Annotated in this window: 396 protein-coding genes, 16 tRNA genes, 3 rRNA genes, 1 pseudogene and 1 riboswitch (1 of these 417 cut by a window edge); of the genes and pseudogenes, 161 read left to right on the forward strand and 255 right to left on the reverse strand. The window is 61.5% G+C overall.

Annotation, left to right across the window (positions count from 1 at the left end):
- Positions 1-2,818, forward strand: partial view of a PAS domain S-box protein gene (locus AC515T_RS19465; RefSeq protein WP_496529651.1) — the 3' portion only. 461 nt of this gene lie to the left of the window's left edge; the window shows 2,818 of its 3,279 coding nt (coding positions 462-3,279); its start codon lies beyond the left edge, outside the window; its stop codon occupies positions 2,816-2,818.
- A gap of 231 nt (positions 2,819-3,049) precedes the next feature.
- Here AC515T_RS19465 and AC515T_RS19470 read toward each other — a convergent pair whose 3' ends face one another.
- The 11 genes from AC515T_RS19470 to uvrB all read right to left on the reverse strand — a co-directional run bounded on the left by AC515T_RS19470 (position 3,050) and on the right by uvrB (position 11,759).
- Positions 3,050-3,502 (reverse strand): Hsp20 family protein, encoded by a 453-nt coding sequence (locus tag AC515T_RS19470; RefSeq protein ID WP_053123476.1) that lies wholly within the window; start codon positions 3,500-3,502, stop codon positions 3,050-3,052.
- A 120-nt stretch (positions 3,503-3,622) separates the two neighbouring features.
- Positions 3,623-4,582 carry a tRNA dihydrouridine synthase gene (locus AC515T_RS19475; protein WP_496529652.1) on the reverse strand — a complete coding sequence of 320 codons (960 nt, stop codon included), beginning with the start codon at positions 4,580-4,582 and terminating at the stop codon, positions 3,623-3,625.
- Positions 4,583-5,302: 720 nt separating this feature from the next.
- Entirely contained in the window at positions 5,303-5,752 is a 450-nt protein-coding gene (locus AC515T_RS19480) for an acyl-CoA thioesterase (protein ID WP_496529653.1), read from the reverse strand.
- Positions 5,753-5,797: 45 nt separating this feature from the next.
- On the reverse strand, positions 5,798-6,631 hold the full coding sequence (locus tag AC515T_RS19485; RefSeq protein ID WP_496529654.1) for an alpha/beta fold hydrolase: 834 nt from the start codon (positions 6,629-6,631) through the stop codon (positions 5,798-5,800).
- Positions 6,632-6,659: 28 nt separating this feature from the next.
- Complete coding sequence (locus AC515T_RS19490; protein ID WP_496529655.1) at positions 6,660-7,199, reverse strand: TetR/AcrR family transcriptional regulator; 540 nt, start codon at positions 7,197-7,199, stop codon at positions 6,660-6,662.
- Positions 7,200-7,380: 181 nt separating this feature from the next.
- Positions 7,381-7,456 (reverse strand) — tRNA-Glu (locus AC515T_RS19495).
- A 75-nt stretch (positions 7,457-7,531) separates the two neighbouring features.
- Positions 7,532-7,607 (reverse strand) — tRNA-Ala (locus AC515T_RS19500).
- Between the two features lie 53 nt (positions 7,608-7,660).
- A tRNA-Glu gene (locus tag AC515T_RS19505) sits at positions 7,661-7,736 on the reverse strand.
- 79 nt (positions 7,737-7,815) lie between these two features.
- A tRNA-Ala gene (locus AC515T_RS19510) sits at positions 7,816-7,891 on the reverse strand.
- Between the two features lie 146 nt (positions 7,892-8,037).
- A complete protein-coding gene (gltX, locus tag AC515T_RS19515; protein WP_496529656.1) occupies positions 8,038-9,519 on the reverse strand; it encodes a glutamate--tRNA ligase in 1,482 nt (493 codons plus the stop codon).
- 224 nt (positions 9,520-9,743) lie between these two features.
- Positions 9,744-11,759 carry an excinuclease ABC subunit UvrB gene (gene uvrB / locus AC515T_RS19520; protein ID WP_496529657.1) on the reverse strand — a complete coding sequence of 672 codons (2,016 nt, stop codon included), beginning with the start codon at positions 11,757-11,759 and terminating at the stop codon, positions 9,744-9,746.
- A 332-nt stretch (positions 11,760-12,091) separates the two neighbouring features.
- Between uvrB and AC515T_RS19525 the strand changes: the two genes are divergently transcribed.
- Positions 12,092-13,288 carry an amino acid aminotransferase gene (locus AC515T_RS19525; protein ID WP_496529658.1) on the forward strand — a complete coding sequence of 399 codons (1,197 nt, stop codon included), beginning with the start codon at positions 12,092-12,094 and terminating at the stop codon, positions 13,286-13,288.
- Between the two features lie 259 nt (positions 13,289-13,547).
- On the opposite strand, the gene AC515T_RS19530 is transcribed toward AC515T_RS19525, so the two are convergent.
- Positions 13,548-13,775, reverse strand: a complete 228-nt coding sequence (locus tag AC515T_RS19530; RefSeq protein WP_018612405.1) for a hypothetical protein — start codon at positions 13,773-13,775, stop codon at positions 13,548-13,550.
- A gap of 235 nt (positions 13,776-14,010) precedes the next feature.
- Between AC515T_RS19530 and AC515T_RS19535 the strand changes: the two genes are divergently transcribed.
- The 3 genes from AC515T_RS19535 (at position 14,011) to AC515T_RS19545 (ending at position 14,800) form a co-directional block, all read left to right on the forward strand.
- Positions 14,011-14,086: transfer RNA gene (locus AC515T_RS19535), tRNA-Asn, on the forward strand.
- 247 nt (positions 14,087-14,333) lie between these two features.
- Positions 14,334-14,528 carry a hypothetical protein gene (locus AC515T_RS19540; RefSeq protein ID WP_003203896.1) on the forward strand — a complete coding sequence of 65 codons (195 nt, stop codon included), beginning with the start codon at positions 14,334-14,336 and terminating at the stop codon, positions 14,526-14,528.
- Positions 14,529-14,617: 89 nt separating this feature from the next.
- Positions 14,618-14,800, forward strand: coding sequence for a hypothetical protein (locus tag AC515T_RS19545; RefSeq protein ID WP_496529659.1), 183 nt, complete (start codon positions 14,618-14,620; stop codon positions 14,798-14,800).
- On the opposite strand, the gene AC515T_RS19550 is transcribed toward AC515T_RS19545, so the two are convergent.
- Positions 14,797-15,858, reverse strand: coding sequence for an AI-2E family transporter (locus AC515T_RS19550; RefSeq protein WP_496529660.1), 1,062 nt, complete (start codon positions 15,856-15,858; stop codon positions 14,797-14,799). The genes AC515T_RS19545 and AC515T_RS19550 overlap by 4 nt on opposite strands.
- Positions 15,859-16,004: 146 nt before the next feature.
- Here AC515T_RS19550 and trhP point away from each other — a divergent pair, with 146 nt between their 5' ends.
- A complete protein-coding gene (gene trhP, locus AC515T_RS19555; RefSeq protein ID WP_496529661.1) occupies positions 16,005-17,336 on the forward strand; it encodes a prephenate-dependent tRNA uridine(34) hydroxylase TrhP in 1,332 nt (443 codons plus the stop codon).
- Between the two features lie 291 nt (positions 17,337-17,627).
- On the opposite strand, the gene ctpM is transcribed toward trhP, so the two are convergent.
- The 6 genes from ctpM to AC515T_RS19585 all read right to left on the reverse strand — a co-directional run bounded on the left by ctpM (position 17,628) and on the right by AC515T_RS19585 (position 23,814).
- A complete protein-coding gene (gene ctpM / locus AC515T_RS19560) occupies positions 17,628-19,424 on the reverse strand; it encodes a methyl-accepting chemotaxis protein CtpM (RefSeq protein ID WP_496529662.1) in 1,797 nt (598 codons plus the stop codon).
- 108 nt (positions 19,425-19,532) lie between these two features.
- Positions 19,533-20,849: a Na+/H+ antiporter family protein gene (locus AC515T_RS19565; protein ID WP_496533165.1), complete on the reverse strand. Its 1,317-nt coding sequence runs from the start codon at positions 20,847-20,849 to the stop codon at positions 19,533-19,535.
- A 367-nt stretch (positions 20,850-21,216) separates the two neighbouring features.
- Positions 21,217-22,530, reverse strand: coding sequence for a sensor histidine kinase (locus tag AC515T_RS19570; protein ID WP_496529663.1), 1,314 nt, complete (start codon positions 22,528-22,530; stop codon positions 21,217-21,219).
- Entirely contained in the window at positions 22,527-23,195 is a 669-nt protein-coding gene (locus tag AC515T_RS19575; protein ID WP_496529664.1) for a response regulator transcription factor, read from the reverse strand. Before AC515T_RS19575 ends, AC515T_RS19570 begins: the two co-directional genes overlap by 4 nt.
- Positions 23,195-23,506, reverse strand: coding sequence for a PepSY domain-containing protein (locus AC515T_RS19580; RefSeq protein ID WP_496529665.1), 312 nt, complete (start codon positions 23,504-23,506; stop codon positions 23,195-23,197). The genes AC515T_RS19575 and AC515T_RS19580 overlap by 1 nt, the downstream gene beginning before the upstream one ends.
- Positions 23,506-23,814 (reverse strand): PepSY domain-containing protein, encoded by a 309-nt coding sequence (locus AC515T_RS19585; RefSeq protein WP_496529666.1) that lies wholly within the window; start codon positions 23,812-23,814, stop codon positions 23,506-23,508. The genes AC515T_RS19580 and AC515T_RS19585 overlap by 1 nt, the downstream gene beginning before the upstream one ends.
- 242 nt (positions 23,815-24,056) lie before the next feature.
- Here AC515T_RS19585 and AC515T_RS19590 point away from each other — a divergent pair, with 242 nt between their 5' ends.
- The 5 genes from AC515T_RS19590 (at position 24,057) to codA (ending at position 29,452) form a co-directional block, all read left to right on the forward strand.
- On the forward strand, positions 24,057-25,136 hold the full coding sequence (locus tag AC515T_RS19590; RefSeq protein WP_496529667.1) for a patatin-like phospholipase family protein: 1,080 nt from the start codon (positions 24,057-24,059) through the stop codon (positions 25,134-25,136).
- Between the two features lie 83 nt (positions 25,137-25,219).
- A complete protein-coding gene (queD, locus tag AC515T_RS19595) occupies positions 25,220-25,576 on the forward strand; it encodes a 6-carboxytetrahydropterin synthase QueD (RefSeq protein ID WP_025212792.1) in 357 nt (118 codons plus the stop codon).
- A 235-nt stretch (positions 25,577-25,811) separates the two neighbouring features.
- Positions 25,812-26,642: an alpha/beta fold hydrolase gene (locus AC515T_RS19600; RefSeq protein ID WP_496529668.1), complete on the forward strand. Its 831-nt coding sequence runs from the start codon at positions 25,812-25,814 to the stop codon at positions 26,640-26,642.
- 278 nt (positions 26,643-26,920) lie between these two features.
- On the forward strand, positions 26,921-28,192 hold the full coding sequence (gene codB / locus AC515T_RS19605) for a cytosine permease (RefSeq protein WP_487753679.1): 1,272 nt from the start codon (positions 26,921-26,923) through the stop codon (positions 28,190-28,192).
- 12 nt (positions 28,193-28,204) lie between these two features.
- Complete coding sequence (gene codA / locus AC515T_RS19610; RefSeq protein WP_496529669.1) at positions 28,205-29,452, forward strand: cytosine deaminase; 1,248 nt, start codon at positions 28,205-28,207, stop codon at positions 29,450-29,452.
- A gap of 144 nt (positions 29,453-29,596) precedes the next feature.
- On the opposite strand, the gene AC515T_RS19615 is transcribed toward codA, so the two are convergent.
- Positions 29,597-30,616, reverse strand: a complete 1,020-nt coding sequence (locus tag AC515T_RS19615) for a diaminopimelate epimerase (protein WP_496529670.1) — start codon at positions 30,614-30,616, stop codon at positions 29,597-29,599.
- Positions 30,617-30,785: 169 nt separating this feature from the next.
- Between AC515T_RS19615 and AC515T_RS19620 the strand changes: the two genes are divergently transcribed.
- Positions 30,786-31,937: an MFS transporter gene (locus AC515T_RS19620; protein ID WP_496529671.1), complete on the forward strand. Its 1,152-nt coding sequence runs from the start codon at positions 30,786-30,788 to the stop codon at positions 31,935-31,937.
- 240 nt (positions 31,938-32,177) lie between these two features.
- Here the strand turns inward: AC515T_RS19620 and AC515T_RS19625 are convergent, their stop codons facing one another.
- The 11 genes from AC515T_RS19625 to AC515T_RS19675 all read right to left on the reverse strand — a co-directional run bounded on the left by AC515T_RS19625 (position 32,178) and on the right by AC515T_RS19675 (position 46,952).
- Positions 32,178-34,616 carry a TonB-dependent siderophore receptor gene (locus tag AC515T_RS19625; RefSeq protein WP_496529672.1) on the reverse strand — a complete coding sequence of 813 codons (2,439 nt, stop codon included), beginning with the start codon at positions 34,614-34,616 and terminating at the stop codon, positions 32,178-32,180.
- A 97-nt stretch (positions 34,617-34,713) separates the two neighbouring features.
- Entirely contained in the window at positions 34,714-35,697 is a 984-nt protein-coding gene (locus AC515T_RS19630; RefSeq protein ID WP_496529673.1) for a FecR family protein, read from the reverse strand.
- A gap of 37 nt (positions 35,698-35,734) precedes the next feature.
- Positions 35,735-36,235: a sigma-70 family RNA polymerase sigma factor gene (locus AC515T_RS19635; protein WP_496529674.1), complete on the reverse strand. Its 501-nt coding sequence runs from the start codon at positions 36,233-36,235 to the stop codon at positions 35,735-35,737.
- A 216-nt stretch (positions 36,236-36,451) separates the two neighbouring features.
- Positions 36,452-36,892 carry a carboxymuconolactone decarboxylase family protein gene (locus AC515T_RS19640; protein WP_053123536.1) on the reverse strand — a complete coding sequence of 147 codons (441 nt, stop codon included), beginning with the start codon at positions 36,890-36,892 and terminating at the stop codon, positions 36,452-36,454.
- 283 nt (positions 36,893-37,175) lie between these two features.
- Positions 37,176-38,618, reverse strand: coding sequence for a mechanosensitive ion channel domain-containing protein (locus AC515T_RS19645; RefSeq protein WP_496529675.1), 1,443 nt, complete (start codon positions 38,616-38,618; stop codon positions 37,176-37,178).
- A 208-nt stretch (positions 38,619-38,826) separates the two neighbouring features.
- Entirely contained in the window at positions 38,827-39,693 is an 867-nt protein-coding gene (locus AC515T_RS19650; protein WP_496529676.1) for a pirin family protein, read from the reverse strand.
- Positions 39,694-39,918: 225 nt separating this feature from the next.
- Entirely contained in the window at positions 39,919-40,533 is a 615-nt protein-coding gene (locus AC515T_RS19655) for a response regulator (RefSeq protein ID WP_496533166.1), read from the reverse strand.
- Positions 40,534-40,647: 114 nt separating this feature from the next.
- Positions 40,648-41,082, reverse strand: a complete 435-nt coding sequence (locus AC515T_RS19660) for a response regulator (RefSeq protein WP_496529677.1) — start codon at positions 41,080-41,082, stop codon at positions 40,648-40,650.
- Between the two features lie 348 nt (positions 41,083-41,430).
- Positions 41,431-44,652 carry a transporter substrate-binding domain-containing protein gene (locus AC515T_RS19665; RefSeq protein WP_496533167.1) on the reverse strand — a complete coding sequence of 1,074 codons (3,222 nt, stop codon included), beginning with the start codon at positions 44,650-44,652 and terminating at the stop codon, positions 41,431-41,433.
- Positions 44,653-44,988: 336 nt separating this feature from the next.
- Positions 44,989-46,323: a lysine N(6)-hydroxylase/L-ornithine N(5)-oxygenase family protein gene (locus AC515T_RS19670; RefSeq protein WP_496529678.1), complete on the reverse strand. Its 1,335-nt coding sequence runs from the start codon at positions 46,321-46,323 to the stop codon at positions 44,989-44,991.
- Between the two features lie 146 nt (positions 46,324-46,469).
- Entirely contained in the window at positions 46,470-46,952 is a 483-nt protein-coding gene (locus AC515T_RS19675) for a sigma-70 family RNA polymerase sigma factor (RefSeq protein ID WP_496529679.1), read from the reverse strand.
- Between the two features lie 462 nt (positions 46,953-47,414).
- Between AC515T_RS19675 and AC515T_RS19680 the strand changes: the two genes are divergently transcribed.
- The 5 genes from AC515T_RS19680 to AC515T_RS19700 all read left to right on the forward strand — a co-directional run bounded on the left by AC515T_RS19680 (position 47,415) and on the right by AC515T_RS19700 (position 53,591).
- Positions 47,415-48,563, forward strand: a complete 1,149-nt coding sequence (locus AC515T_RS19680; RefSeq protein WP_496529680.1) for an efflux RND transporter periplasmic adaptor subunit — start codon at positions 47,415-47,417, stop codon at positions 48,561-48,563.
- Positions 48,564-50,534, forward strand: coding sequence for a MacB family efflux pump subunit (locus AC515T_RS19685; RefSeq protein WP_496529681.1), 1,971 nt, complete (start codon positions 48,564-48,566; stop codon positions 50,532-50,534).
- 10 nt (positions 50,535-50,544) lie between these two features.
- Positions 50,545-51,939: an efflux transporter outer membrane subunit gene (locus AC515T_RS19690; RefSeq protein WP_496529682.1), complete on the forward strand. Its 1,395-nt coding sequence runs from the start codon at positions 50,545-50,547 to the stop codon at positions 51,937-51,939.
- A 558-nt stretch (positions 51,940-52,497) separates the two neighbouring features.
- On the forward strand, positions 52,498-52,824 hold the full coding sequence (locus tag AC515T_RS19695; protein WP_496529683.1) for a DUF6124 family protein: 327 nt from the start codon (positions 52,498-52,500) through the stop codon (positions 52,822-52,824).
- A gap of 440 nt (positions 52,825-53,264) precedes the next feature.
- Positions 53,265-53,591, forward strand: coding sequence for a DUF6124 family protein (locus tag AC515T_RS19700; RefSeq protein WP_496529684.1), 327 nt, complete (start codon positions 53,265-53,267; stop codon positions 53,589-53,591).
- Positions 53,592-53,792: 201 nt separating this feature from the next.
- Here the strand turns inward: AC515T_RS19700 and pvdP are convergent, their stop codons facing one another.
- Complete coding sequence (gene pvdP / locus AC515T_RS19705; RefSeq protein ID WP_496529685.1) at positions 53,793-55,409, reverse strand: pyoverdine maturation tyrosinase PvdP; 1,617 nt, start codon at positions 55,407-55,409, stop codon at positions 53,793-53,795.
- A 329-nt stretch (positions 55,410-55,738) separates the two neighbouring features.
- On the opposite strand from pvdP, the gene pvdM reads away from it, so the two are divergent.
- The 5 genes from pvdM to AC515T_RS19730 all read left to right on the forward strand — a co-directional run bounded on the left by pvdM (position 55,739) and on the right by AC515T_RS19730 (position 63,776).
- On the forward strand, positions 55,739-57,109 hold the full coding sequence (pvdM, locus tag AC515T_RS19710) for a pyoverdine-tailoring dipeptidase-like protein PvdM (protein ID WP_496529686.1): 1,371 nt from the start codon (positions 55,739-55,741) through the stop codon (positions 57,107-57,109).
- A complete protein-coding gene (gene pvdN / locus AC515T_RS19715) occupies positions 57,106-58,386 on the forward strand; it encodes a pyoverdine-tailoring periplasmic protein PvdN (protein WP_496529687.1) in 1,281 nt (426 codons plus the stop codon). Before pvdM ends, pvdN begins: the two co-directional genes overlap by 4 nt.
- A gap of 33 nt (positions 58,387-58,419) precedes the next feature.
- Positions 58,420-59,295: a dihydropyoverdine dehydrogenase gene (pvdO, locus tag AC515T_RS19720; RefSeq protein ID WP_496529688.1), complete on the forward strand. Its 876-nt coding sequence runs from the start codon at positions 58,420-58,422 to the stop codon at positions 59,293-59,295.
- 276 nt (positions 59,296-59,571) lie between these two features.
- Positions 59,572-61,221 (forward strand): cyclic peptide export ABC transporter, encoded by a 1,650-nt coding sequence (locus AC515T_RS19725; RefSeq protein ID WP_496529689.1) that lies wholly within the window; start codon positions 59,572-59,574, stop codon positions 61,219-61,221.
- A gap of 104 nt (positions 61,222-61,325) precedes the next feature.
- Positions 61,326-63,776 (forward strand): TonB-dependent siderophore receptor, encoded by a 2,451-nt coding sequence (locus tag AC515T_RS19730; RefSeq protein ID WP_496529690.1) that lies wholly within the window; start codon positions 61,326-61,328, stop codon positions 63,774-63,776.
- Positions 63,777-63,999: 223 nt separating this feature from the next.
- Here the strand turns inward: AC515T_RS19730 and AC515T_RS19735 are convergent, their stop codons facing one another.
- The 5 genes from AC515T_RS19735 to AC515T_RS19755 form a co-directional block, all read right to left on the reverse strand.
- Entirely contained in the window at positions 64,000-64,962 is a 963-nt protein-coding gene (locus tag AC515T_RS19735; protein ID WP_496529691.1) for an alpha/beta hydrolase, read from the reverse strand.
- Between the two features lie 261 nt (positions 64,963-65,223).
- On the reverse strand, positions 65,224-77,742 hold the full coding sequence (locus AC515T_RS19740) for a non-ribosomal peptide synthase/polyketide synthase (RefSeq protein ID WP_496529692.1): 12,519 nt from the start codon (positions 77,740-77,742) through the stop codon (positions 65,224-65,226).
- A complete protein-coding gene (locus AC515T_RS19745) occupies positions 77,742-88,829 on the reverse strand; it encodes an amino acid adenylation domain-containing protein (protein WP_496529693.1) in 11,088 nt (3,695 codons plus the stop codon). The genes AC515T_RS19740 and AC515T_RS19745 overlap by 1 nt, the downstream gene beginning before the upstream one ends.
- Positions 88,830-101,381, reverse strand: coding sequence for a non-ribosomal peptide synthase/polyketide synthase (locus AC515T_RS19750; RefSeq protein WP_496529694.1), 12,552 nt, complete (start codon positions 101,379-101,381; stop codon positions 88,830-88,832).
- Between the two features lie 294 nt (positions 101,382-101,675).
- Positions 101,676-102,410 (reverse strand): thioesterase II family protein, encoded by a 735-nt coding sequence (locus AC515T_RS19755; RefSeq protein ID WP_496529695.1) that lies wholly within the window; start codon positions 102,408-102,410, stop codon positions 101,676-101,678.
- A gap of 145 nt (positions 102,411-102,555) precedes the next feature.
- On the opposite strand from AC515T_RS19755, the gene tam reads away from it, so the two are divergent.
- The 4 genes from tam to AC515T_RS19775 all read left to right on the forward strand — a co-directional run bounded on the left by tam (position 102,556) and on the right by AC515T_RS19775 (position 107,411).
- On the forward strand, positions 102,556-103,326 hold the full coding sequence (gene tam, locus AC515T_RS19760) for a trans-aconitate 2-methyltransferase (RefSeq protein ID WP_496529696.1): 771 nt from the start codon (positions 102,556-102,558) through the stop codon (positions 103,324-103,326).
- Between the two features lie 92 nt (positions 103,327-103,418).
- Entirely contained in the window at positions 103,419-104,552 is a 1,134-nt protein-coding gene (locus AC515T_RS19765; protein ID WP_496529697.1) for a cupin-like domain-containing protein, read from the forward strand.
- 242 nt (positions 104,553-104,794) lie between these two features.
- Positions 104,795-105,595, forward strand: coding sequence for an SDR family oxidoreductase (locus AC515T_RS19770; protein WP_496529698.1), 801 nt, complete (start codon positions 104,795-104,797; stop codon positions 105,593-105,595).
- A complete protein-coding gene (locus AC515T_RS19775; RefSeq protein WP_496529699.1) occupies positions 105,588-107,411 on the forward strand; it encodes a glycoside hydrolase family 15 protein in 1,824 nt (607 codons plus the stop codon). Before AC515T_RS19770 ends, AC515T_RS19775 begins: the two co-directional genes overlap by 8 nt.
- A gap of 140 nt (positions 107,412-107,551) precedes the next feature.
- Here the strand turns inward: AC515T_RS19775 and AC515T_RS19780 are convergent, their stop codons facing one another.
- Entirely contained in the window at positions 107,552-107,917 is a 366-nt protein-coding gene (locus tag AC515T_RS19780; RefSeq protein ID WP_496529700.1) for a DUF6124 family protein, read from the reverse strand.
- A gap of 602 nt (positions 107,918-108,519) precedes the next feature.
- On the opposite strand from AC515T_RS19780, the gene AC515T_RS19785 reads away from it, so the two are divergent.
- Both AC515T_RS19785 and AC515T_RS19790 read left to right on the forward strand, forming a co-directional pair.
- Positions 108,520-108,897: a hypothetical protein gene (locus tag AC515T_RS19785; RefSeq protein ID WP_496529701.1), complete on the forward strand. Its 378-nt coding sequence runs from the start codon at positions 108,520-108,522 to the stop codon at positions 108,895-108,897.
- 28 nt (positions 108,898-108,925) lie between these two features.
- A complete protein-coding gene (locus AC515T_RS19790) occupies positions 108,926-109,828 on the forward strand; it encodes an alpha/beta fold hydrolase (RefSeq protein ID WP_496529702.1) in 903 nt (300 codons plus the stop codon).
- On the opposite strand, the gene AC515T_RS19795 is transcribed toward AC515T_RS19790, so the two are convergent.
- Positions 109,797-110,789, reverse strand: a complete 993-nt coding sequence (locus AC515T_RS19795) for a GlxA family transcriptional regulator (RefSeq protein ID WP_496529703.1) — start codon at positions 110,787-110,789, stop codon at positions 109,797-109,799. The genes AC515T_RS19790 and AC515T_RS19795 overlap by 32 nt on opposite strands.
- 99 nt (positions 110,790-110,888) lie before the next feature.
- Here AC515T_RS19795 and inhA point away from each other — a divergent pair, with 99 nt between their 5' ends.
- Complete coding sequence (inhA, locus tag AC515T_RS19800) at positions 110,889-111,575, forward strand: isonitrile hydratase (RefSeq protein ID WP_496529704.1); 687 nt, start codon at positions 110,889-110,891, stop codon at positions 111,573-111,575.
- A 209-nt stretch (positions 111,576-111,784) separates the two neighbouring features.
- Here inhA and AC515T_RS19805 read toward each other — a convergent pair whose 3' ends face one another.
- Positions 111,785-112,522, reverse strand: coding sequence for an SDR family oxidoreductase (locus AC515T_RS19805; RefSeq protein ID WP_496529705.1), 738 nt, complete (start codon positions 112,520-112,522; stop codon positions 111,785-111,787).
- A 201-nt stretch (positions 112,523-112,723) separates the two neighbouring features.
- Here AC515T_RS19805 and AC515T_RS19810 point away from each other — a divergent pair, with 201 nt between their 5' ends.
- Together AC515T_RS19810 and AC515T_RS19815 are read left to right on the forward strand one after the other, a co-directional pair.
- Complete coding sequence (locus tag AC515T_RS19810) at positions 112,724-113,671, forward strand: AraC family transcriptional regulator (RefSeq protein ID WP_496529706.1); 948 nt, start codon at positions 112,724-112,726, stop codon at positions 113,669-113,671.
- 177 nt (positions 113,672-113,848) lie between these two features.
- Positions 113,849-114,310, forward strand: coding sequence for a hypothetical protein (locus AC515T_RS19815; RefSeq protein ID WP_496529707.1), 462 nt, complete (start codon positions 113,849-113,851; stop codon positions 114,308-114,310).
- 464 nt (positions 114,311-114,774) lie between these two features.
- Here AC515T_RS19815 and AC515T_RS19820 read toward each other — a convergent pair whose 3' ends face one another.
- Positions 114,775-115,233, reverse strand: a complete 459-nt coding sequence (locus AC515T_RS19820) for an SRPBCC family protein (RefSeq protein WP_496529708.1) — start codon at positions 115,231-115,233, stop codon at positions 114,775-114,777.
- A gap of 144 nt (positions 115,234-115,377) precedes the next feature.
- Between AC515T_RS19820 and AC515T_RS19825 the strand changes: the two genes are divergently transcribed.
- A complete protein-coding gene (locus tag AC515T_RS19825; RefSeq protein ID WP_496529709.1) occupies positions 115,378-115,779 on the forward strand; it encodes a lysozyme inhibitor LprI family protein in 402 nt (133 codons plus the stop codon).
- A 114-nt stretch (positions 115,780-115,893) separates the two neighbouring features.
- Here AC515T_RS19825 and rrf read toward each other — a convergent pair.
- The 5 genes from rrf to AC515T_RS19850 all read right to left on the reverse strand — a co-directional run bounded on the left by rrf (position 115,894) and on the right by AC515T_RS19850 (position 121,132).
- Positions 115,894-116,009: ribosomal RNA gene (gene rrf / locus AC515T_RS19830) — 5S ribosomal RNA — on the reverse strand.
- Between the two features lie 168 nt (positions 116,010-116,177).
- Positions 116,178-119,069, reverse strand: a 23S ribosomal RNA gene (locus AC515T_RS19835).
- A 241-nt stretch (positions 119,070-119,310) separates the two neighbouring features.
- Positions 119,311-119,386, reverse strand: a tRNA-Ala gene (locus tag AC515T_RS19840).
- Positions 119,387-119,396: 10 nt separating this feature from the next.
- Positions 119,397-119,473: transfer RNA gene (locus tag AC515T_RS19845), tRNA-Ile, on the reverse strand.
- Between the two features lie 122 nt (positions 119,474-119,595).
- Positions 119,596-121,132: ribosomal RNA gene (locus tag AC515T_RS19850) — 16S ribosomal RNA — on the reverse strand.
- Together the 16S, 23S and 5S rRNA genes with 2 tRNA genes alongside form the textbook arrangement of a ribosomal RNA operon.
- A gap of 669 nt (positions 121,133-121,801) precedes the next feature.
- Between AC515T_RS19850 and rhtA the strand changes: the two genes are divergently transcribed.
- Positions 121,802-122,692 carry a threonine/homoserine exporter RhtA gene (rhtA, locus tag AC515T_RS19855; protein ID WP_496529710.1) on the forward strand — a complete coding sequence of 297 codons (891 nt, stop codon included), beginning with the start codon at positions 121,802-121,804 and terminating at the stop codon, positions 122,690-122,692.
- Between the two features lie 169 nt (positions 122,693-122,861).
- The gene (locus AC515T_RS19860; protein ID WP_122568689.1) at positions 122,862-123,143 is read left to right on the forward strand and encodes a hypothetical protein; all 282 of its coding nucleotides are present in this window, start codon (positions 122,862-122,864) and stop codon (positions 123,141-123,143) included.
- Positions 123,144-123,149: 6 nt separating this feature from the next.
- Here the strand turns inward: AC515T_RS19860 and AC515T_RS19865 are convergent, their stop codons facing one another.
- The gene (locus AC515T_RS19865) at positions 123,150-123,719 is read right to left on the reverse strand and encodes a TetR/AcrR family transcriptional regulator (protein ID WP_496529711.1); all 570 of its coding nucleotides are present in this window, start codon (positions 123,717-123,719) and stop codon (positions 123,150-123,152) included.
- An 89-nt stretch (positions 123,720-123,808) separates the two neighbouring features.
- On the opposite strand from AC515T_RS19865, the gene AC515T_RS19870 reads away from it, so the two are divergent.
- A complete protein-coding gene (locus AC515T_RS19870) occupies positions 123,809-124,537 on the forward strand; it encodes an SDR family oxidoreductase (protein WP_496529712.1) in 729 nt (242 codons plus the stop codon).
- A 34-nt stretch (positions 124,538-124,571) separates the two neighbouring features.
- The gene (locus tag AC515T_RS19875) at positions 124,572-125,162 is read left to right on the forward strand and encodes a 2-hydroxychromene-2-carboxylate isomerase (protein ID WP_496529713.1); all 591 of its coding nucleotides are present in this window, start codon (positions 124,572-124,574) and stop codon (positions 125,160-125,162) included.
- A gap of 9 nt (positions 125,163-125,171) precedes the next feature.
- On the opposite strand, the gene AC515T_RS19880 is transcribed toward AC515T_RS19875, so the two are convergent.
- The 5 genes from AC515T_RS19880 to AC515T_RS19900 all read right to left on the reverse strand — a co-directional run bounded on the left by AC515T_RS19880 (position 125,172) and on the right by AC515T_RS19900 (position 129,818).
- On the reverse strand, positions 125,172-126,980 hold the full coding sequence (locus tag AC515T_RS19880) for an aminopeptidase P family protein (RefSeq protein ID WP_496529714.1): 1,809 nt from the start codon (positions 126,978-126,980) through the stop codon (positions 125,172-125,174).
- Between the two features lie 45 nt (positions 126,981-127,025).
- Positions 127,026-128,192, reverse strand: coding sequence for a cysteine desulfurase family protein (locus AC515T_RS19885; RefSeq protein WP_496529715.1), 1,167 nt, complete (start codon positions 128,190-128,192; stop codon positions 127,026-127,028).
- Between the two features lie 159 nt (positions 128,193-128,351).
- A complete protein-coding gene (locus AC515T_RS19890; RefSeq protein ID WP_496529716.1) occupies positions 128,352-128,966 on the reverse strand; it encodes a LysE family translocator in 615 nt (204 codons plus the stop codon).
- Between the two features lie 103 nt (positions 128,967-129,069).
- Positions 129,070-129,336, reverse strand: a complete 267-nt coding sequence (locus tag AC515T_RS19895) for a hypothetical protein (RefSeq protein ID WP_053123631.1) — start codon at positions 129,334-129,336, stop codon at positions 129,070-129,072.
- Between the two features lie 116 nt (positions 129,337-129,452).
- Complete coding sequence (locus AC515T_RS19900; protein WP_496529717.1) at positions 129,453-129,818, reverse strand: antibiotic biosynthesis monooxygenase; 366 nt, start codon at positions 129,816-129,818, stop codon at positions 129,453-129,455.
- 96 nt (positions 129,819-129,914) lie between these two features.
- Between AC515T_RS19900 and soxR the strand changes: the two genes are divergently transcribed.
- The 10 genes from soxR to AC515T_RS19950 all read left to right on the forward strand — a co-directional run bounded on the left by soxR (position 129,915) and on the right by AC515T_RS19950 (position 137,303).
- Positions 129,915-130,367, forward strand: a complete 453-nt coding sequence (gene soxR, locus AC515T_RS19905) for a redox-sensitive transcriptional activator SoxR (RefSeq protein ID WP_496529718.1) — start codon at positions 129,915-129,917, stop codon at positions 130,365-130,367.
- 103 nt (positions 130,368-130,470) lie between these two features.
- On the forward strand, positions 130,471-130,929 hold the full coding sequence (locus AC515T_RS19910; protein ID WP_109756506.1) for a VOC family protein: 459 nt from the start codon (positions 130,471-130,473) through the stop codon (positions 130,927-130,929).
- Between the two features lie 218 nt (positions 130,930-131,147).
- The gene (locus AC515T_RS19915; RefSeq protein WP_496529719.1) at positions 131,148-132,362 is read left to right on the forward strand and encodes a PepSY-associated TM helix domain-containing protein; all 1,215 of its coding nucleotides are present in this window, start codon (positions 131,148-131,150) and stop codon (positions 132,360-132,362) included.
- Positions 132,359-132,901: a PA2404 family protein gene (locus AC515T_RS19920; protein ID WP_496529720.1), complete on the forward strand. Its 543-nt coding sequence runs from the start codon at positions 132,359-132,361 to the stop codon at positions 132,899-132,901. Before AC515T_RS19915 ends, AC515T_RS19920 begins: the two co-directional genes overlap by 4 nt.
- A complete protein-coding gene (locus AC515T_RS19925; protein WP_060741359.1) occupies positions 132,898-133,224 on the forward strand; it encodes a hypothetical protein in 327 nt (108 codons plus the stop codon). Before AC515T_RS19920 ends, AC515T_RS19925 begins: the two co-directional genes overlap by 4 nt.
- On the forward strand, positions 133,221-133,796 hold the full coding sequence (locus AC515T_RS19930) for a DUF6162 family protein (protein WP_496529721.1): 576 nt from the start codon (positions 133,221-133,223) through the stop codon (positions 133,794-133,796). Before AC515T_RS19925 ends, AC515T_RS19930 begins: the two co-directional genes overlap by 4 nt.
- 35 nt (positions 133,797-133,831) lie before the next feature.
- Positions 133,832-134,761 carry a metal ABC transporter substrate-binding protein gene (locus AC515T_RS19935; RefSeq protein ID WP_496529722.1) on the forward strand — a complete coding sequence of 310 codons (930 nt, stop codon included), beginning with the start codon at positions 133,832-133,834 and terminating at the stop codon, positions 134,759-134,761.
- On the forward strand, positions 134,758-135,510 hold the full coding sequence (locus AC515T_RS19940; protein WP_496529723.1) for a metal ABC transporter ATP-binding protein: 753 nt from the start codon (positions 134,758-134,760) through the stop codon (positions 135,508-135,510). Before AC515T_RS19935 ends, AC515T_RS19940 begins: the two co-directional genes overlap by 4 nt.
- Positions 135,510-136,409 carry a metal ABC transporter permease gene (locus AC515T_RS19945; RefSeq protein ID WP_014339414.1) on the forward strand — a complete coding sequence of 300 codons (900 nt, stop codon included), beginning with the start codon at positions 135,510-135,512 and terminating at the stop codon, positions 136,407-136,409. Before AC515T_RS19940 ends, AC515T_RS19945 begins: the two co-directional genes overlap by 1 nt.
- Positions 136,410-137,303 carry a metal ABC transporter substrate-binding protein gene (locus AC515T_RS19950; RefSeq protein WP_496529724.1) on the forward strand — a complete coding sequence of 298 codons (894 nt, stop codon included), beginning with the start codon at positions 136,410-136,412 and terminating at the stop codon, positions 137,301-137,303.
- 255 nt (positions 137,304-137,558) lie between these two features.
- Here the strand turns inward: AC515T_RS19950 and prpF are convergent, their stop codons facing one another.
- The 5 genes from prpF to AC515T_RS19975 all read right to left on the reverse strand — a co-directional run bounded on the left by prpF (position 137,559) and on the right by AC515T_RS19975 (position 144,458).
- Positions 137,559-138,752: a 2-methylaconitate cis-trans isomerase PrpF gene (gene prpF, locus AC515T_RS19955; RefSeq protein ID WP_496529725.1), complete on the reverse strand. Its 1,194-nt coding sequence runs from the start codon at positions 138,750-138,752 to the stop codon at positions 137,559-137,561.
- Between the two features lie 53 nt (positions 138,753-138,805).
- The gene (acnD, locus tag AC515T_RS19960) at positions 138,806-141,397 is read right to left on the reverse strand and encodes a Fe/S-dependent 2-methylisocitrate dehydratase AcnD (RefSeq protein WP_496529726.1); all 2,592 of its coding nucleotides are present in this window, start codon (positions 141,395-141,397) and stop codon (positions 138,806-138,808) included.
- 196 nt (positions 141,398-141,593) lie between these two features.
- Positions 141,594-142,721, reverse strand: coding sequence for a bifunctional 2-methylcitrate synthase/citrate synthase (gene prpC, locus AC515T_RS19965; protein WP_122568708.1), 1,128 nt, complete (start codon positions 142,719-142,721; stop codon positions 141,594-141,596).
- A gap of 136 nt (positions 142,722-142,857) precedes the next feature.
- Entirely contained in the window at positions 142,858-143,748 is an 891-nt protein-coding gene (gene prpB / locus AC515T_RS19970; RefSeq protein WP_122568709.1) for a methylisocitrate lyase, read from the reverse strand.
- The gene (locus AC515T_RS19975) at positions 143,745-144,458 is read right to left on the reverse strand and encodes a GntR family transcriptional regulator (protein WP_420231744.1); all 714 of its coding nucleotides are present in this window, start codon (positions 144,456-144,458) and stop codon (positions 143,745-143,747) included. Before AC515T_RS19975 ends, prpB begins: the two co-directional genes overlap by 4 nt.
- A 282-nt stretch (positions 144,459-144,740) precedes the next feature.
- On the opposite strand from AC515T_RS19975, the gene rloA reads away from it, so the two are divergent.
- The 4 genes from rloA to pabB all read left to right on the forward strand — a co-directional run bounded on the left by rloA (position 144,741) and on the right by pabB (position 149,501).
- On the forward strand, positions 144,741-145,277 hold the full coding sequence (rloA, locus tag AC515T_RS19980; protein ID WP_305467789.1) for a retropepsin-like aspartic peptidase RloA: 537 nt from the start codon (positions 144,741-144,743) through the stop codon (positions 145,275-145,277).
- Between the two features lie 5 nt (positions 145,278-145,282).
- Positions 145,283-146,815 (forward strand): osmotic stress tolerance membrane protein RloB, encoded by a 1,533-nt coding sequence (gene rloB / locus AC515T_RS19985; RefSeq protein ID WP_496529727.1) that lies wholly within the window; start codon positions 145,283-145,285, stop codon positions 146,813-146,815.
- Complete coding sequence (locus tag AC515T_RS19990; RefSeq protein WP_496529728.1) at positions 146,815-147,801, forward strand: alpha-L-glutamate ligase-like protein; 987 nt, start codon at positions 146,815-146,817, stop codon at positions 147,799-147,801. The genes rloB and AC515T_RS19990 overlap by 1 nt, the downstream gene beginning before the upstream one ends.
- Before the next feature lie 356 nt (positions 147,802-148,157).
- Positions 148,158-149,501, forward strand: a complete 1,344-nt coding sequence (gene pabB, locus AC515T_RS19995; protein ID WP_496529729.1) for an aminodeoxychorismate synthase component I — start codon at positions 148,158-148,160, stop codon at positions 149,499-149,501.
- Positions 149,502-149,685: 184 nt separating this feature from the next.
- On the opposite strand, the gene thrH is transcribed toward pabB, so the two are convergent.
- Positions 149,686-150,303, reverse strand: coding sequence for a bifunctional phosphoserine phosphatase/homoserine phosphotransferase ThrH (gene thrH / locus AC515T_RS20000; RefSeq protein WP_496529730.1), 618 nt, complete (start codon positions 150,301-150,303; stop codon positions 149,686-149,688).
- 174 nt (positions 150,304-150,477) lie between these two features.
- Between thrH and AC515T_RS20005 the strand changes: the two genes are divergently transcribed.
- From AC515T_RS20005 to AC515T_RS20015, 3 genes are all read left to right on the forward strand, one after another.
- The gene (locus AC515T_RS20005) at positions 150,478-151,221 is read left to right on the forward strand and encodes a phosphoadenylyl-sulfate reductase (protein ID WP_496529731.1); all 744 of its coding nucleotides are present in this window, start codon (positions 150,478-150,480) and stop codon (positions 151,219-151,221) included.
- Between the two features lie 452 nt (positions 151,222-151,673).
- Positions 151,674-153,203, forward strand: a complete 1,530-nt coding sequence (locus AC515T_RS20010; RefSeq protein WP_496529732.1) for an NCS1 family nucleobase:cation symporter-1 — start codon at positions 151,674-151,676, stop codon at positions 153,201-153,203.
- 59 nt (positions 153,204-153,262) lie between these two features.
- A complete protein-coding gene (locus tag AC515T_RS20015) occupies positions 153,263-153,991 on the forward strand; it encodes an aspartate/glutamate racemase family protein (RefSeq protein ID WP_060741345.1) in 729 nt (242 codons plus the stop codon).
- 146 nt (positions 153,992-154,137) lie between these two features.
- On the opposite strand, the gene AC515T_RS20020 is transcribed toward AC515T_RS20015, so the two are convergent.
- On the reverse strand, positions 154,138-155,061 hold the full coding sequence (locus AC515T_RS20020; RefSeq protein WP_496529733.1) for a LysR family transcriptional regulator: 924 nt from the start codon (positions 155,059-155,061) through the stop codon (positions 154,138-154,140).
- A gap of 125 nt (positions 155,062-155,186) precedes the next feature.
- Between AC515T_RS20020 and AC515T_RS20025 the strand changes: the two genes are divergently transcribed.
- Positions 155,187-155,933, forward strand: coding sequence for a 3-oxoacyl-ACP reductase family protein (locus AC515T_RS20025; protein WP_496529734.1), 747 nt, complete (start codon positions 155,187-155,189; stop codon positions 155,931-155,933).
- A gap of 62 nt (positions 155,934-155,995) precedes the next feature.
- Here AC515T_RS20025 and AC515T_RS20030 read toward each other — a convergent pair whose 3' ends face one another.
- From AC515T_RS20030 to AC515T_RS20060, 7 genes are all read right to left on the reverse strand, one after another.
- The gene (locus tag AC515T_RS20030; protein WP_496529735.1) at positions 155,996-156,691 is read right to left on the reverse strand and encodes an HAD-IA family hydrolase; all 696 of its coding nucleotides are present in this window, start codon (positions 156,689-156,691) and stop codon (positions 155,996-155,998) included.
- Between the two features lie 253 nt (positions 156,692-156,944).
- Positions 156,945-157,319, reverse strand: coding sequence for a hypothetical protein (locus AC515T_RS20035; RefSeq protein ID WP_496529736.1), 375 nt, complete (start codon positions 157,317-157,319; stop codon positions 156,945-156,947).
- 88 nt (positions 157,320-157,407) lie between these two features.
- Complete coding sequence (locus tag AC515T_RS20040) at positions 157,408-157,611, reverse strand: hypothetical protein (protein WP_496529737.1); 204 nt, start codon at positions 157,609-157,611, stop codon at positions 157,408-157,410.
- Positions 157,612-157,687: 76 nt separating this feature from the next.
- Positions 157,688-157,861 carry a hypothetical protein gene (locus tag AC515T_RS20045; protein WP_162893857.1) on the reverse strand — a complete coding sequence of 58 codons (174 nt, stop codon included), beginning with the start codon at positions 157,859-157,861 and terminating at the stop codon, positions 157,688-157,690.
- Positions 157,862-158,476: 615 nt separating this feature from the next.
- Positions 158,477-158,893, reverse strand: a complete 417-nt coding sequence (locus tag AC515T_RS20050; RefSeq protein WP_072406201.1) for a glycine zipper domain-containing protein — start codon at positions 158,891-158,893, stop codon at positions 158,477-158,479.
- A gap of 460 nt (positions 158,894-159,353) precedes the next feature.
- On the reverse strand, positions 159,354-159,566 hold the full coding sequence (locus tag AC515T_RS20055; RefSeq protein WP_496529738.1) for a hypothetical protein: 213 nt from the start codon (positions 159,564-159,566) through the stop codon (positions 159,354-159,356).
- 129 nt (positions 159,567-159,695) lie between these two features.
- Complete coding sequence (locus tag AC515T_RS20060) at positions 159,696-161,885, reverse strand: response regulator (protein WP_496529739.1); 2,190 nt, start codon at positions 161,883-161,885, stop codon at positions 159,696-159,698.
- Positions 161,886-162,450: 565 nt separating this feature from the next.
- Between AC515T_RS20060 and AC515T_RS20065 the strand changes: the two genes are divergently transcribed.
- On the forward strand, positions 162,451-162,729 hold the full coding sequence (locus AC515T_RS20065) for a short-chain dehydrogenase (RefSeq protein ID WP_186709697.1): 279 nt from the start codon (positions 162,451-162,453) through the stop codon (positions 162,727-162,729).
- Between the two features lie 127 nt (positions 162,730-162,856).
- Here the strand turns inward: AC515T_RS20065 and AC515T_RS20070 are convergent, their stop codons facing one another.
- Positions 162,857-163,480, reverse strand: a complete 624-nt coding sequence (locus tag AC515T_RS20070; RefSeq protein WP_496529740.1) for a hypothetical protein — start codon at positions 163,478-163,480, stop codon at positions 162,857-162,859.
- A gap of 151 nt (positions 163,481-163,631) precedes the next feature.
- Between AC515T_RS20070 and AC515T_RS20075 the strand changes: the two genes are divergently transcribed.
- From AC515T_RS20075 to AC515T_RS20090, 4 genes are all read left to right on the forward strand, one after another.
- Positions 163,632-164,309, forward strand: a complete 678-nt coding sequence (locus AC515T_RS20075) for a phytanoyl-CoA dioxygenase family protein (RefSeq protein ID WP_496529741.1) — start codon at positions 163,632-163,634, stop codon at positions 164,307-164,309.
- A gap of 98 nt (positions 164,310-164,407) precedes the next feature.
- Complete coding sequence (locus AC515T_RS20080) at positions 164,408-165,463, forward strand: alpha/beta hydrolase family protein (RefSeq protein ID WP_496533168.1); 1,056 nt, start codon at positions 164,408-164,410, stop codon at positions 165,461-165,463.
- A gap of 89 nt (positions 165,464-165,552) precedes the next feature.
- The gene (locus AC515T_RS20085; protein ID WP_496529742.1) at positions 165,553-165,942 is read left to right on the forward strand and encodes a hypothetical protein; all 390 of its coding nucleotides are present in this window, start codon (positions 165,553-165,555) and stop codon (positions 165,940-165,942) included.
- Between the two features lie 21 nt (positions 165,943-165,963).
- Positions 165,964-166,650 carry an HD domain-containing protein gene (locus tag AC515T_RS20090; RefSeq protein ID WP_496529743.1) on the forward strand — a complete coding sequence of 229 codons (687 nt, stop codon included), beginning with the start codon at positions 165,964-165,966 and terminating at the stop codon, positions 166,648-166,650.
- 45 nt (positions 166,651-166,695) lie between these two features.
- Here the strand turns inward: AC515T_RS20090 and AC515T_RS20095 are convergent, their stop codons facing one another.
- Positions 166,696-167,319, reverse strand: coding sequence for an SMI1/KNR4 family protein (locus AC515T_RS20095; protein WP_496529744.1), 624 nt, complete (start codon positions 167,317-167,319; stop codon positions 166,696-166,698).
- A 278-nt stretch (positions 167,320-167,597) separates the two neighbouring features.
- Between AC515T_RS20095 and AC515T_RS20100 the strand changes: the two genes are divergently transcribed.
- Complete coding sequence (locus AC515T_RS20100) at positions 167,598-168,053, forward strand: GNAT family N-acetyltransferase (protein WP_496529745.1); 456 nt, start codon at positions 167,598-167,600, stop codon at positions 168,051-168,053.
- Between the two features lie 35 nt (positions 168,054-168,088).
- Positions 168,089-168,286, forward strand: a complete 198-nt coding sequence (locus tag AC515T_RS20105) for a hypothetical protein (RefSeq protein WP_496529746.1) — start codon at positions 168,089-168,091, stop codon at positions 168,284-168,286.
- Positions 168,287-168,352: 66 nt separating this feature from the next.
- Here the strand turns inward: AC515T_RS20105 and AC515T_RS20110 are convergent, their stop codons facing one another.
- Both AC515T_RS20110 and AC515T_RS20115 read right to left on the reverse strand, forming a co-directional pair.
- A complete protein-coding gene (locus tag AC515T_RS20110) occupies positions 168,353-169,168 on the reverse strand; it encodes a suppressor of fused domain protein (RefSeq protein WP_496529747.1) in 816 nt (271 codons plus the stop codon).
- A gap of 130 nt (positions 169,169-169,298) precedes the next feature.
- Complete coding sequence (locus AC515T_RS20115) at positions 169,299-169,787, reverse strand: GNAT family N-acetyltransferase (protein WP_496529748.1); 489 nt, start codon at positions 169,785-169,787, stop codon at positions 169,299-169,301.
- Between the two features lie 101 nt (positions 169,788-169,888).
- Here AC515T_RS20115 and AC515T_RS20120 point away from each other — a divergent pair, with 101 nt between their 5' ends.
- Positions 169,889-170,449 (forward strand): nucleotidyltransferase family protein, encoded by a 561-nt coding sequence (locus AC515T_RS20120; RefSeq protein ID WP_496529749.1) that lies wholly within the window; start codon positions 169,889-169,891, stop codon positions 170,447-170,449.
- Positions 170,450-170,864: 415 nt separating this feature from the next.
- On the opposite strand, the gene dapF is transcribed toward AC515T_RS20120, so the two are convergent.
- From dapF to AC515T_RS20135, 3 genes are read right to left on the reverse strand one after another with little or no spacing between them, the layout of a single operon-like run.
- A complete protein-coding gene (gene dapF, locus AC515T_RS20125) occupies positions 170,865-171,668 on the reverse strand; it encodes a diaminopimelate epimerase (RefSeq protein ID WP_496529750.1) in 804 nt (267 codons plus the stop codon).
- The gene (locus AC515T_RS20130; RefSeq protein WP_496529751.1) at positions 171,659-172,024 is read right to left on the reverse strand and encodes a VOC family protein; all 366 of its coding nucleotides are present in this window, start codon (positions 172,022-172,024) and stop codon (positions 171,659-171,661) included. The genes dapF and AC515T_RS20130 overlap by 10 nt, the downstream gene beginning before the upstream one ends.
- Positions 172,025-172,082: 58 nt before the next feature.
- On the reverse strand, positions 172,083-172,646 hold the full coding sequence (locus tag AC515T_RS20135; RefSeq protein WP_496529752.1) for a GNAT family N-acetyltransferase: 564 nt from the start codon (positions 172,644-172,646) through the stop codon (positions 172,083-172,085).
- On the opposite strand from AC515T_RS20135, the gene AC515T_RS20140 reads away from it, so the two are divergent.
- A complete protein-coding gene (locus AC515T_RS20140; protein WP_496529753.1) occupies positions 172,636-173,310 on the forward strand; it encodes a DUF3916 domain-containing protein in 675 nt (224 codons plus the stop codon). The genes AC515T_RS20135 and AC515T_RS20140 overlap by 11 nt on opposite strands.
- Complete coding sequence (locus AC515T_RS20145) at positions 173,307-174,275, forward strand: DMT family transporter (RefSeq protein ID WP_496529754.1); 969 nt, start codon at positions 173,307-173,309, stop codon at positions 174,273-174,275. Before AC515T_RS20140 ends, AC515T_RS20145 begins: the two co-directional genes overlap by 4 nt.
- Positions 174,276-174,291: 16 nt before the next feature.
- Here the strand turns inward: AC515T_RS20145 and AC515T_RS20150 are convergent, their stop codons facing one another.
- Positions 174,292-174,933, reverse strand: a complete 642-nt coding sequence (locus AC515T_RS20150; RefSeq protein ID WP_496529755.1) for a helix-turn-helix domain-containing protein — start codon at positions 174,931-174,933, stop codon at positions 174,292-174,294.
- The gene (locus AC515T_RS20155) at positions 174,930-175,262 is read right to left on the reverse strand and encodes a type II toxin-antitoxin system HigB family toxin (protein ID WP_496529756.1); all 333 of its coding nucleotides are present in this window, start codon (positions 175,260-175,262) and stop codon (positions 174,930-174,932) included. Before AC515T_RS20155 ends, AC515T_RS20150 begins: the two co-directional genes overlap by 4 nt.
- Before the next feature lie 156 nt (positions 175,263-175,418).
- Between AC515T_RS20155 and AC515T_RS20160 the strand changes: the two genes are divergently transcribed.
- Positions 175,419-175,769 (forward strand): DUF7079 family protein, encoded by a 351-nt coding sequence (locus AC515T_RS20160; RefSeq protein ID WP_496529757.1) that lies wholly within the window; start codon positions 175,419-175,421, stop codon positions 175,767-175,769.
- 44 nt (positions 175,770-175,813) lie between these two features.
- Here AC515T_RS20160 and AC515T_RS20165 read toward each other — a convergent pair whose 3' ends face one another.
- The 4 genes from AC515T_RS20165 to AC515T_RS20180 all read right to left on the reverse strand — a co-directional run bounded on the left by AC515T_RS20165 (position 175,814) and on the right by AC515T_RS20180 (position 179,874).
- Positions 175,814-176,770: a 2-hydroxyacid dehydrogenase gene (locus tag AC515T_RS20165; protein WP_496529758.1), complete on the reverse strand. Its 957-nt coding sequence runs from the start codon at positions 176,768-176,770 to the stop codon at positions 175,814-175,816.
- Positions 176,771-176,961: 191 nt separating this feature from the next.
- Positions 176,962-177,720: an SDR family oxidoreductase gene (locus AC515T_RS20170; RefSeq protein WP_103310963.1), complete on the reverse strand. Its 759-nt coding sequence runs from the start codon at positions 177,718-177,720 to the stop codon at positions 176,962-176,964.
- A gap of 21 nt (positions 177,721-177,741) precedes the next feature.
- Positions 177,742-178,440, reverse strand: a complete 699-nt coding sequence (locus AC515T_RS20175; protein WP_496529759.1) for a fumarylacetoacetate hydrolase family protein — start codon at positions 178,438-178,440, stop codon at positions 177,742-177,744.
- Positions 178,441-178,542: 102 nt separating this feature from the next.
- Positions 178,543-179,874 (reverse strand): MFS transporter, encoded by a 1,332-nt coding sequence (locus AC515T_RS20180; RefSeq protein WP_496529760.1) that lies wholly within the window; start codon positions 179,872-179,874, stop codon positions 178,543-178,545.
- A 564-nt stretch (positions 179,875-180,438) separates the two neighbouring features.
- Between AC515T_RS20180 and AC515T_RS20185 the strand changes: the two genes are divergently transcribed.
- On the forward strand, positions 180,439-181,371 hold the full coding sequence (locus AC515T_RS20185; protein ID WP_053123726.1) for a helix-turn-helix transcriptional regulator: 933 nt from the start codon (positions 180,439-180,441) through the stop codon (positions 181,369-181,371).
- Between the two features lie 151 nt (positions 181,372-181,522).
- Positions 181,523-182,338, forward strand: a complete 816-nt coding sequence (locus AC515T_RS20190; protein ID WP_496533169.1) for a DUF1206 domain-containing protein — start codon at positions 181,523-181,525, stop codon at positions 182,336-182,338.
- 6 nt (positions 182,339-182,344) lie between these two features.
- On the opposite strand, the gene AC515T_RS20195 is transcribed toward AC515T_RS20190, so the two are convergent.
- Positions 182,345-182,848, reverse strand: a complete 504-nt coding sequence (locus AC515T_RS20195; RefSeq protein ID WP_496529761.1) for a nuclear transport factor 2 family protein — start codon at positions 182,846-182,848, stop codon at positions 182,345-182,347.
- A gap of 274 nt (positions 182,849-183,122) precedes the next feature.
- A tRNA-Ser gene (locus AC515T_RS20200) sits at positions 183,123-183,212 on the reverse strand.
- A gap of 308 nt (positions 183,213-183,520) precedes the next feature.
- Between AC515T_RS20200 and AC515T_RS20205 the strand changes: the two genes are divergently transcribed.
- The 3 genes from AC515T_RS20205 to AC515T_RS20215 all read left to right on the forward strand — a co-directional run bounded on the left by AC515T_RS20205 (position 183,521) and on the right by AC515T_RS20215 (position 186,415).
- Positions 183,521-184,210 (forward strand): crotonase/enoyl-CoA hydratase family protein, encoded by a 690-nt coding sequence (locus tag AC515T_RS20205; RefSeq protein ID WP_496529762.1) that lies wholly within the window; start codon positions 183,521-183,523, stop codon positions 184,208-184,210.
- A gap of 375 nt (positions 184,211-184,585) precedes the next feature.
- Complete coding sequence (locus AC515T_RS20210) at positions 184,586-185,308, forward strand: 1-acylglycerol-3-phosphate O-acyltransferase (protein ID WP_496529763.1); 723 nt, start codon at positions 184,586-184,588, stop codon at positions 185,306-185,308.
- 135 nt (positions 185,309-185,443) lie between these two features.
- Positions 185,444-186,415 carry a magnesium and cobalt transport protein CorA gene (locus AC515T_RS20215; RefSeq protein ID WP_122568648.1) on the forward strand — a complete coding sequence of 324 codons (972 nt, stop codon included), beginning with the start codon at positions 185,444-185,446 and terminating at the stop codon, positions 186,413-186,415.
- Positions 186,416-186,599: 184 nt separating this feature from the next.
- On the opposite strand, the gene AC515T_RS20220 is transcribed toward AC515T_RS20215, so the two are convergent.
- The 3 genes from AC515T_RS20220 to AC515T_RS20230 form a co-directional block, all read right to left on the reverse strand.
- Positions 186,600-187,334, reverse strand: coding sequence for an amidotransferase (locus tag AC515T_RS20220; RefSeq protein ID WP_496529764.1), 735 nt, complete (start codon positions 187,332-187,334; stop codon positions 186,600-186,602).
- An 89-nt stretch (positions 187,335-187,423) separates the two neighbouring features.
- A complete protein-coding gene (locus AC515T_RS20225; protein ID WP_496529765.1) occupies positions 187,424-189,568 on the reverse strand; it encodes a 3-hydroxyacyl-CoA dehydrogenase NAD-binding domain-containing protein in 2,145 nt (714 codons plus the stop codon).
- Between the two features lie 26 nt (positions 189,569-189,594).
- A complete protein-coding gene (locus tag AC515T_RS20230) occupies positions 189,595-190,800 on the reverse strand; it encodes an acetyl-CoA C-acetyltransferase (protein ID WP_496529766.1) in 1,206 nt (401 codons plus the stop codon).
- A gap of 609 nt (positions 190,801-191,409) precedes the next feature.
- Between AC515T_RS20230 and AC515T_RS20235 the strand changes: the two genes are divergently transcribed.
- Positions 191,410-192,222, forward strand: coding sequence for a c-type cytochrome (locus tag AC515T_RS20235; protein ID WP_496529767.1), 813 nt, complete (start codon positions 191,410-191,412; stop codon positions 192,220-192,222).
- A 163-nt stretch (positions 192,223-192,385) separates the two neighbouring features.
- Here the strand turns inward: AC515T_RS20235 and AC515T_RS20240 are convergent, their stop codons facing one another.
- The 14 genes from AC515T_RS20240 to AC515T_RS20305 all read right to left on the reverse strand — a co-directional run bounded on the left by AC515T_RS20240 (position 192,386) and on the right by AC515T_RS20305 (position 203,954).
- Positions 192,386-193,189 carry a transglutaminase family protein gene (locus tag AC515T_RS20240; RefSeq protein WP_496529768.1) on the reverse strand — a complete coding sequence of 268 codons (804 nt, stop codon included), beginning with the start codon at positions 193,187-193,189 and terminating at the stop codon, positions 192,386-192,388.
- A complete protein-coding gene (locus AC515T_RS20245) occupies positions 193,186-194,136 on the reverse strand; it encodes an alpha-E domain-containing protein (RefSeq protein ID WP_496529769.1) in 951 nt (316 codons plus the stop codon). Before AC515T_RS20245 ends, AC515T_RS20240 begins: the two co-directional genes overlap by 4 nt.
- 9 nt (positions 194,137-194,145) lie before the next feature.
- Positions 194,146-195,555: a circularly permuted type 2 ATP-grasp protein gene (locus tag AC515T_RS20250; protein WP_496529770.1), complete on the reverse strand. Its 1,410-nt coding sequence runs from the start codon at positions 195,553-195,555 to the stop codon at positions 194,146-194,148.
- Between the two features lie 431 nt (positions 195,556-195,986).
- Positions 195,987-196,328 (reverse strand): ribonuclease E inhibitor RraB, encoded by a 342-nt coding sequence (locus AC515T_RS20255; RefSeq protein ID WP_003179463.1) that lies wholly within the window; start codon positions 196,326-196,328, stop codon positions 195,987-195,989.
- Between the two features lie 201 nt (positions 196,329-196,529).
- On the reverse strand, positions 196,530-196,766 hold the full coding sequence (locus AC515T_RS20260) for a hypothetical protein (protein ID WP_496529771.1): 237 nt from the start codon (positions 196,764-196,766) through the stop codon (positions 196,530-196,532).
- Positions 196,767-196,905: 139 nt separating this feature from the next.
- Positions 196,906-197,514: an START domain-containing protein gene (locus tag AC515T_RS20265; RefSeq protein ID WP_496529772.1), complete on the reverse strand. Its 609-nt coding sequence runs from the start codon at positions 197,512-197,514 to the stop codon at positions 196,906-196,908.
- 53 nt (positions 197,515-197,567) lie between these two features.
- Positions 197,568-197,822, reverse strand: a complete 255-nt coding sequence (locus AC515T_RS20270) for a YkgJ family cysteine cluster protein (RefSeq protein ID WP_496529773.1) — start codon at positions 197,820-197,822, stop codon at positions 197,568-197,570.
- 148 nt (positions 197,823-197,970) lie between these two features.
- Positions 197,971-198,450 carry a translation initiation factor 2 gene (locus tag AC515T_RS20275; protein WP_496529774.1) on the reverse strand — a complete coding sequence of 160 codons (480 nt, stop codon included), beginning with the start codon at positions 198,448-198,450 and terminating at the stop codon, positions 197,971-197,973.
- A gap of 85 nt (positions 198,451-198,535) precedes the next feature.
- On the reverse strand, positions 198,536-199,978 hold the full coding sequence (locus AC515T_RS20280) for an aminotransferase-like domain-containing protein (RefSeq protein WP_210639781.1): 1,443 nt from the start codon (positions 199,976-199,978) through the stop codon (positions 198,536-198,538).
- 202 nt (positions 199,979-200,180) lie between these two features.
- Positions 200,181-200,990, reverse strand: coding sequence for an OmpA family protein (locus AC515T_RS20285; RefSeq protein ID WP_496529775.1), 810 nt, complete (start codon positions 200,988-200,990; stop codon positions 200,181-200,183).
- Positions 200,987-201,346 (reverse strand): DUF4398 domain-containing protein, encoded by a 360-nt coding sequence (locus AC515T_RS20290; RefSeq protein ID WP_003204190.1) that lies wholly within the window; start codon positions 201,344-201,346, stop codon positions 200,987-200,989. The genes AC515T_RS20285 and AC515T_RS20290 overlap by 4 nt, the downstream gene beginning before the upstream one ends.
- A 9-nt stretch (positions 201,347-201,355) precedes the next feature.
- Complete coding sequence (locus tag AC515T_RS20295) at positions 201,356-202,180, reverse strand: substrate-binding periplasmic protein (protein ID WP_496529776.1); 825 nt, start codon at positions 202,178-202,180, stop codon at positions 201,356-201,358.
- A gap of 92 nt (positions 202,181-202,272) precedes the next feature.
- Positions 202,273-203,202, reverse strand: a complete 930-nt coding sequence (locus AC515T_RS20300; RefSeq protein WP_496529777.1) for an electron transfer flavoprotein subunit alpha/FixB family protein — start codon at positions 203,200-203,202, stop codon at positions 202,273-202,275.
- 2 nt (positions 203,203-203,204) lie between these two features.
- Positions 203,205-203,954: an electron transfer flavoprotein subunit beta/FixA family protein gene (locus AC515T_RS20305; RefSeq protein ID WP_496529778.1), complete on the reverse strand. Its 750-nt coding sequence runs from the start codon at positions 203,952-203,954 to the stop codon at positions 203,205-203,207.
- A gap of 544 nt (positions 203,955-204,498) precedes the next feature.
- Between AC515T_RS20305 and AC515T_RS20310 the strand changes: the two genes are divergently transcribed.
- A complete protein-coding gene (locus AC515T_RS20310; protein ID WP_496529779.1) occupies positions 204,499-206,163 on the forward strand; it encodes an electron transfer flavoprotein-ubiquinone oxidoreductase in 1,665 nt (554 codons plus the stop codon).
- Between the two features lie 184 nt (positions 206,164-206,347).
- Here the strand turns inward: AC515T_RS20310 and AC515T_RS20315 are convergent, their stop codons facing one another.
- A complete protein-coding gene (locus AC515T_RS20315) occupies positions 206,348-207,238 on the reverse strand; it encodes an AraC family transcriptional regulator (RefSeq protein ID WP_496529780.1) in 891 nt (296 codons plus the stop codon).
- Between the two features lie 180 nt (positions 207,239-207,418).
- Between AC515T_RS20315 and AC515T_RS20320 the strand changes: the two genes are divergently transcribed.
- Positions 207,419-208,471 (forward strand): NAD(P)-dependent alcohol dehydrogenase, encoded by a 1,053-nt coding sequence (locus AC515T_RS20320; protein WP_496529781.1) that lies wholly within the window; start codon positions 207,419-207,421, stop codon positions 208,469-208,471.
- Between the two features lie 6 nt (positions 208,472-208,477).
- Here AC515T_RS20320 and AC515T_RS20325 read toward each other — a convergent pair whose 3' ends face one another.
- From AC515T_RS20325 to AC515T_RS20345, 5 genes are all read right to left on the reverse strand, one after another.
- A complete protein-coding gene (locus AC515T_RS20325) occupies positions 208,478-209,281 on the reverse strand; it encodes an IclR family transcriptional regulator (RefSeq protein ID WP_496529782.1) in 804 nt (267 codons plus the stop codon).
- A gap of 59 nt (positions 209,282-209,340) precedes the next feature.
- Positions 209,341-210,651: an MFS transporter gene (locus AC515T_RS20330; protein ID WP_496529783.1), complete on the reverse strand. Its 1,311-nt coding sequence runs from the start codon at positions 210,649-210,651 to the stop codon at positions 209,341-209,343.
- A gap of 235 nt (positions 210,652-210,886) precedes the next feature.
- Positions 210,887-212,035 carry a galactonate dehydratase gene (dgoD, locus tag AC515T_RS20335; protein WP_496529784.1) on the reverse strand — a complete coding sequence of 383 codons (1,149 nt, stop codon included), beginning with the start codon at positions 212,033-212,035 and terminating at the stop codon, positions 210,887-210,889.
- Between the two features lie 49 nt (positions 212,036-212,084).
- Positions 212,085-212,705, reverse strand: a complete 621-nt coding sequence (locus AC515T_RS20340) for a 2-dehydro-3-deoxy-6-phosphogalactonate aldolase (RefSeq protein WP_496529785.1) — start codon at positions 212,703-212,705, stop codon at positions 212,085-212,087.
- Positions 212,706-212,724: 19 nt separating this feature from the next.
- Complete coding sequence (locus AC515T_RS20345; protein WP_496529786.1) at positions 212,725-213,705, reverse strand: 2-dehydro-3-deoxygalactonokinase; 981 nt, start codon at positions 213,703-213,705, stop codon at positions 212,725-212,727.
- Positions 213,706-213,893: 188 nt separating this feature from the next.
- Here AC515T_RS20345 and AC515T_RS20350 point away from each other — a divergent pair, with 188 nt between their 5' ends.
- Positions 213,894-214,526: a glutathione S-transferase family protein gene (locus AC515T_RS20350; protein ID WP_496529787.1), complete on the forward strand. Its 633-nt coding sequence runs from the start codon at positions 213,894-213,896 to the stop codon at positions 214,524-214,526.
- Between the two features lie 3 nt (positions 214,527-214,529).
- Here AC515T_RS20350 and AC515T_RS20355 read toward each other — a convergent pair whose 3' ends face one another.
- On the reverse strand, positions 214,530-215,012 hold the full coding sequence (locus AC515T_RS20355) for a GNAT family N-acetyltransferase (protein WP_053123788.1): 483 nt from the start codon (positions 215,010-215,012) through the stop codon (positions 214,530-214,532).
- A 190-nt stretch (positions 215,013-215,202) separates the two neighbouring features.
- On the opposite strand from AC515T_RS20355, the gene AC515T_RS20360 reads away from it, so the two are divergent.
- Positions 215,203-215,547: a hypothetical protein gene (locus AC515T_RS20360; RefSeq protein WP_496529788.1), complete on the forward strand. Its 345-nt coding sequence runs from the start codon at positions 215,203-215,205 to the stop codon at positions 215,545-215,547.
- 32 nt (positions 215,548-215,579) lie between these two features.
- Positions 215,580-215,960: a Rho termination factor N-terminal domain-containing protein gene (locus tag AC515T_RS20365; protein ID WP_496529789.1), complete on the forward strand. Its 381-nt coding sequence runs from the start codon at positions 215,580-215,582 to the stop codon at positions 215,958-215,960.
- Positions 215,961-216,373: 413 nt separating this feature from the next.
- Here the strand turns inward: AC515T_RS20365 and araH are convergent, their stop codons facing one another.
- The 23 genes from araH to AC515T_RS20480 all read right to left on the reverse strand — a co-directional run bounded on the left by araH (position 216,374) and on the right by AC515T_RS20480 (position 236,827).
- Positions 216,374-217,342, reverse strand: a complete 969-nt coding sequence (araH, locus tag AC515T_RS20370) for an L-arabinose ABC transporter permease AraH (RefSeq protein WP_025214842.1) — start codon at positions 217,340-217,342, stop codon at positions 216,374-216,376.
- Between the two features lie 10 nt (positions 217,343-217,352).
- The gene (araG, locus tag AC515T_RS20375) at positions 217,353-218,897 is read right to left on the reverse strand and encodes an L-arabinose ABC transporter ATP-binding protein AraG (RefSeq protein ID WP_496529790.1); all 1,545 of its coding nucleotides are present in this window, start codon (positions 218,895-218,897) and stop codon (positions 217,353-217,355) included.
- A 75-nt stretch (positions 218,898-218,972) separates the two neighbouring features.
- Positions 218,973-219,977, reverse strand: a complete 1,005-nt coding sequence (locus tag AC515T_RS20380) for a substrate-binding domain-containing protein (protein ID WP_496529791.1) — start codon at positions 219,975-219,977, stop codon at positions 218,973-218,975.
- Between the two features lie 174 nt (positions 219,978-220,151).
- Positions 220,152-220,970, reverse strand: a complete 819-nt coding sequence (locus AC515T_RS20385) for an SDR family oxidoreductase (protein ID WP_053186253.1) — start codon at positions 220,968-220,970, stop codon at positions 220,152-220,154.
- Between the two features lie 236 nt (positions 220,971-221,206).
- Positions 221,207-222,082, reverse strand: coding sequence for an SMP-30/gluconolactonase/LRE family protein (locus tag AC515T_RS20390; protein ID WP_496529792.1), 876 nt, complete (start codon positions 222,080-222,082; stop codon positions 221,207-221,209).
- On the reverse strand, positions 222,079-222,825 hold the full coding sequence (locus AC515T_RS20395; RefSeq protein ID WP_496529793.1) for a FadR/GntR family transcriptional regulator: 747 nt from the start codon (positions 222,823-222,825) through the stop codon (positions 222,079-222,081). The genes AC515T_RS20390 and AC515T_RS20395 overlap by 4 nt, the downstream gene beginning before the upstream one ends.
- Before the next feature lie 292 nt (positions 222,826-223,117).
- Complete coding sequence (locus AC515T_RS20400; protein ID WP_060741241.1) at positions 223,118-223,678, reverse strand: DUF1285 domain-containing protein; 561 nt, start codon at positions 223,676-223,678, stop codon at positions 223,118-223,120.
- 15 nt (positions 223,679-223,693) lie between these two features.
- Positions 223,694-224,299 carry a DUF4823 domain-containing protein gene (locus tag AC515T_RS20405; RefSeq protein ID WP_496529794.1) on the reverse strand — a complete coding sequence of 202 codons (606 nt, stop codon included), beginning with the start codon at positions 224,297-224,299 and terminating at the stop codon, positions 223,694-223,696.
- Positions 224,300-224,527: 228 nt separating this feature from the next.
- On the reverse strand, positions 224,528-225,496 hold the full coding sequence (locus AC515T_RS20410) for a GTP 3',8-cyclase MoaA (RefSeq protein ID WP_496529795.1): 969 nt from the start codon (positions 225,494-225,496) through the stop codon (positions 224,528-224,530).
- A 156-nt stretch (positions 225,497-225,652) separates the two neighbouring features.
- Complete coding sequence (locus AC515T_RS20415) at positions 225,653-226,291, reverse strand: TetR/AcrR family transcriptional regulator (protein WP_060741238.1); 639 nt, start codon at positions 226,289-226,291, stop codon at positions 225,653-225,655.
- Between the two features lie 384 nt (positions 226,292-226,675).
- A complete protein-coding gene (locus AC515T_RS20420; RefSeq protein ID WP_496529796.1) occupies positions 226,676-227,470 on the reverse strand; it encodes a TatD family hydrolase in 795 nt (264 codons plus the stop codon).
- 11 nt (positions 227,471-227,481) lie between these two features.
- A complete protein-coding gene (locus AC515T_RS20425; protein WP_496529797.1) occupies positions 227,482-227,838 on the reverse strand; it encodes a PilZ domain-containing protein in 357 nt (118 codons plus the stop codon).
- Between the two features lie 49 nt (positions 227,839-227,887).
- A complete protein-coding gene (locus AC515T_RS20430) occupies positions 227,888-228,874 on the reverse strand; it encodes a DNA polymerase III subunit delta' (RefSeq protein WP_496529798.1) in 987 nt (328 codons plus the stop codon).
- Positions 228,867-229,499, reverse strand: a complete 633-nt coding sequence (gene tmk, locus AC515T_RS20435; protein ID WP_496529799.1) for a dTMP kinase — start codon at positions 229,497-229,499, stop codon at positions 228,867-228,869. The genes AC515T_RS20430 and tmk overlap by 8 nt, the downstream gene beginning before the upstream one ends.
- Positions 229,500-229,519: 20 nt before the next feature.
- Positions 229,520-230,668, reverse strand: coding sequence for an endolytic transglycosylase MltG (gene mltG, locus AC515T_RS20440; protein ID WP_496529800.1), 1,149 nt, complete (start codon positions 230,666-230,668; stop codon positions 229,520-229,522).
- Between the two features lie 3 nt (positions 230,669-230,671).
- Entirely contained in the window at positions 230,672-231,487 is an 816-nt protein-coding gene (gene pabC, locus AC515T_RS20445; RefSeq protein WP_496529801.1) for an aminodeoxychorismate lyase, read from the reverse strand.
- Entirely contained in the window at positions 231,487-232,731 is a 1,245-nt protein-coding gene (fabF, locus tag AC515T_RS20450; protein WP_496529802.1) for a beta-ketoacyl-ACP synthase II, read from the reverse strand. Before fabF ends, pabC begins: the two co-directional genes overlap by 1 nt.
- 108 nt (positions 232,732-232,839) lie before the next feature.
- Positions 232,840-233,076 carry an acyl carrier protein gene (acpP, locus tag AC515T_RS20455; protein ID WP_003175607.1) on the reverse strand — a complete coding sequence of 79 codons (237 nt, stop codon included), beginning with the start codon at positions 233,074-233,076 and terminating at the stop codon, positions 232,840-232,842.
- Positions 233,077-233,267: 191 nt separating this feature from the next.
- Positions 233,268-234,011 (reverse strand): 3-oxoacyl-ACP reductase FabG, encoded by a 744-nt coding sequence (fabG, locus tag AC515T_RS20460; RefSeq protein ID WP_060741231.1) that lies wholly within the window; start codon positions 234,009-234,011, stop codon positions 233,268-233,270.
- A gap of 15 nt (positions 234,012-234,026) precedes the next feature.
- Positions 234,027-234,965, reverse strand: a complete 939-nt coding sequence (gene fabD, locus AC515T_RS20465) for an ACP S-malonyltransferase (RefSeq protein ID WP_496529803.1) — start codon at positions 234,963-234,965, stop codon at positions 234,027-234,029.
- A gap of 123 nt (positions 234,966-235,088) precedes the next feature.
- Positions 235,089-236,099 (reverse strand): phosphate acyltransferase PlsX, encoded by a 1,011-nt coding sequence (gene plsX, locus AC515T_RS20470; RefSeq protein ID WP_496529804.1) that lies wholly within the window; start codon positions 236,097-236,099, stop codon positions 235,089-235,091.
- 4 nt (positions 236,100-236,103) lie between these two features.
- Entirely contained in the window at positions 236,104-236,286 is a 183-nt protein-coding gene (gene rpmF, locus AC515T_RS20475; RefSeq protein WP_003179396.1) for a 50S ribosomal protein L32, read from the reverse strand.
- A gap of 13 nt (positions 236,287-236,299) precedes the next feature.
- Positions 236,300-236,827 carry a YceD family protein gene (locus AC515T_RS20480; RefSeq protein WP_003204262.1) on the reverse strand — a complete coding sequence of 176 codons (528 nt, stop codon included), beginning with the start codon at positions 236,825-236,827 and terminating at the stop codon, positions 236,300-236,302.
- A 105-nt stretch (positions 236,828-236,932) separates the two neighbouring features.
- Here AC515T_RS20480 and AC515T_RS20485 point away from each other — a divergent pair, with 105 nt between their 5' ends.
- Positions 236,933-237,511 (forward strand): Maf family protein, encoded by a 579-nt coding sequence (locus AC515T_RS20485; RefSeq protein ID WP_496529805.1) that lies wholly within the window; start codon positions 236,933-236,935, stop codon positions 237,509-237,511.
- Between the two features lie 180 nt (positions 237,512-237,691).
- Here AC515T_RS20485 and AC515T_RS20490 read toward each other — a convergent pair whose 3' ends face one another.
- The 3 genes from AC515T_RS20490 to rluC are packed head-to-tail and all read right to left on the reverse strand — an operon-like array spanning position 237,692 to position 240,310.
- The gene (locus tag AC515T_RS20490; protein WP_496529806.1) at positions 237,692-238,681 is read right to left on the reverse strand and encodes a S49 family peptidase; all 990 of its coding nucleotides are present in this window, start codon (positions 238,679-238,681) and stop codon (positions 237,692-237,694) included.
- A gap of 20 nt (positions 238,682-238,701) precedes the next feature.
- Positions 238,702-239,364 (reverse strand): HAD-IIIA family hydrolase, encoded by a 663-nt coding sequence (locus AC515T_RS20495; protein WP_496529807.1) that lies wholly within the window; start codon positions 239,362-239,364, stop codon positions 238,702-238,704.
- Positions 239,354-240,310 (reverse strand): 23S rRNA pseudouridine(955/2504/2580) synthase RluC, encoded by a 957-nt coding sequence (gene rluC, locus AC515T_RS20500; protein ID WP_060743156.1) that lies wholly within the window; start codon positions 240,308-240,310, stop codon positions 239,354-239,356. Before rluC ends, AC515T_RS20495 begins: the two co-directional genes overlap by 11 nt.
- 699 nt (positions 240,311-241,009) lie before the next feature.
- Between rluC and rne the strand changes: the two genes are divergently transcribed.
- Positions 241,010-244,195 carry a ribonuclease E gene (gene rne, locus AC515T_RS20505; protein WP_496529808.1) on the forward strand — a complete coding sequence of 1,062 codons (3,186 nt, stop codon included), beginning with the start codon at positions 241,010-241,012 and terminating at the stop codon, positions 244,193-244,195.
- A 937-nt stretch (positions 244,196-245,132) separates the two neighbouring features.
- Here rne and AC515T_RS20510 read toward each other — a convergent pair.
- The 12 genes from AC515T_RS20510 to AC515T_RS20565 form a co-directional block, all read right to left on the reverse strand.
- The gene (locus AC515T_RS20510) at positions 245,133-245,723 is read right to left on the reverse strand and encodes a nucleotidyltransferase family protein (protein ID WP_496529809.1); all 591 of its coding nucleotides are present in this window, start codon (positions 245,721-245,723) and stop codon (positions 245,133-245,135) included.
- Between the two features lie 25 nt (positions 245,724-245,748).
- Positions 245,749-246,720, reverse strand: a complete 972-nt coding sequence (locus AC515T_RS20515; protein WP_496529810.1) for an XdhC family protein — start codon at positions 246,718-246,720, stop codon at positions 245,749-245,751.
- Entirely contained in the window at positions 246,720-249,035 is a 2,316-nt protein-coding gene (locus AC515T_RS20520; protein ID WP_496529811.1) for a xanthine dehydrogenase family protein molybdopterin-binding subunit, read from the reverse strand. Before AC515T_RS20520 ends, AC515T_RS20515 begins: the two co-directional genes overlap by 1 nt.
- Positions 249,032-249,502, reverse strand: a complete 471-nt coding sequence (locus tag AC515T_RS20525) for a (2Fe-2S)-binding protein (protein WP_496529812.1) — start codon at positions 249,500-249,502, stop codon at positions 249,032-249,034. Before AC515T_RS20525 ends, AC515T_RS20520 begins: the two co-directional genes overlap by 4 nt.
- A gap of 265 nt (positions 249,503-249,767) precedes the next feature.
- The gene (gene murB, locus AC515T_RS20530) at positions 249,768-250,787 is read right to left on the reverse strand and encodes a UDP-N-acetylmuramate dehydrogenase (RefSeq protein WP_496529813.1); all 1,020 of its coding nucleotides are present in this window, start codon (positions 250,785-250,787) and stop codon (positions 249,768-249,770) included.
- The gene (locus AC515T_RS20535) at positions 250,784-251,248 is read right to left on the reverse strand and encodes a low molecular weight protein-tyrosine-phosphatase (protein ID WP_496529814.1); all 465 of its coding nucleotides are present in this window, start codon (positions 251,246-251,248) and stop codon (positions 250,784-250,786) included. Before AC515T_RS20535 ends, murB begins: the two co-directional genes overlap by 4 nt.
- Positions 251,248-252,012, reverse strand: coding sequence for a 3-deoxy-manno-octulosonate cytidylyltransferase (gene kdsB, locus AC515T_RS20540; protein WP_496529815.1), 765 nt, complete (start codon positions 252,010-252,012; stop codon positions 251,248-251,250). Before kdsB ends, AC515T_RS20535 begins: the two co-directional genes overlap by 1 nt.
- A complete protein-coding gene (locus tag AC515T_RS20545) occupies positions 252,009-252,194 on the reverse strand; it encodes a Trm112 family protein (RefSeq protein ID WP_003179363.1) in 186 nt (61 codons plus the stop codon). Before AC515T_RS20545 ends, kdsB begins: the two co-directional genes overlap by 4 nt.
- 24 nt (positions 252,195-252,218) lie before the next feature.
- On the reverse strand, positions 252,219-253,229 hold the full coding sequence (gene lpxK / locus AC515T_RS20550) for a tetraacyldisaccharide 4'-kinase (protein ID WP_496529816.1): 1,011 nt from the start codon (positions 253,227-253,229) through the stop codon (positions 252,219-252,221).
- Positions 253,229-253,657: an ExbD/TolR family protein gene (locus AC515T_RS20555; RefSeq protein WP_053123850.1), complete on the reverse strand. Its 429-nt coding sequence runs from the start codon at positions 253,655-253,657 to the stop codon at positions 253,229-253,231. The genes lpxK and AC515T_RS20555 overlap by 1 nt, the downstream gene beginning before the upstream one ends.
- Positions 253,654-254,289: a MotA/TolQ/ExbB proton channel family protein gene (locus AC515T_RS20560; protein ID WP_162491247.1), complete on the reverse strand. Its 636-nt coding sequence runs from the start codon at positions 254,287-254,289 to the stop codon at positions 253,654-253,656. Before AC515T_RS20560 ends, AC515T_RS20555 begins: the two co-directional genes overlap by 4 nt.
- A gap of 95 nt (positions 254,290-254,384) precedes the next feature.
- The gene (locus AC515T_RS20565) at positions 254,385-256,631 is read right to left on the reverse strand and encodes a DNA internalization-related competence protein ComEC/Rec2 (RefSeq protein WP_496529817.1); all 2,247 of its coding nucleotides are present in this window, start codon (positions 256,629-256,631) and stop codon (positions 254,385-254,387) included.
- Between the two features lie 144 nt (positions 256,632-256,775).
- Between AC515T_RS20565 and AC515T_RS20570 the strand changes: the two genes are divergently transcribed.
- Entirely contained in the window at positions 256,776-257,291 is a 516-nt protein-coding gene (locus AC515T_RS20570; RefSeq protein WP_122565904.1) for a DUF2062 domain-containing protein, read from the forward strand.
- A gap of 174 nt (positions 257,292-257,465) precedes the next feature.
- Here AC515T_RS20570 and AC515T_RS20575 read toward each other — a convergent pair whose 3' ends face one another.
- From AC515T_RS20575 to AC515T_RS20590, 4 genes are all read right to left on the reverse strand, one after another.
- Positions 257,466-258,245, reverse strand: a complete 780-nt coding sequence (locus AC515T_RS20575) for an ABC transporter permease (protein ID WP_053124195.1) — start codon at positions 258,243-258,245, stop codon at positions 257,466-257,468.
- Positions 258,246-258,247: 2 nt separating this feature from the next.
- Positions 258,248-259,180: an ABC transporter ATP-binding protein gene (locus AC515T_RS20580; protein WP_122565905.1), complete on the reverse strand. Its 933-nt coding sequence runs from the start codon at positions 259,178-259,180 to the stop codon at positions 258,248-258,250.
- Between the two features lie 135 nt (positions 259,181-259,315).
- A complete protein-coding gene (locus AC515T_RS20585; protein WP_496529818.1) occupies positions 259,316-259,939 on the reverse strand; it encodes a glutathione S-transferase family protein in 624 nt (207 codons plus the stop codon).
- A 44-nt stretch (positions 259,940-259,983) separates the two neighbouring features.
- Complete coding sequence (locus AC515T_RS20590; protein ID WP_496529819.1) at positions 259,984-260,643, reverse strand: transglutaminase-like domain-containing protein; 660 nt, start codon at positions 260,641-260,643, stop codon at positions 259,984-259,986.
- A gap of 402 nt (positions 260,644-261,045) precedes the next feature.
- On the opposite strand from AC515T_RS20590, the gene AC515T_RS20595 reads away from it, so the two are divergent.
- Positions 261,046-263,493 (forward strand): acyl-CoA dehydrogenase, encoded by a 2,448-nt coding sequence (locus tag AC515T_RS20595; RefSeq protein WP_496529820.1) that lies wholly within the window; start codon positions 261,046-261,048, stop codon positions 263,491-263,493.
- Positions 263,494-263,596: 103 nt separating this feature from the next.
- On the forward strand, positions 263,597-264,004 hold the full coding sequence (locus AC515T_RS20600; RefSeq protein WP_003204309.1) for a PA2817 family protein: 408 nt from the start codon (positions 263,597-263,599) through the stop codon (positions 264,002-264,004).
- 239 nt (positions 264,005-264,243) lie between these two features.
- On the opposite strand, the gene AC515T_RS20605 is transcribed toward AC515T_RS20600, so the two are convergent.
- The gene (locus AC515T_RS20605) at positions 264,244-265,242 is read right to left on the reverse strand and encodes a LysR family transcriptional regulator (protein WP_496529821.1); all 999 of its coding nucleotides are present in this window, start codon (positions 265,240-265,242) and stop codon (positions 264,244-264,246) included.
- 92 nt (positions 265,243-265,334) lie between these two features.
- On the opposite strand from AC515T_RS20605, the gene AC515T_RS20610 reads away from it, so the two are divergent.
- The 4 genes from AC515T_RS20610 (at position 265,335) to AC515T_RS20625 (ending at position 268,800) form a co-directional block, all read left to right on the forward strand.
- Positions 265,335-265,961 (forward strand): alanyl-tRNA editing protein, encoded by a 627-nt coding sequence (locus AC515T_RS20610; protein WP_496529822.1) that lies wholly within the window; start codon positions 265,335-265,337, stop codon positions 265,959-265,961.
- Between the two features lie 553 nt (positions 265,962-266,514).
- On the forward strand, positions 266,515-267,738 hold the full coding sequence (locus AC515T_RS20615; RefSeq protein WP_496529823.1) for a type II and III secretion system protein family protein: 1,224 nt from the start codon (positions 266,515-266,517) through the stop codon (positions 267,736-267,738).
- 56 nt (positions 267,739-267,794) lie between these two features.
- Positions 267,795-268,508, forward strand: a complete 714-nt coding sequence (locus AC515T_RS20620; protein ID WP_496529824.1) for a tetratricopeptide repeat protein — start codon at positions 267,795-267,797, stop codon at positions 268,506-268,508.
- A 22-nt stretch (positions 268,509-268,530) separates the two neighbouring features.
- A complete protein-coding gene (locus AC515T_RS20625) occupies positions 268,531-268,800 on the forward strand; it encodes a DUF3613 domain-containing protein (RefSeq protein ID WP_496529825.1) in 270 nt (89 codons plus the stop codon).
- A gap of 774 nt (positions 268,801-269,574) precedes the next feature.
- Here AC515T_RS20625 and AC515T_RS20630 read toward each other — a convergent pair.
- The 12 genes from AC515T_RS20630 to AC515T_RS20685 all read right to left on the reverse strand — a co-directional run bounded on the left by AC515T_RS20630 (position 269,575) and on the right by AC515T_RS20685 (position 279,844).
- Positions 269,575-270,540, reverse strand: a complete 966-nt coding sequence (locus AC515T_RS20630; RefSeq protein ID WP_496529826.1) for a type II secretion system F family protein — start codon at positions 270,538-270,540, stop codon at positions 269,575-269,577.
- A gap of 27 nt (positions 270,541-270,567) precedes the next feature.
- Positions 270,568-271,554 (reverse strand): type II secretion system F family protein, encoded by a 987-nt coding sequence (locus AC515T_RS20635; RefSeq protein WP_496529827.1) that lies wholly within the window; start codon positions 271,552-271,554, stop codon positions 270,568-270,570.
- Positions 271,551-272,993 carry a TadA family conjugal transfer-associated ATPase gene (locus AC515T_RS20640; RefSeq protein ID WP_496529828.1) on the reverse strand — a complete coding sequence of 481 codons (1,443 nt, stop codon included), beginning with the start codon at positions 272,991-272,993 and terminating at the stop codon, positions 271,551-271,553. Before AC515T_RS20640 ends, AC515T_RS20635 begins: the two co-directional genes overlap by 4 nt.
- Before the next feature lie 3 nt (positions 272,994-272,996).
- Entirely contained in the window at positions 272,997-274,217 is a 1,221-nt protein-coding gene (locus AC515T_RS20645) for an AAA family ATPase (RefSeq protein WP_496529829.1), read from the reverse strand.
- A complete protein-coding gene (locus AC515T_RS20650) occupies positions 274,211-274,705 on the reverse strand; it encodes a TadE/TadG family type IV pilus assembly protein (protein WP_305482341.1) in 495 nt (164 codons plus the stop codon). The genes AC515T_RS20645 and AC515T_RS20650 overlap by 7 nt, the downstream gene beginning before the upstream one ends.
- Positions 274,705-275,184: a TadE/TadG family type IV pilus assembly protein gene (locus tag AC515T_RS20655; protein WP_496529830.1), complete on the reverse strand. Its 480-nt coding sequence runs from the start codon at positions 275,182-275,184 to the stop codon at positions 274,705-274,707. The genes AC515T_RS20650 and AC515T_RS20655 overlap by 1 nt, the downstream gene beginning before the upstream one ends.
- A gap of 8 nt (positions 275,185-275,192) precedes the next feature.
- Positions 275,193-276,509 carry a TadE/TadG family type IV pilus assembly protein gene (locus AC515T_RS20660; protein ID WP_496529831.1) on the reverse strand — a complete coding sequence of 439 codons (1,317 nt, stop codon included), beginning with the start codon at positions 276,507-276,509 and terminating at the stop codon, positions 275,193-275,195.
- Positions 276,510-276,581: 72 nt separating this feature from the next.
- A complete protein-coding gene (gene cpaB, locus AC515T_RS20665) occupies positions 276,582-277,397 on the reverse strand; it encodes a Flp pilus assembly protein CpaB (RefSeq protein ID WP_496529832.1) in 816 nt (271 codons plus the stop codon).
- 15 nt (positions 277,398-277,412) lie between these two features.
- The gene (locus tag AC515T_RS20670; RefSeq protein ID WP_496529833.1) at positions 277,413-278,741 is read right to left on the reverse strand and encodes a DUF8689 domain-containing protein; all 1,329 of its coding nucleotides are present in this window, start codon (positions 278,739-278,741) and stop codon (positions 277,413-277,415) included.
- A gap of 2 nt (positions 278,742-278,743) precedes the next feature.
- Positions 278,744-279,274, reverse strand: coding sequence for an A24 family peptidase (locus tag AC515T_RS20675; protein ID WP_496529834.1), 531 nt, complete (start codon positions 279,272-279,274; stop codon positions 278,744-278,746).
- A 27-nt stretch (positions 279,275-279,301) separates the two neighbouring features.
- Positions 279,302-279,496, reverse strand: coding sequence for a Flp family type IVb pilin (locus AC515T_RS20680; RefSeq protein WP_122565925.1), 195 nt, complete (start codon positions 279,494-279,496; stop codon positions 279,302-279,304).
- Between the two features lie 153 nt (positions 279,497-279,649).
- Positions 279,650-279,844, reverse strand: coding sequence for a Flp family type IVb pilin (locus AC515T_RS20685; protein WP_008070254.1), 195 nt, complete (start codon positions 279,842-279,844; stop codon positions 279,650-279,652).
- Between the two features lie 300 nt (positions 279,845-280,144).
- Between AC515T_RS20685 and AC515T_RS20690 the strand changes: the two genes are divergently transcribed.
- A complete protein-coding gene (locus tag AC515T_RS20690) occupies positions 280,145-281,014 on the forward strand; it encodes a helix-turn-helix transcriptional regulator (protein WP_496529835.1) in 870 nt (289 codons plus the stop codon).
- 50 nt (positions 281,015-281,064) lie between these two features.
- On the opposite strand, the gene AC515T_RS20695 is transcribed toward AC515T_RS20690, so the two are convergent.
- The gene (locus AC515T_RS20695; RefSeq protein ID WP_060741195.1) at positions 281,065-281,496 is read right to left on the reverse strand and encodes an Lrp/AsnC family transcriptional regulator; all 432 of its coding nucleotides are present in this window, start codon (positions 281,494-281,496) and stop codon (positions 281,065-281,067) included.
- Between the two features lie 198 nt (positions 281,497-281,694).
- Here AC515T_RS20695 and AC515T_RS20700 point away from each other — a divergent pair, with 198 nt between their 5' ends.
- From AC515T_RS20700 to AC515T_RS20715, 4 genes are all read left to right on the forward strand, one after another.
- Complete coding sequence (locus tag AC515T_RS20700) at positions 281,695-282,408, forward strand: YczE/YyaS/YitT family protein (RefSeq protein WP_496529836.1); 714 nt, start codon at positions 281,695-281,697, stop codon at positions 282,406-282,408.
- Between the two features lie 102 nt (positions 282,409-282,510).
- Positions 282,511-283,995 (forward strand): AmmeMemoRadiSam system radical SAM enzyme, encoded by a 1,485-nt coding sequence (gene amrS, locus AC515T_RS20705; RefSeq protein ID WP_496529837.1) that lies wholly within the window; start codon positions 282,511-282,513, stop codon positions 283,993-283,995.
- Complete coding sequence (locus AC515T_RS20710; RefSeq protein WP_496529838.1) at positions 283,992-285,137, forward strand: PLP-dependent transferase; 1,146 nt, start codon at positions 283,992-283,994, stop codon at positions 285,135-285,137. Before amrS ends, AC515T_RS20710 begins: the two co-directional genes overlap by 4 nt.
- Before the next feature lie 60 nt (positions 285,138-285,197).
- A complete protein-coding gene (locus AC515T_RS20715; RefSeq protein ID WP_496529839.1) occupies positions 285,198-286,454 on the forward strand; it encodes an aminotransferase-like domain-containing protein in 1,257 nt (418 codons plus the stop codon).
- Positions 286,455-286,480: 26 nt separating this feature from the next.
- Here AC515T_RS20715 and AC515T_RS20720 read toward each other — a convergent pair whose 3' ends face one another.
- The 5 genes from AC515T_RS20720 to AC515T_RS20740 all read right to left on the reverse strand — a co-directional run bounded on the left by AC515T_RS20720 (position 286,481) and on the right by AC515T_RS20740 (position 287,777).
- The gene (locus tag AC515T_RS20720; protein ID WP_496529840.1) at positions 286,481-287,113 is read right to left on the reverse strand and encodes a LysE family translocator; all 633 of its coding nucleotides are present in this window, start codon (positions 287,111-287,113) and stop codon (positions 286,481-286,483) included.
- A gap of 250 nt (positions 287,114-287,363) precedes the next feature.
- Positions 287,364-287,439: transfer RNA gene (locus AC515T_RS20725), tRNA-Gly, on the reverse strand.
- 3 nt (positions 287,440-287,442) lie between these two features.
- A tRNA-Glu gene (locus AC515T_RS20730) sits at positions 287,443-287,518 on the reverse strand.
- Positions 287,519-287,623: 105 nt separating this feature from the next.
- A tRNA-Gly gene (locus AC515T_RS20735) sits at positions 287,624-287,699 on the reverse strand.
- A gap of 2 nt (positions 287,700-287,701) precedes the next feature.
- Positions 287,702-287,777 (reverse strand) — tRNA-Glu (locus AC515T_RS20740).
- Positions 287,778-288,148: 371 nt separating this feature from the next.
- On the opposite strand from AC515T_RS20740, the gene AC515T_RS20745 reads away from it, so the two are divergent.
- Positions 288,149-288,907 carry a hypothetical protein gene (locus AC515T_RS20745; protein ID WP_072406400.1) on the forward strand — a complete coding sequence of 253 codons (759 nt, stop codon included), beginning with the start codon at positions 288,149-288,151 and terminating at the stop codon, positions 288,905-288,907.
- 208 nt (positions 288,908-289,115) lie between these two features.
- On the opposite strand, the gene AC515T_RS20750 is transcribed toward AC515T_RS20745, so the two are convergent.
- The 4 genes and pseudogenes from AC515T_RS20750 to AC515T_RS20765 all read right to left on the reverse strand — a co-directional run bounded on the left by AC515T_RS20750 (position 289,116) and on the right by AC515T_RS20765 (position 293,551).
- The gene (locus AC515T_RS20750) at positions 289,116-289,997 is read right to left on the reverse strand and encodes a methyl-accepting chemotaxis protein (protein WP_370873828.1); all 882 of its coding nucleotides are present in this window, start codon (positions 289,995-289,997) and stop codon (positions 289,116-289,118) included.
- Positions 289,977-291,083, reverse strand: a pseudogene (locus tag AC515T_RS20755) (HAMP domain-containing protein); the annotation flags it as partial. The pseudogene AC515T_RS20755 and the gene AC515T_RS20750, both read right to left, overlap by 21 nt.
- Positions 291,084-291,193: 110 nt before the next feature.
- Positions 291,194-292,582 carry an aminotransferase-like domain-containing protein gene (locus tag AC515T_RS20760; RefSeq protein WP_496529841.1) on the reverse strand — a complete coding sequence of 463 codons (1,389 nt, stop codon included), beginning with the start codon at positions 292,580-292,582 and terminating at the stop codon, positions 291,194-291,196.
- Positions 292,583-292,789: 207 nt separating this feature from the next.
- Entirely contained in the window at positions 292,790-293,551 is a 762-nt protein-coding gene (locus AC515T_RS20765) for an SDR family oxidoreductase (protein ID WP_122565934.1), read from the reverse strand.
- 224 nt (positions 293,552-293,775) lie between these two features.
- On the opposite strand from AC515T_RS20765, the gene AC515T_RS20770 reads away from it, so the two are divergent.
- Positions 293,776-294,780 (forward strand): NADP-dependent oxidoreductase, encoded by a 1,005-nt coding sequence (locus tag AC515T_RS20770; protein ID WP_496529842.1) that lies wholly within the window; start codon positions 293,776-293,778, stop codon positions 294,778-294,780.
- A 173-nt stretch (positions 294,781-294,953) separates the two neighbouring features.
- Here AC515T_RS20770 and pyrF read toward each other — a convergent pair whose 3' ends face one another.
- Positions 294,954-295,652: an orotidine-5'-phosphate decarboxylase gene (gene pyrF / locus AC515T_RS20775; protein WP_496529843.1), complete on the reverse strand. Its 699-nt coding sequence runs from the start codon at positions 295,650-295,652 to the stop codon at positions 294,954-294,956.
- 289 nt (positions 295,653-295,941) lie between these two features.
- On the opposite strand from pyrF, the gene AC515T_RS20780 reads away from it, so the two are divergent.
- Both AC515T_RS20780 and AC515T_RS20785 read left to right on the forward strand, forming a co-directional pair.
- Entirely contained in the window at positions 295,942-296,700 is a 759-nt protein-coding gene (locus tag AC515T_RS20780; protein WP_496529844.1) for a response regulator, read from the forward strand.
- Entirely contained in the window at positions 296,700-297,743 is a 1,044-nt protein-coding gene (locus AC515T_RS20785) for a sensor histidine kinase (RefSeq protein WP_496529845.1), read from the forward strand. Before AC515T_RS20780 ends, AC515T_RS20785 begins: the two co-directional genes overlap by 1 nt.
- A 125-nt stretch (positions 297,744-297,868) precedes the next feature.
- On the opposite strand, the gene AC515T_RS20790 is transcribed toward AC515T_RS20785, so the two are convergent.
- The 8 genes from AC515T_RS20790 to AC515T_RS20825 all read right to left on the reverse strand — a co-directional run bounded on the left by AC515T_RS20790 (position 297,869) and on the right by AC515T_RS20825 (position 304,096).
- Positions 297,869-298,906 (reverse strand): AI-2E family transporter, encoded by a 1,038-nt coding sequence (locus AC515T_RS20790; protein ID WP_496529846.1) that lies wholly within the window; start codon positions 298,904-298,906, stop codon positions 297,869-297,871.
- 63 nt (positions 298,907-298,969) lie between these two features.
- Positions 298,970-299,788, reverse strand: a complete 819-nt coding sequence (locus AC515T_RS20795; protein WP_496529847.1) for a DUF4892 domain-containing protein — start codon at positions 299,786-299,788, stop codon at positions 298,970-298,972.
- A gap of 129 nt (positions 299,789-299,917) precedes the next feature.
- Positions 299,918-300,769: an alpha/beta hydrolase gene (locus AC515T_RS20800; protein WP_496529848.1), complete on the reverse strand. Its 852-nt coding sequence runs from the start codon at positions 300,767-300,769 to the stop codon at positions 299,918-299,920.
- On the reverse strand, positions 300,766-301,560 hold the full coding sequence (locus AC515T_RS20805; protein WP_013694026.1) for an alpha/beta fold hydrolase: 795 nt from the start codon (positions 301,558-301,560) through the stop codon (positions 300,766-300,768). The genes AC515T_RS20800 and AC515T_RS20805 overlap by 4 nt, the downstream gene beginning before the upstream one ends.
- 187 nt (positions 301,561-301,747) lie before the next feature.
- Positions 301,748-302,191, reverse strand: coding sequence for a hotdog fold thioesterase (locus AC515T_RS20810; protein ID WP_496529849.1), 444 nt, complete (start codon positions 302,189-302,191; stop codon positions 301,748-301,750).
- 52 nt (positions 302,192-302,243) lie between these two features.
- The gene (gene sixA / locus AC515T_RS20815; RefSeq protein WP_496529850.1) at positions 302,244-302,696 is read right to left on the reverse strand and encodes a phosphohistidine phosphatase SixA; all 453 of its coding nucleotides are present in this window, start codon (positions 302,694-302,696) and stop codon (positions 302,244-302,246) included.
- On the reverse strand, positions 302,693-303,040 hold the full coding sequence (locus AC515T_RS20820) for a DUF4389 domain-containing protein (RefSeq protein ID WP_053123936.1): 348 nt from the start codon (positions 303,038-303,040) through the stop codon (positions 302,693-302,695). The genes sixA and AC515T_RS20820 overlap by 4 nt, the downstream gene beginning before the upstream one ends.
- Positions 303,041-303,070: 30 nt before the next feature.
- Entirely contained in the window at positions 303,071-304,096 is a 1,026-nt protein-coding gene (locus AC515T_RS20825; RefSeq protein ID WP_496529851.1) for an NAD(P)H-dependent glycerol-3-phosphate dehydrogenase, read from the reverse strand.
- A 199-nt stretch (positions 304,097-304,295) separates the two neighbouring features.
- Here AC515T_RS20825 and AC515T_RS20830 point away from each other — a divergent pair, with 199 nt between their 5' ends.
- The 5 genes from AC515T_RS20830 to fabB all read left to right on the forward strand — a co-directional run bounded on the left by AC515T_RS20830 (position 304,296) and on the right by fabB (position 311,246).
- The gene (locus AC515T_RS20830) at positions 304,296-306,419 is read left to right on the forward strand and encodes a TonB-dependent receptor plug domain-containing protein (RefSeq protein WP_496529852.1); all 2,124 of its coding nucleotides are present in this window, start codon (positions 304,296-304,298) and stop codon (positions 306,417-306,419) included.
- Positions 306,420-307,352, forward strand: a complete 933-nt coding sequence (locus AC515T_RS20835) for an ABC transporter substrate-binding protein (RefSeq protein ID WP_496529853.1) — start codon at positions 306,420-306,422, stop codon at positions 307,350-307,352.
- Positions 307,349-309,250, forward strand: coding sequence for an ATP-binding protein (locus tag AC515T_RS20840; protein ID WP_496529854.1), 1,902 nt, complete (start codon positions 307,349-307,351; stop codon positions 309,248-309,250). Before AC515T_RS20835 ends, AC515T_RS20840 begins: the two co-directional genes overlap by 4 nt.
- Positions 309,251-309,498: 248 nt before the next feature.
- A complete protein-coding gene (gene fabA / locus AC515T_RS20845) occupies positions 309,499-310,014 on the forward strand; it encodes a 3-hydroxyacyl-[acyl-carrier-protein] dehydratase FabA (protein WP_003204400.1) in 516 nt (171 codons plus the stop codon).
- Positions 310,015-310,025: 11 nt separating this feature from the next.
- Positions 310,026-311,246, forward strand: a complete 1,221-nt coding sequence (fabB, locus tag AC515T_RS20850; RefSeq protein WP_496529855.1) for a beta-ketoacyl-ACP synthase I — start codon at positions 310,026-310,028, stop codon at positions 311,244-311,246.
- A gap of 194 nt (positions 311,247-311,440) precedes the next feature.
- On the opposite strand, the gene AC515T_RS20855 is transcribed toward fabB, so the two are convergent.
- Both AC515T_RS20855 and AC515T_RS20860 read right to left on the reverse strand, forming a co-directional pair.
- Positions 311,441-311,905 (reverse strand): DUF3859 domain-containing protein, encoded by a 465-nt coding sequence (locus AC515T_RS20855; RefSeq protein WP_496529856.1) that lies wholly within the window; start codon positions 311,903-311,905, stop codon positions 311,441-311,443.
- 209 nt (positions 311,906-312,114) lie between these two features.
- Positions 312,115-313,125, reverse strand: coding sequence for an amidohydrolase family protein (locus AC515T_RS20860; RefSeq protein WP_496529857.1), 1,011 nt, complete (start codon positions 313,123-313,125; stop codon positions 312,115-312,117).
- A gap of 126 nt (positions 313,126-313,251) precedes the next feature.
- On the opposite strand from AC515T_RS20860, the gene AC515T_RS20865 reads away from it, so the two are divergent.
- Complete coding sequence (locus tag AC515T_RS20865) at positions 313,252-314,112, forward strand: pirin family protein (RefSeq protein ID WP_496529858.1); 861 nt, start codon at positions 313,252-313,254, stop codon at positions 314,110-314,112.
- 153 nt (positions 314,113-314,265) lie between these two features.
- Here AC515T_RS20865 and AC515T_RS20870 read toward each other — a convergent pair whose 3' ends face one another.
- From AC515T_RS20870 to AC515T_RS20885, 4 genes are all read right to left on the reverse strand, one after another.
- Positions 314,266-314,994, reverse strand: coding sequence for a dienelactone hydrolase family protein (locus AC515T_RS20870; RefSeq protein ID WP_496529859.1), 729 nt, complete (start codon positions 314,992-314,994; stop codon positions 314,266-314,268).
- Between the two features lie 143 nt (positions 314,995-315,137).
- Positions 315,138-317,042: a molecular chaperone HtpG gene (gene htpG / locus AC515T_RS20875; protein ID WP_060743152.1), complete on the reverse strand. Its 1,905-nt coding sequence runs from the start codon at positions 317,040-317,042 to the stop codon at positions 315,138-315,140.
- Positions 317,043-317,129: 87 nt separating this feature from the next.
- Positions 317,130-317,591 carry a PaaI family thioesterase gene (locus AC515T_RS20880; RefSeq protein WP_496529860.1) on the reverse strand — a complete coding sequence of 154 codons (462 nt, stop codon included), beginning with the start codon at positions 317,589-317,591 and terminating at the stop codon, positions 317,130-317,132.
- Positions 317,588-318,064 (reverse strand): PaaI family thioesterase, encoded by a 477-nt coding sequence (locus tag AC515T_RS20885; protein ID WP_305482332.1) that lies wholly within the window; start codon positions 318,062-318,064, stop codon positions 317,588-317,590. The genes AC515T_RS20880 and AC515T_RS20885 overlap by 4 nt, the downstream gene beginning before the upstream one ends.
- 158 nt (positions 318,065-318,222) lie before the next feature.
- On the opposite strand from AC515T_RS20885, the gene AC515T_RS20890 reads away from it, so the two are divergent.
- A complete protein-coding gene (locus tag AC515T_RS20890) occupies positions 318,223-318,474 on the forward strand; it encodes a hypothetical protein (protein ID WP_122565952.1) in 252 nt (83 codons plus the stop codon).
- A 102-nt stretch (positions 318,475-318,576) separates the two neighbouring features.
- Here AC515T_RS20890 and ltrA read toward each other — a convergent pair whose 3' ends face one another.
- The 12 genes from ltrA to sdhC all read right to left on the reverse strand — a co-directional run bounded on the left by ltrA (position 318,577) and on the right by sdhC (position 334,588).
- On the reverse strand, positions 318,577-319,944 hold the full coding sequence (ltrA, locus tag AC515T_RS20895; RefSeq protein ID WP_496529475.1) for a group II intron reverse transcriptase/maturase: 1,368 nt from the start codon (positions 319,942-319,944) through the stop codon (positions 318,577-318,579).
- A 437-nt stretch (positions 319,945-320,381) separates the two neighbouring features.
- Positions 320,382-321,119 carry a DUF599 domain-containing protein gene (locus AC515T_RS20900; RefSeq protein WP_496529861.1) on the reverse strand — a complete coding sequence of 246 codons (738 nt, stop codon included), beginning with the start codon at positions 321,117-321,119 and terminating at the stop codon, positions 320,382-320,384.
- Positions 321,120-321,402: 283 nt separating this feature from the next.
- Complete coding sequence (gene brnQ / locus AC515T_RS20905) at positions 321,403-322,716, reverse strand: branched-chain amino acid transport system II carrier protein (RefSeq protein WP_496529862.1); 1,314 nt, start codon at positions 322,714-322,716, stop codon at positions 321,403-321,405.
- 486 nt (positions 322,717-323,202) lie between these two features.
- On the reverse strand, positions 323,203-324,087 hold the full coding sequence (gene sucD, locus AC515T_RS20910; RefSeq protein WP_003179236.1) for a succinate--CoA ligase subunit alpha: 885 nt from the start codon (positions 324,085-324,087) through the stop codon (positions 323,203-323,205).
- Positions 324,087-325,253 (reverse strand): ADP-forming succinate--CoA ligase subunit beta, encoded by a 1,167-nt coding sequence (sucC, locus tag AC515T_RS20915; RefSeq protein WP_003179235.1) that lies wholly within the window; start codon positions 325,251-325,253, stop codon positions 324,087-324,089. Before sucC ends, sucD begins: the two co-directional genes overlap by 1 nt.
- A 196-nt stretch (positions 325,254-325,449) precedes the next feature.
- Entirely contained in the window at positions 325,450-326,886 is a 1,437-nt protein-coding gene (gene lpdA / locus AC515T_RS20920; protein WP_496529863.1) for a dihydrolipoyl dehydrogenase, read from the reverse strand.
- 111 nt (positions 326,887-326,997) lie between these two features.
- The gene (gene odhB / locus AC515T_RS20925) at positions 326,998-328,221 is read right to left on the reverse strand and encodes a 2-oxoglutarate dehydrogenase complex dihydrolipoyllysine-residue succinyltransferase (RefSeq protein WP_496529864.1); all 1,224 of its coding nucleotides are present in this window, start codon (positions 328,219-328,221) and stop codon (positions 326,998-327,000) included.
- A 44-nt stretch (positions 328,222-328,265) separates the two neighbouring features.
- The gene (locus tag AC515T_RS20930; RefSeq protein ID WP_122565957.1) at positions 328,266-331,097 is read right to left on the reverse strand and encodes a 2-oxoglutarate dehydrogenase E1 component; all 2,832 of its coding nucleotides are present in this window, start codon (positions 331,095-331,097) and stop codon (positions 328,266-328,268) included.
- Between the two features lie 262 nt (positions 331,098-331,359).
- Entirely contained in the window at positions 331,360-332,064 is a 705-nt protein-coding gene (locus tag AC515T_RS20935) for a succinate dehydrogenase iron-sulfur subunit (RefSeq protein WP_122565958.1), read from the reverse strand.
- Between the two features lie 11 nt (positions 332,065-332,075).
- Positions 332,076-333,848, reverse strand: coding sequence for a succinate dehydrogenase flavoprotein subunit (gene sdhA, locus AC515T_RS20940; protein WP_063324841.1), 1,773 nt, complete (start codon positions 333,846-333,848; stop codon positions 332,076-332,078).
- A 3-nt stretch (positions 333,849-333,851) separates the two neighbouring features.
- Positions 333,852-334,220, reverse strand: coding sequence for a succinate dehydrogenase, hydrophobic membrane anchor protein (gene sdhD, locus AC515T_RS20945; protein WP_030138327.1), 369 nt, complete (start codon positions 334,218-334,220; stop codon positions 333,852-333,854).
- Positions 334,214-334,588 carry a succinate dehydrogenase, cytochrome b556 subunit gene (gene sdhC, locus AC515T_RS20950; protein WP_003179220.1) on the reverse strand — a complete coding sequence of 125 codons (375 nt, stop codon included), beginning with the start codon at positions 334,586-334,588 and terminating at the stop codon, positions 334,214-334,216. Before sdhC ends, sdhD begins: the two co-directional genes overlap by 7 nt.
- Before the next feature lie 365 nt (positions 334,589-334,953).
- Between sdhC and gltA the strand changes: the two genes are divergently transcribed.
- The gene (gene gltA, locus AC515T_RS20955) at positions 334,954-336,243 is read left to right on the forward strand and encodes a citrate synthase (protein WP_003204440.1); all 1,290 of its coding nucleotides are present in this window, start codon (positions 334,954-334,956) and stop codon (positions 336,241-336,243) included.
- Positions 336,244-336,575: 332 nt separating this feature from the next.
- On the opposite strand, the gene AC515T_RS20960 is transcribed toward gltA, so the two are convergent.
- The 3 genes from AC515T_RS20960 to AC515T_RS20970 form a co-directional block, all read right to left on the reverse strand.
- Positions 336,576-338,234, reverse strand: a complete 1,659-nt coding sequence (locus AC515T_RS20960; RefSeq protein WP_496529865.1) for a cation acetate symporter — start codon at positions 338,232-338,234, stop codon at positions 336,576-336,578.
- Positions 338,231-338,542 (reverse strand): DUF485 domain-containing protein, encoded by a 312-nt coding sequence (locus AC515T_RS20965; protein WP_072393609.1) that lies wholly within the window; start codon positions 338,540-338,542, stop codon positions 338,231-338,233. Before AC515T_RS20965 ends, AC515T_RS20960 begins: the two co-directional genes overlap by 4 nt.
- A gap of 329 nt (positions 338,543-338,871) precedes the next feature.
- On the reverse strand, positions 338,872-339,726 hold the full coding sequence (locus tag AC515T_RS20970; RefSeq protein ID WP_496529866.1) for a glycine betaine ABC transporter substrate-binding protein: 855 nt from the start codon (positions 339,724-339,726) through the stop codon (positions 338,872-338,874).
- Between the two features lie 425 nt (positions 339,727-340,151).
- Between AC515T_RS20970 and AC515T_RS20975 the strand changes: the two genes are divergently transcribed.
- Both AC515T_RS20975 and AC515T_RS20980 read left to right on the forward strand, forming a co-directional pair.
- Positions 340,152-341,450 carry a serine/threonine protein kinase gene (locus tag AC515T_RS20975; RefSeq protein WP_496529867.1) on the forward strand — a complete coding sequence of 433 codons (1,299 nt, stop codon included), beginning with the start codon at positions 340,152-340,154 and terminating at the stop codon, positions 341,448-341,450.
- A complete protein-coding gene (locus tag AC515T_RS20980) occupies positions 341,443-342,231 on the forward strand; it encodes an MlaA family lipoprotein (protein WP_046063621.1) in 789 nt (262 codons plus the stop codon). The genes AC515T_RS20975 and AC515T_RS20980 overlap by 8 nt, the downstream gene beginning before the upstream one ends.
- 133 nt (positions 342,232-342,364) lie before the next feature.
- Here AC515T_RS20980 and AC515T_RS20985 read toward each other — a convergent pair whose 3' ends face one another.
- Positions 342,365-343,279: a DUF808 domain-containing protein gene (locus AC515T_RS20985; RefSeq protein WP_496529868.1), complete on the reverse strand. Its 915-nt coding sequence runs from the start codon at positions 343,277-343,279 to the stop codon at positions 342,365-342,367.
- A 293-nt stretch (positions 343,280-343,572) separates the two neighbouring features.
- On the opposite strand from AC515T_RS20985, the gene AC515T_RS20990 reads away from it, so the two are divergent.
- On the forward strand, positions 343,573-344,181 hold the full coding sequence (locus tag AC515T_RS20990) for a TetR/AcrR family transcriptional regulator (protein ID WP_496529869.1): 609 nt from the start codon (positions 343,573-343,575) through the stop codon (positions 344,179-344,181).
- Between the two features lie 133 nt (positions 344,182-344,314).
- On the opposite strand, the gene AC515T_RS20995 is transcribed toward AC515T_RS20990, so the two are convergent.
- Positions 344,315-344,773 (reverse strand): REP-associated tyrosine transposase, encoded by a 459-nt coding sequence (locus tag AC515T_RS20995; RefSeq protein WP_496529870.1) that lies wholly within the window; start codon positions 344,771-344,773, stop codon positions 344,315-344,317.
- Between the two features lie 211 nt (positions 344,774-344,984).
- Positions 344,985-345,425 (reverse strand): GlcG/HbpS family heme-binding protein, encoded by a 441-nt coding sequence (locus AC515T_RS21000; protein ID WP_496529871.1) that lies wholly within the window; start codon positions 345,423-345,425, stop codon positions 344,985-344,987.
- Positions 345,426-345,693: 268 nt separating this feature from the next.
- Between AC515T_RS21000 and gcl the strand changes: the two genes are divergently transcribed.
- The 9 genes from gcl to AC515T_RS21045 all read left to right on the forward strand — a co-directional run bounded on the left by gcl (position 345,694) and on the right by AC515T_RS21045 (position 356,669).
- Entirely contained in the window at positions 345,694-347,469 is a 1,776-nt protein-coding gene (gcl, locus tag AC515T_RS21005; protein WP_496529872.1) for a glyoxylate carboligase, read from the forward strand.
- Positions 347,470-347,605: 136 nt separating this feature from the next.
- Entirely contained in the window at positions 347,606-348,388 is a 783-nt protein-coding gene (hyi, locus tag AC515T_RS21010; RefSeq protein ID WP_496529873.1) for a hydroxypyruvate isomerase, read from the forward strand.
- Between the two features lie 158 nt (positions 348,389-348,546).
- Entirely contained in the window at positions 348,547-349,437 is an 891-nt protein-coding gene (locus tag AC515T_RS21015) for a 2-hydroxy-3-oxopropionate reductase (RefSeq protein WP_496529874.1), read from the forward strand.
- A 148-nt stretch (positions 349,438-349,585) separates the two neighbouring features.
- On the forward strand, positions 349,586-350,866 hold the full coding sequence (locus AC515T_RS21020; RefSeq protein WP_496529875.1) for a glycerate kinase type-2 family protein: 1,281 nt from the start codon (positions 349,586-349,588) through the stop codon (positions 350,864-350,866).
- Complete coding sequence (gene pyk, locus AC515T_RS21025) at positions 350,856-352,271, forward strand: pyruvate kinase (protein ID WP_496529876.1); 1,416 nt, start codon at positions 350,856-350,858, stop codon at positions 352,269-352,271. The genes AC515T_RS21020 and pyk overlap by 11 nt, the downstream gene beginning before the upstream one ends.
- Positions 352,272-352,394: 123 nt before the next feature.
- Complete coding sequence (locus tag AC515T_RS21030) at positions 352,395-353,294, forward strand: urea transporter (protein ID WP_496529877.1); 900 nt, start codon at positions 352,395-352,397, stop codon at positions 353,292-353,294.
- A 20-nt stretch (positions 353,295-353,314) separates the two neighbouring features.
- Positions 353,315-354,136 carry an ion transporter gene (locus AC515T_RS21035; RefSeq protein ID WP_496529878.1) on the forward strand — a complete coding sequence of 274 codons (822 nt, stop codon included), beginning with the start codon at positions 353,315-353,317 and terminating at the stop codon, positions 354,134-354,136.
- Positions 354,137-354,229: 93 nt separating this feature from the next.
- Complete coding sequence (locus AC515T_RS21040) at positions 354,230-355,228, forward strand: sulfate ABC transporter substrate-binding protein (RefSeq protein WP_003179178.1); 999 nt, start codon at positions 354,230-354,232, stop codon at positions 355,226-355,228.
- Between the two features lie 253 nt (positions 355,229-355,481).
- A complete protein-coding gene (locus tag AC515T_RS21045) occupies positions 355,482-356,669 on the forward strand; it encodes an MFS transporter (protein WP_496529879.1) in 1,188 nt (395 codons plus the stop codon).
- 59 nt (positions 356,670-356,728) lie between these two features.
- Here the strand turns inward: AC515T_RS21045 and AC515T_RS21050 are convergent, their stop codons facing one another.
- The 4 genes from AC515T_RS21050 to AC515T_RS21065 all read right to left on the reverse strand — a co-directional run bounded on the left by AC515T_RS21050 (position 356,729) and on the right by AC515T_RS21065 (position 360,196).
- Entirely contained in the window at positions 356,729-356,920 is a 192-nt protein-coding gene (locus AC515T_RS21050; protein ID WP_057451946.1) for a PLDc N-terminal domain-containing protein, read from the reverse strand.
- A 71-nt stretch (positions 356,921-356,991) separates the two neighbouring features.
- Positions 356,992-357,522 (reverse strand): hypothetical protein, encoded by a 531-nt coding sequence (locus tag AC515T_RS21055; protein WP_496529880.1) that lies wholly within the window; start codon positions 357,520-357,522, stop codon positions 356,992-356,994.
- A 234-nt stretch (positions 357,523-357,756) separates the two neighbouring features.
- Positions 357,757-358,275: an ankyrin repeat domain-containing protein gene (locus AC515T_RS21060; RefSeq protein ID WP_144929614.1), complete on the reverse strand. Its 519-nt coding sequence runs from the start codon at positions 358,273-358,275 to the stop codon at positions 357,757-357,759.
- Positions 358,276-358,369: 94 nt separating this feature from the next.
- Positions 358,370-360,196 (reverse strand): long-chain-acyl-CoA synthetase, encoded by a 1,827-nt coding sequence (locus tag AC515T_RS21065; protein WP_496529881.1) that lies wholly within the window; start codon positions 360,194-360,196, stop codon positions 358,370-358,372.
- Between the two features lie 356 nt (positions 360,197-360,552).
- Here AC515T_RS21065 and AC515T_RS21070 point away from each other — a divergent pair, with 356 nt between their 5' ends.
- Positions 360,553-360,831 (forward strand): DUF3509 domain-containing protein, encoded by a 279-nt coding sequence (locus AC515T_RS21070; protein WP_003204481.1) that lies wholly within the window; start codon positions 360,553-360,555, stop codon positions 360,829-360,831.
- A 1,404-nt stretch (positions 360,832-362,235) separates the two neighbouring features.
- Here the strand turns inward: AC515T_RS21070 and AC515T_RS21075 are convergent.
- Genes AC515T_RS21075 through aroC form a run of 3 tightly spaced genes read right to left on the reverse strand, consistent with a single transcriptional unit; the run spans position 362,236 to position 365,075 of the window.
- Positions 362,236-362,769: a 1,2-dihydroxy-3-keto-5-methylthiopentene dioxygenase gene (locus AC515T_RS21075; protein WP_496529882.1), complete on the reverse strand. Its 534-nt coding sequence runs from the start codon at positions 362,767-362,769 to the stop codon at positions 362,236-362,238.
- Positions 362,770-362,803: 34 nt separating this feature from the next.
- Positions 362,804-363,949 (reverse strand): MFS transporter, encoded by a 1,146-nt coding sequence (locus AC515T_RS21080; protein ID WP_496529883.1) that lies wholly within the window; start codon positions 363,947-363,949, stop codon positions 362,804-362,806.
- Positions 363,950-363,983: 34 nt separating this feature from the next.
- Positions 363,984-365,075, reverse strand: a complete 1,092-nt coding sequence (gene aroC / locus AC515T_RS21085; RefSeq protein ID WP_496529884.1) for a chorismate synthase — start codon at positions 365,073-365,075, stop codon at positions 363,984-363,986.
- 143 nt (positions 365,076-365,218) lie between these two features.
- Here aroC and AC515T_RS21090 point away from each other — a divergent pair, with 143 nt between their 5' ends.
- Both AC515T_RS21090 and AC515T_RS21095 read left to right on the forward strand, forming a co-directional pair.
- Complete coding sequence (locus AC515T_RS21090; protein WP_496529885.1) at positions 365,219-366,184, forward strand: alpha/beta hydrolase; 966 nt, start codon at positions 365,219-365,221, stop codon at positions 366,182-366,184.
- A 109-nt stretch (positions 366,185-366,293) separates the two neighbouring features.
- Entirely contained in the window at positions 366,294-367,082 is a 789-nt protein-coding gene (locus AC515T_RS21095) for a hypothetical protein (protein WP_496529886.1), read from the forward strand.
- Between the two features lie 288 nt (positions 367,083-367,370).
- On the opposite strand, the gene prmB is transcribed toward AC515T_RS21095, so the two are convergent.
- On the reverse strand, positions 367,371-368,279 hold the full coding sequence (gene prmB / locus AC515T_RS21100) for a 50S ribosomal protein L3 N(5)-glutamine methyltransferase (RefSeq protein ID WP_496529887.1): 909 nt from the start codon (positions 368,277-368,279) through the stop codon (positions 367,371-367,373).
- Between the two features lie 254 nt (positions 368,280-368,533).
- On the opposite strand from prmB, the gene AC515T_RS21105 reads away from it, so the two are divergent.
- The 3 genes from AC515T_RS21105 (at position 368,534) to AC515T_RS21115 (ending at position 370,206) form a co-directional block, all read left to right on the forward strand.
- Complete coding sequence (locus AC515T_RS21105; RefSeq protein ID WP_014339619.1) at positions 368,534-369,124, forward strand: cysteine hydrolase family protein; 591 nt, start codon at positions 368,534-368,536, stop codon at positions 369,122-369,124.
- A gap of 130 nt (positions 369,125-369,254) precedes the next feature.
- The gene (locus tag AC515T_RS21110) at positions 369,255-369,575 is read left to right on the forward strand and encodes a hypothetical protein (RefSeq protein ID WP_053124023.1); all 321 of its coding nucleotides are present in this window, start codon (positions 369,255-369,257) and stop codon (positions 369,573-369,575) included.
- A 73-nt stretch (positions 369,576-369,648) separates the two neighbouring features.
- Positions 369,649-370,206, forward strand: coding sequence for a Smr/MutS family protein (locus AC515T_RS21115; RefSeq protein ID WP_003204497.1), 558 nt, complete (start codon positions 369,649-369,651; stop codon positions 370,204-370,206).
- 106 nt (positions 370,207-370,312) lie between these two features.
- On the opposite strand, the gene AC515T_RS21120 is transcribed toward AC515T_RS21115, so the two are convergent.
- Positions 370,313-370,972 carry a hypothetical protein gene (locus AC515T_RS21120; protein ID WP_496529888.1) on the reverse strand — a complete coding sequence of 220 codons (660 nt, stop codon included), beginning with the start codon at positions 370,970-370,972 and terminating at the stop codon, positions 370,313-370,315.
- Positions 370,973-371,348: 376 nt separating this feature from the next.
- On the opposite strand from AC515T_RS21120, the gene folE reads away from it, so the two are divergent.
- Together folE and AC515T_RS21130 are read left to right on the forward strand one after the other, a co-directional pair.
- On the forward strand, positions 371,349-371,894 hold the full coding sequence (gene folE / locus AC515T_RS21125) for a GTP cyclohydrolase I FolE (RefSeq protein ID WP_010456659.1): 546 nt from the start codon (positions 371,349-371,351) through the stop codon (positions 371,892-371,894).
- Positions 371,895-371,998: 104 nt separating this feature from the next.
- The gene (locus AC515T_RS21130; protein WP_496533170.1) at positions 371,999-372,370 is read left to right on the forward strand and encodes a glutathione S-transferase N-terminal domain-containing protein; all 372 of its coding nucleotides are present in this window, start codon (positions 371,999-372,001) and stop codon (positions 372,368-372,370) included.
- Positions 372,371-372,523: 153 nt separating this feature from the next.
- Here the strand turns inward: AC515T_RS21130 and AC515T_RS21135 are convergent, their stop codons facing one another.
- Positions 372,524-373,690, reverse strand: coding sequence for an aminotransferase-like domain-containing protein (locus AC515T_RS21135; RefSeq protein ID WP_496529889.1), 1,167 nt, complete (start codon positions 373,688-373,690; stop codon positions 372,524-372,526).
- Positions 373,691-373,771: 81 nt separating this feature from the next.
- On the opposite strand from AC515T_RS21135, the gene AC515T_RS21140 reads away from it, so the two are divergent.
- From AC515T_RS21140 to AC515T_RS21160, 5 genes are all read left to right on the forward strand, one after another.
- A complete protein-coding gene (locus AC515T_RS21140) occupies positions 373,772-374,209 on the forward strand; it encodes a MarR family winged helix-turn-helix transcriptional regulator (RefSeq protein ID WP_496529890.1) in 438 nt (145 codons plus the stop codon).
- A 333-nt stretch (positions 374,210-374,542) separates the two neighbouring features.
- Complete coding sequence (locus AC515T_RS21145) at positions 374,543-375,892, forward strand: NCS2 family permease (protein ID WP_496529891.1); 1,350 nt, start codon at positions 374,543-374,545, stop codon at positions 375,890-375,892.
- 62 nt (positions 375,893-375,954) lie between these two features.
- Positions 375,955-376,584, forward strand: a complete 630-nt coding sequence (locus AC515T_RS21150; protein WP_496529892.1) for a LysE family translocator — start codon at positions 375,955-375,957, stop codon at positions 376,582-376,584.
- A gap of 123 nt (positions 376,585-376,707) precedes the next feature.
- Entirely contained in the window at positions 376,708-380,433 is a 3,726-nt protein-coding gene (locus AC515T_RS21155; RefSeq protein ID WP_496529893.1) for a calcium-binding protein, read from the forward strand.
- Between the two features lie 158 nt (positions 380,434-380,591).
- A complete protein-coding gene (locus AC515T_RS21160) occupies positions 380,592-382,181 on the forward strand; it encodes a hypothetical protein (RefSeq protein ID WP_496529894.1) in 1,590 nt (529 codons plus the stop codon).
- 95 nt (positions 382,182-382,276) lie between these two features.
- On the opposite strand, the gene uraH is transcribed toward AC515T_RS21160, so the two are convergent.
- Complete coding sequence (gene uraH / locus AC515T_RS21165; RefSeq protein WP_122566981.1) at positions 382,277-382,630, reverse strand: hydroxyisourate hydrolase; 354 nt, start codon at positions 382,628-382,630, stop codon at positions 382,277-382,279.
- Between the two features lie 413 nt (positions 382,631-383,043).
- Between uraH and puuE the strand changes: the two genes are divergently transcribed.
- From puuE to AC515T_RS21195, 6 genes are all read left to right on the forward strand, one after another.
- On the forward strand, positions 383,044-383,970 hold the full coding sequence (gene puuE / locus AC515T_RS21170; RefSeq protein ID WP_496529895.1) for an allantoinase PuuE: 927 nt from the start codon (positions 383,044-383,046) through the stop codon (positions 383,968-383,970).
- Complete coding sequence (gene uraD / locus AC515T_RS21175) at positions 383,967-384,482, forward strand: 2-oxo-4-hydroxy-4-carboxy-5-ureidoimidazoline decarboxylase (RefSeq protein WP_496529896.1); 516 nt, start codon at positions 383,967-383,969, stop codon at positions 384,480-384,482. Before puuE ends, uraD begins: the two co-directional genes overlap by 4 nt.
- A 67-nt stretch (positions 384,483-384,549) precedes the next feature.
- Entirely contained in the window at positions 384,550-385,545 is a 996-nt protein-coding gene (gene alc, locus AC515T_RS21180) for an allantoicase (RefSeq protein WP_496529897.1), read from the forward strand.
- Between the two features lie 152 nt (positions 385,546-385,697).
- The gene (locus AC515T_RS21185; protein ID WP_496529898.1) at positions 385,698-386,210 is read left to right on the forward strand and encodes an ureidoglycolate lyase; all 513 of its coding nucleotides are present in this window, start codon (positions 385,698-385,700) and stop codon (positions 386,208-386,210) included.
- 181 nt (positions 386,211-386,391) lie between these two features.
- Complete coding sequence (locus AC515T_RS21190; RefSeq protein WP_496529899.1) at positions 386,392-387,693, forward strand: urate hydroxylase PuuD; 1,302 nt, start codon at positions 386,392-386,394, stop codon at positions 387,691-387,693.
- Positions 387,694-388,197: 504 nt separating this feature from the next.
- Positions 388,198-388,983: an outer membrane protein OmpK gene (locus AC515T_RS21195; protein WP_496529900.1), complete on the forward strand. Its 786-nt coding sequence runs from the start codon at positions 388,198-388,200 to the stop codon at positions 388,981-388,983.
- A gap of 209 nt (positions 388,984-389,192) precedes the next feature.
- Here the strand turns inward: AC515T_RS21195 and AC515T_RS21200 are convergent, their stop codons facing one another.
- Positions 389,193-390,347 carry a patatin-like phospholipase family protein gene (locus AC515T_RS21200; RefSeq protein ID WP_496529901.1) on the reverse strand — a complete coding sequence of 385 codons (1,155 nt, stop codon included), beginning with the start codon at positions 390,345-390,347 and terminating at the stop codon, positions 389,193-389,195.
- A 36-nt stretch (positions 390,348-390,383) separates the two neighbouring features.
- On the reverse strand, positions 390,384-391,316 hold the full coding sequence (locus AC515T_RS21205) for a lipid A biosynthesis lauroyl acyltransferase (protein WP_496529902.1): 933 nt from the start codon (positions 391,314-391,316) through the stop codon (positions 390,384-390,386).
- A gap of 118 nt (positions 391,317-391,434) precedes the next feature.
- Between AC515T_RS21205 and minC the strand changes: the two genes are divergently transcribed.
- The 7 genes from minC (at position 391,435) to AC515T_RS21240 (ending at position 397,127) form a co-directional block, all read left to right on the forward strand.
- Complete coding sequence (gene minC / locus AC515T_RS21210; RefSeq protein WP_496529903.1) at positions 391,435-392,172, forward strand: septum site-determining protein MinC; 738 nt, start codon at positions 391,435-391,437, stop codon at positions 392,170-392,172.
- A 200-nt stretch (positions 392,173-392,372) separates the two neighbouring features.
- Positions 392,373-393,185, forward strand: a complete 813-nt coding sequence (gene minD / locus AC515T_RS21215) for a septum site-determining protein MinD (RefSeq protein WP_003179114.1) — start codon at positions 392,373-392,375, stop codon at positions 393,183-393,185.
- Positions 393,185-393,439 (forward strand): cell division topological specificity factor MinE, encoded by a 255-nt coding sequence (gene minE / locus AC515T_RS21220; RefSeq protein WP_003179111.1) that lies wholly within the window; start codon positions 393,185-393,187, stop codon positions 393,437-393,439. The genes minD and minE overlap by 1 nt, the downstream gene beginning before the upstream one ends.
- Positions 393,440-393,541: 102 nt before the next feature.
- Positions 393,542-394,177, forward strand: a complete 636-nt coding sequence (locus tag AC515T_RS21225; protein WP_018612476.1) for an RluA family pseudouridine synthase — start codon at positions 393,542-393,544, stop codon at positions 394,175-394,177.
- 18 nt (positions 394,178-394,195) lie between these two features.
- The gene (locus AC515T_RS21230) at positions 394,196-395,299 is read left to right on the forward strand and encodes a hypothetical protein (protein ID WP_496529904.1); all 1,104 of its coding nucleotides are present in this window, start codon (positions 394,196-394,198) and stop codon (positions 395,297-395,299) included.
- A 100-nt stretch (positions 395,300-395,399) separates the two neighbouring features.
- Positions 395,400-396,689, forward strand: coding sequence for a M18 family aminopeptidase (locus tag AC515T_RS21235; RefSeq protein WP_496529905.1), 1,290 nt, complete (start codon positions 395,400-395,402; stop codon positions 396,687-396,689).
- A 255-nt stretch (positions 396,690-396,944) separates the two neighbouring features.
- The gene (locus AC515T_RS21240) at positions 396,945-397,127 is read left to right on the forward strand and encodes a hypothetical protein (protein WP_496529906.1); all 183 of its coding nucleotides are present in this window, start codon (positions 396,945-396,947) and stop codon (positions 397,125-397,127) included.
- Between the two features lie 7 nt (positions 397,128-397,134).
- Here AC515T_RS21240 and AC515T_RS21245 read toward each other — a convergent pair whose 3' ends face one another.
- Positions 397,135-397,863, reverse strand: coding sequence for a UTRA domain-containing protein (locus AC515T_RS21245; protein ID WP_305482314.1), 729 nt, complete (start codon positions 397,861-397,863; stop codon positions 397,135-397,137).
- A gap of 349 nt (positions 397,864-398,212) precedes the next feature.
- Between AC515T_RS21245 and AC515T_RS21250 the strand changes: the two genes are divergently transcribed.
- The 6 genes from AC515T_RS21250 to AC515T_RS21275 all read left to right on the forward strand — a co-directional run bounded on the left by AC515T_RS21250 (position 398,213) and on the right by AC515T_RS21275 (position 403,604).
- Entirely contained in the window at positions 398,213-399,280 is a 1,068-nt protein-coding gene (locus AC515T_RS21250; RefSeq protein WP_496529907.1) for an ABC transporter substrate-binding protein, read from the forward strand.
- Between the two features lie 214 nt (positions 399,281-399,494).
- Positions 399,495-400,301, forward strand: a complete 807-nt coding sequence (locus AC515T_RS21255; protein ID WP_496529908.1) for an alkaline phosphatase family protein — start codon at positions 399,495-399,497, stop codon at positions 400,299-400,301.
- A 5-nt stretch (positions 400,302-400,306) separates the two neighbouring features.
- Positions 400,307-401,143, forward strand: a complete 837-nt coding sequence (locus AC515T_RS21260; protein WP_161951765.1) for an ABC transporter permease — start codon at positions 400,307-400,309, stop codon at positions 401,141-401,143.
- On the forward strand, positions 401,130-401,930 hold the full coding sequence (locus AC515T_RS21265) for an ABC transporter permease (protein ID WP_496529909.1): 801 nt from the start codon (positions 401,130-401,132) through the stop codon (positions 401,928-401,930). Before AC515T_RS21260 ends, AC515T_RS21265 begins: the two co-directional genes overlap by 14 nt.
- On the forward strand, positions 401,927-402,916 hold the full coding sequence (locus tag AC515T_RS21270) for an ABC transporter ATP-binding protein (RefSeq protein WP_496529910.1): 990 nt from the start codon (positions 401,927-401,929) through the stop codon (positions 402,914-402,916). Before AC515T_RS21265 ends, AC515T_RS21270 begins: the two co-directional genes overlap by 4 nt.
- A gap of 34 nt (positions 402,917-402,950) precedes the next feature.
- Complete coding sequence (locus tag AC515T_RS21275; protein ID WP_496529911.1) at positions 402,951-403,604, forward strand: HAD family hydrolase; 654 nt, start codon at positions 402,951-402,953, stop codon at positions 403,602-403,604.
- A gap of 144 nt (positions 403,605-403,748) precedes the next feature.
- Here the strand turns inward: AC515T_RS21275 and AC515T_RS21280 are convergent, their stop codons facing one another.
- Together AC515T_RS21280 and AC515T_RS21285 are read right to left on the reverse strand one after the other, a co-directional pair.
- Positions 403,749-404,537: a DUF2182 domain-containing protein gene (locus tag AC515T_RS21280; protein ID WP_496529912.1), complete on the reverse strand. Its 789-nt coding sequence runs from the start codon at positions 404,535-404,537 to the stop codon at positions 403,749-403,751.
- A gap of 2 nt (positions 404,538-404,539) precedes the next feature.
- The gene (locus tag AC515T_RS21285) at positions 404,540-405,175 is read right to left on the reverse strand and encodes a DUF1326 domain-containing protein (RefSeq protein ID WP_496529913.1); all 636 of its coding nucleotides are present in this window, start codon (positions 405,173-405,175) and stop codon (positions 404,540-404,542) included.
- 797 nt (positions 405,176-405,972) lie between these two features.
- On the opposite strand from AC515T_RS21285, the gene AC515T_RS21290 reads away from it, so the two are divergent.
- Positions 405,973-407,412, forward strand: a complete 1,440-nt coding sequence (locus AC515T_RS21290; RefSeq protein ID WP_496529914.1) for a hypothetical protein — start codon at positions 405,973-405,975, stop codon at positions 407,410-407,412.
- 70 nt (positions 407,413-407,482) lie between these two features.
- Here the strand turns inward: AC515T_RS21290 and AC515T_RS21295 are convergent, their stop codons facing one another.
- Positions 407,483-408,445 carry an NAD(P)H-quinone oxidoreductase gene (locus tag AC515T_RS21295; RefSeq protein ID WP_496529915.1) on the reverse strand — a complete coding sequence of 321 codons (963 nt, stop codon included), beginning with the start codon at positions 408,443-408,445 and terminating at the stop codon, positions 407,483-407,485.
- 139 nt (positions 408,446-408,584) lie between these two features.
- Here AC515T_RS21295 and AC515T_RS21300 point away from each other — a divergent pair, with 139 nt between their 5' ends.
- Positions 408,585-410,663, forward strand: a complete 2,079-nt coding sequence (locus AC515T_RS21300) for a carboxy terminal-processing peptidase (RefSeq protein ID WP_496533171.1) — start codon at positions 408,585-408,587, stop codon at positions 410,661-410,663.
- A 118-nt stretch (positions 410,664-410,781) separates the two neighbouring features.
- Positions 410,782-412,569, forward strand: a complete 1,788-nt coding sequence (locus AC515T_RS21305; RefSeq protein ID WP_496529916.1) for a bifunctional diguanylate cyclase/phosphodiesterase — start codon at positions 410,782-410,784, stop codon at positions 412,567-412,569.
- Between the two features lie 228 nt (positions 412,570-412,797).
- On the opposite strand, the gene AC515T_RS21310 is transcribed toward AC515T_RS21305, so the two are convergent.
- From AC515T_RS21310 to bamJ, 7 genes are all read right to left on the reverse strand, one after another.
- A complete protein-coding gene (locus AC515T_RS21310; protein ID WP_496529917.1) occupies positions 412,798-413,151 on the reverse strand; it encodes a hypothetical protein in 354 nt (117 codons plus the stop codon).
- On the reverse strand, positions 413,151-417,935 hold the full coding sequence (locus AC515T_RS21315) for an RHS repeat-associated core domain-containing protein (RefSeq protein ID WP_496529918.1): 4,785 nt from the start codon (positions 417,933-417,935) through the stop codon (positions 413,151-413,153). The genes AC515T_RS21310 and AC515T_RS21315 overlap by 1 nt, the downstream gene beginning before the upstream one ends.
- A 186-nt stretch (positions 417,936-418,121) precedes the next feature.
- Positions 418,122-418,523: an SEL1-like repeat protein gene (locus tag AC515T_RS21320; RefSeq protein WP_496529919.1), complete on the reverse strand. Its 402-nt coding sequence runs from the start codon at positions 418,521-418,523 to the stop codon at positions 418,122-418,124.
- Positions 418,524-418,895: a hypothetical protein gene (locus tag AC515T_RS21325; protein ID WP_003179080.1), complete on the reverse strand. Its 372-nt coding sequence runs from the start codon at positions 418,893-418,895 to the stop codon at positions 418,524-418,526.
- A complete protein-coding gene (locus tag AC515T_RS21330) occupies positions 418,892-419,233 on the reverse strand; it encodes a helix-turn-helix domain-containing protein (RefSeq protein WP_496529920.1) in 342 nt (113 codons plus the stop codon). Before AC515T_RS21330 ends, AC515T_RS21325 begins: the two co-directional genes overlap by 4 nt.
- A 102-nt stretch (positions 419,234-419,335) precedes the next feature.
- On the reverse strand, positions 419,336-419,791 hold the full coding sequence (locus AC515T_RS21335) for a YkvA family protein (RefSeq protein ID WP_496529921.1): 456 nt from the start codon (positions 419,789-419,791) through the stop codon (positions 419,336-419,338).
- 294 nt (positions 419,792-420,085) lie between these two features.
- Entirely contained in the window at positions 420,086-420,799 is a 714-nt protein-coding gene (bamJ, locus tag AC515T_RS21340; protein WP_030142016.1) for a BamJ family beta-barrel-assembly machinery protein, read from the reverse strand.
- A gap of 269 nt (positions 420,800-421,068) precedes the next feature.
- Here bamJ and AC515T_RS21345 point away from each other — a divergent pair, with 269 nt between their 5' ends.
- Positions 421,069-422,874, forward strand: a complete 1,806-nt coding sequence (locus tag AC515T_RS21345) for a di-heme-cytochrome C peroxidase (protein ID WP_496529922.1) — start codon at positions 421,069-421,071, stop codon at positions 422,872-422,874.
- 31 nt (positions 422,875-422,905) lie between these two features.
- Complete coding sequence (locus AC515T_RS21350; protein WP_496529923.1) at positions 422,906-424,042, forward strand: catalase family protein; 1,137 nt, start codon at positions 422,906-422,908, stop codon at positions 424,040-424,042.
- A 139-nt stretch (positions 424,043-424,181) separates the two neighbouring features.
- Here the strand turns inward: AC515T_RS21350 and AC515T_RS21355 are convergent.
- The 4 genes from AC515T_RS21355 to AC515T_RS21370 form a co-directional block, all read right to left on the reverse strand.
- Positions 424,182-424,258: transfer RNA gene (locus tag AC515T_RS21355), tRNA-Asp, on the reverse strand.
- Positions 424,259-424,275: 17 nt separating this feature from the next.
- Positions 424,276-424,351, reverse strand: a tRNA-Val gene (locus AC515T_RS21360).
- Between the two features lie 173 nt (positions 424,352-424,524).
- Positions 424,525-424,601, reverse strand: a tRNA-Asp gene (locus AC515T_RS21365).
- A 19-nt stretch (positions 424,602-424,620) separates the two neighbouring features.
- Positions 424,621-424,696, reverse strand: a tRNA-Val gene (locus tag AC515T_RS21370).
- A 160-nt stretch (positions 424,697-424,856) separates the two neighbouring features.
- Between AC515T_RS21370 and rdgC the strand changes: the two genes are divergently transcribed.
- From rdgC to sugE, 3 genes are all read left to right on the forward strand, one after another.
- Complete coding sequence (gene rdgC, locus AC515T_RS21375) at positions 424,857-425,777, forward strand: recombination-associated protein RdgC (protein ID WP_014339706.1); 921 nt, start codon at positions 424,857-424,859, stop codon at positions 425,775-425,777.
- A gap of 144 nt (positions 425,778-425,921) precedes the next feature.
- Positions 425,922-426,887 carry a bile acid:sodium symporter family protein gene (locus tag AC515T_RS21380; protein ID WP_496529924.1) on the forward strand — a complete coding sequence of 322 codons (966 nt, stop codon included), beginning with the start codon at positions 425,922-425,924 and terminating at the stop codon, positions 426,885-426,887.
- Positions 426,888-427,005: 118 nt separating this feature from the next.
- Positions 427,006-427,320, forward strand: coding sequence for a quaternary ammonium compound efflux SMR transporter SugE (gene sugE / locus AC515T_RS21385; protein WP_003204587.1), 315 nt, complete (start codon positions 427,006-427,008; stop codon positions 427,318-427,320).
- A gap of 105 nt (positions 427,321-427,425) precedes the next feature.
- Here the strand turns inward: sugE and AC515T_RS21390 are convergent, their stop codons facing one another.
- The 4 genes from AC515T_RS21390 to AC515T_RS21405 all read right to left on the reverse strand — a co-directional run bounded on the left by AC515T_RS21390 (position 427,426) and on the right by AC515T_RS21405 (position 432,205).
- Positions 427,426-429,300 carry an MFS transporter gene (locus tag AC515T_RS21390; protein WP_496529925.1) on the reverse strand — a complete coding sequence of 625 codons (1,875 nt, stop codon included), beginning with the start codon at positions 429,298-429,300 and terminating at the stop codon, positions 427,426-427,428.
- 81 nt (positions 429,301-429,381) lie between these two features.
- Positions 429,382-430,530, reverse strand: coding sequence for a TDT family transporter (locus tag AC515T_RS21395; protein WP_496529926.1), 1,149 nt, complete (start codon positions 430,528-430,530; stop codon positions 429,382-429,384).
- Between the two features lie 103 nt (positions 430,531-430,633).
- Positions 430,634-430,945, reverse strand: a complete 312-nt coding sequence (locus tag AC515T_RS21400; protein ID WP_496529927.1) for a cupin domain-containing protein — start codon at positions 430,943-430,945, stop codon at positions 430,634-430,636.
- Positions 430,946-431,014: 69 nt separating this feature from the next.
- On the reverse strand, positions 431,015-432,205 hold the full coding sequence (locus AC515T_RS21405) for an MFS transporter (RefSeq protein WP_496529928.1): 1,191 nt from the start codon (positions 432,203-432,205) through the stop codon (positions 431,015-431,017).
- A gap of 103 nt (positions 432,206-432,308) precedes the next feature.
- On the opposite strand from AC515T_RS21405, the gene AC515T_RS21410 reads away from it, so the two are divergent.
- The gene (locus AC515T_RS21410; RefSeq protein ID WP_496529929.1) at positions 432,309-432,848 is read left to right on the forward strand and encodes a TetR/AcrR family transcriptional regulator; all 540 of its coding nucleotides are present in this window, start codon (positions 432,309-432,311) and stop codon (positions 432,846-432,848) included.
- A 250-nt stretch (positions 432,849-433,098) separates the two neighbouring features.
- Positions 433,099-436,569: a hybrid sensor histidine kinase/response regulator gene (locus AC515T_RS21415; protein ID WP_496529930.1), complete on the forward strand. Its 3,471-nt coding sequence runs from the start codon at positions 433,099-433,101 to the stop codon at positions 436,567-436,569.
- 192 nt (positions 436,570-436,761) lie between these two features.
- On the opposite strand, the gene AC515T_RS21420 is transcribed toward AC515T_RS21415, so the two are convergent.
- Positions 436,762-438,147 (reverse strand): DNA recombination protein RmuC, encoded by a 1,386-nt coding sequence (locus tag AC515T_RS21420; protein ID WP_496533172.1) that lies wholly within the window; start codon positions 438,145-438,147, stop codon positions 436,762-436,764.
- A 188-nt stretch (positions 438,148-438,335) separates the two neighbouring features.
- The gene (locus AC515T_RS21425) at positions 438,336-438,659 is read right to left on the reverse strand and encodes a sel1 repeat family protein (RefSeq protein ID WP_496529931.1); all 324 of its coding nucleotides are present in this window, start codon (positions 438,657-438,659) and stop codon (positions 438,336-438,338) included.
- 1,076 nt (positions 438,660-439,735) lie between these two features.
- Between AC515T_RS21425 and AC515T_RS21430 the strand changes: the two genes are divergently transcribed.
- From AC515T_RS21430 to AC515T_RS21440, 3 genes are all read left to right on the forward strand, one after another.
- Positions 439,736-439,960, forward strand: coding sequence for a hypothetical protein (locus tag AC515T_RS21430; protein ID WP_053124246.1), 225 nt, complete (start codon positions 439,736-439,738; stop codon positions 439,958-439,960).
- Between the two features lie 276 nt (positions 439,961-440,236).
- Positions 440,237-440,719, forward strand: coding sequence for a hypothetical protein (locus AC515T_RS21435; protein ID WP_454251776.1), 483 nt, complete (start codon positions 440,237-440,239; stop codon positions 440,717-440,719).
- 144 nt (positions 440,720-440,863) lie between these two features.
- Positions 440,864-442,147 carry an OmpP1/FadL family transporter gene (locus AC515T_RS21440; protein WP_454251777.1) on the forward strand — a complete coding sequence of 428 codons (1,284 nt, stop codon included), beginning with the start codon at positions 440,864-440,866 and terminating at the stop codon, positions 442,145-442,147.
- An 89-nt stretch (positions 442,148-442,236) separates the two neighbouring features.
- Here AC515T_RS21440 and AC515T_RS21445 read toward each other — a convergent pair whose 3' ends face one another.
- From AC515T_RS21445 to cobO, 13 genes are all read right to left on the reverse strand, one after another.
- Positions 442,237-442,788 carry a glutathione peroxidase gene (locus tag AC515T_RS21445; RefSeq protein ID WP_496529932.1) on the reverse strand — a complete coding sequence of 184 codons (552 nt, stop codon included), beginning with the start codon at positions 442,786-442,788 and terminating at the stop codon, positions 442,237-442,239.
- A 182-nt stretch (positions 442,789-442,970) separates the two neighbouring features.
- Positions 442,971-444,179 (reverse strand): MFS transporter, encoded by a 1,209-nt coding sequence (locus tag AC515T_RS21450; RefSeq protein ID WP_496529933.1) that lies wholly within the window; start codon positions 444,177-444,179, stop codon positions 442,971-442,973.
- Positions 444,180-444,231: 52 nt separating this feature from the next.
- Positions 444,232-444,636 carry a MarR family winged helix-turn-helix transcriptional regulator gene (locus AC515T_RS21455; RefSeq protein WP_496529934.1) on the reverse strand — a complete coding sequence of 135 codons (405 nt, stop codon included), beginning with the start codon at positions 444,634-444,636 and terminating at the stop codon, positions 444,232-444,234.
- A gap of 72 nt (positions 444,637-444,708) precedes the next feature.
- Positions 444,709-445,440 carry an adenosylcobinamide-GDP ribazoletransferase gene (locus tag AC515T_RS21460; RefSeq protein ID WP_496533173.1) on the reverse strand — a complete coding sequence of 244 codons (732 nt, stop codon included), beginning with the start codon at positions 445,438-445,440 and terminating at the stop codon, positions 444,709-444,711.
- Positions 445,441-445,442: 2 nt separating this feature from the next.
- Positions 445,443-446,018, reverse strand: a complete 576-nt coding sequence (cobC, locus tag AC515T_RS21465) for an alpha-ribazole phosphatase family protein (RefSeq protein ID WP_496529935.1) — start codon at positions 446,016-446,018, stop codon at positions 445,443-445,445.
- On the reverse strand, positions 446,015-447,070 hold the full coding sequence (gene cobT, locus AC515T_RS21470; RefSeq protein WP_496529936.1) for a nicotinate-nucleotide--dimethylbenzimidazole phosphoribosyltransferase: 1,056 nt from the start codon (positions 447,068-447,070) through the stop codon (positions 446,015-446,017). The genes cobC and cobT overlap by 4 nt, the downstream gene beginning before the upstream one ends.
- The gene (gene cobU / locus AC515T_RS21475; RefSeq protein ID WP_496529937.1) at positions 447,067-447,588 is read right to left on the reverse strand and encodes a bifunctional adenosylcobinamide kinase/adenosylcobinamide-phosphate guanylyltransferase; all 522 of its coding nucleotides are present in this window, start codon (positions 447,586-447,588) and stop codon (positions 447,067-447,069) included. The genes cobT and cobU overlap by 4 nt, the downstream gene beginning before the upstream one ends.
- Before the next feature lie 332 nt (positions 447,589-447,920).
- On the reverse strand, positions 447,921-449,372 hold the full coding sequence (locus AC515T_RS21480; RefSeq protein ID WP_496529938.1) for a cobyric acid synthase: 1,452 nt from the start codon (positions 449,370-449,372) through the stop codon (positions 447,921-447,923).
- Entirely contained in the window at positions 449,369-450,361 is a 993-nt protein-coding gene (cobD, locus tag AC515T_RS21485; protein WP_496529939.1) for a threonine-phosphate decarboxylase CobD, read from the reverse strand. The genes AC515T_RS21480 and cobD overlap by 4 nt, the downstream gene beginning before the upstream one ends.
- Complete coding sequence (gene cbiB / locus AC515T_RS21490) at positions 450,354-451,262, reverse strand: adenosylcobinamide-phosphate synthase CbiB (RefSeq protein WP_496529940.1); 909 nt, start codon at positions 451,260-451,262, stop codon at positions 450,354-450,356. The genes cobD and cbiB overlap by 8 nt, the downstream gene beginning before the upstream one ends.
- Entirely contained in the window at positions 451,259-451,909 is a 651-nt protein-coding gene (gene bluB, locus AC515T_RS21495; RefSeq protein WP_496529941.1) for a 5,6-dimethylbenzimidazole synthase, read from the reverse strand. The genes cbiB and bluB overlap by 4 nt, the downstream gene beginning before the upstream one ends.
- Positions 451,906-453,306, reverse strand: coding sequence for a cobyrinic acid a,c-diamide synthase CobB (locus AC515T_RS21500; protein ID WP_496529942.1), 1,401 nt, complete (start codon positions 453,304-453,306; stop codon positions 451,906-451,908). The genes bluB and AC515T_RS21500 overlap by 4 nt, the downstream gene beginning before the upstream one ends.
- Complete coding sequence (gene cobO, locus AC515T_RS21505) at positions 453,303-453,929, reverse strand: cob(I)yrinic acid a,c-diamide adenosyltransferase (protein ID WP_496529943.1); 627 nt, start codon at positions 453,927-453,929, stop codon at positions 453,303-453,305. The genes AC515T_RS21500 and cobO overlap by 4 nt, the downstream gene beginning before the upstream one ends.
- A gap of 78 nt (positions 453,930-454,007) precedes the next feature.
- Positions 454,008-454,216: riboswitch (cobalamin riboswitch) on the reverse strand.
- Between the two features lie 153 nt (positions 454,217-454,369).
- On the opposite strand from cobO, the gene AC515T_RS21510 reads away from it, so the two are divergent.
- The gene (locus AC515T_RS21510; protein WP_496529944.1) at positions 454,370-454,954 is read left to right on the forward strand and encodes a hypothetical protein; all 585 of its coding nucleotides are present in this window, start codon (positions 454,370-454,372) and stop codon (positions 454,952-454,954) included.
- Positions 454,955-455,129: 175 nt separating this feature from the next.
- Complete coding sequence (locus tag AC515T_RS21515) at positions 455,130-456,440, forward strand: PQQ-dependent sugar dehydrogenase (protein ID WP_496529945.1); 1,311 nt, start codon at positions 455,130-455,132, stop codon at positions 456,438-456,440.
- A gap of 158 nt (positions 456,441-456,598) precedes the next feature.
- Here AC515T_RS21515 and AC515T_RS21520 read toward each other — a convergent pair whose 3' ends face one another.
- The 5 genes from AC515T_RS21520 to AC515T_RS21540 all read right to left on the reverse strand — a co-directional run bounded on the left by AC515T_RS21520 (position 456,599) and on the right by AC515T_RS21540 (position 461,178).
- Positions 456,599-457,135, reverse strand: coding sequence for a C40 family peptidase (locus AC515T_RS21520; protein ID WP_496529946.1), 537 nt, complete (start codon positions 457,133-457,135; stop codon positions 456,599-456,601).
- Between the two features lie 165 nt (positions 457,136-457,300).
- Entirely contained in the window at positions 457,301-457,927 is a 627-nt protein-coding gene (locus tag AC515T_RS21525) for a C40 family peptidase (RefSeq protein WP_496529947.1), read from the reverse strand.
- 212 nt (positions 457,928-458,139) lie between these two features.
- Positions 458,140-458,844, reverse strand: a complete 705-nt coding sequence (gene hda / locus AC515T_RS21530) for a DnaA regulatory inactivator Hda (RefSeq protein ID WP_003178999.1) — start codon at positions 458,842-458,844, stop codon at positions 458,140-458,142.
- 169 nt (positions 458,845-459,013) lie between these two features.
- Complete coding sequence (locus AC515T_RS21535; RefSeq protein ID WP_496529948.1) at positions 459,014-460,087, reverse strand: AI-2E family transporter; 1,074 nt, start codon at positions 460,085-460,087, stop codon at positions 459,014-459,016.
- Between the two features lie 32 nt (positions 460,088-460,119).
- A complete protein-coding gene (locus AC515T_RS21540; protein ID WP_496529949.1) occupies positions 460,120-461,178 on the reverse strand; it encodes a DUF2066 domain-containing protein in 1,059 nt (352 codons plus the stop codon).
- Between the last annotated feature and the right edge of the window lie 195 nt (positions 461,179-461,373).

Below are 461,373 nucleotides of genomic sequence, written 5' to 3' on the forward strand. Positions count from 1 at the left end.
CAGCTCGGAAAAACGCTTTGCCACGCTGTTTCACCTGACCCCGAACATGGTGCTGCTGACCCGCCAGGAAGATGGCTTGATCATCGAGGCCAACCAGTATTTCGAAAGTCTGTTTGGCTGGCCGCTGCACGACATAATCGGCCGCACGACCCTGGAACTGGGCTTATGGGTCCATCCCGAGCAGCGGGCAAAACTGGTGGAGGTCGTCAAGGCCAAGGGCGAAATGACGAGTATGGAGGTAGAACTGCAGGCCAGTAACGGCCAGATCCACAGCGGCCTTCTCAGCGCGCAGAGAGTCGAACTCGAGGGCCAGCCTTATCTTCTGAGCACATTCCTCGATACCACCGAACGCAAACTGGCCGAACAGGCCCTCAAGGACAGCCAGGAGCGCCTGGACCTAGCCCTCGACTCGGCGCAACTGGGCACCTGGGATTGGCACATCCCCAGCGGCATGCTCTACGGCTCGGCCCGGGCCGCGCAGCTCCACGGCCTGGAACCCAAGCCGTTCCACGAAGCATTCGATGCGTTTTTCGAGGGAGTACCCACGGAGGAACGCAACAACATGCGCAACGCCTATCGCAGCCTGCGGGAAGGCCCGGCGGGCAACTATCAGTTGACCTACCGCGTGCAACTACCCGACGGCAGCTCGCGCTACCTGGAAAGCCGCGCCCGCCTCTACCGCAACGACGACGGCAGCCCCTTGCGCATGGCCGGGACCTTGCTGGACATCACCGATCAGGTGGAGCGCGAACAAAGCCTGGCCGCCTCGGAAGAGAAATTCGCCACGTTGTTCCAGGTCAGTCCCGACCCGATCTGCGTCACCCACCAGGACAGCGGCCGGTTCCTTGAGATCAACTCCAGTTTCACCCAGACCTTCGGCTGGACCACCGGCGACGTGATTGGCCTCAGCGCCGACGAAATCGGCCTCTGGGGCGGCTCGGGCAGCAGCCTGCAACGCATCGAACGGGTGATTCGCGAACAATCGCTGAACAATGTCGCCATCGTCGTTCACCACAAGAATGGCCAGCCGCTGACCTGTGTGATTTCCAGCCGACAAATCAACGTCGGCAACCAGCCGTGCATCGTCACCACCTTGCGCGACATCACCCAACAGCAACGCTCCGAAGCCGCCCTCAAGGCCAGTGAAGAGAAGTTCGCCAAGGCGTTTCATTCCAGCCCCGACGCCATCACCATCACCGAGCTCGAAAGCGGCCGCTACCTTGAAGTCAACGACGGCTTCTGCCGGTTGACCGGTTACCGCGCCGACGAAGTGATCGGGCATACGGTCTACGAGGTGGGAATCTGGGCCGAAGAAAAACAGCGCGCGGCCCTGCTGGCCGAATTGCAACTCAAGGGCCGCGTCGTCCACCAGGAAATGCTCGGGCGCAATAAACGTGGGGAAATCCTCACGGTGGAGGTCTCGGTCGAGCCCATCACCCTCAATGAAACCAAGTGCCTGCTGCTGACCGCCCGGGACGTGAGCCTGCTACGCAATGCCGAAGCCCAGATCCGCCACCTGGCCTATCACGACCCGCTGACCAACCTGCCTAACCGGGCCTTGTTGATGGACCGCCTGAGCCAGCAGATCGCCCTGCTCAAGCGCCACAACTTGCGCGGTGCCCTGCTGTTTCTCGACCTGGACCACTTCAAGCACATCAACGATTCCCTCGGTCACCCGGTGGGCGACACCGTGCTGAAAATCATCACCGCTCGCCTGGAAGCCAGCGTGCGCCTGGAAGACACCGTGGCGCGGCTGGGCGGCGACGAGTTCGTGATATTGCTCAGCGGCCTGGAGGGCTCGCGCAGCGAAGTCAGCAAGCAAGTCCAGACCCTGGCCGACACCCTGCGTGAACTGCTCTCGGAACCGATGTTTCTCGATGGCCAGCGACTGCAGGTCACGCCGAGCATCGGTATCGCGCTGATTCCCGACCACGGCTCCACGCCCACCGATTTGCTCAAGCGCGCCGACATTGCGCTGTACCGCGCCAAGGATTCGGGACGCAACACCTCGCAGATGTTCCACACCACCATGCAAAAAGCCGCCAGCGAACGGTTGCGCATGGAGACCGACCTGCGCCAGGCCCTGGCCCGTGGCGAATTCAGCGTGCATTTCCAGCCTCAGGTCGATGCCCGGGACAACCGCATCATTGGCGCCGAAGCTCTGGTGCGTTGGCATCACCCGGACCTCGGCGCCCAATCGCCCAACGAATTCATCAAAGTGCTGGAGGACAGTGGCCTGATCCTCGAAGTCGGGACCTGGATCCTCGATGAAGCCTGCGACGGCTTCAAGCAGCTGATCGCGAAGGGCAAGATCGACCCGCAACGATTCAGCCTGTGCGTGAACATCAGCCCACGACAATTCCGCCAGAGCGACTTCGTCGAACGCATTGAAAATAGCCTGGCCACCCACGGCCTGCCCTGCTCGCTGCTGAAACTGGAGATCACCGAAGGCATCGTCATCCAGAACCTGGACGACACCATCGCCAAGATGCGCCGGCTCAAAAAACTGGGCGTGAGCTTCGCCATGGACGATTTCGGCACCGGTTATTCGTCGCTGACCTACCTCAAGCGCCTGCCGGTGGACACGCTGAAAATCGACCAGTCCTTCGTACGCGACGCCACCAGCGACCCCAACGACGCCGAAATCATCCGCGCCATTGTCGCCATGGCCCGCAGCCTTAACCTGGTGATGATCGCCGAAGGCGTGGAGACCCTGGAGCAATTGCATTTCCTGCAAGGGCTCGATTGCCATTTGTACCAGGGTTACCTGCACAGCCGGCCGTTGCCGCTGGAGGCGTTTGAGCGGTTGTTGCCATAATTTGGAAGCTCAATACAAGACGGGCTTTTGTGGCGAGGGAGCTTGCTCCCGCTGGGCTGCGCAGCGGCCCCAAAAATAGAATATTCGCCTCAGACCAGCCTGACACACCGAGAAGACTGGTTTCAGGGCCGCTTCGCGCCCCAGCGGGAGCAAGCTCCCTCGCCACAGTCATTCTCAATGTCCAAAAATGAAGAAGGGCGCCATCGGGCGCCCTTCTTCAGTTGCGATGCATCAGTTTTGCAGCGCGGGTTGCTGCTGCGCACCGTTGATCGGAATGCGCTTGGCTTTCGCCTCTTCCGGAACCACTCGCAACAGGTCGATGCTCAACAGACCGTTGCGCAGGCCGGCGGACTTGATCTCGATATGATCGGCCAACCGGAAGGACAGCTTGAACGCACGCTGGGCGATGCCCTGGTGCAGGAAGGTGACGCTATCGTTGCTGGCTTCACGCTTGCCGCCACTGATGGTCAGCACACCTTTTTCCACTTGCAGGTCCAGGTCTTCTTCCTGGAACCCGGCGGCGGCGACCACGATGCGGTACTCGTCATCACCATGTTTTTCCACGTTGTAGGGTGGATAGCTGCTGCCCGGTTCGTTGCGCAGGGCGGTTTCGAACAAGTCGTTGAAGCGATCGAAGCCTACCGAGGAACGGAACAGAGGGGCCAGCGAAAATGCAGTACTCATGATTCAAATCTCCTGAAAAATTCAGCAAGTTTTTTTGTCTCCGCGACCCGAATTCGGCATCGCGTACCCCCTATCTAGGGTCCGCCAAAAACTTTTCAAGAGGTTTTTTTGAAATTTTTTTCAGGCCGCTTCGGTGCGCTGCACACCCAATAAATGCCCCACCGCGTCCAGGTCGGTTTCCCGGCGCAGCGCGGTAAACAGCTCGACCGCCTCGGGGTAATTGCGGGTCAGCATTGCCAGCCACTGCTTCAACCGGCCCGGGGCCTGGCGCGGTGTCAACTGTTCGACCACTTGCAGCCAAAAGTCATGGAGCATCGGCTGCAGCTCGGCCCAGGACATCTCGACCACGTCCTCGCCAGCCCGGGCAGCGGCGATCTGCCGGGCCAGGTCAGGACGGGAAACCAGGCCGCGACCCAGCATGATGTCTTCGACACCGCTGATTTCGCGGCAACGGCGCCAATCCTCCACGCTCCAGATATCGCCATTGGCGAACACCGGCACCTTGACCACTTCCTGCACGCGGGGGATCCACTCCCAATGGGCCGGAGGCTTGTAGCCGTCGGCCTTGGTCCGCGCATGCACCACGATGTGCGCCGCGCCACCTTCGGCCAACGCCGTGGCACAGACCAGCGCGCCGTCCGGGCTATCGAAACCCAGGCGCATCTTGGCGGTGACGGGGATGTGTTTCGGCACCGCGCGGCGCACGTGCTCGACGATTTCGTTGAGCAGTTCCGGCTCCTTGAGCAACACCGCCCCGCCCCGGGACTTGTTCACGGTCTTGGCCGGGCACCCGAAATTCAGGTCGATCACCTCCGAGCCCAACTCGCACGCCAACGCCGCGTTTTCCGCCAGGCACACCGGATCGGAGCCGAGCAGCTGCACCCGCAACGGCACGCCGGCAGCGGTCTGGGCTCCGGTCAACAGCTCAGGGGCGAGCTTATGGAAATAGGCTGGCGTGAGCAGACGGTCGTTGACGCGAATGAACTCGGTGACACACCAGTCGATACCGCCAACACGGGTCAAGACGTCCCGCAGGATGTTGTCGACCAACCCCTCCATGGGCGCCAGGGCAATTTGCATGGAAACACACACTCAACGAAAAAACGTGCTGCAGTTTACCGGATTTTGCCCACATTTCCGGCATTCCCCACAAATCCCTGTGGGAGCAGCCTCGCTCCCACAATGGTTCCAGGGCGTTCACGGAATTGGAGTCCGCCACAAATCCCCTGTGGGAGCGAGCTTGCTCGCGAAAGCGGTGGATCAGCTTGCATTGATGTTGAATGGACTGACGCTATCGCGAGCAAGCTCGCTCCCACAATGGTTCCAAGGCGTTCACGGAATTGGAGTCCGCCACAAATCCCCTGTGGGAGCGGGCTTGCTCGCGATAGCGGTGGGTCAGCTTGAATTGATGTTGAATGTGCTGCCGTCATCGCGAGCAGCCTCGCTCCCACAATGGTTCCAGGGCGTTCACGGAATTGGAGTCCGCCACAAATCCCCTGTGGGAGCGAGCTTGCTCGCGAAAGCGGTGGATCAGCTTGCATTGATGTTGAATGGACTGACGCTATCGCGAGCAAGCTCGCTCCCACAATGGTTCCAAGGCGTTCACGGAATTGGAGTCCGCCACAAATCCCCTGTGGGAGCGAGCTTGCTCGCGAAAGCGGTGGATCAGCTTGCATTGATGTTGAATGGACTGACGCTATCGCGAGCAAGCTCGCTCCCACAATGGTTCCAAGGCGCTCACGGAATTGGAGTCCGCCACAAATCCCCTGTGGGAGCGAGCTTGCTCGCGATAGCGGTGGGTCAGTCTATGAAGATGCCAGATGGATTCAGCGCCACGCCATAACCCTCGATGAATTCCGGCGGCATGCGCTTGGGCCGGCCGGTGGACAGTTCGATGCAGACGAAGGTGGTCTGGGCCCGCAGCAACGTGGTGTTGTCGCTGGGACGGACCAGTTGGAAATGCCGGGTCATTTTCAGGCGCTGGTCCCAGTCGACGATCCAGGTCGCCAATTGCAGCTCGTCGCCTTCATAGGCGGCTGCCAGGTAATCGATTTCATGCCGCACCACTGCCATGGCCCGGTCCAGGCGTCGATACTCCACCAGATCCAGGCCCAGGCGTTGGGAATGACGCCAGGCACAGCGCTCGAGCCAGGTGACGTACACCGCATTGTTGGCGTGGCCCAGCCCGTCGATGTCTTCGGCATTGACCTGAAGATCAATGATGAATGGCGTTGCCCGATCCCAGCCCATGCCCCTCTCCCGGTCGAATTTGGATCGGGGCAGTGTACCGGATGCTCAAGCCGATTGCCGCGCTTGCAGGCTGCGACCGGCCAACAGTGATAACACCCCATCAATCACACGAGGATCGGCCAGCACCCGCTGATGCCCGCCCTGTGGCAGTCGCAGCAAACGACTGTCGAACCAGGCCTCATGAATCAACTGCGACTCCTTGACCGAGACCGACATGTCGTCCTCGGCATGGACGATCAACCCCGGCACGTCCAGTTGATAATGCGCTACATCCATCTTCGAGGCCGGCATGCCCACATCGCTTTCCACCTGGCGAATGAATGCCGAACGCGCCTTGGGCGGCAGACCCATCATCCGGGAGAAACCGCGCAGCACCCCAAGAATGCGAGCAGGCGCGGCGATACTGACCAGCGTCTCGGTACGCAACCCCAACTGGACGGCCAACATGGCACTGGCGCCGCCCATGGAATGCCCGATCACGGCCTGCAACGGCGGCAGCTCGGCGGCGGCTTCGAGCATGGCCCTGGCGAACAACAGGACATTCGCCTCGCGACCCGGCGAGCGACCATGGGCCGGACCGTCCAGCGCCACCACCGTGTAACCGGCGTCCACCAGGGCCGTGATCAGCGCCGCGAACTGGGTCGGCCGCCCTTCCCAACCGTGCATCAGCAAGACCGCCGGGCCTTTGCCCCAGCGCAAGGCCGAGAGACCGAAGCGCAAGGTGATACGTTCGGACGAGGCCAGCAACGGCAACTCCCAATCCCGCGGTGGCAGGCTTCGGGGGCGCATGAACAGCGAACGCATCTGCTTCGCCACCAGGCGCGGAGCCACCCAGCCAAGCGTGCCATTGACACTACGAATCCAGCTCAACCTGTCCATCGCTCATCTCCAGGGCTCGCGCCTCAGCTCAACGCACCGCCGACTTGGCAGCGCGCAGCAAACGATCCGATAACTCTCCCGGGCCCAATGCCCTCGCCAAGGCCAGGCCACCGACCATCAAGGCGATGTCGGCCAAAGCCTTGTCGGCGTCCTCCGGGCTGGCCGCCAATTGCGCAACCATCAACTCGATATGCTCATTGAGCACCTCACGAAACGCATCCGGCAGCCGCCCGAGCTCGCCGACCGACGCCGGGATCGGGCAGGCTTGCTCGGTGGAGTCGCGGTGCTTTCGTGACAGATAGAACGCGGCGACCAGGGCGCGTCGCTCTTCGCCTGTCAGCTCGCCGTCCATATCGGCGATCAAGCCGCGACGCCGATTGAGCAATTGCTTGAAGGCCTCCAGCATCAAGGCATCCTTGCTTTCGAAATGGGCGTAAAAACCGCCCACCGTCAGCCCGGCCGCGCCCATCACCTCGCCCACGCTCGGCTCTGCCGGCCCGCGCAGAATCAGCGCATCGCTGGCGGCCTTGAGAATGCGTTCACGGGTTTGTGCCTTTTTATCGCTCATCGTCGCCTCCGAATATTACGACTGAAATATTATCCATGTAATAATTTTCCGCAAGCGGAAATTTTCACCGCTGGTCAGAAGACTTTTTCAAAGGATAAGGGAATTGGCCGAACGCCAGACAAACAAAAGGGCCATTCAAGAATTGAATGACCCTTATAAAATCCCGCAGAGCGGGTAATCGTGGCGTCCCCTAGGGGACTCGAACCCCTGTTACCGCCGTGAAAGGGCGGTGTCCTAGGCCACTAGACGAAGGGGACACAAACCTTCTAACTTGATCAGCGCTGAGAACTGATCGATTCAAGGCCGGTGTGGCCAAACCTTGAACCTGTAATTGGTGGAGCTAGACGGGATCGAACCGTCGACCTCTTGCATGCCATGCAAGCGCTCTCCCAGCTGAGCTATAGCCCCGGATTTTTCGCCTCGCGGCGGAGCGACATCTTGCAACATCGCTTCTGTAAAACTGGCGTCCCCTAGGGGACTCGAACCCCTGTTACCGCCGTGAAAGGGCGGTGTCCTAGGCCACTAGACGAAGGGGACGCAAACCCTTCTATACAACTGATCAACGCTGAGTGTTGATCGCTTCAAGGCCGGTGTGGCCAAGCCTTGAAGTGTAAATTGGTGGAGCTAGACGGGATCGAACCGTCGACCTCTTGCATGCCATGCAAGCGCTCTCCCAGCTGAGCTATAGCCCCTCATCGCTGAGGACGGGGCGAATCTTAAGGGCGTATCGGAGGGCTGTCAAATTTATTTTCAACAAATTTGAAAATTTTTTGCCGGGATAACAATCACTTACCGACAAACCCCGGAAAACCGGGGTATGTCCTGCCTCATTGAGCGCTTACGCGATCGCGCCCAGCAGTTTTTCCCACTCCTTGTTCTCCTTCTTCGACACGCCACCGAGCAGATCGATGGCCTGGCGCAGGCGGAAACGGGTCAGGTCCGGCCCGAGGATTTCCATCGCATCGAGCACCGACACCGAGCTGGCCTGACCGGTAATGGCGGCGAACATCAGCGGCATGGCATCGCGCAATTTCAGCTCCAGGGACTCGACCACGGCCTGGATGGTCGCGGTGATGCTGTCCTTCTCCCACTGACGCAGGCTTTCGAGCTTCCACAGGATCAGTTGCATCAACTGGCGCACCTGGTCGCCGGAGAGCTTCTTGGATTCGAACAACTTCACGTCCGGCGTCACGCCACCGGCAAAGAAGAAGCCGGCCAGCGGGGCGATCTGGCTGAAAGTCTCTACCCTGCCCTGCACGTGGGGAGCGATTTTCATCATGTACTCAGGGTTCAATGCCCACTTCTGCACGCGTGCGGCGAACTCTTCCACCGGCAGGTCCCGCAGCCACTGGCCGTTGAGCCACGACAGTTTCTCGATGTCGAAGATCGGCCCGCCCAGTGAGACCCGCGACAAATCGAAGTGCTCGACCATTTCCTGCAGCGAGAACTTCTCGCGCTCGTCCGGCATCGACCAGCCCATGCGCCCCAGGTAGTTGAGCATCGCCTCGGGCATGAAGCCCATGCGCTCGTAGAACGTCACGGAGGTCGGGTTCTTGCGCTTGGACAGCTTGCTCTTGTCCGGGTTACGCAGCAGCGGCATGTAGCACAGCTGTGGTTGCTCCCAGCCGAAGTATTCGTAGAGCAGGATCAGTTTCGGCGCCGACGGCAACCACTCTTCGCCGCGAAGGACGTGGGTGATGCCCATCAGATGATCGTCGACCACGTTGGCCAGGAAGTACGTCGGCAAGCCGTCGGTCTTCATCAGCACTTGCATGTCCATGCGATCCCACGGGATCTCGACATCGCCACGCAGCATGTCCGGCACCACGCAGACGCCTTCGCTCGGCACCTTCATACGGATCACATGGGGCTCGCCGGCCGCCAGGCGACGGGCGACTTCTTCCTTGGACAGCAGCAGCGCCCGACCATCGTAGCGCGGGGTTTCACCGCGGGCCATTTGCTCGGCACGCATCTGGTCCAGCTCTTCGGCGGTGCAGAAACACGGGAACGCGTGCCCCATGTCCACCAGTTGCTGGCAATACTGCTGGTAGATGTCGCCACGTTCGCTCTGGCGGTACGGACCGTGCGGGCCGCCGACGTCCGGGCCTTCGCTCCAGTCGATCCCCAACCAGCGCAGGGCATCGAAGATCTGCTGTTCGGACTCGCGGGTCGAACGCAACTGGTCGGTGTCCTCGATCCGCAGGATGAACTCGCCGCCATGCTGCTTGGCAAAGCAATAGTTGAACAAAGCGATGTAAGCGGTGCCGACATGGGGATCGCCAGTGGGCGAAGGCGCGATGCGGGTGCGGACGGTGGTCATGGCATGTCTCGGAAAGAATATAAAAGCGAAGATCAAACAGGGGGCGAATGGTAACAGGCGATGGCGGGCGGGCTCCAGTGAGAGCGGGATTTGTGTGGCCAGTCGTCAGACCGAGTCGCGCCCATCGCGAGCAAGCTCGCTCCCACAGGGGTTTTGTGAACGCCGTAGATCCAGTGTGGGAGCGAGCTTGCTCGCGATGGGGCCCTCAAGACCGGCACAAAACCTCAGACAGTCAGCAACCGCTCGCGCAACTTGCCAATCTCATCGCGCAACTGCGCCGCCGCCTCGAACTCCAGGTCCCGGGCCAGTTGGTACATCTTCTCTTCCAGTTGCCGGATGCGCTTGGTGATTTCGCTCGGCGAGCGCAGTTCGGCCTCGTAGCGGGCGCTCTCCTCCGCAGCCTTGGCCATGCCCTTGCGCTTCTTGCTGCGCGAGCCGGGCACGGTGGCGCCTTCCATGATGTCGGCGACGTCCTTGAACACGCCCTTGGGAGTAATGCCGTTGGCCAGGTTGAAGGCGATCTGCTTGTCGCGACGGCGCTCGGTCTCGCCGATGGCCCGCTCCATGGAGCCGGTGATGCGGTCGGCATACAGAATCGCCCGGCCGTTGAGGTTACGCGCCGCGCGACCGATGGTCTGGATCAACGAGCGCTCGGAACGCAGGAAACCTTCCTTGTCGGCGTCGAGAATCGCCACCAGCGACACTTCCGGCATGTCCAGGCCTTCGCGCAGCAGGTTGATGCCCACCAGCACATCGAAGGTGCCCAGGCGCAGGTCGCGGATGATCTCGACCCGCTCCACGGTGTCGATGTCCGAGTGCAGGTAACGCACCCGCACGCCATGATCGGCCAGGTAATCGGTGAGATCTTCGGCCATGCGCTTGGTCAGCGTGGTGACCAGCACCCGCTCCTCCACCGCCACGCGCTTGCTGATTTCCGAGAGCAGGTCATCGACCTGGGTCAACGCCGGACGCACCTCGACTTGCGGGTCCACCAGCCCGGTCGGCCGCACCACTTGCTCGACCACCCGGCCGGCATGTTCGGCTTCGTAGTTGCCGGGGGTGGCCGAGACAAAAATCGTCTGCGGGCTCACGCTTTCCCATTCGTCGAAGCGCATTGGCCGGTTATCCAGCGCCGAGGGCAGGCGAAAACCGTATTCCACCAGGGTTTCCTTGCGCGAACGGTCGCCTTTGTACATGGCACCGACCTGGGGCACGCTGACGTGGGATTCGTCGATCACCAGCAAGGCATCAGCCGGCAAATAGTCATACAAGGTCGGCGGCGGCGCACCCGCCGGGCGACCCGACAGGTAGCGCGAGTAGTTTTCGATGCCGTTGCAGTAACCCAGCTCCAGGATCATCTCCAGGTCGAAGCGGGTCCGTTGCTCCAGGCGCTGGGCTTCCACCAGCTTGTTGTTCGAACGCAGGTACTCCAGGCGCTCCTGCAACTCGACCTTGATCCCTTCGATGGCATCCAGCAGGGTTTCCCGGGGCGTCACGTAGTGGCTCTTGGGGTAGAAGGTGAAGCGTGGCAACTTGCGGATCACTTCGCCGGTCAGCGGGTCAAACGCCGAAATGCTCTCCACTTCATCGTCGAACAGCTCGATGCGGATCGCTTCCAGGTCCGATTCCGCCGGGTAGATATCGATCACATCGCCGCGCACCCGGAACGTCGCCCGGGCGAAGTCCATGTCGTTGCGGGTGTACTGCAAGTCCGCCAGGCGACGCAGCAAGGCGCGCTGGTCGAGTTTGTCGCCGCGGTCCACGTGCAGCACCATCTTCAGGTAGGTTTCCGGGCTGCCCAAGCCGTAGATGCACGACACCGTGGTGACAATGATCGCGTCCTTGCGCTCGAGCAATGCCTTGGTCGCCGACAATCGCATCTGTTCGATGTGGTCGTTGATCGAGGCGTCCTTCTCGATGAAGGTGTCCGACGACGGCACGTAGGCCTCGGGCTGGTAATAGTCGTAGTAGGAAACGAAGTACTCCACGGCGTTGTTCGGGAAAAACGCCTTGAACTCCCCGTACAGCTGCGCCGCCAGGGTCTTGTTCGGCGCCAGTACCAGGGTCGGGCGCTGAATCTGGGCGATCACGTTGGCAATGCTGAAGGTCTTGCCCGAGCCGGTCACACCGAGCAACGTCTGGTGCGCCAGCCCGGCCTCGATGCCTTCGACCATCAGGCGGATGGCTTCCGGCTGATCGCCGGCGGGCTGGAAGCGGGTGACTAGCTGGAATTCAGACATGACATAACCTCTGGATTCACCCCCGTCGGCCAGCCGACAGGAACGAGAAAGACCGAAACGACTGATGTCGCCCGAGGAAAAAGCTGGGATGCACACAATGTGGAGGTGAATGCCTTCGCTTTCAAGACGAACGTCCTACACGCCTTGAAGACTTTGACGCCGCGAGAGGACTAACGGTCGAAAAAAATCGTAAAAACTTAGCGTAAAAACCGAATCGCCTGTCGCCGTGCCGGATGATGGCCTCTATACTAGCTCCCCGTTTGTGCACCGCTCTAGTGCATTCGGCTGGAGCGTCACACGTCCCCTCACTCTCCATTCAGAGCCGCGCACTAATGAGCCTGTTTTCCGCTGTCGAATTGGCACCCCGCGATCCCATCCTGGGCCTCAACGAAGCTTTCAACGCCGACACCCGTACCAATAAGGTCAACCTGGGTGTAGGTGTTTACTGCAACGAGGAGGGGCGCATTCCACTCCTGCGCGCCGTTGTCGAAGCCGAGACGGCTCGCGTGGCTCAGCACGTTTCCCGTGGTTACCTGCCGATCGACGGTATCGCCGCCTACGACCAGGCTGTGCAGACCTTGTTGTTTGGCAAGGATTCGCCGCTGATCGCCTCCGGTCGCGTCATCACCACCCAGGCTGTGGGCGGCACTGGCGCACTGAAGATCGGTGCCGACTTCCTCAAGCAACTGTTGCCCGACGCAGTCGTCGCCATCAGCGACCCAAGCTGGGAAAACCACCGTGCCCTGTTCGAAACCGCCGGCTTCCCGGTGCAGAACTACCGCTACTACGATGCCGCCACCCACGACGTGAACCGCAGCGGCCTGCTGGAAGACCTCAACGCCCTGCCCGACCGCTCGATCGTTGTGCTGCACGCCTGCTGCCACAACCCGACCGGCGTGGACCTGAGCCCGGAAGACTGGAAAAACGTACTGGCCGTGGTCAAGGCCAAGAACCACGTACCGTTCCTGGACATGGCCTACCAGGGCTTTGGCGAAGGTATCGACGAAGACGCGGCGGCCGTGCGCCTGTTCGCCGAGTCGGGCCTGACCTTCTTTGCCTCCAGCTCGTTCTCCAAGTCGTTCTCGCTGTACGGCGAGCGCGTCGGCGCCCTGTCGATCGTCAGCGAATCGAAAGAAGAAAGTGCCCGCGTGCTGTCCCAGGTCAAGCGCGTGATCCGCACCAACTATTCCAACCCGCCGACCCACGGCGCCAGCATCGTCGCCGCCGTGCTCAACAGCCCGGAGCTGCGGGCGCAGTGGGAAGCCGAACTGGCCGAGATGCGCCTGCGGATTCGCGGCATGCGCGACCAGATGGTCGACATGCTGGCCAAGGCCGCCCCGCAGCACGACTTCAGCTTCGTCGCGCGCCAGAGCGGGATGTTCTCCTACTCCGGCCTGACCGTTGAACAAGTGACGCGCCTGCGCAACGAGTTCGGCATCTATGCCCTGGACACCGGCCGCATCTGCGTGGCCGCGCTGAACCAGAACAACATCGATGCGGTGACCAAGGCCATCGTTCAGGTGATCTGAAGCCCAGCGACATGAAAAACGGGAAGCCAAGGCTTCCCGTTTTTTTTTGAAGTGTCCCCGCAAGAACAGGTGCACCCTGAACCTGTGGCGAGGGAGCTTGCTCCCGCTGGGCTGCGCAGCAGCCCTAAAGCCAGCCACCTCGGTACTTCAGGTTGATTAGCCCAGCATTTTTTGGGGCTGCTTCGCAGCCCAGCGGGAGCAAGCTCCCTCGCCACAAAAGCAAGACCACAAAGCACCCGGCACGACACTTTCGGCGAGGCTAAAGCTCCGTCGCCCGCTGGCTCGCCGCATCGTCATAGATGACATACAACGACTCGGCCACCTGACTTTTGATCGCCTTGGTGCTTTCCAGCCCCAAGACAAAACCTTCGGCCTTGCCGCCGGCGCGGTTCAGCTCCTCGGCGGTGCTGGCCTGGGTGATGGCGTCGTATAGTTTCTCGGCGTGAGGCCCCACGCCCTTGGGTAAACTGATCTGGGCGGTGCTCACAGGCACACCTCGGCGCAACAGGCTGTGTGAAGCGGTAACAGGTGGTTCATGGCACGTACCTCAATGTCGGCGAATGGCCGGCAGCGCGTCCTGCCACTTCCGGGCAACCATGGTAGCCCTCTCCCGCCCTTGCGGTAACTGCCAATCGCGGATTGACCGTCAATGGGCATCAGGAATGCGCCGTCCGCCAATAGACGCTTGACTTCTCTTTTCCAATCAGTAACATACGCGCCATTCCGCGATAGCTCAGTTGGTAGAGCAAGTGACTGTTAATCACTGGGTCCCTGGTTCGAGTCCAGGTCGTGGAGCCAGACAGCAATACAAAAAAGCCCCTGAATCGAAAGATCCAGGGGCTTTTTTTGTGGGCAAAAAACAGGTGGATGGCCATATAAGCCTGGCCGATGTCGCTACCGGAACAATAATCCGGCGTCAAAAAGGCAATATGGTCCGGATCCTGCTTTCTTTTTCCGAAACCCAAGCTGTCACGTGAGCGTCATGACAGGGCCGCACACTGGCACTGTCCGCCAACAACAGCTTCATAACAACAAGGACGAAGGTATGCCTACACAAAACCCCCATCGCATTGTCGGCCTGTGCACCTCCAGCAAGGTGTACAACGTACTGACCGAACTCAAGCAGCTGGAAGGCCATCGCAGCGCCAAGTTCCTTTCCCTGCTGGCGGAAAACCTGGTGCGCAAGGGCCTGCTCAACGAGCAGGAAGTGGTGCACATGCTCGATCTGGTCGTCGATTGAGCGGCATCGATTCCCACTATTGAGCCGGTTGATTTTCCGTCCTTCCTCCTGAGCCGTAAGGTAACCCCATCGATTGATGGAGGTTTCCCATGCCCAAGGTTCAAATCATGTCTGTCATCGGCAGCGCCGTCCCCGCCCCACTCCGGGAGCGCGGGTTGCTGGCCTGCTGGTATCTGGTGCAGGACGGCGTGACCATCAGCGGCCCGCTGACTTCACTGCCCGCCGCCCAGGCGCTGTCGCAACGCATCGGGCCTTACCTGTTGAGTGCCTAGGGCAACTGCACACGCGGCGTGCTTTCGACGAACAAGGCCCAACAGGACATGAACAGCGCGGCGATCAGCGGCCCGATCACGAAGCCGTTCAGCCCGAACACCGCCAGCCCGCCCAGTGTCGAGACCAGCACCATGTAGTCGGGCATCTTGGTGTCCTTGCCCACCAGGATCGGCCGCAGGAAATTGTCCACCAGGCCGATCACGAATATCCCGAACAGCGTCAGCACCACGCCCTGCCAGATCGCCCCCGAGAGCAGGAAGTACACCGCCACCGGTGCCCAGACGAGGCCCGCCCCCACCGCCGGCAATAACGACAGGAACGCCATCAGCACCGCCCAGGGCAATACCGTCGGAATCCCCAGGATCCAGAAGATCAGCCCACCCAGCGCACCTTGGCTGATGGCAACCAGCAGGTTGCCTTTCACCGTGGCCCGCACCACCCGATTGAATTTCAACTGCAGGCGACGTTTTTGATGTTCCCCCAAGGGAATGGCCGTGCGCACTTTGCGCACCAGCTCCGCACCGTCGCGCAGAAAGAAGAACAGCAGATAGATCATCACGAAGAAGCTGACCAGGAACTGGAACGTGCCCTGGCCGAAACTGAAGGCCTGCGTGGCGAAGAATTCGCTGCCCTGCATCGCGCTCTTGACGATCTTGTCGCGCAAGCCGTTCAGGTTGCCCAGGCCGAAGCGGTCCAGCAGGTGCTGGAAGTACGGCGGCAAGGCATCCTTGAAGCGGGCCAGGTAATCGGCAATGTCCAGCTCGCCGCTTTCCAGGCTCTTGTACAGCGCCGCGCCTTCCTGGACCAGCAACGTACTGATGATGATCACCGGCAAGATCGCGCTGACCACACAAATGCTCAACGTGACCAGCGAGGTGACATTGCGGTGCCAGCCGAACTTCAACTGCAGGCGGCGCTGCATCGGCGCAAAGACGATGCCCAGGATCACCGCCCAGAACACCGCACCGTAAAACGGCAGCAGAATCCAGATGAAGGCGACCGTGACCAGCACCAGGAGCAACATCTGGGCTTTGTTTTGCAGCAACTTTCGATTCATCAGCTTTCCATGTCCAAAGGCGGGATACACATTAGTCCGCCAGGACTCGCCGGAGTGCCTTCACGTTTGCGTCGTGCATTGATTCAGGTCAATAAGTTCTGGCTGGCCCTGGCGTACCCTCGGCACTTTTGCGACCTGACCCCGCCATGACCTTCGCCGCCCCCGAACTGCTGGCGCCCGCCGGCACCCTGAAAAACATGCGCTATGCCTTCGCCTACGGTGCCGATGCGGTGTACGCCGGCCAACCGCGCTACAGCCTGCGGGTGCGCAACAACGAATTCGACCACGGGAACCTGGCCTTGGGCATTGCCGAGGCCCAGGCCATGGGCAAGCGCTTCTACGTGGTGGTGAACATTGCCCCTCACAACGCCAAGCTGCGGACTTTCCTCAAAGACCTCGAACCGGTGATCGCCATGGCGCCGGACGCGCTGATCATGTCCGACCCGGGGTTGATCATGCTGGTTCGCCGGCATTTTCCACAGATGCCGATTCACCTGTCGGTGCAGGCCAACACGGTGAACTGGGCGAGCGTCGAGTTCTGGCAGCAGCAGGGTCTGAGCCGGATCATCCTGTCCCGGGAACTGTCCCTGGAGGAAATCGCCGAGATCCGCGAGCAGGTGCCGGCCATGGAGCTGGAAGTGTTCGTCCACGGTGCGCTGTGCATGGCTTATTCCGGGCGCTGCTTGCTATCGGGTTATATGAACAAGCGTGATGCCAACCAGGGCAGTTGCACCAATGCCTGCCGCTGGAAGTACTCGGCGCAACCGGCGGTGGAAAACGCCGTGGGCGACATTGTGCAAAGCTATCAGCCCGAACCGACCCTGGGCCTCGGCGCGCCCACCGACCAAGTGTTCTTGCTCCAGGAAGCCAACCGCCCGGAAGCGTCCATGCCGGCCTTCGAGGACGAGCACGGCACCTACATCATGAATGCCAAGGACCTGCGGGCCGTGCAACACGTCGAGCGCCTGGCGCGCATGGGCGTGCATTCGTTGAAGATCGAAGGCCGGACCAAGTCGCACTTCTATTGCGCGCGCACCACCCAGGTGTATCGCCGGGCCATCGATGACGCGGTGGCCGGTCGGGAGTTCGACCGCAGCCTGATGAGCGACCTGGAGTCCCTGGCCCAGCGCGGCTACACCGAAGGTTTTCTGAGGCGCCACGTGCACGACGAATACCAGAATTACCAGAACGGCAGCTCCGTCTCGGAGCGCCAGCAGTTCGTCGGCGAACTGACCGGCGAACGGCGCGAACGCCTGGCCGAAGTGCGGGTGAAGAACCGCTTCGGCCTGGGCGATCACATGGAACTGATGACCCCCAAGGGCAACTTCCACTTCGACCTGCACCAGTTGCAGGACATCAAGGGCCAGGGCATCGACGTGGCACCGGGGGATGGGCATGTGGTGTACGTGCCGATCCCGGATGCGGTGGATTTGCGGTTTGGGTTGTTGATGCGGGATGTGCGGGGGGCGCCCGCCTGAAATCCATTCGTGGCGAGGGAGCTTGCTCCCGCTGGGTTGCGAAGCAGCCCCCATAATCCCTGGTGAAGCAGGACCATTGAGTTGCCTGTTGAATGGGGCCGCTTCGCGGCCCAGCGGGAGCAAGCTCCCTCGCCACAATGGTGTATGACTTGAGTTGGCGGAACGACTTGCCCGGCAGAAACTGCCGAAGGCTGCGATCCTCCGCTTCCGATAGGGCCTGGTAGCCCAGGCGAAAACATCTGGATCGAAAGCGAAAGATCGCAGCCTTCGGCAGCTCCTGCTGCGCCGGGATCAGATCCGGAACTGCCCCACCAGTTGACCCAGGCGCTGTCCCAGGTCGGCCAGGCTGCGGGAGGTCTGGGCGCCGAGTTGGGTTTCGTCGGCGACGCTGTCCACGGCCACGGCGATCTGATGCACGCTGCGGTTGATTTCCTCGGCCACCGCGGTCTGTTCTTCGGCGGCGCTGGCGATCTGGGCGTTCATCGAGTTGATGGTGCCAATCAACTGCGCCATGGTGTCGAGGGAGGCACCCGCCTCGTTGGCCCGTTCCGAGGTGCCATCACCGGCCTCGCTGGAACGGCGCATCGCTTCCACCGCCGCATGGGTGCCGGATTGCAGGCGGTCGATCATGCCCTGGATTTCCTGGGTGCTCTGCTGGGTCCGGCTGGCCAGGGCCCGCACTTCATCGGCCACCACCGCGAACCCACGCCCCGCCTCGCCGGCACGCGCGGCCTCGATGGCGGCGTTGAGGGCCAGCAGGTTGGTCTGCTCGGCGATCGAACGAATTACCCCGAGCACACTGACAATCGAGGCCACGTCCTGCTGCAGGCTGTCCAGGGACACGCCACTGCTGCGAATATCGTTCACCAGCGCATGAATCTGCTGGATGCTGCCGGCCACCACGCGTTTGGCGGACTGGCCTTCTTCGTCGGTCTGCTGGGCCGCGACGGCGGCGCCCTGGGCACTGCGGGCGACTTCCTGGGCGGCCGAGGACATCTCGTTGATCGCCGTGGCGACCTGATCGGTTTCGTGGCGCTGGCGTTCCATGGCCTGCTCGGAGCGCTGGGCCTGCTCGGAAACTTGCGTTACCAGGCCGGTCAGTTGCGACGTCATGTCGGTGATCTGCCGCACCAGGCCGTGGATCTTGTCGACGAAGCGGTTGAACGAACCGGCCAATTGGCCGAGTTCGTCCTGGCTGGTGATGGCCAGGCGACGGGTCAGGTCGCCCTCACCTGCGGCGATGTCGTCGAGATTGTCCTTCATCAGGTGCAGGGGACGCAGGATCGTATTGGCGAGCACCAGGCCCACCACCGCGATCACCAGCAACACCACCGCAGCGATCCCGACGATGCTCAAGATCACGCCTTGCAGGCGATCGTGGACCTTGGCTTCCACCAGCGCCACCTGGGCTTCGATGCCATCCAGATTGACCGAGCTACCGACCGCCAGGTCCCACTTGGGCAGGTATTCGGTGTAGCCGAGCTTGGGCACCAGGTCCTTGCTGCCGGGCAGCGGCGAGCTGTATTCCAGGTAATGCGTCCCGTCCTTGGCGACTTTCACCAGGTCACGGTTGACGTAGACACCGTTCGGGTCGCGGTTGTCCTTGAAACTCTTGCCCACGCCATCAGGGCTGTTGGCCTTGAACAGACGAATGGTCTCGGAATCGTAGCCGAAGAAATAACCGTCCTTGCCATAGGTGATATTCGACAGCAGCTTGATCGCCTGGGCGCGCGCCTCGTTATCGCCAGGCGCGGCAGCATCGTAGAGCGGCTTGATCGCGGTCAGGCCCACCGCCACGTAGTTCTGCAGCGTGGCCTTGGCCTCGCTGAGCAGGCGCTCGCGGGTCTGTTGGACCTCTTTGCTCGCTTGTTCCTTCAAGATGAAAGCCGTGGTCAGGCTGATGATCACGGCGGACAGCAATACCGGCAGTATCGCAAGGGACAGGACTTTAGCCTTCAGGCTCAGGCGCATGCTGTTCACTCTTGTTGGTTTTATGGCGTGGTTAGCTGTATTAACGGCATCGCACGGCAAAACTGTAGGACAAGGTGAACGATCAGTCGGCAGAGTCGCTGAATTCAAGGCCCTCATCGCGAGCAAGCTCGCTCCCACAGGGCCCGGTGGCGTCCACAACACTTGTGTCCACACCGATCCCTGTGGGAGCGAGCTTGCTCGCGATTGAGGCGACTCGGTCTCGGATTACAACACCATCGCCGCCACCCAACCAAACGCCAGCAGCGGCAGGTTGTAGTGGATGAAGGTCGGGACCACGGTGTCCCAGATGTGGTGGTGCTGGCCGTCGATGTTCAGGCCGGAGGTCGGGCCCAGGGTCGAGTCCGAGGCGGGCGAGCCGGCATCGCCCAGGGCGCCGGCGGTGCCGACGATGCAGACGATCGCCAGCGGGCTGAAGCCCAGTTGCAGGCACAGCGGCACGAAAATCGTCGCCAGGATCGGCACCGTGGAAAACGACGAGCCGATGCCCATGGTCACCAGCAGCCCCACCAGCAACATCATCAGCGCGCCGATGCCCTTGTTGTGGCCGATCCAGGCCGCCGAGGTTTCCACCAGGCTCTGGACTTCACCGGTGGCCTTCATCACTTCGGCGAACCCTGAGGCGGCGATCATGATGAAGCCGATCATCGCCATCATTTTCATGCCTTCGGTGAACAGGTCGTCGGTCTCGCGCCAGCGCACCACCCCCGACAGCGAGAAAATCAGGAAACCGGCCAGGGCGCCGATGATCATCGAGTCCACCAACAGCTGGATCGCGAACGCCGCCGCCACCGCAACCCCGGCCACCATCAGGCTCAGCGGGTTGTAGCGCACCGCCACTTGCTCGACCCGAGCGATTTTCTTCAGGTCGTAGACACGTTTCTTGCGGTAGGAGAACAACGACAACAGCAAGCCGAACACCATGCCCAGCGCCGGAATGCCCATGGCATGGGTGACGTTGATGCCGCTGACGTCCACGCCGCTGCGGGCGATGTTGGCCAGCAGGATTTCATTGAGGAAGATGTTGCCGAAGCCTACCGGCAGAAACATGTAGGGGGTGATCAGGCCGAAGGTCATGACGCAGGCGATCAAGCGACGGTCCAACTGCAGCTTGGTCAGTACGTAGAGCAGCGGCGGTACCAGCAGCGGGATGAAGGCGATGTGGATCGGCAGGATGTTTTGGGAAGCGACCGCGACCGTCCCCAGCAAACCGATCAGCACCCACTTGACGCCCGTGCCGCCGGCGGCGTCCTGGCGATCCACCAGGGCCAGGGCTTTGTCCGCCAGGGCGTGGGCCATGCCGGACTTGGCAATCGCCACGGCGAAGGCACCGAGCAAGGCGTAGGACAACGCCACCGTCGCACCGCCACCCAGGCCGGCATTGAACGCCTTGAGCGTCGCGTCGATCCCCAGGCCGCCCGTCAGGCCACCCACCAACGCGCCGATAATCAGCGCGATCACCACATGCACGCGGGACAGGCTGAGCACCAGCATGACGCCAACCGCGGCAATTACTGCATTTATCATCGTTACCTCAAAGCACAGCGATGGAAAGCCACCGGACAAAAAGGTCGCGACTTTGCAGCAAGCGGCGGCAAGCTGCAAGGGCCATAGGGCGGCTTTTCAATGACTTGCAATGTCTATGTCCACCACACCCTGTGGGAGCGAGCTTATTCGCGATAGCAATCTATCAGTTGACGCCGATGTGACTGGAATGACGCCATCGCGAGCAAGCTCGCTCCCACAGGGGATTGGGGTGAGTCCGATACCTTGAGCCAGATAAAAACAATGTGGGAGCGGGCTTGCTCGCGAATGCGGCGTGTCAGCCATGAATTTTTCATTGACCCACCGCATTCGCGAGCAAACCCGCTCCCACAAGGGTGGTGCGATATCAGCGTCGGGGCAACTCGATCACCACCTTCAAACCACCCCATTCACTGTCGTCCAACGCCAGCAGCCCGCCCCAGGTGTCGACGATGTCCCGCACGATACCCAGGCCCAGGCCGTGTCCATCGGTCTGTTCATCCAGCCGCGTACCCCGACTGAACACCTGCTCGCGACGGTCCGCCGGAATGCCCGGGCCGTCGTCCTCCACGGCCAGGCTGAAACCCTCGGCTGTTTCAGTCATGGTCAGGCGCACCTCGGCATCGGCCCATTTGCAGGCGTTGTCCAGCAGGTTGCCCAGCAGTTCCAGCAAGTCTTCACGGTCCCAGGGCAGGTGCAGGCCTGGCGGGGCGACGTAGCTCAGGTGCAGGTGTTCGCCGTGAATCATGTTCAGCGTGGCCAGCAACCCTGGCAGTTCGGCGTCGCAGTCCAGGTGCGCACCGGGCAAGGCATCGCCGGACAGGCGGGCGCGGTTGAGTTCGCGGTTCAGGCGCTGGCGGACCTGCTCCAGTTGATCGAGCAACAGTTTGCGCAGCTCAGGGTACGGGTCGAGCTTCTCGTTCGACGCCAGGCTTTGCAGCACCGCCAGCGGGGTTTTCAAGGCATGGCCGAGGTTGCCCAGGGCGTTGCGCGAACGCTTGAGACTGTCTTCGGTGTGAGCCAACAGATGGTTGATCTGCGTCACCAGCGGTTCCAGCTCCCGTGGCACCTGTTCGTCGAGCTGCGAACGCTGGCCACGCTGCAACTGGGCAATCTGCTCCCGGGCCCGGTCCAGCGGACGCAAGGCACGACGCACGGTAATGCGTTGCAGCAACAGAATCAGCAACAGCCCCGCCAACCCGAGCCCGAGGCCGATCTGTTGCATCCGGCGGAAGCTGTCACGCACCGGCGTGTAGTCCTGGGCCACGCTGATGGAAATCGCCTGGCCCAGCCGCCGATAGTCGGTGCGCAGCACCAGCAGCTTCTGACCCTCGGGCCCCAGTTGCAGGTTGCTGTGCAGACCCGGGTGATCGAGCCGGGGCAATTCCTGGTCCCACAGGGAACGGGAGCGCCAGTGCACGTCGGCAAAATCGATGCGGAAATAATGCCCGGAAAACGGCCGCTGATAGGCCGGCGACAGGCGGCGCTCATCCAATTGCAAGCCCTGCGGGCCGCGCACCAGGGCCACTAGCAGGTTCTCGCTGTCGTTACGCAGCCCGGCTTCCAGGTAACGCTGCAGGCCCAGCTCGAACAGCCACAGACTGGTTTGCGCCAGAATCAGGCCGACCACCACCATCACACCGATCAGGCCCAGGCTCAGGCGCCGCTGGATCGATCTCACTGCGCCTGCCCGCCGAACAGGTAGCCCTGGCCGCGACGGGTTTCGATCACGCTGCGTCCCAACTTGCGCCGCAGGTGATTGACATGGACTTCCAGCACGTTGGAGTCGCGCTCGGTCTCACCGTCGTACAGGTGTTCAGCGAGATGGCTCTTGGACAGGATCTGCTCGGGATGCAGCATGAAATAGCGCAACAGGCGAAATTCGGCGGCCGTGAGCTGGATGTCGGTGCCGTCGCGGACCACGCATTGCCGCCCTTCATCCAAGTGCAGCCCGGCCGCCTTGAGCGTCGGCTGGTTGACCTGGCCATGGGAACGGCGCAGCAGCGCCTGAATCCGCAGGTGCAGTTCTTCGGGGTGAAAAGGTTTGGTCAGGTAATCGTCAGCCCCGGCCTTGAGGCCTTCGATACGTTCGGCCCAGGACCCGCGGGCGGTGAGGATCAGCACCGGCGTGGCCAGGCCGCCGGCGCGCCATTGGGCCAGCACGTCGAGCCCCGGCACGCCCGGCAGGCCGAGGTCGAGAATGATCAGGTCGTAGGGCTCGCTGCTGCCCTGGTACACCGCGTCGCGACCATCGGCCAGCCAATCGACGGCGTAGCCCTGGCGTGCAAGCCCGGCCATCAGTTCGTCGGCCAGGGGCACGTGATCTTCCACCAGAAGCAGGCGCATCAGTCTTCCTTATCTTTGAGTAAGCGGCCGGTCGCGGCCTCCAGGTCCAGTTCGCGCACGACGCCGTCGGTATCCAGCAGCTCGACCTCATAAATATAGACGCCGTGTTTCTCCTCCAACTCGGCTTCCAGCAACTTGGCGCCGGGGTGCAGGCCCAGCGCTTTTTGCAGCAGTTGTTCGAGCGGCAGGATCACACCCTGCTGGCGCAGTTGCAGGGCCTCGTCCTGATCCAGGTCCCGGGCCATGGCCAGCGAACAAAACGCCAGCAGCGCCAACGCCCATCGGCTGCGGGCGCATAAATTAAGCTTCATTACAGATCCTGATGATTCTTGAGTACCTCGCCATTGGTGGCGTCCAATTCCAGGTCCCACTCAATGCCCTTCTTATCGCGCAGGTCCACCTGATAAATGTACTTGCCGTACTCCTCCTCCAACTCGGTCTCGGTCAAGGTGGCGCCAGGGTGTTTGGCCAGGGCGGCGGCGTCGAGTTTTTCAAAGGACAGGATGGTACCAGCGTCTAGCAGTGTACGGGTTTCGTCGTTGTTGAGGTCTCGTGCGTGAGCCAGGCTCGTACCGAGGGCCATGAGGGTCGCGATGAAGAAGGCAGTCAGGCGGTTCACGGGTTGTCTCCTTTTTATAATCTTTCACCGGGGGGACTGTATCGGGATGAACTTAACTGAAACTGAATCGCCATCATGGAACCCACATCAATGTGGGAGCGAGCTTGCTCGCGATAGCGCCAGCTCAGTCACATCAATATCAACTGACAGACCGCCATCGTCGGAACGCCGCCCGGAACAAGCTCGCTCCCACAAGGTTTTGTGTCGCTATAATTGTCCGCTTGTTTGCATTCGAGACCGGTATGACCGCCATCCACATCAAGTTCCCCGCCCTCACCCTCAAGGCCGGCCCCCGTGCGTTCGGGCGGATTCGCCAAGCCGGCTTGAACGCCGCCGACGTCGGCATCCTGCCGGGTGCCGCCGGTGGCCCCAAGGCCCTGGGCATCCAAGGGCTGGACCTGGCGCTGTTCGGCGAATGGCTGCCCGCCGCGCCCCGGGAGCGCTCGCTGATCGGGGCCTCGGTGGGGGCCTGGCGCTTCGCCAGCGCCTGCCTGCCGGACGCCGCCGAGGGGATCCGGCGCCTGGGCACCTTGTACAACGAACAAAGCTTCGCCAAAGGCGTGACCATGGCTGGCGTCAGCCAGAGCTCGCAACGCATGCTCGATGACTTGCTCGACGGCCGCGACGCTTCGATCCTCGATAACCCGCGATACCGGCTCAACATCATGGTGGTCAAGAGCCACGGCCTGCTCGCCCAGGATCATCGCGGCCGGCTGGGCCTGGGATTGTCGTCGGTGATCGCCGACAACCTGCGGGGTCGTGCGCGGCTGTCGCGGCATTTCGAACGGTTGATCATCCATGACCCGCGCCTGGCCCCGCCCCTGCATCCGCTGAATGACTTCCCGTCGCGCTTCGTGCCCTTGGCGGCCGGCAACCTGCGCCAGGCCCTGCTGGCCTCGGGCTCGATCCCGATGGTCATGGAAGGCGTGCGCGACCTGCCGGGCGCCGGTGCCGGCACCTTCCGCGACGGCGGTCTGCTGGACTACCACCTCGACCTGCCGTACAGCGGCGAGGACATCGTGCTCTATCCGCATTTCACCGACCGGGTCATTCCCGGCTGGTTCGACAAAGGCCTGCCGTGGCGCCGAGGCAACGTCGACCGCCTGCAGGACGTGCTGTTGCTGGCACCGTCCCGGGAATACCTGGCGCGCCTGCCCTACGGCAAGCTGCCGGACCGCAACGATTTCAAGCGCTTCATGGGCGATGACCCGAGTCGTCGCAAATACTGGCGCACGGCGATGGACGAGAGCCGCCGGCTCGGTGACGAGTTCCTGGAGCTGACGGCCAACGGTGGCTTGGGCGAGCGTTTGCTGACCCTTTAGTCAGCACGGTCGCGCAACGCCGTTATCAAACTGATAAACTCCGCCGCCTGCCTCGCGACCGCTACCTTAAAGAGCCCGAACCTGTGGAAATCTTCAAAGAATTTACCTTCGAATCCGCCCACCGCCTGCCCCACGTGCCGGAAGGCCACAAGTGCGGGCGCCTTCATGGCCACTCGTTCAAGGTGGCGATCCACCTGAGCGGCGATATCGATCCGCACACCGGCTGGATTCGCGACTTCTCCGAGATCAAGGCGATCTTCAAGCCCCTCTACGAACGCCTGGACCACAATTACCTCAACGACATCCCTGGCCTGGAAAACCCGACCAGCGAAGTGTTGGCCAAGTGGATCTGGAATGAGTTGAAACCGTTGCTGCCGGAGCTCAGTGCCATTCGCATCCACGAGACTTGCACCAGCGGTTGCATTTACCACGGCGAATAATCACTCCCCTTGCGGCAAGTGAGCTTCCTGTGGCGAGGGAGCTTGCTCCCGCTGGGCTGCGAAGCAGCCCCCTCCAAAAGGTGACTCAATCCACCTGAAACACCGCGCCGCCAGGTTTCAGGGCCGCTTCGCGCCCCAGCGGGAGCAAGCTCCCTCGCCACAATGGGTGTTTTCCAGTTCCGCCAGCATTGGCCTATGCTTGGTCCCCTGAGCCATTTTCAGGGGAGTATCGCGCATGACCCACTGGCAGTTGGATCAAACATACGACTTCAACGGACACCCCATCCGCTACGCCATCCACGGCGATGGCCCGCCGCTGGTGTTTGTCCACGGCACGCCCTTCTCTTCCTACGTGTGGCACCGGATCGCCCCGCTGTTCTTCGCCACCCACCGGGTGCATTACTTCGACCTGCTGGGGTATGGCCAATCCGCGCAACCCGATGCCGACGTGTCCCTCGGTGTACAAAACCTATTGCTCGCACACTTGCTGGAGCATTGGCGCCTGGATTGCCCGGACGTGGTGGCCCATGACTTTGGCGGCGCCACGGCCTTGCGCACGCACCTGCTCAACGGCAAGGATTACCGCAGCCTGACCCTGATCGATCCCGTGGCGCTGTCGCCCTGGGGTTCGCCCTTTGTACAGCATGTCCGCCAGCATGAAGCGGCCTTCAGCGGCCTGCCCGACTACATCCAGCGGGCGATCGTGCCGACCTACATTCGCGGCGCGATCAAACGGGACATCCCCGACGCGGAACTGGCGCCCTACGTGCAGCCGTGGCTTGGCGAGCCGGGGCAGGCGGCGTTCTACCGGCAGATCGCGCAGATGGACGAGCGTTACACCCGCGAGGTCGAGGGCCTGTACCCGAACGTGCGCTGCCCGACCCAGATACTGTGGGGCGAGGATGACCAGTGGATCCCCATCGAGCGCGGCCGGGCCTTGTGCAAGCTGATTCCTGGGGCGCAGTTCCACCCTGTCCCGAACGCCGGGCATCTGGTCCAGGAAGATGCGCCGGAGGCCGTCGTCGCGGCGGTGTTGCGGTTCTTGCCATTACCCCCTTCCTCCTGAAAAAAACCTATCCCCCTGTGGGAGCGGGCTTGCTCGCGAAAGCGGTGTGTCAGTTACGAATACATCGACTGACACACCGCCATCGCGAGCAAGCTCGCTCCCACAGGGGGCGGATCATGGACAGTGGGATCTGTGTTCCAACTTGAATCACCACCGCACCGCTTTCGCCCCCTTCGCCTACCCAATCCCCAGGATTGTCTATAAATAACCTCGCGATCACTCGCTTGGCACGGCCGCTGCACGCTGGCGATATTCCCCTCATCCGCAAGGACCGCCACATGACTCAGAACGATCCGGGCAACGACTACCCCCTGAGCGAAGTCCCGCTGCACGCCCGCAAGGGCCTGGCCTCCACGGCCATGGTGCTGCTGGGTTTCACCTTCTTCACCGCGACGATGTTTGCCGGTGGCAAGCTGGGCGTGGCGTTCGGTTTTGCCGAGATGCTCACGGTCATCGTTATCGGCAACCTGCTGCTGGGCCTGTATGCCGCCGGCCTGGGTTACATCGCCTTCAAGAGCGGGCTCAATTCGGTGTTGATGGGGCGTTTCTGTTTCGGCGAGGTGGGCAGCAAGCTCAGTGACTTGATCCTGGGGTTCACCCAGATCGGCTGGTACGCCTGGGGCACGGCGACGGCCGCGGTGGTGCTGGGCAAGTACTTCGAATTGGGCCAGGGCACGGTGCTGTGGCTGATGGTGCTGTTCGGCCTGGGGTTCTGTGCCACGGCCTATGTCGGTTATCGCGGGTTGGAAATCCTCTCGTACCTCGCCGTGCCGGCGATGATGTTGCTGTTGATGCTGTCGATGTGGGTGGCGACGGTGAAGGTCGGCGGCTTCGAAGGCTTGCTGGCGGTGGTGCCCACGGGCAGCCTCGATTGGTCCACCGCCATCACGCTGGTGTTTGGCACCTTCGTCAGCGGCGCGACCCAGGCGACCAACTGGACTAGGTTCTCCCGCTCGGCGAAGGTCGCGGTGCTGGCGAGCCTGATCGGCTTCTTCCTGGGCAACGGCCTGATGGTGCTGATCGGCGCCTACGGGGCCATCGTCTATCAACAACCGGACGTGGTCGAAGTGTTGCTGCTGCAGGGCTTCGCCATGGCGGCGATGGCGATGCTGCTGCTCAACATCTGGAGTACCCAGGACAACACCATCTACAACTTCGCCGTGGCCGGTTGCAACCTGCTGCGCACCCGCCGACGCAAGACCGTGACCCTCTGCGGCGCGGTGATCGGCACGTTGCTGGCGCTGCTGGGCATGTACGACATGCTGGTGCCGTACCTGATCCTGCTGGGCACCGTGATCCCACCCATTGGCGGGGTGATCATGGCCGATTTCTTCTTCCGCTGGCGCGGCCGCTATCCACGCCTGGCCGAAGCGCGGTTGCCGGCATTCAACTGGCCCGGGCTGCTGGCCTATGGGCTCGGCACGGTCGCCGCGTTCAATTCGCCGTGGGTCGCGCCACTGGTAGGAATCGCTGCAGGCGCGCTAACGTATGTGCTATTGATCGGCGTAATGGGTATTCGCACCGCTGACGCGCCCCTACAAGACCTATAAAGGATTCGCCCGATGCACATCATCAACGCCCGCCTGCGCAACCGTGAAGGCTTGCATGAACTGCACCTGGAAAACGGCCTGATCGCCAACATCGCCCGTCAGACCGAAGCCCCCAGCCTCGGCCCGGAAGACGTCGACGCGGGCGGCAACCTGGTCGTCCCGCCCTTCGTCGAACCGCACATCCACCTGGACGCCACCCTCACCGCCGGCGAACCGCGCTGGAACATGAGCGGCACGCTGTTCGAAGGCATCGAGTGCTGGGGCGAGCGCAAGGCCACCATCACCCAGGAAGACACCAGCACCCGCGCCAAGAAAACCATCCAGGCCCTCGCCGCCCATGGCATCCAGCATGTGCGCACCCATGTCGACGTGACCGACCCCGAACTCACGGCCCTCAAGGCGATGCTGCAAGTGCGCGAGGAAAGTCGCCACCTGATCGACATGCAGATCGTCGCGTTTCCCCAGGAAGGCATCGAGTCCTACCGCAATGGCCGCGAGCTGATGGAAGAAGCGATCCGCATGGGCGCCGACGTGGTGGGCGGCATTCCCCACTTCGAGTACACCCGCGACCAGGGCGTCAGCTCGGTGAAATTCCTCATGGACCTGGCCGAGCGCACCGGTTGCCTGGTGGATGTGCATTGCGACGAAACCGATGACCCGCACTCGCGCTTCCTGGAAGTACTGGCCGAAGAAGCCCGCAGCCGCGACATGGGCGCGCGGGTCACCGCCAGCCACACCACGGCCATGGGCTCCTACGACAATGCCTACTGCGCCAAGCTGTTTCGGCTGCTCGGGCATTCGGGCATCAGTTTTGTTTCTTGCCCGACCGAAAGCATTCACCTGCAAGGCCGCTTCGACACCTTCCCCAAACGCCGCGGCGTCACCCGGGTCAATGAACTGCTCGAAGCCGGGATGAACGTGTGTTTCGGCCAGGACTCCATCGTCGACCCGTGGTACCCGCTGGGCAACGGCAACATCCTGCGGGTGCTGGAAGCCGGGCTGCACATCTGCCACATGCTCGGCTACCGCAACCTGCAAAGCGCCCTGGACCTGGTCACCGACAACAGCGCCAAGGCCATGAACCTGGGCGAGCGCTACGGGCTGGAACCCGGCCGCCCGGCGAACCTGCTGATCCTGTCGGCGGACAGCGACTACGAAGTGATCCGCAGCCAGGGCTTGCCGCTGTACTCGATTCGCAATGGCGAGGTGTTGATGAAGCGGCAGATGCCGGTGGTGGAGTTTGCGCAGCAGTTGGGGTGATGTCCCCATCCACCTGTGGGAGCGAGCTTGCTCGCGATAGCGGTGGGTCAGTTGCATTGATGTTGGATGCACTGCCGTCATCGCGAGCAGGCTCGCTCCCACAGTGGGTCTGTGTCGTACACGAGTTTTGTGCCCGCTGAAGATCTACTGTGGGAGCGAGCCTGCTCGCGATGGCGTCATTCGCCGCGCCGTACCAAACAACCTGACCCGCGCCAGCTCGCCCGTCTCCTCCTCCAGTAAAATCGGCGCCGTGCCGCCGGGCATCACCACCCTCACCACCCCCGCCGTCACCCAGCCCACCCGCCACGCGGCACTGGCCACCGCGCTGGCGCTGGTGCCCGAGGACGCGGTGGGCCCCTCGCCCCGCTCGAACACCCGGGCAACGATCCGCCCTTCGGTCTCGCGCCAGGCCCATTGCAGATTCACACCCGCCGGACACGGAATGCCGGCCCCAGCGGGCACCGCATAAGCGATGCGGGTCAGGCTTTGCGACAACGCCGAGGCGCGCATTTGCGCGTTGCTCGGAAGCGCCTCGGCAGCCTCCGTCAGGGTCACGCAATGCGGATTGCCGATGTTTACGAACTGACTGTTGCCCCACGCCGGACTCAATGCGTGGAGTGCCGCCACCCGACTGACATCGCGCTGATTGAACACCACGCTCTCCACGCGTTGGGCAGCGACGGCTTGAGGCCCAAACAGCGGTTTGCCCAAGTCCAGCCAGAAGCCCTGCACACCCTCGAACTCGGCGGCTCGCACCGACGTCTGCAGCGGCGACATGCCCTGGCGATTGTCGTGGTGCACCTGCAACAAGCAATCACCCTCGCTGGGCATCAAGCCTCGCTCTTTCAGCGCCTGGGAGAAAATCGTCAAGCCGTTGCCGCTGCGTTCGGCCAGGGTGCCGTCGGTGTTGACGATCAAAACGTCAAAGGGCGGTTCATTCTGGAACGGGCCGACCAACAGGCCGTCGCTGCGATGGGCCTTGGCATCCGGCGGTGCTTCGCCCGGCGCCCAACCGCAGAAGGCATGCACGGCGGCAGTGGTCCAGGACTCGCGCCTCTGTGCCGCGAGGGCGGCTGACGGCGGCAGATCAATACCATGGTCACGCACCTGTCGCGGGGAGACGACGCCATAAATATTGCCGCGTGCATCATAAAACTGCGTCATGGACCAGACCCGAAATCAGCCAGCAAGGGCCGGTACTTTATGCTGGCACAGGCTGCGGGAGCAAAGCCTGCGCGTTGATCGGCACCTTGGGGTCGCGGTGCGGTCAGTGGATATGCAAGCATAGGCCTCTGCCTGCACCACCGCACCGCACGAAAGCCAAGGACGTTTCATGACTGCCATCACGCCCCCGCCCACCTTTATTCCAGGACGCCTGGAACAGATGTCCACCCGCATCGCTTACCTCATCGCCGGCATCGGCATCGCCGCCTGGGCGCCGCTGGTGCCTTACGCCAAAGTGCGGGCGAACCTGGATGAAGGCACCCTCGGGTTGCTGCTGTTATGCCTGGGGGTCGGGTCGATCCTGGCGATGCCGATTTCCGGCGCACTGGCGGGGCGGTTCGGCTGCCGTCGGGTGCTCAGCGGCGGCACGATTCTGATCTGCCTGGCGTTGCCGTTGTTGGCGACAATGACCTCCCTGCCTTGGCTGGTGGCCGCGTTGTTCCTGTTTGGCGCCGGGCTCGGCACCGTGGACTCGACCGTGAACCTGCAAGCGGTGATCGTCGAGCGGGCCAGTGGCAAGACCATGATGTCGGGCTTCCACGGCATGTTCAGCCTCGGCGGGATCATTGGCGCGGCCGGCGTGAGCGCCCTGCTCGGCCTGGGCCTTTCGCCGCTGGCGGCGACGCTGGTGGTCAATGGGGTGCTGTTGGTGGCGTTGTTCAAGGCCGCGCCACACCTGTTGCCCTACGGCAGCGAAAGCTCGGGACCGGCGTTTGCCATTCCCCATGGTGTGGTGCTGTTTATCGGCATCCTCTGCTTCATCGTGTTCCTGGCCGAAGGCGCGGTGCTGGACTGGAGCGCGGTGTTCCTGACCACCGAGCGCGCGGTGGATACCGCCTATGCCGGGCTGGGTTATGCCGCCTTCGCGCTGACCATGACCGTCGGCCGCCTGACCGGCGACTCGGTGGTGCATCGCCTGGGTGCCAAACGCGTGATCATCTATGGCGGGTCGATCGCCGCTGCAGGGTTCCTGCTGGCAACGCTCGCACCGATGTGGCAAGCGGCGCTGCTGGGGTATGCGTTGGTGGGCGCCGGGTGTTCGAACATCGTGCCGGTGTTGTACACCGCCGTCGGCAAACAGACCCTGATGCCAGAGGCCATCGCTGTTCCGGCCATTACCACCATCGGCTATGCCGGTATCCTCGCGGGTCCGGCGCTGATTGGTTTCGTGGCCCATGGCAGCAGCTTGAGCATTGCCTTCGGGCTGATTGCGCTATCGCTGGTGGCGGTGGCGGCCAGTGGGAAAGTGTTGAAGGTCTGAGACCTACAGGGAGCCTGGGATAGCCAGTAAACCTGTGGCGAGGGAGCTTGCTCCCGCTGGGCCGCGAAGCGGCCCCAAAACCTGCTGAATGCGGAGCCTCAGGCGCACCGCATCCACTGGTTTACGACTGCTTCGCAGCCGAGCGGGAGCAAGCTCCCTCGCCACAGGATGGTCATTCAGCCACAGGATGGTATTTCAGCCCCTGGCATTGTGTTCCAAGCCAAAGGGCCTGATCTTCGATCAAAACCCTACACTGGCCTGCACAAAGAACGTACGCGGTGCACCCACATAGATGCCCGAGTTGTTGTCGCTGGAGCGGGTGTAGTACTGGTGATCGAACAGGTTCTTCACCCCGGCGCCGACTTTCAGGTTCGACAACTGTGCACCGAAGTCATAGCCGGCGCGCACGTTCCAGAGCACGTAGCCCGGCATGTCGCCGTACTGCCCATCGGCGGTGCCATCGGTGATGTAGTCGCCGCTGAAACTGCCATCGGCGTTCACGCTGTTGCCCGGTGAACGCTGCTTGGACTGGGCGAAGGCGTCGAGGTTGTAGGTCCAGCGGTTGATGTTGTAGCGCAGGCCCACGTTGGCCACCTGACGGGAATAGAACGGCAGGTCACGGCCCTTGAAGCTCGGGATCTGGCCTTCGTAAGTCGCGCGGGTGTAGGTGAAACCGGCGTTGGCGGTGAGGCCTTCGAGGCGTGGGTCGAGGGCGGCCATGTCGTAGTGCACCGAAGCCTCCAACCCCTGGTGCTTGGTCGCGCCCATGTTGGTCCAGCCCACGTCGTTGCTGATGTACTGCAGCTCGTCGTCGAAGTCGATGTAGAACAGCGTCACTTCCCCGCCCCAGACGTCATCGTTGTAACGCGTGCCGATCTCGTAGGTCTTGGCCTTCTCCGGGCTCAGGCCGTTGGCGGTGTTGTTGCCGTCGCCGCCCTGGCCGAGCTGAAAGTACTGCAGGCTGCCGAACGAGGTCTCGTAGTTGGCGAACAGCTTCCAGGCGTCGGACAGGTGATACATCACGCTCAGGGCCGGCAGCGGTTCGTTGCTGTCGATGCTGCGGCGTTTTTCCTGCACGGGGCGGCCGGCGGTGTCGAGCACCGGGCGGTCATGCCATTCGGTGCTGATGCTTTCGAAGCGGATCCCCGGGGTGAGGGTCCATTTGCCAACATCGATCTTGTCATCGATATACACCGCGTGGGCTTCAGTGCCGCCAGTACGGTCCTGGTAGACGTGGCCATCGGAACCCGGGCGCACCACCGGTTCGTTATTACGCAACGCCAGGCGGCTGGCCTCTTCGTGCATGCCTTCCTTGAGGTAGCGATAACCGACGCTGGCCTCCTGGGTGGTAGGGCCGAGGTCGAACACATGGGACACCCGGGGCTCGATGCCGAAGGTGTAATAGGTGCGCGGGTAGGACACCAGGTTGCGCTGGTCCCGGGAAGCGATGGTACTGCCCCGATAGCTGTCGGAATAGTAGGTCAGCACTTCGGCCTGGGTGCGCTCGTTGATCTCGCGGATCCACTTGAACGACACATCCTTGCGCCGGCCGCTGAAGTTGTCCCAGTCGCGGTCGGATTGGTACGGGTCCGCGTCGTACTGGGCCTGGGTCAGGCCACCGGGCATGTCGGCCTTGGCGTCGTAGTAGTGGAAATTCAGCGAGAAGTCGTCGACATCGGTCGGCGCCCAGTGAGTCTTGAGAATGACGTCGTCGATGTCGTTGCCGTTGTTGCTCCGGCGATACCCGTTGCCGTTGACGCCCGAATACAACAGCGCCACGCCCAGGCCGTTGTCGGCGGTGCCACCGAGAAAAGCCGTGTCGATGTGCTTCCAGCCGCCGCGCTGGGAGGTTTCCAGGGTGGTACCGATTTCGCCGGTGGCCTTTTCCGGAATGGCACGGGTCACGAAGTTGATCACCCCGCCGACGTTCTGCGGCCCGTAGCGCACGGACCCGGCGCCGCGCACCACGTCGATGCTGTCCAGGTTGCCCGAGGAAATCGGTGCCATGGACAATTGCGGCTGGCCGTAGGGCGCGAACGCTGCCGGTACGCCGTCGATCAACACCGTGGAGCGTGGCGACAAGCGCGAGGTCAGGCCGCGCACGCCGACGTTCAGGGAAATGTCACTGCCGCCGGTGCCGTTGGCCTCTTGCACCTGCACACCCGGCACGCGCCGCAGCACATCGCCGACGTTCATGGCGCCCTGCTCCACCATCGCTTCGCGGCGGATCACCGTACGCGCACCAGGGTGGTTCTGCACCACTTCGGCGTTGGCATCGCCGAGCCAGTCACCGACCACCTGGATTTCAGTCGCCCCCAGCTCCAGCGGGCCGGCGTTGGACGCCGAAGGTGCCGGCAACACGGTCACCGAACCCTTATCGATCTGGTATTGCAGGCCGCTGCCCTGCAGCAGTTGGCGCAAGGCCGCTTCCGGGGACAAGTTGCCGTCCACCGCTGGCGCTTGTTTGCCCGCCACCAGCTCGGGGCTGAAGAACACTTGCAACGCGGTCTGCTGGCCGAGCTGGCTCAAGGCTTGCCCCAACGGCTGCGCCTGGATGTGAATGGCGGTGGCGGCCTGATCGGCGAACGCCTGGGGCACGGCGGCGCTGACCGCCAGGGTCAGGGCCAGGGGCAACCAGCGCGCCGGGGTACGGTTGTTGTTTTTGGCGGTTGTTTTCACGTCGAACCTTGTCCTGTTGATCGCAAGAATACGCGTCTGTTAATGCAAACCAGTTGCAGTTGGACAAGAAGACGAAGAACTCGGAAAAAACCTGAATTTATTTCGCAATTATTTCCTGGCTGCCGTCATCCAGGTTGCGCACGGCCACCGGCAGGATGTTCGGCAGCGCCTTGAGCAGCGCCTCGGGGTCGTCGGCGCGGAACACGCTGGTCAGGCGCAGCTTGCCCACCGCCGCGCTACCGACACGCAGGGGCTGGGGGCGATAACGGGAGACTTCTTCCGCCACTTCCTTGAGCGGCGCGTCATTGAACACCAACTTGCCGTTGCGCCAGGCCGTGAGTGCATCGGTATTGACCGCGTAAGGGGCGGCGACGTTGCCCTGGGCATCGATCTGGGTACCGAACCCCGCCGCCAGGCTGACGAACGGTGCCTTGGGCGCGCCGCGTCCCTGGACTTTGACGCTGCCCTGCGCCACCGCCACCCGGGTCTTGTCGGCGTCACGGCGCACATCGAAGCGCGTCCCGGTCACCGTCACCTGGCCGTTACCCGCCTCGACGGTGAATGGCCGACCGGCGTCATGCTCGACCGTGAACAACGCCTCGCCTTCGGTCAGTTCCACCCGGCGTTGACGGTGTGCGAACTGAATACGCACCCGGCTACGGCTGTTGAGGTCGATCACCGAACCGTCCGGCAAGGCGATATGCCGACGCTCGCCAAGGGCGGTGGCGTATTCGCCGCTGTAGTCGGTGGAAGAACTCAAGCCGCTGAACAGCCCCAACCCGAGCGCCACTGCGAACAGCCCGGCGGCGACGGCGTAACGTAACAGCGGCCGACGCTTGGGACGCTCGGCGGGTGGTTCGCACAGCGCTCGCAGGCGTTCCTTGGGCAGCAGGTCCGTGGCGCTCCAGATGCCCTGGAGCAATTGAATCTCGTCACGGTGATTGGGATGCTCGTCCAGCCAGGCTTCGAAATCCTGGCGCTCCTCGACACTCATGGCGGGCGCTTGCAAGCGCACGAACCATTGCGCCGCCGCGTCGCGAACCCTGTCCTGCCCGCACGGGCATTCACGGCTATCCATCATGGAAGGTCCTGTGGCTCAGGTGGAAGGGGGCGACGGATCATTGGCCTGGTCCGTCCAGGCGATCGCGCAGATGCCGCAGGGTGCGGATCATATACTTTTCCACCATGTTTTTTGACAGCCCCAGGCGCTCGGCGATTTCCGCCTGGGTCAGGCCTTCGATCTTCTGCCAGACAAATACCGTGCGGCAGTTGGCCGGCAGCTCGGCAAGCGCCCGCTCGATGGAGTCCGCCAGTTGAATCGCGTGCATGAAGTGCTCCGGGTCGCCCGAAAACGACTGACCAGGGTCGAAGACTGCCTCCTCCATGGCCCCCCGTCGATCTTCGCGCCGATAGCCATCCACTGCAATGTTGCGCGCCGTCTGATGCAGATACGCCCGTGGCTGCTCGACCCCGCTCGAATCGGACTCAAGCACACGCACGAAGGTGTCATGGGCCAGGTCCTCGGCCTGCTGGCGATTGCGCAGGCGACGGGTCCAGGTGCCGATCAACTCTTCGTAATGCTCGAAAAAGCCGGGTCTGCGGGGCAGCTTGGGGGTCATCACGGCGCGCTGTGGAAACGGGGCGTGAATAGTAATGGTTACTATTAATGAGAAGCAAACCTATTACGGCGCCTGTCGTCCGAAGCTTGAAGCTGAGAAATAAATCCATGTGGGAGCGAGCTTGCTCGCGATAGCGGTTTGACAGTTCATGCACCATTGACTGACACACCGCTATCGCGAGCAAGCTCGCTCCCACAGGTTTGTTTTTGCTTTCGACTACGCCTCAGGCATCTTGCGAAACCCCACCGCCAAGCGGTTCCAGCCATTGATGGCGTTGATCGCCACGGTCAGGTCGACCATTTCCTTGGGGCTGAAATGCTCGCTCAGCAAGGCATAGTCGGCGTCCGGCGCGTGGGTGTCGCTCAGGCGGGTCAGGGCTTCGGTCCAGGCCAGTGCGGCGCGCTCGCGGCCGGTGAAAAATGGCGCTTCGCGCCAGGCGGTCACGGCGTACAGGCGACGTTCGGTCTCGCCGTCCTTGCGGGCGTCGGCGGTGTGCATGTCGATGCAGAAGGCGCAGCCGTTGATTTGCGAGGAGCGCAGCTTGACCAGTTCCAGCAGGGACTTCTCCAGGCCCAGGTTCGAGGCGGCGTTTTCCAGGGCCAGCATGGCTTTGAAAGCGTCGGGGGAAGCGGTGTAGAAATCGATACGCGGTTGCATGGTGGACTCCAGAACAATTGGGTGTGGCGTTACGTTAGCCGTGCAGTGGCGCGGTACAAATAGCCAATTGTTGGGAAGTTCGGGTGGCCAATGGGGCACGCGTCGAGGTCAATCTTAAGGCTGGAAGCTCTTGTGGCGAGGGAGCTTGCTCCCGCTCGGCTGCGCAGCAGTCGCAAACCTGTCGACGCGGTCCGTCAGGAAAATGGGGTCAGGCCCATTGGGGGCGGCTGCGCCACCCAGCGGGAGCAAGCTCCCTCGCCACAAAAGGCCATGAGCCCTTCCGTCAGGCCCGGCTGCGCAACCATTGCAGAAAGCGCTTCTTGGCGATCGGCTTGGGGACTTCGCGGGTCAGGTTCTGGGCCAGGTGCATGCGCACGTCCAGCAGGTTCTTCATCGCGTCGTTGATGTCGCGACGAGCCTCGAGGCACGGCTTGAGGTAGCTGTTCTCGATGCGGTACAGGGTGCAGAAGGTCTTGGCGGAAAAATTCGCCAGGGCCGCCTGCTCGGCGACGATCCCGGCTTCGCCAATCACTTCCCCCGGCCCCATGCGCCCGCCCTCCAGTGGCTGGCCGTTGCGCATGAGGGTTACGCTGACCACCCCGGACTCGATGATGAACAGATGATCGCTGACCTCCCCCGCCGCCAGGATCACGTCGCCGGCGCGGAAGGTTTGTAATGTCATGTTCTGGCTGAAAACGTCTTTTTCGTCCGGGCGCAGGGTCGAAAAAATGCTCGAGCTTTCCAGCAGCGCTCGAGGACGCGACACGCCGATGGAAGCGGTGCTTTCGCTGGTGGACAACAGGCTCACGCCCGAGGCTTGCAAATGCCGGAACGCCAGGTCGAACAGTTGATTGCGCACCTCCCGCTTCTGCCCCATCGAGGCCACGAATCCGCTGATCTCGTATTCCGCCCCGCCGCTACCGGTGCCTTTGAGCGTGACGCAGGGCGCCGGGGTGGCAAGCAACGCGCGGCAACCGATCATTGCCCGCTCCAACGCATCGATCACCTTCTGCGGACGCGCATGGGGGCTGACCTGGACACTGATGGCCAAGCCATGCATGTCGCTGGGTCGGCTGAAGTTGACGATCTTGGCTTTCGCCGCCAACGAGTTGGGAATCACCGCCATGCTGCCCTGGGAAGTCTGCAGTCGCGTGGCACGCCAGTCGATGTCGGTGACCCTGCCTTCGGTGCCATCGATGGAGATCCAGTCATCGACTTGATAGGGCTTGGTAGTATTAAGCACGATGCCGGAAAACACGTCGCTGAGTGTGCTCTGCAAGGCCAGGCCAACGATGATCGCCATTGCGCCGGACGTCGCCAGCACGCCCTTGACCGGCAGATCCAGCACATAAGCCAGCGCCGCAATGACAGCAACCAGGAAAATCACCGCACCCAGCAGATCCTGCAACAACCGCCCGGTGTGGCCGACCCGTTGCATCAGCGCAGCGACGATCAGCACCGTCAGGGTTCGCGCGGCGAACAGCCACCAGGTGATCTGCAAACCGGTGGCGGCCAGGTGCCGCGGCACATCGTCGACCCACTGCGCCGGCACCATGGGGTTGAGACCTTCGTTGAACAGCAGCACGCTGAACAACGAAAAAATCACCAGCCTGGCGCCGACTTTCCAATAGATCCGATCCGCACTGACCAGGTGCCACATCAGTAGATCGAGCACCAGCAGCGCCAGGGCACAGAGCAGCGGGTGCTCGGAGATCAGAAACAGCATCGGGACAGCTCCAGGAGGGCGATTGGCGAAGATTGGCACAGATTGAAGACGCTGTAGAGATCCCCGCAGATCCCCATGCAGATCCCCCTTGTGGGAGCGAGCTTGCTCGCGATTGCGGTCTGACCGTCAACCCATGATTGAATGTCCTACCGCTATCGCGAGCAAGCTCGCTCCCACAATGGGTGTTGCGTGGCTGTTGTTCTGGCGTTCAGTCATCCATCCGGCCAAAGCGCCCGGAATGAAAATCCTCGAAGGCCTGGTGGATTTCCTGTTCGCTGTTCATCACGAACGGCCCATGGCCAACGATGGGTTCGTCGATCGGCTCGCCGCTGAGCAGCAGCACCACCGCGTCGTTATTGGCTTGCAGGCTCAATTGGTCGCCGGCCCGGTCGAACAGGGCCATCTGCCCGGCCTCGACCCGCTCGCGACCATTGACCTGGACCGTGCCCCGCAGCACCACCAAGGCCGTGTTGTGGCCTTCGTGCAGGTCAAGGGTGAGCGTTTTACCGGCATTCAAGCGGATGTCCCAGACGTCGATGGGGGTGAAGGTCCGCGCTGGGCCTTGATGCCCTTCGAAGCGCCCGGCGATCAGGCGCAGGCTGCCGGCGTTGTCCTTCAGGGCGATGTTCGGAATGTCGCCCTTGAGGATCGTCTGGTAGCCGGCCGGGGCCATCTTGTCCTTGGCGGGCAGGTTGACCCACAGCTGGACCATCTCCATGAACCCGCCCTGCCGGGCGAAGGCTTCGGAGTGGAACTCTTCGTGAATGATGCCGGACGCGGCGGTCATCCATTGCACGTCGCCGGGGCCGATCTTGCCGCCGCTGCCAGTGGAGTCACGGTGCTCCAGTTCGCCCTGGTAGACGATGGTCACGGTTTCGAACCCACGATGGGGGTGCTGGCCGACGCCACGACGCTCGGTGGTCGGCGTGAATTCAGTGGGGGCGGCGTGGTCCAGCAGCAGGAACGGGCTGATGTGCTTGCCCAGGTTGTCGTAGGAAAACAGCGTGCGCACCTGAAAACCGTCGCCGACCCAATGGGGCCGCGGGCTGGTGTAGAGGCCGATGATGTTCTTCATGCCGTGTCTCCAAAATCAGGTACTGCGATTTGATGGAGATAGCTTAAAACCGACACCCTTGAAGCACTAGATAGCAAAAATCGGCCTTAGCGTTCTATCCGGAGAACGACGGATAAACCTGTGGGAGCGAGCTTGCTCGCGATTGCAGTCTGACAGTCGATACATCATTGACTGATAGAACGCTATCGCGAGCAAGCTCGCTCCCACAGGTTTGGGGCAGTTCATTCAAAGGTGATTGCGCTTGGCAAAGTCCGACAGCCCCACCAAGGATTGCAGCCCGAGCTTTTCCAACAGCCGAGTCTTGTAGGTGCTGACGGTTTTCGGACTCAGGAACAGGCTTTCGGCGATGTCCTTGCCACGCATGCCCATGGCCAGCATGCGCAGGATGGACAGCTCGCGGGTGGAGAGGCTTTCCAGGGCCTGCTGTTCGCTGCGTTGCTGGAAATCCAGCCGGACGGGCATCTGGGGGAAATAGGCATAACCGGACTTCAACGCCTGGATGGCCTTGGTCAGTTCCTTGAGGTCGCTTTTCTTGGTCACGAAGCCCCGGGCCCCGGCCGAGATGCAGCGGTTGCAGAAGTGCTGCGCATCCTGGGAGGTGAACACCAGCACGCTGCATTCAGGAAACTGGGCCATGATCCAGACCAGCAGGTCCAGGCCATCGAACCCGTTCATCACCAAATCCAGGATCACCAGGTCTGGCGCGTGCTCCTTGATGATGGCCCTGGCATCGGCCACGCCGCTGGCGTCCCGGATGCGGGTGAACGCCTCATTCTGGCAAATGAGCCGCAGCGCCCCTCGTATGACAGGGTGGTCGTCCACGATCAACACGTCTTTCAAGGCAGTTCCCCAAAGCAATACAAACGGCACCGGTGCCGTGACCGCACCGGACTCTTGCACAAGCGCCAGGCCCTGCCACCTGTCAGACCTGACAGTGCGGACCAACGGTCTGGTTCAGTGTCCATGACCCTGCCTGAGGGGACGCACCCACGGTTGCAGCGGCTCATGGACATGAGGATCAACCTGCTCCATCAGGCATCGCAGTGACGCCAGATCAGGCAGTGGCGCCTGGCTCAGGTGCACGCTCGATCGAGGCGCGACAGGCACCGGCGACTGACGGGCCGGTTGCGCGTTGTAAATCATCCCGTGACGCACCTGCGGGTTGTAGATAACAAAATCGTGCAGGTCCAACGCCCCGCCCGCCAACGCCGAGTTGATGACAATCAGGTCGAACGGCTCGCTGCCGTACTCCACCAGCGTGAGCAACTCCTGCAAATGGCTCACGGGGACAATCCGGTGGTAGCCCTGTTGGTTGAACAGACGTTCCAGCACGATTCGATGGGTCTGTTGTGGGTCGGCAATCAGGATACGGAGTGCTTTGTTCGGCATGGCAAGCTTTCCAATAGCAACGCGCCAGGTAGGCACCGGCTCAAGAACATTAAGGGCGCTCAGGCTAGAGGAAGCGTTTGAAGGGCGATGTAGGACTATTCCTAAAATGAAGCCAGACACAGCCCCTATGACGATGGAATTTATCCTGCACGACGCTTTGTAGGAGCTGGCGAAGCCTGCGATCTTTTGATCTTTTGATCTTTTGATCTTTTGATCTTTTGATCTTTTGATCTTTTGATCTTTTGATCTTTTGATCTTTTGATCTTTTGATCTTTTGATCTTTCGCTTGAGATTCAAGTGTCTGGGGAAAGATCGCAGCCTCGTTGCACTCGTCAGCTCCTACAGTTCCTACTCGGCTCCGACTCCTTTCATGTAGGCCTTGAGCCGCTCCGCCAGGTGCTCGATGGCTTGGCGAAGGTCTTCCACGGCTTTGGCGAGCTGCACCGTGTCGTCCGCTCGACAAGCGCTTTCCAGTGTCTCGCAGGCGGCGATCAGGCGTTGCGCCTGGATGATCCGCGCCCCGCCCTTGATCCGGTGCGCCAGGTCCGCCAGGCCCGGCAAGTCGGGTCGGGTGGCCAAGTGCAGTAGCCGCGCTTGATCTTCGGCATTGCTGCTGACCAGTTCCTCCAGCAACGCCCTGATGGCGCTCGTGTCGCCACCGGTCAGTTGTTCCAGGCCGGTCAAGTCGAGATCATCGTCGGACTGGGGCGCCCGCGCATCCGGCGTGACCGAAGCCAGACGCGCGTTGAGTGCCTTGAGGCCGATGGGTTTGAACAGGCAATCGTCCATCCCGGCTTCGGCGCAGCGCTCCTTTTCCTCCGGTTGGGCGTTGGCGGTGAACCCCAGGATTACCACCGGCGACAGGTTGCGGTCGCGCTCTTCGTCGCGAATGGTACGGGCCAGTTCGTAGCCGCTCATCAAAGGCATGTTGCAGTCGGTGATGACCACATCGAAGTGTTCGCTGCGCCAGGCCTGCAGGCCCTCGACACCGTTCTGCGCTTCCTGGACACGATGCCCCAGGTAGCCCAGTTGCTGGGACAGCAGCAAGCGGTTGGCCGGGTAGTCGTCCACCACCAGGATACTCAGCGCCCGGACCGGCCGCAGCGCCTCGACCTCGGCAGGCGGCGCCGCCGGCAACGCGTCGAGCACGGGCAGCTCCAGCAGCACCTCGACCTGCGTGCCCTCCCCCGGCACGCTGCGCAACACCAGGGTGCCGCCCATCATTTCGCACAACGTGCGGCTGATGACCAAGCCCAACCCGGAACCGCTGCGGGCCGATTGGGGGTGATGGCCGGCCTGGGTAAAGGGGCTGAACAAGCGGCGCTGATCCTCGGGGGAAATGCCGCAACCGGTGTCCTCGACTCGCAGGCAAATGCCGAGACGCCCGTGTTCAGCGTCCAACTCGCCGCGCACACTCAGGCGCACTTCGCCCTGGTCGGTGAACTTGATGGCGTTGCTCAGCAGGTTCGAGACGATCTGCTTGAAACGCAATGGATCAATCAACACGTCGCGGTTGACCCCGGCCTCCAGCACCCAATGCAAGCGCAGGTGTTTCTGCCAGGCCAGGCCCTCGAAGATCCGCGCCACCGACTCGATCAACGTGTGCAGATTGGCCCGTTGCGGCGCCAGCGACAGCTTGCCCGACTCGATGCGGGCGATGTCGAGGATGTCGCCGATCAAGTCCAGCATGCCATGGGCGGCCCCCGACGCGACTTCGATGGCGAACCGGTCCACGACGCCCTGGTCGGCTTTTTTCAGGGCCAGCTCCAGCAGGCCGATCACCGCATTCATCGGTGTGCGGATCTCATGGCTCATGGTTGCCACGAAGGTGGTCTTGGCCCGATTGGCCTCGTCGGCGTTTTCCTTGGCCACGCGCAACTGTTCCAGCAGGCGCCGCAGATACATGCCCCAGCCCAGGGCCACCAACAACAGCAGCGCAGCAATGGCGAACCCTTGGAGGATCGTGGTGCGGTTGCGTAGCCAATAACTGTCGTCGATCACCACCTCACTGCGCCAGCGGTTGGTCAGCTCATCCATTTCTTCCGGGGTGATGCTCAACAGTGCCTTGTCCAGGATCGAGTAAAGCTCCAATGCGCCCCGGTTCGTCGCCAGGGCGACGTGCGCGGGCAAGGTGCCTACGGTGCTGGTGACTTGCAGCGTGTCGCGGTACTGGCGGGAGATCATGTAGCGGGCGCTGATCAGCGGATTGATCGCCGCGTCCGCCGTGCCGGCGGCAACCATGGCCATGGCGTCGGCGGCATTCTGCGCCGCCACCAGTTGCACGCGGGGGAACTGCTCCAGCAGGAACTCACGCAGCACGTTGCCACGCACCAGCGCCAGGCGCTTGCCTGCCATCTGGTCCAAGGTCAGCGCCTTGGTCCTGACCGGCACCACCAGCACGAACGGGTTCGCCAGGTACGGCCGGGTAAAGCGCAACTCGTCCTCGAGTTCGGCACTGGGGATGGCGGTCGCCAAGACATCGGCCTTGCCGCTCGTGATCTGCCCGATCAAATCATCAACCGAATCGCCCCGTTGCACATCGAATTTCAAACCGGTGCGCAAGCTGATCCGGGCCAGCACATCGGCGCCGATGCCGCGCAAATGGCCTTGCTCGTCGAAGAACGTCAGCGGCAGGAAGTTTTCGTTGACCGCCACTTTGATTCGCGGGTGGGCATCCAGCCAACGCTGTTCGTTGACGCTGAAATGCAGCGCCTGCTGACCGGGCATGCTCGCCCCGCCGGCACTCCATCGCCGCAGGATGATCATGCGTTCGCTGGCGGGAATGACTTGCAACGCGGCATTGACGATGCGCAACACCCGCGCATTGTCGCGATTGACCGCGAAGGCGAACGGCTGCACTTCCAGGCGCGAGAAATCGGCCAGTTGGACGTTGTTCAGGTAGTTCTTGCTGATCAGGTAATTGGAACTGATCGAGTCCCCCAGGTAGACGTCGGCCTGACCAAACGCCACGGCACCGATGGCGCTCAAGGTCGAGGGGAACAATTGCAAGGAAGCCTCGGGATAAAACGCCTCGACCGTCTTCGGCGGCAAGTAGTGATAGAGCATGGCCACGCGCTTGCCGGCCAGGTCCGTGGGCAAGTCCTGGCTGTCGTCGATACGGGCCACGAGGGTCGGCAAGTCATCGGCATAGGCCTGGGACATGGCCAGGTCCGGATCGGCGGCTTCGAAGCCGTTGGCGGTGTCGAGCAGGTCGATCTCACCACCGCGCAGGGCCTGGAGCGCTTCGGCGCGGGACGCATAGCGCTGCACCTGCACCTTGACGTGCAAGAGTTGCCCCAGCAATTGCGCATAGTCGGCCGTCAGGCCTTCGTAGTCGCGACCGTTGCCGGTGATGCTGAACGGCGCATAGTCCGGCGCCGAGGTACCTAGCAGCAACGTGTCCTTGTGACGCAGCCACGCCCAATCGGCAGCGTCCAGGGACACCGAATAATCATCCACATGGGAGCGCCCGAGCACCTGCAACGATTCAGGGGTCGCGCCTACCGGTGGCGCCACGCTCAATGAGCCCAGCAACAGCGCCATCAGGCCTGTGCGTAAAAGCAGCATCATTTGATCAGGGTGTTTCGCTTGGCGTAGTCGGTCCGGCGCACCAGCGACTTCAGTCAGGGTGACCGGTTGGGGGTTCAGACTGCCAATACGAGGGAACAGCGAACCGTCGATGCGCCTGCCGAACAGACGCATGACATGAGTGTAGGAAGTTTCTGAAGAATTTCCTGTGAGTGACTGGATGCCAGGACCCGAACCTGTGGGAGCGAGCTTGCTCGCGAAGGCGTCAGCTCAGCCAATATTGAAGTGACTGACACGACGCCATCGCGAGCAAGCTCGCTCCCACAGGGGGTTGCGTTGGCTGATAGATTTCCTGCGAGTGACTCGCTCCCATAGGGCCTATACGGCGGCGAGCAGCAAGTCACGCACCGGACGCGCCTGCCCGCGATTGTTCCCGTGCTCATACAGCGAGCCGGCGATTTCATCGGCACGCACCGGCAGGATCGACAGCAGGGTGTCGCTCAAGCCGTGGCTGGCCTGGCAGAAGCCCTGCATGTAGATCGCCGCCTTGCAGCGCTCGTCGGTGATCAGCTTGTAGTTGCGGTCCACCTCGAAATCCCCCAGGTATTGCGCCAGTGGCTCCAGCAGGGTGCGGTGCATCTGCCGCTCGTAACCGGTGGCCAGCACCACGGCGTCGTAACGGCGTACCGTCAGCTCGCCCGTGGCGTTGTTGCGCACCGCCAGTTCCACGCCGGCGTCGGTGGCCGTGGCCTTCTCCACCGTGGTGAGGGTGCGGAACGCGTGACGGGCGATGCCGGAGACTTTCTGGCGATAGAAAATCCCGTAGATGCGTTCGATCAGGTCGATGTCCACCACCGAGTAGTTGGTGTTGTGGTACTCGTTGACCAGACGCTCGCGCTCGCTATGGGGTTGCTGGAACACCAGGTCGGTGAACTCCGGCGAAAACACTTCGTTGACGAACGGGCTGTCGTCCGCCGGTTTGAGGGCCGAGCCGCGCAGGATCATGTCGACCTGTACCGAAGGGAAGCTGTCGTTGAGGTCGATGAAGGCCTCCGCCGCGCTCTGCCCACCGCCGATGATGGCGATCTTCATCGGCTGGCCCTTCACGCACGGCTGGCTCGCCATGCGTTCCAGGTACTGGGAATGGTGGAACACCCGCGCATCCTCCTTGAACGCCTTGAACGCCTCGGGAATGCGCGCGGTACCGCCGGCACTGACCACCAGCGAACGGGTGGTACGCACCCACTCTGCGCCCTGGGCGTCGCGGGAGATCACCCGCAGCGCTTCGACCTGCTGGTTGTGCAACACCGGTTCGATGCGCAGCACTTCTTCGCCATAGCGGCTCTGTTCGGTGAAGTGCCCGGCCACCCAGCGCAGGTAGTCATTGAACTCCATGCGGCACGGGTAGAAGGTGCCGAGGTTGATGAAGTCCACCAGGCGGCCATGGTGCTTGAGGTAATTGACGAACGAATACGGGCTGGTGGGGTTGCGCAGGGTCACCAGGTCCTTGAGGAAGGAAATCTGCAACTCGCTCTGGGTCACCAGGGTGTTGCCGTGCCAGCGGTAGTCGGCCTGCTTGTCGAGGAACAGCACGTCCAGTTCACCCTGGACCGGCCCCCGCTCCTGCAGCGCGATGGCCAGCGCCAGGTTCGAAGGGCCGAAGCCAATGCCGATCAAGTCGTGAACGATGGGCGATGCAATTGCCTGTGTCATGTCCAGTGTCCTCTGGAAAAGCCCCTCAACAGGGCACGAAAAGCCTGGGGAACCTGACCGGCATTCGAGGCGCCGGCAAGTCGTCTGTTGAGAGGAACGAGGACAATGAAAAAAAATTTACCGCCGGGTGACCGGCGACGATCGAATCAGGGCGCGTCCCACTGACGCACGCGAACGCGACAGTGCTTCATGGCGTTGACGATGTGCTTTTCCACCAATGCCCGGGAAAGGCCCAGGCGTTCGGCGATTTGCGAGTGGGACAGACCTTCGAGCTTGCGCAGCAGGAAACTCTCGCGGCACAGCGGCGGCAGCTCGGCCAGTGCGCGCCGCAGCATGTCCAGGCGCTGGCCATGGTCGAGGCTGGTGTGGGGCGACGGGGTGAAGAAGCGTTCTTCGCTGTCCAGCACATCCAGGGATTCGACCTGGCGCAGCGTATTGCGCCGATGCCCGTCGATCACCAGGTTCAGCGCCGTGCGGTAGAGGAACGCCCGAGGCTGTTCGATGGGCGTGTCGCTGGCACGCTCCAGCACCCGCACATAGGCGTCATGCACCACATCCTCGGCCGCCTGGCGGTTGCCAAGCCTGGCGTTCAGGAAACACACCAGCTCGCGATAGTAGTTTTCCACCATGACTCCCGTGCGCAATGACTGCGACAGCTATCCCTGTGCCACCCGGCATGCCGGAAAAGGGCATGGCACGATAGTGGCAGATTCAATCGCGTAATTTATAGTAATTCTCATATAGATTTAAAGCGTTGGTTTGCATCAAGGCCGATTCGTTCATTTCTATTGGCGCCAAGATCAATCGCTTTTGTGGCGAGGGAGCTTGCTCCCGCTGGCCTGCGCAGCAGGCCCAAGGCAGGCAACACCATCGAATCTGACATAAACGGGATTCAGGTTTCAGGGCCGCTTCGCGCCCCAGCGGGAGCAAGCTCCCTCGCCACAGGGGTCTGTGGCGCTTCAACTGTTTTCGCCAACCTGCTACCAAGTGTTTCACCCGCTAAATTCCCGCCCGGAACGCTCGTCTACCAGAACAGCCTCCCGTCCCTGCCCTTCCTGGGATGGGCCCGATATCACTGGCCGGAACCCTGCATGAAACGTCCCCGCCCTACCCGACGCGCCTGGCTTCTCACCTTCGCCCTGCTTCCAGCCGTGGCCTTCGCCGCGTGGCAGGCGGTCGGGCCCGACCGTGCGCCCCTGGTCACCGCGCCTGTCACCCGTGGCGATATCGAAGACAGCGTCACCGCCCTGGGCACCTTGCAACCGCGACGTTATGTCGACGTCGGCGCCCAGGCGTCCGGGCAGATCCAGAAGATTCACGTGGAAGCCGGCGACGAGGTGCGTGAAGGCCAACTGCTGGTGGAAATCGACCCGTCCACGCAAAAAGCCAAGCTCGACGCCGGGCGTTTTTCGATCGAGAACCTCGAGGCCCAGCTTCAGGAACAGCGCGCCCAACACGACCTGGCGCAACAGAAATTCCGCCGCCAGCAGCAACTCAAGGCCGGCGGCGCCACCCGCGAGGAAGACGTGCAGACCGCTCAGGCCGAAGTGCGCGCGACCCAGGCGCGCATCGACATGTTCCAGGCGCAGATCCGCCAGGCCCAGGCCAGCCTGCGCAGCGACGAGGCCGAGCTGGGCTACACGCGCATCTATGCGCCGATGAGCGGCACCGTGGTCGCCGTCGGTGCCCGGGAAGGCCAGACCCTCAACGCCCAGCAGCAAACCCCGCTGATCCTGCGCATCGCAAGGCTGTCGCCGATGACGGTCTGGGCCGAAGTCTCGGAAGCCGACATCGGTCACGTCAAACCGGGCATGACCGCCTATTTCACCACCCTGGCCGGCGGCGGTCGGCGCTGGAGCAGCACCGTTCGCCAGATCCTCCCAGTGCCGCCACGCCCGCTGGAGGCCAGCCAGGGCGGCAGCCCCACGGGCGGGCGCAGCGGCAGCGAGCGGGTGGTGCTCTACACCGTGTTGCTCGACGTCGACAACGCCGACCGCGCGTTGATGACCGACATGACCGCCCAGGTATTTTTCGTCGCCGCCCAGGCCAAGGACGTGCTGACCGTACCCATCGCCGCCCTGCGGGACGCCAGCCAGGTACAGGTGCTGGCCGACAACGGCGATGTCCAGCCGCGCACCGTGCGCACCGGCGTCAGCGATCGGCTGCGCACGCAGATTCTCGACGGTCTGAGCGAAGGCGACCGGGTGCTGATCGGCCCGGCCAGCGGCAGCGGAGGCTGAATGAACACGCCCCTGATCGAACTGCGGGATATTCGCAAGGCCTACGGCGGTGGCGACAGCCCTCGGGTGGAGGTGCTGCGCGGCATCGATTTGTCCATTCATGCCGGGGAATTCCTAGCGATTGTCGGGGCGTCCGGCTCCGGTAAATCCACCCTGATGAACATCCTCGGCTGCCTCGACCGTCCCACCCGCGGCGAGTACCGTTTCGCCGGCGAAGACGTCGCCGACCTGGGCAGCGACGAACTGGCCTGGCTGCGGCGCGAGGCCTTCGGCTTCGTGTTCCAGGGCTATCACCTGATTCCTTCCGGCACGGCCCAGGAGAACGTCGAGATGCCGGCCATCTACGCGGGTACTTCCGCCGCCGAACGCCACGCCCGGGCCAGCGCCCTGCTCGCACGCCTCGGCCTGGCCAGCCGCACCGGCAATCGTCCGCACCAGTTGTCCGGCGGCCAGCAGCAACGGGTGTCGATTGCCCGGGCCTTGATGAACGGTGGCCACATCATCCTCGCCGACGAACCCACCGGCGCCCTCGACAGCCAGAGCGGCATTGAGGTCATGGCGTTGCTCGACGAACTGGCGAGCCAGGGCCACGTAGTCATCCTGATCACCCACGACCGCGAAGTGGCGGCCCGGGCCAAACGCATCATCGAGATCCGCGACGGGCTGATCATCAGCGACAGCGCCAGCGCTTTGCCCCACGACGTGCAAGCCACCCCAAAGGCACTGCAGGCCGTGGACCTGCGCCAGCGCCTGAGCGCCGGCAGCGAACACAACGGCGCCTGGAAAGGTGAGCTGGTGGACGCGGTGCAGGCAGCGTGGCGGGTGATGTGGATCAATCGTTTTCGCACCGCCCTGACCCTGCTCGGCATCGTCATCGGCGTGGCCTCGGTGGTGGTGATGCTGGCCGTGGGCGAAGGCAGCAAGCGCCAGGTCATGGCCCAGATGGGCGCGTTCGGCTCGAACATCATCTACCTCAATGGCAGCGCACCCGCACCGCGCGCCGCCAAGGGCATCATCAGCGAATACGACCTGGCCGCCCTCGCCGCCCTGCCCGAGGTGCAGCGCATCATGCCGGTCAACGGTGCCGAAGCCAGCGTGCGCTTCGGCAACCTCGACCACACCAGCTACGTCGGCGGCAACGACACCAACTTCCCGACCATTTTCAATTGGCCGGTGGCCGAGGGCAGTTACTTTACCGACGCCGACGAACGCGGCGCGGCGGCAGTGGCGGTGATCGGCCACAAGGTCCGGCAGAAACTGCTCAAGGATGTTCCCGACCCCATCGGCCGCTACATCCTGATCGAGAACATGCCGTTCCAGGTGGTCGGCGTGCTGGCGGAAAAAGGCGCCAGCTCCGGGGATTCGGACGCCGACAATCGCGTCGCCATCCCTTATTCCGCCGCCAGCGTGCGGCTGTTCGGCACCCGTCATCCCGAATACGTGGTGATCGCCGCCCGGGACGCCGGCAAGGTCAAGGAGGCCGAACAGGCCGTATCCCGTACCCTGTTGCGCCTGCACGACGGCAAGCAGGATTTCGAGCTGACCAACAACGCCGCGATGATCCAGGCCGAGGCCCGCACCCAGGGCACGCTGTCGCTGATGCTCGGGGCCATTGCGGCGATTTCGCTGTTGGTGGGCGGCATCGGCGTGATGAACATCATGCTCATGACCGTGCGCGAACGGACCCGCGAGATTGGTATCCGCATGGCCACCGGCGCCCGCCAGCGCGACATCCTGCGCCAATTCCTCACCGAAGCGGTGATGCTCTCCGTGGTCGGCGGGCTCGCTGGCATCGGCCTGGCCCTGCTGGTGGGCGGTGCCTTGCTGCTGGGCAAGATCGCCGTGGCCTTCGAATGGCTGGCGGTATTCGGCGCCTTTGGCTGCGCCCTGGTCACCGGCGTCGTCTTCGGCTTCATGCCCGCTCGCAAGGCTGCCCGCCTCGACCCGGTCGCGGCCCTCACCAGTGAATGAACCCCACTCTATGAAAGCGCACCTGACCCTCCTGGCCGCCAGCCTGTTGCTGGCGGCCTGCGCCACCCCTGTGTCGGCACCGGACAGCGGCATCCAGCCGCCACCGGCTTGGCAGTCCCTCGACACACCCAGCGCCCGCGCGGATAACCAGCAATGGTGGACGCACTTCGGCAGCCCGCCCTTGAACCGACTGATCGAACAGGCGCGCCGGGACAGCCACGACCTGGCCGCCGCCATGGCCCGGGTGCGCCAGGCCCAGGCCAGCGCGGTGATCGCCGGCGCGCCATTGCTGCCAGCCGTCACCGCTGGGCTCAACGGCAATCGCCAGGAATTGTTGCGCGGCAAAGGCTACAGCCAACTGGACGTCGACCGGGACAACCGCACCATCGATTACTACGACGCCAATCTCAGCGCCACCTATGAGCTGGACTTCTGGGGTGGCAAGCGCGCGGCTCGGGACAGTGCGCTGAGCACACTGGCGGCCAGCCAGTTCGACCGGGCGACCGTGGAGTTGACCCTGCTCAGCGGCGTCGCCAACAGCTACACCCAGGCGTTGTCCCTGCGCGAGCAACAGCGCATCGCCGAACAGAACCTGGACAACGCCCAACGCGTACTCGACCTGGTGCAGACCCGCTACGACGCCGGCAGCGCCACGGCCCTGGAACTGTCCCAGCAAAAAAGCCTGGTGGCGGCCCAGCAACGCCGCCTGCCCCAAGTGCAGCAACAGGCCCGGGAAGCCGTGATCACCCTGGCGACGCTGCTGGGGCAACCGGTGCAGTCGGTCAACCTTGATGACGACAGTTTCGACCGCCTGCACTGGCCGGCCATCGATGCCGGCGTGCCCAGCGAACTGCTGCGCCGTCGCCCGGACATCGCCGCCGCCGAAGCCCGCCTCGCCGCCGCCCAGGCCGACATCACCGTGGCCCGCGCCGCCATGCTGCCCACCGTGACCCTGGGCCTGAGCCTCGCCACCGGCGCCGACATCGCCGACCAGTTGCTGCGCAACAACGTCTACAACCTCACCGCCGGCCTGGCCGCGCCAATCTTCAACAACGGCCGCCTGAGTGCCGAACGGGACAGAGCCATCGCCCGCCAAGAGGAACTGCTGGAGCTCTATCGCGCCGCCATCATCAACGGCTTCGCCGACGTCGAAAAAGCCCTGAACGGCATCAGCGGCCTGGACCGCCAACGGCAATGGCAAAGCGAAGAACTGCACCAGGCCCAGACCGCCTTCGACATCGCCCAACGCCGCTACCAGGCCGGTGCCGAAGATTTGCTCACCGTGCTCGAAACTCAACGCACCCTCTTCGCCGCCCAGGACATGAACGTGCAATTGCGATTGGCGCGGGTGCAGGCGAGTGTGGCGTTGTACAAGGCGTTGGGCGGGGGTTGGCGGGTGATGTAAGCCTCAAACCCACCTTCAAGCCAAGTAATAGGGTGATCTCCTGTGGCGAGGGAGCTTGCTCCCGCTGGGCTGCGCAGCAGCCCCAATGGCCAGCACCTCGGTGGGTCAGATGTTTTGAGGGGGCTGGTTTTGGGGCCGCTTCGCAGCCCAGCGGGAGCAAGCTCCCTCGCCACAGATAATTCTCCATGTTTCATTAAAGGGTGTTCGGCTTGGGTTCTGTTTATCCAGCCATGTAGGACTCCCGAGCGAGGCTACGTTGCCTTGCGTCATTGCCTACAACTACGCCAGAATCCGCCGGCTTGTGCGCCTAACCTCCTGTCGATAACTTGTTTCCCGTCACTGCCCATCAGTGATCGGGTCTGCAAGCCCGACGAAATACCAGGCGCATAGCCACAAGCCAATCGACACGTCCGTGTCGCTCAATGGCGGCTGTGTGCGGGAGACCTTCGGGTCTGCCGGGTTCCTGGTTTCCCGGTCTTGCAGACCCGCGCATAGCTGCCACCCCATCATCTGCAAGTGATGTCTGGCAGCGCCCTTTGAATAATCAGGAGCTGCACCATGTTCAAGATCACCCCCAATCCCCCCGAAGACGATTCCAAAAAACTCGACGAAGCCGCCGACCGCGCCCTCTCCTACTACCTCGACCTCAAGCCTGAAAAACCCGCTCCACCACCGGGCCAGTTGTTCACCGTTGCAGAGAGTGCGGACTTGGAATGCTTGCTGGCCAACCTCAGCGAAACCCTTGCCTCGGTCAACGTCATGGCCAACGAGCTGGCCTTTGATCTGGAAGGCGCGCGACGGAGTTTCGCCCTGGGGATCCAGCAGATGGTCGAGCTGAGTGAGCTGCTGGCGAACCGTGCCTTGGACATCGCTGCGCCGCGCTGACGCCTCTTCAAAGCCAAGCAACACCTGTGGCGAGGGAGCTTGCTCCCTCGCCACAGATAATTCTCCACGTTTCATTAAAGGGGTTCGGCTTTGGTTCTGTTTATCCGGCCATGTAGGACTCCCGAGCGAGGCTACGTTGCCTTGCGTCATTGCCTACAACTACGCCAGAATCCGCCGGCTTGTGCGCCTGGCTCGTGGCTTTTACTGTTTCCGGGTCGCTGATTTCAGCGATCGGGTTTGGTAGCCCGCGAGTCAACTAGGCGCAAGCGCCACCGCTTGCAGATGCTGTCTTGGCATCTGTTTCATGGTGGCCGTGCGCAGGGCGTCTTCGGGCGCGCCGGGTTCCTAGTGCTCCGGTCTACCAACCCGCGTACGGCCGCCACCCAATCGTTTGGTAGCGAGGGTGTCGGCTCCTGAAAATGAATACTAGGAGTTACACCATGTTCAAGATCACCCCCAATCCCCCCGAAGACGATTCCAAAAAACTCGACGAAGCCGCCGACCGCGCCCTCTCCTACTACCTCGACCCCAAACTTGAAAAACCCACTCCACCACCGGGCCAGTTGTTCACCGTTGCAGAGAGTGCGGACTTGGAATGCTTGCTGGCCAACCTCAGCGAAACCCTTGCCTCGGTCAACGTCATGGCCAACGAACTGGCCTTTGATCTGGAAGGCGCGCGACGGAGTTTCGCCCTGGGGATCCAGCAGATGGTCGAGCTGAGTGAGATGCTGGCGAACCGCGCCTTGGACATCACCGCGCCGCGCTGACGCCTCTTAAAAGCCAAGCAACATCCGTGGCGAGGGAGCTTGCTCCCGCTGGGCTGCGCAGCAGCCCCAATCACCAACACCTCGGTGGGTCAGATAGTTTGAGGGGGCTGGTTTTGGGGCTGCTTCGCAGCCCAGCGGGAGCAAGCTCCCTCGCCACAGATAAATGCCTCGCCACAAGGGTGTGCATCCAGCCGGGTAGGGTTAAACCGGCTTGGACTTGAGATTGCGCGCATACCACGGCCTCTGCGGCACGCGGCGAAACAATTCGGCGAGCTTTTTGTCATCGCTGCCGAAGGTGATGCGCAGGGCCAGTTTCATGGTTTCCGGGTCCATTTCCACCGAGCGTCCGAGCTGCAGCCCCGGCGTGGTGCTGCAACCGTGGGTGTCCGGGCCCAGCCAGGGGTCGGCGATTTCGACCCAGCGGCCCGGGGCGAACCAGGGCACACCGTTGACGTCGAGCCGGCTCACTTCCCCCGGATGGAAGCGTTCATGGGCGCGGAACCAGTCTTCGAGGCGGTCGTCGATCCAGCCGTGAAAGGCCCAGAACACCGGGCTCACGTGGGAGGAAAATGGATCGCCGAGAAAGTCGTTTTCCGGGGCATACCAGCGCTGGGCGAAGTCCGCCGGGGCGCGGGCGAACGGCACCGGGTGGCCGTTGGACGGATCACGCGGCACCGAGGCCCAGCGCATGTGCAGCCAGTCGTGCAGGCCCAATTCCACTTCCGAGCCAAACTGGCCCAGGGTCAGTTTCGACAGGTAGCGCGGGTCGCGGTAGCGCGATTCCCAGACCTGGAAATTGCTGTGGTAGGTCTCGGCGGTCTTGATGTCGCTGACCCACTGGGCGTACTGCTCGTCGCCATCGGCCAGCCAGGTCGGCGGCAAGGCCGTGCCATCGTGGTTATCGAGGTAACGGGCGAAGCCAAGGCGATCGCGTTCCAGCTCCGGTTGCGGCAAGGGGAAGCGCGGCCACGATGGCAACGGTTGGAACGAACGGGCCGTGCCGAGCATGTGCCGGTGCATGAAAAAGAAGTCCACGCCCGAGCCGTTGCGATCCTTGCGCGGCCCGCGGGCATCACGCTCCTGGCCCCGTGGACCGGGCTGCCAGCCGATGCCGCGCAGGGCATTGCGCTTGTCTTCGTCCAGGGTGTGCCATTTGTCCCGCGAGGCGTGCCAGAGCTGGTGGAACAGCCGATGCTCGGGCGACACCAGCCAGGCCAGCAGCGCCGGGCTCAGCGGCGTACGCTCCCGAGCCTCGGGAAAACGCTGCTTGACGGCGATGAAATGATTGTCCAGCTCAGGCAACGCCATGGAACGGTCCAGGCGCAACACCCGACCGCTGAGGGTGGCGCTGCCGGCATTGCCGAAGCCGGCCCAGACTTCGTCCAGGGTCATGATGCATTCATAGTCCGGCGCGTCGTGCTGAGCCCCCATCAGCCGCCAGCTCAGTTGCTTCGGGTCGGTTCCGGCCAGGTCGCCCAACACCCGGTAACGCGGCTCATCGTCGCCGCGCAAGCGTTCGGCGCTGTCGAGGTATCCCACCAGGCCACGGCCCCTTTGACCGATATCGAGGAAGACCTGCAGATCGTCCTGGGGCAAGCCTTCGAGACCGGCGTCGCGGCCGGTGAAACGGATCGTCCAGATACCCCGCAACGTATCGGCCCGGCGCTGGCCCGCCACGTCGGCCACGTCGAACGAGGCCTCGCCGGGGGTAATGGTCGGGTCCGGCCGGGTCAGTTCGCGATGCCCGTAATACACCGCAGGCACGGCGGCACCGGTCAGCGCCAGGCCTGCCATGAACCATCGTCGAGAAATCGTCATTGCCTTACCTGTGTCCAGCCCTGGAGCGGGCTTTATCCAAGCTAGAACGATGAGGGGGCTGACAAATTTATAGAGGCTGTGAGGGCCTCATCGCGAGCAAGCTCGCTCCCACAATGAATCTGGTACATCCACGAAAGATCGGTCGACTGTCAGACCGCCATCGCGAGCAGGCTCGCCCCCACAGGTTGACCGCGTTCCAATGTGGGAGCGAGCTTGCTCGCGATGGCGGCCCCGAGCGCACCTAAATTTCCCGCCCGATCACTCGTTCTCCCCAGATAGCAAAGGCCCCCGCGCCTGTCCTTCCAAGGCGAACCTGACTGAGATCGGCAATGACAACACCTCGTTCGAAAAAGGCTCTTTTCATCGGCCTGCCCCTGGCCCTGGCGTTGGCCGTCGGTGCTGGCGTCGCGGCTTGGGACCACTGGTGGCGGGACAATCCCGGCTACCCGGTCAAAGTGATGAAAGAGGCCAGGGAACTGCACGAACGCCTGCTGTCCTTCGACAGCCACATCACCGTACCGCTGGATTTCGGCACTGCCGGCAATGAAGCCGACAAGGACGGCAGCGGCCAGTTCGACCTGGTGAAAGCCAATCGCGGCCACCTGTCCGGCGCGGCGCTGACGGTATTCGGCTGGCCGGAGTTGTGGAACGGGCCCAACGCCCCGCACAAACCCACCGCCGGTTTTGTCGAGGAAGCGCGCAACCAGCAGGAAGTGCGCTACAAGATCATCACCGGCCTGGTCCGGGACTTTCCCAACCAGGTCGCCATCGCCTACACCCCGGATGATTTCCGCCGCCTGCACGGTGAAGGCAAGTTCGCGATCTTCATCAGTATGCTCAACGCCTACCCCCTGGGCCACGACCTGAACCTGCTGGACCTGTGGACGGCGCGGGGCATGCGCATGTTCGGTTTCAGCTACATCGGCAACAACGACTGGGCCGACTCCTCGCGCCCACTGCCGTTCTTCAACGACTCGCCCGACGCCCTGGGCGGTCTGTCGGACATCGGCAAGCAAGCGGTGACGCGCCTGAACGACCTGGGCGTGATCATCGACGTGTCGCAGATGTCGACCCAGGCCCTGGAGCAAGTCGCGCAACTGAGCCGCACGCCGCTGGTGGCCTCCCATTCGGCGCCACGGGCGATGGTCGACATCCCGCGCAACCTCAGCGACAAGGAAATGCAACTGATCAAGGCCAGTGGCGGCGTGGTGCAGATCGTCGGTTTCTCCCAATACCTGCGCCCGCTGACGCAAAAGACCCAGGACAAACTCAACGCCCTGCGCGAACGTTTCGACCTGCCGCCACTGCCCAACCTGGCAATGGCGCTGATGCCCGGCGACCCGATCATCGCCGCGTGGCCGGAACAGAAATTCGGCGAATACGCCGCCCAGCTCTACGGCATTCTCGAAGAAGAACCCAAGGCCAGCCTCAAGGACCTGGGGGACGCCATCGACTACACCGTGCGCAAGATCGGCATCGACCACGTCGGCATCAGCTCGGACTTCAACGAAGGCGGCGGTGTGAAAGGCTGGGAGAACGTCGGCGACATCCGCAACGTCACCGCCGAATTGCTGACCCGCGGCTACTCCGAAGCCGACATCGCCAAACTGTGGGGCGGCAATTTCCTGCGGGTCTGGGATCAGGTCCAGAAAGCCGCTCGCCACGCCGTCGCCTCGACCCAGAAGGCGGCCCAGCCATGAATGAGCGTCGCACGTTCCTGAAGCGGGCCGGAATTCTCGCCGCTGGCCTGCCGCTGGCGGCCAACCTGCCCGCCACGGCCAGCGCCGATCCTCTGCCGCCGCTGCCCAAGAACAAATGGGCGCAACTGCGCTCGCTGTTCAACCAGGACCCGGACTACCTGCACTTCTCCAACTTCCTGGTCACCACCCACCCGCGCCCGGTGCGCGAGGCCATCGAGCGGCACCGCACCGCCCTGGATAAAAACCCCGGGCTGTTGATGGACTGGGACCTGGGCGTCACCGAAGAACGCGAGGAAAACGTCCGCACCTGGGCCGGCCGCTACCTGCAAGCGACCCCGAAGCAGATCGCCCTCACCGGCAGCACCACCGAAGGCCTGTCGATCATCTATGGCGGCGTCCATGTGGCGGCCGACCAGGAAATCCTCACCACCGCCCACGAACACTACGCCACCCACACCATCCTCGACCTGCGCACTCAAAGGACGGGGACACGGGTGCGCAAGATCAAGCTGTTCGACAACGCCCACGACGCCAGCCATGAGCAGATCCTCACGGCCATCGACCGCAACATCCGCCCCGAAACCCGGGTGCTGGGCATGACCTGGGTGCACTCGGGCAGCGGCGTGAAGCTGCCGATCGACAAGATCGGCGCCCTGGTGGACAAGCATAACCAGGGCCGCAGCGATGAGCAGCGGGTCATTTACGTGGTGGACGGCGTGCACGGTTTCGGCGTCGAAGACCTCAGCTTCCCCGCCATGAATTGCGACTTTTTCATCGCCGGTACCCACAAGTGGATGTTCGGCCCGCGCGGCACCGGCCTGGTGTGCAGTCGCAGCGAAGAACTCAAGTACGTCACGCCGATCATCCCGACCTTCTCCGAAGCCACGGCGTTTTCCACCGTCATGACCCCGGGGGGCTACCACGCCTTCGAGCATCGCTGGGCGGCCGACGAAGCGTTCAAGCTGCACCTGCAACTGGGCAAGGCCGAGGTGCAGGCGCGCATCCACGCCCTCAATAGCTACCTGAAAAAGCAATTGGTGGCACAGCCGCAGATCGAACTGGTCACGCCCCTGAACCCGGAGCTGTCCGCCGGCTTCACCTTTTTTCGAGTCAAGGGCCGCGACAGCGACGAGATCGCCGCCTACCTGATGAAGAACCGCGTGATCGCCGACGCCGTGCATCGCGATGCGGGGCCGGTGGTCCGGACCGCGCCGGGGCTGCTCAACACCGAAGCCGAGATCGATCGCTTCATGGGGTTGCTGGGCAAAACGCTCTGAGCCGAACCTTTTTGACCTTATCGAGAGAGATGGATGAACAGTTTTTCGCTGAAGCTATTCCCGGCACTGGCCCTCGCCGCCCTGCTGCCCTCCGGCGCCCAGGCGTCGCAACCGGGCCAGGTTTTCCGCGACTGCAAGGACTGCCCGGAAATGGTCGTGCTGCCCACCGGCACCTTCCAGATGGGCACCCCGGACGACGAAGTGGGCCGCGAGCCCGACGAAGGCCCGCTGCACCCGGTGACGTTTGCCAAACCGCTGGCGATCAGTCGTTTCCAGGTGCTCAAGGGCGAATGGTTCGCCTACCTGCGCGACACCGGCTACACCATGCCCGACGGCGATGAGCGCCCCGGTCGGGCGTGCAAGGCCGGCATCCCGGACTACCAGGGCAGCGACCCGCGCAAGCAGTACACCGACCGGCACCCGGCGGTGTGCATGGACTTCGACGAGGCCAATGCCTACGTGGCGTGGTTGTCGAAAAAGACCGGCAAGCCATACCGACTGGTCAGCGAGTCCCTGCGCGAGTACGCGGCACGCGGCGGCAGCACCGGGCCGTTCCCTTTCCCGTTCGATGAAGGCAAGGAATACAGCATCGCCCAGCACGCCAACACCTACGGCGCGGCCGACGGCTACAACTTCACCGCCCCGGCCGGCAGCTTCGCGCCCAATGCCTTCGGCGTGTACGACATGCACGGCAACGTCTACGAATGGACCGCCGACTGCTACAACGAAAACTATGTCGGCGCGCCGAGCGACGGCAGCGCCTGGCTGACCGGCAAGTGCGAATTCAAACGCATCCGCGGCAACGACTGGGGCGAGGCGCCGGTGTTCTCCCGCTCCGGCAACCGCAACGCGTTGGTGCCGGGTAATCGGGGGGACTGGATTGGTTTTCGGGTGGCGCGGGATATGTAAATCAACCTGCCGGACACAGACAGGCTTTTGTGGCGAGGGAGCTTGCTCCCGCTGGGCTTCGCAGCGGCCACAAGATTTTGCGGTCGCTGCGCAACCGAGCGGGAGCAAGCTCCCTCGCCACAATAATGTGTGTCAGGCAGTTCCTCGTTAAATCCCCTCCCCTCCCAATCGTTCTACAGGTGGGCGCGCCCCAACCCGGCGCGTCGCCGTCCTCCAGCCCATGCGGTGAATGCCCCGCGATGGCCTTCGCCCTTTTCATCTAGCAGGGAAACCTCCATGAGCCAACCAAAACGCGGGGTGTTCAATGAATTGTTCACCCTGCTCAAACCCTTCCGGCTGATTGTCATCGGCGCCATCCTGCTGGGCATGGTCGGTGGCCTGAGCGTGACCGTGCTGCTGGCGACCATCAACAAGGTGCTGCACGCCGACGGCGGGTTGAGCCACACCGTGGTGGGCGTGTTCGCCGGGTTGTGCCTGCTGGCCCTGGTCAGCTCCATCTGTTCCGACATCGGCACCAACTACGTCGGCCAGAAGATCATCGCCAAATTGCGCAAGGAGCTGGGGGAAAAAGTCCTGTCGGCGCCCATCCAGCAGATCGAACGCTACCGCAGCCATCGCCTGATCCCGGTGCTGACCCACGACGTCGACACCATCAGCGATTTCGCCTTCGCCTTCGCCCCCCTGGCCATCTCCCTGACCGTCACCCTCGGGTGCATGGGTTACCTGGCCATGCTGTCGTGGCCGATGTTCCTGATGATGGTCGTGGCGATTGTCATCGGCACCGTGGTGCAGTACATCGCCCGTGGTCGTGGGATCAAGGGCTTCATGGAGGCTCGCGATTCCGAGGACGAATTGCAGAAGCACTACAACGCCATCGCCGAAGGCGCCAAGGAACTGCGCATCCATCGCCCCCGTCGGCAACGCATGTTCGTCTCGGGCATCGAGCACACCGCCGACAAGATCTGCGACACGCAGATCCGCTCGGTGAACATCTTCGTGATCGCCAAGACCTTCGGCTCGATGCTGTTCTTCGTGGTGATCGGCCTGGCCCTGGCCCTGCAATCGCTGTGGCCGAGCGCCGACAAAGCGGTGATGAGTGGTTTCGTGCTGGTGTTGCTGTACATGAAAGGCCCACTGGAGCACCTGATCGGCACCCTGCCGATCGTCAGCCGTGCGCAGATCGCCTTCCGCCGCATCGCCGAGTTGTCGGAGCAGTTTTCATCCCCTGAACCGCACCTGCTGCTCAACGATCAGGGCCAGCCGAAAACCCCGGTGCAAACGCTGGAACTGAGCAATGTGACCTACAGCTTCCCAGCGGTGGAAGGCGCCACGCCGTTCCGCCTGGGGCCGGTGAACCTGAAGATCGACCAAGGCGACATCGTGTTCATCGTCGGGGAAAACGGCTGCGGCAAAACCACGCTGATCAAGCTGCTATTGGGCCTGTATGCGCCGCAGCAAGGGGAAATCCGCCTCAACGACCAACTGGTGACCGCGGTGACCCGCGACGATTATCGCCAGTTGTTCACGACGATTTTCGCCGACTACTACTTGTTCGACGACATCGTCCAGGGCGACACCCATATTCCGGACGACGCCAACCAATACCTGCAACGCCTGGAGATCGCCCACAAGGTCAGCGTGCGCGACGGCGCCTTCACCACCACCGACCTGTCCACCGGCCAGCGCAAGCGCCTGGCACTGGTCAATGCGTGGCTGGAAGAACGCCCGGTGCTGGTCTTCGACGAATGGGCCGCCGACCAGGACCCGACCTTCCGGCGGATTTTCTACACCGAGCTGCTGCCGGACCTCAAGCGCCTGGGCAAGACCATCATTGTGATTTCCCACGACGACCGTTACTTCGACGTGGCCGACCAATTGGTGCGCATGGAAGCCGGCCGCGTCATCACCGAACTGCAATCCGCGTAAATAATCACGATTCTCATTCTGGTTTTTCCGGGGTCGTGCGTCCTAATTAAGAATTGATAACAACTACACCCCTATTAAAACTAAAACCTGCAAGAGTGAAACACATGCCAGCAACTCCGGGGATTCCACGTTTTACCAAGGCACTGATCATGCGCCGCCTGCTGCAGCCAGGCTTCAGCGCCACCGCGTTCAGCCTGGCACTGGCCATGCCGTTCAGCGCACAGGTCCAGGCACAGGAAGTCGACCTCAACATTCCGGCGCAGTCGCTGGCGAGTGCCCTGCAGGCCTTGAGCAATCAATCGAACCTGCAAGTGCTCTACAGCGCCGATGATGTCCAGGGCCTGCGCAGCCAGCCGGTCAGCGGTCGGTTGTCGCCGGCGCAAGCGTTGTCGCAGATGCTGGTGGGGACCGGCGTCATGTTCACCATCCAGGGCAACACGGTCAGCGTGCGCGCCAGGAAGGCGGGGGATTCGCTGGAACTGGGCGCCACCACCATCACCGGTAAGTCCGCGGAATCCGCCTACGGTCCGGTGGACGGCTACGTCGCCACCCGCAGCGCCACCGGTACCAAGACCGACACGCCGATCCTGGAGATCCCGCAGACCATCAACGTGGTCACCGCCGAACAGGTCGCCACCCAGGGCGCACGCAACCTGACCCAAGCCCTGCGCTACACGCCAGGCCTGAACACCGGCGGCTTCACCGACCGCAACGCCATCGCCGACGAAATCACCAGCCGGGGTTTCTCGCCCACGCCGCTGTACCTCGACGGGGCCTACCTGCCCTATGCCGGCAGCCTGGGTGGCGCGCCGCAAATCGACCCGTACACCCTGGAACGCATCGAAGTGCTCAAGGGCCCCTCGTCGGTGCTGTACGGGCAGAACCAGCCCGGCGGCCTGATCAACATGGTCTCCAAGCGCCCGACCACGGAACAGCGCAGCCAGATCAAACTGGGCGCGGGCAGCTACAGCCGGGTCAACGGCGCATTCGACACCAGCGGCCCGATCGACGACCAGAAGGAATTCAGCTACCGCGTCATTGGCGTGGCGAAAAAAGGCAACCAACAGGTCGATCACACTCACAGCGAACGTATGCTGCTGGCACCGAGCCTGACCTGGGCGCCCAACGAAGACACCTCGCTGACCGTGCTGGCGCAGATCCAGCGCGACGACGGCCTGGAGGATTATCAAGCGCTGCCGAGGATCGGCTCCCTGGAGCGCGGCCCCAACGGCCAGCGGATCGACCGGGACTTTTTCTCCGGCGACACGCGGTGGAACGACTACAAGCGTGACCAGTTCATCCTGGGCTACGACTTCAGCCACAACCTCACCGATGACCTGAAATTCCGCTCCACCGCGCGCTACACCGATGTGCGTGACCAGTATCGGGGTTTCTACCTGCGCAGCTTCGTCACCACCGGTGGCGTGACCGACCAGACCCAGGCCAACCGCGTAAAACTCGACTGGCAGCAGCACAACACCGCCTACACCGTCGATAACAACGTGGAATACAAATTCAACACCGGCGCCCTGGAGCACACCACCCTGGCGGGCGTGGACTATCGTCATTTCAACCGTAAGTACGATGGCTACAACGCCTACAACGTCGTGCCGATCGACCTGTACGGCAATAACAACAACTACGACACCGGTAGCGTAACCCCGACGCTGGACACCAAGTGGGACAACACCGTTCGCCAGACCGGCGTCTACCTGCAAGACCAGATCAAGCTGGACAAGTGGATCCTGACCGTGGGTGGCCGCCAGGACTGGGCCGAAGTGGACAACAAGGATCTGCTGGCGGGCACCGTCTCCTCACTGCGTGACAACAAGTTCACCGGCCGGGTGGGCCTGACCTATGTCACCGATTTCGGCCTGGCGCCGTACATCAGCTACTCGGAATCCTTCCTGCCGACCACGGGCACGGACGCTAGCGGCAACGCCTTCAAGCCGACCGAGGGCGAGCAATACGAAGTGGGTGTGAAGTACCAGCCGTTCGACAAGACGATGATTACCGCCTCGGTGTTCCAGATCAAACAGAAGAACCTGGTCACCGCCGACCCCGCCGATCCGCAGAACTCGATCCAGTCGGGCCAGGTGCGTTCACGGGGCGTTGAATTGGAAGTCAAATCCACGGTCGACAACATCGACGTCATGGCCGCCGCCACTTACCTCGACTCGTTCTACACCAAGGACAACTACGGCAACGAGGGCAACCGCAGCGAGCAACAGGCACCGTTCTCCGCCACGCTGTGGGTCGACTACCACTTCACCCAGGCCGTCCTCAATGGCCTGACCTTCGGCGCAGGCGCCCGCCATACCGGCCGCAAGCCGGGCGACGCGGCCAACTCGTTCGACGTACCGGCCTTCACCGTGTTCGACACCACCATCAGCTATGACATGGGCAAGGCCAGCTTGAGCCTGCGTGGCGTCACCACCAGCCTGAACGTGCAAAACGTCTTCGACCGCGAATACGTGTCCCACTGCAACTACTCGTTCGGCTGCTACTACGGCCAGGAACGCGTGGCCTCGCTGGACGTGACCTACGACTTCTAAGCAATACCCCACACAAAAAAACCGGGCCTGGCCCGGTTTTTTTGTGCCTGCAAAATACTGAAATCACCCCAAAACAACTGTGGGAGCGAGCTTGCTCGCGATGGCGGTGTATCAGTCACTTCAAATGCTGGCTGACCCTCCGCTATCGCGAGCAAGCTCGCTCCCACAGGGGATCTGTGGCCTATGCAAATCCTGAGACCACCCACAGTTGTTTTGTGGTGTCTCAGGCAGTGAGTGCAGCCCGCAAGGCTTGGCTCAATTGCGCGTACACCTCGTCAATCTCCGGCACCACACTCTGCAGGCGCAGGTAGTCGTGGATCAGGCCGGTGTATTCGATCAGTTCCACGCTCCCCCCCTGCTCCTGCAAGCGACGGGCGTAGGCGCGGCCTTCGTCGAGCAGCGGGTCATGGCCGGCCAGGGCGATCAGGGCCGGGGCCAGGCCTGGGTAACCGGGGGCCAGCAACGGCGAGAAACGCCAGTCCAGGCGGTCGGTGGGCTCATTGGCGTAGTGCCGGTAGAACCACTCGAGGGTTTCGCTCTCCAGCAGATACCCCTCGCCGAACAGCTCGGTGGACGGGCTGCTGGTGGACGCATCGGTCACCGGGTAGCAGAGCAATTGAAAGCACGGCTGGATCGCCAGGGAGGCGGGTTCCAGGGCCGCTTGCAGCGCAAGCACCGTTGCCAGTGTCGCGCCGACGCTGTCGCCGCCGAACGCCACGCGGCTGAGGTCCAGGCCTTCGGCACGGGCCTGCCGGGCCAGCCAGTCGAGGGCGTCGGCGCCGTCGTTCAGCGGGGTCGGAAAGGTGTGTTCCGGGGCCAGGCGATAGCCCACCGACAACACTGCGCACGGTGTCCGGGCGCAGAATTCGCGGCAGACGCCGTCGTGGGAGTCCAGGCTGCCGACCACATAGCCGCCGCCGTGAAAGTACACCAGCACCGGCAGCGCCTGGGCCCAAGCCGTGGCCGGACGATACAGACGCAACGCCAGCGGCGCGCCGTCTCGGGCGGTGAATGCGTGAGCGGTGCACTGCACATCCGCCGGAGCGTTCCAGCGCAATTGCCCGGTGGTGCGCTCGAACGCCTCACGGGCCTGGGCCGGCGTCGACAGGTGAAACGGCCCGGGGCCCTCGGCCTGGCTTTCTTCGGCCAGGTCGAGGAAGGCGTTGAGTTCCGGATGCAGGGACATCGCAGGGGTTCCTTATGAAAAACCATGGGTAAAAGATGAGCCACTCAGGCTCATGCAAAACCCTGTGGCGAGGGAGCTTGCTCCCGCTGGGCTGCGCAGCAGCCCCAATGGCCAGCACCTCGGTGGGTCAGTTGTTTCGAGAGGGCTGGTTTTGGGGCCGCTTCGCAGCCCAGCGGGAGCAAGCTCCCTCGCCACAGGCTCGGTGGATCTTCCTCCAGGCGACGGCGGGTTCCTTATATAACGATGAACCCGCCCCCATCCTTAGGCAGCCTGCGCCACGCAGTGCTCGATCAACGCTTCCAGTTCCTCCTGGTACGCGCGCATCAATCCCTCGACGGTCTCGGCACGGTAGCGGCGGGTGCTGAAGATGCAGCGCAGCGCCAGGCGCCCGTCGTACACCTGCCCCACCACTTCCAGCCAGTTGCCCAACGCGGCATGGGGGCTGTAGCAACTGCCGTAGCTTTCGGCCGCCGGCACCAGCAATGCCTTGTCGTCGAAGCTCTGGTCGAACTGCCCCAGGTAGTTGAACGTCACCCGTGCCTGGGGGGCGCGGCCCAGGGTGGCGGCCATCGGCTCGCCGCTCATGTAGCGCAACACGCCATAACCCAACCCCTTGTTCGGCACGGCAGCCAACTGCCGTTGCACCGCTCGCACCGACGTGCCGATATCGGCTTCAGGGCTCGGGGCCAGGCGCACCGGGAACATGCTGGTGAACCAGCCGAGGCTGCGGCTCAGGTCGATGTCCTTGACCAAGTCCTCGCGACCATGCCCCTCCAGCTGGATCAGCACCGAAGGCTGCTGGCTCCAGCGGCACAACACCCGACTCAACGCCGCCAGCAACACGTCGTTGATCTGCGTCTGGTAGACCGCCGGCACCTGTTTGAGCAATTGCTGGGTGTGCTGCTCCGACAGGCTCAAATGCGCGACCGACTGGTACTGCACCTGGTTCTTGCCCCGCAGGTTGTCACACGGCAACTCGCTGCCCGGCTGGTCGATCTGCTCCAGCCACCAGGCTTTTTCCTGCGCCGGATAATCCCGTGCATAGGCTTGCAAGCCCTCGGCCCAGGCCCGGTAACTGCTGGTGCGAATCGGCAGGTTCGGCGTCTGGCCGTCGCTGTAGGCCGTATAAGCCGTCTGCAGATCCTGCAGGAGCAAACGCCACGACACGGTGTCGATGACCAGGTGATGAATGACCATCAGCACGCGGATTTCACCACTGCCCAAGGTCACGTGAGCCGTGCGCCACACCGGCCCGTTGTGCACATCGAGGCTGCGTTGCACCTGTTCGGCGTACAACTCCAGCTCGGCTTCATCGGCCACGGCGTGCTGCCACAGCAAAGGTTCGCTGGCCCACTGCGCCTGCATCTCTTCCAACGCCTGGTAATGTTGCAGGTGACGCCCGCCCACCTCACTGAAGCGCAGGCGCAAGGCGTCGTGCTGCTGCATCATGCCGCGCAACGCCAACTCCAGCGCCGTCAGGTTCAACCCCTGGCGGGCTCGCAGCATCAACGCCTGGTTGTAGTGATGGGGTTCGCTCATGCGCTGGTCGAACCACCATTGCTGGATCGGAATCAGGTTGAACTGCCCTTCGGCCGCCACCTGGGTCACATCCTCGACCGTCACGGCAAGCGTGTTCGAACGCTGGTCGAAAATCGCCTCGATGGTCTGGCCGCGCATCAGGTCCCGCAGCTTGAGTTCCATCTTCAGCTCCCCATGGTTGCGCACCCGCGAAACCACTTGCAGGCTGAGGATCGAGTCACCGCCCAACTCGAAGAAGTTGTCGGTGATGCCCACCCGCTCGACCTGCAACACCTCGGCCCAGACCTCGGCCAACAGCTGCTCATCGCGGTTGCGCCCAGGCACATACTCGGCGCCCTTGAATTCCGGCTCTGGCAGCGCCTGGCGGTCGAGCTTGCCGTTCGGCGTGACCGGCAACGCCTCCAGGCAGATGACCTGGGCCGGCACCATGTAATCCGGCAATTGCGCCCGCAGCTCGGCCTTGAGCCGATCGCCGATGGCCACGCCCTCGGGGGTGACCACGTAGCCGATCAGTTGCTTGCCCGAGGCACTGTCGCGGGCGATCACCAACGCATCGCTGACGTCGTCCAACTGTCGCAAGCTGGCTTCGATTTCCCCCAGTTCGATGCGGAAACCTCGCACCTTGATCTGGTGGTCGATACGCCCGACGTAATCGAGCACCCCGTCGACACGCTGGCGCACCAGGTCGCCGCTGCGGTACAGGCGATCGCCCGGCTGGCCGAACGGGTCCGGCACGAAGCGCTCGGCGCTCAGGTCCGCACGACGGTGATAACCACGGGCGATCCCCGCACCACCGATGTACAACTCGCCGGCAATGCCCGGCGGCAACGGGTTGAGGTTGTCGTCCAGGACATACAAGGCGCGCTCGCCCACCGCCCGCCCGATCGGCGCGTAGGCGGCTTCGCAACGTTCGCTGGCCGGCACCTTCCACAGCATGGGCGTGACCACGGTTTCCGTCGGACCATAGCCGTTGGTGAAGCATTGCGGACGCAGCGCCGCCTTCACCTGCTCGAAGGTCTGGTCCGGCACCGCGTCACCGCCGAAGCAGTACACCCGCACTGGCGGTGGCGCCAGTTGGCTGTGGGCGGCGTATTCGGCCAGTTGCTTGAGGTAGGCCGGCGGGAAGCAGGCGATGGTGATGCCGTGGCGGTGCAAGGCGTCGAAGGTCTGCTCCGGCGTCCACAGCGCGCCGTCGCGAATCACCAGGGTGCCGCCGCTCAATAGCGTGCTCAGCCAGCGCTCATGGGCGCCGTCGAAGGCGAACGACATGAAATGCAGTTCGCGGGTGTGTTCGTCCATGTCATACAGCCCGGCGATGGCCTGGCAATGCATGCTCATCGGCCCGTGCGCCACGGCGACGCCTTTGGGTCGGCCGGTGGAGCCGGAGGTGTAGATCAGGTAGGCCAGGTTGCCACCCAGCAAGCCGCTGTGCGGCGGCAGGTCGCTGTAGCCACGGCTGTCGAAACCGTCGATGGCCAGGTGCGCCGTACCGTCGAGATCAGGCAGGCGCCCCTGCACCCGGCTGTGGGTCAGCAACAGCGCCATGGCCGAATCTTCGATCATGAACGCCAGGCGCTCGGGTGGGTAATCGATGTCCAGCGGCACATACGCCGAGCCGCTTTTCATCACCGCCAGCAGCGCCACGACCATGTCCACCGAACGCTCCAGGGCCACGCCGACCACCACTTCCGGGCCGGCGCCGAGTTCGATCAAACGGTGGGCCAGGCGGTTGGCCCGACGCTCCAATTCGCCATAGTCCAGCGAGTCGTCGCCACACACCAGCGCCGTGGCCTGCGGACGCGACTGGGCATGCCGGCCAATCAGTTCCGGCAGCAACTGCGGCTGATAGCAGCCGTTCGGCGCCGCGCTCCATTGCTCGAAGGCCTGCCACTGCTCCAGCGACAAGCGCTGCAGGTTGCCCAGGCACACGTGGGGCGCCTGGATCATCGCTTCCAGGGTGTCTTCCAGGGTCCGGCGGATGCGCTCCACCGCTTCGACGCTGAAGGCGTTGCGCAGGAACAGGTACTCGATGGACAGCGTTTCGCCCAGGTTGACCGCCAGGTCCATCGGGAAGTTGGTCACGTCATGATTGCGCGACTCGCCGAAACTCAGGCCGGTGTCCTGCTGGTCGCCCAGGCGTTCGTCGATGGGGTAGTTCTCGAACACGATGATGCTGTCGAACAAGCCCTGCCCGCCCAGGCCCGACCAGCGCTGGATGTCCGCCAGCGGCGCATGGGAATGCTCACGGATGTCCAGGTTGTAGGCCTGCAACTGCTGCAGCCATTGATCCAGCGGCTGCTCGGCGTCCAGGGTCTGGATCACCGGCAAGGTGTTGATGAACAGGCCAAGGATGTTGTCGGCGTTGACCAGCCCCGCCGGACGCCCGGCGACGGTGGCGCCAAAGACCACGGTGTTTTGCCCGGTGAAGCGTTGCAATAACAGCAGCCACGCCCCTTGGATCAAGGTATTGGGGGTGATCTGCATGGCGCGGCAGGCCTGTTGCAGGCGTGCGGTCTGCGCCGCGTCCCAGCGCGAATACAGCGCCTCGTGCCCCGGCAATGCCGCGACATGCCGCGGGAACATCGCCTGGTTGAGGGAAGTCGCCTGTTCCAACGTATCGAGGCGGCTGCGCCAGAAGCGCTCCAACGCACCCTGGTCCTGGTGTTGCAGCCATTCGATGAACTCGCGGTAGCGACCATTGCGGCTGGGCACCTGCCCATGGGCGTAGAACTGCAACACCTCACCGAACAACCGTGAACTGCTCCAGCCATCCATGAGGATGTGATGACAGGTCCAGATCATCTGGTAGCGGTCGTCTTCCAGGCGCAGCAACAGCACCCGTTGCAAGGGCGCGCGGCCCAAGTCGAAACCGGCCAGGTAATCGGCGGTCGCCCGGGCGCTGATCGCCTGCTCGCTGATGTCCTGTCCACGCCAGTCTTCGATCTGCAACGGCAATTCAACCTGGCGATGGACGATTTGCACCGGCACGCTCAAGCCATCCTGCCAGTGGAAACTGGTGCGCAGGATGTCCTCGCGCTCGATCACCGCGGTCCAGGCCCGGGCGAAACGCTCGGTGTCCAGGCCGTGCACCGGCAGGCTGATCTGATTGATGTACAAGCCGGAGCTGTCGTCGGCCAGGGTGTGGAACAGCATGCCGTCCTGCATTGGCGACAGCGGATAGATGTCCTCCACCTGCGCCACCGGCACCGGCAAGCCGTTGAGTTGCGACTGGCTCAAGCGCGCCAGCGGGAAGTCGGAAGGTGTCAGGCCCTGGTGCCCGTCGGTGCAGCAGTGGTCGATCAGGCGCTGCAACGCCACGGCGTAGGCATCGGCCAATTGCTGGAGCGTGGCCTCGTCGAAGACATCGCCACTGAAGGTCCAGTCGAGGGACAACTGGCCGTTGAAGATACGGCCGTCGATGGTCAGCCAGTTGCCAAGTTCCACGTCATCGCCGTGCCCTGCGCCACTGCCCTCCTCACTTGGCACGAACAGCGCCTGCTCATCGAAGCTCTGGTCGAATTGCCCCAGGTAGTTGAAGGTGATGCGCGCTGGCGGCAGTTTTGCCAGCCGCTGTTGGACCGCTTCGGCGCCGAGGTAGCGCAGGACGCCGTAGCCCAGGCCCTTGTTCGGCACCGCGCGCAGCTGTTCCTTGATCCGCTTGATCGACTCGGCGGGGTCGCTGGCCGGTGTCAGCAACACCGGGAACAGGCTGGTGAACCAACCGACGGTGCGACTCAGGTCGATGCCATCGAACAGCTCTTCGCGGCCATGGCCTTCGAGCTGCACCAGGCAGGCCGGTTGCCCGGTCCATTGGCAGACCACTTGCGCCAGGGCGCTGAGCAGCAAATCGTTGACCTGTGTGCGATAGGCCGTCGGCGCTTGCTTGAGCAAACGCTGGGTCTGGGTGGCGTCCAGGCGTGTGCTCACCGAACGGCCATGGGCCGCGGCCTGGCTGCCTTCGGGCCGGGCCCGTGGCAACGGTGGCAGAGGCTGATCCAATTGCCCGACCCAATAATCCAATTCCTTGTTCAGGGTTTCGCTGTGGGCGTAATCCTGCAACTGAGCGGCCCAGGCCTTGAACGCCGTGGACTTGCCCGGCAAGGCCGGCGTCTGGTTCGCCCGCAGTTGGCGATAGACGTTCTGCAGGTCTTCTAGCAGCACCCGCCACGACACGCCGTCCATGACCAGGTGATGAATCGCCAGGTGCAGGCGCGAACTGCCGTCCTGCACCGCGATCAGGCTGCAGCGCAGCAATGGGCCGTGTTGCAGGTCGAGGCTGCGTTGCGCCTGGTCGGCGATGGCGACGATCTCGGCGGCGTCCTGGGCGGTGCGCTGCCAGATCTCCAGCGGTTGCTCATCCACGGCCTGATGGCTGGCGTGCCAGCGGCCATCGTCGGCCTGGGTGAACCGCAGGCGCAGGGCATCATGATGGGCCACCACCTGCTGGAGGGCCTGTTGCAGAGGGGCGATCTCCAAGGGTTCGCGCGGGGTCAGCAGGACCGATTGGTTCCAGTGATCGCGGTGCGGGATATCGCTGGCGAAAAACCAGTGCTGCATTGGCACCAGCAAGCTGTCGCCGGTGACCGGTCCCTGGTCGATCACCGCCTCATCGGCCACCGTGGCGACCCGCGCCAGGGCCTGGATGGTCTGGTGCAGGAACAGGTCCTTGGGAGCCAGGCCGATGCCTTGGGCACGCGCCCGGCTGACCACCTGGATCGAGTTGATCGAGTCGCCGCCCAGGGCGAAGAAGTTGTCGGCTGTGCCCACCCGCTCGACGCCGAGCACCCCTTGCCAGATCTCCACCAGCGCCCGCTCGATGGCGTTGACCGGTGCCGTGAATGCTTCTTGGCGTTCGGCCAGGTCCGGCGCCGGCAACGCCTTGCGGTCGAGTTTGCCGTTCGGGCTCAGTGGCATGTGTTCCAGGCGGGTCAGGTGCGTCGGCACCATATGCTCCGGCAGGTTCAGGCGCAAATGGGCCAGGAGCGTCTCGCGCAGCAGCGTCCAGTCGCCGGTTGCAGCGGCCTGGGCGACCACGTAGCCGCTCAGCACCTTGCCGCTGCGGCTGTCCTGGGCCACCACCACCGCTTCGCGCACCGTCTCATGTTCAAGCAGGCGCGCTTCAATCTCGCCCAATTCGATACGGAACCCGCGGACCTTCACCTGATGGTCGATCCGGCCGATGTAGTCGATCACCCCGTCCGGGCGATAGCGCGCCAGGTCGCCAGTGCGGTATAGCCGCTCGCCGGCCACGAACGGACTGGCGACGAAACGCTCGGCGGTCAGTTCGGGACGACGGTGATAACCGCGGGCCAGGCCCTGGCCGCTGAGGTACAGCTCGCCGTTGACGCCGCTCGGCACCGGGTTCAGCTCATCGTCGAGGATGTAGGTCAGCAGGTTGGCAATCGGCTCGCCAATCGGCACCGCATCGCGCCCTTCGTCGCGGCAGGTCCAATGGGTCACATCGATGGCCGCTTCGGTCGGACCGTACAGGTTATACAGCCGGGCATTGGGCAACTTGGCGAACACCTGCTGCTGGGCATCCACCGGCAGGGCTTCACCGCTGCAAACGATGCGGGTCAGACTGGTGCAGCGGCTGACATTGGCGTCGAGCACGAACGCTTGCAGCATCGACGGCACGAAATGCAAGGTGGTGATGCTTTCCCATTCGATCAGGCTGACCAGCTTCTGCGGATCGCGATGATCGCCCGGTGCCGCGACGACCAGGCGCACGCCCGTCATTAGCGGCCAGAAGAACTCCCAGACCGACACGTCGAAACTGAACGGGGTCTTCTGCAAGACGCTGTCGCCGGCCTCCAGGCCATAGGCCTGTTGCATCCAGCACAAGCGGTTGGTCAGCGCGCCATGGCTGTTGCCGGCGCCCTTGGGCTTGCCGGTGGAGCCGGAGGTGTAGATCACATACGCCAGGTTCTCGGCGATGACCCGGGAGGACGGATTGTCGGTGGGATTGTCCCGCAGCCAGGCGTCGTCCCCATCCAGCACCAAGGGGGTGACACCGCCCCCTGTGGGAGCGAGCTTGCTCGCGATAAGGCCCTCACCTTCAACATCACTATTGACTGAACCACCGCCATCGCGAGCAAGCTCGCTCCCACAGGACAGCGGTAGTTGGTTGAGCAATGAGCTTTGGGTCAGCAGCAGCTCGATGCCACTGTCCTCGATCATGTAGGCCAGGCGCTCCGGCGGGTACTCCGGGTCCAGCGGCACGTAGGCGCCGCCGGCCTTGAGGATCGCCAGCAGGCCGACGACCATGTCCACGCTGCGCTGCACCGAGATGCCCACCAGCACATCCGGGCCGATGCCGCGGGCGATCAAGGCGTGGGCCAACTGGTTGGCGCGGGCGTTGAGCTGGGCATAGCTCAGCGATTGCCCTTCGAACACCAGTGCCTCGGCGTGCGGGTCGCGCTCGACCTGGGCTTCGATCAACTGATGCACCGGAATATGGTTCGGGTAGTCGGCGTAGGTGCGATTCCAGTCCTCGACGATCAAGCGCCGCTGTGCCCCATCCAGCATCGGCAGTTCGGCGATGCGCTGGGTCGGGTTGGCGACGATGGCGCGCAACAGGTTCAGCCAGTGCTCGCCCAGGCGGGCGATGGTGCCCGGTTCGAACAGGTCGCTGGCATAGGTCAACGCGGCGCTGAGGCCATCGGCGTATTCGAATGTGTCCAGGGTCAGGTCGAACTGCGCGGTGCCTGAGTCCCAGGTCAGTTGCTCCAGGTTCAGGCCCGGCAACGCCGACAGATTCCGGCGGGCCTCGCTGGCATGGTTGAACATCACCTGGAACAGCGGCGTGTGGCTCAGGTTGCGCGCTGGTTCCAGCCGCTCCACCAATTGCTCGAACGGCAAGTCCTGATGGGCCTGGGCGCCCAGTGCGCGTTGCTTGACCTGATCGAGCAACTGGTCGAACCGCAGGTTGCCGTCGATGTCGGCCTTGAGCACCTGGGTGTTGACGAAGAAGCCCAGCAGGCGCTCGGTTTCCACCCGGTTACGGTTGGCGATCGGCACGCCGACGCGAATGTCGTCCTGGCCGCTGTAGCGGTGCAGCAAGGTCTGGAAACCGGCGAGCAAGAGCATGAACAGCGTGCTGTTGTGCTGCTGGGCCAGGCGCTTGAGGCCTTCGGCCAGGGCCGGTTCGATGACGATGGGCAGCCGCGCGCCCCGATAGCTTTGCTGGGCCGGGCGCGGATGGTCGGTCGGCAGTTCGAGAATCGGTTGCTCGCCGCCCAACTGTTCGATCCAGTAGTCGAGTTGACGCTGCTGCTCCCCCGCCGCCAGCCATTGCCGCTGCCAGTGGCCGTAGTCGGCGTACTGGATCGGCAGCGACACCAGCGTCACGGGCTGGCCCAGGCTGAAACCCGCGTACAACTGCAGCAGGTCGTCGACCATGATCTGCATCGACCAGGCATCGGACACGATGTGGTGCTGGGTCAGGATCAGCACATGGTCATCAGTCCCCAGTCGCAACAGCTTGACCCGCAGCAACGGACCGCGCTGCAAATCGAACAGTCGTCGAGTTTCGGCTTCGATCAAGCCGCGCAAGGCCTGTTCATCGATACCGGCTTGCACCGATTCGACCGTCAGGGCCAGCGGCGCCGGCTCGTCGATCACTTGCAGGGGACGCTCGTTGTCGAGCATGAAGCGGGTCCGCAGGCTCTCGTGCCGCGCCACCAGTGCATCGAAACTCTGTTGCAGCGCGGCACGGTCAAGGGGCCCGCGCAAACGCAGCGCTGCGGGAATGTGATAGGCGCTGCTGGTGGGTTCCAGTTGCCAGAGGAACCACTGCCGTTGCTGGGCGAACGAGAGCGCCAGCGGCTGGTCGCGAGGAATACGGGGGATGCTCGGCTCATCATTCACCGACGCCGCGCCCAGGGCCTCGACAAATGCTCGCAAGCTGTTGTGGGCGAACAACAGGCGAAGCGGCACCTGGACATTCAGTTGCTGGCGAATCCGCGACATCACCTGGGTGGCCAGCAGGGAATGGCCGCCCAGTTCGAAGAAGTTGTCGTCCAGGCCCACCCGCCGGACCTTGAGGATATCGGCCCAGATCGCCGCCACCGCCTGCTGCACGGGAGTCTGCGGCGCGACATAGGTTTTCTGCCACTGGCTGGCATCGGGCTTGGGCAACTGCTTGCGATCCAGCTTGCCGTTGGGCGTCAGCGGGAAGCGCGGCAACAGCACCACGTGGGCCGGCACCATGTAGTCGGGCAGATTGACCTTGAGCCCTGCGGTAAGGCTGTCACGCAGGTCGCTCTGGGCGGCGGTGTCCAGGTCATTCAGCTCGACGGTTGGAACGATGTACGCCACCAACGCCTGGCCGCCCGGCGCGTCCTGGGCCAGCACCACCGCTTCGCGCACGCAGTCCTGTTCCAGCAGGCGCGCTTCGATTTCCCCCAGTTCGATGCGGAACCCGCGGATCTTCACCTGATGATCGATGCGCCCGAGGTATTCGAGGATGCCGTCGGCACGCTGGCGCGCCAGGTCACCGGTGCGATACAGGCGCTCGCCGGCGACAAACGGATGGGGTACGAAACGTTCCGCGGTCAGCGCCGGACGCTGGAAATAACCCCGGGCCAGGCCCTGGCCGCCGATCAGCAATTCGCCGGCCACGCCATAGGGCACCGGTATCAGATCGGCGCCGACGATGTACAGCGTGGTGTTGTCGATGGGCCCGCCCAGCCACGGTTGCGACGCCTGGGTTTGCAACGGGTGCAAGGCCGACCAGATGGTGGTTTCCGTCGGGCCGTAGAGGTTCCACACCTCACCGCCAAGGGTGAGCATGCGCACGGCCAGTTCCCGGGGCAGCGCCTCGCCGCCGCACAGGCATTTGCAGCCGCGCAAACCCTGGGCGTGCTCGTTGTCCAGCAACATGCGCCAGGTCGACGGCGTGGCTTGCACCACGTTGACCTGCTCCGCCGCGATCAGCGCCAACACCGCGTACGGGTCCTGGGCGACGTGTTGGCCGGTCAGCACGATGCACGCGCCGACCATCAGCGGCACGTAGATTTCCAGGCCGAAAATATCGAACGAGAACGTGGTCAGCGACAACGCCCGGTCCTGGGCCGTCATGCCCGGCGCCTTGGCCATGCTCGCGACGAAATTGGTCAGCGCGCCGTGGCGCACCATCACGCCCTTGGGCTTGCCGGTGGAGCCGGAGGTGTAGATCGCGTAGGCCAGGTGCTCCGCGTCCAGATGCGTCGCGGGCGCCTCGCAGGCATAACCGTCGAGCCAGTCACCGTCCTGGTCCAACACCAATGTCTTAACACCAACCCCGGCCCCTGTGGGAGCGAGCTTGCTCGCGATAGCGTCGGCACACCCGACATCATCATTGACTGAACCACCGTTATCGCGAGCAAGCTCGCTCCCACAGGGCAGCGGTAGCTGGTTGAGTAATGAGCTTTGGGTCAGCAGCAGCTCGATGCCACTGTCTTCGATCATGTACGCCAGGCGGTCCTGGGGGAACGCCGGGTCCAGCGGCAGGTAGGCGCCGCCGGCCTTGAGGATCGCCAGCAGGCCCACCAGCATGTGCGCGCTGCGCTCCACGGCAATGCCAACCAGGACATCGGGGCCCACGCCAAGGCTCTGCAGTTTCCCCGCCAGTTGATTGGCCCGGGCATTGAGTTGGCCGTAGCTCCAGCGTTCGCCGTCGATCACCAACGCCGGGGCGTCCGGGGTACGCGCCGCTTGTACTTCGAATAATTGATGGACAAACCCCGCCTCGGGCGTCGGCGCCGCGGTGCGCTGGCCGTCGTCGAGCTGGGCCTGGCGTTCGGCCGCGTCGAGCAACGGCAGTTCACCGATGCGCTGCGTCGGGTCGGCCACGATTGCCCGCAACAGGTTCTGCCAATGCCCGGCCATGCGCGCGATCGTCTCGGCGCCAAACAGGTCGGTGGCATAGATCAGCGCCGCCGAGAGCCCTTCGCCGTGCTCCACGGTTTCCAGGGTCAGGTCGAATTGCGCCGTGTGCGAATCCCAGCGCAGCCCCTCGACTTTCAACGCACCGACTGGCCCCTCGCCCGCCGGGCCTTGGGTCCGGTGGTTGAACATCACCTGGAACAGCGGGCTGTGGCTCAGGTTGCGCTCAGGCTGCAACGCCTCGACCAGTTGTTCAAACGGCAGCTCTTGGTGCGCCTGGGCGCCCAGGGCTGTCTGCTTCACTTGTTGCAGCAGGGCACCAAACGAATCCTGGCTCTGGACATCGCTGCCCTGCACTTGGGTATTGACGAAAAAGCCGATCAGGCGCTCGGTCTCGACCCGGTTACGGTTGGCCGTCGGCACGCCGACGCGGATATCGTGCTGGCCGCTGTAGCGATGCAACAGCGCCTGGAACGAGGCCAGCAGAAGCATGAACAGGCTGACGCCTTCGCGCTGGGCCATGTGCTTGAGGTCGCCGGCCAGTACCACATCGATGGCAAGTTCCAGCCGCGCGCCGCGATAGCTCATCACCGTCGGACGGGGGAAATCGGTGGGCAGTTCAAGCACCGGTTGCTGGCCACCCAAGCGTGCGGTCCAGTATTCCAACTGGCGTTCACGCTCGCCCGCTTCCATCCAGTGCCGCTGCCAGATGGCGTAGTCGGCGTACTGGATCGGCAGCGGCGGCAGTTGCGGCGCGTGGCCCTGGCTGAAAGCGGCATAGCCGTTGACCAGTTCCTCGACCATCACCTGCATCGACCAGCCATCGGCAACGATGTGGTGCAAGGTCACGATCAGCACATGGTCATCCGCCGCCAACCGCAGCAGGCGCGTGCGCAGCAACGGCCCCTGTTGCAGGTCGAAGAGCTGGCGGGTTTCGGCTTCGATCAACTGGCGCAGTTGGGTTTCGTCCGGCCGTTGTTCCAACGTGTCTGCCTGCAAACGCACCGGCGCCGCCGCATGCACTTGCTGCACGACCTGCTCGCCCTGGGTCTGGAAGGTGGTGCGCAGGCTCTCGTGACGCGCCACCAACGCCGTGAAACTCTGCTCCAGCGCAGCGATGTCCAGCGGCCCACGCAAGCGCAGGGCCGTGGGCATGTGGTAGGCCGCGCTCTCGGGGTCCAACTGCCACAGGAACCATTGGCGTTCCTGGGCAAACGACAGCGACAACGTGTCGAACTCGGCACTGACGGGCGCAATGGGCAGGTTCGCCGGGGAAACGTTCTCTTCGAGCATCTTCTGCAAGTACAAGCGACGTTTTTCCAGCGGCAGCGTTATGAAGCGCCTGGCAATACGTTGTGCGACAGCGGTGTCCATCAAACCTCCTCAAATTCATCGAGCAGCGCTTCAAGCTTGCTCAATTTCGACGTACTCATGGGTTCGCCGGCAGGCTCGAGTTGCGCCACGAACGCGCCGAGTACCGGGAATTGGAAAATCAGTTGCGGGGTCAAGGTCAGGCCCAGTTCCAGTTGCAGGCGCGAGACCGCGCTCACCACCAGCAGCGAATGCCCGCCCAGCTCGAAGAAGTCGTCGCCCAGCCCGACCTGCTCGACCTTGAGCACGTCTTGCCAGATGGCCGCGACCCGGCATTCGAGGTCGCTCTGCGGTGCGAGGTAAGCCGAGTGCAGGGCACGGGTGTCCGGTACCGGCAAGGCCTTGCGATCGAGCTTGCCGTTGGGGGTCAGCGGCAAGCGGTCGAGGAAGACCCAATGGGTCGGCACCATGAAGTCCGGCACCTGGGCTGCCAGTCGCGCCTTGAGCCGGTCGCTCAGGCTGGCCTGGTCAAGAGGGCTGTCGAACGTGCTGTCCTGGCCGACCAGGTAAGCCACCAGGTTCGGTCCACTCACGTCGTCTCGCGCCAGCACCACCGCATCGCGTACATCGGCATCGGCCTGCAGGCGCGCTTCGATTTCCCCCAGCTCGATACGCAAGCCACGGATCTTCACTTGATGGTCGATCCGGCCGAGGTACTCGATCACCCCGTCCGCGCCATAACGCGCCAGGTCCCCGGTGCGATACAGGCGACCGCCCGCGACTGACGCGAACGGGTCGGGAATGAAGCGCTCGGCGCTCAGTGCCGGTCGTTGGTGATAACCACGGGCCAGGGAATCACCGGCGATGTGCAACTCGCCCACGGCGCCCACGGCGCAAGGCTGCAACGCCGCGTCCAGCACGTAGGTGCGCACGTTATCGATGGGGCGACCGATGGCGATGATCCGCTCGGCGTCGTCTTCGCTGCCGCGCACCACGGCATGGCTGCTGGTGTCGATGGTCGCTTCGGTCGGGCCATAGAGGTTGCGCAACTCGCCCTCGAACAGCGCCATGACCTGGCGTGACAGGTGCGTGCTCAAGGCCTCGCCGCCGCACAGCAGCAGGCGCAGGGAGGCCAGTTGCTCGCGGGTCGCCAGTGGCAGCAAGGCCTGCAACAGCGAGGGCGCCATTTGCAGCACGCTGATGCGCCACCGCGCCACGTCGGCCCAGAGGCTGGTCAGGTCGAGGTTCAGGTGCGGGCTGGCGAGCACCAGTTGCGCGCCGCTCATCAACGGCAGCCAGAACTCCCAGACCGACGCATCGAAACTGATCGCGGTTTTTTGCAGGACGCGGTCATCGGCGGTCAGTTTCAAACAATCTTGCATCCACGCCATGTGGTTGCTCAGGCCGGCATGGCGAAGGGTCACGCCCTTGGGCTTGCCGGTGGAGCCGGAGGTGTAGATCACGTAAGCGAGGTTCTCGCCGTCGATGGCCACGCCAGGGTCGCGCTCGCTGTAGCCGGCCAGCCATTGGTCGGGCTGATCCAACAGCAGCGCGGCCACGGCTGCGTCGCCGAACAGCGGCAGCCCATCGGTTTCAGTGAGCAGCAAAGCGATGCCGCTGTCCTCGACCATGTACGCCAGGCGATCGCGCGGATAAGTCGGGTCCAGCGGCACGTAGGCACCACCGGCCTTGAGCACCGCCAGCAAGCCGACGACCATCTGCACGCTGCGCGACAGCGCCAGGCCCACCAGCACGTCGGGGCCGATGCCGCGTTCGATCAAGCCATGGGCCAGGCGATTGGCCCGGGCATTGAGCTGGGCGTAGGTGAGCGTCTCCTGCTCGCTGACCACGGCGACCGCGTCGGGGGTACTGCGGGCCTGGGCCTCGATCCATTGATGGACCGGGCGCCGAGGCGGTTCCACCACCGAGGTTGCGTTCCAGTCGTGCAGCAGCCTGTCACGGGTCACCTCATCCAGCCGTTGGATGTCGCCCACGCAACCGCCGGCCGGCAGGCTCACCATCTGCGCGAGCACGTGTGCCACCTGCTCAGCCAGGTGCTCGACGGTGTGTGTAGGGAAAGCAGCATGGGCATAGGTGAAGTGCAGGCTCAGGATGTCAGTTAGATTGACGGCCAGGGTCAACGGGAAATTAGTCTGTTCCTGGCTGGCCACGCTGCCGAAGCTCAAGCCCGAGGGCGCCTGCTCTTGCAGGGCCTGGGACACGGGGTAGTTTTCGAACACCAGCAAGGTGTCGAACAAACCGTCACCGCCCTGCCCGGCCCAGCGCTGGATCTCGAACAGCGGCGTGTGCTCGTGCTCGCGCAAGGCCACGTTCTGGCCCTGGATCTGTTGCAGCAGTGCGCTCAGCGCTTGCTCCGGACGCGGGCTGGCGATGACCGGCAAGGTGTTGATGAACAGGCCGATCTGCTGCTCAACGCCCTTGAGCTCGCTCGGGCGGCCCGACACGGTGGCGCCGAAGGCCACGGTGGCGTGCCCGGTGTAGTGCTGCAGCAACAACAGCCAGGTCGCCTGGACGACGGTGTTGAGGGTGACTTTCTGCTGGCGGGCGAACTCGCTCAGGCGTTGGGTCTGCTGGGGCGTCAGGTCGTGATAGTGGCTGGCGTGGCTGCTTTCCAACGCCGGTTGCTGCGGCGCGAAACGGGTCTCGGCCAGACGGGTCGGCGCCTCCAGGCTTTGCAATTGCGCCAGCCAGAAGCTTTCGCTGGCCTGGGCGTCGCGGCCTTGCAGCCAGGCGATGTAGTCCCGATAACGCCCGGCTGGGCGCGGCAGGGCCTGGCCGTCATAGCGTTGCAGCACCTCGCCGAGCAACTGCGAGTTGCTCCAGCCGTCCATCAGGATGTGGTGATGGGTGTAGATCAGGTGATAACGCCGCTCAGCGGTGCGCACCAGCACCAGGCGCAGCAACGGCGCGCAGGCCAGGTCGAAGCCCTGCTCGCGCTCGGCGTCCGCCCGTTCGGCCAGGGCCTGGGTGACATCGGCACGGGCGCTCCAGTCCAGGGAGGTGAACGGCACGCGCACCTGCTTGTGCACCACTTGCACCGGCCGCTCGCTGCCCTGCCAGATAAAACTGCTGCGCAGGCTGTCATGGGCATCGACCGCCGCTTGCCAGGCCGCCTCGAAACGCCGTGGGTCGAGGCCTTCGATGTCCAGGCGCATCTGGTTGATGTACTGGCTGCTGCCCGCTTCGTACAGGCTGTGGAACAACATGCCCTGCTGCATCGGCGCCAGTGGGTAAAGGTCTTCCACCCCGCGCGCCGACAGCGCCAGGCCATCGAGTTGCGCTTGGGTCAGGCCGGCCAGGGGGAAGTCCGCCGGCGTCATGCCTTGGCTCGTCGGGTCGCAGCAATGGGCGATCAACAGCGCCAGCTCACGGGCGTACTCGTCGGCCAACCGCTGGATGGTCGCCGGCTCGAACTGTTGCGAACTGAACGTCCAGCCCAACCGCAGCGCACCATCGAACACCTGGCCGTTGAGCGTCAGCCAGTTGCCCAGGGTGGTCAGCGGGCTTTGCTCGTCGCCGGCGCTTTCGCTGGCCGGGCTGAACAAAGCGCCTTGGTCCTGATCGAAACTGCCGTCGAACTGGCCGAGGTAGTTGAAGGTGATGCGCGGCACCGGCAAGGCTTCCAGGGCCGCCCGACTGGCGTCGTCACCCAGGTAACGCAGCGCACCGAAGCCCACGCCTTTGTCGGGAATCGTCCGCAGCCCTTGCTTGATCGACTTGATCGAGTCCGCCAGTTCCACGGTCGGCGACAACCGCACCGGGAACAGGCTGGTGAACCACCCCACCGTGCGGGTCAGGTCGACGTTGGCGAACAGCTCTTCGCGGCCATGGCCTTCGAGCTGGAGCAACAGGCTGTCGTGGCCGGTCCAGCGGCAGATTACTCGGGCCAGGGCCGTGAGCAACAGGTCATTGACCTGGGTGCGATAGGCCGCTGGCGCCTCTTGCAGCAACTGCCGGGTCAAGTGCGCGTCCAGCCGTGTGTGAACGGTGACGGCCTCGCGGTTTTGCCCGATCGCCTCGGGATCGAGGCACGGCAGGTCGGTCGGTGCGTCGTGCAGTAACCCTTGCCAGTAGGCCAATTGCTGCTGCAGTTGCGCGCTGCGAGCGTGGGCTTGCAACTGCTCGGCAAAGGCCTTGACCGAGCTGGTCTTGGCCGGCAATTGCAGCGCTTGGCCGGCGAGCAACTGCTGGTAGGCGGTTTGCAGGTCGTCAAACAGGATCCGCCACGACACACCGTCCACCGCTAGGTGATGAACCACCAGCAACAGGCGCTGGCTGCCATCGGCCAAGGTCGCCAGGACGCCGCGCAACAGCGGCCCGGCGTCCAGGTCGAGGCTGCGCTGGGCCTGATTGGCGAGGGTTTCCAGCGCGCTGGCATCGGCCACGTCACGCTGCCACAGCAAACCGTTGTTCGCCCAAGCCTGTTGTTGCGCCGCCACCTCACGGTGCTCGGCGCGCCACCCTTCGGCGGTTTCACGGAAGGACAAACGCAAGGCGTCGTGGTGCAGCACCAACACCTGCAAGGCCTGCTCCACCACGGACGCTTGCAACGGGCTGGCCGGTTTCAGCAGCACCGACTGGTTGTAGTGGTGCCGCTCGGGAATCGCCTCGGCGAAAAACGCCTGCTGGATCGGCACCAGCTGCGTCGACCCCTCGCTCGGCGCCTGATCGATGGCAGGCGCCTGTCCACCGGTCTGGGCAACGCTCGCCAGCGTCTGCACGGTCTGGTGCTGGAACAAGTCCTTGGGGGTAAAGCGGATGCCCGTCTGACGGGCGCGGCTGACCACCTGGATGGAGACAATCGAATCGCCGCCCAGCTCAAAGAAGTTGTCGCTCAGGCCGACCCGCTCGACCTTGAGCACGTCCTGCCAGATCGCCGCGATTTGTTGCTCCAGCTCACTCCGTGGCGCCACGTAGGTCTGCTGGACCTGGCTGGCGTCGGCGGTCGGCAAGGCCTTGCGGTCGAGCTTGCCGTTGGCGGTCAGCGGCCATTGCTCGAGGAACAGCAGGTGCGTCGGCACCATGTAGTCCGGCAGCTCGGCCTTGAGCTGGGTCTTGATCTGCTCGCGCAGGCCGGCTTCGTCTTCGACAGATTGTGCCGCGATCACATAACCCACCAGTTGCTGGCCGCTCGGCCCTTCCTGGGCCAGCACCAACGCTTCGCGCACCGAATCCAGGGCGTTCAGGCGCGCTTCGATCTCGCCCAGTTCGATGCGGAAGCCACGGATTTTCACTTGATGGTCGATGCGACCGACGTACTCGATCACTCCATCGCTGCGGTACTGCGCCAGGTCGCCGGTGCGGTACAAGCGTGCGCCGCTGTCGCCGAACGGGTCGGGGATGAACCGCAATGCGGTGAGGTCGCCGCGATTTAGATAACCCCGGGCCAGGCCGGCACGACCGACGTACAACTCTCCGATGCAGCCTTTCGGCACCGGATTCAAATCGCCGTCCAGCAGGTACCACGACAGGTCGGCAATCGGCTCGCCAATCGGGCTGCTGGCGTCCTGTTCCAGGTCTGCCAGCGACAACGGACGGTAAGTCACGTGCACGGTGGTTTCGGTGATGCCGTACATGTTGATCAGTTGCGGCGCCGCATCGCCGAAACGCTCGAACCAGGGGCGCAGGGACTTGACGTCCAGCGCCTCGCCGCCGAACACCACGTAGCGCAAGGCATTGGCCCGGTCATCAGCGCAGGCTTCGTGCATCAATTGCTTGAACGCCGATGGCGTCTGGTTGAGCACCGTCACCCCAGCGTCGCACAGCAGTTCGTGGAACTGCTGTGCGGAACGGCTGATGTCGTATGGCACGATCAACAGCTCGCCACCGTGGAGCAGCGCGCCGAAGATTTCCCAGACCGAGAAGTCGAACGCATAGGAATGGAACAGGCTCCAGACATCCTCAGCACCGAAGTTGAACCACGGTTCGGTGGCCTCGAACAGGCGCAGCACGTTGTGGTGCGGCAGCAAGGTGCCTTTCGGGTTGCCGGTGGAACCGGAGGTGTAGATCACATAAGCGAGGTTTTCGGCGTCCATCGCCACCTGCGGATCGCTGTCGGCGAACGCACTGACATCGACGTCCAACAGCAGCGTCTGCACGCCATCCGGCACGGGCAAGTGATCGACCAGGACCGCTTGGGTCAGCAGCAGTTGAATGCCGCTGTCCTGCATCATGTAGGCCAAACGGTCCTGGGGATAAGTCGGGTCCAGCGGCACATAAGCACCACCGGCCTTGAGGATCGCCAGCAGGCCCACCAGCATGTCGAAACCACGCTCGACCGCCAGTCCCACCAGCACATCCGGGCCAACGCCGTGGGCAATCAACTGATGGGCGCGACGGTTGGCCTGGGCGTTGAGGGCGCCGTAGGTCAGGCTGCTTTCGTTGAAACGCAAAGCGATGGCATCAGGACGCAAGCGCGCCTGTTCGGCGATGCGTTGATGCAGGCAGGCCTCGCCGGGGAAGCTGCGCGGCGCTGGGTTCCATTGGCCGATGTGCTGCTGTTGCTCGGCGGCCGTCAGCAGTGGCAATTCACCAACGCGTTGCCGGGGATTGGCGACAATGCCGTGCAGCAGGTTCAGCCAGTGCTCGGCCATGCGTTGCACAGTGCTGGCGTCGAACAAGTCGGTGGCATAGGTCAGCGCCGCACCGAGTTCACCCTCGGCTTCCAGGGTGTCGAGGGTCAGATCGAACTGGGCGGTCTGGCTTTCCCATTCCTGGGCCTTGATCACCAGCCCGGGCAGCGCCGGCAGTGCCTGGCGTGCGACGCTCTGGTGGTTGTACAACACCTGGAACAACGGGCTGTGGCTCAGGTTGCGCTCAGGCCGCAGCGCCTCGACCAGTTGTTCGAACGGGAGGTCCTGATGAGCCTCGGCGCCGATGGCCGCCTGTTTGACCTGGGCCAGCAACGCGCTGAAACGCTGCTGCGGATCGACCTCGGCCTTGAGCACCTGGGTGTTGACGAAGAAGCCGATCAGGCCTTCGGTTTCCACCCGGTTGCGGTTGGCGATGGGCACGCCGACACGGATGTTCGACTGGCCGCTGTAGCGATGCAGCAAGGCCTGGAACGAAGCCAGCAAGACCATGAACAACGTGCTGCCTTCGCGCTGGGCCAGTTGTCGCAACTGTTGGCCCAGGACCGGCGGCAGGTCGATAGCCAGGCGGGCGCCGGAAAAGCTCTGCCGGGTCGGGCGCGGCCGGTCGGTGGGCAGCGCCAGCAACGGCTGCTCGCCCCCCAGCACCTCGGTCCAGTACGCCAGTTGCCGTTCCCGTTCGCCGGCCTCCATCCACTGCCGTTGCCACACCGCGTAATCGGCATACTGGATCGGCAGCTCGGCCAATGCCAAGGGCTCGCCCTGGCTGCACGCGGCATAACCTTGTATCAGCTCCTGCACCAGCAATTGCATCGACCAGCCATCAGAGACGATGTGGTGCTGGGTCAGCACCAGCACATGCTCATCGGCCGCCACCCGCAACAGGCCAACCCGCAGCAGAGGACCGTTTTGCAGATCGAATGGCTCGGCGATCTGCTGGCGGACGAAGGCCTGGATCTGTTCGTTGCCACCGTCGAGAATCTGCGGGATCACCACCGGGTTCATCTGCCCATGAATGACTTGGAACGCCTGCTCATCGACCTGGACGAAGGTGGTGCGCAGGCTCTCGTGGCGCTGCACCAGGGCGGCGAAACTCTGTTGCAAGGCCTCCAGGTCCAGGTCGCCCTGAATCCGCAGCGCCGCCGGAATGTGGTACGCCGCGCTGTGGGGCTCCATCTGCCAGAGGAACCACTGGCGTTGCTGGGCGTAGGACAGCGGCAGCGACGCCTGGTCCCGGGCAAGCCGCGGGATGCTCGCCGGCCGCGCCACGTCGCTTTCCACCAGCGCGGCCACACAGGCCTCCAGGCTGGCGCTCTCGAACAACTGGCGCAGTTGCAGGTTCAGGCCGAGGGCCTGGCGAATGCGCGAGACCATCTGTGTCGCCAGCAGCGAATGGCCGCCCAGCTCGAAGAAGTTGTCGCTCAAGCCGACCCGCTCGACCTTGAGCACGTCCTGCCAGATCGCCGCGATCTGTTGCTCCCGTTCACTTCGCGGTGCGACGTAGGCCTGCTGGATCTGGCTGGCGTCGGCGCCCGGCAAGGCCTTGCGGTCGAGCTTGCCGTTGGCGGTCAGCGGCCATTGTTCGAGGAACAGCAGGTGCGTTGGCACCATGTAGTCCGGCAGCTCGGCCTTGAGCTGGGTCTTGATCTGCTCGCGCAGGCCGGCTTCGTCTTCGACAGATTGTGCCGCGATCACATAACCCACCAGTTGCTGGCCGCTCGGCCCTTCCTGGGCCAACACCAACGCTTCGCGCACCGAGTCCAGGGCGTTCAGGCGCGCTTCGATCTCGCCCAGTTCGATGCGGAAGCCACGGATTTTCACTTGATGGTCGATGCGACCGACGTACTCGATCACTCCATCGCTGCGGTACTGCGCCAGGTCGCCGGTGCGGTACAAACGTGCACCGCTGTCGCCGAACGGGTCGGGGATGAACCGCAATGCGGTGAGGTCGCCGCGATTTAGATAACCCCGGGCCAGGCCGGCACGACCGACGTACAACTCTCCGATGCAGCCTTTGGGCACCGGGTTGAGATCGCCGTCCAGCAGGTACCACGACAGGTCGGCAATCGGCTCGCCAATCGGGCTGCTGGCGTCCTGTTCCAGGTCTGCCAGCGACAGCGGACGGTAAGTCACGTGCACGGTGGTTTCGGTGATGCCGTACATGTTGATCAGTTGCGGTGCCGCATCGCCGAAACGCTCGAACCAGGGGCGCAGGGACTTGACGTCCAGCGCCTCGCCGCCGAACACCACGTAGCGCAAGGCATTGCTTCGCGAGTCGGCGCAAGCCTCGTGCATCAATTGCTTGAACGCCGATGGCGTCTGGTTGAGCACCGTCACCCCGGCGTCGCACAGCAACTCGTGGAACTGCTGCGGGGAGCGGCTGGTGTCGTACGGCACGATCAGCAACTCGCCGCCGTGGAGCAGTGCACCAAAGATTTCCCAGACCGAGAAGTCGAACGCGTAGGAATGGAACAGGCTCCAGACATCCGCCGCGCCGAAGTTGAACCATGGCGCGGTGGCCTCGAACAGGCGCAGCACGTTGTGATGCGGCAGCAAGGTGCCCTTGGGGTTACCGGTGGAACCGGAGGTGTAGATCACATAAGCGAGGTTTTCGGCGTCCATCGTCACCAATGGATCGCTGTCGGCGAATGCACTGACGTCGGCGCCCAGCAGCAGCGTTTGCACGCCGTCCGGCACCGGCAATTGATCAATCAGGGACGCTTGGGTCAGCAGCAAACCGATGCCACTGTCCTGCATCATGTAGGCCAGACGATCCTGGGGATAAGTCGGGTCCAGCGGCACATAAGCACCACCGGCCTTGAGGATCGCCAGCAGGCCCACCAGCATGTCGAAACCACGCTCGACCGCCAGTCCCACCAGTACATCCGGGCCAACGCCGTGGGCGATCAACTGATGGGCGCGACGGTTGGCCTGGGCGTTGAGCTCGCCGTAAGTCAGGCTGCTTTCGTTGAAACGCAAAGCAGTGGCATCAGGACGCAAACGCGCCTGTTCAGCGATGCGTTGATGCAGGCAGGCCTCGCCGGGGAAGCTGCGCGGCGCCGGGTTCCATTGGGCGATGTGTTGCTGTTGCTCGGCGGCCGTCAGCAGTGGCAATTCACCAACGCGTTGCCGGGGGTTGGCGACAATGCCGTGCAGCAGGTTCTGCCAATGCTCGGCCATGCGTTGCACAGTACTGGCGTCGAACAGGTCGGTGGCGTAGCTCAGGGATGCGGCCAGCTCACCGTCGGTCTCGTGGGTGTCGAGGGTCAAGTCGAATTGGGCGGTGTGGGAACGCCAGTCGAGGCTCTCGACCTGCAACCCTGGCAATTGCAGGGCCTGGGCCGCGCCGCCGCTCTGGTGGTTGAACATCACCTGAAACAGCGGGCTGTGGCTCGCCTGTCGCTGCGGTGCCAGGGCCTGCACCAACTGCTCGAACGGCAGGTCCTGATGGGCTTGCGCCCCCAGCGAGGCTTGCTTGACCTGCGCCAGCAATTGCGCGAAAGGCAAATCGCCTCGCACCTGGGCATTGAGCACCTGGGTGTTGACGAAAAAGCCGATCAGGCCTTCGGTTTCCGGGCGATTGCGGTTGGCGACCGGCACGCCGACGCGGATGTCCGACTGGCCGCTGTAGCGGTGCAACAAGGCCTGGAACGACGCCAGCAAGACCATGAACAACGTCGAGGCTTCGCGCTGGGCCAGGTGCTTCAGGCCCTGGGTCAGCCCGGCGTCGAAGCGCAGGTCCAGGCGTGCGCCGCGATGGCTTTGCAGTGCCGGGCGCGGGCGGTCCGTTGGCAACGGCAGGACTTCGCCGCCATCGCCCAGCCGTTCGGTCCAGTAGGCCAGTTGCCGCTCCAGCTCACCGGCCTCCATCCATTTGCGCTGCCAGATCGCATAGTCGGCGTACTGGATCGGCAAGGGTGCCAGGGTCGGTGCCTGACCGCTGCGGTGGGCGGCGTAGAGTTGGACCAGGTCGTTGACCATGATCCGTGCGGAGGCGCCATCGCAAATGATGTGGTGCTGGGTCAGCACCAGCACATGGTCGTCGGCAGCCAATTGCAGCAGCTTGACCCGCAGCAACGGTCCTTGCTGCAGGTCGAACAACCCGCAGATTTCGTCGTCGATCAGGGTTTTGAGCGCGGCCTCATCCACTGCTTCCGGCTCGATCGCCAGGCTCAAACGCGCCTGCACCACCTGTTGGGGTCCTTGCGGACTGTCGACGAACACCGTGCGCAGCACATCGTGACGGGCCAGTAAGGCGTCGAAACTGCGTTGCAGCGCCGGCAGGTCGAGGGCGCCGCGCAGGCGTAGCGCCGTGGGCACGTGGTAGGCAGCGCTGTGGCGGTCCAGTTGCCAGAGAAACCACTGGCGCTCCTGGGCGTAGGACAGGTCCAGGGTTTCGAATTCGTCGCGCATCGCCGGGATCGGCAATGCCGCCAGGCTCATGTTTTTGCTGTGCAGCTTGTGCAGGAACGCTTGCCGTTGGGCGAGCGGTAAACGGATGAATCGCTGAACCAGAGACAGGTTATCGAGCTGAGTCATTCAAAGGGTCTCCAGGTCTGCCAGGAAATCATGCATCTCACTCAGGTCGGCGCTGGAGTGAGGGGTCAGGTGGGCCGCCAGTTGTGCGGCGTAGTCGGCCAGGGACGTGGTGCTGAACAGCAAGTCCAGGGGCACCGCGGCGCCTTGCTGCATTTGCAGGCGCGCCGTTGCTTGCGTCGCCAGCAGGGAATGCCCACCCAGTTCAAAGAAGTTGTCGTCGCGCCCTACCCGTTCGAGCTTGAGCACGTCTTGCCAGATGTCGGCGATGCCCTGTTCGAGCGCGCCTTGTGGCGCCACGTAGGCACGCAGCAGTTGCTGGGCGTCCGGCAGTGGCAGGGCCTTGCGGTCGAGCTTGCCGTTGGGGGTCAGCGGCAAGCGTTCGAGCAACAGCCAGTGCGCCGGCATCATGTAGTCGGGCAGTAACGGTGCGAGCTGCGCCTTGAGGGCTTCGCGCAAGGCCGCAGGTTCGGCAGTCTCTGGATGGGCGGCAATCAGGTAGGCCACCAACTGCAGGCCACCCGGCCCTTGCTGGGGCACCACCACGGCTTCGCGGATCGCTTCCTGGGCCAGCAGGCAGGCTTCGATTTCCCCCAGTTCGATGCGGAAGCCGCGGATCTTCACTTGATGGTCGACCCGGCCGATGTACTCGATCACGCCGTCGCCACGCTGGCGCGCCAGGTCACCGGTGCGGTACACCCGCGCGCCGTTGCCGAACGGGTCCGGCAGGAAGCGCTCGGCGGTGAGCGCCGCACGGTCGTGGTAACCCCGGGCCAGGCCGTCACCGCCAATCAGCAGTTCGCCGATCAGCCCGACCGGGTTCGGCGCGAAGTGATCGCCGACGATGTACAGCGACGTGTTGGCAATCGGCCGGCCGAGGTACGGCACGCGTTGCTCTTCAGTCAAGCGGTAGGCCGCCGACCAGATGGTGGTTTCAGTCGGGCCATACAGGTTCCAGACCTCGCCAGCGACATCGAGCAGCCGCTCGGCCAGGTCCTCGGCCAACGCCTCGCCACCGCACAGGCACTTGCGCCCGGCCAGCACGCCAGACGCCGGGTGGTCGAGCAACATGCGCCAGGTCGAAGGCGTGGCCTGGACCACGCTGACCTGTTGCCGGTCGATGGTCTTGAGCAACGCCTCGGGGTCGTGGGCGCTCTGCTTGTCCACCAGCACCACGCAGGCACCGCTCAACAGCGCGCCGTACAGTTCCAGGCCGAAGATATCGAACGAGAACGTGGTCAGCGACAGCACTCGATCACTGGCGGCGATGCCCGGTTCACGGGCCATGCTGGCGACGAAATTCACCAGCGCCCCATGACGCACCATCACGCCCTTGGGCTTGCCGGTGGAACCGGAGGTGTAGATGGCGTAGGCCAGGTGCTCCGCGGCCAGGCGCGTCGCCGGCGCCTCGCAGGCATCACCGTCGAGCCAGACACCCTCCTGATCCAACACCAATGTCTTAACGCCAACACCGGCCCCTGTGGGAGCGAGCTGGCTCGCGATGGCGTCGGCACCCTCGACATCATCATTGACTGAACCACCGCTATCGCGAGCCAGCTCGCTCCCACCGGATAGCGGTAGCTGGTTGAGCTGCGAACGTTGAGTCAGCAGCAGTTCGATGCCGCTGTCTTCGATCATGTGCGCCAGGCGGTCCTGGGGGAACGCCGGGTCCAGTGGCAGGTAGGCACCACCGGCCTTGAGGATCGCCAGCAAGGCGACAATCATCTCCACGCCGCGCTCCAGCGCGACACCGACCAATTGATCGGGCCCCACGCCCTGTTCGATCAAGCGATGGGCCAGGCGGTTGGCCCGGACATTGAGTTCGGCGTAGCTCAGCGCCTGCTCGGCGAACACCAGCGCCGTGGCATCCGGCGTTTGGCGGGCCTGTGCCTCGAACAATTGATGGACGCAACGCGCCTGTGGATAACTGGCTGCGGTGGCGTTCCAGCCTTGCACGTGCTGGCGGGTTTCGCGCTCGTCGAGCAAGCTCAGCTCGCCCAGAGGCCGTTGCCCGGCGTCGGTCATTTGCAGCAGCAAGCGCTGCAGATGCATCCCGATCTGCTCGACCGAGGCCTGAGCAAAACTCGCGCACTGGTAGCTGAACTGCACCGCCAGCTCGGCACCGAGGCTGACCAACAGGGTCAGCGGGTAGTTGGTCTGCTCCAGGTTATCCACGGCACCGAAACGCAAGCCTTCAGGCGCACCCTTCGCCAAGGCTTCGGAAATCGGGTAGTTCTCGAACACCAGGATGTTGTCGAACAAGGCTTCGCCGCCCAGGCCGGCCCAGCGCTGGATGTCGAACAGCGCCGTGTGCTCGAACTCGCGCAAGGCCAGGTTCTGCGCCTGGACGCTGTGCAGCCAGTCGCCCAGGCTCTGTTCCGGACGCGGGCTGGCGATGACCGGCAAGGTGTTGATGAACAGGCCGATCTGGCCCTCGACGCCCACCAGGTCCCCTGGCCGTCCCGCCACCGTCGCGCCGAACGCCACGCTGGCCTTGCCGGTGTAGCGCTGCAACAGCAACAGCCAGGCCGCTTGCACCAAGGTGTTGACGGTGACTTTGGATTCCCGGGCGAACTCGGCCAGGCATTGGGTCTGCAGCGCATCCAGCTGTACGCGGTGATGGCCGTACAGCTTCGCCGAGACGTCCTGCGCCGGGCGCGCAAACACCTGGGCCAGGCGCACCGGCTCGTCCAGCGTGCGCAACTGTTGCGTCCAGAACCCTTCGCCGAGGCTCGCGTCCTGGCGTTGCAGCCAGGCGATGTAGTCGCGATAACGGCCAGTTGGGCGGGCCACGCTGTCGCGGCGATAGTGTTGCAACACTTCGCCGAGCAACTGCGCGCTGCTCCAGCCGTCCATCAGGATGTGATGGTTGGTGTAGATCAGGTGATGGCGTTCCGTGCCGGTGCGCACCAGCACCAGGCGCATCAACGGCGCCAGGGTCAGGTCCACACCTTGAGCCCGTTCTTCATCGGCCAGGGTTTGCAAGGCGCCATCGATGTCCGTCCGCCCATTCCAATCGAGCACACGGAACGGCACCTCGACCTGCCGCTGGACGATTTGCACCGGCTGCGCCAGGTCGCCCTGCCAGAAGAACCCGGTGCGCAGAATGTCATGGGCATCGACCACCGCCTGCCAGGCGGCGCGGAAACGCTGCGGGTCGACCCCCTCGACGTCGAGGCGCATCTGGTTGATGTAGTCGCCACTGCCGTGCCCGAGCAAGGAGTGAAACAGCATGCCCTGCTGCATCGGCGACAATGGGTAGATGTCGTCGACGGCCTGGGGTTGGCGCACCAGGGTGTCCAATTGCGCCTGGGACAGCCGCGCCAACGGGAAGTCCGACGGCGTCACGCCACGGTGCTGGCTGTCGCAGCAATGACGGATCAGCGCGGTGAGTTCTTCCAGGTAGTCGTCGGCCAGTCGTTGAATGGTCGACGCCTGGAACAGGTCGCCGCTGAAGGTCCAGCTCAAATCCAACGCGCCGCCGAAGACTTTGCCGTCCAGCGCCAGCGGACTGCCCAGCGGGCCCTGCATGTTCAACTCTTCACCGCCATGCTCGTCGGTGGGCACGAACAGGGCATCGTCAGCCGCCGCGAAATTGCCGTCGAACTGGCCGAGATAGTTGAAGGTCAGTTGCGGCGTCGGCAAGGCCTGCAACGCTTGCCGCGCAGGTGCATCGCCCAGGTGCGCCAAGGCACCGAAACCGATGCCCTTGTGGGGGATGGCGCGCAGTTGCTCCTTGATCTGCTTCAGCGAAGCAGCGAGGTCGGCAGCGGGTGTCAAACGGGCCGGGAACAGGCTGGTGAACCAGCCGACCGTGCGGGTCAGGTCGATGTGCTCGAACAGTTCTTCACGGCCGTGGCCTTCGAGTTGCACTAACACACTGTCAGCGCCAGTCCAGCGCACCATCACCCGCGCCAGGGCGGTGAGCAGCAGGTCATTGACCTGGGTGCGATAGGCCGCCGGGGCTTGCTGCAGCAATTGCCGGGTGAGGTTTTTGTCCAGGGCCGTGCGAATCGTCACGGCTTGGCCATGTTGCTGCCCGCCTTGGGGGTTATCCCACGGCAACGCCGTGGAAGCGCCTTGCAACTGCTGCTGCCAGAAACCCAGCTCGGTCTGCAAGGATGCGCTGCTGGCGTAGCCCTGCAACGCTTCGGCCCAGGCCTTGATCGCGCTGGTCTTGGCCGGCAGTTGCACGGTCGTTCCCACGAGCGCCTGCCGATAAGCCGTTTGCAGGTCTTCGACGAGAATCCGCCAGGACACCCCGTCGACCACCAGGTGATGCACGATCAGCAACAAACGCTGGCTGCCATCGGCGAGGTTCGCCAGCACCGCGCGGATCAGCGAGCCGCCGTCCAGTTGCAGGCTGCGCTGGGCCTGATTGCCCAGCGTTTCCAACTCGGCGAGATCGGCGACGTCGGCTTGCCAGACAATCCCGTCGGCCATCCCGTCACGGTAGCGCGCCGTCCAGCCTTCGGCCTGCTCGATGAACGCCAGGCGCAGGCTGTCGTGGTGCACCACCAACGCACCCAAGGCCTGCTCCAGCGCCCGAGCCTCCAACGCCTGGGTCGGCTTGAGCATCACCGACTGGTTCCAGTGATGACGGTCGGGAATCGCCTGGGCGAAGAACCACTGGTGAATCGGCAGCAGCGCCGTTTCGCCGGTGGCCGGACGTTGGTCGATGGCTTGCAGCGGTGCGCCCTTCTGCGCCACCGCCGCCAGCGCCTCGATGGTCTGGTGCTGGAACAAGTCCTTGGGCGTGAAATGAATGCCGGCCTGGCGCGCGCGGCTGACCACCTGGATCGAGACGATGGAGTCGCCGCCCAGTTCGAAGAAGTTGTCCCGCAGGCCCACTTGCGCGAGCTTGAGCACGTCCTGCCAGATCGACACCAGTTGCTGTTCCAGCGCGCTGCGCGGGGCCACGTAGGTCTGCTGCAATTGGCTGACGTCGGGCTTGGGCAGGTTCTTGCGGTCGAGCTTGCCGTTGGGGGTCAACGGCAGACGGTCGAGCCGCAGCAGATAGGCCGGAACCATGTGCGCCGGCAAGGTTGCCTTGAGCTGGTCACGCAGGTGCTCGGCGAAATCTTCCGGCACCGGTTCATCGGCCACCACGTAGGCGACCAGGCGCTTGCCACTGCCGGCGGTGCCTTCCTGGGCCACCACCACCGCTTCGCGCACGCCGTCGAGGGCTTGCAGGCTGGCTTCGACCTCACCCAGCTCGATGCGGAAGCCGCGGATCTTCACCTGGTTGTCGATGCGGTCCAGGTAATCGAAGGTGCCATCGGCCCGTTGGCGCACCAGGTCGCCGGTGCGGTAGAGCAAGCCGCCGCTGCGGCTGAACGGGTCGGCGACAAAGCGCTCGGCCGTCAGGCCCGGACGGTTCAGGTAACCCCGCGCCAGCCCGGTGCCACCCAGGTACAGCTCACCGGCCATGCCTTGGGGCAGCAGGTTCAAGTCGGCGTCGAGCACGTAGGCACTGCGGTCGCCGATGCGGCTGCCGATGGGCGCATAAGCGGCGCCACACGCCACGTCGCGGCCGGCCTTCCAGATCAGCGGGGTGACCACGGTTTCGGTCGGGCCGTAGCCGTTGATGATGAAGTCCGGATCGAGGGCGCGCTTGACCCGTTCGAAACTGGCGTTGGGCACCGCATCGCCGCCGAAGCAGTAGATGCGCACCTTCGGTGGGTTGCCCTCGCGTTCGGCGTGCTCGGCCAGTTGTTGCAGGTACACCGGCGGGAATGCCACCACGGTCACGCCGTGCTCGCCCATGGCGTTGTAGGTCTGTTCCGGGGTCCACAGGCTGTCGTCGCGAATCAGCAGCGAGGCGCCGTGGGTCAGGCTGGTGAGCCAGCGTTCGTGGGCACCGTCGAAGGCGAAGGACATGAAGTGGAATTCGCAATCGCTGTCGCGCATCTCGTAGCGCTCACCGATGGCCTGGCAGTGCATCGCCAGTGGACCATGGGCCACGCTCACACCTTTGGGGTTGCCGGTGGAACCGGAGGTGTAGATCACGTAGGCCAGGTTCTGCGGATCGATACGTACGGTGGGGTCGTTCGTTGGTTGCAGGTTCAGGTCCAGGCGATCGAGTTCCAGCACCTGGGCGGCACCCTCCAGAGGCAACTGCGCCGACACCCGGGAGTCGGTGAGCAACAACGCCAGCCCCGAATCCTCGATCAGATACGCCAGGCGCTCCCGTGGGTAGCTGGTGTCCAGCGGCACATAGGCCGCGCCGGCCTTGAGCACCGCCAGCAACGCGACGATTACTTCTTCGCTGCGCGGCAGGGCCACGCCAACGCGGGTTTCCGGGGCCACGCCACGGGCAATCAAGGCGTGGGCCAACTGGTTGGCGCGCCGGTCGATGTCGCCATAGCTGAACCGCTGGCCGTCGAAGATCACCGCCGTCGCCTGGGGTTTTTGCGCCGCCAGATGGGCGATGCGCTGATGCACGGCGATGTCGGTTGGGTACGGCTGCGGATGATTGGCAGCCTGTTGCCGGGCCTGCTCCTCGGCGCTGACCAGGGCGATTTGCCCGAGGGTGCGCGCCGCCGACTCGGCGAAGCGTTCCAACAGCTGCAACAGCTGCGCGCTGATGCCTTCGATGGCCGCCGGACTGAAATGCGCCCGGTCGAAACTGTAGTGCAGCGCCAGGGTCTGGCCGAGGGTCACGGCCACGCTCAACGGGTAATGGGTTTGCTCCAGATGGGTGACTTCACCAAACACCGCGCCCTGCCCGGCGCCTTCTGCCAGGGCCTGGGCAATCGGGTAATTTTCGAACACCAGGATGTTATCGAACAGCGCCTCGCCGCCCTGCCCGGCCCAGCGCTGGATGTCCGCCAACGGCGTGTGCTCGAATTCCCGCAAACTGAGGTTCTGCGCCTGCACGGCTTGCAGCCAGGCACCGACCGACTGGTCCGGCCGTGGCGCGGCGATCACCGGCAAGGTGTTGATGAACAGGCCGACCTGTTGCTCGATGCCCGGCAGATCCGACGGACGCCCGGCCACGGTGGCACCGAAGGCGACGCTGTCATGGCCGGTGTAGCGTTGCAGCAACAACAGCCACGCCGCTTGCACCAGGGTGTTGAGGGTGACTTTCTGTTGGCGGGCGAACTGTTCCAGGGCCTGGGTGCGGGTCGCGTCCAGGGTCTGGAAGTGATCGCCATGGCCGCTGTGGATTTCGCTGGCGGACATGACGCGCGCCAACCGCGTTGGTTCTTGCAAGGTTGCCAACTGACCGGTCCAGAACGTCTCGCTCAGTTGAGCGTCCTGGCGTTGCAGCCAGGCGATGTAGTCGCGATAACGCCCGATATTGGCCTTGGGCAGGCGACCGCTGTAGCGCTGCAACACTTCGCCCAGCAGTTGAGCGTTGCTCCAGCCGTCCATCAGGATGTGGTGGTGGGTGTAGATCAGGTGCCAGCGCTCGGCCTCGGTCTGCACCAGCACCAGGCGCAGCAACGGCGCCTGGGCCAGGTCGAAGCCCTGACGGCGCTCGGCGTCGGCGCGCTCATTCAGGGCCTCGGCGAGGTGATCGCGCCCGCGCCAATCGAGGACCGTGAATGGCAACTCGACCTGGCGATGAACGATCTGCAACGGCTGCTCCAGGTCACCCTGCCAGACAAAGCCGCTGCGCAAACTATCGTGGGCATCGAGGGTGGCCTGCCAGGCGTCGGCGAAACGCTGCGCATCGATGCCCTGGACATCCACGCGCAACTGGTTGATGTACTCCCCCGCCGCCTGCTCGTACAAGGTGTGGAACAGCAAGCCCTGCTGCATTGGCGACAGTGGATAGAGGTCGTCCAACTGCTCGGCGACCACCGGCAGGCTGTCGAGTTGCGCCTGACTGATGCGTGCCAAGGGGAAATCCGATGGCGTGGCTTGTGGCGTTTCCAGCGCGCAACAATGTTCGATCAACGCCCTCAGCTCGGCGAGGTAGTCAGCGGCCAGTGTCTCGATGGTCTGCTGCTTGAACATCCGCTCGCTGAACCCCCAGTTCAGGGACAGCTCGCCGCCGTAGACCTGGCCTTCCACCGTCAACCAGTTCGCCAGCGGCGCCCGGGCATGTTGCGCCGCGCCACTGCCTTCGCTGGAAGGTACGAACAGCGCGCCGTCGTCGAACTGCCGGTCGAACTGGCCCAGGTAGTTGAAGGTGATGCGCGGCGCCGCCAAGGCCGCCAGTTCGGCACGCACCGCCGGTTCGCCCAGGTAGCGCAGCACGCCATAGCCCAGGCCCTTGTCCGGTACGGCGCGCAGTTGCTCCTTGATGGTCTTGATCGAGTCATTCAACGCCGGCGCCGGGCTGAGGCTGATCGGGAACAGGCTGGTGAACCAACCGACGGTGCGGGTCAGGTCAACGCCCTCGAACAGGTCCTCACGGCCATGGCCTTCGAGCTGGATCAGTGTGCTGTCCTGGCCGGTCCAACGGCACACCGTACGGGCCAGGGCCGTGAGCAGCAGGTCATTGACCTGGGTGCGGTAGGCCTTGGGCGCCTGTTGCAGCAGTTGGCGGGTCTGTTCGGCGTCCAGCCGCACTTGCACCTTGCGCTCGTCACAGGCCAGCAGCAGGCGCTCGGGGTAATCGCACGGCAAGCCGTTGCCGGCCGGGGCATGGCCCTGGGCGCGCCAGTAATCGAGGCTGTCCATGAAGCCATTGAGGTGCCCGTGCAGGTGCGCGGCCCATTGTCCATACGCGCTGGTCTTGGCCGGCACCTGGATCGGCTGGCCGGCCTGCAATTGGCGGTAGAACTGTTGCAGATCGTCCAGCAGCACGCGCCACGAAACCCCGTCCACCACCAGGTGATGGATCGCCAGCAACAGGCGCTGGCTACCATCGGCCATGTCCACCAGCAAGGCTCGCAACAGCGGCCCATCGTCCAGGTCGAGGCTGCGCTGGGCGTCGTCGCACAGGGCGTTGAGCTGTTCGACCGACGTCGCCTGTCGCTGCCACAACACACTGGCCGCCGACGGCTCGGCATAGGCTTGCTGCCAGTGACCGTTCACCTGGGTAAAGCGCAGGCGCAGGCTGTCATGGTGCTCGACCAAACGGGCCAGGGTCGATTCCAATGCCACGACGTCAAGGGGCTCGTCGGGCACCAGCAACAGCGACTGGTTCCAATGCTGGCGCTCGGGAATGTCGCGCTCGAAGAACCACTGCTGCACCGGCGTCAACGGCACCGCGCCGCGCGCCAGGCCTTGATCGACCGAATGGCTGTCGCCCTGGCGCGCTACGAGCGCCAGGCTGCGCAGGGTCTGGTATTGGAACAGGGCTTTGGGATTGAGCACGATCCCGGCCTGCCGCGCACGGCTGACCACTTGCATGGAGACGATGGAGTCACCGCCCAACTCGAAGAAGTTGTCTTCCAGGCCGATGCTGTCGAGGTTCAGCACGTCCTGCCAGATCGCCGCCAGGGCTTTTTCCATTGGGCTGTGGGGCGCGACGAATTCGCGCTGCTGCTCACTGCCGTCAATGGCCGGCAAGGCCTTGCGGTCGAGTTTGCCATTGGGGGTCAGCGGCAGTTGTGGAAGGAACACCAGGTAGGCCGGCACCATGTAGTCCGGCAAGTGTTCACGCAAGGCGGCCTTGAGGGTTTCGCGCACTTGCACCTGGGCGTCGGCTTCGGTCAGCACCGCGGCCTCGCTCGGGACGATGAAGGCCACCAGTTGCTGGCCGTGCTCGCCGTCCTGGGCCAGCACCGCCAATTCGCGCACCTGGGGTTGTTGCAGCAGGCGCGCTTCGATCTCCCCCAGCTCGATACGGAAGCCACGGACCTTGACCTGATGGTCGATGCGACCGACGTACTGCAAGGTGCCGTCGGCCTGGTAACGGGTCAGGTCGCCGGTGCGGTACAGGCGTTCGCCGTGGGTGGAAAACGGGTTGGGCACGTATTTCTCGGCGGTCATCGCGGCACGGCCGAGGTAGCCACGGGTGATGCCCGCGCCGCTCAGGTACAACTCCGCCGAGACGCCTTGGGGCACCGGTTGCAGGTCGGCGTCCAACAGGTAGCTGGCGGTGTGCTTGAGGGGGCGGCCGATGTTCGCCGTGCCGCCGGCGGTGCGGCGGGTCCAGGTGGAATAGGTGGTGTCTTCCGAGGGGCCGTAAAGATCGTAGACCTGTTCAACGCCACCCACCTGTGGGAGCGAGCTTGCTCGCGATGGCGTCCCGTCAGTTGGCCCATGGGGGGCTGACCCACCGCTATCGCGAGCAAGCTCGCTCCCACCGTACAGGGCGTCTACCAAACTTTGTTTCAAGGGCTCACCGGCCAGGTTGATGATGCGCACGCTGGCCGGGATTTCACCGCTGCGCTGTAACGCGGCAATCGCCGAAGGCACGGTGTTGATCAGCCGCACCTGGTCCCGGGCCGGCAGTTGCGGCAACTCGAGGGCATTGCGGGCGATGATCAGCGAGCCGCCGTTGGCCAGGGTCACGAACAGTTCCCACACCGACAAATCGAAGCACACCGACGTGGAGGCGAGTACGCCCTGGATGTCGTCGCGGCTGTAGACCGATTGGGACCAGTCGATCAGCGCCAGCACGTTGCGATGGGCAATCGCCACGCCCTTGGGTTGACCGGTGGAGCCGGAGGTATAGATCACATAGGCGAGGTTGTCTGGCGTGACGTGGGTAATCGGTGCACGGAGTGGGTACTGCCCCAGCTCGATCCGATCCAGCATCAGCACGGCGGTTTCGGCCGGTACGCTCAGCGTCGCCGCCACCGCCTGCTCGGTCAGCAAGACCCGGGCGCGGCTGTCGTCGAGCATGTAGGCCACGCGCTCGGCCGGGTAGTCCGGGTCCAGCGGCACGTAGGCGCCGCCAGCCTTGAGCACCGCCAGCAAGGCGATCAGCAGGTGTTCGGAACGTGGCATCGCCACGCCCACGCGCACTTCCGGGCCCACGCCCAATTCGATGAGCTTGTGGGCCAGGCGATTGGCGCGGCCGTCGAGTTCGCTGTAGGTCAGTCGGGTGTTGGCGAAGGTGACGGCCAGGGCATCCGGCGTGGCCTGGGCCTGGCGAGCGATCAGTTGGTGAATGCACAGCATCTGGTCGAACGGCGCGTCCACCGGGTTCCAGTCATGGATCAGGCGCTGGTACTCATCGGCTTCGAGCAACGGCAACTCACCGACGCGTGCATGGCTGTCGGCAACCATGCCGTGCAGCAGCCGCGTCCAGTGCCGGGCCATGCGCTCGACCGTAGTGGCGTCGAACAGATCGTTGGCGTAGGTCAGCGCCGCGTGCAGCTTGCCGGCCTTTTCCCAGGTGTCGAGGGTCAGGTCGAACTGGGTGGTGCGGCTCTGCCATTCCAGCATCGACAACTCCAGCCCCGACGCGGTGCGAATGCTGGCGATGTCGGCCACGTGCGGCTGGTGGTTGTACATCACCTGAAACAGCGGCGTGTGGCTGAGGCTGCGCTCCAGTTTCAGGGCTTCCACCAAGCGTTCGAACGGCAAATCCTGATGGGCCTGGGCACCGAGGGCGGCTTCCTTGACCGTGCGCAGCAGCTCATCGACACGGGTCTGGCCGCCGAGCTTGGTGCGCAATACCTGGGTGTTGACGAAGAAACCGATCAACCCTTCGGTTTCGGCGCGGTTGCGGTTGGCGATGGGCACGCCGACACGGATATCGGTGTGGCCGGTGTAGCGATGCAGCAGCACATTGAAGGCGCCGAGCAGGAGCATGAACAGGGTGATGTTGTGCCGCTGGGCGGTGGTGCGCAGTTGCTCGGCCAGTGCCGGCTCCACGGCGAATTCAAAGCGCGTGCCGCGATAGCTGGGCATCGCCGGGCGTGGGTGATCGATGGGCAATTCCAGCACGGGGTGTTCGTCGCCCAACTGCGCCTGCCAATAGTCGAGTTGACGCGCCTGTTCGCCAGCTTCCAGCCAGCGGCGTTGCCACAGGGCGTAGTCGCTGTACTGGATCGGCAAATCGGCCAGTTGCGGCGCCACGCCCGCTTCATGGGCGTCGTAGCAGCGGATGAACTCGTCGATCAGCACGTTCATCGACCAGCCATCGGAGACGATGTGGTGCAAGGTCAGCAGCAGCACATGCTCGCGTTCATCGAGCGTGAGCAATTCGACCCGCAGCAACGGGCCGCTGGACAGGTCGAAAGGCTGCATCGATTGTGCTTCGGCGGCCTGGCGCACCGCCTGCTCGCGCTCGGCGGTCGGCAAGGCGCTGAAATCCTGGCGCCCGATCTCCAGCGCGGCATTGGAGGGTACTTGCAGCAGGCTGTCGTCGGCCTGGCGCTGGAACACCGTGCGCAGGGTTTCATGGCGGGCCACCAGGCTGGCGAAGGCTTGCTCCAGCGCCGGCAGGCTCAACGCGCCCTTGAGCCGCACTGCACCCGGCAGATTGTAGGCGCCGCTGCCCGGCTCCAGCTGCCAGAGAAACCACATGCGCTGCTGGGCATAGGACAACGCCTGGCGATCCTCGGCCTCGACGCCCCAGGGAATGGGAAAACCGCTGAACTCCACGCCCTCCTTGTCCAACGCGGCCAGGAACATCCGGCGCTTTTCCAGGGGCAACCCGATAAACCGGCGAGCAAGTTTCAAGGCGTCTTCAGCATTCATTTCTGGGGTATCCGGAATCAGTGGGCACAAGGCACAAAGGCAAGTCGTCCCTATGAAACGAATGCAAACCGGGAAAATTAGCGTTTGGGAATTTGTGTCAGAAAGAGAGGTAGAACGGGGATTACAGAAAGAGCCAGGCCCTAAATGTGGGAGCGAGCTTGCTCGCGATAGCGGTGGGTCAGTTTGCTGTTCGTTGACTGACACGACGCCATCGCGAGCAAGCTCGCTCCCACAAGGGAGGATGCATCCCCCCAGTCGATGTGGGGCTGCATTTGCATGAGCTGGGGAATCAAATCAGGCGCTGATGGCCAACCCATGCCGCCGATGATGCACGCCCAACTGATCCTTGATCAGCCGCAGCACCTTGGCCTCGTGCTCATGAATGAAGAAGTGCCCGCCGGCCAGCATGTCCACCGAGAAGCTGCCCGTGGTTTCCTGGCGCCAGCCCATCAGTTGCTCCGTGGTGGCCTTGTCGGCCGTGCCGCCGAACACATGCACCGGGCAGTTGAGCAACGGCCGCTGCCGTGGCTGGAAACGTCCGCACAGCAAAAAGTCGGCCCGCAGGATCGGCAGGGTCAGGGCCATCAGTTCTTCATTGGCCAGGATTTCCTCGCTCGTACCGTTGAGGGTGCGCAGTTGCTCGATCAACTCAGCGTCGGTTTTCGCCTTGGCGAAATCGCGGTCGTAGTCAGCCCGCATCGTCGGCGCCGCGGTGCCGGAGGCAAACAGCGCCACCGGTTCCGGGCTGCCGAGTTCACGCAAGGCGTGGGCGATTTCACAAGCCAGCAGCGCGCCCAGGCTGTGGCCGAACAAGGCGTACGGGGCCTGGAGCGTCGGGTACAGCTCCCGCGCCAGTTGCATCGCCAACGAGCCCATGTCGGTGTGCAGCGGCTCGTCGAAGCGCGCCCCGCGCCCCGGCAACTCCACTGGCTGCACATGCAGCCATTGCGGCAACGTGCGCCGCCAGCGGCTGTACACCATCGCGCTGGCGCCAGAATAAGGCAGGCACAGCAGGGTCAGTTGAGTCACTGCGGTTTTCTCCGATCGGTCGTATAGGGAAGATAACGAAATCGTAACCCACAAAATTAGTCAAAACCGTTACGTTCGCTCCATCTTCTTCGCCCGACCTTATACTGGCGGTACCTCGACTCACTCCACCGCACAGGAGAACGCCATGGGCTGGTCCGCCAAGCAATACGTCACCTTCGAACAGGAACGCACCCGTCCGTCCCGGGACCTGCTCGCCGCCATCCCTCCCACGCAGGCCCGTTCGGTGATCGACCTGGGGTGTGGCCCGGGCAATTCCACCGAATTGTTGGTGGAGCATTTCAGCGGCGCCACGGTGCGTGGCCTGGACAGTTCCAGCGACATGGTCGACGCCGCACGCAAACGCTTGCCCGCCGTGACGTTCGACACCGCGGACATCAGCCAATGGGATGAACCCGGACCGTTCGACGTGATCTTCGCCAACGCGGTGCTGCAATGGCTGCCCGACCACGCCACCCTGCTGCCCGCGTTGATCGGCAAACTCGCCCACGGCGGCAGCCTGGCGGTCCAGATGCCCGACAACCTGCACCAGCCCTCCCACCGCTTGATGCGGGAAATCGCAACAAACGGGCCTTGGGCCAGCCAACTGGCCGGGGCGGCTGAATCGCGGACCGAGATGGCGGATCCCAGCACGTATTACTCGATCCTCAAGCCCCACTGCAGCCGCGTCGATGTGTGGCGCACCACCTACCACCACCCCTTGGCCGGCGGTGCCGCAGGCGTGGTGGAATGGTTCAAGGGCAGCGCCTTGCGGCCGTTTCTCGAGCCGCTGGACGAGGCCCAACGCGAGCAGTACCTGGCGCGCTATCTCCAGGCGATCGAACAGACTTACCCGGCCCTGGACGATGGGACCGTGCTGCTGCCATTTCCTCGGGTGTTCATGGTCGCGACGCGCTAGGGCGAGGGTCGATGACGCAGCGACGAGGGCCTAAATTTCTGATCCGGGCCCTCGTTACCTGCTAAGACCAAAAACCCGCAAGAGTGACCGCCGTGGACCTGCAAACCATCCTGGGCAAGCTGTTCGCCAATGCCGGCGCCGTTGGTATCGAAGGCGTCTTCCAATTCGTGTTCGGCCCGCACCAGGCGTACTGGTCCGAGGTCAAGGCCAGCAGCCGCACCGAAGCTGGTCGCCACACCAGCCCCGACGTCACCATCGAGGTGGCGGAAAAGGACTTCCTCGGGATCATGGCCGGCATGGCCAATGTCGAGGAACTGTTCGCCAGCGGTCGCCTGAAGATCGGCGGCAACATGGGCCTGGCGACGTTGCTGCCGCAGATCATCGACCATGCCCGGCATGGCGGTGGCGTGGTGGAAAAGGTCGACATGAACAAGCGCTACCCCACCCCGCCGCGCTTCAGCGAAAAACTCACCGCCAGCCTGCCGACCCAACGCAGCGTGGAGCGGCGACCTCGCAGCGGGCTGTCGGTGCAGGCGTTTCGCGCACAGTACCTGCCCCACGGCATTCCGCTGGTCATCAGCGACGCCTTGCAGGACTGGCCGTTGTTCAAGCTCAGCCGCGAAGAATCCCTGGTGCATTTTGCCGAGCTGCAGGGCATCACCCGCCACGGCGACTATGTGAAGAAGACCTTCTCCACCGAGCGGGATTTTCGCTCCACGTCCATGGCCGACTTCATCGCCTCCCTCGACAGTCCGGCGGCCAAGGGCGCCGACGGCGAGCCGCCGGCCTACATGGGCAACAACATCCTGCCGGCGCGGCTGATGGAGCAGATCAAGTTCCCGCCCTATTTCGACCCGTCGCTGTTCATCCCACCGCGCATCTGGATCGGCCCCAAGGGCACCCTGACGCCGCTGCACCGCGACGACACCGACAACCTGTTCGCCCAGGTCTGGGGCCAGAAAATCTTCACCCTCGCCGCCCCTCACCACCGCGAAGCCCTGGGCACCTGGTCCACGGCGCCCCAAGGTGGGCTGGACGGTTGTGATTTCAACCCGGACGCACCGGACTACCAACGCTTCCCCCACGCCCGCGACGTGACCTTCATGCGCGTGACGCTGGAGGCGGGGGATTTGCTGTTTCTGCCGGAAGGCTGGTTCCATCAGGTGGAGTCGGTGTCGACGTCGTTATCGGTGAATTTCTGGGTGAATTCGGGGCGGGGTTGGTAACCGCTGACCTGAAGCAACATTCTTTGTAGCAGGCAGATTGTGGGAGCAAGGCTTGCCCGCGATGAAGGCAATGCGGTCTTTCGGAAATCGAGTCGCCTATTTCGCGAGCAAGCTTTGCTCCCACAGTTCCCTTGCCACAGGTTTGTGTTTGGACCTGAAATATGAAGACCGCTTCACCCAAGTGAACTCCTCCCACCTCCCACCAGTCAGCAGGTAAGGCCCTCCATTCAAGGTGCTAGACCATGCAGATATCCCTCGCCCGCCAGGTTGCCCTGGTCACCGGCGCCAGCTCCGGCATTGGCGCAGGCACGGCCAGGGCGTTGGCTGACGCCGGTGCCGCGGTGGTACTCAACTACCACTCCAGTGCCGGCCCGGCGCAAGACCTGGCCCGTGAAATCAATGCCAATGGCGGCCGTGCCATCGCCGTGGGTGCCGATGTGTCGAAGGAACAAGGGGTCGAGCAGTTGTTCGCCAAAACCCTCGAAGCCTTTGGCACGCTGGACATTCTGGTGGCCAATTCCGGCCTGCAAAAAGACGCGCCCGCCGTCGACATGAGCCTGGAAGACTGGAACACCGTGATCGGCACCAACCTCACCGGCCAGTTCCTCTGCGCCCGCGCCGCCCTGCGGATCTTCAACCGCCAGGGCATTCGCCAGGGCGTGTCCCGGGCCGCCGGCAAGATCATTCACATGAGTTCGGTGCACCAGCGCATTCCCTGGGCCGGCCACGTCAATTACGCCGCGTCCAAGGGCGGTGTCGATCTGCTGATGCAGAGCCTGGCCCAGGAAACCAGCCACCAGCGCATCCGCATCAACAGCATCGCCCCCGGTGCCATCCGCACGGCCATCAACCGTGACGCCACCGAGGGCGAGCAAGAGCAAAAGCTGCTGGAGCTGATTCCTTACGGGCGCGTTGGCGACGTGGAGGACGTCGCCAACGCGGTGGTCTGGCTGGCCTCGGACTTGTCCGATTATGTGGTGGGCACCACGCTGTTCATCGATGGCGGGATGAGCCTTTATCCGGGGTTTCGTGGCAATGGATGATCATGACGAACCGCAAAGCCCCATCGAGAACCACGGCATCATTGGCGACATGCGCACCGCCGCGCTGGTCAATGACCGCGGCAGCGTCGACTTCTTCTGCTGGCCGGAATTCGACAGTCCGTCGATCTTCTGCTCGCTGCTCGACACTCCGCAGGCGGGCATCTTCCAGCTCGCGCCAGACCTGCCGGATGCCCGTCGCCAACAAATCTACCTGCCCGACACCAACGTCCTGCAAACCCGCTGGCTGAGCGACGGCGCCGTGGTGGAGATCACCGACCTGCTGCCCATCGGCGACAGCGAGGATGATCTGCCGGTGTTGATCCGCCGTGTGGGCATGACCATCGGCAGCGCGACGTTTCGCCTGCGCTGCGCGGTGCGTCACGACTATGCCCGGGCCGCGACCACGGCGCGCCAGGACGGTGCCCACATCTGTTTCGAGGCGTCGGGGCAACCGAGCCTGCGCTTGTGCTCCGATCAGCCCATGACGCTGGACGGCAACGCGGCAGTGGCCGAATTCACCCTGGAGCAGGGCCAGAGCGCCGAGTTCCTGCTGGGCGGCATTGATGACCCGCGGCTCCAGGACGACGTCAGCGCGATTTGCCTGGAACGGACCCTGGCGTTCTGGCGCGGCTGGATCGGCCAATCCAACTATCGCGGGCGCTGGCGGGAAATGGTCAACCGCTCGGCCCTGGCGCTGAAGCTGCTGACCTCACGCAAACACGGCGCCATCCTCGCCGCCGCCACCTTCGGCCTGCCGGAAACCCGCGGCGGCGAGCGCAACTGGGATTACCGCTACACCTGGATCCGCGACGCCTCGTTCACGGTCTACGCGTTCATGCGCCTGGGCTTCGTCGAAGAAGCCAACGCCTACATGCGCTGGCTGCGCGAGCGGGTCAGCGACTGCTGTGAGCGGCCGACCAAGCTCAACATCCTCTACGGCCTGGACGGCAGGCTCGAGCTGCCGGAAAGCGAGTTGCCGCACCTGAGCGGGTTCGGCAATGCGCAGCCGGTGCGCATCGGCAACCTGGCCTACCAGCAAGTGCAATTGGATATTTTCGGCGAGCTGATGGACGCGGTGTACCTGGTCAACAAATACGGCGAAGCCATCTCCCATCAAGGCTGGAAACACACCGTCGAGGTGATCGACCAGGTGTGCAACGTCTGGCAGGACAAAGACGTGGGCATCTGGGAAATGCGCGGCGACACCCAGCACTTCTTGCATTCGCGGTTGATGTGCTGGGTCGCCGTCGACCGCGCCATCCGCCTGGCCGAGAAACGCTCCCTGCCCGCCCCGTTCGCCCGCTGGGACGAAACCCGCCAGGCCATCTACCAGGACATCTGGACCCATTTCTGGAGCGAGGAACACCAGCATTTCGTCCAGCGTCTGGGCAGCACCGCCCTGGACGGTTCGATGCTATTGATGCCCCTGGTGCGTTTCGTCAGCGCCCGCGACCCACGCTGGCTCTCGACCCTCGATGCCATCGAAAAACACCTGGTGCGCGACGGCATGGTCTATCGCTACCGCAACGACGACAGCCCCATCGACGGCCTCAGCGGCATCGAAGGCTCCTTCGCGGCGTGCTCGTTCTGGTACGTCGAATGCCTGGCCCGCGCCGGTCGCGTGGAAAAAGCCCAGCTGGAATTCGAACAACTGCTGCGCTACGCCAACCCGCTGGGGTTGTACGCCGAAGAGTTCGACAGCCACGGCTACCACCTGGGCAACACTCCGCAGGCCCTGACCCATCTGGCGCTGATCAGCGCGGCGAGCTTCCTGGACCGCAAGTTGAGCGGGGAGAAGAATCATTGGCAGCCGTGAGCTGCCCTTCAGCCTGAACGCGATCCCTGTGGCGAGGGAGCTTGCTCCCGCTCGACTGCGCAGCAGGCGCAAAAATCTTGGGGTCGCTTCGCAACCCAGCGGGAGCAAGCTCCCTCGCCACAGAGAAAGCGGTGTGCTGGCTACTGCGTTGAGTCAGCCAGTTCGATGTCATCCAACGCACGGTTGGCCAGCAACCTGGCCAGCTCGATCAACTGCTGAATCCCCAGCGCAACATGCCGCCGGGAACCTTCCAACTCGAACCCCAGGTCACTGACCAGCGCATCGGCCGAGGCCAGGGTTTCGCTCAGGGTGGTGAGCACCGATTCGGTGTCGAGGCCGGGGACCACTGAAAATATCTGGCCGTCCTGGGTGTCGGGCTTGGGCGGGGTGGGCGACAAGTGGATGTTCAGCGCCCGGTCGGCGGCTTCGCGGAGTTTTTTTGTATCGAGGGTGGTGTAGGCAGAGAGGTCTTCGGCGCGTGGAGGGTTGGGGGTGATCTTGACCATTGTGAAACTCCTGACTTGAAGTTGAGCTCACTCGCCTCGTGACCAAACGAGGGTGGTGGGCTATACGCAGGTTGGTCAACCGGGAAGTCAGGCACCCGGCGCACTCGAAAGTGCCCCGCGCACAGCCCACCGCAAAGCATACCGACAAGCACACAAAAAAGCGCCGACATGCTGAGGTTGGCGCGTGTGCGCCTGACATTGGACGGGTGACCAAACCCGGTCGCTGATTTTGCAGCGACGGACAAAGCCTATCCCCACCCTTTCCGAACCGGCAACCGACGCGACTCGTCAGAAAATTCCGGTTCACCTATTTTTTTGTAGGAACACCGCACCTCTGTGGCGAGGGGATTTATCCCCGTTGGGCTGCGAAGCAGCCCCTGTAACCAGCGCCTCGGTGCATCAGGCAGATTGAGTTGGCTGTTTAGGGGGCTGCTGCGCAGCCCAGCGGGGATAAATCCCCTCGCCACAGAGCAATCACCGCAATTGGCCCATTTATCGTTACGCCCCCTTTCGAGTTGCCAGCCCCGCCAACCCCTCCTAAGATCGATGCACTCACGGGTGCAGCGGAGCTGCCCGATAAAAACCCGACTCAAGGATCTGACATGGCCCATATCAAACGCCCCATCACCACCCCACCCCGAACAGGCCTGACCCGCGAAGCCCTCTGGGAAGGCCAGGACCGGGGCCTGATCAAATGCTGGGAAATCGGCCGCGACCGGGCGGTGAAGTTTCCTGAACTGGCACAACGCTGCCTGGCCGGTGAGTTGCCAGTGCTGGGCTGGAAAGGTGGCGTCAGCCGCAGCCTGAAGAAAAACGAAAAATTCGGTTGCCTCAAGTACCTCGCCCAATGGCAGGGCCTGCGCGGTGAAGACCTGGACATCGACCTGACCCAGGAGCGCACCTTGACCTGTTCCAGCACGAACATGGTCGTGACGTTCACCCCGGATCGGGCCAAATACGTCAACCAGGAACCTGCCTGAACGCAACCGCACACTGCCGGAGGCCGACATGAACCTTGAGCCCAGGATCAACTTCGCCGTCACGCCGTTGCTGCGCATCGCCTACGAAGAACACGGCCCCGCCAACGGCGCTCCCATCATCCTGCTGCACGGCTTTCCGTACGACCCCAGGGCGTTCGATGAGGTCGCGCCGGCCTTGGCCCAGCGTGGCTACCGGGTCATCGTGCCCTACCTGCGCGGCTACGGCCCGACCCGCTTCAACAACCCGGCCATCCTGCGCTCCGGCCAGCAAGCAGCGTTGGCCCAGGACCTGCTGGACCTGATGCACGCGCTTTCCATTCCCCAAGCGGCACTGTGCGGCTACGACTGGGGCGGCCGGGCGGCGTGTATCGTCGCGGCCCTGTGGCCCGAGCGCGTGCGCTGCCTGGTAACCGGCGACGGCTACAACCTGCAGGACATTCCCCGTTCCACGCAGCCGCTGGACCCGGAAACCGAACATCGGTTGTGGTACCAGTACTATTTCCACACCGCACGGGGTGTCGAAGGCCTGACGCAAAATCGACGCGAATTGTGCGAATTGCTCTGGCGCCTGTGGTCTCCGACCTGGAAGCGCGGCGCCGAACTGTATCCCCTCAGCGCCGCGTCGTTCGACAACCCGGACTTCGTCGACGTGGTGATCCACTCCTACCGTCATCGCTTCATGTACGCGCCGGGCGATCCGACGCTGGAGTGGATGGAGGAACGGCTGGCGGCACAACCGGCCATCAGCGTGCCGAGCATTTCCTTGTGCGGCGCCGATGACGGCGTGGGGCCTGCACCGGAACACGATGAAGACGCCGAGCATTTCACCGTTTTCTATGAGCGCCGAGTGCTGGCCGGCGTGGGCCATAACATTCCCCAGGAAGCCCCCGAGGCCACGCTCAAGGCATTGCTGGATCTGCTTGAGGGCTGACGGCGAACCGCTCGCGATAGGCCTGCGGCGTTACGCCCATGGCCCGCAGGAAACTACGACGCAAGGTTTCTTCGCTGCCGAAACCGCATTGCACCGCCACCCGCTTGATCGATACGGCGGTGTCGGACAACAGACGGCGAGCGGTTTCCACGCGAATCAACTCCACGGCCCGCGCCGGGGTCTGGCCGGTGTCGGCGCGGTAGTGCCGCACAAAGCTGCGCTCGCTCATGCCCACCTCGGCGGCCAGGCTCGACAGGCCCAGGTCACGGGTGAGGTTTTCGGCGATCCAGGCATGCAGGTCATCGAACCGACTGCCCTGTTTTTGCAGCGACAAGGTCACGCTGAACTGCGATTGCCCACCAGGACGCTTAAGGAACACCACCAGATGCCGGGCGACCTCCAGGGCCACCGCGCGGCCCAAATCTTCCTCCACCAGTGCCAGGGCCAGGTCGATGCCGGCCGTGACCCCAGCCGAGGTCCACACAGGACCGTCGTTGATGAAAATCGGGTTGGGTTCGACCCGCAGTTGCGGATGCTGCTCAGCCAGTTGTTCACAGCGGGTCCAGTGTGTCACCACGCGTCGTCCGTCCAGCCAACCGCTGGCGGCCAGCAGGAACGCTCCGGTGCACACCGATGCCACCCGCCGCGACCGCAGGCCGTGATCCTTGACCCAGGCCACCAGCGTCGGATCCTTCGCCGCCTCGTACACACCCCAGCCACCGGCGATCAACAGCGTGTCGCTGCCTTCGCTCGGCAGCGGCTCGGCCATCAGCGCCAACCCGGCCGAAGACATCACCGCCCCGCCCCCCACGGCGACGACCGTCGGCGTGTACGGCAACGGCAGGCCTTGCTGGCGGGCCAGGTCGTTGGCCGATGCGAAGACCTGCAAGGGCCCGGTGACATCCAGCACTTGCACGTTGGCGAAGGCCAGGACATGAACGGTTTTCGGTGACTTGGGCATATTGGCGTGATTCGTGGGCTTATTGGCGTATACGCCAGAGCCTACGGATCTAAAGTCAAACCGTCCACCCCTCGGGCGTCATCCAAAGGAGAACGCGACATGACGTTGCAGATCGGTTTGTTGTTATTCCCTCAAGTCCAACAGTTGGACCTGACCGGCCCTTATGACGTACTGGCCTCGTTGCCAGACGTGAAGGTCCACTTGGTCTGGAAAGACCTGGCACCGGTCACCGCCAGCACCGGGTTGATGTTGCTGCCCACCACCACGTTCGAGGACTGCCCGAAACTCGACGTGATCTGCGTCCCCGGCGGGACCGGCGTCGGCCCCCTGATGGAAGACGAGCAGACGCTGGCCTTCATCAAGCGGCAAGCCGCCGGGGCGAAATACATCACCTCGGTGTGTACCGGTGCGCTGGTGCTCGGCGCGGCGGGCCTGCTGCAAGGCAAGCGCGCCACCACCCACTGGGCCTATCACAGCCTGCTGCAAACCCTGGGCGCGACGCCGGTCAATGATCGCGTAGTGCGCGACGGCAACCTGCTCACCGGCGGCGGCATCACAGCCGGGATCGACTTTGCGTTGACCCTGGCGGCCGAACTGTTCGACCAGGACACCGCCGAGCTGGTCCAGTTGCAACTCGAATACGCCCCTGCCCCACCGTTCAACGCCGGCAGCCCGGACACCGCGCCGACGCGCGTGCTGGAAGAAGCAAACCGGCGTGCGGCCGAGTCGTTCCGGGTGCGCTCGCAAATCACCCAACGTGCTGCGGCGCGGTTGGAACGGGCGTAACGATAAGCCCCAGCCGGCACTGCTGTGCTGTGCTGTGCTGTGGGAGCAAAGCTTGCTCGCGAAACAGGCGCCTCGATTTCTGAAAGACCGCATCGCCTCTATCGCGGGCAAGCCTTGCTCCCACAGAGCTAGGCTCGCCACAAGGGTCAGGTTTCCCCTCCTGGCGATACCGCTCGCTCATGAGGGTTTCCCTGTCGGATCAACTCGATTCAGAATGGGCTGGCGGTGGGCCGCACGATCAGTTCGCTGACGTCGACGTCCGCCGGTTGCTCGATGGCGTAGGCGATTGCCCGGGCGATGGCTTCGGCCGGAATGGAGATCCTGCGGAACTCGCGCATTTCGGCACGACCACCTTCATCGGAAATGCTCTCGGCCAGTTCCGATTCGGTCACGCCGGGGGAAATCACTGTCACCCGCACATCCCCCCCGACTTCCTGGCGCAAACCCTCGGAAATCGCCCGCACGGCGTACTTGGTGGCGCAATACACGGCCGCAGTCGGGCTGACGGCGTAGGCACCGATGGACGCAATGTTGATGAACTGGCCGCTGCGCTGGCGCTGCATCAGCGGCAGACCGGCAGCGATACCGTGAAGCACGCCACGGATGTTGACGTCGATCATGCGGTCCCACTCCTCGACCTTCAGTGCCTCAAGCTTGGAGAGCGGCATGACCCCGGCATTGTTGATGATCACGTCGACCTTACCGAACCGCTCGACAGCAAAGTCGATCAGGTCTTGGACATCATCGCGACGGGTCACGTCCACGGCCTTGCAGACCGCCTGCTGGCCGGCGGCCTCGAGTTCCCGCACCAGTGTTTGCAAACGATCGATGCGCCGGGCACCAAGCACGACACGAGCACCGCGAGCCGCGAGCAACCGCGCCGCGGCCTCACCAATCCCGCTGCTGGCGCCGGTGATGACCACTACTTTGTTTTGAATATCGGACATGATGGTTTCCTCGTCTGGATGTGTTGGCCCCGTTGGGAGCGTTTTGACAAGTCCAGATTAGGGAACTGACCGAAGCCGGGGTTAGCCGGATCCTCCTGCGCACTTGCACGATCCTGTAGCGACAAATTCGACTCTGGCCGACAGCCGCGCAATCGGTTTTACTAGCGCGGTCCATTCATTTGGCCAGGGAGGTTGCTCGGCATGTCGGTATCCACATCCATCCACATTGCGCCAGACGACGGCGTTAATCAGCGTCGCGCCGAACTGGCGAGCCTGATGATGCGCTTCGCACCGGAATTTGGCGTTCACCCCACGGCCATCGAGGCCTTGCACCTGATCCGTAGCGACCAGCCAACCGAGGCGCTGCACACCGTGCACAAGCCTGGTCTGTGCGTGATCATCGAGGGGCGCAAGGAAGTGCGCCTGGCGGACGAGTGCTACGTGTATGACCCGCTCAATTACCTCGTCGTCTCGGTGACCCTGCCGTTGGCCGGCCAGGTGATTGAAGCCAGTCCCGAGCGCCCCTACCTGTGCATCCGCCTCGACATCGATCCAGCACAGATCTGTCGCCTGATTGCCGACGCCAGCCCTATCGGCGTGCCGGCCGAAAGAACCGGACGTGGGCTGTTCCTGGATCGCATCGATGCGCCATTACTCGACGCAGTGTTGCGCTTACTGCGGCTGCTGGACAGCCCGGACGATATCGCCACCCTCGCGCCGTTGGCCCAACAGGAGATTTTCTACCGGCTGCTGCGTGGCGCCCAAGGCCAGCGCTTGCACGAAATCGCCATTCCCGACACCCAGACCCATCGCATCAGCCGCGCCATCGAGTGGCTCAATACTCATTACGCCGAGCCACTGAGCATCGACCGCCTGGCACAAATGATCAACCTCAGCCCTTCGGCCCTGCATCACCGCTTTAAAGCCGTGACCGCCATGAGCCCACTGCAATACCAGAAACAGCTGCGCCTGCAGGAAGCTCGACGGTTGTTGTTGGCGGAGAACAGCGACGTTTCGTCAATTGGCTACAAGATGGGGTATGAAAGCCCTTCGCAGTTCAGCCGTGAATACAGCCGTCTATTTGGCGCCTCGCCGAGCAAGGACATCGCTCGCTTGCGTGCCCAGGCGCTGCAAGCCAGTAGCGCCTGATCCTGCACACAGACAGGATCAGGCAAAACCAGGACAGTATCCGTCTAACGCCCGCCCCTGCCTCGCCCCTAATCTGAACCCATGCAGCAAGACAACCGTCCCGGCTGCAACGGGTTCAGCAGATCACGACATCTGAACGACCCGGCACTCACCCCTGATATGACCGGAGTCTTTACCATGAAAACGTTCAACACCTTGATCGCCATTACCACCTTCGCCCTGAGCGCCAGTGCATTTGCCTTGCCGAGCCAGCAGCAAGACCGTTTCTTTACCCAGGCTAGCGATTACCAGCAGCCAGTGGCCGCTGATGGCGCGGATCGGACGCCTGGAGGGCAAACGCTCGCTGCCGATGGTGCCGACCGGACGCCAGGGGGCCAGACCTTGGCTGCCGATGGTGCCGACCGGACGCCAGGAGGACAGACGCTCGCTGCCGATGGTGCCGACCGGACGCCAGGAGGACAGACCTTGGCTGCTGATGGTGCCGACCGGACGCCAGGAGGACAGACGCTCGCTGCCGATGGTGCCGACCGGACGCCAGGAGGACAGACCTTGGCTGCTGATGGTGCCGACCGGACGCCAGGAGGACAGACGCTCGCTGCCGATGGTGCCGACCGCACCAAGACCTGGCGCCTGGCATGATCAGGCCACTTTTTCACAGACGAAAAAAAACCCGCCTAGGCGGGTTTTTTGAGGACCAATTTGACTCCCTGTCCGGCATTCCATGCCTGGTCCAATCATCCATGACCCCAAGCACTCCCTGTACTCAGTGGATGAACATAGATTAGGCCCACCGGTGACTGGGAAAAAGACGAGAAAGCAGCAACGGCGTGTAAGCGTTTCGCTATAGGACGTTTTCCTGACTTTTCAACGGGCGAAAAAAAACCCGCCGAAGCGGGTTTTTCCAAGACCATTACGACTCCCTGTCGATAGCTAATCCTTGCATGGTCGATCGTCCCTGATCCTGAGCACTCCCTGTGCTTCAGTGGATGAGTCCAGATTACGCCTCGGATCCAAAATGAAATAGACGACATAGCTACCATCTCGTGTAAGACATTCGCTATACCTGCCCCTCCGAAAACCCTTAGCTCCGTCAGGCGGCAAACTCAAGAATTGTTCAGGAACGTTTCAATATTGGCCATCTGCTCGTCCCAGCCACGGCTGTCCATGCGAAAGGCCTTGAGCCGACGTGCCTCGGGAATGTTGTTGAAACCCGACTCCACGACTTTGAGCAAGGTACCGCCATCCATGTCTTCGAGTTCGAATTGCACACGCGTCTCGGACTCCTGGGAATAATCCACCTGCGGCTCGACAGCGTAAGGATGCCAGCGAAATGAGAAGACCCGCTCGGGCTCCACCCGCTCAACCGCTACGTCCCAGATAAGGTGTTCGTAACCTGGATAAGTAATTTGCCCCTGGGTACGCTCACCTGCCACAAACCGTTTCCCCTCAAGGGCGACACCGAACCATTGACCGAAGGCTTCGGCATTGGCCAGGGCGCGCCAGACTTGGGAGCGCGGGGCCTTGAGCAGGATCTTTCTTTCAATGCGGTCGGACGAATGCATGAGTCACCTCCTGTGTTTCAACAGTAGGCTTGTAAGACCACAAGGCCAACCGAAAAGTTGTATCAGACCGCTGCTCGCCAACTCTAAACAGCACGGAGCGATGTAAACTCCCCCGGCGTTTTCCCCCTCAAGGAGCGACCCAACATGTCCCCACGCTTGCTTCTGGCCCTGACGCCGCTGCTTTTTGCCGCCGTTGTCCAGGCCGACGACTGCGCAGACGCCACCACTCAAGGCGAAATGAACCAGTGCGCAGCCAAAGAAAACAAGGCCGCCGACAACGAGCTGAACAGCTTGTACAAGCAGATCACCGCACGCCTGAAGGACAATCCCGAAGCCACGCAGATGCTGGTCAAGGCTCAGCGTGCCTGGCTCGGCTTCCGTGACGCCGAATGCGAATTCTCCGCCTCCGGGGTCGAGGGCGGCAGTGCCTATCCGCTGATCTATAGCAATTGCATCACAGCCCAAACCAAGGCCCGGGTCAAGGCATTCAAGGCCTATCTCAAGTGCAAGGAAGGGGATTTGAGCTGCCCCATACCCGAGGCTTAATAGCCAGGATGTAAAAAGGATGACCTCTGCAAGTCATCCTTTTTCGGCCACGCTTTTATTGCGGAAAAAACAAAACCCCTACCTGCGTCAGCAGATAGGGGTTTCGGAATTTAATCTTGACGATGACCTACTCTCACATGGGGAAACCCCACACTACCATCGGCGATGCATCGTTTCACTTCTGAGTTCGGGATGGGATCAGGTGGTTCCAATGCTCTATGGTCGTCAAGAAATTCGGTAGCCAGCGCGTGCCTTGCGGTCACGTTCCAGCAAATGGGTATGCGATAGTTTGGTGCTGCTTGTGAGTATCTCGAACTTTCGGTTCGTTTCGTCTTCACACACCGCAATCTGGTCTCCTTCGCCTTTAGGCTTGGAGTTACAAATTGCTTGGGTGTTATATGGTCAAGCCTCACGGGCAATTAGTACAGGTTAGCTCAACGCCTCACAGCGCTTACACACCCTGCCTATCAACGTCGTAGTCTTCGACGGCCCTTCAGGGGACTCAAGGTCCCAGTGAGATCTCATCTTGAGGCAAGTTTCCCGCTTAGATGCTTTCAGCGGTTATCTTTTCCGAACATAGCTACCCGGCAATGCCACTGGCGTGACAACCGGAACACCAGAGGTTCGTCCACTCCGGTCCTCTCGTACTAGGAGCAGCCCCTCTCAAATCTCAAACGTCCACGGCAGATAGGGACCGAACTGTCTCACGACGTTCTAAACCCAGCTCGCGTACCACTTTAAATGGCGAACAGCCATACCCTTGGGACCGGCTTCAGCCCCAGGATGTGATGAGCCGACATCGAGGTGCCAAACACCGCCGTCGATATGAACTCTTGGGCGGTATCAGCCTGTTATCCCCGGAGTACCTTTTATCCGTTGAGCGATGGCCCTTCCATACAGAACCACCGGATCACTAAGACCTACTTTCGTACCTGCTCGACGTGTCTGTCTCGCAGTCAAGCGCGCTTTTGCCTTTATACTCTACGACCGATTTCCGACCGGTCTGAGCGCACCTTCGTACTCCTCCGTTACTCTTTAGGAGGAGACCGCCCCAGTCAAACTACCCACCATACACTGTCCTCGATCCGGATAACGGACCTGAGTTAGAACCTCAAAGTTGCCAGGGTGGTATTTCAAGGATGGCTCCACGCGAACTGGCGTCCACGCTTCAAAGCCTCCCACCTATCCTACACAAGCAAATTCAAAGTCCAGTGCAAAGCTATAGTAAAGGTTCACGGGGTCTTTCCGTCTAGCCGCGGATACACTGCATCTTCACAGCGATTTCAATTTCACTGAGTCTCGGGTGGAGACAGCGCCGCCATCGTTACGCCATTCGTGCAGGTCGGAACTTACCCGACAAGGAATTTCGCTACCTTAGGACCGTTATAGTTACGGCCGCCGTTTACCGGGGCTTCGATCAAGAGCTTCGCGTTAGCTAACCCCATCAATTAACCTTCCGGCACCGGGCAGGCGTCACACCCTATACGTCCACTTTCGTGTTTGCAGAGTGCTGTGTTTTTAATAAACAGTCGCAGCGGCCTGGTATCTTCGACCGGCGTGGGCTTACGCAGCAAGTGCTTCACCCTCACCGGCGCACCTTCTCCCGAAGTTACGGTGCCATTTTGCCTAGTTCCTTCACCCGAGTTCTCTCAAGCGCCTTGGTATTCTCTACCCAACCACCTGTGTCGGTTTGGGGTACGGTTCCTGGTTACCTGAAGCTTAGAAGCTTTTCTTGGAAGCATGGCATCAACCACTTCGTCACCCAAAGGGTAACTCGTCATCAGCTCTCGGCCTTAGAATCCCGGATTTACCTAAGATTCCAGCCTACCACCTTAAACTTGGACAACCAACGCCAAGCTGGCCTAGCCTTCTCCGTCCCTCCATCGCAATAACCAGAAGTACAGGAATATTAACCTGTTTTCCATCGACTACGCTTTTCAGCCTCGCCTTAGGGACCGACTAACCCTGCGTCGATTAACGTTGCGCAGGAAACCTTGGTCTTTCGGCGTGGGTGTTTTTCACACCCATTGTCGTTACTCATGTCAGCATTCGCACTTCTGATACCTCCAGCAAGCTTCTCAACTCACCTTCACAGGCTTACAGAACGCTCCTCTACCGCATCACTTACGTGATACCCGTAGCTTCGGTGTATGGTTTGAGCCCCGTTACATCTTCCGCGCAGGCCGACTCGACTAGTGAGCTATTACGCTTTCTTTAAAGGGTGGCTGCTTCTAAGCCAACCTCCTAGCTGTCTAAGCCTTCCCACATCGTTTCCCACTTAACCATAACTTTGGGACCTTAGCTGACGGTCTGGGTTGTTTCCCTTTTCACGACGGACGTTAGCACCCGCCGTGTGTCTCCCATGCTCGGCACTTGTAGGTATTCGGAGTTTGCATCGGTTTGGTAAGTCGGGATGACCCCCTAGCCGAAACAGTGCTCTACCCCCTACAGTGATACATGAGGCGCTACCTAAATAGCTTTCGAGGAGAACCAGCTATCTCCGAGCTTGATTAGCCTTTCACTCCGATCCACAGGTCATCCGCTAACTTTTCAACGGTAGTCGGTTCGGTCCTCCAGTCAGTGTTACCTAACCTTCAACCTGCCCATGGATAGATCGCCCGGTTTCGGGTCTATTCCCAGCGACTAGACGCCCTATTAAGACTCGCTTTCGCTACGCCTCCCCTATTCGGTTAAGCTCGCCACTGAAAATAAGTCGCTGACCCATTATACAAAAGGTACGCAGTCACCCAACAAAGTGGGCTCCCACTGCTTGTACGCATACGGTTTCAGGATCTATTTCACTCCCCTCTCCGGGGTTCTTTTCGCCTTTCCCTCACGGTACTAGTTCACTATCGGTCAGTCAGTAGTATTTAGCCTTGGAGGATGGTCCCCCCATATTCAGACAAAGTTTCTCGTGCTCCGTCCTACTCGATTTCACTTCTAAGATCCTTTCGCGTACAGGGCTATCACCCACTATGGCCGCACTTTCCAGAGCGTTCCGCTAAAATCAAAGAAGCTTAAGGGCTAGTCCCCGTTCGCTCGCCACTACTAAGGGAATCTCGGTTGATTTCTTTTCCTCAGGGTACTTAGATGTTTCAGTTCCCCTGGTTCGCCTCTTGCACCTATGTATTCAGTACAAGATAACCATCTTATGATGGCTGGGTTCCCCCATTCAGACATCTCCGGATCACAGTCTGTTTGCCGACTCCCCGAAGCTTTTCGCAGGCTACCACGTCTTTCATCGCCTCTGACTGCCAAGGCATCCACCGTATGCGCTTCTTCACTTGACCATATAACCCCAAGCAATCTGGTTATACTGTGAAGACGACATTCGCCGAAAATTCGATCTTGCTCTAAGAGCAACTCACAAATTTTACCTTAGCCTGATCCGTTACCAGTGAAAGTAACGTTCAGTCTATCTTTCTATCACATACCCAAATTTTTAAAGAACGATCTAATCAAAAGACTAGAAATCAACATTCACCATCACCTGGATGGAATGCTCATTTCTAAGCTTTCAGAAGCAGCTTATGGTGGAGCCAAGCGGGATCGAACCGCTGACCTCCTGCGTGCAAGGCAGGCGCTCTCCCAGCTGAGCTATGGCCCCATTACAAAATTGGTGGGTCTGGGCAGATTCGAACTGCCGACCTCACCCTTATCAGGGGTGCGCTCTAACCAACTGAGCTACAGACCCAATTTCGAGCTTGTAACTGTTAGCGTGAGCTATCAGCTTGGAGCTTAAAGCTGCTTCTATCGTCTTCTTCAATGAATCAAGCAATTCGTGTGGGAGCTCATGAAGCAGCTGCGGTCGTCGATTAAGGAGGTGATCCAGCCGCAGGTTCCCCTACGGCTACCTTGTTACGACTTCACCCCAGTCATGAATCACACCGTGGTAACCGTCCTCCCGAAGGTTAGACTAGCTACTTCTGGTGCAACCCACTCCCATGGTGTGACGGGCGGTGTGTACAAGGCCCGGGAACGTATTCACCGCGACATTCTGATTCGCGATTACTAGCGATTCCGACTTCACGCAGTCGAGTTGCAGACTGCGATCCGGACTACGATCGGTTTTGTGGGATTAGCTCCACCTCGCGGCTTGGCAACCCTCTGTACCGACCATTGTAGCACGTGTGTAGCCCAGGCCGTAAGGGCCATGATGACTTGACGTCATCCCCACCTTCCTCCGGTTTGTCACCGGCAGTCTCCTTAGAGTGCCCACCATAACGTGCTGGTAACTAAGGACAAGGGTTGCGCTCGTTACGGGACTTAACCCAACATCTCACGACACGAGCTGACGACAGCCATGCAGCACCTGTCTCAATGCTCCCGAAGGCACCAATCCATCTCTGGAAAGTTCATTGGATGTCAAGGCCTGGTAAGGTTCTTCGCGTTGCTTCGAATTAAACCACATGCTCCACCGCTTGTGCGGGCCCCCGTCAATTCATTTGAGTTTTAACCTTGCGGCCGTACTCCCCAGGCGGTCAACTTAATGCGTTAGCTGCGCCACTAAGAGCTCAAGGCTCCCAACGGCTAGTTGACATCGTTTACGGCGTGGACTACCAGGGTATCTAATCCTGTTTGCTCCCCACGCTTTCGCACCTCAGTGTCAGTATCAGTCCAGGTGGTCGCCTTCGCCACTGGTGTTCCTTCCTATATCTACGCATTTCACCGCTACACAGGAAATTCCACCACCCTCTACCATACTCTAGCTCGACAGTTTTGAATGCAGTTCCCAGGTTGAGCCCGGGGCTTTCACATCCAACTTAACGAACCACCTACGCGCGCTTTACGCCCAGTAATTCCGATTAACGCTTGCACCCTCTGTATTACCGCGGCTGCTGGCACAGAGTTAGCCGGTGCTTATTCTGTCGGTAACGTCAAAACACTAACGTATTAGGTTAATGCCCTTCCTCCCAACTTAAAGTGCTTTACAATCCGAAGACCTTCTTCACACACGCGGCATGGCTGGATCAGGCTTTCGCCCATTGTCCAATATTCCCCACTGCTGCCTCCCGTAGGAGTCTGGACCGTGTCTCAGTTCCAGTGTGACTGATCATCCTCTCAGACCAGTTACGGATCGTCGCCTTGGTGAGCCATTACCTCACCAACTAGCTAATCCGACCTAGGCTCATCTGATAGCGCAAGGCCCGAAGGTCCCCTGCTTTCTCCCGTAGGACGTATGCGGTATTAGCGTCCGTTTCCGAGCGTTATCCCCCACTACCAGGCAGATTCCTAGGCATTACTCACCCGTCCGCCGCTCTCAAGAGGTGCAAGCACCTCTCTACCGCTCGACTTGCATGTGTTAGGCCTGCCGCCAGCGTTCAATCTGAGCCATGATCAAACTCTTCAGTTCAAACATCTTTGGGTTTTGAGAAAACCCTAAACTTGGCTCAGCAATCGTTGGTTACATCTTTGATTTCTCGCGGAGTAACTTGTGATGCTGATAATCTGTTGACTAGCAGTCTGACTCCACAAGCACCCACACGAATTGCTTGATTCAGTTGTTAAAGAGCGGTTGGCTGAGTCTTTCGTCTCAACCGAGGCGCGCATTCTACAGCGCCCCGTGTATCTGTCAAGCGGTTATTTTCAGAAGTTTTCAAAGTTTCCTTATCAACTTCAACCACTTGCGCTTCCGATCTCTCGTTAGCGGGAGGCGAATTCTACAGCGTTAGTCGCTGCTGTCAACACCTCTTTTTCACCGCTTTCGACCGAGAAGATCGAACCGCCGATAGAGCCAAACAACACTGCGCTATCTGCTGCTTCCGGACCTCGATGAACTGAAGCCCTGCACCGTCGAAACCTACTTAACTCGTTGAATTTCAAGGAGTTTTCCGTTTCGACTGCGCCGGAAGTGGGGCGAATTATAGACGTTTAGAATCTGCCGTCAACCCTTAATTTGATTTTCCTATCTACAGCTCAGGAGGACGCTTAAATATGCTCGATATATAGACGGAATCGCTGCATATGCGCAATATACTGCTCAATGCAGCCTCCCCGCCTTTATTTTGGACGACACTTCGTAATGACGCTCTCCCCACATCGCAGCCTGGCCTCCACCCTGTACCCGATTGCCTTGCTATTAATAGCCATGGCTTCCATTCAAGCAGGAGCCTCCCTCGCCAAAAGCATGTTCCCGGTAGTGGGGGCACAAGGCACTACGACGCTGCGACTCATTTTTGCCAGCCTCATCATGCTGTTAATGCTGCGCCCCTGGCGGGCCAAGCTCACCGCCCAGTCCCTGCGCACGGTGATCGTCTATGGGATGGCACTGGGCGGTATGAACTTCCTCTTCTATATGTCAGTTCGCACCGTTCCACTGGGCATTGCCGTAGCATTGGAATTTACCGGACCTCTGGCAGTCGCCATTTACGCCTCGCGCCGGGCAATCGACTTTCTCTGGATTGCCCTGGCAGTGGTTGGCCTGCTGCTGCTCATACCAACCGGCGCGACCAGCGCCGGTATTGACCTCGTTGGAGCCGGCTACGCGCTGGGTGCCGGTTTCTGCTGGGCGTTGTACATCCTGTTCGGTCAGAAAGCCGGAGCGGACAATGGCGTGCAGACCGCCGCACTGGGAGTCATGATCGCGGCCCTGTTCGTCGCGCCTATCGGCATCGTCCACGCCGGCGCCACACTGCTCACACCGAGCCTGATTCCAATCGCCATCGGCGTCGCCATCCTGTCCACAGCCCTGCCCTATACATTGGAAATGGTCGCCCTGACTCGAATGCCTGCTCGCACCTTCGGCACCCTGATGAGCGTGGAACCGGCAATCGCGGCCTTGTCGGGGCTCGTCTTTCTCCAGGAGTACTTGTCCCTGGCCCAGTGGATGGCCATTACCTGCATCATCCTCGCGTCGGTGGGCGCAACGCTGACCATGGCCAACACCGCAAAGCCTGCTGTCGCGGCAGATTGAATCAGGATTTAACGGAAGGTCTGGTATTTGCCGCGCATTTAGGCCATGTTTAGGCCAGTAACCCAATGCCAGACATGGATTTTTTCATACAGGACGTCATGAACGCTTCACGCAAGAGCGAACACGATCGTACGCGGACACAAGATCCACGGCGATTATAAGGACGGGAATGAAACGAATTTTGATACTGATCGCCGTACTTGCAGTAGCGGGCTGTGCGGCGACATCGAAAACTGAAGTCAAACGCGGCAAAAAAGGCCTGCACATCAACTGCTCCGGCCTGTCTTCATCCTGGGAGCAGTGCGCCGCCAGCGCCGCCAATTCATGCGCTCCCAAGGGTTACAAGGTCATTGCCAAGTCTGGCGACGCCGTCGAAGAACCCGGGGATTATCCCTTCGGGCTCAACCCCGCCGGCTATACCAGCCGCAGCATGATCGTCATTTGCAAATAGATCAGATTAGCCGAGCCCCTGTTCGGCCATTCGACGACTGATTTCCTCATGGCTGGACTTGAGGACGTCACGCTGAACCTGCGGCGTGACCAACATCCGCGCCACAACCAACGCCCCCACGCATTGAGACAGAATGGCCCAGGCCAGACTGTCGCTTCCCAATATCCGCGCCCAGCTTTCGTGCAAGCGACAGATCCACGTTTGCGCCGCCTCCCTCACCTGGACATCCGATCGCGCGATCTCAGCGCCCAGTACCGGTAACGCACACCCTGCCTCGGGCTGCTCGACATGGCTCATGCTCAAGTACTGCTTGAGGCAGCGCTCCAGTTTCATCGAGTCCATGGCGCCGTCGCCACTCAAGCGGTCCAGGCTTTGAGCCAACTCCCGCTCAACAATGGCTTTGAAAAGCTCATCCTTGGACGAGAAGTGGCTATAGAACGCACCGCCGCTCAACCCGATCGCTTTCATCAGGCCGTCGACACCGACCGTAGAGAAACCTGATTTCTTGGCGGATACGGCACTGCTGGCGAGCAGTTTCTCGCGGGTTTCCATTTTGTGATTGGCTGAATAACGCATTGTCCTGCCCCTGATCGCTCACCTTGACGCTTGCCGGATCTTAGCATAACGTCCGTTTAGTTAACGATCGTTTACCTATGAGGCTAACCATGAATAACAAGAAGGTCGTACTGGTTGTTGGCGCGGGCGATGCCACCGGCGGAGCGATTGCCAAACGCTTTGCGCAGGAAGGTTTTGTGGCCTGTGTGACCCGTCGCAGCGCTGACAAACTCCAGCCGCTTGTTGATGGAATCCGCGCCCAAGGCGGCGAAGCCCATGGGTTTGCCTGCGATGCGCGCAAAGAAGACGATGTGATCGCACTCATCGAGCAAATCGAGAACCAGATCGGCCCGATCGAAGCCTTTGTGTTCAACATCGGCGCCAACGTTCCCTGCAGCATCCTCGAAGAAACCGCACGCAAGTATTTCAAGATTTGGGAGATGGCCTGTTTCTCAGGTTTTCTCAATGCACGGGAAGTGGCCAAGCGCATGGTCAAGCGCCAACGCGGGACAATTCTGTTTACCGGGGCAACGGCCGGATTGCGTGGCGCTTCGGGGTTCGCCGCATTCGCAGGCGCCAAACATGGCATCCGCGCGCTGGCCCAAAGCATGGCCCGGGAGCTGGGACCGCTGAATATTCATGTGGCCCATGTGGTAGTGGACGGCGCCATCGACACCGACTTCATCCGCGAGAATTTCCCGGAAAAATATGCCACCAAGGATCAGGACGGCATCCTGAACCCTGAACACATCGCCGACAGCTATTGGTATCTGCACAGCCAACCTCGCGACGCCTGGACCTTCGAGCTGGACCTGCGCCCCTGGAGCGAACGCTGGTAACCCCTCCCCTCCCAACAACAAGAGAGCAGATACCATGAGCAAATCGGTGGAGTTTTACTTCGACCTAGGCAGCCCGACCACGTACCTGGCCTATACCCAGTTGCCGGCGCTGTGCGCGCAGACCAACAGCCAGTTGATCTATCGTCCGATGTTACTGGGCGGCGTCTTCAAGGCGACCGGCAACGCATCGCCGGCAACCGTGCCGGCCAAGAACCCGTACCTGTTCAAGGACCTGAACCGCTTCGCCAAGCGCTACGGCGTCGCCTTCCAGTTCAATCCACACTTCCCCGTCAATACACTGCTGCTGATGCGCGCGGTAACCGGCATGCAACTGCGCCATCCCGAACGCTTCGAGGCCTTCGTCGATTGCCTGTTCCGCGCCTTCTGGGTGGACGCCCGCAACCTCAATGATCCGGCGACTGTCGCAGCAATCCTGAATGAAGGTGGTTTCGATGCCGACTACGTGCTGGCACTGACAAGCGACGAGCAGGTCAAGCAAGCACTCAAGAGCGCCACCGAAGCAGCCATCGGACGAGGCGTGTTCGGCGCCCCGAGCATGTTTGTCGGCAACGAGCTGTTCTTCGGCCAGGATCGGCTGGACTTCGTCCGTGAAGCCCTCGCCTGATCCTCTACCTCAAATCGCCATCGTCCGGGTGTTGAGCCACTGCAGTGCGTCACCGTCCAGCAACGGGCTCAACCGGCGCTGAACCTCGGCGTGGTAGGCGTTGAACCAGTCTTTTTCATCCTGGGTCAGCAACGAAGGCTCCAGGCAGCGGGTGTCGATCGGACACAGGGTCAGGGTTTCGAACGCCAGGAACTCGCCGAACTCGCTGCTTCCGGCCTCGCGGTTCAACACCAGGTTCTCGATGCGCACACCCCAGCGGCCGGGACGATAAGTGCCCGGTTCGATCGAGGTGATCATGCCGGCCTGCATCGCCGTCTGCGGCGCGGCAGCGGCTTGATAGGCAATCACCTGCGGGCCTTCATGGACGTTGAGGAAATAGCCGACGCCATGGCCAGTGCCGTGGCCGTAATCGACTTGCTCCGCCCAGATCGGCGCGCGGGCGATGGCATCCAGCAAAGGCGAAAGAATGCCCCGCGGGAATTTGGCCCGGGACAGGGCAATCACACCCTTGAGCACGCGGGTGCAGTCACGTTTCTGCTCGGCGGTGGGTGTTCCGACCGGCACCATGCGGGTGATGTCAGTGGTGCCCCCCAGGTATTGGCCCCCGGAGTCGATCAGCAACAGGCCATCACCTTCGATGACAGCATGGGCCTCTTCCGTGGCGTGGTAATGGGGCATCGCGCCATTGGCGTTAAAGGCGGCAATGGTGTTGAAGCTCAGGGAGACGAAATCCGGCCGACGTGTGCGGGCGGCGGTCAAGTGTTCGTCGATGGTCAACTCGGTGATGCGCTCGCGCCCCCAGGCTCCTTCCAGCCAAGCGAAAAATTCACAGAGCGCCGCGCCGTCCTGCTCCATGGCCCGACGAATGTGCTCGGCGTCGGCCAGGCTTTTGCGGGACTTGGCCAGCGTCGTTGGGTTGAGACCTTCGACCAGTTTCACGCCGCTGCCCAGGTTATCCAGCAAGCCGACCGTCACCCGCGCCGGGTCGATCTGCAGGCTCGCGCCGTCCGGCACTTCACGCAACGCGGCGGCGGCTTCGCTGTAATCGCGCAGGGTCACGCCGTCCTGCTCCAGAACGGCACGCAGCGCTGCGTCAACCTTGTCCAGGGCCACGAACAGCGTTGCCTGCTGCTGGCCGATCAAGGCAAAGGAGACGAACACCGGGTTGAACGACACATCCGCACCGCGCAGGTTGAACAACCAGGCGATGTCATCCAGCGTGGCGATGAAATGCCAGTCGGCACCCCGCTCCTGGAGGGATTCGCGCAACTTGGCGAGTTTTTCGACGCGGCTGACGGTCGCCTGGGGTGGCAAATGGGCGTAGACCGGTTGATCCGGCAAGCTTGGGCGATCAGTCCAGACTTCCTTGAGCAGGTCGATGTCGGTGCGCAACCGCGCGCCGCGCTCCGCGAGCTTGCCGCCCAGGGTGCGGGCCGATGCCACGGCCATGACCGCACCGTCGACTGCAACCACCCCGCCTTCAGGCGTTTGTTCGGCCAGCCAGTCCAAGGGGCCGGGCTGGCCTGGAATCAGCTTGACCAGCTCGATACCGCTGCCCTCCAGCTCCTTGGTGGCCTGTTCCCAATAACGGCTGTCGGCCCAGACGCCGGCGAAACTACCGGTCACGATCAAGGTCCCCACCGAACCATGGAAGCCCGACAACCATTGCCGCCCCTGCCAATAGCCCGGCAGGTATTCGGACAGGTGCGGGTCGGCCGATGGCACCAGCAGCGCGTGAATACCCTCTCGGCTCATCAGTTGGCGGATTCGGGCCAGGCGCTGGGGAACCAGTCCATGGGGCAAAGGCTCGGTGCTCATTGTTTCTCCTGCTCGTTGATATTGTTGTTCGATGCCGAATTCGGCTTATGGGGTCGTGGCCCAGAACGCCAGCGCAGTCGCGCACGCCGCCTTGATCAGCCGCACCGCCTCGTCGATATCCTGCTCGGTGGTAAAGCGTCCCAGGCTCAAGCGAATGGTCCGCCCGGCGGCACGGGCATCGTGCCCCAGGGCCAGCAGCACGTGGGATGGGGTGTTCTGCGCTGAATTGCAGGCCGAGGTCGCGGAAAATGCAATCGATGCACCCAAGGTCGCCGGGTTGAACTCACCTTCGTTGAACGTCAGGCTCAGCGTGTGGGGAATCCGGCGGCTTGCACTGCCGTTTATGCGCACACCGGGCAACGTCAGCAGCGGCTCGAGCAAACGATTGCGCAATCGGGCGATTTTAGCGAGTTCTTCGTCGAATGCCGCGGCGGCCAGTTCGAATGCAGCACCCATGGCTGCAATCTGATGGGTCGCCAGGGTCCCGGAGCGCAAACCACCTTCATGTCCACCGCCGTGAATCTGCGCCGACAGCCGTGGCCGGGCACGGTCGCCGACATAAAGCGCACCGATGCCCTTGGGGCCGTAGATTTTATGCGCGGAAAAAGACATCAGATCCACCGGCCAGCGAGACAGGTCGATCTGCACCTTACCGGCGCCCTGGGCCGCGTCCACATGGAACAACGCACCGTGCTCGCGAACGACCTCGCCAATGGCGACGATGTCGTTGACGGTGCCCAGCTCGTTGTTCACCAGCATCAGCGAGACCAGGAACGTGTCTTCGCGTAGCGCCTCGCGAACCGCTTGCGGGCTGATCAGCCCCTCGGCGTCCGGCGCCAGCCAGGTAACCGCGACGCCACTTTCCTCGAGCTGGCGCGCCGTATCGAGAATCGCCTTGTGCTCGATCAGGCTGGTGATGACATGGCCGGCGCAACCACTGTGTGCCTGAGCCACCCCCTTGAGGGCCAGGTTGTTGGATTCGGTGGCGCCGGAAGTCCAGACGATCTGTTCGGGCTGGGCCCCCACCAATTGCGCCACCTGCTGGCGGGCACGCTCCACCGAGCGCCGGGCCTCCTGGCCGAAGGCATGGGAACTGGAAGCCGGGTTGCCGAAGTTGCCGTCAAAACCCAGACACTCGACCATGACCCGGATGACCCGCTCGTCCACCGGCGTGGTGGCGGCGTAATCGAAATACAAAGGACGTTTATTCATAGGAAACTCGCAGAGCCTGCTCCGGGATCAGGCGCCCTCGTTGGGTTCGAGACTAGCAATACCTGATCAAAGACCTTAAAGAAGTCGGACTTCGTTTAAAAGTGCGTAGGAACGCTCCTGAACAGCGAGCTTAGCAGGCATCGCGTCGAAGCTCAGCCCTCAACTGATGCTTTCGAGCAACAACGGATACATCGAAGCGACCAACAACAGCGCCATGCCCCAGTTGAACACGCGCAGCCAACGACGATCACGCAACAGGTTGCGCAACAGGCTGCCGCATACCACCCACAGGCTCACGCTTGGCAGGTTGATCAGGGCAAACACCGCCGCAATCACCAGCACATTGAAGAAATAACCCTGGAGGGGCGTGTAGGTACTGATGGCACCGATGGCCATGATCCAGGCCTTGGGATTGACCCATTGGAACGCCGCTGCGCCCCAATAGCTGATCGGCGTACTGTTCCCCGGCTGACCTTCCGAAACCGGGCCGGAGTGGGCTATTTTCCACGCGAGGTACAACAGGTACGCCGCGCCGATGTAGCGCAACGCGGTATAGAGCAGTGGATAAGTCTGGAACACCGCGCCCAGTCCAAGGCCCACCGCCAGCACCAGGGAAAAGAATCCGCAGGTAATACCCAGCATGTGCGGAATGGTGCGGTTGAAACCGAAATTGACCCCCGAGGCCAACAACATGGTGTTGTTAGGGCCTGGCGTGATCGAAGTCACCAGGGCAAACAGGGCGAAGCCCAGCAGCAGGTCAAGCGAAAGGGTCATGTCAGGTCAGTCCATCAGGGGCGGTCAGTCAAGTCATGACCCTACCCCACGTCCTGACCCAAACCCACGGACAGTTGGGCAAAACTTTGAGCGGTACAGTCCCTCAGCTGGACCGGCCAGGCTGTTGCACGACCTGCTCGGCACTCATCTGGCCCTGATCGTCGAACCCCACGTTTTTCTGCGACGAGCCAAGCAGCTCGGCTTTTTTCGCGTGGTATTCCTCGAACGACAGGCCGCGACGATTCAAGGCTTCAAGGGCCAGCTCGCGGGTCTCATCGGCGGTGTAGGGGCGCAGCTCCGGGGAAGAGCTGGCGCAGCCGCCCAGGAGGGTGGCGGTCAAGAGCAACAAAACGGCAAAGGTACGGTTCATGGCGAGTGTCCGGTGTTCTGGAGTTGGGCGATGAACAAAGGCTACCCGCCGGCCCTGCGCGGCAGAAATCAACCCTCTCGATAGTGGGTATTGCCTGCCTGGATCAGCCGTTTCGCTTAATCGACCAACTGACAATGCAGCGCGTTGTCCAGGCTGCGCTCGATATTGCGCAACACCTGGAACGAACCGAACGTCACGGCTTTGGCGCGGTGAGCCTGGATCAGCCGCCAGAAATCCTGCTCGCCACTTTCGAAACTTAGAAGCGCCGCCTCGCCTGCCTCGCGGGTTTGCCACTGCAAATAATTGAGCACGCGCCGACCGTCGTCGCTGGCCTGGATACTGGCACTCAGGAACCCCTGGTGGTCCCGGGCCAGGCGCTCGGTCTGTTCCGACAAGGCGCTTACCAGCGCCTGCAGCCATTGAGGGTCGATATCGAACTCCATCAGTTGGGTGAAACTGCGATTGTTCCTTGGCGATTGCATGAAAGGTCCCCTATGCAGGTAAGTCGGATCTTGCGATCCGAAAGTGTGCAGGGTAAAACCTCTAGTTAACTTGAGGTCAAGCAGTGAGTTGAAACGATGACGCAGATCGATATCCACAAGGAGCTCACCGTCGGCCAAGTGGCCGCCCGCAGCGGCTTGACGGTCACGGCCCTGCACTTCTACGAATCCAAGGGGCTGATCAAAAGCACGCGCAACCCGGGTAACCAACGTCGTTACCCACGGGCGGTGTTGCGTCGCGTGGCGCTGATCAAGGTTGCCCAGCGCCTGGGAATCCCCTTGGCGGAAATCGGCGAAGCGTTGAACAACCTGCCGGACAACCGCGCCCCGACGGCCGCCGACTGGCAGATCTTGTCGGCGCAGTGGAGCCGGGACCTGGACGAGCGCATCAACCAATTGGTGGCGCTGCGTGATCGACTCAACGGCTGCATCGGCTGCGGATGCCTGTCGATGGAAGCGTGTCCACTGCGCAATCAGGGCGACGTATTGGGCCAACACGGGCCGGGGGCTCACCTGCTGGAACAGCCGTGAAGCGTTCGTCGGCCCCCGCGCCCAGTCAGGGTTGCAGGCCTATAGTGGAGGGGCGCAAATCGACGAAGACTCTCTTCGCCTCCATAACAAAAGGAGAAACGTCATGGGCGTCAATGCCATTCCCGAAGGTTTCCATAACATCACGCCCTACCTGGGCATTCAAAAAGCTGCCGAAGCCATCGACTTCTACAAAAAAGCCTTCAATGCCACCGAGGTCATGCGCCTGGCCATGCCGGACGGGGGCATCGGGCATGCCGAACTGCGGATCAACGGTTATCCGATCATGCTCGGCACCCCTTGCGATCAGGGCCCGCTGAGTAATCCGGACCAATCGCCATCGGTCGGCCTGCATCTCTACGTCGAGGACGTGGACAGCGCGTTTGCCCAGGCCATCGCCGCCGGTGGCACGGTGATTTCCGAGGTCAAGGACCAGTTCTACGGAGATCGCACCGGTACCCTCAAGGATCCCTATGGGCATCTGTGGTTCCTCGCGACGCACAAAGAGGATTTGAGCCAGGAACAGATCGAGCAGCGGGCCAGGGAGATGTTTCAACAAGGCTGATCGTTGCTGTGGCCAGGGGGCTTGCTCCCTGGCCACAAAAGACACTGAACTAAACGCGAAACATTTTCTTTCATCTTCCCCTTCAGGATTGCGATCGCTCGTTCGTCTTAATTAGATGCAGCAGACCGCGTCGGCAAAAGCCACGGTCTGCTTTTTTCGGTTCACGGTGTTGCGAAGCCCGTAATACGGAACCTTTCATCGAATCAAGACGTTCAATCATGTCGAAGAAATCCCGCTCCAAACTCTGGTTCCTGGTCCATAGCTGGCTGGCCTTGCCCATCTGGTTCTTCGTGCTCATCGTCTGCGTCACCGGCACCCTCGCGGTGGTCAGCCAGGAGATCGTCTGGCTGGCCAACCCCGACATGCGGGCCAGCAAGCCTTCGGACGAGGCTCCGCTGCTCAGCTATGACCAGGTGATCGCCGCGATCAAGCAAGCCCAGCCGCAAACCCAGGTGCAAAGCATCATCCGCCCGGACGAGTCGCATTTTGCCCTGGAAGTCGGCGTGACCTACCCCGACGGACGCCCCGACACGGTCTACGTCAACCCGTACAGCGGCGTCATCCAGGGCTCGGCGCCGACATTCAACTTCCAGGCCTTCACCCGCGCCCTGCATGGCTGGTGGCTGGTGCCGTTCACCAACGGCTACAGTTGGGGCTGGTACCTGGTGTCGTTCCTGGGCCTGCCCTTGCTCGCGTCCCTGGTGACCGGGCTGGTGGTCTACAAGCGTTTCTGGAAAGGCTTCCTCCGTCCGACCTTGCGGATCCGTCATGGCGCACGGATTTTCTGGGGGGATTTCCACCGGCTCAGCGGTATCTGGTCGATCTGGTTCATCGCGGTCATCTCTGTCACCGGCACCTGGTTCCTGATCCAGGCCTTGCTGGGCGACAACCAGATCTCCATCTCCAGCGAACCGGTCATCCCGGTGGTGGCCCGTGAAAACGTGCCGTTGTCCGTCGATGGCCAGGCGCCGCCGCAGTTGAACCTGGACCGGGCCATCGAAATCGCCCAGCAACGCATCCCGGGACTGGAAGCGAGTTTCATCAGCCTGCCGGGCAATGCCTACAGCCATCTGGAAATCGGCGGCCGCGGTTGGTATCCATTGATGTTCCAGACCGCCACCATCAACCCCTACAACGGCGACGTGGCGGCCTCACGGTTGCTGTCGGACCGCACGACCCTGGAGTTCGTCACCGAATCCATGCGGCCATTGCACACCGGAGACTTCGGCGGCCTCTGGATCAAGCTCATCTGGTTTTTCTTCGGTTTGATCCTGAGCATGATGGTCCTCAGCGGGCTGCTGATCTGGACCAAACGCACGGCCCTGGCCACCGCCAATGCCTTCAAGCGTAGCCAGAAACCCACCCGTGGCGCCCGAATCGCCCAGGCACTGCAACCGTCCGTCCACCGTGAATCGTCGGAGGGCAGTCTGTGAACCCGTCCAATACCGTCTCATCACCGTCGCGCCTGAGCCTGTTCTGGCATAAATGGCGCTTCCACCTCAACGTGTTGCTGCTGCTGATCCCCCTCGGGTTCATGCCCAAATACCTCTCCGAAGCCGCATTGTTCCGCGGTGATGCCGGGCTGGGCGAGCGGGAAGTCGGCGACGTCCAGGTCGGTCCCTGGAGCCTGCGTCTGGCGGAGTTTCGCAACGAAGCCCCACGGGTCCAAGGGCCCGCCGGGCCGATGAAGCACTTCAACGCGGCCCTGTGCCAACGCTGTATCGGCCAGGTCAAGGCCACCTACCTGCGCATTGGCAAGCCCCGTAGCCTGCGGGCCGCCGGGGTGATTTTCTTCGGCTCGCCCTATCGCATGGGCGCCTTGTTGCCGGTCCCGCCAAAGACCCAGCCCGATGCCGAACTGTGGATAACCCTCGAGGGTTGGGACGGTTCGATGCATCAAGCCTCCATTCCCCTGAACCAGGCCTCCCCGGCCACCGTCGCCTGGCTGAAGAACCAAGGACCCAAACCATGACCTTCCGCGCTTTATCCAAGGGCTTGGCGCTGCTGTTCTGCGCCGGCGCAAGCACCAGCGTCCTGGCCCACAACCCGATGTGCGAGTGCAAGGCCATCGACGCCGAACAGATCCAATGCACCGGTGGCTTTTCCGACGGTAGCGGTGCGCCTGGGGTGACCCTGGACGTGATCGGTTATGACGAAACCATCCTCGTCCCGGGCAAGCTCGGTGCCGACTCGAAGCTGACCTTCAAGAAACCCAACGCTGAATTCTACGTGCTCTTCGACGCCGGCCCCGGCCACGTGGTGGAAATCGACCAAGCCGACATCGAGGCCCCATGAGCAACGCCACGACTCAAGTCATCCGCCCCGCCGGCGCGGGCCATGAAACCCTGTACGTGCTGCTGTTGTGCCTGGTCATCGTGCTGGTGGCCGGGTCTGTGGTGGCCTGGCATGGCAAAACCGAAGACGCCCCTCACCTGGCCTCGAACCAACTCGACGCCCGCCGCGACCTCAGCGCCGCCGAGCAAGGCATCTATGCCGACCTGCGGGTGACCCTGGATGAAATCCGCTTGCTGCGCGACGACCAACACACCCTGCCCGCCCCGCAGGCCCTGGCCGAAGAAGGCTTCGCGCCGTTCGCCCAGGACGCCAGTTCCGTCAGCCGCGGCGGCCACGCCTGGCAACAACTGCAGGACCAGGCCTACATCGGCGCCAGTGCCAATCCGTCCGTGGCCGGTTCGTTTCTGATGCGCATCGGCGAAACGTCCAATGCTGCCCCGGACATCTGGCTCAACCGCGGCACTGGCCTCGCGACGCCCACCGCGCTGGACGACGCGGCGTTGTCCGCCGCCGGCTGGCAACGGATCGTCGCGCAATTCGATGCCGGCGTAACCCGCCAGCACCGGCACTGACCCCACGCCCTCATCCGAGAGAAGACCGTTTGCCCATGCCTATTGCATCCCAACGCCGACCCTTGCTGCGCCTGCTGCTGATCGGCCTGCTGGCCTGCCTGTTCACCTCGCCGGTGAACGCCGAAACAGCCAAGCGCCTGCGCATTGGCATCACCTTGCACCCGTATTACAGCTACGTGGCCAACATCGTCGGCGACAAGGCCGAAGTCGTGCCGCTGATCCCGGCCGGTTTCAACCCCCACGCCTATGAACCACGGGCCGAAGACATCAAGCGTATCGGCGGCCTCGACGTGATCGTGCTCAACGGCGTGGGGCACGACGACTTCGCCGACCGTATGATCGCCGCCAGCGAAACCCCGAACGTGAAGGTGATCGAGGCCAACGAAAACGTGCCCCTGCTGGCCGCCACCGGCACCGCCGCCCGAGGCGCGGGCAAGGTCGTGAACCCGCACACCTTCCTGTCCATCAGCGCCTCCATCGCCCAGGTCAATAACATCGCCCGGGAGTTGGGCAAGCTCGACCCGGACAATGCCAAGGCCTACACCCAGAACGCCCGCGCCTATGGCAAGCGCCTGCGACAGATGCGCGCCGCCGCCCTGGCGAAACTGACCCAGGCCCCCAATGCGCAATTGCGGGTCGCCACGGTGCACGCCGCCTACGACTACCTGCTGCGCGAATTCGGCCTGGAAGTGACCGCCGTGGTCGAGCCGGCCCATGGCATCGAACCGAGCCCCAGCCAATTGAAGAAAACCATCGACCAACTGCGGGAGCTGGACGTGAAGGTGATCTTCTCGGAGATGGATTTCCCCTCCACCTACGTCGACACCATCCAGCGTGAATCGGGGGTGAAGCTGTACCCGCTCTCGCATATTTCCTACGGCGACTACAGCGCCGAGAAGTACGAAAAGGAAATGGCCGGCAACCTCGACACCGTGGTCCGGGCGATTCAGGAGTCCGGCGCATGACCGTCCAGGAACCCCTCACCCTACAGCGCGTCGGCCCCCTGATCGAGTTCGCCGAGATCAGCCTGAATCTGGGCCGCACCACCATTCTCGACAGCGTGGTTTTTCAGGTGGAGCCCGGCAGCATCCATGCCCTGGTCGGTCCCAATGGCGGCGGCAAGAGTTCGCTGATCAAGACCTTGCTGGGGCAGATGCCGCACCAGGGCCGCTTGAGCCTGCAATGGCCGGGTGAACCTGGAGTGATCGGCTACGTGCCCCAGGCGCTGGAATTCGACCGGGGCCTGCCCATGACCGTGGATGATTTCATGGCGGCGATGTGTCAGCGGCGGCCGGCCTTTCTCGGCGTGAGCAAGCATTACGCTGGCGCCATTGGCCAGGCCCTGGAGCGGGTCGGCATGCAGGACAAGCGCAAGCGACGCATGGGCGCGCTGTCCGGCGGCGAGCGCCAGCGGGTGTTGCTGGCACAGGGGTTGATTCCCTCGCCGCAATTGCTGGTGCTCGATGAGCCGATGTCGGCGCTGGATGAGGCCGGTATCCAGGTGTTCGAACGCTTGCTGCAGGACTGGCGCCAGGCCGGGATCACCGTGCTGTGGATCGAACATGACCTGGAGGCCGTCGGGCGCCTGGCCGACCGTGTCACCGGCCTGAATCGCCGGGTGCTGTTCGACGGCCCGCCACGCCAGACCCTGACCCCGGAGCGGCTGCTGACGCTGTTTTCCACCCATCCACGCACGAACGGGAGCGCGGCCTGATGAGTTATGAAGCCTTTCGTTTGATGGTCCAGGGCTGGGCCTCGGCCGGCTACCTGCCCGAAGCACTGGCCTATGGGTTCGTGGTCAATGCATTGCTGGCCGGGCTGTTGATCGGCCCGGTGCTGGGCGGCCTCGGCACGTTGGTGGTGGTCAAGCGCTTCGCGTTTTTCTCCGAGGCGGTGGGCCATGCGGCGCTGACCGGCGTGGCCATCGGCATCCTGCTCGGCGAACCCTACACCGGGCCTTATGGCAGCCTGTTCGGCTACTGTCTGTTGTTCGGCATCCTGCTCAATTACCTGCGCAACCGCACCGGCCTGGCGCCCGACACGCTGATCGGCGTCTTCCTGTCGGTGTCCCTGGCCCTGGGCGCCAGCCTGCTGTTGATCCTGGCGGGCAAGATCAACGTGCACATCCTGGAAAACGTGCTGTTCGGCTCGGTACTGACGGTCAATGGCAATGACCTGCTGGTGCTGGCGGTGGTCGGTTCATTGGTGATGGCCCTGGCCTTGCCGTTGTACAACCGCATCATGCTCGCCAGTTTCAACCCGCAACTGGCGGCGGTGCGCGGGGTGGCGGTCAAGACCCTGGACTACCTGTTCGTGGTCCTGGTGACGTTGATCACCGTGGCGGCGGTGAAAGTCATCGGCGCCATTCTGGTGGGTGCGTTGCTGGTAATTCCAGCGGCGGCGGCGCGCTTGCTCAGCCAATCATTGAAAGGCTTTTTCTGGTGTTCCGTGCTGATCGCCACCGTCAGCACCTTGTGCGGGATCCTCGCGCCGATTGTGTTCGACCTGCCGATCCCGTCCGGCGCCGCGATCATCCTGGTGGCCGGCATCGCCTTCGCCCTGAGCGCCATCGCCCGTGGTGTCGTCCCCAGCCTCAAAGGGAATCTTGGATAAATGGTTTGTTCATTGCGACAACTGACCCTGGCCGTCGCGTTATGCGGCGTGACCGTCACCTCGTCATTCGCCAGCGAAAAGGTTCGTTTGCTGGCATCGCTGCCGGTCACCTATGGATTGAGCGAGGCTTTGCTCAAGGGCACCGAGGTCAGCCTGGAGCGGGCCGCGCCCGCCAACCTGCCCGGCAGCCGCCAGAGTGCCTACTTCAGCGGCCGTGGCGCGCCGGCCTTGAGCAAACTGGCCAGCACTGCCGACGGGGTGATCGGCCTGCGTTCGCTGTGGCCGGACGATCCGCTGTACCCCATGGCCCGCCGCAGCAATATCCGCATTGTCGAAGTCGATGCCGCGCGCCCGGTGGACGGCGCCCTGCCCGGTATCGCCGTGCAGCCGGGCATGGCCGACGGCTTGGCGAGCCAGCCGTGGATGGCCAGCCATAACCTGGGGCGCATGGCCGACGTGATCGCCGCCGACCTGGCGCGCCTGGCCCCGGCGGACAAAGCGAAAATCGACACCAACCTCGCGGCCCTCAAGCAGCGCCTGCTCAAACTCAGCGCCGACAGCGAAAAACGCCTCGCCAGCGCCGATAACCTGAGCGTGGTCAGCCTGAGCGAGCATTTCGGCTACCTGATCAGCGGGCTCAATCTGGACGCAATCAGCACCGATCCCCGGCCCGATGCCGAATGGACGGCCGAAGCCCTCAAGCAGTTGAGTGCGACGTTGAAGGACAACGACGTGGCGCTGGTGCTGCATCATCGCCAACCTTCGGATGCGCTGAAGGCAGCGATTACCGAGGGCGGTAGTCGGCTGCTGGTACTGAGCACCGATGCCGCCGATCCGGTGGCGGAGCTGGAAAGTAATGTGGGGCTGGTCGTCACGGCACTGACCGGGGGCTGACGGCAGGAATGCGATCCACTGTGGGAGCGGGCTTGCTCGCGAAAGCGGTGTGTCAGGCAACATCAATGCTGACTGTACCGGCCTCATCGCGAGCAGGCTCGCTCCCACAAGGGATTTGCAGTGGACCCAGAACTCAAATCCATCACAGATTAATTTGTGGGAGCCGAGCTTGCTCGCGATTGCGGTGGATCAGCTTGCATCAATGTGGAATGTCTGACCGCTTTCGCGAGCAAGCCCGCTCCCACAGGTTTTATGTCAACTCAAGACATCTCCCGGCACCCGCACGAACCCTTCCATCAACACCCGCGCACTGCGGCTCATGATGGCTTTTTTTACGGTCCATTCGCCGTTGACCACGCTGGCCTCGGCGCCGACGCGCAGGGTGCCGGACGGGTGGCCGAAACGCACGGCATTGCGCTCGATGCCGCCGGCCGCGAGGTTCACCAAGGTGCCGGATATCGCCGCGGCCGTGCCGATGGCCACCGCTGCGGTGCCCATCATGGCGTGGTGCAGCTTGCCCATGGACAATGCCCGCACCAGCAGGTCGACATCCCCCGCCGCCACGGCTTTCCCGCTCGATGAAAGGTAATCCGCCGGCGGCGCGACAAACGCCACTTTCGGTGTGTGCTGGCGCTGGGCGGCTTCGCCCAGGTGCTTGATCAAGCCCATGCGCAACGCGCCGTGGGCGCGAATGCTTTCGAACATCGCCAACACTCGGGGATCGCCATTGATAGCGCCCTGCAATTCGGTGCCGGTGTAGCCGACATCGCGGGCATTGATGAAAATCGTCGGGATCCCCGCGTTGATCAGCGTTGCCTTGAGCGTACCGACACCAGGCACTTCCAAGTCGTCCACCAGGTTGCCGGTGGGAAACATCGAGCCACCACCGCCCTCCTCCTCGGCCGCCGGGTCCATGAATTCCAATTGCACTTCGGCCGCTGGAAAAGTCACACCGTCGAGCTCGAAGTCACCGGTTTCCTGCACCGCACCCTCGGTGATCGGCACATGAGCGATGATGGTCTTGCCAATGTTGGCCTGCCAGATCCGTACCACGGCCACGCCGTTCTGCGGGATACGGCTGGCCTCCACCAAGCCGCTGCTGATGGCAAACGACCCCACCGCCGCCGACAGGTTGCCGCAGTTGCCGCTCCAGTCCACAAACGGCTTGTCGATGGACACCTGGCCAAACAGGTAATCGACATCGTGATCGGCCCGGGTGCTCTTGGACAGGATCACGGTCTTGCTGGTGCTGGACGTGGCGCCGCCCATACCATCGATCTGCTTCTCGTACGGGTCGGGGCTGCCGATCACCCGCAACAATAGGGCGTCCCGGGCTGGGCCAGGAACGCGGGCCGCTTCGGGCAAGTCTTGCAGGCTGAAGAACACGCCTTTGCTGGTGCCGCCACGCATGTAGGTCGCGGGGATCTTGATTTGAGGCGAGTGAGCCATGTGCTCTAACTCCTGAAAAAAAGGGTGGCCAGCTAACGGGCCACCCAAGCGATTTAAACAGCCACCGCCGATTCCAGGAAGTCCTGGGCAAAGCGTTGCAGCACGCCCCCGGCTTCGTAGATCGACACTTCTTCGGCGGTATCGAGACGGCAGGTCACCGGCACTTCGACGCGCACGCCGTTCTTGCGAGTGATGACCAGGGTCAGCGTCGCCCGCGGGGTGCGCTCGCCGATCACGTCGTAGATTTCGCTGCCGTCGATGCCCAGGGTCTTGCGGTCCGTGCCGGGCTTGAACTCCAGCGGCAACACACCCATGCCCACCAGGTTGGTGCGGTGGATACGCTCGAAACCTTCGGCGGCGATCGCCTCGACCCCGGCCAGGCGCACGCCTTTGGCCGCCCAGTCCCGGGATGAACCCTGGCCATAGTCGGCGCCGGCAATGATGATCAACGGCTGCTTGCGCTCCATGTAGGTCTCGATGGCTTCCCACATGCGCATGACCTTGCCTTCCGGCTCGACCCGGGCCAGGGAACCCTGTTTGACCTTGCCGTTTTCCAGGACCATTTCATTGAACAGTTTCGGGTTGGCGAACGTGGCGCGTTGCGCGGTCAGGTGGTCGCCGCGGTGGGTCGCGTAGGAGTTGAAGTCCTCTTCCGGCAGGCCCATTTTCGCCAGGTATTCACCCGCGGCGCTGTCCAGCATGATGGCGTTGGACGGCGACAAGTGGTCGGTGGTGATGTTGTCCGGCAGCACCGCCAGCGGGCGCATGCCCTTGAGCGGCCGCGCACCGGCCAGCGCGCCTTCCCAATACGGCGGACGACGGATGTAGGTGCTTTGTGGGCGCCAGTCGTACAGCGGCGTCACTTTCGGCCCGGTGTCTTCCTGGATGGCGAACATCGGGATGTACACCTGGCGGAACTGCTCCGGTTTCACCGAAGCCTTGACCACCGCATCGATTTCTTCATCGCTCGGCCAGATGTCCTTGAGGCGGATCTCGCGACCGTCCACCACGCCCAACACATCCTTCTCGATGTCGAAGCGGATGGTCCCGGCGATCGCATAAGCGACCACCAGTGGCGGCGAGGCAAGGAACGCCTGCTTGGCGTACGGATGGATACGCCCGTCGAAGTTGCGATTGCCCGACAACACGGCAGTGGCGTACAGGTCGCGGTCGATGATTTCCTGCTGGATCACCGGGTCCAGCGCACCGGACATGCCGTTGCAGGTGGTGCAGGCGAACGCCACCACGCCGAAGCCCAGCTTCTCGAGTTCGGACGTCAGACCGGCTTCATCCAGGTACAGCGCCACGGTCTTCGAGCCCGGCGCCAGGGACGACTTGACCCACGGCTTGCGGGCCAGGCCCAAGCGGTTGGCGTTGCGCGCCAGCAGGCCGGCGGCGATCACGTTGCGCGGGTTGCTGGTGTTGGTGCAACTGGTGATCGCGGCAATGATCACCGCGCCGTCGGGCATTTGCCCGGGCACATCGTCCCACTGACCGGAAATGCCTTTGGCGGCCAGATCCGACACCGCGACGCGGGCGTGAGGGTTGCTGGGGCCGGCCATGTTGCGCACTACCGAGGACAGGTCAAAGCTCAGGCCACGCTCGTACTGCGCGCCCTTGAGGCTATCGGCCCACAGGCCCACGTGTTTGGCGTAGGTTTCCACCAATTGCACCTGGGTGTCTTCGCGACCGGTAAGCTTCAGGTAATCGATCGTCTGCTGATCGATATGGAACATCGCCGCCGTGGCGCCGTATTCCGGGGCCATGTTGGAGATGGTCGCACGGTCGCCCAGGGTCAGGGCACTGGCGCCTTCGCCGAAGAACTCCAGCCACGCCCCCACCACTTTTTGCTTGCGCAGGAACTCGGTCAGCGCCAGGACCATGTCCGTGGCGGTGATGCCCGGTTGCAGCTTGCCGGTCAGTTCGACGCCGACGATTTCCGGCAGGCGCATCCACGAGGCGCGACCGAGCATGACGCTTTCGGCTTCCAAACCACCGACACCGATGGCGATCACACCCAGGGCATCGACGTGGGGCGTGTGGCTGTCAGTGCCAACGCAGGTGTCGGGAAACGCCACGCCGTCACGCTGCTGGATCACCGGGGACATTTTTTCCAGGTTGATCTGGTGCATGATCCCATTGCCCGGCGGAATCACGTCGACGTTCTTGAAGGCTTTCTTGGTCCAGTTGATGAAGTGAAAGCGGTCTTCGTTGCGGCGGTCTTCGATGGCGCGGTTCTTGGCGAAGGCTTGCGGGTCGGAACCACCGCTTTCCACCGCCAGGGAATGGTCGACGATCAATTGGGTTGGTACCACCGGGTTGACCTGCGCCGGGTCACCGCCCTGCAAGGCAATGGCATCGCGCAAGCCGGCCAGGTCCACCAGGGCGGTTTGGCCGAGGATGTCATGGCACACCACGCGCGCCGGGAACCATGGGAAGTCCAGGTCACGCTTGCGCTCGATCAGTTGCAGCAGCGACTCGCGTAGCGTGGCCGGGTCGCAGCGCCGCACCAGGTTTTCCGCCAGCACGCGGGAGGTGTAGGGCAGGCCGTCATAAGCGCCAGGGCGGATGGCCTCCACTGCCCCGCGAACGTCGAAATAATCCAGCGAAGTGCCGGGTAGCGGTTTGCGAAATTCTGTGTTCATCGTCAGGACTCGGGTCACGGTGGTTTCAGAAGGTTGGCGCCAGCCTCAAAGCCCCCCCGGCCACTGTGGGAGCGAGCTTGCTCGCGATAACGGTGTATCAGTCGACATTAATGTCGAATGTCAGGACGCAATCGCGAGCAAGCTCGCTCCCACAGGGTTTCGGGGTAATCAGTTCCGGCGGCTAAAACCCTCCAGCTCAGCGTTGTTCGATTGGCACGAACTTGCGCTGTTCGACGCCGGTGTATTCGGCGCTCGGTCGGATGATGCGGTTGTTGGCGCGTTGTTCGAACACGTGGGCGGCCCAGCCGGTCAGGCGCGAGCAGACGAAGATCGGCGTGAACAGCTTGGTCGGGATGCCCATGAAGTGGTACGCCGAGGCATGGTAGAAGTCGGCATTGGGGAACAGTTTCTTCTGCTCCCACATGGTCTTGTCGATGGCTTCGGAGACGGGGAACAGCACCGTGTCGCCCACTTCGTCGGCGAGTTTTTTCGACCAGCCCTTGATCACCTCGTTGCGCGGATCGTTGTCCTTATAGATCGCGTGGCCAAAGCCCATGATCTTGTCCTTGCGCGCCAGCATGCCGAGGGTGCCTTCGATGGCCTCCTGGGGTGAGCTGAAGCGCTCGATCATTTCCATCGCCGCTTCGTTGGCGCCGCCATGCAAGGGGCCGCGCAGCGAACCGATGGCGGCGGTGATGCAGGAAAACAGGTCCGACAGCGTGGAGGCGCAGACCCGGGCGGTGAAGGTCGAGGCGTTGAATTCATGCTCGGCGTAAAGGATCAGCGAGACATTCATCACCTTCACGTGCAGCTCGCTCGGCGTCTTGCCGTGCAGCAGGTGCAGGAAGTGGCCACCGATGGACACTTCATCGGTCACGCACTCGATGCGCTGACCTTGATGGCTGAAGCGATACCAGTAGCACATGATCGCCGGGAACGCGGCCAGCAGGCGATCGGTCTTGTCGTGTTGCTGGGAAAAGTCCTGCTCGGGTTCCAGGTTGCCCAGGAACGAGCAGCCGGTGCGCATCACGTCCATCGGGTGGGCGTCGGCGGGAATGCGCTCCAGCACTTCTTTCAAGGCTTGGGGCAAGTCGCGCAACTGGCGCAGTTTACCGGTGTAGGCGTCCAACTGTGCCTGGGTCGGCAGCTCGCCGTACAGCAGCAGGTAGGCCACTTCTTCGAATTGCGCATCTGCCGCCAGGTCGCGAACGTCGTAGCCGCGATAGGTCAGGCCGGCGCCCGATTGGCCCACGGTGGACAATGCGGTTTGCCCGGCCACCTGGCCACGGAGCCCGGCGCCACTGAGTACTTTTGCTTCGGCCATTTGCTGTCTCCAGTTTTTAGATTTGTAGAGAATGGAGGAAAAAGATCGCAGCCTCGTTGCACTCGACAGCTCCTACACAGCCCCTACGCGGCCCAACTCTGTAGGAACTGTCGAGCGAAGCGAGGCTGCGATCTGTTCATTTTTTCGCCGCGAACAACGCATCGAGCTTCTGCTCGAAGGTGTGGTAGTCGATGCGATCGTAGAGCTCCATGCGGGTCTGCATGGTGTCGATGACATTCTGTTGCGTGCCGTCGCGACGGATTGCGGTGTAGACGTTCTCGGCCGCTTTGTTCATGGCCCGGAACGCCGACAGCGGGTACAGCACCAGGGACACGTCGGCACCGGCCAGCTGTTCGGTGGTGTACAGCGGGGTTGCGCCGAATTCGGTGATGTTGGCCAGAATCGGCGCTTTCACGCGGCTGGCGAACAGCTTGTACATCTCAAGCTCGGTGATGGCTTCGGGGAAAATCATGTCGGCACCGGCCTCGATGCACGCGGCGGCGCGGTCCAGGGCCGACTCCAAGCCTTCCACCGCCAGGGCATCGGTGCGGGCCATGATCACGAAACTGTCATCGGTACGGGCATCGACAGCGGCCTTGATGCGGTCGACCATCTCTTGCTGGGAGACGATTTCCTTGTTCGGACGATGGCCGCAACGCTTGGCGCCGACCTGGTCTTCGATATGAATCGCCGCGGCGCCGAACTTGATCATCGACTTGACTGTGCGCGCCACGTTGAACGCCGAGGAACCGAAGCCGGTGTCCACGTCCACCAGCAGCGGCAGGTCGCACACGTCGGTGATACGACGCACATCGGTCAGCACGTCATCCAGGCCGGTGATGCCCAGGTCCGGTACGCCAAGGGAACCGGCCGCCACGCCACCGCCCGACAGGTAGATCGCCTTGAAACCGGCGCGCTTGGCCAGCAGCGCGTGGTTGGCGTTGATCGTGCCCACCACTTGCAGCGGATGTTCGCTGGCGACCGCATCGCGGAAACGCTGGCCTGGCGTGCTGTTGCTGGAACTCATGACTCACCTCGTTCAGTGGCGGCGCTGTCCTGGAAATGACGCGCGATGTTGCGTTTGGAGGCGCCGATGTGCCGGCGCATCAATAATTCAGCCAGTTCGCCGTCACGGTCGGCGATGGCGTCGAGAATCCGGTGGTGCTCGGCAAAGGCCTGGCGCGGACGGTTGGGCGTGGTGGAAAACTGAATCCGGTACATGCGCACCAGCTGGTACAGCTCGCCACACAGCATCTGCGTCAGGGTGCGGTTGCCGCTGCCCTGGATGATCCGGTAATGAAAGTCGAAATCGCCTTCCTGCTGGTAATAACCGACACCGGCCTGGAACGCCGCATCGCGCTCGTGGGTTTCCAGCACCCGGCGCAGTTCGTCGATTTCTTCCAGGGTCATGCGTTCGGCCGCCAGGCGGCAGGCCATGCCTTCGAGGGATTCACGGATTTCGTAGAGTTCCAGCAGCTCGGCGTGGCTCAGCGACACCACCCGAGCACCGACGTGGGGCACGCGTACCAGCAGGCGCTGGCCTTCCAGGCGGTGAATCGCCTCGCGCAGCGGCCCGCGACTGATGCCGTAGGTGCGCGCCAGCTCGGGCTCGGAGATCTTGCTGCCGGGGGCGATCTCGCCCTTGACGATGGCGGCCTGGATACGCCGGAAGACGTTCTCGGACAGGGTTTCCGAATCGTCCTGGACCATCACCGGGGATTCGAGCTGATCGAGCATATTGTCGACACCTTGAAAATCAATATGGCAAAAACTAACCAATAGAGACCTTAACGTCAAAGCAAAAATCAACATTGTCGACAATCGTCTAATAAACGCCTTGGCGATAACCCCATTGCATGAGGACTCGTAGCCTCCGGCCAGCGGTGGCGTCAGAAAACCACCGTGCTAGAATGCCGCGGTTATTCGCCGCTCTCCTTTTATAGAGAAAGGCTGCCTAGGGAGCTTGTGCAGTAATGCCAGGGCCTGAACCGATAAACGGAACGCTGCGCACCAGGATCTATGACACTCAAGCCCTTATCTGCTGCTTTCTATTTCATGTGCCTGCCGGGGCTTGCCGTGGCGGGTGAAAAAACCGTGTACGGCCTCAACGAGTACGCCGCCCTGCAGGGCATCGACCTGGAGGTCGCCGCCAAGCTCGACACCGGCGCCAAGACCGCGTCCCTCAGCGCCCGGGACATCAAGCGTTTCAAGCGCGATGGCGAATCCTGGGTGCGTTTTTACCTGGCCATCGACGCGGCCCACTCGCACCCTATCGAACGTCCGCTGGCCCGGGTCAGCAAGATCAAGCGCCGCGCCGGTGACTACGACCCGGAAGAAGGCAAGAAATACACGGCCCGGCCGGTCATCGAACTGGACATCTGCATGGGCTCGGCCCTGCGCAGTATCGAAGTGAACCTGACCGACCGCAGCGCCTTCCAATACCCGTTGCTGATCGGTTCCGAGGCGCTCAAGCGCTTCGACGCGCTGGTCGACCCCAGTCTTAAATACGCTGCCGGCAAACCCGCCTGCGCCAATGCCGCTCAAACCGCAGAGTAATTCCAATGCGCTCCCTTACCCTCCATCTGAAAATGCTGATCGCCATCCTGGTGGTGCTGGGCCTGTCGGTAACGGCCTATCAGATTTTCGTGCTTGGCATCCCGGTCACCGAAGACGCCACCGACGACTTGTGGAACATCGACGCCAAGGTCGAATTCGTGCCCAACGCCAAGGATCCGGTCAAGATCCAGATGTTCGTGCCGCCCCTGAGCCGCGACTACGTGAGCCTCAACGAGAGTTTCATCTCCAACAATTACGGTGTGGCGGTGAACCGGGTCGACGGTAACCGCAAGGTGACGTGGTCGGCCCGTCGCGCCAAGGGCAACCAGACCCTTTATTACCGGTTGGTGCTGACCAAGCGCTACAGCGCCGAGAAAACCAAGGTCAAGGGCCCGACCTTCCGCGACAGCATCGCCGTCGAAGGCCCGGAGAAACTGGCCGCCGAAGCCCTGCTTGCGCCGATCCGCCAGCACTCGGCCGACGTCGAGACGTTCATCAGCGAAGCGATCAAGCGGGTCAACAATCTCAACGACGACAACGTCAAGCTGTTGCTGGCCGGCGACCCTTCCTCGGCTAACAAGGCGCGCATCGTCGAGTTGGTGCTGTCCATCGCCCACGTGCCGGTGGAAAAGGTCCACACCATCCGCCTGGTGGCCGACCAGCCGCAGGCCCCTGAGCTGTGGCTGCGCAGTTTCAACGGCACCGACTGGCTGTATTTCAACCCGGACTCCGGCGAACAGGGCCTGCCCACTGACCGTCTGCTGTGGTGGACCGGCGATGAAAATCTGATCACTGTCGATGGCGGCAAGAAAGCCACCGTCACCTTCAGCATGAACAACAGCGAAATGAACGCCATTCGCCTGGCCAAGCTGACGGACGAGAACACCGACGCCAACTTCCTCGAATACTCGCTCTACGGCCTGCCGCTGCAAACCCAGCAAACCTTCATGATCATGGTGATGATCCCGATCGGCGTACTGGTGATCCTGGTGCTGCGCAACCTGATCGGCCTGCAAACCCTCGGGACCTTCACCCCAGTCCTGATCGCCCTGGCCTTCCGTGAAACCCAGCTGGGCTTCGGCATTATTCTGTTCACGGTGATCACCACGCTGGGCCTGTCGCTGCGTTCGTACCTGGAGCACCTCAAGCTGCAGATGCTGCCAAGACTCTCGGTGGTGCTGACGTTCGTGGTGGTGCTGATCGCCGCCATCAGCCTGTTCAGCCATAAGCTGGGCCTGGAGCGCGGCTTGTCGGTGGCGTTGTTCCCGATGGTGATCCTGACCATGACCATCGAACGCCTGTCCATCACCTGGGAAGAACGCGGCGCCGGCCACGCGATGAAAGTCGCCATCGGCACCTTGTTCGCCGCGTCCCTGGCGCACCTGATCATGAGCGTGCCGGAACTGGTGTACTTCGTGTTCACCTTCCCGGCGATCCTGCTGATCCTGGTGGGCTTCATGCTGGCCATGGGGCGTTATCGCGGCTACCGCCTGACCGAGCTGGTGCGGTTCAAGGCCTTCCTCAAGGCAGACTCCTGATGTTCGGCTTCTGGAAGACCTGGAAGGCCCTGGAAGCCCGGGGCATCATGGGCATCAACCGGCGTAATGCCGACTACGTGCTCAAGTACAACAAGCGCAGCCTGTATCCCATCGTCGATGACAAGATCATCACCAAGGAACGGGCGGTCGCCGCCGGCATCCATGTGCCGGAACTGTACGGGGTGATCTCCACCGAGAAGGAAATCGACAAGCTCGACGAGATCATCGGCGGGCGCACCGACTTCGTGATCAAGCCAGCCCAGGGCGCGGGCGGTGACGGCATCATCGTCATCGCCGACCGCTTCGAGGGCCGCTATCGCACAGTGTCCGGCAAGATCATCAGCCATGAGGAGATCGAGCACCATGTCTCCAGCATCCTCACCGGCCTGTATTCCTTGGGCGGACACCGTGACCGGGCGCTGATCGAGTACCGCGTGACGCCGGACCAGATCTTCAAGAGCATCAGCTACGAAGGCGTGCCGGACATCCGCATCATCGTGCTGATGGGCTATCCAGTGATGGCCATGCTGCGCTTGCCGACCCGCCAGTCCGGCGGCAAGGCCAACCTGCACCAGGGCGCCATCGGCGTGGGCGTCGACCTCGCCACGGGCCTGACCCTGCGCGGCACCTGGCTGAACAACATCATCACCAAACACCCCGACACCACCAACGCGGTGGATGGCGTACAGCTGCCCTACTGGGACGGCTTCATGAAACTGGCCGCCGGTTGCTATGAACTGTGCGGGCTGGGCTACATTGGCGTGGACATGGTGCTGGACCAGGAGAAAGGGCCGTTGATCCTGGAGCTGAACGCCCGGCCGGGACTGAACATCCAGATCGCCAACGACTGCGGCCTGACCCTGCGCACCCACGCGGTGGAAGCCCGCCTGGAAGAACTCCAGGCCCGGGGCGTTATCGAAACCGCGCAAGAGCGCGTGGCGTTTGCCCAGGAGTTGTTTGGGCATATTCCGCCGGTTGAGGGTTGAGGCTTTAACCTGGAGGCTAAGGCTGAGGTTGGAGACTGGAGTAAGAGACTGGAGCATGAAACCCTGTGGCGAGGGAGCTTGCTCCCGCTGGGTTGCGCAGCAACCCCAAAGCCCGGCACCTCGGTACATCAGGTTGACCAGGTTCAACTGCCCAGGGGGTTGCTTCGCAACCCAGCGGGAGCAAGCTCCCTCGCCACAAAGTGTTCATCCCCAGATAGCTTCTGGTAGCCACAAAGCGCTTATACCCAAATAGCTTCAATAACCACAGACGTGCTCATCTCCGACACCCCTCTAGGAGCAAATCCCACAGGGTATTACAATCGCCCCCCCGCCTGAACGGCTGACCCGCCCCGCCCATGCCAACCTGCTCCGTACACCCGCTGCCCTATCGCACCAACCCCGCCGAGTATTTCGCGGCGATCCGTCATGCCCCGGGCAGCGTGCTGCTCGACAGTGGCCGGCCGAGTGCCGAGCGCGGGCGTTACGACCTGCTCAGCGCCTGGCCGCTGGCACAATTGGCGGTATTGCCGGACGAAAGCGGCAGCGATTTCCTGCAACGCCTGCGCACTCAGCTGACACAACTCGGCGACGCGGAACTGCCGGCCACGGTGCAATTGCCCTTCGCCGGCGGGCTGATCGGCTACTTGAGCTACGACTTTGGCCGACACCTCGAAACCCTGCCATCCCACGCCCAGGACGACCTGCAACTGCCCGACGCGCGTTTTGGCGTGTACGACTGGGCGCTGGTCAGCGATCACCAGGCAGGCACCAGCCAACTGGTGTTCCACCCCCATTGCGCCGAAAGCGAACGCCAGCGCCTGATCGCGCTGTTCAGCCAGCCGAACACCGCGCCCGTTCCCCCGTTCAGCCTTGAAGGCCCCATGACACCGGACCTCAGCGCCGAGGCCTACCGACAGGCGTTCGAACGTATCCAGGCGTATATCCAGGCCGGTGACTGCTATCAGGTCAACTTTGCCCAGCGTTTCCGCGCCCCCTGCCAGGGGGATGCCTGGGCCGCTTACCAGGCTTTGCGGGCGGCCTGCCCGACGCCGTTTTCCGGCTTCCAGAGCCTGCCGGAGGGTGGCGCGGTGCTGAGCCTGTCCCCCGAGCGCTTCGTCAAAGTCAGCGAAGGCCAGGTGGAAACCCGACCGATCAAGGGCACCCGCCCCCGCGGCACAACGCCCGAGGAAGACGCGGCCCACGCCGCCGAGCTGCTGGCCAGCCCCAAGGACCGGGCGGAAAACCTGATGATCGTCGACCTGCTGCGCAACGACCTGGGCCGCACCTGCCGCATCGGCTCGGTGCGGGTACCGGAGTTGTTCAGCCTGGAAAGCTACCCGAACGTGCACCACCTGGTCAGCAGCGTGACCGGCGAACTGGCTGTGGATAAGGACGCCATGGACCTGATCGCCGGCAGCTTCCCCGGGGGCTCGATCACCGGTGCGCCGAAAATCCGCGCCATGCAAATCATCGACGAACTCGAACCGACCCGGCGCGGGCTGTATTGCGGCTCGTTGCTGTACCTGGACGTGCGCGGGGAAATGGACAGTTCCATCGCCATCCGCAGCTTGCTGGTCAAGGATGGGCAGGTGTGCTGCTGGGGCGGCGGCGGGATTGTCGCGGACTCGGATTGGCAGGCGGAGTATCAGGAGTCGATTACCAAGGTTCGGGTGTTGCTCGATACCTTGCAGAACCTCTAGAAGCATCGCGGGCAAGCCTTGCTCCCACAGGTTACCTGTTCACAAAAAGGTGCCTGATAGAGATCCTGTGGGAGCAAGGCTTGCCCGCGATGACAGTGTGTCAGTCGACTCAAGGCCAACAGATACACCGCTATCGCGAGCAAGCTCGCTCCCACAGGTTTTGTGCCTACAGTAACGGCGTGATTTACATACTGAGGTTGCGGTTCGAGGCCTTGAGGAATTCCTGCTTCAACTCGACAAAGGTGTGCACCGCCGGGAATTGCGGGAATTCGCGGATCACGTTCTCCGGCGCATGGAACAGAATCCCGGCGTCGGCCTCGCCCAGCATCGTCGTGTCGTTGTAGGAATCCCCCGCCGCAATCACCCGGTAATACAGGCTCTTGAAAGCCAACACCGACTGGCGCTTGGGATCTTTCTGACGCAACTGGTAGCCCGTCACCCGTCCAGTGTCATCGGTAATCAGACGATGGCAGAGCAAGGTCGGAAAGCCCAGTTGGCGCATCAACGGTTGGGAAAATTCGTAGAACGTGTCGGAAAGAATCACCACCTGGAAGCGCTCGCGCAGCCAATCGACGAATTCGATGGCGCCGTCCAGGGGCTTGAGGGTGGCGATGACTTCCTGAATGTCGGAGAGCTTGAGGCCATGCTCGTCGAGGATGCGCAACCGTTGCTTCATCAGCACGTCGTAGTCGGGAATGTCCCGAGTGGTTGCCCTGAGGGAATCAATCCCGGTTTTTTCAGCGAAGGCGATCCAGATCTCCGGGACCAGCACACCTTCCAGGTCGAGACAGGCAATTTCCACAAGACACTCCCATTTTTTCTGATGTTTATCGGTTGAGCGAACAAAAGGCTTGCCGACTCTAGCCATTCGTCGAAGCCCGCGCAACGCACAGGAGCGCGCCAGCCCCGACAGCTTTTGTTACCATCAGCCCCATATAGAGCGCCCAGCGCCACCGACCTGTAGGAAACCGCCCTGATGAGCCCATCGTTTGACGTCGTGGAACTCGCCACGACCTATGCCAACAAGTCCCCGCAGGACATCCTCAAGCTGGCCTTCGCCGAATTCGGCGACGAGCTGTGGATATCGTTCAGCGGCGCCGAAGACGTGGTGCTGGTGGACATGGCCTGGAAACTGAACAAGAACGTCAAGGTGTTCAGCCTCGACACCGGCCGCCTGCACCCGGAGACCTATCGCTTCATCGACCAAGTGCGCGAGCACTACAAGATCGACATCGAACTGGTGTCGCCGGACTACACGAAACTTGAACCCTTCGTGAAGGAAAAAGGCCTGTTCAGCTTCTACAAGGACGGTCACGGCGAGTGCTGCGGCATCCGCAAGATCGAACCGCTGCGCCGCAAGCTGACCAATGTCCGCGCCTGGGCCACCGGCCAGCGCCGCGACCAGAGCCCCGGCACCCGCAGCCAAGTGGCGGTGCTGGAAATCGACACGGCGTTTTCCACCCCCGAGCGCACCTTGTACAAGTTCAACCCGCTGTCGCAGATGACCAGTGAAGAAGTCTGGGGTTACATCCGCATGCTCGAGCTGCCCTACAACAGCCTGCATGAACGCGGCTTCATCAGCATCGGCTGTGAGCCCTGCACCCGCCCGGTGCTGCCGAACCAGCACGAGCGCGAAGGCCGCTGGTGGTGGGAAGAAGCCACGCAGAAGGAATGCGGGCTGCACGCCGGGAACATCATCGCCAAATCCAAGACCGTCTAAGCGTCCGCCGTACCCTGTACACAAAAATGTCACCACAAGTGGCATTTTTGTGTGCACTTATCTTGTAACTGCCCCGAAAGGTTACACCGACCTTCCCGCCTCGCCTGTCCTTCTAACTCCATTGGCGTTCGCCGAAAAATAAATACCTGTTTAAACGGTCAGTTTTAAATCTCCGTATTTCAGTTACTTATTAACCCAACATAACAAAACGAAATTATCACCGTAGCGGATAGATCCGTAAGTGGCATAAATCTGGCTTGAGTCGACAAGTGTTTTGTATACAACATCTATAAAACATACACACACTTTAGATCCGCAAGCCTGAAGCGCCCTATCCCGTACAGGCTGCAGATGCCCCGTAACCAATGATGCTCGCCTGCTGCGACGAAGATTTGTCGAGCCCCGCGCTCATGCACAGTCATCGCTGCCCCGAGAATCAGGAGCCTGCCGGAATGCGTACAAGTCTCTCCAATAACATCGCGCTGGATCTACCCTCCTCCACCCCTGCCCTCGATGACCACACCGCAGTGTCCCTGGCCCTGAGCCCGAGGCTGCACAACAAGGACCTGGCACCGACCAAGGCCGAAGGTCGCCGCTGGGGCCGCTACAGCATCTTTGCCCTGTGGACCAACGACGTGCACAACATCGCCAACTATTCCTTCGCCATCGGTCTCTATGCCCTGGGCCTGGGTGGCTGGCAGATCTTGCTGTCCCTGGGGATAGGCGCGGCGCTGGTGTATGGCTTCATGAATCTGTCCGGCTACATGGGCCAGAAAACCGGGGTGCCGTTCCCGGTGATCAGCCGGATCAGCTTCGGGATCCATGGCGCGCAGCTTCCGGCCTTGATCAGGGCGATCATCGCCATTGCCTGGTTCGGGATCCAGACCTACCTGGCGTCGGTGGTGTTCCGCGTGTTGCTGGTGGCGATCCACCCGGGCTTCGCCGACTACGACCGCGACTCGATCCTCGGCCTGTCGAGCCTGGGCTGGGTGTGCTTCGTGGCGATCTGGTTCGTGCAACTGGTGATCCTGGCCTACGGCATGGAGATGGTGCGCCGTTATGAAGGCTTTGCCGGCCCGGTGATCCTGGTGACCGTCGCGGCCCTGGCCGGTTGGATGTACACCCAGGCCGGCGCCACCATTGCCTGGTCGATCCGCGAGCCGCTGACCGGTGGCGAAATGTGGCGCAATATCTTTGCCGGCGGCGCGCTGTGGCTGTCGATCTACGGCACCTTGATCCTCAATTTCTGCGACTTCGCCCGCTCCTCGCCGTGCCGCCGGACCATCATCGTCGGCAATTTCTGGGGCCTGCCGGTGAATATTCTGATGTTTGCCGGGATTACCATCCTGCTCTGCGGTGCGCAGTTCCAGATCAACGGGCAGATCATCGAAAGCCCGACCCAAGTCATTGCGTCGATCCCCAACACTTTCTTCCTCGTGCTCGGCTGCCTGGCCTTCCTGATCGTTACGGTGGCGGTGAACATCATGGCCAACTTCGTCGCCCCGGCGTTCGTGCTCAGCAACCTGGCGCCCAAGTACCTGACCTTCCGCCGCGCCGGGCTGATCAGCGCCGCCATCGCCGTGCTGATCCTGCCGTGGAACCTCTACAACAGCCCGCTGGTGATCGTGTATTTCCTGTCCGGCCTCGGCGCCCTGCTCGGGCCGCTGTACGGGGTGATCATGGTCGATTATTGGCTGCTGCGAAAAGGTCGCATCAACGTGCCGCAACTGTACAGCGAGGACCCAAACGGTGCGTATTTCTACAGCAACGGGGTCAACCTGCGTGCGGTGGCAGCGTTCATTCCGGCGGCGCTGATCGCGATTGTCCTGGCTCTGGTGCCAGGTTTTGACGCCGTTTCACCGTTTTCCTGGCTGATTGGCGCTTCGATTGCAGGGTTGCTGTACCTGATCATCGCCAAGCGCCAGCCGTATTACGAGGACGTCAGCGGCGAATCCATCGCTGTGGATAACGTCCATCATTGATCGCCCAAACGGCCCGCCAGGTTCGGGCCGCTTACTTTATGTGTTAAGGAGGACAGCTCATGCGAATTCTCGTGGTCAACGTCAACACCACCGAATCCATCACCCAAGCCATCGCCCGACAAGCCCAGGCCGTGGCCGCGCCGGGCACTGAGATCGTCGGGCTCACGCCGCATTTCGGTGCCGACTCCATCGAGGGCAATTTTGAAAGCTACCTGGCGGCCATTGCAGTGATGGACCGGGTGATGTCCTACGACCAGCCGTTCGACGCGGTAATCCAGGCCGGCTACGGCGAGCATGGCCGCGAAGGCCTGCAAGAACTGCTGAACGTGCCGGTGGTGGACATTACCGATGCCGGCGCCAGCACCGCGATGTTCCTCGGCCATGCTTACTCGGTAGTCACGACCCTGGATCGCACCGTGCCGCTGATCGAAGACCGGCTCAAGCTGTCCGGCCTGTTCGACCGCTGCGCCTCGGTACGGGCCAGCGGCCTGGCGGTGCTGGAATTGGAGCAAGACCCGCAACGGGCGGTTGAAGCCATCGTGCGGCAGGCCGAACTGGCCGTCAGCCAGGACAAGGCCGAAGTGATCTGCCTGGGCTGCGGCGGCATGGCCGGGCTCGACGAGCAGATCCGCCAGCGCACCGGGGTGCCGGTGGTCGATGGCGTGACGGCGGCGGTGACCATTGCCGAGTCGCTGGTGCGGCTGGGGTTGTCGACGTCGAAAGTGCGCACCTACGCCACGCCCCGGCCCAAGACCATCATTGGCTGGCCGGGGCGGTTTGGGCGGTGAGTTCACAGGTTTAGACCGAGGTGGCCCGAATCGCGAGCAGGCTCGCTCCCACAGGTGATGGGTGGTGATCAGAAGTCTGTGAACACATCCAACTCTGTGGGAGCGAGCCTGCTCGCGATTGGGTCCAACTCGGTGACAAGCCCAGCTCAAACCGCACTGAACCGCCGCGCCAACCCCTGCTCGGCAAACTGCTCGATGATGAAATCCACGAACACCCGGGTCTTGCCCGGCAGCAACTTGTGCTCGGCGTAGTAGATGGAGATGTTGCCGTCATCGACGTACCAATCCGGCAGCACTCGCTGCAACGCGCCGGACTCCAGGTAGGGCACGGCCACCGGCATGCTCACCAGCCCGATACCCAGCCCTTGGGCCGCGGCCGCGCAATCGGCTTCCGAGTCGCTCATGGTCATGCGGGGCTTGAGCATGAGCGGGCTGTGTTGCTGGGTGCGGCTGGTCAGTTGCCAGGAACGCACCCGCCCGGTTTGTGGCGAACGAATCAGGATGCCCTGGTGCTGCGCCAGATCTTCCGGCTCCACCAACGCCGCATGGCTTTGCAGATAGTCCGTTGAAGCAACCAGTACCCGATGGGCCACCGCCAACTTGCGCGCCACCACGCCCTGGGGCAACTCGAAGCCGCCGCCGATGGCGGCATCGAAGCCCTGGCCGATCAGGTCCACCTGGCGGTTATCGAAATGCCAGTCCGGATTGATCGCCGGGTAGCGCCGCAAGAACTCTCCCAGCAACGGCACGACATACAATCGACCGAACGCTGTGCCCATGCTCACCTTCAGTGTCCCCGCCGGTTGCCCGCCAGCGCTGGCCAGGTTGGCGACGGCGTTCTGGATGGTGTTGAAGCTGCTGCCGACTTCCCTCAGGAACAACTGGCCGGCTTCGGTCAGCCTCAAGCTGCGGGTACTGCGCTGGAACAGGCGTACGCCCATGCGGGCCTCCAGCTTGGCGACGCTTTTACCCACCGCCGCCGGGGTCAGGCTCAAACGGCGCGCCGCCTCGGCAAAGCTGCCGACTTCGGCACTGCGCACAAAGCATTCGATACTATTGAAGGTCTCCATGGGCCCCACTCTAAACTTTTGGTTTAGACAGACTATAGCAATGACGGTCTACACAGCCCATGACGGCTTCTTGATACTCGCTCCATCACCGCGGCACCTCGCCCCGGCACTTTTTGGAGAACATCATGAGTAACCAAGCACTGAACGGTAAAGTCGCCTTGATCCAGGGCGGTTCTCGCGGCATCGGCGCCGCCATCGTCAAACGCCTTGCCGCAGAAGGCGCCGCCGTGGCCTTCACCTACGTCAGCTCTGGCGCCAAGTCTGAAGAACTGCAGAACAGCATCACCGCAGCCGGCGGCAAGGCCCTGGCGATCAAGGCCGACAGCGCCGACGCCGAGGCCGTCCGTAACGCCGTCGCCGCCACCGTCGAGGCTTTTGGCCGGTTGGACATCCTGGTCAACAATGCGGGCGTGCTGGCGATGGGGCCGCTGGATGAATTCAAACTCGAAGATTTCGACCAGACACTGGCCATCAACGTGCGCAGCGTGTTCGTCGCCACCCAGGCGGCCGCGCGGCACATGACCGAAGGCGGACGCGTCATCAACATCGGCAGCACCAACGCCGACCGCATGCCCTTCGTCGGGGGCGCCACGTACGCCATGAGCAAATCCGCACTGGTGGGCCTGACCAAAGGCCTGGCCCGTGACCTCGGCCCGCGCGGCATCACCGTCAACAACGTGCAGCCCGGCCCGGTGGACACCGACATGAACCCGGCCGACAGCGACTTCGCCTCCAGCCTGATGTCGCTGATGGCCATCGGGCGCTACGGCAACGTCGATGAAATCGCCAGTTTCGTCGCTTACCTGGCCGGGCCGGAAGCCGGCTACATCACCGGTGCCAGCCTGACCATCGACGGGGGGTTCGGCGCCTGATCCGGGCTAACCATGTGGCGAGGGAGCTTGCTCCCGCTGGGCTGCGCAGCAGCCCTTTCCTATCAGGCCCACTCCAATTCCGGCAAACCGCAAAGGCTTGGCTGGAACATTCTCAAGGAGCGGATGATCCCATCGGCATGGGCGTATTTTTCGTCCGCCATGGCCGAGTCAGGAATGGCAATGGCGGTCATGCCGGCGGCTTTCGCGGCCGTCACGCCGAACGGCGAATCCTCGAACACCAGGCAGTCACGCGGCTCGACACCCAGGCGCCGGGCGGCGGTGAGGAAGATATCCGGTGCCGGTTTCGCCGCACCGACTTCCGGGTCGTCCGCCGTCACGATGCAATCGAACAACGCGAACCAGTCCCGGTGCAATGTGGTTTTCAGCGCGAACGAAGGGCTCGACGAACTGGTCCCCACCGCAATCGGAATGTTGTGGGCTTTGAGATGCCGCACCAGTTCCTCGGCGCCGGGCATGCCCAGGGCGTGAGGAAAACGCTCGCGCATCAGGGGCTCGCGGATGACCAGGAATTCCTGGGGGGTGATCGGCAACTCCAGTGCCTGGACGACGTAATTGGCCAGGTCCGTGGCCCCGCGACCGATGATGTTCTGCTTGACGCTCCAGTCGAACGTGCGCCCGTAGCGCTCGGCGATGATGGAGGTGACCTCGGTGTAGATCCCCTCGGTGTCCAGCAACAGCCCATCCATGTCGAAAATCACAGCCTTGATCGGGCCAAACTCTTTCAGCGGTGCATTCATCGCATCTGATCCGTTATCAACACAACATTCCAGGGATGGCTCAGGTGCGGCCAGGGCAACGTGTTCGCCTTAAAGGATTCAGCAGGATAACGAAGGGGGCTTGGAACCGGCAATGGGAAATCGGTGAACGGGGTCCGTGGCGAGGGAGCTTGCTCCCGCTGGCTGCGTAGCGACCGTTGGATCTTGGGGTCGCTTCGCAACCCAGCGGGAGCAAGCTCCCTCGCCACAAAAGCGGATCGTGTCGGATGAAAGGTTACTGACCGGAGCCGCCCGACCCAGAGCCACTGCCGCCCGAACTGCCACCACTGTCGCTGGTACCGGTTGCGCCGTTGGTCCCACCGCCTGCGTCGGCACCGCCCATCGTGCTGCCGCCACTCATCGAACCGCTGCCCGTGCCGGGGCTGGTGCTGCTGCCGCTGGCATCGCCGCCATTGCCGCCCCCCACAGACCCCGGAGGCAAGGCGTTACCGCTGGCGCCGGATTTGGCGCCGGCTTCCATTTCCGAGGAAGGTGGCATCCCGCCCTTGTCCACAGGCGGCGTGCTGCTCGAAGACTGTGCGAAAGCGGCTAATGAACTGACGGAAAGAATCCCGGCGAGTGTCAGCGCTGTCATGTTGGACTTCATCATGGTGAGTCTCCTTTTCAAGGTACTTACCTGATGTCTGGCAGGCGCGGCAGGCCGATGGTGCCACTGAATCGACGGGCGGGCCTGCCGATCAGCTCGGCTTGCCGGAGGCGTCGTCACCGGCGATGTCCGGATCGTCCGGGGTCGCCTCGACATCCTCGTCGTCGCTGGGCACTTGCTCGACGCCCGCTTCGTCATCGGGTGGGAGCTGGTCGCGGCTCAGCGGGTTGGTGGGCGAAGGCAGCGGATATTCCGGGGTTTCTTCGTCATTGGGAACGGGGGAATCGGCAGTCATACAATCTCCTGGCAGGTGCATGCACCTGTCCTGCAGCTTAAAGCTTAAAGAACGCCGGCGATCAGTTTGAGCACCTTCACTTGTAGGATTCGTCCTCAAGTTCAGCGTCTTCGTCGTCGAGCAAGGGCACCTGGGCGTCGTCCATCAGGGAACCGGGGTCTTCATTGCCCGGGTCGTTGGGGCCTGGATCATTGATGAAGGGAACGCCTGTCGGGCCTTTTTCTTCCTTGCCTTCGGTTTCCGGCGTCATGGCACACCTCGCGATTGCTGATGGATGTATGAATTTGAGGTGGGGGGGGCGGCAATCGTTCCGGGGGATTTTGATCTGTCTTTTTTTTGGGGGCGTGTGTATATCCGTTTTTTCGGTAACGGCTGCTTATGGTTCCGCCCTGACGGCGGGTCACTTTCGAAAAGCGCGAAAGTAACCAAAGCGCTCATGCCCCACCACTCGGCACCTCGCCTAGGCTCGGTGTGCCCGAACGCAGGCATTGCTCCGTGGGCCCGCCGCGAAGGGCCATCCATGGCCCAGCGCGGCTATCCCGGCATCCATGCCGGGATGCCCACTCCGCAATGCCTGCGTTCGGCCAGCGTGGTTAACGGGGCGCCGAGATCAACGTCCGTCGCGAGGCGGCCTTATAGCCGACCTGGCTCTCCCGGTCGTACTCCGATCGAATTGTGGGAGCGAGCCTGCTCGCGAAGACGGTGTCGCAGTCGATGAAGTAGCCGCTGGAGCTGTCTGTTGTTCATACTTTGGGCATCAAAGAAGCCCAAAAAAACGGCGCTTCCCATTTCTGAAAGAAGCACCGTTTTTTCTAACTGAACAGCATCACGGCACAAGACCGGGGCTTTTCATCCAAGCATCCGCTTAACGATGATTTCTCTTGTGCTTATGCTTGTGCTTCTTGCCACCGGAGTGACCGTCGTTGTCGTTGGACAGGTTGCTGCCCAACGCGCCGCCCGCTGCGCCGCCGACGCCGGCACCGATGGTGGAGCCGGTGGAGCCGCCCAGGCGATTACCGACGATCGAGCCACCGGCCGAGCCCAGGCCACCGCCGATGGCAGCTTCCGTGCGGCTGCCTTTGCGCGCACCCACGGCGCTGCCGGCTGCGCCGCCGACGCCCGCGCCGATCGCGGCGCCTGTGCTGCCGCCCATCTGCTGGCCGACCACGTTGCCCAACACACCGCCCAGACCGCCGCCGACTGCAGCGGTACCGTCGCCGGCAGCCATCGCGCCCTGGGCAACTACCAACCCCAGTACCAAGGTGGACAAAGTCAAACGCATGATAGAAACCTCAAGAATGCCGCATCGGGGAGAAATGGCCAGTGCGCGCGGGCGCGAGTGTACGCCAAACAGCATCAGCCATGACGGTTGGACAACGAAACGGCGGTTTATTTTATGACAGGCAAAAAAAAGCCCGCTGGGGAAACGGGCAGGTACTGCTTTCTAACGGATGAGCTGAGAGTACGTACCTGCTTGTGAAAGAAACGTGAAAGAAACCGCCGGTTGAAAAAAGATTTTGATCATTCCCACGCTCTGCGTGGAAATGCATCCTCGTGACGCTCTGCGTCACCTTCAGAAGCGGAACGCGGAGCGTCCCTGGCGGCGTTCCCACGCAGAGCGTGGGAACGATCGAATGCTCCGTGCTCCCGCTTGACCGGGCTGGCGCACCAGCGCCAGGCGCCCATAAAAAAGGGCTGCCATGCAGCCCGGTGGGAGCAAGCTCCCCTACCTACCATTCTTGTCACTTCTTGACCGGAACCCTGGGCAAAAACTTGGCCTTCTCCCCTCGCTGCACTTTGGCCACCTTCGTCCTGATGGACTTGATCGGCTCGTCGCCAAAGTCTGCATGGTAGGTTGACTGACCACACTGCAACCCTTCATTGATTGGATACGCGGCTCCGTTCTCCTCGCTGTACGATGCTCCCATTGCCTTTCCCCTTTCATTGAGGTCCATACCGGCAACAACCGGTTGCCTGACAATATCGACCCTCTCGACAGTGAGACTAGTCGGTCATCAACAGACTGTTGATTCCACAACACCCTTCGCCGACGAATGGAACTCACTGTTTCAGAAAGGAAACACTCACTCAGTGCCCAGCATCGTTCGGTTCAAAACCCGGGAAACCTGATCGGCTGAATAGGGTTTGGACAAGAATTCAAAGCCCTCATGCCCCCTGTGGGCCAACTCTTCGCTGTAGCCGGAAGTGAGCACCACCGGCAAATCCGGGCGACGCTGGCGCAGCTCCCGGGCCAGGGCGATACCGCTGATGCCTGGCATCACCACGTCAGAAAATACCGCGTCGAAAGCCCTCGCATCCGGCCCGACCATTTCCAGCGCTTCTTCGGCGTTGGTCGCCCAGGCCGTTTCGTAGCCCAGGTCCTGGAGGATCTGGTTGGCAAAACGCCCCACCTCCAGGTTGTCTTCCACGATCAACACCCGGCGCTTGCCCTTTTCCAGCACCAGGTGCGTGACCTCTTCCCTGACCGGCTCGTGGTTGTTCTCGGGCGCCACTTCCGGAAGGTACAACGTGAACACCGTCCCCTCGCCCACCACGGTCGAAACATCGACGTTGCCACCGGACTGCTTGGCAAAGCCGAACACCTGGGACAAGCCCAACCCCGTGCCCTTGCCCACTTCCTTGGTGGTGAAGAAGGGTTCGAAGATGTGCTCAAGCACTTGCGGGTCAATACCGGTGCCGGTGTCAGCCAAGGCAATGGCGGCAAAGGATTGCCCGGCCCCGGCATGACCACGGATCGGCGGCATGCCACCGCCGCAACTGACCCGAAGCCACAGCGTGCCCTGGCCATTCATCGCATCCCGGGCATTGAGGGCCATGTTGATCAACGCTGTCTCGAACTGGCTCAGATCCGCGCGGATGTAACAGGGTCGGTCGCACAACTCGACGTTGACCTGGATCCGTGCTCCGGTGACGGTTTGCAGCATGTCCCCCAGGCTCTGTACTTGCTTGCCCACATCGATGACTTCTGGCTTCAACGGCTGGCGCCGGGCAAACGCGAGCAACTGGCTGGTCAACTTGGAGGCGCGATCCACGGTTTCGGACACTGCCGTCATGTAGCGTTGCCGGCGCTCTTCGGACAAGTTGGGCATGCGCAGGAAGTCCACCGAAGAACGGATGATCGTCAGCAGGTTGTTGAAGTCATGGGCCACGCCACCGGTGAGCTGGCCGATGGCTTCGAGCTTTTGCGACTGGCGCAGTGCCGCTTCGGTCTGTTTCAAGCGCGTGGTGCGTTCCTCGACCCGCTCTTCCAGCGTTGCGTTCAATTCGGCCAGGGCCGCCAGGCCTTCGCGCACGGCAGCATCGGCACGGGCGCGCTCGATGTGAGCCCAGGATCGCTCCGTGACTTCTATCAGCAGCGCCAGGTCGTTGGATGACCAGACCCGCGGCGTTTTATCGTGGATGGCCATCAGCGCGGTCAATCGACCGCCCTTGATCAACGGCACACAGATGGTGGCCGCGATACCAATAGCCTGGAACGTCGCCGCTTCCTCCGGCGCCAGCTCCTTGAGGTTATCGTTGATCACCAGCGGTTTGCCGGCTCGCAGATTGGTGACGGCCAGACGACCGAAATCAGCCAGCCGATAATGCCCGAGGATATGGGGCGAACCGGCCCTGGCCCAATCGCCGCGAATGGTGAAACCGTCCTCGTCCTCATCCATGTCCGCGTAGGCACAATTGGACAGGTTCAGGTGCGCCGCCAGAATCCGCGTAGTGGTCGCCATGATGCTCTGCGGATCGGTGGCGTTCGCCACGGCATGGCCGATGGCATCCAGCACCGCCAGACGCTGGGTCATGAACACCGTCGAAGTGGTCTCGGTGACCGTATCCAGCATGCCCACCACCGTGCCGAACTGGTCGCGGATGGGGCTGTAGCAGAACGTGAAATAAGCCTGCTCAGGACCGCCGCCGCGCTCGATGACCAGGGGAAAGTTCTCTATATAAGTGGCTTGCCCGTCGAAGGCGCCCCGCACGATCGGCCCGATATCGCTCCAGGCTTCTTGCCACACCTCATCGAACCGCCGCCCCAGCGCCTCGGGCTTGCTGCCGAGGATCGGCAGGAACGCATCGTTGTACAAGGTGATCAGGTCCGGTCCCCATACGATGGCCTGGGGGAAATGCGAGGCGAGGCTCAGCGCCACGGTGGTCTTCAACACATCGGGCCACTGCGCGGGCGGCCCGAGCGGCGTGTCCTCCCACGGATGACGGCGAAGCCGTTCGGCCATTTCTCCATAGCTCTGGAGCCAATCTGTCATCGCGTTCGATCCTTCTGAGACGCCAATACCAACGAGGGGAAAAGCTTGTGACCCCAAGCAGGGCCGTATTATCCCGTGGCGAGTGGGAATGCGCGATTGGATTGTGGGATGTGTCGGGGGGCAAATGGGGGGTGAAGAGCGGAAATGGGAGGTTGGGCTACAGAAATATCCTACATATCGTTGGGAATGGGTCTGATGTAGGTGAGGGATCTTCAAAGTTGTAAGACGTACAGCTCGAATGCTTACGATGATGGCAACGTCCTACATATGATTGGGAATCCCCTTCCCTATCAATCCCTTGCGTATTTTTTGCGGTGGCGACTATAGTCTTGGCGTCGCCCAGATGGCGGCCGGGTTTGGCGACTCGATTGACACAAGTGCAACGGTGCTTTCTGCTGTGGCAGAAGCACGCTCATGCTCACAGAAACTGCTTTATGGCAGCTGTGCGCGGGAGACCTTCGGGTCTGCCGGCTCCTTGTGTCTCCGGTTCGCCAACCTGCGTACAGCTGTCACCCTTTGTTTGGCGACAAAGTGTGGCAGTTCATTCATGACACAAGGAATTGATATGAACCGATATATGGGCCTCACCAGCAACGCCGACGACCAACCCCTCTACGTCGATACCACCGCCCCGCTACACATCCTGCTCGACTCAGCCGCCTACCGAATCCGTGCCGCCACCCAGTTCCTGGAAAACTTGGCAATGCGCGATGAACTGACGATCGACCCCGCGACCCTTCAGGACCTGGCACAGCTTTGCTGCATCCCGCTGCGTGACGGCTGCGACGTGATGGATGTAATTGCGCGACGATTGGATGCGGCACCGGCAGGTTCCACTCTATAAGCCTGCCAACCGACAACCCGTGGCGAGGGAGCTTGCTCCCGCTGGGCTGCGCAGCGGCCCCTTTTGTGAGCGCTGCGCACTCAAGCGGGAGCAAGCTCCCTCGCCACGAGTGCATCGTCTACCTGAACTACTCAACAACCCCGTTATAAACAACCATCGCACTCCCCTCCTTCTTGACCACAAGCTTATTCCCCTGCGCCATGGCCTCGACCAGTTCAGAACACCCCTCCACTTCACGCTTTCCATCAACGCGCTCGGCCTGGGTGTCGAAACTGAATACATAGGTCGACGCCGGGCACGCGTTGCCCCCCTCTCCCGTGGAAACAACCAGCACATACTTGCTCGGGCCAAACGTATAAGCCTTTTCAATCGTCACATAACCGGTGTACTCGGCCTGCTCAACAATTGATTCCATGACGTTCATCACGCCCGCCCGCGACTGATAATTCAGCGCGGTCCCCATCGCCTCGGTCTGGGTCGTGAAAGGCCCGGCACGCTCGGTGTTGACGGGCAACGGTTGATAGGCAACACCCGGGGGCGCGGGAGGTGCGGCTTGAGTCTTGGCGATGGGTTTTGCAACAGGGCTTCGCTGGAGTTGAGGGCTATCGCATAGGCCGTTTTTGCAGATGAAATCCCCTTGGCAGTCGATGTCTTCCGAGCACTGGTTCGTTTCTTCGAAAGTGCTCTGGTCGGCCTTGGCATAGCCAACAACGGCCAGTGTCAGAAGAGCGCAGGCAAACAAATGCTTCATCGGTGAAGTCCTTTTCTTGGATGGTGGCCGGATGATAACTGCAAACCTTGCGGGATTGTCTCTGGTCGCCGCCAATTACCAGTGTCGGGTGGTTCTAGGTTTGTTTGAATACTAGCCTTGCAAACGATCCCACAAGGAAGTCGAGACCTCCATGGCTGACCGCAAACAACTCCACCGAGACGGCTACGTCCTGCTCCGTCAAGCAATCCCGAGCGAGTGGCTGGCTGACCTTCGTACCGTGTTCGATGCAGGTGTGCGGCCGTCGGATCAATGGCCAGTGCCCCGTGGCATGGACTGGCGCTATTCGATGCTGGACGATGATTCGAAGATCCAGGCGGTGTGCCGTTTACCCCAGCTACTGGCGGTGGCAGGTGAGTTGATCGGCGAGCAATTCTTCCTCTCCCAAGTGGAAGGCCGCGAGCCCCTTGCCGGTGGCGGCCAACAACAACTGCACCGTGACTTGTCAGCCCAACGGCCAGGCGACATCGCCATCGCCTTGGCGTTCTTCGACGATTACGGCCCCGAGAACGGCGCGACACGGATCGTCCCCGGTAGCCATCGCTCCAAGCCGGGCGCACCGCCCTTTGATTTCAATGACGAGTCCCGCGCTATACAGCTATCAGGCGGCGCTGGTGACATCCTGGTGTTCGATGTCGATCTGGTGCACGCGGGCAGCCTGAACGTGATCGGCGCACGCCGTCGCTCCATCCTGATCAGCTATTTCTCGGAGTCGCTCTACCCGTCACACCTGGAAACCGTGGCGCTGCGCAATATTCGCATGGACACCAGTGACCGCTTCGCCCCCGCGGACTTTGTTTTCGGGGGCTAGGATTTTTGCGCGATGAAGTGATGCGCAGCGCTTCGAATCTGAGCTTTAATGCCCGTGCTCATCGCCCCCCCCTTCGTCTAATCAAGGAAGAAACGACATTGAAAACAGCTTTCGGCGCCCTGTTGTTGGCCTGCCTGACGACTACCGCATTGGCTGACGAAAACCCCGTCGGCTTCCAATCCTCCACCCTCCCGGATCCAAACAATGGTCGGGCACTGGAGATGGTTGTTTGGTACCCCAGCGCAACGACCGCAACCCCGCAGCTGATCGCCGATAACGCGGTATTTGTCGGCGCATCTGCCGTGCGTAACGCGCCGCCCACTGCCGGTGAACATCCATTGGTGGTGCTCTCCCACGGCTACAGGGGCAACTGGAGCAACCAGATCTGGCTTGCCAGCGCGTTGGCCCAGAAGGGTTACATCGTCGCCGCCATCAATCACCCCGGCAGCACCACCCATGACCGCAGCCCGCAAGCAGCGGCGCAGTTATGGCAGCGGCCGGTTGACCTGCGTCGAGCCATCGATGCGGTCACGACTCAACCGGAAAAATTTGGCCGCGTCGCCAATGGCCTAATTGCAGCCGTGGGCCATTCACTCGGCGGCTGGACTGCCCTGGAGATCGCCGGCACTCGCTTCGACCCAGAGCGCTTCGCCCAAGACTGCAAAACCCATTCGCAGTTATCCAGTTGCACCGTTTACCAGCAGATGAATCCCGCCAGCACCGCTGAAGCAAAGGCCGAACTGGCCGCCGATTGGCGCGATAAACGTGTGACTGCGGTGGTGACATTGGACCTGGGCCTTTCCCGGGGCCTGACGAATGAAAGCCTGACCGCGCTGCCTGTCCCCGCTCTGGTGATCGCTGCCGGTGTACCGTCGCAAGAACTTCCGGCTGAGTTGGAGTCTGCCAACCTGGCCAAGCGACTGCCCCAGGCGTCAAGCCGTTACGTTGAGATCAAAGACGCGAGCCATTTCAGCTTCATGTCGATGTGCAAACCTGGTGCGCAGGAGATGCTTGAAGAGGACGTGCCAGGGGATGGAATCATTTGTCGGGATGGCGATGGCGGTCGTGCTCGGGGGGTGATTCAGCAGCAGGTTGCATCATTGATCGCAGCGTTTTTGGCGCAGCCATCTGCCCACAAAGAAGGCAGTTTGTGAACGGCCCCATCCTCGTCAAAGATAGGTCTCTTTCCCAACAGTTTCCGACTTAACTATCCTACGCCTCCACCCCTAACGGATTCGCCAAGATGTATTTGCGTTCAAGCTTATTGTGCCTGTGCTTTTTCAGCGGCCTTAGCCAGGCCGCTGTTAACTGTTCTGCCCTGGCGGAAAAGCTCTCTGGAACGGTGCCCGAATTCCATCCATCGGTACAAGGCAAGGTCATCGGCACCGGACGCCTGCATTTCCACGAAGCGCCAGATGAAGCCTGTGCCAATAAGAAGATTTTCGTAATCCCCGGCGACGCCCTCACCATTTACTCCAGCCTTGAAGACGAATCATGGTTGGAAGTGAACTTTATCGCCAAGAGTGGCGACGACTATACCGGTTGGGTAAAGGCAGACCGGGTCGAGATTGGCGTACCTTACGGAGCGCCACCGGAGGATGCCGACGACGCGCCGGCGGGTGATGCTCAATAATTCAAAAGGGGAGGAAAAACGATGACGGGTTCGCCAGAAGGGAGCGGTCTATTCCCGGCCAGCAAACACGGCGACCTTGACGTGGCTGATGACACGAGTTTCGTCGCCTGGGCTCGCGTCTGGGCAGAGCTTGGCATCAGATGCGCGTCACGAGAAACGTACGAAACACTCATTCGCCATTACAGCGAGCCGCACCGCGCTTACCACAACCTCCAGCATCTGAAGGAATGTCTTCAGGTGCGCCGAGTCATCAACACGGCCTGCCAGGCCCCCGCCGAAGTCGACCTCGCGCTCTGGTTCCATGATGCGATCTACGACCCTCTTCGCAGCGACAACGAGCTGCGCAGTGCGCAATGGCTGGACGACGTGGCACGCGACAGCGGCCTGGGCGATGAAACGCGACGCAGGCTTTATGATCTGGTGATGGTGACCCGACACGACGGTGCCCCGGCGTCGGCAGATGAAGCGGTGTTGGTGGACACGGATCTGGCGATCCTTGGGGCATCGTTCGAGCGGTTCGAGGAATACGACCAGCAAATTCGCCGCGAGTATCAGTTTGTGCCGCTGCCTGTGTACCGCCAAAAGCGGCGGCAGGTCCTTGAAGGCTTTCTGGCACGCGGGCGCATTTATACGACCGCACCGTACTTCGACGCATTCGAGCAGCAGGCACGCGCAAACCTTGCACGCGCCATTGACCGCCTCGATTGAAGACTCGCGTCATTCAAAATCAGGTTTCAGTCATCCGATCAGCCTTCAAATCAACCGATCCACAACCCGCGCATTCCACTGCTCCCGGTATCTTTCCCGCCACCCCGGACTCCCCTTATCCAACCACTCCAACGTCGCCTCAATACTCTCAGGGCTGATCATGAAGTGATTGATATGCTCCTCGATCCGCTCTTCCGATAGGTGCAGCGAGTCCAAGTAACCATTGAAAGAATCCGCCAGCACCACATACTCATCACCCTGCTGACGGCGCCCGGTCCAGGCAGGTAAGCCCGCCACCATCGCCGCCACGTCCTGGCGCCCTTCCCGCAAATCCAGCAGCAAGATACTTGCACCGCCATCGCGCCCAATCGGCAACAATCCCGTCGCGGGGAAACCGGGCTGCGCCCGCAGTTGCTCCAGTTCGAAGGGGTTGGATTCGTACTCTTGGTCCGGATCCAGCCCGTACAGCGAGAAACTGAGCAACTCCTCATCGCCATTGGCGAGCGTGGCCAGCACATCGTATTCCACGTAGGCGCCGTTGCAGGTCTTGAGGAACTGGCGATAGTCGTCCGGCAAGCGAGCGCCCAGGCTGGCTTCCAGTTGTGTGATGGCAAGGTCGGTGGCGCCTTCCCGGGTGTCTTCGAGGATGAGTCCGCGGTAGTCAGTCATTGATGCCTCGAAAGGTCATTAGGTTGGCGAGGGATGCGATCACAGGTTCGTCCTTGAGGGTGGAATTGAAAGGGTCAGTAGGAAGCCAACCAAAAGGAATACCACTTACTTCAATGACCGCCTCGGAACAAGGGCCTTTGGTAGTGAGGGCAGCTCGCGCCCCATAGCTGCCCTTCGAAGGACAGACCATGGCAGACAGCAGCTATTGCGCCTTTCGTTTTGCTCAGAGGGGCCGAATCCTTCTATGCTCAAGCGACTATGCGCAAGGAGCAATCTTGATGGATTACCTGATTCGAAACGCTATGGATACCGATGCCCCGGCCATCAGTCAAACGATCATCAATGCTCTGCGCCAGTCCAATGCCCAAGACTACTCATCCGAAATTATCGATCAAGTGGCGCAAAATTTTTCTCCCTTGGCAATTCTTCAATTGTTGGCTCAGCGTCAGATACTCGTAGCAATAGTCGACAACCATATCGTTGCAACTGCGAGTCTTGATCAGGACGTGGTCAGAAGCGTGTTTGTCGACCCGTGCTATCAAGGGAAGGGTCTCGGGAGACACCTGATGGAGAGGATTCAATCGATCGCGATAAACGCAGGTCTGAACCTGCTACGGGTTCCCTCTTCAATCACCGCAGAAGGCTTTTATGCGTCGCTTGGCTTTAACAAAGTCAGGGATGAGTTTCACAAATCGGAGCGCACGATCATCATGACGAAAATCTTGGACCTGTAGCACTACAGCGTCCAAGAAGATGTCAGGACCAAACAATGGATTACATTTTTGATTTCTTATTCAACATGTTGGCGCATCGGATTGGCGTTTACATACTTCGCTTACTCAGTGGCGGTCGTTTCAAGGGAGAAAGCGGTTTCGCCTGGGGTTGGGCGGTCGCCGTCGGCGGCTTGGTGATGTTCGCACCTCTCGTGATTTTCATAGCCTTGCTCATCTATACCAGCGGGGGGTGAAGTGATGAACATTGAATATGAAGTGACCGTTCGCCATGGTTAGTTATGGTCAATACCCCTCCGGCATCACACCACGCTCGCCCGATGCAAGCTGCTCAGATGCCCAACACCCGCCGCCGTCAAACGGCTCACCAGATCCTCCCGCGCCGCTCGCCCGCCCGAACGCACGTACTCCAGCTCCGCCGCCGTGATCAATACCACCGGCACCAATCTGACCGGGGACAAGGGCATGTCATCCAGTTGAGTTGGGAAATCCGGCGCCGGGGCGCCGATTAGAACGCCGGTGGAGTCGTCATCGGTCACGAAGAGCTTGGGCAGTTGATCGCTCATGTGGTGCGATTGGCTGAGCCCGGGCAGTTCCAGGGATAGCGCTCCGTGCTGGTCGAGTTGGTGGGTGATGCCGCCCGCGTCGGCCACCGTTTTGGCGACGTGTTCTATCAGCTCGAATGCCCAACTGCCTTTGAAAGGATCGACCTCGCCCACGGGGCCATAGGCGTGCTCCGGGATGTCCGCGGTTTCGACGAACAATTCCATCTCGAAACCGTTGCCCATGCCTTCCGTGTCATCGAATGGATCGGACAGGCCTTCAGTGGCGAGGATGATCGTGTCGCCACGGCGAACCACACGGTAGGCCTGACGGGTCGAAGGCCAGTACGGGCCGCCGGAAAAGGTCGGGCTGATGAGGTAGGCAAGGACATCCCGCTCGACCGTGCCGACAGCGCTCCAATGACGATCCAGGCACGCTGCGCCGGCTTCCCGGACGGCCAGATTGGCTGCTTCAGCCTCGGTCAGGTCGCATAGCTCGGGGGATTGCGGTTCGGGCTGGTCATCTTGGGTTTCAGGGGCTTTCGATGAACCGAAGAGTTTCTTGAAGAAATCCATGGGCGTTCCTTGGTGGGTTTTCGCTCGGCTTCACCGGGATCCACACTCGCTGATCCGAGAGCAGGCGTCGGACGCATTGTGGCGTGTTGGGGTTGATTTGAAAACGCGGTCAGGATGACGAGGTGCGGATCTATGCTCCGCCCGCTCTACCGCGACGCATATGGATAAGTGCAGCTCTACGATGATCTGGAGAAACTCGCTCTTCGACAGCGAAGGGCAAAAAGCCCAGCTTTGGATAAAGCAGCAAGCCGGCCGTGTTTTCATTGAAACACGATACCCGCACCTCAGTGGCGTCATAGCGGTCGAACGCCTGGGCCGTCATCGTTTCCACAAGAAAGGTTGCAACACCTTTACCTCGAGCCTCTTGGGCAACGATGACATTCCCGATACAGCAAACTCCACCTGTTTCAGCCCGATAGAAGTTAGCAAAACCAACGACACGGCTCCCTGCCTCGACGACCGTCGAATCGAATCGTTGAGCGATAGCGTCAGCCAGCTGAGCCTCGGTCAGAGGGTATTGGGCTTTCGGGAACATATAAAACAGCTCCCGAGCGTCCAGCACAAAGCTGCAGAGGGTCTTGATGTCATCGGCCGTTACTGGCCTGCTTTGCAATATCATTGGTCGTCCTTGAAGTTCATGCGTTTGGTATCTTGGCTCACCTGATTTTGCTCAAACATCTGTTGGGGCACCAGGACCGGATCGACTCCAAAAGGATGAATATGACATTGACGGTCGAAAGTTTGGTCAGGATAGCAATGACCAATCCAATCAACGCACAAATCACTTCACGCTTACCTTCACTCGGTTTGAACCAATGCATGCTCACGGCTGGTTGCCTGTTCCAAGCCGTCTGGAATCATCAATCGCAGCGGCCGCCTGCTTGGGGCGTGAAGGATTACGATATTTTTTACTTCGACCCTGACCTGTCTTGGGAAGCGGAGAATGAAGTGATCCACGCCGCCCGGCGCCTCTTCCAGGACCTGGACGTCAACATCGAGGTCAAGAACCAGGCCCGTGTTCATCTTTGGTACGCTCAGCGGTTTGGCAAGCCTTATCCTCAGCTTCAGTCGGCCAAGGATGGCATTGATCGTTACTTGATTGCAGGTACGTGTATTGGGTTGGATGTTGGAACCGGTGACGTCTATGCGCCCTATGGCCTGGACGACATAGCACAAGGCGTTCTGCGCATGAATCCAAAAAATCCCCAGCCGGATTTGTTCGATGAGAAAGCCAAGAGTTATCAAGCTCGCTGGCCATGGCTCAGGATCATGGAGAAATGATGCAAATCTGAGCCCAAGGGAAAAATTAAGTATTTACGCTATGACGGCTCACATTAGCCGCAGCGCCATCAATCCTGTGGCGAGGGAGCTTGCTCCCGCTGGGTGGCGAAGCCGCCCCAAAACCTTCTTCCGGACAAACTGTATCAACGGGTCTACGACGGCTGCGCCGCCGAGCGGGAGCAAGCTCCCTCGCCACGGAGCGTGTACCTATTAAGACTATGTATGTAACTTGCTGCCGCCTTCGCGAGCAAGCTCGCTCCCACAGGCGATTGGCGGTGGGTACCCGTTCTGTGAAGCTCAACCTGCACGCTTTGAAGGCGTGCTGCGCGTTAACAAAACTGTCTCAAATGAAGATTTTCTTGGCGCACTGAATGTCCTACAAAATCCCTGCGTCAGGGTTGAAACGCCTACCGACTCAGCCCTGACTCATCGTCCCCGAAAAACTCGCCTCCACCGGCCCGATAAGAAAGACCGCGCCCACGCCATCCCATTTAACCGTCACGCTTCCACCATCACATTCAACCTCGACGGTACTGTCCAACAACCCCCGACGAATCCCATTAACAACCGCACCGCACGAGCAGGACCCCGACCCCAGCGCAATCCCCGCTCCACGCTCCCAGATGCGCAACCGAATATGCGTACGATCGATGATCTGGACGAAATGCACGTTGGTCTTGAGCGGGAACAGCGCGTTGGTTTCGATGGCCGGTCCGATCGTCGCGATATCAACGCCAGCCAGATCATCGACAAAGTAGGTGCAGTGGGGATTACTCATGCTGCACGCAGTTGGACTGCCGGCCAGTGGCAAGACAGTGGTGTCCAGTTCTTGCGCCAAGGGAATGTCCGACCAGCCGAAAAGCGGCACGCCCATGTCGACGCAAATATCGCCGGTCGGGGTACGTTCGCAAGTAAGCAGGCCACGGTTGGTGCGCAGGGCTACCGAAGTCACATTGGCTTCGCGCATGAGCAGGTCCGCCGCTCCCCGTGTTGCGCTGCCGCAAACATCCAACGCGGAACCATCGGCGTTCCAGAACATCACCCGCGCATCGGCATCGTCGCAATCGAGCAACACCGCGAGTTGGTTGAAGCCCACGCCTCGGTTCCGATCCCCCATGCGCTGGGCCATGGCGCTTGTTACCGGATTGGTCGAATTTCGCGAATCGACAATAACGAAGTCATCGCCATTGGCATGCATCTTATGAAAGCTCAGTGGCATGCAAACGCTCTGCTGGAGATGGAAATGGAATTACCGTCGGGGTCTTTGGCGTTGGCAAAAGAGTAACCGCCCGCCTTGTGGGTAGCGCCAAACTTCAGGCCTTGAGCCAGGCACTTTACCTTGAAACTCTCGACATCCTGGATATCAAAAACAAGCTTTACGGTGACTTGTCCTGATTTAACGACCTTCCCTGCCGGGTGGACCATCAGGATCGCGCCACCGCTCGCAGCGCTCAGTTCCGTGACGCGATCATCGACTTTTCTTTCACTCGCAAAGCCGAAATGACGCTCATAAAAATCACAGGTCGCTTGAACATCCCGGACATACAGCATGATTCGATTGAGTAGCGGTTGCATGTTTTCTTCCTTGATCATTGTTGACGATGAAACTCATGATGGCCAAGCTTGATTCCGCTCAATGCGCTCCGAGTTTGTCCTTTCTCTCAAGCCAGGCCTCACCCGTCATCTCCCAAACCTGCTTGAGCAACACCCCGCAGACAAAGTCCCCTTCCTGCGTTCCAACCATACGCATCCCTTCATGGTCCGAAACTCTACGCGAAGCATGGTTGCCCACCGCCTTGGGCACTTGCATGACGGGACGTTTCAACGTTTCAAACCAATAGGTGTTGATCGCCTCGCACGCCTCGCGCATGTAGCCTTTCCCCTGCCATTGCGGCGCCAGCCAGAAACCTCGGTGGTTGTCAGGCTGATCGTAGAGGCTGATGCTGCCGATGCGCTGTGTCGGCTCCTCGGCAAGACGGATCATCCAGTGCCACTCGCGTCCGGCGGCAACAGCGGGGAGCGCGTGGTCGCGCACGTAAGTCAGCGCGCCGTCATCCGGGTAAGGCCAGGGCACGCGGCTGTCGAGGTAGCGCACCACTTCCCAGTGTGGGAACAGCTGTTGAATCGCCGGTGCATCCGTCAGTTCAAGGGGCGTGAGGATGAGACGGCGGGTTTGGAATGTGGGGATGGGCTCCAAGGTGAATTCCTTCTCTAACGTTATGGCATCCTGCGGAACGGATGCTGCCAGCGTAGGACGGAAAAACCAAGTTGCACACTCAACCAAGGCGAACTCCAATCACATCGTTTCACGGCCTACACTGCATGCGCTCAGTACCATTGAACCGCATAAGGACATCGCCTTGCGACAAATTGCCCTCAGCGACAGAAAACTCCGAGGTATCCCCCGCCGTCTCCGCGCGCTGGAGCGCTGGGCCGCTAAATTTAACGACCATTTCTACCCTCAGTGCCATGAAAGCGAGCGCTACGCGCATTGGAAAATCCCAGTCATCGATTCGCTCGTTCAAGGTCCACAAGCACACATCGAAGTGCAGGCCTTTTGTATTCAACAATTGCTCGAAGCCGCCGCCCATCTCTCCCGGGCGGCGGATCGCAGCCAAGGCTACTACCGCGTCGCCTGCCTGCTGACTTGGCCCTGGGTGCACCAAAGTGAAGTCACGCTATTCTACGACCGTGATTACTACTTGAGCTTCCTGGGACAGCAAAACACCCTTGCACCACTGCGTTTGAGCGACAGGCTTGCCTTGGATGTGCCCGAATCCTTCATCGAACATGGACACGATGTAACCCAGAGCGATGATGAAGTCGACGTTCATTGGTGGTGTATCGGGGAACCTGCGTGACAGTGAAGACCCACTCAAACCTCATCGCCGGATTGGCCCTCGCGGTGGTCGCGACGCTGAGCTGGGCGTTGAACTTCATTGCGCCCTACGTCACCGGCGCCTACACGATCTATGACTTGATGATCGTAAGGTTCTTGATCGCCGGTGCCCTGGGCCTGGGTGTCGTGCTGCTCTATCGGACCCAGCTTCGGCTGCTGCGCCGCAATCAAGTGCTTCTGGCCGCAAGCCTGGGCGTGGTCGGCTACCTCGGCTATAGCGCCTGCATCGCCGCCGGCATCATCTTCGGCGGGCCGGTGCTGACCCCGGCGTTTATTGGGATGGTGCCGGTCTTGCTGGCACTGCTGGGCAACGCCACGACCAAAACCCTCCAATGGCGAAAGCTGGCGATCCCCCTGGTTTTTTTGACAGTGGGCCTTCTGCTGTCGAATCTCGGCGCTGTCCATCAGCCCGTTGCAAGCGAGGGCTCTTGGCTGATGGGTTTGTTGTTTTCAATCGGTGCCGTGGTCTTGTGGCTCGCCTTCAGTTGGTTGAACCAGCGCGCCCTGCTAACGCTGCCACCCCATGCGGCAGGCGCGTGGACCGGCCTGATGATGGCTGGCGCAGGAGTCGGTACCTTGTGCTTGTTACCGGCGGTACAAGCGCTCGACCTGCTCAAACTGCCGAGCCTGGGTTTTGGTGTTTCCGTTGCGGGGGACTTATATCTCTGGGGTTTCGTGATTGCGCTGATGTCATCCGTTGTCGGAGCCTGGGCCTGGAACGCCGCGTCCCGGCGTTTGCCCATGGTGCTTTCCGGGCAATTGATCGCCCTGGAGTCGCTGTTCGCGACGCTACTTGGCTTGTGGTTTCATGGTCGGCTGCCGACACTTCTGGAGGCGTCAGGTCTTGCGGCTGTGCTTGTTGGGGTGATCATGGCGGTGCGGATCATCCTCAGTTCCCGTGGATCGACAAGCGACCCTGCCCCTTGATCAGCGGACGCTTGCCCTACCCCTTGTCCGGCTCTTTGGTTGTCTTTTTGCGGCCCTTCGAAGTCACCGTTTTGTACTCACCGGTGCCGGCCTCTTTCACTGAATATACGGTCAGAGAACTCTCGTGCAAACGGTAGAGAGCTGAAGTTTTACTGCCGGAAAGAGGAACAGTTTCGATATGAGCCGCCATCTTTGCCGAGGACGCTGACAAGAAAGCACTCGGCTCCATCACAAACCGCTCTGCCAGCGCGTACGCCATCTTGTGACTGATAGGCCGATCGCCATTGAGCACCTTGGACACCGCCGTTTTATCACCGATTTCAGGAAGGTCTGAACCGGTCAGCCCGAGTGTCTCCATCAGGTCCTTGATCAATTGCACAGGCGTGCAGGTCGCCTCAAAAGCGGCATTCGATTCGCGAAACTGATCGGAGTCGCGCTGGTAGGCCAGGATTTCATCCTCGAGTTCAACGAGAATTCTCTCCTCGGTCTTGCTCAGCTCGCGCCCGTCGGTGAGTTCGTCGAGCAAATCCGTCGCACGCTCATAGTCGGCAGGGGTCTTGATGCCATGCACAAACTCACCGCGCAGGCGATCCAGTACCGCGTATAGCTCGCCAAGCGTTGCGATCACGGTTTGAAAGTCGTTCCGGGCTGCGCTCATCGTCTTACCCCTTTGTTTCTTGCATACCAGACGTTGGCAACGTCGTAATCGGCATGCGTGTAGATGTATCTGACGTAGAACTTCTGCCGGGTGTAGTTGACGCCACCTATCACCCTGAGATTATTGCCGCCTACGTCGATCACTACCCAATTCATTGCGGCCCTGGGCTTGAACAAGTCGACACCGTGCGTACCGAAAAGCTTTTGCAGGTCCGCGAACGTTTTGGGGCGCGCCATCCTCAAAATGCGCAGGCATCGATCAAGCCCGGCCTTGTCGTTCGGGTACAAAATCGTAGCGTCGTCAAAACGTGATGGCGTGAGTATATCCATGGGCTTCCTAGTCTTTGAGCCGATGGTACTCTGGTTGTGTTTTTTCACAACTCGGATTTATTGGCGGCAACGGGACTCACACTGTGGCAAGCAAGCGATTTGGCCGGCAGCATTGGGCCAAATGGGTTTATCACCTACACATCCCGAGACAAAAACATGAACCCTGCCGACCCGACCCGCCTGAAAATCTGGCAAGCCCTTTCAACGCTCTTTCTCGACACTGAGATGGACGACCTGACCTACGATTACATCGCCCGCGTCGTCCTTGAAAGCGGCTATTCGCCCAGTGAAATAAGCAGCATCCTGTGGAATGAAGTATTCCCGGTGCTCGAAGCCAACCTCAGATCCGTCGCGGGCGAATGGGTGGGATGGACAGATGAGTGGTTGCTGGAGCACCTCATCGCAAGCGATGGGCTCGAGCCCAGGAAAGGCAGCGGCAGCATTGCCAAGGAGGTCGACAGGTGTTGGAACCAGGTCGCGACGCGGCTCCCACCCGGATATGACTGACGCGATTGCATCGCCACTTCAAGCTTCCCTGAAGTGGCTCCCGTTCAACCCGTCACACACCCCTGCGGCACCTTCCCAGCAAAACTGTCCACCAGACTCGCCACCACCATCTCCCCCATCCGCATGCGGGTCTGCAACGTCGCACTCGCCCGGTGCGGTTGCAGCACCACCTGCTCATTGCCGAACAAGGCCTTAGGCACACGCGGCTCATCGACAAACACATCCAGCGCCGCACCGGCGACTTCCCCGGCGGTCAGCGCTGCCACCAGGTCGGCCTCGTTGACCAGTTTGCCGCGAGCCACGTTGATCAGATAGCCGCCCTGGCCCAAGGCACGCAGCACCTCGGCATCGATGATGGCCTCAGCCTTGTCGGCGGCCGCCGCGAGGATCAAGGCGTCGCTGTCGCGGGCCAGTTGCTTGAGGTCGGCGACGAAGGTGTGGTTCACGTCGCTCATCGGTTGTAGATCGGTATAGCTGATCGGACAACCGAACGCGGCGGCGCGGGTTGCCACGGCGCGACCGACCCGGCCCATGCCGACGATGCCGATGCGCATGCCGGACACCTGTCGGGCCAATGGCAGTGGGGCCAGTGGCGTCGGGCTCTGGGGCCATTGACCGGAGCGCACGTAGCGATCACTTGTGCAGAGGCCGCGGCACACGGCGATCAATAAGCCGATGGCCAGGTCGGCAACGTCTTCGGTCAGCGCACCAATGGTGGCCGTGACGCGGATTCCACGATCCCGGGCGTAGGCCAGGTCTACCGCATCGGTGCCCACGCCGTTGACCGCCACCACTTCCAGTTGGGGCAGTTGTGCCATGAGCGCCTGGCTGATACCGGTATGTCCGCCGGTGATCACACCGCGAATGTTGGCGCCGTGTTCTTGCACATAGGCTTGTTTGTCGGCCTGTTCGAAATAACGCCGCACCGTGAACAGTTCGTTGAGCCGGGCGTTGATTTCAGGGATCAGGATCGGGCTGAGCTGCAAGACTTCTGGCTTCATGTAGACCTCGTAACAGAAAAAGGAAAGACCGGTTCAAGCGCAATCAAGGCGTACTGGAACCAATGTGGCGAGGGAGCTTGCTCCCGCTGGGCTGCGCAGCGGCCCCACTTCTTTTTGTGAGCGCTTCGCGCTCAAGCGGGAGCAAGCTCCCTCGCCACGGATGCGCGTCCTCAAATGAACAGCACGCAGGCTCAACCGCGACCGGCAAACGGCATGGCCGTGGCCATGACGGTCATGTTCAAGACGTTGGCCGACAGCGGCAGGCCGGCGATGTAGCGCACCGCGTCGGCCACGTGCTTGACGTCCACCATCGGCTCCACCGCGATGCTGCCGTTGGCCTGACGCACCCCCTTGGTCATGCGCACGGACATTTCGGTGAGGGCGTTGCCGATGTCGATCTGGCTGCAGGCGATGTTGTATTCGCGTCCGTCCAGGGCCAGGGATTTGGTCAGCCCCAGCACCGCGTGTTTACTGGCGGTGTAGGCACTGCTGAACGGCCGTGGGGTGTGGGCCGAGATCGATCCGTTGTTGATGATCCGTCCACCCTGGGGCTGTTGCCGGCGCATCAGGCCGAAGGCACCACGGGCGCACAGGAAAACGCCGTTGAGGTTGGTGTCGATCACGTTTCGCCACTGCTCGAACGTGAGCTCATCCAGCGGCACGGCGGGCGCATTGACCCCGGCGTTGTTGAACACCACGTCGAGGCGTCCGTAGGCCTCGGCGATGGCGGCAAACAGCGCATCGACACTGGCCGGATCGCGCACATCGGTGGGCACCGCCAGGGCTTCGCGCCCCTCGCAGGCCGCCAACTCGACCAACGTCTGCAAGGGCTCGGGGCGGCGCCCGGCCAGCACCAGCGTGTAGCCGTCTGCCATCAGGCCCAAGGCCACCGCTCGGCCAATCCCGCTGCCGGCGCCCGTCACCAAAGCCACTTTCAATGTGTTGGACATGTGGATTCTCCCTTCTCTAATTCAGTCAGACAAACGCGGGCCGACGCGCATTTCCAGTTCGCCGATACCATCAATGCCGGCCGTGATGACATCACCCGGCTGCAGCACATCGACGCCTGCCGGGCTGCCGGTCATGATCAGGTCGCCGGCCCGCAGCGCCACCGATTGGGAGATGCGGGCGATCACTTCGCTGACCGACCAGATCTGGCTGTCGAGGCTGTCACGCTGGCGCTCTTCACCGTTCACGTTCAGCCACAACTCGCCCTCGGGGTGCCCTGCCCGCGACACCGGCACGATGGCCGTCATCGGCGCGGCGCCGTCAAACACCTTGGCGCCCTCCCACGGCAAACCGTTGCGCTTGGCCAAGCGCTGGACATCACGCCGGGTCAGATCCAGACCCGCCGCGTAGCCCCATACATAGGCCAGCGCCTGGCTCTCAGGGATGTTGGCGCCGCCCTCGCCGATGGCCACGACCAATTCGATTTCGTGAGCGAACTCCTCGGTCACTGGTGGAAACGTCACGTCACCGACCGCGTCCACTACGCAACTGGCAGGCTTCATGAAAAACACCGGTGGCACGCGGGATTCACCCTGGGTATCGGGCCAAGGATAGTTGCGACCGACGCAAAAGACCCGGCCAACGGGAAAGCGCTGCGGGGTGCCGACAACCGGTAGGGTCACTGGCAGGTCCGGGGTAAAGACATACTCGGGCATGTTCATCCTGGTAAAAGTCCTGATAGAAGCGTCAGCGTACGGCGGCAATCCCTGGCTAAGTTGGAGGAATGCCGCCTCGTGTTGGAGAAAAACAGCTTTTTTCCAGGCTCAGCGCGCCTTGAGTTCAATGCGATACAAACGGCCAAGCAGCAACGAATAGGACAAGGTGCCGATCAGCGCCACACCACCGATGAACCAGAAGGCCAAGGCAAATGAGCCAGTCTTATGAACGATCGCGCCAATCACGATGGGGGTAACAATCCCGCCGATGTTGGCCGCCAGGCTGGTGATCCCGCCGGTCAGTCCGATCAGTTCCTTGGGCGCCACTTCCGACACCGCCGCCCACGAGGACGAAGCGATGCCCTGGGCGAAGAAGGCAATCGTCAGCACGGCGATGCAGATCACGTTCGAATCGGTGAAATTCACCAGCACGATGGACATGCCCAGCATCGACCCGACCACCAACGGCAACTTGCGGGCAAAGGACAGCGAATAGCCGCGACGGATCAGCAGATCGGAGACAATCCCGGCGAGCAGAATGCCTACCGTCGCGCCCACGAACGGCAACACGGCGAAGATCCCGGCCTTGATCATGGTCAGTTGACGCTCTTCGATCAGGTACGTGGGGAACCAAGTGAGAAAGAAGTACAGCGCCGAGGTGCTGGCGAACTTACCGATGCAAATCGCCCAGACCTGCCGATAGCTGAACAGCTCGGCGATCTGCCGCCAGTTGAACCGGGTGCGCTCTTGGCTGCTTTTGACCAGCCCGCCCCCGGCCTCGATGTACTTGAGTTCCTCCTGGCTGACTTTCTTGCAGTTCATCGGGTCGCGATACAGGAACAGCCAGGCCACCCCGAAGACGATGCCGAGCGCACCGGTGCTGTAGAACACATGACGCCAGTCATAAGTGGTCGCCAGCCACAGCAACGCACCGGTAAACAGCGCCGTGCCCAGGTACTGGCCGCAGACGTAGATGCTACTGGCCAGGCCCCGCTCACGCGCCGGGAACCACACGGTGACCGCCCGGCTGTTGGCCGGAAACGCCGGCGCTTCCATCGCGCCGACCGCCAGGCGCAGGCCAAACAGCGAAGCGAAGCCCGTGGCAAAGCCCTGGCACACGGTGACGGTCGACCAACTGATCAGCGACACCCCGTAAGTGAACCGCGAACCGAAGCGATCGGCGATGAACCCGGCGGGCACCAGTGCAATGGCGTAGGTCCAGGCAAACGCAGAGAAAATCAGGCCCATCTCGATCTTGTCCAAGCCCAGGTCCTTGGCGAGGAACGGCGCGGCAATCGAAATATTCACCCGGTCGATGTAGTTGATGATCGTCGCGATCAGCAGCAACGACAGCATGAACCAACGCCGCCGCGACGGCAGGCGCTCAGGCACCACGGCGTCCCGGGCGCTGGCAATTTGGGGAGTGTGGGAGTTCGACATGGTGGACCTCGTTATTGTTAGAAGCGTCGAAATGTTTACGAGCAGCCGAAATCAATGCCCTCGATGCCGGGGCAGAACAATCGCTACAGGAATGAGAGGCGCGAACAGCCGGTGTCAGGTGTTCAAAGAGGCCCTGCAACAGGATCTGTCGCAGGCGCAGTCGGGAGGGTCAGCGTGTAGCAGGAACAGGTTCATGATGTGCGCACCTTTGATTGTTTTTGGAGGGAGGGTCGGGTTGCGTGGCCTCAACAGTGGTCGTACAACCATTCAAAATCAACTGAGGTGTTAGATCATTTTTCCCGGTTGTTACCGTGTCCAATAAACCTGTCCAAAAAAAGGAGATCGATGCATTTTTCCAAACTGTTTTTACGCTGCTAATAACTATATGTTTTTAAAGGATAAATATTCTAAATACGAATTTTTCGTTTTGGACACCCACCCACCATCCTCGGGCTACAGAAAATTCAGTCCAGGCGCCAGGTCATCGTATAACACCTTGAAAATCGGCCAGATACACCGTCACAATCGTCGTCACCGCCATGCCCCGCAGAGGATTCCCAGGAGATGTCATCACCGAGCCGAGTCCCTACCTATGTCATGCAGCAACGCAGCGAATTGACCGACTTCTACATCCGCGACAAAAAAGGCCGGCGCGCGGAAACCAGCCCACACCGCCATGAATACTTCCAGATCCAGATCAACCTCGGCGGCGACACCGTGCAACACATTGGCAACGTCGAACGTCCGTTTCCACGCAACACCCTGGCCTTCATCCTGCCCCACCGCGTGCACGTGATTCCGCACCCGGCGGACAGCAATTTCATCGTGATCAACTTCTCCCAGACGTTCCTGCTGCCGCACTTGCAGTGCGATCCCATGGACCTGGAAGAGGTTTCGATCCTGTTGGCGCCCGAGCTGTCGCCGTTCCGCTTTCAAGAACATCTGGACTTCATTCTCGGCGACGACGATTTCGCCAAGGTATGCGCGTTGATCACGCAAATGCGCGCACTGGACGAGAATCGACAATTCGGCACCCGCGAGATGCTCAAGGGCTTGTTGCTGCAACTGATCGGCAGCGTCTGCGCCCTGTATGCCGAGCCGCTCAAGCGCTTGGCCGAAGAGAACGCCGCCGAAGTCAGCCGACGCGATGCGCTGGGCCGAATGTCCGAATACCTGCGCAAGAACATTGCCGACCCGGACCTCAACCTGATCAAAGTGGCTGCGGCGACCTACCTGTCGCCGACGTACCTGACCCACTGGCTGCGCAAGGAAATCGGCAAGACCTTCACCGAACTGGTGCTCGAACGTCGAATGCATGCGGCACGCAATTACTTGCTCAATGGCACACGGCCAGTGGGCGAAGTGGCGAGGTTGTGCGGGTTTGCCGACGAGGCTTATTTTTCCAGGCGTTTTCGCCAGATCCATGGACAGCCGCCGGGGCAGTTCAGGCGCCAGCAGTTGAATCCGGACAGTCCGCAGTTGCCGTTGAATACATAAGCCGATAGACGCGAAAACTCGTTTTTTTCTGGATCACGCTTAGCTTTTGGATTCCGCTTTATGGAAAGCGAACGACGTCATGGAAATGCCAATCGAACCCTGTGCACCGCCATAGGTCTGCTCCTGTATGACCTATCCGGAATTCAAGTCTATGTCCCCACATCAAAGCCTCGTTTTACTTGCGCGGGGCGGTTATGCCGCTCGAGGCATTATTTATCTGATCATTGGCATCTTCGCCTTGCTGGCGGCTCAAGACTCGAGCAAATCGAAGGATAGCCACAGCAGCCTGGAGGCATTGTTAAGTCAGCCATTCGGCCATGCTTTAGTCGGCCTGGTAGTGATGGGTCTACTTGCCTTCGCCGGATGGCGTGTATTGCAGGCAACCCGTGATGTTGATCATCACGGTAGAGAACTCAAAGGCTTGGTGATTCGGGCAGGCTTGTTGGCTGGAGGTTTGATCAACGGCGCACTGGCATTTTTTGCGTTGGGTTTGTTGATCAGCGGCCTCAAAAGCTCAAGCGGCTCAGGCGGCGATCAGACCCAGGATCTACTGGCGCGCCTGTTGTCCTGGGATCACTCGAATGTGCTGATTTACCTCGTCGCACTGATACCGCTTGGCGTCGGCATTGCTCACATCATCAAAGGCTGGAAGGCGTCGTTCGAAAAGTACTTCGAAGCCGACGAGGACGTCATGCGCTATGTGCGCCCGGTGTCGCGCTTTGGCCTTATCGCCCGCGGGGTCGTCTTCATTGAAATCGCCCTGCTGCTCATCATCAGTGGCTCGACTTATAAAGCCATGGACCCACCCGGCATGAAAGACGCCCTCGATGCACTGCAAAACCTGCCAGCCGGTGGTGTGGTTTTAATGGTGATGGCATTGGGGCTGATCGCGTTTTCGGTCTACAGCTTTTCCGAAGCGGCCTGGCGCAAGATCAACATGGATGTGCCCGGAATGTCGGGAACATAGCGTTGCTTATTGCTGCACAGGTTTTACACGACGCAAAAGATCGTCCAGTACGTAGGTATCCAGAAAAGCTGTTACTTCAGTGACCCGGCCGTCCTTGAAGGTCATGTGCCATAGGTAGGTGTTGTTGTAAGGCCTTTTATCAAGGGCTGTGGCCTTTCCGTCCCATAGAACGACCACGACATCGTCCTCGGCAACGATGCTTCGGACGGTGGGAGAGATAGGGGTGGCCAGTCGAGCGCTGATCGGCCTTACGGCCCGCTCCATTAAATCTGTCTTGCTGTTATATACAGCAGACACCGGGCTTGATCCGGCAACGGTCCATATGGCGTCAGGCGCCAGCAGATCGAACACGGTGCCTTTGCCTTGTTGCCAGTTCGTGAACGCTTGGCGCACCTGATGTGCATTGGCGTCTTGCGTCATTGTTTCCGACGCGTTAACTGTGTTGATTGAAAATAACAAACACAGTGCGGCAGCCTGCAGGCGCATCGCCGAACTCATCCATATAGTCATGATCTTCTCTCACGCCCGTTGTAGGAATCTCTTTAAAAGAACCTTAACGGCTTGCGTCCAGAAGCCCGTGCTCAATTCTGCTGCGGGGTTGCCTGATACTGTTCGGCGGTGCTCAAACCATTGCAGGCATAAGAACATTGACTTGGGAGGGCGCTTCATACAAGAAAAACGCCTGCTGTTCCCATATTGTTCCCATATGGCTCTTTTTCAGACACCAAAAACCACAAACCCCCGACTTTCTCTAGGAAAATCAGGGGTTTGTGTTTGCAGAATGTGGCGGTGAAGGAGAGATTCGAACTCTCGATACAGTTTCCTGTATACACACTTTCCAGGCGTGCTCCTTAAGCCACTCGGACACTTCACCGTATCTCGGCAAACTGTTCAGTCTGTCGAGGCGCGCTAATGTAGTCGAAAGCTTTTCCGATGGCAAAGGTTTTTTTCAGAATTTTCATGCGGTTAAGCTTCGCCAGGCATTTCAAACGCACCTGGGCAGGGCAAACCGGCCAATCTTCGGGGCTGTAGAGGCAATGCTCTATAGATGAAGGCTTGGCGGGATGGGCGGGCCAGGCTGTTTATGGGGCTTGGGGCTGACCGGTGAGTCAGTCACGGCGCTTTACCTGGCCTGCGACGGTGGGTAACGTCGGCGTCACTTCTCTTACAAGGAATAGCGTCATGAGCGACTTGATTGCCTACCATCTCGAAGACGGTATCGCGACCCTGACCTTGAACAATGGCAAGGTCAATGCCATTTCGCCGGATGTGATTGCCGCGTTCAACGCTGCGCTGGACCAGGCGACGGCGGATCGGGCGGTGGTGATCATTACCGGGCAACCGGGGATTCTGTCGGGGGGTTACGATCTGAAGGTCATGACCGCCGGCCCCAAGGAAGCGGTGAGCCTGGTCACAGCCGGCTCGACACTGGCCCGTCGCCTGTTGTCACACCCCTTCCCTGTCGTTGTCGCTTGCCCCGGGCATGCGGTGGCCAAGGGTGCGTTCCTGCTGCTCTCGGCGGACTACCGCATCGGTGTGGAAGGGCCGTTCAGCATTGGCCTGAACGAAGTGCAGATCGGCATGACCATGCACCACGCCGGTATCGAACTGGCCCGTGATCGCCTGCGCAAGTCGGCGTTTCACCGCTCGGTGATCAATGCCGAGATGTTCAATCCCCAGAGCGCTGTGGATGCAGGCTTCCTCGACAAGGTGGTGTCGGCCGAGGAACTGCAAGGCGCGGCGCTGGAAGCAGCACGTCAGTTGAAGAAAATCAACATGTCCGCCCACAAGAACACCAAGCTGAAGGTTCGCAAGGCCCTGCTGGAAACGCTGGACAGTGCGATTTTGCTGGATCAGGAACACATGGGCTGACGCTCCCCGGTCACTCAAGGCTTACACGGATCACCGTGGCGAGGGAGCTTGCTCCCGCTCGGCTGCGCCGTAGTCGTAAAAAACTGCATGCCGCTTTTTCATGATGCACCGCGGCGTGTGGTTTTGGGGCTACTGCGCAGCCCAGCGGGAGCAAGCTCCCTCGCCACGGGGTAGTGACCTTCCTTAAGCCCTCAGCACCGGGCATTTTTCCTACACGCGCCGTTTAAAAGTCCGCAACCGCTCTAGGCCGCTTCTGTCGCGCCATGTGGAAACATGCGCTTAAACATCGCCCATTTCCTACCTCTATAGGGGCAATTGCCGAAAACAGTGCACATCCGTACACTGCGCCACCTTTTGTCCCGATGGGGCCTGTAGATGTTGTTTGTACTGCGTATGTTGTTGATGGGCCTGCACTTTGTCCTGGCGGGTGTGCTCGGGGTGATTCTGGGCCTGTGCCGACCGTTCAATCCGGACAACAGCCGTTTATGCGCAAGGCTGTACGCATTACCGGCCATGTGCATTTTGCGCCTGCGGGTTCGGGCGCAGGTCGACTCGCTGGTGGAGAAGCCCAACGGCTGCGTCATCATCGCCAACCACCAATCCAACTATGACCTGTTCATGTTCGGCAACGTGGTACCGCGCCGTACCGTGTGCATCGGCAAGAAGAGCCTGAAATGGGTGCCGCTGTTCGGGCAATTGTTCTGGCTGGCCGGCAATGTGTTGATCGACCGCGGGAATGCGATCAAGGCGCGACAGTCGATGCTGACCACCACACATACGTTGCAGCACGAGGACACCTCGATCTGGGTGTTTCCGGAAGGCACGCGCAACCTGGGCGAAGACCTGCTGCCGTTCAAGAAAGGCGCATTCCAGATGGCAATCGCCGCCGGGGTGCCGATTATTCCGGTGTGTGTCAGCAGCTACATCAAGCACATGCGCCTCAATCGCTGGCGCAGCGGTGACATCCTCATACGCTCGTTGCCGGCGATTCCTACGGCCGGATTGAGCATGGACGACATGCCCCGGCTCATCGCCCAATGCCGTGAACAGATGCGTGAATGCATCGCGACAATGGACCGGCAGTTGCAAGCCGCCTGAATGGAAACCCGCCCTCTCGGCGGGTTTTCTTTTACCGCCGAACTCCGCAGATTTTGCTGACTCTCAAGCTACAGAGCGCGCTAAGCTGGGCGTTGCCTGCCACTGCCATTTTCCAATAAGAAGTGAACCACCATTATGGGTAGAGTCGTTGCTGCTGCGGTTTACAGCGCCGGTAAAAAAGTCACCAATATTACCCTCGACGAAGGCAGCGCCTGGGCTGCCAAACCTGGTCATTTCGTGTGGATCGGTCTCGAAGAGCCCAGCGCCCTGGAGCTGACCAACCTGCAGCGTCAATTCAACCTGCACGAATTGGCCATTGAAGACGCCATGGAGAAACACAGCCGGCCCAAGCTGGAGACCTTTGGCGATGCGCTGTTTATCGTCACGTATTCGCCGATACGCGAGGACGGCAAGCTGGAATTCATTGAAACCCATATCTTTGCCGGCAAGGGCTACATCATCACCGCTCGAAACGGCCACTCAGCGTCCTACGCCCATGTCCGACAGCGTTGTGAGGCACGTCCGCTGTTGCTGAAACATGGGGAAGATTTCGTCCTCTATGCCATCCTTGATTTCGTGATTGAAAACTACCAGCCAGTGGGTGAAGCCATTCATGCCGAAATCGATGAGCTTGAACGCAACGTGTTGTGCAGTTCGCTGAATGAGCGGGATATCCAGAACCTGCACAGCTTGCGCCGCGACGTGTTGCGCCTGCGTCGCTATGCAGCGCCGATGGTGGAAATCAGCGAAGAGTTGCAGCGACTCGACTTCCCCTTCATCGACAAGAACATGAGTCCGTATTTCCGCGACGTACAGATTCATGTCACGCGGCAAATGGAAGACCTGGCGACCCTGGCCGACATCGCCAGCCAGACCATCGAAGTCGGCGTACTGCTCGAAGCGTCGCGCCAGAGCGTGGTGCAGCGCAAGTTCGCGGCGTGGGCGGCGATCCTGGCGTTTCCCACGGCCGTGGCCGGGATCTACGGGATGAACTTCGAAAATATGCCGGAGTTGACCTGGCACTATGGATATTTTCTGGTGCTTGGATTTATCGGGGTGGGGTGTACGGGGTTGTGGGCGAGTTTCAAGCGGTCGGGGTGGTTGTAGGCGAACAGTGGAATTGTGTGGGATTCATCGCGAGCAGGCTCGCTCCCACAAGGGGTAGCTCCCAATCCGAAGCAACTGTGGGAGCGAGCTTGCTCGCGATGACGGCGGCACATCCAACATCAACGCCAACGGATCCACCGCTATCGCGAGCAAGCTCGCTCCCACATTAGAGATGTGATGATCTTTAGCCTTGGCTGGTCTCGGCCTGCGGCTTGTGAGCGACGAAACGCATCATCCACTCCGCCACCGTGGTGCCGTGGTGCTCATGGGCCAGGCTCGCCACGCCCTGGCTGTAGATCTGCTCGCCGAGGTGTTGCTGGCGAATCTCCAGCAAGGCCCGGGAATAATCATGGATGAACTCCGGGTGGCCCTGGAAGCACAACACCTGATCGTTGATGTGGTAGGCGGCGAACGGGCAGAAATCGCTGGAGGCGATGACGGTCGCGCTTTCGGGCAGTTCGGTGACCTGGTCCTGATGGCTGATCAGCAGAGTCAGCTCTTCCATCACCGGGTTCATCCACGGCGCCTTGGCGGCAAGTTTGTAGCGATGGGTGCCGACGCCCCAGCCTTGGGTAGCACGTTCGGTCTTGCCGCCCAGTAACAACGCCAACAGCTGATGGCCGAAGCACACTCCGAGCAATTTATCGCCCCGCTGGTAGCGCTCCAGCAGGTAGGTCTTGAGGGTTTGAATCCAAGGGTCGGTGCCGAAGGAGTCAGCCTTGCTGCCGGTCACCAGATAAGCGTCGAACACCTCGTCGTCGCTGGGGTAATGCCCCTCCATCACGTTGTACACGATGAATTCGGCCGCGATGGGCTGCTGTGAAAACAGGCGCTGGAACATCTGCCCGTAACCCTGATATTGGTCGACCAGTTCCGGACGCAGGATATCGGTTTCCAGAATGCAGATGCGTAGCGACATAAAAAATACCTGACACGATGATGGGAATATTGCACACCCCAGAGCCTGCCCTGAAACACATCCCCAAGGCAAGCCCCTTCCCAGGTCTGTCAGAACAGTTCGTGCCGGGCGGCTTTCTCCAACAACAAGGCCGGCGGTGAGAAACGCTCGCCATATTGCTCGGCCAGATACTGGGCGCGACCGACAAAGTCTTGCAGGCCGTATTGGTTGATGAACTGCAGCGCACCGCCGGTCCAGGCGGCGAAACCAATGCCGAAGATCGAGCCGATGTTGGCGTCGGCCGTCGAAGTCAGCACTCCCTCCTCCACACAGCGCACGGTCTCCAAGGCCTGGATGAACAGCAGGCGATCACGGATATCCTGCGGCGAAATCCGCCCGTCGGCTTGCTCGAAGCGGCTCTTCAGCTGCGGCCACAGGTACTTCTGCCCGTTGGCCGGGTACTCATAGAAACCCGCGCCGGCGGCCTTGCCCGGCCGCTTGTATTCGTTGAGCAGCAAGTCAATCACGGCAAACGCCGGATGCTCAATCGGCGTTTTCCCTTCTGCGTGCAGGTCCTTGGCGGTTTGCGCGCGGATATGGCTCATCAGGCTGAGGGAAACTTCGTCGGAGATCGCCAGAGGCCCGATCGGCATCCCGGCCTTGCGGGCTTCGGTCTCGATCATCGGCGCACTCACGCCCTCGCCGAGCATGGCGATACCCTCGTTGGTAAAGGTGCCAAACACCCGCGACGTGAAGAAACCGCGACTGTCGTTGACCACGATCGGCGTCTTGTTGATCTGCAGGACAAAATCGAACCCCCGGGCCAAGGTCGCGTCACTGGTGCGTTCGCCCTTGATGATCTCCACCAGGGGCATTTTTTCCACCGGGCTGAAGAAGTGCAGGCCGATGAACTTCGTCGGGTCCGGCACGGCCATGGCCAGGCCGGTGATGGGCAAGGTCGAGGTGTTGGAAGCGATCACCGCATCATTGCCCGCCACTGCCTGGGCCGCAGCCGACACGCTGGCTTTCAGGTCGCGATCTTCAAACACCGCTTCGATGATCAGCTCGCAACCGGCCAGGTCCGCGTTGCTGTCGGTGGGATGAATCCGCGCCAGCGTGGCTTCGCGCTGCTCGGCGGTGAGTTGGCCGCGGGCGACCTTTTTATCCAGCAACGCCGCCGAACGGGCCTTGCCCTTCTCGGCCGCCGCCAGGTCGACATCCTTGAGTACCACTGCAATGCCGGCCACGGCGCTGACATAGGCGATTCCCGCCCCCATCATACCGGCGCCGAGCACGCCGACTTTTTTCGTCAGATAAGGCGCCAAACCTTGTGGGCGAGAGCCGCCAGCCTTGATCTCGTTGAGCTGGAACCAGAAGGTGCCGATCAGGTTCTTCGCCACCTGGCCGGTGGTCAGCTCGGTGAAGTAGCGGGTTTCGATCAGGTGGGCAGTGTCGAAATCCACCTGGGCGCCCTCCACCGCTGCGCAGAGGATTTTCTCCGGCGCCGGCAGGCAGCCCTGGGTCTTGTTGCGCAGGATCGAGGGGGCGATCGCCAGCATTTGCCCGACTTTCGGGTCGGACGGCGTGCCGCCCGGAAGCCGATAGCCCTTGGCATCCCAGGGTTGCACGACGCTGGGGTTGGCGAGAATCCAGGCCCGGGACTTGGCCAGCAGTTCGTCACGATCCTTCGCCAGCTCATCGATCAAACCGGCCTGTAGCGCTTGTTGTGCACTGACCTTCTTGCCTTCGAGCAGATACGGCAGGGCCTTTTCCAAACCGAGCAGACGCACCATCCGCACCACCCCACCGCCGCCCGGCAGCAGGCCGAGGGTGACCTCCGGCAAGCCGAGCTGCACCGATGGCTGGTCCAGCGCCACGCGATGATGGCAGGCCAGGCAGATCTCCCAACCACCGCCGAGGGCCGCACCATTGATGGCCGCCACCACGGGCTTGCCCAAGGTTTCCAAGGCACGCAGTTGCGCTTTGAGCAGCAAGACCATGTCGTAGAAAGCCTTGGCCTCGGGCTTGCCGACCTTGACCAGTTCGTTGAGGTCACCACCCGCGAAAAAGGTGTGCTTGGCCGAGGTGACGATCACACCGGCGATCGAGTCCTTCTCTGCCTGCAAACGGGTGACGCAAGCGGCCATGGCCTCTCGGTAAAGCGCATTCATGGTGTTGGCGCTCTGGCCCGGCATGTCCAGGGTCAGGACGACGATCCGGTCCTGGCCTGTTTCGTAACGGATGGCATCGGTCATGAAAAAGTGTTCCTTGAAGTCAGGGCTCAGAGGCGTTCGATGACGGTGGCAATGCCCATGCCGCCGCCGACACAGAGAGTCGCCAGGCCATAGCGCAGGCGACGCACCTCCAACTCGTCGAGCAGCGTGCCAAGGATTGCGCAGCCGGTGGCCCCCAAGGGATGCCCCATGGCGATGGAGCCACCGTTGACGTTGACCTTGGCAGGGTCGATGGCCATGTCCTTGATGAACTTGAGCACCACCGAGGCGAAGGCTTCGTTGACTTCGAACAGGTCGATGTCCTCCACCCGCAACCCGGCCTTGGCCAGGGCCTTGCGGGTGGCCGGCGCAGGGCCGGTGAGCATGATGGTCGGGTCGGTACTGGTGACGGCCGTGGCGACGATCCGTGCCCGGGGTTGGAGGCCCATGGCGCGCCCCTTGGCTTCGGAACCGATCAACATCAGCGCCGCGCCGTCGACGATGCCGGAACTGTTGCCCGGCGTGTGCACATGATGGATCCGTTCGACATGGCTGTAGACCCGCAGCGCCGTGCCGTCGAAGCCCATCTGGCCCATGGCTTCGAAACTCGGCTTGAGCTTGCCCAGGCCTTCGAGGGTGGAGTCGGCGCGGATGAATTCGTCGTGGTCCAACAGCACGATGCCATTTTGGTCCCGCACGGCCACCAGGGATTTATCGAACGAACCGTCGGCCCGGGCGCGTGCGGCTTTTTGCTGGGAGTGCAGCGCGTAGCGGTCGATGTCCTCGCGGCTGAAGCCCTCCAGGGTGGCGATCAGGTCAGCGCCGATGCCCTGGGGAATGAAGTGGCCCTGCAGGTTGGATTGCGGGTCCAGCGCCCACGCACCGCCATCGCTGCCCATGGGCACCCGGGACATGGATTCGACGCCGCCGGCCACCACCAGGTCTTCGAACCCCGAACGCACTTTCATGGCCGCCAGGTTCACCGCTTCCAGGCCCGAGGCGCAAAACCGATTGAGCTGCACGCCCGCCACGCTGACATCCCAGTTGGCCACCAACGCAGCGGTCTTGGCGATATCGGCACCCTGCTCGCCCACTGGCGTCACGCAACCGAGCACGATGTCGTCGACCTGGCGGGTGTCCAGATCCATACGCTGCTGCAAGGCGCTGAGCAGTCCCCCCATCAGGTTCACTGGCTTGACGCTGTGCAGGGCGCCATCAGCCTTGCCCTTGCCACGAGGCGTGCGTAATGCGTCGAAAATCAAAGCTTGGGTCATGACATCCTCGAACCACGGGATAATGCGATGCCTCCAACCATAAGCCCAGCGGCGCCGGATTCAATGACCACAGCGCTCAATGACGTTGACGGCCACGCTCAGACGAACGGTAGCGAGCTATCGGGTTAACCGATTCAGGTGGGCAAGCTGTCTAGCAAAAGGGCCGGCAAGAAGGTGGCAATAGGCCTCATGCCGTTTTAATAGCGATATATGCCAAGTTGATACGAATTGGATCTAAGCCAAGGCGGCTGCGGCCCCTAATGTAATCCTTGTACAAGTTAGTCGTCGGGTTTTGCCGAGGCGCTTGTCGGAACAGGAAGTGCAACGCCAGCCGTCATGGATATGCAGGCTGGTTTTCAGGACATAACAAAAAAGGCGGATCAGCCATGTTCAAACATTCGAAAGTTCGTCAAGCCGGACTCATTCTCTTTGCCACGACGCTGCTGTTGATTTTGCCGAATATCACCAAGGTGATTGGCTGAACCCGGCGCGGGGGCATCTGCATCATTCAATACGTTACTGTCGCCAAAAATGTAACGGGTTCACTGTTCGAACCGCGATGGCTGTGCCAACCTTTGCGGCCCCCCCTCGACATGGAAGGCGATCGACTTGAAAGCTCTCATTGTGTTCGGGGCGTTGCTGCTCAGCACGCCCCTTTATGCTGCGCAACTGGTACTGGAGTTGGGCGCGAGCACGCGTACCTGGCAAACCGAAGAACTGCTCAAGCATCCGGACGCTCAAACAGTCCAGATTGCTGAGGACGTTTCCTACAAGAAACCCATGAGTTATCGAGCCGTGCCGCTGACGTCACTGTTGACGGGCATCCAGCCGGACGACCACCTGCAGGCCGTTGCCCTGGACGGCTTCGCTGCCGAGATGCCGGCCGCGCCATTACTCAACCAGAGCGGGGCCCGGGCCTGGCTGGCGATCGAAGACCCGGCCAAGCCTTGGCCGTCGCTGGGGGAAGGCAAGTCCAGTGCCGGGCCTTTCTATTTGGTCTGGACCGACCCGCAGGCTGGCCGTATCAGCCCGGAACAATGGCCCTACGCGGTGGCGAGCATCAAGCGCCTGTCGGCGGTGGCCGAACGCTTCCCGGCCCTGCTACCGGCGCCCAGCCTGGCCAAGGACGACCCGATCAATAAAGGTTTCGCGCTGTTCCAGAAGAACTGCCTGGCGTGTCATCGGCTCAATGGCGCTGGCGATGCACAGTTCGGCCCTGACCTGAACATTCCCTTCAATCCCACCGAATACTTCTCCGGGGATTTCCTCAAGCGCTACATTCGCGACCCGCAAGGCATGCGGCATTGGCCCCAGGGCAAGATGCCCGGGTTCTCGGCAGCGGTGTTGCCGGACTCGGAGCTGGATTTGCTGGTGGGTTATTTGAAGCATATGGCGGGGCGCAAGCAGCCATTGGCCCCGTGAGATTGCTCTTTTGTGGCGAGGGGATTTATCCCCGTTGGGCTGCGAAGTGGCCCCCAAACCAGGCAACTCGGTGTACCAGCAAGATTGAGTTCACTGCTTTAGGGCTGCCGCGCAGCCCAGCGGGGATAAATCCCCTCGCCACAAAAGCTCGCTCACCAGGCGGTTATTGTTGTTGCACCGTGATCACCGGCGCCGGTGTCACGACCAGCTTGGCGTGCATCTGCTCGCAACCGCCGCCGCGGCGCATGCCACGCACCGGGCAGGCGTCCAGGTAATCCAGGCCCACGGCCAGTTTCAGATGGCGCTCCGGACGGGCCAGTTGGTTGGTCACGTCGAAGCTGTACCAGGCGTCGTCCAGCCAGGCCTCTGCCCAGGCATGGCTCGCCAGGTGCTCGCTCTCTTCGCTGAACAGATAACCCGACACATACCGCGCCGGCACACCCAGGCTACGCGCGCAGGCCAGGAAGGCGTGGGTATGGTCCTGGCACACCCCGCTACGACCGGCGAACGCCTGGGCCGCACTGGTCTCGACGGCCGTGGTGCCAGGGGTGTAGGTCATGTGCTGGTTCAACCCCTGCATCAGGTCGATCAGGGCCGTGCGATCACGACGCTGCTGGCATTGCTGCGCGGCGAAGGTTCGAAGGGCCTCGTCCGCTTCGGTCAGCCGAGTGAAGCGCAGGAACGGCAGCGCCGACTGACTCTCGTGTTCGGCTTCGCGCAACGGATCGATATCCACCTGTCCGCGGGCACCGATGATGACCGTTTCGTGGGGTTCATCCAGGGTCAGCACGTGGAGAATGTTGCCGAACGGATCCAGTTGCGCCCGCACCGGCCGCGGCAAATCAAGTTGCCAGCTCAGCACATGCTGGCGTTCGCTGTCGTGGGGCGTCAGGCGCAGGTACTGGATGCTGGCGCGAACCTGATCTTCATAGTGGTAGGCCGTTTCATGGCTGATCGAGAGTCTCATATGACCTCCAGGTAGGAACTGTGAATGGCATTGCCCAGTTCACGGACCAGTGGGATGAATTCGGTGAGCCAGGCATGCAGGCCCCCGTCAAGGATTTCGTTGATGCCGGTGTAGCGCAGCCGTGCGTCCATTTCCGCCGCCAGCCGTTGTGCCTGCCGGCCGTTGGTGCCCGGCAGGCTCGCGAGGATCTGGTTGATTTCTTCGGTACAGGCGCGCAACGAGCGCGGCACGTCGGCGCGCAACAACAGCAACTCAGCCACATGGCGAGCGCCCGGGGCGTCACGGTAGATCTCGGTATAAGCCTCGAAGGACGACAAGGCCCGCAACAAGGCGCTCCATTGGTAGTACGCGTGGGCCGTGCCGTCGCTGACCGCGTCGGCCTGGTCGCCGGCCATTTCGTAGCGGGCATCGAGCAAGCGCAGGGTGTTGTCGGCCCTTTCGATAAAGGTCCCCAGGCGAATGAACCGGAACGCATCGTTGCGCATGATGGTGCCGTAGGTCGCACCGCGAAACAGGTGCGAGCGCTCCTTGATCCACTCGCAGAAACGGCTCATGCCGTAGCGATTCAAGCCTTGCTCGCCGATACCGCGAATTTCCAGCCAGGTGGCGTTGATGTTTTCCCACATGTCGGCAGTGATTCGGCCACGTACCGCATGGGCACTGGCGCGCGCGGAGCCAAGGCAACTGTAGATGCTGGCCGGGTTGGCCGCTTCCAGGGCAAAGAAATGCAGCAGGCGCTCGGCGTGCAGATCGCCGTGTCGCTCCCGGTAATCGTCCAGCGTGCCGGTGATCAGCAGCGGCATGGCCAGTTCGTGCAGGCCGTCGCCACGCCCGTCCTGGGGCATCAATGACAACGAGTAACTGACATCGAGCATCCGCGCGAGGTTTTCCGCCCGCTCCAGGTAGCGCGACATCCAGTACAGGTCCGAGGCGGTTCTACTCAGCATGGCAGCTCCTTAATCCTCGACCACCCAAGTGTCCTTGGTACCGCCGCCCTGGGATGAATTCACCACCAGGGAGCCTTCGCGCAGCGCCACCCGCGTGAGCCCACCGGGGACCACGCGGGTCTCGCGACCGGCCAGCACAAACGGACGCAAGTCGATGTGGCGCGGGGCGATGCCGTTTTCGACAAAGGTCGGGCACGTCGAGAGTGACAGCGTCGGTTGGGCGATATAGGCGTGCGGCTTGGCCTTGATCCGCTCGCGAAAGGCATCGATCTGCGCCGTCGTCGCGGCCGGCCCCACCAGCATTCCATAACCGCCGGAACCCTGGGTTTCCTTGACCACCAGGTCGGGAAGATTGGCCAGTACGTGGGAAAGCTCAGCAGGATTACGACACTGCCATGTAGGAACGTTCTTCAGGATCGGCTCTTCGTCCAGGTAAAAGCGGATCATGTCGGTGACGAACGGGTACACCGACTTGTCGTCCGCCACCCCCGTGCCGATGGCATTGGCCAGCACCACGTTGCCGGAACGGTAGGAGGACAACAGGCCCGGTACGCCGAGCATCGAATCCGGATTGAAGGCCAGTGGATCGAGGAACGCGTCGTCGAGGCGACGGTAGATCACATCCACCGCCTTCGGCCCGTCGGTGGTGCGCATGAACACTCTGTCATCCCGTACGAACAGGTCGGCGCCTTCCACCAACTCCACACCCATCTCCCGGGCCAGGAACGCGTGCTCGAAGAACGCGCTGTTGAAACGCCCCGGCGTGAGTACCACAACGCTGGGGTCGTCCAGCGGGCTGGAGCTTTTCAGAGTGTCGAGCAGCAGGTTCGGATAGTGGTCGATGGGGGCGATACGCTGGGCGGCGAACAGTTCGGGAAACAGGCGCATCATCATCTTGCGGTCTTCGAGCATGTAGCTGACGCCGCTGGGCGTGCGCAGATTGTCTTCGAGCACGTAGTAGGTGCCGTCACCGTCGCGCACCAGGTCGACACCGCAAATGTGTGCATAGATGTCACGGTGCAGGTCCAGCCCTTGCATCGCCAGTTGGTACTGCTCGTTGGCCAGCACCTGCTCGGCGGGGATGATGCCGGCCCGGATGATCCGTTGTTCGTGGTAAAGGTCGGCCAGGAACATGTTCAGCGCCTTGACCCGCTGGATGCAGCCACGTTCGACCACCCGCCATTCGCTGGCCGGGATGCTGCGCGGGATCGTGTCGAACGGGATCAGGCGCTCGGTCCCTTGCTCGTCGCCGTAGAGCGTGAACGTAATGCCCGCACGGTGGAACAACAGGTCGGCTTCGCGCCTGCGTTGCGCCAGCAGTTCGTCAGGCGTGTCGGCCAGCCAGCGGGCAAACGCCTGGTAGTGCGGGCGGACCTGGCCGTCGGCATCGTACATTTCATCAAAACCGCTGCGGATCATGCCGTGCTCCTTGTCACCCTGGCAGCAAGGCTTCGCAAGCCCCGTGCCATCGGCATAAACGCTTTATGATCAACGGGTTGGAATATCCATTGAGAGGCCGCGCACTTTTATAGTGCAGCAAATGCCCCCAACCCGCCGCCCCCCGCTTCATTGCGACGCAGGGGCGTCGCTCTCCTGAGCATAGCCATGGAAAAACGAAGCGGCCTGGTCTCGATACAGTTAGGTACAAAACCTGGGGGAAGGATTGCGGTGGGTCAGCGGGCAATGATGTTGGTTGTGCCGCCGTCATCGCGGGCAAGCCCGCTCCCACAGGCGGACATCGACCATCCATTGTGGGAGCGAGCTTGCTCGCGATGACGATGGTTCAGATGACGCACATGAAAACGGCCGACACAAAGGTCAGCCGTTGCTGTGGTTGCGGTGAGTGGCTGTCAGGCCTGCAGGCGCCGGATCTCTTGCTTGACACCCCAACCCTCGATAACGCCACCCAAGGGTTCGACGACTGCCTCAAAGTCTTGCTCGAAGTCTCCTATGTCATCGTAAGTGGCGTACATCACCCGGCTCAGTTCCAATGACCAAGCCCCGTCGTCCCGTGCACTGATCTGCGCGTTCAACGATTCGCCCCGAAAATGACCTGCCGCCCTGCGCGCCCGCTCCTCGTCCGGGAAAATGGCGTAGAACTCAATGGGATGGAATCGGGAAAAATCGAAACCGCCTTCTTTCATGCGGCGCAATACGCTGGTGCTGATGTCTTCTTGATAGGCTGTGCTCATGAAACGTCCTCCTAAAACCGATGGATAGACTTTCCGTCTTCCCGTGCGTGAAGCCCTCAGGCTGCAAGCGATACGGCATCAAATGGCCGTCGGGACACAAGCATGTAGCTGACAAGACCGGACCTTGGCGATCCTTTCGCTGATCTCAATTGCAGAGTAGCCGCAAGTGATGGCCACTGCCAAGCGAGACCAGGCAAGGTTTCATGAAATCGGTGTAATGCTGAGGATTTCAATACTGTTCTGGGACTTGAGGTTCTTGACTGTCGGGTCTTCGGTGCGGTCCTCCAAGTCGTTGAGATCCAGCTGGTTGAGCACGGGTAGCAACCTTTCGCGGATCAATTGGGCGGCCTGCTCCATGGTGGGCTTCTGGTCATAGTCGAACTGCTCGACAGTTTTTTCACCGTGATCGTCAATGAAAGTGATTTCCCACATTTGCATCAGTGTCTCCTTGATCAATTCAGAGCCTGGCTTACCTTTATCTCGACATTGAGGGCCGGACAATCGTTCCGCCGGATGCCTGGACGGCACACATGAAAAGACCGCCTCGGGGGCGGTCTTTTTTGTGCATCTTGGCCGATCACTTTTCGGCGCGTTCCTTCAGGGCCTTGAGGGTGTTGAACGGCGCATCCACCACGAACTTGTTCGCCAGCCAGGACGGCACGTCACCCCCCGGTTCGGTGTGGACCTGATAAACGACTTCAATCTGGTCCGCGCCCTTTGGCGTGAATTTCCAGAAGCCGTCGACCTGGGCCACCCGTACGAAACCTTTCTCCTCGGGGAGGTATGTCGGCACGCCCTTGAGCTTGCGAGTCAGGCTGCCGTCAGCGCCCTCCTCGGTGGTGACTTCCAGCACCGAGTCCCGAGGCGTGACCGGCCATGGCGTGTTGAATTGGGTATAAGTCCAACTCCTGTCGCCTTCGTGCTTGAGCAGTTTCTGGCTCTTGCACTCATGAATCCAGGCGCAGGCGCCAGCAACGTCCTCCTGCAAGCTGCGCAACTTGGCCATGGTGGTTTTCATCACCGCCACGCCGCGATAGGCCTTGTACTTGGAGCCCGCCACTTCACTGAGGGAAACCTTGATACCTTCCTTCTCCTTGGCAACCTGCCAGTCCTCTGCCTGGGCGGTGGCCGTTGCCAGCAACACGGTCAACCCACACAACACAGCCATACGGTGCAGCGAACCCATAGTTTTTTCCTTATTGTCCAAGTTCGTTCATTTCGGATCCGTTCATTGACCCATTACGCTGCCGTGACTTGCTCCCACCAACCAATCAAGCGGATGGCCTCTTCACTGCTGTCGCCGCACACCTCGATGTCGGCTTCGAACGCCGAGCACACCGCCGGACGCTCTGGTTGGCCAAAAATCCGGCACAGGTTATCGAGCGATAGTTGCACGCAACGTTCTCCCGCCGGTTTGCCTTGGGGCATACCAGGGATAGGTGAGCTGATGGAAGGGGCGATGCAACAGGCGCCACAGCCTTCACGGCACTTCATGACGACAACATCCTCGCGGCAAGTAATGATTGGTAACAGAACACAGAGTAACGGCTAAAACACTCGTTTTAAATTACCGTCTGCGTGTTTTTTTGCCATCGGCGAAATGACCGAACGGTCAGCGACGAGCTGCATGCCCGTGGAAGGTTTACTGCTTGAACTCGAAATCCAGCGCCGCACCTTCCACCTCGTTGCGCTCCTGGTTGCGCAACGGTAGCTGCATTTCATTGCTCAACAACCGGCCATTGAGCTGGAACGGTCCGGGTTTCTCTCCGAACATTGACGGTAAGAGCGGTTCCCGCTTGGGCAGCGGTACCTTACCCGGTGGCTGCAGTTCCTCAACCATGTCATGGGGCAGGCTCAGGTCCAGCTTGGCCGGCGGCAATGGCGTCTTGGCGACCTCGCGGGCGGATTTGCTCTTGGAAGCAATGGGCGCACGCTTTTTTTTCTTCGCCGCAGTCGCCTTTGTAGCGGACGGCTTCTTGACCATCGCGGTTTTTTTCGGCGCATTCTTCGTGGCACTGACGGCCGGTTTTTCCTGCGCCGGAGCCGCCACGACGACACCTCCCATTTGGAAGGCACTGAACACGCCGATCAAAACCCAGGCAACAGGGACAATGGCTTTCATAGACACAACGGCACTGACGGCAGAGATCCCCATGCTCGCCTGATAATGAGGCGCTGACAAGCACATCAAGCTAAGCCGCTGATTCCTATAGAAACCCGTTGGCCGTTTCTTGGCACAATTGGGTCGCCAGCAACCCCAGCGTCATCAAGGCCCGCTCTGCCTCACGGTTCCAGGGGGTGCCGCAATTCAAGCGGATGCAATGGTTGAACTGTTCGGTGTTACTGAAAATCAGCCCTGGCGCGATACTGATGCCTTGTTGCAACGCCCGCACATGCAACTCCTGGGTATTGACCCGACCCGGCAGGCTGACCCAAAGGATGAAACCGCCGGTGGGACGGCTCATTTGCGTGCCTTCGGGGAAGTACTGTTGCACCGCCAACTGAAAGGCGCTGAGGTTCTTGCGGTACTCCTGGCGGATATAACGCAGGTGCCGGTCATAGCCGCCGTTTTCCAGGTAGGCGGCAATGCCCATCTGCGTGACGCTGCAGGCCGAGTGAGTACTGAAGGTCTGGAGCCGCTGGATTTCCTGCTGGAATTTCCCCGCGATCATCCAACCGATGCGCACACCTGGCGACAACGTCTTGGAAAAACTCGAACAGTAGATGACCCGGTCCAGTCGGTCGTAGGCCTTGAGGGCCTTGGTGCGCCCCTGCTCGAACATCAGCTCGCCATAGATATCGTCCTCGACGACCTGGATGTCGAAGTCCGACGCCAGGCGCAGCAGTTGTTTTTGCCGCTCCTCAGGCATGGTGCCGCCGAGGGGATTGCTCAGGCGCGTGGTCAGCACCAGCGCCTTGATCGACCACTGGTTGGCCGCCAGTTGCAAAGCCTCCAGGCTCATGCCGGTGACCGGATCGCTGGGGATCTCGATGACTTTGAGGCCCAGCAGGTCCGCCAGTTGCAGCAAGCCGTAATAGGTCGGCGACTCGGCGGCGATCAAGTCTCCCGGCCGCGTCAGCACCCGCAAGGACATCTGCAGCGCATCGACGCAACCGTGGGTGATCACCACCTCGGAAGGGTCCACCACGACACCGGCATCGCGCATGCGAATCGCCACTTGGCGCCGCAACGGCTCGAAGCCCGGGCTGAACATGTAGCTGAACGCCCGTGGGCTGTGGAAACGCGTGACCTTGGCCAATTGCTGATGCAGGGCTCGAACAGGCAGATAGTCGACGCTCGGCACCGCCGCCCCCAGGGGAAACACCCCTTCGCGGCGCGACTCGACCAATACCTGCTGGATGATGCTGCTGCGCGTTACCAGTCCCGGACGCTCTACCCGGGCAATGTCCGGCGTCGGTGCCGTCAGGGCCGGCGTCTGGTGCACGTAGTAGCCCGATTGCGGCCGCGCACGAATCAGCCCCTGGTCTTCAAGGTTCGCGTAGGCCTGCAACACCGTGGCGTGGCTGACGTTGAGCTGCGAGCTCATCTTGCGCACCGACGGCACGCGTTCACCAGGCTGATACACACCGCGCCGGATGTCTTCAGCCAGCTGTTGAGCAATACGTTGATAGAGCAGGAGGTTGGTCATGACGCAGCACTCGATTTCACGGGCATTTTATTCTTGTTGGAAACGATACCGGAACAGTTTAGAAGTGTACGGGGACAGTTGCCAGATTACTCGACAGTACAGTGGAGTGACAGCTCTAACTGTACTCATCGTGCATCCGATTGCGGGGCCAAAAAAAACCCGGCGCCTTTTACAGGGGCCGGGTTTTCCAGTGACGCGACCCTTAGCGGGCGGCGCCGAGCTGGCCTTTTTCGTCGGAGAACACAATTTCAACACGACGATTCTGTGCCCGGCCACGCTCGGACGCGTTGACGTCCACCGGGTACTCATCACCGTAGCCTTCGACCTGGATGCGCTTTTCATCAATCCCCAGGTCCACCAGCACATCCGCGACCGCTTGCGCGCGATCGCGAGACAGCTTGAGGTTTTCCTGCTTGCCGCCGGTGCTGTCGGTGTACCCCTCGATACGCACCACGCGCTTGGGATTGAGCTGCAAGAACTGCACAATCTTGAGCACCACCCGGTTGGCCGAGTTCTTCAGTTCCGCTTCGCCGGTGTCGAACAGCACGTCACCCAGGGTCATCACCAGGCCGCGATCGGTCTGAGTGGTCGCCATCGCCATGATCTGCTCTTCGAGCCATTTGCCCTGTTGTTGCACACTCAGCAACTTGGATTCACGCAAGGCCAACTGCAGGCGCTGACGCTCCAGTTCGAGCTTCGCCGCACGCTCTTCGTTGAGCACCTGGTTGCTGTGCTCCCGCGCGATCGCACTGTAGCGCTGGCTCAGGTAGGCGTAATGCTGCACGTCCTCGCCGCTGCCCCAGTAGCTGGACAAGCGATCGGCACGGGCCAGGGATTCACCGGCGCGAATCACGTCCCGGGGCGCGGCACGCAATACGTTGGCGTCTTCCTTGACCTTCTGGAAATCGGTGCTGGCCTGCTCGATCGCCGCTTCGCTGCGCTGGCCAGCGCAGCCATACAAGCTGGCCAGGCCCGCGAGGACCAGGCCGCCCAATACGTGGGAGCGCGTCATTGGGCATCCTCCCTCAATTGTTTGCGCAAGCGCTTGATGCGGGTGTCGAGCACGTTCAGTTGCTCCTGGCTCTTGAGGGTCAGCACCTTCGCTTCGGCCAGGCGGGCGTCGAGTTCAGCCTGTTCGGCCCGCATGCGCGCCTTCTTGTAGGATTCGTCGGCCATGTTGGATTTGGCGCGGGCGAATTTTTCTTCAGCCAGTTTCAATTCGGGCACTTCGTCGGCAGTGGCGCCAACGGCCCGGGCCTGCTCCAGTGCCTGTTCGGTCAGGCGGATCTGTTCATTCGGCGCCGGATCGGCTGCGCAGCCCGCCAGAGCCAGAACGGCCAGGGCAGCGAAAAGAGGTCGAATAGTCACTAATGTTCCCTACTGTTTTGGGGCACTGACAGGTGGCTGCAACTGTGTGTTCCAACGCTCGAGATTGCGCTGCAACACAGCCTCCGTCAGACCGGACGCGGCCAATTCTGTCATCTTTTGCGCCAGCTGTCCGCGCAACCATGGGTCATTGCAGGCGGAGTTATGGGAAACCGCGAGGAACAGGCCGGGTTTATCCACCGGTTGCGGTGCGGCTTGCAGGTCGCTGGCCATGCCCAGTGTCTGCGCCATCGCCAGGCCCGAATAGCGCCCCGCCAGGACATATTCCACCTCTCCCAGCAGCAATTTCTGAAAGGCCTGGGTCAGGTTGGGCGTGCGCACCAGGGATAATTGCTGCTCGGCAAAAACGCCGAATCCTTGGGTCATGCGAGACTTTTCCGACAAGGCGCCGGGATGACCGTGAAGGTCTTCGGGTTGGTTGATGACCAGGGTCGAGTCCTTGCGGGTCCAGACCAGGTAATCGTTTTCCAACAAGGGCGGGTGGACGTAATCCAACGCCTCAAGCCCGGTGGCGGTCAGCGGAGCGTCGGTGAGCAGGTCCATGCGCCCGCTGCGCACTTCGTCCAGCGCCTGGGCGCGCTTGCCGGCATAAAGCAGTTCGATCTTGATCCCCAACTCCGCCGCGACATGCGTCAGCAAGTCGGCACCGGCGCCAATCAAGTGCTTGGGGTCCTGAGGGTCTTGCCAGAGATAAGGCGGTGCGTCCGGGCTGCCGGTGGCGATCAGTCGTTCACATTTGCCGGCGGCGACAGACAGGCCCGGCATGACCGCCAACGTCCACAGCAACGACCAGCCGGTCAAACGATGCAGATCCATGGCGATACGCTCCCCTTGCAGCGAAAACAAACAGTGCAGAAAATAAAAAGCCCGGCCAAAGGGCCGGGCTCTTTATAAGTGAAGACGCCGGATTAGACCAGCTTCTCCAGCTCAGGGATGGCTTCGAACAAGTCCGCCACCAGGCCATAGTCGGCCACCTGGAAGATCGGCGCTTCTTCGTCCTTGTTGATCGCAACGATCACCTTGGAGTCTTTCATGCCGGCCAAGTGCTGGATCGCGCCGGAGATACCGACGGCGATGTACAGCTGTGGCGCAACGATCTTGCCGGTCTGGCCGACCTGCATGTCGTTGGGCACGAAACCGGCGTCGACCGCGGCGCGGGAAGCACCGACGGCGGCGCCCAGCTTGTCGGCCAGGGCGTACAGGTGCTTGAAGTTGTCACCGTTCTGCATGCCACGCCCGCCCGAAACGACGATCTTGGCCGCAGTCAGTTCAGGACGGTCGGACTTGGCCAGTTCTTCGTTGACGAAGCTGGAGATGCCGGCGTCGTGGGCAGCACCGACGGCTTCAACGGCAGCCGAACCACCTTCGGCGGCAACCGGGTCGAAACCGGTGGCGCGCACGGTGATGACCTTGACCGCAGCGTTCGATTGCACGGTGGCAATGGCGTTGCCGGCGTAGATCGGGCGCTTGAAGGTGTCGGCGCTTTCCACCGAGATGATTTCGGATATCTGGTCAACGTCCAGTGCGGCGGCCACGCGTGGCAGGATGTTCTTGCCGTTGGAAGTGGCGGCCGCCAGGATGTGGCTGTAGCCCTTGCCCAGCTCTGCAACCAGCGGAGCAACGTTTTCCGGCAACTGATGCGCGTAGGCAGCGTTGTCGGCCGACAGCACTTTTGCCACGCCAGCGATTTTCGCAGCGGCTTCGGCAACGGCGCCAGCGCCCTGCCCGGCTACCAGGACGTGCACATCACCGCCGATTTTGGCAGCGGCAGCAACAGTGTTCAGCGTGGCCGGAGCCAGCGCCTTGTTATCGTGTTCGGCGATTACCAAGATAGTCATGATCAGATTACCTTCGCTTCGTTTTTCAGTTTCTCGACCAGTTCAGCCACCGACTTGACCTTGATGCCCGCGCTGCGTGCAGCCGGCGCTTCGACTTTGACGGTCTTGTTGGTGGAGGCGGTGGAAACGCCCAAAGCGTCAGGCGTCAGCACTTCAAGCGGCTTCTTCTTGGCTTTCATGATGTTTGGCAGGGACGCGTAGCGCGGCTCGTTCAAACGCAGGTCGGTGGTGACGATGGCCGGCAGTTTCAGGGAAACGGTCTGCGCGCCGCCGTCGATCTCGCGGGTCACGGCAACGCTGTCGCCGGACACTTCGACTTTCGACGCGAACGTGCCCTGACCGTAGCCGCTCAATGCCGCGAGCATCTGGCCGGTCTGGTTGTTGTCGCTGTCGATGGCCTGCTTGCCAAGGATCACCAGCTGTGGCTGTTCCTTGTCGACAACGGCCTTGAGCAGCTTGGCCACGGCCAGCGAGGTCAGGTCTTCGGTGGATTCGACGAGGATGGCGCGATCGGCACCCAGTGCCAGCGCGGTGCGCAGTTGTTCCTGGGCGGTGGTCGGGCCGATGGAGACGACGACGATTTCCGTTGCCACGCCTTTCTCTTTCAGGCGTACGGCTTCTTCCACGGCGATTTCGCAGAAGGGGTTCATCGACATCTTGACGTTGGCGAGGTCGACGCCGGAGTTGTCCGCCTTGACGCGAACCTTGACGTTATAGTCGACCACTCGTTTGACAGCTACAAGAACCTTCATGGATTCCTCGTTACTCTCCGGTGAAAAAAAGTCGCCTAGGCGAACCTGGCGGTTGATGCTCATGGGCGCAAGGGCACCTCTAAAAACGCCGGCATGAACCACACATGACCCTGCTCACGGGAGTGAAGACCATTCGTCAGTGATGACCGATGGGTCATTCATTATCGCGGCGTGTAAACTGCGCCTCGGAACCGCGCAATACGTCACTTTGTGCTGCCTTCGCCCTGTCTTTAGAGGTGCTCTTGGAACCAACAGTCAGCCTACGGCGAGCGCAAAACCGCCCGTATCTTGACCGGAACGCCTATTCCGGTCAATACGGCAAAATGGTCAGTCATAAGCCGTACGTCAGTGATTTATCTGGGCTGCGGCAATTTCAAACAAACGTTTGTATTGGACCCTGAGAGTGGTGTAGATATAATGCGCCGCTTAAGAGAGACCCGCGGTCCATCCATTGTCGCTTTCGTCGGTTTTTGCGAAGCAAACAACGGATGCAACGCCAAACCTCCAATTAGAAAAACTGTGAGCCTTGAGTAGGAGATAGCCTGTGGAACGCGAATACATGGAATTCGACGTGGTCATCGTCGGTGCCGGCCCCGCTGGCCTGTCTGCCGCTTGCCGACTGAAACAGAAGGCCGCCGAAGCCGGTAAGGAAATCAGCGTCTGCGTGGTCGAAAAAGGTTCCGAAGTCGGTGCGCACATTCTCTCCGGCGCGGTGTTCGAGCCCCGCGCCCTGAACGAACTGTTCCCGGACTGGAAAGAACTCGGCGCGCCGTTGAACACGCCCGTCGTTCGCGATGACATTTATGTCCTGAGAAACGCCGAGGCCGCGAGCAAAATCCCTGACTTCTTTGTGCCCAAGACCATGCACAACGAAGGCAACTATATTATTTCCCTGGGCAACCTGTGCCGCTGGCTGGCCCAGCAGGCTGAGAACCTGGGCGTGGAAATCTACCCGGGCTTCGCCGCCCAGGAAGCGCTGTTCGACGAGAACGGCGTGGTGCGCGGGATCATCACCGGCGACCTGGGTGTCGACCGCGAAGGGCACCCGAAGGAAGGCCTCTACACCCCGGGCATGGAACTGCGCGGCAAGTACACGCTGTTCGCCGAAGGCTGCCGTGGCCACATCGGCAAGCAGTTGATCAAGCGTTTCAACCTGGACAGCGACGCCGACGCCCAGCACTACGGCATCGGCCTGAAGGAAATCTGGGAAATCGACCCGGCCAAGCATCAACCCGGCCTGGTGGTGCACACCGCCGGTTGGCCGCTGGACATCATGGGCACCGAGAACACCGGCGGCTCCTTCCTCTATCACCTGGAAAACAACCAGGTGGTGGTCGGCCTGATCATCGACCTGTCCTACAGCAACACCTTCCTGTCGCCGTTCGACGAGTTCCAGCGCCTCAAGCATCACCCGGTGCTCAAGCAGTACCTGGAGGGTGGCAAACGCGTCAGCTACGGCGCCCGTGCCATCTGCAAGGGCGGCCTGAACTCGCTGCCGAAAATGGTCTTCAAGGGCGGCGCGCTGATCGGTTGCGACCTCGGCACCCTGAACTTCGCCAAGATCAAGGGCAGCCACACCGCCATGAAATCCGGCATGCTCGCCGCCGAGGCCGTAGCCGATCGCTTGTTCGCCGAGTCCGAAGGCGGTGATGAACTGACCGCCTACGTCGACAGTTTCAAGAGCAGCTGGCTGTACGAAGAACTGTTCGCCAGCCGCAACTTCGGTGCCGCGATCCACAAGTACGGCGCGATCATCGGCGGTGGTTTCAACTGGCTCGACCAGAACATCTTCGGCGGCAAAATACCGTTCACCCTGCACGACAACAAGCCTGACTACGCTTGCCTGAAACTGGCGGCCGATTGCAAGAAGATCGACTACCCGAAACCGGACGGCAAGCTCAGCTTCGACAAACTCAGCTCGGTGTTCATCTCCGGTACCAACCACGAAGAAGAACAACCCTGCCACCTGAAGCTGACCGACCCGAGCATCCCGATCAGCAAGAACCTGCCGCTGTACGACGAACCGGCCCAGCGCTACTGCCCGGCTGGCGTGTACGAAGTGGTGACCAAGGAAGACGGCGAGAAGCGCTTCCAGATCAATGCCCAGAACTGCGTTCACTGCAAGACCTGCGACATCAAGGACCCCGCACAGAACATCACCTGGGTGTCGCCGGAAGGCGCTGGCGGACCGACTTACCCGAACATGTAAGCCGACACGCTGAACATCGAGGCTCCCGCAATGGGGGCCTTTTTGTTGCCTACATTTCAAGGCACACCACCGTCCAAATGTGGGAGCGAGCTTGCTCGCGATAGCGGTTTATCATTCAACACAGATGTCGGCTGACACACCGCCATCGCGAGCAAGCTCGCTCCCACAAGGGCACATCACAGGATCAAGCGGCGCGCTCTTCCCCGGGGTTGCGTTCGAAGTAGCGCTTGTACTCGCGACTGAACTGCGAGGGGCTCTGATACCCCACCTGATGCGCAACCTGGGCCACGCCCATGCCCTCGATCAGCAGCAACCGCTGAGCCTTGAGCAGTCGCAGTCGCTTGAGGTATTGCACCGGCGACAACAGCGTGCTGCGTTTGAAATGTTCATGGAAGGTCGAAGCACTCATGTTCGCGCAACTGGCCAGTGTCTCGACGTTCAGCGGTTCGGTGAAGTGCGCATGCAAATGGCTCAGGGCCGCGGCAATCCGGGCGAACTGGCCTTGCTGCTCCACCAGCGCCCGCAGCACATCGGCCTGGGGCCCGCGCAATGCGACGAACAGCAACTCCCGCAGCCGCGCCTGACCCATGACCTGGCATTCCAACGGATCGTGCAGGCAGCGCAACAAACGCTCGACACACCCACGCATGGCGTCATCGAGCACTGCGCAGGTCATTGATTCCGGCGTCTGCGGCGCCAGGTTCCGACCCGGTACCAGCCCCATGGCCAGCACCAGTTCCCCCAGCATCGCCCGATCGATCGCAACGGAAACCCCGAGCAATGGAGCATTGGGCATGGCGTAGGTTTCGCATTCGAACGGCACTGGCAAGGCCTGGATCAGATAATGCCCGGCGCCATATTCCAGCGTGCGAGGCCCCAGGTACGCCAGTTTGCTGCCCTGGGCAATGATCACCAGGCTCGGTTCGTAGAGCTGCGGGCCACGGGCGACGTCCTGGCTGGCCCGAAGCACATGGACACCGGGCAGTGACGTCGGGACGAAACCGTCGCGGGTCGCCAAGGGTTCTATCAATGAAACCAGCGTGGCGTTGGCATCGAGATGGCGGGTCAACAACATGGGCGAAAACTTCACGAAAAAAGGGATGAAAGCATCATCGCAGGTCTAATGCTTCGTAGGATCAAACCATAGCCAATGTCGGAGGAATAGGCATGACACGCGTAGGAATCGCCATCGCCGCGAAGCGACATGACTCCCACAATGGTCCACCTCACCGTTCACTGCTTAGCGAGGTCCATCATGTACACAGCCATCGGATATGCCGCCCAGTCGGCCACCACTCCCCTCGCCCCCATGAAATTCGAGCGTCGCAGCCCGCGAGCCGACGATGTGGCGATCGACATTCTCTACTGCGGGGTCTGCCACTCCGACATCCACCAGGCCCGCAATGAATGGGGCATCGCCGTTTATCCGTTGATGCCCGGCCATGAGATTGTAGGCAAAGTCACCGCCGTCGGTGCGAATGTCACCCGCTACAAGGTCGGCGACCTGGTGGGCGTTGGTTGCATGGTCGACTCCTGCCGCGAGTGCGAAGCGTGTCGCGCTGACTTGGAGCAATACTGCTACCAGGGCATGACGCAGACCTACGCCAGCCCGGACCGTATCAGCGGCGGCCACACCATGGGCGGGTACTCCAACAGCATCGTGGTCAGCGAGCACTTCGTGCTGCGCATCCCGGAAACCCTCGATCCAGCCGGTGCCGCGCCGATTCTCTGCGCCGGCATCACCACCTACTCGCCCCTCAAGCATTACGGCGTGAAGGCCGGCGACAAGGTCGGCGTGCTGGGCATGGGCGGCCTCGGTCACATGGGCATCAAGTTCGCCAAGGCCATGGGCGCGGAAGTGACGTTGTTCACCCGCTCGGCCAGCAAGGCTGACGAGGCCCGTCGCCAGGGTGCCGACCATGTGATCGTGTCCACCGACGCCGAACAGATGGCCGCTGCCGCCGGTCATTTCAACTTCCTGCTGGACACCATTCCGGTGCAGCACGACCTCAACCCCTACCTCAGTACCTTGCGGTTCGACGGTGTACACATCCTGGTGGGCCTGGTCGAGCCGATCGATCCGCCAGTCCATGCGGCCAACTTGATCATGGGCCGTCGCGTCCTGGCCGGCTCGTTGATCGGCGGTATCGCCGAAACCCAGGAAGTGCTGGATTTCTGCGCCGAACACAACATCAGCTGCGACATTGAAATGCTCGATATCCGCCAGATCAACGAGGCCTACAGCCGCATGATCGCAGGCGACGTGAAGTATCGCTTCGTCATCGATATGGCGACGCTCAAGGCCTGACGTTCGTCAGACCTTGGCGCCCAGTTCCGCCGATAGCCGGGCTGTGACCCCTTTGACCAGGGGAATCAGCTCGGCCATTTTTTCCAGCGGCATGTACGGCACGGTGCTGGCGATGCTGATACCGGCGACGATGCGCTTGCCGGCGTCACGGATCGGCGCCGCCACACAGCGAATCGACGGTTCGTTATCTTCCAGGTCGAAGGCATAGCCCCCCGCCACATACTCCACCATCCGTTGCTGGAACTGCTCCCAGGATTGCTCCTGATGCTGGGGCCAGAACTGATTTTTCCCACCCGCCGGCAGGCTGATTTCATACAGCCGCTTCCATTGTTCCTGAGTGTCATCGAGCATCAGCGCCTTGCCGATCCCGGTGCGCGCCAACGGCATGCGGTGGCCTACGCGCGAGCGCATTTCCGGGCCGTTACGCCCCGGATTCTTCAGCAGGTACAAGACTTCGTCGCCCTCGCGAATCGCCAGGTGAACGGTGTCCCCGGTCAGCGCCGACAGCTCGTCCAGGTACGGTCCCGCCAGGCTCACCAGCGGCAGCTCTTCCCGGGCCTGGAAACCCAGCTCGATCAACTTCGGCCCCAGCAGGTAACCCACTTGCGGCACCACGCGCAGGTAACGTTCGTCCACCAGGCAACTGGCCAGGCGATGGGTGGTGCTGCGGGTGGTGCCGATCAGCCGGGCGATTTCCTTCAAGTCACGGGCGCCGCTGGCGACCGCCTGGACCACGCCCAGGCCACGCAGCAATGTCTGCGTGCCTGTGGGCGCGGCGTCCTTGGTCATTTTTGGATCGTCTTGCTGCATAGCCGGCCTTCAACAATGAGCGGGGAACGGGCGGCATTATGGTCGCCCGCCCCGTCGGACTACAACTCGATGCGCTCGACCTTCCCGACCAGCAGGATGTAGGACAGCGCACCAGCCAATGCCAGGACAGAGATATAGGTAATGGCCGGGGAGAACGAATCGCCGCTGGCGAGGAAGCCAATCACGATCGGCGTGGCGATGGCCGCCAGGTTGCCGATGAAGTTGAACACCCCGCCGGTCAGCCCGAGCAACCGCGCCGGGGCCAGCGTGGAGACCAGTGACCAAGTGATCGACGCCAGGCCATTGCCGAAAAACGCCAGGGCCAGGAAGGCAATCACCAGCGGCGTCGATTCGACAAAGTTGGCGCCGATGATCGAGGTGGAAATCAACAGGCCACCAATGATCGGCAGCTTGCGAGCGAACCCCACCGTGGCACCACGACGGATCAACCAGTCGGAGAAAAACCCGGAACACAGCACGCCGACGAACGCCGCGAGAAATGGCAACGACGCCAGCAGGCCAGACTTGATGAAGTCCATGCCGCGATATTTCACCAGGTAGGTCGGGAACCACGTCAGGAAAAACCACAACGTAGAGTTGAGGCAGAACTGACCGAGGTAAATGCCCCACAGCTTGCGCTGGGTCAGGACGATCCCCAGGTCCGCCCAGCTGAATTTTGCCTTGGCCTTGGCGGTATCGGCCTGGATATCCACCAGCCCGCCACCTTCGCGGATCAATTCGATTTCGGCGGCGTTGGCGCCTTTGAAATCCCGGGGCTCGCGATACACCGCGTACCAGATCAGCGCCCAGAGAATGCCCACCGCGCCCGTGGCGACAAACACCATGTGCCAACCGAAAGCGTGTTGCAGCCAGGCCAATACCGGAGTCAGGAAGGCCAGCCCGACAAACTGCCCGGAGGTGTAGAAACCGATGGCCGTGGCCCGCTCGCGCTCGGGAAACCAGGTGGTGACCACGCGGCTGTTGATCGGATAAGCCGGCGCTTCCAGGGCTCCCACCGCCATGCGCAGCACGAACAATGCGATGAAACTCGCGGCGAACCCCAGCATCACCGTGGCCACCGACCACAACAGCAACGCCACGCTATAGAGAATGCGCGGCGGCACCCGATCCACCAGCCACCCACCGGGGATCTGCATGGCGGCGTAGGTCCAGCCGAACGCCGAGAAAATCAGCCCGACGTGGATCGGGTCGATGCCCAGGTCGCTGGTCAATGCGGGGGCGGCAATCGAGAGGTTACTGCGGTCCAGGTAATTGATCACCACGGTGATGAACAGCAGGACCATGATGAAAAAACGCTTGCGGCTGGGCGTCACCAACGACGCTTGCGCGCTCAGGGTGTGCGCTTGCATGTGAGGTGCCTCTTTTTATGTTTATTGAGGAAACGGGCGCATCGAAGAAGATCTCCCTGCTTGCGAAGATCAACTGTGGGAGCGAGCTTGCTCGCGATGACGGTGTGTCAGTTGGTGCATGTGTGACTGATACATTGCCATCGCGAGCAAGCTCGCTCCCACAGGGGACCTGGGGTGCGCATGAGCTCTGCATTCACCACAGGACCACAGGGACTTTGGGTGGATCAGGCGTGACTCACCACTCGGCAAAACTGCCATCAGCATGGCGCCAGATCGGGTTGCGCCAGCGGTGGCCGATGGCCGCACGCTCGATGACGTATTCCTCGTTGATCTCGATACCCAGGCCCGGGCCATTGGGGATCTTCACGAAGCCCTTGTCGTAGTCGAACACCTGCGGGTCCTTGATGTAATCCAACAGGTCGTTGCTCTCGTTGTAGTGAATGCCCAGGCTCTGCTCCTGGATGAACGCGTTGTAGCAGACCGCATCCAGTTGCAGGCACGCCGCCAGGGCGATGGGGCCCAGCGGGCAGTGCAACGCCAGCGCCACGTCGTAGGCCTCGGCCATGTTGGCGATCTTGCGGGTTTCGGTGATGCCGCCGGCGTGGGACGCATCCGGTTGGATGATGTCCACGTAGCCTTCGCTGAGTACGCGCTTGAAATCCCAACGCGAGAACAACCGCTCGCCCAGGGCAATCGGGGTGCTGGTCAGCGGCGCCAATTCCTTGAGGGCTTCGTAGTTTTCGCTGAGCACCGGCTCCTCGATGAACATCAGTTTGTAAGGGTCGAGTTCCTTCATCAGCACCTTGGCCATCGGCTTGTGCACGCGGCCGTGGAAGTCCACGCCAATGCCAACGTTCGGCCCGACCGCATCGCGCACCGCCGCCACGTTGGCCAGGGCCAGGTCGACTTTTTCGAAGGTGTCGAGAAACTGCAGCTCTTCGGTGCCGTTCATCTTCACCGCCGTGAAGCCCCGCGCCACCGCCTCTTTCGCCGCCCGGGCGGTATCTGCCGGCCGGTCGCCGCCAATCCACGAATACACACGGATCTTATCCCGCACCTGGCCACCCAGCAGGTCACTGACCGACACGCCCAGGGCCTTGCCCTTGATGTCCCACAGCGCCTGGTCGATACCGGCCAGGGCGCTCATGTGAATGGCACCACCGCGGTAAAAGCCGCCGCGATAAAGCACGGTCCAGATGTCTTCGATGTTGCGTGGGTCTTTGCCGATCAGGTAGTCGGACAATTCCTCGACTGCGGCCGCCACCGTGTGGGCACGGCCTTCGACCACGGGCTCGCCCCAACCGGACACGCCCTCGTCGGTTTCGACCTTGAGGAAGCACCAGCGCGGCGGAACGATAAACGTGGTCAGCTTGGTGATTTTCATCTTGTTGTCTCTCTTGTCAGATGCAGCGCACGGAGCGCTGGAAAAGTCTTCAGTTCAAGGCATTCCATGCCGCCACGTAGGCCTTGGCGCGTACCGCCACTTCATCCGCTGTCAGGCCCGGCTTGAACAGCCCGGAGCCGAGGCCGAAACCCTTGACGCCGGCTTCGACGAACACCGCCATGTTGTCCGGCGTAATCCCGCCCACCGGCACCAGCACGGTCCCGGCCGGCAGCACCGCGAGCCAGGCCTTGACCACCGCCGGGCCCATTTGCTCGGCGGGAAACATCTTCAGCACATGGGCGCCTTCGGCCAATGCAGCGAAGGCTTCGGTGGGCGTGGCGACGCCTGGCGACAGGTACAAGCCCGCCGCTTTCGCCGCACGCAGCACCTTAGGGTCGCTGTGGGGCATGACGATCACTTGGCCACCGGCGGCTCTCACCTGCTCGACCTGTTCCGGCGTGAGCACGGTGCCGGCACCGATCAGGCAATCGGCGGGCAAGGTATTGCGCAGGATGCGGATACTTTCGTACGGCTCGGGGGAATTGAGCGGTACTTCGATGACGCGAAATCCGGCGCCGTACAGGACTTCGCCGATGGCCGCCGCCTCTTCGGGACGCAGGCCCCGCAGGATCGCGATCAGCCCGTTGTGCGCCAGTGCTTGTGTGAGCATGTCAGACCTCCAATCAGGTTCAGGGGGCGGTGGAATCGAGCAACCCGGCCGCCACGGCCAGCTGCCACAAACCGCGTTCGGTGGCCTGTTCGGCCAGGACCACCCGGGCGAAGCCGCAGGCGTCGAGGGCCCGTTGATAACGGACACAGAGTTGGGAGTTGCCGATCAGCACTACCGTCGGCAGATGGATGCTGTCGCGGCGGCGGCGTTGTACCTCGGCCAGCGCCGTCAGCTCATGGCCGATCAACAGGCCCGAGAGGTAGTCCGCCTGGGCGCTGGCGCCCAACTCGCCGGTCAAGCCCAGGCTGCGGGCGCTGAACACGGTGGACAACGGACCGATCTGGCCGTCCACCGATAACGCCACTTGCACACCACGATCAAAGGCCACGCCATCGAACGTTGCATTCCGTTGCTGGGTGCGGCCGAGAATGCTGTGGTCACTGAGCACAGCGAAGATCTCGCCGGTCATGAAGGTATCGAAATGCACGATGCGGCCGTCGGCCACTTCCACCCATTTCGAATGACTGCCGGGCAGGCCGATCAGCACCGCTTCGTCCGGCAGGCTGTGCAAGGCGCCAAGCACTTGGGTTTCTTCGCCGCGCATGACATTGGGCAAGCGTGAACGCTGAATCACGCCCGGCACGATGTGCACATCGACACCGCGAAGGCTGCGAACGGTTTGCAGGGAATGTCCGAGATTGGCGACGTTGGCGGGTGTGTCGCAGTACGGCGCCTCACGCCAGCCCTGAGCACTGCCGACCATACCGCAGGCAATCACAGGCAAGCCTGGCTGTGCATCGAGCCAATCGCCGCAGGCCTCGTCGAAGGCCAGTTCGAAACCGTCTATGCACACCCGGCCGACCACGGTCCGCGGCCCGGACGGCAACTGCATGATCCCCGACGACAGCGAACGCTGCTCGAGCACCTCGCCACCGGCTGCGAGTTTGTAAGCCCGTAATGAGGTGGTCCCCCAATCGAGCGCGATCAATTGCGCCTGCATCCGCTTCACCTGTTCTGTTTTTTGGCAGTGAGTGAGACGGACTATAAACCTGGGCGCGATAAAGTCTCAATATATAAATATCAATCCCACATAATGGGATTCTTTACATCAACGACAAAGCCAATCGCCTTCCACCCAAGACCCTGCTACGTTTCTGATCGGACGCCAAACAACTCAGGGAAAAAGTGATGGGACAACTGCTGAAAATCCTCGGTCGTACTTCCTCGATCAACGTCAGAAAAGTGTTGTGGACCTGCCAGGAACTGGACATCGCCTACGAGCGCGAAGATTGGGGCATCGGCTTTGCCTCGACCCAGGACCCGGCGTTCCTGGCCTTGAATCCCAATGCCCAGGTGCCGGTGATCATTGATGAGAATGGCGTGCTCTGGGAGTCGAACACTATTTGCCGCTACTTGGTGGGCAAGCATGGGCGCAGCGATCTGCTGCCCGTCGAACCTGCCGCACGGGCGCGTGTCGAGCAGTGGATGGATTGGCAAGCCACGGAACTCAACCCGTCGTGGGGCGATGCGTTCTACGGACTGGTGCGCAAACACCCGGATTTCCAGGACCCACAACTCATCGCCGCCGGGGTCAAAGGCTGGAACGAGAAGATGGGTTTGCTGGAACAGCAGTTGAACCGCACCGGTGCCTACGTGGCCGGTACGGCATTTTCCCTCGCGGACGTGCTCATTGGCTTGTCCGCCCACCGCTGGCGCCAGACGCCCATGGAACGCCCGGACTATCCAGCGGTGACCGCCTACTGCAAGCGGCTCGAACAGCGCCCCGGATTTGCCGAGTACGCATCCAACGCCTACTCGTGAATCTCAATTGCCGTGGGCGAAATCCCGTAGCACCTTGCCGTCCATTCGGTAGCGCACCCACTCTTCCTGTGGTTGCGCGCCGAGGGATTTGTAGAACTCGATGGCCGGCGTGTTCCAGTCCAGCACGCTCCATTCGAAGCGACCGCAATCGTTGTCGCAGGCGATCTTCGCCAAGTGGCGCAACAGCGTCTTCCCTGCCCCGCCGCCGCGCTGCTCGGGCGTGATGTACAGGTCTTCCAGATACAGGCAGTTGCTGCCCAGCCAGGTGGAATAGCTGAAGAAAAACACCGCGAAACCAATCGGCACGCCATCACGCAGGCAGATCAGCCCGTGGGCGGTCGCGCCTTCGCTGAACAGGCTGCGCTCGATGTCGGCCACGCTGGCGATGACTTCGTGGCGGGCCTTTTCGTAATCGGCCAACTCGGTGATGAAGGCAAGGATTTGAGGCGCATCGCTGGGTTGCGCAGGACGGATCTCGATCGACATGAACAGGCCTTGTAGCCAATTGAAAGCGCCATACTAAGCCGCCACGGGGCGCTCGTCACATCCCGTTCCAACTATTTGATCACGCACGCAAGCTTCTTTCGAAAAGTGCCATTCGTCGCGCCCCAGGCACCAACCCCAAACCGCCACGGCCCAAGACCAGGTAAGCATTCTAAAAAATGGAGGCGACACCATGATCACTTCAAGGCTGACTGCATTCACCTTCGCCGCGCTGCTGTCCTCGGTGGCTTTCGCGGCGTCTACCTCGGGCACCGGGCCGACCGACCCCGTGGAGCCGCCCAACTCCCCCGCCACGCAAGGCCTGCCCAAGTTGAACACCGACGGCACCGGCGGTGGCCTGAACAATGGCCAGCCACCGGCCACCGGTACCGATCCGCGCGTGCAGGGGAATGACATGGGGCGCCAGGGTGGCATGAATACGCCAGACTCGACCGCGCCTGATAACGCCGAGACCGGGGTGGGCTCGAAAACCACGACCGGTGGTTCGGGCTCCGAAGGTGGCGCCGCCAGCCAGTAGCCTCTGCCCGGACAGTTGAGGAGGAACATCCCATGCCTCGTGGAAGCAAAGACAAATACACCGCTGAGCAAAAGCGCAAGGCCGAACACATTGAAAAGAGTTACGAGAAAAAAGGTGTGTCCGAGAACAAGGCCGAGGCACGAGCCTGGGCAACGGTGAACAAGCAGTCCGGCGGCGGCGAGCGCTCCGGTGGCTCAGGCCAGGAAAAACCGGCGACGGCCAAGAAAACCGACCGCAAGGAATCGGCCCGCCGCGCCGCCAAGACCCGCGAAGGTCATCCGCGCACCAGCAAGGCCTCCCATGGGACCCAGACGGTGGACAGCCTGATGAAGGAGGCCCGGGCGAAAAATATTCCCGGGCGTTCGAAGATGCGCAAGCAGGAGCTGATCGAAGCGTTACGCAAGGCGGGGTGATGGTTGGCGTCAGGGAGGACGCTATCGCGAGCAAGCTCGCTCCCACATGGGGTCTATGCCGTGCCGAGGCTCTGAGCCCTGACACAAAAACCCTGTGGGAGCGAGCTTGCTCGCGATGGCGGTGGGTCAGGTTAGAAGGTGTTGGATGCACCGACCCTTCGCGAGCAGGCTCGCTCCCACACTGGATTTCCGCTGTACCTGGACATTGCGCCTGGCACAAAAACCTGTGGGAGCGAGCCTGCTCGCGATGGCGGTGGGTCAGGTTAGAAGGTGTTGGATGCACCGACCCTTCGCGAGCAGGCTCGCTCCCACACTGGATTTCCGCTGTACCTGGACATTGCGCCTGGCACAAAAACCTGTGGGAGCGAGCCTGCTCGCGATGGCGGTAGATCAGTCGCCAGCGATCTCTGGTTTCAGCGTTGCTTCAAGCGGTCAATGACCACCGCCAGCAACAGGATCGAACCGCGGATAACATACTGATAGAACGTGTCGATGTTCTTCAGATTCATCGCGTTTTCGATGATCGCCAAAATCAGCACGCCCGCGATGACGTGGCGAATCATGCCAATGCCACCGCTCAAGGACACCCCGCCCAGTACGCAGGCCGAGATCACGGTCAGCTCGAAGCCCTGGCCGATCATCGGTTGGCCTGAGGTCATGCGCGACGCCAGGATCACCCCGGCCAATGCGCCGATCAAGCCATGCACGGCGAAGATGATGATCTTGGTGCGATCAACGTTCACCCCAGCCAACAACGCCGCTTCCTGGTTGCCACCAATGGCCATGGTGTTGCGCCCGTAGGTGGTGTAGTTCAGCAGCCAGCCGAAAAACAGGAAGCAGACAATGGTGATCAGGATCGGCACCGGCACACCGAACAATTGGCCGTTGCCGAACACGAAGAACGATTCCTGCGACACCCCCACCGCCTTGCCGTTGGCAAAGATGTAGGCCAGGCCACGGACGATCTGCATCGTCGCCAGGGTGGTGATCAAGGCGTTGACCCGCAGCTTGGCGATGACGATGCCGTTGATCAAGCCGACGATCAGCCCCATCGCCAGCGCCGCGCTGACGCCGAGGAATACGCTGTTGGTGTCGCGCATCACCACCGCCGCGACCACGCCGGCACAGGCAATCACCGAACCGACCGACAAGTCGAAGTGCCCGGACGCCAGGCAATACAACATGGTGCACGCGGCGATGCCGGTGGTGGAAATCGCCAGGCCCAGGCCGCGCATGTTCAGCGGCGACAGGAAGTTGTCGATCATCAAGGTGCAGAGCACGAAGATACCGATGGCCGCCAGCAGCATGACCCAGTCATCCAGGAAACGGCGCAGGTCCAGGGGTTTGCGTGCCGTTGGCAGTGCATTGTTTTGAATGGTCATGATTTACCTCTCAGTTCGCCGCGTCGGCAACGCGTTGGCGCGGCAGCGCCAGTTGCAGCAGGTTGGATTCGTTGGCCTGATCGCGCGGCAACTCGCCGCGCATGGCCCCTTCGCAGAGCACCAGGATTCGGTCGGAAATGCCCATCACTTCCATCAGGTCGCTGGACACCACAATCACCGCGATGCCGTCGGCCGCCAGGTTGTGGATAATCTGATAGATCTCCGCCTTGGCGCCGATATCGATGCCACGGGTCGGCTCGTCCAGCAGCAGGACTTTCATCGGCATCGACAGCCAGCGACCGAGAATCGCCTTCTGCTGATTGCCGCCGGACAGGTACATGATTTTCTGGCTGGCCGCCGGGGTCTTCACTTTCAGCGACTTGATCTGCTTGTCGGCATTGCCCCGCTCCCAGTCGCCGCGCAACAGGCAGCCGAGCGTGGAATGAGCCGGGCGCGCACTGATGTTGATGTTCTCGCCCACGCTACCCAACGGGATGATGCCTTCCTTCTTGCGATCTTCCGGGCAGAGCAGCACGCCTGCGGCGATGGCATCCCGTGGCGAACGCAGTTTCAATTCCTTGCCGTGCAGTACGAGGCTTCCCTCGCTCTGGCGCTCCAGGCCACTGAGCAAGCGAAACAGCTCGGTACGACCGGCACCGACCAGCCCGAACAAGCCGAGGATCTCGCCCTTGTGCACCTGGAAACTCACCGGTTCGCGCAAGCCCGGCCCCAGCAAGCCCTTCACCTGCAGCGCCACATCGCCGCGCTCCCGAGGGCGGTAATCATAGATGTCCTGGATATCGCGACCGACCATGCACGTGACCAACTGATCGTGGGTCAGCTCGCTCATGTCCTCGAAGGTCCGGACATAACGACCGTCCTTGAATACCGTCACCGCGTTACAGATACGGAACACTTCTTCCATGCGGTGGCTGACGTACAGCACCACTTTGCCCTCGTCTCGCAAGCGGGCGATGATCGCCATCAAACGGTCGATTTCCCGGGCCGACAGGCTACTGGTGGGTTCGTCGAAGGCGATGACGTGGGCGCCACGGGACAAGGCCTTGGCGATTTCCACCAATTGGCGCTGACCGAGGGACAGGCGACCGACTTTTTCCTGCGGGTCGATCTCGTCGGCCAGGCCTTTGAGCAGCGTCAGCGCCTGCTGGCGCAGCACGCCACGATTGACCAGGCCGAAACGCGCCGGCAAATGGCCGAGAAACAGGTTTTCAGCGACGGTCATTTCCGGCACCAGGTGCAGCTCCTGGTGAATCACCGCCACCCCGCTGGCGATGCTGTCGGCGGTGCCCTTGAAGGCCATCGTCTGCTCGCCGATCTGCAAGTCGCCGCTGCTCGGGATGTAGGCGCCACCGAGGATCTTCAGCAACGTGGACTTGCCCGCGCCGTTCTCGCCCATCAAGGCATGCACCTGCCCCGGATGCGCGACGAAACTGATATTGGCCAGCGCCTGCACGCCAGGAAAGGACTTGCCGATCCCGTTGAACCGCAAGCTGCCGCCGATGTTGTGTTGCCGTGTCGCTGTTTGCGCTTGCATAACCACCTCGAACTTACAGAGATCAAGCGACCCCGCCACTCGTGTGACCAGGGCCGCTTTTGAATCAACCGGCCGTCAGTTCCACAGGCCGATCTTTTCCAGCTCCTGCTTGAAGTTCTCCCGGGTGATCAGCGTCACCTCGTCCATGGCGGTGTACTTCGGCGGTTCCTTGCCGGTGGTGATCCACTCGTACATCATTTCGGCGGTCTTGTAGCCTTCGATGTGCGGGCTTGGCAGCATCGAACCGAAGAAGCCGCTGTCAGGTTTCTTCAATTCACCGATGGCGTCGGTGCCATTGATGCCGATGCCGATCACATTGGCCGCCTTGAACCCGGCCGCTTCGGTGGCGCGTACGCCGCCCAGCACGGTGTTGTCGTTCATGCCGCCGATGATCAGGTTTTTCGCGGCGCTTGGCAGTTTAACCAAGGCCCCGTTGGTGGAGTCCATGCTGCCGGGTACGTCGAGGGTTTTCAGGGCCGCTGTGAGGATGTGATCTTTCGGCATACCGGCATCTTCAAGAGACTTTATCGAACCATCGGTGCGCTTCTTGCCAGTGTCCAGTTCGTTGTAGGTGTTGATCACCGCGTAGGTGTCCTTCCAATCCCAGCCGCGCTTTTTCGCTTCAGCGGCCATGGCGGCGCCCTGCTTCTGGCCCACTTCGAACGCGGCCATGCCCAGGTACGGCACGTCTTCCATGAACTTGCCCTTGGCGTCGACGAAACGGTCGTCCACGGCAATTACCTTGAGATCGTTGAGCTTGGCCTTGGCCATGATGGCCGGGCCGAGGGACACGTCCGGCGGGCAGATCACGAAGCCCTTGGCGCCGTTGGCGGCCAGGCTGTCGATGGCCGAGAGGGTCTTCTCGCCGTCGGGCACGGCGATCTTGATCAACTGGAAGCCTTTGTCCTTGGCCGCCTTCTCGGCAAACGCCCACTCGGTCTGGAACCAAGGCTCCTCGGCCTGCTTGACCAGGAAACCGATTTTTACGGGATCGGCCGCCAGCAAGTGGCTGCTGAGGCTGACCGCGGTAACCGCCAGGGCGGCGCGACACAGGGAACGGATCCCACGACGATGATTCATAGTTGACTCCTTGTTTTTTTTATTGAAAGCCAAACGTCCAGGGTCTGCTCCACCGTCGGTGGACCTGCGCAGGCTGGGCGATTACATCAAGTTGCTACACAGCATAGGTCTAAATAGTCATATCGTATGATGATTGGATTACAGGCGAAGTTTCCCACTGCAATCCAAGAATATTCAGTCGTGGTACATGACCGAACGTCCTCCATCGATGGTGATGCATGAGGCATTGATAAACGGTGCTTCGTCACTGGCCAGGAACACGGCCGTCATTGCCACTTCGATCGGTTGCCCGACGCGCCGTGGCGGGTGCAGATCCAGCGCACGCTGGCGTTCGGCATGGGGATCGGCAAAGCCGTTCCAGTAGTCGACGTTCAGTTGGGTCTCGATGTAACCCGGGGCGATGGCGTTGACGCGTACGCCTTTGGGCGCGTATTCGATGCCCAGGGCGCGGGTCAGGCCGAGCAGGCCGTGCTTGGCCACCGGGTAAGGGAAACAGCCGGGAATGATGTGGGACGAATGGACGGAGGCAATGTTGATGATGCTGCCCACGCCCTGCTCGATCATCTGCGGCAACACCGCCTTGCAGCCGTACCAGGCGCCATCCAGGTCAATGGCGAAGCAGCGGCGCCAGTCCTCTTCGGTCATTTCCAGCGGGTCACGGAAGACATTGACGCCGGCGCAGTTGACCAACACATCGATGCGACCGTGCAGCTCGACGGCGCGACGGGCCATGGCCTGCAAGTCCTGCTGTTTCGACACATCGGCCTGCAACGCTTGCACATCGGCGCCGCGTTCACGCCAGTGGGCGGCCACTGCCTCGACCTTCTGCGCCTGGATATCACTGATCACCAGCCGGGCCTGTTGCGAAGCGAACGCCGCGACGATGGCTTCGCCAATGCCTTGGGCGGCGCCGGTCAACAGCACGACCTTGTCCTTCAGGCGTTCGCCCTTGGGCGGCTCCGGCACGGGTGGCAAGACCAAGGGCTCAGCCATGGCTCAAGGCTCCCGCGTGCGGGCACGACAAAAACCGGGCATCCACGGATGACCGGCGCGAAGGCGCTTGGAAGAACAGTGGCCGGCGTACGCCACCGGGGCGTACGGGGAAAGATCGTTGCATCACTTCACCTGTTTTGTTTTTTTAGTGTGAGTGCGTATTGCCGATGGAGCCGACTATAAACCCGGCTGCCAAATAATCTCAATATATATATTTACATCCCATATTTTGGGATTTATCCAGCGAACCTTGTACAGGCCACGCCTGGCACGTCGACACGCATCGACAGCACGGCACCGTCCAGCGGGTGATCCAATGGGCTCGCCGCGCTGGTGATGTACAGCGTCTTGAGGTCTTCACCGCCGAATACACAACTGGTCGGCCGGCTGACGGGCAGTTCGATCACCCGATCGACCTGGCCGTCCGGGGTCAGCCGCAGCAGGCAACTGCCGTCCCAGCGGGCGTTCCAGATATACCCTTGGGCATCCATCGCCGAGCCATCCGGGCCGCCACGCGGGTGCGGGCCGAACCAGACCTCGGCCGGCGCCAGGTTGCCTTCCGGGTAAATAAAGTGCCGATACACCGTGCCATCCAGGCTGTCGCCGAAATACACCGTGGTGCCATCGGGGCTCCAGAGCAAGGTGTTCGGAATGCCCAGCCCGCGCAACAAGGGCTGGACCCGGCCATCACTCCCGATGCGAAACAGGCCGCCGGAGCGGTGCTCGATCGGCAAGTCCTCGCCTTCGGCACCAATGTTGTTCTGCATGGTGCCAAGCCAGAGTTGACCCAGGGGGTCGCAACGGGCCTCGTTGGCGCGATTGCCGGGCTGGGGGTCAGCCATGCGCAGCAGCGTCAGGCGCGGTTCCAGGCCCGGCGAATCAAGATCGAGACGGTAGACACCGCTACTCAGGGTCACCAAGGCGTCGCCATTCTGAGTCGGTATGAAGGCGGAGACATGCTCGGGCATCTGCCAGATCGCCACATTGGCGCCGATCAGCCGCAGCGCCTGCTTGCCGGCGATATCGACCCAATACAACGCCTGGGTCGGCACATCCCAGAAAGGCCCCTCGCCCAACTTCGCCCGGTGTTCCGTCACAGCCGTCCACTTCATTGAAACCTCCTGTTCCCGGCTTGCCCGGCGGCGTCTGTTCGACCGGCCATGACATTAGGGTAAAAGCGTTTGATCGCCAGGTCAGCGTTATCGATCAGGGTCATGCAGGCCCAGACGCCCCGCGCAGCGTCCCGGGCGGCGATGGCGTCGGCGATGTCCTTGTGGATGGGCAAGGTACGGCGCAGCTCATCAGGGTCGGCCGCCGACACCTCGAATGACACCGCCAGCAGCGCCCCCAGGGCCGGGACCATTTGTTCGATGAATTGATTATGGCTGGCGGCCAGGATGCACTCATGGAAAAACTGGTCGGCGCGGTTGTAATCGGCGCCGCTGTCCACCGCCCGCTCCAACGCATGATAGGCCAGGCGGATCGCCTGCACCTGATCGGCCGTGGCCCGCTCACAGGCCCAGCGCACCGCCATCGGCTCGATGGTACGGCGCAGGTCCAGCAAGTCATCGACGAAGTTTTCCGGCAGGCCGCTGCGTGACAGCCAACCCACCACTTGGGGGTCGAACAGGTTCCAGCGGCGCACCGGCAACACCCGCGTGCCGACTTTCGGCCCGACTTCCAGCATGCCTTTGGCGACCAAGGTCTTGATCGCCTCACGAATCACCGTGCGACTGACGCCCAGTTGCTCGCCCAAGTCCGCTTCGACCTTGATGGTTTGCCCAGGCTTGACCTGACCGGCGGCTATCCAGCCCCCCAGCCAATCGACGGTCGACGCATGAAAACTGCTGGACATGAAAACCCCGCGGGCCACTCTTATTGGAGGCCCACGCTAATCATCATACGATTGGGTGTCAATTTGAATTTTACAAAACCACTGTGGGGGCGGGCTTGCTCGCGCCAGCGGTGGGGCAGTTCAGGAGATGTTGATGATGCTGCCGTCATCGCGAGCGAGCTCGCTCCCACAGTGAACTTGGGGTGCCTGCAATATCTGTGTGCGTCACCAGACCCTGTGGGAGCGAGCTTGCTCGCGATAGCGATCGTCCAGCCAACACAAGTGCTGGATCAACCACCGCTCCCACAGAGGATCAGGGTTCCAAGCCTATGGGAAAGAACACCCCACCGCTCCACACGCCCAACCAGCGTTGCCCGTCGATCTCGCGGCTGACTGCCAGCTCCACCAGTTGGTAGAACACATTGCGATGGACCAGCGCTTCGAGATTGCTGCGCACATGCACGTAGGGCGCCGGTTCCTGGGTCTGCGGATCGATCACCACCCGCAGCGGGTGCTCGGCGCCAGCCTCAGTGGTTTCCTCGACATTGGTGGTAAAGCGCAACAACTGCCCTTCCCCCTGCCCTTCGACCTCAAGGGTCACGGCCACGAACGGCGCGTCATCGACCTTGATGCCGACTTTTTCCACAGGGGTAATCAGGAAGTAATCATCGCCGTCGCGGCGGATGATGGTGGAGAACAGCTTGACCATCGGTTTTCGGCCGATGGGCGTACCCAGGTAGTACCAGGTGCCGTCCCGGGCGATGCGCATGTCGATATCGCCGCAGAAGTCGGGGTTCCACAAGTGGACCGGCGGCAGGCCTTTGGTCTTGGGGATCTGCCCCAGCAAGTCATTGGCTTTTTGCGGTCCGCTCATGGTGACTCCTTGTGGTTACTCGTCGCTCATCCCCAACAGGCTGCGGGCATATTCACGCAACGGCGTGGCGATGAGGTCTTGGGGCTGTTTGTCGTGCAACGTCAGTAAACCGCCACGACTCTTGATCCGTGCAGTATCAATCAAATACTGGGTGCTGGTCTCGATCAACATGATTTGAATTACGCTGGTATCGACGCCCAGGCGATCCACGGCTTCTTCGTCCAGCCACTCGTCGGAGTTGCCAATGCGGTTGTCGGCCTTGGCGAACCGGGTGTACAGCAGGTAATGGGCACCGGCGGCACGGGCTTCGCCCATGGCCTGGTCGAGGCCTTCGGGAACACGGGCGCGACGGACCATGGGGAAATATTCGATGAAGCCGTTGAAGGCTTCTTCGGCCACGACGTTGGGGCGCGGATAGGCACTGCCCGGCGGAGCGAAGGCGCCCTGGGCGATGTAGATGAACGAGTCGGGCTGGATACGCAGGTTGTTCACCCGACGGCTGTCGCTATGGTCCAGCAGGCCGGCGTCGCTCATGTGATAACGAACGCCCTCTCCCATGTCGCTGACATTCATGCAACCGCCAAGCGCCAAAACGGCCAGCAGCAAAACCAGGCTACGCATCCTATTCCTCCAAAAGCCGGTGTCGGAAAACCGGCGAATGGTCGTGGGATGCAGCTTTTGCGCCAGTCCTTGGGATCGGTTGGATTTTCAGTGGCTGCCCCTGTGGCGAGGGAACTTGCTCCCGCTCGGCTGCGAAGCAGTCGTAAAATTCCCAAGGGGCCGCTTCGCTGCCCAGCGGGAGCAAGCTCCCTCGCCACGGGAATCACTGCATGCAGTTAGGTATTTCGCTCAGCCGCCGATGATTTTCATGATGGTCGCGCCACCGGAGAACGCCACTTCCTGCTTGTCCCCCAAGGCCTTGACCAACAAGCGCTGAAGCGCCGGCAAGGCCTGGTGGCGGGGCTTGTCCAGGAGGTCGCCGACGAAGTGACGGTTACTCGACGACAGGCAGCCGTGCAGCCAGCCCGTGGAAGACAACCGCAGTCGCGAACAGGTACGGCAGAAAGGCACGCTTTCGTTGGCGATCACGCCAAAGTGCCCCAGCCCCGGTATCTCATAGCGCACCGCGGTGGCGTCCACTGGCGCGTCGGCTTGCAGGTATTCGTATTGATCGCCGATCAGGCTGAGCAGCTGCTGGAGGCTGACGAACTGCTGCAGGAAGGCATTGGAATCGCTCGCCAGGTGGCCCATGCGCATCAACTCGATGAAGCGCAACTCGTAACCACGTTCCAGGCAGTATTCGAGCAATGGCATCACCTGGTCCAGGTTCTGCCCACGCAACGGCACCATGTTGACCTTGATCTTCAACCCGGCGGCCCGGGCCTGCTCCATGCCGTCGAGCACGGTCGCCAGGTCGCCGCCACGGGCGATACTGCGAAACGCAGCGGCGTCCAGGGTGTCGAGGGAAACGTTGATGCGACGGATACCGGCGTCTAACAGCAACGGCAGTTTTTTCGCCAGTAACTGGCCATTGGTGGTCAGGCTGATGTCTTCCAGGCCCATCTGCCCCACCGCCGTCATGAAACGCTCGAGCTTGGGGCTGACCAGCGGCTCGCCGCCCGTGATGCGCAGCCGCTCGATACCGGCGGCCTCGATCAAATAGGCCACGCCGCGCGCCATGGCGTCGGCCGACAGTTCATCCTGCGCAGCCACCAACCGCTTGCCATCAGGCACGCAATAGGTACAGGCGTAATTGCAGGCTGAGGTCAGGCTGATCCGCAGATTACGGAAACGCCTGCCTTGACGGTCAACGATCATGGATCACTCCGGCACAAGAAAAATCGGACTCGCGAAAACTGACCTAGAAATCAAGATTGCGCAAGACCCAAGCCTGAGTATATTACTGGGGCACTGCGCCATGTAAGCGGACATGGCGCAATAAGGCAGCTGAATGTCTTGTTGCCTTGCGGCCAGTCAGTTGCTCGGGACGTCGGTGTCGCGCTTGCGCTTGTTGCCCATGCGCACGCCGATGTCCATCAGGAACTGGAAGAAACCTTCCTGGTCTTCCAGCACGTTGCTCCAGAACGGCGAGTGATACAACGCCACCGCGCCGTGCACCAATGCCCAGGCAGCGCAATAGTGGAAATAAGGCGGCACGTCCTCGAGCTTGCCTTCGCTGATCCGGCCCTTGATCAGCAGGGTCAGGCGTTCGAAGTTCGAGGCGCGGATCTTGTGCAACTCCTCGACCATCTCCGGCACCTGGTTGCCCTTGACCACCTTCTCTTCCAAACGGTCGAACAAGCGGTAGCGCTGCGGGTCGCGCATGCGGAACTCGAAGTAGGCCCGGGACAGGGCCTCCTTGTCCTTGTCCACATCGGCCGAATGGAGCAGCTCGTTCAAATCGCGCTCGTAGTCGAGCATCAGGCGCAGGTAGATCTCCGCCTTGGATTTGAAATGTTTATAAATCGTGCCTTTGCCGATACCCACGGCATCCGCAATCATCTCGACGGTGACACTGTCTTCACCCTGGTCGAGGAACAACTTGAGCGCGGTGTCGAGAATTTCCTGCTCGCGGCGGCGAAACTCACGGACCTTACGGGGTTCTTTGTGCATAAGAAAAAGGTCTGAAGGGTCAAAATTCGAAGCCGGGTATTATGCCTAACTTACGCAAAAATGCACGGATCATCCGTTCTCGGCCACTGTTCTTCACAAAACCGTACACACCCGGCTCGCCGTTTCCCACGCTAATGCGCCGCGCTGGCGAGCTTTGGCGACAGTGAGAACTTATCCGAAGCGAACGTATTCCAAATTTGTTTAAAAACCGCCTCGGCCCGACTGGACGCGTTGGCATACTGATCAATACTTGAACTGTCGGCGCGACATCTCCCCCAAGTGACGCGCTGATAAAGGTACCAATGGACCGCGTGCCTTTGTTTTACTCCTAATGGTCTTAACCCGGATTCACCCCCCAGAACCCGGGTTTTTTTTGCATGAAATTCAAGCATTCACCGGACGGACGTGAGCAAGCGGAAACAATTGCTTAAAGTTTTCCGTCGTCTGCTCGGCAAACCGCTCGTAGGACTCACCACGCAACATCGCCAGAAATTCTGCCACTTCCCGTACGTATTGCGGAAGGTTCGGCTTGCCGCGATACGGGATCGGCGCCAGGTAAGGCGAGTCGGTTTCCACCAACAGCCGATCAACCGGCACTTTGCTGGCAACGTCGCGCAAGGCATCGGCATTGCGGAACGTGACAATCCCGGACAAGGAAATGTAATAGCCCATGTCCAGGGCGGCCTTGGCCATGTCCCAGTCTTCGGTGAAGCAATGCAGCACACCGGCCTGGGGCAGCGCGGCGTCACGCAGCAACGCCAAGGTGTCGGCCCGGGCGCCACGGGTGTGGATGATCACCGGCTTGCCGGTCTGCCGGGCGGCCTCCAGGTGCAGCCGGAACGACGCCTGCTGCACGTCGGCGGCTTCGGGCTCGTAGTGATAGTCCAGGCCGGTTTCGCCGATGGCGACCACCCGTGGATGATCGAGCTCACGCAACAGCCAATCGAGCGCCGGCGCGGCGTCGGGCTGGACATCCAATGGGTGGATACCGACCGAACAATCGACATCGGCATAACGTTCGGCCAAGGCCTTGACGTCGGCGGCGTTGTCGGCGCTGACGCCGATGCACAGGAAATGCCCCACCCCCCGTTCACGGGCCGCGTCCAGCGCAGCATCCAGGGAACCGCCATGGGCAGCGAGGTCGAGACGGTCAAGGTGACAATGGGAATCTACAAGCATAAAAGGCCAGGCTACATCGTATGGGTGGGACGGTCGGACTTCAGGGAGCCGGCCAAGTGGGTTTCGATCTGATTGCGGGCCGAATTGTCGCCGTCGTTGAACTGCACACCTACGCCGGCGGCCCGATTGCCCTGGGCGCCCTTGGGAGTCAGCCAGATCACCTTGCCGGCGACCGGAATTTTCTCCGACTCATCCATCAGGCTCAACAGCATGAACACTTCATCGCCCAAGCGATAACTCTTGTTGGTCGGAATGAACAGGCCGCCGTTCTTGATGAAGGGCATGTAGGCGGCGTAAAGCACCGACTTGTCCTTGATGGTCAGGGACAGGATGCCGTTGCGTGGGCCGGGACTGACAGGTTCGTTCATGCTGATCTCCGCTGCGATTGAGCTGAGTTTAGTGCCTAGGCCGTATCTGTCAGTTTCGACCCGGCAAACTCGCCCACTGCACCAACAGCGCCTCGAGCAACAGCACCCGATTGAGGTTCGCCTTGCTCAGCACCTTCTGACGTTGGGCAAGAATCCAGTCCTGGATGTTCAAGATTTTATCCTGGCTGCTTTTTTGCGCCAGGTACTGGATCACTTTGCGCATGTCCGCCAACCCCAGGCCCGCTTCGTCCTCGGTCAACTGGTAGCGCAGGATCAGGCTCGACCAGTCGCAGAACCAGTCAAACAGCAGGAGTAGCGGGATGGCGTTCCAGCCCTCGGCCAGTTGTGTGGGGGATTGCTGCTGCTTGAGCAGTTTCTTCACCCCATCCACCACCAAGGCCCGCTGTTCACGCACGCCCTGGGCCTGAAGGCTGACAGCCGCCAGGGGCGAACCGGCCGCGAGGGTCAGCAGCTCGACACGTTCTTCATCGGTGTTGTCAGGCAAAGCCTGGGCCAGCCATTGCAAGCTCATCGCCTCGCTCGGCAGCGGACAGGCCTGTTGCACGCAGCGACTCTTGATGGTCGGCAGCAAACGACTTGGCTGGTGGCTGACCAGCAGCAGCACGGTATCGCCGGAAGGTTCTTCGAGGCTCTTGAGCAAGGCGTTGGCGGCATTGATGTTCATCGACTCGACCGGCTCGATCAGCACCACTTTGCGCCCGCCCATCTGCGCGGTCTGGACCACGAAGCTGACCAGGTCCCGGACCTGGTCGACCTTGATCGCCTTGTCCGCCTCTTCCGGTTCCAGCACGTAATTGTCAGGATGGCTGCCGGCCTTGAGCAGCAGGCAGGACTTGCATTCCCCGCAGGCGTTCGAGGCTCCCGGACGCAGGCACAGCAGGCTGGCCATCAGGCGTTCGGCCAGAGCCCGCTTGCCGATGCCGACCGGGCCGTGCAGCAGATAGGCGTGGGCATGCTGGGCACGACCGGCCAGTTGCTGCCAGAGAACGTCTTGCCAGGGATAGGCTTCAGCCACGGACACGCTCCAGCAAACGCGGCAGCACGCCATCCAGGGACTGCTGGACCTGGGTCAGCGGCTGCGCGGCATCGATCAACAGGTAACGCGCCGGATCGGCCTTGGCGCGCTCCAGGAAGGCATTGCGCACGGCATTGAAGAAGGCCTGGCCCTCGAGCTCGAAACGATCCAGCCGGCCACGGGCGCTGGCGCGGGCCAGGCCGATTTCCACCGGCAAGTCGAACACCAGGGTCAGGTCTGGTCGCAGGTCACCCTGAACGAAGGTTTCCAGCGCGGCGATGCGTTCCACCGACAAGCCCCGGCCACCACCCTGGTAGGCATAGGTCGAATCGGTAAAACGATCGCAGAGCACCACGGCCCCACGGGCCAGCGCCGGGCGAATCACTTCGGCCAGATGCTGCGCCCGGGCAGCGAACACCAGCAACAGCTCGGTGTCAGGGTTCATGACTTCTTCAAGGGGGGCCAGCAGCACCTCGCGGATTCGCTCGGCCAGCGGCGTACCGCCCGGCTCGCGGGTCAATACCACCTCGACGCCGGCGGCCCGCAGGCGTTCGGCCAGGTATTCGCGGTTGGTGCTCTTGCCGGCGCCTTCCGGGCCTTCCAGCGTTATAAACAAGCCAGTCACGGGGCGATCCTTAATCAAAGTCATTGCGGGCTCGGTGGCTCGCTGGCGTCCGGTTCAGGGGTCGGTACCTGGGGCACCGCTTCCGGTGCCGTGTCGGGTGATACCGCCGGGATCGGCACCTGCTCGTCCGGCGTTGCCGGGGCCGGGCTGGAGCGGTAGTCGGCACGGCGCTTGAGCTGGAACTCGCGCACCGCGTTGTTGTGCGACTCCAGGTCATCGGAAAACACATGGCTGCCATCACCACGCGCGACAAAGTAAAGGCTGTTGCCCGGCGCCGGGTTCAACGCGGCATGAATCGCTTCGCGTCCCACCATGGCAATCGGCGTCGGCGGCAAGCCCGGGATCAGATAAGTGTTATAGGGGTTTTCTTCTTTCAAATGGGCGCGAGTGAGCTTGCCGGTGTAGCGCTCGCCCAGGCCGTAGATCACCGTGGGGTCGGTCTGCAACAGCATGCCCAGGCGCATGCGCCGCACAAAAACGCCGGCAATCTGCCCGCGTTCCTGGGGCACGCCGGTTTCCTTCTCCACCAGGGATGCCATGATCAGCGCCTGGTACGGCAAGGTGTAAGGCACATCGGCGGAACGCTGGGCCCACTCCTTGGCGAGCACGTCTTCCAAGCGGTCGTAGGCTTTCTTCAGCAGGTCGACATCCGAGGTACCGCGCACGAAGCGATAGGTGTCCGGGAAGAACCGGCCTTCGGGAAAGACCCCCGAATGCCCCAGACGCTCCATGACCTGGCTGTCGCTCAGGTCGGTGAGGGTCTGCTGGAGTTTTTCATCCTTGGCCAGTGCGGCGCGCACCTGGCGGAAATTCCAACCCTCCACCAGCGTCACGCTGTACTGCACCACTTCGCCACGCTTCCAGACGGCGATCAGGCCTTCCATGGTCATGCCGGGCACCATCCGGTATTCCCCGGAGTGCAACGGCTGGCCGGCGAGGTTGAAGCGCCAATAGATCCGCAGCCAGAAGGCGTCCTTGATCAAGCCATCGGCTTCGAGGCGCTTGAGGGTTCCGGTCGGGGTGGTCCCGTTGGGCACGTCCAGCAATTCTTCCTGGGTGATGTTCAGCGGCTGTTGCAGCGCCGAATGAATCTTCCAGGCCGAAGCACCCAACAACAGCCCTGCCAGGACCAGTCCGGTCTCCAGCAGCAGCAAGAATTTACGTCTCACGAATCAAACATCCAATAGCGCACGGGCAAGGGTCTGCAGTTTACGGGTGAGCGGGCCAACCGACCAGCGCGCCGAACCGCATCCGCGTACCGGCCACACGCCATAAACGCTGTTGCAGACGAAGACTTCATCGGCCTGGTGCAGTTGTTCGAGGCTGATGTCGGTGATTTGCGTGGCGATGCCTTGGGACTTGGCTTGAAACAATAATTCGGCGCGCATCACGCCGGCCACACCGCAGCGACTCAGGTCCGCTGTGAGCAAGACACCATCACGCACCAGGAACAGGTTGCTGAACACACCTTCGATCACCCGCCCGGACGCGTCCAGCATCAGGCCTTCGGCGTACTGCGCATCGCGCCATTCGGCACGGGCCAGCACTTGTTCCAGGCGATTGAGGTGCTTGAGGCCGGCGAGCAAGGGCTGCTCGGACAAACGCACGGTGCAGGGAAACAGAAGAACGCCTTGTTCGCCATGGGCGGCGGGATAGGTGGCCGGTGGACTGCCTTGCAGGATGCGCCTGGCCGGCGTCGAAGGATCAGCGGCATAACCGCGTAGGCTGTCGCCACGGGTCACGATCAGCTTCAGCACGCCGTCGCCCAGGCAGCGGGCGTAGGCGTCCAGCTCGGCGCTCAACGCGCTCATCTCGACGTTGAGCGCCAGCCGCTGGCAACCTGCTTCCAGGCGCTGCAGATGACGCTCCAGCAACACAAGGTTGCCATCGTGCACGGCGATGGTCTCGAACAACCCATCGCCGTAAGCCAGGCCGCGATCTTTCAGCGACAGGACGTCGGCCGGCTGACCGTCGACCCAGCTTTCCATCAACCGGCGAACCGGCGGAACACCAGCGAACCGTTGGTCCCGCCAAAGCCGAAGGAGTTGGACAGCACCACATCGATGTCCATGCCGCGGGCGGTGTGCGGCACGAAGTCCAGGTCGCAGCCGTCGTCCGGCTCATCGAGGTTGATGGTCGGCGGCGCCGTCTGGCTGTTGATCGCCAGTACGCTGAAGATCGCTTCCACCGCCCCAGCCGCACCCAACAGGTGACCGGTCATGGACTTGGTCGAGCTGACCGCCAGCTTGTAGGCGTGCTCGCCGAACACGGTCTTGATCGCCTGGGCTTCGGCCAGGTCGCCGGCCGGGGTCGAAGTGCCGTGGGCGTTGATGTACTGCACCTGCTCGCCGTTGATTTTCGCGTCACGCAAGGCATTGACGATGCAACGGGCCGCACCGGCGCCATCGGCCGGTGGCGAGGTCATGTGGAACGCATCGCCACTGGTGCCAAAACCGATCAGCTCGGCATAGATGGTCGCCCCACGCGCTTTGGCGTGTTCCAGTTCCTCGAGCACCAGCGCACCGGCACCGTCGGACAGCACGAAGCCATCGCGGCCCTTGTCCCACGGCCGGCTCGCGCGGGCGGGCTCATCATTGCGGGTCGACAGCGCACGGGACGCGCCGAAACCGCCCATGCCGAGACCGCAAGCGGCCATCTCAGCGCCACCGGCAATCATCACGTCGGCTTCGTCGTACATGATGTTGCGCGCGGCCATGCCGATGCAGTGGGTACCGGTGGTGCACGCCGTGGCGATGGCGTAGTTGGGTCCCTGGGCACCCAGGTGGATGGACAGGAAACCGGAAATCATGTTGATGATCGAGCCCGGCACGAAGAACGGAGAAATCCGTCGCGGCCCCGAATCGTGCAGCGTGCGGCTGGTTTCTTCGATATTGGTCAAGCCGCCAATACCCGAGCCCATGGCCACGCCGATGCGTTCACGGTTGGCGTCGGTGACTTCCAGGCCGGCGTTACGCACTGCCTGAAAACCGGCTGCCAGGCCGTATTGAATGAACAGGTCGAGCTTGCGGGCTTCCTTGACCGACAGGTATTCCTCGACATTGAAGCCCTTTACCGAGCCGCCAAAACGGGTGGAATAGGCAGAAAGGTCAGTGTGTTCGATCAGACCAATGCCACTGCGGCCAGCCAGAATGCCCTGCCAACTGCTCGGCACATCCGTGCCCAGTGGCGACAACATACCCATACCGGTGACTACGACGCGTCTACGCGACACAGCACTCTCCTTTTTCTAATGACGACTTTGCATCAGGCCTAAAGAAAAAACCGCACGCCGGGACGGCAGTGCGGTTTTTCCATGACAGCTAGCGACGACTGAATACGATTACGCCTGGTGGCTGGTAACGTAGTCGATAGCAGCTTGTACAGTAGTGATCTTCTCAGCTTCTTCGTCAGGAATCTCGGTCTCGAATTCCTCTTCCAGAGCCATCACCAGCTCAACGGTGTCAAGGGAGTCGGCACCCAGGTCTTCAACGAAGGAAGCGGTGTTCACAACTTCTTCTTCTTTAACGCCCAGTTGCTCGGCAACGATTTTCTTGACGCGCTCTTCGATGGTGCTCATACCTTGTTTTCACTCCTAATGGACAAATTCAGGCAGCTGGCCGGTGGGTAAGTGTATAGAAGAACTTTTCGGTTTTTCAACCGAAAGCTTCACTCCTCAAACCCCGCGGCCCGCCGTCTATAAATTGATTGCAGCTTTATAACGGATTTTAGACAGCTCGTATGACATTTTTTTGAAGCAATCCGTCACATTTAACTCATGTACATCCCGCCGTTCACCGGGATTGTAGCCCCGGTCACGTATGCCGCACCGTCCGACGCAAGAAAAGCGACCACGGACGCGATTTCTTGAGCTTGCCCCAGACGACCCAGCGGAATCTGTGTCAACAACGCTTCACGCTGTGCTTCCGGCAGTTCACGGGTCATGTCGGTGTCGATGAAACCCGGTGCAACCGAGTTTACCGTAATCGAGCGCGAACCCACTTCACGCGCCAGCGCACGGCTGAAACCTTCCAGACCGGCCTTCGCCGCAGCATAGTTTACTTGGCCTGCGTTGCCCATGGCACCCACAACCGAGCCGATACTGATAATTCGACCCCAACGAGCCTTGGTCATGCCACGCAGAACGCCCTTGGACAGCCGGTACAGGCTGTTCAGGTTGGTGTCGACGACGTCGAACCATTCGTCATCTTTCATGCGCATCATCAGGTTATCGCGGGTGATACCGGCATTATTGACCAGGATCGCCGGCGCGCCGAACTGCTCCTGAATGCTTGCCAGCACCGCCGCGACGGATTCGTCGCTGGTGACGTTCAGCTCAAGGCCGGTGCCCTGGATGTCGTTTTCCTTCAGGGTCGCGGCGATACGCTCGGCGCCCGAAGCGGAAGTCGCGGTGCCGATGACGATGGCGCCTTGACGACCCAGTTCCAGAGCGATGGCCTGGCCGATGCCACGGCTTGCACCGGTCACCAGTGCAACTTTACCTTGCAGACTCATGCAAGTTTCTCCTGTTCAGGCCTGCGCTGCACGGGCGGCAGCGAAAGCATCTGGGGTATTGAGGTTGGAAGTCGACACGCCTTCGGCGCAGCGTTTGTTCAGGCCGGCCAGCACTTTGCCAGGACCGCATTCGACCAGTTCGGTCGCACCCTTGGCTGCCAGGGTCTGCACCGATTCGACCCAGCGAACCGGCTTGTAGAGTTGTTCCAGCAGATCACGCTTGAGGGTCTCGAGATCCGGCGCCACGTTGGCGCTGACATTCTGCACCACGGGAATCTGCGGGGCCTGCCAATCGATGGCGGCGATGGATTCGGCAAAGCGCTCGGCGGCCGGACGCATCAGTTCACAGTGCGACGGCACGCTGACCGGCAGTGGCATGGCGCGCTTGGCACCACGGGCCTTGCAGCCCTCGATGGCACGCTCGACAGCCGCCTTGGCGCCGGCGATGACCACCTGGCCCGGGGAGTTGAAGTTCACCGCGCTGACCACATCGCCTTGCGCCGCTTCGGCACAGGCCGCCAGTACATCGGCGTCTTCCAGGCCGAGAATCGCGGCCATGCCGCCCTGCCCGGCCGGAACGGCTTCCTGCATCAACTGGCCACGACGCTCCACCAGCTTCACCGCGGCACCCAGGCTCAGGCTGCCAGCAGCCACGAGAGCGCTGTATTCGCCCAGGCTGTGGCCGGCGACAAATGCCGGGCGCGCGCCGCCTTCAGCCAGCCACAGGCGCCACAAGGCGATCGAGGCAGTGAGGATGGCCGGTTGGGTTTTATCGGTTTGATTGAGCTGCTCTTCCGGCCCTTGCTGGGTCAGTGCCCACAAGTCATAGCCGAGCGCATCGGAAGCTTCTTTGAATGTTTCGAGGACCAGCGGGTATTGCGCGCCCAGCTCGGCCAGCATGCCGAGGGACTGCGAGCCCTGCCCTGGAAAGACGAATGCGAGGGAAGCAGACATGAAAACAAAGCCCCTAATGATCTTGTCGTCAAAAATTGACGCCCCTGGGGGCGCTAGCAAACTGCAAGTTGGATGACGGGTTGAACCGACCGGTCACATTTAAGCATTGTCGGACGAAAACGCCTAAGTTAACAAATCCTCGAGGCGACCGTGCAAACGCTCCGGCAGGTTCTCCTGAATCTCGATCACCGCTCGGTTGATCGCACTCTGAAAACCCTGCACGCCCGCCGACCCGTGACTCTTGATCACGATCCCTTGCAGCCCGAGGAAACTCGCGCCGTTGTGCCGCGCAGGCGCCAGGTCCGCCTGCAACCGGCGCATCAACGGCAGCGCCAGGGCGCCGACCACCCGCGAGACAAGGCTTTGCCTGAACAAGGTCTCGATGCGCTGGCCGATCATGGTGGCCAGCCCCTCGCTGGACTTGAGCAGGATATTGCCCACGAAGCCGTCACAGACCACCACGTCGGCCTCGCCACGGTACAAGCCATCGCCCTCGACGAAACCGATGTAGTTGATACCCCGCGCAGCCTGCAACAACGTGGCCGCCAGCTTGACCTGCTGGTTGCCCTTGATGTCTTCAGTACCGATGTTCAGCAACGCCACGCGAGGACGCACGATGCCCAGGGTTTCAGCCGCGACCGAGCCCATCACCGCAAACTGCAGCAGGTGCTCGGCACTGCAATCGACGTTCGCCCCCAGGTCGAGCAACTGACAGAACCCACGCTGGGTCGGGATCGCCGCCACCATCGCGGGCCGGTCGATACCCGGCAAAGTCTTGAGTACATAGCGTGACAATGCCATCAGCGCACCGGTATTGCCCGCACTGACGCAGGCCTGGACCTTGCCATCGCGCAGCAGCTCAAGGGCCACCCGCATCGAGGCGTCGGGCTTGCCGCGCAGGGCCTGGGCCGGTTTTTCGTCCATGGTGATGATTTCGGATGCCGGGACAATCGTCAGGCGCGCGCGATCCACAGCCGATTGGCCGCTGAGCATGTCTTCCAGGAGGGGGGATTGACCGACGAGGGTCAGGTGCAGCGAGGGTGTGGCATTCAGACAAGCAAGGCTGGCCTGAACAATGCTGCGGGGACCGAAGTCCCCGCCCATTGCGTCAATCGCGATGACTTGAGCGGACAAGTGATTACTCGTCGGCGCCCTTGTCGATCACTTTACGGCCACGGTATACGCCTTCTGGCGATACGTGGTGACGCAGGTGAACTTCACCGGTGGTCTTTTCTACGGACAGGGTGCTAGCCTCGAGAGCGTCGTGCGAACGGCGCATGTCACGGGCAGAGCGGGATTTTTTGTTCTGCTGAACAGCCATAATTGATTAACTCCTAAACGTTTGGGTCACGCTTTAACTGCGCCAATACACTGAACGGGTTGGACCGCGTTACCTCGTCCTCGCTCGGTTCGGGCTCATCTGCTCCCGCCGGCTGCTGGCATTCTTCCGGATGATGAGCAGGCACAATGGGCAAGGCGAGCAGAAGCTCCTCCTCGATCAGTGACTGCAGATCCAATGGATCTTCGCCCAGTTCCAGCACGTCATAACCTTTCGGCAACGACTGGGTATTCGCACCCTCCTTCACCACGGCGTAACTGCATTCGCTGTGGATCGGCAGGGTGACCAGCTCAAGACAACGCTGGCAAACCATTTTGACTTCGGTGTCGATAAAGCTGTGGATAACCACAGATTTACGTTCATCTCGTTCAAAAACGAATTTGGCCTGGACCGTACCGACATCGTCGGAAAGCGGGTCGCAGAGTCTCTTCAAATCGGCCAGCAGCAGTTCACCTTGAAGGGTGGTGCCACGGTCAGCCAATTTGCGCGGGTCAACGTGAGGTGGAATCGGGTCATTCAACATAGGCGCAGCATTATAGGGATGCCCCCGGCCATGTCAAAGGAAATTCAGCCCTGTCCGTCACTTGCGTGCCTCGCTAGAATTCGCCCCTGCCTCCTGGAGATGCCCATGCTGCCTTTATTACTTGCTTCAAGCTCGGTCTATCGCCGGGAATTGCTCGCCCGCCTGGGACTGCCGTTCGCCTGCATCTCACCCGATATCGACGAAAGCCATCGACCCGGCGAGCCCGCCCTCGAACTGGTCAAACGCCTGGCCCGGGAAAAAGCCCTGGCACTGGCCGACAGCCATCCGGGGCACCTGATCATCGGCTCAGACCAGGTTGCCGTGCTCGGCGAGCGCATCCTGGGCAAGCCCCACACCTTCGACAATGCCCGCGAACAACTGCTGGCCGCCAGCGGCGCCAAGGTCACGTTCCTGACCGGCCTGGCACTGCTCAACAGCCAGACGGGCGCCTGCCAGGTCGATTGCGTTGCGTTTACCGTCAACATGCGCACCCTGGATCCAGAGCGCGTCGAACGCTACCTGCGCGCCGAGCAACCTTACGACTGCGCCGGCAGCTTCAAGGCCGAGGGACTGGGCGTAAGCCTGTTCCAGAGCACCGAAGGACCGGACGCCACTAGCCTGATCGGGCTGCCGCTGATTCGTCTTGTGGATATGTTGCTGGCCGAGGGTGTGCAGGTTCCCTGAAAATCCACACCCAGGCGCAACTGGACCAGACACCAACTTGTGGCGAGGGGATTTATCCCCGCTGGGGCGCGGAGCGCCCCTGAAGACTGACGCCTAGGTGTATCAGGCCGATTAAGGGGGCTACTTCGCAGCCCAGCGGGGATAAATCCCCTCGCCACAGAGAGACCACGGGGCAACGAGCTAGCGCAACGCCGGCCCCTGGAAGCCCATCCACATCGCCAGATGCTCGGCGATGCTCGCCCCCAGCTTTTTAGAGAAGCGATCGAACGGTGACTCTTCGATCGTGAAGTCCACCAAGTCCTTCTGGCCGATCACATCCCGCGCCACCGAACTGGCGCTGCCCAGGCCATCGATCAGGCCCAGCGGCAATGCCTGCTCCCCCGACCAGACCAGCCCGGAGAACAGCTCCGGATGCTCCTTGTCCTTCAGGCGCTCGCCCCGGCCTTTCTTGACACTGGCGATGAACTGCTTGTGAGTGGTGTCGAGCACGCCCTGCCAAAAAGCGGTTTCTTCAGGCTTTTGCGGCTGGAACGGATCAAGGAAGGACTTATGCTCGCCGGAGGTATACACCCGACGCTCCACACCCAGCTTCTCCATTGTCCCGACAAAGCCATAACCGGCCGCCGTCACGCCAATGGAGCCCACCAGGCTGGCCTTGTCGGCATAGATCTGGTCCGCCGCGCTGGCAATGTAATAGGCACCGGAGGCACCGAGGTCGGAAATGACCGCATACACCTTAGTATCCGGGTGCAACGCTCGCAACCGGACGATCTCATCGTAAACATACCCTGACTGCACTGGGCTGCCGCCCGGACTGTTGATCCGCAGCACCACGCCCTTGACCTTCGGATCCTCGAAGGCCGCCCGCAGGCTGCCGACAATGTTGTCCGCGCTGGCGGGCTCCTTGTCGGCGATCATGCCTTCGATATTGATCAACGCAGTGTATGCCGAGCCGCCAACAGGGCTTTTCTCCATGTCCATCAGCGGCGTGAACAGCGCCAGCGCAACAAAGAGGTAAATAAAGGTCAGAAACTTGAAGAAGATGCCCCAGCGACGGGAGCGGCGCTGTTCCTGCACGCTGGCAAGCAAGGTTTTTTCCAACAGCTTCCAGCTTCTGTCGTCACCGCTTTCGGCGCTCGCCTTGACGGGTGCCTTCCATTCGTCGGTCATGCGTGAATCCCCAGCAAAACTTAAAGGGCCCGCTGGCTCAGCCAGGCGTGCAACTCAGGAAAATGATCAATGGCCAGTCGCGGCTCGAACGCCCGTAGCGCCTCGATCGTCTGAGCCCCATAGCTGACGGCCACCGACCCCATGCCGGCATTGCGCGCCATCTGCAGGTCGAACGAAGAATCCCCCACCATCAACGCCTGCTCCGGCCGCACGTTGCAGTGCGCCAGGATCTGCTCGAGCATCAGCGGATGCGGCTTGCTGGCCGTCTCGTCGGCGGCACGGGTGATATCGAAATAATCGTCCCAACCATGGGCCTTCAATACCCGATCCAACCCGCGCCGCGCCTTGCCGGTCGCGACCGCCAGGCGATAACCCTCGCCCTTCAAGGTTTCAAGGGTGTGAACCACGCCCTCGAACAACGGCGAAGGCTCAGCCTCCAGCGCAATGTAGTGATCGGCATAATGCTGGCGAAAAACCACCAACTCATCGTCGTCGATCTCCGGGTACAAACTGCGAATCGCTTCCGGCAATCCCAAACCGATGATGCCCTTCACCGCAAAATCGTCGCACCGGGCAAAACCCGAGCGATCCGATGCGACATGCATCGACTCCACGATCCGACCAATGGAATTGGCAAGAGTGCCGTCCCAATCGAAGATCAGCAATTTGTAGTCAGGATGCACTCAACCGCTCCACCGTCTTGGCCCACATGTCGTCCACCGGGGCCTGCAATTTCAGCTCACCACCATCGGGCAGCGGCACGGTGAGCATGTAGGCGTGGAGAAACAGGCGCTTGCCGCCCAAGTCGCGGATTTCCTTGGTGAAATCGTCATCGCCGTATTTGCTGTCACCGGCAATGCAGTGGCCGGCGTGCAGGGTATGGACGCGGATCTGGTGTGTGCGCCCGGTCACCGGCTTGGCCTCGACCAAGGTGGCGAAGTCGTCGAAACGGCGCAAGACCTTGAACACCGTCAGCGCCTCCTTGCCCTCCTCGTTGACTTCGACCATGCGCTCGCCGGAACGCAGGTTGCTCTTGAGCAGCGGCGCACGAACCTGCTTGATGGAGGTTTCCCAGCGACCACGCACCAGTGCCATGTAGCGCTTGTCGACGCCGTCGCCGCGCAATTGCTCGTGCAGGTGGCGCAACATGCTGCGTTTCTTGGCAATCATCAGCAGGCCGGAGGTATCCCGGTCGAGGCGATGGACCAGTTCCAGCTCCTTGGCGTCCGGACGCAACTGACGAAAGGCTTCGATCACGCCGAAATTCAGGCCGCTGCCACCGTGAACCGCAATGCCCGCGGGCTTGTTGATCACGATCAGGGCCTTGTCTTCGTACACGATCGAGGCTTCAAGGCGTTGCAACAAGCCCTGGGCCAAGGGCACCGGCTCATCACGCTCGGGCACGCGAACCGGCGGCACGCGCACGATGTCACCGGCCTGGAGCTTGTATTCGGGCTTGATCCGACCTTTGTTCACCCGCACTTCGCCTTTGCGCAAAATGCGGTAGATCAAGGTCTTGGGCACGCCTTTGAGCCGGGCCAGCAGGAAATTATCGATTCGTTGGCCGGCATATTCCGGCGAGACCTCGAGCAGTTGAACGCCAGGGGTCGAAGGGGCAGTAGTTGTCATGGCGGCGATCATAACAATTTTTTATGGAATTGAAGCACTTAATCATTGCTGCTATAGTCGCGAACGCCGCCAAAAGTGGCTGGACAGTGGACCAGCGGTCAAAAACCGGCCCTGACCAACGCAATTCACGAGGACGAGAGGCCGTCCTACGGGGCTTTCGCTACGTAACGGTAGAGTTTTCAGGTGTAACGAGCGCAGGTGACATGAGGCCTGAAATACGCCGCAAAGCAGAGTTTTGACTCGCCTTGCGCGCCACATTCACGGCCAGTTCACAAAGTGCAGTCAGCTGCGAACGACCCCGAGCGAGAGCTTCGGAAACAACGCCTAAATTAGCCATGATGCGTGACCTCCCCTTCCGGAGCTCACGGTAAATGCCAACCCGCTGCGGATTCTGCGCGCGGCAGCACCCGAATTATCAGGGATACGTGTAGGGTGGAGACGTACAACCGTCGGACTGTGTAGCACTAGGCTTATATTTAGACGCTTCATCTCGTCCACAGACGCCGGTTGATTCCTCCTCCTGACTGAGTGCTTGAGTACCAGCAAGCAGGACGCGTCCGTCGCGACTTCGCCATCATTGGGTCGAACTCGCTGGACACTGGAATGGCCTCGCCATCTCCAGGACGCACCTGACACCGACCGTGAGAAGTCGTGTGTGCCGAACGCCGTTTCCGGCAGCCCGGAAACCGACGGTACTACATGAAAAGAATGCTGATTAACGCAACTCAACCCGAAGAGTTGCGTGTTGCACTGGTAGACGGCCAGCGCCTCTACGACCTGGATATCGAATCCGGTGCACGCGAGCAGAAGAAGGCCAACATCTATAAAGGCCGGATTACTCGCATCGAACCAAGCCTTGAGGCTGCCTTTGTCGATTTCGGCTCCGAGCGCCACGGCTTCCTGCCCCTCAAAGAAATCTCCCGCGAATACTTCAAGAAGGCTCCTGAAGGCCGCGTCAACATCAAGGACGTCCTGAGCGAAGGCCAGGAAGTCATCGTCCAGGTCGAAAAAGAAGAACGTGGCAACAAGGGCGCTGCCCTGACCACCTTCATCAGCCTGGCCGGCCGTTACCTGGTCCTGATGCCGAACAACCCGCGTGCCGGCGGCATCTCCCGCCGCATCGAAGGCGAAGAGCGCAACGAACTGCGTGAAGCCCTCAACGGCCTGGTTGCCCCGGCTGACATGGGCCTGATCGTGCGTACTGCCGGCCTGGGCCGCAGCAGCGAAGAGATGCAGTGGGACCTCGACTACCTGCTGCAACTGTGGACCGCCATCAAAGAAGCCTCGCTGGATCGTTCCGCGCCGTTCCTGATCTACCAGGAAAGCAACGTGATCATCCGCGCCATCCGCGATTACCTGCGCCAGGACATCGGCGAAGTGCTGATCGACAGCGTCGAAGCCCAGGACGAAGCCCTGACCTTCATTCGCCAGGTGATGCCGCAGTACGCCAGCAAGATCAAGCTCTACGAAGACAGCGTTCCGCTGTTCAACCGTTTCCAGATCGAAAGCCAGATCGAGACCGCCTTCCAACGCGTCGTCGAACTGCCGTCCGGCGGCTCCATCGTCATCGACCCGACCGAAGCCCTGGTGTCCATCGACATCAACTCGGCCCGCGCCACCAAAGGCAGCGACATCGAAGAAACCGCCCTGCAGACCAACCTTGAAGCGGCCGAGGAAATCGCCCGTCAGTTGCGCCTGCGCGACATCGGCGGCCTGATCGTCATCGATTTCATCGACATGACCCCGGCCAAGAACCAGCGCGCCGTGGAAGAAAAGGTCCGTGAATGCCTGGAAGCCGACCGCGCCCGCGTACAGGTCGGTCGCATCTCGCGCTTCGGCCTGCTGGAAATGTCCCGTCAGCGCCTGCGTCCGTCCCTGGGCGAAAGCAGCGGCATCGTTTGCCCGCGTTGCAACGGCACCGGCATCATCCGTGACGTCGAGTCGCTGTCCCTGGCGATCCTGCGCCTGATCGAAGAAGAAGCCCTGAAAGACCGCACCGCCGAAGTTCGCGCCCAAGTGCCGATCCCGGTGGCCGCGTTCCTGCTCAACGAAAAGCGCAACTCGATCACCAAGATCGAACTGCGTACCCGCGCCCGAATCGTCATCCTGCCGAACGATCACCTCGAGACGCCGCACTTCGAAGTGCAGCGCCTGCGCGATGACAGCCCGGAAGCCCACACCAACCAGTCCAGCTACGAAATCGCTGCTGCCGCTGCCGAAGTGGAAGAAGTCCAGCCGGCCGCCGCCACTCGCACCCTGGTTCGCCAGGAAGCCGCGGTCAAGACTGCTCCGGCCCGCGCCAACGCTCCGGTTCCGACCGAAGTGGCCGCTCCGGTTGCCGCCCCGGCCACTGCCCCGGAACCCAGCCTGTTCAAAGGCCTGGTGAAGTCGCTGGTCAGCCTGTTCGCCACCAAGGAAGAACCCGCCGCCCCGGCCGTCGTCGCCAAGCCTGCCGCTACCGAGCGTCCTGCCCGCAACGAAGAACGCCGCAACGGTCGCCAGCAGACCCGCAACCGCAACGGTCGTCGCGACGAAGAACGCAAGCCTCGCGAAGAACGTGCACCGCGTGAAGAACGTGCGCCACGTGAGCCGCGTGAAGAGCGCCAGCCTCGCGAAGCCCGTGAGGAAGCGCCAGCCGTAGCCCGCGAAGAGCGCGCACCGCGTCCTCCACGTGAAGAACGCCAGCCACGCGCACCGCGTGAAGACCGCAAGCCACGTGGCGAGCGTGAAGAGCGTGTTCGTGAACTGCGCGAGCCACTGGATGCGACCCCGGCCGTAGCTGCCGCCACCGCTGAAGAGCGTCCGGCCCGCCAGCCTCGTGAAGAACGCGCACCGCGTCCTCCACGTGAAGAACGCCAGCCACGCGCCGAGCAGGCCGCCGCCGCTGCCAGCGAAGAAGAAGTGCTGAACGCCGAAGAGCAGTTGCAGGAAGATAGCCAGGACACCGCCGAAGGCGATCGTCCACGCCGTCGCTCCCGTGGCCAGCGTCGTCGCAGCAACCGTCGTGAGCGTCAGCGCGACGCCAACGGCAACGTGATCGAAGGTTCGGAAGAATCCGAGGCCACCGAGAACGCTGAAGCGCCAAGCGCTGCGGACTTGGCCGCTGGCCTGGCCGTGACTGCGGCCGTTGCCAGCAGCGCGATCAGCGCCCCAGCCGAGGCCCAGGCTCACGAACAAGCCGAACGTGCCACCGCTGCGGTGGAAAGCACGCCGGTTGAAGCGCCTGTGGTCGAAGCCACTACTCCGGTAGAGGTCACCGCCTCGCCAGAAGTGGAACTCGCACCGGCCCATGACGCCCAGCCTGAAGCTGAAGTCGCCGCCGAGCCTGCACCGGTCGTCGAGGCTCCAGTGGTTGCAGCCGAACCGGTCGTCGAAGCACCCGCCGAGGAAAAGGCACCCGAGCCTGTCCGCGAAGAGCAGACGGCGTTCAACTGGACCGCCGAGCCAGCGGCACCTGTCGTCGAGCCTGAGCCGGCACCAGAGCCCGTGAAAGCGGTCGAGCCGGAAGTGGTCGAGCCTGCTCCAGTGGTCGAAGCACCAGTGGTTGTCGAAGCCCCCGCCCCGGTGGAAGAGCCTGCACCTGCCAGCGCCCTGACCGCGAATGGCCGCGCACCGAACGATCCGCGTGAAGTGCGTCGTCGCAAGCGTGAAGCCGAGCGTCTGCAGAAGGAAGCCGAACAAGCGGCCGCTGCCGCCGCTCAAGCGCCTGCTGCCGAGCCTGCGCCAGTCGTGGAAGAAGTCGCCGAGGCAGCCCCTGCCCCGGTCGCCGAGACCCCGGTTGAGTCGGCTCCGACGTTCGACGAGCCTCAGCACACCGCTGAAGAAGTCGCACCACGTCACACTGAAGCCCTGGAAAAAGAGCACGAGCCTAAACCTCACGCCTGATTCCACCGCCCAGTAAAAAGCCCCGCCTGGTAACGCCAGGCGGGGCTTTTTTATGCCTTCAGACTTATCCACAGAGGGACTGGGGTCGGGCACAGGCTTTATATCCACTGAAGATCCACTGTGGGAGCGGGCTTGCTCGCGAAGGCGTCGGGCCAGCTTGCCTCAATGGTGAATGCCAGACCGCTTTCGCGAGCAAGCCCGCTCCCACAGAAGGGCTTGGGGCCGGACACAAGATTTATGCCCACTGAAGATCCAGTGTGGGAGCGAGCTTGCTCGCGATGGCGGTGGGTCTGCTTGCCTCAATGGTGAATGTCAGGCCGCTATCGCGAGCAGGCTCGCTCCCACAGAAGGGCTTGGGGCCGGGCACAAGATTTATGCCCACTGAAGATCCAGTGTGGGAGCGAGCCTGCTCGCGATGGCGGTGGGCCAGCTTGCCTCAATGGTGAATGCCAGACCGCTTTCGCGAGCAAGCCCGCTCCCACAGAAGAGCGTGGGGCCGGGCACAAGATTTATGCCCACTGAAGATCCAGTGTGGGAGCGAGCTTGCTCGCGATGGCGGTGGGTCTGCTCGCCTCAATGGTGAATGTCAGGCCGCTATCGCGAGCAGGCTCGCTCCCACAGAAGAGCTTGGGGCCGGGCACAAGATTTATGCCCACTGAAGATCCAGTGTGGGAGCGAGCTTGCTCGCGATGGCGGTGGGTCTGCTTGCCTCAATAGTGAATGTCAGGCCGCTATCGCGAGCAAGCTCGTTCCCACAGGAAAACTGGGGCCGGGTACAAGATTTATGCCCACTGAAGATCCAGTGTGGGAGCGAGCCTGCTCGCGATGGCGGTGGGTCTGCTTGCCTCAATGGTGAATGTCAGGCCGCTATCGCGAGCAAGCTCGCTCCCACAGGGGGATTTGCAGCCAGCACAAAATCACTGCCCCTCAACGAGATTTATTTGAAGGCCAGTGCCTCTGGCACATCCACATCCCACGTGATGCCAGGATCGTCCACCGGCACTTCGACCACCTGCGCCTCGGCAAACAGTGCCTTGGCGCCGCGATCCCCGGTCAACGCCATGAGTTTCGGCCCAAACCCGCGACCGAATCCCACCGGATGCCCGTACTCACCCGCGAGGACCGGCACGCTGATAGCGTCCGCACGAATCCCTGCCGCCACCTGCTCGATGCTCGACGGCAGGATGAAGGGCATGTCGCCCAGCACCATCAGCCAGCCATCAAGCTCAGGGCAGGCCCGGACACCGGCGGCAATGCTGTCGCCCAGGCCGGGAGAGTCCAGCTCCACGAAATCGCAGCCATAGGCCTGGGCCATGCGAATGGCTTGCGGCCGGTCCTTGCTGGTCACCAGCACGCGCTTTTCCAGGGAGGCTGGCAGACTCACCAGCACCTGCTCGATCACCGAGCGCACGGCACCGTCACGCCCGGTGCAATCGGCGAGCAATTTATCCTTGTCGGGGCCTGCAATCCGGCGAAAACGGCTGCCCGCTCCGGCCGCCAGGATGATCACGCCAATCGACTCGCTCATACGCCCTCCTTATACCGCCCACGGCTTACAGCGATTTTTTCTGCCGCAGTTCCACACCGTTCTTGATGGCCACGATTTCGGCCAGCAGCGATAAGGCGATTTCCGCCGGAGTGTGACTGCCGATGTGCAAGCCGATCGGTCCATGCAAGCGACCAATCGCCTCTGCGGACAAGCCTAGCTGAGCCAGGTTGTCCCGGCGTTTCTGGCTGTTGACCCGCGAACCCAGGGCGCCGACATAAAAAGCCTTGGAGTCCAGGGCCGTGAGCAGCGCCATGTCGTCCAGGCGTGGATCATGGGTCAGGGCCACGATGGCCGTGCGCTCGTCGGTCTGGATGCTCAACACGGCTTCGTCGGGCATCCCCGAGACGAAGCGGCCATGCTGCTGCTCCCAACCATAGACGAACTCCTTGCGCGGATCGCAAATCAGCACTTCGAAGTCCAGCAGGCGGGCCATTTCCGCCACGTAGCGTGACAATTGCCCGGCACCGATCAGCAGCAGCCGCCAACGTGGGCCGTAAATGGCCCGCAGCACCTGCCCATCGAACACCAGGGCGTCGGTCTTGCTGGCCGGGGTCAGGACCACGTTGCCGCTGGCCACCGTCAGCTCACGGGCGACGATTTCATGGGCTTCGCAGCGTTCCAACAGTTCAGCGACCCACTGTGGATCGCCGACCCGCTCCTCGGTCAGGCGCAAGGTGCCACCGCACGGCAGGCCGAAACGCGCCGCCTCTTCGCGGGTGACGCCATAGGTGATCAATTGCACCGGCGGGCCGTCCGCCGGGATACGGCCGTCGTGCAGCCGGGCGATCAGGTCATCCTCGACACAACCGCCCGACACCGAACCGATCACCACGCCATCTTCGCGCAGGGCCAACATCGCCCCCGGCGGCCTGGGCGCGGTGCCCCAGGTCTGGACCACGGTGAACAACACCACCCGCTGCCCGGCGCGGCGCCACTCCAGCACGCTGCGCAGGACGTTCAGATCGACGCTGTCCATCAGGCCTTGGCCTGTTGCCAGCCTTGCAGCTGATAGCGCACAGGCAGGTTACGGATACGCTGGCCGGTGGCAGCAAAGATCGCGTTGCACAGCGCCGGCGCAATCGGCGGCACGCCCGGCTCGCCGACACCGCCCAACGGTACCTCACCCGGCGGCGTGACCAGGTGCACCGCCACTTCCTTGGGCGCCAGGGACATGCGCGCCACTTCGTACATGTGGAAGTTGTCCTGCTGCACTTTGCCGTCCTTGAAGCTGATTTCGCCCACCATCGCATTGCCCAGGCCCATGACGCAGGCGCCTTCGAACTGGGAGCGGATGCGTTCTGGGTTGATCTGCGGCCCGCAATCCACGGCGATGTCCGCCTTGTGTACGATCACCGTGCCGTCGTCCTTGACCTCCACCTCGAGCACCGCCGCCACGTAAGTGACGAAGCTGTAATGCACCGCCAACCCCAGGCCACGGCCCTTGGGCAGTTCCCGGCCCCAACCGGCGGCCTTCGCGGCGGTTTCCAGGACCGTGCGGATCCGTGCGGTATCAATCGGATAACGCTCGGGGGATTCGCCGTAGTTCCATTCTTCGCTCAGGGTACGCGGATCGATCTTACGGTCCGGCCCGAGCAATTTGACTTGGTACTTCAACGGATCCTGACCAGCCTTGTGGGCCAGTTCGTCGATGAAACTCTGGATCGCAAAACCGTGGGGGATGTTCGACACCGAGCGGTACCAGCCCACCCGGGCATGGGCCACCGCTTCGGGGTTTTCCAGGCGCAGGTTGGGGATGGCGTAGGCCATGTTGGTCACGCCCATGCCTATTTCGAACGGTGCCTCGTGAGTCATGCCCGGGGCAAACAATGCGGTGATGCTCGGGGCCACAGTACGATGCAGCCACCCGGAGGGCATGCCGTCCTTGTTCAGGCCAGCCTTGAGGTATTCGGCCGATACGGTGTGGAAATACGAGTGATGAATGTCGTCCTCGCGGGTCCATTGCACCCGTATCGGCTGGCCTGGGATCTCCTTGGCCAGCACCGCCGCTTCGACGACAAAGTCGGGTTTGGACTTGCGTCCGAAACCGCCGCCCAGCAACGTGATGTTCACCGTGACCTTCTCGAAAGGAATGCCCAGGCGTTCGGCGACACGTTCGCGGGTCACCTGCGGTGCCTGGCTCGGCGCCCAAGCCTCGCATTGGCCATCCTTGAACCGGGCAACGGCGACCATCGGTTCCATGGGCGACTGGGACAGGTGCGGCAGGTAATACGACGCCTCCAACGTCGAATCAGCCTTGGCCAGCGCATCGTCGAGGTCGCCGCTGCTGCGCACGACTTTGCCGGGTTTGAGGGCCGCTGCTTCCAGTTCCTTGCGATAGGCAATGGAGTCATAACCGGCATTCGGGCCGTCGTCCCACTGGATTTTCAGCGCCTCGCGACCCTTGATCGCCGCCCAGGTGTTCTTCGCCACCACCGCCACGCCGCCCAACGGCTGGAATTCCGAGGGCAGCGGGCGTCCTTCGATCTGCACCACCTTGACCACGCCCGGTACTTTCAGCGCCGCGCTGCTGTCCACGCTCTTGACCTTGCCGCCATAGACCGGCGGACGCGCGATGACGGCATAGAGCATGCCGTCCAAATGCACATCGGCGCCAAATACGGCACGACCGTTGACGATGTCCGCGCCATCGATGGCCCGGCTCGCTTCCTTGCCGATGTAGCGGAACTCCGATGGTTGCTTGAGGCGCAGGCTGTCACGCCCCGGTACCGGCAAGGCACTGGCGGCGGCGGCCAATTCGCCGTAGCCCAGTTCACGTCCCGAAGGCTGGTGCAGCACTTTGTGCAGTTGCGCACGGCATTCACTCACCGGCACCTTCCACTGCGCAGCGGCGGCCAGTTCCAGCATGGTCCGGGCGGCGGCCCCGCAACGGCGCATCGGCTCGTACCAGTGACGCATGCTGCGCGATCCGTCGGTGTCCTGGTTGCCGAAACGCGCCTCATCGGCCGGCGCCTGCTGCACCTTGACGAGCGCCCAGTCAGCGTCCAGTTCGTCGGCGACTACCATGCTCAGGCTGGTGCGCACGCCTTGGCCCATTTCCGAACGGTTGCAGATCACGGTCACGCTGCCATCGGTGGCAATGCTGACGTACACCTTCGGGTCGTCGACCGCGCCATGGGGCATGCCCTCGGCGCCGAATTTCTTTTCCTCGGCCAAGGCGTCCGGCAGGCCCCATGTGGCCGCCAGCACCAGCACACCGGTGGCGCTCGCGCCCTTGAGGAAACCACGGCGGCTGAGGTTGCTCAGCACGAAATCATCGGGCAAGCGGCTCATGCCTTGGCCTCCTTCAGGTGAGTGGAAGCCTGGCGGATCGCGGTCTTGATCCGGTTGTAGGTGCCGCAACGGCAGATGTTGCCGACCATGGCTTCTTCGATCTGCTCATCGCTCGGGTTGGGATTGGTCTTGAGCAACGCGGTAGCGGACATGATCTGTCCGCCCTGGCAGTAACCGCACTGGGCCACGGCAGTATCCAGCCAGGCCTTCTGGACGACTTGCCCGATCGGGTCGGCGTGAAGCGCGTCGATGGTGCTGACGTCCTGCCCTTTCACCGAGCCGATTGGCGTGATGCAACTGCGCGCCGGGGCGCCGTCGATGTGGATGGTGCAGGCGCCACACAGGCCCATGCCGCAGCCGAATTTGGTGCCGTTGTAACCGGCCACATCCCGGATAGCCCACAGCAGCGGCATGTCCTCGGTCACATCCAGTTGATGGTCTTTTCCATTGAGTTTCAGGGTAATCATGGGCACGCCCGCATAGTTATCGAGTTATGGGGTCGAGCAATCTGCCGCAGGGTTGGCGGTTCGGTTGTCGCAGACTGGCTCAGGCTGATCAGGCTCTCTTATGCGGACGCACGCAGGCGTCTGCATCGGGCCTTTAGGATGCGATGGTCGCATCGTTAGCGAACTAAATTAACCCAGGATCAAGCAAAACGCCCTGCACAATCCTGCACAAATGACCGTGTGCAGGGTGTGCAGGGCGTTTTTCCAGGTACTGCGTGGAGGCGGCTCAGTAGCGATTGGGCTCCATTTCCAGTTCGACCTGGAAACGCTCGGCAATGTCTTTCTGGATGCGCAGGGCCAGGTCCAACAGTTGCGGCCCCGTGGCGTTGCCGTAGTTGACCAGTACCAACGCCTGCAACTTATGCACTCCGGCATCGCCCTCGCGAAAGCCCTTCCAGCCGGCCCGCTCGATCAGCCAGCCGGCGGCGATTTTCATCTGCCCCCCAGGCTGTGGATAAGCCACCAGGTCAGGGTATTGCTGCTTGAGATGCGCCACATGCGTGGCCGGCACCAGCGGGTTCTTGAAGAAGCTGCCGGCATTGCCCAGCACGGCCGGGTCGGGGAGTTTTTCGCTGCGAATGCTGCAGATGGCGCGGCTCACATCCGTGGGCGTCGGCTGATCGATGCCCTGTTCGGTCAATCGCTGGCGGACTGGGCCGTACTCCAGGTGCAAGTGTGCGGCACGACTGAGGACAAAGCGCACCCGCAGGATCAACCAGTGTCCCGCTTGCTGTTTGAACAGGCTGTCGCGATAAGCAAACCGACAGTCTTCAAGGGTGAAGTCCCGCAGCTCGCCGGTCTGGCGATCCAGCGCGGTGAGACCCGCGAAGACATCCTTGATCTCCACACCGTAGGCGCCGATGTTTTGCATCGGTGCCGCGCCCACGGTACCGGGAATCAGGCTGAGGTTTTCCAGGCCCGACCAGCCTTGCGCCAGCGTGTGCTGGACGAAGGGATGCCAGGGTTCCCCGGCTTCGGCCTCGACCACCACCCGCTCGCCATCATCACTGAGCAGGCGGATCCCCTGGCTGGCCATGCGCAGCACCAAGGCGTCGATGTCGCCGGTCAGCAACAGGTTGCTGCCGCCGCCGATCACCAGCAACGGCACGGCATGCTCGCTGGCATAGGCCAGCGCCTGGCGAACATCGCCATCGTCGTGGGCTTCGGCGAACAATCGGGCGCTGACGTCCACGCCAAAGCTGTTGAAGGGCTTGAGGCTGACGCCCGCCCGTACCTGCAAGGTCATAACCGCCCCTTCAATTCGATCACCAGGCGATCCGTGGCGCGCTCGATCAGGTCCAGCACCTGCTCGAAGCCCTGCTCGCCGTCGTAGTACGGGTCCGGCACATCGTCGAGTTCGGCTTCGTAGCGCCGCAGGAACAGATCCAGCTCGGCCTTGCCATTGGCCGGTTGCAAGGCCTGGAGATTGCGCAGGTTGCTGCTGTCCATCGCCAGGATCAAGTCATAGGCGGCAAAGTCGGCACGCGTCACCTGTTGCGCGCGCTGGGCCGACAAATCGTAGCCACGCCTCAGGGCGGCGGCCTGGCTGCGCTTGTCCGGCGCCTTGCCGACGTGCCAGTCACCGGTGCCGGCGGAAGCGACTTCCACCTGCCCAGCCAACCCGGCCTCGCGCAACTTGTGGCGCAAGATGCCTTCGGCGGTGGGCGAGCGGCAGATATTGCCGAGACAGACGAACAGGACCCGCATCAGGCCTCCAGCAGGCGACGAACGCGCTCAAGGTCTTCGGCCGTGTCGACACCGGTCGGCGGGGCGATCAGCGCATCGGCGACATGGATCCGCACGCCATGCCACAGGGCTCGCAACTGTTCCAGGGCTTCAGTGTTTTCCAGCCAGCACGGGCCCCAGGCGACAAAGTCCTGGAGGAAGCCGGCGCGGTAGGCGTAGATGCCGATGTGACGACGGTACGGCACGCCTTCCGGCAGCACGTCGTGGCCTTGGGCGAATGCATCCCGCGCCCAGGGCAACGTCGCACGGCTGAAGGTCAACGCCAGACCATTGAGGTCGCTGACCACCTTGACCACGTTGGGGTTGAACAGGGTTTGTACATCCTCGATCGGCTCGGCCAGGGTGGCCATGCGCGCTTCGGTGTGGGCCGCGAGGTTGGCGGCGACCTGATCGATCACGCTCGGCGGGATCAACGGCTCGTCACCTTGCACATTGACCACGATCGCGTCGGCGGCGAGACCGAGCTGCGCCGCGACCTCCGCCAGGCGATCGGTACCGGAATTGTGGTCTTCGCGGGTCAGCACCACCTCGGCGCCAAAACCTTTGCAGGCCTCGACGATGCGCGCATCGTCAGTCGCCACCACCACGCGCTGGGCGCTGCTTTTGCTGGCCTGCTCCCAGACGTGCTGGATCATCGGCTTGCCGGCGATCGACAGCAGCGGCTTGCCGGGCAGGCGTGTCGAGGCGAAGCGCGACGGAATGACAACGGTAAAGGCAGTGGTCATTTATCCAGGCGCTCGTCGGTGGTCAGGGTACGGGCTTCGCTTTCGAGCATCACCGGGATGCCGTCGCGAATCGGGTAGGCCAGGCCGGCACCCTTGCTGATCAGTTCGGTCTTGTCGGCGCTGAGCTTGAGCGGGCCTTTGCAGACCGGGCAGGCGAGAATATCGAGCAGTTTGGTGTCCATGGAATTCCCCTGGGTAAAAGGTTTTTAAGGCACGAGCCGATCCGGTAACAGGCGCATCAACTGCGTATCGAACCAGTCCGCGAAGGCCGGCGACGGCGCGGCGTCCACCGCCAGGTACCACCAGTCGGGCGCGGCGAAGGCACGGCATTTGACCGCGTCTTTTTCCGTCATGACCACCGGCAGGGATGGCGTGAAGTCCAAGGCCTGGGCGCTGTATTCGGCGTGGTCGGCAAACCCGTGCGGTATTGGCCGCCAGTGTAGCGTTTCGAGGGTCTTGAAGAAACGCTGGGGGTTGCCGATGCCGGCCACGGCGTGCAGGGCCTGGCCGGGTGGAAAATGGTCGAGGGGACGGCGTTCGCCACTGGCCAGGTTCACCAGTTCGGTGGGGCGCAATTGGAAGGCGAAGCCGTCTTCGCGATCGGCACTGGCGCCGTTGTACAGCACGGCGTCGACCGATTGCAGACGCTCGACCGGTTCGCGCAACGGCCCGGCGGGCAGGCAACGGCGGTTACCCAGGCCACGGGCGCTGTCGATCAGCACCAGTTCAAGGTCCCGGGCCAGCCGATAATGCTGCAGGCCGTCGTCGGACAGGATCAGGTCCAGCGGTTCGCTCTCCACCAGTGCCTGGACCGCGCGGCTGCGATCGGGATCGATCATCAACGGCACGCCCGTGCGCTGGACGATCAGCAGCGGCTCGTCCCCCGCGACGTCGGCGCCCTGCTCGGCCCTGACCCGCCACGGCAGTTGCGGCGGCTTGGCACCATAGCCCCGGCTGACCACCCCAACCCGCAAGCCACTGCGCTGGCAGTGCTGGATCATCCACAGGATCAACGGCGTCTTGCCGGTGCCGCCGACCGTGATGTTGCCCACCACCACCAACGGCACGGGGGGCTGGTAGATCTGGCCTTCACCCGCCAGGAAACGCTCGCGCTTACCCACCACCACCCGCCGATACAACCACTCCAGCGGCCGCAGCAGGGTCAGGGCCGGGTGGCCTTCATACCACGCGGCAAGCAATCGATCGGACATGGCCATCAGGGTGCGGGCGCCGCCTCGACCGTGGTCATGCGCAGATGGCTGAAACCGAGCTTGCCGGCCGCGTCCATGGCGGTGATCACCGATTGATGAGGGGTCTTGCCGTCGGCACTGATGGACAGCGGCAGGTTGGTGTCGCCGCCGGACTCTTTCTGCAGGGCCTCGATCAGGCTGGCCAGGTCGCTCTTGGGCAGCAACTGGTTGTTCACCGAGAACGCCCCTTCGGCGCTGATGGTGACTTCCAGGTTCTTCAGTTGCTGGTCTTCGGCCGGCGAGCCGCTGACGGCTTGCGGCAATTCAACCTTGAGCTGGGTTTCCCGGGTGAACGTGGTGGTCACGACGAAAAACAACAGCAGGATGAACACCACGTCGATCAGCGACGCGAGGTTGATCTCGATGTTTTCCCGTGGCTTGCGGCGGAATTTCACTGCTTGCCCCCAGCCAGATCCACATCACGGTCACCCTGCACCACCTCGACCAGCTTGATGGCTTCCTGCTCCATGCCGACCACCAACTCGTCGACGCGGCGTTGCAGGAACCGATGGAAGAATACGGCCGGAATACCGACCATCAGACCCGCGGCGGTGGTGATCAGGGCCTTGGAAATCCCCCCCGCCAGTACCGCGGCATTCGTGGTCATGCCGGAGCCGGTAAACGCGCTGAAGATGTCGATCATGCCCAGCACCGTTCCCAGCAGGCCCAGCAGCGGGGACATGGCGGCGATGGTGCCCAGGGCGTTGATATAGCGTTCCAGTTCATGGATGACCCGGGCGGCGGCCTCCTCGATGCACTCCTTCATGATCTCGCGACCATGCTTGGAGTTCGCCAGGCCCGCAGCGAGGATTTCCCCCAGCGGCGAACTGGCCCGCAGCTCCTTGAGCTTGTCCTTGTTCAGCTGCTTGTCCTTGATCCAGACCCAGACCTGCCCGAGCAAATGCTCCGGGGTCACGCGGCTGGCCCGCAGGGTCCACAGGCGTTCGGCAACGATACCCAGTGCCGCGATGGAACTCAGAATGATCGGCAACATCATCCAGCCGCCGGATTTGACCAATTCCCACACAGTGACTGCCCCCTCGAAAAAGTGCGCCACTTTATCACACAGACTCGCCTTGCAGACCCGCCCCACCGATAAGCGCTTCAGCCGATTGCCCTGGATCAATGTTGCCCCGGTGGCCCGACGGCGGGCGGATCGCGCCAGTAGCGTCGGTGTCCGGCCTCGGTGCGCGGCAACTCGAACGCGCCCAGTTGCAGACGAATGGCGCCCTGCTCGGCGCTGTCGTAGATCGCCAGGCCCGAGCGGCGGTACCGGGCCATCACCTGAGGATGGGGATGCCCGAACGCATTGCCCTGCCCTCGGGAGATCAACACCGAATGCGGTTTGAGGCGCGACAGCAACGCCATCGACGACGAACTGCGGCTGCCGTGATGAGGCGCGGCCAGCCATTGGATCGGTAGCGCCAGGGCTTCGTCGAGCAAGGCGCGCTCGGCAGGGGTGTCGATGTCGCCGCTCAACAGCAGGCGCTCGCCACCGGCCTCCACCAGCAAGACACAGGACTTCTGGTTGCTTTCGACCGCAGATGCCCAGCGCCACAGCTCGAACCCGACCCCGTCCCATTCCCAGCGCCTACCGCTGTCGCAAGGCCCGGCCTGCAGTTCACCGGGCAGCGCTTCCGGATCGCCGCTGATGACTTGCGCCGTCGGCAGTCCCTTGCGCACGGCTTGGGCACCGCCGGCATGATCGGCGTCGGCATGGCTGAGGAGCATCAGGTCCAAGCCGTGCACACCGAGTTTGCGCAAGGTCGGCAGCACCACGCGCTCGCCCACATCGGCCTCGCCAAAGCGCGGCCCGGCGTCGTAAAGCAGACTGTGATGGCGGGTGCGGACCAGCACCGCCAGCCCTTGGCCCACGTCCAGTTGCCAGATCTCGGCGTGCCCTTGCGGCAGGTGTTCTCGCGGTGGAAAGACCATCAGCAACACCATCGGCCAGCCCAGCACGCGCAGCGGCACGCCCTTGGGCAGTAGCAGCAAAAAAGCCCCTGAAGCGGCAATGCCCAAGGCCCATGGCGGGACCGCAACAGGCACCCAGGCGGGCATTCGTCCGGCAATCAGCCCCAGCCCTTTGAACAACAGATCGAGCAACCCGCCGGCGATCCACAGCAGCCCTTCACCCACGATCGGTACTGGCAACAAGGCCGTGCCGAGCAGCGCTGGCGGCAAGACCAGCAGGCTGATCCAGGGCACCGCGAGCAAGTTCACCAGCGGCCCGCTGAGGCTGACCGGCAAGCCCACGATCAACAGCAACGGACACAGACCAACCGCAACCAGCCACTGGGCACGGGTCCAGGTTTGCCACCAGCGCCAGGGCCCCAGGCGAGCGCCAAAGGTGAACATCAAGATGGCGACGGCCGCAAACGACAACCAGAACCCTGGCCGCAGGCTGGCGAGCGGGTCGAACACCAGCACCCCGACGAAGGCCAGCAGCCATGCCCACCCCGGATCCGGCTGTTTGAAACGCAAGCGCCACAGCAACACCAGGCCAATCATCGCGCAGGCCCGTCGCACGGGCACCTCGAAGCCGGCGAGCAAGCCGTAGCCCAGGGCGGCGCAAAAGGCCAGCGCACAGGCCCAAGGCAACCACGCCAGCCCTGCCGGCCATAGGCCATAACGTGCCGCGCCGGCCACCAGCAAGTACACCAGGCCGGCGAGCAGACCGATGTGCTGCCCGGAGATCACCAGCAAGTGGACGGTGCCGGTGTCTTGCAGAACCTGCCAGTCCTCGCGACTCAGCCCGCCACCGTCGCCCAGGACCAATGCCGCCAGCGCACCGGAGCGACCGTGGGCGTCGACCTGCGCCAGCGCCTGGCGCACCTCGTCACGCCAGGCACCCCGGGCCGCTTGCAGGAGGTGACCCTTCTTGATCGTACCGGTCGCGCCGATGCCGCGGCTCAACAGCCAGGCGGCATAGTCGAAGCCGTGGGGGTTCAACAACCCGGCGGGCCGCTTGAGCTTCACCGCCAATCGCCAGCGTTCACCGCTGTTGATGGGCGGGCCACCGAACCAGGCGAGACGCATCGTGGTCGGTAATCGGGTACGACGTGAATGGGCATCGGCCAGTTCGAAGCGCACCACGCCGTCGCCCTGTTGCGGCAAACCGACGACACGCCCTTCGACCCAGCGGGTTTCTCCATCCAGGGTGGCGGGTAATCGATTGTCCAGCGCAAACTGCGCCGACAGGCAGGCCCAGGCCAACCCGAACAGGAAAAAACCCAGCGGGTAGGTTCGAAACGGCAACACCATCAGCGCCAGCACCGGCATGGCTGCAACCAGCCACAACGGCGGCAGTGCCGGTAGAAAAATCGGGGCCAACAACCCCAATGCAAGCGCGACTAACCCTGTGCGCATAACCCGTCCTTGAGAGTGCCCTCTTCAGGCATAGACGGTTCGCGGCACCGCTGGCGTTATCAATTGTCACAAAGTCTGAATCTGCCCGCCGTAGAATCCAGACATACTTGCGGCCTTACTGCGTTGAACCGACCGAGAAGCCTTATGCCCCGGCGCCTATTCAAACGTTACATGCCAGACCCAGAGAGCATTCGGGAACATAAATCCTTACGTTTTCTTGGCACTCTGCTGCACGATCCCAACCTTTGGCACCTCAATCGGCACTCCGTGGCCCGGGCGATGGCGGTTGGCCTGTTTGCCGCGTTCCTGCCGATCCCGTTGCAGATGTTGCTGGCCGCCGCGTTGGCCGTCACGGTGCGCGGCAATATGCCGATTGCGGTGAGCCTGGTGTGGCTGACCAATCCGATCACCATGCCGGCGGTGTTTTTCTGCACCTACCAGACCGGTGCCTGGCTGATGGACGTGCCTGCCCGGACACTGCCCGAAGAACTGACCTGGGAATGGATCAGCGGCCAGTTGTCCACTTTGTGGCAGCCGTTCCTGCTCGGTTCGGTGGTAACCGGCCTGGTGCTCGGCGCCCTGGCCTACTTCGTCACCATGAGTTACTGGCGCTGGTGGGTGACGCGACAGTGGAAGCGGCGCAAGAAAAGCCGGATGTGAGATGCAAAAAAGGCCTCCTGGGATGGAGGCCTTTTTTGTGGCCACAAATCTGCGACCTCATGAAGATCAATGTGGGAGCGAGCTTGCTCGCGATAGCGGTATGTCAGTCAACAGGTTATTGAATGATCTGACGCCATCGCGAGCAAGCTCGCTCCCACAGGGGGTCAGTAAAGGTTAGGTGCGCATGCCGCGCCCGCTGACCAGCAACCGCGCGCAGCCGATGTAGAGCACCACGGTTGCCACCAGCATGAAGGTGATGGCGATGCTGATCTTGATGTCCGACACCCCGAGGATGCCGTAGCGGAACGCGTTGACCATGTGCAGCACCGGGTTGGCCAGGGACACGGTCTGCCAGAACGGAGGCAGCAGCGAGATCGAGTAGAACACCCCGCCCAGGTAGGTCAGCGGCGTGAGCACGAAGGTCGGGATGATCGAGATGTCATCGAAGTTGCGCGCAAACACGGCATTGATGAAACCCAGCAGCGAAAAGATCGTGGCCGTGAGCACCACCACCAATACCGTCACCCCCAGGTGATGCACCTGCAAATCGGTGAAGAACAGCGACAGCAGGGTCACGATCAGGCCCACCGCCAGGCCGCGCAGCACCCCGCCCAAGGTGTAGCCGATGAGGATCGTATGGGGCGACACCGGCGAGACCATCAGCTCTTCGATCGAGCGCTGGAACTTGCTGCCGAAGAAACTCGACACCACGTTGCCATAGGAGTTGGTGATCACCGACATCATGATCAGCCCCGGCACGATGTAGTCCATGTATGTGAAACCACCCATGTCGCCGATCTGCCGGCCGATCAGGTTACCGAAGATCACGAAGTACAGAACCATGGTGATGGCCGGCGGCAGCAGGGTCTGCGGCCAGATCCGCATGAAACGCCGGACTTCACGGTAAACGATGGTATTGAGGGCGATGAGGTTGGGGCGTAGTTCGGAACTCATGCTCATACCGCCACCTTCGCCAGATTTTTCTCCACCAGGGACACGAACAACTCCTCGAGGCGATTGGTTTTGTTGCGCAGGCTCAGCACTTCAATGTTTTGCAGGGCCAGTTGGGTGAACAACCCAGTAATGCCCACGGCTTTGTCGACCTGCACTTCCAGGGTGTGGCTGTCCACCAGGCGGGCCGGATAGCCAATGAGCTGGGGCGCGGTCTTCAGGTCGTGTTTCAGGTCCAGCAGGAAGGTTTCCACATGCAGTTGGCTGAGCAACTGGCGCATGCTGGTGTTCTCGACAATAGTGCCGTGGTCGATGATGCCGATGTTGCGGCACAACTGCTCAGCCTCTTCCAGGTAATGGGTGGTGAGGATGATGGTGATGCCTTTCTGGTTCAGCTCGGTCAGGAAGCTCCACATCGAACGGCGCAGCTCGATGTCCACGCCGGCGGTCGGTTCGTCGAGGATCAACAGGCGCGGCTCATGCACCAGCGCGCGGGCGATCATCAGGCGACGCTTCATGCCGCCGGACAGTGAACGGGACGGCACGTCACGCTTGTCCCACAGGCCTAATTGGGTCAGGTACTGCTCGGCGCGCTCGTTGGCGACCTTCGGCGGGATGCCGTAGTAACCGGCCTGGGTCACGACGATGTCGAAGGTCTTTTCGAACTGGTTGAAGTTGAATTCCTGGGGCACCACGCCGATGCAGCGCTTGAGGGCGGCGGGCTCGCGGTCCAGGTCATGACCAAAGACATTCACCGTGCCGCTGGTCTTGTTCACCAACGTGGAAAGAATGCCGATGGTGGTGGATTTGCCGGCACCGTTAGGGCCGAGCAAGGCGAAGAAATCACCTTCGGCGACGTCCAGATCGATACCACTCAAGGCCTGGAAACCGTTGCCGTAGGTTTTGGTTAGCTGCCGGATGGACAGAGCGGAACTCATATCGGATTACGCACCAAGAAGGGAGGGAAGAAAAGGATAGATAAGGGCGGGCGGCGAGCAATGCAACACAGCGCACGAAGGCAATGGTGCTTGGCGTCGCCGCACAAGTACAGTCAAGCGTGTTGATAGTAGGTATTAAGTCAACGCGGTCATGACGGCTTTGCGGTAGGCCGGGCGCTGCTGCAACCGCGCGTACCAGGCCTGCACGCCAGGTCGCTCGGCGCGCTGGATGGGCATCTCGAACCAGGCATAGATGAAACTGCCCAGGGGAATGTCACCCATGCCGATTTCATCACCTGACAGGTAAGGTTGTTCACTCAAGGTCTGTTCGACCATGGCCAGCAAATCGTCGCACTCCTTGATCGCCGCATTGATGGCCGCCCAGTCCTGTTGTTCGGCCGGGGTGCGCAAGACGCCCCAGAACACCGTGCGAAACGGTGCGGCGAAGCTGGACGTGGTCCAGTCCATCCATTTTTCAGCCAGGGCCCGTGCCTGTACGTCAGCGGGATACCAGGCCGAACCCGACGCATGGCGAGCTGCCAGGTAACGCACGATGGTGTTGGACTCCCACAACACAAAGCCGTCGTCCTCGATCATCGGTACGCGGCCATTGGGATTTTTCGCACGGTACTCGGGCGTGTCCACCACACCGAACGCCCCGCCCGCATCGATGGCCTCGTAAGCCAGCCCCAACTCTTGCGCGCACCACAGTGCCTTGCGCACATTCGATGAATTTTTCCGGCCCCATATCTTCAGCATCACGGCGTCCTCGATGGATAAATGCCGCAGCAGCATACGCCGGATCAGGCGCGACTCAAATCGCCCTGCATGTCGCCGAGCAAGAGCGGTACTTGCTCGTCGAACAGGTGCGGGTAGCACTTTTCCAGGTGTTCGAAGAAGAATACCTCGGGCACGTCGGCGAACTGGCCATGGTCGGTGATGTACTCCATCAGCTTCGCCCCTTGCCGATTGAACGGGTGGAAGACGCTGTCGTGGCGACCGTCGAATTCCAGCGGGGCGACGTCGAACAACGCGCACAAGCCCTGGTTGAAAGCCGGCGTGGCCTTGACCCAGCGGTCGTTCAGGTACAGCTCGGTATAACCGTGCATGGCGAACACATCGCTCCTGAGCAATTCCAACAGTCGCGGGGTGGACAGGTGATTGCGCACATCCGCCAGGCCGATGCGCGCCGGGATGCCACAATGCCGGGCGCAACCGGCCAGCAAGGTGGCCTTGGGCACGCAATAGCTTTCACCTGCAGCCAACGCGTAACTGCCGCGCAGGGTCGCCGGGTCGCGACTGAACGTATAGGGGTTGTAGCGCACCGCCTCACGCACGGCGTAATACAGGCTGACCGCCTGGGCCAGCGCGTCGTGTTCGGTGCCGCGGTGGGTTTCGGCGAAGTCGATGACCGCGGGGTGATCGCTGTCGATGAACGGGCCGGGGTTCAGGTATTGCTGCATAAAAGGAAAGCCTCTGGAGAAACATCACCGCGGGTAATGCCGAACCAGATCCTTGTGGCGAGGGAGCTTGCTCCCGCTGGGCTGCGTAGCGGCCCCCAGCTTTTACGGTTGCTGCGCAACCGAGCGGGAGCAAGCTCCCTCGCCACAACAGGGGTTGGTGAACTGGCATTGGGAAACCACGAGTTTATCCACAGCCCCGGCCCAGCGATAACGGCATTCCGGCCAAACAATGGCGTTTTCTCACCTTGTTAACGAACGATTTCCCAAGGCTGTTGCCAACCAGACTGGCGCAATGCAACCAGGGTTTCCCACGAAATCAATCACATCGCGCTGACCACCGATTTTGCAGATGCCGTCTAAGCTCTGAAGGTCGGTTTTGCCTTGGTTCACGGAGGATTACATATGCTGTTGTTGTGGATACTGGTCCTGGTCGTCGGGATCGCCTGGCTGGCGCATCGGCGTACCGCCCCGCTGCCCGCGCTGGGTATCGTCGCGGTCTACCTGTTGGCCATGGGCATTTTCAGCCATGCGCCCGGCTGGCTGCTGCTGATCCTCTGGGTGATGCTCGCGGCCGTCGCGGCCCCGCTGCTGCTACCGGACCTGCGCCGCAAATATTTCAGCGCGCCGATGTTCGACTGGTTCCAGAAAACCCTGCCGCCCATGTCCGAGACCGAGCGCGACGCCATCGATGCCGGCACGGTGTGGTGGGACGGCGAACTGTTCAGCGGCCGCCCGGACTGGGATTTGCTGCTGGCCTACCCCAAGGTGCAACTGACCGAGGAAGAGCAGGCGTTTCTCGACGGCCCTACCGAAGCGCTCTGCGCGATGGTCAGCGACTGGCAGATCGGCCAGGCCATGGACCTGCCACCTGAAGCCTGGGCCCATATCAAGGAACACGGGTTCTTCGCGCTGATCATTCCCAAGGAATATGGCGGCAAGGGTTTCTCCGCCTATGCCCACTCCCAGGTGGCGATGAAACTGGCCACCCGCAGCGGCGACCTGGCCTCCACCGTGATGGTCCCCAACTCCCTCGGCCCGGCGGAACTGTTGCTGCACTACGGCACCGACGAACAACGCGACCATTACCTGCCGCGACTGGCCCGAGGCGACGATATCCCCTGCTTCGCCCTGACCGGGCCGCTGGCCGGCTCCGACGCCGGAGCGATGCCTGACACCGGCATCATCTGCAAGGGTGAATGGGAAGGCCAGGAAACCCTCGGCCTGCGCCTGAACTGGGAAAAGCGCTACATCACCCTCGGCCCGGTGGCCACCCTCCTGGGCCTGGCCTTCAAGGCGTATGATCCCGACCACCTGCTGGGTGACGAAGAAGACCTGGGCATCAGCCTCGCCCTGATTCCCACCGACACGCCTGGCGTGCAGATCGGCCGTCGTCACCTGCCCCTCGGCGCCGCGTTCATGAACGGGCCGAACTGGGGTAAGGACGTGTTCATCCCGCTGGACTTCCTCATCGGCGGCCAGGCCATGCTCGGCAAGGGCTGGATGATGCTGATGAACTGCCTGTCGGTCGGGCGCTCGATTTCCCTGCCGGCAGTGGGCACTGGCGCGGCGAAGTTCACCAGCCTGGTGACGGGCCAGTACGCCCAGGTGCGCGAACAATTCAACGTACCGTTGTCGGCGTTCGAAGGTATCCAGGAAGCCATGGCGCGCATCGGCGGCAACGCCTGGATGATGGATGCGGCACGCATGCTGACCGCCAACGCCGTGGACCTGGGGGAAAAACCTTCGGTGCTGTCGGCCATCCTCAAGTACCACCTGACCGAGCGCGGTCGCGAGTGCATCAGCCACGCCATGGATGTGCATGGCGGCAAGGGCATCATCATGGGCCCGAACAATTACCTGGGGCGCAGTTGGCAAGGTGCGCCGATCTTCATCACCGTCGAAGGCGCGAACATTCTGTCGCGCAACCTGATGATCTTCGGCCAGGGCGCCATTCGTTGCCATCCGTTCGTCCTCAAGGAAATGGCCCTGGCCACCCGTGAAGACAAGGATCAGGCATTGATTGAGTTCGATGCCTTGCTGCTCAAGCACATCGGTTTCGCCGTCGGAAACGCCGCCAGTACCCTGGTGCTCAACCTCGGCCTGGGGCATTTCGAGAAGGCCCCCGGCAATGCCTTGAGCCAGGGTTATTTCCGCGCCCTCAACCGGCAGGCCGCGGCATTCGCCCTGCTGGCGGACCTGAGCATGATGCTCCTGGGCGGCGAGCTCAAACGCCGCGAGCGCTTGTCGGCCCGCCTGGGCGACGTCTTGAGCAACCTGTACCTGGCGTCCGCCGCGCTCAAGCGTTATCACGACCTGGATTCGCCGGACCACATGGCGCCGCTGTTCACCTGGGCCATGGAGGAAAGTCTCGGCCAGTCGGAACGTGCGCTGGATGAATTGCTGAGCAACTTCCCGAACCGGGTACTGGGTTGCCTGTTGCGCCTGGTGGTGTTCCCCTTCGGCCGTCGTCACAAGGGCCCGAGCGACAGGCTCGACGCCGAGGTGGCCGCAGTCATCGGCCGGCCCAAAGGTGACCCGACCCTCGAAGAGTTGCTGCAGGGCTGCTATCGCCCGCAATCGACCGACGATCCAGTGGGTGCCCTGCAACACGCCGCCGATCTGCTGGCCGCCGCCCATCCGCTGCACAAGAAATTGCACGGTGCGCTCAAGCAGGGCCATCTCAACCCGGCGCCTGGCGAACCCCTCATCGATGCGGCCCTGGAGGCCGGCGTGCTGCAAGCCGGTGAAGCGCAGACCTTGCGCGCGGCCGAGGCGGCGCGGCGCAAAGTCATCGACGTGGATGATTTCGATAAGGCCGAACTGACGCTGGCGCAGGACAAGGTCCGTTGATCCTGACGGCCAGCTACACTTGTTAGCTATAACTCTTCACCTATAAAAGCGGGCGCAAGGGCTTTATACTCCTGCGCCCGTTTTGCTCTTGAGGACTTATCTCGTGTCCAATGTCGTTGCCGATCACCTTGTCTTGCTTGACCACTTGCGCAGCATCCTGGTCGCCGTGGGTGAGGCCGAACAGGTGCCCGAAGAAAGCCACGCCTTGTTCCTGGAGCGCTTCGACGAGTTGCGCGCGCAATTGCCCGTCGACCCGATCGAAAGCCAGTACCTGGGCCAGGACCTCCTGTGCCAGGTGATCGTCCGTTACCCACAGATTGCCCACCTGGTGCCTCGTGACCTGCTCTGGTACTTCGCCGGTGACTGCCTGCACTACATGCCCGACGAAGAAATCGCCCTGTACCAGGCCCTGGAAGAACGTCGTTTCGAAGCCGAGCAGAACGACGAGCCTTTCGACTGGAACCAGGAAAAGCAATTGCTGGCGATGTCGGACCAGGACAGCAAGCACTGATTGCGATCCGTCATGCAAAAGGCCCGCACGGTTAACCCGGCGGGCTTTTTTTTGGCCTTGCCGAAGTGTGTCGCCTGGGCGGGCCTCATCGCGAGCAAGCTCGCTCCCACACTGGTTTACGGCTGATCACAAGATTCATGCGCGCCGCAGCCCACTCCCACACTGGTTGGTGATTGATCACAAGATTCATGTGTACAGCAGACCTCCTGTGGGAGCGAGCTTGCTCGCGATGGCGCCCGTCAGAACAACCCATCACTCTCTGGCAACTCATAGTGCGCCGCGACCTTGCTGGAACGCGCCCCTCCCCCCACCTTGTACAAGGTCGGCTCCTTCGCCAGGCATTCCACCAGATAATCAATGAACACCCGCAGCTTCGGCGGCAGATAACGGGTCGGCGAATGCAGCAACCACAAGCCACCTTGATACGAAGCCAGGAACGTCCAGTCGGCCAACACCTGCACGATCAACCCCTGCTCCAAGGCATGACGGGCGGTGAAATACGGCAGACTGCCAATACCGATGTGCTGCAAGACCGCCCCCAACCGCACCCCCGTGTGATTGGCCGCGTAGCGCCCGCGCACGCCTACGGTGACCGATTTGCTGCCTTTCTTGAATTTCCAGCGCGCGTCATTGGGCGTTTCTCCCAGGTAAATGCAACTGTGCTCCAGCAAGTCGTGGGGATGCGTGGGAACACCATGCTCTGCCAGGTATTGCGGCGTGGCGCAGAGCAGGTGGTCAATGGTCAGCAACTGACGCCCCACCAGCCCGGCTGATGGTTGATCGGTAATCCGGATGGCCAGGTCGACGTGATCATCGATCAGGTCGACCTGCCGATCCTCCAGGAACAACTCCACATCGACCTTCGGATAGCGACGCAAAAATTCAGGCATGTGTGGATGAATCACGAAACGCCCCACCGCCTTGGGCACGCTGACGCGGATGCGCCCTTGCGCTTCCTGGGTGAACTGACCGCTGATTTCCATCACCGACCGCGCGGCGGCGACCATCTCCTGGCAGCGCTTGAACACCTCTTCGCCGCCATCGCTCAAACGCAACTTGCGGGTGGTGCGCTGCAGCAATCGGGTCGCCAGGGCTTTCTCCAGGCGAGAAATGCTGCGGCTGATGGCCGACGGCGATGAGCCTGACTGGCGGGCCGCTTCGGAAAAGCTGCCGGTCTCCACAACCTTGACGAAGATGGCCATTTCGGCGAGCAACGGCAACGGTAAATTTGTGCTCATGGCGCAACAGTCCTTTGAGATTTGAACGGATTATCACCAAATTCAGCACATCTTATAATCGCGACAGGAAAATTCTGATAAGGATATGGAACATGACGCTTCGCCTCTTTTTCCATAGCGATGACCTCAAGGCCAATGTGGAAGTCCTGGATTGCAGCCGCCAGGAAAACGAATTTGCCGTGGTACTGCACGCCACCCTGTTCCACCCCCAGGGCGGTGGTCAGCCTTGCGACACCGGATGGATCGGCGACAGCCAGGTACTGCGCGTCGTTCAGGACGGGCAACAGATCATTCATTACGTCGACCGCCCAGTGGCCCCGGGCATGGTCGAGATCCTCGTGGATGAGCAACGGCGATTGCTGAATTCGCGCTTGCATTCGGCCGGGCACCTGATCGGCCATTTCGCCGAAAGCCGTGGCTGGAAGCCGATCAAGGCCCATCACTGGCCCGGCGAAAGCCGCGTGCAGTTCCAGCCGGGGGAGCACTCTGAAGAACTGGACACATCGATCATCCAACAGGGTATCGATGCATTGATCGCCGAGGACCTGCTTCGCCAGGTCGCACTTCGCCAAGGCATCCGGGAAGTCGGCTTTGGTGAGCTGACGGCCTATGGCTGCGGCGGCACCCATGTACGACGGCTGCAAGAACTGGGAGCTGTCACCATTGCCTCGCTTTCACAGAAGAAAGGAACGTTGTCGGTCCACTATCACGTGGACTGACGCCCGCCTTAGCCTGCGGTCTGAATCGCGATTCGCAGGCCGACTCAATTGGATCAGCCCAAGATCCTTGCGTCGAGAACCTCGATCGGCGGTGTTCCGCGCCCCGGATAAAACAAAATATACCGTGTCTTGCCACATGATTCGTCAGCGGACAATCGCAAGGAAAGACGGATTATTGACGCACTCTTGATCGATTTCTCCCACCCGTCAGCTTTTAGTCATTTTTTTGTCCTGGAGCGTGGCGCTTTGCCATGTTTGGTCTAACGTGAAACAGAAGCGAGGACGGGGCCGGTAAAAGGTGCCTCAAAGCGACCTGATCGATACCGTCACTGCCCTCGACAAAACCCGGATATTCCGGGGTTCAGAAAGGTTATTCGCAAGCTGCCTGTCGTTCAGTCGGGCCGGTGTAATGCGCCCGTTTGCTGGTAGCGACGCGGCCTGAAGCCGGCATTCATGAAGGATCTGGCGAGATGGAAAGGGGCAGCCCGGGCCTCTTAAGTGATCCGAGGCATCTGGCAAGCCTAGGGAAGGCCTCTCTATTGAGGATCACTTCATGACCCAGCGCACCGCACCCGTTTTAAAACATTTCATTCATGGCCTGTTCTGGATGGGCCTTGGCCTGGATGCGGCCCAGGCCGCAGCGGCAAACTGTTCGCAACTGGACAATTTGCCGGCGACCTTCGAGGTCGGCCAAGGGCTCCAGAGCGAACTGCGCATCCTCGCCCCCGTGACGAAGTTGGCCGTCGGCGACCCGAAAATTGCCGATGTGCAACCCAGTGGCAGCGATGCCTTCATCCTCACGGGCCTGGCGCCCGGCGCCACGAGCCTGATGGTCTGGACCGACTGTTCGAAAATACCGCGCCAGAGCATGGTCTTTGTCAAAGGCCGGGCCACTGAGGCGCTGACGGGCGCTGCGAGCATGCCTTCCGAAGACCCGATGTTGCTCGCCCAGGTGCAGACCGACATCCGTTTCGTTGAAGTCAGCCGGACCAAACTCAAGGAAGCCTCGACGTCGATTTTCGGCAGCCGTGGCAATTTCCTGTTCGGCTCGCCAAGGACCATGCCCACCATCGGCGGTGTTGTCCGGCCTTCATTGCCGGTCAATAACGACATGTTCAACTTGTCTTTCGCCACCGGTAAGACCCTGTTGATGATCAACGCCCTGGAGGGCAGCGGTTTTGCCTATACCCTGGCACGGCCGAGCCTGGTGGCCCTCAGCGGGCAGAGCGCGAGCTTCCTGGCCGGTGGCGAAGTACCGATCCCGGTGCCCAGTGCCGGCAGCGACAACGTGTCCATCGAGTACAAGGAATTCGGCATCCGCCTGACCCTGACGCCCACCGTCATCGGCAAGAATCGCATCGCCTTGAAGGTGGCGCCGGAAGTCAGTGAGCTGGATTTCACCAACGCGGTGAATATCGCCGGGACACTGGTGCCGGCACTCACCGTGCGCCGTACCGATACCAGCATCGCCCTGGCCGATGGCGAAAGCTTTGTCATCAGCGGCCTGATCAGCACCCGCAACAGTTCCCAGGTGAACAAGTTTCCAGGGCTGGGCGACGTGCCGATTCTCGGCGCGTTCTTTCGTGACAACGCCATCAATCGCGAAGAGCGCGAGCTGCTGATGATCGTCACGCCGCACCTGGTCCAACCGTTGGCGGCCGACGCGCAACTGCCGAGCTTGCCGGGTGAGCAATTGCGCAACTACGACCCGAATTTCTACCGCATGTACTTCCTCGAAAATGGCGAGTTTGACAACCGCAGCGGGCTTTCCCAATGAGCCGGCGCCTGATGTGCAAGGCGTCCAATGTCCAACGGTTCGCCAAGGGGTATTCCATGAAAACAGTGATCGCATTAACGGCGACTTTGATGCTGGTCGGTTGTGCCAGCAACGGTGTGGTCGCGTCACGCCCGGCCGATTGCGCCAAGCCCGGAGCCGACCAGGAGCTGGCCTTGAACATGGCGGAAGACATGGCCAACGAGGGTCGTTTATATGCCAGCCTGGCGAACCTCGAACGCTTGCCCGAGGACTTGGTCCAGGTCCGCTTGCGCAAGGCTCGGGTGCTGCGCCTGATGGGCCGAAACGAGGCCGAATCGTTGTACAAAAGCCTGCAGGGGACTTGCCTGGCCGCTGACGGTGAACATGGCCTGGGTCAGTTGGCGGCCGCCAGGAATGACAACGCGGCCGCGACGCAATATCTCGAACACGCCGCGAAAATGGCTCCGACCGAAGGCAAGATCCGCAATGACCTGGGGGTTGTCTACCTCAATCAACGGCGTATTTCAGAAGCCCGCTTCGAGTTCATGACCGCCATGGAGCTCCAGCAGTCCGATACGCTGGCCGCGCTCAACATGGTGACCCTGCTGATTTACCAGGACAACTGGAAGCAGGCCGCCGAGCTCGCGAACATGGCCAAGCTCAGCCCCCAGCAAGTGGCAGATGCCCAGGCCCGTGCGGAAAGAATCAGGGGCGCGGCACCTCAGGCAGTGACATCACCCGCCAACCGCCTGACCGAGGTCGTCGATGCTTCAACCGGCGCGGTCCAGTAGAGCGTTACGAGGAGTTCAAGAAATGATGAGCAAACATTTGATGATCGTGTGCATGGTGAGCCTGTCCACCGCCGCCTGGGCCATTGAACCAGGCCCCTCCTCAGCCGCACAGCAAGGCACCGAGAACTGGATGCAATTGCAGATTCGCGGCGTGGTGGCCTCCACCAACCTGCAAACCGCCTCGGCCGCCGAGCGCGAGATGGCCATGCAGCGTTGGCTCAACAGCTTCACCTACCCGATCCCGGAGTTCTTTGACCAGGACTCGGGTGGAGAGATCACCAGTAGCAAATGAAACACGCGGGAAACGAAAGACCGCAGCCTTCGGCAGTGCCTACATTTGATCCGATGTAGATGCTCCCGGAGGCTGCGGTCTTTTGGCTTGAACGATCGGCAGATCACAGGCGTGAACCTGTGGGAGCAAGCTCCCACAATGGTGCAGAGCCGCCGCAAAGAGCCGGGGCTGCTACGCAGCCCAGCGGGAGCAAGCTCCCTCGCCACAGGTGTGGTGTGTTGCTTGGAGTGATCAGGAGATGGGCGCCGGAAAACCTGTGGGAGCGAGCTTGCTCGCGATGGCGGACTGGCAGTCAGCACCTTCATTGACTGACCCACCGCTATCGCGAGCAAGCTCGCTCCCACAATGGAGCAGAGCCGCCGCAAAGAGCCGGGGCTGCTACGCAGCCCAGCGGGAGCAAGCTCCCTCGCCACAGGTGTGGTGTGTTGCTTGGAATGATCAGGAGGTGGGCGCCGGAAAACCAGTGGGAGCGAGCTTGCTCGCGATGGCGGACTGGCAGTCAGCACCTTCATTGACTGACCCACCGCTATCGCGAGCAAGCTCGCTCCCACAGTGGTGCAGAGCCGCCGCAAAAAGCAGGGCTGCTGCGCAGCCCAGCGGGAGCAAGCTCCCTCGCCACAGGTGTGGTGTGTTGCCTGGAATGATCAGGAGGTGGGCGCCGGAAAACCAATGGGAGCGAGCCTGCTCGCGATGGCGGACTGGCAGTCAGCACCTTCATTGACTGACCCACCGCTATCGCGAGCAAGCTCGCTCCCACAAGAGCCCCCCGCTGCCTTACATATTCCCGAAAGCCCTGAACACGCCAATCATGGCCGGGCCAATGGCGACCAGAAAGAAGCTCGGCCACAGGCAAAAAATCAGCGGGAAGATCAGCTTGGTGCCAATCTTGGCCCCCATTTCTTCCGCCGCCTGAGTCCGCCGGTCGCGAAACTCATCGGCGTAGATCCGCAGGGTATCGGCCACGCTGGTGCCGAAACGGATACTTTGCGCCAGCAGGCTGACCAGCCCCTGGATATCCTCCAGGCCGGTGCGCACGGCCAGTTGCTTGAGCGCCTCGGTACTGGTGATGCCCGCCCGGATCTGCGCATTGACCAACGCCAGTTCCTCGGCCAGTTCCACCTGACTGACCGACATCTCTTCAGCCACCCGTTCAATCGTCGTGGGCAGGGCCAGGCCCGACTCGACGCAGACCACCATCAGGTCCAGTGCATCCGGGAACGCGGCGCGCAGCCGGCCTTGACGTGCCTGCTTGCGTTTGCCGACGTAGATCGCCGGCAGCAGCCAGCCGATGCCCGCGATGAGGGCCACCGCCAGCAGCCCGATAGCCACTGAAACCTTGACCATCGGCAGCAGCAACAACGCAACACCGACCAGCAACAGCGGCAGCATCAGGCGCACGGCCCAATACATCTGCACCGCCGAGGCTGAACGATAACCGGCGTGGGTCAGCAAGGTCTGGGTGGCCGACGTGTGGGCCTGGTCGGTGGAAGCAAAGCGCTGGCCGACCAGTTCCAACAAGAGCTGTAGGTTACCGGGCGCCTCCTGCCCTGCGGCGTTGCCACCATAACCGCGCTTGATCAGCGCCAGGCGCCGCTGCACCGGATCCTGCAGGCCCAGCATCAATAGCAGGAGTGCGACGGCCGCCAGCACTGTACTGAGGCCAATCGCGGCGATGAACAACAGGCGTGCCAGCTCTTCGTTGCCAGTAAGCCGACTCAACAATCCGAGTAAAAAATCCATGACTGAAACCTCGCGGCGCAACAGCGCTTAAACCTGGATCCGGATGATCTTTCTTATCCAGAAAATCCCGATCAACATGGCGCAGAACGCGCCAATGATCAGCTTGTGCCCTATGGGGTCATTGATCAGCACCGGCATGTAGCTGGGGCTGGTGAGCACGATGGCGATCGCCAGCACGAACGGGATCGCCACCAGCACCCAGGCCGACATCCGCCCTTCCGCCGACAGTGTCTTGATCTTGCGCTGGAACCGGAAACGCCCGCGAATCAAGCGGCTCAGACGCTCCAGTACCTCGGTCAAATTGCCGCCGGTCTCGCGATGGATGAGGATCGACGTCACCAGCATCATCACCGTCATGCTCGGCATCCGCTCCAGCAGCCCGAGCATGGCCCGGCGCACGTCGTTGCCGTAGTTGATGTCGGAAAAGGTCATGCCGAACTCCTGGGCGACCGGTCCTTTGTGCTCCTCGGCGACCAGCCGCAGGGTTTCATTGAACGGGTGCCCGGCGCGCAAAGCCCGGCACATGGCGTCCAGCGCATCCGGCAAACCTTCCTCGAACGCGGCGAAACGCTTGTTGCGGTCACGCAGGATTTTCAGCACCGGCACCCAGGTCACTGCAAAGGCCGCCAGCAGCGCCATCCACCAGACCGGCGAGACCATCAGCACCAGGGCACCCGCCGCCGCCCCCAGAACCAGGCCAAGCAGCATCACCCGATAAGCCCGGTATTCATGGCCGGCCTGTTCGATCAGTTGCGTCAGGTTGGCCATGAACGGCAGCTGTTCCAGGCGGGCTTCCAGGGGGGACAGGCGCGTCAGGTACTTCTGCCGCAACACGGTCTGCATGTTGGGCAGGTGGTTGGCCTTCTCCAGCACATGCAGGCGTCCGCGAATACGCTTGCGCATCTTGCCGGCTTCACCGAACACCGGCACCACCACGCCCTGGGACAGCAGGAACACGGCGATGAACACCATGCCAAGGAAAACCAAGATGAACTCACTGGGGATATTGTTCATGACGTCCGGCCCTCCATCCACTCAGGGCGAAACAAGGTCAGCGGCAACTCGATGCCGCGCTTGGCCAGCACATCGCGAAAGGCCGGGATCATGCCACTGAGCCGATATTCGCCAAGTACCTCGCCGTGCTCGCCGATGCCCTGGCGCACGAAGGAGAAAATTTCGGTCATGGTGATGACCTCCCCTTCCATCCCGTTGATCTCTTGCATGCTCACCACGCGTCGCTTGCCGTCTTCTTGACGCTCCAGTTGGATCACCACATCGATGGCCGAGGCAATTTGTTGACGCATGGCCTTGATCGGAAACGTCGCCCCGGTCATCGACACCATGTTCTCGATTCGCCCCAGCGCATCCCGTGCGGTGTTGGCGTGAATAGTGGTCAGCGAACCGTCGTGGCCGGTGTTCATCGCGGTGAGCATGTCCATCGCCTCGGCACCGCGCACCTCACCGATGACAATGCGGTCCGGGCGCATGCGCAGGCTGTTGCGCACCAGTTCCCGCTGGCTCACCTCGCCGCGCCCCTCGATGTTCGACGGCCGGGTTTCCAGGCGCACCACGTGGGGCTGTTGCAGTTGCAGCTCGGCCGAATCCTCGATGGTGACGATGCGCTCGTTGTGGGGGATGAAACTGGACAGCACGTTGAGCATGGTGGTCTTGCCGCTGCCGGTCCCGCCGGAGATCAGTACGTTCAGGCGCCCGCGAACAATGGCCTTGAGCAACAAGGCAATGGCCGGGGTCATGGTGCCGACCTGGATCAGACTGTCGGTGTTGAGCAGGTCCACGGCGAAACGCCGGATCGACATGCTCGGACCGTCGATGGCCAGCGGGGGAATGATCGCGTTGACCCGCGAACCGTCCTTGAGCCGGGCGTCCACCAGCGGCGAGGACTCGTCGATCCGTCGGCCCAGGCTGGAGACGATGCGGTCGATGATGTTCAGCAAATGCTGGTCGTCACGAAAACGCACGTCGGTACGTTGCAACTTGCCGAAGCGTTCGACATAGACCGAGGCAAACCCGTTGACCAGGATGTCGGACACGCTATGGTCGGCCAACAGCGGCTCCAGCGGCCCGAGGCCGAGCACTTCGTCGGTGATCTGCTTGATGATCAACTGCCGGCTGGCCGTACTCACCGGTGCCGAATGCTCCTCGAGCAGGCGCTGGCAGATATCGCGTATCTGCCGCGCGGCCTCGACCTGTTCAAGGGCATCGAGCAACGACAGGTCCATGACCTTGAGCAGTTGCTGGTAGATCTTTTCCCGCCATTCGGCCTCCACCGGGGTGACCTGGCTGCGGGTTTCATACAGCACGTCGGGGATGGCCTGCTCCCAGGCCATCAATGCGTCCGTGGGGTCCGGCAAGCCGTCGCCGGGCTGGACGCCCGCTGCGGCGCCAGGTTTGGCGGGCTGTTTGCGCAAGCGGTTACGAAAGTCGCTGATCATGGGTCATCCCCCGAAAAAACGGTTGAAGGCACGTTTAAGCAAGCCCTTGTCCGTGGCCATCTGGTGACCAACCAGGTCTTCGGTCAAATCGCGCAGGGCGGTGGTGATGGCCGCCTTCGGCGCATGCAGCCCCAACGGCACGCCAGTGTTCTGACTCTGGCTGACCAGGTTGAAGTCATTGGGCAATTTCGACAGGTTCGCGCAACGCAGGGCCTCACCTATGTCCTTGAGGCTGACGGCGGCGTTTTTGTCATAGCGGTTGATCACGATCTGCAACTGCTCCCCACGCACGCCCAGGTCTTCGCGAAGGATCCGCACCAGGGCGCTGGCATCGCGCAGGTGGCTGACGCTCTGCTGCACCACCACGTACACCCGATCCACCTGTTCCAGCACGGAGCCGGTGAGGTGATCGATCTGCCGCGGCAGGTCCACCACCACCCAGTCATAACTGGCACGGGCCAGTTGCACCAGGGCGTCGAGCTGTTCGGGTTGGGCATCCTGGGGCAGGCACAACTCACCGGCCCGGCCTCCCAGGACGTGCAGGGTCGGGCTGAAATGGCTGCAAAAACCCCGCAACGCGACACTGTCCATCTCATCGATCTGCTGCAGCACTTCCAGATGGCTGTGGGACTGCGCCACGTCCAGGTAATGGGTCACGCTGCCAAATTGCAGGTCCATGTCCAGCAACAGGGTATTGCCTGCCCGGGCACTGAGTTGCTGGGCCAGGTTGCACGCCACCAGGGTCCCGCCGGAGCCGCCCTTGGCGCTGATCACCGCGATCAACTTCCCTTCGTTGCCGTTGCCGAGACGAACCTCCGCCACCAGGCGATTGAGCGCCGCCACCAATTCCGTATCGGCGATGGGTTCGGGCAACACATCCCGGGCACCGGCCTGCATCGCCAGGCGCATGCCTTCCTGCTCGCCCAAGGGACCGCACACCAGCATCGGCGGACGTTCATGGGCGGGACGTTGCAACAACGCCGACAGCTCTTCGCGCCACAGATGGCTGACGCGCAACAGCAACAAGTCGGGCATGCGGTCCAGGCCGTAGAGCGGATCGACATGGCCGTTGCTGACCAGGCGCGTGCTGACCTCAAGGCCAGGCATGCGTTGGCAGACGCATTGCAAGTCGCGCAGGGACGTGGCATCGCGGCTGCTGATCAGTATCCGCAGCCCGACTCTGCCAGTGGTGGTCGAAAGCGGGTTTTCCCTGGTGTTCAGCATGGTGTGATCTCCCCGGAATCGGAATGACGCCCAAGGCTTTCGCGTGGCAAGGTTGCCCTGAACGTGGGCAAGGTAATGGGCACGCCCAAGCCGGGAATGAATAGGTTGAAGACGAAGTTCTGCACGCTCAGCCGGACATAGCGGATAGCACGAAACCCGGAGGCACCGGACGTGTCGGTAGGGTTCGCCACCACGGCGCCATTGACGTCCAGGTAGGTCAGCGCCAGGTTCGAAGTCGCCAGGTTGCTGATCAATTGACTGGTGCCGGTGTCCGTCGCGGCGTTGAAGATAGCCCGGCGCAACACCACCGGATCGCTGACATTGCACACCGCCGCCAGCCGCACGCCACGGCGCGCCGCTTCATCCAACGCATTGACCGTGAAATACAACCGTCCCATTTCCACCACGCCGAACAGCAGGATGAACACCAGCAAGCCGACGAAGGAGAACTCCACGATGTAAGTGCCGCGCATGTGTTTGTGATTCATCACAGCGCCCTCATGACAGTGGTCGCGACCAACGGGATGCCCAGTGGAATGGCACTGCCGAAAAACCCAGGGATCGAACCCGCGCAGTTACCCGCGCCAATCACCGGGCAGAAGGTGTAGGTAATGGTGACGCGCACATGATCGATGCCCTCGGCGGCGACCTGCACATTCGCCGTGGTCAAGCCAGACACCACGGCGGCTCCCGTCGCGCTGGGCACGCCATACACCGCAACGTTTTTTGTCTGGGTCATGAGCGTGCTGCCCAAGGCGACGGAGCCAAGGGTGGCGTTCCACGCCTGGCTGGCGACGAAGCGGTCGGCATCGCGGCTGGCCTGCAACAGAACGTTGTACTGGTAGAGCATGCGGCCGAACTCGCCGAAGGCCAGCAGCAGCAACAGCAGCAACGGCAGCACCAGGGTGAACTCCACCAGTGCCACGCCTTGCTGGGCTTGCGCGGGTTTGAAACGAGAAAGTCCCATGACGCCTCCTACGAGTCGGTGCTCGGAGTGCCGCTGCCGTTGAGATAGGTTTTGTAGAGCTGGATGATCTGCGGGCCGGAATCGGTGGACGGCGTGGGGCCCGGTACGTTGTCGCCCTCGCACTCCTGGACGAACTGGCCAAAGATGATGGACTCCGAACCCCCACCGTTCACCGGCTGCAGGACGAAATAACAGCCGAACCCCAAGACCGGAATCGACGTCGAACCGCTCAGTTTCCCGGCGCAATCGCCAATCACGATCTTCAGCATCCGGCGTTCGAAAACCCCGTTGCTTTCACAGCCACTGCCGCCTCCCGCCACACAGGCGGCGACGCTGGCCCGCCAGTCGTTGTAGTCCTGTATCGCCTCGCCGCCCGCCGAGAGATCGCCGTTGCTCGACGTCACGGGTTGGCCTTTGTATTGCGCCTGGGAAAGCGCATCGTTGTAGGTAACCGCCGGGGTGCCCGAAGCCGTGACCAGGTCCGGTGGATAGTCCGAAGAACTGACCGGGCCGTTGTAGATACCAAAGCGCGTGTTCAAGCCCTGGGAGGTCGGGCCGGCTTTGTTACCCGGCGCCGTCTGGACGTTGTCGCCGACACTGCGGCAGACCGAGCCACCACCGGCCAGGTCCTCCCGGACCGCACTGCCGCCTGAGCCGAAATCCAGCAATTGGAAGTTGCCCGGGCCGATGGGCGATGTGTTCCCCGCCGCCGTTTTCAAGACTTCCAGGTCACCAAACTGATACCCCCAGAAGTTGCCGGCGGCCGGGTTGTATTGAGTGGGGTCGCCACAAACCATCAACGGCGCCAGGTCACAAGGCGAGGTGGGGCTGGGCCCCGCCGTGGCAATCGCCGCCACGCGCTTGTTACCCAAGCCGGCGCTGCCCATCGTTTGCACGAAACTCCAGAAAAACCCGTTCAACTGATAGCTGGCCACCGACACCCGCACGTATTTGGCGTCGGTAGGCCCGGGATAAGAGAATGGGCCGTAGACGCTGCTGGACAGCTCCACCACGGCAAACGCGCCCGGGTTGCCGGCGACCGCGGTGGCCAGCTCGGTATTGCCCACGGCGTTGGCATTTCTGTTGAGCGTGTCCAGGGCCGCCGCGCGGGTCGTGCTGGCCATGTTGATGCCACCGCTCACCTGGCTCAGGGTCTTGGCACCGCCCAGGGCCGCGGCATCCACCGCATTCTGCAGGCGCGTCTTGTTCAGCAGCATGTGCCCGCCATCCAGGGCCAAGGCCGCCATCATGGAAATCGCCACCAACGCGATCACCATCAGTACACTCACCGCCCCTCCCTGGCGCCGGATATTGGCATTCATCATCGAGCCCTCATCTACAACGTTTGAGGATCGGCATCGCCACAGCCCGCAAGGGCCTGGCATGGGGAGAGCTATTCAGCGGACATTGATCACGCTGCTTTCAATTCCGCGGATCAGCGTGATCGACCCGCCTTGCGGCTTGGCATTGCGCTGCACCACGGGTTTTGGCACCGGGGCGGCCGCCATGGCCATGACCGGCGCAGGGGCTGGCGGCGCAACGGCCACGGCCTTTTTCTCCAGGTTCAATGGGTTGCGCAGCGCCAATTGCAGCTTGCCCTCGGTCTGCGCGGTGACCAGCGCTTCCGCTTCGGTGACCGACATTTCCAAGGTCACGGCCCGCACCACCACCGGCTGGGTCTTGTCGGTGCCCGCGGTCTGGTCCACTGCCAGCACCCGCAGGTTTTCCAGGATGGTCCGGGACGTGGCGCTGTTGCTGCCGGCGCTGGTGGTCTTGGTCGCCAGTACATCGACCCGGTTGCCCGGCAAGAGGAAGCCACCCACGCCGACCACATCATCCACGCGGACCGAAATGGCGCGTTTGTCCGGTGCGATCAGCGAAGCCAGGGTGCTGCCGCCCAAGTGCTCACTCAGACGCGCGCCCCGCACGATGTCGCCGCGCAGGATGTCGAAGGTGGCGATCTTGCCCACGGCCTGTTCGCTGGCATCGAAGGCATCGTCCGGGATCGTGTCCATGGGCATGCGCACGGTGGTGACTTGCTGGGCCTCGACCATTTGCCCGAAGGGGATTTCCACCGTGGCGACCACCACGCTTCGCAGGTGATCATCGGGGGACGCGTTGAGTCGTGCACTCAGCCAAGCGTCAGCCATCCATGCGGCACCAAGGCCCATTACCAGGGAAACGCCTATCAGCGGAAGCGTACGAGAGCTCATGTCGGTATCTCCAGATCAAAGGAAGTCGAGCTGAACGAAGTAGTTGTGCCAGGCCCATTCCAGTTCTTGCGGCGACAGGGGGCCGGAACCGCCCAGGTAACGCTGGCGGTCGAGCGCCATGTTCAACAGGTCACGGGGATGGCAAGGCACCAGCGGCATGCCTTCGCCTGCATACAACTGCTGCAGGACATAACGCACCAACAGCGGGTCGAACGGGATGCCCAGGCGTTCGCACTCCTGGCGCCAGATGCGTTCGTACTCCTCGGGCTTGAGGTAGCCGAACTGCACTTTGTAGCCAATGCGCCGCAGGAAGGCCTCGTCGGCCAATTCGAGGGGATTGAGGTTGGTGGAAAACACCAGCACCAGGTCGAACGGCAGCTCGCAATGCCGACCGCCCCCCAAGTTGATGAAGTCGCGCTTCTCCTCCATGGGCACGATCCAGCGATTGAGCAACTCGGCGGGGGCCATACGCTGGCGGCCCATGTCATCAATGATGAACAGGCCGTTGCTGGCCTTGAGCTGCAACGCCGCCTGGTATTGCCGGGTGAACGGGTCGTAGCGCACGTCCAACTGCTCCATGCTCAGCTCGCCGCCGGTGATGACGATCGGGCGTTTGCAGCACAGCAGCCGGCGGTCGATGCCTTCGTTGAGCATCAGGTTGTTCGCTTGGCCATTGTCGTCCAGACGCTGGTGCACCTGCGGGTCGTAAATCTCGATCACCGACTCGTTGATAACGATGGCATGGGGCACCCAGATGGCTTCGGCAAACAACCGGATCAGCCGGCTGCTGACGTAGGTTTTGCCCGTGCCCGCCGGGCCGTAGATCATGATCGCCCGCCCAGAATTCAGGGCGACGCCCAACTGGTCGAGCATGCCTTGGCTCAGCACCAGGCCGGCCAAGGCCTGGTGCATGTCCTTGGCGGTGATGCGGCCATGGTGGATGGTCTGGATCTTGATCAGCGAGCGATAGGTGCTCACCGGGAACGGCGCCGCGCCGATGTAGCCACTGCGGGCCAGGGCATCGCGGGCCGAACTGCGGCCACGCTCGGTGAGGCCATAACGCAGCGTCTGCCCACCGGTTTGCCCCAACTGGCCCAGTACTTCGACACGTCCGTCCTTGCGCAGGAACGCCAGGACTTCCTCCATCACCGCACCGGTCAGGGCCAGGCGCTCGACCAGTCGCGACATATCCAGCACGCCGCCATCGTGCAGGTGCTTGCACACCAACTCACCCAGGAAGCTGTCGCTCAGGCCGGTGTCGCGAATGGTGCATGGCTGTGGCGCCAGGCGTTGTACCGCTTCCCGTTCGCTGGGGTAGGCATCGCTATCGTTGATGACGTGCATGACTAGACTCCCCAGCCGCCGGCAACCAGTTGCCAGTAAACGCTGTTCAAAGTACCGATCAGGATCGCAACCGAATAAGGAAAGGGTTTACCGGCCACTTCGTCCGAAGTCGGCGCCAGATAAGCCTGGGCTCGCACCATCAACCAGTAGCGTCCCAGGGTCTGGAGCAGTTGGCCGCGAGCCAGGACGATCAGGAAACCGCATACACCGCCGGCGATCAGGCTGAACAGCGCCGCCCACAGTGCGTAATGAAAAGGCAGGAAGCTGCCGACCATGGTCATCAGCTTGACGTCACCGGCGGCCATGCCACCGACGGCGTACATGGGCAGGAACAGCCCGAAACAGATCAGCATGCCCAGCAGGCTGTCGCCCAGGCCGCCGATCCCGCCGGTATAAACCTGGCCGGCCAATCCCAGGGCAAGGCCCAACAGGACCAGCGTGTTGGGGATGCGGTGGCGAAGCAGATCGCTCACCACCGCCACACCCAGCAGTCCCAGCAGCAGTACCGTCGACACCAGCAGTTCCATGGACATGATGCGTCTCCCTAGGGGTGGTTATCGTTAGCAGGCGACGTTGCCATTGGCGGCTTGGCACAGCGCCCGGATCTTGGTATCCACGACACCGCCCAGAAGGACGAACGCCGCCGCCACCAACACCGTGATCAAGCCCCCCGCCACCGCGTATTCCACGATGGTCAGGCCGTCTTCATCTTTGGCGAACGTACTGATCGAAGTTTTTATTGTCTGGAAAGTCATTTCATGAACCTCACGCTAATCAGAGGTATTGCTAGGAAACTTGTTTGAGGGGACAGCGCGAAGTCCATTTGATTGATTCGTTGTACTCACTGCAAAAGAGTCGCAAGCGGTATTCCTTGAAAGTGACCGTGTCCCCTTCAGCGCAAGTTACTGTCAGCAGGCAACGTTGCCGTTGACCGCCTGGCACAGTGCGCGGATCTTGGTATTCACGGCACCGCCCAGAAGCACAAACGCGGCGGCCACCAATACGGTGATCAACCCACCGGCCACGGCGTATTCCACAATGGTCAGGCCATCTTCATCTTTGGCGAACTTCAGCACCGAAGCCTTGATTGTTTGAAGAGTCATTTCGCACACCTCATCGGGGTTGTTTATCAGGGGCAGTACATTGCGAACTGCCTGATGCAACCCTAGTCAGCAGGTGGTCATCGCCGTTAGGAGGATTTTGCACATCGCTAGGATTTTTTTGCGCCGGATGGGAAAGGCCCCGGGGGCGGGAAATCCCGCCCTGGACAGCGCGAACGGGCGTCCCATGCCGACGGATGGCGCTAAACGATCGGACTTTTATAAAAATTTATTCGGCGAAGTAATGGCACTGTGACAATACTGCTAGCTAAAGGGCAGCAAGCACTTGTGGGTAGTCGTCCTATGGCGTCAAATCCGACTGCAAAGCCAAAGCTGTTATGGGTCGATCTGACTCATGATCGTTCCACCCAGGAACTCGTCTCCCTGTTCCAGGACACGTGCGACTGCACGCTGGCAAAAAACGCCATGCTGTCCAGCGCGGAACAGGCCGACATGATCTGCATCCATTTCGACCGCCCGGACACGGCGGGCCTGCGACGCCTGTTGGAGATCAAGCGGATCGTGCCGGGCACGCCCATCACCATGTTCACCGTGCAGCACTCCGAAGAGCTGGCGGTGTGGGCCATGCGCTCAAGCGTCTGGGAATACATGGTGCTGCCCTTGTCCGTCGCCGAGCGAAAGCGCTACCTCACGGCCGTGACGCAACTGTGCGAGCTGCGCCGCAATGCCAATGGCCGGGGAAAGACGTCGCAGATCGACCACGCCCCGACCCTGCCGGACAGCATTCGCCTGACCGCCGGGCACCAGAAGCACCAGGCCCTCAGCCACATCATGCTGTACATCGACCAGCATTTTCGCGACAGCATCGATCAGCGCGACCTGGCCAAGCGTTGCGGCATGACGACGTTTCGCTTCAGCCGGGTGTTCAAGGAAGCCAACGGGCTCGGTTTCACCGACTACGTACTGAACAAACGCATGAGCTTCGCCAAGGAACTGCTCGATAACAGCCAGATGCCCATCACCAGCATCGGCTACGAGGCCGGCTTCAAGGACCCGTCCTACTTCGCCCGCGCCTTCAAGCAATACGCCAGTTGCACGCCCAGTGAATACCGTCTCGCGTACCAGATGCGCAACGCACCTCCAGCACCGGAGCCTCCGGATGAGGCGGCCCTGGAAGCGATAGAAAACCTGGTGCACAGCCTTGAGGGTTGAGTCAGTGGCTGTTCAGGAGAGCACCTGGTCAGTGGCCGGCGCGCCCAGGCTCACGGGGCGAGCTTTCTTCTCTCGATAGGAATGGACAGGACAATGCTGGTCCGCGTCTCACCGTACGCATTTATTTTCGCAATAATGTCCTCGATCTCAGCCATGGATCTGGCGTAGATGCGGATCAGATAGGAGTCGTTCCCCGTGATGTGCAGGCACTCGACGACTTCGGGTATGTCGGTGAGTGTCGCGATCAATTTGGCTTTCGCCGGCTTGAGGGTAGTGATGCCAACGACAGCCGATATGCCATACCCCAGTTTGGTTGGATCTAACTGAGCGCAATAGCCTTTGATGACCCCGGAGTCTTCAAGTTTGCGCAACCTGTCATTGGTGGCAGGAATGGAAAGCCCCGCGTGCTTGGAAAGCTCTGTGATGGAAATGCGACCACAGTCCTGTACCTTACCCAGGATTTTGACGTCTATACGATCCATGTGCGTTTTCCCCGGTTAAAAGTATAAATTTTAATGAAAAGCCCGCGTTTTTCATTAAAAAAAGCATGCACCAAAATAAAGCATGGCGCTAGTCTATTTCCAGCCTGAAAAACCTGAAATGAATCCGGGCAACCAACAGCCCTGTTCTTTAGCGTGACGCACTCATAATAAAATATTCTCTCCAGGGATGGTGTTCGCATGGAAGATGAAAAGAAAAAGTGTGGAAAAAAGCCTCACCCGTTGATTCAGCATATTGGCACGCAAGTCCTAAGTCTCCGCCACTTCAAGAAAGATCAGCTACTGATGTACCTGATGGGCGTCAGTTTCTTTTCGCTGGGTGCCAAGTGTTTCATCATCAGTCAACTGGGTACTGACCCTTTAGACGTCTTGATCATCTCGATCGATAAAATACTCACGCTGGGCATGGGTGTTTGTTCGGCGATCGTATCGCTGTTTTTCCTGACATGGTGGATGCTCTGGAACAAAAAATACCCGCCGATAAGTCCCTTCATTACCACCACGCTGACGGGGCTGTTGATCGATCTCTGGTCGTGGCTGGGCCTCGGCGAGTACTTGATCGTCAGGCTGAATGAGTACGCGTTATTGGCCTCGGGGCTGGTGCTGTGCGCCTATTCCTCCGCATTGATCATCATGAGCGGTATCGGCATCAGGATCATGGACCTGGTGGTACTGACCATGGTCTCCAAATGGAACTGGTCGTTCACCAAAGCCAAAATGCTCATTGAAATCGGCATCTTTTCCAGCGGTTGGCTTTTAGGCGGGCCCTTCGGTATAGGCACGATTGCCTTTCTGTTGGTGATCGGCCCGCTTATTCAACCGTTCATGAATATGAATGCCAAGCGCTTTGCACTTAAAAACTATGGATTGATGAGCGCTTCATCCGCTTACTAATTAACCCATAACTATGACTGCCCTGCAGGGCGGCAGAATGGTTTCGCCTGGACTTTTTAAACCGATGCTACTGATGGCAACTTCCGTGATGAGGAGTGAAAGATGGACACTACAAAAAATAAAAACTGGACCTTGGAAAGCAGCCCGGCAAAACTGGAAGAAATACTCCCCGGGGGCGCTGTGAAGTGTCATCTTTCCCCACGCAACTGTGTCATTCAGGAAGGCAAGGTTGGTTTTTGCAAAGTGCGCGGAAACCGTGGGGGCAGGCTAGTTACATTGAACTACGGTAAAGGCGTTCACAGCACCGAAGAGACCATCGAAACCGAAGCCGTTTTCCACTTTGCCCCTGGGGAGCGAATCTTGTCCCTGGGTAATATCGGCTGCATGCTCAACTGCGGTTACTGTCATAACTGGAAGACATCGCAGGCCAAATACGTCACCGACAAGGACGTTTACTACTACACCCCTGAGCAGGTCGTGGAAACCGCTCTCAAGCACGGCATACGCGTCATTTCCTGGACCTATAACGACCCCGTCGTCTGGCATGAATTCATCCTCGACACGGCAAAGCTGGCCAAGGAAGCAGGCCTGATCAATCTCTATAAATCGGCATTCTTCATCAGTGAAGAAGCCATTGATGAGTTATTGCCGGTCATCGATATTTTCTCGATCTCGCTGAAATCCATTTCCCCGGAATACTACCGCAAGGTCACCACCGGCTGGGTAGAGCCCGTCCTGGCCGGCATCAAGAAAGTCTATGACGCCGGCAAATATGTCGAGGTCAGCACCTTGATGGTGACCGACATCAGCGACGATGAGGAAACGGCCCGGAAAATCAGCCAGTGGGTCCTGGATGAACTGGGCCCGAACGTACCGCTGCACTTCGTCAGGTTTCACCCCGATTACAAGATGAGCAACAGCATCCGTACACCTGTGGACAGGCTCCTGAAGGCTCGGGACGTCGCTCGCAGCATGGGCGTCGAGCACGTGTACCTGGGTAACGTGAATGACGTCGAAGGGACCAATACCAGTTGCAACCACTGTAACGCCCTGCTCGTCACCCGTTATGGCTTGAACGCTGAAATCATCGGACTGGACAGCAAAGGGTGCTGCTCTGAATGCGGGCACGATGCGCATTTCAAACTACTCGGCGAACACCAGGCGAACGCCCCCGTCGAGCTGCGCGAGGATGCGTTGAGCGCTTACGAGAAACGCAAGTTCGAATGGCACGGGGACATCGTATCGCTGCACGCCCAAGTGCTGAATACCGAAGACTTCGAACAGACCGTCTACCTGCGACGCAACTACACGGACGGACATAACAGCGAGTGGAAATCACTGACCCTGCGCCCGCATGAAAGCTATCGATTCATCATTGCCAAGGCTCGCATCGATGAAACGGGCCCGGAGGTCTGGCTCCCCAACGGCGTGAACTCGAACCTTCATGAAGTCTTCGACAGGGCTCACTTCCCGACGGAGTCGATTGAAGAGATTGGCATTTCGCAAAATGACATCACCCCGACCGTGGGTTACGAGGGCAAGCAGAACATGTATGAACAGGTCATCAAACTGGTCAGCCAAGCATGAAAACGTCTACTGAAATACTTCATATCAAGGTGGATGACCGGGACGCCCATCCTTCGGTAACGCCTATTTATCAGTGCAGCGCTTTCAACGCCGACTCGGCCTTCTTCTACTCAAGGAAAGCCAACCCCAATGTGACTGAATTGGAACAGGTCGTCGCGTCCCTGGAGGGCAGTGAATATGCCCTGGCCTACAGCACCGGGATGAGCGCGATCTATATGGTGTTGGAACTGTTGAAACCGGGGGCTTCGCTGGTCATCAACAAATACATCTATGGCTGCTCTTACAAATTGTTCCAGCGCTATGCGGCACGTATCGGCGCACACCTGGCGATTCTGGATCTCACCACAGCAGAGGGGTTGAAGGCCTTGCCGGCGAACGTCGACATGGTCATTTTCGAAACACCGACCAACCCGTTCCTCAAAGACATTGATATCCACGCGGTCAGCCGGGCCGTCAAGCAACACAACCCGCAGGCGCTGGTGGTCGTCGACAATACCTGGGCCACGCCGATATTCCAGAAGCCGTTGAATTTTGGCGCCGACATTTCCCTGTACAGCGCCACCAAATACTTCTCTGGACACAGTGATGTCATGGGCGGCCTGGTGCTGGTCAACAATGAGACGATTTACAAGCGTCTCCTTGAGGGCCGCTTTTATTCAGGCACGATACTCACCCCCAATAGCGCCTGGTTGCTGCGCAGGAGCATGCAGACGTTCAACCTGCGCATGGAAAAACACAGCCAGACGACAGCAAGCATGCTCAATTATCTGCGCGAGCTGCCTTTTATCGAGCATGTCTATTACCCACGCATCGATGGCCAGCAATTGACCGGTTATGGCGGCATTGTGTTTGTTGATATCCGGCCCGACCTGGTGCCCTTTTATAAAACATTCACCGGCGCACTCAAATGGTTTGGCACAGGCACCGGCATGGCCTGCGTGACCTCGATGGTCGCCCAACCCTTCAGTGGCAGCCACGCCTCGATGACGGATCAGGAAAAGGCGGACATGGGCATCGACAAAGGCCTGGTTCGATTGTGCTTTGGCCTGGAGGATCTTGAAGACCTCAAGGAGGACCTGCTCCAGGCATTCGAAACCATGGAAAGCAAGGTCGCTCAGAAAAGCTCACTCGATCCTGCATAGCGGTGTAGTCACAAGCAACGAGCCTTCAGTGGCTCGTTGCTTTTTTATGGAGAAGCGAAAGTGTCCAGCGCAGTCGAAAACACGATATTCGAAGACCCCATCCTGAACGTCATCCACCTTCTGAACGCCATCGCCCAAGAAAACCCGGAGGCCATTTCACTGGCCTCCGGTCGACCCGACGATCAGCAGTGCGACCTTTCTCTCATCGACAGAGGCCTGGCCCGATACAAACATCACGTTGCCGGCACCGAGCAATCACTGGCGACGCTGCTTTGCCAATATGGAAAAACCTCGGGGATCATCAATGAAATAATCGCCACCTATTTGCAGGTGGATGAAGGGATAACCGTCTCCAACCCTGAAAGCATCGTGATGTGCCTGGGATTTCAGGAAGCCTGCACCTTGACGCTCCTGTCCATCTTTGAAGACGATGGGGTTTTATTGGTGCCTGACCCGGTGTTTTCCGGAGTCACAGGCATCGCAAAACTGCTGGGTATAAAAATAGTCCCCGTCCCCATGGCAACCTTTCTCGACCCGATCGCCCTGCGCAAGATCATTGAAGAACTTGAATCCAGAGGGGAGAAAACCAAAGCACTCTATGCCGTTCCAGACTTCAGCAATCCCACCGCCGACAGCCTTTCCTATCACGCCAGGACAGCCATGCTTTCCTTGGCCAATGAAAAGAACTTCTTCATCCTGGAAGACACGGCCTACCGTTACTTCAGGTACGAAGGCGATGCCATTGCGTCCATGAAGTCCATCGACAGCAGCCGGGTGTTCTTGCTGGGCTCCTTTGCCAAAACGATTTTTCCGGGCTTGCGCATGGGTTATGTGGTCGCGCCGCAGGGCCCCGGCGTCATGTCGTTCAGCACCAGATTGTGCAAGGCCAAAAGCCTGATCACCGTCAACACCCCTGCCCTGTGCCAAGCGGTCGTCGCCGGCTTGCTGATCGAGAACAACTACTCGCTCAAAGGGCTGAACCAGCCCAGGGTGTTGTCTTATACGAAGAAAAGAGACCACATGCTTGAATGCCTGGAGCGTGAATTCCCACCCGAGGTCGGCGGCCAAAGAACGGTGAGCTGGAATCATCCGGCAGGCGGCTTCTTCATCACTCTGCAACTGCCTTTCGCCTTTGGGTATTCTGAAATGCGCGAATGCGTCAAGCAGTTCAAGGTAATCGTATTCCCCACCACTTTATTTTCGCTGACGAATGAAGCGGCTAACCAGGTCAGGCTTTCATTCAGCAATGCCACCGCCCCAGACGTCACCCAGGCAATAGGCCGCTTCAGGGCATATGTTGAGTCCAGACTGCGGTAGGGCCTCTTTTCGTGTATCGCTCTCGATCAGGTTGCCGTAGCCAACATGACGCCAGTGGCGACCTGGTAGGCCCCCAGAACGGTGATGGTCGCCCCCGAAAAGTAGTTGATCAGCCTTAGCTTCGACTCGGCAATCCGCGCCTTGAAGATGGAGGAGAACCCGCTCAAGCCCAGCCACCAGGCAGCCGAGCCCAGGAATATACCGGTCACCATCGGCAGCAAGGCGTGCTGGCCGCCTTGGTCACTGGCCATGCCATCACTCAACGCGGCAAATATCGCGATAAACGACAAGATGGTCATGGGGTTCGAGAGGGTCAGGAACAGCGTGGTCGAGTAGGCTTTGAACAGGTTGGCACGCTCACCCGCCATGGCGGTCGCGCCGCCCTTCGATCGTATTGTCTGATAGCCGATGTAGGCGAGGAACAGCCCGCCAAAAATACACAGCCAAGGTTTGAAGCTGATGAGCGTCGCGATGATGGCCGTGACCCCCAGGGCGCCGATGAATCCGTAGATCGAATCGGCGGTGGCAGCCCCCAGTCCCGTCGCGAAACCGGCTCGCCAGCCAAGCATGAGACTTCTTTGTATGCACAGCAGCCCAATGGGTCCCACAGGGGCTGCAATGCACAGCCCAATGACCATCGATTTAATGAAAATCAGCATAAGCGCACCTCCAGAATGGGTACTGGAAGGTTAGGAGAAGTGCTTTTTTTTAGGAATGAACTATTAATCTTCTTGAGCGTTTTCCCTTAAATTTTGCATGAAGTACTTTCGCTTCACCTTCATTATTAAGGTAAAGCGCAGCAAGCTCCCTCAGACAACGAAAATCGTTCGTTAAAGACCTATGCGCGCTGCATGGCCTTTTCACGGGCATAAAAAAACGCCGCTCGTATGAGCGGCGTTTTTTTGAATTTGGAGCGGGAAACGAGACTCGAACTCGCGACCCCGACCTTGGCAAGGTCGTGCTCTACCAACTGAGCTATTCCCGCAAATGGCGTCCCCTAGGGGACTCGAACCCCTGTTACCGCCGTGAAAGGGCGGTGTCCTAGGCCACTAGACGAAGGGGACACGCTAACTGAAACACATGGTGTGTATTTCAGTGCCCAAACCCGCATCCGAAGATGTCGGCTCTGGCTTCACTCAGCCCTGCCCGAAAGCAACGCTGTTTAAAATTGGAGCGGGAAACGAGACTCGAACTCGCGACCCCGACCTTGGCAAGGTCGTGCTCTACCAACTGAGCTATTCCCGCATTGGCGTCCCCTAGGGGACTCGAACCCCTGTTACCGCCGTGAAAGGGCGGTGTCCTAGGCCACTAGACGAAGGGGACACACGTACAACATTCACTGCTTAGAGCGTTTGGCTGAGTGCTTTACGCTGTAAGTGGCGCGCATTCTATGGATGGATTGAAGGGTCGTCAACCCCCAGATATAAATTTATTTAAATCAATGACTTCGCCCGGTTTGAGGGCTATCCGCAGATTTTGCTCGTCCGATCTCTGACGCCTATATTCTGTCGCCCGCCGAGGCGCTATAGTCGCGCCGGGCAAATGATGGCAATGTGCTCCTATCCAGTGATACTGCCTATAAACAGCACCACGCCCGTCTAATCGCGTCGCTCGGGCCTATGCGCTTAAAAGCCAAGCCACTACACTCATCACATGCGTACCCTAATAAAGAGGTCTTACCGGTGACACCACTCATGATCACCCTGCTCGTCGTAGCCGGGATCGCCCTGTTGATCGCCATTGGCTACATGAACCACGTGGTGGAAAACAACAAGCTGGAAAAGGCCCGCACCAAGGTAGAACTCAACGACCGCATGCGTCGCTGTGGCGAGCTCACCGAAACCTTCCCCGGGCAGTTGATGACCCCTGCCCTGAAGTTGTTGATGACGCGCCTGGAGATGAATGTCTGCCAGCGCCTGTTGAACCTGGAGAAAACCAATTCCGCGGTCAAGGCACGTCTGGACGAACTGAGCGCGCTGGCGGCCCAGGGTGAATCGATCCCGGTGAGCAATCCACCGGCACCGATCCAGACCGAAGCCAAGGCCAAGGACGTTCGTTTTCTGCTCGAGGCCTTGCACGGCCAGATCACCCGCGCCGCCCAGGACGGTTTCCTGCCGCCCAACGAAGCCAAGCGCTGGATCCGCGAAGTGCGGCACATCCTGGTGCTGCTGCACATCGAGTTCTTCAACAACCTCGGCCAGCAGGCTTTGCAGCAAGAACAACCCGGGCAGGCCCGCCTGGCCTTCGAGCGCGGCGTGCAATACCTGCGCAAGCAACAGGAACCACAGGTCTACGCCGAACAACTGGCCTACCTGGAGAAACTCCTGGCCCGCGCCAATGCCCAGGTCCTGGCCAGCACCCAGCCGGTCGAGGGCGAGGTCAACCAGTTGACCGAAGGCTTGAAGGACGACGAAATAAACGACGAGTGGAAGAAGAAGAAGGTCTACGACTGATACTAGGGCCGGGCTATCAAGCCTTCCCCTTTGTGGTAAGCGGCCCCCGCCTGTAGGAGCTGTGTAGGAGCTGTCGAGTGCAACGAGGCTGCGATCTTTTTGACCTTTCGCTTGATACTCAATTGTTTGGGGAAAGATCGCAGCCTCGTTGCACTCGTCAGCTCCTACAGTTCCTACAGCTCAGCCACAAGGGTCTCCGTCGTTGTGGTCACAACTTGAAATGCCCCACCATCCCTTTCAGCTCAATCCCCAACTGCGCCAGCTCGATGCTGGAAGCGGCATTGCCGCGCATCGCCAGGGACGATTGATCAGCGCTGGCGCGAATGCTGGTGACACTGCGGTTAATCTCTTCGGCCACCGAGCTTTGCTGCTCGGCCGCCGCAGCGATCTGTTGGTTCATCTGCTGGATCAACGACACCGCCGCCGCGATGCTGCCCAAGGCGCTCTCGGTCTGCAGCGCGTCGCTGACCGCCATCTTCACCAGCTCGCCACTGCTCTGGATCTGCTGGACGGAAGCCTGGGCCGCTGAACGCAAGGCGCTCACCAGTCGCTCGATTTCCTCGGTGGACTGTTGCGTGCGCCTGGCCAGGGCCCGCACCTCATCGGCCACGACCGCAAAGCCCCTGCCCTGCTCTCCGGCACGGGCCGCCTCGATAGCGGCATTGAGCGCCAACAGGTTGGTTTGCTCAGCCACGCTCTTGATCACACTCAGCACCGTGCCGATGTTCTGGATCTCGGCGCTGAGGCTTTCGATGCTGGAACTGGCCGATGTGGCCGAATCGGCCAGTTGTTCGATACGCACCATGCTCTGGCGCACCACCTGCTGGCCGCTTTCGACCTTGTCATCGGCCGTCTGGGCCGCTTGGGCCGCTTCTTCGGCATTGCGCGCCACATCGTGCACGGTGGCCGTCATCTGGTTCATGGCCGTGGCGACCTGCTCGGTTTCCTCTTTCTGGCTACTGACTTCCAGGTTGGTCTGCTCGGTCACGGCCGACAGCGATTGAGCCGAGTTGGCCAATTGCTCGATCCCGGCCTGCAAGCCGCTGACGATACTGCTCAGCCCCGCGCCCATCTGTTGCATCGCCTGCATCAACTGACCAATCTCGTCCCGGCGCGTCACTTCGACCGTGGCGCTCAAGTCACCCGCTGCGATCCGCTGGGCAACGCGAATGACACTGCGCAGCGGCGTCACGATCAGCCGGGTGATGACCCATGCCGCAATCAATCCCACCAGCAACGCCAAGGCCGACGAACCGATGATCAGCAGCGAATTCTTCTTCAGTTCGCTCTGCATGGCCTGGTCTTCGGCACTGAAGGCCTGGTCGACCCGCGCCACCACTTGGTCGGCACGCTCGTGCAGTTGCTGGTAGACGATTTTTTCCTTCGCCAACAGGCCGGTGTATTCGGCCAGTTGCTCGTTGAACCCGACGATGTGCCCGGCCACTTCGTTCAGTACGGTCTGGTAACCTGGGTCCTTGACCGTGGTCTTGAGCGCTTCGGCCTGTTTCATGGCCTGCTCGGCCTGTTCGATACTGCCTTCTCCGGCGCCCTCAACATTGCCTTTGCGGCTCTGGTCCAGGCGGACCCGCGCTTCGTTCATGGCCTGCAACATCAACCGCGACACTTCGCTGATCTGGTTGGCCTGCTCGATGAACTCGGCCCCTTCCTTGCCTTCGGAATCTTTCAAGGTATAGGTACCGTCATCCGCCAGCCCGGCCTGCAACACATCGAGGTTGTTGGCCACACTGGACACCGACCAACTGGCCATTTCCAGCGCCAGGTCCTTGCTCTGGCTCAATCCGACAAATTCGTCGAACGCCTTGCGATACGCGCCCAGCGCTTGCTCGACGTCGTTCATCACCGGCACGTTGGCGGGCGACTGCGCCTTGAGTTCATTGGCCAGGGCCAGCAGCCCGTCGACACCCTGGCGCAGGGCATCGGCTGTCTTGGGGTCGGAACGCGAGGCGTATTCCTGCTCCAGCAGCCGGACCTTGAGCAACCCGCTGTTGAGGGACGACATCTGTTTCAGCCCATCGAAGCGAGAGCTGATGGTCTGCAGGGACCAGACGCCGATGGCCGCGACCACAGCGGTCAACAGCAGCACCAGGACAAATCCGATACCCAGTTTTTTTGCCATACCCAGGTTGGCAAAACGTCCTTGCACGGCCGAAATCATTGCGCTCAGTCCTCTGCCAGTGTGTGTTGATTGCAGATTCGCAACGAGACGCCCTGCAACACAAGATGCTGGCGTCGGAATAATGGCAAAAAGCTACAGCCGCGTCGTTTTCAGGACACTTGAGGTCGATCCAGAGCCGCGGCCCGGAAAAAACCCAGCGCCCGGGGATCACGGGCATAGGCCACGTTGATCCGTAGCCAGTCGCTGTCGGCACCCGAAGGGCTGAAGGCTGTGGGCGAAGACAGCAACACGCCGAACCGCTTGGCCAGACGCTGCAATCCAGCGTAGTCACTGATTGGCGGTCTTGCCCAGATGAAAAGCCCGCCAGCGGGTTTGCCAAAGACCTCCCAGTCGGCATCCTCCAATACCTGCAACAGCGCCACCGTGTCGACGCCCAGACGCTGCCGCTGACGCTGGACCAGCTTGCGATAGGCTCCGTTGGCCAAGAGATTGGCCAGCACCGACTCACAGAACCGCGACCCGCCCATGCTGGTAACGCCCTTGACCTCGCTCAGGCGCGCGATGATGGACGGCCCGGCCACCACGAAACCGACGCGCAACGAACTGCTCAGGGTCTTCGAAAAACTGCCCACGTAGACCACGTCGGCATCCAGCGCCGCCAGCCGCGTCCGCGCCGAGTTCTGGAAGTCTCCATAGGCATCGTCTTCGATCACCAGCACGGCGTGTTGCTTCGTCAGTTGCAGCAACCGTTGGGCCACGGCCGGCGCCAGGCTGCTGCCGGTCGGGTTGTGGCAGGCACTGTTGACGAACAGCGCACTGGGCCGGTGTGTCGCCAACAAGTCTTGCAACACATCGACGTCCGGGCCCCGTGGGGTCCTGGGCAGTTCGATCATGTCGATCTTGTGCAACCTGAGCAGGTCGAACAGGCTTGAATAGCCAGGACTCTCCACCACCACGCAGGCGCCTGGCTGCAGCAGTGTCCGCACGATCAGGTCCAGCCCATGGGTGGCCCCGGTGGTGGTCAGGATCAGGTCTTTATCGGCCTCGATATTGAATTGCTTCAGGCGCCTGGACAGTTGCTCACGCAGGGCGGTCAGCCCCAGCGGCGTGCTGTAGTTGAACAACCCCGCCATATCGGTGCGGGTAACCTGCCGGATCGCATAACCCAGGTCATCGCTTTCACGCCAGCTCTCGGGCAACCCGCCACACCCCAGCTTCAACGCCCATTGCGGGGGATCACCGTCCTCGGCGAGCGCGTCTTGCCGCCGATTCGGGTCGATGCACGCGTGCCCGGATGCGGGGGGTGGTGCGACAAAAAAGCTGGAGCCATGCCGGGACGCCAACAGGCCTTGGGCAACCAGGCGTTCACACGCTTCATTGACGCTGGACTGGCTGAGCAGGTTCTGCCGCGCCAGTTGGCGCACGGACGGCAGGCGAGTCCCCGGTTGCACCGCATCCTGTCGGATCCAGCCGGTCAGCGCGTCGACGATTTGCTGCACGACAGGCACCAAGGCCTGCCGGTCGATTCTCAACTCCATGAGTAACCAAGCTCCTAAGCGTTTGTTTTAATTTCCGGAAACAGTTAAGCACAGGCCACCCGCGAACGATGTACGACAACGTCGCCAAAACCGCCGATTCTCACCCTTTGAAACACATTGATAGGCCGCTCCGCGGATTTTTCGCCGCCCAAAGAAAAAGCCCGCAACCAGTGCGGGCTTCGTCCTACAAACTCAGGAAAAATGTCCTCAGAACGCCGTGACCCCGCCGTCCACCGCCAGGGAATGGCCGGTGGTGAACGCCGCGCCGTCGCTGCACAAATAGAGCACGGCGCTGGCGATTTCCTCGACCTTGCCGATGCGCCCCACCGGGTGCATCGCATTGGCGAACTCGCCTTTTTTCGGGTCCGCCTCATAGGCACGACGGAACATGTCGGTGTCGATCACCGCCGGACAGACCGCATTCACGCGGATCTTCTTCTTGGCGTATTCGATGGCGGCCGATTTGGTCAGGCCGATCACCGCATGCTTGGAAGCGGCGTAGATGCTCATCTTCGGCGCAGCGCCCAGGCCGGCCACCGAGGCCGTGTTGACGATGGCACCGCCGCCCTGGGCCAGCAGCAAGGGCAACTGGTACTTCATGCACAACCAGACGCCCTTCACATTGACGCCCATGATCGCGTCGAACTCGTCGAGGGTTCCGTCGGCCAACTTGCCCTTCTCGATCTCGATCCCGGCGTTGTTGAAGGCGTAGTCGAGGCGCCCGTAGGTCTTGATCACCTCGTCCATCAACTGCTGCACATCGCTTTCCAGCGTCACGTTGCAGCGCACGAACACCGCTTCGCCGCCCGCATCACGAATCGACTGCACCGTGCCCTCGCCGCCCGCCACGTCCAGGTCGGCCACGACCACTTTCAGGCCCTCTGCCGCGAACGCCTGGGCCGTGGCGCGGCCAATGCCTGCGGCGGCGCCGGTTACCACGGCGACCTGTCCGGAAAACGTCATGCTCATTGTCAATTCCTCGAAGAATGCGGGGTCGCGCCAGTGTAGCCACAGCCTGGCGTAGCGCGGCAGCACTATCCAGATGCCGGTTGGGCATTCATGGGCGTCAGTGATAACGGCCCTGGAGGCACTATCACTGGGTTGGATCGAAGTGCATTCGCTGAGACTGCGAACCTTGCGGCAAACGCCTCGAAGGTCTATCAACAAGTCTTCATTCATCTTGAGTGCCAACCATGACTGCCCAGACCAATCGCCAGTTCCTGCTCGCCAAACGCCCGGTAGGCGCCGCGACCCGCGAGACATTCACCTATCAGCAAGTGCCGGTGGGCGAGCCGGCGGCCGGCCAGATCCTGGTGAAGAACGAATACCTGTCCCTGGACCCGGCCATGCGCGGCTGGATGAACGAGGGCAAGTCCTACATTCCACCGGTCGGCCTCGGTGAAGTGATGCGGGCGCTGGGTGTCGGCCAAGTGATTGCCTCGAACAACCCGGGGTTCGCGGTCGGAGACTACGTCAACGGTGCCCTGGGCGTGCAGGATTATTTCCTCGGCGAGCCAAGGGGTTTCTACAAAGTCGATCCGAAACTGGCACCGCTGCCACGTTATTTGTCCGCCCTGGGCATGACCGGCATGACCGCCTATTTCGCCCTGCTGGACGTCGGCGCGCCCAAGGCCGGCGAGACCGTTGTGCTGTCGGGCGCCGCCGGTGCGGTGGGGAGCATCGCCGGGCAGATCGCCAAGCTCAAAGGCTGTCGCGTGGTGGGCATCGCCGGTGGCGCCGACAAATGCAAATTCCTGGTCGACGAATTGGGCTTCGACGGCGCCATCGACTACAAGAACGAAGACGTCCACGCCGGTCTCAAGCGCGAATGCCCCAAAGGCGTGGATGTGTATTTCGATAACGTCGGAGGCGACATCCTCGATGCGGTGCTCAGCCGCCTGAACCTCAAGGCCCGCGTGGTGATTTGCGGCGCCATCAGCCAGTACAACAACAAGGACGCAGTGAAGGGCCCCGCCAACTACCTGTCACTGCTGGTCAACCGGGCCCGCATGGAAGGTTTCGTGGTCATGGACTACGCCTCGCAGTTCGCCGCCGCCGGGCAGGAAATGGCCGGCTGGATGGCCAAGGGGCAGCTCAAGAGCAAGGAAGACATCGTTGAAGGACTGGAGACCTTCCCCGAGACGCTGACGAAACTGTTCAGCGGGGAGAACTTCGGGAAACTCGTACTCAAGGTCTGACACACATCAACTGTGGGAGCTGGCTCTCAAGGCCTACACAAAACAACTGTGGGAGCGAGCTTGCTCGCGATGGGGCCCTGTCAGTCAACATTGATATTGACTGACATACCGCTATCGCGAGCAAGCTCGCTCCCACAGGTTCACTCCCACATCAAGGGGTTCTCAGTGTGTGATCAGGCCAGTTCGGCCACGACCGCCGCCAGCGCCTGGGCCGGATCGGCGGCCTGGCTGATCGGGCGGCCGATCACCAGGTAATCGGAGCCGGCATCCAGCGCCTGGCGCGGGGTCAGGATACGACGCTGGTCGTCCTGGGCGCTGCCCGCCGGACGAATCCCCGGGGTCACCAGTTGCAACGACGGGTGGGCCGCTTTCAGGGCGCCGGCTTCCAGGGCCGAACAGACCAGACCGTCCAGGCCGGCCTTCTGCGCCAGCGCCGCCAACCGCAGCACCTGCTCCTGGGGCTCGATGTCCAGGCCGATCCCGGCCAGGTCCTCGCGCTCCATGCTGGTCAGCACGGTCACGCCGATCAGCAACGGTTTCGGGCCGCTGCGCTGATCCAGCACTTCACGGCAGGCCGCCATCATGCGCAGGCCACCGGAGCAGTGCACGTTGACCATCCACACGCCCATCTCCGCAGCCGCCTTGACCGCCATGGCGGTGGTGTTGGGAATGTCGTGGAATTTCAGGTCCAGGAACACTTCGAAACCCTTGTCACGCAGGGTCCCGACAATTTCCGAAGCGCAACTGGTGAACAGTTCCTTGCCGACTTTGACCCGGCAAAGCTTGGGGTCCAACTGGTCGGCCAGCTTCAGGGCGGCGTCACGGGTGGGAAAATCCAGGGCGACGATAATGGGCGTCTGGCAGGCGGACATGAGCGGGCTCTCAGGCAAGTCGAAATCGGCGCGCATTGTAGCGGAACGAGCGCCCGTGCGGGACCCGATGATCGGTAAATCTCATCGCCCCCCAGCAGCATGGACGATAGCGGCCTTTGTGTCGAAGCCGATACATTCATGACATGCGCACAACACGCCGGCACGCTACCGTCCGCCGCCGCAACCCGCCCTTTCAGCGCTTCACGCCTCGCGGCCCGACGCCTATGCTGAAGCCCCAACCTCGCCGCCTTCTTTACGGTTGGCAGCCTACCTGGCAGATGATGCATCCATGCGGAACACCCCTGTTGCAAATTCTGAGGATCAAAAAGTGCCCGACGACGACAAGCGCTGGAGCACCCGTGCGCTGATCGTCGATGACGACGTGCCAATCCGCGAGCTGCTGATCGATTACCTGGCCCGTTTCAGCATACGGGCCAGCGGCGTGACCGATGGCGCGGCCATGCGCCAGGCGATGCAGGCCGAGCACTTCGACGTGGTCGTGCTCGACCTGATGCTGCCGGGTGAAGACGGTTTGCAGTTGTGTCGCTGGTTGCGCGCCGAATCGGACATCCCGATCCTGATGCTCACCGCCCGCTGCGAGCCCACCGACCGCATCATCGGCCTGGAGCTGGGCGCCGATGACTACATGGCCAAGCCGTTCGAACCCAGGGAACTGGTGGCGCGGATCCAGACCATCCTGCGCCGGGTGCGTGACGACCGCACCGAGCAACGGGCCAATATCCGCTTCGACAACTGGCGGCTCAACAGCGTGCTGCGCCAACTGATCTCGGCCGACGGGCTGGTGGTGCCGCTGTCCAATGCCGAGTTTCGCCTGTTGTGGGTCTTCATCGAACGCCCTCGGCGGGTGCTCAGCCGCGAACAGTTGCTGGACGCGGCTCGCGGTCGCTCCATCGAAGCGTTCGACCGCAGCATCGACCTGCTGGTCTCGCGCCTGCGCCAGAAGCTGGGCGACGATCCCAAGGCCCCACAACTGATCAAGACCGTACGCGGTGAAGGCTACTTGTTCGACGCCCGGGACATCGGTTGATGCGACTGCGCCTGGACTCCCTGTTCGGTCGCCTGTTCGGCGTGCTGCTGCTGGCGATTGTCCTGGCGCATCTGTTGGCGTTTGCCTGGTTTTTCCATTACGACCAGCCGCCACCCGGGCCACCGCCTGGAATGAGCCAACAAGGCGAAGGTCCCCCGCGCTTCGGCCCGCCCCCCAACCGTCGTCCGCGCCCCTGGTTCGGCGGCCCGGTGGTGCCACTGACCTTTCAATTCGTGTTCCTGATCATCGCAGCCTGGTACGGCGCCAAACTCCTGACCCGACCGATCCAACGCTTGAGCGATGCCGCCGAGCGCTTGAGCGAAAACCTCGACAGCCCGCCGCTGGATGAAAACGGCCCCCGTGAGGCGCGGCAAGCGGCCCACACGTTCAACCTGATGCAGCAACGGATCCGCGAGCAGGTGCAACAGCGTTCGCGCATGCTCGGCGCGGTGTCCCATGACCTGCGCACGCCGCTCTCGCGGCTCAAGCTGCGCCTGGAGCAGATCGACGACGCCAAGCTGCAAGGCCAGATGCGCCAGGACCTGGACGACATGATCGGTATGCTCGATGCCACCCTGACCTACTTGCACGAACAGCGCACCAGCGAAGCGCTGCAATGGATGGACGTGCAGGCTCTGGTGGAATCATTGAGCGAAAACGCCCAGGACCAGGGTGCCGATGTGCAGGTCAGCGGCGCCTGCGCCCCACTGCAGGTGCAGCCCATGGCGCTGCGTTCGTGCCTCAACAACCTCATCGACAACGCCTTGCGCTACGCCGGCCATGCCTTGATTGCCCTGCAAGACCAGCAACACCAGGTACTGATCCGGGTCATCGACCACGGCCCCGGTATTGCGGCGGACAAGCGCGAGGCGGTGTTCGAGCCCTTTTTCCGCCTGGAAGGCTCGCGCAACCGCAACTCCGGCGGTGTCGGCCTGGGCATGACCATCGCCCGGGAAGCCACCGAACGCCTGGGTGGGCAGTTGAGCCTGGAAGAAACGCCGGGGGGTGGGTTGACGGCGGTGATCAGCCTGCCCCGCCTCTGAATCCTCTTATTTCCCCTGTGGGAGCGAGCGTTGATCTGGAGGCTTTCTCACCCACACACCTGGCCCTTCGGGAGCCAGGTTCGCGGTTGATTGGTCGAGGATAACCCTGTGGCGAGGGAGCTTGGTTATCGCGCCTGGCTTTTGCTCCAGTCCGTCAACAGGCTGTACGCCACCGCCAACAGGGTCGGGCCGATGAACAGGCCGATAAAACCGAAGGCGATCAACCCGCCGAACACCCCCAGCAACACAATGACCAGGGGCAGGTTCCCGCCACGGCTGATCAGGTACGGTTTGAGCACGTTGTCCACGCCACTGATGATGAACGTGCCCCAGATGCCGAGGAACACCGCCATCCCGTATTCCCCCTTCCACACCAGCCATGCCGTGGCGGGGATCCAGACCAGGGGTGGCCCCATGGGGATCAGGCTCAGCAGGAACGTGACGATCCCCAGTACCAGCGCCCCCGGCACCCCGGCGATCAGGAAGCCGATCAGCGCCAGCACGGCCTGGGCCGCCGCGGTGCCGATCACGCCGTTGACCACCCGTTGCACCGTACCGGCCACCAGTTCGATGTAGTAGCCGGCACGGTCGCCGATCAGGCGCTCCAGCAACCCGTGGACGAACGCCGCCAGGCGCGGGCCGTCGCGATAGAAAAAGAACACGAACACGATGCTCAGGGTCAGTTCGAGGATGCCGCCGCCGATCTGCGCACTGCGTGCCAACAGCCAGTTGCCGACCTGCCCCAGGTACGGCTTGACGGACACCATCATGGCCGCGCCCTGCTGGTCGATGCTGTTCCAGATGCCCACCAGTCGCCCGCCCACCAAGGGGATCGAGGCAAGCCAGTCAGGGGCTTCGGGCAAGCCATCGACTTGCACGTCCCTGATGAATGCGGTGGCGTCGCGCACATGGTCGGCCAGGTTGAAGCCCAGCCACACCAGCGGCACCGCCACCAACAGCATCCAGCCCACCGTCAGCAACGCCGCCGCCAGGGATTCGCGGCCATTGACCCAGCGGGTCAGCAGGCGCATCAGCGGCCAACTGGCGAATGCCAGCACCGCGCCCCAGAACAGCGCCGACCAGAACGGTGCCATGACCCAGAGGCTTGCGCCGAACAACACCAGGAGCAGGATCTGCACCAACAGCCGATCGTTATTGAGCATGTAGGGTCTCGAAAAAATGAACAGGACCGGGGCACGGCTGTGAAACCACTGCCCCGAGACAGCTTAGCGCAGCAGCTCCAGGTGCAATCCCGCCGCCTCGCCGCTGGCGGCCTCCATGCGCGCCGCACGGACGCCCTGGCCCGACAGTGCCTCAAGCCAGTCCTCGGCCCGGGGACCGGCGATACTGACCCGCAGGCCCGTGTCCAGGTTCAGCGCCCGGGACAACAGGCGCAACCAGGTGTCGTTCGGCTCACCGGCAAGACGCGGCAAGTCCAGGACCCCGGTGTCCTTGAGCTGGCGCAACAGGGTGGCCGAGGTCGGCAGCAAGTCCCCTAGCGCAGCATTCGCCTCGAACTGCTCGACATGCAGGTAGGCCTTGCGATTACCACGGGTGATGGCATACAGCGCAATCAGCGTATTGTCCGCGGGCGGCGCCAGGCGCAGCAGCAGGAAGGCCTGGCCGTTGTCGGCGCCATAGAGCTTGGCATTGCCGAAGACGTCGTTGGCCCACAGGCTGCTTTCGCCGCAATCGCGGGCCTGGCACCAGAACAACAGCTCGGCACCCTGTTTCTGCAACGCTTCGCGAGCCGCGGTGAAGGCCTGGGTGGCGGAATGTTCCGGCGGCAGTTCATAGGTAACCGACGTGACATTTCCACGGGCATCGACCTGGCCGTCAAAGCGCAACTGGCCGCTGATCTTGCGGATCGAGCCCATGGGATAGACACGTTCCAGGTCGCTGGTCTGCCGGTAATCGACGATCTGTGCATCGGGCATGCGCGGCACGCGCTCCAGGTCGCGACTGCCTGGCACATCGACGGCGAACGACGCCGGGCTGAAGCAGACCAGCCCCAGCAGGACGAGTGAGTGAGCGGATAATTTCATCGGATCGGCTTGGCCTGGGACGCGTGGACGCAACGAGCGTCGTCAATGCACCGCGAGGCTGGCAAACAGAGGTCTGTCATGGTTGTCTCCCTTTCAACCCGCTCAGCCTCGGCAGTTGCCCGGCGCAAGTCAAGGAACAGTGAAGAACCGATTGAAACAGTCTGCTACAAGCCCGGCACCGACCTCGTCGTTAAGATGCAGATGATGGCCGCCGGGCAACTGCTCATGACTGAAGGGTAGACGCTCCAGCAGTTCCGGGTGCTGGGCAAGCATGCCGTCGGCTGCGACCACCAGATGCGCCGGACAAGCGACCCGAGCGACGAACGCCATGGCCTGCTCCTCGGTCAGGCGCAGGGGCGATGGCAGGGTCAGGCGGTTGTCGGTGCGCCAGGTATAGCCCCCGGGCACCGGCATCAGGCCGCGCTGGGCCAGCAGCTCGGCGGCCTCGCGGCTGACCGCCACCAGCCCCTTCATGCGCGCTTCAATGGCCCGGTCGAGGGTTTTGTAGACTGGCTTGCGTTTTTGCTGCAGATCCAACTGGGCTTGCAGGGCCATGCCCATGCGTTCGGCCGCGTTATCGCCTTTGGCTGTAGGAGGAATCACCCCGTCGATCAACCCCAGGTGCGTCACCCGTTCCGGCAAGGAACCGGCCAGCACCAACGAGACAATGGCGCCCATGGAATGCCCCAGCAGGGCGAAGCGCTTCAAGCCCAGTTGTTCGGCCACTTGCAGCACATCATGGGCGTAGTCCCACAAGGCATAGCCGGCACCGGGTGGCCGATGCCCGGAATGACCGTGACCGGCCATGTCCAGGGCGATCACCCGCAAGCCCTCGAGCCTGGGCGCCAGGCGGGCGAAGCTGTTGGCGTTGTCCAACCAACCGTGCAGGGCAATCACCGGCAACCCGTCTTCCGGGCCGAACAAATGCGCCGCCAGTTCGATGTGAGGCAGACTCAGGCGGACCTCCTCGACCACACTCATGCGCTGCGCCCTTCCCAACGCTGGAACAGGTTCTTGAGCAGGTTGGCCGTGTCTTGTGGACGTTCGAGGGGAAACATGTGGCCGCCGGGCATGCTCAGGGATTCGCCATGGAGCATGCGCCCCACCGAACGAGTGTGATGCCGCATCACCACGCGACTCTGCCGGCCGCGCACCACGGCCAACGGCACCTTGAGCTTACGGGGCCGACCTGGGCTGGTGTGCGGCACGCCGCGATAGATGCTGATTTCCGTGGCCGGGTCAAAGCGCAGCCGCAACCGATCGCCGACTTGCTGCAGGCCGTGTTGCAGGTAGGCGTCGAAGCAATCCGGATCAAAACCGCGGAACAGTGTCTTGCCGGCAAAGTACTGCCGGGCGGACTCCAGGTCAGCGAACTCCTCACGCCGCCCCAGGGTCCGGCCCGCCGGGGTCAGTCGATCGATGAACCCCAGGCGCTTGGCAGCCAGGATCACCCACTGGTCGGTACGGGTCAGCACCGGCGAATCGAGCATGACCACGCCGCGATACAACTGGGGGCAGCGCAACGCCGCGTGCAGATGCAGCACGCCGCCCAGGGAATGGCCAACGCCCCACACCGGCGCTGGTTGCTGCTCCAGGTGATGGATCAGTTCGTCCACCAGGTTGTGCCAGTTATCGTCCACCGGGAAACGCGGATCGTGGCCGTGCAGTTCCAGGTGCGCGACCTGGTACTGCGGCGCCAATGCGGCAAACAGCTTGCCGTAGGTGGCCGAGGGAAAACCATTGGCGTGGGCGAAAAAAATCTGTTGCGACATGACAGCCGATCCATTGGGGAACTGCGGCTGATTGTCCGCAGAACCCGACGGCGCGGCAATGACCGTAACTGACAGGAATGATGACAGTCGGGCTTGGGCTATGGGGTTTGTGTGAGCGATGTAAACCCGTGGCGAGGGAGCTTGCTCCCTCGCCACAAGAGCTGCCCATCAATCAAAAAAACGGATTTCAACGCGCCGGCGGCTGCTCGCCCAACGGCACCACTGCCATGGTCAAGCGCGACACGCAGTTGACCTTGCCTTCATCATTGACCAGGCGGATGTCCCAGACCTGGGTGGTGCGACCCAGGTGGACCATCCGGGCCGTGGCGGTCACCCGTCCACTGCGCACGCCGCGCAGGTGGTTGGCGTTGATTTCCAGGCCCACGCAATAGAATTTGGTGGGGTCCACACAGAGATAGGCGGCCATGGAGCCGACCGTTTCGGCCAGCACCACCGAAGCACCGCCATGCAGCAGGCCGAATGGCTGGTGGGTGCGCTGGTCGACCACCATGCTGGCGGTCAGGGAGTCGTCATCGAAGGACTCGAACCGAATATCCAGCACTTCGCTGATGGTGTTTTTACCGGCGTCGTTCAGTTTCTTGATGTCGGGGGTGGTGCGCCACAGACTCATCGTTGCCTTCCTGTGTGGTTGTTGTTTTTACCCGCTTCTGCAACCGCCCCGTTCAGGGGTGCCTGATGCCCTTGAGCGTCATCGCCCCGGCCAGCGGCATGTCGCCTTCCAGCTCGGCCAGGCCGGCGGTTTGCACTTGCTCGGGTTGTTGCAGATGGCCGTGCTGCAACAAGCCCAGCAGGCTGCCCACCAAGGGGTTGTGGCTGACCAGCAGCACATCGTCCTGGTCCTCCAGGTGCCTCAGCACCTCCGTCGGCCGGGTCTCCGGCGTGAGCCAATTAACCGTGATCAATTCAGGTTCGAAACCCAGCGCTTCGCGCACCAGTTGCGCGGTCTGCTGGGCACGCACATAAGGACTGGCGTAGATGGCCCGCAACGGCTCGCCCATCAACCGACCGGCGCTGAGCAACACCTCCTCGCGGCCGTGCACCGTCAAGACCCGTTCCGGGTCGGGACGGACACCATGGGGCTCTGCCTCACCGTGACGCAATACCCACAGTTTCATAGCTTCGGCTCCTCGTCCCGGACGGGATGCGGCGCCGGCGCCACGGCATGTGGCGCTTCGCCTTCCGGCGTGCGTGGGGTCGGCCAGTCGGCGAACGGCCACGGCTTCTGATCGCTGTGGAAGGTGCCGAAGCGACCGATCTGGGCCAGGAACTGGCTCAGGCTATCGCCGAAATTCATCAGGCTGGCGCTGGGCGCGCCGTAAATCAGCCGATAAATCAATTGCACCAGCACCACGGCGCCAAGGATGAATTGCGCCACCTGCCAGACCAGCAGATAGACCACCATCCACAGCACACGCAGCAGGATGGATTCGTATTGGGGTTGCCCTTGCGGATCGTTCATGGCTCGCTCCTGCTTGCGGTCAATAGCGGTTCAGTTGAAACCGCTGGTGGAAATGAAATCGACGTCGGTCTTCGGTTCGCCGCGCATCAACAGCTCGATCACCTGCTCAAGCGTGCGCCCTTCGAACAGAATCGCGTGCAGCCCGGCGACCAGCGGCATGTACACCCCCGCCTCCTGGGACTTGGCCTTGAGCACCTTGAGGGTGTTGACCCCTTCGGCCACTTCACCCAGGCGCGACACGGCCTCGTCAAGGCTCAAGCCCTGGCCGAGGGCAAAACCGACCTGGTAGTTGCGGCTCTTGGGTGAGGAGCAGGTAACGATCAGGTCGCCCACCCCGGCCAATCCCAGGAAGGTCATCGGATTGGCGCCCTGGCTGACGGCGAAGCGGGTCATTTCCGCCAGCGCGCGGGTGATCAGCATGCTCTTGGTGTTCTCGCCCATGCCCAGTGCCACCGCCATGCCGGCGATGATGGCATAGACGTTCTTCAGCGCCCCGCCCAGTTCCACCCCGAAACGGTCGGCGCTGGCGTAGACCCGAAAGGTGCGGCCATGGAGCGCGGCCTGGACCCGTCGGCACAGGTCCTCATCCTCACTGGCGACCACCGTGGCGGTCAGCGCGTGCTCGGCGATTTCCCGCGCCAGGTTCGGCCCGGAAATCACGCCGATCCGCGCCTTGGGTGCGATTTCCTCGAGAATCTCGCTCATCAGCTTGAAAGTCTGGGCTTCGATGCCCTTGGTCAGGCTCACCAGCAGCTTGCCGCTCAAGCGTTCGGCATGGGGCGCCAATACCGAACGCAAGGCGCTGGACGGCAAGGCGACGAAGAACAGGTCGCTGCCCTCCAGGGTGGCCTGCAAGTCAGTCACCGGCACCACTTCCGGGCGGATCTTGATGCCCTTGAGGTAACGCGGGTTCTCGCGGTTGATCCGGATGGCCTCGGCCTGTTCCGGGTCACGCATCCACTGGCGCACCGGGTGACCATTCTCGGCCAGCAGGTTAGCCACGGCGGTACCGAAACTCCCCCCCCCCAGGACCGCAATCGGGCGCTGTTCAGTCATATGCAATCCGTTCATCCATACCAAGTGGCAATGCGGGGCATTATACGGAGCGGCCGGATGGCGACCAGCCCCGGCAACAATTACCGCCAGCTGTAGGAAGCTGACCACCAATTCCTAGGAAAATGCTGTCAACGTGAATGGAAAAGTCGTCCAGCTCAGTTAACATGCCGATCATTCTTACATTCTCATAGGCTGTGCCGTGTCCATTGGCCCTTCCCGTTCAGGTTCGTCCCTGCTATTGGCACTGATCATCAGCCCGCCAGTGTTGGCCGACGACTTGTTCGTGGACAGCCAGCCCCTGCCCCAGGTATTGACCGCCACGCGCCTGAAGCAATCGCCGGCGGCGGTGCCGGGCAGCATGACCGTACTCGACAGCGAGCTGATCAAGGCCAGCGGCGCCCGGGACATCAGCGAACTGCTGCGCCTGGTGCCGGGCATGATGGTCGGCAACATCACCGGCAACCAGGCCGCCGTGAACTACCACGGCACCAACGCCAGCGAAGCCCGGCGCATGCAAGTACTGATCGATGGCCGCTCGGTGTACCGCGCCGGCCTGGCCACGGTGGACTGGAGCGATATTCCGGTGGCCATGGAGGACATCGAGCGGATCGAAGTCTTCCGCGGCCCCAACACCGTCAGTTATGGCGCCAACGCGTTGATGGCGGTGGTCAACATCATCACCGGCGCCCCGGCCGACAGCCACGGCACACGACTGAAAATCACCCGAGGCCAGCGTGGCATCAACGACTGGTACGCCAGCCAGGGCAGTGGCTGGGACGGCGGCGACCTGCGACTGTCGCTGTCCGGCCAGGAAGACGATGGCTTTGACAGCGACCGCAACGGCGCCGACTACCGCGACAGTCGCCGCCTGAACCGCTTCAACCTGTCCGTCAGCCAGACCCTGGACGAACGGCAGAGCATCGACTGGCAATTGAACGCCAAGGAAGGGACCAACCAGCGGCCTTATACCTACCATCCCGTGTTTGCCGGGATTACCGCCGCTGGGGATAACTCTGACGTCATCGCCAAGGACTACGCCGGCTCACTGCGCTGGAACCTGGACCTGGACCCCGATCACAGCCTTTATGTACAGGGCTCGATCCAGCACTGGGATCGCCAGCAGGCCTGGCGCGCCTGTGACGCCGAGGTGTCCTTCAGCCCGCAACTGACCGACCTGTGGCAGCTCAACCCCAACTATGCCGAGAAGCTGGCGCGCAATATCCCCAGCTACACCAGCACCGGCGCGCCACCCGGCACGCCCCAGGAACAGGCGTTGGCCAATCAGGTGCTCGACCAGTGGCGCAACGGCGCCTCGCAAACCCTGTGCGGCGATATCGACCAGAGCGCCCGGGAGTCGCGCTACGACCTGGAGATCCAGGACACCCTGAGCCTGTCCGACAGCCTGCGACTGGTCACCGGGGCCAACTATCGCTACGACCGGGCCGACTCGGAGACGTACTTCAACGGCACCCTGGACGACACCACCTGGCGCCTGTTCGGCCAGCTCGAATGGCGGGCCACCGAGCATTGGCTGGTGCAGGGCGGCGCGATGTTCGAAGACACCCGCCTGACCGGTAGCTCGCTGACCCCGCGGATCGCGGTCAACTACCTGATCACCCCGCGCCACGGCCTGCGGGCGGTGTATTCCGAAGCGGTGCGCTCCCCAGACATGTTCGAGAACAACGTCAACTGGAGCTATCAGGTCACCAACCTGCAACCCGCCGCCTTCGGCCAGAACAGTGCCCGTTACTTCGTCCGGACCCGCGGCCCGGGCAACCTGGAACAAGAACACATGCGCTCCCGGGAACTGGGCTACAACGGTTACTTCGTGGACCTGGGCCTGGCCGTCGACGTGAAGCTGTTCCATGACGAAATCACCGGCATGATCAGCGAGCCGCTGCGCAACAATCAGTACATCGCCAGCAACGCCAACGAGTCACAGTTCTCCGGAGTCGAGACCCAGTTCGACTGGCGCATGACCAGCGCCGACCGCCTGCGCCTGACCTATGCCTATGTCGACGCCCAGGCCAGCAACCCCCTCGACGAACAACTGACCGCCCGCAACAGCGGTTCGGCCGGCTGGCTACGTGACTGGGGCCAAGGCTGGAACAGTGCGCTGTTCTATTACGCCGCCGACGATCTCAACGGCTATCGCTTCAAACGGGTGGACACCCGCATCGCCCGGCGCATTCCCCTGGGCAAGGCCAGCCTGGAACTGGCGGGCGTCCTGCAGCAGCGCCTGGACAACCAGCCCATGACCTTTGTCGACAACCGCTACGACGCCCGTCATGTCGTGTACTTCAGCGCGGAGTTGTCGTTCTAGATGTCCCGGCACTCCCCCCGCAAGACGCCATTTCATGGCCGCCTGACGCTGGCCCTGTGCCTGGTGTTTGTCGGGTGGCTGGCAACCCTCCAAGCCCGGGCCGCCGACATCCTGTTGACCGGCGCCGAGGACAGCCCCGGCGTGCAGTCCTTCACCCAGGCCCTAAGCACCCTGCGCCCCGAAGACAACGTGCGGTTTACGCCGCTGGCCAACCTGCCGGCGCCGGACAAGTTGCCGGACAATGTCCGCCTGGTCCTGCTTGACCTGCCGAGTCTGGATTGGCGCCTGCAAGACGCCCGGGGACCGGCCACCCTGGTCCTGCGCATCAGCCGCCAGCAAGCCCGCGACCGCCTGGGCGACGTCACGCCCGCGCACCTGAGCCTGCTGTGGAGCGACCCGCCGATGGCGCGGCAATTGCGGCTGATCCGCACCATCCTGCCGCAAGTGCGACGGGTCGGCGTGCTGTACGACGCCCACAGTGAATTCCTGCTCAAGGACATCCGCCAGGCCGCGGCACCGCTGGGCCTGGTGATCGTCGGCGAACGCTGGGACGACACCAACGACAGTCGCCCCCTGCAAAATCTGCTGGGCCAGAGCGACGTGCTGCTGGGCCTCGATGACCCCGACTTGTACAACCCCAAGACCGTGAAGAACCTCTTGCTCAGCAGCTATGCCCGGCAACGCGCCTTGATCGGGCCCAGTGCCGCATTCGTCAAGGCCGGCAGCCTGGCCAGCACCTACAGCGACCAGCAGGACTGGCTGGCGATTCTCGACGACCTGCTCGACCGCCCCGCCACGACTTGGCCGCGCACGCTGTACCCGGACCGCTTCAAAGTCCTGGGCAACCGGCAGGTTTCCCGCTCGCTGGGGATCGAACCGATTGACGCCGAATCCGTCGCGGTCACGTTGGCCGAAGGAGAACACCGCCCATGACCTTGCGTCGCCGTTGGGACATCAATACCCGCACCCAGCTCATCGCCCTCGGTCCGGCGTTGCTGTTGACCGTGCTGCTGATCAGTTTCTTTACCTTCGTGCGGATCCAGGACTTGCGCCAGGAGCTCAATCACACCGGGCAACTGATCGCCAACCAACTGGCCCCTGCCACGGAGTACGGGGTGATTTCGGGCAATAACGAAGTGCTGGAAAGCCTGCTCACCGCGACCCTGGCGACCCCGCATGTGCGCTTTCTGGAGATCCAGGACAGCACCGACAAGGTCCTGGTGTACGTCGAACAACCCGAGCAGGTCCACAGCCGCGCTCAGCAGATCGAAGTCTTCCAGGCCCCGGTGCGCCTGCAGCGCATCGCCCTGAACAACGATTTCCTGCAAGGCAACAGCACCGCCGCCGAGGCGTCCGGCGAAGATTACCTGGGCCGCGTGATCGTCGGCATGTCCAGCGACGCCTTCAGCCAGCGGCAGCAGGAGATCCTGTTAAAGGCCGCGATCCTGGCGCTGTTCGCTCTGCTGTTCACCTTCCTGGTGGCGCGCCGGCTGGCGACCAACCTGTCCCGACCGATCCGCGACATCGGCAACGCGGTCAAGGCCATCCAGCAAGGCGACTACAGCACCCCGCTGCCCGTCGTCGATGATGCCGAACTGGGAGCCTTGTCGCGGCACATCAACAACCTGGCCGACGGCCTGGAACAAGCCAGCCGTGAACAGCACCAGGCCATGGCCCAGTTGATCAAGACCCGCGAGGAAGCGGAAAAAGCCAACAGCGCCAAGTCCGAGTTCCTGGCGATGATGAGCCATGAATTGCGCACGCCCATGAACGGCGTACTGGGCATGCTGCAGCTGTTGGAAACCACCCGCATGACCGACGAACAGCACGAGTACACGGCGCTGGCGTCGGAATCCACCGAGCACCTGCTGAAGGTCATCAACGACATCCTCGACTTCTCGCGCATCGAACGCTCGGCCCTGGAACTGGAGCACATCCCATTCAACCTGGCCGAACTGGTGGGCAGTTGCGCGCAATCGTTCCAGCACAGCGCCGCGCAGCGCAAGCTGGGCCTGGACCTGCTGGTCCCGGACGACATGCAGGCCTTGCAAGTGCAGGGCGATCCGACGCGGATACGGCAGATCCTGGTGAACCTGATCGGCAACGCGCTGAAATTCACCGAGCAAGGCCGTGTCACCGTGCAATGCCAGTGGCAGGCCCTGGACCACGAACTGCTGTGGTTCACCTGCACGGTGCGCGACAGTGGCATCGGTATCCCCGCCGAGAGCCTGGAGCGCATGTTCGACGCCTTCCAGCAGGCCGATAATTCGATTTCCCGGCGCTACGGTGGCACCGGCCTGGGCCTGCCGATCGCCCGCACCCTGGCCGAACGCATGGGCGGGACGCTGCGAGCACAGAGCGAAGAAGGCCAGGGCTCGGTGTTCACTCTCGAGATCCCGCTGGCGCTGTCGCGCCAGACGCCACCGACCCTGGTGCCGCGCCTGCCCACCGGCAGCCGCGATGGCGAAGGCCGCAACGTGTTGCTGGTGGAAGACAATCCGGTCAACCAGACGGTGATCGAAGCCATGCTGCGCAGCCTGGGTTTCACCGTCAGCGTCGCCACCGATGGCGCCCAGGCCGTACGCAGCGCCGAAAGCCTGATTTTCGAAGCGATCCTCATGGATTGCCGATTGCCCATCATCGATGGCTACGAAGCCACGCGGCAGATCCGCCAGTTGCCGGGCTGCGACGAGGTGCCGATCATCGCCCTGACGGCCAACGCCTTGCAGGGTGATCGCGAAGCCTGCCTCGCGGCGGGCATGAACGATTACCTGGCCAAGCCGTTCAAAAGGAACGACCTGCAGCAGATTCTGCAGCGCTGGGTGAACTAGAACCGCTCACCGGACCATCTGTGACTGGCGTGAAAGGCGAAAGTGCGGCAGTCTTAGGCACCCGAACAAGCCTCGATTGGGGCTTGAATAAAAATTTCAGTGCACAGGTGTACATTCATTTCCCGTGTGCTGTGACTTTCACTACAACGCAATAGTCTATGAGTAGGCTGTCGATTCGAGGCATGAACGCTTCGATCGGCCGGGAAGATTTGCCCCACCCTGCCGCATGGGACTATTGAGGAGCTCGCATGACCAAACAAAACGCCTTTACCCGGGAAGATCTGCTGCGCTGCAGTCGCGGTGAGCTGTTCGGCCCAGGTAACGCGCAACTGCCCGCCCCGAACATGCTGATGGTGGATCGCATCACCCATATCAGCGAAGAGGGTGGCAAGTACGGCAAAGGTGAATTGGTCGCCGAACTGGATATCACTCCGGACCTGTGGTTCTTCGCCTGCCACTTCGAAGGTGATCCGGTGATGCCGGGCTGCCTGGGCCTGGACGCCATGTGGCAACTGGTCGGTTTCTTCCTCGGCTGGCAAGGCCTGCCGGGTCGCGGTCGTGCCCTGGGTTCGGGCGAAGTGAAGTTCTTTGGTCAGGTCCTGCCGACCGCCAAGAAAATCACCTATAACATTCATATCAAACGCGTCCTCAAGGGCAAGCTGAACATGGCCATTGCCGATGGTTCGGTTGCCGTGGACGGTCGCGAGATCTACACCGCCGAAGGCCTCCGGGTCGGCGTTTTCACCTCCACTGACAACTTCTAAGGGTTATCCGCATGCGCCGCGTCGTTATCACTGGTCTGGGCATCGTTTCGTGCCTGGGCAATGACAAAGAGACCGTCTCCGCTAACCTGCGTGCAAGTCGCCCTGGCATCCGGTTCAACCCGGAATATGCCGAAATGGGTCTGCGTAGCCAGGTTTCCGGCTCCATTGACCTCAATCTCGAAGAGCTGATCGATCGCAAGATCTACCGTTTCGTCGGCCATGCGGCGGCCTACGCCTACCTGGCCATGAAGGACGCCATCGCTGACTCCGGCCTGACCGAAGAGCAGGTTTCCAACCCGCGCACCGGCCTGATCGCCGGCTCCGGTGGCGCCTCCACCTTGAACCAGATGGAAGCGCTGGACATCCTGCGCGAAAAAGGCGTCAAGCGCGTTGGCCCATACCGCGTCACGCGGACCATGGGCAGCACCGTTTCGGCCTGCCTGGCCACGCCGTTCAAGATCAAAGGCCTGAACTACTCCATCTCCTCTGCCTGCGCCACCAGTGCTCACTGCATCGGCACCGCGGCCGAGCAGATCCAGATGGGCAAGCAGGACATCGTGTTCGCCGGCGGCGGTGAAGAAGAACATTGGAGCCAGTCGTTCCTGTTCGACGCCATGGGCGCCCTGTCCAGCAAGCGCAACGACACACCGGAAAAAGCTTCCCGCGCCTACGATGCCGACCGTGACGGTTTCGTCATCGCCGGCGGCGGCGGCATGGTCGTGGTCGAGGAGCTGGAACACGCCCTGGCCCGTGGTGCCAAAATCTACGCGGAAATCGTCGGCTACGGCGCCACTTCCGACGGCTACGACATGGTCGCACCCAGCGGTGAAGGCGCCGTACGTTGCATGCAGATGGCCATGTCCACCGTTGATGCACCGATCGACTACCTGAACACCCACGGCACCTCGACTCCGGTCGGCGACGTCGCGGAAATGAAAGGTGTGCGCGAAGTGTTCGGCGACAAGGCCCCCGCCATCAGCTCCACCAAGAGCCTGTCGGGTCACTCCCTGGGCGCCGCTGGCGTTCACGAAGCGATCTACTGCCTGCTGATGATGGAAGGCAACTTCATGGCCGGTTCGGCCAACATTGATGAGCTGGATCCGGAAGTGGCCGACCTGCCAATCCTGACCAAGACTCGCGAAGACGCCACCATCAACACCGTGATGAGCAACAGCTTCGGCTTCGGTGGCACCAACGCCACCTTGGTATTGAAGCGCTGGCAGGGCAAGTAAGCCCCGCCGCTAACGCCACACACAAAAACGCCCCGACTGGTTCGGGGCGTTTTTTTTGCCTGGCGAATATGCCTGGGTTCATTTGTGGGAGCGAGCCTGCTCGCGATAGCGGTATGTCAGTCGACTTTTCTGAGACTGTCCCACCGCCATCGCGAGCAGGCTCGCTCCCACAGTTTGATCTGTGGTGGATGGATTCAGCGCACGACAAACCGCTGCTGCGTCAGCAGCCGATCACCCTGGAACACCATGAACCGCCACTCCCCCGGCACCACTTCGTGGCTTTCGGTGAATTCGTAGGCCATGACATCCTGAGGCGCGCCGGGCACCAGTTTCTGGATGACCTCGAACTTGTCGTGGCGCACGCCATCGGGGGTGCGGATACCGGGGGTGAAGTACAACAGGGTCAACGGCTGGTCGTCTGCGACCTTGCCCGCCAACTGATAACGCATGCCGAACTTGGTGCCCAGTTTCGCCGGGACGCTCTCGGTCTGGCGGATCTGTTCGTTGCTGCGCCGCAGGACCCGCTCGCCCGATTGCAGCTCGGCTTGCGGCCCTTCGAAGACGCCATATTCCACCGGGCCTTCGACACGAACTTCGGCCTGTGCCAGGCCGCAGGTCAACAACAGCGCGACCAGTGCGCTTGAACGGGTGGGGTGCATAGTGCGCTCCTTGATTGAGATGAGCGCGAGGGTATGACGCGGGCGTGACAGGCTGATGACAAAGCAATGTTGGCCATGCCATCAAGCGTCCGGGATAGGTTTTGCCTGTGGCGAGGGAGCTTGCTCCCGCTCGACTGCGCAGCAGTCGCCAGACGTTGGGGCTACTGCGTAGCCCAGCGGGAGCAAGCTCCCTCGCCACAAAGGCGGGCTTAGCGGGCCACTGAACGAGGCAATACCGAAAGGAAGTTATCCCGCGCCACCTTCCTCGCCACATCCTCAGGCAGCGCATCCAGGAACGGATCGAAGCTGCGTAATTCCTTACCGAGCTTGTTGAAACGCCCGACCACATCCGACCCCACCATGAAGCGCTCAGGAAATTGCTCCACCAGCTTTACCCACTCGTCCCGGGGCTTGCCCGCCTCGTCCAGCAAGTACGGCGTGAGCAGGCTCCAGGACAGGTCGATGTAGAGATTGGGATAGGCCTCGAGCATGCGGGTCAGGGTCGGCAGCAGAAAATCCAAGCGGGTCTGGTGGCGATGGATTTCCATGCTGGTGCCGGCGTGGGCCCAGATGAAGCGCGTGTGCGGGTGATTGCGTAACGGCTCCTCGATTTCCGCCAGGTACAGCGGATTTTTCTCACGCTTGGACGTGATGTTGGAATGCAGCATCACCGGCAGGTCGTTCTCGGCCGCCAAGTGATAGATCCGAGTCATGGCTTCGTTGTTGGCCCGCGGGGTATCGCCCGAGGTCAGCGCCGTCAGGTCGTCATGGCGGGTGAAGACTTCGCCGATGCCTTGCCACAATCCAGGATAGAGATCGAGCATGCGCTGGATATGGGCGGCGGAATTCTTGTCGTTGGGATTGAAGCCCGACAGGAAGGGATGGAAGTGCTGGCGTTGCTCCTCGGTCAGCTTGCTCACTGCCGCCGCAACAATCACGTCGGTGGCGCTGTACCAATAGGCATCCGCGTCGTCACCGGCGTAATAACGCGGGCGCTTGGGCTCGTCTTCATGCCATTTCTTGGCCACCGGCACACCGGAAATCATCACATGCTCAATGCGATTGTCCGCCATCGCCTGGAGCAGCTTGGGCATGCCGGCGGTTTCCTGAAAGAAATCGACGTAATGCAGGTGCGCATCGCTGTAGGCATATTCGCGGGCCATGGCGCCGCTACTCGAAACAACCAGCAGCCAGGCAAGGATCAAACGGGTCAAAGGCACGGGCAGTCTCCAGAAGCCATGAGCAACATAGACCCCCACCGTCCCGCTCGGGTTCAAGGCGCATCTGCCGCGTCTGCCGGCGGCGGGTTATGCTTCGCGCAACCGTTGTTCAACCTGGAAGACAACATGACCACTCCCCTGATCGTTCGCCCCCGCACCGAAGACGTCGAAGGCCAGCCGATCCTTCGCCCGCTGCCGTCCGCCAAATGCCGCAGCGTCGGGCCTTTCGTGTTTTTCGATCACATGCTGCAAACCACCTACCCGGCCGGCAAGGGCATGAACGTCCGCCAGCACCCGCATATCGGCCTGTCCACCCTCACCTACCTGTTCGAAGGCAAACTCCTGCACAAGGACAGCCTGGGTTCCGACCAGGTGGTGGACGCCGGGGATGTCAGCTGGATGACCGCCGGCAGCGCCATCGCCCATGTCGAGCGCACTCCCGAATCATTGCTCGGCAGCGCTTTCGTCATGCACGGGTTGCAAGTCTGGCTGGCCTCGCCCAAAACCCACGAACAAGGCCCGGGGCACTACAGTCATCATCCGGCACAGAGCCTGCCGGTCAGCGAGAACCTGGGGGTCAGCATCCGCATGATCGCCGGGTCGGGCTTTTGCCTGGAATCGCCGGTGCCGGTGCTCTCGCCTACGCTGTACGCCGAACTGCACCTGCAGACCGCGACGACGTTGTTGATCCCCACTGAGCATGAAGAACGGGCCCTGTACGTGCTGAGCGGCGAGGCACTATTGGATGGCGAGCCGGTAGAAGCCCATTCCCTGGTGATATTGCCGACTGGGGAAGAGATGACGCTGTTTGCCGACAGCGATTGCCATGCCGTGCTGTTCGGTGGCGCGCCACTGGATGGGCCGCGACGGATGAACTGGAATTTCGTCGCCAGCGACCCGGCCCGGATCGATGACGCCCGTCGGCGCTGGGCGGCTGGGGACTGGCCGACTGTGCCGGGGGAAAGCGAGCGGATCGAGTTACCCTAGATTCAGGGTTGTCTGTCAGGCAGTCATCGCGAGCAAGCTCGCTCCCACACGGGATCGATGCCATTCACAAATGCTGTGAACACCTCGGTCAAATGTGGGAGCGAGCTTGCTCGCGATGGCTGTGTATCAAACAACAGAGATCCAGCCCCTATCTCAGTCCTTGAACACCTCACCCAACAAATTATGCATCGACCGGAACGCCCGACCGGCGACCTTGGCGTCGTACATCATCTTGCCCGGCACATTGGCCTCAGGGTCGGTGAACGAGTGCACCGCTCCGCCATAGCTCAGCAGTTGCCAATCCACCCCGGCCGCGTTCATTTCATCTTCGAAAGCCGGTAGCTGCTCTTTCGGCACCAGCGGGTCGGAGGCGCCGTGCATGACCAACACCGCGCCCTTGATGTTCTGCGCATCGGCCGGGTTCGGTGTATCCAGGGTGCCATGGAATGAGATCGCAGCCTTCAGCGGTGCGCCGGTACGGGCCAGTTCCAGAGCGCAGCAGCCACCGAAGCAGAAACCGAACGTGGCGAGGTTCGACGCATCGACCTTTGCTTCGCCCTGGCTCTGCAGTTGTTCGAACGCAGCCTGCATGCGCTTGCGCAACAAGGCCCGGTCGTTCTTGAGAGGCATCATCGCCGCCCCCGCTTCATCGGCGTTGCTCGGGCGCACCGTCTGCCCATACAGGTCAGCAATCAACACCACGTAACCGTTGGCCGCCACCGACTTGGCGATCTCCTCGGCCCCCGCCCCGACACCCATCCAGTTCGGCGCCATCAGCAAACCCGGGCGCGGGCCCTGCTGGTTGATGTCGTAGGCCAGGCGGCCTTCATAACTTTGACCATCGATCTGATAGACCAGCGAACGAACCGTAACCTGACTCATGACGGACTCCTCTTGGTAAATGCCTGAAATGCGACTGTGGGAGCGAGCTTGCTCGCGATTCGGTCCAACCCTCAACGATGAGTTGACTGATCGACCGTCATCGCGAGCAAGCTCGCTCCCACAAGGGACTTTCCTGCGTCAGATTAAGCTGACAGTTCAACCAACAGCTTGTTCAGGCGACGCACATACGCCGCCGGATCCTTCAAGCTGTCGCCGGCCGCCAGGGCCGCCTGGTCGAACAGGATGTGCGACAGATCGCCGAAACGCTCTTCGCTCTGCTCGTTGTCGAGCTTTTCCACCAGCGGGTGGGCCGGGTTGAATTCGAAGATCGGCTTGGAGTCCGGGACTTTCTGGCCGCTGGCTTCGAGGATCTGGCGCATCTGCAGGCCCAGGTCCTGCTCACCGATGGCCAGGATCGCCGGGGAATCGGTCAGGCGGTGCGAGACACGCACTTCGCTGACGGCATCGCCCAGGGCCGTCTTGATCCGCTCGACCAGGCCTTCCTTGCTCTTGGCGACCTCTTCGGCGGCTTTCTTGTCTTCTTCCGAATCCAGGTTGCCGAGATCCAAGTCGCCACGGGCCACATCGACAAAGCTCTTGCCGTCGAACTCGTTGAGGTAGCTCATCAGCCACTCGTCGATGCGATCGGTCAGCAGCAGCACTTCGATGCCTTTCTTGCGGAAGACCTCCAGGTGCGGGCTGTTCTTGACCTGTGCATAGGTTTCACCGGTCAGGTAGTAGATCTTGTCCTGGCCTTCCTTGGCGCGGGCCAGGTAGTCGGCCAGGCCAACGATCTGCTCGCCATCGTCACCCTGGGTCGACGCAAAGCGCAGCAGGCCGGCGATTTTCTCTTTGTTGGCGAAGTCCTCGGCCGGACCTTCTTTCATCACCTGGCCGAAGTTCTTCCAGAAGCTCTTGTACTGCTCGGGCTCGTTCTTCGCCAGTTTCTCCAGCATGTCCAGCACGCGCTTGGTCAGTGCCGACTTCATGGAATCGATGATCGGATCTTTCTGCAGGATTTCCCGCGAAACGTTCAGCGACAAATCGTTGGAATCCACCACACCCTTGATGAAGCGCAGGTACAGCGGCAGGAACGATTCGGCCTGGTCCATCACGAACACACGCTGCACGTACAGCTTCAGGCCACGTGGCGCTTCGCGCTGGTACAGGTCGAACGGCGCACGGGCCGGCACGTACAACAGCGAGTTGTATTCCAGCTTGCCTTCGACCTTGTTATGGCTCCAGCTCAGCGGGTTCTCGTAGTCGTGGGCGATATGCTTGTAGAACTCCTGGTATTCCTCGTCTTTCACTTCGGTGCGTGGACGGGTCCACAGGGCACTGGCGCGGTTGACGGTCTCCCATTCCACTTCAGGCTTTTCTTCGCCTTCGGCAGCGGTGACTTCCTTCGGCAGCTCGATGGGCAGCGCGATATGGTCGGAGTACTTCTTGATGATGTTGCGCAGGCGCCAGCCATCGGCGAACTCGTCTTCGCCGGACTTGAGGTGCAGCACGATGCGGGTACCGCGATCAGCCTTGTCGACGGTGGCGACTTCAAATTCGCCCTCGCCCTTGGACGACCAGTGCACGCCTTCGCTCGCAGCGAGGCCGGCACGGCGGCTGAACACTTCGACCTGGTCGGCCACGATGAACGCGGAATAGAAACCGACGCCGAACTGACCGATCAGGTGGGAATCTTTCTTCTGATCGCCCGACAGGTTCTTCATGAAGTCGGCCGTGCCAGACTTGGCGATGGTGCCCAGGTGCGTGATCACCTCTTCGCGGCTCATGCCGATGCCGTTGTCTTCGAGGGTGACGGTTTTCGCGTCCTTGTCGAAGCTCACACGGATTTTCAGCTCAGCACCGCCTTCCAGCAGTTCAGGCTTGGAAAGGGCTTCGAAACGTAATTTGTCGACAGCGTCAGAGGCGTTCGAAATCAGCTCGCGAAGGAAAATTTCCTTATTCGAATACAGCGAGTGAATCATCAGGTGCAGCAGTTGCTTCACCTCGGTCTGGAAGCCCAGGGTTTCCTTTTGAGTTTCCACGCTCATGGTCATCAAACTCCAAGTGGATGGTGGTGTCCGCCTCGCTGAGATTGGCGGCGGGATGTCCTCAAGGTGGGGGCAACGGTGATGATTTCAAGGGCGATCGGTTTTTGAAGGCTCCTGGATCTTGAAATGCGCCCGGGCGGTGGCGATGGGTTCGGCCTCGACGTCTTGCCAGGCGGTGATCGCGACGTTGGCGACCCGCCGGCCCTGGCGCCAGACCTGACATTTGGCATAGGTGTCGCGAAACTGCCCGGTGCGCAGGTAATCGAGGGAAAAGTCGATGATCTTTGGCACCCCCGGCGTGCCGGTGGCGATCAACAGATGAACGGCAGCCGCCAGTTCCATGAAGCCGGCGATGACCCCGCCGTGGATGGCCGGCAGTAAAGGGTTACCAATGTTGTCCTTGTTGGCCGGCAGGCGAAACACCAAGGCGTCACCCTCGCGTGTGCAGTCGACGCCGATGAGTCGGGCATAGGGGATCGAGGCGAGCAGCAGCGCGTAGTCGCCCTGCTCGCAGGCGCGGCGCAGTTGTTCCTGGGTGGTATTGGTCATGGCTGGCCCACGGCGGTTATCGGAAGGGTCTTCCCCATGCCCCTGGCATGCTGGCCCAGGCGCATGAACGTGCCCACCACATGGGCGATGGGTTGCTCGGGGTCGTCCTGATAGGCGAAACCTCGGGTGAAGATCACGTCCGGGGTCACCCGATAGCATTGAGCGAAGCCGTAGACATCCTTGTGGGGCTCGGCGGCGTGCATGTAGTCGATGCGCAGGTCCAGGGTGGGACAGACCTCAAATTGCGGCAGCACACACAAGGTCGACATGCCGCACGCGCTGTCCATCAATGAGGTCAACGCGCCACCATGGATAATACCCGTCAGGGGATTGCCGACGATTTGCGGGCTGAACGGCAGGATTAACGTCAGCCCGTCACGACTGGCGCTGTGCAACTTCAAGCCCAGCACCTGGCAGTGCCGCAGGGCGGATAAAAAGCGCGTGGCACGCTCAAAAATGGGATCTTCAGCCATGTCCATCAATGCCCTTGTTTGTTTAGAGGCCTGGCAACAGGCGTGTTCGCTAAAGTTCCGCGACGGTGCAAAGTTATATATCTGTAGCAAAAGAGGAACTTAACCTGAGGGGGGTCGCTCAAAAGGCCAGTAGTTATTTCCATAAGGAGAAACACCCCATGCGTAAGACTTTTGCTATTGCCTTGATGTTGGCCGCCTCCCTCGGTCTCGCTGCCTGCGATAAAAAATCCGAGGACAAAGCTCAAGATGCCAACCAACACGCTGAGCAAGCTCAGCAAGACATGAACAAAGCACAGGATAAAGTGAACGACGCGGCGAAAGAAAACGCCGAAGCCGCCAAAGCTCAGGCTGAATCGAACGCAGCCGCTGCGAAGGAAGAAGCACCTGCTACCGCGCCTAAAACCAACTGATACGGTTTTAGTGAATCGGCATAGGGGACGGCCTTCATAGGCCGTTCCCCTGCCACACCACCCGGCATGCGGGTCCGCACCGGGCGGTTCGAGAGATTGAGGTCAGGAGAGACGCGGTAAACCCAAGCTGTCGAACCAGGCGATACTCAGCACACGGTTCAGCTCATACCGGCTGTTGCTCCACCAACGGCGAGCATTCCCCGCGATCTTCCTCGCGACTTCCACACTCGCCCCCAGTGCCCGCAACGCCCGGTAGGTCGTCGTTCCGCGCTTCCATTGCTTGAGCTGGATTGCTCGTAATCGGTGCCGTATCCATTCGTCCAGCTCGCGCCAGACGGCTGGGGTTTGCGACAGTCCGAAATAAGCTTTCCAACCCAGAATGTAAGGGCGCAGATCATCGACGATCTGCTGCAAACTACGGCCACATGAGCGTCGGGTGTGCCAGCGTATTCGCTGCTTGAACTGCTTTTGCGCTTTAAATGAGACGGCTCGCTTGGCTTCGCCCTGAGAGGCCCAGAAGGCGTATCCCAGAAACTTGCGACCGAACGCACTCGTCACCGCACTCTTGCTCTCGTTGACGCTCAAGTGCAGCTTTTCATACAGACACTTGAGCAAGGACATCACTCGCTGCCCGGCCTTCTGACTGCGAACGTACACATTCGCATCATCGGCATAGCGCACAAAACTATGACCTCGGCGTTCAAGCTCTCGATCCACTTCGTCCAGCAGCACGTTCGCCAGCAACGGCGACAGCGGGCCGCCTTGCGGCGTCCCCAGGCGGCTTTTCTCGACCACGCCATTGATCAGCGTTCCCGCATCCAGATACGCACGGATCAGGCGAATGACCGCCTGATCTGCTATCCGTTTGCGTAAGCGATCCATCAAGATGTCGTGGTCGACCCGGTCGAAGAACTTCTCCAGATCAACATCCACTACCACCTTGAGCCCCGCAGACACATGGCGCTGAGCCGCCAGGATGGCGTCCTGCGCACTGCGCCCCGGACGAAAGCCGTAGCTGTGTTCACTGAAGGTTGGATCGAGCAGTGGTTGCAGGACTTGCAGCAGCGCTTGTTGAATCAACCGGTCGGTGACCGTTGGAATGCCTAACTCGCGTTCACCGCCGTCAGGCTTGGGAATGACCACGCGCCGTACCGGACTGGGCCGGTAGACGCCTGAAAGAAGCTGTTCGCAGATCACAGGCCATCGGGACTGCAAAAGTTTGGCGGTCTGTTCAATGTCCAAACCGTCGACTCCAGCAGCTCCTTTGTTGGCCCTGACTCGTCTCCAAGCCCGTTTCAGGTTCGCTCTCGCAAAGGCCCGTTCCAGCAGCCCTTGCCCTGCGTTGTAGGATTCATCTTGCGGGCAATTGACCTCGTCGCTGATGGAGGCACTCACGGCTTCACCGCTCGCGTCCCTCCCATCCGCCCCGCGTTTGGCAGGCATCTGACTTCCGGTCTTTCGCATCAACATGGCCTATGACGCTTTCTCTCGTTCGGCCCTTCGTCAAAAAAGAAAAAAAGACTACTACGGCCTCTGCTGACTTCTCGCTCCGGTTTGCACCGTCGCCCTTTCAGGCATAAGGCGAGATCTCCCCAGGTAAGAACGCAATCCTTCACCGCACAGCCGCCGGATCTACGCAGCCGCCCTTTGACCACAAGAGTTTCGCGGTTTTTGGCCCGCTCACCCTGGTCGGCTTCGCCTTATATCCGGTTCTTGTTCATCGGCTCACGGCTTCGCTCCACGCTTCCTCCCCACACTCGGTCGCCCTCATGCAGTTGCGCTTCACTTCATTCGCTGTGGTCAGCTTACGGCGGGACTTTCACCCACAAGATTGCGCCCATGCTGGGCGCACCAAAAAGAAACCCGCCTGGTGCGGGTTTTCTTTTGCCTGGGATTTAGCTGATCGATCAGGCGGCCTCTTTACCCACTTCAGGCGCTGGCGCTTCCGTCGGGGTATAGACCATGACGTCCAGCACGTCGGAGTGAAACTCGCGCTGATACAACACAAACACCACACCCGCACTCATCAGCATGAATAACCAGGGGCTGACGAACCACGCCAACATGGTCATGCCGAAATAATAGGCACGCAGGCCGAAGTTGAACTGGTTGGCCGCCATGGAAATCACCCGCGCCGCCCTGAGTGCAAAGGCCTTGCGCTCCTGTTCCGAGACATGCCGCTCGCCGATCATCGGCGCCGAACCGATCAGGACCGCCGCGAAGTTGTATTGGCGCATACACCAGCTGAAGGTGAAGAACGCATACACGAACACCAGTGCCAGGCACAGCAACTTGACCTCCGCCATGCCCTGGGACGCCTGCTGCACCATGGGGATGTCCGCCAACAACGACACGGCCCGATCCGATGCCCCAAGCACCGTCAGGATACCGGCCAGGATGATCAGCGTGCTGGAGGCGAAGAATGAAGCGTTGCGCTCCAGGTTGCCGATCACGCTGGCATCGGCGATGCGGTTCTCACGCAACAGCATGCGCCGCATCCAGTCTTCGCGGTACAGGTGCATGACACTGGCCAGGCAGGCGGTATCGCGGGCCTTCCAAGTGGCGTAACGGGTGTACCCCGCCCAGCAGATGATGAACCAGGCGGCGGCTAGCAGATGGGTCAGGTTGGCTTGGATGAATGACATTCGATTTCCTGTGTGTCTAAAAACATGACGTCTAAAGCCAGACTGCCTTGAAATGCCAACCTGTGGGAGCGAGCTTGCTCGCGATTGCGGTCCATCAGCCCCTTTGATGTTGGCTGATCTGACGCTATCGCGAGCAAGCTCGCTCCCACAAGGTTTTGTGCAAGCCTTTCAAGACACTGCTTCGACGTTAGTCCACGAAAAAAGACACCGCACTCAAGAAAAATGCCCCGCATCGATTGATACGGGGCATTTCGGTTTTATCGGTGAAGCTGCTTTAAGCCGATCAGGCCAACGCTTCGCTGCGCTTGCCCAGCAGGCGATCACACACCACCGCGACCGCCAGGGTCATCACCGAAGGCACCAGCCAGGCCAGGCCCTGCTCACTCAGCGGCAAGTGGGCCAGTTGCGCCGGCATCCAATCCGCCAGCCCGGCGCCCTTGAGCGCATCGATCAGGCCAAACAGGAACGACACCAGCATCACCGGACCAACGATGCGACCCTGTTCGTGCCAGAAGTCCTTGCAGAAGCTCAGGGCCACCAGGGCGATGCACGGCGGGTAGATCGCGGTGAGGACCGGAATCGAGAACGCGATCAGCTTGGTCAGGCCCAGGTTGGACACCAGCAGCGAAAAGGCCGCCAGGATCACGACCAAGGTCTTGTAGGACAGCGGCAGGACACGGCTGAAGTACTCGGCGCAGGCACAGGTCAGGCCGACCGCGGTCACCAGGCACGCCAGGGAGATCAGCACCGCCAGGAAACCGCTGCCCAGGCTACCGAAGGTGTGTTGCACATAGGCGTGCAGCACGGCGGCGCCGTTGGTCGCGCCCATGGCCACTTCATGGCTGCCCGAACCCAGGCGGAACAGGCTGACGTAGACCAGCGCCAGGCCTACCCCGGCAATCAACCCGGCGATGATCGCGTAGCGGGTGATCAAGGCCGGCGACTCGACGCCGCGGGAACGGATCGCGTTGACGATGACGATGCCGAACACCAAGGCACCCAGGGTATCCATGGTCAGGTAGCCATTGATGAAGCCCTGGGAGAACGGCGCCGCCACGTATTCGGGGGTCGCCACGCCAATATCGCCGGCCGGCAAGGCAAACGCGGCGATGCCGAGCACGGCCAGGGCGATGATCTTCAGGGGAGCGAGGAAACGTCCGACGGTGTCCAGCAGGCGGCCCGGGTAGAGCGAGATGAAAAACACCAGCAGGAAATACGCGGCGCTATACAGGAACAGTGCCAGCGGGCTTTCGCCAGTCAATGGCGCCAGGCCGACTTCGAACGAAACGGTGGCGGTACGCGGCGTGGCGAACAACGGGCCGACGGCCAGGTAGCACACCGCCGCCAGCAAGCCGCCGGCGATCTTGCCGATGGGGCTGCTCAAGGCGTCCATCGCCCCGCCGACCTTGGCCAGTGCCACGACCGTGATGACCGGTAGCCCGACCGCCGTGATCAAGAAGCCCAGCGCCGCCATCCAGACATGAGGCCCGGACTGCAAACCGACGATAGGCGGGAAGATGATGTTGCCGGCCCCGACGAACAGGGCAAATGTCATGAAACCAAGCGCCAGGATGTCCTGGCCTTTCAACACTTTCATTAAGGAAACCACACTACTGAATCGGAATTTAGAGAGGGATTTCCCTTATGGGTAGAGGGAAATGCTGCCGATCCGTATGGGACCGACCCGTTTAGCGCGGCGCTTCCTTGTGGGCAGCGGTCGCAAAAATGGCTGCTAGCCTAACGAATTTGGCGATAAAACGCACTGTAAAGGGGCGAACTATCCGATACACGACGTTCCTGTGTCGCGTTTACGTATCTATTTTTCCGGGTCTCCCCCAGTTTCTAGAGTGCCCCTGTGGCGAGGGAGCTTGCTCCCGCTGGGCTGCGCAGCAGCCCCAATACAGACAACCGGATCTATCTCAGGTAAAGCGGCGCTGTATGGTTTACGACTGCTGCGCAGCCGAGCGGGAGCAAGCTCCCTCGCCACAAGAGCCCCCTCTACTATTTCCCGGTCACACGGCCAGAAACGACAAAGGCCACCCGAAGGTGGCCTTTGTTGCTGGAACAAAAAGTCAGCCGAAGCTTACTTCTTCATTTCCCAGCCAGTCAGCTCGGCCAGGGCCTTGCCGATGTCTGCCAGCGAACGCACGGTTTTCACGCCTGCGTCTTGCAGTGCAGCGAATTTCTCGTCTGCAGTGCCTTTGCCGCCAGAGATGATTGCGCCAGCATGGCCCATGCGCTTGCCCGGAGGAGCAGTCACACCTGCGATGTAGGACACAACCGGCTTGGTCACGTTGGCCTTGATGTAGGCAGCCGCTTCTTCTTCAGCCGAACCGCCGATCTCACCGATCATGACGATCGCTTCGGTCTTCGGGTCTTCCTGGAACAGCTTCAGGATGTCGATGAAGTTCGAGCCTGGGATCGGGTCACCGCCGATGCCGACGCAAGTCGACTGACCGAAACCGGCGTCAGTGGTCTGCTTCACAGCTTCGTAGGTCAGGGTGCCGGAACGGGAAACGATACCGACCTTGCCTGGCAAGTGAATGTGACCTGGCATGATGCCGATCTTGCATTCGCCTGGAGTGATCACGCCTGGGCAGTTCGGGCCGATCAGGGTGATACCCAGCTCGTCGCACTTGACCTTGGCTTCCAGCATGTCGATGGTCGGGATGCCTTCGGTGATGCAGACGATCAGCTTGATGCCGCCGAACGCTGCTTCAAGGATGGAGTCCTTGCAGAAAGGAGCTGGAACGTAGATCACGCTGGCGGTGGCGCCAGTGGCGGCTACAGCGTCTTTCACCGTGTTGAAGACTGGCAGGCCCAGGTGCTCGGTGCCGCCTTTGCCCGGAGTTACGCCGCCAACCATCTTGGTGCCGTACTCGATGGCTTGCTGGGTGTGGAAACTACCTTGCGAACCGGTAATACCCTGGCAGATAACCTTGGTGTCTTTATTGATCAGGACGCTCATTATTTGCCCTCCGCAGCTTTAACGACTTGTTGAGCAGCGTCGGTCAGGCTGGTAGCAGCGATGATGTTCAAACCGCTTTCTGCCAGTACTTTAGCGCCCAGCTCAGCGTTGTTGCCTTCGAGGCGAACAACAACCGGGATTTTCACGCCGACTTCTTTCACGGCGCCGATGATGCCTTCGGCAATCATGTCGCAACGAACGATGCCGCCGAAGATGTTGACCAGTACTGCGGCGACGTTGGTGTCGGACAGGATGATCTTGAACGCTTCGGTAACGCGTTCCTTGGTAGCACCGCCGCCCACGTCGAGGAAGTTGGCTGGCTTGCCGCCATGCAGGTTGACGATGTCCATGGTACCCATGGCCAGGCCGGCACCGTTGACCATGCAGCCGATGTTGCCTTCCAGGGCTACGTAGTTCAGTTCGAACTTGGCAGCGTGCGCTTCGCGCGGATCGTCTTGCGACGGATCGTGGAAAGTCTTCAGCTTAGGCTGACGGTACATGGCGTTGGCGTCGATGTTGATCTTGGCATCGAGGCAGTGCAGGTCGCCGTCGGCCTTGATCACCAGCGGGTTCACTTCCAGCAGTGCCAGGTCGTGGTCCTGGAACAGCTTGGCCAGACCTACGAAGATCTTGGCGAATTGAGTGACCTGCTTGCCTTCCAGACCCAGCTGGAAAGCCAGCTCGCGACCCTGGAATGGCTGTGCGCCAACCAGTGGATCGATGGTGGCCTTGAGGATTTTCTCAGGGGTATCGTGAGCGATTTTCTCGATGTCCACGCCACCTTCGGTGGAAGCCATGAACACGATACGACGGCTCGAACGGTCAACGACAGCGCCCAGGTACAGCTCTTTAGCGATATCAGTGCACGATTCAACCAGGATCTTGGTGACTGGCTGACCGTTGGCGTCAGTCTGGTAAGTCACCAGACGCTTGCCCAGCCACTGCTGTGCGAAGGCTTTGGCGTCTTCTTTGCTGCGAACCAGCTTGACGCCGCCCGCTTTACCGCGACCACCGGCGTGAACCTGGGCTTTGACAACCCATTCGCTGCCGCCGATTTTGTCGCAAGCTTCTGCTGCCGCTTCCGGGGTGTCTACCGCGTAACCGGTGGATACTGGCAGGCCGTACTCAGCGAACAGCTGCTTACCCTGATACTCGTGAAGATTCATGCTTATTACCGTCTTCGTTAGGTACTGCGCATTCGGTGCTGCACCGTTCTGGTGCCGCACCACCTGTGACTGCTGCTTGCGTAGCGTTCCGGACAACCGGTGTCGCTACGCAAGGCTGCGTCCAGCGGATATTCCGCGGTGAGTCTTGCTCGCAAGGCTCACGACGGGCCATACCGCCGTGGTTTCTTATTGTCTATTAACGCTTCTTGCGGTTGGCCACGTGGATGGCGCCGCCATTTACGGCCAGGGCCGCTTCGTGCAAGGCTTCGGACAGGGTCGGATGGGAGAAGACCATCATGCCCAGGTCTTCAGCGCTGGTGCCGAATTCCATACCGATCGCGCCTTGCTGTACCAGCTCGGCAGCGCTTGGGCCAATCACGTGAACGCCCAATACGCGGTCCGTCTTGGCATCGGCGATCACTTTCACGAAACCACCGGTATCGTTGGCTGCCATGGCACGGCCACTGGCGGCGAACGGGAAGGTGCCGACGTTAACTTCAACGCCTTCGGCTTTCAAGGCCTGCTCGGTTTTACCGACCCATGCGATTTCCGGGTGGGTGTAGATGACCGAAGGGATCAGGTCGTAGTTCATCTGGGCTTTGTGGCCCTTGATGCGCTCGACAACCATGATGCCTTCCTCGGACGCCTTGTGCGCCAGCATCATGCCGCGTACCACGTCACCGATGGCGAAGACGCCCGGTACGGTGGTGGCGCAGTAATCGTCAACCTTGATGAAACCGCGCTCATCCAGGGACACTTCGCAATCGGCAGCCAGCAGGTCAGTGGTCACTGGACGACGGCCGACCGCTACGATCAGCTTGTCGAAGGTGATGGTCTGTTCGCCGTTGGCGTCGGTGTAGTTCACCACGACTTCTTCGCCGTTGACCTTCGAACCGGTCACGCGAGCGCCCAGCTTGATGTCCAGGCCCTGTTTGGTCAGGGTTTTCAGCGCTTCCTTGGACACCGCGGTGTCTGCGGCCATCAGGAAGGTGTCGAGGGCTTCGAGCACGGTCACTTCAGCACCCAGGCGCGACCATACCGAACCCAGTTCGAGGCCGATCACGCCAGCGCCGATTACGCCCAGGCGTTTTGGCACGGTCTGGAATTCCAGGGCGCCGGTGGAGTCGACGATCACGTTCTGGTCGACCGGAGCCGGTGGAATGTCGATCGGACGCGAGCCTGGCGCCAGGATGACGTTTTCGGCTTCGATCACTTCAACCGAACCGTCTGGCTTGGTCACTTCGACTTTCTTGCCCATCAGCAGCTTGCCGTGGCCTTCGATGGAGGTCACGCCGTTGGCCTTGAACAGGGTGGCGACACCGCTGGTCAGGTTCTTGACGATGCCGGCCTTGCGGCCAACCATCGCGGCGACGTCCATTTTCACTTCACCGGTAGAGATACCGTGAACGTTGAAGCTTTCTTTCGCTTCCTTGTATTTCCAGGAGCTGTCCAGCAGCGCCTTGGAAGGAATGCAACCGACGTTCAGGCAAGTACCGCCCAAGGCCTGTTTGCCTTCCTTGTCGGTGTATTTCTCGATGCAGGCAGTGGTAAGGCCCAGTTGCGCAGCCTTGATGGCCGCTACGTAGCCGCCAGGGCCCGCACCAATCACTACCACGTCGAATTTCTGAGTCATGAGTCATTCCTTTTCGAATCAAACCGGACGATCACTTGTGATGACCGTCGAGGGACGAAACCGGTTGTTTCAGCAAGAGGCCGGTCGACAGACCGGCCCTCGCGGCGAAAATCAGATATCCAGCAGCAGACGAGCCGGATCTTCAAGCAGGTTCTTGATGGTGACCAGGAACGTCACGGCTTCTTTGCCGTCGATCAGGCGGTGATCGTAGGACAGCGCCAGGTACATCATCGGACGAATCACGACCTGACCGTTGATCGCCATCGGACGCTGCAGGATGTTGTGCATGCCCAGGATAGCCGCTTGCGGCGGGTTGACGATCGGGGTCGACATCATCGAACCGAATGTACCACCGTTGGTGATGGTGAACGTACCGCCGGTCATCTCTTCGATGGACAGCTTGCCGTCACGGGCCTTCTTGCCGAAGGTGGCGATGCCGCCTTCGATTTCGGCCAGGCTCATCAATTCGGCGTTACGCAGTACCGGAACCACCAGGCCACGGTCGCTGGAGACCGCAACGCCAATGTCGGCATAGCCGTGGTAGACGATGTCGGAACCGTCGATCGACGCGTTGACGGCCGGGAAGCGTTTCAGCGCTTCGGTGGCCGCCTTGACGAAGAACGACATGAAGCCCAGGCGTACGCCGTTGTGAGACTTCTCGAACAGGTCCTTGTACTTCGAACGCAGGGCCATGACTTCGGTCATGTCGACTTCGTTGAAGGTGGTCAGCATCGCCATGTTCGACTGTGCTTCAACCAGACGCTCGGCAACCTTGGCCCGCAGGCGGGTCATCGGAACGCGTTTTTCAACGCGGTCACCGGCAGCGAACACCGGAGCGGCGGCGGCAGGTGCGGCAGGCTTGGCCGGTGCGGCGGCTGGCGCGGCTTTCTTGGCGGCAACGGCGGCCACCACGTCTTCCTTGGTCACACGACCGCCCTTGCCGGTGCCGGCAACGGAAGCGATGTTGATGCCATTCTCTTCGGCAATCTTGCGAGCAGCAGGCGCAGCGACTGGATCGTCTTCGCCATCGGCGGCTGGAGCAGCAGCTTGGGCAGCGGCAGGCGCAGCAGCGGCGGCTGGGGCAGCGGCGGCAGCGCCGCCCTCGTCGATCGAGCCCAGGACCTGGTTCGACAGAACGGTAGCGCCCTCCTCGGCAATGATTGCGCCCAGCACGCCGTCAGCTTCGGCCAATACTTCCAGCACGACCTTGTCGGTCTCGATGTCGACGATCAGGTCGTCACGCTTGACGGCCTCGCCTGGTTTCTTGTGCCAGGTGGCAACGGTGCCATCGGCAACCGATTCCGGGAATGACGGGGCTTTGATTTCGATAGCCATTATCTGTGGGTCCTTAAAATTCGGTTTCAGTCAGCGCGAAGGCGTTAAACAGTGAAGGCATCTTGCAGCAGTTTTTCCTGCTGCTCGGCGTGCATCGACGCATAACCACACGCAGGTGCAGCGGAAGCATCACGGCCGGCATATTCCAAGCCCAGGGCCTTGTTATGGTTGCCGATGCTGCGACGCAGGTGATGCTGGCTGCTGTACCAGGCGCCTTGGTTCATCGGTTCTTCCTGACACCACACCACATGGGTGAGGTTGGTGTAAGGCGCGATGGCCTCCATCAGGTCCTCTTCCGGGAACGGGTAAAGCTGCTCGATACGCACGATGGCGATGTCTTCGCGGCCTTCGGCACGACGTTTTTCCAGCAGGTCGTAGTAGACCTTGCCGCTGCACAGGATCAGGCGAGTCACCTTCGCCGCGTCCAGGGTATCGATTTCCGAAATGACGGTCTGGAACGAGCCTTCGGCCAGGTCCTCGAGCGTGGAGATCGCCAGCTTGTGACGCAGCAGCGACTTCGGTGTCAGCACGATCAGCGGCTTGCGCAGCGGACGGATGACCTGACGACGCAGCAGGTGGTAGATCTGTGCCGGGGTCGTTGGTACGCAAACCTGGACGTTGTGCTCGGCGCACAGTTGCAGGTAACGCTCCAGACGTGCCGACGAGTGCTCCGGCCCCTGTCCTTCATAACCGTGTGGCAACAGCATGGTCAGACCGCAGAGACGGCCCCACTTGTGCTCGCCGCTGGTGATGAACTGGTCGACAACCACCTGGGCACCGTTGGCGAAGTCGCCGAACTGGGCTTCCCAGATCACCAGAGCATTTGGCTCGGTGGTGGAATAGCCGTATTCGAACGCCAGGACAGCTTCTTCGGACAGCAGCGAATCGTACAAGTCGAAACGTGGCTGGCCTTTGTACAGGTGTTGCAGCGGGATGTAGGTGCTGGCGTCTTTCTGGTTGTGCAGCGCCGCGTGGCGGTGCGAGAAAGTACCGCGGCCTACGTCCTGGCCGGTGATGCGAATCGGGTGACCTTCGAACGCCAGGGTCGCGTACGCCATGGTTTCGGCGTAACCCCAGTTGATCGGCAGGCCGCCGGCTTGCATCTTCTGCCGGTCTTCGTAGATCTTCGCAACCTGGCGCTGGACCACGAAGCCTTCCGGGATTTCCAGCAGCTTGGCGGACAGTTCCTGCAAGGTCTTGAGGTCGAAACGCGTGTCGTGACGAGCGGTCCAGGCGTGGCCCAGATACGGACGCCAATCCACGAACAGCTCTTTGTTCGGTTCCTTGACCAGGCTTTTTACAACGTGCAGGCCGTTATCCAGGGCATTGCGATATTCATCGACTTTTTCCTGGACGCGCTCTGCATCCAGCACGCCGCCTTGGGTCAGGCGCTCGGCATACAGTTCACGGGTGGTGCGCTGCTTGGCGATCTGCTGGTACATCAGAGGCTGGGTACCGCTAGGCTCGTCGGCCTCGTTGTGGCCGCGACGACGGTAGCAGACCAGGTCGATCACCACGTCGCGCTTGTACTGCATGCGGTAGTCGATGGCCAACTGGGTCACGAACAACACGGCTTCCGGGTCATCGCCATTCACATGGAGAATCGGCGCCTGGATCATCTTCGCGACGTCGGTTGCGTACTCGGTGGAACGCGAGTCCAACGGGTTGCTGATGGTGAAACCGACCTGGTTGTTGATGACGATGTGCACGGTGCCGCCGGTCTTGAAACCGCGGGTCTGCGACATCTGGAAGGTTTCCATGACCACGCCTTGACCGGCGAATGCCGCGTCACCGTGGATGGAGATCGGCAGCACCTTCTCGCCGGTCGGGTCGTTGCGACGATCCTGGCGGGCACGGACCGAACCCTCGACCACCGGGGAAACGATTTCCAGGTGGGACGGGTTGAAAGCCATGGCCAAGTGGACTTCGCCACCTGTGGTCATCACGTTGGAGGAGAAGCCTTGGTGGTACTTCACGTCACCAGAGCCCAGCTCGACCTTCTTCTTGCCTTCGAACTCGTCGAACAGCTCGCGCGGGTTCTTGCCGAAGGTGTTGACCAGTACGTTCAGACGGCCACGGTGGGCCATGCCGATGACCACTTCCTTGGTGCCGTAGGAACCGGAACGCTGGATCAGCTCATCCAGCATCGGAATCAGGCTTTCGCCGCCTTCCAGGCCGAAACGCTTGGTGCCCGGGTATTTGGTACCCAGGTATTTTTCCAGGCCTTCACCGGCGGTGACGCGCTCAAGCAAGTGGCTCTTGATGTCGGCGGAGTACGTCGGACGGCCACGAACGCTTTCCAGACGCTGCTGGAACCACTGGCGCTGCTCGGAATCGGTGATGTGCGTGAATTCAGCGCCGATGGTGCGGCAATATGTCTGCTGCAACGCTTCGTGAATTTCGCGTAGGCTCGCTTCCTCTTTGCCGATGAACAGGTCGCCGGCACGGAAGGTCGTATCAAGGTCGGCATTGGTCAAGCCGTAGTGAGTGATCGACAGGTCTGCAGGTGCAGGACGCTGCCACAGCCCCAGCGGGTCAAGCTGGGCTGCCTGGTGGCCACGCATCCGGTAGGCCTGGATCAGTCGCAATACTTCAACTTGCTTCTTCTCGTGCTCGGAGCTCACGCTGCCGGCAGACACCGGTTGAGCGCGGCGCTGGTTCTTTGCCAGCAGCACGAAATGATCGCGAATCGTCGAGTGCGAAACATCAGTGGCAGAGTTACCGTCAGCCGGCAACTTCTGAAAGTAGGTGCGCCATTCTTCTGGCACAGCGTTAGGGTCGTGCAGGTAGAGCTCGTAGAGCTCTTCCACATAGGCAGCGTTACCACCGGAGAGGTGGGCACTGTTCCACATGCGCTGCATCACGCTTTCTTGCATGCTTGGTCACCCTCGATTAGGGGAACACCACCGGCGAAAACACCGAGCAAACTTGCAGAAGTCCGAGTGCAGCGACTAAAACAAGCCACTTAGGATCACGCTGATAGTCCGGGTACCAGCCCGGATGCCCCTGCTTGTCTCATTTCTTCAAAATAAGAACCGCCGCTTTGTGAGCGGCTGTTCTGGTTATAGCCAAGACGCGGGTTGAAGCCCGCGCCCTGGCCTTTACGGGTACAGCGGTTCTACGGGTACAGCAGCTGAATCACACGCCGTTTTGCAGCAGCATGTTACGTACGTGACCGATGGCCTTAGTCGGGTTCAGGCCTTTCGGGCAGACGTTGACGCAGTTCATGATCCCGCGGCAGCGGAATACGCTGAACGGGTCATCCAGTGCGGCCAGACGCTCGGACGTCTTGGTGTCACGGCTGTCTGCCAGGAAGCGGTACGCTTGCAGCAGGGCGGCCGGGCCCAGGAACTTGTCCGGGTTCCACCAGAAGGATGGGCACGAGGTCGAGCAGCAAGCGCACAGGATGCACTCGTACAGACCGTCGAGCTTCTCACGCTCTTCCGGGGACTGCAGACGCTCGATGGCCGGAGCCGGCGTGTCGTTCTGCAGGAATGGCTTCACCTTCTCGTATTGCTTGTAGAAGATGCTCATATCGACGACCAGGTCACGGATAACCGGCAAACCTGGCAACGGACGAACCACCAGCTTGTTGCCCTTGACCACGGCCGACAGCGGCGTGATGCAGGCCAGGCCGTTCTTGCCGTTGATGTTCATGCCGTCGGAGCCGCAAACGCCCTCACGGCAAGAGCGACGATAGGAAAAACCTTCGTCCTGCTCTTTGATCAGGGCCAGCACGTCCAGCACCATCAGGTCTTTACCACCGGTATCGACCTTGAATTCCTGCATGAACGGCGCAGCGTCCTGATCAGGGTTGTAGCGATAAACACTGACTTGCAACATAGCGGTCACCCTTAATAAGTCCGGACTTTTGGTTCGAAAGTCGGAACAGTCTTCGGCGAGAAGTTCACGGCACGCTTGGCGACGCGTTTTTCACCCGGGAAGTACAAGGTGTGGCACAGCCAGTTTTCGTCGTCACGGTCTTCGAAGTCTTCGCGGGCGTGGGCACCACGGGACTCTTTACGCACTTCTGCGGCGATGGCGGTGGCTTCGGCCACTTCCAGCAGGTTCTGCAATTCCAGCGCTTCGATACGGGCAGTGTTGAACGCCTGCGACTTATCGTTGATCTTCACGTTGGCGATTCGTTCACGCAATTGTGCCAACTGGGCGATACCCTTCTGCATGTATTCGCCGGTACGGAACACACCGAAGTAGTTCTGCATGCAGTTTTGCAACTCGCGACGCAGGGTGGCCACGTCTTCGCCTTCGGTACGCTCGTTCAGAGCGGACAGACGCGCCAGGGCGGCTTCGATGTTGGCGTCGGTGGCATCGTCATATTCGATACCGTCGGACAGCGCTTTTTCCAGGTGCAGGCCGGCGGCGCGACCGAAGACCACCAGGTCGAGCAACGAGTTGCCGCCCAGGCGGTTGGCACCGTGGACCGATACGCACGCCACTTCACCCACTGCGAACAGGCCAGGGATGATTTCGTCCACGCCTTCGGCGTTCTGGGTGATCGCCTGGCCGTGAATGTTGGTGGCAACGCCGCCCATCATATAGTGGCAGGTTGGAACCACTGGAACCGGCGCGACGACCGGGTCGACGTGGGCGAAGGTCTTGGACAGTTCGCAGATACCTGGCAGGCGGCTGTGCAGCACTTCCTCGCCCAGGTGATCGAGCTTGAGCATCACGTGGTCGCCATTCGGGCCACAGCCGTTGCCGGCGATGATCTCTTTAACCATCGAACGAGCCACAACGTCACGACCGGCAAGGTCCTTGGCGTTCGGCGCATAACGTTCCATGAAACGCTCGCCGTGCTTGTTGATCAGGTAGCCGCCTTCACCGCGGCAACCTTCGGTGACCAGTACACCGGCGCCGGCGATGCCGGTCGGGTGGAACTGCCACATTTCGATGTCTTGTACCGGCACGCCAGCACGCAGGGCCATGCCAACGCCGTCACCGGTGTTGATCAGGGCATTGGTGGTGGATGCGTAGATACGGCCCGCACCGCCGGTCGCCAGTACGGTGGCCTTGGCGCGGATGTAGGTGGTTTCGCCGGTTTCGATGCAGATCGCGATCACACCGACGAAGGCGCCGTCCTGGTTCTTCACCAGATCAACGGCGTAGTACTCGTTCAGGAACGTGGTACCGGCTTTCAGGTTGCCCTGGTACAGGGTGTGCAGCAGTGCGTGACCGGTACGGTCGGACGCCGCGCAAGTACGCGCTGCCTGGCCGCCCTTGCCGTAGTCCTTGGACTGGCCGCCGAACGGACGCTGGTAGATACGACCTTGCTCGGTACGCGAGAACGGCATGCCCATGTGGTCCAGCTCGAACACCGCGGCCGGGCCTTCCTGACACATGTATTCGATAGCGTCCTGGTCACCGATGTAGTCGGAACCCTTGACGGTATCGTACATGTGCCAGCGCCAGTCATCGTTCGGGTCGGCCGAAGCGATGGCGCAGGTAATGCCGCCCTGGGCGGATACAGTGTGCGAACGGGTCGGGAAAACCTTGGTGATCACGGCAGTCTTGTGACCGCCCTGTGCCAGTTGCAGCGCTGCGCGCATGCCGGCACCGCCACCACCAATGATGATGGCGTCGAAAGAAATCGTTGGAATGTTAGCCATGGATCAGATACCCCAGAGAATCTGCACACCCCAGACGAAGTAAGCGAACATCGCAACGCCGCATACTGCCTGGAAAAGGAAACGTACGGCAGTCGCCGACTTGCCGAACGCCATTTGCGTCAGGTAGTCGGTCGCGATGGTCCACATGCCGACCCAGGCGTGAGCGCCCAGTGCGACGAGTGCCAGCAGACTGAAGATACGCATCCAGTTGTTTGCGAACAGTTCATGCCATTGGGCGTAGCCAATGCCAGGGTTTGCCACGACATATCCGATCAGGAAAATGAAGTAAGCCGCGAGAACGACCGCAGACACACGCTGGGCCATCCAGTCGTAGAGGCCCGAACGCGAAAGGTTCGTGACGTTGGTTACCATATCCAGACTCCTGCCAGAACGATCAGCACCGCAGACACGGCGATAATGATTTTCGAGCCCAGCTTGCCGCCTTCCAGCGTCTCACCGATGCCCATGTCCATGATCAAGTGGCGCACACCGGCAACCAAGTGATACAGCAAGGCGGACAGGATGCCCCAAATCACTAGCTTGGCTAGCGGACTGGTCAGACACGCTTTCACCTGACCGAAGCCTTCTTCCGAATCGAGCGACTTGTCCAATGCATAAAGCATGATGGCCAGGCTGACGAAGAGGATGACACCGGAAATACGGTGAAGAATGGACGTGTAAGCAGTGACTGGGAGTTTGATGGTCCTTAGGTCTAGGTTTACAGGTCGTTGGCTTTTCACGGCTTTTTTTTCACACTGAAGAGCCCCTAACAATCAGGGCAAAGTTGTTGGGGCGCGCACTGGTCAGGTACTCACCACCCAGGGAGTGACGACCCCCAAGAAAGCAGGCCCAAAAGCCCCTGGCGGTCGGTGGCCGAGTATAGACAGTTAGGCTACTAATGACAACGCGTTCACCTTCCCCTAATAGCGCATTGCACATATGGCGCAAAAGGCGTAAACGGCAGGCAATTTCGCGGAAAAAGTCCGGTTAAAGCCTTCTGGAGCAAGACTTTAGGCAAATTGACTTTCGGATTTATCTCACTATAGTGGTGCGGGCCCTGCGTGGGGGGTCTGTCTGATGATTTCAAGCATTAATAGGAGGCCACATGGCTGACAAAAAAGCGCAGTTGATCATCGAGGGCGCAGCCCCCGTCGAGCTGCCCATTTTAACCGGCACCGTTGGTCCCGATGTAATCGACGTACGGGGCCTGACGGCCACGGGCCGTTTCACCTTTGACCCAGGTTTCATGTCGACCGCCTCGTGCGAGTCGAAAATCACCTACATCGACGGCGACAACGGCATCCTGCTGCACCGCGGCTACCCGATCGAGCAACTGGCTGAAAAATCGGACTACCTGGAAACCTGCTACCTGCTGCTCAACGGCGAGCTGCCAACCGCAGAGCAAAAGGCCCAGTTCGTCAGCACCGTGAAGAACCACACCATGGTTCACGAGCAGTTGAAGACCTTCTTCAACGGCTTCCGTCGCGATGCCCACCCGATGGCCGTCATGTGCGGCGTTGTCGGCGCCCTCTCGGCCTTCTACCACGACTCCCTGGACATCAATAACCCCCAGCATCGCGAAATCTCCGCGATCCGCCTGGTGGCGAAGATGCCGACCCTGGCAGCCATGGTCTACAAGTACTCCATGGGCCAGCCCATGATGTACCCACGCAACGACCTGACCTATGCAGAGAACTTCCTGCATATGATGTTCAACACCCCGTGCGAGATCAAACCGATCAGCCCGGTACTCGCCAAGGCCATGGACCGGATCTTCATCCTCCATGCCGACCACGAGCAGAACGCCTCCACGTCCACCGTGCGTCTGGCAGGTTCCTCGGGCGCCAACCCGTTCGCCTGTATCGCCGCCGGTATCGCCGCACTCTGGGGCCCTGCCCACGGCGGTGCCAACGAAGCGGTACTGACCATGCTCGATGAAATCGGCGATGTCTCGAACATCGACAAGTTCATCGCCAAGGCCAAGGACAAGAACGATCCGTTCAAGCTGATGGGCTTCGGTCACCGGGTCTACAAGAACCGCGACCCACGCGCCACCGTGATGAAGCAGACTTGCGACGAAGTGCTCAAGGAACTGGGGATCAAGAACGATCCGCAACTCGAACTGGCCATGCGCCTGGAAGAGATCGCCCTGACCGACCCGTACTTCATCGAGCGCTCGCTGTACCCGAACGTCGACTTCTACTCGGGGATCATCCTCAAGGCGATCGGCATTCCAACCAGCATGTTCACCGTGATCTTCGCCCTGGCGCGGACCGTGGGCTGGATCTCCCACTGGAAGGAAATGCTCTCCAGCCCGTACAAGATCGGCCGCCCGCGCCAGTTGTACACCGGCTACGAGTCGCGTGACATCACCCAGCTGGAAGACCGCAAGTAAGACCTGCCTTGCGCCAGGTCCCAAGCTGCACTGAAACAGCCCCTGCTTCTTATATAAGAGCAGGGGCTGTTTTGTTTGGGTCTCTTTTCATCTGATCCAGAAGCTGCATTGGCAGACCCGGCGCCATCGCGAGCAAGCTCGCTCCCACAGTTGACCCATTGCGAACACAGAACCTGTACCCACTGGAGATCCCCTGTGGGAGCGAACTTGCTCGCGATGGCGGCAGACCTGCCCCCCCCTTAAACTCGGCACAAAAAAAATACCCCAGCCTCTCGACCGGGGTATTTCTTCAAACGCACCGCTTTGACTTGAAGCGTTCAGCTTGCCGCTGCTTAGTGATTGACCGCCCCACTCGCCCCCAGGCCAGTCTGCGAACGCACGAATTGCGGGAAGAACAGCGCCCGCTCGTTTGCGCCTTCAACCGACTTGTCGGTGATGGAGAAGAACCAGATCCCGACAAACGCAATGATCATCGAGAACAGCGCCGGGTATTCATACGGGAAGATCGCCTTCTCGTGACCCATGATCTGCACCCAGATGGTCGGGCCGAGGATCATCAGGCCCACGGCACTGACCAGGCCCAGCCAGCCGCCAATCATGGCGCCACGGGTGGTCAGCTTCTTCCAGTACATCGAGAGCAGCAGTACCGGGAAGTTGCAGCTCGCCGCGATGGAGAACGCCAGGCCCACCATGAACGCGATGTTCTGCTTCTCGAACAGGATGCCCAGGCCGATCGCCAGCACCGCCAGGGCGATGGTGGTGATTTTCGAGACGCGAATCTCGTCCTTCTCGTTGGCCTTGCCTTTCTTGATCACACTGGCATACAGGTCATGGGACACCGCCGAGGCACCGGCCAGGGTCAGGCCCGCTACCACCGCCAGGATGGTCGCGAACGCCACCGCCGAGATGAAGCCCAGGAAGATGCTGCCGCCAACTGCGTTGGACAGATGCACCGCCGCCATGTTGTTGCCACCCAGCAAGGCACCTGCCGCGTCCTTGAAGGCCGGGTTGGTGCTGACCAGCAGGATCGCGCCGAAGCCGATGATGAAGGTCAGGATGTAGAAGTAACCGATGAAACCAGTGGCATACAGCACGCTCTTGCGCGCTTCCTTGGCGTCGCTCACGGTGAAGAAGCGCATCAGGATGTGTGGCAGGCCAGCGGTACCGAACATCAGCGCCAGGCCCAGGGAGAAGGCCGAGATCGGATCCTTCACCAAACCGCCAGGGCTCATGATCGCCTCGCCTTTAGGGTGAACCTTCACCGCTTCGGCAAACAGCATGTTGAAGTCGAAGTTGACGTGCTTCATGACCATCAGGGCCATGAACGAAGCACCCGACAGCAACAGCACCGCCTTGATGATCTGTACCCAGGTGGTGGCCAGCATGCCGCCGAACAACACGTAGAGGCACATCAGGATACCCACCAGGATCACCGCAACGTGGTAGTCCAGGCCGAACAGCAGTTGGATCAGCTTGCCGGCACCGACCATTTGCGCGATCAGGTAGAACGCCACCACCACCAGCGAGCCGCAGGCGGACAGACTGCGGATCTGGGTTTGCCCGAGGCGATAGGACGCCACGTCGGCAAAGGTGTACTTACCCAGGTTCCGCAGGCGCTCGGCGATCAGGAACAGGATGATCGGCCAGCCCACCAGGAAGCCGATGGAGTAGATCAAACCATCGTAGCCGGAGGTGAACACCAGTGCGGAAATCCCCAGGAAGGACGCCGCCGACATGTAGTCGCCCGCGATTGCCAGGCCGTTCTGGAAGCCGGTGATCTTGCCGCCAGCCGCATAGTAGTCGGCGGCCGAGTTGTTTTTCTTGGACGCCCAGTAGGTGATGTACAAAGTCGCGCCGACAAACGCCACGAACATCAGGATAGCCGCGACGTTGAGGGGTTGTTTCTGCACGGCACCCGTCACGGCATCAGCCGCCCAGACGCTCGGTGCGAACACTGCGATGCTCAAAAGAGCCAGTAGACGCCGGATCATTGCTGAGCCTCCTTGAGAATCGCATTGTTCAGGTCGTCGAACTCGCCGTTGGCACGTCGCACGTAGATGCCAGTCAGGACGAAGGCCGAGAGAATCAGGCCGACGCCGATGGGAATCCCCCAGGTGATGGTGGACTCAGGCGTGATTTTGGCCCCGAGAATGTGTGGCCCGTAGGCGATCAGAAGAATGAAGCCGGAATACAGCCCAAGCATGATCGCCGAGAGAATCCAGGCGAACCTTTCCCTTTTTCTCACCAGCTCCTTGAAGCGCGGGCTGTTTTGAATAGAGAGGTAAATGCTGTCGTTCATTGTTTTTATCCTCGCAGCACAGATTTAATTGGAACAACCCTACTCTATGCGGCTCAAGGCCAGGTTCCAGACGACCTTAGTATTAGAACGACATGACGGTCTTGCCAGTTTTCCGCACATTTACCATTGGATCCCCTGTGAGACCCCTCCTGTGGGAGCGAGCCTGCTCGCGATTGCGGTAGCAGATTCAATATAGATGCAAGCAAAACCACCGCTATCGCGAGCAGGCTCGCTCCCACAGGGGATTTGCATGCACCTGGGAATTGCAGGCACAAAAAAACCGCATGACACACGCTCATGCGGTTTTCGGAACACTCAGACCAGACCGATTACTTGCCGGTCCACTCCTTCACACGGTCCGGGTGCTTGGCGACCCAGTCCTTGGCAGCGGCATCCGGCTTGGCGCCTTCCTGGATCGCCAGCATGACTTCGCCGATTTCGTCTTTCGACGCCCACTGGAATTTCTTCAGGAACTCGGCCACTTCCGGGGCCTTGGTGCCCAGCTCCTTGCTGCCGATGCTGTTCACGGTTTCAGCCGCGCCGTAAACGCCTTTCGGGTCTTCCAGGAAGCGCAGCTTCCACTTGGCGAACATCCAGTGCGGCACCCAACCGGTGACGGCGATGGATTCGTTTTTCTTCTCGGCACGGGTCAGCTCGGCGATCATGCCGGCACCGGAACTGGCCTTGAGTTGATAACCGGTCAGGTCGTAATCCTTGATCGCCTGTTCGGTCTTGATCATCACGCCCGAACCGGCGTCGATGCCGACGATGCGCTTCTTGAAGGAGTCGTCGGTCTTGAGATCCTCGAGCGACTTGGCCTTGACGTACTCCGGCACGATCAGGCCGATTTTTGCATCCTTGAAGTTGGAGCCGTAATCGACCACGTTGTCTTTGTTCTTGGTCCAATAGTCGCCGTGAGTCACCGGCAGCCAGGCCGAAAGCATCGCGTCGAGTTTGCCGGTGGCCACGCCTTGCCACATGATCCCGGTCGCGACCGCTTGCAGCTTCACGTCATAACCGAGTTTCTGCTTGATCACTTCGGCGGCCACGTGGGTGGTCGCGACGCTGTCGGACCAGCCGTCAACGTAACCGATGCTCAGGGTTTTGGTTTCGGCGCTGGCCAAGGTGGAACTGATGGCCAGTACCAGTGCGGCACCTGCGCCCAAGAGTCGTCGCATCTTCATCGTTACTTCCCCGAAAGTGCTGCGCCCGACGGATGCCGGGCGGCGTCAACGTATAGTTATGATGCTCAGCGCCCCCATCACGCTCGCCCTCAAACCGGTCTGAACGCCAGTGGAGTACTGACAGCATCGATCATCAACCTGTGCCGTTCCGGAACCTGCTCTGCCTGCGACGTCGAAGCAACGAGAAACGACATCAGAACGCCAGCTAATGATTCCGGGCAATTGACGCCTCTCTCACACGTGAGATTTGCAGGCAAAATCCGGTAAATGCCAGATAACTAGCCGCCACTGCGCATGACCGTGTATCGTCCCGCTACTATCGCGCCCCGTCCGTGCCTGTTTTGTGCCCGTCATGGCACTTGGCTCCGCTTCGGTGGTCATAGGCTGCGAACTCCATTCGGCACCTTCCTTTAAGGGATCCAGTCATGCTCCGTTCCTTGCGCTTCGCTGCCCTCCTCGGCGGCCTTATCCTGAGTGCGTCCGCGCTGGCGGCAGATATAGACGCCGCCAGCTATGGCTACCCCTTGACCAACCCGTTCGAGGCGACCATCGCCACCACGCCGCCGGACCTGCGTCCGGAGCTGCCGCTGATCGAAGACATCAATCAGGCGGACCACAGCCTGACCCTGCGCCCGGAACGCGAGTTCATCCTGCCGGACAACTTCTGGCCAGTGAAAAGCCTCACCTACCGCATGGCCACCCAGGACAAGCCCGCGCCGCTGATCTTCCTGATCGCCGGCACCGGTGCGCGCTACGACAGCACCCTCAACGAATACCTCAAGCGCCTTTACTACAAGGCCGGTTACCACGTGGTGCAGCTGTCCTCGCCCACCAGCTTCGACTTCATGAGTGCCGCTTCGCGCTTCGCCACCCCGGGCATCACCAAGGAAGACGCCGAAGACATGTACCGGGTGATGCAGGCCGTACGCGCGCAAAACCCGAAAGTGCCCGTCACCGAGTACTACCTGACCGGCTACAGCCTCGGCGCCCTGGATGCAGCCTTCGTCGCCCACCTGGACGAAACCCGGCGCAGCTTCAATTTCAAGAAAGTGCTGCTGCTGAACCCACCGGTAAACCTCTACACCTCGATCACCAACCTGGACAAACTGGTCCAGACCGAGGTCAAGGGCATCAACAGCACCACGACGTTCTATGAACTGGTGCTGAACAAGCTGACCCGCTACTTCCAGCAAAAAGGCTACATCGACCTCAACGATGCCCTGCTCTATGACTTTCAACAGTCCAAGCAGCACCTGAGCAACGAACAGATGGCCATGCTGATCGGCACCTCGTTCCGTTTCTCGGCGGCCGACATCGCGTTCACCTCGGACCTGATCAACCGTCGCGGCCTGATCATCCCACCCAAGTTTCCGATTACCGAAAGCACCAGCCTGACGCCGTTCCTCAAGCGTGCGCTGCAATGCGATTTCGACTGTTACCTCACCGAGCAGGTGATCCCGATGTGGCGCGCGCGCACCGACGGCGGCAGCCTGCTGCAACTGGTCGATCAGGTCAGCCTGTACGCGCTGAAGGATTACCTGCACGACAGCACGAAGATTGCCGTCATGCACAATGCCGATGACGTCATTCTCGGCCCGGGCGACCTGGGCTTCCTGCGCAAGACCTTTGGCGATCGCCTGACGGTTTATCCGCTGGGCGGCCACTGCGGCAACCTTAACTACCGCGTCAACAGCGACGCCATGCTGGAGTTTTTCCGTGGCTAAATATCTGCTGCTTATCGCTGCGTTAATGAGTGCGGGCATGGTCCACGCCGACAACAGCAAAGCCAATGCGCCTGTGGTGGTGGATTCGGACGGTTTCAAGGAACCGCTGACCAAACTCAAGTTCAACCCTGGCCTGGACCAGCGCGAGTTCGAGCGTTCGACCCTCAATGCGTTGAACGTCTATGACCCGCTGGAATCCTGGAACCGCCGGGTCTATCACTTCAACTACCGCTTCGACCAATGGGTCTTCCTGCCCGTCGTCGATGGCTATCGCTACATTACCCCCGGCTTCGTGCGCACCGGCGTCAGCAACTTCTTCAACAACCTGGGGGACGTGCCGAACCTGATGAACAGCCTGCTGCAATTCAAGGGCAAGCGTTCGATGGAAACCACGGCGCGACTGCTGCTCAACACCACGGTGGGCATCGCCGGCCTGTGGGACCCGGCCACCGCCATGGGCCTGCCCCGCCAGAGCGAAGACTTCGGCCAGACCCTGGGCTTCTACGGCGTGCCGGGCGGCGCGTATTTCGTGCTGCCGATCTTCGGTCCTTCGAACCTGCGCGACACCTCCGGCCTGCTGGTGGACTACACGGCCGAATCGGCGATCAACTTCCTGAACGTCTCCGAAGTCAGCTCCAACCACCCGGAGTTGCTGCTCCTGCGTGGCGTGGACAAGCGCTACCAGACCAGTTTCCGCTACGGGCAACTGAACACACCGTTCGAGTATGAGAAGGTGCGCTACGTGTACACCGAGTCGCGCAAACTGCAGATTGCCGAATAACTTTCGGCCACCCCAAAACCCACTGTGGGAGCGAGCTTGCTCGCGATAGCGGTCTACCAGAAAGCATTAATGCTGACTGTCAGGCCTTCATCGCGAGCAAGCTCGCTCCCACAGTTGTTTTGGGTTGTCAGGTTTAGCCTTTCAGCGCTTTCCAGATTTTGCCCACCACCAGCACACCCGCCAACACCACAGCCCCCGCCACAATCCCCGCCACCGCATTGAGCAACGTCGGCACGATAAACCCGGCACCACCGGCGCTGGCCGTCACGCCTTCGATCCAATGGTGCACCGCCGGCACGCCATGGGTGAGGATGCCACCGCCCACCAGGAACATCGCTGCGGTGCCGATCACCGACAGGCCTTTCATCATGTAGGGTGCCGCGCTCAGGATGGCGCCGCCGATGCTTTTGGCGGCCTGTCCTGGCTTCTGGGTCAACCACAAGCCCAGGTCATCGAGCTTGACGATGCCCGCCACCAGGCCATAGACACCGACGGTCATGATGATGGCGATGCCCGACAGCACGATCACCTGCTGGGTCAGCGCCGCATCGGCGACGGTGCCGAGGGTGATGGCGATGATTTCCGCCGAGAGAATGAAGTCGGTGCGTACCGCGCCCTTGATCTTGTCCTTCTCAAAGGCCACCAGATCGACCGCCGGGTCCGCCACCGCCTCGACCAGTTGCGCATGCTCGGCCTGGTCCTCGGCCTTGCTGTGAAGGAACTTGTGGGCGAGTTTTTCGAACCCTTCGAAACACAGGTAGGCGCCGCCCACCATCAACAACGGCGTCACCAGCCAAGGGACGAAGGCGCTGATCGCCAGCGCCGACGGCACCAGGATCAATTTGTTGATGAACGACCCCTTGGCCACCGCCCACACCACCGGCAGCTCCCGCTCGGCACGCACACCTGACACTTGCTGGGCATTGAGCGCCAGGTCATCGCCTAGCACGCCAGCGGTTTTCTTGGCGGCCATCTTGGTCATCAGCGCGACATCGTCGAGCACGGTGGCGATATCGTCGATCAGTACCAGCAAACTGCTTCCAGCCATGGAGGAGGCTCCTTGAATAATAATGCCGCGCAGCATACCGCGAGCCGCGGTGCCTGGTGGCCTGTACGGTTAATTCGAGTACTCGAATTCGAGTGCTAGTGATTGCCAGGCAAGGCGCCATGACGAGTCGTAGCCCGCTACGGCGAGGAATGGTAACGCAGCTTGGCAAGCACTGGCGCCGAAGTTGAGTGCACGAATTGGCCACACAGGCCACTAGGGGGCATTCTTGAGCGTCGCGCGAAGCCGGTGCTACCATGCGCCACCGCCAGAACAGGCAAGGAACCCCTGGGTTTATGAGCACAATCCGCGAGCGCAACAAAGAACTGATCCTGCGTGCCGCCAGCGAAGAATTTGCCGACAAGGGCTTCGCCGCGACCAAGACCAGCGACATCGCGGCCAAGGCAGGCCTGCCCAAACCCAACGTCTATTACTACTTCAAATCCAAGGAAAACCTCTACCGCGAGGTGCTGGCGAGCATCATCGAACCGATTCTCCAGGCTTCGACACCGTTCAATGCCGACGGCGTACCCGGTGAGGTGCTGAGTCACTACATCCGCTCCAAGATCCGCATCTCCCGCGACCTGCCCTTCGCCTCGAAAGTCTTCGCCAGCGAAATCATGCACGGCGCGCCCCACCTGAGCCCCGACCTGGTGGAACAACTCAACGCCCAGGCCCGGCACAACATCGACTGCATCCAGACCTGGATCGACCGCGGCCAGATCGCCCCCATCGACCCCAACCACCTGATGTTCAGCATCTGGGCCGCCACCCAGACCTATGCCGATTTCGACTGGCAGATCAGCGCCGTGACCGGTAAGGCGAAGCTGGATGAGGCGGATTACGAAGCGGCGGCGCAGACGATTATTCGGTTGGTGTTGAAGGGGTGTGAGGTGGATCGCTAGGCTCAGGACCGAGTTGCCGCCATCGCGAGCAGGCTCGCTCCCACAAGGGATTTAGGTTGCTCGCAGAGTCTACATTCACAGCAGAACCCTGTGGGAGCGAGCCTGCTCGCGATAGCGGCAACTCGATTTCAAGTCAAAGCCAAATGGCATCCCACAGCGGATAATCGCCAAGCCGCTTCACCAGGCCTGCGCGCAGCGGGTTAGCGACGACATAGCGCGCCATTATGATCAACTCGTCCTCCCGCCGCAGTGCTCGGTCATGAAATCCTTGTTGCCAAAGACTGACTTTATTACCCAGGCGCAGATTTACAGCTTTGGTACTCAATGATTTGGTCCTTTGCATCAACTCACTCAAAGATCCCCTGCGCAATTCAATCAACCAATGGAAATGATCAGGCATGACCACCCAAGCCAGTGACTTCGCCCATCCCTCATCCTGGGCACATCGAAACTGTTCAACGACCAACCTGCCTAAAGCGAAATCCTGAAAAATCGGCTTTCGCTCAGCCGTGTTAGAGGTCAATAAATAGATTCGATTCAACTCACCGTAGCGGTCAGTACGCAAGCGATGTGAAGCGGGTAAATCAGGCATTCCTTCGCCTCTCCAATGATCAGGTCATCAAAGGCTAGATCAATGGATTTTGAATGCCGGGCAGACTCTTGGCTGGATGTGTCTGGGAGGTCATCATCGCGAGCAAGCTCGCTCCCACACAGGGTTTGCGGTGTTCAGACATTATGTGTCCAACATCAAACCCTGTGGGAGCGAGCTTGCTCGCGATGACGCCAGTCCATTCACCACAAAATCAAGCAAGCACCCCCACATCCGCCCTCAACTGCAGCGCCTCCACCGCCCTGACCGCCACCTGCTCATCCACATCCGAAACATCCCCACTGACACCAATCGCCCCCAGCACCCTCCCCTCCTGATCCCTGATCAACACCCCACCCGGGGCCGGTACGACGTTGCCTTGGCCCAACCCATTCAAAGCGGCAAAGAACGCCGGGCGTTGCTGGGCGTCCTGGGCCAGCAGGTGCGAGCCTTTGCCCAGGGCGATGGCGCCCCAGGCCTTGCCGATGGCGATCTGCGGGCGAAGCAGGCTGGCGCCGTCTTCGCGCTGCAAGGCAACCAGGTGTCCGCCACTGTCCAGGACCGCGACGGTCAAGGGCGCAGCGCTGATTTCACGACCGGCGGCAAGGGCTTGCCCGGCCAGGTTAACGGCGACTTTCAAGGTTAGAACGCTCATGGGTGCTGTCCTTCTTTTGTTATGGGAGAGCCTTGGGGGCTTCACTTTCAGCAAAACCTAACCCAACAAATAGAACACAACACTTTATGTTTTTGTATACAATAATTTTCACAAACCACCTTTAGCGACGAAAGGCCGCAGCAAAACCTAGCCTTCCGACGAATGAAACAGGTGCTTGAGGAAATGGATTGACCTGCGTCGTTCGCCGTGAATACACTCTTCGCAAAGCCACTTGTATACAATTACAAAACGTAAGAGGCACAAAATCATGAGCAAAATGAGAGCAATCGAAGCCGCCGTTCTGGTGATGCGCCGTGAAGGCGTGAACACGGCCTTCGGCATCCCGGGTGCCGCGATAAACCCGCTGTACTCCGCTCTGCAGAAGGTGGGTGGCATCGATCATGTCCTCGCTCGCCACGTTGAAGGCGCCTCGCACATGGCCGAGGGCTACACCCGGACCAAGGCCGGCAACATCGGCGTGTGCATCGGCACCTCGGGCCCGGCCGGCACCGACATGGTGACCGGACTCTACAGCGCTTCGGCCGATTCGATCCCGATTCTGTGCATCACCGGGCAAGCCCCCCGCGCCCGCATGCACAAGGAAGACTTCCAGGCTGTGGATATCACCAGCATCGTCAAACCCGTGACCAAGTGGGCCACCACCGTGCTGGAACCGGGCCAGGTGCCGTATGCCTTCCAAAAGGCGTTCTTCGAGATGCGCTCCGGCCGCCCGGGCCCGGTGCTGATCGACCTGCCGTTCGACGTGCAGATGGCCGAGATCGAATTCGACATCGACGCCTACCAACCGCTGCCCCTGGCCAAACCCGCGGCCAACCGCGTGCAGATCGAGAAAGCCTTGGCGATGCTCAATCAGGCCGAGCGTCCATTGCTGGTGGCCGGCGGCGGCATCATCAACGCCGATGCCAGCGACCTGCTGGTGGAGTTCGCCGAGCTGACCGGCATCCCGGTCATCCCCACCTTGATGGGCTGGGGCACCATTCCCGACGATCATCCGCAGATGGTCGGCATGGTCGGCCTGCAAACGTCCCACCGCTATGGCAACGCCACCTTGCTCAAATCGGACGTGGTGCTGGGCATCGGCAACCGCTGGGCCAACCGTCACACCGGGTCGGTGGACGTCTACACCGAAGGCCGCACGTTCATTCACGTGGACATCGAGCCGACCCAGATCGGCCGCGTCTTCACCCCCGACCTGGGCATCGTTTCCGACGCTGCTTCGGCCCTGACGGTGTTCATCGAAGTGGCCCGCGAGTGGCAAGCCGCCGGCAAGCTGAAAAACCGCAGCGCCTGGCTGCAAGACTGCCAACAGCGCAAGGCCAGTCTGCAGCGCAAGACCCACTTCGACAACGTGCCGGTCAAGCCACAGCGGGTGTACGAAGAAATGAACCAGGTGTTCGGCAAGGACACCTGCTACGTCAGCACCATCGGCCTGTCGCAGATCGCCGGGGCGCAGTTCCTCCACGTCTACAAGCCACGCCACTGGATCAACTGCGGCCAGGCCGGTCCCTTGGGCTGGACCATTCCGGCGGCGCTGGGGGTGGTCAAGGCCGATCCGAGCCGCAAGGTCGTGGCACTGTCGGGCGACTATGATTTCCAGTTCATGATCGAAGAGCTGGCGGTGGGTGCACAGTTCAAGCTGCCGTACATCCATGTCGTGGTGAACAACTCCTACCTGGGTCTGATTCGCCAAGCCCAGCGTGGGTTCGACATGGACTACTGTGTGCAACTGTCCTTCGACAACCTCAACGCCCCGGAGCTCAACGGTTATGGCGTGGACCACATCGCCGTGGCCGAAGGCCTGGGGTGCAAGGCGCTGCGGGTGTTCGAACCGGCCGGTATCCAGCCGGCCCTGCGCCAGGCCCAGGCGATGATCGAGGAGTTCAAGGTGCCGGTGATCGTCGAAATCATCCTGGAGCGGGTGACCAACATCTCCATGGGCACCGAGATCAACGCCGTCAATGAGTTTGAAGACCTGGCGCTTGTGGGCAACGATGCACCGACCGCCATTTCGTTGCTCGACTGACCGACCGGCATCCCTGTGGGAGCGAGCTTGCTCGCGATGACGGCGCTACATTCAACCCGGATGCAAGCAGACACACCGCTATCGCGAGCAGGCTCGCTCCCACAGGGGGCCTGCCAACTATCCACAGGAGACCACCATGCCGCGTTTCGCCGCCAACCTGTCCATGCTGTTCACCGAGCAGGATTTCCTCGCCCGTTTCGAAGCCGCCGCCAAGGCCGGTTTCAGTGGTGTCGAGTACCTGTTCCCCTATGACTACAGCTCCGCCGAGCTCAAGGCCTTGCTCGATGCCAACGGCCTGACCCAAGTGCTGTTCAACCTGCCGGCCGGCGACTGGGCCAAGGGCGAGCGCGGCATCGCCTGCCTGCCGGACCGGGTCGAGGAATTCCGCGCCGGTGTCGACCTGGCCATCGCCTACGCCCAGGTGCTGGGCAATACCCAGGTCAACTGCCTGTCGGGGATTCGCCCGCAGAACTGCGATGAAGCCCTGGTGGAAAAAACCTTCGTCGCCAACCTGAAATACGCCGCCGAAAAACTGCAGGCCAAAGGCATCAAGCTGGTGATGGAAGCGATCAACACCCGCGACATTCCCGGCTTCTACCTGAACAACACCGCCCAGGCCCTGTCGATCCGCGAGCAGGTGGGCAGCGCCAACCTGTTCCTGCAATACGACATCTACCACATGCAGATCATGGAAGGTGACCTGGCCCGGACCCTGTCGGCGCACCTGGGCGAGATCAATCACGTGCAACTGGCGGACAACCCGGGCCGCAACGAGCCGGGTACGGGGGAAATCAACTACCGCTTCCTGTTCGAACACCTGGAACGCATCGGCTACCAGGGTTGGATTGGCTGCGAATACAAACCACTGACCACCACCGAAGCCGGCCTGGGCTGGCTGAAAACCCATAACGCGATCTGACCCAACTCTTTCCCCCGTGGGAGCGAGCTTGCTCGCGATGACGTCAGTAAAGCCAACATCACCGGCACTGACCCACCGCTATCGCGAGCAAGCTCGCTCCCACAGGAAAGCAGTCCCTCATTTGCCTGAAGCAGCGATAACAACAAGAGGATTTCCACATGGCTAAAATCGGATTCATCGGCACCGGCATCATGGGCCACCCCATGGCACTGAACCTGCAAAAGGCCGGTCACAACCTGTTCCTGTCCCAGCACCACGACCCGGCCCCGGCCGACCTGCTGGCCGGCGGCGCGGTGGCGTTGGCCAACCCGAAGGAAGTGGCCCAGGAAGCCGAGTTCATCATTGTCATGGTCCCGGACACGCCCCAGGTCGACGACGTACTGTTCCGCGCCGACGGCGTGGCGGCGGGCGTGGGCGCGGGCAAAGTGGTGATCGACATGAGCTCGATCTCCCCCACCGCCACCAAGGCGTTCGCAGCGAAGATCAATGAAAAAGGCGCGCAATACCTCGACGCCCCGGTCTCCGGCGGTGAAGTCGGTGCCAAGGCCGCGACCCTGAGCATCATGGTCGGTGGCGACAACGCCGCCTTCGAACGTGCCCTGCCGCTGTTCCAGGCCATGGGCAAGAACATCACCCTGGTGGGCGGCAACGGCGACGGCCAGACCGCCAAAGTGGCGAACCAGATCATCGTCGCGCTGAATATCCAGGCGGTGGCCGAAGCACTGTTGTTCGCCTCGAAAAACGGTGCCGACCCGGCCAAGGTCCGTGAAGCCCTGATGGGCGGTTTCGCTTCGTCGAAGATCCTCGAAGTGCACGGCGAACGCATGATCAAGGGCACCTTCGACCCAGGCTTCCGCATCAGCCTGCACCAGAAGGACCTGAACCTGGCCCTGCAAGGCGCCAAGGAATTGAACATCAACCTGCCCAACACCGCCAACGCCCAACAAGTGTTCAGCACCTGCGCGGCCATCGGCGGCAGCAACTGGGATCACTCGGCGCTGATCAAGGGGTTGGAGCATATGGCCAATTTCTCCATCCGCGACAACTGACACACCTAAAAACCCTGTGGGAGCGAGCCTGCTCGCGATAGCCGACTTTCAGTCGACATTGATGTTGGATGTCAGATCCTCATCGCGAGCAGGCTCGCTCCCACAGGTCATGCGTCACTCAGCCAATAATAAAAACCGGGAGCCCGCCATGTCGGTCGATCCGCAACAACTGCTGCGCGAGCTGTTTGCCACAGCCATCGACGCGGCCCATCCGCAGCACGTCCTTGAACCCTACCTGCCCAGCGACCGCAGCGGCCGGGTGATCGTCATCGGTGCCGGCAAGGCCGCGGCGGCCATGGCGCAGGTGGTCGAGCGCTGCTGGCAGGGCGAAGTGTCCGGCCTGGTGGTGACCCGCTACGGCCATGGCGCGCCCTGTCAGAAAATCGAAGTGGTGGAAGCCGCCCATCCGGTGCCTGACGCCGCGGGCCTGGCTGTAGCCCAGCGGGTGCTGGCGTTGGTGAGCAACCTCAGCGAAGAGGACCGGGTGATCTTTCTGCTGTCCGGCGGCGGTTCCGCCCTGCTCGCCTTGCCGGCCGAAGGCATCACCCTGGCCGACAAGCAATCGATCAACAAAGCCCTGCTCAAGTCCGGCGCGACCATCGGCGAGATGAACTGCGTGCGCAAGCACCTCTCGGCGATCAAGGGCGGACGGCTGGGCAAGGCCTGCTGGCCGGCGACGGTGTACACCTACGCGATTTCCGATGTGCCCGGGGATCTTGCCACGGTCATCGCTTCCGGCCCCACCGTGGCCGACCCCAGCACGTCGGCCGAAGCCCTGGCGATTCTCCAGCGCTACCACATCGAGGTGCCGGCGTCGGTGCGCAGTTGGCTGCAAAGCCCGGCATCGGAAACCGTCAAGCCCGGCGACCCGAGCCTGGCCCGCAGTCATTTCCAACTGATCGCCCGTCCCCAGCAATCCCTGGAAGCCGCAGCGGTGAAGGCCCGTCAAGCCGGTTTCAGCCCGTTGATCCTCGGCGACCTGGAAGGCGAATCCCGGGAGGTGGCCAAAGTCCACGCCGGCATCGCCCGGCAAATCGCCCTGCACGGCCAGCCACTGGCGGCACCGTGCGTGATTCTCTCCGGTGGTGAAACCACCGTCACCGTGCGCGGCGATGGCCGTGGCGGGCGCAATGCCGAATTCCTGCTGAGCCTGACCGACAGCCTCAAGGGCCATCCCGGCATCTACGCGCTGGCCGGCGACACGGACGGCATCGACGGTTCCGAAGACAACGCCGGTGCAATCATGACCCCGGACAGCTATCGCCGCGCCGCCGAACGGGGCCTGTGCGCCAGCGATGAGTTGGATAACAACAATGGCTACGGCTACTTCGCCGCCCTGGACGCGCTGATCGTCACCGAACCGACCCGCACCAACGTCAACGACTTTCGCGCCATCCTGATCCTCGAGACCCCCAACCATGACGCCTGATAAAAAGGTCAAGATCCTCGCGACCCTCGGCCCCGCCACACGTGGCATCGATGACATCCGCGCGCTGGTACAGGCCGGCGTGAACATCTTCCGCCTGAACTTCAGCCACGGCGAGCATGCCGACCACGCCCAGCGCTACCAGTGGATTCGTGACGTCGAGCAGCAGCTCAATTACCCGCTGGGCATCCTGATGGACCTGCAAGGCCCGAAGCTGCGGGTCGGTCGGTTCGCCGACGGCAAGGTCCTGCTGCAACGGGGCCAGGCCCTGCGCCTGGACCTGGACCCGACACCGGGCGATCAATGCCGAGTCAACCTGCCCCACCCGGAAATCATCGCCGCCCTGGAGCCCGGCATGGACCTGTTGCTGGACGACGGCAAGTTGCGCCTGCGTGTGACCGCCAGGCACCGCGATGCCATCGACACCGAAGTGCTCAACGGCGGCGAGTTGTCGGACCGCAAAGGCGTGAACGTGCCCCAGGCCGTGCTCGACCTGAGCCCGTTGACCGCCAAGGACCGGCACGACTTGAGTTTCGGCCTGGAACTGGGCGTGGACTGGGTGGCGTTGTCGTTCGTCCAACGCCCCGAGGACATCCGCGAGGCTCGTGCGCTGATCGGCAACAAGGCGTTCCTGATGGCGAAGATCGAGAAGCCGTCGGCGGTGAGCCAACTGCGGGAAATCGCCGAATTGAGCGACGCCGTCATGGTCGCCCGTGGCGACCTGGGCGTCGAAGTGCCGGCCGAAAGCGTGCCGCAGATTCAGAAAAATATCATTGGCACTTGCCGCGCCCTGGGCAAACCGGTGGTGGTGGCGACCCAGATGCTCGAGTCGATGCGCTTTTCCCCGGCGCCCACCCGTGCCGAAGTCACCGACGTCGCCAACGCCGTGGCCGAGGGAGCCGATGCGGTGATGCTCTCGGCGGAAACCGCTTCCGGCGATTACCCCCTGGAAGCCGTACAGATGATGAGCAAAATCATCCGCCAGGTGGAAAACGGCCCCGACTACCAGGCGCAACTGGACGTCAGCCGGCCGAAAGCCGAGGCCACGGTGTCGGATGCCATCAGCTGCGCGATCCGGCGCATCAGCAGCATCCTGCCGGTGGCGGTGCTGGTGAACTACAGCGAATCGGGCAGCTCCAGCCTGCGGGCAGCGCGGGAACGGCCGACAGTGCCGATCCTCAACCTCACGCCGAACCTGCAGGCCGCCCGCCGCCTGACGGTGGCCTGGGGCGTGCACTCGGTGGTCAATGACCGGTTGAAGCAAGTGGATGAAGTCTGTTCCACCGCCCTGGAAATCGCCCAGGCCCAAGGCATGGCTCAGCGTGGCGATACCTTGCTGATCACCGCAGGCGTGCCGTTCGGCCAGCCGGGGTCGACCAATTCGCTGCGCATTGAGACGTTGATCTAGCGTTTGTACTGACCTCATCGCGAGCAAGCTCGCTCCCACAGGGGTTTGTGATCGCCGCAAATCCAGTGTGGGAGCGAGCTTGCTCGCGATAAGGGCAACTCCGTCCCATCAGACATACCCATCATGCCCAACACCCACTGCCCCGAGTGGGCCACCGCCCTGCTCAACGGCTCCAGCCAAATCTTCCTCCAGCGCCATCCGCTGTGCGGTCTGCTGTGCCTGTTGGCGATTCTGCTCACGGCGCCCGCCCTGTTCGGCGGCGCGTTGCTCGGCGGGGTGGCCGGGTTGCTGACGGCCCAGCGACGCGGTTACGCCAAGGCCGACCGGCAAGCCGGGCTGTTCAGCTACAACGGCATCCTGCTGGGCTTGCTGCTGAGCCTCGCGTTGCCCTGGTCCGTGCTGTTGCCACCGTTGATCATCGCCGCAGGCGGCCTCAGCGCGATGCTGACCCAGCAATGGCTCAAGCGCACCCGAACCCCTCGCTGCCTGCCCGCCTACACCGCGCCCTTTGTCGGGTTGGCTTGGTTGTTGATAAGTTTCACTCTGCCGCCGCCCTCCGCCACCTCGATTGAATTGACGATACCCAACCTGCTGGCCGCGCTTCTGAGCGGACTGGGCCAGGTCATGTTTCTCGGCCACCCGGCGGCCGGAGCGCTGATCGCCACCGGCCTGCTGTTGGCCAACCGTCGCGCCGCCGCGTGGGCATTGTTCGGTTCCGCCGCCGGCCTGGCCTTCGCCTTGTCGCAGCATGAACACACAACCGCCCTTTCCGGGCTGGGCGGCTACAACCCGGTGTTGGTGGCGCTGGCCCTCAGCCAACAGCGCCGTCCTTGGCTGCCGCTGACCGGCATCTGCCTGGCTGGCGTGCTCACGCCAGGTTTTACCGCCCTCGGCCTGCCGCCCCTGACGGCACCGTTCATCCTCGCCTGCTGGCTGATCCAGGCCACCGGCCGGGCGTGGCACCAAGCCAGCCTCGACAGCGCGCCTTGCGCTCTACGGGGCAATCACCCTAGGCTTCGCTGATTCCGGTTCAGGCGAAGAGTATGGACAGCAGCAATTGGCGTGAACGCCTCTACGTGATCATTTTCCAGACCGACACCGTGGCCGGCCGGCGCTTCGACAGCACCCTGCTGTTGATCATCCTCGCCAGCCTGGTGATCGTGATGCTCGACAGCATCGACAGCGTGCACAAAAACTACGCAGCCCTGCTGGCCGGTATCGAGTGGGGCTTCACCTTCATCTTCATCGTCGAGTACGGCTTGCGCCTGTACTGCTCACCCAAGCCGCTGCGCTATGCCTTCAGTTTCTACGGGTTGGTGGATCTGCTGGCGATCGTGCCGGGGATCCTGGCGCTGTACTACAGCGATGCCCAATACCTGTTGATTATTCGGATCATCCGCATGCTGCGGATTTTCCGCGTGCTCAAGCTCAGCCCTTATCTCAAGCAGGCCAACTACTTGCTGGCGGCGCTGCGCGGAAGCAAGCAGAAAATCATCGTGTTCCTGGTCAGCGTCTCGACCCTGGTGACCGTCTTCGGCACGCTGATGTATGTCATCGAAGGGCCCGAGCACGGTTTCACCAGCATTCCCAAGGGCATCTATTGGGCTATCGTGACACTGACCACCGTAGGCTTCGGCGACATCGTGCCCAAGACGCCCCTGGGCCAAGTGGTGTCGTCCCTGGTGATGATCACCGGTTACTCGATCATCGCCGTGCCAACGGGTATTTTCACGGCTGAACTGGCCACGGCCATGCGCGGTGACCAGCTCAAGCACGATTGCCCGGTGTGCAGCAAAAACAACCACGAACACGGCGCCGCTTTCTGCTCCCGTTGTGGCAACGCGTTGTTTAAGAAATTGGAATAAGCAAAGCACTTTTTGATGCTTGAAGGTCTATAGCCTTGCAGCTAGTGTGCTGGCTAATTGCTCGGAACCCCCGTTGATAAAAAGGAATTCGCAGTGAAGAACTTCTTTGGCGCCTCCCTTCTCGCCGCTGGCCTGACCTTCGGCAGCCTGGCCCACGCCGCCCCGACCCTGCTCAACGTTTCCTACGACGTGATGCGCGATTTCTACAAGGACTACAACGCCGCCTTCCAGAAGCACTGGCAGGCCGAGCACAACGAAAACATCACCGTGCAGATGTCGTTCGGCGGCTCCAGCAAGCAGGCGCGCTCGGTGATCGACGGGCTGCCGGCGGATGTCATCACCATGAACATGGCCACCGACATCAACGCCCTGGCGGACAACGGCAAACTGGTGCCCGAGAACTGGGTCACCCGCCTGCCGAACAACAGCGCGCCGTTCACCTCGGCCACGGTGTTCATCGTGCGCAAAGGCAACCCGAAGGCACTGAAAGACTGGCCCGACCTGCTCAAGGACGGCGTGCAAGTGATCGTGCCCAACCCGAAGACCTCCGGCAATGGTCGCTACACCTACCTGTCGGCCTGGGGTTACGTGCTGAAAAATGGCGGTGACGAGAACAAGGCCAAGGCCTTCGTCGGCAAACTGTTCAAGCAGGCGCCAGTGCTGGACACGGGCGGTCGCGCCGCGACGACCACGTTCATGACCAACCAGATCGGCGACGTGTTGGTGACCTTTGAAAACGAGGCGGAAATGATCGCCCGCGAGTTCGGCCGCGACCAGTTCGAAGTGATCTACCCAAGCGTTTCCGCCGAGGCCGAGCCACCGGTCAGCGTGGTCGACAAAGTCGTCGAGAAAAAAGGTTCCCGCGAAGCCGCCGAGGCGTACCTCAAGTACCTGTGGTCGCCTGAAGGCCAGGAAATCGCCGCCGCCAACTACCTGCGCCCACGGGACCCGGCGGTGCTGGCCAAATACACCGACCGCTTCCCGAAAGTGGACTTCCTGTCCGTGGAAAAAACCTTCGGCGACTGGCGCACGGTGCAGAAGACGCACTTCAATGACGGTGGGGTTTTCGACCAGATCTATAGCGGGCAATAAGGCACTGATCCCATAGGGTTGCCAGAGAGCTTTTGTGGCGAGGGAGCTTGCTCCCGCTGGGTGGCGAAGCCGCCCTGAAAAACGATGAGCGCTTCGCACTCAAGCGGGAGCAAGCTCCCTCGCCACATAAAGCCCTCCTCTCAGTCGCCATCATCAACCACAGGCATGTCTGATATCAGCCACAAAGCTCTGTTCCAGAGCAGCACAACTCTTTAGCCTCACGCCATCTTTCCTGTTCACTGATGAGATTGCCATGAGTGCCCACCCCGCCACCCTGACCCGAGGCATGGTCCTGCTGTTCGCCTTCTGCTGCGGCGCCATCGTCGCCAACATCTACTACGCCCAACCCATCATCGAACTGATCGCACCCGACGTCGGCCTGAGCAGCACCATGGCCAGCCTGATCGTTTCGCTGACCCAGATCGGCTATGCCCTGGGCCTGTTTTTCCTGGTGCCACTGGGGGACTTGCTGGAGAACCGTCGGCTGATGATCCTCACCACGCTGGTGGCGATTGCCAGCCTGTTGGGGGCGGCGTTCACTGACCAGCCGAATGTGTTCCTGCTGGTCTCGCTGTTGGTGGGGTTCAGTTCGGTGTCGGTGCAAGTCCTGATTCCGCTGGCCGCGCACCTGGCGCCGGAGGAATCCCGGGGGCGAGTCGTCGGGGGGATCATGGGCGGCCTGCTGCTGGGGATCCTGCTGGCGCGGCCGGTCTCCAGCGTCGTGGCCGATCATTTCGGCTGGCGGGCCATGTTCATCATCGCCGCCGCGTTGATGGCCGCGATCAGCATTGTCCTGGCGCTGACCGTGCCCAAGCGCCAGCCCGACCATAGCGCCTCTTATGGCCAACTACTGGGTTCGCTCGGCACCCTGCTGCGCCAACAACCGCTGTTGCGGCAACGGGCCTTCTATCAAGCCTGCATGTTCGCCACGTTCAGCCTGTTCTGGACTGCCGTGCCACTGGAACTGTCACGCAACCATGGCCTGTCCCAGACTGAAATCGCCCTGTTCGCCCTGGTCGGCGCCATCGGTGCCATCGCCGCGCCCATCGCCGGTCGCCTGGCGGATGCCGGCCATACACGCAACGCCTCGCTGCTGGCGATGCTGTTCGCCAGCCTGAGTTTCCTGCCAGCGCTCATCCATCCGCTCTACAGCGTGATCGGCCTGGCGGTGACCGGCGTGGTCCTGGATTTCTGCGTGCAAATGAACATGGTCCTGGGCCAGCGCACCATCTACGCCCTCGATGCCAAGAGCCGCAGCCGGCTGAATGCGCTGTACATGACCAGCATCTTCGTCGGCGGTGCCTTCGGCTCATCGATTGCCAGTGCGGTGTACGAACACGGCGGCTGGTTGTGGGTGGTGATCGTCGGCAGCGCCTTCCCGCTGTTGGCCTTGCTGCGCTTCTTGAGTGCTTCGCGCAAGCCGTCCCTGGCCACGGCCTGAAACCCCACACATAAAAAATGCCCGGTCGCGCAAGGCGGCCGGGCATTTTCATGGAGCGGTCAAATCCGCACGTTGCCACGGGGCCCGGCAATCGCCCAGATGATCAGGCCCAGGACTGGCAGCAGCAGGATCAGCAGCACCCAGAGGATTTTCATCCCGGTTTCCGCGCCACTCTTGAGGACATTGATGATCGCCCAGATATCGAGCGCCAGGATAATCAGGCCGATCAGGCCGTTGAAGGTGGAACCCATGGTATCGCTCCCAAATGGTGATAGGCACCCTTAGGATAGCGGGCTCCAGGCAAGGGTTCCGTTTTATTGCTTCAGACGTGGACCGCGACCTTGAGGGCTTCCAGGGCCGGTGCGGCGGCGATGCCGACTTCGGCACACAGTTCCAGCACCCGCGGCACGTCGTTGCCGTACACCAGCACCATTTGCAACTCATCGTCGAGCAACTGGCTGAAGTTCATCAGCACGTAACCGCCGTTTTCCTTGTTCAGGCTGCTCATCTGGATCTGGATGCGGTTGAGCGCGGTCAGGGCTTCGGTTTTCGCCAACTGCTTGGGCTTGAGGTTGAACGCCACGCCAGGGCCGAACGAGGCGACGATCTGTTCGAACAGGTCCACGTAGGTATCGGACTGGAACAGCACGGTGTCCGGCAGGCTGCCTACCACTACCCACTCACCCAATGGGATCGGGAACGTGTCGTCGTAGTTGATATCGGGGTTGGCCGCCAGGAAAGCCGCCGGATCGGCGTAGGCCTGGGCCGCTTCGTCAGCGATTCGCTCGATGTCGGCCTCGCCAAGGCAGCCGGAGCTGATTTTGCCGATGAGTTCGATGAGGGCGGCTTTCATGGCGTGAATCCTGTGGCGAAGGGTGTTTTGAGGGCGGGCAGGATAACGCATCACATCGGTCGAGTCAGGAACCCGTGGCGAGGGAGCTTGCTCCCGCTCGGCTGCGAAGCAGTCGTAAATCCGCTGAACAGGGTAAACCTGACAGGTTGCGGTGGCTGGATTTGGGGCTGCTGCGCAGCCCAGCGGGAGCAAGCTCCCTCGCCACAAAAGCCGTCGGGATCGGAGTTTAGCCCATCAGCCCAACAACTTTTCCAACTGCGCCGTAGTATCCACCGCGCCCATGGTCCGGGCGGCATCGAGGGCCGAGACGCCGTTGGCGTCCTTGGCTTTCGGGTCGGCGCCTTTGCCGATCAGGTAGTCGACGATTGCCACCCGGTTGAACATCGCCGCCATCATCAAGGCGGTACGGCCATCGAAGGAGGCGCCTTCCACTTGCGCGCCGCCATCCACCAGCGCCGAAACCACTGCCAGGTCGCCCTTGAACGCTGCGCCGGCAATCGGGCTCTGGCCGTTGTCGTTGCGGATTTCCGGATCGGCCTTGTGCTCCAGCAGCACTTTCACCGTTTCCACGTGCCCGTGGTAAGCGGCCAGCATCAACAGGGTGTCGCCCTTGTGGTTGCGCAGGTTGGGCGGCAGGCCCTTGCTCAGCAGCGCGGCCATCATGGCTGCGTCGCCCTGGCGTGCGACGTTGAACACCTGCTCGGCAAACTCGGCAGCCTCTTCCGGGGTCATCTGGCGGCTTGTATCGGACATGGGAAACTCCACTCGGGTCTTCGCAAAGCGGCTAGTTTCCCGACGGACCCGGGCGCTGTCATCCCTTTTTTCACTGTGTCCGTCATAGCCAGAATCAATAACGCAATTGTCCGTCCTGGATCCGGGTCGCCAATTGTCGGTCCACCCGCACGTACGTATCGGTGCCCGGCAGCCAGGCATAGACCGGCTCGTCCCCCGTGATGCACGGGTCGAACCCTTCAGCCTTGAGGCGCGTCTTCTGGTACTTGAAGGTGCCGGTGGTATCCATCTTCACCTTGATGCGCAGGAACAGCGGCACGGCATAGGCGGGCAATTTGCATTGCAGGAATTGCAGCAGCTCGCTGAAGTCCAGGGTCGCCAGGGATTCGGACGGGGTGATCGCCGCCATGCCGGCACGGCCATTGGTGCCATTGATCTCCACGCCATAAGCCACCGCCTCGGCCACCTGCGGGTGTTGCAGCAAAACGTTTTCGACTTCCGTGGTGGAGACGTTTTCGCCTTTCCAGCGATAGGTGTCGCCAAGGCGGTCAACGAACTGCCCATGCCCGAAGCCGATGTTGCGCAGCAGGTCCCCGGTGTTGAAATAACGGTCGCCCGGCACGAAGACATCCCGGCAGATGGTTTTTTCGGTCAAGGCCTGCTCCGTGTAGCCGTCCAGTGGCGCCTTCTCGTCGATCCGCGCCAGCAGCAGGCCCGGTTGGCCCCTGGGCACTTTTTGCATGCGCCCTTGCAGGTTGCGCAACGGCAGGCCACTGGCATGGTCGTACTGCACCAGCTCCCAGCCCATCAGGGAGAACCCGATGGTGTTGTCGAAATTCAGGATGTTGGTAAAGCCGATATTGCCATCGCTGGCCGCATACAGCTCGCAGATGTGATCGATGCCGAAACGCGTCTTGAAGGTCGACCAGGCCCCCGGCCGCAGGCCGTTGCCGATCATTTTCTTTACGTCGTGGTGGCGGTCGTCGGCCGCGACAGGCTGGTCGATCAGGTAGCGGCACAACTCACCGACGTAACCCAGCGTGGTCGCCCGGTAACGGCGTACGTCGCTCCAGAAGTGGCTGGCGCTGAACTTGCGCCGAATCGCGAACCCCGATGCACCACAGATCGCCGCGCCCCAGCACACGCACAGGCCCGTGGCGTGGTATAGCGGCAAGGTGCAATAGACGACATCGTCGGGCTGCATGTCCAAGGCGATCAGGCCGAAGCTGGTGGACGTGCGCATCCAGCGACCGTGGCGAAACACCCCGGCCTTGGGCAGCCCGGTGGTGCCCGAGGTGTAGAGGTAAAAACACGGGTCGTTGCAGAAAACCTCCCGGCTGCACGCCGGGTTATCGTCCGGGTAATCCTCGCAACCGGCCAACAGGTCGACGAAACCGGACGGGGCATCGGTGCTGTCCTGATCCGCCAGCCACCAGGTCCTGCTGCTCGACAGTGCGGTGCGCGCCCGTACATCGTTGAAGGCCGCGACCCGCTCATCCCCGACCACCACCGCGACCGGGTTGACCAGGGCCAGGCTATGCACCAGCGCATCGCCGGTCTGCGAGGTGTTGAGCATGGCGCTGACCGCGCCAACCTTGGCCATCGCCAGCACGCTGATCAACAGTTGAGGCCGGTTCTCGACGAGTATCGCCACGCAATCGCCCTTGCCGATGCCTTGGGCCAACAGGTAATGGGCGATGCGATTGGCCTGCGCGTTGACCTGTGCATAACTCAACACTGTATCGCCACACAGCAGTGCCGGGCCCTGGGGATTGCGTTGGGTGGCCTGTTCGAAACACCAGCCCAGGCCACAAGGCTGGGTCGGTCCCTGGACATTGGCCAGCTTCATGCCTTTGACAATCCGGGGAACGGCTCTGGCGATGGCTGGCAGCTTGCGCAGCATCATGCCCCAGGTAATGGCGTCGCTGGATGTACGACTCATGGTGATCTTCCCCGTTCGACCTCGTGGGTCTCGGTTCTTGTTATCGGGCTGGCAGTGATTTTGGCTCGAAAGTACGCCCGCGATCACGGCGCTGTACATGCGGTTTTTGCAATGTTTTGTATCTGCTGCCGGAGGCAGGAGATGCGTGAGCGCCGGAAAACGATTTGGTTCCAAAAATCGTTGCTCGACCCCGCAAAATGCAGGATGCACGATGACCATTCATGCAAGATGCACGAAAGCGAAAATAGAGAAAAAACATAACATGTTGTTTTTAAAGTATTTTTTACAAGAGGAAATGCTGGCACAGACAGTGCAACCACCTCTCCACGGTTTGCCACACCATGGAGCAGTCAACTATGAACATGATTCAAGAAAAGTTTGCATCCCTGTTTTCCAACTACGAAGTGACCACTCAGCCCCGCCCGGACGGCGGCATTTTGCTGACCTTGCGTAATAGTGACGGCAAGCTGTTCAAACGCACGATTTCCTATGCGCAATTGCATGCTGGGGATCAGTTGTCTTGGGCGATCAGCGCGATCCGTCGTGACTTGGCGGAACAGGCTAGCGAGTTGCCACAGATCACCTTGTTGCAGAGCCAGCATCGGTTTGCGCTGCCGACTTACCATAGCGCTTGAGTCTGCTTTGCTGTTCACTTGGAAACGGCGCTTTTTTCAGAGATGGAAAGCGCCGTTTTTTTGCGCCTTGGGAAAGCCCACTTTGGTGTGTATATCCGTTTCTTCGGTAACGGCGACTTAGGGTTCCGCTCTTACAGCGGGTCACTTTTGAAGAGCCCGGAAGCCGGCCCAGTCAAAAGTAACCAAAACGCTTCTGCCCCACCACTCGGTGCCTCGCTTAGGCTCGGCATGCCTGAACGAAGGCATTGCTCCGTGGGCCCGCCGCGAAGGGCCATCCATGGCCCAGCGCGGCTAACCCGGCATCCATGCCGGGTTGCCCACTGCGCAATACCTTCGTTCAGCCAGCGTGGTTTAACGGGCGCCCGAGATCAACGTCCACCACGAGGCGGCCTGATAGCCGACCTGGTTCTTGGTGAGACCGCGTTTCTCCTGTGGGAGCGAGCCTGCTCGCGATGACGGTGTGTCAGTTTGTGGTGATGTTGGATGTGTCGGCCTCATCGCGAGCAGGCTCGCTCCCACAGGGATCTTGGGTGTTCGTGGGTCTTGGGTTCACCACAGACCCATTGTGGGAGCGAGCTTGCTCGCGATGGCGGTGGGTCAGTTTGTGGTGATGTTGGATGTGCCGGCCTCATCGCGAGCAAGCTCGCTCCCACAAAGGATCTTGGGTGTTCATGGGTCTTGTGTTCACCGCAGGCCCACTGTGGGAGCGAGCTTGCTCGCGATGGCGGTGTGTCAGTTTGTGGTGATGTTGGATGTGTCGGCCTCATCGCGAGCAAGCTCGCTCCCACAGGGGATCTTGGGTGTTCATGGGTCTTGTGTTCACCGCAGGCCCACTGTGGGAGCGAGCTTGCTCGCGATGGCGGTGTGTCAGTTTGTGGTGATGTTGGATGTGCCGGCCTCATCGCGAGCTTGCTCGCGATGGCGGTGGGTCAGTTTGTGGTGATGTTGGATGTGCCGGCCTCATCGCGAGCAAGCTCGCTCCCACAGGGGATCTTGGGTGTTCATGGGTCTTGGGCTCACCACAGACCCATTGTGGGAGCGAGCCTGCTCGCGATAGCGGTGGGTCAGCCACATAGATGCCAGCATGTGCCCCGCTCTTGCTCTTGCTTTGGCTCTTGATCTGGACGCCCCGTTAAACCACGCTGGCCGAACGCAGGCATTGCGCAGTGGGCAACCCGGCATGGATGCCGGGTTAGCCGCGCTGGGCCAGGGATGGCCCTTCGCGGCGGCCCACGGAGCAATGCCGGAGTGAGGGCACACCGAGCCTAAGCGAGGTGCCGAGTGGTGGGGCAAAGCGTTTTTGGTTACTTTTGGCGTTCTTCCAAAAGTGACCCGCCGTAAGGGCGGAACCCTAAGCCGCCGTTACCGAAATAACAGATATACACACCAACCCTAAGAACGCGGTCAATCCTCCAGACGAGGAAACCGGCGAGCAATATCATCCCCAGTAAGCTCAGCAACCAACCCCTGCGAACCACCAGACAAACGAATCGAAACAAAATACGGCCGCTCTCCCCCGTCAAACCAATGCGCCGTACCGGCAGGCACCGTGATCAAGTCATTCCTCTCACACAGCACCGCATAGACATAATCGCCAATGTGCAGGTTAAACAACCCCCGACCAGCAACGAAAAATCGTACTTCGTCCTGGCTATGGCGGTACTCATCAAGCACCCCTGCTTGTTCCGGATGATCGCAGCTGACACTGACCACATCGACCGCAACATAACCACGTTCAGTCATCACCCCATCGATCCGAGCCTGGTAAGCCGCAATGATCTCCTCCTCACTGGCCCCAGGCTGAATGTTCGCCGCCGCTTCCCAGCGATCAAAGCGAACCCCTTGCTCAGCCAAAGTCGCGGCAATGTCCTCAAAGTGAGTCAACACCTTGTTCGGAATGTCAGGGCTCGATACGTGATAAACGGACAGGCTGCTCATGACAATGGCTCCAGCAAATTAACGGTTCGAAGGCTCATGGCCGGTCCTCTTGCATACGTGTCGCAATGATAACGGCCGCCGCGAAGGCGACGAGGCTGGCAAGGCTGAAGGTCCAACTGGCGCCCAGGGCGTTCCAGCTGTAGCCGGAGTACAACGCGCCCAAGGCCCCGCCCGTGCCGGCCAACGCTGCATACAGCGCCTGCCCCTGGCCTTGCTGGCGGGGACCGAAGCTGCGTTGCACGAAATGGATGGCGGCGGCGTGAAAGCTGCCGAAGGTCGCCGCGTGCAGCACCTGGGCGAACAACAACACCCAGAGAAACTCGGCCAACGAACCCAACAACAGCCAGCGCAACGCCGCCAGCAGGAAACTCGCCAGCAGTACCCGGCGCACGGAAAACCGCGCCAGGATCCGGCTCATCAGCAGGAAGACCAAAACTTCCGCCACCACACCGACCGCCCAAAGCATCCCGATCAAGCCGCGACTGTAGCCCAGGCGTTCGAGGTGCAACGTCAGGAAGGTGTAATACGGCCCGTGGCTCACCTGCATCAGGCCCACGCAGATGTAGAACGCCAGCACCCCAGGGTTGCGCAGTTGCCGCAGGAAGCCCTCCCCCGCGACTCGCGGCCCCTGCAATGGCTGGGCGTTGGGCACCCAGAAGCTGGCGAGGACGATGCCGGCCATGATCAGCACCAGGGCCAGTGGGTAGATGTCCAGGCTCAGCCATTCGAACAAGCGGCCGAGCACGACCACGGTGATGATGAAGCCGATGGAGCCCCACAGGCGGATCTGACTGTAGCGCGAGGCCTGCCCGCTCAGGTGGGCCAGGGTGATGACTTCGAACTGCGGCAACACCGCGTGCCAGAAGAACGCATGCAGCGCCATGACCATCGCCAGCCAGGCGTAGCTTTTGTCGATGAAGATCAGCGAGAAGGTCAGCAGCGTGCAGATCGCGCCAAACCGCACGATCGCCAGGCGTCGGCCGGTGTAATCCCCCAGCCAGCCCCAGATGTTCGGCGCCACGCAGCGCATCAGCATCGGGATGGCCACCAGCTCGCCGATACGCGCCGCGTTGAAGCCCAGGTGATCGAAATAAAGCGCCAGGAACGGCGCTGTCGAACCGAGCAGCGCGAAATAGAACAGATAGAAACTGGAAAGCCGCCAGTACGGCAGTGCCGCCATGGTCGTCAGGCCACGGCGGCTGGCAGGCCGGCCATCAAAGTTGTCCCAGCACCGGGGTGCTGACGCGGACGTCGGCGTTCTGGCCGCGATGACGCAGCAGGTGATCCATCAGCACGATGGCCATCATCGCTTCGGCGATGGGCGTGGCACGAATGCCGACGCACGGGTCGTGACGACCCTTGGTGATCACCTCGACCGGGTTGCCATGGATGTCGATGGAGCGCCCCGGTGTGGTGATGCTGGACGTCGGCTTCAAGGCCAGGTGCGCCACGATCGGCTGGCCCGAGGAGATGCCGCCGAGGATGCCGCCAGCATTGTTGCTGAGGAAACCGTCCGGGGTCAGTTCGTCACGGTGCTCAGTGCCTCGCTGGGCGACGCAGGCGAAACCGGCGCCGATCTCCACGCCCTTCACCGCGTTGATGCTCATCAGCGCGTGGGCCAGCTCGGCGTCGAGGCGGTCGAAGATCGGCTCGCCCAGGCCGGGCATCACGCCTTCGGCCACCACGGTGATCTTCGCGCCGACCGAATCCTGGTCCCGGCGCAGTTGGTCCATGTAGGCCTCGAGTTCCGGCACCTTGTCCGGGTCGGGGCAGAAGAACGCGTTCTGTTCCACCGAATCCCAGGTCTTGAACGGGATTTCGACAGGGCCCAACTGGCTCATGTAGCCACGAATCACGATGCCCTGGCTGGCCAGATATTTCTTGGCAATCGCCCCGGCCGCCACGCGCATGGCGGTTTCCCGGGCCGAGCTGCGGCCGCCGCCACGGTAGTCGCGCTCACCGTATTTGTGGTGGTAGGTGTAGTCGGCGTGGGCCGGGCGGAACAGGTCCTTGATGGCCGAGTAGTCCTTGGACTTCTGGTCGGTGTTGCGGATCAGCAGGCCAATGGCGCAGCCGGTGGTGCGCCCTTCGAACACGCCGGACAGGATTTCGACTTCATCGGCTTCCTGGCGCTGGGTGGTGTGGCGGCTGGTGCCGGGCTTGCGGCGGTCCAGGTCACGCTGCAGGTCGTCCAGGGAAATCTCCAGGCCCGGCGGGCAGCCGTCGACAATGGCGACCAACGCCGGGCCATGGCTTTCGCCCGCGGTGGTGACAGTGAACAGCTTGCCGTAGGTATTGCCGGACATGCAGGGTGCTCCGTGAAAAACGCTGAGAGACTCAACCTTGGATTCGTAGTGGGCGCCAGTATACGCAGGCTCCCCGCGTAGTTCATCCTCGAACCTTATCGGCGACCACCAGTCCAACCGGCACCTTCGCAACTAATGGCGTGATGATGTTAAAGCTGCTTGCCTTAAGCCTTGCCGTGTTCACCGGCCTGTTTTCCTGCCTGGCCCAAGCCACGGTGCTGCAACGCCCGATCAGCCTCGACACCGGCAGTGGCGAGCTTTTCGGCTCGTTGTTGCTGCCCAAGTCCGACACGCCCGTGCCGGTTGTCCTGATCATTTCCGGGTCCGGCCCTACGGATCGCGACGGCAACAACCCCGAGGGCGGGCGCAACGACAGCCTCAAGCGCCTGGCCTGGGTCCTGGCCAGGCACAACATTGCCAGCGTGCGCTATGACAAACGGGGTGTGGCCGCCAGCCTGGCGGCGACACCGGACGAGCGCAACCTGAGTGTCGAGGCCTATGTGGCCGATGCCGTGGCCTGGAGCCACAAGCTCGCCGCCGATCCACGCCTGGGCCCGCTGATCCTGCTGGGTCACAGTGAAGGCGCGTTGATCGCCAGCCTCGCCGCGCCCCAGGCCGACGCGGCGGCGGTGATTTCGCTGTCTGGCAGCGCCCGGCCGATCGACCAGGTGCTGCGCCAACAACTGAGCAACCGCCTGCCACCGCCGCTGATGTTGCGCAGCAATGAGCTGCTCGACAGCCTCAAGGCCGGGCGGCTCGACAACAACGTGCCGGCGCAATTGCAGGTCATTTTTCGCCCCAGCGTACAGCCCTACCTGATTTCGCTGTTCCGCCAGGACCCGGCCCGGGCCTTCGCCGCGTTGAAGATGCCTGCCTTGATCATCCAGGGCAGCAACGATATCCAGGTCAGCGCCGATGATGCCCGGCAGTTGAAAGCCGCCAAGCCCGACGCCGAGCTGGCGCTGATCGAGGGCATGAACCACGTAATGCGCATCGTGCCCAACGACGTGAAACGGCAACTGGCCTCCTACAAGGATCCCAACCTGCCCCTGGCGGCCGAGCTCGGTGTGCGAATTCTGCGTTTTATTGACGCGTTAGCCGCCCGTTAAGCGGTTTTAGTCACAACTAGCCCTCCAGTCCTGGCAAAAACGGCCGATAGCACTGTGTCGGATAGCGCAATGGCTACCGACCCGCCGGCCTGGACAGGACTTTGCCGTTATGACTGAAACTCAAACTTCCCCCGACACCGCTGCCGAAGCCCCCGCCTCGTCTGCGGTGGAACTGCCGTGGGCGGACGTGCATACCGAGCATCACAAGATGCTCCGTCTGGCGCCGCTCAAGACCGACCGCGCCACCGGTGTGCGGCCGCTGCGGTTTGTCGAGTTCAGCTATGTGGAGCGCCACAGCAAGGAACGCAGCCTGCTGCGCATGAGCATCCAACTGCCGAACCAGCGGGTGCGCAAGGAACAGAATCACCTGGATGTCTGGGCCGACCACGTCGAAAAACGCCTGACTTTTTCCCCGGACAACCTGCAAGTCGAGCCGTTGAACCGTGGCATCGGCCGTTTCCTCGCGGCCCAGGGTATTACCTGGGCCAAGAAACGCTGGTCGGCCTACCAGGTTGAGGGCGCCGATCTGGATAACAAGGACGCCCTGAACGAAGACACTCGCCTGCGCCGCGACCGCTTTCTCAAGGCCCAGGGGTTCGAGGTGGTCTACGCCGACGCCCAGCACCTCAAGGGCAGCATCAAGCCGGCCCAGGTAGGCGATTTGATCGGGGATTGGAACACCGAGAAGCTGCAGTTCGTGACCATCCTTGAAGCCGCGCAGATGCTGCAACAAGCCGAGCAGAACCTGGCGGAACAGGAAGTCAAACTCAAGCAGCAGGAAGAAAAGGTCACCAGGTTCAAGCGCGAAGACACCGGCCTGCGCTTCACCATCACCTGCCTGGTGGCCTTCGCCATGTTCCAGGCGGGGTTGCTGATCTGGATTGCGACACGCCATTAACTCAACAGCGCGTGAATAACCCTGTGGGAGCGAGCTTGCTCGCGATAGCGGTAAATCAGTCAACTTCCATGCTGCTGATCCGACGCCATCGCGAGCAAGCTCGCTCCCACAGTGGATTGCGGCGTCATGCAGACACTCGTGGCGAGGGAGCTTGCTCCCGCTCGGCTGCGCAGCAGTCGTAAACCCGGCGACTGCAATTTGTCTGGGAATTGCGAAATTAGCTTTTAAAGGGGGCCGCTTCGCAGCCCAGCGGGAGCAAGCTCCCTCGCCACAAAAGCGGTCGCAGGATCAAACCCGCGAAGCAAACAACCCCTGATGCTGGCGGCACTGCTCGGCACTGAGCATGAACACACCATGGCCGCCGCGCTCGAAGTCGAGCCAGGCGAAATCGACTTCCGGGTACAACGCCTCGACGTGCACCTGGCTGTTGCCCACCTCGACAATCAACAGCCCCTTCTCGGTCAGATGATCGGCCGCCTCGGCCAGCATCCGGCGAACCAGGTTCAAGCCATCATCGCCACAGGCCAGGCCCAGCTCCGGCTCGTGCTGATACTCCTGCGGCATGTCGGCGAAATCTTCCGCATCGACGTAGGGCGGGTTCGACACGATCAGGTCGAAACGCTGCCCCGGCAAACCGTCGAAACCATCGCCCTGGACGGTGAACACGCGCTCATCGACGCCATGGCGCTCGATGTTCTGGTTGGCCACTTCCAGTGCTTCGAACGACAGGTCGGCCAGCACCACTTCGGCCTCAGGGAATTCATAGGCACAGGCAATGCCGATGCAACCGGAACCGGTGCACAGGTCGAGAATCCGTGCCGGCGCCTGGCCCAACCAAGGCTCGAAACGTTTTTCGATCAGCTCACCGATGGGCGAGCGCGGAATGAGCACGCGTTCATCGACGATGAACGACATTCCGCAGAACCAGGCCTCACCCAACAGGTAGGCCGTCGGGATGCGCTCGGCAATGCGCCGACGCAGCAGACGCTGCACATGGACCAGTTCTTCGTCTTCAAGACGGCAGTCCAGGTAGCTGTCGGCAATTTCCCACGGCAGGTGCAACGCACCCAACACCAGTTGCCGGGCTTCATCCCACGCATTGTCGGTGCCATGGCCGAAAAACAGATCCTTCCCATGGAAACGGCTGACGGCCCAACGGATATGGTCGCGCAGGGTACGGAGACGGGAAGTGATCACGGCGGCAAACTCCAGAAAAATCGACGGGCGAGTCTACCAGCCAAACGCGGCCCCACCCAAACACGCCGCGATGGCGAACGAAAAGCGCTGGACCAATCGTAGGATTTATCCGTTTTTTGCACTGCCTATTGAACGAGACGAGCCTCTTGACAAGGCTGTAGGCCAGCAACGGCGGCCCTTGCGATGGAAGCGATTCACAGAACCGCTCAGCCAGAGGACAATGTCGCAAAAGCCCCACTCGAAGGAGCCCCAGAATGTCCGTTCCAAAAACGATGTTTCAACTCAGCGGCCGTGGTTATGCAGCGGCCAATCTGAGTCAAGCGACCTTGATCATCATCGATGCCCAGAAGGAATACCTCGCCGGGCCCCTGGCCCTGAGCGGCATGGATGCAGCCGTCGCGAACATCAAGCAACTGCTCGGCGCGGCCCGTGCAGCCGGTCGACCGATCGTGCATGTGCGCCACCTGGGCACCCATGGCGGGCTGTTCGATCCACAAGGCGAACGCGGGGAATTCATTCCCGGCCTAGAACCCCAGGGTGACGAAACCGTGGTCGAAAAGTTGCTGCCTAGCGCCTTCCACGGCACCGAACTGAAAAAACGCCTGGAAGACTTCGGCCCCCTGGACCTGATCGTGTGTGGGTTCATGAGCCATTCCAGCGTCAGCACCACCGTGCGTGCCGCCAAGAACCTGGGCTTTCGCTGCACCCTGGTGGAAGACGCCTGCGCCACGCGCGACCTGCCCTACAAGGGCGGCGTCCTCAGCGCCGAGCACGTTCAGCAGACCGAAATGGCGATCATGGCCGACAACTTCGCCACCCTGGCCCTGACCCGCGACTTCATCTGATGCGCCTTGATGAGCGGCCCTCCCTGCCGCTCATCCGCAAAAGCCTCTCATTTGCCGCAATTGCCATACTGTCAGGAACAACCCGAATATCTTCCGGTCGAAGGGCCGATACCCATTGAGGAAGGTCGGAATGAAGTTATCCGATGGTTTTGACGCACGTCGCTTGCGGCCCAAGGGCCCGAGCAACTGGCGGTTTCGTTTTGGCGCGGCGATCGCTGCGCTCCTGGCAACACTCGGTGTACTTCTGGCCATGGCCGGCGCGGCCAGCCTGCTGGGCCGTCCACCCGCATTGGGCGAGTTGAATGCCACCCCGCTGGGTTCGGCGATCATCCTGGCAGTCGGTCTTTTCGTACTGTTGCTGGGCGTCTGGCTCTGGCGCCGCTGCCGCCGTCGCGCCCGCCAATCCCTGGAGCTGGCCATGGCTCCGCACCTGATGAAAAAGCACGACTGATCCGCCACTCGACGTTTTGTCGCGCCTGATCCCGCCAGAGTTGGGTAAACTGGCCGGCTTCGCGGAGGCTGACATGCAAGACGACGACTTTTCCCTGTTCAAAAGTGCGATCCAGGGCGTAAAACCGATCAAACACGACCGTGCCGAGACCGGCAAGCCCAAGGCCGATCGCGCGCAAATCGCCAAGCTGCGCCAGGCTGCCACCGTACGCACCGATGCCACCACCGTGGACGGTTTGTCCGATCAGTTCGTGATCGACGTCGGGCCGGAAGACGAGTTGATGTGGGCGCGCGACGGTGTCCAGGAAAGCCAGATGCGCAAGCTGAAGGTCGGCCAGATCCCCTTCGAAGGCAGCCTCGACCTGCACGGCATGAGCGTCGAAAAGGCCCGGGAAACCCTTTGGGCGTTCCTGGCCGAAGCCACCAAGTTCGAAATCCGTTGCGTGCGCGTCACCCATGGCAAAGCCGTGCGCCTGGACGGCAAGCGACCGATGATCAAGAGCCACGTCAACACCTGGCTGCGCCAGCACCCGCAAGTGCTGGGCTTCACCTCCTGCCAGGCGAAACACGGCGGCGCCGGGGCGGTCTACGTGATGCTCAAGCGCACCATGATGGAAGGTCGCGACGAGTAGCCCTCGATTGCCGAGCGAGTAACACCGCGTCCGCCAGCGTAAGGCATATCGAATCGATAAAAAAAGCCCCTCAATGACGGGGCTTAAATGAATGATGGTTCGTTATTTAAAACGACTCGACCGGCTTATTGACCTGCTGAGCCAACTTGATTTGGTCAAGCTTTGGGAAAGAGAACTTTATAATCAGATAAGCATCCTTGCCTATGCCATTGATGACTAAATCCGCACTCCTCACATTGTCAGGCGCCATGTCCACTAAGCGACGAAAATTTTTAGCACCTTTAATCGACATTCCATTTTCAATGTAGGTGTAAGTAATATTACCCGCATTCAAGGCTGCATTTTCGTAATTTGAAAACTGGGCAGTTACCTCTTCGATGCTTGTCGTTTTGCCCGCAAGCTCGAGCAAATCCAGAATCGATTTGCCATCGCTGACAGCCGCCATGTCAAAGTTTTTCCTCATGGCGCCCAAGGCGCGCTCGAACAACTCACGATCAACGGGTGCAAGCAGCGAAACCATTGAAAGTTTATCGTTCTTGAACACCAGCGACGCAGTGAACTTCTGTTCAATAAAGACCAATTCAGTGCACTTTACAGTAGAACCCACCTGCGTCGAACAATCGTAATAACCGGCAGCCTCGGTGTAATTCGCGATAGGTGAATCATAAGCGTAGTTCTTGAACAGGTTGTCAGCCGCGCCTGCAGTCTGCGCTCCAGCAAGAATGGCTACCACGGCCAGAGCCAACGAATAGATTTTTTTAAGCATGGATTCCGTTCCTAGAAGTGGAGTGACGAATATAGCCATATGCTATCAGTCTGGAATCCGATTTGTCTTCTTCAACCCAAGCAAGCCGGTGCGGTCGTCCGATACCTCAGGACAACACCGACCGGATCGAAGGTTCGCGCCCACCGGCCATACAACTGCCGACACACTTAAGCTACCATGTGCAGCACGGCGGGTATGAAACCCTGCAATCACTGCCTCTCAGCTCGGTCATGGCATTCAGATGCTGCCGACCATACGCCCTGTGGGCCTTCAGCAGCGACTGGAGTGAACTGGGCAACTCGAAACAGCTTGATTGGTACAAAATGGGTACAGACAGAACAAGTACCCTCCTGAAACCCTTATGGAATCAGCCTCTGTGACACTGGAACAGAATTACACCGCGATCCTCGGCCAACTGGGCGAGGACGTTTCCCGCGAGGGCCTGCTCGACACGCCCAAGCGCGCTGCCAAGGCCATGCAGTACCTCTGCCGCGGTTATGAACAGACCCTGGAAGAAGTCACCAACGGTGCCTTGTTCAGCTCCGACAACAGCGAGATGGTGCTGGTCAAGGACATCGAGTTGTACTCGTTGTGCGAACACCATCTGCTGCCTTTCATCGGCAAGGCCCACGTGGCCTACATCCCGAGCGGCAAGGTGCTGGGGCTGTCGAAAGTCGCGCGCATCGTCGACATGTATGCCCGGCGCCTGCAGATCCAGGAAAACCTCAGCCGCCAGATCGCCGACGCGGTCCAGCAAGTGACCGGCGCCCTGGGCGTGGCGGTGGTGATCGAAGCCAAACACATGTGCATGATGATGCGCGGTGTGGAAAAGCAGAATTCCTCGATGATCACCTCGGTGATGCTCGGCGAGTTCCGGGAAAACGCCGCCACCCGCAGCGAATTCCTCAGCCTCATCAAGTAACTCGTCGTATGAAGAAAACCGGCATCGATCGCCGGTTTTTTTTCGCCGGTGAAAAATCAGGTAAGCTGCGCGCCCTCTTCTTCCCTGCCGCGAGACTGAATACCGTGATCGTCAAAGCGCTTCGAGTTGGCTTGGGCCAGCTCATTATCTTCATCGACTTCATCACCCGCCCCGGCAAGAAACAACGCACGACCGAAGCCCAGGCGCAGGTCGACCAGGCCGCCCGCAGCTTGACCCTGTATCAATTCCACGCCTGCCCGTTCTGCGTGAAGACCCGCCGCACCCTGCGCCGTCTCAACGTGCCGGTGGCCCTGCGCGATGCGAAAAACAACGAGCAGGATCGCCAGACGCTGCTGGAGCAAGGCGGCAGGATCAAAGTGCCGTGCCTGCGTATTGAAGAGAATGGCGAGACCACCTGGATGTATGAGTCCAAGGTGATCATTGATTATCTGGATAAGCGGTTCTCTGCAGCCTGATAATTTTCTGGTGTGGCTACTGGCCTCATCGCGAGCAAGCTCGGCTCCCACAATGGGCCTTGGTGAACGCTAGATTTGTATTCACCACCGTCCCCTGTGGGAGCCGAGCTTGCTCGCGATGGGGCCCGGACAGCCACCACAAAGCCCCTGATATCAAGCCGCTTTTACCGCCAACGCCTCCCGCACCACCCCCGCCAACCGCTTGAGCCCCTCATCCAACCGCGCCGGGTCAATGTGGCTGAAATTCAACCGCAAGTGCCCCGGATGCTGGTCCGGCTCGGGAAAGAACGGCTCTCCCGGCATGAACGCAACGTCGGCCGCCAGCGCGGCGGCGAGCAAGGTGCGGGTGTCCAGCGGTTGCCTGAGGGTCAGCCAGAAAAACAACCCGCCCTGGGGCACGTTCCAGTCCGCGATATCGGAGAAATGCGTTTGCAACGCCGTCTGGAACCGATCGCGACGGTCCCGGTAGAAATCCCTCAATTCACTCAAATGGCTGCGGTACTGTTCGGTGCCGATCCATTGCAGCGCTTGCCACTGACCGATGCGATTGGTGTGCAGGTCCGCCGACTGCTTGAGCCGCAGCAGGTGCGGGAACAAATCCGGGCTGGCAATCAGGTAGCCCACCCGGAGCCCCGGCAATAGGGTTTTCGACACGGTGCCGGTGTAGATCCAACTGGCCTTCTTCAAGCGACTGACGATCGGCGTGGCACTGCCGCCATCGAACGTCAGCTCCCGGTAGGGTTCGTCCTCGATCAGGGTGACACCGAACTCATCCAGCAAAGCTGCCACCGCGTCGCGCTTGGCCTCGCTGTAGCGCACCGCCGAGGGGTTCTGGAACGTTGGAATCAGGTAGATGAACGCTGGTCGATGCTGCTCCAGCCGGGTTCGCAACTGGTGCAGATCCGGGCCATCGGCCTCCAGAGGCACGTTGATGCAATCGGCGCCGAACAGCTGGAAAATCTGCAACGCCGCCAGATAGGTCGGCGCTTCGAGCATCACTTCGGTACCCACGTCGATGTGCAGCTTGGCCGCCAGGTCGAGGGTTTGCTGGGAGCCGCTGACCACCAGCACCTGACTGGCCTCACAGGCCACGCCCAATGCCCGCGCCTGGGCCGCCAGGGCCTCGCGCAGGGCCGGTTCGCCTTCGCTCATGCCGTACTGGCCCATGGACAACGGCATGGCCGCCCATTCCACCTTCGGCAGCATGGCTTCGGCCGGCAGGCCGCCAGCGAACGACATCACTTCAGGACGCTGCGCCGCCGCGAGGATTTCTCGAATCAAAGAACTTTTGAGGCGCGAGACACGTTCGGAAAAAGCCATGGGGTCACCTGTAGCGGGTCGCTGGAAGAATGAGTCAAACTGATTGACCGAAATTACTCCGACCCCTCTGGATACGTCAACATGATTGACCTTAAAAACCCGACCTCCCAACAAATGGCCATGGAAGCGTTTTTCTTCGGTTACCAGGCGTTCACCGCCAAGGCCGATGAAATGCTCGAGCGTCGTGGGTTGAGCCGGGTCCACCAGCGCATCGTTTTTTTCATCGCCCGCTACCCCTCATTGAGTGTGAAGGAATTGCTGGCGCTGCTCGGCGTGAGCAAGCAGGCACTGAACATGCCGTTGCGGCAGTTGATGGAAATGCACCTGGTGAACAGCGTCGCGTCCGAGACCGACAAGCGCAAACGGCTGTTGGAACTGACGGCCGAGGGTGAGCGGTTCGAGCAGGCGTTGCGGCGCGAGCAGGTGAAATTGCTGGAGCGGGTGTTTGCCGAGGCCGGAGAGGCGGCGGTGGATGGGTGGTTGGCGGTGAACCTGGCACTGGGCAAATCCAGTGACTGAAGGCACCTGATCCGACGCTATCGCGAGCAAGCTCGCTCCCACAGGGCTCATGGTTGAACCCAATTCTTGCATTCACCACACCCCACTGTGGGAGCGAGCTTGCTCGCGATAGCGTCCGCATGGGCGATATATCCCTATCGCCCGACATTTCGTCGACAACACAGAAAACATTATTTGCATTATTTGTATACAAAAGCATAATTCGCTCCGTGCGAGTTCCTGACCAAAAGGTCAACATACTTCGCCAGCCTTACCTGCCTCAGCGCATCGCAGCTACCCCCAGGGCGTTTGCGGTGCTGGAAATAACAATAAGACTCTTGAGGAGTACTCGCTGTGGAAAGCCGCAAACCCGACGCCCGGACGCTGGACCTCTCGCCGCCACTACGCAGTGGCTGGCTGGAACGCCTCTTCAAACTCAGCTTGCATGGCACCACGGTGAAGACCGAGCTGATTGCCGGCCTGACGACCTTCATCACCATGGCCTACATCATCTTCGTCAACCCCAACATCATGGCCGACGCCGGCATCGATCACGGTGCCGCGTTCGTCGCCACCTGCATCGCCGCCGCCCTGGGCTGCCTGTTGATGGGCCTGTATGCCAACTGGCCGGTGGGCCTGGCACCGGGCATGGGCCTGAACGCCTTCTTCACCTACACCGTGGTCGGCACCATGGGCTACAACTGGGAAACCGCGTTGGGCGCGGTGTTCATTTCCGGTGTGCTGTTCATGTTCCTGACCCTGTCACGGGTGCGCGAGTGGCTGCTCAACAGCATTCCGGTGAGCCTGCGATTCGCCATGGGCGCCGGGGTCGGGTTGTTCCTCGGGCTGATCGGCCTGAAAACCGCCGGGATCGTCGTGGACAGCCCCGCCACCCTGATCAAGCTTGGCTCGTTGCGTGAACCCGGTCCGTTGCTGGCCGCTGTGTGCTTCCTGATGATCGCCGTGCTCAGTTATCACCGCGTGTTCGGCGCGATCCTGATCAGCATCATCGCCGTGACCCTGGCCGGTTGGGGCCTGGGGTTGGTGCAGTACAACGGCGTCATGTCGACACCGCCGAGCCTGGCCCCGACCTGGATGGCGATGGACGTGGCCGGGGTGTTCAACATCAGCATGATCAGCGTGGTGCTGGCCTTCCTGTTCGTGCACATGTTCGACACCGCCGGCACCCTGATGGGCGTTGCCCAGCGCGCCGGCCTGGTGAAAGCCGATGGCAAGATCGAGAACCTGTCCCGCGCCTTGAAAGCCGACAGCGCCTCCAGCGTATTCGGCGCCATGGTCGGTGTGCCGCCGGTGACCAGTTACGTGGAAAGCGCCGCCGGTGTGGCCGCCGGTGGCCGCACGGGGCTTACCGCCGTGACCGTCGGTGTGCTATTTATTGCCGCCATGTTCTTCGCACCGCTGGCCGGGATGATCCCCGCCTACGCCACGGCCGGGGCCTTGATCTACGTCGCCATGCTGATGATGGGCGGCATGGCCCACATCGAATGGGACGAACCAACCGACAGCATTCCGGCCATCGTCACGGCCATCATGATGCCCCTGACGTTCTCGGTCGCCGACGGTATCGCCCTGGGTTTCATCACCTATGTGGTGCTCAAGGCCGGCACCGGTAAACACAAGGAAATCTCCGTCAGCCTGTGGGTGCTCTGCGCGATCTTCATCGCCAAGTTCATCTTCTTGTAAGCGATACCGTATCCACCCGCCTCACCCCTTGGGTGAGGCTTTTGTACATCAGGAGCAAAGCAATGAATCTGGAAACCTGGCTGTTGTTCAGTGGCGCCGCCTTGGTGGTGATCCTCATCCCCGGCCCGTTGTCGTTGTTGATGATCGGCAATAGCCTGAACTACGGCCTGCGCCGCTCGTACCCGGCATTCCTGGGTGGCGTGATCGCCTCGATCTGCCTGCTGAGCGCTTCGGCGCTGGGGCTCGGCGCATTGTTGATGGCCTCGGAGCAGTTGTTCAGCGCCCTGAAGATCGTCGGCGCCTTGTACCTGTTTTACCTGGCCTGGCAGAGCTGGCAGCAATCGCGCCAACCGTCCCAAGGCGCCGAAGTGCCCCAGGCCGCTGCTGTACCGCGCTTTCGCGCCCTCTTCGGTCGGGCGTTCGTGTTGGGTGCGAGCAACCCGAAAGACATCCTGTTCTTCGCCGCTTTCCTGCCGCAATTCTTGAGCGCCGAACACGCATTCCTGCCACAACTGCTGATCATGATCGCCACCTGGACCGTACTCGACCTGCTGTGCAAGCTGGCCTACGGCCTCGGTGCCCACGGCGCGGCGCGGTACTTGCGCACGGGCAAAGGCCAGAGCTGGTTCAACCGTATCAGTGCAGGGCTCTTTGGCGGCGCGGGCGCAGCGTCCTTACTGTCCAGCCACTGAGCACCGGTAATCGGTTTGATCCGAGGGACTGGCAAAACGGCGCAACAACCCATTGATATACACCCGGCGGAAAAACACCTTACATAGAAGGCCATTCATTATCGTTGAACAAGGAAGTTCACAATGGCCAAGGTTTTTTACCCCGATTCCGTTTTCGATGAGCCTACAGTCGTCATTACAGATCTGGGCTTTCATGCCAATGATCATTCTGTCGAGACACTCGATTTCAAAGCGGGCAATGAAACCCTGATCGGCCCGGAACATAAGCGAAGACAAGCCCAACTCGAAGTTGTCGATAAACTGTATGGCCCGCTGCGCATAGGCTCCGTGACGGTGACCCGTTTAGCCCTGGATGCGCTGGGTGTAACGACCAATGGCCAGCCCCTGAACGGCGACAATACGTTTTTCCGCACCCCCAATCGCTTTTTTCTGAACACCTTGCGGTTCAACCCGGTCGATATCGAAACCCGTATAAAGTTGACCGCCAACGCCAACGACTACCGCTTGCCAACACTGCTGTTCGAAATCGCCAGTGAGCGCTCCTCTATCGCTCCGCCGTTGCTCAATGACCCTCCTGAAACACAACCTGAATCAGCCCATTATCGAACCACGCTTGAAAAGCTTTTAAATTCTGCCCAAACACTCAATACCGCTTCGCTTGCAGAAAAAACATTTAAGTGGGTAAACAGATCCAAGAGCAGCATCCTGATTCCCACAGGGTTCGGACTCCAGGCCTTTGGCATCTACAGCGGTCTGCGTGGTTTGCAAGATGCCATCCGCAACAAGAACGGTTACCAGACCGTCTTCAATGGGGCCAGCGTCAGTGCCGAGGTTGCCTCGATCGGTGTCGAGGCAGCGCTGACCCGGCAAGCCACACATATGCTCAAGGCCGGTCAAAGCTCCCTCGGGAGTTTCGCCAAAACATCGTTTGCCTTACGGCTGGGGCGTGGCAGTGGCTTGATTGCCAGCGTGCTGACACTGCCATTCGATATCGTCGCGGCCATCGACGCTTTCAAGGCTGCCGCCAACGCCACCGGCAATGAGGCCACCGATCATTACGTCAGCGCCGCCTTGAGCATCACCAGCGCCGCCATGTCGGTCATGATCGGCGCAGCGGCGTTGGCCGGGTTCAGCTCAGCCGGCCCCGTGGGCCTGGCCGCGGGTCTCATCTTGGCGGTGGGTTCGCAAATCTGGGGGGCGATTCGTGAAGTCGATGAAATCGACAACTACATAGAACTCACCGTGCATGAGCGCCTGCGCACAGGTTGGTTCGCCTTCTGGACCATCAGCCCCGATGAAGCCATCCAGGAGCGCTACACCATCGCCAAGGCGACCGCTGAACACACGAAACAACTTCGGGCCAATGCCATGAAGTTATTGCAAGGCACCTTGAAAAACAGCACCGAAGCCATCGTAAACGGAACGTTCAGCGTAGAACTCGAACAGGTGACTTACAACACTTGGAATTGGTGGACGGGAGAACGCTACCAGGCGACCCGAGTGCGCCCCAGGATCACGGACAGCGACGACTTCATCGATGCCCGCAACGGGGTCACTGCCGATACCCCCGGGGCCGTGCTGGGTACTGCGGCGGAACAAAAAGGCATCCACTGGTACATCGGGGGCGGCAACGACACCATCATCGGCCCGAAAAACAAACCGAATGTTTTCCATTACGGCGCAGGCGTTAAAAAGCTCACCGGCGGTGAAAAAGACGATGTTTTCATCTTCGAAGGTTCAACCCGGAGCCCCACGGCAAACCCTCCTTCACCTAATCGATTAGTAGGTGGCGCAGGCGATGACACCGTCATTTTGTCCGGCCGCAACCGGGACGCTCAGGAACAATGGCTCGGCTATCAAGTCGACCTGGAGGCCGGGCACATTTCCATCCTCACCCAAGCCAGTCAGGGAAAAGACACAGCAGATTATCGCCATGCGGTCTTGGAGAGCATTGAACACGTAGAAATACTGGAGGGTGGTCGCAACCTCATCAAGGGCACCGCCGGCCCGAACATCATCAAATCCCGCGGCAACGATGCCATCGAGGCCGGTGCAGGCGATGACCAGATTTTCCTCCTGGGCGCCAACAACCGCGACGCAAACGGTGGGCCGGGCAACGATGTCTACGCCATCGCCCATAAGCCGGGCCGCGTATCCATCAGCGAGGACGGCATCGGCAATAGCGGCATTGCCGTGGACTGGAGGGCCGACCTGATCGAAGACTGGAAGATCGAAGGGGACAACCTGGTGGTGACCTCGGGCTTTGACGCAGATGACTGGCAACTGCGTGAAGTCATCATCAAAAAGGTCTACCAGCCCGACGACGACATACGACGCCTCCAAAACAACAAACTGACCTTCATCACAAAGGATGGCTATCACTTGGTGCCCGACCTGCCTGACACCCTCGAGCAGAGCCAGCCCCTCACCATTGAAGCGGTGATCACCCAACAAGGAACACCGCGCAGCCCGATTATCCTGAATAACCAGCAGACGCACCGGGTCGCACATGACAAGGACACGAGTTATTACCTCTCACGCCTTATCGTGTCGACGACGCTCCAGGTAAAACAACGCAGCGACTTCTCCAGCGCGGTGTATCTGGATTATGCCAGCACCGAACTGACGCGGATCGAGGCCCATTACAACATCCAGGTCACTCACGGCGATGATGGTTGGAACACCATCAAGTATGAGGCATGTGGCCTGACGGTTTATTTCGGCTCACACCACGTGGTCTTGAAGAACCTGGCCAGTTCCGATGAGCGCTACAGCGCGCAGAATACCCGCACGAAGCGGCGTGCATTTTCCGCCCTGGGTTCGAACCACCTCGTTACGCTCATCATGAAGGACGGCGTGTCCTACCGCCTCGTCCAACCGACACCCGACTACAGCCTGCTATTGGACGAGACATTAATTGGTCAATCGCCGGTGCACTGGACAACCGACGTGGCATTGCCACTCACGGCGACCCGGAAGAAATATGTTTATCTTCCGCCCTCCGACAAGCCCCCCTATTACATGCGCAATCGAGCCACCTGTGCACAGCTCACCTCCCCCTCGGAACAAACCGGCATTGAAGTCCTGATCGGCGAAGGCGCCACCTACCTGGTGCACCTGAGCCCGGACATGACACTACGGTTATCCACACCCGGCGCCCTGGCGAGGGCCAATCCCCGGCTGCCCCATGCCTCGACCTGGGAACTCGACGCCACGCGCCTGGGGCACGTCGAGATCATTCTTGCTTCCAACCGGTTGCAGCTGGGCACAACGATTATTCATCTCCCCACGTATGAGGCTGAAGACCTTGTCGACAAGATACGGGTCATCACCGCCCAAGGCGTCGTTCATGCGGTCGATACCCTGTTTGAACGGGTGTATGTGGAGGCGCTCGACGCTCGGTATTTCACTTTTTCCCTCGATCCCTCAGCGGCATGGCCCAGCGAACTGACCGCCCTCGCTGCCAAGGAATTGAGGGTGCTGAACATTGCCGTCAGGGACGGCACTCGCGGCGGTCTGACCTACAACCTGAAAACCCGCCGATGGACCCTTGAGACCGATAAGGCTCGCCCCATCGTTGCCCAGGAACTGAGAAAAACCAATCTTTGCGATCATCATCTCAGCCTCTACCAGGCTCTGGTTCGCGAAGGCCTCAGCCAGACCCCGCCCGCAAACGATGGCGCACTTCGCTTGCTGCGGGAAAAGTGCGTGGCCCTGGTGGAAAGCCTCACGCCGGGCAATTCGAAGTTCCTGGTGCAAACCCTGACGCTCAGCATGGCCTTTGGAATGAGCGCGTCTCAATTAAGTGGGCTCCTTGCATTGCATGGGCTCCTCCCGACCTATTTATAAGCCATCCCTATACATATGTAGTGCACGGGCTTGAGCCGTTTCCAGGAACATCTCAAGCCCGTGACCTGTCGGTGCGTCGAACGCAAGGCAGGGCATCGCTTCAAGACGAATGAATGAATCATTCATCACTCTTCAACCCTGAAGGAACAGGAGTCCCAATGAGCCCAAGACGAAACACCCGCCCCACGCTTCCAACCTTGTCTCCCGACACGCCCCACTCCAGTCGCGATACGTCGCCGGAAACAGTGCCTAGAAGCCCCACCCGAGGAGAGGGAGGCGACCAGGCCCCGGTCACGCCGCCCGGACGACAACCTGACGCCGCTGAACCCCAATCCCCCACCATCCTGCTAGCCGAAATCACCTCACAGACACCCGTCCATGAGTCAACCACGGCGGTGCCGCTGGACCATTATCATCTTTCACCCGAACTGGTCCCCATGCTATCGGAGCCCGACGCAACCACGGGCATCCGCACATTCAGGACACGTACCTATGTGGATCTGACGGAAGGCGGCACCGTGTTGTTGGGGCGCGATGCCGAGCAGAATTACCGGGCCCGACTAAGCACCGAACTCATCGCCTCCGGACCACGCCTCGAGCAAGTGGAAGGCAGCCTGCTGTGGCGTCTTGCGCACCGCGCCGAGCCGGTTGCCGCTGACTCCACACTGACGATTACCCGCCGCAGACTGGCGGAAGATGAGCCCTCGGACGTCATTGAACCCAAGCGTCAACACACGTCCCCTGCACAAAGCGAAGCCACCTTGGAAAGCGCCCCCGCCTTCGCTAAAAACTGGGGAATCGAGCCAAGGTTCACGGTACCCGACTTCCTGACCATAGACGGTGTCCACTACAAAGTGGTGACGCGCGCCGACGCCCGCGAGTATCCGATCGCCTACATCCAGCAACCCTCTCATTCACCGTATGATTTTGACGTACTGGAGGCGACCCTCAGGCATACGCCCGACGAGCAACCCCGAAGCGCGATACGCGTGCCTCCCGACAATCATTGGCAAATCGATGCCAGGCTGCCCTTTGACAAACCACTGACGGCTTACGTCAGGGAGGCGTTTCCAGAAGTCACCACGGTCACCCTGGAAAATATCGCCAGAAAGCAATTTACCCTCGTCAACAGCTCGTCTTTTGCCGACGCGGCAGGCTTGACCGCGCTCCGGCAGATTTTCAGCAGTTGGAAAGACGGCACCCCGTCCCCGCACCCGGAATGGAGCGATCCGTTATTGATGCTACCCGTGCTTCGCGCCGCTTCAGGCAGCGTCAGCAGCACTGCACGCTCGCTCGATCTGCCGCCCTCCTCTTCAAGAATGTCGTTGGATCGGCTGGATTTCGATCCTCAGCGATTCACCCAGCAGTGGGATTATTTCGTCATGACTTACTCCCCGTTGGACCTCAAGCGCTTCATGGCCAACCTCATGACCCGTAACGGCTATGCAGTCTTTGAACCCAATTCTTTCAATAGCTTTCCGGCGTTGGTATTCCGGCGGACAGGGCATGACTATGTATTTTTCATGAGCTTGCATCGCACCCGGATCCCGAAGATTTCCCTGCCGGCACACACCAACCCAAACACAACCGGCATCAGCCTGGAAACCCAGGTCGGCGAACACGCCGCGAACGCTGTCAGGGAGGCCCACCAGAACAACAAACTGATCTGGCTCAAGGGCGGTTCGCAAATCCGGCCAAACTATCCGGACACCGTCTTCATCGTTCGGGATGACGACGCCAGGCTATAAGTCCGCAGGCAAAAAAAAGCCCGCAGTGTGAGCGGGCGAAAAACCAAAGAAGCGCCATGCGCAGTCGCTTCCAGGAGAGGCAGCTGCTTGGGGGATCAGCTGCCTCGATAGGTGGAATAAGCGTAGGGCGAAATCAGCAGGGGCACGTGGTAATGCTCCTGCTCGGCCGAAATACCGAAGCGCAGCACCACCACATCCAGGAACGCCGGATCGGGCAGTTGGACGCCACGGGCGCGGTAGTAATCACCGGCGTGGAATTGCAGTTGATAGACCCCCGAACGGTAGTCATCCCCTTGCAGCAGTGGCGCGTCGCAGCGCCCGTCGCTGTTGGTCAGCGCACTGGCGACACAGTGCAGTTGCGAACCTTCCACACGGTACAACTCGATCTTGATCGAGCTGCCCGGGCAGCCGTGTGCGGCATCCAAAACGTGAGTAGTCAAACGTCCCATTGCTTGTGCGCGCCTCGCTGCACTGCAGTCCGGCCCGACGCCTCCTGAATCAGTTGAAAGACAGGCCGCACCGTTTCGGAGCACGAAACGTCACGGCGATGAGCGAATTAAGACACTTTAAAAGAAAATTGTACACAATAAAAAATAAACATTTGGCCCATGGACCGCCCGTCGGCATGTCAGCCTCAGGTTCAAGCAAACCAAATGAATACAAGATCCTCCTGATGATTCACTGACCAAGTGGGCAGGTTTCTTGCAGTGTAGACAACGCCAGGGGCACGGTGAAAAATGCAAAAATTCAGGCTTACAAATCGCGCGCAAAGTTGTATACAATCACTCCATCGTCGTGACGCCAGCCCGAAACTCATCGCCAGGGCGCCACCTACATGGTTCGAACAAGAAGGAAAACTGCAGTGAGCGCTGACTACCCACGCGACCTGATCGGTTACGGCAGTAACCCTCCCCACCCCCAATGGCCGGGCAATGCCCGCATCGCGTTGTCCTTCGTGCTCAACTACGAAGAAGGCGGCGAGCGCAACGTCCTGCATGGCGACAAGGAATCCGAAGCGTTCCTTTCGGAGATGGTCGCGGCGCAACCGCTGCAGGGCGAGCGCAATATGAGCATGGAATCGCTGTATGAGTATGGCAGCCGTGCCGGTGTCTGGCGTGTCCTCAAACTGTTCAAGGAATTCGATATTCCTCTGACCATTTTCGCCGTCGCCATGGCCGCCCAGCGCCATCCGGACGTGATTCGCGCCATGGTCGCCGCCGGTCACGAAATCTGCAGCCACGGCTATCGCTGGATCGACTACCAATACATGGATGAAGCCCAGGAGCGTGAGCACATGCTCGAAGCGATCCGCATCCTCACCGAAATCGCTGGCGAGCGTCCGCTGGGCTGGTACACCGGCCGCACCGGCCCGAATACCCGCCGGCTGGTGATGGAGGAAGGCGGTTTCCTCTATGACAGCGACACCTACGACGACGACCTGCCCTACTGGGAACCGAATACCCCCAACGGCAAGCCGCACCTGGTGATCCCCTACACCCTCGACACCAACGACATGCGCTTCACCCAGGTGCAAGGGTTCAACAAGGGTGACGATTTCTTCCAATACCTCAAGGACGCTTTCGACGTGTTGTACGCCGAAGGCGCCGAAGCCCCGAAGATGCTCTCCATCGGCCTGCACTGTCGGCTGATCGGCCGCCCTGCGCGCCTGGCCTCCCTCAAGCGGTTTCTCGAATACGTCAAAGGCCATGAACACGTCTGGTTCAGCCGCCGTGTCGACATCGCCCGTCACTGGCAGCAGGTCCACCCGTATCAAGGGGCTTCAAAATGACCACCTTCCAGACCCTCAAGCCTTCCACCTTGAGCCGTGAAGCCTTCATCCGGGCTTTCGCCGATATCTACGAACATTCGCCATGGGTCGCCGAAAAGGCGTTCGACCTGGGCCAGGATCCCTCCATCGACGAGATCGAGACCCTGCACCAACGCATGAGCGACATCCTGTTGAGTGCCGACCACGCCAGCCAACTGGCGCTGATCAACGCTCACCCGGACCTGGCCGGCAAAGCCGCCGTCCAGGGCCAACTGACCGAAGCCAGCACGAACGAACAGGCCGGCGCCGGTATTCACCAATGCACGGCCGAAGAGTTTCAACGCTTCACCGAGCTGAACGACGCCTACAAGGCCAAGTTCAAGTTTCCCTTCATCATGGCGGTAAAAGGCAGCAACCGGCACCAGATCCTCGCGGCGTTCGAAACGCGCATCCATCACTCGGCAGACGCCGAATTCAAATGCGCCTTGGCAGAGATCAACAAGATCGCGTTGTTCCGATTACTGACCCTTTAGCGAGCAGTCCTGAACCCAGGAACCTGCAAGCATCCCCAGCCAACTTATTTAAAGGCAGACAAGAAGAATGAAAGCTTACGCCGTACCTTTCGAGAAGTTCGTCAACCTGGCCGACGCCCGCCTGGGCACCAAGATCATCTCGGTCACCGATGACTGGTTCGCCGACGCCAACCGCCTGTTCCAGCCGACCCCGGCCGTGTGGAAGGAGGGTGTGTTCGATGACAATGGCAAGTGGATGGACGGCTGGGAGTCGCGGCGCAAGCGCTTCGAAGGCTACGACAGCGCGGTGATCCGCCTGGGTGTGGCGGGCTCGATCAAAGGCGTGGACATCGACACCTCATTCTTCACCGGCAACTACCCACCGTCGGCCTCCCTGGAAGCCTGCTTCCTGACGGAAGGCGAGCCGGACGAAAACACCCAGTGGACTGAAGTACTATCGGCCGTCGAGCTGCAAGGCAACAGCCACCACTACCACGAAATCAGCAACGAACAGGCCTTCAGCCATCTGCGCTTCAACATCTACCCCGATGGCGGCGTGGCCCGGTTGCGGGTCTACGGCATTCCGTACCGCGACTGGTCGGCGGTGGGCGACAACGAACAGATCGACCTGGCCGCCGCCCTCAATGGTGGTCGCGCCCTGGCCTGCTCCGACGAGCACTTTGGCCGCATGAGCAATATCCTCAACCCGGGCCGTGGCGTGAACATGGGCGATGGCTGGGAAACCGCCCGTCGTCGTACCCCGGGCAATGACTGGGTCATCGTTGCCCTGGGCCATGCCGGCGAGGTCGAGAAAGTCATCGTCGACACCCTGCACTTCAAGGGCAACTATCCCGACAGCTGCTCGATCCAGGGCGCATTCGTCAAGGGCGGCACCGACAGCCAGATCGAAACCCAGTCACTGTTCTGGCGCGAACTGCTGCCGAGCCAGAAGCTGGAAATGCACGCCGAACACACCTTCGCCGAGCAGATCAAGGCCCTGGGACCGATCACCCATATCCGCCTGAACGTGTTTCCGGACGGCGGCGTGAGTCGCCTGCGGGTGCTGGGTAAGGTCGCAAAATAAACGACGCACCTGTGGCGAGGGAGCTTGCTCCCGCTGGGTTGCGAAGCGACCCCGCTTTTCAAAAGGGGACTGCTGAGCAGTCCAACGGGAGCAAGCTCCCTCGCCACAAAAGCTGAACCAACAACACAGAATTTTTGGATAAGAAGACCAGCATGCGCACACTCAAGATCGAACCGTTGACCAAAGAAGCCTTCGCCCCGTTCGGTGACGTGATCGAAACCGACGGCAGCGATCACTTCATGATCAACAACGGTTCGACCATGCGCTTCCATCGCCTGGCGACGGTGGAAACCGCCACTCCGGACGATCAGGCGATCATCAGCATCTTCCGCGCCGACGCGCTGGACATGCCGCTGACCGTACGCATGCTGGAGCGCCATCCGCTGGGCAGCCAGGCCTTCATTCCGCTGCTCGGCAACCCCTTTCTGATCGTGGTCGCGCCACTTGGCGATGCACCTGTATCAGGCTTGGTCCGCGCCTTCGTCACCAACGGCAGGCAGGGCATTAATTACCATCGCGGCGTCTGGCACCACCCGGTGCTGACGATCGAAAAGCGGGATGACTTCCTGGTGGTTGATCGCAGTGGCACAGGCAATAACTGCGATGAGCATTTTTTCCAAGAGGATGAGTTAATGATCCTCGCCCCCCACCAGCGGACGGAGTGAAAACTACTGCGCTCGGCAATACTGCGTTGAAAACTGACTCGAAATGCTCATTGACTAAAGTCAACTCCGCTTTCTCGCCAGTTTTCGCCTTGTCTTGCCTTCGCTCGCTACGTTTTCACACCGTCCCCAAGAGAAGGTCCGATCACGCGAAAACAAGCGTGACGGGCGAGAGGTAAAGACTGTGGAAGCACATATGCTGGAATGGCTGAACCTGAGCATTCGCTGGGTTCACATGATCACTGGCGTGGCCTGGATCGGCGCGTCGTTCTACTTCGTCTGGCTGGAAAACAACCTCAATCGCGTCAACCCCCGCAGCGGCCTGGCCGGCGACCTGTGGGCCATCCACGGTGGCGGCATCTACCACCTGGAAAAATACAAACTCGCGCCACCGTCCATGCCGGACAACCTGCACTGGTTCAAGTGGGAAGCCTACTTCACCTGGATGTCAGGCATCGCCCTGCTGTGCGTGGTGTTCTATTGGAACCCGACCGTCTACCTGCTGGCCCCCGGCAGCAGCCTGAGCGGCCCCGAAGGCGTCGCCCTGGGCATCGGCTCGTTGTTCGTCGGCTGGTTCGTCTATTCCTTTCTCTGCGACTCGGCCCTGGGCAAGCGCCCTGCCCTGCTCGGCCTCATCCTGTTCGTGCTGTTGATCGCCGCGGCCTACGGGTTCAGCAAGGTGTTCAGCGGTCGCGGCGCCTACCTGCATGTCGGGGCAGTCATCGGCACGATCATGGTCGGCAACGTGTTCCGCATCATCATGCCAGCGCAACGTGCACTGGTCGCGGCCATCGCCGAGAACCGCACGCCTGATCCGGCGCTGCCGGCCAAGGGCTTGTTGCGTTCGCGCCACAACAACTACTTCACCCTGCCGGTGCTGTTCATCATGATCAGCAACCATTTCCCGAGCACCTACGGCAGCCAGTACAACTGGCTGATCCTGGCCGGTATCGCCGTGGCAGCGGTGTTGGTGCGGCATTACTTCAATACGCGCCATGACAGCAACCGGTTTGCCTGGACGCTGCCAGTCGGTGCCCTGGCGATGATCTGCCTGGCCTACGTCACCGGCCCCAAGCCCATGCCCACCGCACCGGAGGTGGCCAAGGCACCTGGCGTGATCGAGTACCAACCGTTGCCGGAAACGGCAGTGGGCGGTGGCGCGAAACCAGCGACGGCCCCCGCCGCACCGGCAGCGGCGCCCGCTCAGGCCGCCAACGCCCAGGGCCCCTCGTTCGAGAAGGTCCATAGCGTGATCCAGGAACGCTGCTCGGTCTGCCATTCGGCCAAGCCCACCAGCCCGTTGTTCAGCGCTGCGCCGGGCGGGGTGATGTTCGACACGCCGCAGCAGATCCAGCAGCAGGCCGCGCGCATCCAGGCCCAAGCCGTGACCAGCCAGATCATGCCCTTGGGCAACATCACCCAGATGACCCAACAGGAACGCGATCTGATCGGCGCGTGGATCAACCAGGGCGCACACACCAACTGAGCCACGCGCTCCAACACCGTTAAACGTCATACCGCTGACAGGTCGACCGGCACACCACCGGTCCCCCGTCAGCGACTGCCTGCGCCTCAACAATAAAAACAAGAGGAAAGCACACGATGACCAAGCCCCGCCATCACGCCCCAAATTCGCCGCGCATGCGCCGTTGCAGGGCACTTGAGCCCTTCAAGGCAAGCCCGTATCCTGCGCGGCCGTTTGAAGCAGGCCGACAACAAAATCCCTTCCGATCCTGACCGGACCGTCAACGTGTTGCGGCGTTGGCGGACATAACGCGCCCCTGAAAACAGCATTTCCGACTGATCAAAAAGAAACCGCAGGGCAAACCATTTCCAGTTTTTTCCGGACTTGGCTCAGCGCTTGCTATCAGCATTCGCCACGCTCAAAAAGCTGACCGAACGGATGTTTTTTCATCCATGGAAAAAGGCGCCACACCAGAGCGCTGACCTGAAAAAAAAGCGGTACCACTTACCTTTGGGAGCAAACCGAATGAAACGTACGTGCACCAGCCTGATACTCGCAGGATCCTTGCTGGCCGCAGGCCAGGTGATGGCCGACGATCTGTTCCAATGGCAGAACAACAGCCTGACCTACCTGTACGGCAAGGATTTCCAGGTCAACCCGCGTATCCAGCAGACCGTGACCTTCGAACACGCCGACGCCTGGAAATACGGGGACAACTTCTTCTTCCTCGACCGGATCTTCTACAACGGCCAGGATGACAGCCAGTCCGGCCCGAACACCTACTACGGTGAGTTCAGCCCGCGCCTGTCGTTTGGCAAGATCTTCGACCAGAAGCTGGAACTGGGTCCGATCAAGGATGTGCTGTTGGCCATGACCTATGAGTTCGGCGAAGGCGACAACGAGTCCTACCTGATCGGCCCGGGCTTCGACCTGGCGATCCCCGGCTTCGACTACTTCCAGCTGAACTTCTACAACCGCCAGACCGAAGGCCCGCGCGCCGGCGACAATGTCTGGCAGATCACCCCGGTCTGGGCCTACACCGTGCCGGTGGGCTCATCGGACATCCTGATCGACGGTTTCATCGACTGGGTGGTGGACAATGACAGCAATTCCAAGGGCACCTACCACGCCAACCTGCACATCAACCCGCAGATCAAATATGACCTGGGCAAGGCCTTGAAGCTGGGGGCCAAGCAGCTGTATGTGGGGGTGGAGTATGACTATTGGAAGAACAAGTACGGGATCGAGGACAGCGAAGGCTTCAAGACCAACCAGAGCAACACCAGCTTCTTGCTGAAGTATCACTTCTGATCCCAGGATTCAGATCCACAACAATACCCTGTGGGAGCGAGCTTGCTCGCGATGGCGCCGGCTCAGTTGCATTGATGTTGAATCTGTCGCCGTCATCGCGAGCAAGCTCGCTCCCACATTGTTTGTGTGTTGGTTTCATTTCAGCGTCCACCGCAAATCCCCCGTGGGAGCGAGCCTGCTCGCGATTGCGGTGGACCTGCTTACACCCCTTATGCCAACCCCAGGAACCGACTCAACGCCTCACGCTGCGCCAACGCATCCTGGCGTCCGAGCTCGATCAGTTCGCTGCAATACCCCGCCTCGAACAGCAGGTAGCTCAGCACCCCCGCGCCGCTGGTCTTGGTCGCGCCCGGCCCGCGCAAGAATACCCGCAATGCGCGGGGCAGTTCCTGGCGATGGCGAGCGGCGATTTCGTCGATGGGCTGGCTGGGCGAAATCACCAGCACGTCCACCGGTGCCGCGCCGAGGGCATGGGCCGGGACGTCATCGGGCAGCAAGTGACTGAACCCGTTCAGGCGCTCCAGCAACTCGATGTCGCTTTCCAGGCTGTCGATGAACGTGCTGTTGAGCATATGGCCGCCGATCTGCGCCAGGGTCGGCTGCAGACCCGTGTAGCTGCGCTCGGAAGGATCCTGCCCACCGCCACCACGGGGGTTGCCGCTGACGCCGATCACCAGCACGCGATTGGCCCCCAGGTGCAAAGCCGGGCTGATGGGCGCCGATTGCCGCACCGCGCCGTCGCCAAAGTATTGCGGACCGATCTTGACCGGCGCGAACAACAGCGGAATCGCCGAGCTGGCCAGCAGGTGCTCCACCGACAACTGTGTCGGCACACCGATACGCCGGTGGCGCAGCCAGGCATCGATGGTCCCGCGCCCCTGGTAGAACGTGACGGCCTGGCCGGATTCATAACCGAATGCCGTCACCGCCACCGCCCGCAGTTGCCGCTCGGCGATGGCCTGCTCGATACCCGAGTCATGGAATTGGGCCTCGAGCAGTTCGCGCAGCGGCGAACTGTCGATCAGCGCCACCGGCAACTTGGCCCCCAGGCCCAGCAGGCTGTGGGTGATGAAACGCATTGACTGGGCGATCACGCCCCGCCAGTCGCTGCGCATGACCTGGTGGCTGCGCACCGCTTGCCAGAACGCCGTCAGCCGCTCGATGGCGGTCTTGAAGTCCATCGCCCCGCTCGCCAGGCTGACCGCGTTGATCGCCCCGGCCGAAGTGCCGACGATCACCGGAAACGGGTTATCCGCCCCGTCGGGCAGCAATTCGGCGATGGCTGCCAGTACGCCTACTTGATACGCCGCCCGAGCCCCACCGCCGGAAAGAATCAAACCTGTAACCGGTTCCGCTGGGGTCATCGCAATGCTCCGTGCTCAAGGTGATATCAAAATAACTCAGCCGCGTTTGTCGTACAGCTTGGGCTCGCCCGGTGGACGGCTCTTGAAGCGCCGGTGGGCCCAGAGGTACTGCTCGGGACAATCGCGCACCGACCGCTCGACCCACTGATTGATGCGGATGCAATCGGCTTCCTCGGTCTCCCCCGGGAAATCCGTCAGCGGGGCCTGGATCACCAGGCGATAACCGCTGCCGTCGGCCAGGCGTTCCTGGGTGAAAGGCACCACCAGCGCCTTGCCCAGGCGGGCGAACTTGCTGGTGGCGGTGACCGTCGCGGCCTGGATGCCGAACAACGGCACGAACACGCTTTGCTTGGCGCCGTAGTCCTGGTCCGGCGCATACCAGATCGCCCGCCCGGCCCGCAGCAGCTTGAGCATGCCCCGCACGTCGTCACGCTCCACCGCCAGGGAATCGAGGTTGTGCCGCTCACGACCGCGGCGCTGGATGTAGTCGAACAGCGGGTTCTTGTGCTCGCGGTACATGCCATCGATGGTGTGTTGCTGGCCGAGCAAGGCCGCGCCGATTTCCAGCGTGGTGAAATGCAGTGCCATCAGGATCACGCCCTTGCCCTCGCGCTGGGCCTGCTTGAGATGCTCCAGCCCTTCGACGTGGGCCAGTTTCGCCAAACGCGAGCGCGACCACCACCAGCTCATGGCCATCTCGAAAAAGGCGATGCCGGTGGAGGCGAAATTTTCCTTGAGCAGACGCTTGCGTTCGGCAGCGGACTTTTCGGGGAAACACAACTCCAGGTTGCGACGGGCGATGCGCCGTCGGTCGCCGGCCACCCGATACATCAGCGCCCCCAATGCACGACCGACCCGCAGCAATAACGGATAAGGCAATTGCACGATCAGCCACAACAGCCCCAGGCCGCACCACAGCAGCCAGAAACGCGGATGAAAAAATGCAGCTCGAAAACGCGGGCGATCCATTACAGCTTCCATTAAGACATGGGCCGCGCATTCTACATTGTTCGACCCGGGTTGCGGCTGGCGGACGATCTCGTTATAAGTCTCGGCACTTTTAGTGACAAGCTGTTGTACGCCGACCATGAGCCAAACCGAACCGCTAGACCAAGATCCCGTGTTCCAGCTGAAGGGCAGCATGCTCGCCATTACGGTGCTGGAACTGGCCCGCAACGACCTGGAGAGCCTTGACCGGCAACTGGCGGCGAAAGTCGCCCAGGCCCCGAACTTCTTCAGCAATGCCCCCCTGGTGCTGGCCCTGGACAAGCTGCCGGCCGGCGAAGGCTCAGTGGATCTGCCAGGCCTGATGCGCATTTGCCGCCAGCACGGTCTGCGCACCCTGGCGATCCGCGCCAGCCGCATCGAAGACATCGCCGCCGCCATCGCCGTGGACATTCCCGTGCTGCCACCGTCCGGCGCCCGGGAGCGGGTGCTGGAACTGAGCCCGGTCGAGGCGAAGAAAACCCCGGAAAAACCACCGGAGCCCACCATCAAGCCAACGCGGGTCATCACCTCGCCGGTGCGCGGCGGGCAGCAGATTTATGCCCAAGGTGGCGATCTGGTCATCGTGTCCTCGGTCAGCCCGGGGGCGGAACTTCTGGCCGATGGCAACATCCATGTATACGGCCCGATGCGTGGTCGAGCGCTGGCCGGCGTCAAGGGTGATACCAAAGCCAGGATCTTCTGTCAGCAATTGAGCGCTGAGCTGGTTTCCATCGCCGGGCAGTACAAGGTCTCCGAGGATTTGCGCCGCGACCCGTTGTGGGGGGCCGGCGTTCAGATCAGCCTGTCGGGCGACGTGTTGAACATCATTCGGCTTTAACGGATACTGCCGCATTTTCCAAGCATCTCTAAAACGAGCGAAAACGGCTTAAACGACGTAGGAAAAAGGATCAGGCAGTGTTTACCGGAGGTAGACCCCGCCCGACAGCCGATTCCAGCCAAGCCTGTCCAATTGCAGCAGTTTTCCAGAGATGTTTTTCAGGGGCTGACAAAGTCCTTTTTCCTTAGGGGTGAAACACCTTGGCCAAGATTCTCGTGGTTACATCCGGCAAGGGTGGTGTGGGTAAGACCACCACCAGCGCCGCTATCGGTACCGGTCTCGCTCTGCGCGGCCACAAGACAGTCATCGTCGACTTCGACGTCGGCCTGCGTAACCTGGACCTGATCATGGGTTGCGAGCGTCGCGTGGTCTACGACTTCGTCAACGTGGTCAACGGCGAAGCCAACCTGCAGCAGGCCCTGATCAAGGACAAACGCCTTGAGAACCTCTACGTACTGGCCGCCAGCCAGACCCGCGACAAAGACGCGCTGACCCAGGAAGGCGTGGAAAAAGTCCTGATGCAACTCAAGGAAGACTTTGAGTTCGTGGTCTGCGACTCCCCGGCCGGTATCGAGAAAGGTGCCCACCTGGCCATGTACTTCGCGGACGAAGCGATCGTCGTGACCAACCCGGAAGTGTCGTCGGTCCGCGACTCCGACCGCATGCTGGGCCTGCTGGCGAGCAAATCCCGGCGCGCCGAGAAGGGCGAAGAGCCGATCAAGGAACACTTGCTGCTGACCCGCTACAACCCGCAACGGGTCAGCGATGGCGAAATGCTGGGCGTCGAAGACGTCAAGGAAATCCTCGCCGTCACCCTGCTGGGTGTCATTCCAGAATCCCAAGCGGTACTCAAGGCTTCCAACTCCGGCGTGCCGGTGATTCTCGACGACCAGAGCGATGCCGGCCAGGCATACAGCGATGCCGTCGATCGCCTGCTGGGCAAGACCGTGGAGCATCGTTTCCTCGATGTAACGAAGAAAGGTTTCTTCGAGCGCCTGTTTGGAGGTAGGTAATGAACCTTTTTGACTTCTTTCGTGCCAACAAAAAGCCTAGTACCGCCTCGGTCGCGAAAGAGCGTCTACAGATCATCGTGGCGCACGAACGCGGCCAACGCAGCACCCCTGACTACCTGCCGGCCTTGCAGAAGGAACTGGTGGAAGTGATCCGCAAATACGTCAACATCGGTAGCGATGACGTGCATGTGGCGCTGGAAAGCCAGGGCAGCTGCTCGATCCTGGAACTCAATATCACCCTGCCGGATCGCTGATCGCGCCGGCGGTAGCCACGGCGGCTCGGGTCCTTCTCCTCCCTCCCTTGGGTTTGAGAAGGGCCCGAGCCGCCGTTGGCGTTTGTAACGAGACTGCTTTCAATGCCCCTGTCCAACATCCGCATCATTCATCAGGACGCCGCTGTCCTGGTGGTCGACAAGCCGACCCTGTTGCTTTCCGTGCCCGGCCGGGCCGACGACAACAAGGACTGCCTGATCACCCGCTTGCAGGAAAACGGCTATCCGGAAGCACGAATCGTGCACCGACTGGACTGGGAAACCTCCGGCATCATCCTCTTGGCCCGTGACCCGGACACCCATCGCGAACTGTCCCGGCAATTTCATGACCGCGAAACCGAAAAAGCCTACACGGCGCTGTGCTGGGGCCAACCGGAACTGGACAGTGGCAGCATCGACCTGCCCTTGCGCTACGACCCGCCGACCAAGCCCCGGCATGTGGTGGACCATGAACAGGGCAAACACGCCCTGACCTTCTGGCGCGTACTGGAACGTTGCGGCGACTGGTGCCGGGTCGAGCTGACGCCGATCACCGGGCGCTCGCACCAATTGCGCGTACACATGCTGTCCATCGGTCACCCGCTGCTGGGCGACGGGCTCTACGCCCACCCCCAGGCCCTCGCCGCCTGGCCACGCCTGTGCCTGCACGCCAGCATGCTCAGCTTCACCCATCCGCAAAGTGGCGAGCGCTTGCGCTTCGAGTGCCCGGCACCGTTCTAAATTCGATAAAGGCTTGGCATGCAGGTTATTGATTTTCAGGAAACACCCGTCAAAAAAGTCCGCCACCAATTGCTGTACCTGATCTATGGCGACAAGGACGTTTATCGCCACGAAGCCAAGTTCAGCATCCTGACCGCCCTGGCCCACGGCAATCCGGCGACACTGCCCAGCATCAGGATCCTGACCGACCGGCCTGAGGACTACCGCGGCTGGCCGGTCGAAACCCTCGCACTGAGTCCGCAGTTGCTGGCCGAGTGGCAAGGCCACAACGGTTACATTCACCGGCGCAAGGCCTGTGCCATCGCGGCCGGCCTGACGCTGGCGGAAAAGACCCTGTTCGTCGACACCGACACGCTATTCCTCGCCGATCCCGACGTGCTGTTCAAGCAAATCCAGCCAGGGCAGTACCTGATGGACAGCTTCGAATACAACTGGGACTACGTCTGCAAGCGTGAGGATTACCTCAAGCTGGGCACGCGCCTGCGCGCCCACGGCATCACCCCGGACAACAGTTTCAAGCTCTACAACAGCGGATTGTGCGGTGTGACTGACAACGACGGTGCGCTGCTGGCCCAGGCCGTCGGACTGATCGATGAATGGACCGAGGGTGGCTTCGACATCCACACCATCGAACAGATCGCGATTTCATTCACCTTGCGCAACCAGACCATTCACGAAACCCACAAACACGTCTATCACTACTTCGCCGAGAAGCGCTTCTTCCACACCATGCAAGCGCACTTCTTTGCCCAGCACGGCGAGGCGTTCAGTGCGCAGTTGGTGGAGCGTTGTCATGACGTACCGCGCTCCCGGCCTTTCCCGTCGGCCTGGCGGCGGCTGAAGATCAAATGGAAGTTGCGCAATCACAGCGGCGCCTTGCACAAGATCGGCCGCGACCTGCTGTACGGCAGCGCGGCACCGGAGCATCCTTACTACGACCTCTGCCGACACCATTGGTGGGATTCGGCCTCGCGGGAGATTCTTCGCCTGGACCCGGAGCTCCGGCAACAGCTGTTCGGCCAACTGGAACACTGGCCGCAACACCTGCCAGAACCGTCCAAAGCGCAAGATAACCCCCTGATCATGGCGCACTTGCGCAAGCGGATCACGGCCTCGGGCTGATCAATGGCGGGGCCGCAGAACAATCCGCGACGAGGGATTGGGTCTGCAATGCAGGCTAGCGATGGGGTAAACTCCCGCCCATCGCTGTCTGGAGTGACTTATGCGCACAGAGTTGAACCAAGGCCTGATCGACTTCCTCAAGGCCTCCCCTACCCCGTTCCATGCCACCGCGAGCCTGGCCAAGCGCCTGGAGGCGGCAGGCTATCAGCGTCTTGATGAACGCGAGACCTGGGCCACCGAGACCAACGGTCGCTATTACGTCACGCGCAACGACTCCTCGATCATCGCCTTCAAGCTCGGCCGCCACTCACCGCTGCACGACGGCATCCGCCTGGTCGGCGCCCACACCGACAGCCCTTGCCTGCGAGTCAAGCCGCAACCGGAACTGCAACGCCACGGGTTCTGGCAACTGGGCGTGGAAGTCTACGGCGGCGCGCTGCTGGCGCCGTGGTTTGACCGCGACCTGTCCCTGGCCGGGCGCGTGACCTTCCGCCGCGATGGCAAGGTCGAAAGCCAGTTGATCGATTTCAAGGCGCCGATCGCCACGATTCCGAACCTGGCCATCCACCTCAATCGCGAAGCCAACCAGGGCTGGGCCATCAACCCGCAGAATGAACTGCCGCCGATCCTCGCCCAGTTCGCCGGTGACGAGCGCGTCGACTTCCGGGCCGTGCTCACCGATCAACTGGCCCGCGAACACGGCCTGAATGCCGACGTGGTGCTCGATTACGAGTTGAGTTTCTACGACACCCAAAGCGCCGCGGTCATTGGCCTGCACGGCGATTTCATTGCCGGCGCGCGCCTGGACAACCTGCTGTCGTGCTACGCCGGCCTGCAAGCCTTGCTCAACGCCGACACCGAAGAAACCTGCGTGCTGGTGTGCAACGACCACGAGGAAGTCGGCTCGTGCTCGGCCTGTGGCGCCGACGGCCCGATGCTGGAACAGACCCTGCGTCGCCTGCTGCCTGAAGGTGAAGAGTTCGTACGGACCATTCAGAAATCCCTGCTGGTGTCGGCCGACAACGCCCACGGCGTGCACCCCAACTATGCCGACAAGCACGATGCCAACCATGGCCCCAAGCTCAACGCCGGGCCGGTGATCAAGGTCAACAGCAACCAGCGCTACGCCACCAACAGCGAAACCGCCGGGTTCTTCCGTCACCTGTGCATGGCCGAAGAAGTGCCGGTGCAGAGCTTCGTGGTGCGCAGCGACATGGGCTGCGGCTCGACCATCGGCCCGATCACCGCCAGCCAGCTGGGCGTGCGCACCGTGGACATCGGCCTGCCGACCTTCGCCATGCATTCGATTCGCGAACTGTGTGGCAGCCATGACCTGGCGCATCTGGTGAAGGTGTTGAGCGCGTTCTACGCGTCTCGCGAATTGCCGTAACTGCTGAACCTGTTCATGCAGACTCCTGTGGCGAGGGGATTTATCCCCGCTGGGTTGCGCAGCAACCCCCTGCTTACTACCGGATAATCGCGGTGCTTGATGGATTCTGGGGGCTGCTTCGCAGCCCAACGGGGATAAATCCCCTCGCCACAACAGTGCCCACCTCAAATGCCGGGGAGGCTATGACACACATCAACCCACCCCAGCCAAACTCCAACTAGACTGACCTTATCCCTTCCCGACAAGGCCGTCGTCATGATCTCGATGTCTTCGTTCAATGCCATGCTGGTGCCCATAGTCGCCGGCATGATCCTGCTGGCCATCGGCTTCAACTTCCGTGACAAGAACGTCGGGGTCTTCGCCATGTGGATCGGCATGTTGCTGATCCTCGCCACGGTAGTGATCAAGATCCTGAGCAAGCTCAACGAGTCGCTCTGAACCTGCCTCAGACCGGCGCTTGCTCCGGCACATCCACGCCGACATGGATCGCATCGTGTCGCCAGAACTCCAGGTCGCAGTCGATCAGCCGCTGGTGCTGGTCATAGTTGACCCGCGCGATGCGCAACCCGGGGCTGCCCACCGAAACCCTCAGCGCCGCTGCCGCTTCCGGCTGTAAGGAGGTGGGCACGATCTCGAACTTCACCCGGCCGTAGTGCAGGTCGTAATGGCGGGCATACAACTCGGTGATGGACTGGTTGAGGTCGAACTCGAGGATGTCCGGAAAATACTGCGGGTTCAGGTAGTGCTCGACATACAGCACCAGCCGCTCGTCGATACGGCGCACGCGGCAGATCTGGATCACGCTGGACAGCGCCGGCAGTTGCAACCAGGCACACACGGCCGCCGAAGCCGGTTGCAGGCGCGCCGAGATGACTTGGGTAGAAGGCACACGCCCCTGGGCCGCGACCATGGCGTGGAAATGGCTGCGCTGCATCAGGTTGTAGGCCAGGCGCGGCGGCGAGACGAACCAGCCCCGGCGCTCCTCCCGATAGATCTGCCCTTGGGCTTCGAGTTGCAACAACGCCTCGCGCACGGTAATCCGCGTGGTCCCGAACAATTCACTGAGCTTGCGCTCGGCCGGCAACTTGCTGCCCGGCGCCAGCAACCCGTGGTCGAGCTGCTCTTGCAGGACCTGTCCGATGGCTGTCACCGCTTTGGTTGCATCGATGCGCATCAACGTTACCTATCTGGACTAGACCAGCACTGTTTCGGGGCAGGATCGACGGTCCGTCGATCCGCTTCTGGGTCCTGCAAGCCTAGGCACTGCACATGACTGGCAGATGACAGAGCCGCCGAACGGTCGTTTTGCCAGCGTGCAAATTAACGGCCAAGTCCTTGCAGATCAGCTGTTTAACCATGGTCTACGCTTAATTCGCAGCCAACGCCCCCGAGCCTGGCATTTCCCGGCGCCTGCGCCACCGACATCAAAATGTCACAGGGCTCGCCTACATTGGCTCAGGTATTGCTGACCTAGACCAACACAACCGCAATCGCAGCGTTGAAAACGCCCATAGGAGCTTCGGATGAAACAGCTTTTCCTGGCATCACTGTTAGGCTCGACCATTGCCATGTGCACCGCCGCCATGGCCGCTGACACCGATCTGAAAACGTTGGAAGCCGCTGCGAAAGCGGAAGGCGCCGTGAACAGCGTCGGCATGCCCGACGACTGGGCAAACTGGAAAGGCACCTGGGACGACCTGGCCAAGATCTATGGCTTGAAACACATCGACACCGACATGAGCTCGGCCCAGGAAATCGCCAAGTTCGCCGCCGAAAAAGACAACGCCAGCGCCGACATCGGTGACGTCGGCGCAGCGTTCGGCCCGATCGCGGTCAAGCAGGGCGTGGTCCAGCCCTACAAGCCAAGCACTTGGGAACAGGTCCCCGCCTGGGCCAAGGACCAGGACGGCAACTGGGCATTGGCCTACACCGGCTCCATCGCCTTCATCGTCAACAAGAAGCTGCTGCACGGTTCCGAAGTGCCGACCAAATGGGCCGACCTGAAGACCGGCAAATACAAAGTCTCCATCGGTGACGTGAGCACCGCCGCCCAGGCCGCCAACGGCGTGCTGGCCGCAGCCCTGGCCAACGGTGGCAACGAGAAAAACATTCAGCCGGCCCTGTTGATGTTCGCCGAGATCGCCAAGCAAGGGCGCCTGTCCATGGCCAACCCGACCATCGCCACGATGGAAAAAGGTGAAGTCGAAGTCGGCGTAGTCTGGGATTTCAACGGCCTGAGCTACAAGGCCAAGATGGCCAATCCGGATGACTACGTCGTGCTGATTCCGTCCGACGGCTCGGTCATTTCCGGCTACACCACCATCATCAACAAATACGCCAAGCACCCGAACGCCGCCAAGCTGGCCCGTGAGTACATCTTCAGCGACGCCGGCCAGATCAACCTGGCCAAGGGCAACGCCCGTCCGATCCGCGCCGAGCACCTGAAACTGCCGGCAGAGGTCCAGGCCAAGCTGCTGCCGAACGAGCAGTACAAAGGCGTGACCCCGATCAAGGATGCGGATGCGTGGGAGAAGACTTCCAAGGCGCTGCCGCAGAAATGGCAGGAAGAAGTGATCATCAATATGCAGTGAGGCACTAGCTCCCGCTCGGCTATCCACTGGAAATCCAACTGTGGAGGCAGGCCTTGTGGGAGCGAGCTTGCTCGCGATGGCGGCGGATCAGTCGGCATTGATGTCGACTGACACACCGCTATCGCGAGCAAGCTCGCTCCCACAGAAGCTCGCACCCACATCAGGTTCCTGGAGGGTCCGAGTTTCCTGGTATCTGTCCGGAGTCCCGCTACCCATGAAGCACAACGTCATCCTGGTGGTGCTCGACGGCCTCAACCACGAGGTCGCCCGGCATGCCATGGGGCATTTGCAGGCTTACGTCGGCGCAGGACGCGCGGCCCTCTACACACTGGAATGTGAGTTGCCCGCCCTGTCCCGCCCGCTCTACGAATGCATCCTCACTGGCGTCGTGCCCATCGACAGCGGAATCGTGCACAACAACGTCACGCGCCTGTCGAACCAGCGCAGCATTTTCCACTACGCCACCCAGGCCGGCCTGAGCACGGCGGCCGCGGCCTACCACTGGGTCAGCGAGCTCTACAACGCTTCACCTTTCGTCGCCGGTCGTGATCGCCATACCGACAATCCAGACCTGCCGATTCAATACGGGCATTTCTATTGGAATGACCACTACCCCGATTCCCATCTGTTCGCCGACGCCGAACACCTGCGCCAGCGCTACTTGCCGAACTTCCTGCTGGTGCATCCGATGAACATCGACGACGCCGGCCACAAGCACGGCCTCGACACCCCGCAATACCGCAACAGTGCCCGCTCGGCCGACATCAACCTGGCGGTCTACCTGCAAGCCTGGCTCGACGCCGGTTACCAGGTGCTGGTGACGTCCGACCACGGCATGAACAACGACCGTTCCCACAACGGCCTGCTGGCCGAAGAACGGGAAGTACCGCTGTTCGTCCTGGGTGACGGCTTCAGTCTCGATCCCGCTGCCGCCCCCAGGCAGACCGAACTGTGCGGCACCATTTGCCAATTGCTCGGCGTCGACCACGACAAACCCTATTGCCAGGAGTTACTCAAGTGAACGCCATGACGCGCGGCAAATGGCTGGCAGCGTTGTGCCTGGTGCCCTTCGCGATTTTCTTCATCGTGTTCCAGATCGCCCCGCTGCTCTGGGTGCTGGTCAACAGCCTGGAATCGGAAGAGTTCGGCTGGGGCCTGGCCAACTTCAGCAAGATCTTCAGTTCGAAGTTCTACCTGCAAGCGATCCAGCACAGCCTGGAGATCAGCTTCTGGTCCAGTGTGTTCGGCATCGTCATCGCCGTGCTCGGCAGCTATTCACTGCGCCGTGTGGATTCGCGGCTGCGCAACTTCGTCAATGCCTTCGCCAACATGACCAGCAACTTCGCCGGCGTGCCCCTGGCCTTCGCCTTCATCATTTTGCTGGGGTTCAACGGCAGCATCACGATCATGCTCAAGCAGGCGGGGATCATCGAGGATTTCAACCTGTATTCGAAAACCGGGTTGATCATTCTCTACACCTACTTCCAGATCCCCCTGGGCGTGCTGCTGCTCTATCCGGCCTTCGACGCCCTGCGCGAAGACTGGCGCGAATCCGCCGAGTTGCTCGGCGCAAGCGGCTGGCAGTTCTGGCGGCACATCGGCTTGCCGGTGCTGACCCCGGCGCTGCTGGGCACCTTCGTGATCCTGCTGGCCAACGCCCTTGGTGCCTATGCCACGGTCTACGCGTTGACCACCGGTAACTTCAACGTACTGCCGATCCGCATCGCCGCCATGGTTTCCGGTGATATTTCACTCGACCCTAACCTGGCCAGTGCCCTGGCCGTGGTGCTGGTGGCGTTGATGACCGTGGTGACCATCGTTCATCAGTTGCTGCTCAAGAGGAGCTACCATGTCTCGCGCTGAACCGGGCTCCGTCGGGCTCTATCATCGGGCGGTGGTGTACCTGCTGTTCGCCATCCTGCTGCTGCCCCTGGCCGGCACGCTGGTCTACTCCATCGCCAGCAGTTGGTCGGCCACCGTGCTGCCCAGCGGCTTCACTTTCAAATGGTATGTGCAGTTGTGGAGCGATCCGCGTTTTCTCCACGCCTTCGGTCAATCGCTGCTGGTCTGCGTCGGTGCGCTGGTGCTCTCGGTGGTGTTGATCCTGCCGCTGCTGTTTGTGGTGCATTACCACTTCCCCAAGCTCGACGCGCTGATGAACATCCTCATCCTGCTGCCCTTTGCGGTGCCGCCGGTGGTGTCGTCGGTGGGGCTGTTGCAGCTCTATGGTTCCGGGCCGCTGGCGATGGTCGGTACACCGTGGATCCTGATCGGTTGCTACTTCACTGTCGCCCTGCCATTCATGTACCGGGCGATCACCAACAACCTGCAAGCCATCAACCTGCGCGACCTGATGGACGCCGCCCAACTGCTCGGCGCCAGCACCTTCCAGGCGGCATTCCTGGTGGTGCTGCCGAACCTGCGCAAGGGCCTGATGGTGGCGCTGCTGCTGTCCTTCTCGTTCCTGTTCGGCGAATTCGTGTTTGCCAACATCCTCGTCGGTACCCGCTATGAAACCCTGCAGGTCTACCTGAACAACATGCGCAACAGCAGCGGCCATTTCACCAGTGCGCTGGTGATCTCCTATTTCTTCTTCGTACTGGTCCTGACCTGGGCGGCCAACCTCTTGAACAAGGACAAAAGCCAATGAGCTACGTCAGCGTCCAACACCTGCAAAAAAGCTATGCCGGCACACCGGTGTTCAGCGACATCAACTGCGAGATCGGCAAGGGCGAATTCGTCACCCTGCTCGGCCCTTCCGGTTGCGGCAAATCCACGCTGTTGCGCTGCATTGCCGGCCTGACTGCGGTGGATGCCGGCCAGATCATCCTCGACGGGCAGGACATCGTTCCGTTGAGCCCGCAGAAGCGCGGCATCGGCATGGTCTTCCAGAGCTACGCCTTGTTCCCGAACATGACCGTGGAGCAAAACGTCGCCTTCGGCCTGCGCATGCAAAAGGTCGATGCCTCGAACAGTCGCCAGCGCGTGCTGGAGATCCTGCGCCTGGTGGAGCTGCACGATTTTGCCGCCCGCTATCCCCATCAACTCTCCGGCGGCCAATGCCAGCGCGTCGCCCTTGCCCGCTCCCTGGTCACGCGGCCGCGCCTGTTGCTGCTGGACGAGCCGCTGTCGGCCCTGGATGCGCGGATTCGCAAGCACTTGCGCGAACAGATCCGACAGATCCAGCGTGAGTTGGGCCTGACCACGATCTTCGTCACACACGATCAGGAAGAAGCCCTGACCATGTCTGACCGGATTTTCCTGATGAACCAGGGAAAGATCGTACAAAGCGGCGATGCCGAAACCCTTTACACTGCGCCCGTCGATGTCTTTGCCGCCGGCTTCATCGGCAACTACAACCTGCTCGACGCCGACAGTGCGAGCAAACTGCTGCAACGGCCGGTGAGCGGTCGCATCGCCATTCGCCCGGAAGCCATCGAACTGAGTCGCAACGGCGACCCCGATGCGCTGATCCGCAGCCACAGCCTGCTGGGCAACGTGATCCGCTACCGGGTCGAGGCTCGCGGCGTGGAGCTGGTGGTCGATGTGCTCAACCGCTCGGCCGCCGACCTGCATCCCGATGGCACACGCCTGTCACTTTCCATCGAACCGTCGGCGCTGTGTGAGGTAGCCTGATGGCTTTGTTGATTTTGAAAAGGGAAACCCACTGATGGCCCTGGCAATTTTTGATCTGGACGAAACCCTGATCCACGGCGACTGCGCCACCCTCTGGAGTGAACAGATGGGTCGCCTGGGCTGGGTCGATCCCGAGTCGTTCATGCGGCGCAACAACGAGCTGATGGACGCCTACAGCCACGGCAAACTGCGCATGGAAGACTACATGGACTTCAGCCTGGAACCCATGATCGGTCGCACGCCGGAGGAAATCGAACATCTGGTGGCGCCGTGGGTGGAAGACTTCATCGAACCGATCATCTTCAGCGACGCCACCAAGGCCATCGCCGAACACCGCAAGGCCGGTGACCGGATCCTGGTGATCTCGGCTTCGGGCACGCATCTGGTCAAACCGATTGCAGAGCGCCTGGGCATCGATGAGATCCTGGCGATCGAACTGGAGGTGACGCACGGGGTGTACAGCGGCAAGACCGTCGGCACCCTGACCTACCGCGAAGGCAAGATCTCGCGGTTGCTGGACTGGTTGGATGCCGAGGAAGAGAATTTGGAAGGCGCGAGTTTCTATTCCGACTCGCGCAATGATTTGCCGCTGTTGCTCAAGGTCGATCACCCGCACGTGGTCAACCCGGACCCGGTATTGAAGGCCCACGCCGAATCGGCCGGCTGGCCAATCCATACCTGGAAATGAGCACTGCACAGCCCCAGGAAGAACACTCGGATTTGTGTGGCCAGGTACCCTCTGTGGGAGCGAGCTTGCTCGCGATAGCGTTGGATCAGCCAGCATTGATTTAGCTGACACACCGCCATCGCGAGCAAGCTCGCTCCCACAGATTCAGCCCAGCAACAGCCAAAGGCTCCAGCCGAGCAACAACACACCGCAGATACGACTGAGCCAGAGTCCCTGCGGCAGGTTTTTCTCCAGCAGGATGAAGGCACCGATCACTGCCACCCAGAGCAGGTTCATCACGCCGACCACGAACAACAGGCCCATCAGGGCCCAGCAGCAGCCCAGGCAATAGGCACCATGGGCCAGGCCCATGCGCCAGCCGCCGAGCACGTCGGGGCGCCAGTAGCTGAGAAGAAAATGCAGCGGCCCGCGACAATGCTCGAGGCAGACCGCCTTGCTTGGCAACCACTGATAGACGCCTGCGACCAGCAGCAGGCCGGCGCCCAACGCGGTACTGCTGACGCGCATCCCCGGACTGAGCAGAGTGAGCTGCTCGAGCGCCCATTGCAGCGCCGTGGCGCCCAGGGCGAAGCCAGCCCAGACCAGGCCATAGGCGCTACAGAACAGTAGCAGGGCCAGGTGTCGCTGCGGTGCCGGCATGCGCTTGCGCAGCATCTGCTGGTAGATCAGCAGCATGGGCAGGGCACTGGGCAGCATCATGCCAATCATCATCACCACCCACATGGCGAACATCAGCAGAGCATCGGCCAGGCTCCAGGGCATGACCATGCCGGCCATTGCCGCATCGGCCATGCCACCCGGCGCACTCATGTCGCGGGCCATGCGCAGCAGCATCAGCCAGGCCAGGGCGGTCAGCGCGAGCAGGCAGAACAGAAACAGCCACTGCTCGCCTGTCAGTCGCCTGCTCTGGGCCGCCACCTGAGGGGCTGCCATCTTTACGGCTCTATGCCATGGCCGGTGAAGTGCACGTGGGCGAGGTGGCTATGACTGTCCCGGGATTGTAGCTTGAGGGCTGAATGCGTCTGGTAGCTGCCGCTGGCCACTTCGGCCTCAAGGAACTCGAAGCCGTTGGGCAGGGAGAGGCGGACTCGATGAGGTGAGCCGTCGATCGGGCTGCGGATCGGCTCGCCGCTGGCCTGCAGCACGCCTGGAATGTCCAGGTGCGCCAAGCGCTGATCGACATCGATGGACAGGGTGATGGGCACGAACAGCGGTTCGAACACTTCAGCCATGGTGCTGCTGAACACCTGAAACACGTTGGCCCCGGGGTCGCTTTCCAGGCCAGAGAGGATGGTCAGAAGGGCCTGGCGTTGCGCCTCGTCGGCGCGTTCATCGATGAACACCTGACAACTGCCGTTGCCCTCATGGATGGCGCCCGGCCAAGCGAAGGTGGCGGCCCAGCACAAGCCCTCCAGCATCACCTGATTGAAATACCCGTGTTCCACTCGCATCGACGCCACCGCCTGGCAGTGGCCATGGGTCGGTGGTGCATCGAATTGACAGGGGCAGCCCCAATTGCAGTTGCAGGCAATGAATTCGACGCCCTGCATGCGCCATTCGGCGATGGCCATGATCAACCTCTTCACCTGGCGGGTGAAATGAAAGTTGCGGTTACCCCCATTCCTCCATTTATTAACGCTAGCAGGGCGCGCGCATCGGATACGGACTGCCGACCAAAGGTGAAAGCCACCGTCGACAGGGATAAGGAGGCCAGTGATCAGGCGTCTGGACAGGCGTATCGGGTCGGTGTCGCGACTCACGATACTGAACACCAGGATGTGACGTCCGGCCAAGCCAACGTTTTTGACATTCCCAGTGCCTGGGTATCCGAAAACAGCGGAAAACACGTCCTGATCAACTACTCGATTGCCCGTAAGAACAGCAACGAGCAACGGATGTTCTCTCAGGTCCTAAGGGTTAACCTCTAGGCCAACCCTTAGGCAGTACATGGTCTTCCACATCCAGGCAGCACGGGAAAGCCTGGGCGCAACTCCCCGGAGCCCCGAGTTCGGGATGTGTTCTGAACCTCTCGATGTATCTCGTTCACATCCCGCGATACACCTGCCTTGCATCAGGGCCTGCAATCCGTTCAGACGCAGATGCATGGTCAGGAAGAAATGTTGAAGCCCCCCTCAGCCAGAAAGTGCACTTGGACCTGTCATTGTTGACAGTAGACATAGCACCTCATTCGCAGGCTAATGCTTCAACTAGCGCGCAGATATCTGAAACCGAAGCCTGGTATCACCGGGGATTAAAAAGATGAAGAAATTACCCGTCACACTCATTTTTTTCTTGTTATTGTCGAGCGGTTCAATTTCAAGCGCATCAGACACTTCTCCTGTCAGCCCTCCACAGCAGAACAGTACAGTTGCTGCCCCCCCTCCAACCCCTTCACGGCCCTGCGCTAGCGGCAGAACTAACCCGTCGCTACCAAGACACCAGAGCCGACTGCGGCACGGTCAACAGACCGGCATTTCTGTGTTCGGGAATCCTACTGCGAGGTACAAGCGATGCAGAGGGCAAGCCCTACGATGTCTGGAATCCCAGCGATACGGCGATACGCGTAGGCGGCACTTCATTCTCCTACTTGCGCTCGGACTTCAATATAAAACGCCTGGCCTATACCTACGATAAGGGCTATATATTCTTTCCCAATCTGCAAACACCACCCGATAAACTGCGCATAGAGATTCTATGTTTCTTCCCCCTCGACGGAGCATCGGACCATCGCGCCAACAAAGGCTGTGGTGCACACCAGAACGCCCCTGTCGTCAGTGAACCTTGCGGCGTGCAAGGCATTCATACAGCCGAACAATGGGCCGCTCATTACGTCCAGTATCCCCAAGGTGAAAAACGCTGCGGCTTTGACGTTAGCAAATCATCCACTACGCCCACGGCTCCCGTTTTTTATCAGGCCTTGATGACCGGGCCTTTAGTTTTTCCCATTGCTTATGAAGTGCCCAACGATATGAAGTTGACGACTTGGCGGACCGGCATTCCTGAGCAATTACCGATCGAAGCCTTCATGTACACGCGTGATACCGGCATTCGCCCCGTGCAATATGATCAGAGACGCTTCCATGAGCTGACAGGTGTTGTTTTACCCATCATAAAAATCACCTTAGCCACCACTTTCCAAGGGCAAGCGACATTTGAATATCGCGAGGTCGATCAAGCCATCCTTCCTGAATCGCCGACAAAACCCAAGGTTCCCAAAACGTATAACGCAGCGGGCGACCATCTGAAAATGAGCGATATCTACACCGACACGCATGTGGAGGTTGAAGTACCTCACTACACAGGTATGCATGCCACCGATACCATCAGGGCGCGCTGGCAGGGGCGGGTCAACTACAACAGCGAAATCATCACCGTCGGAGATCCCCCAGGAAAAAGACTGATCCCGATCCCTCGATTGGAAGTCGTCGACAATATCGGTCGCTCTGTCGAGGTCGGCTACTCCGTCAAGGAAAAAGGGGTCGGTGAGACGATAGAGTCGGCAAGATTGACGCTGCATATCGACCCGCAAGCGGTGGATCCGTTACCGGCACCGAGTTATTCCAACTCGAAGGTTAGCGTGAACTATAGCGGTGAGACAGGCTACACCGTCAGGGTTCGTTGGGTCGGTGTCACGACCCACGATACTGAAAACCAGGACGTGACGTCTGGCCAAGCCAACGTTTTTGACATTCCCAGTGCCTGGGTATCCGAAAACAGCGGAAAACACGTCCTGATCAACTACTCGATTGCCCGTAAGAACAGCAACGAGCAACGGATGTTCTCTCAGGTCCTAAGAGTTGACCTCTAGGCCAACCCTTCAGCAGACATGTTTTCCACATTCAGGCAGCACGGGAAAGCCTGGGCGCGACTCCTTGGAATCAGCTCAGGCTTTCATCAACCACCAACACCAACTTTCCTGACACCTTGTTGCTCGCCAGCTCGGCAAACGCCGCTTCGGCATCCTTGATTGCGAAGGTCCTGGCCAGTTGCGGATTCAAGCGTTTATCGGCAAACAACGGCCACACGTGCTGGCCCAGTTCACTGATCAAGTCGGCCTTGAACTGATCGTCACGGCTGCGCAAGGTCGAGCCGAGCAACTGGATACGCTTACTGAGGACCTGGGCCAGATCAAACTCGGTCGAGCGCCCCCCCATGAGCCCGATCAACACCCAACGCCCGTCAACTGACAAAAGTTTCACGTTGAGTGGGGCGTAGCTGGCGCCCACCGGATCGAGGATCACGTCGAATGGCCCCAGGTCGTTCAGACCTTCCAGGCCATCGGTACGCACCACGCCGCCCTGGGCGCCCAGCGCCTGGCAATAGTCCAGCCGATCAGCAGAGCCGACGCTGACCCAGCACGGGTTGCCGAACGCCTTGCACAGCTGGATCGCGGCCGAGCCGACGCCACTGGCACCGGCGTGCAGCAGCACTTTCTCGCCCGGCTTGAGCCCGGCCAACTGGAAGAGATTCAGCCACGCGGTGCTGTAGACCTCCGGCAGCGCAGCCGCTTCAGCCAATGACAAGCCCTCCGGGACCGGCAACACATGGCGGCCATCGACCACCACCTCCTCGGCCATACCCCCGCCGGCCAGCAACGCGCAAACCCGGTCGCCCACCTGCCAGGACGAGCCCGGCCCGACCTCGCTGATCACCCCGGAACACTCCAGCCCCAATACCTGGCTGGCGCCGGGCGGCGGCGGGTAAAGCCCGGCTTTTTGCAACAAATCGGCCCGATTCAGGCCGGCGGCCGCTACACGGATGCGAACTTGCCCCACATCACACGTCGGGCTCGGCTCATCTGCCCATACCACTTGGCCTTCAACGCCTTGCAATGCTTTCACGGTGCCTCCATAGTGAGTCTCGACTGGGCCCGCTGCTTCAACGCCGGGCTTTCTTGCATTATGCGCCCGGGCCACATGGAACCGGCGACTTCAAAGACGGCCTAATATGCGTTATCAATTGTCCCTGCGTCGAATCAGCATGAAGCACCTGTTCCCCAGCACCGCCCTCGCGCTCGTCATTGGCCTCGGCCTGTTACCGTTGTCGAACGATACGTTCGCAGCCAACAGCTGGGACAAGCTTCAGCCCGATCGCGACGAAGTGATTGCCAGCCTGAACGTCGTCGAATTGCTCAAGCGCCATCACTACAGCAAGCCGCCGCTCGATGACGCGCGCTCGGTCATCATCTACGACAGCTATTTGAAGCTGCTCGATCCATCGCGCAGTTATTTCCTGGCCAGCGACATCGCCGAATTCGACAAGTGGAAAACCCAGTTCGACGATTTCCTCAAGAGCGGCGACCTGAACGCCGGGTTCACCATCTACAAGCGCTACCTGGACCGCGTGAAGGCGCGTCTGGACTACGCCCTTGCCGAGCTGAACAAAGGCGTCGACAAAATCGACTTCAATGCCAAGGAAACCTTGCAGGTCGACCGCAAGGACGCCCCTTGGCTCAAAAGCACAGCCGAACTCGATGACCTGTGGCGCAAGCGCGTCAAGGACGAAGTGCTGCGCATGAAGATCGCCGGCAAGGATCCCAAGCAGATCCAGGAAACCCTGACCAAGCGCTACAAGAACCAATTGGCGCGCCTGGAGCAGACCCGCGCCGAGGACATTTTCCAGGCGTATATCAACACCTTCGCCATGTCCTACGACCCGCACACCAACTATCTGTCGCCGGATAACGCGGAAAACTTCGACATCAACATGAGCCTGTCCCTGGAAGGCATCGGTGCCGTGCTGCAAAGCGACAACGACCAGGTGAAGATCGTACGCCTGGTCCCGGCGGGCCCTGCGGACAAGACCAAACAGGTCAGCCCGGCGGACAAGATCATCGGTGTCGCCCAAGGCAACAAGGAAATGGTCGACGTGGTCGGCTGGCGCCTGGACGAAGTGGTCAAGCTGATCCGTGGCCCGAAAGGCTCGGTGGTGCGCCTGGAGGTCATCCCGGCCAGCAATGCACCGAACGACCAGACCAGCAAAGTCGTGGCCATCACCCGTGAAGCGGTGAAGCTGGAAGAACAGGCCGCGAAGAAATCGGTCCTCAACCTCAAGCAGGACGGCAAGGACTACAAGCTTGGCATCATTGAGATCCCGGCCTTCTACCTGGACTTCAAGGCCTTCCGCGCCGGGGATCCGAACTACAAGAGCACCACCCGCGACGTCAAGAAACTGCTGACCGAACTGCAGAAGGAAAAGGTCGACGGCGTGGTCATCGACTTGCGCAACAACGGCGGCGGCTCCCTGCAGGAAGCCACCGAACTGACCAGCCTGTTCATCGACAAGGGCCCGACCGTGCTCGTGCGTAACGCCGATGGTCGGGTGGATGTGCTGGAAGACGAAAACCCGGGCGCGTTCTACAAGGGCCCGATGGCCTTGCTGGTGAACCGCCTGTCGGCGTCGGCCTCGGAGATTTTCGCCGGCGCCATGCAGGATTATCACCGTGCGCTGATCATCGGCGGCCAGACCTTCGGCAAAGGCACCGTGCAAACCATCCAACCGCTCAACCATGGCGAACTGAAGCTGACCCTGGCGAAGTTCTACCGGGTATCCGGCCAGAGCACCCAGCATCAGGGCGTACTGCCTGACATCGATTACCCGTCGATCATCGACACCAAGGAAATCGGCGAAAGTGCCCTGCCCGAAGCCATGCCGTGGGACACCATCCGGCCGGCGATCAAACCGGCCGTGGACCCGTTCAAGCCGTTCCTGGCCCAACTCAAATCCGACCACGACGCTCGCTCGTCCCAGGATGCGGAGTTCGTGTTCATCCGCGACAAGCTGGCCCTGGCGCAGAAGTTGATGATGGAAAAGACCGTCACCCTCAACGAAGCCGACCGTCGCGCGCAGCATGCCGACATCGAGGCCAAGCAACTGGCCATGGAAAACCTGCGTCGCAAGGCCAAGGGCGAAGAACCGCTCAAAGAGCTGAAGAAAGAGGACGAAGACCTGATCACCGAGCCGGAGAAAACCAAGCCGGAAGACGATGCCTACCTGAGCGAGACCGGGCGGATCCTGCTGGATTACCTGAAACTCAACACGGCGATCGCCAAGCACTGAGATGATGGCCATTTAATGGTGATGCTCGTCGGAGTGTCATCAAACTGACATCAGTCTGTCGTGAAATACAGGACTGGGTGCCCCGCACCCGGTCCTTTTTTTATCGCCAGAGATTGCCATGACCACGACAGAACAGCTGAGTGCCTTGAGTTCGATCCTGGCTCAAAGCGGTTTGCACAGTCTGTTCCAACCGATCATCTGCCTTTCCGAACGGCGCATCGTGGGTTATGAGGCCTTGACCCGCGGCCCCTCCAACAGCCCGTTACATTCGCCCATCGCACTGCTCTCCGTGGCGCGCCAGGCCGGACGCCTCAGCGAACTGGAACTGGCCTGCCGCCGAAGCGCCTGCCAACGCTTCAACGAGCAAAAACTGCCGGGCAAGCTGTTTCTCAACGTTTCGCCCGAGTCCCTGCTGGAATCCGCGCACCAGACGGGGCGCACGCTGCAATTGCTGCAAGACTTCGGCATCGCGCCAAGCCAGGTCGTGATCGAACTGACCGAACAGACCCCCATCGATGACTTCCAGCTCCTGCAAACCGCCCTGCACCACTACCGGGCCATGGGTTTCTCAATTGCCCTGGACGACCTTGGCGCGGGTTATTCGAGCTTGCGGTTGTGGTCCGAATTACGACCCGACTATGTGAAGATCGACCGGCATTTCATCGACGGCATCCATCAGGACGCCCTCAAGCGCGAGTTCGTGGGCTCGATCCTGAAAATCGCCCGGGCGTCCCGCGCCCAGGTGATTGCCGAGGGCATCGAACTGCCGGAAGAACTGGCGGTGCTGATCGAAATGGGCGTCGACCTGGTCCAGGGTTATCTACTGGCCCGTCCCCAGGAACAACCGTCGCGCGATGCCAGGGCGCTGATGCCCCGGCAGGACAGCGGCGTGGCGGCGCTGAATGATGAGATCAACGACCTCGGTGCGCTGCTCAACGAACAGCCGGCGGTGGCCCACAACACGCCGACCGCCACCGTGCTGGAAGCGTTTCGGCGCCAGGCCAACCTCAACTCCCTGGCGGTGCTGGACAATCAGAACCAACCCTGCGGTATCGTCCATCGCCATTCACTCTCGGACGCCTTGCTCAAGCCCTTCGCCACTGACCTGTTCGCCCGCAAGCCCATCAGTCGGCTGATGAGCGATGACTTCCTCGCGGTGGAGCTGAACCAGTCGCTGCAACAAGTCAGCCGCCTGATCACCAGCCGCGCCCGACAACGCATCGAAGAAGACTTCATCATCACCCTCAACGGCGGCTACCTGGGCCTGGGGCGGGTGATCGACGTGCTCAAGCTCATCACCGAGCTGAAAATCCAGCAGGCCCGCTACGCCAACCCGCTGACCCTGCTGCCGGGCAACGTCCCGATCCAGCAATGCCTCACGCGCCTGCTGCAACAACGGCAGGAATCGGTGATCTGCTACGTGGACATCGACAGCTTCAAACCCTTCAACGACATCTACGGCTACGGCCGCGGCGACGAAGTCCTGCTGTGCCTGGCTCAATGCCTGAACGAACGCATCGACCCCAGCCGCGACTTCGTCGGCCATATCGGCGGCGACGACTTCCTGCTGGTCCTCGGCCCGGAAGACTGGCGCAAGCGCCTGGACCAGCTACTCAGCGACTTCCAGACCCACTGCCGCCGCTTCTACCGCCCCGAGCATTTGGAAGCGGGATGTTTTACGGCGTTGAATCGACAGGGCATTCGACAGGAGTTCGCGTTGTTGTCGCTGTCGATTGGCGTGGTGCACCTGCGCGCCGAGGCCTGTGAAGCACTGGACGCCAGTCAGCTGGCGGAACTGGCTTCGCAGGCCAAACACCATGCCAAGGAGATTTTGGGGGGGAGTGTGTATTTGGTGGAGGTTTTGGCTGAGCGGGAGGCTGTGGTGGGGTTGGGGTTGTCGGTGTAAGCATCTGACGCCGAACCCGTGGCGAGGGAGCTTGCTCCCGCTGGGCTGCGCAGCAGCCCCCTTCTGAACAGCACCTCGGTGTGCCTGGTTGATCGAGTAGGTTGTTTTGGGGCCGCTTCGCAGCCCAGCGGGAGCAAGCTCCCTCGCCACGAAAAGCGGTTTGGTGGTGTGTTGATTTAGCGTAGAAATCCGCATTTTTCGGCTTTTAGACATTACTTATCAATCCAGTTAAGCATGATGCTCAGCTTGGTATCTTTCTAAGCAATTTAACAACACCCTCATAAATTGGCGCTGATCTTTAACGTCATCATCGAAATACGCAACCATATTCGAGAATACATAATTGAAATCATCACCCGCTTCTAAAAAATAACGCAAGGTATATACCAGCACATCGCGCTCCTTTAAGTTATAAGAAAAAAACTCTGGGCGAACCAAAGCATCAAACAATTGAGTCAGCTCCTCATCATCATTTATATTTTTTGAAACTATTAGCTCCTCTCGAGCTTCATCGCGAGTATTTTCAATATTAAAAACAAACAATAAGCCCCAAATATCATGCTGATCATATACGCTTTTCATTATTTCAATCCGGTGTAAGCCGTTTTAGGGAAACCATCTTTATCAAGTATCACTACCGCTTTAGTTTGCCGACCATACTCTAAACCCTCCAATCTGTATCCTTCCCCTATGACCTTTCCCATTTCGATAGGTTTTTTTGACTCCATGAGGCCAGCTCGCTTAAATATTAACTTGGCTCGATGAATGGCATTTAATTGATCGCGATGGCTAAAAAATCGAGTGGCGGCAGGTGGAATAGCAGGCTCTCCCTTCTTCTTGCCACTGGTATAAACATCGATTTCACCAGTACCAGGGTTTCGGCCTGTTTTAATGCGCTCTAGCTGTGAATCCAACGTAGTCTGGGCACCATGTTTTTCCAAGAAATGTGCGCCCTTAGTCGATCTTTCCATCTCATCTAAGCGCCGATAAGCATTCGCCTCCCCCAACTCATCAATCCGCGCCCGCCGCTGCTCCGCCGTCATCGGCAGCGACGGCTCCCCCTCATCCACCCCAACCTTCGCCGCCGGATCCTGATCTCCAACCGCCGGCCTACACCCGCCCTTCCCCGGACAGTCCACCAACCCCAACGGATCCACCCACCCCGTCGGGTTCAGGGTGTACCGATACCCATTGAGCCCACCCGCCAACTTGCTCGGGTCCGGCGTCAAATAGCGACCAGTTTCAGGATTGTAGTAGCGGTGCCGGTTGTAGTGCAGGCTGCTTTCCGGGTCGAAGTATTGGCCCTGGAAGCGCAGCGGCTGTTCCAAGGGTTCGCCGTCGCCGTGTTGGAGCTCGGTGACTTGGCCGTAGCCGTTGTAGCGCGCCGACCAGACGATCTGCCCGGCCGGGTTGGTCAGTTCCTGGGGCGTGCCCAGGTGGTCGAGGTGGTAGTAGAACGGGCTGGCGTTGAGGCCTTCACCGTCGAGCAGGGCCAGGGGGCGGAAGCTGCCCGGTTCGTAGACGTAGCTGCGGTGGTGGCGTGGGCTGTTTTCGGCGACGACCTGGTCACCCTGCCAGAAAAACTCCGTGGTCAGGCCGTCCGAGGTCTTGCTGATGCGTCGGCCGAAGGCGTCGTAGCGGTAGGACGTTTCGCGGCCATCGGCGCGGGTGATGCCGACCAGGCGGTGTTGGCTGTCGTAGCGGTAGGCGCTGACCAGGGTCTGGCCGCGGCGTTCGCGGATCAGGTTGCCGAAGGCGTCGTAGTCGTAGTGGCGGTCGCCCTCCCGCAGCAGGCGGTTGCCCTTGACGGTGGTCGGGCCGGGGCGGTCCTGCATCAGCAGGTTGCCGGCCGGGTCGTGGCTGAAGTGTTCCGGCGGCTGGCTGTGGGAAAAGTCGATGCGGGTCAGGCGATCCAGCGGGTCGTACTGGTAGCTGCGGCGGTTTCGCTTGTCGGAAAGGGTCTGAAGGTTGCCTCGGGGGCTGTAGGCATAATCGCGCCAGAACAGTTGCTGCTGTGGGTTCTGCCATACGGTCTGGGCCTTGAGGCGGCCCTGTTCGTCGTACGTGTAATCACTGAGCAACCGGCCCTGCTGGCGTTGTCGTTCGCGACCGCCGTCAAAGCGGTGTTCGGTCAGGCGCGCGCCGTTGAGGTCGATGGCGGTCAGCGCGCCCCCGGGGGCGTGGTGGTAGTCGAGCTGGCTGTCGTCCGGCAGGCGCAGGTGGTTGAGGCGTCCGCAGGCATCGTAGCGATAACGCAGGGTGCCCCAGCCCTGGTGTTCGCTGATCAAGCGGTCCTGGGCGTCGTATTCGAAGGCCAGCGGATGGTCGCTGCCGTCGTCGACGTGGACCAGCCGACCCAGTTCGTCGTAGCGGTATTCGATGGCCTGGCCGTCGGGCAAGGTCTTGACCCGCAGGCGCCCGGCCGCGTCACGCTGGTACCGGGTGACCCGTTGCGAGCCGTCCTCGCCGTGCTCGGTTTTTTCCAGCAGGTGGCCGTTGAGGTCGTAGGCGTAGGCGGTGCGTTGGCCGTCGAAGCCGGTTTCCTGTCGGATCAGTCCGCCGGGCGTGTAGTCCAGCTGATATTTTTCGCCGGATTCGTTTTCGATCTCGGTCAGCAACAGCCGCGCCGAGTCGTAGCGATACTTCACCTCGCTGCCGTCGGGGTTCAGGCGGCGGCTGACCAGGTGCAGGTCGTCGGCGTATTCGTAGCGGGTGATCCGCCCCTGCTCGTCGCGCTCGGCGATGACCTTGCCGTAGGCGTTGTAGCTCCAGGCCCGAGTGGCACCGATGGGCAGGGTCACTTGCAGCAGCCGGCCGACGGCGTCCCATTGGTAGTGTGTGAGGGCGCCGTGTTCGTCCCGGCGGCTGAGCAAACGTCCCAGGGCGTCGTAGGTAAAACACCGGCGACCGCCGTCGGGCAGGCTCTCTTCGGTCAGTTGGCCCAGGCGACTCCAGGTGAAACGATGTTCGCCACCGTTCGGGTCATACCGCGCCAGCAGTTGCCCATGGGCGTCGTAGGCATATTCCGTACGCTGGCCGTCGGGATCGATGCTGGCGATCACATCGCCCCGGGCATTGCGGCGGTAGGTCCACACGGCCTTGCCGCGCTGCCGGGCGTGCAGGAAACCGTTGCGGTATTCGTAGGACGTTGGCGCCTCGTCTGGAGGAATCAGCGCCACTAGTCGTCCGACGTCGTCGTAGCGGTATTCGCTGACCGCCCCCAGCGGGTCCTGTTCGGCGATCAACCGGCCCTGTTCGTCATAGGCCTTGAGGTGCTCGCCGCCGTCGGGCTCGACCTTGCGCACCAGCCGCGCCCGATCGTCGTGGACATACACCTCCTGGCTGCCATCCAGGTGCCGGACCGTGACGCTGCCGTCCTCGCCCCAGGTGTAGCGGCTGTCCATCTGCGCAAACGAGGCCCAATGCCGTACACAGCGGGACGCCGGCCCGACGCCTTGCCACTCCCAGTAGAAACTCGCCCCGCCGGCCAGTTGCCGCTGGAGGATGACGTGCTGGTCGTCGTAGTCGTAGCGTTCGCTCTCACCGGCGGCATTGGTCGCTTCGATCAGTCGGAAACGTCCGTCGTAGCGGTAGGAAATCAGCGTCTGTTCGGTCCGCCAGGCGTCGTCGAGGGTGATGGCCGGGTGGAAGCTCTGGTAGTCGACGGCGATCAGGTGACGCTGTGCGTAACGCAGGCGCAGGGAACGCCCGGCGCCGTTGTCCAGGCGGCTGACGTCGCCATGGATGTTGCGCTGGACCGTCAGGCGGTTCTCGTAGCGGTCGCTGAGGGCGATCAGATGGCCGTCGCGAAAGTGTAGGAACGGGGCGTCTTCGCCGGGTTGGGCGACGATCAACTCGTCCGGTTCGCTGCTCAGGTAGATGGCCGCGCGGGCCAGGCTGTTGTGGATCGCCGGTCGCTGGGTGGTGGGCCGGGGGAAGGTGGTGCGGCGGTTTTCCTGGTCGATCCAGATGACCTCCTCGCCTTCGATCAAAAGGCGATGGGCCAGGGCATGGCTCCAGCCGCGCCCGAGGCCGATGTCCAGGTCGGCGGCGCTGGTGCGGTACAAACGAGTGAAGATAAACGGCAAACGCCCGTCGAGGGTGCCGTCGTCCAGGGTCAGCAGTTCTTCGCCGGTGACCATCGACACCGGGCAGCCGCTGGTCTGGGTCTGGGCCGCGGTGTCGGCGCTGTCGCCGTTGGGGTTTTTCGATTGGGATGGGGCGTCGTCGTGGGGTTCGTGTTTTTTCAGCGTGGTGTTGCGCTGTGCATCCCAACGCAGTTGCATCCGGCCTTTTTTTATTCCCTCCGCGATGCCGCGTGCCGCCACGGTCTTATAGCGGTCCACGTAGGCCATGAAACCGTTGACCACCGCGAAGATCGCCTTGATGAAACGCTGCACGGCGTTCAGCAGGGTCGCGCCGTGCCTGGCCAACCGCATCGACAGATAGGCAATCCCGGCCCCCGCCCCGGCAAAGGTCAAGACCACGCCGATCAGCAAGTCGATCACCAGTTGCACCACCACGGTCGAGAGGGCTTCGGCCGTTTCGCCAGCAACTTCGCTGGGCGGTAGCATCTCCAGCCAAAGGCTGGCGGTGCGCACCAACAGGCACAACGCCGCTTCGTCGCTGGCCAGCAGTTGCAGCTTGACCATCACCTGCGGTGCTTTTTCCGCCAGGTCCTCCAACTGCTTGGCACTTTCGCCCAACCGCCCTGCAAACTGACCCGGATCCTTGAGGATGTCCGACAGCAGGCTGATGCTGTCCCACACCCCTTCGATGGCCGCCCAACTGCCGGCGAGCAACCCGTTCCCCACGGCAGCCGCCGATGTCGCCAAGGATTGCTGGGGCCATCGTGGCTTGAAGCCTTGCCACTCGCCCCGTAACCAGTCCGTCAGATCGCGGGTCAAGCCATCGTAGGAAGAAAACAGCTTCTCGATGAGCCGGGGAGACACCTCGCCCTGGACATGCACCCGATAGGACTTGCCCGCCTCCCCCTTGAAGGTCCCCAGGCCCTGGGCGTCCAGGGACACCGGCGTGACCTTGCCGCTGTTCACATCCACCACATCCACCACGATGTCGCCCAGCGGGATGTCGTACACCGACTCGAACTTGCTCTCGATCGTCATCACCCCACCCAGGGGGCACTGGACGACCGTGGAGAGGAAATCATCGTCACCGCTACTGACGGTGGTGGTGCTGTCGCCGAAGCGGATCAGCCGCTCCATACCCATCAGCGAGGGCACGTCGGCCGCATGACTGGCCCGGTCCGCCGCCCGGCTGTACCAGCGCTCAAGCTGCTGGCGGTAGACCGACAGGGTGTCTTTGAAACTGTCGAGTTCCTGCTCGATACGGTTCACCTGCTCCATCAGGACAGGACTCGCTCAAGGGCCGGCAGGAAAAAACGGTCGAACATGGGCAGCGTCTCGCAGCACTCAGGGAGCGCGAGACTGTGCCGGGGATGACGGAGGAATTAAGTCAGGGGAACGGGACAAAGGATGTAGGGCGATTCGCTAAATTCGCCCGACTGCGTAACGAATAGCCTGTGGATAACGCTAGAGATCGCGAGTTTCGAGTGCCTTGAGCTTGATCTCAGCCAATGGATGCCCGGCTTTCGCCGCCAAGGTCCACCAGCGTGCCGCCTCGACCGGGTCCGGCGCCTTGCTGGTGGTACCGGCCAGGCTGATCACGCCGACCTGATAGGCAGCCTTGCCATCCCCGGCCAGTGCCGCCAGCCGCAGCAGTCGAACCCCTTCTTCACGGGCGCCCAGCCCGTGGCCGCGAAACGTGAGGATGTGCCCATAGAAACTTTGCGCACCGACGTCGCCCAGGTTCGCCATGCGCGAGAACTGGCCCTCGAGCCAGGCCCAGCCACGCGCCTGGCGGACGAACCAGGGCCAGTGAAACAACCGACGCGCCAGCCAATAACCGAGCCGCGCCTTGAGTCGCCAGAGCACTCAGGCCTCCGCCGACTCGGGGTATTCGTATTCAAACACTCGGACCACTTCCGAAGCATGCCAGGAGGCCGCGGCCACCCCGTCGGAAGGCCCGGAAAAGCGGCCCAGGCGTTCAACGCACTCAAAGAACCCCGTGCGCGGCAAGCGGCTCGCACCCTGGCTGATCACTAAGGAACTGCGCAGCGGCTGTTCTGCCCGGGCGTCCAGCGCCGCCAGGTGTTCAAGGGCCGCAGTCAAGGTCTGCATGGCCGGGCTGGGCAACTGCAGGCGCTCCAGCAAGGCGCGGTAAGTCAATAAATGGCGCTGGCGACGCGCCTGGTCCAATTCACCCAACAACCCATCCCAATGCTGCCGACTGATGCGTACGCTCACGATTCTTCCCTCCAACCCGGCACCGTCAATTCCCAGGCCAGACTGCGCCGAATCGCGGCATCGGGCTGTCGCTCGCCGCTCTCGATCAAGGCCAGATAAGACGGGCTGATACCTACCGTGCGGGCGAGCGCCTCGATGGCGATGCCCTTCCCTTCGCGCAAACTGCGTAATTGATCCAGGCCAGGGAGAACCTGGCCGGGTGCCACCGCGTGACGGACTGTCGCTTCGCGCGGCGGAGCTTGATCGATGCCTGCTGCCTTCAACAATGCTTGGTACTGATCCCACGGCAAAACCGCGTACTCGGGCTCTCCGTCACGTGTGATTATTTGAATATCCATGTCTACCCCGTAGGACAACAACACTTAGCGAGTCAGCCTTTTTCCTTGGAAGTGTAATCCTAAATGCTGGCTAAGGTCGCGGGGCGATGAATTCTCAGGGGATCAGGTTTTTTTCTGGCCTTGGAGTTGGAGTTGTTCCGGGGTATCGGGAAGCCTTTCGACCTGGGCCAGTTTCTCGGGCGATTGCCGATAACGCCAGGCGCGGAATGCCTCGAGTTCAACGTCAAGGGTTTTCATGACCCATGCCAGCACGGCGATATCATCGAACATGCCAAACATTGGCAAAAGGTCTGGAATCGCATCCAGAGGGCTGAGGAAATACATGAGCCCTGCCACCACCGACAGCATCGACTTGGCACTGACCGCACGGTATTCGCCGCGCCAGTAAGCCAGGCACAGGGCCTGCAACAGGCGCAGGTCTTCCTTGAGCTTGCCCAGCCGTCCGCCTTCGCGGGCACCTTTGCTGGCGACGGCGAAGAGCAACGTCGGCAATCGACCGCGGGCCAGCAGGCGGCCTGCCAAGGGCAGAAATCGCGCAAAATTCCACGGGGCCTTCATTTTTTCTCCCACTGAAATGTTATCCACACAAATTGTGGATAACCTTGTGAACAGAGCTGCATTTCACCGCTGAAGCCCCCGTTTCATAAGGGTCCGGCTTAGATCGGGCGTTTTTTACTCACATAAAAAAACCCAATATTTCATTGACTTGACCCGCTGACTGCGTCTAGCACAGCGCCTGTATTGCCTATGACTGTAGCCTGCCTCGTGCGTTCGGTTTTTTTACCATCTTGCCGTAGTCCAGATGCGACAACGCCCCGCATAAGCGAGGCGTTGTCGTTATAGCAGACGCGATTACTTGGCTGCGTCTTCTTTTGCCGGATCCTTGATCGCCAGCAGTTCCAGGTCGAACACCAGGACCGAGTTGGCCGGGATCGCCGGGCTCGGGCTCTGGGCGCCGTAGGCCAGGTCGCTCGGGATGTACAACTTGTACTTCTCGCCGACGTGCATCAGTTGCAGGCCTTCGACCCAACCCGGGATCACGCCGCTGACCGGCAGGTCAATCGGGCTGCCACGCTCAACGGAACTGTCGAACACGGTGCCGTTGGTCAGCTTGCCGGTGTAGTGAACAGTCACTACGTCGGTCGGCTTAGGCTGTGCGCCATCGGCTTTCTTGACCACTTCGTATTGCAGGCCGGAAGCGGTGGTAGTGACACCGGCTTTCTTGCCGTTTTCCTCAAGGAATTTCTTGCCGGCGGCCGCCGACTCTTCGCTCATCTTGGCCATGCGCTCTTCGGCACGCTTTTGCAGTGCGGCAAAGGCTTCGACCAGTTCTTCGTCTTTCAGCTTCTGTTCTTTCTTGCCGACGGCATCTTCGATGCCCTGGGCGACCGCTTTGGAGTCCAGGTCATCCATACCTTCCTGAGCCAGGCTCTTGCCCATGTTCAGGCCAATACCGTAGGAAGCTTTCTGCGCCGGGGTTTTCAGCTCTACGCTGGTCTGCGAGTCGCAACCCGCGAGTACCAGGCCAACCAGGGCCACCGCCGCCGCCAACCGATGCTGTTTCATGCTATTTCCTTGTTCATGCGCCTAAAGGGCAATCGAATAAAGCCGCGAGCTTATCAGGCGGCCACGACCAATGGCTACCGGCATGTGAGCCGCAAAGTGATGATAAGTTCAGGTCCGCAAACGCTTTTTAATCCTCGACGAATGAAGCATCTGTCATCTATTACGTACAGGGGCAAATTGCCGCTCCCCCACAGGCCAGGGGTAATGGCCACTTGCCCGCCGCGCGGCACTGAGGCATAAGGGCTTATCAAAAAAACAAGGACGTTACCGTGCGCCTTCTCTCTCGCTTTCTCTTGCTGCTCCTCACGCTGCTGATCGTCGCCGTGGCCGTGGTGCTTTATTACGTCGCCAATCCTCGCTTGCCGTTCTATACGCCGGTCGAACAGGTACATTACCTGGATCAATGGAGCGCCGCCGAGCGCCAGACGTATTACTTCACGCCCCAGGGCACCCAGGTCAAAGGCCTGCGCTACGACTGGTTCACCGCCCTCGAATTGCCCTTTTCGCAGCAACGCTTCGCTTCGCCGGAGTACCTGGCGCGCTTCGGCTTCCTGGTCGACCCGGCGCAGAAAGACTCGCCTGGCAACCCCGGCAACTTGCCGGTAGGGTTTGCCCGGCACCAGAACCCGGGCAGCACCGACCAGTTCCTGGATATCACCTGCGCGGCGTGTCATACCGGCGAATTGCGCTTCAAGGGCCAGGCGATACGGATCGATGGCGGCTCCGCCCAGCACGTGCTGCCCTCCAGTGTTCCTACACTACGCGGTGGCAGTTTCGGACAGGCATTGGTCGCCAGTCTGGCGTCTACCTACTACAACCCTTGGAAATTCGAACGCTTCGCCCGCCAGGTACTGGGCAAGGACTACGACGCCCGCCACGAAGAGCTGCGCAAGACATTCAAGACCTCCCTGGACACGTTCCTGCGGGTGGCCTGGAACGACACCCATCGCGGCCTCTACCCCACTGAAGAAGGCCCCGGGCGTACCGACGCCTTCGGTCGCATCGCCAATGCCAGCTTCGGCGACGCTATCTCGGCGGAAAACTACCGGGTCGCCAACGCTCCGGTGGATTACCCGCAGTTGTGGGAAATGTGGACCTTCGACTGGGTGCAGTGGAACGGATCGGCCCAGCAACCGATGGCCCGTAACGTCGGTGAAGCGTTGGGGGTCGGCGCCACGCTGAATTTCTTCGACGCCCAGGGCAAACCGCTACAGGGCGATGCGCGATACCCTTCCAGCGTGCGCGTGCGCGACTTGAACAAGATCGAAGAGACCCTGCAACTGCTCAAGCCACCCGTGTGGCCGGAAGCGTTGCTGGGCGCGATCGATAAGCCGCTGGCCGCCAAGGGCCGGGCCCTGTTCGCCGAAAACTGCGCCGGTTGCCATGTGCCCCAAGTGGTCCAGGGGCCTGACAGGCCGGTGCAGCAATTGCACATGCTGCCCGTGCAGGTGATCGGCACCGACCCAGGCACCGCCAATAACATCGCCGACCACCGCTTCGACCTGACCAGCCTGCAGTGGGACCCGGCCGAACTGGCGAAGCTGGAAGTGCAGCTGCACCCGACCCCGACGGAGCCGCTGGACCTGAGCCAACTTTCGGTCGCCAAAGGCCTGGCCTACGTCACCGCCTTCGTCGAAAACCGCGCTTACCGCGACGCCGGCGTCACCCCCGCCGAACGCCCGGCCCTGGACGGCTTCGGGCTGCCCATTGGCGTGCGTGAACTGCGTGCCTACAAGGCCCGGCCACTGGCGGGTGTCTGGGCCACGCCACCGTTCCTGCACAACGGCTCGGTGCCGACGATCTACCAACTGCTGTCCCCTCAGGCTGAGCGGGCGACCACGTTCTATAAAGGCAACTTCGAATACGACCCACGCCATCTGGGCTATCGCACCGAAGCCTTCACCAACGGTTTTCTCTTCGACACCCGGATTACCGGCAATCACAACAGCGGCCATGAATTCCGCGCGGGCGAGCGCGGTAACGGCGTCATTGGCCGCTTGCTGCAACCGCAGGAGCGCTGGGCCTTGCTGGAGTATTTAAAAGTGCTGGGCGGGCCACTGGAGTCTCAACTGTAATGATGAACCTCACCGGTAAAAGGATGTTGGCATGTTGATCACGCTCTGGCTGCGCCTCGGCGCCTTTTTGGGCAAGACGCTCCTGTGGCTGCTGGGTATCGGGCTGCTCGGCTGGGCCCTGTCCACGGCCTGGTTTGCCTGGCAGCACAAGGGACCGGTCCCGGACAAGGAACAGATTGCACCCGGCGAAGCCGCCATGACCCAGGACATCATCCAGACTGCGATCCGCATCGTCGATCAACACCGCGAAGGCACGCGTTACCTGCGCGACGCCCATGCCAAGGCCCACGGCTGCGTCATGGCCGAGGTCCAGGTGCCGAGCGACCTGCCAGCACCGTTGCGCCAAGGCGTGTTTGCCGAACCAGGCAAAATCTGGCAGGCAACGATCCGCCTGTCCAACGGCAACGCCTATCCACAATTCGATAGCCTGCGCGATGCTCGTGGGATGGCGATCAAGCTGATGAATGTACCCGGTAAGCAATTGCTGGCGGACCGGCAATCATTTGGCGAGCAGGATTTCGTGATGTTCAATCATCCGAACTTCTTTGTCAGTGATGTCGCCGAGTACCGTCAGAATGTGGCCGCCCAGGCTGACGGCAAGAAGGCGATGGCTTTTTTTCCGAGCCTGGACCCGCGCAGTTGGCAGATCCGTCATCTGTTCATCGCTCTGGCGACACTCTCGCCGGCTCCGGCCAGCCCGACCCAGACCACTTATTTCTCGGTATCGCCTTATAAGTTTGGCGAGGCCAACGCCAAGTTTCGCGTCGCACCGGATCCGGACAGTTGCCCAGGCTACACCCTGCCTCCCCAGAACCAGGACCTGCCGAATTTCTTGCGTAGTGCCTTGAATCAGCAGTTATCCACAGACCGGGTGCCGGCGTGTTTTGTCTTGCAGATCCAGCGTCAGGATCCGAGCAAGTACATGCCGATTGAAGACACCAGCATTGAGTGGCAGGAAAGTGATGCGCCGTTCGAGACCGTGGCACGCATTAAGGTGCCGGCCCAGGATTTCGATACGCCCAAGTTGAATCTGGCCTGTGATAATCAGTCGTTCAATCCTTGGTTTGGTATCGAGGCGCATCGGCCTATTGGGGGGATTAACCGATTGCGTAAAGCGGTGTATGAGGCGGTCAGCGATTATCGTCATCGGCGTAATGCTGAGCAGTAGATGGGGGGTATATCCGTTATTGCGGTAACGGATATGCAAACAAATATCGAGAGCAAAAAAAAACGACGCTCTTCCCTCGTAAAGGAAAAGCATCGTTTCTAGTAGCCACCTGGCGTTCAGCGTTCCAGATAACCGAATATGGCGCAGCGGACGGGACTCGAACCCGCGACCCCCGGCGTGACAGGCCGGTATTCTAACCGACTGAACTACCGCTGCGCGTAACATTGAAAGTTTGGTGGGTGATGACGGGATCGAACCGCCGACATTCTGCTTGTAAGGCAGACGCTCTCCCAGCTGAGCTAATCACCCTTCACTTTCGATGCGGGGCGCATTCTCTCACAGTTTTTCGTAACGTGCTGATTTAATTAGCAAATTCAGCAAAAAAAGGAGCGACGCACACCGCAGGACTGCAAACAGCAAAAAGCCCGCGTTAGCGGGCTTTCCGTGGTGACCTGGCGTTCAGTGTTCCAGGTTACCGAATATGGCGCAGCGGACGGGACTCGAACCCGCGACCCCCGGCGTGACAGGCCGGTATTCTAACCGACTGAACTACCGCTGCGCGTAACACGTTGAACGAATGGTGGGTGATGACGGGATCGAACCGCCGACATTCTGCTTGTAAGGCAGACGCTCTCCCAGCTGAGCTAATCACCCTTCGCTTTCGGTGTGGCGCGCATTCTACGGAGCACTCTGTAAGCTGGCAAGCACTTTTTAAATTAATTTTTTCAGGCCTTCCAAAGGCTTAGCGAAGGGTTGGCCTATGGCGCCGCGAAGAGAATAATGCCCCCCTTTGTATAAAGGAGAGACTCACCCCATGTGGTTCAAAAACCTGCTTATCTATCGCCTGACCCAAGATCTGCCTTTTGATGCCGAGGCGTTGGAAACTGCACTGGCCAGCAAACTGGCGCGTCCATGTGCAAGCCAGGAGTTGACCACTTACGGTTTCGTCGCGCCGTTTGGCAAGGGCGAAGACGCACCGCTGGTGCACGTCAGCCAGGACTTCCTGCTGATCGCCGCGCGTAAGGAAGAACGGATCTTGCCGGGCAGCGTCGTGCGCGATGCCCTGAAGGAAAAGGTCGAAGAGATCGAGGCCGAGCAAATGCGCAAGGTCTATAAAAAGGAACGGGACCAGCTCAAGGATGAAATCATCCAGGCGTTCCTGCCTCGTGCGTTCATCCGCCGCTCGTCCACCTTCGCCGCCATCGCGCCGAAACAGGGCCTGATCCTGGTGAACTCGGCCAGCCCGAAACGTGCCGAAGACCTGCTGTCCACCCTGCGCGAAGTCATCGGCTCGCTGCCGGTACGTCCACTGACGGTCAAGATGGCCCCGACCGCCACCATGACTGACTGGGTCAAGACCCAGAAAGCCGCGGACGATTTCTTCGTGCTGGATGAGTGCGAATTGCGCGACACCCACGAAGACGGCGGCATCGTCCGTTGCAAGCGCCAGGACCTGACCAGCGACGAAATCCAGCTGCACTTGAACACCGGCAAGGTGGTGACGCAATTGTCGCTGGCCTGGCAGGACAAGCTGTCCTTCGTCCTCGACGACAAGATGGTGGTCAAGCGCCTGAAATTCGAAGACCTGTTGCAGGACCAGGCGGAGCAGGACGGCGGCGACGAAGCCCTCGGCCAACTGGACGCCAGCTTCACGCTGATGATGTTGACGTTCGGCGAGTTCCTGCCGGCGTTGGTTGAAGCGTTGGGTGGGGAAGAGATTCCGCAGGGGATCTAAAAAGCAACGGGTTACCCTTGTGGGAGCGAGCTTGCTCGCGATAGCGGAACGACAGCCACCGAGATGTTGACTGACACTGCGCTATCGCGAGCAAGCTCGCTCCCACACTAGTATTCGGTGTTCTTAAATAATAAGGATCAGGTCATGCGCGCATTGGCTGCATTGAGCCGCTTTGTCGGCAATACCTTCGCTTACTGGGTACTGTTTTTCGCGGTACTGGCATTCCTGCAACCGCAGTGGTTCGTCGGCCTGAAAATCGCCATCGTGCCGCTGCTGGGGCTGGTGATGTTCGGCATGGGCCTGGCACTCAAGCTGGAAGACTTCGCCGAAGTCGCCCGCCGTCCGGGACGCGTAGCCCTGGGGGTGATTGCCCAATTCGTGATCATGCCCGGCACGGCGTGGCTGCTTTGCCAAGTGTTCAGCCTGCCGCCGGAGATCGCCGTCGGCGTGATCCTGGTGGGTTGCTGCCCGAGCGGCACGTCGTCCAATGTCATGACCTGGCTGGCTCGCGGTGACCTGGCCCTGGCCGTGGCGATTTCCGCCATCACCACCCTGCTGGCCCCTCTGCTGACCCCAGCGCTGATCTGGCTGCTGGCCTCGGCCTGGTTGCCGGTGTCGTTCTCGGCGCTGTTCTGGTCGATCCTGCAAATCGTCTTGGTGCCGATCGCGCTGGGCATCGTCGCCCAGCGTCTGTTGGGTGCCCGGGTGCGTCATGCCATAGACGTGTTGCCGCTGATTTCGGTGGTGAGCATCGTGATCATTGTGGCAGCGGTGGTCGCAGCCAGTCAGGCGAAGATCGCCGAGTCTGGCCTGCTGATCATGGCCATCGTGATGCTGCACAACAGCTTCGGTTATCTGCTGGGGTACTTCACCGGACGTTTGTTCGGCCTGCCGTTGGCTCAGCGCAAAACCTTGTCGTTGGAAGTGGGCATGCAAAACTCCGGCCTCGGCGCGGCGTTGGCGAGTGCGCACTTTTCGCCGCTGGCGGCGGTACCCAGTGCGCTGTTCAGCGTCTGGCACAACATTTCCGGGGCCCTGCTCTCGACGTACTTCCGGCGCATGAGCGAAAAACAGGACCGTGAACTGCTTGCCCATCGAGCGGCGGACTGACGTAGAGACTTGATCAAACAGTCAGCATTGGGCATTCTTATGCCCGATGCGGGGACGACCCCGCAACGCTTTAGCGTTCATTATCCGGGGACGACCCCACCCATCGATGAGGTGTGTGATGTCCTGGATCATTCTGTTTTTTGCCGGCCTGTTCGAAGTCGGCTGGGCGGTCGGCCTGAAGTACACCGACGGCTTCAGCCGCCCTCTCCCCACTGCACTGACCATCGCCGCCATGGCGATCAGCCTCGGCCTCCTCGGCCTGGCGATGAAAGAACTGCCGCTGGGTACCGCCTATGCGATCTGGACCGGGGTCGGTGCCGTGGGCACGGTGATCGCCGGGATCATTTTGTTTGGTGAGTCGATGGCGCTGGTTCGCCTGGCCAGCGTGGCGTTGATCGTTGCAGGATTGATCGGGCTCAAGGTCAGCGCTTGAATTAAATGGGGGAGCGAGCTTGCTCGCGATTGCATTCTGTCTGCTGGCATTAAGGCCACAGGCAGACCGCTATCGCGAGCAAGCTCGCTCCCACAGTTTTTTGTCCTAGCGGACGCTGCCGCGCAAGTCTCCCACCAACGCCTGCAAACTCGAAGGCGTGGCCGCCTCGACCGCCACCGCCGAACCCGCCACCAGCGTCACCCGCGACCAGAACCGGCGAAACAGCCCTTTGGACGGGTCGCGGCTGAAGAAACTGCCCCACAACCCCCGCAGCGCCAGGGGAATCACCGGCACCGGGGTTTCCTGGAGGATGCGCGTCAATCCGCTCTTGAACTCATTGATCTCACCGTCAGTGGTCAATTTTCCTTCAGGGAATATGCACACCAGCTCACCGTCCTTCAGGTATTGGGCAATTCGCTTGAAGGCTTTTTCGTAGATCTGAATGTCTTCCTGGCGCCCGGCAATCGGGATGGTCCCGGCGGTGCGGAAGATAAAATTCAGCACCGGCAGGTTGTAGATCTTGTAGTACATCACGAAGCGAATCGGCCGACGCACCGCGCCGCCAATCAGCAAGGCATCGACGAAGGAAACGTGGTTGCAGACCAACAGCGCAGCCCCTTCATCCGGTATCGCCTCCAGGTTGCGATGCTCCACGCGGTACATGGAATGGCTCAGCAGCCAGATCATGAAACGCATGCTGAACTCGGGGACGATCTTGAAGATGTAGGCGTTGACGCCGATGTTGAGCAACGACACCACCAGGAACAGCTGCGGGATCGACAGCTTGGCCAGGCTCAGCAACACGATGGAGACAATGGCCGATACCACCATGAACAATGCGTTGAGAATATTGTTGGCGGCAATCACCCGCGCCCGCTCGTTCTCCACCGTGCGCGACTGGATCAGCGCGTACAGCGGCACGATATAGAAGCCACCGAAGACACCCAGGCCCAGGATGTCGATCAACACCAGCCAGGCGTGACCGAACCCGAGCACTTCAAGCCAACCGTGACCCGCGACGCTGTCGGGGATTCCACCGGAATGCCACCACAGCAACAGACCGAATACGGTGAGCCCGAACGAACCGAACGGCACCAGGCCGATCTCGACTTTGCGTCCGGAAAGCTTTTCACAGAGCATCGAACCCAAGGCGATCCCCACCGAGAACACCGTCAGGATCAAGGTCACCACGGTTTCGTCGCCGTGCATCCACTCCTTGGCATAGGCCGGGATCTGCGTCAGGTAAATCGCCCCGACGAACCAGAACCAGGAGTTGCCGACAATCGACCGGGACACCGCAGGGGTTTGCCCCAATCCCAATTTCAGGGTGGCCCAGGATTGGCTGAAGATGTTCCAGTTCAGGCGCATTTGCGGCGAGGCCGCCGCCGCGCGCGGAATGCCGCGGCTGGCCAGGTAACCGAGCACGGCAACGCCGATGATCGCGGTGGACACCACCGGGGCGTAATGCGTCGAGGACATCATGATCCCGGCGCCAATGGTGCCGGCCAGGATCGCCAGGAAGGTGCCCATCTCCACCAGTCCATTGCCACCGACCAACTCTTCCTCGTGCAAGGCCTGGGGCAGGATCGAATACTTTACCGGACCGAACAGCGCCGAATGCGTGCCCATGGCGAACAGCGCCACCAGCATCAGCGACAGGTGATCGAACAGGAAACCCACCGCGCCCACCGCCATGATGGCGATTTCGCCGAGCTTGATCAGACGAATCAGCGCATCCTTGGCGAATTTTTCCCCAAACTGCCCCGCCAGCGCCGAGAACAGAAAGAACGGCAGGATAAACAGCAGCGCGCAGAGGTTGACCCAGATCGAACGATCGCCCTCGATGGTCAGTTTGTAGAGAATGGCGAGGATCAGCGACTGCTTGAATATATTGTCGTTGAACGCGCCCAGAGACTGCGTGATGAAGAACGGCAGGAAACGCCGCGTGCGAAGCAAGGTGAACTGCGAAGGGTGACTCATCTTCCATGTTCCTGAGTGGCGTGGACACTTATTGGAATGAACGTTTTTCGATCTAGGCCACACATTACCTGTCTTTAGCGATTATTTCGCCAGCCCTGCAATGCACGGCGACACAAACAACTCACCGTGCCAGGCACCCAGCAGCGTACGCCGCCCAACGATCAGCCACATCACCGCCAGCATCGCCACCAGCACACCACCGAACACGCTGAAAAATCCCAGGCCCAGCAGGTCCGACAGCTTCAGCGTCGCCAGCGCGTACACGCCCAGGGGAAAGGTGAAGCCCCACCAGCCGAGGTTGAAGGGAATGCCTGAGCGCAGGTAGCGCGCGGTGATCAGCAGCGCCATCAGCATCCACCACAACCCCAGGCCCCACAGCGTGATGCCGGCCACCAGACCCAACCCGGCGGCGATGTCGCCCACCCCGGGCAAGCCATTGGCGGCAAAAATCAGTGGAGCATCATTGCCCAGCAGCAACATGCCCAGAGCACCGGTGCCAATCGGACCGAGGGCCAGCCAGCTCGAGGCGGCCATGTTTTCGTGAGGCAGTTTGTGCAAGACCATGCGCAACAACAGAATCGTCAGAATGCTGAACGCCACCGGCAAGGAGAAGGCCCAGAGTACGTAGCTGGTCACCAGCATGACCAGTTGTGCATGAGCATCGGCCAGATGCGGCGCCAGCAGCCCGCCACTGGCCGCCGCGACTTCGGCGGCCACCACCGGCAACAACCACACGGCGGTCATCTGGTCGATCCGGTGTTCCTGGCGGGTGAACATCAGGAACGGGATCAGCACGCCGCAGGCCAACGACAGGGCCACATCGATCCACCATAACGCCTCGGCCACCGCCACCACGCCCTCGCCCCAGCGCGGCAAGCCAAACAGCAAAAGGCCGTTGATGAGGGTCGCCAGCCCCATGGGGATGGTGCCGAAAAACATCGAGACCGTTGAATGGCCGAAAATCCGTCGTGCTTCGTCGAAGAACAGCACCCAACGGGCCGTATACATCAAAGCGAACACCCCAAACAACAGCGTGTTGAATAACCACAATCCTTCGCCCAAGGCGTGCAGGCCGGGCATCGTCGTCGGCCATTGCGCCAAGGCCAGCGCCATCACGCCGGTGCCCATGACCACGGCAAACCAGTTAGGTGTAAATTGGCGAATGGCCTCCAGCGGCCTGGGCAAATGGCTCAATGGGCGCAAGCGTTTTTTTGCAGCACAGCATGTCATGGCGAACTCCTGTCCTCGGATGAGGTGGAGCCATGCTAGAGCCGGATCGAATATCTATATAACGAGTAATTTCTCTATCTGTTATCTGCTTTACAGATAAAGGTCAGACGCTGCCCTCGGTCTCGATCACCAGGATTCTCGCTTCGCCCAAGGGCTTGGCGACATGCTCGGTGCCGACCGAGGCGTAGAAAATGTCCCCGGCTTCCAGCAAAGTCGCCTTTTCAACGCCCTCTTCCCGATAGCACATCCGCACTTGCCCATCGAGCACCACAAAGACCTCCTGGCCATCGTTGATGTGCCATTTGTACGGCTGATCGGTCCAGTGCAGGCGTGTGGTGATGCCGTTCATGTTGGCGATATCCAGCGCCGCCCAGGCGCGGTCGCCGGTGAAGGATTTGCTGCGAATGATTTTCAAGGGATCCGTCCGGAAGAAGGCTGAGGCACCAAGACTAACCCACTGCCAGCGACACCTGCATGCTCGGCTTCAAGGCCGAACGCCATCGGTAAGCGGTTTTGTCGACTGGCGTAACCCCAGCAGCGCTGCGACACACAACACAATCAACACGGCACCATACCCATCCGTCGTCGGAATCAAACCGAACACCCGCGTCAGATTCCCCGCCAGCAGCGACGGCAAGCTGAAGGCCAGGTAACTGAGGACATAGAACGCCGACATCAAGCCGGCCCGTTCGTGAGGCAAGGCCAGCGGCATGATGCTACGCAGCGCCCCCAGGAACCCAGCGCCGAAACCGCCGCCGGTGATCAGCGTGCCGACGAAGAACAATGGCAAGCTGGCGCCATGCACCGCCATCAGCACCGATGCCAGGCCGATCACCAATAGGCTGGCCGACGGGCGCAACATCTTGTCAGCTTCCTGGTTGCGCAACAGGTAGATGGACAGCGCGCCGCTGAGCGTCAATACCGCCACCAGCGCGCCACCGATCAAATTGGAAGTCGATCCGGTGGCCGCCCGCACCAGGGACGGTGCCAGTGACAGATAGAAGCCGCCTACCGCCCAGGCCGCCAGGTCCAGTGGCAGGACTCGCCACAAGGCTTGCCGCGCCTGGAACGGCACGTGCAAGGTCGGGCGCAGGGACTGCCAGGCGCCGCTCTGCGGGCTGACGCTTTCTTTCAGGCGCCAGAGGTAAACGGCCTGGACCAGGAACACCCCCAGCAGCAGCCAATACGTCAGTTGCAATGGCAACGGCGCGAACTCGGCCAGCAGGCCACAGCCCAGCGCTCCGCACGCCATGCCCAACAGCGGCGCAACGCTGGTGATCAGCGGCCCCTGGCGACGGTCGAAATCCAGCAAGGCAGCGCCCAGCACACTGGTGGCCATGCCGGTGGCGAACCCTTGGATCAAGCGGGCACCGATCAACCAGGCGACGCTGTCGGCGCTGATAAACAGCAGCATCGCCAGCATGTTGAGCAACAGCGCCACGAAAATCACTGGCTTGCGGCCCAGGTAATCCGACAGCGACCCCACGGTCAGCAAGGCCGCCAGCAGACTGAAGGCGTAAACACCGAAAATCAGCGTCAGAACGGCCGGGGAAAACTGTAACTGCTCCTGATAGAGGTGATACAACGGCGTCGGCGCGCTGGATGCGGCGAGAAAACCGAGCAAGGTGAGCGCCAGGAAAATCAGGCTGGCACGGGTCGAAGCTGGACGGGACATGGGCACGCTCCACAGGAACATTCGCAAAAGCTAATTCTTTGCTTTTGTGGAGTGTGCTACCGGCGTGCGCTTAAAGCAAATTCTTTGTGTTAAGGTCTGACGCATGGCTATTAAAGAAGGTTTACGCCCCGGCGGTCGAAGCGCCCGGGTCCAGGAATCGATTCATTCGGCGGTCCGCGCCCTGCTGCAAGAGCAGGACCGTGCCACCCTGACCGTGCCGCAAATCGCTGCGCGCGCCGGGGTGACGCCGTCCACCATCTACCGGCGCTGGGGCGATCTGCCGGCGCTGCTGGCCGACGTCGCCATCGCCCGCATGCGCCCTGACGGCGAACCGGCCGACACCGGTAGCTTGCGCGGCGACCTGCGCGCCTGGGCCGAGCAATACCTGGACGAAATGAGTTCCGAGCCCGGTCGCAACATGATGCGCGACATCCAGGCCTGCGCCACGCCGGGGTATTGCGTGGGGATCATCAGCGCTCAGTTGCAGATCATCCTGGACCGCTACCCCGATGAACCCAATCCGGGCGTCGAGCGGCTGATCAATGTGGTGGTGGCGCCGACGGTATTCCGCATTCTCTTTGCTGGCGCGCCGTTGGAGGTTGGGGAGTTGTATCGGTTGGTGGATATTGCGCTGAGTCAGTGACGGCGCTATCGCGAGCACGCTCGCTCCCACATAGGATCTAGGTGAACCATGGATTTGTATTCACCTCAGGTCCCTTGTGGGAGCGAGCTTGCTCGCGATGAGGCCCGTCCAAACACCAACTAACCCAATGCTGATCGCAACCTGCGACACCCCACCACGCCTCGACCTTGGTCGACACTGACGAACCCGAGCGGGCATGCGAGACTGTCCTGCCGGGCTCAAGTCCCGGTGTCTTTGTCCGGGAGTTTCCATGTCGTTGTCCAGCGGGCTGATCGCCGTTGTCGCCCTGGCCTATATGGCCATCTTGTTCGCCATCGCCTTCTACGGCGACCGGCGCAGCACACCGCTGCCGCCACGGGTGCGGGCCTGGGTCTACAGCCTGTCGCTGGCGGTGTATTGCACCAGCTGGACGTTCTTTGGCGCCGTGGGCCAGGCCGCCGAACAGCTCTGGTCATTTCTGCCGATTTACCTCGGGCCGATCCTGCTGCTGGTGTTGGCGCCGTGGGTCCTGCAGAAAATGGTGATGATCAGCAAACAGGAGAACATCACCTCCATTGCCGACTTCATTGCCGCCCGCTATGGCAAATCCCAATCCCTGGCGGTGGTGGTCGCGCTGATCTGCCTGGTCGGCGTGCTGCCGTACATCGCCTTGCAGCTCAAGGGCATCGTGCTCGGGGTGAACCTGCTGATCGGCGCCGGAGCCGATGCCATGGGCACCCGCGCCCAGGACACCGCACTGATCGTCTCGCTGATCCTGGCGCTGTTCACCATCGTGTTCGGTACCCGCAACCTGGACGCCACCGAACACCACCGCGGCATGGTGCTGGCGATTGCCTTCGAATCCCTGGTCAAGCTGTTCGCCTTCCTGGCGGTCGGTGCGTTCGTGACGTACGGCCTGTACGACGGTTTCGACGACCTGTTCAACCAGGCGATGCTCGCCCCACGCCTGGAGCAGTATTGGAAAGAAACCATCAATTGGCCGTCCATGGTAGTGCAGACCGGGGTGGCGATGATGGCGATCATCTGCTTGCCGCGGCAGTTCCACGTGACCGTGGTGGAGAACATCGAGCCCCAGGACCTGCGCCTGGCCAAATGGGTATTCCCTGCCTACCTGGCCCTGGCCGCGCTGTTCGTGGTGCCCATCGCTCTCGCCGGGCAGATGATGCTGCCCAGCTCGGTGCTGCCGGACTCGTTCGTCATCAGCCTGCCGCTGGCCCAGGCCCATCCGGCCCTGGCCGTGCTGGCGTTCATCGGCGGTGCCTCGGCGGCCACCGGCATGGTGATCGTGGCCAGCGTGGCGCTGTCGACCATGGTTTCCAACGACATGTTGTTGCCCTGGCTGCTGCGCCGCAACAACGCCGAACGCCCTTTCGAAGTGTTCCGCCAGTGGATGCTCTCGGTGCGTCGGGTCAGCATCGTCGTGATCCTGTTGCTGGCGTATGTCAGCTATCGGCTATTGGGCTCGACGGCGAGCCTGGCGACCATCGGCCAGATCGCCTTCGCCGCCGTGACCCAACTGGCCCCAGCCATGCTCGGTGCGCTGTACTGGAAACAGGCCAACCGCCGCGGTGTGTTCGCCGGCCTCGCCACGGGGATCTTCCTGTGGTTCTACACCCTGGTGCTGCCGATTGCCGCCCACAGCCTCGGCTGGTCGCTCAGTAGTTTTCCGGGCCTGGCCTGGTTGCACGGCAACCCCTTGAACCTGCCCATTACGCCGCTGACCCAAGGGGTGGTCCTGTCCCTGGCCGGCAACTTCACGCTGTTTGCCTGGGTGTCCGTGCTATCGCGCACGCGCGTCTCGGAACACTGGCAGGCCGGGCGCTTCATCGGCCAGGAAATCAGCGCCCGCCCCAACCCCCGTTCAATGCTGGCGGTGCACATCGAAGACCTGTTGCAACTGGCCGCGCGTTTCGTCGGCGAAGAGCGGGCGCGGCAGAGCTTCATTCGCTTCGCCTATCGCCAAGGCAAAGGCTTCAACCCGAACCAGAACGCCGACAGCGAATGGATCGCCCACACCGAACGCTTGCTGGCCGGTGTACTCGGCGCCTCTTCGACACGGGCGGTCGTAAAAGCTGCCATCGAAGGTCGGGAGATGCAGCTCGAAGACGTGGTCCGGATCGCAGACGAAGCGTCGGAAGTGCTGCAGTTCAACCGTGCCCTGTTGCAAGGCGCCATCGAGAACATCAGCCAGGGCATCAGCGTGGTCGACCAGTCCCTCAGGCTGGTGGCGTGGAATCGCCGCTACCTGGAACTGTTCAAATACCCGGACGGTTTGATCAGTGTCGGCCGGCCCATTGCCGACATCATCCGCTACAACGCCGAACGCGGCCTGTGCGGGCCGGGCGAGGCGGAAGTCCACGTCGCCAGGCGCCTGCACTGGATGCGCCAGGGCCGTGCCCATACCTCTGAACGGCTGTTCCCCAACGGCCGGGTCATCGAGCTGATCGGCAACCCGATGCCCGGTGGCGGTTTCGTCATGAGCTTCACCGACATCACCGCCTTCCGTGAGGCCGCACAGGCGCTGACCGAGGCCAACGAGGGGCTGGAGCAACGGGTGGCCGAACGCACCCGAGAATTGTCCCAACTGAACCTGGCCCTGACCGAAGCCAAGAGCACCGCCGAAGCGGCCTATCAATCCAAGACCCGGTTCCTGGCGGCGGTCAGCCACGACCTGATGCAGCCGCTCAACGCCGCGCGCCTGTTCTCCGCCGCGCTGTCCCATCAGCACGACGGTCTACCGAGCGAGGCCCGGCAACTGGTGCAACACTTGGACAGTTCACTGCGCTCGGCTGAAGACCTGATCACCGACCTGCTGGACATTTCCCGCCTGGAAAACGGCAAGATCAATCCCGACCGCAAACCGTTCGCCCTCAACGAGCTGTTCGATACCCTCGGCGCAGAGTTCACGGCGCTGGCCCAGGAACAAGGCTTGAAGTTCCGGGTTCGCAGCTCACAGCTGCGGGTGGACAGCGACATCAAGCTGCTGCGGCGCATTTTGCAGAACTTCCTGACCAACGCTTTCCGCTACGCCAAGGGCCCCGTGTTGCTGGGTGTACGCCGGCGCAACGGCGAGTTGTGCCTGGAAGTCTGGGATCGCGGGCCAGGCATCGCCGAGGATAAGCTGCAGGTCATTTTCGAAGAATTCAAGCGCCTGGACAGCCATCAGACCCGCGCCGAAAAAGGCCTCGGCCTGGGCCTGGCCATCGCTGACGGCCTCTGCCGCGTGCTCGGCCATACCTTGCGCGTACGCTCCTGGCCGGGGCGTGGCAGCGTGTTCAGCGTCAGCGTGCCGTTGGCCCCGGCACAGGCCGTCGTACCGAGCCCCGTGGTCGAACCCAACGGTCATTTGCCAAGCGGCGCCCAGGTGCTGTGCGTCGATAACGAAGACAGCATCCTGATCGGCATGAACAGCCTGCTGACACGCTGGGGGTGCCAGGTATGGACGGCGCGCAATCGCGAGGAATGCGAGCGTTGGCTGGCCCAGGGCGGTCGACCGCAACTGGCCCTGGTGGATTTTCATCTGGACGACGGCGAGACCGGTACCGAGCTGATGGCCTGGTTGCGCACGCGCATGGGGGAACCAGTGCCGGGGGTGGTGATCAGCGCCGATGGCCGTCCCGAGACGGTGGCGCTGGTGCATGCGGCGGGCCTGGATTACCTGGCCAAGCCGGTGAAGCCGGCGGCGTTGCGGGCGCTGTTGAGTCGGCATTTGCCGTTGTAGGGACCACACCGTGATCCTGGGAGCATAGCGGCCTCTGTGGTGAGGGAGCTTGCTCCCGCTGGGCTGCGCAGCAGCCCCCTCTTTTGTGAGTGCTGCGCACTCAAGCGGGAGCAAGCTCCCTCGCCACTGGGTTTTGCTTCAGCCTTGGGTTTTGCTTCAGCCTTGAATTTTGCTTCCGCCTTGGGGCCTGCTTCAGTCTTGAGAAGGTTCAGCTTCTTCGGCCAACTCGGGCAACCCGTCCGCCCCCGCCATCGCCCGTTCGAGCAGTTCACTGGGCAAGCTCTTGCTGGCCCGGGCGCCGAGCAGCTTGAGCTGTTCGCTGCGGCTGATCAGGTTGCCGCGCCCTTCCGTCAGCTTGTTGCGCGCCGCACTGTAGGCTTTGTCCAACTGCTGTACGCGACTGCCGATCTCGTCCAGGTCCTGGATGAACAGGACGAACTTGTCATACAGCCACCCCGCTCGCTCGGCGATTTCCCGGGCGTTCTGGCTCTGGCGTTCCTGCTTCCACAAGCTGTCGATCACCCGTAGCGTCGCCAGCAACGTGGTCGGGCTGACGATCACGATGTTGCGGTCGAAGGCTTCCTGGAACAGATTCGGCTCGGCTTGCAGGGCGGCGGAAAACGCCGCTTCGATCGGTACGAACAGCAACACGAAATCCAGGCTGTGCAAACCGTCCAGGCGCTTGTAGTCCTTGCCAGCCAAGCCTTTGACGTGGGCGCGCAACGACAGCACATGTTGCTTGAGGGCCAGTTGCCCGATGGCGTCATCTTCAGCGGCCACGTACTGCTGATAGGCCGTGAGGCTGACCTTGGAATCGACCACTACTTGCTTGTCGCCCGGCAGATAAATCAATACGTCCGGCTGGAAACGCTCGCCGTCCGGGCCCTTGAGGCTGACCTGAGTCTGATACTCACGGCCCTTCTCCAGGCCGGCATGTTCAAGCACGCGCTCCAGGATCAGTTCGCCCCAGTTGCCCTGGGTCTTCTGGCCCTTGAGTGCCCGGGTGAGGTTGGTGGCTTCGTCGCTCAGGCGCAGGTTCAGTTGTTGCAGGCGTTCCAGTTCCTTGCCCAGGGAGAAGCGCTCCCGGGCCTCGGCCTGATAACTTTCTTCAACGCGTTTTTCGAAGGACTGGATGCGTTCCTTCAGCGGATCGAGCAACTGGCCGAGGCGTTGCTGGCTGGTTTCGGCGAAGCGCTGCTCACGTTCGTCGAAGATCTTCCCGGCAAGCTCGGCGAACTGTGCCCGCAACTCGTCTCGCGAGCCTTGCAGGTCATCCAGGCGTTGCTGATGACTTTCCTGCTGCTCGCGCAGTTCGGCCTGCAACGACGCCGCCTGGGCATCGAGCCGCCGCAGCTCGGCTTCCTTGTTGGCGCGTTCGAGGTTCCAGGCGTGGGCCGCATCCCGGGCATTGTCGCGCTCGATCTGCAGCAATTCGACTTCACGGCAGGCCGCGGCAAGCTCGGCTTGCTTGGCGGCGTTGGCCTGGCTCAGGTCGCTGATTTCATCGCGGCAGGCATCGAGCTGGGCGTTGAGGCCATCGTGGGCCATGTGGGCCGTGGCCAGGCGCTCCTCCAGCAGGGCCTGTTCGGTCTGCGCGGCAGCGGCTTGGCGTTGCAGGTGCCAGGCCAGTGCCAGCAACGGCACCGCAGCGCCTGCCAGGCCAAACAACAGGCTGGTCAAATCCATAGCCATGACAATTCCTGCCGATCAAATAGAGCCCGAAGGTTAACCAAGCGGCTGGGGGTTGCCCAGCTCAGTCTGCGATTTCAGTCTTCGATTTCATCGAGGGCCCGGCGAGCACGATCGTCGCCGGCCCGGGCGGCCTGGCGCAGCAGGTCGTGGCCGATGCGTCGATCCCGGGCGTTGCCGCATTCACGGCACATCAACTGCCCGAGGCGACTTTGCGCGGCCACTACGCCTTCACGGGCCGGTTGCTTGAGCAGACGACCGGCCAGGTGCTTGACGCTGGGGCTATCCCCCAGCCGCGGGCTGTCGAGCAGCCACTCAGCCACCCGCATCGACATACGTTTGGGTGGGGTAACACCCGCGGGTGTTGAGGTAACAGGATTTGATACTGAGCGAAACTTCATAAAACACTGTGGGACAGATCGGAAGGCGCGCCACTCTACTCCTTTTTTCGTACGGGTAAAGCCGAAAAAAAACCGGCACGCCCGTGCTAGAGCAAGCGCTTGGGACAATCCACAGAAGCTGTGGATAACTCAGTGGACAACCCCCCCTGAACTCGCGCAAAGCCCTGTGGAACGGGGCCTGCGCTCAAACTGACGATTTTTTCACCAGTAAAAAAAAGCGATGTTTTTCATTGACTTAAATTTTGGATACAGGCACCTACCCCGGATTGTTCCGACATGACAGTTCGGTGACAAGTGGTATAGGGAGTGTGCACAAGTAACAGCTGAACGGGTTATAACGCTGCGTTTTTTTGGCGTATCTGGCGGTAAAAGCTGGGGATAACCCGAGGCAATACGCGACGGGTGGGTAAGGTAACCGCGCCAGCAGCCGTTGGGATCCTGTGCTAACCCGTTCCTCCTGGGATCGGATTGAACACCAACCCGTGGCGAGGGAGCTTGCTTCCGCTGGGGCGCGCCGCGGCCCTGTTTTGGGTCTGCTGCGCAGCCCAGCGGGAGCAAGCTCCGTCGCCACGGGACATGGCTCGGCTTTCCTGTCATGCCTCACTTGAATATTCTTTAACCAACACCCTTCCCTTCACGGGTTCGATCCGTTAGTATCCGCAGCGTTAGTACCAAGCTGAAAGTCAATTCCGGGTCGAACACATCTCCACGGTCAGCTATCCTCCAAAGGACGCCACACCGAAAAAGAGACCGCCCCCCTCGATGGTTTCCAGGTAAATCTTGCGCCAACACAGCCTTTGACCGAATGCAAAGGGTGTTGCCAGGCTCATTACTCTGACCGAACCAACCTGCAAAATTGATCAGGATCTTCACCCCGGGCCCAGAACCTTTGCCCTCGATGTGTTGCCTGCCCTCCTAAGTACCTACCTGCCAGCCCAAGCGCGCACTTATATAGCGCTCAAACTGGCTGCTTTGTTCCAGTCGGGTTCTTCGTTCGACCAATGGTGGTCGACGTTACTGGAACGTTTTAACGTTGCACGGTTCTTAACCGTGTCATTTGTAGGAACACCCATAACATGTCCAATCAAATCCACGCACAGGATGCTATCCGCACCCTCACCAACGCTTTTGCACCGATGAACTGCCTGATCATGGCCGCTCGCAAAGGCTGCTTCAGCTTCACGCTGGTCAACGAACACGGCATCGCCCGTCACAGCGAACGCCTGTACCCCGACCAGTACTCCAGCGCCGAACCGCTGCAGGCCGTGATCGAGCGTACTCGCCAGGCACTGGTTGCCTGAGACGCCAGAAAGGCTGAAACCCCAAAGGCCCCGCCCAGAAAGCGGGGCTTTTTATTGCCTGAAATTTCTCGATTAAGCGAAGCGGCGTAAGCACCAAGGGATATAACAGTTATAACCGTTCGCCGAAGATGTTTTAAAAACAGTCCTTTACAGCGGGAATATGACACTACACTTCAAGTCAAGCGGCATGATCCGCTTCCGGCGGGGGCCTGGACCGATCCACAGCTGCCAAGCCCACACTCTTCAGGCTCCGCCCTTTCACACTTCGAGGGTTTTATGGGTATCGCTGCCAGCGAACTGTGCCGATATGTGATCCGCCCGACGCTGCTCTACCTTGAGCGTCACAGCGCAACCGCGGAATCCTTGTTGCTGGGCATTGCCGCCAGCCAGTCGGCCCTGGGTTCGGCCCTGCATGATCGACGCGGACATGGCCTGTATCGCATCACCGAGCCCCGACACCAGGCACTCTGGGACCATTACCTGGCACGAGACCCGGAACGGGCCAGCCTGGTGCGCGGCCTGGCCAGCCAGCACGCCTTTCTCAGCGGCCCGCACCTGGAGTTGACCGTCAACCTGCGCTACGCCACCGCCATCGCTTGGCTGTTGGTGGAGGAACAGAACACCCCGCTTCCCGACGCCGATGACCTGCTGGGCATGGCCCGCATCTGGCGTCAGACCTTTCACCCCCAAGGGCGCCTGCGAGATTTCACCTGCGCCTGGCAAAGCTGTGTTTCGCCACTGAATCAGGTCGCTTGCTGACGCGGAACTTGGAAAGTTCTTACAACAGTCGCGAATTTGGTCTGATTGTCCTACAAAACCGCTCTAAATCAAGCCATACAGGCTATAGCGCTTGACCGAAAATGTTGGTAATTTTCGCCCCGGTGATCACCAGGAGTTCTAACAATGAAAAAAATGATGCTCAAAACCACCCTTGGCCTTGCCGTGACCTTGGCATCCACACAGCTTTTCGCCAGTGGTTTTGCCTTGAACGAACAAAGCATCAGTGGCATGGGCACTGGTTTCGCAGGTCGTTCTTCCTCTGCCGATGACGCCAGCACTGTGTTTGGCAACCCTGCCGGCATGTCGCGCCTCAAGCGCCAGCAAGTGACCGGTGGCTTCGCCGCCATTGATGCCTCCACCGATATCGACGATGCCAGCGGCACCCAGTCCGGTACCAACAAGGGCGACATGGTTCCGCTCACTGGCGTCCCGATGGGTTATTACGTCAAGCCCATCGATGATCAATGGGCTTTCGGCCTGGGTGTCTACGCACCGTTCGGCTTGATCACCGACTACGAAAATGGCTTCCAGGGCCGTAACTTCGGCAGCAAGAGCGAAGTGAAGGTCGTCACCTTCCAGCCAACCGTCAGCTATGCCTTCAACGACAAGGTATCGATCGGTTTCGGCCCGACCATCAACCGTATTTCCGGCTCCCTGGAATCGGACCTGACCTCGCCCCTGTCGCCGAATGACGGCAGCGTGAAGATCAAGGGCGATGACATTGGCTATGGCTACAACATCGGCCTGCTGGTCCAGGCGACCGACACCACCCGTGTTGGCCTGACCTACCACTCCAAGGTCAAGTACAAGCTCGAAGGCCACACCGAAATCAGCCCAGGGGCGGGTACGCCTCCCAGCCTGCTGAATGGCGCGCGCTACGATGCTTCTCTGGACATCACGACACCCGAATCGGTGGACTTTTCGGTCACCCAGCAAATCAATGATGCCTGGACCGTCTACGCGGGCAGCACCTGGACTCGTTGGAGCCGCCTGAAAGAAATCACCGTGAACAACGACGGTGTGACGCCTGCCACGGGCGGCGCTTTCGCGCCTGGGTTCTTTAGCTCCATTACTGAAGAACAGAACTGGCACGACACCTGGGCCTACGCCATCGGTACCTCCTACCAGTTGAACAAGCAGTGGGTACTGCGTACCGGCCTGACCTTCGACCAGGCGCCGACCAACAACCAGGACCGTTCGCCACGCATCCCGACCGGCGACCGGACCATCTTCAGCCTGGGCGCCGGCTGGAGCCCGACCGACGACCTGACCATCGACGTGGCTTATTCCTACCTCAAGGAAGAAAAAGTCAACGTCAGCGGCAGCAATGCCCTCGGCCAGTCCTACAACGCCAAATATGAAAACAGCGCCAACGGTTTCGGTGTCGGTGCAACCTACCGCTTCTGATGTTTCACGGCGAACCTGACCCCCTCGCCACCTGAAGCGAAAAAAAGCCCCGCACTCTGCAAAGAGGCGGGGCTTTTTCGTGGCAGGCGTCAGGGCTTGGAGGCAATGGCCGCCTCTACCGCCTTGATGAAATCGGGATCGTCAGGCTTGATCCGGCTGGAAAAACTGCCGACGACCTTGCCCTGGCGGTCCACCACGTACTTGTAGAAATTCCATTTCGGCGCGCCGGATTGTTCAGCCAAGTGCTTGAACAGCGGTATCGCATCCGCACCACGCACCGGCTGCGGTTCGGTCATGGTGAAGGTCACACCGTAATTGACGTAGCAGACCTTGGCGGTTTCCGCCCCGTCCTTGGCTTCCTGCTTGAAGTCATTGGACGGTACGCCCAGCACTTGCAACCCTTGGTCCTTGTAGCGCTGGTTGAGCGCCTCGAGGCCTTTGAATTGCGGGGCGAACCCGCAGAAACTGGCGGTGTTGACCACCACCAGAGGCTTGCCGGCAAAGCGCTGACACAAATCGATGGTTTCCTTGGCCCGCAGCTTGGGCAACGAACCCTCCAGCAACGGCGGGCAATCGGCGGCCCAGACTTGCCCGGTCACAGCCAGCAACAGGGCGGGAACAGCAAACCAGCGCATCAACATGTCGGTTTTCCTTAAATGCATGTCAGACCACGACGTTACTCCGCCACGCCCGTCGCCGTCCATTGTTCAGCACGTGCCCATGCCCAACTGCATCAAGGCCAACCCGCCCTGGTGCCAGCCCCACCAGGCGAGCGCCAGCAACAGGCCGGCACCGGCAACGATCAACCACGGGCCGATGCGACTCATGCCGCACCGACCTGGACTTGCAGGCGCGCCACCGGCCGTTCACGCACCGGCCAGTTCAACGCCGCCGCCAGCAGGCTGAGCAGGATCGACACCTGCCAGATCAAGTCGTAGCTGCCGGTGCGGTCATACACCACCCCGCCCAACCAGCCACCGAGGAACGAGCCCAACTGGTGGAACAGGAACACGATCCCACCCAACATCGACAGATTTCGTACACCAAACAGGGTCGCTACGGTGCCGTTGGTCAACGGCACCGTCGACAGCCACAGCAAGCCCATCGCCATGCCAAACAGGTACGCCGTGGTGGTGGTCACCGGCAGCCACAGGAACAAGCCGATCACCACCGCACGCAGCAGGTACAACCCGGTCAACAGGCGCGGCTTGGACATCCGTCCGCCCAGCCAACCAGCGGTGTAGGTGCCGAAGATATTGAACAACCCGACCAGGGCCAACACGGTGGTGCCGACGCCGGCGGCCAGGTGTTGGTCCACCAGGTACGCCGGCAAATGCACGCCAATGAACACCACCTGGAAACCGCAGACAAAAAAGCCCACCGCCAGCAGCCAGAACCCGGAATGACTGCACGCCTCACGCAAGGCTTCGGCCAGGGTTTGTTCATGGCCGGCCACCGGCAACGGTGCGTCCTTGAGCATGCTCACCAGCGGCACGATCAACGCCACCAGCAGCCCCAGTGCCAACAACGCCGCCGACCAACCGAGCCAGCCGATCAACCCCAGCGTACCGGGCAGCATGGCGAACTGGCCGAAAGAGCCGGCGGCACTGGCGATACCCATGCCCATGCTGCGTTTTTCCGGCGGCACGGCCCGTCCGACCACCCCCAGAATCACCGAGAAGGACGTGCCCGACAGACCGATACCAATCAAAAGGCCCGCGCTCAACGACAAGGACCATGGCGAGTCGGCCATGCCCATGAACACCAGGCCCAGTGCGTAGAGCACACCGCCGATCAGCACCACTTTCGCCGCACCGAAGCGGTCGGCCAGCGCGCCGGTGAAAGGCTGCGCCAAGCCCCAGATCAGGTTCTGCAAGGCAATGGCGAAGGCGAATACCTCACGACCCCAGCCGAACTCGGCACTCATGGGCGCAAGGAACAGGCCGAAGCCATGCCGCACACCCAGGGATAACGCCAGGATCAACGCGCTGCCCACCAGGACCCAACCACAGGTACGCCACATCGATGTCATTCTTGTTCTCCATTCGCGGGTATATACCCACTTATCATCGAACGAACCGGCTTCACGCCAGCTCATCCAGCAAGGCCAGCAAGGTCGCGCGCTTTTCGGCGCCCAGCTTATCGATCAGTTTCTGCTGCGCCGCTTCCCAGGCCGGCAACGCTGCCGCCAACCGGGCGTGCCCCGCGTCAGTGAGCACGACGATGCGGTTGCGCAGATCATCGCCCTCGGCCAGCGCCACCAACCCCTCGCCTTCCAGCACCCGCAGGTTGCGCCCCAGGGTGCTGCGATCCAGACCCATGGCCTCGGCCAGGGAGGAAATACTCGGCTGGTCCAGGCGCACCAGGTTGTTCAGCAAAGAGTACTGGGCAACGTTGATCCCGAAGCCGTCGAGGGCGCCGTCGTAATACCTGCTGACGCCACGTGCGGCACGACGCAGGTTGATGCACAGACATTGGGAAGGGAGCATGATGCGTGTATATACCCGCGACTAAGTGAATGCAAATTTAAATGAACGCTGCCCTGTCGACAAGCTCCGGATTCAACTCAACGCCAACGCGACCAGAACGGCGGTTTCCAGCAGCTCCAGCAAGGCGCCCGCCGTATCTCCGGTGCAGCCTTGCAGCCTGCGCAGCATCATCCGGCGCAAGCCGATGAAGACCAGCGTAGTCACCACCAACGTCCACAACCCGGCCCAGCCCAGCAACAGCAGGCAGCCCAGCGCACAGGCCGACAACACCTGCCAGCCCGTGCGGCGTGGCAGGTGATCGGCGAGCGCCTGGCCCAACCCACCGGCACGCACATACGGCGTCGTCAGGAACAACCCCAGCAATGCGCCACGCCCCAGCATCGGCACGATGAGCAATGCCAAGGCCTGCTCCTGTTCAATCAACGCCACCAGCGCTGTCCATTTGAGCAGCAGCACCACCACCAGCGTCACGACGGCAATCGGTCCGCTGCGCGGATCCTTCATGATCAGCAGCGTCCGCTCGCGATCACCAAAACCGCCAAGCCACGCATCGGCGCTGTCGGCCAGGCCATCCAGGTGCAACCCACCGCTCAGCAGCACCCACGCCGTCAGCACCAGCGCGGCATGAAGCAGCAACGGCGCACCGAGCAATAACCCATCCAACGCCCATAACAGCCCACCGAACACGAGCCCCACCAGCGGATAGAACAACAGCGAACGCCCCAACTGTCCGGGCTCGGGCATCCCGGGCAGACGCACCGGCAAGCTGCTGAGGAATTGCAGGGCGATCCAGAAGGGCAACATCGTCAATCCGCCTCTTTAAGCACTGAACCTGCCGACACTGTCAGGGAAAACAGCGCGCCATGACCGACTTCGACATTGAGCAGTTGCTCGCGAGGCAGGCCGCGGGCCTGGGCCAGCAGCAGGCGCATCACGCCGCCATGGCTGACCAGCAAGACCCGCTGACCGGCATAGGCCGCGTGCAGGCGTTCGACCGCCGCCAGGACGCGGCTGGAAAACGCCAGCACCGGCTCGCCTTCGGGGGGCGTGAAAGCATAGGGGTCGGCCCAGAACCGGCCCAGTGCCTCGGCGTCGGTGTCCATCAACGCCGCCGCGCTACGACCTTCCCAAGCGCCGAAATGCAACTCTTGCAGGTCTTTGTCCAAGTGCACCGGCACGTTGAGTCGGGCACCGAGTTGTTCGGCGAAACGGGCGCAGCGCTGCAAGGGCGAGCTCACCAGGCGATCCCAGGGTCCGCCTTGAGCGACGGCTGTGTGCATCTGCTCCCAGCCCCTGACCGTCAAGGCGTCGTCGAGGCTGCCGCGCAAGCCGCCACCCAGTTCGGTTTCGCCGTGACGCAGCAGGTCCAGGCGCAGGGTCATGCCGGGCGGTCCGCCACGGCCGCTTCGGCAAACGTCGCCATCTGCCCGTGAAGGTCACACGCCAGGCGCAACAGCGGCACCGCCAGCGCCGCGCCACTGCCCTCGCCCAGGCGCAGGCCGAGATCCAGCAGCGGTTCGGCGCCGAGGGTCTCCAGCACGTGACGATGGCCCGGTTCGGCGCCGCGATGGGCGAACAGCAACCACGGCCGGCACGCGGGATTGAGGCGCACCGCCACCAGGGCTGCGACGCTGCAGATGAAGCCATCCACCAGCACGACGACGCCCTGTTGAGCACAGGCCAGGTACGCGCCGACCAACGCGGCGATTTCAAAACCGCCGAGGTTGAACAGCGTCTGCAACGGGTCGTCACCCTGGGCTGCGTGCAACGCCAGGGCCCGTTCGATCACCTGGGCCTTGCGGCTGATACCCGCGGCGTCCAACCCTGTGCCCGGCCCCACCAGATGCGCCACCGGGCATTCGAGCAAGGCGCAGGCCAGGGCGCTGGCGGCGGTGGTGTTGCCGATGCCCATCTCGCCGCCGATGAACAATTGCGTCCCGGTCGCGACGGCACGCAGCACACTGTCGCGCCCGGCGTGCAAGGCTTGCTCGCCCTGGCTCACCGTCATGGCCGGGCCCTGGGCGAAATTCGCCGTGCCCGGCCCGAGGTTCAGATGCCGCACACCGGGCAGGTCCAGCGCAGGCGTGACGGTGCCCAAGTCCACCACTTCCAGGGAAGCCCCCAGTTGTCGCGCCAGGACGCTGATGGCCGCGCCGCCGCTGACGAAGTTGAGCAGCATCTGCCCGGTGACCTCTTGGGGATAGGCCGATACGCCTTCGGCCACCACGCCATGGTCGCCGGCGAAAATCGCGATCCACAGTCGGTCGAGGCTCGGCTTGACCTGCCCTTGCAGACCCGCCAATTGCACCGCTACCGATTCCAGTCGGCCCAACGAACCGGTGGGTTTGGTCAGCTGTTGTTGACGGGCCGCGGCCAGTTCCAGCGTTTGGGTATCGACGGGCTTGCACGGGTCCAGCCACCAACGATGATTCATAACGCAGTACCTTTGAGAGTCAGGGGCAGGCCAGCGACGGTCAGCACAACGCGCTGACAACGTTCGGCCAAGGCTTGATGCAGCCAACCGGCTTCATCGACATAACGGCGAGTCAGCTCGCCCAGCGGCACGACACCCATGCCGGTCTCGTTGCTGACAAAAATGATTTCACCGGGCAGTGAGGCAAGGCAGTCCAGCAGTGCTTCGCGCTCGGTATTCAGTTGCTCGGAATCGTCGAGCATGAGCAGGTTGGTCAGCCACAGGGTCAGGCAATCCACCAGCAGGCATTGCCCGGGGGCGGCATTTTCCCGCAGCACCCGTGCCAGGGCCAAGGGCTCCTCCAGCAGCGCCCATTCGGCCGGTCGCCGGGCACGGTGTTGAGCGACCCTTGCGTTCATCTCGCCGTCCAGGGGTTGGCTGGTGGCGATGTAGGTCACTGGCAAGCCGGTGTCCGCCGCGAGTTTCTCAGCCAGGCGACTCTTGCCGGAGCGGGCGCCGCCGAGGATCAGTTGCAGCATGTTTTTTACCTTTCAAATGGCGGTGTTGCTGCCGGCCCCATCGCGAGCAAGCTCGCTCCCACAGGGGACTTATGTACACCCGCAAATCCAATATGGAAGCATGGGCTATTAAGCGGTGTTGCTGCCGACCTCATCGCCAGCAGGCTCGCTCCCACAGTTGATCCAGGGTGTACATGAATGCTGTGGTCATCAGAGATCCAATGTGGGAGCGAGCTTGATCGCGATGAGGCCAGAGCAGCCGCCCTAAATCCACAGAGCTCACACTGGACCTGCTGTGTACACAAATCCCCTGTGGGAGCGAGCTTGCTCGCGAAGGGGCCGATACAGGCACCTCAAATCCCACAGAGTTCACGCAACAAGCCGGTATCCAGATGCCGCTCCACCAGGTCCGCCAACCGCTCGATGTCCCGTTCGCGCAACCCGTGATAGTCCACCGCCTGCACATCCTGCAACCCCGCCCAACGCAACAACGCGCAACTGGCCGCCGGTGATTCGAACAACCCGTGCAGGTAGGTGCCGAACACCTGTCCGTCGAGGCTTTGGGCGCCGTCGCAACGGCCGTCTTCCAGGTGCACCGCGGCGTTTTCCAGGGCCGGGCCGGTGGTCACGCCCGCGTGGATCTCGTAGCCATTGACCTCAGCAGCTTCCAGGGCCAGTCGCCCGCGCACATTGCGCAATTGCTTCTCGTGTTCCAGGGTCGTTTCAAAATCCAGCAGGCCCAGCCCGGCACTGGAACCGGCCGCGCCTTCCAGGCCCAACGGGTCGTGGACGTGCTGGCCGAGCATTTGCAAACCGCCGCAGATGCCCAGCAATTTGCCGCCGTAGCGCAGGTGACGATGGATCGCCGCCTCCCAACCGTTGGCGCGCAGGTAGGCCAGGTCGCTGCGCACGCTTTTCGAACCGGGCAGGATGATCAGGTCGGCCGGCGGGATGGGCTGGCCGGGGCCGATGAATTTCAGGTCGACCTGTGGGTGCAGGCGCAGCGGATCGAAATCGGTGTGGTTGCTGATGCGCGGCAAGACCGGCACCACCACTTTCAGCACTTGCTCGGCCTTGTCGCTCTGGCGCTGATCGAGGCCGTCCTCGGCTTCCAGGTGCAGGTCCATGACGTACGGCAACACACCGATCACCGGTTTGCCGGTGCGCGCCTCCAGCCAGTCCAGGCCCGGTTGCAGCAAGGCGATGTCGCCACGAAAACGGTTGATGATGAAGCCCTTGACCCGCGCCTGTTCGCTGGGAGAAAGCAACTCCAGCGTGCCCACCAGATGGGCGAACACCCCGCCGCGATTGATATCGGCGATCAGCAGCACCGGGCAGTCCACCGCCTCGGCAAAGCCCATGTTGGCGATGTCACCGGCGCGCAGGTTGATCTCCGCCGGCGAGCCGGCGCCTTCCACCATGACCACCGGATACGCCGCGCTCAAGCGCGCGTGGGAGGCCAGCACCGCTTGCATCGCGATGGCTTTGTAATCGTGATAAGCCACGGCGTTCATGGTGGTGACGGCACGGCCATGGATGATCACCTGGGCGCCAGTGTCGCTGTTGGGCTTGAGCAGCACCGGGTTCATGTCGGTATGCGGTTCGAGCCCCGCCGCCTGGGCCTGCACCGCCTGGGCGCGGCCGATTTCGCCGCCGTCGGCCGTCACGGCACTGTTGAGGGCCATGTTCTGCGGCTTGAACGGCACCACGCCCACGCCCTGGCGCCGGACCCAGCGGCACAAGGCCGTGACCAGGGTACTTTTGCCAGCATCGGACGTGGTGCCCTGCACCATCACTGTGGTCATTGGGTGTCCTTGGCGTAGGCTTCGAAGGCCTGTTCGAGGCGCAGGAATTCATTGTCGTCGGCCGGCAACCCGAAACGCAGGCTGCTGGTATTCACGAACAAGCGCAGGAGAATGCCGCGCTGGGCCATGAAATCGTGCAGCCCCTGGGCGTGTTCGGTGACCAGCCATTGGAATAATCCGCAGCCGCCCTGAGGCTTGAAACCGTGGCGTTCAAGCAACAGCGCCAGGCGTTGGCTGGTGGCTTCGCAGCGTTGGCGCTGGCCTGCATGGCCGTCGGTGTCCAGCAGGCAGGCCTGGCCCAGTACCCGGGTCGGCCCGCTGACCGCCCACGGCCCGACTTGTTCGGCGAGCAACTTGAGCAAGCGGCGCTCGGCCAAGACAAACCCCAGGCGAACCCCGGCCAGGCCAAAGAACTTGCCAAACGAACGCAGCACGATCAGCCCGACCAGATGGGTATGCGCCGCCAGGCTCAGCGCCGGCGTAACGTCCATGAACGCTTCATCCACCACCAGCCAGCCACCGCGCTGGGCCAGGCGCGCATGCCAGTCCAACAAGCGCTCGGGCGCCAGGCTCAGGCCCGTGGGGTTGTTCGGATTGACCACCACCAACACGTCGAGGCTGTCGAGGAAGAAATCCACTTCCGCCTCCAGCACCTCGCGCACGATATAGCCACTTCGACGCCAGGCTTCGGCGTGCTCGGCGTAACAGGGCGACAAGACACCGACCTTGCCGCTGCGACGCAGGCGCGGCAACAGCTGGATGGCCATCTGCGAACCGGCCACCGGCAGCACATTTAATGCACCGTAGTAGTCGCAGGCGGCCTGCTCCAATCCATCATCGGTTTCCGGCAGGCGCGCCCAGGCCCGCAGGGGAATGGCCGGGACGTCGAACGGCCAAGGCGCGAGGCCACTGGACAAGTCGAGCCAATCGGCCTCGGCAATGCCGTATTGCCGGGCCGCGTTGCGCAAGCGCCCGCCGTGCTCAAGCATAGAACGCAGCTCCCAGGCAGAGAATCAGCAACCACAACCATACCCCGCGCTGGACCAATTGCCAGCCGCGATCAATGGAATCGGCACTCGCCGGCACGCCTTCGCCCAAGGGCGGACGTTGGTGCAGTTCGCCGTGGTAAACCGCCGCCCCGCCCAACTCGACACCCAGCGCTCCGGCCCCGGCGGCCATCACCGGCCCGGCGTTGGGGCTGTCCCAGGTCGGGCCCTGGGTGCGCCAGCACTTGAGCGCCAGGCGAGTCTTGCCGAGCAGCGCGTAGGTCAACGCCACCAGGCGCGCCGGAATGTAGTTGAGCCCATCATCGATTTTTGCCGCCGCCCAGCCGAAGCGCTCGAAACGTTCGTTGCGATAGCCCCACATGGCGTCGAGGGTGTTGCTCAGGCGGTACAACACCACACCGGGCACGCCGGCCACGGCGAACCAGAACAACGCGGCGAACACTGCGTCGCTGCCGTTTTCCAGCACCGACTCGGTGGCGGCGCGGGCCACGGCGGTTTCATCCAATTCAGCCGTCTCGCGACTGACCAGGTAGCCGACACGTTGGCGCGCCTGCTCCAGGTCACCGCTGCGCAGCGCCCGCGCCACCGGCTCGACATGCTCGCCGAGGCTGCGCAGACCGAGGGCACAGTACAACGCCAGGATCTCCACCAACCAGCCCACCATCGGCGCCCAGGACAGGGCCGTGGCGAGCAGGGTCAACGGCACCACGGCGATCACCCACGCCGTCACCCCGTGGCTGCGCCAACCGCGTCCTCCGGCATTGAGGCGTTGTTCAATGCGATCGGCAAAACCGCCAAACGCCACCAGCGGATGCCAACGCCGGGGCTCGCCCAACAGCGCATCCAGCGCCACCGCGGCGGCACTGAGCAACGCCACACTCATGGGCTCACTCCCCAACGGTTTTCATACAGCAGTTCATTGAGCGGACGCGGTTGCGCCCACCCTTCCAGGGCGAGCATCGGCGCCGGGTAAAAACCCTCGACCGGGCCCAGGCAGAGGATCGCCAGCGGCTTGGCCCCGGCGGGCAGGCCCAGCAGGTCAGCCAGGGCCTGGGGTTCGAACAATGACACCCAGCCCATCCCCAGCCCTTCAACGCGGGAGGCCAGCCACAGGTTCTGGATCGCGCAGGACAGCGAGGCCAGGTCCATTTCCGGCAAGGTCCGACGGCCGAAGATATGCCGCTCGCGATCCTCCATCAACGCCGCCACCAGCACTTCGGCACAGTCATCGATGCCTTCGACCTTGAGCGTCATGAACTCATCGCTGCGCTCGCCCAGGGCCTCGGCGGTGCGAATGCGCTCCTGCTCCACCAGTTCGCGGATCTGTCCACGCAAGGCGCGGTCGCTGATGCGGATGAATCGCCACGGTTGCATCAGGCCGACGCTGGGGGCCTGGTGCGCGGCTTCCAGCAGACGACGCAGCAAGGCCGGTTCCACCGTACCGCCGCTGAAATGGCGCATGTCGCGGCGCTCGGCGATGGCGCGGTAGACCGCTTCGCGTTCGGCCTGGCTAAAGGCGTTGTCGGTCATGGCCGCTTCGCGAGCAAGCTCGCTCCCACATTGGCAGGTGTTGTACTTGAGCCCACACGATCCCCTGTGGGAGCGAGCTTGCTCGCGATAGCGGCCTCAAGGTCAGGTGCAAACAACGCGGCAATCGCCCTCGGATTGGACGGAAAATAAAAGTGCACATAGGAAGCCGTCATCCGCCCCTGCCGGAAAACCGCCTCCGCCCCTCGCCCGCCATTTGGGCTATGGCCACGGGCAATCGGTTCAAGCTCGGTGCGGGTCAGGGAGTGATGATAGGTGTGCCCGCGCAGGTTGCCTTCCGGCAAATCCACCGACTGCAGCGCCAGGGCCGCCAGGCGCTTTTGCATCTGCGCATCGCCGGCCAGCAAACCCAGCAGTTCGGCGCGCACGCCGTCGACATCGGTCAAGGAATCGAGCAGATACAACATGCCGCCGCATTCGGCGAGCAACGGTTTATTGGCTGCGCGGTGGGCACGGATCGCGGCCAGCATCGGGGTATTGCGGGCCAGCGCAATGTGGTGCAGCTCCGGATAACCGCCAGGCAGATAAAGGCTGTCCGCGTCGGGCAGTTCGCTGTCATGAATCGGTGAAAAGAAGCTCAACTGCGCGCCCATGGCCCGCAGCAGATCAAGGCTGGCGCCATAGGTGAAAGCAAACGCTTCGTCGCGGGCCACGGCGATGCGTACCCCGGCGAGCCACGGCTCAACAGCGATCGCCTCGGGCACGGCGAATGCCACCGCCGGTGGCAGCGCGACTTCGCAACTGCTGGCCAGGGCCTCGGCCGCCGCGTCGAGGCGCAGGTCGAGGTCGTTCAATTCACTGGCCTGGACCAACCCGAGATGACGGCTGGGCAATTCGATGCCGGTTTCCCGGGACAGCGCGCCGTACCAACGCAGGCCTTCGGTCAGGCTGCCTTCGAGCAATTGCGCGTGGCGCAGGGTGCCGACCCGGTTGGCCAAGACCCCGGCGAACGGCAGGTCCGGTTGATAACGCGCCAGGCCCAGGGCCAGCGCGCCGAAGGTCTGGGCCATGGCCGTGCCATCGATCACCGCCAGCACCGGCACGCCAAAATGCCGCGCCAGGTCGGCGCTGGACGGGGTGCCGTCGAACAGCCCCATCACCCCTTCGATCAGGATCAGGTCCGCTTCGGCGGCGGCTTCCCACAACAGCCGACGGCTTTCCTGCTCGCCGACCATCCACATGTCCAATTGATAGACCGGCGCGCCGCTGGCCCGCTCCAGGATCATCGGGTCGAGAAAGTCCGGGCCGCACTTGAAGACGCGCACCTTGCGTCCCTGGTTGCGATGCAAACGAGCCAGGGCGGCGGTGACGGTGGTCTTGCCTTGCCCCGAGGCCGGAGCGGCGATCAGCACTGCCGGGCAGTGGCGAGCATCACTCACAGCTCGACGCCTTTCTGCGCCTTGATACCGGCCTGGAACGCGTGCTTGATCATGCCCATTTCCGTGACGGTATCGGCCAGCTCGATCATCTCCGGCTTGGCGCCACGCCCGGTCACCACCACATGCTGCATCGGTGGGCGGGCTTGCAGATCGCTCAACACCTGATCGAGGTCGAGGTAACCGTGCTTGAGGGCGATGTTCAATTCGTCGAGCACCACCAGGCCGATGGACGGATCGCTGAGCAACTGGCGCGATACGGCCCAGGCGGCTTCGGCGGCGGCGATGTCGCGCTGGCGGTCCTGGGTTTCCCAGGTGAAACCTTCGCCCATGACATGAAAGCGCACCTGCTCCGGGAAACGGCGGAAAAACAGCTCTTCACCGGTGCTGTTGCGGCCCTTGATGAACTGCACCACGCCGCATTGCATGCCGTGGCCCAAGGACCGTGCGAGCATGCCAAACGCCGAGCTGCTCTTGCCCTTGCCGTTGCCGGTCAGCACCAGCAGCAGACCGCACTCGTTCGGCGAGTTGGCAATGCGCTCGTCGATCACGGCTTTCTTGCGCAGCATGCGCGCCAGGTGGCGTTCGTCGCGATCAGACGTATCAGTGCTGAGGGAGTCAGTCATGGGAGCTCTCCGTTGAGATTGGATAACGGCGGGCGGGCAGAAAAAAGACGGCAACAAGCCTGGCATCGCCCACCGTGATGCCGTTGGATGAATCAGGCCGGTCTCCGGGCTCATGAGCGGCGTGGTGCCTGACTGTGCGCCTTCCCATGTCGGCGACACAGTGGCTTAAGCACAGCATTGACTCATTTACCGTTGCGGGGGCAGCGCCGGGTTCGTGTGCACTCACCGGCTTCCCTGTTTCACTCTGTCGAACACCGTCACAGAGCACCTGAAACAAGCGGCGAAGGTTAGAGGGTTGGGGGTGGAGCGTCAATTAAAGCCGCCTGTCGGGGCGCCCTTTGGCGCCGATCAATAAAATGACGCCAATCTTGTGTGATCCTGCGACAAGTGATATCAAAGCGACATTACGACCCAATATCACAAGAGCAAGAGGGCAAATCATGCAAGGCATGCTCATCAGCAATCCAAAACTGGAATTCCTGCGCCCGATGCTGGAACGCTGGTTTGATTGCATCGACCGCTACAACGCGGTGCGCGGCGATAACGACACGCCCTATTGGTTCGATGAAAGAGCCAACCTCAGCTTGTTGTCGGCCGCCGCCTGGATGGCCGAGATGGTCACGCTGCAGAACGCGCCGACCCGCAAGCAGAATGAAGAAGGCGAACGCAACGTCAGCGCCGACCTGTTCATCGCCAGCACCGAGGAACGCGCCTTTATCCAGGCCACCCAACGCTGGCCCAAGGTCACCAACCTGAACCTGACCCAACCGCTACTGGAAGCCACCAGCGATGCCAAGCGCATCAGCTACGCCAGCGACCTGAAGCTGGGCTGCCTGTTCGTCGCGCCACAAAAAGCCCAGCAAAGCGCCACGCCCGAAGAACTGCAGGACATGATCGACGATCTGCAGAAGGAAAACACCTGCGCCGTGGCCTGGTACTTCCCTTACGCCTATCGCAAGTTGCGCAACGAAGCCGGGCAGTACCACCCTGGCATCGCGGTACTGTTCAAGCAGGCCCACGGCTGATTCCTTCGGCAAGGAACTGTGGGAGCGAGCAAGCTCGCTCCCACATTGGATTTTCAGCAGATATAACATCCATAGACACCACAGGGATGCCTGACTGACTGGCATCCCCACAGTTGAACCATCACACGTCTACGCTCCTCTATGAATAACTACATGCATTCATAGGGAAGCCAGCATGCTCAAGCCACCCCATCTTTTGATCGTCGCCCTTGCCGCCGGACTCGTCGCTTGTGGCGAGTCTTCCACGCTGCAAGTGTCCGATGGCACCGGTCCTGCGCCAAAACTGCCTGAACCGAACAAGACCCTGATCCCCACCGTCAACATCGCCGAAGCCATCGGCTGGCCGCAAGGCGCCAAGCCAACCCCGGCCCAGGGCCTGCAAGTGGACGCGTTCGCCGAAGGGCTGGACCATCCGCGCTGGCTTTACGTGTTGCCCAATGGCGATGTGCTGGTGGCCGAAACCAACGCCCCGCCCAAGCCAGATGACAGCAAGGGCATCCGTGGCTGGGTGATGAAAAAAGTCATGGGCCGCGCCGGTGCCGGGGTGCCCAGCCCCAATCGCATCACATTGTTGCGCGACGCCAATCACGACGGCATCGCCGAAACCCGCACGGTGTTCCTGGAAAATCTCAACTCGCCATTCGGCATGACGCTGGTCGGCAATGACTTGTACGTGGCCGATACCGACCGGCTGATCCGCTTCCCCTACAAGGACGGCGATACGCAAATCAAGGCCCAGCCGACCAAGGTCGTCGACCTGCCTGGGGGCACGCTCAACCATCACTGGACCAAGAACGTGATTGCCAGCCGTGACGGCAGCAAGCTGTACGTCACCACCGGCTCGAACAGCAACGTCGCGGAAAATGGCATGGAGGCCGAAGAAGGTCGCGCCGCCATCTGGGAAGTGGACCGCGCCAGCGGCAATCACCGGATCTTCGCCTCAGGCCTGCGCAACCCCAACGGCCTGGCGTGGGAACCGCGCAGCGGCGCGCTCTGGACAGCGGTCAACGAACGGGATGAGATCGGCAGCGACCTGGTGCCGGACTACATCACATCGGTCAAGGACGGCGCCTTCTATGGCTGGCCCTATAGCTATTACGGGCAGAACGTCGATGCCCGGGTCGAACCACAGAACCCGGCCCTGGTGGCCAAGGCCATCGCACCGGACTACGCTGTCGGCCCCCACACCGCCTCACTGGGCCTGACCTTCGCCGAAGGCAGCGCCTTGCCTGCACCGTTTACCGAAGGGGCTTTCATCGGTCAGCACGGTTCCTGGAACCGTAAGCCCCACAGTGGTTACAAAGTGATTTTCGTACCGTTCAACGGCGGCAAACCGGTGGGGCAACCGGTGGATGTGCTGACCGGCTTCCTGAACGCCGACGAAAAAGCCCAGGGCCGGCCAGTGGGCGTGGTGATCGACAAGCAGGGGGGATTGCTGGTGGCTGATGATGTCGGGAACAAGATTTGGCGGGTGTCGGCTAAATGACCATCGCTAAAGACGTGTGATGGCCCCCTGTGGCGAGGGAGCTTGCTCCCGCTGGGGCGCGCAGCGGCCCCCTGCTTTTGGCGGTTGCTGCGCAACCGAGCGGGAGCAAGCTCCCTCGCCACAAAGAGCCTCTCCAGCAGAATCGATCTTCTTAACCGTTAGGGATTACGCGCCAGATGCTCCGGCTGTAGCACACGCTTGGCGCCCAGATAGGCCTTCTGCCAATAAGCCTTGGACAGGCTGTCGAGCTTGACCGTGCCACCCGTGGCCGGCGCGTGGACGAAGCGCCCCTCGCCGACATAGATCCCGGCGTGGCTGACCTGAGAACCGCCGTTAGTGGCGAAGAAAACCAGGTCACCGCTCTGCAACGCATCCTTACCCACTTCAGGCGCCCGCATGCTGATCATTTCCCGCGTGGAACGTGGCAGGGCAATACCGGCAGCGTCGCGGTACACATAACCGATCAAGCCACTGCAGTCGAAGCCCGAATCCGGCGTGTTGCCGCCCCAGCGGTATGGCGTACCCACCAGACCCAACGCCCGGAAGAGTACATCTTCGGCGGCCTGGGCAAAGGGTTGCGAGGGTGCAAAGACCACCGGGGCCCGCACGACAGGCGCTGGCGGTGGGGTACGGCTGGCGCACGCACTGAGCAGTGCGGCGAGGAAGATGAGCGCGAGGCGGGCCGACGTCGACATATGCAGAACAATCCTGATCTGGATGCGGCTTTTCTGCCGTGGGCATGAAAACAAATCCGCCTGCGTAATACGCAGGCGGATTGCCATCAATCAATGATCAAGGATTCTAGCGACTATATGGCAAACTTCAAGTAAGACTTTAAGTTTGCCTTACAAACTGTGTGCTTACTTGCGAGCAGTGACCACAGTCGGGGCCATGGCGAGGGCGCGCTTGGCTTCGATGAAGGTCTTGCTCCAGTAGCTGTCGCCCAGGCTGTCGATCCGCACGCCACCGCTGCGGCGGCTGCTGGAATGGATGAACTGGTTGTCGCCCAGGTAGATACCGGCATGGCTGACGCGACCGCGACGACCGTTGGTGCTGAAGAACAGCAGGTCACCGGGCTCCAACTGGTTGCGTGCTACCAGAGGGGCGTTCACGTTGATCATTTCGCGAGTGGAACGCGGCAGGCTCATGCCGGCCTCTTCGCGGAACAGATAACCGATGAAACCGCTGCAATCGAAGCCGGCTTCAGAGGTACCGCCAAAACGGTAGCGGGTACCGATCAACGACATGCCACGTTCCAGGATGCTGTCAGCCAGCACTGGAAGCTGGTAAGGCTTGCTGCCGGCGAAGGCCGCGAGCTCTTTGTCGGAGGCCATTTCTTCCTGGAACGCAACGGAGGAAGACTGGGCAGTAACGGAATTCTGGACCTGTGGTTGGGGCGCTTGCTGGGACACTGGAGAGTGGGCAGCGCAACCGAACAACAGGGTAACGAGTGCGAGAGGCACGAGGGGTGCGAAGCGATTTAGCATGGGCACGACCGTGGCTGAAGTAGTAAAGATGGCGAGACTATGCCTTCTATCAACCTCATTTGCAAATTCAATCGATGCAAATGTGACTTCTCGGTTTTACGTTTACATCTAAGCGCTTAAGCCCATTTTGAACGTCACGTGGCCTGCCGCCCAGCAGGGCCGCGGGTTTCACCGTGTCCAAGGCAGGCCATGAGCCATCACCTACAACGGTTCTACCAGCCCAAAGTTTCTTTCAAAAAAGGAATAGTCAGCTTGCGCTGGGCCTGGAGCGAGGCTTGGTCGAGGCGTTCGAGCAGCTCGAACAATGCGCTCATGCTGCGGGTGCCACGGGTGAGGATGAAATGCCCGACTTCGTCGGTCAGGTGCAGGCCACGGCGGGAAGCGCGCAGCTGCAAGGCACGGAGTTTGTCTTCGTCGGACAGCGGGCGCATCTGGAAAATCAGTGCCAGGGTGAGTCGGGACTTGAGGTCCGCCAGCTTCACCGGCAGCTCCCGAGGCGACGTCGAGGCGGCGATCAGCAAGCGCCGACCACTGTCGCGCAACCGATTGAACAGATGAAACAGCGCTTCTTCCCAGTCAGCCTTGCCGGCCACGGCCTGGAGATCGTCCAGGCACACCAGTTCGTACTGTTCGAGGTTGTCGAGGATTTCAACGCCGCGATCGAGCAACTCGGCCAATGGCAGGTACACAGCCGGTTCGCCCAATTGCTCGAACCGCAGGCACGCGGCCTGCAACAGGTGCGTGCGCCCTACCCCATCCTTGCCCCACAGATAGATCAGGCTTTCGGTCCAGCCGGCGTCGGCTTCGCAAAGCCGCTCGACATAGCCGAGTGCAGCGGCATTGGCGCCTGGGTAGTAATTGATAAAGGTGGCGTCATCACGCAGACGCACACCTAGGGGCAGCTGAATCGGTTTCATGCTGACTGAACAGTTCCTCGGGAACCGTTAGTGGCCTCTGTGTAAAGTGCGCAAAGTTTATACCCGTGACGCGGACCGCACAATGCGCCGGACCACGAGCAAAATCAAAGGTTTGCAGCGGTAAGGGCGCGGAGCGTCAGTTTCCCTGACACCCCGCTGGCCATTCGTCCTACAAATCAGGGTCTTCGGCGCCGCTATAGATGTCCGAATCCTTGTACAGATCGTGCATATGTCGCACCAGCACCATGATCACCGCCGCCACCGGCAGCGCCAGCAGGATGCCGGTGAAGCCGAACAACTCGCCACCGGCCAGGATCGCAAAGATCACCGCCACCGGATGCAGGCCAATCCGATCACCCACCAACAGTGGTGTCAGCACCATGCCCTCCAGGGCCTGCCCGACCATGAAGACCGCCACGATGCCGACCATCGGGTACAAGTCGCCGCCGAACTGGAACAAACCGGCGATCAACGCCGCCCCGATACCAATCACAAAACCCATGTATGGCACGATGGCCGCCAGCCCGGCGATCAAGCCGATCAACAGCCCCAGCTCCAGCCCTACCAGCATCAGCCCTGCCGCATAGATGAAGCCCAAGGCCACCATCACCAGCAGTTGCCCGCGCACGAACGCCCCCAGCACTTCGTGGCATTCAGCGGTCAAGGTCATGATGCGTTCTTCCCGGTGCCGCGGCAGCAGGCTACGGATCTTGGCCATCATCAGGTCCCAGTCTCGCAGCAGATAGAAAGCCACCACCGGTATCAGCACCAGGTTCGCCAGCCAGCCGATCAACGCCAGGCCCGAGGCCGTGGCCTGGCTCAATACCACCCCGACAATGTCGGTGGTCTGGCCCATGTGCTCGCTGATGGCGGCCTTGACCTTGTCGAACTTCCAGAAACCGTCGGCCAAGCCCAATTTCGACTGCACCCACGGCATCGCGCTGTGCTGCAACCAATCGAGCATCTGCGGCGCCAATTCGTACAGGCGCACCAGTTGTTTGGCGAGCATCGGTATCAGCACCAGCAACAGGGCGCTCACAATCAGTGTAAACAACGCAAACACCGTCACCACGCCCCAGGTCCGCGACAGGCCGAGTTTTTCCAGGCGATCCACCACCGGGTCGAACAGATAGGCCAACAACAGCGCAACCAGGAACGGCGTGAGGATCGGATGCAGCAAATAGATAAGGGCGAACAGCAGGGCAACCCCACCCAACCAGAACCAACGCCGCGTATCGCCCATGAACCACTCCTAGCTATATAAAGAAAGACAACCTACCAGCGGAACCGCAAATTGGCGGCCGGTGCTGGCGCAGGTGCTGCAACCGGGGCCGAGCCATCGGCAACGGGCGGCGCCACCGGTACCGGCGCGATGGCCTCGCCGGCTGGAATCTCCTGCAGTTTTGCCAGGGCCAACTGCGCCTTCAATTGGTCGGCGCTGCCGTTGACCCGATAGACGATCCGGTCCCCTTCAACCCGCTGCAACTGTCCAGCGAACGGTTCGAGCAAACGCCCCAGCGCCGCGTAGCGCTCCAGGTTCATGCCCTGCACTTCCAGCAGTTGTTCTGTGGCCACCCCCGGCTTGGCGACGAAGCGCGGCGCCAGGCGCTGGCTCACCGCGAGCATGACCGCATCGGCCAGGGCTCCAGGATCAGCGCCCTGGGCAGTGCCCTGCTCACGCTGGTCCCCCAGCCACAGGCGCCAGGTGCCGCGCCACTGACCGCCTTCTTCCTTGGCATGGACCGCCAGCAAGGCGTCCGTCGCATAGCGCTCCGACGCATCGCGCAAAGACGCCGGGTCGCTGCCTTCCAGGTTCGGTGCGGTGGCGACGATCTGTTCGCTCAAGTCCGCCAGCGGCAGGTGCAATGCCAGGCCCCGATGCTGCGCGGCACGCCGCAGCGGCGTGGCGCTGGCCTGGCCGTCGCCCACCAGGCTGGAGCCCTCGGCCGAGTCATTCAGCCACCAGCCCAGGATCGATGGCCGGTTCGCGCTCCACAGCGACAAACCTGCCGAGCGCAATGCCCGATCGGTGCTCGCCGGGTCGAAGTCCACCTTGAGGCTTTCCGGCGGGCCGGCGTCGTAGCCATATTGAAGAATGATCTGTTGCGGGTCCTGGCGGATGGCCGCCAACCCGGGGTTCTGGGCCGCCTTGGCATCGCCGGTCAGGCGCAGCACCAGCGTATCCAGGGCGCGCAGCGTCGCCTGGTTGCGCTCCTCCGGCGTCTGGCTGGTGACCGGTTCGAGCACTTGATAGAGGCCATTGACGGTTTCGGCATGGCTCGCCAGGCTGATCAGCGACAAGCAGCCCACGGACAAGAATTTCAACAAACGCATGGAAGATTCCCGGACATAACGGCTGGAACAGGCCGTGTGAAGAAGATTGAGCATGGCTGAGACCACAGCACCCGGCAAAACATTCACACACCCGGTGGAAGTTTCGCACGGTCATCACCATAACCGGTTACCGCTACACCTTATACAGAGGCGTTGCGCAGTACCAATATAAGAAATATCGGTTTTTTTCCGCGG

Source organism: Pseudomonas sp. FSO-7 (genome assembly GCF_059579345.1).

Bases quoted from the DNA above. Each gene is read 5' to 3' on its own strand.
- AC515T_RS20770 (WP_496529842.1), top strand. From the start codon at position 293,776: ATGACTGCCCAGACCAATCGCCAGTTCCTGCTCGCCAAACGCCCGGTA.
- AC515T_RS21480 (WP_496529938.1), bottom strand. From the start codon at position 449,372: ATGACCACAGTGATGGTGCAGGGCACCACGTCCGATGCTGGCAAAAGT.
- AC515T_RS20320 (WP_496529781.1), top strand. From the start codon at position 207,419: ATGTACACAGCCATCGGATATGCCGCCCAGTCGGCCACCACTCCCCTC.
- AC515T_RS20935 (WP_122565958.1), bottom strand. From the start codon at position 332,064: ATGTTGCAAGTCAGTGTTTATCGCTACAACCCTGATCAGGACGCTGCG.
- AC515T_RS19475 (WP_496529652.1), bottom strand. From the start codon at position 4,582: ATGCAAATTGCCCTGGCGCCCATGGAGGGGTTGGTCGACAACATCCTG.
- murB (WP_496529813.1), bottom strand. From the start codon at position 250,787: ATGACCTTGCAGGTACGGGCGGGCGTCAGCCTCAAGCCCTTCAACAGC.
- AC515T_RS20395 (WP_496529793.1), bottom strand. From the start codon at position 222,825: ATGTCCAGCAGTTTTCATGCGTCGACCGTCGATTGGCTGGGGGGCTGG.
- AC515T_RS20825 (WP_496529851.1), bottom strand. From the start codon at position 304,096: ATGACTGAACAGCGCCCGATTGCGGTCCTGGGGGGGGGGAGTTTCGGT.
- AC515T_RS20105 (WP_496529746.1), top strand. From the start codon at position 168,089: ATGGATTACATTTTTGATTTCTTATTCAACATGTTGGCGCATCGGATT.
- pvdO (WP_496529688.1), top strand. From the start codon at position 58,420: ATGAACAGTTTTTCGCTGAAGCTATTCCCGGCACTGGCCCTCGCCGCC.
- AC515T_RS20020 (WP_496529733.1), bottom strand. From the start codon at position 155,061: ATGGAGACCTTCAATAGTATCGAATGCTTTGTGCGCAGTGCCGAAGTC.
- AC515T_RS20685 (WP_008070254.1), bottom strand. From the start codon at position 279,844: ATGACTCTTCAAACAATCAAGGCTTCGGTGCTGAAGTTCGCCAAAGAT.
- AC515T_RS21395 (WP_496529926.1), bottom strand. From the start codon at position 430,530: ATGACATGCTGTGCTGCAAAAAAACGCTTGCGCCCATTGAGCCATTTG.
- AC515T_RS20090 (WP_496529743.1), top strand. From the start codon at position 165,964: ATGACGGGTTCGCCAGAAGGGAGCGGTCTATTCCCGGCCAGCAAACAC.
- AC515T_RS19860 (WP_122568689.1), top strand. From the start codon at position 122,862: ATGAAACGAATTTTGATACTGATCGCCGTACTTGCAGTAGCGGGCTGT.
- cpaB (WP_496529832.1), bottom strand. From the start codon at position 277,397: ATGAGCTCTCGTACGCTTCCGCTGATAGGCGTTTCCCTGGTAATGGGC.
- AC515T_RS19550 (WP_496529660.1), bottom strand. From the start codon at position 15,858: ATGAATCGAAAGTTGCTGCAAAACAAAGCCCAGATGTTGCTCCTGGTG.
- rloA (WP_305467789.1), top strand. From the start codon at position 144,741: ATGACACTCAAGCCCTTATCTGCTGCTTTCTATTTCATGTGCCTGCCG.
- AC515T_RS20030 (WP_496529735.1), bottom strand. From the start codon at position 156,691: ATGAATGCACCGCTGAAAGAGTTTGGCCCGATCAAGGCTGTGATTTTC.
- AC515T_RS21335 (WP_496529921.1), bottom strand. From the start codon at position 419,791: ATGAAGGCCCCGTGGAATTTTGCGCGATTTCTGCCCTTGGCAGGCCGC.
- AC515T_RS21055 (WP_496529880.1), bottom strand. From the start codon at position 357,522: ATGAAAGCCGCCCTCATCGAACTCATCGGCAAAATCAGCTCCGGCTGC.
- AC515T_RS21380 (WP_496529924.1), top strand. From the start codon at position 425,922: ATGCGCGCATTGGCTGCATTGAGCCGCTTTGTCGGCAATACCTTCGCT.
- prpB (WP_122568709.1), bottom strand. From the start codon at position 143,748: ATGAGTTCCAGCAACAGCACGCCAGGCCAGCGTTTCCGCGATGCGGTC.
- AC515T_RS20260 (WP_496529771.1), bottom strand. From the start codon at position 196,766: ATGCAAATGTGGGAAATCACTTTCATTGACGATCACGGTGAAAAAACT.
- AC515T_RS20425 (WP_496529797.1), bottom strand. From the start codon at position 227,838: ATGAACGAACCTGTCAGTCCCGGCCCACGCAACGGCATCCTGTCCCTG.
- AC515T_RS21350 (WP_496529923.1), top strand. From the start codon at position 422,906: ATGTTGATCACGCTCTGGCTGCGCCTCGGCGCCTTTTTGGGCAAGACG.
- AC515T_RS20070 (WP_496529740.1), bottom strand. From the start codon at position 163,480: ATGAAGCATTTGTTTGCCTGCGCTCTTCTGACACTGGCCGTTGTTGGC.
- AC515T_RS21520 (WP_496529946.1), bottom strand. From the start codon at position 457,135: ATGTCGACGTCGGCCCGCCTCGCGCTCATCTTCCTCGCCGCACTGCTC.
- AC515T_RS21405 (WP_496529928.1), bottom strand. From the start codon at position 432,205: ATGTCCCGTCCAGCTTCGACCCGTGCCAGCCTGATTTTCCTGGCGCTC.
- AC515T_RS20010 (WP_496529732.1), top strand. From the start codon at position 151,674: ATGCGTACAAGTCTCTCCAATAACATCGCGCTGGATCTACCCTCCTCC.
- AC515T_RS20780 (WP_496529844.1), top strand. From the start codon at position 295,942: ATGCGGAACACCCCTGTTGCAAATTCTGAGGATCAAAAAGTGCCCGAC.
- sucC (WP_003179235.1), bottom strand. From the start codon at position 325,253: ATGAATCTTCACGAGTATCAGGGTAAGCAGCTGTTCGCTGAGTACGGC.
- AC515T_RS20355 (WP_053123788.1), bottom strand. From the start codon at position 215,012: ATGTCGATCGAGATCCGTCCTGCGCAACCCAGCGATGCGCCTCAAATC.
- AC515T_RS20275 (WP_496529774.1), bottom strand. From the start codon at position 198,450: ATGAAAGCCATTGTCCCTGTTGCCTGGGTTTTGATCGGCGTGTTCAGT.
- AC515T_RS21105 (WP_014339619.1), top strand. From the start codon at position 368,534: ATGTCCGTTCCAAAAACGATGTTTCAACTCAGCGGCCGTGGTTATGCA.
- AC515T_RS20510 (WP_496529809.1), bottom strand. From the start codon at position 245,723: ATGAGCGAGTCGATTGGCGTGATCATCCTGGCGGCCGGAGCGGGCAGC.
- AC515T_RS21275 (WP_496529911.1), top strand. From the start codon at position 402,951: ATGGCCCTGGCAATTTTTGATCTGGACGAAACCCTGATCCACGGCGAC.
- AC515T_RS20225 (WP_496529765.1), bottom strand. From the start codon at position 189,568: ATGACCGATGCCATCCGTTACGAAACAGGCCAGGACCGGATCGTCGTC.
- AC515T_RS20640 (WP_496529828.1), bottom strand. From the start codon at position 272,993: ATGATCAGCGACTTTCGTAACCGCTTGCGCAAACAGCCCGCCAAACCT.
- fabA (WP_003204400.1), top strand. From the start codon at position 309,499: ATGACCAAACAAAACGCCTTTACCCGGGAAGATCTGCTGCGCTGCAGT.
- AC515T_RS20100 (WP_496529745.1), top strand. From the start codon at position 167,598: ATGGATTACCTGATTCGAAACGCTATGGATACCGATGCCCCGGCCATC.
- sdhA (WP_063324841.1), bottom strand. From the start codon at position 333,848: ATGGCTAACATTCCAACGATTTCTTTCGACGCCATCATCATTGGTGGT.
- AC515T_RS20420 (WP_496529796.1), bottom strand. From the start codon at position 227,470: ATGCTTGTAGATTCCCATTGTCACCTTGACCGTCTCGACCTCGCTGCC.
- AC515T_RS20170 (WP_103310963.1), bottom strand. From the start codon at position 177,720: ATGTCCAACACATTGAAAGTGGCTTTGGTGACGGGCGCCGGCAGCGGG.
- AC515T_RS21265 (WP_496529909.1), top strand. From the start codon at position 401,130: ATGTCTCGCGCTGAACCGGGCTCCGTCGGGCTCTATCATCGGGCGGTG.
- hda (WP_003178999.1), bottom strand. From the start codon at position 458,844: ATGAAACCGATTCAGCTGCCCCTAGGTGTGCGTCTGCGTGATGACGCC.
- AC515T_RS19975 (WP_420231744.1), bottom strand. From the start codon at position 144,458: ATGCTCGATCAGCTCGAATCCCCGGTGATGGTCCAGGACGATTCGGAA.
- bamJ (WP_030142016.1), bottom strand. From the start codon at position 420,799: ATGAAACAGCATCGGTTGGCGGCGGCGGTGGCCCTGGTTGGCCTGGTA.
- AC515T_RS20595 (WP_496529820.1), top strand. From the start codon at position 261,046: ATGCTGTTGTTGTGGATACTGGTCCTGGTCGTCGGGATCGCCTGGCTG.
- AC515T_RS19545 (WP_496529659.1), top strand. From the start codon at position 14,618: ATGCCCAAGGTTCAAATCATGTCTGTCATCGGCAGCGCCGTCCCCGCC.
- AC515T_RS20055 (WP_496529738.1), bottom strand. From the start codon at position 159,566: ATGGACCTCAATGAAAGGGGAAAGGCAATGGGAGCATCGTACAGCGAG.
- AC515T_RS21280 (WP_496529912.1), bottom strand. From the start codon at position 404,537: ATGGCAGCCCCTCAGGTGGCGGCCCAGAGCAGGCGACTGACAGGCGAG.
- AC515T_RS21300 (WP_496533171.1), top strand. From the start codon at position 408,585: ATGAAGCACCTGTTCCCCAGCACCGCCCTCGCGCTCGTCATTGGCCTC.
- fabB (WP_496529855.1), top strand. From the start codon at position 310,026: ATGCGCCGCGTCGTTATCACTGGTCTGGGCATCGTTTCGTGCCTGGGC.
- AC515T_RS21270 (WP_496529910.1), top strand. From the start codon at position 401,927: ATGAGCTACGTCAGCGTCCAACACCTGCAAAAAAGCTATGCCGGCACA.
- pyrF (WP_496529843.1), bottom strand. From the start codon at position 295,652: ATGTCCGCCTGCCAGACGCCCATTATCGTCGCCCTGGATTTTCCCACC.
- AC515T_RS21135 (WP_496529889.1), bottom strand. From the start codon at position 373,690: ATGGCTTTTTCCGAACGTGTCTCGCGCCTCAAAAGTTCTTTGATTCGA.
- AC515T_RS21030 (WP_496529877.1), top strand. From the start codon at position 352,395: ATGCCCAACACCCACTGCCCCGAGTGGGCCACCGCCCTGCTCAACGGC.
- AC515T_RS20255 (WP_003179463.1), bottom strand. From the start codon at position 196,328: ATGAGCACAGCCTATCAAGAAGACATCAGCACCAGCGTATTGCGCCGC.
- AC515T_RS19925 (WP_060741359.1), top strand. From the start codon at position 132,898: ATGACCTTCCGCGCTTTATCCAAGGGCTTGGCGCTGCTGTTCTGCGCC.
- lpdA (WP_496529863.1), bottom strand. From the start codon at position 326,886: ATGACTCAGAAATTCGACGTGGTAGTGATTGGTGCGGGCCCTGGCGGC.
- AC515T_RS20645 (WP_496529829.1), bottom strand. From the start codon at position 274,217: ATGCTGAACACCAGGGAAAACCCGCTTTCGACCACCACTGGCAGAGTC.
- AC515T_RS19695 (WP_496529683.1), top strand. From the start codon at position 52,498: ATGTTCAAGATCACCCCCAATCCCCCCGAAGACGATTCCAAAAAACTC.
- AC515T_RS20380 (WP_496529791.1), bottom strand. From the start codon at position 219,977: ATGAATCATCGTCGTGGGATCCGTTCCCTGTGTCGCGCCGCCCTGGCG.
- AC515T_RS20990 (WP_496529869.1), top strand. From the start codon at position 343,573: ATGAGCACAATCCGCGAGCGCAACAAAGAACTGATCCTGCGTGCCGCC.
- AC515T_RS19750 (WP_496529694.1), bottom strand. From the start codon at position 101,381: ATGAATGCTGAAGACGCCTTGAAACTTGCTCGCCGGTTTATCGGGTTG.
- AC515T_RS20655 (WP_496529830.1), bottom strand. From the start codon at position 275,184: ATGGGACTTTCTCGTTTCAAACCCGCGCAAGCCCAGCAAGGCGTGGCA.
- AC515T_RS20995 (WP_496529870.1), bottom strand. From the start codon at position 344,773: ATGCCTGATTTACCCGCTTCACATCGCTTGCGTACTGACCGCTACGGT.
- AC515T_RS19645 (WP_496529675.1), bottom strand. From the start codon at position 38,618: ATGCTGTTTCTGATCTCCGAGCACCCGCTGCTCTGTGCCCTGGCGCTG.
- AC515T_RS19775 (WP_496529699.1), top strand. From the start codon at position 105,588: ATGGATGATCATGACGAACCGCAAAGCCCCATCGAGAACCACGGCATC.
- AC515T_RS20485 (WP_496529805.1), top strand. From the start codon at position 236,933: ATGCTGCCTTTATTACTTGCTTCAAGCTCGGTCTATCGCCGGGAATTG.
- AC515T_RS20570 (WP_122565904.1), top strand. From the start codon at position 256,776: ATGCCCCGGCGCCTATTCAAACGTTACATGCCAGACCCAGAGAGCATT.
- AC515T_RS20325 (WP_496529782.1), bottom strand. From the start codon at position 209,281: ATGCAGCAAGACGATCCAAAAATGACCAAGGACGCCGCGCCCACAGGC.
- AC515T_RS19730 (WP_496529690.1), top strand. From the start codon at position 61,326: ATGCCAGCAACTCCGGGGATTCCACGTTTTACCAAGGCACTGATCATG.
- AC515T_RS20285 (WP_496529775.1), bottom strand. From the start codon at position 200,990: ATGACGCGCTCCCACGTATTGGGCGGCCTGGTCCTCGCGGGCCTGGCC.
- AC515T_RS20025 (WP_496529734.1), top strand. From the start codon at position 155,187: ATGAGTAACCAAGCACTGAACGGTAAAGTCGCCTTGATCCAGGGCGGT.
- AC515T_RS19865 (WP_496529711.1), bottom strand. From the start codon at position 123,719: ATGCGTTATTCAGCCAATCACAAAATGGAAACCCGCGAGAAACTGCTC.
- ctpM (WP_496529662.1), bottom strand. From the start codon at position 19,424: ATGAGGGCCTTGAATTCAGCGACTCTGCCGACTGATCGTTCACCTTGT.
- AC515T_RS20630 (WP_496529826.1), bottom strand. From the start codon at position 270,540: ATGGATTTTTTACTCGGATTGTTGAGTCGGCTTACTGGCAACGAAGAG.
- AC515T_RS20405 (WP_496529794.1), bottom strand. From the start codon at position 224,299: ATGCGTAGCCTGGTTTTGCTGCTGGCCGTTTTGGCGCTTGGCGGTTGC.
- pvdM (WP_496529686.1), top strand. From the start codon at position 55,739: ATGACAACACCTCGTTCGAAAAAGGCTCTTTTCATCGGCCTGCCCCTG.
- AC515T_RS20745 (WP_072406400.1), top strand. From the start codon at position 288,149: ATGATCACCCTGCTCGTCGTAGCCGGGATCGCCCTGTTGATCGCCATT.
- AC515T_RS19805 (WP_496529705.1), bottom strand. From the start codon at position 112,522: ATGTCCGATATTCAAAACAAAGTAGTGGTCATCACCGGCGCCAGCAGC.
- AC515T_RS20190 (WP_496533169.1), top strand. From the start codon at position 181,523: ATGTCCCCACATCAAAGCCTCGTTTTACTTGCGCGGGGCGGTTATGCC.
- AC515T_RS19930 (WP_496529721.1), top strand. From the start codon at position 133,221: ATGAGCAACGCCACGACTCAAGTCATCCGCCCCGCCGGCGCGGGCCAT.
- AC515T_RS19990 (WP_496529728.1), top strand. From the start codon at position 146,815: ATGTTCGGCTTCTGGAAGACCTGGAAGGCCCTGGAAGCCCGGGGCATC.
- AC515T_RS20590 (WP_496529819.1), bottom strand. From the start codon at position 260,643: ATGCAGCAATACCTGAACCCCGGCCCGTTCATCGACAGCGATCACCCC.
- AC515T_RS20970 (WP_496529866.1), bottom strand. From the start codon at position 339,726: ATGAAGATGCGACGACTCTTGGGCGCAGGTGCCGCACTGGTACTGGCC.
- AC515T_RS19470 (WP_053123476.1), bottom strand. From the start codon at position 3,502: ATGAGTACTGCATTTTCGCTGGCCCCTCTGTTCCGTTCCTCGGTAGGC.
- inhA (WP_496529704.1), top strand. From the start codon at position 110,889: ATGACGTTGCAGATCGGTTTGTTGTTATTCCCTCAAGTCCAACAGTTG.
- AC515T_RS20015 (WP_060741345.1), top strand. From the start codon at position 153,263: ATGCGAATTCTCGTGGTCAACGTCAACACCACCGAATCCATCACCCAA.
- AC515T_RS20965 (WP_072393609.1), bottom strand. From the start codon at position 338,542: ATGAACGACAGCATTTACCTCTCTATTCAAAACAGCCCGCGCTTCAAG.
- AC515T_RS19490 (WP_496529655.1), bottom strand. From the start codon at position 7,199: ATGAGCGATAAAAAGGCACAAACCCGTGAACGCATTCTCAAGGCCGCC.
- AC515T_RS19780 (WP_496529700.1), bottom strand. From the start codon at position 107,917: ATGGTCAAGATCACCCCCAACCCTCCACGCGCCGAAGACCTCTCTGCC.
- cobD (WP_496529939.1), bottom strand. From the start codon at position 450,361: ATGCTTGAGCACGGCGGGCGCTTGCGCAACGCGGCCCGGCAATACGGC.
- AC515T_RS20660 (WP_496529831.1), bottom strand. From the start codon at position 276,509: ATGATGAATGCCAATATCCGGCGCCAGGGAGGGGCGGTGAGTGTACTG.
- AC515T_RS20115 (WP_496529748.1), bottom strand. From the start codon at position 169,787: ATGATATTGCAAAGCAGGCCAGTAACGGCCGATGACATCAAGACCCTC.
- AC515T_RS20240 (WP_496529768.1), bottom strand. From the start codon at position 193,189: ATGAGACTCTCGATCAGCCATGAAACGGCCTACCACTATGAAGATCAG.
- AC515T_RS19795 (WP_496529703.1), bottom strand. From the start codon at position 110,789: ATGCCCAAGTCACCGAAAACCGTTCATGTCCTGGCCTTCGCCAACGTG.
- AC515T_RS20085 (WP_496529742.1), top strand. From the start codon at position 165,553: ATGTATTTGCGTTCAAGCTTATTGTGCCTGTGCTTTTTCAGCGGCCTT.
- AC515T_RS20800 (WP_496529848.1), bottom strand. From the start codon at position 300,769: ATGAGTGTGGTCGAGGAGGTCCGCCTGAGTCTGCCTCACATCGAACTG.
- AC515T_RS20525 (WP_496529812.1), bottom strand. From the start codon at position 249,502: ATGATTACCCTGAAACTCAATGGAAAAGACCATCAACTGGATGTGACC.
- AC515T_RS19525 (WP_496529658.1), top strand. From the start codon at position 12,092: ATGAGCCTGTTTTCCGCTGTCGAATTGGCACCCCGCGATCCCATCCTG.
- AC515T_RS21445 (WP_496529932.1), bottom strand. From the start codon at position 442,788: ATGTTGATGCGCTGGTTTGCTGTTCCCGCCCTGTTGCTGGCTGTGACC.
- AC515T_RS19485 (WP_496529654.1), bottom strand. From the start codon at position 6,631: ATGGACAGGTTGAGCTGGATTCGTAGTGTCAATGGCACGCTTGGCTGG.
- AC515T_RS20675 (WP_496529834.1), bottom strand. From the start codon at position 279,274: ATGTCCATGGAACTGCTGGTGTCGACGGTACTGCTGCTGGGACTGCTG.
- cobC (WP_496529935.1), bottom strand. From the start codon at position 446,018: ATGACCCTGCGCCTGGACCTGCTGCGTCACGGCGAAACCGAACTGGGT.
- dapF (WP_496529750.1), bottom strand. From the start codon at position 171,668: ATGCCACTGAGCTTTCATAAGATGCATGCCAATGGCGATGACTTCGTT.
- AC515T_RS20855 (WP_496529856.1), bottom strand. From the start codon at position 311,905: ATGCACCCCACCCGTTCAAGCGCACTGGTCGCGCTGTTGTTGACCTGC.
- rhtA (WP_496529710.1), top strand. From the start codon at position 121,802: ATGACGCTCTCCCCACATCGCAGCCTGGCCTCCACCCTGTACCCGATT.
- pabC (WP_496529801.1), bottom strand. From the start codon at position 231,487: ATGGAAAGCTGGGTCGACGGTCAGCCGGCCGACGTCCTGTCGCTGAAA.
- minE (WP_003179111.1), top strand. From the start codon at position 393,185: ATGAACCTTTTTGACTTCTTTCGTGCCAACAAAAAGCCTAGTACCGCC.
- AC515T_RS20805 (WP_013694026.1), bottom strand. From the start codon at position 301,560: ATGTCGCAACAGATTTTTTTCGCCCACGCCAATGGTTTTCCCTCGGCC.
- AC515T_RS20210 (WP_496529763.1), top strand. From the start codon at position 184,586: ATGTTGTTTGTACTGCGTATGTTGTTGATGGGCCTGCACTTTGTCCTG.
- AC515T_RS21155 (WP_496529893.1), top strand. From the start codon at position 376,708: ATGGCCAAGGTTTTTTACCCCGATTCCGTTTTCGATGAGCCTACAGTC.
- lpxK (WP_496529816.1), bottom strand. From the start codon at position 253,229: ATGGCCATGTCCGATCGATTGCTTGCCGCGTGGTATGAAGGCCACCCG.
- sdhD (WP_030138327.1), bottom strand. From the start codon at position 334,220: ATGGTAACCAACGTCACGAACCTTTCGCGTTCGGGCCTCTACGACTGG.
- AC515T_RS20975 (WP_496529867.1), top strand. From the start codon at position 340,152: ATGCTCCGTTCCTTGCGCTTCGCTGCCCTCCTCGGCGGCCTTATCCTG.
- AC515T_RS21070 (WP_003204481.1), top strand. From the start codon at position 360,553: ATGAACATGATTCAAGAAAAGTTTGCATCCCTGTTTTCCAACTACGAA.
- AC515T_RS20045 (WP_162893857.1), bottom strand. From the start codon at position 157,861: ATGACGCCGGAAACCGAAGGCAAGGAAGAAAAAGGCCCGACAGGCGTT.
- AC515T_RS20180 (WP_496529760.1), bottom strand. From the start codon at position 179,874: ATGTCGAACTCCCACACTCCCCAAATTGCCAGCGCCCGGGACGCCGTG.
- AC515T_RS20400 (WP_060741241.1), bottom strand. From the start codon at position 223,678: ATGAGCGGACCGCAAAAAGCCAATGACTTGCTGGGGCAGATCCCCAAG.
- AC515T_RS21255 (WP_496529908.1), top strand. From the start codon at position 399,495: ATGAAGCACAACGTCATCCTGGTGGTGCTCGACGGCCTCAACCACGAG.
- AC515T_RS21065 (WP_496529881.1), bottom strand. From the start codon at position 360,196: ATGAGTCGTACATCCAGCGACGCCATTACCTGGGGCATGATGCTGCGC.
- AC515T_RS19910 (WP_109756506.1), top strand. From the start codon at position 130,471: ATGGGCGTCAATGCCATTCCCGAAGGTTTCCATAACATCACGCCCTAC.
- rdgC (WP_014339706.1), top strand. From the start codon at position 424,857: ATGTGGTTCAAAAACCTGCTTATCTATCGCCTGACCCAAGATCTGCCT.
- AC515T_RS20840 (WP_496529854.1), top strand. From the start codon at position 307,349: ATGACCTTGCGTCGCCGTTGGGACATCAATACCCGCACCCAGCTCATC.
- bluB (WP_496529941.1), bottom strand. From the start codon at position 451,909: ATGACCGACAACGCCTTTAGCCAGGCCGAACGCGAAGCGGTCTACCGC.
- pabB (WP_496529729.1), top strand. From the start codon at position 148,158: ATGCCAACCTGCTCCGTACACCCGCTGCCCTATCGCACCAACCCCGCC.
- AC515T_RS21140 (WP_496529890.1), top strand. From the start codon at position 373,772: ATGATTGACCTTAAAAACCCGACCTCCCAACAAATGGCCATGGAAGCG.
- AC515T_RS19815 (WP_496529707.1), top strand. From the start codon at position 113,849: ATGAAAACGTTCAACACCTTGATCGCCATTACCACCTTCGCCCTGAGC.
- aroC (WP_496529884.1), bottom strand. From the start codon at position 365,075: ATGTCCGGCAATACCTACGGCAAGCTGTTCACTGTCACCACCGCGGGC.
- AC515T_RS20390 (WP_496529792.1), bottom strand. From the start codon at position 222,082: ATGAAGTGGACGGCTGTGACGGAACACCGGGCGAAGTTGGGCGAGGGG.
- AC515T_RS21540 (WP_496529949.1), bottom strand. From the start codon at position 461,178: ATGCGTTTGTTGAAATTCTTGTCCGTGGGCTGCTTGTCGCTGATCAGC.
- AC515T_RS19650 (WP_496529676.1), bottom strand. From the start codon at position 39,693: ATGAAGAACATCATCGGCCTCTACACCAGCCCGCGGCCCCATTGGGTC.
- AC515T_RS19665 (WP_496533167.1), bottom strand. From the start codon at position 44,652: ATGATGCTGCTTTTACGCACAGGCCTGATGGCGCTGTTGCTGGGCTCA.
- minC (WP_496529903.1), top strand. From the start codon at position 391,435: ATGAGCCAAACCGAACCGCTAGACCAAGATCCCGTGTTCCAGCTGAAG.
- rne (WP_496529808.1), top strand. From the start codon at position 241,010: ATGAAAAGAATGCTGATTAACGCAACTCAACCCGAAGAGTTGCGTGTT.
- AC515T_RS20270 (WP_496529773.1), bottom strand. From the start codon at position 197,822: ATGAAGTGCCGTGAAGGCTGTGGCGCCTGTTGCATCGCCCCTTCCATC.
- AC515T_RS19735 (WP_496529691.1), bottom strand. From the start codon at position 64,962: ATGTCCCTGCATCCGGAACTCAACGCCTTCCTCGACCTGGCCGAAGAA.
- AC515T_RS20490 (WP_496529806.1), bottom strand. From the start codon at position 238,681: ATGACCGACGAATGGAAGGCACCCGTCAAGGCGAGCGCCGAAAGCGGT.
- AC515T_RS21060 (WP_144929614.1), bottom strand. From the start codon at position 358,275: ATGTCCGATACAAGCCGCCAGATGACCCCGGAAGAGGCTGCCGAGTTT.
- hyi (WP_496529873.1), top strand. From the start codon at position 347,606: ATGCCGCGTTTCGCCGCCAACCTGTCCATGCTGTTCACCGAGCAGGAT.
- AC515T_RS20635 (WP_496529827.1), bottom strand. From the start codon at position 271,554: ATGAACAATATCCCCAGTGAGTTCATCTTGGTTTTCCTTGGCATGGTG.
- AC515T_RS19690 (WP_496529682.1), top strand. From the start codon at position 50,545: ATGAAAGCGCACCTGACCCTCCTGGCCGCCAGCCTGTTGCTGGCGGCC.
- AC515T_RS20300 (WP_496529777.1), bottom strand. From the start codon at position 203,202: ATGACTATCTTGGTAATCGCCGAACACGATAACAAGGCGCTGGCTCCG.
- AC515T_RS21050 (WP_057451946.1), bottom strand. From the start codon at position 356,920: ATGGGTTCCACCTTCAACGGCCTGATCGGCCTGATTATCCTGGCGCTC.
- AC515T_RS20865 (WP_496529858.1), top strand. From the start codon at position 313,252: ATGACCACTCCCCTGATCGTTCGCCCCCGCACCGAAGACGTCGAAGGC.
- AC515T_RS21205 (WP_496529902.1), bottom strand. From the start codon at position 391,316: ATGGATCGCCCGCGTTTTCGAGCTGCATTTTTTCATCCGCGTTTCTGG.
- AC515T_RS19580 (WP_496529665.1), bottom strand. From the start codon at position 23,506: ATGAAGCTTAATTTATGCGCCCGCAGCCGATGGGCGTTGGCGCTGCTG.
- AC515T_RS21415 (WP_496529930.1), top strand. From the start codon at position 433,099: ATGTCGTTGTCCAGCGGGCTGATCGCCGTTGTCGCCCTGGCCTATATG.
- AC515T_RS21250 (WP_496529907.1), top strand. From the start codon at position 398,213: ATGAAACAGCTTTTCCTGGCATCACTGTTAGGCTCGACCATTGCCATG.
- AC515T_RS20280 (WP_210639781.1), bottom strand. From the start codon at position 199,978: ATGACCAACCTCCTGCTCTATCAACGTATTGCTCAACAGCTGGCTGAA.
- AC515T_RS20050 (WP_072406201.1), bottom strand. From the start codon at position 158,893: ATGCGTTTGACTTTGTCCACCTTGGTACTGGGGTTGGTAGTTGCCCAG.
- AC515T_RS20480 (WP_003204262.1), bottom strand. From the start codon at position 236,827: ATGTTGAATGACCCGATTCCACCTCACGTTGACCCGCGCAAATTGGCT.
- AC515T_RS21525 (WP_496529947.1), bottom strand. From the start codon at position 457,927: ATGCTAAATCGCTTCGCACCCCTCGTGCCTCTCGCACTCGTTACCCTG.
- AC515T_RS20165 (WP_496529758.1), bottom strand. From the start codon at position 176,770: ATGAAGCCAGAAGTCTTGCAGCTCAGCCCGATCCTGATCCCTGAAATC.
- AC515T_RS21310 (WP_496529917.1), bottom strand. From the start codon at position 413,151: ATGAAAAGCGTATATGATCAGCATGATATTTGGGGCTTATTGTTTGTT.
- odhB (WP_496529864.1), bottom strand. From the start codon at position 328,221: ATGGCTATCGAAATCAAAGCCCCGTCATTCCCGGAATCGGTTGCCGAT.
- pyk (WP_496529876.1), top strand. From the start codon at position 350,856: ATGACGCCTGATAAAAAGGTCAAGATCCTCGCGACCCTCGGCCCCGCC.
- AC515T_RS20650 (WP_305482341.1), bottom strand. From the start codon at position 274,705: ATGAATCACAAACACATGCGCGGCACTTACATCGTGGAGTTCTCCTTC.
- AC515T_RS21285 (WP_496529913.1), bottom strand. From the start codon at position 405,175: ATGGCCATCGCCGAATGGCGCATGCAGGGCGTCGAATTCATTGCCTGC.
- AC515T_RS20575 (WP_053124195.1), bottom strand. From the start codon at position 258,245: ATGAGTTCCGAACTACGCCCCAACCTCATCGCCCTCAATACCATCGTT.
- AC515T_RS19785 (WP_496529701.1), top strand. From the start codon at position 108,520: ATGGCCCATATCAAACGCCCCATCACCACCCCACCCCGAACAGGCCTG.
- AC515T_RS20265 (WP_496529772.1), bottom strand. From the start codon at position 197,514: ATGGGTTCGCTGCACCGTATGGCTGTGTTGTGTGGGTTGACCGTGTTG.
- AC515T_RS20565 (WP_496529817.1), bottom strand. From the start codon at position 256,631: ATGCGCACAGGGTTAGTCGCGCTTGCATTGGGGTTGTTGGCCCCGATT.
- AC515T_RS20350 (WP_496529787.1), top strand. From the start codon at position 213,894: ATGGGACAACTGCTGAAAATCCTCGGTCGTACTTCCTCGATCAACGTC.
- AC515T_RS20870 (WP_496529859.1), bottom strand. From the start codon at position 314,994: ATGAGTCAGGTTACGGTTCGTTCGCTGGTCTATCAGATCGATGGTCAA.
- AC515T_RS21410 (WP_496529929.1), top strand. From the start codon at position 432,309: ATGGCTATTAAAGAAGGTTTACGCCCCGGCGGTCGAAGCGCCCGGGTC.
- AC515T_RS19725 (WP_496529689.1), top strand. From the start codon at position 59,572: ATGAGCCAACCAAAACGCGGGGTGTTCAATGAATTGTTCACCCTGCTC.
- AC515T_RS20610 (WP_496529822.1), top strand. From the start codon at position 265,335: ATGACGCTTCGCCTCTTTTTCCATAGCGATGACCTCAAGGCCAATGTG.
- AC515T_RS20095 (WP_496529744.1), bottom strand. From the start codon at position 167,319: ATGACTGACTACCGCGGACTCATCCTCGAAGACACCCGGGAAGGCGCC.
- trhP (WP_496529661.1), top strand. From the start codon at position 16,005: ATGACCTTCGCCGCCCCCGAACTGCTGGCGCCCGCCGGCACCCTGAAA.
- AC515T_RS19885 (WP_496529715.1), bottom strand. From the start codon at position 128,192: ATGAATAAACGTCCTTTGTATTTCGATTACGCCGCCACCACGCCGGTG.
- AC515T_RS21080 (WP_496529883.1), bottom strand. From the start codon at position 363,949: ATGGCGGCACTGCCGTACTGGCGGCTTTCCAGTTTCTATCTGTTCTAT.
- AC515T_RS19745 (WP_496529693.1), bottom strand. From the start codon at position 88,829: ATGACTCAGCTCGATAACCTGTCTCTGGTTCAGCGATTCATCCGTTTA.
- AC515T_RS21455 (WP_496529934.1), bottom strand. From the start codon at position 444,636: ATGCTCCCTTCCCAATGTCTGTGCATCAACCTGCGTCGTGCCGCACGT.
- kdsB (WP_496529815.1), bottom strand. From the start codon at position 252,012: ATGACCACTGCCTTTACCGTTGTCATTCCGTCGCGCTTCGCCTCGACA.
- AC515T_RS20535 (WP_496529814.1), bottom strand. From the start codon at position 251,248: ATGCGGGTCCTGTTCGTCTGTCTCGGCAATATCTGCCGCTCGCCCACC.
- brnQ (WP_496529862.1), bottom strand. From the start codon at position 322,716: ATGAAAGTGTTGAAAGGCCAGGACATCCTGGCGCTTGGTTTCATGACA.
- AC515T_RS21245 (WP_305482314.1), bottom strand. From the start codon at position 397,863: ATGCGCATCGATGCAACCAAAGCGGTGACAGCCATCGGACAGGTCCTG.
- AC515T_RS19700 (WP_496529684.1), top strand. From the start codon at position 53,265: ATGTTCAAGATCACCCCCAATCCCCCCGAAGACGATTCCAAAAAACTC.
- rpmF (WP_003179396.1), bottom strand. From the start codon at position 236,286: ATGGCTGTTCAGCAGAACAAAAAATCCCGCTCTGCCCGTGACATGCGC.
- ltrA (WP_496529475.1), bottom strand. From the start codon at position 319,944: ATGTTGATGCGAAAGACCGGAAGTCAGATGCCTGCCAAACGCGGGGCG.
- AC515T_RS21450 (WP_496529933.1), bottom strand. From the start codon at position 444,179: ATGACATCGATGTGGCGTACCTGTGGTTGGGTCCTGGTGGGCAGCGCG.
- AC515T_RS19875 (WP_496529713.1), top strand. From the start codon at position 124,572: ATGAGCAAATCGGTGGAGTTTTACTTCGACCTAGGCAGCCCGACCACG.
- codA (WP_496529669.1), top strand. From the start codon at position 28,205: ATGCACATCATCAACGCCCGCCTGCGCAACCGTGAAGGCTTGCATGAA.
- AC515T_RS20820 (WP_053123936.1), bottom strand. From the start codon at position 303,040: ATGAACGATCCGCAAGGGCAACCCCAATACGAATCCATCCTGCTGCGT.
- AC515T_RS19880 (WP_496529714.1), bottom strand. From the start codon at position 126,980: ATGAGCACCGAGCCTTTGCCCCATGGACTGGTTCCCCAGCGCCTGGCC.
- AC515T_RS21195 (WP_496529900.1), top strand. From the start codon at position 388,198: ATGAAACGTACGTGCACCAGCCTGATACTCGCAGGATCCTTGCTGGCC.
- AC515T_RS20075 (WP_496529741.1), top strand. From the start codon at position 163,632: ATGGCTGACCGCAAACAACTCCACCGAGACGGCTACGTCCTGCTCCGT.
- AC515T_RS20930 (WP_122565957.1), bottom strand. From the start codon at position 331,097: ATGCAAGAAAGCGTGATGCAGCGCATGTGGAACAGTGCCCACCTCTCC.
- acnD (WP_496529726.1), bottom strand. From the start codon at position 141,397: ATGAACACAGAATTTCGCAAACCGCTACCCGGCACTTCGCTGGATTAT.
- AC515T_RS20060 (WP_496529739.1), bottom strand. From the start codon at position 161,885: ATGACAGATTGGCTCCAGAGCTATGGAGAAATGGCCGAACGGCTTCGC.
- AC515T_RS19660 (WP_496529677.1), bottom strand. From the start codon at position 41,082: ATGCCGAACAAAGCACTCCGTATCCTGATTGCCGACCCACAACAGACC.
- AC515T_RS19940 (WP_496529723.1), top strand. From the start codon at position 134,758: ATGACCGTCCAGGAACCCCTCACCCTACAGCGCGTCGGCCCCCTGATC.
- AC515T_RS20295 (WP_496529776.1), bottom strand. From the start codon at position 202,180: ATGGATCTGCATCGTTTGACCGGCTGGTCGTTGCTGTGGACGTTGGCG.
- rluC (WP_060743156.1), bottom strand. From the start codon at position 240,310: ATGACAACTACTGCCCCTTCGACCCCTGGCGTTCAACTGCTCGAGGTC.
- AC515T_RS20750 (WP_370873828.1), bottom strand. From the start codon at position 289,997: ATGCAGGCGATGCAACAGATGGGCGCGGGGCTGAGCAGTATCGTCAGC.
- AC515T_RS21425 (WP_496529931.1), bottom strand. From the start codon at position 438,659: ATGAAGTTTCGCTCAGTATCAAATCCTGTTACCTCAACACCCGCGGGT.
- araH (WP_025214842.1), bottom strand. From the start codon at position 217,342: ATGACCATTCAAAACAATGCACTGCCAACGGCACGCAAACCCCTGGAC.
- codB (WP_487753679.1), top strand. From the start codon at position 26,921: ATGACTCAGAACGATCCGGGCAACGACTACCCCCTGAGCGAAGTCCCG.
- AC515T_RS21075 (WP_496529882.1), bottom strand. From the start codon at position 362,769: ATGAGCAGCCTGTCCGTTTATCACGTATCGAGCCCTGACATTCCGAAC.
- AC515T_RS21225 (WP_018612476.1), top strand. From the start codon at position 393,542: ATGCCCCTGTCCAACATCCGCATCATTCATCAGGACGCCGCTGTCCTG.
- AC515T_RS19615 (WP_496529670.1), bottom strand. From the start codon at position 30,616: ATGACGCAGTTTTATGATGCACGCGGCAATATTTATGGCGTCGTCTCC.
- AC515T_RS21045 (WP_496529879.1), top strand. From the start codon at position 355,482: ATGAGTGCCCACCCCGCCACCCTGACCCGAGGCATGGTCCTGCTGTTC.
- prpC (WP_122568708.1), bottom strand. From the start codon at position 142,721: ATGGCCGAAGCAAAAGTACTCAGTGGCGCCGGGCTCCGTGGCCAGGTG.
- AC515T_RS20960 (WP_496529865.1), bottom strand. From the start codon at position 338,234: ATGATCCGGCGTCTACTGGCTCTTTTGAGCATCGCAGTGTTCGCACCG.
- AC515T_RS21390 (WP_496529925.1), bottom strand. From the start codon at position 429,300: ATGAGTCACCCTTCGCAGTTCACCTTGCTTCGCACGCGGCGTTTCCTG.
- AC515T_RS20205 (WP_496529762.1), top strand. From the start codon at position 183,521: ATGAGCGACTTGATTGCCTACCATCTCGAAGACGGTATCGCGACCCTG.
- AC515T_RS20670 (WP_496529833.1), bottom strand. From the start codon at position 278,741: ATGCACGTCATCAACGATAGCGATGCCTACCCCAGCGAACGGGAAGCG.
- AC515T_RS19620 (WP_496529671.1), top strand. From the start codon at position 30,786: ATGACTGCCATCACGCCCCCGCCCACCTTTATTCCAGGACGCCTGGAA.
- AC515T_RS21230 (WP_496529904.1), top strand. From the start codon at position 394,196: ATGCAGGTTATTGATTTTCAGGAAACACCCGTCAAAAAAGTCCGCCAC.
- AC515T_RS20385 (WP_053186253.1), bottom strand. From the start codon at position 220,970: ATGGCTGAGCCCTTGGTCTTGCCACCCGTGCCGGAGCCGCCCAAGGGC.
- AC515T_RS19740 (WP_496529692.1), bottom strand. From the start codon at position 77,742: ATGGACACCGCTGTCGCACAACGTATTGCCAGGCGCTTCATAACGCTG.
- AC515T_RS19590 (WP_496529667.1), top strand. From the start codon at position 24,057: ATGACCGCCATCCACATCAAGTTCCCCGCCCTCACCCTCAAGGCCGGC.
- AC515T_RS20885 (WP_305482332.1), bottom strand. From the start codon at position 318,064: ATGGCTGAAGATCCCATTTTTGAGCGTGCCACGCGCTTTTTATCCGCC.
- AC515T_RS20415 (WP_060741238.1), bottom strand. From the start codon at position 226,291: ATGCACAAAGAACCCCGTAAGGTCCGTGAGTTTCGCCGCCGCGAGCAG.
- sixA (WP_496529850.1), bottom strand. From the start codon at position 302,696: ATGAAACTGTGGGTATTGCGTCACGGTGAGGCAGAGCCCCATGGTGTC.
- AC515T_RS21435 (WP_454251776.1), top strand. From the start codon at position 440,237: ATGGGTATCGCTGCCAGCGAACTGTGCCGATATGTGATCCGCCCGACG.
- AC515T_RS19870 (WP_496529712.1), top strand. From the start codon at position 123,809: ATGAATAACAAGAAGGTCGTACTGGTTGTTGGCGCGGGCGATGCCACC.
- AC515T_RS20810 (WP_496529849.1), bottom strand. From the start codon at position 302,191: ATGAGTCTGTGGCGCACCACCCCCGACATCAAGAAACTGAACGACGCC.
- AC515T_RS21460 (WP_496533173.1), bottom strand. From the start codon at position 445,440: ATGTTGCCCTTCTGGATCGCCCTGCAATTCCTCAGCAGCTTGCCGGTG.
- AC515T_RS20710 (WP_496529838.1), top strand. From the start codon at position 283,992: ATGAAAACGTCTACTGAAATACTTCATATCAAGGTGGATGACCGGGAC.
- AC515T_RS20195 (WP_496529761.1), bottom strand. From the start codon at position 182,848: ATGACTATATGGATGAGTTCGGCGATGCGCCTGCAGGCTGCCGCACTG.
- AC515T_RS20330 (WP_496529783.1), bottom strand. From the start codon at position 210,651: ATGCAAGCGCACACCCTGAGCGCGCAAGCGTCGTTGGTGACGCCCAGC.
- AC515T_RS19680 (WP_496529680.1), top strand. From the start codon at position 47,415: ATGAAACGTCCCCGCCCTACCCGACGCGCCTGGCTTCTCACCTTCGCC.
- AC515T_RS19685 (WP_496529681.1), top strand. From the start codon at position 48,564: ATGAACACGCCCCTGATCGAACTGCGGGATATTCGCAAGGCCTACGGC.
- AC515T_RS19575 (WP_496529664.1), bottom strand. From the start codon at position 23,195: ATGCGCCTGCTTCTGGTGGAAGATCACGTGCCCCTGGCCGACGAACTG.
- AC515T_RS19540 (WP_003203896.1), top strand. From the start codon at position 14,334: ATGCCTACACAAAACCCCCATCGCATTGTCGGCCTGTGCACCTCCAGC.
- AC515T_RS20615 (WP_496529823.1), top strand. From the start codon at position 266,515: ATGACCCAGCGCACCGCACCCGTTTTAAAACATTTCATTCATGGCCTG.
- AC515T_RS20040 (WP_496529737.1), bottom strand. From the start codon at position 157,611: ATGACTGCCGATTCCCCCGTTCCCAATGACGAAGAAACCCCGGAATAT.
- AC515T_RS20185 (WP_053123726.1), top strand. From the start codon at position 180,439: ATGTCATCACCGAGCCGAGTCCCTACCTATGTCATGCAGCAACGCAGC.
- AC515T_RS20720 (WP_496529840.1), bottom strand. From the start codon at position 287,113: ATGCTGATTTTCATTAAATCGATGGTCATTGGGCTGTGCATTGCAGCC.
- AC515T_RS19790 (WP_496529702.1), top strand. From the start codon at position 108,926: ATGAACCTTGAGCCCAGGATCAACTTCGCCGTCACGCCGTTGCTGCGC.
- cobT (WP_496529936.1), bottom strand. From the start codon at position 447,070: ATGAATCATCGTTGGTGGCTGGACCCGTGCAAGCCCGTCGATACCCAA.
- AC515T_RS21235 (WP_496529905.1), top strand. From the start codon at position 395,400: ATGCGCACAGAGTTGAACCAAGGCCTGATCGACTTCCTCAAGGCCTCC.
- AC515T_RS21535 (WP_496529948.1), bottom strand. From the start codon at position 460,087: ATGGGCGATACGCGGCGTTGGTTCTGGTTGGGTGGGGTTGCCCTGCTG.
- AC515T_RS20890 (WP_122565952.1), top strand. From the start codon at position 318,223: ATGCGTAAGACTTTTGCTATTGCCTTGATGTTGGCCGCCTCCCTCGGT.
- AC515T_RS21150 (WP_496529892.1), top strand. From the start codon at position 375,955: ATGAATCTGGAAACCTGGCTGTTGTTCAGTGGCGCCGCCTTGGTGGTG.
- AC515T_RS20760 (WP_496529841.1), bottom strand. From the start codon at position 292,582: ATGGAGTTGAGAATCGACCGGCAGGCCTTGGTGCCTGTCGTGCAGCAA.
- AC515T_RS21110 (WP_053124023.1), top strand. From the start codon at position 369,255: ATGAAGTTATCCGATGGTTTTGACGCACGTCGCTTGCGGCCCAAGGGC.
- AC515T_RS20150 (WP_496529755.1), bottom strand. From the start codon at position 174,933: ATGAGCGCAGCCCGGAACGACTTTCAAACCGTGATCGCAACGCTTGGC.
- AC515T_RS21240 (WP_496529906.1), top strand. From the start codon at position 396,945: ATGATCTCGATGTCTTCGTTCAATGCCATGCTGGTGCCCATAGTCGCC.
- AC515T_RS20585 (WP_496529818.1), bottom strand. From the start codon at position 259,939: ATGCTGAAGATATGGGGCCGGAAAAATTCATCGAATGTGCGCAAGGCA.
- AC515T_RS21000 (WP_496529871.1), bottom strand. From the start codon at position 345,425: ATGAGCGTTCTAACCTTGAAAGTCGCCGTTAACCTGGCCGGGCAAGCC.
- araG (WP_496529790.1), bottom strand. From the start codon at position 218,897: ATGCAAGCGCAAACAGCGACACGGCAACACAACATCGGCGGCAGCTTG.
- AC515T_RS19890 (WP_496529716.1), bottom strand. From the start codon at position 128,966: ATGACCCTTTCGCTTGACCTGCTGCTGGGCTTCGCCCTGTTTGCCCTG.
- AC515T_RS21090 (WP_496529885.1), top strand. From the start codon at position 365,219: ATGATGTTAAAGCTGCTTGCCTTAAGCCTTGCCGTGTTCACCGGCCTG.
- cobO (WP_496529943.1), bottom strand. From the start codon at position 453,929: ATGACTGACTCCCTCAGCACTGATACGTCTGATCGCGACGAACGCCAC.
- AC515T_RS20305 (WP_496529778.1), bottom strand. From the start codon at position 203,954: ATGAAGGTTCTTGTAGCTGTCAAACGAGTGGTCGACTATAACGTCAAG.
- AC515T_RS19670 (WP_496529678.1), bottom strand. From the start codon at position 46,323: ATGACACAGGCAATTGCATCGCCCATCGTTCACGACTTGATCGGCATT.
- htpG (WP_060743152.1), bottom strand. From the start codon at position 317,042: ATGAGCGTGGAAACTCAAAAGGAAACCCTGGGCTTCCAGACCGAGGTG.
- AC515T_RS21185 (WP_496529898.1), top strand. From the start codon at position 385,698: ATGCGCACACTCAAGATCGAACCGTTGACCAAAGAAGCCTTCGCCCCG.
- AC515T_RS20175 (WP_496529759.1), bottom strand. From the start codon at position 178,440: ATGAACATGCCCGAGTATGTCTTTACCCCGGACCTGCCAGTGACCCTA.
- AC515T_RS20900 (WP_496529861.1), bottom strand. From the start codon at position 321,119: ATGTCATTCATCCAAGCCAACCTGACCCATCTGCTAGCCGCCGCCTGG.
- AC515T_RS19895 (WP_053123631.1), bottom strand. From the start codon at position 129,336: ATGAACCGTACCTTTGCCGTTTTGTTGCTCTTGACCGCCACCCTCCTG.
- AC515T_RS20110 (WP_496529747.1), bottom strand. From the start codon at position 169,168: ATGGATTTCTTCAAGAAACTCTTCGGTTCATCGAAAGCCCCTGAAACC.
- AC515T_RS19635 (WP_496529674.1), bottom strand. From the start codon at position 36,235: ATGACCCCCAAGCTGCCCCGCAGACCCGGCTTTTTCGAGCATTACGAA.
- AC515T_RS21035 (WP_496529878.1), top strand. From the start codon at position 353,315: ATGGACAGCAGCAATTGGCGTGAACGCCTCTACGTGATCATTTTCCAG.
- AC515T_RS21160 (WP_496529894.1), top strand. From the start codon at position 380,592: ATGAGCCCAAGACGAAACACCCGCCCCACGCTTCCAACCTTGTCTCCC.
- AC515T_RS20140 (WP_496529753.1), top strand. From the start codon at position 172,636: ATGGGCTCCAAGGTGAATTCCTTCTCTAACGTTATGGCATCCTGCGGA.
- AC515T_RS20345 (WP_496529786.1), bottom strand. From the start codon at position 213,705: ATGCAGGCGCAATTGATCGCGCTCGATTGGGGGACCACCTCATTACGG.
- AC515T_RS21315 (WP_496529918.1), bottom strand. From the start codon at position 417,935: ATGGAGCAGGTGAACCGTATCGAGCAGGAACTCGACAGTTTCAAAGAC.
- fabG (WP_060741231.1), bottom strand. From the start codon at position 234,011: ATGAGTCTGCAAGGTAAAGTTGCACTGGTGACCGGTGCAAGCCGTGGC.
- uraH (WP_122566981.1), bottom strand. From the start codon at position 382,630: ATGGGACGTTTGACTACTCACGTTTTGGATGCCGCACACGGCTGCCCG.
- AC515T_RS20120 (WP_496529749.1), top strand. From the start codon at position 169,889: ATGACATTGACGGTCGAAAGTTTGGTCAGGATAGCAATGACCAATCCA.
- AC515T_RS20515 (WP_496529810.1), bottom strand. From the start codon at position 246,720: ATGGACAGCGTCGATCTGAACGTCCTGCGCAGCGTGCTGGAGTGGCGC.
- soxR (WP_496529718.1), top strand. From the start codon at position 129,915: ATGACGCAGATCGATATCCACAAGGAGCTCACCGTCGGCCAAGTGGCC.
- AC515T_RS20250 (WP_496529770.1), bottom strand. From the start codon at position 195,555: ATGATCCGCAGCGGTTTTGATGAAATGTACGATGCCGACGGCCAGGTC.
- AC515T_RS20360 (WP_496529788.1), top strand. From the start codon at position 215,203: ATGATCACTTCAAGGCTGACTGCATTCACCTTCGCCGCGCTGCTGTCC.
- AC515T_RS20605 (WP_496529821.1), bottom strand. From the start codon at position 265,242: ATGAGCACAAATTTACCGTTGCCGTTGCTCGCCGAAATGGCCATCTTC.
- AC515T_RS19820 (WP_496529708.1), bottom strand. From the start codon at position 115,233: ATGCATTCGTCCGACCGCATTGAAAGAAAGATCCTGCTCAAGGCCCCG.
- AC515T_RS19810 (WP_496529706.1), top strand. From the start codon at position 112,724: ATGTCGGTATCCACATCCATCCACATTGCGCCAGACGACGGCGTTAAT.
- AC515T_RS20880 (WP_496529860.1), bottom strand. From the start codon at position 317,591: ATGACCAATACCACCCAGGAACAACTGCGCCGCGCCTGCGAGCAGGGC.
- AC515T_RS20065 (WP_186709697.1), top strand. From the start codon at position 162,451: ATGAACCGATATATGGGCCTCACCAGCAACGCCGACGACCAACCCCTC.
- AC515T_RS20035 (WP_496529736.1), bottom strand. From the start codon at position 157,319: ATGATGAAGTCCAACATGACAGCGCTGACACTCGCCGGGATTCTTTCC.
- sugE (WP_003204587.1), top strand. From the start codon at position 427,006: ATGTCCTGGATCATTCTGTTTTTTGCCGGCCTGTTCGAAGTCGGCTGG.
- prpF (WP_496529725.1), bottom strand. From the start codon at position 138,752: ATGGCTCACTCGCCTCAAATCAAGATCCCCGCGACCTACATGCGTGGC.
- AC515T_RS20315 (WP_496529780.1), bottom strand. From the start codon at position 207,238: ATGTTGTTGACCCGCCATCTCGATGCCAACGCCACGCTGGTTTCATTG.
- AC515T_RS20220 (WP_496529764.1), bottom strand. From the start codon at position 187,334: ATGTCGCTACGCATCTGCATTCTGGAAACCGATATCCTGCGTCCGGAA.
- AC515T_RS19640 (WP_053123536.1), bottom strand. From the start codon at position 36,892: ATGCAACCGCGTATCGATTTCTACACCGCTTCCCCCGACGCTTTCAAA.
- AC515T_RS19675 (WP_496529679.1), bottom strand. From the start codon at position 46,952: ATGGTGGAAAACTACTATCGCGAGCTGGTGTGTTTCCTGAACGCCAGG.
- alc (WP_496529897.1), top strand. From the start codon at position 384,550: ATGAAAGCTTACGCCGTACCTTTCGAGAAGTTCGTCAACCTGGCCGAC.
- AC515T_RS19915 (WP_496529719.1), top strand. From the start codon at position 131,148: ATGTCGAAGAAATCCCGCTCCAAACTCTGGTTCCTGGTCCATAGCTGG.
- AC515T_RS21200 (WP_496529901.1), bottom strand. From the start codon at position 390,347: ATGACCCCAGCGGAACCGGTTACAGGTTTGATTCTTTCCGGCGGTGGG.
- AC515T_RS21260 (WP_161951765.1), top strand. From the start codon at position 400,307: ATGACGCGCGGCAAATGGCTGGCAGCGTTGTGCCTGGTGCCCTTCGCG.
- AC515T_RS20155 (WP_496529756.1), bottom strand. From the start codon at position 175,262: ATGGATATACTCACGCCATCACGTTTTGACGACGCTACGATTTTGTAC.
- cobU (WP_496529937.1), bottom strand. From the start codon at position 447,588: ATGCTGCAACTGATCCTCGGCGGCGCCCGCTCCGGCAAGAGTCGCCTG.
- AC515T_RS19480 (WP_496529653.1), bottom strand. From the start codon at position 5,752: ATGGGCTGGGATCGGGCAACGCCATTCATCATTGATCTTCAGGTCAAT.
- AC515T_RS20365 (WP_496529789.1), top strand. From the start codon at position 215,580: ATGCCTCGTGGAAGCAAAGACAAATACACCGCTGAGCAAAAGCGCAAG.
- AC515T_RS20230 (WP_496529766.1), bottom strand. From the start codon at position 190,800: ATGACCCAAGCTTTGATTTTCGACGCATTACGCACGCCTCGTGGCAAG.
- AC515T_RS20785 (WP_496529845.1), top strand. From the start codon at position 296,700: ATGCGACTGCGCCTGGACTCCCTGTTCGGTCGCCTGTTCGGCGTGCTG.
- AC515T_RS21440 (WP_454251777.1), top strand. From the start codon at position 440,864: ATGAAAAAAATGATGCTCAAAACCACCCTTGGCCTTGCCGTGACCTTG.
- AC515T_RS20690 (WP_496529835.1), top strand. From the start codon at position 280,145: ATGGCGTCAAATCCGACTGCAAAGCCAAAGCTGTTATGGGTCGATCTG.
- AC515T_RS21510 (WP_496529944.1), top strand. From the start codon at position 454,370: ATGCAAGGCATGCTCATCAGCAATCCAAAACTGGAATTCCTGCGCCCG.
- AC515T_RS21020 (WP_496529875.1), top strand. From the start codon at position 349,586: ATGTCGGTCGATCCGCAACAACTGCTGCGCGAGCTGTTTGCCACAGCC.
- AC515T_RS20215 (WP_122568648.1), top strand. From the start codon at position 185,444: ATGGGTAGAGTCGTTGCTGCTGCGGTTTACAGCGCCGGTAAAAAAGTC.
- gcl (WP_496529872.1), top strand. From the start codon at position 345,694: ATGAGCAAAATGAGAGCAATCGAAGCCGCCGTTCTGGTGATGCGCCGT.
- sucD (WP_003179236.1), bottom strand. From the start codon at position 324,087: ATGAGCGTCCTGATCAATAAAGACACCAAGGTTATCTGCCAGGGTATT.
- AC515T_RS20410 (WP_496529795.1), bottom strand. From the start codon at position 225,496: ATGATCGTTGACCGTCAAGGCAGGCGTTTCCGTAATCTGCGGATCAGC.
- AC515T_RS19950 (WP_496529724.1), top strand. From the start codon at position 136,410: ATGGTTTGTTCATTGCGACAACTGACCCTGGCCGTCGCGTTATGCGGC.
- AC515T_RS20680 (WP_122565925.1), bottom strand. From the start codon at position 279,496: ATGACTTTCCAGACAATAAAAACTTCGATCAGTACGTTCGCCAAAGAT.
- AC515T_RS21305 (WP_496529916.1), top strand. From the start codon at position 410,782: ATGACCACGACAGAACAGCTGAGTGCCTTGAGTTCGATCCTGGCTCAA.
- AC515T_RS19900 (WP_496529717.1), bottom strand. From the start codon at position 129,818: ATGCAATCGCCAAGGAACAATCGCAGTTTCACCCAACTGATGGAGTTC.
- AC515T_RS20620 (WP_496529824.1), top strand. From the start codon at position 267,795: ATGAAAACAGTGATCGCATTAACGGCGACTTTGATGCTGGTCGGTTGT.
- gltX (WP_496529656.1), bottom strand. From the start codon at position 9,519: ATGACCACCGTCCGCACCCGCATCGCGCCTTCGCCCACTGGCGATCCC.
- AC515T_RS20985 (WP_496529868.1), bottom strand. From the start codon at position 343,279: ATGGCTGGAAGCAGTTTGCTGGTACTGATCGACGATATCGCCACCGTG.
- uraD (WP_496529896.1), top strand. From the start codon at position 383,967: ATGACCACCTTCCAGACCCTCAAGCCTTCCACCTTGAGCCGTGAAGCC.
- gltA (WP_003204440.1), top strand. From the start codon at position 334,954: ATGGCTGACAAAAAAGCGCAGTTGATCATCGAGGGCGCAGCCCCCGTC.
- cbiB (WP_496529940.1), bottom strand. From the start codon at position 451,262: ATGAGTGTGGCGTTGCTCAGTGCCGCCGCGGTGGCGCTGGATGCGCTG.
- acpP (WP_003175607.1), bottom strand. From the start codon at position 233,076: ATGAGCACCATCGAAGAGCGCGTCAAGAAAATCGTTGCCGAGCAACTG.
- AC515T_RS19945 (WP_014339414.1), top strand. From the start codon at position 135,510: ATGAGTTATGAAGCCTTTCGTTTGATGGTCCAGGGCTGGGCCTCGGCC.
- AC515T_RS19770 (WP_496529698.1), top strand. From the start codon at position 104,795: ATGCAGATATCCCTCGCCCGCCAGGTTGCCCTGGTCACCGGCGCCAGC.
- fabD (WP_496529803.1), bottom strand. From the start codon at position 234,965: ATGTCTGCTTCCCTCGCATTCGTCTTTCCAGGGCAGGGCTCGCAGTCC.
- AC515T_RS20160 (WP_496529757.1), top strand. From the start codon at position 175,419: ATGAACCCTGCCGACCCGACCCGCCTGAAAATCTGGCAAGCCCTTTCA.
- AC515T_RS20545 (WP_003179363.1), bottom strand. From the start codon at position 252,194: ATGGACACCAAACTGCTCGATATTCTCGCCTGCCCGGTCTGCAAAGGC.
- AC515T_RS19630 (WP_496529673.1), bottom strand. From the start codon at position 35,697: ATGATGGATAGCCGTGAATGCCCGTGCGGGCAGGACAGGGTTCGCGAC.
- AC515T_RS20835 (WP_496529853.1), top strand. From the start codon at position 306,420: ATGTCCCGGCACTCCCCCCGCAAGACGCCATTTCATGGCCGCCTGACG.
- AC515T_RS21330 (WP_496529920.1), bottom strand. From the start codon at position 419,233: ATGGATATTCAAATAATCACACGTGACGGAGAGCCCGAGTACGCGGTT.
- AC515T_RS20695 (WP_060741195.1), bottom strand. From the start codon at position 281,496: ATGGATCGTATAGACGTCAAAATCCTGGGTAAGGTACAGGACTGTGGT.
- tam (WP_496529696.1), top strand. From the start codon at position 102,556: ATGGGCTGGTCCGCCAAGCAATACGTCACCTTCGAACAGGAACGCACC.
- pvdP (WP_496529685.1), bottom strand. From the start codon at position 55,409: ATGACGATTTCTCGACGATGGTTCATGGCAGGCCTGGCGCTGACCGGT.
- AC515T_RS20625 (WP_496529825.1), top strand. From the start codon at position 268,531: ATGATGAGCAAACATTTGATGATCGTGTGCATGGTGAGCCTGTCCACC.
- AC515T_RS21515 (WP_496529945.1), top strand. From the start codon at position 455,130: ATGCTCAAGCCACCCCATCTTTTGATCGTCGCCCTTGCCGCCGGACTC.
- uvrB (WP_496529657.1), bottom strand. From the start codon at position 11,759: ATGTCTGAATTCCAGCTAGTCACCCGCTTCCAGCCCGCCGGCGATCAG.
- rloB (WP_496529727.1), top strand. From the start codon at position 145,283: ATGCGCTCCCTTACCCTCCATCTGAAAATGCTGATCGCCATCCTGGTG.
- AC515T_RS19825 (WP_496529709.1), top strand. From the start codon at position 115,378: ATGTCCCCACGCTTGCTTCTGGCCCTGACGCCGCTGCTTTTTGCCGCC.
- AC515T_RS21430 (WP_053124246.1), top strand. From the start codon at position 439,736: ATGTCCAATCAAATCCACGCACAGGATGCTATCCGCACCCTCACCAAC.
- AC515T_RS20765 (WP_122565934.1), bottom strand. From the start codon at position 293,551: ATGAGCATGACGTTTTCCGGACAGGTCGCCGTGGTAACCGGCGCCGCC.
- AC515T_RS21015 (WP_496529874.1), top strand. From the start codon at position 348,547: ATGGCTAAAATCGGATTCATCGGCACCGGCATCATGGGCCACCCCATG.
- dgoD (WP_496529784.1), bottom strand. From the start codon at position 212,035: ATGAAAATCACCAAGCTGACCACGTTTATCGTTCCGCCGCGCTGGTGC.
- AC515T_RS21120 (WP_496529888.1), bottom strand. From the start codon at position 370,972: ATGCTTAAAAAAATCTATTCGTTGGCTCTGGCCGTGGTAGCCATTCTT.
- AC515T_RS21095 (WP_496529886.1), top strand. From the start codon at position 366,294: ATGACTGAAACTCAAACTTCCCCCGACACCGCTGCCGAAGCCCCCGCC.
- amrS (WP_496529837.1), top strand. From the start codon at position 282,511: ATGGACACTACAAAAAATAAAAACTGGACCTTGGAAAGCAGCCCGGCA.
- AC515T_RS20580 (WP_122565905.1), bottom strand. From the start codon at position 259,180: ATGAGTTCCGCTCTGTCCATCCGGCAGCTAACCAAAACCTACGGCAAC.
- pvdN (WP_496529687.1), top strand. From the start codon at position 57,106: ATGAATGAGCGTCGCACGTTCCTGAAGCGGGCCGGAATTCTCGCCGCT.
- AC515T_RS20245 (WP_496529769.1), bottom strand. From the start codon at position 194,136: ATGCTGAGTAGAACCGCCTCGGACCTGTACTGGATGTCGCGCTACCTG.
- AC515T_RS20795 (WP_496529847.1), bottom strand. From the start codon at position 299,788: ATGAAATTATCCGCTCACTCACTCGTCCTGCTGGGGCTGGTCTGCTTC.
- AC515T_RS20520 (WP_496529811.1), bottom strand. From the start codon at position 249,035: ATGAGCCGCTTGCCCGATGATTTCGTGCTGAGCAACCTCAGCCGCCGT.
- AC515T_RS20790 (WP_496529846.1), bottom strand. From the start codon at position 298,906: ATGCTCAATAACGATCGGCTGTTGGTGCAGATCCTGCTCCTGGTGTTG.
- AC515T_RS20340 (WP_496529785.1), bottom strand. From the start codon at position 212,705: ATGCTCACACAAGCACTGGCGCACAACGGGCTGATCGCGATCCTGCGG.
- AC515T_RS19600 (WP_496529668.1), top strand. From the start codon at position 25,812: ATGACCCACTGGCAGTTGGATCAAACATACGACTTCAACGGACACCCC.
- AC515T_RS20700 (WP_496529836.1), top strand. From the start codon at position 281,695: ATGGAAGATGAAAAGAAAAAGTGTGGAAAAAAGCCTCACCCGTTGATT.
- AC515T_RS20130 (WP_496529751.1), bottom strand. From the start codon at position 172,024: ATGCAACCGCTACTCAATCGAATCATGCTGTATGTCCGGGATGTTCAA.
- AC515T_RS19935 (WP_496529722.1), top strand. From the start codon at position 133,832: ATGCCTATTGCATCCCAACGCCGACCCTTGCTGCGCCTGCTGCTGATC.
- AC515T_RS20005 (WP_496529731.1), top strand. From the start codon at position 150,478: ATGAGCCCATCGTTTGACGTCGTGGAACTCGCCACGACCTATGCCAAC.
- AC515T_RS21115 (WP_003204497.1), top strand. From the start codon at position 369,649: ATGCAAGACGACGACTTTTCCCTGTTCAAAAGTGCGATCCAGGGCGTA.